The sequence below is a fragment of the Streptomyces sp. NPDC107546 genome, assembly GCF_055639175.1.
Genome location: NZ_JBVKBA010000004.1, coordinates 1 through 403045, shown reverse-complemented (window position 1 = coordinate 403045; position 403045 = coordinate 1). Strand labels below are relative to the sequence as shown.

The window sequence follows — 403045 nt, the reverse complement described above, 5'->3', positions numbered from 1 at the left end:
CCGGCTTTGTCGACTCTATCAGATCCCTCAGTTCCCTTCGGGGTCTGACGCCCAGTCAACCGGGCTTGTCCTCGCGGCCCTTGGGCCGTTCCGACATCTCCGACTCTAGCGGATCTCTCCGGCGATTCCCAAATCGAGTGGATCGAGGTCGCCGTACCCAATGGAATCGAATTCGGGCATGCCGAAATTGACCCGGTCGGGAGATCTTGCTGAGTGGTTTGTTGCCGCTGATGCGGCGGGAGGTGCTGCCGCAGAACCGTTACGGCCCCGTGGCAACCCGAAGAACTTTACGGATCGGGGGGTGGACTGTCAAGCCTCCCCAGCCTGGGATCGCGTCAAACCTGCGGGCTACGTCAGTCCAGGTCGCTGAGACGGCCGCCGGCGTCCGGCTGCGCGTCTTCCACCCGGCGCAGCAGGCGCGTCAGCACGTCACCGAGGACCGTGCGTTCCTCGGGCGAGAGGTCCTGGAGGAGGTCCTCCTCGAACCCGGAGGCCAGGCGCATCGCCTCCAGCCACTTCTCACGGCCTTCGTCGGTCAGCTCCACGATGACGCGGACGCGGTTGGCCTCGTCGCGCTCCCGGGTGACCAGCCCCTCGCCGACCATGCGGTCGATGCGGTGGGTCATCGCGGCCGGTGTCAGACCAAGTCGCTTGGCCAGGTCGCTCGGGCCCATGCGGTAGGGGGCGCCGGAGAGGACGAGGGCCTTGAGGACCTCCCAGTCGGTGTTGCTGATGCCGAGCGCGGCGGTCTGGCGGCCGTAGGCGACGTTCATACGGCGGTTGAGCCGGGACAGTGCCGAGACGATCTTCTCCACCTGCGGGTCCAGGTCCTGGAACTCGCGCTGGTAGGCGGCGATCTGTTCGTCGAGGGTCGGCTCGCTCACGCCGGGGGTGTCACCCATGGGCGCAGTATGACACGCGACCGCTTGGCGTTGAACTCCTTGAAGGTGTACTGTTCAACTTCGAAATTTAGCTTCGAAGTCTTCAGGGCTAACTGCTTCAGGGGTAAGACTCCGGCCGGCGGCCCGCTTCTCAAGGAAGGTGAAAGTGACCAGGGCGATGGGCGCAGCGATGCGCCGGATCCATGTGGGTAACGCACTCAGCGCGTTCGGCCTCGGCTTCACCGTCCCCTATCTGTACGTCTATGTGGCGCAGGTGCGGGATCTCGGTGCTGTGACGGCGGGTCTCGTACTCGCCGTCTTCGCTGTGGCCGCGCTGGTCGTGCTGCCGTTCGCCGGGCGGGCCATCGTCCGGCGCGGCCCGCTTCCGGTGCTGCTCGCCGCCCTCGTGATGGCTGCGGTGGGCTCGCTGAGCCTGGGCCTCGCGGCCGGCGCGGTGAGCGTGCTGCTGTCGGCGGCGCTCCTCGGGGCCGGGCAGGCGGTGATGCAGCCGGCGCTGGCCACGATGATCGTGGACTGCTCGGTCGCGGAGACGCGGTCGCGGGCCTTCGCGGTGCAGTTCTTCCTGCAGAACCTGGGGCTCGGGGTCGGTGGGCTGATCGGCGGGCACCTAGTCGACGTGTCGCGGGCGTCGTCCTTCACGCTGTTGTTCGCGATCGAGGCGGCGATGTTCCTGCTGCTGGTCGTGGTCATGGCGACGGTGCGGATGCCGCGGACGCCGAGGCTCGAGGAGTCGGCGCCGCGGGGCGACGGGGCGAGCCGGCGGCAGCTGCTGGGGAACCGGGCCATGGTGCAGCTCTGTGTGCTGGGCTTCGTGCTGTTCTTCGCGTGCTACGGACAGTTCGAGTCGGGGCTGAGCGCGTACGGCGTGGAGGCGGCCGGGATCTCGACGTCCGCGCTGGGTACGGCACTGGCGGCGAACACGGCGACGATCGTGGTGGCGCAGTTCGCGGTGCTGAAGTTCGTGGAGCGGCGCAGGCGGTCGCGGGTGATCGCGGCCGTGGGGCTGATCTGGGCGGGCGCGTGGGCCGTCGCGGGGTACGCGGGGCTGGGTCACGGCAGCCGGGAGATGGCGACGGCCGCATTCGTCTCGACGTACGCGCTGTTCGGGCTGGGTGAGGCGATGCTGTCGCCGACGGTCGCGCCGCTGGTGGCGGACCTGGCGCCGACGGGGATGGCGGGGCAGTACAACTCGGTGTTCGCCCTGGTGAAGCAGTTGGCGCTGGCGGTGGGCCCGGCGGTGGGTGGTCCCCTCGCAGCAGCCCTGCCGGGGCCCTACGTCGTGACGTTCCTGCTGTGCTCGCTGGGCATCACCGTGCTGGCGGTGCGGCTCGGGCGGCTGCTGACGCCGGCGCAGAACCGGCCGTCGCTGGGCAGGAGCCGGGTGGTGGCGCAGGGGGGTGCGTCGGCGGAGCCGGCGTCGGCGCGCACCTGAGCGCCCCGCCCCGGGAGCTCAGCCGTCGGCCTTCGGCAGTGCGAACTCGCACCACACCGCCTTGCCGCCCCCGGGTGTCCTCCGTGACCCCCAGCTCGACGCGATCGTCGCCACGATCGCGATGCCCCGGCCCGCCTCGTCCGCGGGTTCGGCGCGGCGGCGCCTCGGGAGGTGGTCGTCGCCGTCCGTGACCTCGATGATCAGGCGGCGGTCCGTACGGCGCAGACGCAGCCGCATGGGCGGTGTGCCGTGCTGCAGCGAGTTGGCGACCAGTTCGCTCGCCGCCAGGACCCCGTGATCGTGCAGGTCCGCCGGGAACCGCCAGCTCGTCAGCACACCGGAGGCGAACGCACGCGCGCGTGGCGCCGCCTCCACCCCGCCCAGCAACTCCAGTGCGGCGTTGCGGAACAGCTCGCCGTCCGGTCCCGTCCGCGACGGGTGCTGGAGGACCAGGACCGCCACGTCGTCGTCGTGGCCCGCCGTGACACCCGCCGAACGGAGCAGGCGGTCGCAGATCACCTGGGGTGTGCCCGTGGCGCCGGCGAGCGCACCCGCAAGAGCCGCGATGCCTTCGTCCAGGTCGGCGTCCCGGCGTTCCACCAGGCCGTCGGTGTAGAGGACGGCCGTGGATCCCGGTGCCAGCGGTACCGAGCCGGAGGCGTGCATCCAGCCGCCCGTGCCGAGGGGCGGGCCGGTGGGTTCGTCCGCGCGCAGGACGTTGCCTCTCTCGTCGCGGACCAGGATCGGGAGGTGGCCGGCCGAGGCGTACACCAGCCGGCCCTCGTTCGGGTCGTGGACGGCGTAGACGCAGGTCGCGATCTGGTTGGCGTCGATCTCCGCGGCGAGGCCGTCGAGGAGCTGGAGGACCTCGTGCGGGGGCAGGTCCAGGCGGGCGTACGCGCGCACGGCCGTGCGCAGCTGGCCCATCACCGCCGCCGCGCGGACGCCCCTGCCCATGACGTCGCCGATCACCAGCGCGGTGCGGCCGCCGCCGAGAGTGATCACGTCGTACCAGTCGCCGCCGACCGCGGCCTCGGTGCCGCCGGGATGATAGGTGGCGGCGATGCGCAGGTCGTCGGGTTGTTCGAGTTCCTGGGGCAGCAGGGAGCGCTGGAGGGTCACCGCGGTCCGGCGCTGCTCGCGCTCGCTGGCGCGCAGCCGTTCGGCGGCGTCTGCGTGGTCGGTGACGTCGACCGCGAAGACGAGCACGCCCCGGGACCTGTCGTCGGGTGCGTCCACCGGTGTGCAGGTGAAGGTGTACGAACGGCCGCCGGGCGCCTTGCGGGACTTGACCGTGCGCGGCTTGGAGCTGCGCAGCACCTGGTCGAGGAGCGGGAGGAGGCCCAGTGCGTCCAGTTCGGGCAGTGCCTCGCGCGCGGGTTCGCCCACCGGGCGGGCGCCGAAGGCCGCCGTGTAGGCGTCGTTCACGTAGTCGACGCGGTGGTCCGGGCCGTGCACCAGGGCGACGAGCGCAGGGATGCGGTCGAGCACCTCCCGCGCCGGCAGTTCGTCGAGGGCGGGCACGCTCGGCGTGTCGTCGGTGATCCGCTCGGCGCGGGCCAGGGGCACGGAGCCGTCCCGCCGGTCAGGTGAGACCGCGTGGTCGGTCCGCGCTGCGGCGCGGCGCTGCGTTCCGGGGAGCCGGGCGCTCCAGCGCGTGAAGTTCACCGATTCCTTGCCTCGTCATTGTCGTCTCCGGCCGGCTTCCGGATCCGGGCGGGGTCCGGGGGCCAGTCCCCGGGGGTGCGGCGCTGTGGGGAAAGCCTGGTGGGTGCGTCAGGGCGAGGGTCGGCCCGCCCAGGTCGTGGACCAGTCTGGCCGACCGGACCGACATCCGTCAGACGTCGGTGTTTCCGGCGGAGTTCCTGGGTCCGCTCAGTTCGACCCCTTCGGGTCTGAAGAATGCTTTCCACCGGCGGCCAGTTCGAACTCCGCACGGGGATGTTCGAGTGAACCGAGCGACACGATCTCCCTCTTGAAGAGGCCTGCCAGCGTCCATTCGGCCAGTACGCGCGCCTTGCGGTTGAACGTGGGCACCCTGCTGAGGTGGTACGTGCGGTGCATGAACCACGCGGGCCAGCCCTTCAGCTTGCGCCCGTAGACGTGGGCGACGCCCTTGTGCAGTCCCAGGGAGGCCACCGAACCGACGTACTTGTGCGCGTACGTCTCCAGGGGCTCGTCGCGCAGCGCGTGCACGATGTTGTCGCCGAGCACCCTGGCCTGGCGCAGCGCGTGCTGGGCGTTGGGGGCCGTCTCCCTGCCGGGCTCGGCGGTGACGTCGGGGACGGCGGCCGCGTCTCCCGCGCTCCACGCGTGCGTGACGCCGTCCACGGTCAGCTGCGGGGTGCACTTCAGGCGCCCGCGCTCGTTCAGCGGCAGGTCGGTCGCGGCGAGGATCGGGTGCGGTTTCACACCGGCGGTCCACACGACCGTACGGGTCGGGAAGCGGGAACCGTCGGAGAGGACGGCGACCCGGTCGGCGCAGGACTCCAGGCGGGTCTCGAGGCGTACGTCGATGTTGCGGCGGCGCAGCTCGGTGACGGTGTAGCGGCCCATCTCCTCGCCGACCTCGGGGAGGATGCGGTCGGAGGCCTCCACGAGGATCCACCGCATGTCCTCGGGCTTGACGTTGTGGTAGTAGCGGGCGGCGTAGCGGGCCATGTCCTCCAGCTCGCCGAGCGCCTCCACGCCGGCGAAGCCGCCGCCGACGAAGACGAAGGTGAGGGCCGCGTCGCGGATCGCGGGGTCGCGGGTGGAGGAGGCGATGTCCATCTGCTCGATGACGTGGTTGCGCAGGCCGATGGCCTCCTCGACGGTCTTGAAGCCGATGCCGTGGTCGGCGAGACCGGGGATGGGGAGGGTGCGCGAGATCGAGCCGGGTGCGAGGACGAGTTCGTCGTACGCGATCTGTTCCCTCTGCCCGGTCTCCTCGCTGGAGAGCGTGGAGATGGTGGCGGTCCGCTTGGCGTGGTCGATGGCCGTGGCCTCGCCGATGAGGACGTGGCAGTCCGCAAGGACGCGGCGCAGCGGGACGACCACGTGGCGCGGCGAGATGGCGCCGGCGGCCGCCTCCGGCAGGAACGGCTGATAGGTCATGTAGGGGTCGGGCGAGACCACCACGATCTCCGCCTCGCCCCGGCGGAGTTCCGCCTTCAGCTTCCGTTGCAGGCGCAGCGCCGTGTACAGGCCGACGTAGCCGCCGCCGACGATGAGGATGCGCACACACTTCGGGTGTTCGGGGGGCGTCGCCCGGTGGAATGCAGCCGTCACCTTCCCATGAGGCACCCGGCGCCCGAATTTGTCCACAGGCCCGGCAAATTGTGTGACGGGACGGACGGGTGGGGCAGGGTTGGCCGAATCACCGGAGCACGGGGAAGCGTCGCAGGTCAGCGGGGGTGTGAGCGGTTACTACGGAGGGTGCAAAGGGGGCGAATCCGACCCGTACTCCGATCGGGGGGCGACCCGCCCGGAACGCGCCCCTTCTGAATTGACTCCCGCTCAACTATGTTCGTCTCTTGACGGGGTGTAGGGGGATGCGCTCGCGGGTCCGCGACGGGCGGGCCCGGTCACGTGCGACGCCTGTTCCGTACGCTCCGGTTTCCGATAGCGGGGAGAGTCTCCGGGGGGAGACGTCAGGACCGGGGGAACACTTATGCACATTCAGGACTCTCATTGGTCGTCCGCGTCCGCCGTCGCGGCGGCGGGCACGGTGGGCGCGGCGGTGGACAACGGACGCGGGGAGGCTGCGCGGACGACGCCGCTGCGAGTGGACGCACAGCGCAATCTGGAGCACGTACTGCGCGCGGCACGCGAGGTCTTCGGCGAGTCGGGGTACGGCGCGCCGATGGAGGACGTGGCGCGGCGCGCGCGGGTCGGCGTCGGCACCGTGTACCGGCGCTTCCCGAGCAAGGACGTCCTGGTGCGGCGGATAGCCGAGGAGGAGACCTCCCGGCTGACCGAGCAGGCCAGGGCGGCGCTCGGTCAGGAGGACGAACCGTGGTCGGCGCTCTCGCGCTTCCTGCGCACATCGGTGGCGTCGGGCGCGGGACGGCTGCTCCCGCCGCACGTGCTGCGGGTGGGGGTCGCCGAGGAGGGCATCGAGGGGTCCGAGGCGGCGTCGCCGGACGCGCCCCGGGTGCCGCAGCAGCGGTCCGAGCCGGCCGCCGACCTGCGGCTCGTGGAGCAGCGGCCGACGCCGGAACCGGACGACGCGGGAGCGGCGACGCTGCTGGAGGTCGTCGGGCAGCTCGTGGAGCGGGCACGTGCGGCGGGTGAACTGCGGCCGGACGTCACCGTCTCGGACGTGCTGCTGGTGATCGCCACGGCGGCGCCCTCGCTGCCGGACGCCGCCCAGCAGGCGGCGGCCTCGACGCGGCTGCTGGACATCCTCCTGGAGGGCCTGCGGTCCCGTCCGGTGTGAGCCCGGCCGGCCGCTCACGCGCCACCCGGGGAGGACCACCGCGGAGCGCCGCCGGACCCCCAGGGACCCGGTGGCGCGCGCGGACCGGGCGGAGACGCGGTTCACCTGCCGACAGGGCCCCCTGCCTTCCCCGACTCACCGGGGCTGGTCCGCCCATTCACTGGGCGGGGTGGTCCGCGGAGGCCCCCGCCAGCTCTCCCAGCACGTCGTCCGGGGTGAACTCCGTGCCCCTCGCACGCTCCACGTCCAACCGGGCCCGCCCGAGCGCCTTCAGCGCGGCCGCCTCGGTCCGCTCCGCCTCGACGCGGTCCGGTCCGGGGCGTACGGCGTTCGGCGGGCGCCACCGGTCGGCCGCCGCGAGCAGCCGGACCGCGCGGGCATGCTCGCCCAGGGCGGCCAGGGCGTTCGCCGCGATGTCCACGAGCCCCGCCGTCACCGACTCCGCGCACCTGCTCTCCACCGCATGGCGCAGCGCCTCGGCGAGCTTGGGCAGTCCTTGGCACGGACCGGACTCGGCGATGGTGACGAGCGCGTCGATGCCGTTCAGCGCGGCGATGAACTGCGGCGGCGGCGTGTTCCGGACGGTCTCCACCCGCGCGTTCTCGCACAAGGCGCGCGCCCGGACGGTTTCCCCGTCGTCCAGCGCCATCTGTGCGCGCAGCAGGCTCACATACCCGCGGGCGTCGTGCACCCCGTACCGGTCCGCGGCGTCGCTCGCCTCGTCCAGCGCCGCCTGCGCGTCCGCCCGATTGCCCTCCCGGTAGGCGATCTCGCCGAGCCGGGCGAGCAGGAACGGGGACTCCGCGTACGCCCCCACCTCGTGGGCGAGCCGCAGTGCCTCCTCGTACTCGCCCTTCGCCTCCTCGAAGGAGCCGCGCCCCATCGCCGCCTCCCCGACCGCGCTGGACACCTGGGCGCGCATCCAGCGGTCGCCGACGCGACGGCTGAGCGTGCGCAGTTCGGCCAGGTCGCCGTCCACGTGGTGCAGACCCCCCGGGGAGTCGACGAGCATGTGCGCGCGAAACATGAGGGCCACGCCGATCTCCCAGTCGCCGCCGTGGCGGCGGCAGTTGGCGAGGATGGCGTCCATGGCGTGCCGGACGTCGTACGGCTCGCCCAGGTGGAACACGGTCAGCGCCCAGAGGATGCCGGGGAACCGGGCCGCCTCCGGGCCGCCCCGCTCGAAGGCCGCCCGGACCCGGGCGGTGTACCGCCGGGTCCGTTCATCCCGTATCGACTCCGTCGGCCGCGATTCCGCGACGAGGAACAGGTGCAGCATCCGCAGATTCATCCGCAGGACGTGCAGGGGGTGTCGCTCCTCGGCTGCTGGGCCGGCGAGGAAGGCTTCGACGTGGTCGACCGCGGCGAGCTCCTCGAGGACGTCGGTGGAGGGACGCCTGGTCGCCGAGGCCGACGCCGGCCACGGTGGGGAGCCGGCCGTGGCGCCGGCATCCAGAACCGCTCCCAGGCGCAGCACCCGCTCCGTCCATTCCGTGCCCTCCCGCCGGAAGTTCCGCAGCCACCAGAACCATCCCGTGGCCAGCGCGATCGCGCCGGCCTCCTCCTCGTCACCGGAGGCGATGGCGCGGTACAGCGCGGCCCGGATGTTGTCGAGTTCCGTCTCCAGGCGGCGGATCCACGGCAGTTGCCCCGCGGAGCGCAGCTTCGGTTCGGCCTCCTCGACGAGCGCCCGCACCCACGCCCGGTGCCTGCGCTCGGCGGCGGTGCGCAGCTCGGGGGCCTCGGCGGCGCGCTCGGTGGCGTACTCGTGGATCGTCTCGAGCATGCGGTAGCGCATGCCCGTACCGCCGTCCCCGTCGCCCGGGGCCGCGACGACCAGGGACTTGTCGACGAGCGCCCCGATCAGGTCGGCGACGGGGCCGGTGCACACGGCCTCGGCGGCGGCGAGGTCCCAGCCGCCGGCGAAGACGGAGACCTCGCGCAGCACCGTGCGCTCCCGCTCGTCGAGCAGGTCCCAGGACCAGTCGACGACCGCGCGCAGGGTCTGCTGTCGTGGCAACACCGTGCGACTTCCGGAGGTGAGGAGGCGGAAGCGGTCGTCGAGGCGGTCGGCGATCTGCCGGGGGGTCAGCAGCCGCAGACGGGCGGCGGCCAGCTCGATGGCCAGGGGCAGGCCGTCGAGACGGCGGCAGATCTCGTCGACGGCCTCCGGGTCGTGGACGGCGTGCGGGTCGGGGCGCACGGCCGCCGCGCGCTCGAGGAAGAGGCGGTGCGCGGGATCGGGCGGCAGGGGCTCCACGGGGCGGACCGACTCGCCGGGTACGCCCAGGGGTTCACGGCTGGTGGCGAGGATCGTCAGGCCCGGGCAGTGCGTGAGCAGCGTCTCGGCCAGCTCGGCCGCCGCGTCGATCACATGCTCGCAATTGTCGAGAATCAGAAGTTCGCGGCGCGGAGCGCAGTACTCGATCAGCAGGGCGACCGGATCGTCCTGCGGCATCGCCAGCTCGTTGGTGATCAGCACCGTCTCACGCAGCCCGAGGGCGCTGACCACCGCGGCGGGGACCGCCTCCGGCCGATCCAGCGGGGCCAGCTCGGCCAGCCACGCCTGCGGCAGCCCGGCGGCGGCTTCCTCGGCGAGACGGGTCTTCCCGGAGCCGCCCGGTCCGGTGAGGGTGACCAGGCGGGCCCTGCGGACGTCCGAACGGATGGCCTCGAGCTCGAGTTCGCGGCCGACGAAGGAGTTCAGTCGGGGGCGGAGGTTGCCGGTGCGGGGGGCCGTCGGCGACTTGAGCGGGGTGGGGGGCTGCGGGGAGCTCGGCCCGGAGGTCTGGGGGGTGGGCGGCGCGGAGGAACGAGCGGATGTCTCCTGGGAGGTCTGCGGGGACAGCAGATCGGCGTGCAGGGACTTCAGTTCCGGGCCGGGGTCGGTGCCCAGGCCGTCCGCCAGGGCCCGGCGGGCCCGTTCGTAGGCCGCGAGAGCGTCGGCGCCGCGGCCCGTGGCGCGCAGCGCGCGGATGAGAAGGGCGTGGAGGGGTTCGTCGTACGGGTGCGCCGTCGTCAGTTCCGTCAGCTCCGGTACGACGTCGGGGGCGCGGCCCAGGCGCAGGTCGGCCTCGATGCGGGCGCGGGTCGCCGTCAGGCGCAGGGCCTCGGGGCGGGCGGCGGCGGTGCGGTCGGGGAGGTCGGCCAGGGCGGGGCCGTGCCACAGGGCGAGGGCCGTGCGCAGATCGCGGGCGGCGGTGTGCGGGTCGCCGTCGGCGAGGGCGGCGGTGCCGCGCTGGACGAGATCCTCGAAGACGAAGAGGTCGACGGAGTCACGGCCGGCGTCGAGACGGTAGCCACCGGGGGCGGAGGCCACGGCGGTCCGGCCGAGGGTGCGGCGCAGGCGGGCGACGAGGGCCTGGAGCGCGGCGGGGGCGTCGAGCGGAGGGTCGTCCGGCCAGATCTCGTCGATCAGGGTCTGGGGAGTGGTGGTACGGCCCGGGCGGAGCGCCAGGGCGGTGAGGAGGGCGCGGAGGCGGGGACCGCCCAGGGGGACGGGGGTTCCTTGGTCGTCCTCTGCTTGGGCCGTGCCCAGGATCTTGTACCGCACCGGGTCATTGTCGCGGGGGGTGAGGGGCGGGGCACGGGTTTTAGTGGGGCCGTGGGGTCGGGTGGCGCGGGGTGTCGGGTGCCCTGGGGTTGTCCGCACCCGGCGGTGCGGTTGCCGGGGGTTGTCCGCACCCGGCGGTGCGGTTGCCCGGGGGTTGTCCGCACCCGGCGGTGCGGTTGCCCGGGGGTTGTCCGTACCCAGCGGTCCGGCCCGGGGAGGTCGCGCGGCCCGGCGCTTGCGGAGTGCCTTCCTCAAGCGGCGCGCCGTGCCCTTACGCCCCGGCCCCCAGCGCCCTCCCCCGGGCCGAGATCCCCGCCGGTACCGCGCGGGCCCTTGCCGGGGTTCCCGTCCAGCAGGTGCCTCGGCGGGACAGGAGGCGGCGGAGCCAGAGTTCCAGGGAGACCAGGTCCGCCAGGCCGTCCAGGGGAAGGGGGGTGCCGTCGGCCGCCGCGCGTACCGCCTTGCGGACCACTCTGGCCTCCACCAGGCCGGCTTCCGCCAGCAGGGGGGTGGCGAAGAGGTCGACGAGGGAGTTCGCGGCGAGCCTGAGGCCCGCCCGGGTCGCGGCTGCCGAGGAGCCGTGGGAGGGGGCGCCCCAGCCGGGCGGCAGGCCACCGACGCCCGCGCCCTCGAGGACCGTGCGGAGGATCGCCGCCCGTGCCCCCGGCTGCACCCGCAGGGTCTCGGGAAGCGCGCGGCAGGCGCGGACGACCTGGTTGTCCAGGAAGGGGGCGTGCAGCCGCTGGGAGCGGATCTCGGCGGCCTGTTCCAGGACGCGGAGGTCGGTGGCGTGCCTCGCCAGTGCGGCACGCGCGCGGTGGTCGCCGGGACGCTGCCCCGGACCCACGTCCGGCCGGCCCGCGGCCCCCTGGAGGCGAACCGATACTTCAGCCAGCGCCTCACCGGTCAGCCAGCGTGCCGCCGGCCCGGGTCTCGCCCAGGTGAGCGCGGCGAGCGACGCGCCCACGGCACCCCCGGGCTCCTCGAACCGCCGCCGCATCAGCCGGTCGGCGAGTGCGTCGACGCCTGCCCGGTACGGCGTGCGGGACAGCTTGCGGGCCGCGCTGTACACGCGCGCGGGGACCATCACCGAGCCGTCCGCCTTCGCGAGCGCGGCCATGGGGCGCACCAGGTGGCGGCGCTTGCGGTCCATCAGCAGGTCGGCGAGCCGGGCCGGGTGCGCGTCGAGGACCTGCCGGGCGCCGTAGCCGGTGAAGTGGTCCGCGCTGCCCGACGCGAGACGGGCGCGGTGCCGGGCCGCCGTCACCAGGGAGGGGCCCGGTTCGTCCGTCAGCGGGCCCTCCAGATCGGCGTAGGGGAGCACTTCCTCGCCGCCGGTGACCACCACGTGGTGCAGCCGGGGGTTGGCCGCGAGCGTGCCGGCCCGCTCCAGTTCGGCCTCGCGGCCCCTGACGGCGAGGTCGTTGAAGGTGACGGCGAGCAGGCGTTCGCCGGCGCCGGTGCCGTGCCCGAGGATCGTGCCGGGCATGCCCGGCAGTCCGGCCGCGAGGAGGGCCAGGGTGCCGGAGGCGGGGCCCCCGGACAGGTCGGCGCCGATGCCGGGGACCGGCATTCCGCGCGCGGCACGGCGTTCCGCGGGTCCCATGCCGGGCACCGGCCCCGGGTCGAGGTCGGCGCTCGGGACGTGCCGGGGCGCCGACAGCCGCGCGCGTACGGCGTCGACCAGGGCGTCGCGCACCGCGTCCACCGCGTCGGCCGGGTCCGCCGGGGGCGCCGCGACGGCGAGGGAGGCGACCGGCTCGTATCCGGCGATCTCCCGGGCACCCGCGCGCAGGATCAGCGCATGCCCCGGCGGGATGCGTCGTACGCCGTCGTACGGGGTGGAGTCGTGCAGCGCTGCCGGTACGTCGGGGGCGGCGAGCAGGGCCGCCAGGTGCCCGAAGTCCAGGTTGGCCTCGATGAGGTCGGCGAGCGGCAGCGCGGCGGTCGCGTAGGCCGTGCCACCGGCCCAGGGGGTGTAGAACACCGGCCGGGCGCCCGCGAGGTCGCCGCACACGGTGGTCCTGCGGCCGACCTGGACCACGGCGGTGTAGCTGCCGGACCAGGCGGTCAGATGGCGCAGCGCCCCACCCCGGGCGGCGAACAGTGCGACGCGCAGCTGCTCGTCGGATGCGCCGCAGGTGCCCAGGACCGCGATCCGGGTCCGCGCGTCGGCCTTCACGACGCGCACCTCGTCGGGGCGCCAGTCGCCGACCGCCCACAGCGGATCGGGGTCGCCCCACAGGAGTTGGGAGCCGACCGGGTGCACGGTCTCGCCGTCGTAACCGGTGGCGCCGGCCGAGCCGGGCCCGACGGCTCCCGCGGCGGTGCTGCTCCATCCCACCAACCACCGCATCGACGCCTCCACAGGCTGTGGACAACCAGTGCACCGTACGAACGGCTCCATGCTGCCACGAAGAATGCGCCCCGGAGGGTGCAAGCCACAGCTCGTGCGCCCCGTAACGCGCTCGTGGGGAGCGGCCCTCGAGCCGGTGAACTCCCGTGCGACCCGCGGCCGTCGGAGAGGCGACGAAGGAAACAGCGACGTGAATGCGCCCCCGGAATGCTCCCCGAAAACGCCGTTCGCGCCCTCAAGAGTCGTGGTCGGGGCCTTGATGACTGTCGAAATTCACCATCGGTTTTCGGCCAAATCGGCTGCGGGCGGCCAGGCTCGGGCACGCTCCGTACAGGCCCTGGGCAACGCACGGTCCGGGAGGCGGAGTTCGCCTCCCGGACCGGTCCGCCGCCCGCGGGGATGGAGGCGGCGGTGTCCCCCAGCCCACTGGATCCAGTACAGCGGGCCGACCCACGCACGGCCCATGGAACCGGCCCCGTGGTGGCCGGAGAAGAGCGCACGGACGGGCGCACGGCCACACAGCGGGAGCACGTGGCGACACTCCGTACATAAGTGCGGACCACAATCCCGCCAACCGGATTTACGCCCCTTAACGCATGGGATGCGGCGAACTACGCTGGGTTTACGAATGCCGCGCGGTTATGCCACCGCCGCGGCAGCCGTCTGCGTCGAGGGGTGGCCATGTCCAGGGAGCAACGCGGGCCGAACGAAAAGCTCGGCGCCGTTCTCGCCCTCGCGGGAATCAGCAACGCAGGACTCGCCCGGCGCGTCAACGATCTTGGCGCCCAGCGCGGGTTGACACTTCGCTACGACAAGACCTCGGTGGCGCGCTGGGTGTCGAAGGGCATGGTGCCGCAGGGTGCCGCGCCGCACCTGATCGCCGCGGCCATCGGCCAGAAGCTCGGCCGCCCCGTACCGCTCCACGAGATCGGTCTGGCGGACGCGGATCCCGCACCGGAAGTGGGCCTCGCCTTCCCCCGGGACGTAGGACAGGCGGTGAGGTCGGCGACGGATCTCTACCGCCTCGACCTCGCCGGGCGCCGGGCCGGCAGCGGCGGCATCTGGCAGTCGCTGGCCGGATCGTTCGCAGTGAGCGCTTACGCGACCCCTGCTTCCCGCTGGCTGATAACACCGGCCGACAGCTCGGTGGCACGCGACCCCGCCCCAGGGGACGGGTCCGGAGCACCGATCAAGGTCGGCCACAGCGACGTCCGGAAGCTCCGCGAGGCCGCGGAGGACGCGAGGCGCTGGGACTCCAAGTACGGGGGCGGCGACTGGCGGTCGTCGATGGTGCCGGAGTGCTTAAGGGTGGAGGCGGCGCCGCTGCTGCTCGGGTCGTACTCCGACGAGGTCGGCAGGGCGCTGTTCGGCGCGGCCGCCGAACTCACCCGGCTGGCGGGCTGGATGGCCTTCGACACCGGCCAGCAGGAGGCCGCCCAGCGCTACTACATCCAGGCGCTGCGCCTCGCGCGCGCGGCGGCCGACGTGCCCCTCGGGGGCTACGTCCTGGCCTCCATGTCGCTGCAGGCGACCTACCGCGGTTTCGGCGACGAGGGCGTCGACCTCGCCCAGGCCGCCCTGGAGCGCAACCGCGGCCTGGCCACCGCCCGCACCATGAGCTTCTTCCGCCTGGTCGAGGCGCGCGCGCACGCGCGCGCAGGTGACGCCCAGGCGGCCGGCGCCGCGCTGAAGGCCGCCGAGGGCTGGCTGGAGCGGGCCCGCGACGGCGACAACGATCCCTCCTGGCTCGGCTTCTACTCCTACGACCGCTTCGCGGCCGACGCCGCCGAGTGCTATCGCGACCTGAAGGCCCCGCGCCAGGTCCGCCGCTTCACCGAACAGGCGCTGTCGCGGCCCGGGGAGGAGTACGTGCGCTCGCACGGGCTGCGCCTGGTGGTGTCGGCGGTCGCCGAGCTGGAGTCGGGCAACCTGGACGCGGCGTGCGAACAGGGTGTGCGGGCAGTGGAGATCGCCGGGCGCATATCGTCGGCGCGCACCACCGAGTACGTGCGGGACCTGCTGCACCGGCTGGAGCCGTACGGCGACGAACCCCGCGTGGCGGAGCTGCGGGAGCGGGCGCGGCCGCTGCTGATGGCTCCGGTCTGACGGCGCGGCCCGCAGGGCGCTCCCCCGGGTTTGAGGGCATTGTCAGTGGCGCAGTGCACTATCGAAACCGGGAGGTGGAGCAGGTGCGGGAGATCGCCTACGACTGCGACGTGCTGGTGATCGGTGGCGGAATCGTCGGCCTGTCCACGGCGTATGCGATCACGCGTGCCGCGCCGGGCACGCGGGTGACCGTCCTGGAGAAGGAGGCCGGCCCGGCCCGCCACCAGACGGGGCGCAACAGCGGGGTCATCCACAGCGGGATCTACTACCGACCCGGCTCCCTCAAGGCGCGGTACGCGGTCGAGGGTGCCGCCGAGATGGTCAAGTTCTGCGCCGAGTACGGCATCGCGCACGCCGTCACCGGCAAGCTGATCGTCGCGACCCGGCGGGAGGAGCTGCCGCGCCTGCACGCGCTGGTGCAGCGCGGCCGGGAGAACGGCATTCCGGTACGGGAGCTGGGCGCCGCCCAGATAGCGGAGTACGAGCCGGAGGTGCGGGGTCTCGCGGCCATCCATGTGGGCACCACCGGGATCTGTGACTTCGTGGCGGTCGCCCGGCAGCTCGGGGAGGCCTCGGGCGCGGAGATCAGGTACGGGGCGGAGGTGGTCCGGATCGACCGGCGTGCCTCGCTGGGGGTCGCCGTACGCACGGGTGACGGGGCGGTGGTCCGCGCCCGTGTACTGGTCAACTGCGCCGGGCTGCACTGCGACGAGGTGGCCCGGCTGACCGGGGACGACCCCGGGGTGCGGATCGTGCCGTTCCGGGGCGAGTACTACGCGCTGCGCCGGCCGGAGCTGGTGCGGGGGCTGGTGTATCCGGTGCCGGATCCGGCGTTCCCGTTCCTCGGGGTGCATCTGACCCGCGGGATCGACGGAGAGGTCCACCTCGGACCGAACGCGGTGCCGGCGCTGGCCCGCGAGGGGTACGGCTGGGGGGTCGTACGGCCTCGGGAGCTCGGCGCGACGGTGGCGTGGCCCGGATCGTGGCGGATCGCGCGGCGGCACTGGCGGTACGGGGCGGGGGAGCTGCGGCGGTCGATGTCGAAGAGGGCGTTCACCGAGGCCGTGCGGAGGTTGCTGCCCGCGGTGCTGGAGGGCGACCTCGTGCGGGCCCCTGCCGGGGTGCGGGCGCAGGCGGTGCTGCGGGACGGGACGCTGGTGGACGACTTTCTGATCCGGGAGGGGGCGCGGGCGGTGCACGTACTGAACGCGCCGTCCCCTGCGGCTACCGCTTCGCTGGCGATCGGGCGGGAGGTGGCGCGGCGGGCGTTGGTGGTGCTGGGGCGGTGAGCGGGGCCGGGGGCCTGGGGCCTGGGGCCGTGCAGGGTGGATTCGCCACCGCCGTCCCTACCCTTCCCGTCCCCTCCCTGGGGCTCCGCCCCCAGACCACCGGACGGGCTGGTCATAGCTGCCCTGCCTCTAAAATTGATCCCACTGTGTCTGATTCCCTCAACTTCGCTCCCGAAGATTCCCAGGTCACCCATGGTGGCGGCTCCGGTCATGGTGCCGGCGCGTCCATTCGGCACACCCGGGCCAAGGGGGAGCCCCGGTTTCCCGACGGGCCCAAGGCCGATCCCGCCGGGTCGCACTTCGAGCGGCGGATCCGCAGCTTCCAGCCGCGGCGGAGCCGGGTGACGGCCGGACAGGCGGACGCGCTGCAGCGGCTGTGGCCCAAGTGGGGGCTGGACATCGACGGGCAGCAGGTCATCGACCTCGCCGAGCTGTTCGGGAACAGCCGCCCCGTCGTGCTGGAGATCGGGTTCGGCATGGGCGAGGCCACCGCGGAGATGGCCGCCGCCGACCCGGACACCAACATCCTCGCCATCGACGTGCACACCCCCGGCCAGGGCAACCTGCTGGCCCTCGCCGACCGGGGAGGACTGACCAACATCCGCGTCGGCAACGGCGACGCGATCATCCTGCTCCGCGAGATGCTCACCCCCGACTCCCTCGACGGGCTGCGCGTCTACTTCCCCGACCCCTGGCCCAAGAAGCGCCACCACAAGCGGCGGCTCATCCAGCCCGACTTCCTCACGCTCGCCGCGAGCCGACTCAAGCCGGGCGCGCTGGTGCACTGCGCCACGGACTGGGAGCCGTACGCCGCGCAGATGCTGGAGGTGCTCACCGCGCACCCGGCGTTCGAGAACACCCGGCCCGGCGGCGGGTACGCGCCACGCCCCGGCTTCCGGCCGCTGACCCGTTTCGAGGGGCAGGGGCTGGACAAGGGTCATGTCGTGAACGACCTGCTCTTCCGGCGCGTACCGCACCGCGACCAGCTCACCGCCGAAGACTGAGCGCCCGCGCGTGAAGTCGGACACCGTCGCGGGCGGCGCCCCCGTCTCGTTAGGGTCGATGCCGTGGCCACCTTTCCCTCGTACCCGACTCACCCGGGCGGCAACGCCGCCGGCGGCTCGTTCGGGCACCCGCACTGGTGGCAGAGGCGGTGGGTGCGGTACGGGGCGCTGATCACGCTCCTCGCGCTCTCCGGACTCGTCATCCTGGCCCTCGTACGGCAGCAGACCGGGACCGAGGGCTTTCTGGTCGGGCTGGGCCTCGCGGTCCTGCCCGTGCCGCTGCTCATCGCGGCCTTCCGCTGGCTGGACCGGGTGGCGCCCGGACCCTGGCGGAACCTGATCTTCGCCTTCGCCTGGGGCGCGTGCGCCGCCGCGCTCATCGCGATCGTCGCCAACAGTTTCGCCACCCGGTGGATAGCGACCGCGACCGCCGATCCGCACAGCGCCGACACGCTCGGCGCGATCGTGATAGCACCGATCGTGGAGGAGTCCGCGAAGGCCGCGGCCGTGCTGCTCGTCTTCCTCTTCCGCAGACGGCACTTCACCGGGATCGTCGACGGAGTGGTGATAGCCGGCGTCACCGCCACCGGCTTCGCCTTCACCGAGAACATCCTCTACCTGGGCACGGCCTTCGGCACCGACCAGATGAGCGGGGGAAGCGGGCTGGCGTCCGTCACGGCCGCGACCTTCTTCGTCCGGGTGGTGATGTCGCCCTTCGCGCACCCGCTGTTCACCGTGCTCACCGGCATCGGCTTCGGCATCGCCGCGCTCTCCGCGGAGCGCCAGCACGTCCGGCGGGTGCTGGCGCCGCTCGGCGGGCTGCTGCTCGCGATGGGCATGCACTCCATGTGGAACGGGTCGTCCACGTTCGGCCAGTACGGGTTCTTCGCGGTGTACACGTCGTTCATGGTGCCCGCGTTCGGGCTGCTGACCTGGCTGGTCGTCTGGACGCGGCAGCGGGAGCTGCGGACGGTGCGGGAGGAGCTGCCCGCGTACGTGGTCGCCGGGTGGATGGGGCCGGTGGAGCCGTTCGTCCTCGGTTCGATGCGGGCGCGGCGGCTGGCCCGCGAGTGCGCGAGGCAGCATTTCGGGAAGGACGCGGCGCGGTCGGTCGCGCGGTACGAGGCGTACGCGACGTCCCTGGCGTTCCTGCGCCACCGGGGGCGCCGGGGGCGGGTGGGCGCCGATTTCGTCGTACGGGAACAGGAGTTGCTGACCGAGCTGTGGGCCCGCCGGGAGGTGGCGCGGCCGGCGCTGGCGTATGCGGCACGGGCGACGGCACCGGTGGCTCCGCCGGTGTGGCCGGGCTACGGGCACGTGACCTTCCAGGGGACGCCGCAGTACGGCCCCGCGATACCGCAGTACGACCCGGCGAGGCCGCAGTACGACCCGGCGAGGCCGCAGTACGACCCGGCGAGGCCGCAGTACGGCCCGATGACACCGCAGTACGACCCGGCGACACCGCAGTACGGCCCGGCGACACCGCAGTACGACCCGGCGGCGCCGTATCCCGGGTACAACCCCTATCGCTCCTAGGCGTTGACGCGGGCTCGGCGCCGCCGGATTCCGCCGTCCGCAGGGCTGATCCGAAGGACAGGCCCTACGCCGACGCCTCCGTCAGCTTCGCCACGTCCTCGTCCGTCAGCGTCAGGTCCGCCACGGCCAGCAGCGCCGGCAGCTGCTCCACAGTCCGCGCCGAGGCGATCGGTGCCGCGACCGTCGGCTGGGCCGCCAGCCAGGCGAGCGCCACCGTCGGGATCTCCGCGCCCCGGGCCTCGGCGACCTCCTCCAGGGCCGTCAGGACGCGCTGTCCGCGGTCGGTCGCCAGGTGCTTGGCCGCGCCCTCCGCGCGCGCCGACTCCACGGTCGTACCCGGCCGGTACTTGCCGGTCAGGAAGCCCGACGCGAGCGCGAAGTACGGAACCGCCGCGAGCCCCGCACGGGAGGCGAGGTCCTGCAGCGCACCCTCGTAGGTGTCGCGCGAGACCAGGTTGTAGTGCGGCTGCAGCGCCACGTACCGCGCCAGGTTCTCGCGGTCCGAGAAGTCCAGGGACTCCTGGAGGCGTTCGGCGGAGATGTTGGAGGCGGCGATGGCGCGCACCTTGCCCGCCTTCACCAGCTCGTCGAGCGCGCCGATGATCTCCTCGACCGGCACCTCCGGCTTGTCGAAGTGCGTGTAGTAGAGATCGATGTGGTCGGTGTCCAGACGACGCAGGGACGCGTCGGCCGCGGCCCTGATGTTGGCGGCGGTCAGCCCCTGGTAGTCGGGGTGCTGGCTGACCTTGGTCGCGATGACCACGTCGGAGCGGTTGCCGCGCGCCTTCACCCACTTGCCGATGATGGTCTCGGACTCGCCGCCCTTGTTGCCCGGCACCCAGGCCGAGTACGAGTCGGCCGTGTCGATGAAGTTCCCGCCCGCCTCCGCGTATGCGTCGAGGACGGCGAAGGACTGCGTCTCGTCGGCGGTCCAGCCGAAGACGTTGCCGCCGAGGGACAGCGGGAAGACCTCGAGATCGGAAGAACCCAGCTTGCGAAGGGAAGTCATGCTCTGTGTCAACGCCCGGACCGGACCGGTGTCTTCCGGGAAGCCCGCAAAGATCTCGCAAACACCGCGCTCTTCGCGGGGCGGGGTCAGGGGTTGAGGCCCTTGCCGCGCAGCCAGGCCAGCGGGTCGATCGCGGCGCCGCCGTTCGGGTGGACCTCCAGGTGCAGGTGCGGCCCGGTGACGTTGCCGGTCGCACCCACGCGGCCGATGACGTCTCCCGTGCTGACCTTCTGCCCGACCGTGACGCTGATCGACGACTGGTGGCAGAACCACAGCTCGGTGCCGTCGTCGAGGGTGAGGATCGTGCGGTAGCCGTACGAGCCGGCCCAGCCCGCCTCCGTGATCGTGCCGCTGTGGACGGCCTTGATGAGTGTGCCGGTGGGCGCGGCGAAGTCCAGGCCGGTGTGGAAGCCGGAGGACCACATGGCGCCGGCGTCGCCGAAGTGGGAGGTCAGGGTGTAGGAGGAGGTCGGCAGCGTGAACTGCCGGGCGAGTGCGGCGAGCCGCGCGGCCTCCTGCGCCTGCTTCTGCAGAGCGGCGGCCTTGGCCTGCGCGTCGTCCTGCGCCTTGGCCGCCGCGGCGGCGGCCTTCTTCACCGCGGCGTCCTCGGCCGCCTGCGCCGCCTTCTGCGCGATCCGGTCCTGCTGGGACTCGGCCTGCTGCATGATCCGGGCGCGCAGCGCCTCGCCCGCGCCCTTCGAGTCGGCGGCGTCGGTGGCATCACCGGCGTCGGTCCGGCCGACGCTGCTGAGAGCGGTGGCCGAGCTCTCGGGAGCGGTGGAGTCGTCACCGATGAGCGCCTTGGCGGATTCCGTAACGGAGGAGAGGTCCGGCAGGGATGTGACGGAGGAGAGGTCCGGCAGGGATATGGACACCGGCGGCTTGCCGGGCTGCGCGGTGGCCATGCCGCCCGCGCCGACGGCGGCCATCACACCGACGCCGAGGACGGTGGAGCTGCGGGCGAGCCCGCCCCCGCGCTGCTTGACGACGCGGTGCCGGCCGCGGACGGGGCGGATGGAGTCCTCGGTGGGGTTCCACTCCTCCCAGGGGCCCTCGTCGATGCCGGGTGCGACGTCGAGAGTCTGAGTACCGTTCGGGGCGAACGAGGTGTTCTGGGCAGGCCGGTTGAACGCCACGTGGGCGCACTCCTTTCCTTCCGTCTCGCCTACCGGGTTAGCTGACGGGTTCGGAGCAGGAAGGTCTCCTACGCGCGTATACCGGCCGTGCGGCACGGCGGTATCCGCTCGATTCACCCCAAGGTGGTGGTTCCCCGGCTCCCTCGCGGGATTCGGCAGGCGCGCACGGAGCCGCCTCTGGTGACGGCTGGGACGACCGCGCTGCGTTATCGAACGTTAATAGACGCGGGGCCCGTATTCCAAGCCGTTCAGACAGATCCATTCATGCCGCCGACCAGGACTTTCAGGGCCTGAACGGAGGAAATCGGGCTAGTCGCCCCAGCCCCACCGACCACACGGATATTGACAGTATGTCAGTTGTTACGCGGAGGGGCATGACTCACTCACCCTTCGTGACCGCGCTCAGGGGGCGCCGGGCGGCGCACGGCCAGCAGGGCCATGTCGTCCGTACCGCGGCGACCGGTGTGCCGGGCGACCTCGCGCGTGAGGGTGCTCAGCAGGGCGCCCGGGGTGGGGAAGACCCGTCCGGCGAGGCGGACGGCGGGGTCGTAGAACCGACCGTGCGCGTCCCGTGCCTCCGAGACGCCGTCGGTGTAGAAGAGCAGCGTCGAGCCGGGCGGGAAGTCCCACTCCTCCACCCGGTCGGGCCGGACGCCGAGGTCGCCCATGCCGAGCGGCAGCGCGGGCTCGCGGGCCCCCAGTTCTCGCAGGGAACCGTCCGGGAGCAGGAGCAGCGGGGCGGGGTGGCCGCGGTTGACGATGCGGACGACTCCGGAGCCGTGCGGGATCTCGGCGAGAACCGCGGTGGTGAAACCCTCGTACACGTCGGGCCCCTCGCGTCCGGCGCGATCGCGGGACAGCGCCCGCTCCAGGCGCTGGGCGACGGCCTCGAGCGTCGGCTCCTGTTCGGCGGCCTCCCGGAAGGCGCCGATCAGAACGGCCACGGCGGTCACGGCCCCCATGCCCTTGCCGCGTACGTCGCCGACGACCAGCCGCACCCCGTACGGGGAGTCCTGGGCGGTGTACAGATCGCCGCCGATGAAGGCGTCGGCCTGGGCGGCCTCGTAGCGGGCGGCGACGTCCAGTCCACCGATCCGGGCGGCGGGCTCCGGCAGCACGGCACGCTGCGCGGCCTCGGCGATCTGGCGGGCGGAGGCGAGGCGGGCGACGTTGCGGCGGACCAGCACGTTGATGAGGACGGCGAGGGCGGCGACGGTGACGACCGTGGCCACCTCGGTGACCTCGCTCGCCTTTCCGAGCACGCCCAGCCCGAGGTGGACCCCGAAGACCACGACGACGGCCGCCGTGCCGGTGAGGACGGTGCCGCGCAACGAGAACAGGGGCGCGGCCACGAGCGGGGCGGCGGTGAAGAGGGGGCCGGCCGTGTAGTCGGACGGGGCGAAGAGGTCGAAGCAGACCCCGGCGACGATCAGCAGGCCGGGCAGGGCGCGCAGGAAGGCCCGCGCGTACGAGATCCGCCGCTCCTCGGCCTCCGTGGCGACCTCCGCCTCGGCCCCTCCGTACGCCGGCGCCGGAACGGCCCTCGCGCCGGGGGCGGGGGCGGGGCTACCGGGGTCGGGCACGGGGGCTCCGGGAGATTCGGGGGCTCCGACGAGCCGGCCGGGTCGGCCGGGTCGGCGGTCCTCGCGGTCGGGGAGACACCCGCCGGACCGGTTGCCGCGGTCGCTAAGACGCCCGCCCGACCGGTCGTGACGGCCGGGGAGACGCCCGCGCGACCGCTGGTGGTCCTCGGCCCTCTCCTCGGACGGCGCATCGGGCCCACGCCGCTCGTCCGGATCGTGCTGCTCCCACGACCACCGCTCGCCTGCTTGCTGCACCACCCGTCCAGGCTTCCCGGAAGGGCGGCGGGGGGCGACCGCTGTGGGCCGGGCGGAGTAGCCGCCAGTGGGTGAAGGAGAGCCCGGGAAACACCGAGGGCCGGAGTCCTTTCGGACTCCGGCCCTCGGCCTTCAGTAGCGGGGACAGGATTTGAACCTGCGACCTCTGGGTTATGAGCCCAGCGAGCTACCGAGCTGCTCCACCCCGCGTCGGTGATTCCAGTGTACGCCATGCGCGCGACAGGTAGCGCACGGGTTCCCCTCCCATGCCGCCCTACCAGCGGTTTCCGGCCGTACGCGGAGCCGCTCGACCCCCTTCGAGGCCGTCAGGAACGGGCGGTCGGGGGCAGCAGATGGGCGTTCGGCGCCTTGGCGCGGTCCTCGTACTCCGGCAGCAGCACCACCTCCACGCCGGCGGCCGCCAGCACCGCGTTCCCGTCAGCCGACTCGACGAACGTGTCCGGTTCCCGCCAGGCCGTCACCACCCGTCGTACCCCCGCCTCGATGATCAGCCGGGAGCAGGGCGCGGGCCGGGACGCGCGGCGGGCGCACGGTTCCAGGCTGCTGTACACCGTCGCGGAGGCCAGCCTGGGATCCGCCGGGTCCAGCTTCGCCAGCGCCGCTTCCTCGGCGTGGACGACGGGGTCGCCGCCCTCCCGGGAGTGGCCCCGCGCCAGTTCCGTGCCGTCGGCCGCGACGACCACCGCGCCCACGCTGAAGGCGGTCTCCGACGGCGGGCACTCGGCCGCCAGCGTGCAGGCCACCTCCAGCCACCGCCGGTCCGCGGCCGAGGCGAGCCTCCCGGTGCCGGGCGCGGTGGGCACGTACCGCATCAGCACCACGTCCCCGACCGCGCGCGTCTCCACCAGCCGCATCCGCCCCGGCGGGTACGCGCCGTGCCCGAACATCCGCGGGGCGTCCGGCTCCCCCACGAACAGCGGCGCCACCACGAGCTGCACCTCGTCCGCCAGCCCCTGCTGAAGCAGCCGCGTGTGCACGCTCCCGCCGCCCTCGACCATCAGCCGCCGTACGCCCTTCACATCCCCGAGGTGGTCGAGCACGGCCCGCCACTCCACGTCCGGTCCGAGCGCGACCACCTCCACGTCCGCCGGCAGCAGGCCGCGCAGCCGCCGGGCACCCTTGTCCGTCGTGTAAAGGGTCTTCGCGCCGCCCGTGTGCCAGAAGCGTGCCCCCGGATCGAGGTCCCCGGACCCGCTGACCGTGACCTTCAGCGGATACTCCGGCAGCCCGGCGGCGAGGCGGGCCGCGCGCCGCTCGGCCGAGTAGACCAGCAGCCGGGGGTTGTCGGTGCGCAGCGTGCCCGCGCCGATGAGGATGGCGTCGCTGCCCGCCCGCACCTCGTCGACCCGGTCGAAGTCCTCCGGGCCGGACAGCAGCAGCCGTTCGGGCCCGGTGTCGTCCAGGAAGCCGTCGAGGGAGACGGCGGCGGACAACAGGACGTAGGGACGGGCCATGGCGGCGCTCCTGGGGTCGGGACGAGGCGAACGAGGCAGCTTGGTTCAACTTTTAAACAATAACTACACTGTCAGTATGACGACCCGCTGGCTCACCCCCGAGGAACTGCGTGCCTGGCGCGCGTACCTGGCCGCGTCGTGGCTCCTGGAGGACGCGATCGACCGGCAGCTCCAGCAGGAGGCCGGCATGCCCCACCTTTACTACTCGGTCCTGGCCAACCTCTCCGAGGCGCCCGACCGAAGTATGCGCATGACCGATCTCGCCGAGGCGCTGAAGATCACGCGAAGCCGGCTGACGTACGTGGTCACCCGGCTGGAGAAGGACGGGACGGTCCGCCGGGAGGGCTGCCCGACCGACAAGCGCGGCAGCGTGGCGATCCTGACGGAGGACGGCAGGGTGCTCTTGGAGCGTACGGCGCCCGGTCATGTCGAGACGGTCCGCTCGGCCGTGTTCGACCACCTCACCGAGGAGCAGGTGGCCCAGCTGGAGGCGATCTGCTCCCGGATCAGGGAGGCGCTCCAGAAGGACGAGGAGCGGTCGGCGTGCGGCGAGCTGCCGTGGCGCCGGCGTTCGTCCACGCCGTAACCCAGGCAACACGGGAAAAAGAGTTGCTTGAAATTTAAAGCAGGGATAGAGTCTCGGCCGAGGCTGTGCTTCAAATCTGAAGCACGAGGCGCATCCTCCGCACCCGCCATCGTCGGCCAGGAGAAAGACGACAGCCATGCGCGACGCACACGAGACCGCCCCTTCCCGCGACACCGGTGACCCAGCCGACCCGGACACAACCGCCCCGCACACGGCGGTGCTGCCCGCAGCCGCCCTGGCCGCCCTCCTTCCCGCCAACGACCTGCCCGGTGCCGTTCTTCCCGCCACCGGCCTGCTCGGCACGGGCCTTCCGGCCGCCACGGTCCGCACCCGGGTGACGGTGCCGCTGCGCTTCGGCGACGGCTACACGGTCACCGCGGACCTGGTCACCTTCCACGGCCTGGCCGACGGGCAGGAGCACGTGGCCGTGGTCCTCGGCGAGGTGGCCGCCGGCCGGCCGCCGCTGGTGCGCCTGCACTCCGAGTGCCTGACCGGCGACGTCTTCGGCTCGGCCCGCTGCGACTGCGGCCCCCAGCTGCGGGAGGCGGTGGAGCGCATCGCCGAGCACGGCGGCGTCCTGCTCTACCTGCGCCAGGAGGGCCGCGGCATCGGCCTCTACAACAAGCTCGACGCCTACGCCCTCCAGGACCAGGGTCTGGACACCTACGAGGCGAACGCCGCGCTCGGCCTGCCGGAGGACGCCCGCGACTACACGGCCGCCGCGCAGATGCTCCGCGCGCTCGGCATCGACGCCCTGGACCTGCTCTCCAACAACCCCGACAAGGCCCAGCAGCTGCGCGACCTCGGCCTCACGGTCACCCACCGCGTCCCCACGGGCGTCTTCACCACGGCCCAGAACGTGCGCTACCTGCGCGCGAAGGTGGTCCACACCCAGCACACGCTGGCGCTGACGGAACTGACGGCGGGCTGAAGGGCGGGCCGGTTCCGGGACTGTGCGGGCCAGGACACTCCGGAGTGCGGAAACGACCTGGCCGCGCCTTCCCCGCATTGCCGCTGAGCAGCACAAAGGCAGAAAACCGCCCGGAGCACTACACTGGCCGCCACATTGACACACGCGACTGAAGGAGACACAGGACTGTGACGGCCATCGTCGACGAGCTCAAGTGGCGTGGGCTGATCGCCCAGGCCACTGACGAGGACGCACTGCGCAAGGCTCTCGCGGATGGCCCCGTCACGTTCTATTGCGGCTTCGACCCCACCGCGGCCAGCCTGCACGTGGGCCACCTGGTGCAGGTGCTCACCCTACGCCGACTCCAGCAGGCAGGGCACCGGCCCCTGGCGCTCGTGGGCGGCGCGACCGGCCACATCGGCGACCCGCGGCCGACCGCCGAGCGCACCCTGAACGACCCGGAGACCATCGCCCAGTGGGTCGCCCGGCTGCGCGCGCAGATCGAGCCGTTCCTCTCCTTCGAGGGCGACAATGCGGCGACCATGGTCAACAACCTGGACTGGACCGCGGGCCTGTCCGTGATCGAGTTCCTGCGGAACATCGGCAAGCACTTCCGGGTGAACAAGATGCTCACCAAGGACTCGGTCGCCCAGCGCCTGGCGTCCGAGCAGGGCATCAGCTTCACGGAGTTCAGCTACCAGTTGCTTCAGGCCATGGACTTCCTGGAGCTGTACCGGCGGTACGGGTGCACCCTCCAGACGGGTGGCAGTGACCAGTGGGGAAACCTCACGGCCGGTCTCGACCTGATCCACCGCCTGGAACCGCACGCCGAGGTGCACGCGCTCGCGACGCCGCTGATGACGAAGGCGGACGGCACCAAGTTCGGCAAGACGGAGACCGGCACGCTCTGGCTCGACCCGGAGATGACCACGCCGTACGCGTTCTACCAGTTCTGGCTGAACACGGACGACCGGGACGTCTCGCGGTACATGCGCATCCTGTCCTTCAAGTCCCGCGAGGAGTTGGAGGAGTTGGAGAAGGTGACCGCGGAGCGACCGCAGGCCCGTACCGCGCAGCGTGCGCTCGCCGAGGAGCTGACCACGTTGGTTCACGGCGCCGAGCAGTGCGCTGCCGTCATCGCCGCGTCGAAGGCGCTGTTCGGGCAGGGTGAACTCGCCGAACTCGACGAGGCGACTCTGGCGGCCTCGGTCTCCGAGCTCCCGCACGCCAAGGTGAGCGAACTCGGCCAGGTCACCGATCTCTTCGCGGAGGTCGGCCTGGTGGCGAGCAAGTCGGCCGCCCGGCGCACCGTGAAGGAGGGCGGCGCCTACGTGAACAACGTCAAGGTGACCGCCGAGGACGCGGTGGCCACGGCCGACCAGCTGCTGCACGGTCGCTGGCTGGTGCTGCGCAGGGGCAAGAAGAACCTGGCAGTGGTCGAGGTCAGCGGAGCCTGAAGCAGCCCGGGAGCCGGAAGCTCAGCCGTGGGTGGGAGGCGTACCTCCCACCCACGTGGCATCACGAAGCTGAGCTGGACGGCAACCGCGAGGCGAGCAAGCTGGTGGGCATCGGCCCTCGCGCGACCGGATCACCTCCCTGAGGCTCACCGCAACGCGCGCCGCGCCGTCCTGGTGGACCACAACAGAGCCAGCAGGCTCGCGACATGGACCGGGGTGAGGGCGCGGAGGACGCCGTGCCTCCGGCCGACGAGGGCGAGCAGGGTTCCGGTGGCGGAGCCTGCCAGCGCCAGGCGGACGCAACGCCGGGAGACCGAACGGGCCGCGGTCACCGCGCGCAGGATGCGCCAGGCGTCATGAAGACCGTCCGCGCAGACCAGGTCCGCCGACCAGGACGCCTCGGCGCCCGGCGCGTCGGGCACCGCGACCGCGATGTCCGCGGCGGCCAGCGCCTCCGCGTCCGAACCCGAGATCACCAGGACGCCCTCCCCGTGGTCCCGCAGTTCACACACCCGGTCGGCGAGGCGTTCGCGTCCGTCGACGATCTCGTCGGACGGGCAGAGGAGTTCACGGATGCGCTCGTCCTCGGTGAGCACCACGCGCGCTCCGGTGGCGCGCGCGGCGGCCAGCGCCGTCACTGCGGGCGGAGCCGGCCGCCCGCCCTCCGTCACCAGCACCGCGGAGTCGACGACCACGGCGGAGACCACGTCGAGCAGCCGCAGCGCCGACGGGTCCAGCGGTACGACGCCACGCCGCGCCAGCTCACGCCCGACCGTGGCGGCGAAGGCCTCCCGCCCGTAGCGGGCCGCCCGGGGGACGGCGGCGAGCAGGGCGTCCGCCGCCCGGCCGGTGCTGCGCGTCAGCGCGAACACCGCCGCCGCGGTGAGCGGGGCGGCCGGCGCCAGCCGCGCCTCCCACCACTCGACGGGACCGGGCGGCCGCGCCCTGCCGCGCAGATGACGCACCGGCCGGGTGTGCGGAACACAGGCGGGGCCCGGGCACAGGTCCCTCTCACGCCGCTCCCACACCTGACGCCGGGCGCGGATCTCACGAAGCAGCAACATCCGGTTCGCCGCGTCGACAGCCGGCATCCCGATACCGCCGTACAGCCCGCCCACGACGGCGCCGGCCAGCGACAGCAGCAGATCGGTCTCCAGTGGCCCGATACGGCGCACCAACGGCCGGCGCAGACCCCGCTCCAGCTCCAGCGCCGCCACCGCCACGGGCACCACCCGGGGCAGCGACGGCAGCCGGAAGGCACTCCGGACCACCCCGGCGGCCACCGCCGCGCAGTCGAAGAGCAACTCGGCCGTCACCGCCGCGACCGGCGCGTCGTCGCCCGGGGTGACCGGCTGCGCCCAGGGGAAGTCCGCGTCCCGCACGCCCTGGGCCTTCTCCACCGCCCTGACGGTGTTCAGGAGGCGGTCGACCCCGACACTGCGCTCGTCGAACGACAACAGGACCTGGCCGGTCACCGCGTTGACCTCGGCCCACCGCACCCCGTTCAGCCCGCGCAGTGCCCTGGTCACCCCGCCGGTCAGCCGCTCCCGCGTGCGGCCGCCGCGATCGAGCCCGCGCACCTCGATATGCGCACGTCCCTGCGAGGCCCACACATGACGGGTGTGCCGCCGCGGATGGAGATCGGCCAGAACGCGCCCGGCCCGCACGGCCCGTCCGGGCACCCCCGCGGCCACCGAGGCCCCCTGCCGGACCGCCGACACCGCAACCCGCCCGCTTCCCTCTGCGGCGCGCAGCCCGGCCCTGGCCGCCACCGGCGCGACCCGCCCGGCGGTACGGGCGCTCGCCGCGCCGAGGGCCCACGCCCCGCCGGCCCCGGCACGGGCAGCGGCCCCCAGGGACGACACCACACTTCCGGCCACCACGCCCGGGTACCCACAGGACTCACGCTCTAATGCGCTCGCCGACCGGTGCAGGGCCGTGACCGCCGCGGCGAGGATCGGCAGGTCCCCACCGCAGGCCATGCCCACCGCACAGGTGAACACACGCGTACCCCGGTGACGACAGCCATGCCTGTGAAGAGGGGCACGAGCCGAGAGGACAGGGAGGGGACGCTCCCGCACGGCCCGGAGAACGAAGCGGCGCCCGCCCCGGCCGAAGCCGAACCGGACGCCGCGCGGCAGGCCGGAGGAGGTGCCCCTCGCCTGCGGACCGTAGGCCCTGTGGGACTCGAACCCACAACCAATGGATTAAAAGTCCACTGCTCTGCCAATTGAGCTAAGGGCCCCTCGCGATGTTGCCTCCCCGAGCATAGCCCGACGAGGCCGTATCTCCGATCGGGTATCGGGGAGGCGGGCCTGAAGTGTTCGCTGTGCGTGGCATGTGAGTGGGTGGCGGGGCGGCCGTGCGGGTGGCCGGTGGGGTTACGGGTCGGCCGGTTCGGGGGCGCCGGAGCGGGCGGCCTCGCGGATGCGGGTGCGTTCGTGGTCGGGGTTCAGGAACCAGTGGCGGGCCGAGGCCAGCCACCAGGTGGCCGCGAAGCCGAGGACGACCAGGACGGCGACCGGGGCGTAGTTGAACGTCTCCCAGGTGACGGGGGAGACCTGCGGGAGCATGAAGAGGATCGTGATCACGACGACCCAGGCCACCGAGATCACGCCGATCGGCTGGGACCAGCGGCCCAGGTGCCAGGGGCCGCGTTCGAAGGTCTCGCCTCGGCGGACCCGCAGCAGGGTCGGGATGACGTAGGCGATGTAGAGGCCGATCACCGCGATCGACGTCACGGCCGCGTACGCGGTCACGTTGATCAGGTACGGCAGGCCCAGGGTCAGTGCCCCGATCGCCGCAAGCCACACCGCCGCCACCGGGGTGCGCGTGCGTGGGCTGACCGTGTGCCACACGTGCGAGAACGGCAGCGCCCCGTCACGGGAAAAGGCGTAGATCATGCGGCTGTTGGCCGTCACGGACGCCATCCCGCAGAACAGCTGCGCGCCGATCACCACGAGCAGCAGCAGCTTGCCCGCGCTCGCTCCGAGGGCGTCCAGCAGGATCTGCGCGGGCGGCGCGCCGGTCGGGGACTGGAGTTCCTTGTCGTAGGACTGGATGGCGAAGGTGAAGCCCAGCAGGAGGACGAAGCCGGCGATCCAGGAGGTCCAGATGGAGCGGACGATGCCCTTCGGGCCCGCCGTGGACGCGTCGTGCGTCTCCTCCGTCATATGGGCGGAGGCGTCGTAGCCGGTGAAGGTGTACTGGGCCATCAGCAGACCGAGCAGGACCACGTAAGTGCCGCTGCTCCAGCCCGTGTTGTTCACGAACTTCGTGAAGACGAAGGACGTCGACTGGTGGTGGTCCGGTACGAAGGCCAGTGCGCCGACGATGACCGCGACCCCGAGCACATGCCACCACACACTGACGCCGTTCAGGATGGCGACGATGCGGACGCCGAAGGTGTTCAGCAGGCCGTGCAGGAGCAGGATCGCCGCGAAGAGCAGCACCGTGCGCCCGGGGGTGACCGCGAAGTCGAACTGGAGGTTGAGGTACGCGCCCAGGAAGGACGCGGCGCCGAAGTCGATGCCCGCCGTCACGGCCACCTGGCCCAGCACGTTGAACCAGCCCGTGAACCAGGCCCAGGCCGCGGCCGAGCGCGGCGGCGCCAGGCGGTGGGCCCAGAAGTACAGGCCCGCGGAGGTCGGGTACGCCGAGCAGATCTCGGCCATCGACAGCCCGACGAACAGCGTCATCAGACCGACGGCCACCCAGCCCCAGGTGATCACGGCGGGGCCGCCGGTGTTCATCCCGAAGAGGTAGAGGGTCAGGCAGCCGGAGAGCACGGAGATGATCGTGAAGGAGACCGCGTAGTTGGAGAACGCCGACATCCGGCGCGCGAGAACCTGTGTGTAGCCGAGCTGGGCCAGCCGCTCTTCGTCCGACAGCCCACTCGCTCTGACGTCATCTGTCATGCCCCCAGCGATTCCCTCGCCGGGGTCGTGACATGCGTCACCCGATGACCTGAAACCGACGGCCGGACAAGGGACCGTTGCCGTAGGACGCGGAGGGCCTCCGTACGGGCGAAAGCAGAAGGGCCCGTACGACGGGAAGTCGTACGGGCCCTTCATGCTCACTCGGCGTCAGCCGTTGCGCTTCCAGCGCGGCTTGTCCTCGCGGCGGCCGAACGAGCCGGTGCCGCGGTGGTCGTCACGACGGCCGTAGGGGCGGTCGTGGCCGCCGGAGCGGAAGCCGGGGCGGTCGCCCTGGCGGTCCCGGTTGAACGGGCGGTCGCTGCCGCGGTGCCCGCCGCGGTCGTCGCGCCGGTCGAAGGGACGCCGGTCGTTGTCACGACGGAAGCCACCACGGTCGTCACGCCGGTCGAACGAACGGCGGTCGCTGTCACGACGGTCGCTGTCACGACGGTCGTTGTCACGACGGTCGCGGTCGAACGGGCGGCGGTCACGGTCGTTGTCGCGGCGGAAGCCACCGCGGTCGTCGTCGCGGCGGAAGCCACCGCGGTCGTCACGCCGGTCGAACGAACGGCGGTCGTTGTCACGGCGGTCGTTGTCGCGGCGGTCGTTGTCGCGGCGGTCGTTGTCGCGGCGGTCGAAGCCACGGTCACGGTCCCGGCCGGCGAAGCCACGGTCACGGTCGAACGGGCGCCGGTCGCCGTCACGGCGGAAGCCGCCCCGGTCGTCGCGCCGCTCGAACGAGCGGCCGCCACGGTCGTCGTCCCGGCGGTCGAAGCCACGGTCCCGGTCACGGTCGAAACCGCGGTCCCGGTGGAAACCGCCGCGCTCCTCCCGGCGTTCACGCCGCTCGTACGACGAACCGGCCGTGCGCTCCTCACGCTGACCCTGTTCGGCGCCCTCCGTGTCCTTGGCGGTCCGCTGCTCCGGCACCGAGACCTCGGCCGGCGCCTCGGCGCTCTCCGCCGCGGCTGCCACCGCCGCCTCCGGGTCCTCGCCCCGCTCCCGCGCGGCCCGCGCGACGAGGCGGTCGGCCTCCTCGCGGAGCTCGGTCGCGCGCCGCTGCGCCCGCTCCAACTGCTTGGTGAGCTGCGCGACTTCCCGCTCGGCCTGCTGTGCGGCCATCCCGGCGGACTCGGCCTGGACCTCGGTCATCGACCGGGCGCCGGTGATCTCGGCGACCTCCGGCTCGAACGCGGCCCCGCCCTGGATGATGTGGCGCGAGGCGTCGACGCCCGCGTCCTCCATCAGCCGGAACATCTGGCGCCGCTGGTGCGGCAGCGCGAGGGAGACCACCGTGCCGGTGCGGCCGGCACGCGCCGTGCGGCCGGCGCGGTGCAGGTAGTCCTTGTGGTCCCCAGCGGGGTCCACGTTGAGCACCAGGTCGATCCCGTCGACGTGGATGCCACGGGCGGCGACGTCGGTCGCGACGAGCACGTTGACGTACCCGTCCTTGAAGTCGGCCAGCGTCCGGGTGCGCGCGCCCTGGGTCATGCCGCCGTGCAGCGCGTCCGCCTTCACCCCGGCGTCGCGCAGCTGTTCGGCGATGCGGTCCGCACCCATCTGGGTGCGGACGAAGATGATGGTGCGGCCCTTGCGGGAGGCGATCGCGGCGGTGACCGGGGCCTTGTCCTTGGGCTTCACGATGAGGATGTGGTGCGACATGGTCGTCACCGCACCCTGGGCGGCGTCCACCTCGTGGCTGACCGGGTCGTTCAGGTACCGGTCGACGAGGGTCTTGATCTCGTTCTCCATGGTCGCGGAGAACAGCATCCGCTGGCCGCCCGCCGGGACCTGGTCGAGCAGCTCGGTGACCTCGGGCAGGAAGCCCAGGTCGGACATCTGGTCGGCCTCGTCGAGGACGGCGATCCGCACGTCCTCGAGGGAGCAGGCGCCGCGGTTGATGATGTCGCGCAGCCGGCCGGGAGTGGCGACCAGGATGTCCACGCCGCGCTCGAGGGCGTAGATCTGGTTCGCCATGGAGGTGCCGCCGCAGACGACCTTCATCTTCAGCCCCAGCACGTCGCCGTAGGGCTGCAGCGCGTCCGCGACCTGCATGGCCAGCTCACGGGTCGGGGTGAGGATCACGGCCCGGGGCTTCTTCTTCTCGGTGTGGCCGCCGGCCAGGGTGGCCAGGGTCGGCAGACCGAAGGACAGCGTCTTGCCCGAGCCGGTGCGGCCACGGCCGAGGATGTCCTTGCCGACCAGGGCGTCCGGGATGGTCGCGGCCTGGATCGGGAAGGGGACGGTGACGCCGTTCTGCGCGAGCTTGCGGACGACGCCCTCGGGCAGGCCGAGATCGGCGAAGGTCATCTCGGGGGCGGTGTCCTGGGCCTCAGTCGCCACAGAGGTGCCCTCGGTGTTCTGGGAGTCGTCCACGGACAGGACGATGTGCTCGGTACCAACAACAGACATACGAAATGCGAACCTTCCGGAGTTCTGGCACGCGCCCAAACATCCGTGAAGTCGCATTCGACCGCCTCGATGCGGTCCGGCCACGGCAGGGGAGAGTACGCGCCACACGCGGCGCGTCTTCAAGGCGCCGGGCAAATGGGATCAAACGATCTACCAAGATACGCACCTCGGACCGCCGAAAGCAAACCGATCCCCGCTCCCTCCGGGTGACTCTCGCCACAGGCACCAGGGCCCCGGAGGCGGACACGCCTACGCCGCCGGGATTCCCGCTCGCGGCGCGGGCTCCCGCTGCGTCAGCTGCGTGGCCTGCCCGGGTGCCGAGGACGACGGCTCCGCGGTCGTCGCGGTCGGCGACGGCGGGTCCGGCCGACTCGTCGGCGTGGGGTCGGCCGAGGTCTGCGTGGGGTCCGGCTCGCCCCCCGTGGGCGCGGGCGGCACCGCACCGCCGCCGCCCCCCTTGCCGGGCTGTGACGTCTCCTTGGCGGTCGGCTTGGCGTCCTTCGACCCGCCGCCGCCCTTGGACGCCGACGCGGAGGGCGGCCCGGAGGACGCTCCGGTGCCGGACCCGGCCGGCTTGGGCGATCCCGCCTTGGCCGCCGCTCCGCCCAGGCCCGCGTCCGCGCCCCCGCTCGTCGCAGAACCGCCGTCCGGCGCCGCCCCGCCGTGCCGCCCCGCCGAAGGCGCCTGCGACGGAGCGCCCGCGTCGTCCCCCACGCTCATGCAGCCGGTGGCGGCGGCGAGGGCCATGACCGTGGCGGCCAGACGGACGGGTACGTAACTGGCGCGCACGGGCAGCCACCTCCGGGGGCGTACGAGAAGTCAGCCTGCCCAACTCCCGCCGCCCGCAAGAGGACACGCGCCACGCGAAGGGAACGTCACCCGCCCGAGGTCACCTGTACGCAAGGACGCCGGACGGCCACCGCGGCCGTCGCCTCCCGGACGTCACCCGCACCGGAGCGCACGCCGTCCCGCCTCACCCGTGCCGCAACCGCACGCCGTCCCACCTCACCCGTACCCGAGCGAATGCAACCGGGCATCGTCGATGCCGAAGTGGTGCGCGATCTCGTGCACCACCGTCACCTCGGTTTCCGCGACCACGTCCTCACGGGTGTCGCACATCCTCAGGGTCGGCCCGCGGTAGATCGTGATCCGGTCCGGCAACACGCCCGCGTACCACTCGCCGCGGTCCGTCAGCGGAGTGCCCTCGTACAGCCCGAGCAGCCCGGGATCGTCCGCGGGCGGCTCCTCCTCGACGAAGACCGCGACGTTGTCCATGAGCCGCGTCAGCTCCGGCGGGATCCGGTCGAGCGCCTCGGCGACCAGTTCCTCGAACTCCTCGCGCGTCATCTCCAGCACAGGGCCATTGTCCGGCACGACACCCCGGTCGGCGGGGTTCGACGGCCCCCGTATCCGTTGATCCACTCCGCATATCCGCTCAGCAACCTGGGCATACGGGACCAATGGACCGCGTCCCCGCAGCAGCTCTGAACCGCGTTCGAAGGGCGCCCTCCACGCTCGCCCGGTACTACCGCTCACTGCGCCCGCACCCGGCCGCCGAACTCATCCCGCAGCCCCACCCCTGGCTCCGGGCCCTGGGCATGGTCGCCGTGGTGCTCCTGGGCACCTGGCTCGGCCTGTTGATCGTGGGCGATGTGCGCGTCCCGGTGGGCCCCATGAACACCACGATGACCCTGCGTCCCTCGCTGGCCGGGGGCACGAAGATCAACATCTCCCCGCTCGGCGCCCTGGAGCTGAGCAGCCACCAGGCGCCCGTCCGCCTCGACGTCAACGTCGACCAGCTCGACCCGGGCCGCTCCCAGGAACTGGTGGACCACCCGGAGCGGATCTCCGGCCTCCAGGAGGAGATCACCCACGACGTCGAGCACGGCACGCTCGACCTCGCCGTGCGCTCCTGCGTGGCCGTGGTCGCCGGCGCCACCGCGCTGGGCCTGGCGGTCTACCGCCGCCCCCGCCGGGCCCTCGCGGCCGGCGGGCTGGCGTTCACCCTCCTCGGCGCCTCCGGAGCGACGGCGTACGCCACCTGGAACCCCGAGTCGGTCCTCGAGCCGAAGTTCTCCGGCCTGCTGTCCTCCGCACCCTCAGTGGTCGGCAACGCGCGCAGCATCGTCACCGAGTTCGACGTCTACCAGCAGGAGCTGGCGCGCCTGGTGACGAACGTGACGAAGCTCTACGACGTCACGTCCACCCTCCCCGCCTACCAGCCGGACCCGACGACGATCCGGGTCCTGCACGTCTCCGACATCCATCTCAACCCGGCGAGCTGGAAGATCATCGCCTCGCTGGTCAAGCAGTACGACGTCAACGTGATCGTCGACTCCGGCGACACCATGGACCACGGCACGGCGGCGGAGAACCGCTTCCTGGATCCGATCGCCGACCTGGGCGCCCCTTACGTCTGGGTCCGGGGCAACCACGACTCCCTGGCCACCCAGCGCTACCTGGAGCACATGAAGAACGTGCACGTCCTGGACGACGGAAGGGCGGTCAGCATCGCTGGCCTGCGTTTCGCCGGGATGGGGGACCCGCAGTTCACCCCCGACCGGTCGGTCACCCCGGGCGGCGACCGCGCCGAGGAACTGGCGGGCGCGCGCCTGGCCACGGCCCTGCGCGACCAGAAGGCGGCGGGCAGGCCCGTCGACATCGCGATCGCCCACGAGCCGACGGCCGCGCGGCAGGTCGACGGTGATGCGCCGCTGGTCCTGGCGGGACACCTGCACCACGAGGGGATGGAGATCATGAAGTACGGCACCCGGCTGCGCATCGAGGGATCGACGGGCGGCAGCGGCCTGCGGGCGGTCGAGCGCCAGTATCCGGCCCCGATCGAGGCCTCGATCCTCTACCTGGACCGGGACACCCGCCGTCTGCAGGCCTGGGACGAGATCAGGCTCGGCGGCCTGGGACAGACGACGGCGGAGGTGACCCGTCACCTGGCCAAGGAGAACCAGCCCGGCGGGAGCCCCTCGCCGGGCACCACACCCCCGAGCACACCGCCCGCGAGGCGCTCCGGCGCGACCCCGACGCCGAGCGCCCCCTAAACGGTTTTGGCGAACCCTCCTCCCATCCCATATGCTTCTCACGTCCCCGACGCGCTGAGAAGCGCCCAGGCGGGCCGATAGCCCTCATCGTCTAGCGGCCTAGGACGCCGCCCTTTCAAGGCGGTAGCACGGGTTCGAATCCCGTTGGGGGCACGCACCACCCTGTGCGACACTGTCGTACACAGCGCTTGGTCCTGTGGAGCAGTTTGGAGTGCTCGCCACCCTGTCAAGGTGGAGGCCGCGGGTTCAAATCCCGTCAGGACCGCTGAGGTTTCACGTGAAACCTCGTGGCTGGGTAGCTCAGTTGGTACGAGCGTCCGCCTGAAAAGCGGAAGGTCGCCGGTTCGACCCCGGCCCCAGCCACAACCGCCCTGACCAGGGCATGAGCCCCTCCCCGATACGACCGGGGAGGGGCTCTTTCGTGTCGCCTACGCCAACCGGTACGCCAACCGGTACGCCAACGGGTCTCAGGTCAGCGTGCGAACAGTCGAAGGCTTGTGCTTGGCGGTGTTCGCTCGCCACCGTCGTCCCCTGCGGTTCCCCGCACGATCGGGTATGGATGGATGGGGCACGGCTCCTTCCAGCCGCTTACTCGCCCCCTCCTGCACCACGGGCAGGTGCGGCGTTGGTAGCAGCCACCGCACGGCGCAGGGCCCGCGCAATCTTCACGGCGTCACCGACGGCCCAGACGTGGATGAAGAACATGCGGGGCGTGTCGACCATGCCATGGTTGTGCAACTCGACGACCCTGATTCCGCCGCGCTGGAGCGCGTCCAACACGTTCTGCGCCTCCCCGGCCACCACGGCGATATCCCCGCTGACCGCGGCACGGCCTCCTGCCACCGGCTGGAAGCTGAGGGCCGAGGTCGCCCCGGAACCGGGCGGCAGAATGTAGCTGCCTTCGGTGATCGTCTCGCGGCGCCGGAATGCGGCTTTGTAGACGCCGCCGTAGACGGTGCCTGTGGTGCCCAGGGCGGCGTCGATACCCGCTGTGTCCAGCTTCAGCTTCTTCGGGCGAGTCGTCGAGGACTTGGCGGGCGGCGTGCCTGTGCAGGCAAGCGCGGCGCGCAGGCCACGGGCCAGGGTCGCGGCATCCGGGCCGTGCCCGTGCGTATGGATCCACACGAGACGGGGAGAGTGAGCGAGCAGGTGGTTGTGAATGGCCACCTGCTCGATGCCGTGTGACTGCAGCGCGCCGGTCACACGGTGCAGCTCCGCCTCGGTGACGGCCAGTTCCCCCATGGTCATCATGGTGTTGTCGGCATAGCGGATGAAGGACACGTGCGAGCCGACGGCGAGTTCCGGCGACACGGTGACGCCGTGGGAGACGACACGCAGATCGGTGCGGGGAAAAGCCGTCCGGTAGATCAGCCTGCCCAGCATGTTGCCCTCGCGGCCCAGCTCCGCCGCGACGTGAGCCCAGTCCTTCGTCGTGCTCTCGACTGGACGCACCAACCCGCCGGCATCCCGGCTGACCCTGCCGTCTGGGCCCGCACGCTCACCGCTGCGGTCGTGATACGTGCCGCCGTGCGCTCCACTGCCCGAGGCGCTCCGCTCGGCGTCGACTGCCCGTCCCGGCAGTGCCGCGAATGCCGATCCCAGCGCAACCGTGGTCAGCAGGTAGCGCCTTGATGCCCCCGCACCTCTTCCGGCCTTCCCCGGTGTCGCTTCAGTAGCCATGTATTCGCCATCCCAACCATGTTGTGAAGGGGCCCGCAGGTTCCACTCGAAGAGTCGCTCCCGCGACCAGTGCCAGCGGTCTCGGTCACCTGGACCGTGATCAACAGACAAAGCTTGACGGCCAAACCGCCCATACTTCCTGATTGCACCAAAAGTGGCATGTCATAGCATCACTCTGCCCATTGAGCACAATCCCACCGGAAACGCGGCGCCAAAGCACGCCACCGCACCGAAAGCCTCGTCCCTCCCGGGACGGGGCTTTCGTCGTGAGAGGGCCGTCGACGGGCTTCCCGGTCGGGTCGGCTTGGCATGTCCCCTTCCGGGCGCTACGTTCTGGCCGGTCCAGTCAGCGACGGGGAATCTTTGAGCCGGGGGCGAGTGCCATGCAGGACACCGAACTGGAGAAGACGCGGGCCCGCTACGGTCTGCTCGCGGTGGTCATCAGCAACGTCGCCATCGCCGGCGTGGCGATCTTCGGCGTCTGGCGCCTGGACGGCGACAGGTCGGTGATGGTCGGTGTGCTCACCGCGGCCTTCACGGCGGTCAGCAGCATGACCACCGCGTACCTGGGCATCAAGGCCGTCTCCAACACCGCGAAGTCCATGGCGGCCCGGGACCGGACAGCAACGGCTACGGCTGCGGCTGCGCAGCAGCAGAACCCGTAGCAACCGGACGGCTGCCGCAGGGACGGACGGGCCACGCCGGGAACGGCCCGCGGCAATTCGTTAGCCATGAATTTCGCCGAGGTGAGATCCTGGACCGCGTATGTCTACGCATCCCGCCCCCGCCCTCGGCACCCTCGCCCCTCGCCTGACCGAGCTCTCCCTGCGCGACGCGCACCGGCTCGGCCGCAGGCTCGAAGGCGCGCGCAAGATCCGCAAGCCCGAGGCCCGGGCCGCCGTACTCGCCGAGATCGAGGCGGAGGTCGCCAAGGCCGAGGCGCGGATCGGCGAGCGCACCGCCCGCGTGCCCGCCGTCACCTACCCCGAACAGCTCCCGGTCAGCCAGAAGAAGAACGACATCGCCGACGCCATACGCGACCACCAGGTCGTGATCGTGGCCGGTGAGACCGGCTCCGGCAAGACCACCCAGATCCCCAAGATCTGCCTCGAGCTCGGCCGGGGCGTCCGCGGGATGATCGGCCACACCCAGCCCCGCCGTATCGCCGCCCGTACCGTCGCCGAGCGGGTCGCGGAAGAGCTGGACACCCCCCTCGGGGAGGCCGTCGGCTGGAAGGTCCGTTTCACCGACCAGGTGAACCCGGACGCCACCTTCATCAAGCTGATGACGGACGGCATCCTGCTCGCGGAGATCCAGACGGACCGCGAGCTGCGCGCCTACGACACGATCATCATCGACGAGGCCCACGAACGCTCCCTCAACATCGACTTCCTGCTGGGCTACCTCGCCCAGCTCCTCCCCCGGCGCCCGGATCTCAAGGTCGTCATCACCTCGGCCACGATCGACCCCGAGCGCTTCTCCCGGCACTTCGGCGACGCACCGATCGTCGAGGTCAGCGGACGGACCTATCCCGTCGAGGTGCGCTACCGGCCTCTCCTGGAGGAGGACTCCGACGACGCGGACCGGGACCAGATCACCGCGATCACCGATGCCGTCGAGGAGCTGATGGCCGAGGGGCCCGGCGACATCCTCGTCTTCCTCTCCGGCGAGCGCGAGATCCGCGACACGGCGGACGCGCTCACCAGGAAGCAGTACAGGTTCACGGAGATCCTGCCGTTGTACGCCCGGCTGTCCCACGCCGAGCAGCACCGCGTGTTCCAGCCGCACACGGGCCGCAGGATCGTTCTCGCGACGAACGTCGCCGAGACCTCCCTCACCGTCCCGGGCATCAAGTACGTGATCGACCCCGGCTTCGCCCGGATCTCCCGGTACAGCCACCGGACCAAGGTCCAGCGGCTACCCATCGAGCCGATCTCGCAGGCGAGCGCCAACCAGCGCAAGGGCCGCTGCGGCCGGACCAGCGACGGTATCTGCATCCGGCTGTACGGCGAGGACGACTTCGTCGCCCGCCCGGAGTTCACCGACGCCGAGATCCTGCGGACGAACCTCGCCTCCGTCATCCTCCAGATGACAGCGGCCGGGCTCGGCGACATCGAGAAGTTCCCGTTCATCGACCCGCCGGACCACCGCAACATCCGCGACGGCGTGCAGCTCCTGCAGGAACTGGGCGCCCTGGACCCCACGCAGAAGGACCCGCGCAAGCGCCTCACCGACACCGGCCGCAAGCTCGCCCAGCTGCCGGTCGACCCGCGCCTGGCGCGCATGGTCCTGGAGGCGGACAAGAACGGCTGCGTGCGCGAGGTCATGGTGATCGCCGCCGCCCTGTCCATCCAGGACCCCCGCGAGCGCCCCGCCGACAAGCAGACCCAGGCCGACCAGCAGCACGCCCGCTTCAAGGACGAGACGAGCGACTTCCTCGCCTATCTCAACCTGTGGCGGTACATCCGCGAGCAGCAGAAGGAGCGGGGGTCCTCGTCCTTCCGCCGGATGTGCAAGCAGGAGTACCTCAACTTCCTGCGCATTCGCGAATGGCAGGACATCTACACGCAGCTGCGCACGGTCGCCAAGCAGATGGGCATCCACGTCAACGAGGACGACGCCCCGGCCGACCGCATCCATGTCTCGCTCCTCGCGGGTCTGCTGTCGCACATCGGCATGAAGGACGTCAAGGACGGCGCGAAGAACGAGTACCTGGGCGCCCGGAACGCCAAGTTCGCGATCTTCCCGGGCTCGGCGCTCTTCAAGAAGCCGCCACGGTTCGTGATGTCGGCCGAGCTGGTGGAGACCTCACGCCTGTGGGCCCGCGTCAACGCGAAGATCGAGCCCGAGTGGGTCGAGCCGCTCGCCGGCCACCTGCTGAAGCGGACGTACAGCGAACCGCACTGGGAGAAGGACCAGGCGGCCGTGATGGCGTACGAGAAGGTCACGCTGTACGGCGTCCCGATCGTCGCCCAGCGGAAGGTGAACTACGGCCGGATCGACCCCGAGGCCGGCCGCGAGCTGTTCATCCGCAACGCCTTGGTCGAGGGCGACTGGCGCACCCACCACAAGTTCTTCGCCGACAACCGCAAGCTCCTGAGCGAGGTCGAGGAACTGGAGCACCGCGCCCGGCGCCGGGACATCGTGGTCGACGACGAGACGCTGTTCGATTTCTACGACCAGCGCGTGCCCGAAGACGTCGTCTCCGGAGCGCACTTCGACTCCTGGTGGAAGCGCAAACGCCACGAGCAGCCCGACTTCCTCGACTTCGAGCGCGAGATGCTCATCAACGAGAAGGCGGGCGCGGTCACCAAGGACGCCTACCCCGACGCGTGGCGCCAGGGCCGGCTGAAGTTCCGGGTCACGTACCAGTTCGAACCGGGTGCGGACGCGGACGGCGTGACCGTCCACATCCCGCTGCAGGTCCTCAACCAGGTCACGGACGAGGGCTTCGACTGGCAGATCCCGGGCCTGAGGGAGGAGCTGGTCACCGAGCTGATCCGCTCCCTGCCGAAGCCGATCCGCCGCAACTACGTCCCGGCGCCGAACTACGCGAAGGCGTTCCTGGAGACCGCGGTGCCCTTGCAGGAGCCGCTGACGACCACGATGGCGCGTGAGCTGAAGCGGATGGTCGGGGTGCCGTTCGAACCGGAGGACTTCGACTGGTCCAAGGTGCCGGACCACCTGAAGATCACCTTCCGGATCGTCGACGAGCGGCGCCGCAAGCTGGCGGAGGACAAGGACCTCGAGGCCCTGAAGCTGCAGCTCAAGCCCAAGGCACGCAAGGCGCTGTCGCAGGCCGCGGCGGCCACCGCCGAGCGGCAGGGCGGGGAGTCCCTGGAACGGACGGGCCTCACGGACTGGACGATCGGCACACTCACCCAGGTGTTCGAGACGCGCCGGGCCGGGCAGCCGGTCAAGGCGTTCCCGGCGCTGGTCGACGACGGCGACACGGTGTCCGTACGCCTCTTCGACACGGAGGCGGAACAGGCCGAGGCCATGTGGAAGGGCACGCGCCGGCTCATCCTCCGCAACATCCCGGTGAACCCCGCGAAGTTCGCGTCCGAGAAGCTGACCAACCAGCACAAGCTCGCCCTGTCCGCGAACCCGCACGGCTCGATCCAGGCCCTGTTCGACGACTGCGCGATGGCGGCGGCGGACAAGCTGATCGGGGACTTCGGGGGGCCGGCGTGGGACGAGGAGTCGTACCGGAAGCTGTTCGACAGGGTGCGCGCGGAGATCGTCGACACGACGGTGCGCACGGTCGCACAGGTGCAGCAGGTGCTGGCCGCCTGGCAGGCCTGTGAGCGCCGCCTGAAGGCGGTGCGCAGCCCGGCCCTGCTGCCGAACCTGACGGACGTACGGGCGCAGCTGGACGCCCTCGTGAAGCCCGGGTTCGTGACGGAGTCGGGGATACGGCGGCTGCCGGACCTGATGCGGTACCTGGTGGCCGCGGACCGCCGCCTCCAGCAGATGCCGACGAACGTGCAGCGGGACACCACGCGCATGGAGAAGGTCCGGGAGATGCAGGACGAGTACGCGTGGCTGCTGGAGCAGTTGCCGCAGGGCCGTCCCGTGCCGTCCTCGGTGCGGGACATCCGCTGGATGATCGAGGAGCTCCGGGTCAGCTACTTCGCCCACGCGCTGGGCACGGCGTACCCGATCTCCGACAAGCGGATCGTGAAGGCGATCGGCGCGGCGGTGCCGTGACGACGCGTGCACGATGGGTGAGTTCGACCAGGGGCTCACCCTCCTGTACAGTCTCTTCTCGCAGCGCAACGCAAGAAAGCGCCGCGAGACCTGGTCCTGTGGAGCAGTTTGGAGTGCTCGCCACCCTGTCAAGGTGGAGGCCGCGGGTTCAAATCCCGTCAGGACCGCATCGAGGAGAGGCCCGCATCCGGCAACGGACGCGGGCCTTCGCCGTACCACCACACGACACCATCGGCCAAGACAGAGGCCGCGCCCGCGGCGCAGCCGCAATCGGAGACCACCGGGCCCCCACAGCCGGTGGCACCCCTCGCCGTCCGTCCCGAGCGGCAGCGCGAGCCGCAGCGCCAAGCGGCAGTGCCCTGTGCCTTGACGGCGTCACTTTCCCTCGGTACCCCAGAAGTCAGGGCTCCGTGAGGTGCGGGCGGCCCCGGGAGGTGGCGTATGGCGGCGTCCGTTCGGCACGAGACCCGTGCTCTGCTCCGTGCCCATCTGTCCGCCGCCGCCGGGTACCGCCATCTGACCCGGCACTGCCCCATCTGCCACCAGCTGCTGCGCCTGGCCCTGGAACCCGCCCAGCGGGTCGAGGAGGCGCCGGAGACGGCCCCGGAGGGCGACAGCGCTCCTGAGAGTGCCACGACCGCCTGAGAAACCCGGGGGTTCATCCCGCGTCGGCGTGGGCACTCCTGGACGTGCGGCCGCCCAACACCCGTCGCTCAGCGGGCTGTTCTCTAGCAAAGACTCCGCACCCGCAACAAGGACTCTGGCATGTGACGGGTGTCACCGCACCAGTTTCGGGGGCCGCCGCCCTTACCCCCCTCCTACAAAGGCTCAATTTAATATGTGCAATTGCACCCTGCCCTGAGGTGTCGCACAGCAGTTCCGACACCCTTCCTCAGACTGCGACAAGGCCGCTCACAGCCCGGCCCCGGGCAGCCCGGCCTGCGCACAAAAAAGATCGCGCTGGACCCGGCGGAGTCCAGCGCGATCTACGACGCACCCTTGTCGTGCCTCTGTTGACCTCGGGCGTGAGTCCTGTTGGGGCAGAACCCGCGTCGCTTGGAGCTGTTGTCCCGGACGTCACGGCAGGTGGGGGACCTGCCCGTATGTCCGGCTATGCGATTGTTCAGGCCTCGCTGCGCTGCTGCGGGATGCCCGCGAGCAGCGCGCGGACCTCGGCCTCGCGGTAGCGGCGGTGCCCGCCGAGCGTACGGATGGACGTGAGCTTGCCGGCCTTCGCCCACCGCGTGACCGTCTTCGGGTCGACGCGGAACATGGTGGCGACCTCAGCCGGGGTCAGCAGCGGCTCGGCATCAGGGGTGCGAGCGGTCATGAGCGGCCTCCTCGGGAGAACCGAACCTTCTCGGTTCTTTCCTCTAAATTCTGCACCTTGACCCGCGTTGCCCGAAATGGCGGACGCGAGTCGAGTCGGTTATAGGACGAACGGCTTGTCCTCGGCACTACAACTACACCATCTGTCCAGCCGCGTCGGCCAAACCGATGGAATTGCCCTCCCAGGTGTTCATCAGCGACGGAAGCCGATGGACCATGCCATAGCGGACAGTCACGCCACTGTGACGAACAGTCACAGGACGATCAGGAGTCACGAGACCCCCCAAAGCGTGCAATGCTGAGTTTCCGCCCAGATGTGGGCAGAAGGAGCCTCCCCCGGGCTCCTTGTCCTATTTTGGCATGAGGGGGGCCGTAAGGCGCAAGGTCCTTGTAAGTGCCGTCCGTCACGCTTGGCGGCATAAGCCCGGATCGGCCGCTACGTCCTCCGCACCAACCCCGCACCTACCTGCGGTACGTCAACCATGGGCCAAGGGTTGCGACTTCACCATGTCTCGCGGGTCACAATTCGAGCAACGGTTCACCAGCGCCCCGACTGAGGGACCGCCCTCAGTTCGCCGACCGGCGCTCCCGCACGGCACGCCAGCGCTCGACCAGCCGCCCGTACGCCTCCCCGGCCGCCGCCCCGTCCCCGAGCCGCAGGGCCTCGATGCCCTCGGCGACGTCCGCGGCCGAGTGGTCCGCGTCCAGCTCGGTGGCCGGCAGGACATGGACGAGCCCGCCGTAGTCCAGCTCGACCAGCGACCGAGGGTGGAACTCCTCAAGCCACCGCCCGACGTCCACCAGGCCGTCGATGAGCGGTCCCTCGTCGATCGTGTCCTTCAGCGTCCTGAGCGCCCGCGCGACGCGCCTGCGGGCCTGCACCATGGGCGTGCGGTAGCGCAGCATCGGGGGCACCTCGCCGGACCCCTTCTCGTACCTGCGCTCCTCGTCGGAGACCAGCACGAACCAGTTCAGCGGCACCTGCCAGGTCGCGGTGCGGATCCAGGGGCGCGCGTCCGGGTTCCGCTCCTGCCAGCGCTCGTAGTCCTGGGCGGCCTGGCGGCGCACTACGGGCGGCAGGACCGCGTCCAGGACCGGCGCCGGCAGTTCCTCGGGCAGCTCCCCCAGCGCCTGCCAGCCGCGCAGCCGGGTGCGCCAGGGGCACACGCACAGCACCCCTTCGACCTCGGTCACGAAGGCGTCGTCGCTCTCGTGCACCGGCACCGCGACAGGGGGCGTGGGCAGCAAGTCGGCCAGGGAACGGCGCAGTTCGTCCTGGTACGAGGGGCGGTCGGGGCGGCGGGCGTAGCGGGCCCAGTGGCTGCGCTCCAGCTCCGGGAAGGCGGCCAGCGGTTCGTACACGCGCAAGTAGGACGCGTACGGGACGATCACCGAGGACACCTTGGGCACACCTGCTCCCTCCCCACCGGAACCCGACCCGAACCCGCCCGGGCACCGGCCCGGCCGAGGTGGAAAACCCCTGCAAATCGTCCCACGAACCCGTCCGGGCGTACTCCGAGGGAGGGTGATCCTCGGCACTGCGCACATCGTGGGCGCCCGCACGCTCTACGCTCATGCCCACGGGCCCCGCCACCCGCACGGGACCCTCCCCCAACCGCCGCTACTCAACCGGGAGTCACCACCGTGACCGACGTAACCGACGGCGTCCTGCACACCCTGTTCCGCTCGGATCAAGGGGGTCATGAGCAGGTCGTGCTCTGTCAGGACAGGGCCAGTGGCCTCAAGGCCGTCATCGCGATCCACTCCACCGCTCTGGGCCCCGCCCTCGGCGGCACGCGCTTCTACCCGTACGCGAGCGAGGAGGAGGCCGTCGCCGACGCACTGAACCTCTCGCGCGGGATGTCGTACAAGAACGCCATGGCCGGTCTCGACCACGGCGGCGGCAAGGCCGTCATCATCGGCGACCCCGAGCGGATCAAGACCGAGGAGCTGCTGCTGGCCTACGGCCGTTTCGTGGCCTCGCTCGGTGGTCGGTACGTCACCGCCTGCGACGTCGGTACGTATGTGGCCGACATGGACGTGGTGGCCCGGGCGTGCCCCTGGACCACCGGCCGCTCCCCCGAGAACGGCGGCGCGGGCGACTCCTCCGTGCTCACCGCGTACGGCGTCTTCCAGGGCATGCGGGCCTCCGCGCAGCACCTGTGGGGCGACCCGACGCTGCGCGGGCGCAAGGTCGGCATCGCGGGTGTCGGCAAGGTCGGGCACTACCTGGTGGAGCACCTGCTCGAGGACGGCGCCGACGTGGTCATCACGGACGTGCGGCCGGACGCCGTGCGCCGGGTCACCGACGCGCACCCGCAGGTCGCCGTCGCCGCCGACACCGCTGCCCTCATCCGCACCGAGGGCCTGGACATCTACGCCCCGTGCGCGCTGGGCGGGGCGCTGAACGAGGAGACGGTGCCGGTGCTGACGGCGAAGGTGGTGTGCGGCGCGGCCAACAACCAGCTCGCGCACCCGGGTGTGGAGAAGGACATCGCGGACCGCGGGATCCTGTACGCGCCCGACTACGTCGTCAACGCCGGCGGTGTCATCCAGGTCGCCGACGAGCTGCACGGCTTCGACTTCGACCGGTGCAAGGCGAAGGCCGCGAAGATCTTCGACACCACGCTGACGATCTTCGCTCGTGCGAAGGAAGACGGCATTCCGCCGGCCGCCGCGGCCGACCGGATCGCCGAGCAGCGGATGGCGGAGGCACGCGGACGGTGACCTTCCCGAGGGGGGCCACCCGGGTTTGACCGGTACCCGCCGAGCGAGGGTTTGAGAGGACTCTCACTTTCCTCGGCGGGTCGTCGGCCAATAAGTGGTTAAAATCGGCCGTGACCAGCGAGGACAGGGCTCCTTGACGGTCATGGGCACACGCCCGTCCTGCGGGCGACGTACCGTATGGGCGTGGGCTCAGGTACCGTGGAAGCCCTACGGGCCGGTCTCTCCGCGGAGAGCCCGTTCCGGATCATGAACGCGTGTCAAGACTCTGGGGCCGTCGAGCCCCGTCGTTGAGGGGGTCGAGCCATGGGGCGCGGCCGGGCCAAGGCCAAGCAGACGAAGGTCGCCCGCCAGCTGAAGTACAACAGCGGTGGGACGGACCTCTCACGCCTGGCCGAGGAGCTGGGCGCATCGACGTCGAACGCGTCGCCGAACGGCGACCGGTTCGAGGACGATGAGCACGACGACGATCTGTACGCACGGTACGCCGAGCTGTACGCGGACGACGACGAGGACGAGCAAGACGAGTCGTCCTCTCGGCACCGTCGCGGTGCTTGACGCTGCACTGAGTTTTCACCCGGTCCGTGGCCCTGGCCACGGACCGGGTTCTGTGCTGTCGGCAGGGTCTCAGCCGGCGTAGTCCCCGACCAGGGCGGCACCCGTTTCGTGCTCGCCCCGCTCGGTGATCTCGCCGGCGACCCATGGGTCCACGCCGCGGTCGGCGAGGGCGGCGAGCGCGACGTCCACCGACTGCTCGGGGACGACCGCGATCATGCCGACGCCCATGTTCAGGGTCTTCTCCAGCTCCAGGCGCTCGACGTCGCCGGTCCTCCCGACGAGGTCGAACACCGGAGCGGGGGCCCAGGTCGAGCGGTCGAGGACGGCGTGCAGGTGGTCGGGGATCACGCGGGCCAGGTTGGCCGCGAGTCCGCCGCCGGTGACGTGGCTGAACGCGTGCACCTCGGCGGTGCGCATCAGGGCCAGGCAGTCCAGCGAGTAGATCTTCGTGGGCTCGAGCAGCTCCTCGCCGAGGGTGCGGCCGAGGTCGTCGATGTGCTGGTCCAGGCCGAGCTTCGCCCGGTCGAGCAGGACGTGCCGGACGAGGGAGTACCCGTTGGAGTGAAGTCCGGAGGACGCCATGGCGATCAGCGCGTCACCCTCGCGGACGCGGTCGGCGCCGAGCAGCCGGTCGGCCTCCACGACGCCCGTACCGGCGCCCGCGACGTCGAAGTCGTCGGCACCCAGCAGACCGGGGTGTTCGGCCGTCTCTCCGCCCACCAGGGCGCATCCCGCCAGCACGCAGCCCTCGGCGATGCCCTTCACGATCGCGGCGACCCGCTCGGGGTGGACCTTGCCGACGCAGATGTAGTCGGTCATGAACAGCGGCTCGGCGCCGCACACCACGATGTCGTCCATGACCATGGCGACCAGGTCGTGGCCGATGGTGTCGTAGACGCCCATCCGACGCGCGACGTCGACCTTGGTGCCGACGCCGTCGGTGGCGGAGGCGAGCAGCGGACGCTCGTAGCGCTTGAGCGCGGAGGCGTCGAAGAGGCCGGCGAAGCCGCCGATGCCGCCGAGGACCTCGGGGCGCTGCGTCTTCTTCACCCACTCCTTCATGAGCTCCACGGCGCGGTCGCCCGCTTCGATGTCGACGCCTGCCGCCGCGTAGGAAGCACCGGTTTGGGTCTCAGACATTGCCTGGGATCTTTCGGGTTGGTGGCTGGGTCTTCGGGGGGACGCCCCCGGACCCTCTGGTCTTACGGGCGACGGATCGCGTCGGTCGCGGCCGTGGCGGCGGGACCGGCCGCCAGCTCGGTCTCCAGCAGCTGCTTGCCGAGGAGCTCCGGGTCGGGCAGCTCCATCGGGTACTCGCCGTCGAAGCAGGCGCGGCACAGGTTCGGCTTGGCGATGGCGGTCGCCTCGATCATGCCGTCGATCGAGATGTACGCCAGGGAGTCGGCGCCCAGGGAGCGACCGATCTCCTCGACCGACATGCCGTTGGCGATCAGCTCGGCGCGGGTCGCGAAGTCGATGCCGAAGAAGCAGGGCCACTTCACCGGCGGGGAGGAGATCCGGATGTGGACCTCGGCGGCGCCCGCCTCGCGCAGCATCCGCACCAGGGCGCGCTGGGTGTTGCCGCGCACGATCGAGTCGTCGACGACGACCAGGCGCTTGCCCTTGATGACTTCCTTCAGCGGGTTCAGCTTCAGCCGGATGCCGAGCTGGCGGATCGTCTGCGAGGGCTGGATGAAGGTTCGGCCGACGTAGGCGTTCTTCACCAGGCCGGAGCCGAACGGGATGCCGGAGGCCTCCGCGTAGCCGATCGCGGCGGGGGTGCCGGACTCGGGCGTCGCTATGACCAGATCGGCGTCGGCGGGCGCCTCCTTGGCGAGGCGGCGACCCATCTCGACGCGGGAGAGGTACACGTTCCGGCCGGCGATGTCGGTGTCCGGGCGGGCCAGGTACACGTACTCGAAGACACAGCCCTTCGGCTTCGCTTCCGCGAACCGCGAGGTGCGCAGGCCGTTCTCGTCGATCGCGACGAACTCGCCCGGGTCGATCTCGCGGACGAAGCTCGCGCCGACGATGTCCAGCGCGGCGGTCTCGGAGGCGACGACCCAGCCGCGCTCCAGCCGGCCGAGGACCAGCGGGCGGATGCCCTGCGGGTCACGGGCCGCGTAGAGGGTGTTCTCGTCCATGAAGACGAGCGAGAAGGCGCCCTTGACCTGAGGGAGGAGCTTGGGAGCCGCCTCTTCGACGGTCAGCGGCTTGCCGTCGTCGTCGACCTGGCCCGCGAGGAGGGCGGTGACGAGGTCGGTGTCGTTGGTGGCGGCGACCTGGGTGGCGCGGCCGTTCTCCTTGGGGAGGTCGGCGACCATCTCGGCGAGTTGCGCCGTGTTGACCAGGTTGCCGTTGTGGCCGAGCGCGATCGAACCGTGGGCGGTGGCCCGGAACGTCGGCTGGGCGTTCTCCCAGACGGAGGCACCGGTGGTCGAGTAGCGGGCGTGACCGACCGCGATGTGACCCTGGAGCGAACCGAGGGAGGTCTCGTCGAAGACCTGGGAGACCAGGCCCATGTCCTTGAAGACGAGGATCTGGGAGCCGTTGCTCACCGCGATACCCGCGGATTCCTGACCCCGGTGCTGGAGGGCGTAGAGCCCGAAGTACGTGAGCTTTGCGACCTCTTCGCCCGGAGCCCAGACACCGAAGACGCCGCACGCGTCCTGGGGGCCTTTCTCACCGGGGAGCAGATCGTGATTGAGTCGACCGTCACCACGTGGCACGCCACCGAGTGTAGGCGAGATCGTGCACTGGTCCGAATCCGGTCATCGATGCCGCACGCCGTGCGCAGTGGCCGCACGCCCGTGGTCGGCGCTCGGCGACCGCGCTGACACCCTTGCCGTTTTCGCTGGTCAGCGAGGCGCTCCGGTGGTCGGGGGCGGAGGACGAGCGGGCGGCCCGAGAGCTCGCTCAGCGGCTCGCCGGTGTCCATGAGTGAGCCGTCGCACATCTTCCGGGTGGGTGGCCGGGGATGCGCTGGGTGAAGCGACCGGCGCGTACCGTCGCCTTCGCGGGGCTCACGGCGGTCACGTCGTCACGCCATCAGGGGCAGCAGCCCGCTCAGGTCGGCCCGTTCGCCGCTCGCGCTGACCTTGGCGTCGGCGCGGGCCGTGTCCCAGCTCGTACGGCCGGTCGCGAGCCGGACCCAGGTCAGCGGGTCGGTCTCGACGACGTTGGGCGGGGTGCCGCGGGTGTGCCGGGGGCCTTCGATGCACTGCACGACGGCGTACGGCGGGACGCGCACCTCGGTGGAGGCGCCGGGCGCCTTCACGGCGAGCGCGTCGGCGAGCAGCCGGGTGGCGGCCGCGAGGGCCTGGCGGTCGTAGGAGATGTCGAGGCCGGGGACGGCGGCGTTCAGGTCGTCGGTGTGGACGACGAGTTCGACGGTGCGGGTGACCAGGTAGTCGGCGATCGGCATGGCGCCCACGGAGCTGTCGAGAAGCCGGGTGCCGGGGTGGGCGGCGAGGAGTTCCGAGAACTCCTTCTCGATGCCGGCGAGGTAGGTGTCGAGGTCGGGGTTCTGGGCGGCGAGTGTGCGGGTGGTGTCCGCGATGGCACCGGCGTTGGCGGAGGTCGCGAAGGGCCAGTCGAGGACGGTGGCGTTCTGCGCGGCGGGCTCCGGCCTGTCGAGGAACCGCCCGAAGGCCGAGAGGGCCATCCCGATGTGCGTGGCCAGTTCCCGTACGGTCCAGTCCCCGAGCCGGGTGGGCAGCGCGAGTTGTTCGGCCGTGAGGGTGCGCACGGCCTCCCGTACGTTCCCGAACTGCGCGAGAACGGCGGTGCGGGTCCTGACGGGGTCGTACGTCCGAGTGCGCTTCTTGGCCGGGGGCATGGCGCCGAGCCTAGTGGGCGTGGGAGGCGGGGGCGGAGGGAACGCGGGAGGCGGGGGCGGGGTCGGGGGGCGGGGGGAACGCGAACGGTGAAGGCCCCGCCCGTCGACCGGGTGGGGCCTTCACTGTCAGTCGTACTGCTGTCCGACGAACACCTACGCAAGCAGAGCCGGGATGGTGCCCTCGTGGGCCTCACGCAGTTCGGCCAGGGTCAGCTCGAACTCGCCCTGGACCTCGACGGTTTCCCCGTCCACGACACCGATGCGGGTGGCCGGCAGGCCGCGCGCACCGCACATGTCGTTGAATCGGACCTCCTCCGAGCGCGGCACGGCGACGATCGCGCGTCCCGCCGACTCGGAGAAGAGGAACGTGAACGCGTCCAGCCCGTCCGGCACGATCAGCCGCGCGCCCTTGCCGCCGAGCAGCGCCGACTCGACCACGGCCTGGATCAGACCGCCGTCGGACAGGTCGTGCGCGGAGTCGATCATGCCGTCGCGGGAGGCGGAGATGAGGATCTCGCCGAGGAGGCGCTCGCGCTCCAGGTCGACCTGCGGGGGCAGACCGCCGAGGTGGTCGTGGATCACCTGCGACCAGGCCGAACCGCCGAACTCCTCACGGGTGTCGCCGAGGAGGTACAGCAGCTGGCCCACCTCCTGGAAGGCGACCGGGGTGCGCCGGGCGACGTCGTCGATGACGCCCAGCACGGCGACCACCGGGGTCGGGTGGATGGCCGCCTCGCCCGTCTGGTTGTAGAGGGAGACGTTGCCGCCGGTCACCGGGGTGCCCAGCTGCCGGCAGCCGTCCGCCAGACCGCGGACGGCCTCCGCGAACTGCCACATCACCGCCGGGTCCTCGGGCGAGCCGAAGTTCAGGCAGTCGGAGACCGCCAGCGGCTTGGCGCCCGTGGTCGCCACGTTGCGGTACGCCTCCGCGAGGGCCAGCTGCGCGCCCGCGTACGGGTCGAGCTTGGCGTACCGGCCGTTGCCGTCCGTGGCGATGGCCACACCGAGGCCGGACTCCTCGTCGATGCGGATCATGCCGGAGTCCTCGGGCTGGGCGAGGACCGTGTTGCCCTGCACGAAGTGGTCGTACTGCTGCGTGATCCACTTCTTGGACGCCTGGTTGGGCGAGCCGACCAGCTTCAGGACCTGGTCCTTCAGCTCCTCGGACGTCGCCGGGCGCGGGAGCTTGTTCGCGTCGTCGGCCTGCAGCTCGTCCTGCCAGGACGGGCGGGCGTACGGGCGCTCGTAGACCGGGCCCTCGTGCGCGACCGTGCGCGGGTCGACGTCGACGATCTTCTCGCCGTGCCAGTAGATCTCCAGGCGGTCCCCGTCGGTCACCTCACCGATGACGGTGGCGATGACGTCCCACTTGGCGCAGATCTCCAGGAAGCGGTCGACCTTCTCTGGCTCGACGACCGCACACATCCTTTCCTGCGACTCGCTCATCAGGATCTCCTCGGGGGAGAGCGTCGAGTCACGCAGGGGGACGTCGTCGAGGGTGACGCGCATGCCGCCAGAGCCGTTCGAGGCCAGCTCCGAGGTCGCGCAGGACAGACCCGCCGCGCCCAGGTCCTGGATGCCGACGACCAGCTTCTCCCGGAACGCCTCCAGGGTGCACTCGATGAGGAGCTTCTCCTGGAAGGGGTCGCCCACCTGGACGGCGGGGCGCTTGGAGGGCTTGGCGTCGTCGAAGGTCTCGGAGGCGAGGATCGAGGCGCCGCCGATGCCGTCGCCGCCCGTGCGGGCGCCGTACAGGATGACCTTGTTACCCGCGCCGGACGCCTTCGCGAGGTGGATGTCCTCGTGCCGCATCACACCGATGGCGCCGGCGTTGACCAGCGGGTTGCCCTGGTAGCAGGCGTCGAAGACGACCTCGCCGCCGATGTTGGGCAGGCCCAGGCAGTTGCCGTAGCCGCCGATGCCGGCGACGACGCCCGGCAGGACGCGCTTGGTGTCGGGGTGGTCGGCCGCGCCGAAGCGCAGCGGGTCCACCACGGCGACCGGGCGCGCGCCCATCGCGATGATGTCGCGCACGATGCCGCCGACGCCCGTGGCCGCGCCCTGATAGGGCTCGACGTAGGAGGGGTGGTTGTGCGACTCCACCTTGAAGGTGACGGCGTAGCCCTGGCCGACGTCCACGACACCGGCGTTCTCGCCGATGCCGACGAGCAGGGCGTCGGACTCGGGGGCCTTCTCGCCGAACTGGCGCAGGTGGACCTTGCTGCTCTTGTACGAGCAGTGCTCGGACCACATGACCGAGTACATGGCGAGCTCGGCGCCGGTCGGGCGGCGGCCGAGGATCTCGACGATCCGCTCGTACTCGTCCTTCTTCAGGCCGAGTTCGGCCCAGGGCAGCGCGACGTCGGGGGTCGCGGTCGCGTGCTCGACCGTGTCCAGAGGCGTCCTGCTCATGCGGTGACCAGCTTCTTGAGGATCGAGGTGAAGAACGGGAGGCCGTCGGTACGACCGGTACCGATCAGCGGTTCGACGGCGTGCTCGGGGTGCGGCATGAGGCCCACGACGTTGCCGGCCTCGTTGGTGATGCCGGCGATGTCCCGCAGCGAGCCGTTGGGGTTGAAGCCCAAGTAGCGGAAGGCGACCCGGCCCTCGGCCTCGAGCTTGTCGAGGGTGTACTCGTCGGCGACGTACCGGCCGTCCATGTTCTTCAGCGGGATGTGGATCTCCTGGCCGGCGTCGTAGTCGCTGGTCCAGGAAGTGTCCGCGTTCTCCACCCGCAGCTTCTGGTCGCGGCAGATGAAGTGGAGGTGGTCGTTGCCGAGCATCGCGCCCGGGAGGAGGTGGGCCTCCGTGAGGATCTGGAAGCCGTTGCAGATGCCGAGGACCGGAAGGCCCGCCTTCGCCTGCTCGATGAGGGGCTCCATCACCGGCGAGAAGCGGGCGATGGCTCCGGCCCGCAGATAGTCGCCGTAGGAGAAACCGCCGCACAGGACAACGGCGTCGACCCGCTTGAGGTCCTTGTCCTTGTGCCAGAGGGCGACGGGCTCCGCCCCGGCGATACGGATCGCGCGCTGGGTGTCCCGGTCGTCGAGGCTGCCCGGGAAAGTGACGACGCCGATACGGGTGGTCACTTCGAGGCCTCCGCCACTTCCTCCACCTTGACGGTGAAGTCCTCGATCACGGTGTTGGCGAGGAAGGATTCGGCGAGATCGTGGATGCGGGCGAGCGCGGCGTCGTCGACCGGCCCGTCCACCTCGAGTTCGAATCGCTTTCCCTGACGTACGTCGGAGATGCCGTCGAAACCGAGGCGCGGCAGTGCGCGCTGCACCGCCTGGCCCTGGGGGTCGAGGATCTCCGGCTTGAGCATGACGTCGACTACGACGCGTGCCACTGGCACTCCCGGTGTGTGGTGCTGAGCAGGTTCCTTCAGACTACCCGCACACAATTTCTACTCGCGTAGATTCGTAGCATCCTACGTGACCGCCATCACGATCGCGCATCGACGCGGCGCCCTGCGCGGAAAATCCTCGGAAAAACCGCGAGAGAAGGCTGCCAGGACATTGCACGCGGACACGCGGAAGTATTCAGTCTCTCTTCACAATGCAATGCCGGGCACTGTACAAAGGAAAAGGCAATAGCCGATACTTTGCCCAATTACTGCCGGACAGTCGACACCTCCCCGACATCCGCCGGACGACTGCGCGCGTCATCGTTGCGCATGTCATGGCGTGTCATCGCGGGGGTGCCGCACGAAGGGACCGATATTCGTGGCGCAGCGTGTCGTGGTCACTCTCTTTGACGACATCGACGGCTCAGAAGCGGCGGAAACGATCGTCTTCGGACTGGACGGCAAGTCGTACGAGATCGACCTCAATCAAGCCAATGCCAAGAAACTGCGTAAGGCGCTGGAGCCGTACGTGGAGGCCGGGCGGAAGAAGGCCAAGTCGGGCCGGGCGTACACGCACACGGCCCTGACCCCGGACCCGGCCGCGGTCCGGGCGTGGGCCCGCTCCAACAAGCTGGACGTGCCGCCGCGAGGGCGGATCCCCAAGAAGGTGTACGAGGCGTTCGCCGAGGCGCAGTAACTGCGCGGGCTCGGCAGGGGAGCGGCGCGCGGCTGTGCCGGGCTCGGGGGGGCCGTCGCGGAACTCCACCCCGGGCCCCGGGTGTCATGCGCCGTGGGAGTTCTGCTCGTCACGGCCGTGCCGGTCGGTGCGGGTTTGCTCGCAGAGTTCCCGCGCCCCTCGTGGGGGCGCCTCAACTGCCCATCCGCGCACGCACGCAACCGACTTGCGTTGCACCCCTGGTGATCAGCTAGAGTCTGAGCACGCCGAGGGGCGAGGCCACGAAGGCCGAGGCCTGAGGGGTCACGCGGGTGTAGTTCAGTAGCAGAACACCCCCTTTCCAAGGGGGAGGCGCAGTGTGCAATCCCTGTCACCCGCTCCACGACACCGGTCCGACCACCCTTGTGGATCAGGTAGGCTGGTGCTCGCACCGATCGGTGAGAGCCGGTCGGAGGCAGTGCGGACGTAGCTCAGTTGGTAGAGCGCAACCTTGCCAAGGTTGAGGTCGCGAGTTCGAGCCTCGTCGTCCGCTCCACATGAGAAAGGCCCCGGTCGATCGACCGGGGCCTTTCTCGTGTCCGCGGCACCTCGGGCGGTGTGAAGGTTGCCACAGCGCCGCGTGCCCACGTGCGCACCACCCATGAGCGAGGTTGGGTATAGTTGGCTTCGCGCAGCGCGCAGTGCGGACGTAGCTCAGTTGGTAGAGCGCAACCTTGCCAAGGTTGAGGTCGCGAGTTCGAGCCTCGTCGTCCGCTCCAGAGAAAAGCCCCCGGCCCAGGCCGGGGGCTTTTCGTGTGCCTCGGGGTGCGTCCGGATGCTCGTGGCCGCCGTCGGGGCCCGGCCGAGCGCCGGGCCCTGTGTGCGGTCGTCTGCGGTCGGCCGGGTCGGCTAGGACCAGCGCACGCCGGTCAGGCGCTCGTACGCCTCCACGTACTTCGCGCGGGTCGCCTCCACGATCTCCTGCGGCAGCGGCGGCGGGGGCTGCTCGCTCGTGCGGTCCCAGCCGGAGGCGGGGGAGGTGAGCCAGTCCCGTACGAACTGCTTGTCGAACGACGGCTGGGAGCGGCCCGGCTGCCACTGGTCGGCCGGCCAGAAGCGGGAGGAGTCCGGGGTGAGGACCTCGTCGGCGAGGACGAGGGTGTCTCCGTCGTAGCCGAACTCGAACTTGGTGTCCGCGAGGATGATCCCGCGGTCGCGGGCGATGTCGCGGGCGCGTCCGTAGACGGCGAGAGTCGCCTGCCGCAGCTGGGCCGCGGTCTCGGCGCCGACCTTGCGGGCGACCTCCTCGTAGGAGACGTTCTCGTCGTGCTCGCCGACCGCGGCCTTGGTCGCCGGGGTGAAGATCGGGGCGGGCAGCTCCGAGCCGTCGACCAGGCCCTCGGGCAGGGCGAGGCCGCAGACGGTGCGGGACTCCTTGTACTCGGCGAGGCCCGAGCCGGTGAGGTAGCCGCGGGCCACGCACTCCACCGGGACCATCGTCAGGGACTTGCAGACCAGGGTGCGGCCGGCCCAGTCCGCGGGGGCGCCCGGCGGGAGTTCGGTGCTCAGGACGTGACTCGGAACCAGGTCCCGGAGCAGGTCGAACCACCAGAGCGACAGCTGGGTGAGGATCCGGCCCTTGTCCGGGATCTCGGTCGGCAGCACCCAGTCGAATGCGGACGTACGGTCGCTGGCGACCATCACGAGGTCACCCGCCTCGTTCTGGTACAGGTCGCGCACCTTCCCGGTGTGCAGATGCACCAGCCCCGGCACCTGGACGGGTTCGGGCTTTTCGACGAATCCGGACACGGTCCCTCCCCGTGGTTCTCTCCCAATGGCTCGATTGTCCCCCATGCCGGGAGCGCGTCGGTCCGCGGGGCCGGGGAGGGGTGGGTTCAGTCCCGTTTGCAGATGCGGTCCAGGAGGTTCGCCGTCGCCTGCTGGACACGGGGTTCGACGTGGCCTGGGCGGTCCAGCGCGGGGGACCAAGCGAACGTCCCGGACGCGAAGACCAGGGCGCCGGAAGGGGCGCGGTAGAGGGAGGTCTCCTGGTGGCGCGGGACGCCCTCGCCGTCACGGTACGGGGAGTGGGCGAGCAGGACGCGGCCCTCGTGGTCGGGCAGTGGGGCGCGCGGGAAGTAACGGTCCGCCTCCCCGGCGACCATCCCGTCCAGCTTGTCGCCCTCGTCGGCGCCGGTCCCCTCCCACAGCCAGTGGTCGGCGTTGCGGACCACGAGCGGGTGGGGCTCGGGCACCCGGCCCGCGTACTGGATGCCGATCAGCTCCTGCTCCGCACGGTCGATTTCCCGCCACAGAACCGGCTTTCCGGGGCCGCGTCGCTTGCGGCAGGTGAGCAGGCGGTCGGGGACGCCGGACGCGGACGGGCCGAGTTCCACCTGCCAGTACATGGTGTTGGCGGAGAGGAAGACCAGCGACGTGCCGTGCTCGCGGGCGAGCTCCACGGTGCGGCGCATCTGCGCCGACCAGTACTCGTCGTGCCCTGGGAAGACGAGGCCGCGGTAGCGGGTGGGGTCGACGCGGCCGGCGTGCAGATCGCGGGCGTCGGCGTAGGCGAGGTCGTAGCCGTACCGCTCGGCCCAGCGGATGAAGTCGTACGCGTGACCGACGTGCAGAGGCAGGCCCGCGCCGGCGTACGGGCGGTCGAAGGAGACCGTGGTGGCGGCGTCGGCCTCGCCGAGCAACCGACCGCTGTCGTCCCAGGCGTGGTAGAGGCTGGCTCCGGTGCGGCCGTCCTCCGGGTAGAGGTTGTACGCCTGCCAGGTGATGTCCGGGAGCAGTAGGAGCAGATCGGCCGGGCGGGCGTCGCGGACGGTGAACGGGACGTGGGAGCGGTAGCCGTCGGCGGTGGTCAGCACGGCGACGTAAGCGCCGACACTCCAGTACGACGGGATCTGCAGCCGCCAGGACAGCCACCAGTGATGACAGGAGACCGTGCGGTCCGCGGTGAGCGGCGGCGGCTGGACGATGCCCGAGAGACGGGGGCTCGTGGTGATCTTGGCCGCTCCGTCGCCGCTGTAGTGCCCGATCCGGTACACGTCGACGGCGAACTCCTGGGGCGGGTCGACGGTGATGTGGAAGTCCAGGGCCTCGCCGGGAGCGACGGCGCCGGTCGAGGTGAAGCCCTTGATCTGGCGGTGGACGTCGTCCGCGGAGCGGGGGCCGCCGGTGCGGGGCGCCGGGATCCGAGCCCCCTTCTGGCCCTGGGCGGGGACGTGGGCCGGGGCCGGGTCCACGTACCAGGGGACCACGTGGCCCGTGTCGTCGAAGTACGTCTCACTGCCCCGAAGCCAGGGAACGGGACCCTGGCCGAAAGGATCCGTCACGGCGTGCGCGAGAGCACCCGACTCCCACCGGCGGATGTGTTCCGACCCCATGCGTGTCCCCTCCCTCGTCCCCCGTGAGCCGTACGTAAGCCCTTACCGAGTACGCGATCGGTACCCAGCACATCACATAACGCACCCACTCCGTCACCGTTCGTCGCGAATTGACGTGAACGGAATGGGATTCTGCGGCCAGGGGTCGGGCTTGTGGAACGGGGCGGGCGGGGTTTCCCCAGGTCAGCCCCAAGTCAGCCCCAGGTCAGCCCCAGGTCAGTGCGGTCTCGGCCCAGGCGGAGCGGTCGTCGGATCATGCACATCGGTCCTCGGACCGGGCGGACCCCGCCCTCGGACCGGTCGGAGCGGTCGGAGCGGTCGTACGACCAGGCGGAGCGGCTGTCGGACCAGGCGGAGCAGTCGTCGGCGGTCGTCAGCGGTCGTCAGACCAGGCGGACCGGTTTCTCGGGGCGTACGCCGAGGGTGCGGAGCCAGGTGCGCAGCGGGGTGGGGTCGCCCTCCTCGACGAGGGTGCGGACCCGGGGGGAGAGGTCGGCCGCGCGTTCGCCCCTCACCAGGAGGGACGGGCCGTCCAGCCAGTCGAGGCCCGGTGCCGCTCCCGCCGTGTCCATCGCGGCGCAGCACACCACCGCGGCGACGTGGTCGACAAGCAGTTCGCGGCCGGTGCGGGGCGGCTGGAGCGGGAACAGCGGGAGCATCGCGGCGGCGTCCCACACCGCACGGTCCGGCCCCTGTCCCTGTACCCCGGCGCCGCCGGGCATCGCCCCCGCCGCCTCCTCCCGCGCCATCTCGGTGCTGAGCCCGGCGGCGAGCGCGGCGGTCCGCACACTGGCGACCGCGTCGTCGTCGGGAACGTCGGCGGTCTCGTCGTCGGCGCCGTCCTCGCCCGGGAGACGTACGCCGTCGGACCCACGCTCACCCCTGACGCTCCCGCCCTCACCCGTCGGCGTGCCGCTCGCGTCGGCGGCCGGGCGGACCGTCAGGTACTCCAGGACCCGCTCCAGCGTCGGTCCGCCCGCCTCGGGGACCGTTTCGTGGCGGGCGTGGTGGACGCCGAGGGCGTCCAGGACGCGGTGCAGGCGGGCCGCGTCCGTGCGCCACTTGCGGTCGACGACCTCGTCCGGGTACTCCTGCCAGTCCACCGGCGCCCAATGGGGACCGGGCTCGGCCGGGCCTCCGTGGAAGAGGCGGGCAGCGAGCAGGGACGCCGCCTCGTCCACCAGGCCGGGCTCCTCGAGCAGGTCACAGGCCGGCCGCTCTCCCAGCCGCGAGGTGAAGCCCTCGGCCAGCCGGTCCCGGCGCGACAGCTCCGTGAGCGCCGCGACCACGCCCGCGTCCAGGCGCGAGGGCCAACGGCCCATCCGCCAGGCCGGCAGCGCCACCCGGGTCAGCAGCCGGTCCCAGCCCGCGTACGCCAGCCCCACCTGCTCCTGCGCAACGATCCGCACCCCGTAGTCCACAGCCTGTGCCCGCTCGGCCGCAGCCGCCGCCACCCCCCGCTCCATCTCCTCCGCATGCCCGCGACAGCTGCGCAACAGCAGTCGCGCCACCCAGCCGACGCCCGCCAGCACCGTACGGATCACGGGCCCGTGCGCCGGTGCCGACGTCACCGCCACCGCGGCGTCCAGCCCCCGGACGAAGCGCCGTGCCGCCGCTATGTCCGGGTGCGCCGACGGTCCCGTACCGGCGACCACCGGGGCGAGGACCGCCCGCAGCTCGCCCACCCGCATCCACCACAGGAACGGCGAGCCGATGACGAGTACGGGCGCGGTCGCGGCCCGGTGCTGTCGGGGGGCCGAGAGACCGCGTATGCCGCGGGCGCCGGATATCTCCTCCCCGGGCGGCGGGCCCGGCGGGCCGTGAGCGGGGTGGGTGCGGTCCTCCAGCCAGCTGTCGCAGTCCGGGGTCAGCGCTATGGCGGACGGCGCCGGCACGTCGAGGCGGTCGGCCAGGTCTCTGACCATCCGGTACAGATCGGGTGCCGCGTCCTCCGCTATCGGCACCGTCGGGCTCATGGCCGGGCGGGCGCGGGCGATCACGAGGGCGATACCGGCGGCGCACAGCAGGACCACCACGGCGATGCCGGTCACGATCCAGCGGGCGGTCCCCCAGCGCTCTCCGCCGAGGTGACCCGTGGCACCGCCGACGAGCAGCACGACGGCGACGGCCGCGGGCAGCAGGGCGACGGCCAGCGCCCGGCTGCGGATCCGCAGCACGGCGAGGGCCCGTGAGCGCGCGGCCTGCGCGCCCGCCTCCACACCCATACCGGTCACGACCTGACGTCACCCCCTCCGACCCGCCTCTGCCCGGCACGACGCGTGCCGTGACGCTCTGCGTCACGGAAGTCGCCGCCGGATGCCCGTGCGTTGCTCACTCCCCCACTGTGGCACCCACCACTGACATCGCAATGCCGGTGGGCCAAGTGCCGGAACGCCTGCGCCGCACCCTAGTTGGGGGCTCCGGCCGTCGTCAGCCGGACGGGACACCGCTCACTCGATGGAATGGCTTTGGGGAAAGGTGGCTGACGCAGGGCAACGGCCGGGTCAGGATTCCGCCCGGTCCGCGCCGAGCCTTCGCGCGACACCACCACATGACACCACCGCATGACACGGGCCCCGCATCCTGAGACGGATCCGGGGCCCACGAGGTTCATCGCCCGGCGTGACCACGGCGCGGACGCGCCGAGGCCGGACGCCGGCGTGTCGGATGCCGGCGCCGACGTTTCAGATGCCGGCGCCCGCGGCCTTGGCCGCGATGTCCGTACGGTGCTGGGAGCCCTCGAGTCCGATGCGCCCCACCGCCGCGTACGCCCGGCGGCGCGCCTCGGTGAGGTCCGCACCGGTCGCCGTGACGGACAGCACGCGGCCGCCCGCGCTCACCACCGCGTCGCCCTCGCGCCGGGTGCCGGCGTGCAGGACGTAAGCGTGCGGGGCGTCCTGGACCGCCACCTCGTCGAGCCCGGTGATCGAGTCGCCGGTGCGCGGGGTGCCCGGGTAGTTGTGGGAGGCCACGACCACGGTGACGGCCGCGTCGTCGCTCCAGCGCAGTGGCGGGAGGTCGGCGAGGGTGCCGTTCGCGGCGGCCAGCAGCACACCGGCGAGCGGGGTCTTCAGCCGGGCGAGGACGACCTGGGTCTCGGGGTCGCCGAAACGGGCGTTGAACTCGATGACCCGAACGCCGCGCGAGGTGATCGCGAGTCCCGCGTACAGCAGCCCGGAGAACGGCGTGCCGCGGCGGCGCATCTCGTCGACGGTCGGCTGCAGAACCGTCTGCAGCACCTCCTCGACCAGCTTCGGGTCGGCCCACGGCAGCGGCGAGTACGCGCCCATGCCGCCGGTGTTCGGTCCCTCGTCGCCGTCCAGGGCGCGCTTGAAGTCCTGGGCGGGCTGGAGCGGGACGACCGTCTCGCCGTCGGTGACGGCGAACAGGGACACCTCGGGGCCGTCGAGGAACTCCTCGATGACGACACGCTCACAGGCGGCCGCGTGGTCCCTGGCGACCTCGAGGTCGGCGGTGACGACGACGCCCTTGCCGGCGGCGAGGCCGTCGTCCTTCACGACGTACGGGGCGCCGAAGGCGTCGAGCGCCTCCTCGACCTCCTCGGCGTTCGTGCAGACGTACGACCGTGCGGTGGGGACACCCGCGGCCGCCATCACGTCCTTGGCGAAGGCCTTGGAGCCCTCGAGCTGCGCGGCCTCCTTGGAGGGGCCGAAGACGGGGATCCCTGCCCCGCGCACGGCGTCGGCGACCCCTGCGACGAGCGGCGCCTCCGGGCCGACGACGACCAGCCCGGCGCCGAGCTCGCCGGCCAGCGCGGCCACGGCCTGTCCGTCGAGGGCGTCGACCTGGTGCAACCGGGCCACCTCGGCGATACCCGCGTTGCCGGGGGCACAGTGCAGCTCGGTGACGTCGGGGTCGAGGGAGAGGGAACGGCACAGGGCGTGTTCGCGGGCGCCGCTACCGATGACGAGGACCTTCACGGGGTCAGCCTAACGGGCGCGGGCGAGTGACCTTGTGGGGGCCGCCGAAGAGGGGCGGGGCGGAGGTTTGTGGGTTCCTCCCAGGACTCCCCGCTCATCGCGCTCTCGGGGTTCCTACTCGTTCGAGAACTCCTCGACCACCGTGGCCCCGAGCTCTCTGACGATCAGTTCGTGGCCGGAGAGGGCCGACTCGTCGAGGTCGGGGTCGTCGTCCTCCGGCATGTCGTCCTCGGGGGCGACCACATGACGCTCCGGTGCGGGGGGCGCGGTCGGTGCGGGGGCGGGCGCCGCCGGAGCCGGGGTTGGGGTCGCGGGCGCCGCCGGGCGCGGGGCCGGAGCCGGAGCCGGAGCCGGCTGCTGGGGTGCGGGACGGGGCGTCGACGGGGCGCCCGAGCCGTAGCCACCGCCCCCACCGGACGGATAACCGCCGCCGAAGCCGGGGCCCGAGGCCGGCGGTGCCGAGCCGCCCGAGGGGTCGACGATCGCCTCGATCTTCCACTGCACGTTGAACTGCTCGCCCAGGGCCTGCCGCAGGACGTCCTCGCTGCCGCTGCTGAGGAAGTTGTCCCGGGCCCCGGCGTTGACGAAGCCGATCTGCAGCGTCGTCCCGTCGAACCCCACGACCTGCGCGTTCTGACTGAGCAGGATCCAGGTGAAGCGGCGGCGGTTCTTCACCGCCTCCAGGATGTTCGGCCACATCCCGCGGGGGTCGAGCCCGCCGGACGCCGGTGCGGCGGCCGGTGCGGGAGCGGAGGCTGCCGGCGCCGGCGTGGCTGCGGGCGCCGCCGGTCGCGTGGGCGTGGCCGGGGGCTGCCCTCCGCCCGCGGGCGCCGCCGTGGGCCACCCGCCGGGCCGTCGGCCGCTGCCTGCGGCGGCCGCGGTGGGCCAGGCGCCGTGACCGGCGGGAGCAGGAGATGCCTGAGGCCCTGGCTGAGCGGGCGCAGGGGCGGCCTGGGGCCCTGGCTGAGCGGGCGCGGGGGTGGTCTGGGGCCCTGGCTGCACGGGAGCGGGAGCCGGCGGCGTCGCCGCGAGCGGGCCGGGCGGTGCGGGCGGTGCGGGAGCAGGCGTCGCCGCACCGTCGTACGCACCCGGCCCCTGCGCACTGCCTGCGCCTGGGCCCTGGGCCCGCACCGCCGCCCTGGCCGCGGCCGGACCACCGCCGGGCGGCACCGCGGGAACGGACGACACCCCCGCGCTCGCCCCGCCGTGCGCCTCGGGACCGGGGACATACCCCGTGGCGGGGCCCGCGCCGCCGCCGGAGAAGTTGACGCCGCGCTCCAGGCGGTCCAGGCGGGCCATGACGGACCGTGCGTCCCCGTATGCGGCGGGCAGCAGCACCCGTGCGCAGATCAGCTCGAGCTGCAGGCGGGGCGAGGTGGCCCCGCGCATCTCGGTGAGCCCCTCGTTGACGATGTCGGCGGCGCGGCTCAGCTCGGCCGGGCCGAAGACGCCCGCCTGGGCCTGCATGCGCTCCAGCACGTCGGCCGGGGCGTCGATCAGCCCCTTCTCGGCGGCGTCGGGCACGGCGGCGAGGATGACGAGGTCCCGAAGCCGCTCCAGCAGGTCGGCGACGAACCGACGGGGCTCGTTGCCCCCCTCGATCACGCGGTCGACGACCTCGAAGGCAGCGGCCCCGTCCCCGGTGGCGAAGGCCTCGACGACGGAGTCGAGGAGCGAGCCGTCCGTGTACCCGAGCAGCGAGGTGGCCATGGCATACGTCACACCGTCGGGGCCCGCGCCCGCGAGCAGCTGGTCCATGACGGACATGGAGTCACGCACGGACCCGGCGCCCGCCCGCACGACCAGCGGCAGAACCCCGTCCTCGACGGGGATCTTCTCCTTCTCGCACACCTCGGCGAGATAGTCCCGCAGGGTACCCGGCGGCACGAGCCGGAACGGGTAGTGGTGCGTACGCGACCGGATGGTCCCGATGACCTTCTCGGGCTCGGTGGTCGCGAAGATGAACTTGAGGTGCTCGGGCGGCTCCTCGACGACCTTGAGCAGCGCGTTGAAACCGGCCGACGTGACCATGTGGGCCTCGTCGATGATGTAGATCTTGTACCGGCTGCCCGCAGGCCCGAAGAAGGCCTTCTCCCGCAGGTCGCGGGCGTCGTCCACACCACCGTGACTGGCCGCGTCGATCTCGATGACGTCGATCGACCCCGGTCCGTTCCTCGCCAGGTCGCGGCAGGACTGGCACTCGCCGCACGGCGTCGGCGTGGGACCTTGCTCACAGTTCAGACAGCGGGCCAGGATCCGCGCGCTGGTCGTCTTGCCGCATCCGCGCGGCCCGCTGAACAGGTACGCGTGATTGACCCGGTTGTTCCGCAGCGCCTGCTGCAGCGGGTCGGTGACATGCTCTTGCCCGATGACCTCGGCGAAGGACTCCGGGCGATAGCGGCGGTACAGCGCGAGAGACGACACGCTTACGAGGTTATAGGCGCCCACTGACAAAGCGCCCGGCCCGAGTCGCAGCGCCGCCAGAGCCCCCGGCGCCCGCCCCTGGGCACCGGTCCCCGGACGCGAAAGACCCCCCACGCACCCGCCAGAGCCAACCTACCCTTGCTGCCTTCCGGCCCTGGGGGAGTTCAGTCAGATAGCGCCGCGTGAGGGGCTGAGCCCCAGCCTACCCGATCGCCGGGTCCCGAACGAGTTCGCTAGCACTCCCCGGCGTCATGTAATGTTTCCGGCGGAGGATTCGCCTAGAGGCCTAGGGCGCACGCTTGGAAAGCGTGTTGGGGGCAACCCCTCACGAGTTCGAATCTCGTATCCTCCGCCAGTGCCTCACCGGGCACGATGTCGAAGGGCTCCACTGTTCGCAGTGGGGCCCTTCGACGTTGTCCGTCTCAGTTTCCGTCAAGCCGCTTAGACGTCTCTGGTTGCGTCCAGGAGTGTCCGGTCAGGAGCATCGCGCCCGGTAAGTATCGGTAGCGATAGTATCTCCATCGATACTATCTCTTGCGGGAGACTGTGCATGCGTCGTTTCATCGGGCGGGACCGCGAGCTGAACGTCCTCGGCAACGCCTTGCAGGCGGTTCACGATGCCGTCGGGTCGGCGAAACCCGGTCAGTGCATCCTCATGCGCGGACGGAGGCGGGTCGGCAAGTCCAGCCTCGTCGAGGAATTTCTCCGGCGCACCGAGACGCCGTACCTCTTCTTCACTGCGGCGGGCGGCACGGCGGAGAACGAGCTGACGGAGTTGCTCGACGCCGTCGCCAGGTCCACTCTCCCGGGGCGGGAACTGTTCTCGGAGGAGGCCCCAGAGCAGTGGAATGCGGCATTCAGGCTGCTCGCGGAGATCCTTCCCGGCGACAGCCCGAGCGTGGTCGTCATCGACGAGGTTCCCTATCTCATGGACCGCATCGACGCCTTCGAGGGCATGCTCCAGCGGGCATGGGACCGTCTGCTCAGCCGCAAACCCGTACTCCTCCTCCTGGTCGGATCCGACCTGTCGATGATGGAAGCGCTCAACAGCTACGACCGCCCCTTCCACCAGAGGGGCCGGGAAATGGTCGTGGGGCCGCTGAACCCGGCCGACATCGGCGAGATGCTCGGACTTGAGCCGGCGGCCGCCTTCGACGCCGCCCTGGTCACGGGCGGTCTCCCGCTGATCTGCGCGGAGTGGCGGCCCGGAGCGGATCTCTGGGAGTTCCTTCGCGACTCGCTGGACAACCCGATCTCGGCGCTGTTGGTCTCCGCCGAGCGGTCACTGGCCGCGGAGTTTCCACCGCAGGCGATGAGCAGGGAAGTCCTACGCGCCATCGGCAGCGGAGAGCGAACCTTCACCAACATTGCGCGCGCCGCGGGTGGCATCGCCCACACCACACTCACCCGGGCCACTGATGTCCTGACCGAGAAACGGGTGGTGGCAGCCGAGCTGCCCCTGTCGCTGAGACCGTCGAAGGAGCGCCGCTACCGCGTGGCCGATCCCTACCTCCGGTTCTGGCTCGCGTTTCTGGATCCGCACATGGCGGAGATCGAGCGGATGCGGGGAGATCTCACGCTGAGCCGGATCAAGGAGCAGTGGACGAGCTGGCGGGGGCGGGCGATCGAGCCCCTCGTCCGGGAATCCCTCGCCCGCCTCCTGCCGGACGGACTCGTGCCCCCCACCCCGGTGATCGGCGGGTACTGGACGCGCAGCAACGACGTCGAAATCGACTTGGTGGGTGCCGACCGGCAGCCGGTGGCCAAGCAGTTGCTCTTCCTCGGTTCGGTCAAGTGGCTGGAGAACTCGGCGTTCGACAGCCACGACCTGGCCGCTCTGCAGAAGCATCGGGCGGCGATCACCGACGAGCCGGTACCGCTCGTGGCGGTCTCCCGCAACGGGGTCACTTGTTCCGGCCTTCAGGCGGCATACGGCCCTGAAGAACTGCTCAGCGCCTGGCGCAGGGCGTGAGCAGGTCGATTTCCCGGTGATCTTCGGCGTGGTGAAGGTTTCGGAGAGTTGCAAGGACACGGCGCCGAAGTGATGTGCGGGGTGGACGCGGCTGCCCCGCCCGTTCGTCGGGCGGGGCAGCCGGTGGTGGGGAAGGTCAGGGAACCGACTTGTAGGTGTTGCTGGCCCACAGGGCGCCGCCCGTGCCGGGGCCGCCGCCGCTCCTGTAGACGACGAAGTTGCCGTCGCTCTGCATGAGGGCGTAGGCGCCGGAGTGGCCGTAGGTGTGGGTGGACCACAGGGCGCCGCCGGTGCTGGGGCCGCCGCCGCTCTTGTAGACGACCAGGTTGCCGTCGCTCTGCATGTCCATGTAGGCGCCCGCGTGACCGTAGGTTCCGGTGGACCAGATGGCCTTGCCGTCGCGCGTGCGGTACATCACGACATTGCCGTCCGCCTGCACCACCAGGCGCGTGTACCGGGTCTGGGTCCACCAGCCGCCATTGAGCTTCAGGCCCGACTTGATCGTCGTCGCGCGCACGTTGGTGCCGTCCGCCCAGAGCGACCCGCCGGTGCTGGGGCCGCCGCCGGCGCCGTACACCACGAGGTTGCCGTCGTCCTGCAGCAGGAGGTAGGCGCCGGTGTGACCGTAGGTGTGGGTGGACCACAGGGCGCCGCCGTCGGCGGCGTAGACGACGAGGTTGCCGTCGCTCTGCATGTAGGCGTACGCCCCCGAGTGACCCGAGGTGTGGCTGGACCAGATCGCCGGGCCGTTGCCCGCCGCGCCGGTCTTGAGGTAGGCGACCAGGTTGCCGTCGCCGCCCATGGACAGCGTCACGTTCGCGCTGCTCAGCCGGTGGCCGGAGGTCAGTTTCTGTCCGGGCTGCAGCGCGTTGACGGTGTTCGGTCCGCCGGTGAAGGCGGCGGTGCCGTTGGGCGTGCCGAGGCCCGTCGGGCCGTCGTAACCGGAGCCCGCGGTGCACAGATAGGCGGGAGAACAGGTCCCGTTGGACCCCGTGGTGACGTCGTTCAGCGTCGCCGTGTTGCCGTAGAGGTACGAGGAGGGGTAGCTGTTCGCGGTCGGGGTGCCCGCGAGGGCGTAGGTGGCCGCGACGATGGGCGAGGACGCGCTGGTGCCGCCGTAGACGTCCCAGCCGGAGGCCCCGTAGGTGTCGTAGACGGCGACGCCGGTGGCCGGGTCGGCGACCGCCGAGACGTCCGCGACGCTGCGACCGGAGCAGCCGGTGTCCCACTGCCAGGACGGCTTGGGCTCGACCGCGGAGCATCCGGATCCCGTGCCGTCGGTGCTGTCGGTGGACCACACCGACTCGCTCCAGCCCCGGGAGGTGCTCGCGCGGACGAGCGAGGTGCCGCCGACCGCCGTGACGTACGGGGAGCTGGCGGGGTACTCGGCGCCGTAGCCGCCGTCACCGGCGCTGACCGTGATGGCGACGCCGGGGTGGTTGAAGTACTGGACGTCCGCGGTGGTCTCGCTCGGGTCCTCGGTGCCGCCGAAGGAGTTGGAGACGTACTTCGCGCCGAGGGCGACGGCCTCGTTCTCGGCCGTGCCGAGGTCGGACACGCTGGGGGAGTTCGCCTCGACGAGCAGGATGTGGCACTGCGGGCAGACGGCGCTGACCATGTCGAGGTCGAGGGATATCTCACCGGCCCATCCGGCGTCCGCACTCGGGTAGGTGGTGCCGCCGGTCTGGTTGACCTTGCGGAAGCAGCCGTTCGCGGTGGTGCAGGCGGGAAGGCCGTACTGGGACCGGTAGGTGGCGAGGTCCGACTCGGCGGTGGGGTCGTCCATGGCGTCGACGATCGCCACGGTCCGGCCCGAACCGGCCGTGCCGGACAGCAGGTTGTAGGCGCTCTGCAGGTCCGAGGGGCCGTAGCCGGACGGTGTGGCGTTCGGGCTGAGCGTCATGTGCTGGACGATGTCGGTCCTGGCCTCGGCGAGGCAGGCCATGTGACCCGGCTTGGTGGCGTGGGCGCACAGGTGCTTGACGTGGGCCGCCGAGGTGGCCGAGGCCGCGGACGCGGTCGCCGTGAGCGGTCCGCCGGCCAGGAGTGCGGCGGCGGACAGCAGAGCGGCCGCCGCGGAGCCCGCCCGGCGTCTGCGTCTGCCGCCCGGCTGCTTCGGTGTCGCGTGTTCGGCGCTTGAGCGCAAGGAAGTGCCCTTCTGTGTGGTGCCGATGGAGAGCGACTGGTCAGGGCTGGTCCGGCCGGGACCGCCGTGTCGGCGGATGTGCGGCGCGATGCCGCCGCTGCCGGTCACCGCCGAGTGGCGTGCGCGTGGGGACGGGAGGACTGCGTCAGTACGGTGCGCTCGACCGCGGACCGGGCGTTCCTGATGTTCCGTAAGTGACGCCACGGAAAACGGAAGAAGCCAATACCCCGGAAGAAGTGGAGCGCGTGACGGCTTCACGTGCACTCGGTTTCGACGGTGCTCCTTCGAACGCGTCGCCGCCTTCTTCCATGTCCCCGCCCTCGCCGGTTCCGCACGCGCGCACAGACAAGTTGACGGACCGGAAATGCTCGCAGAAGCCTTGCCCGACCCACGGTGTGCTGAGTGAGGGAGGCCTCTGCCAGGACGTTATCCGGGCGGTTCGTCCAGAAACAATCCGACGATGGTAAATCCTTGATCAGAGTCGGGTAGTCGCCGTTCATAACGTTGCCGATGCGCGCGGAGTCCGCGCGGAGTGGCTGAGTTGGGCGCCCTGAAACGGGCTGACCGGGGTACTCGCGAGCGCACCGGACGGTCGGGGCGCCAGGGCGCCGGCCGATCGCAGGAACCGATACGGATGGGTGGTGATCTCCGTGACGAGCACGCAGCCGCACTACACCGGACGCAACCACAGCGTGAACCGCTCCGGTCAGGAGCCGGTGAGTGAGCTGGTGCAGCGGGCCTCGCAGCAGTTGACGGAGTTGGTGCGCGGCGAACTGAGGCTGGCGCAGGCGGAGATGAAGGAGAAGGGCAAGCGCTACGGCAGGGGCGGCGGGCTGTTCGGCGGCGCCGGAGTCGTGGGTCTGCTCACCCTGCAGGCCCTGGTGGCCACGGTCATCGCGGCCCTGGCGGTACCACTGCCGGTGTGGGCCGCCGCCCTGATCGTCACCGTGGCGCTGGGCATTGTCGCCGCGGTCCTGGCCGTGACCGGGAAGAAGCAGGTCGGCCGGGCCGCGCCGCCCGCGCCCGAGCAGACGATCGAGAACGTGAAGGCCGACCTGGCCGAGATCAAGGAGAGTGCGCACCGATGAGCAAGCCGACTCGCGACGAGCGGACCGCCACGGGCACGGAGGAACTGCGCGTACAGCTCGAGCACCGCCGGGAGGAGCTGGGGCAGACGGTGGAGGCGCTGGTGGCCAAAACCGACGTCAAGGCCCGCGCCCAGGAGAAGGCGGCCGAGGTGAAGGAGCAGGCCGTGGTCAAAGCCGCCGAAGTCAAGGAGCAAGCCGTGGTCAAAGCCGCCGAAGTCAAGGAGCAAGCCGTGGTCAAAGCCGCCGAAGTCAAGGAGCAGGCCGCGGCGAAGGGCACCGAGCTGAAGGCCAAGGCCGCCGGCATCGCGCACCAGGTGCAGGACAGGCTGCCCGACATGGTCAGGGACAAGGCGGCCCGGGCTGTAGGCGAGGCCCGCGCGCAGGCGTCACAGGCCGGGCGGGTGTGGGAGGAGAAGGCGCCCGAGCCGTTGCGGCAGAAGGCGGCCCAGGGGGCCCGGGCGGCACGGGACAAGCGCACCGTGCTGCTGGTGGCCGCCGCCGGCGCCGTGACGCTGTGGCTGGCCCGGCGCCGCGGAAGCCGTCGTGGGGGCACCCGCTCGTGATCGTCCGCAGTCGGCCCACGGGGCGCCGGGCCGCCTAGTGCTGTGGCCGGAAAGGTTTGCCGGAAAGCTCGCGGCGTCCGGTGCTGGGGGCACCTCCCACGCCCTTCAGGCAGTGGGGGAGCATCGCAACGCGGAGCGTCGCCCGCGTACCGGATGTACTCGGGCGATGCGACAACGCGGCGAGGTGCCGTGCCGGGCGTCGTGAGCCGGTGAACCTTTCCGGCCACAGCACCAGGCACTGTCGTCACCGGTGGGGCAGGGGCGCGTCGCGCGCGGGTGGCGGTCGGGGCCGGGTGGCAGGGACACCACCGCGCGCCCCGAAGCCGCGCCCGGCGCGGTTCCCGGCTGCGGCCCCCGGCTTCCCCGGCTGTCCAGGTCACCCGCCCAGGGGCAGCATGGAGATACCGGAAGCCTGATTCAGGCGTGGAGCGATGGCGGTACAGGTCGCCATGCCACGTCGGCAGGCGGAGGGGAGGTCCCGATGTCAGCCGAACCCTTCCAGGTGGACGGCGACGATTCCGGCCCCGGGCACCCCCGGCGGACCGGCCTGCTGGACGTGCTCAGCGTCGCCGCGGTGGTGCTGGACGAGGATGGGCGCATCGTGTTCTGGAGCCCGCAGGCCCAGGAATTGTTCGGCTACACCCCGAAGGAGGCGCTCGGGCAGTTCGCGGCGCGGCTGCTGGTCCACCCGGAGCACTTCCAGACCGTGCTGAGTCTCTTCACCGAGGTCATGCAGACCGGCCGGAGCTGGGCCGGTGCCTTCCCCATCCGGCACAAGAACGGCGACACCAGGCTGATGGAGTTCCGCAACATGCGGTTGTGGAACGACCGCGGGGAGGTCTACGCCCTGGGGATCGGCGCCGACCACACCATCCTCCAGCGTCTGGAGACCGACCTGGCGCTGTGCGAGCGGCTGGTCAACCAGTCCCCGATCGGCCTCGCCCTCATGGACCCCGACCTGTGCTACCTCCTGGTGAACCCCGCCCTGGAGCGCATCGACGGCATCCCCGCCGAGGAGCACATCGGCCGGCATCTGCGGGAGACCGCGCCCTTCGCCGACGTCGACACCGTCGAGTCCGCCCTGCACCAGGTGCTGGCCACCGGCACCCCCCTCCTGGACCAGTACCACGTGGGCCGTACCCCCGCCGACCCCGAGCACGACCATGCCTGGTCCCTGTCCTTCTACCGCCTCGAGGACCCCGGCGGACGCGTTCTCGGCGCCGCCGCCTCGGTCGTCGACGTCACCGAGCGGCACCGCGCGGCCACCGAGGCGGACCGGGCCCGGCGGCGCCTCGCCCTCATCGCCGACGCCTCCGCCCGCGTGGGCAACACCCTGGAGGTGGAGCAGACCGCCCGCGAGCTGGCCGAGGTCGCCGCGCCCGAGCTGGCCGACGTGGTCGCCGTGGACGTCCTCGACTCCGCCCTCGCCTTCCGCCGTACCGGCAAACTGGACAGCGGCCCGGAGCTGTTCCGCGCCCTGGCCCTCAAGGCGGCCCATCCCACCGTGGCCCTGCGCGCCGCCGACTCCCCCGGCGACCTCGCCGCCTACGACGGCGACCGGCTGGTCACCCTGTGCGTGCACACCGGCCGGCCGGTCCTGGTGCGCCATGTGGGCGAGCACGACCTGCAGCGCATCGCCCGCGACCCCGAGGGCACCACGTTGCTGGCGCGTGCCGGGGTCCACTCCTACCTCGCGGTGCCGCTGATCGCGCGCGGCGAGGTGCTCGGCGCCCTCGACCTCAAGCGCACCCGCAACCCGCTGCCGTTCGACGAGGACGACGTCATCCTGGCCACCGAGCTGGCCGGCCGGGCCGCCGTGGCCATGGACAACGCCCGCTGGTACCAGAGCGTCCGCAACACCGCCCTCACTCTGCAGCGCAGCCTGCTGCCCGACCACGCCCCGCACCACACCGGCCTGGACCTCGCCACCCGCTACCAGCCCGCCCAGACCACCAGCGAGGTCGGCGGGGACTGGTACGACGTCATCCCGCTGACCGGCGACAAGACGGCGCTGGTCGTCGGCGACGTCATGGGCAACGGCATCGACGCCGCCGCCACCATGGGCCGGCTGCGCACGGCGACCTGCGCCTACGCGGACCTCGACCTCGACCCCGAGGTGGTGCTCCAGCACCTCGACAAGATCACCTGCGATCTGGAGCACTACATCGTCACCTGCCTGTACGCGGTCTACGACCCCCACCAGGGGCTGTGCCGCATCGCCAACGCGGGACACCTGCCGCCCGCGCTGGCCCGCGTCGGCCGTGCCCCTGCCCTGCTGGACCTGCCCAGCGGGGCCCCGCTGGGCGTCGGCGGCATCCCCTTCGAGACCGCCACCACCGAACTGGACCCCGGTGACCTGCTGGTCCTGTACACGGACGGCCTGGTGGAGACCCGTCACCACTCCATCGACGACCGCCTGAACATGCTGCTCGCCCTCCTCGACCAGCCCCAGCGGCCCCTGGAGGAGACCTGCGACCTCCTGCTGGACGGCCTGCGCCACCCTGACGACCACGACGACGTCGCCCTCCTCGTCGCCCGCGCCCATTAGGGCCACCCGGATCGGCCGAACGGTCGAGGGAGCCCGCGCACCCCTCGGGAAGGCCGAGCTCATGCCGAGGCGGGCGCGCGGGGCCGCGGGGGAGGTGGAGGAGACGTGGCAGGGGCCCCTGCCGAGATCGGCCGGGGCCCCTGCCACGGTCGCGTCACGGCCGCCGGGGCTCCCGCACGACGGCCACCTCGCCCGGCTCGACCGTCACCGAGCCGGGTGCCGGCTTGCCCGTCAGCAGCTCCACCGCGTCCTCGGCGACGGTCACCCGCGCGCCGCGGCGCGTGTGGTCGATGACGAACAGGTAGTCCGCGGACGGACCCCGCCGCCGGACGACCTCCACGCCCTCCGGGGCGGTCCGCACCGGCTCCACGCCCGCCTCGCCGCGGATGCGGGTCAGGAGGGCGTCGAGGGTGTCCGGGTCGGGCCGGGTCGCCAGGTACCAGGCGGTGCCCTCGCCATGGGCGTGGCGCGTCACGGCGGGCACGCCCTTCAGGGGGCCCTCCTCGTACGACGACACGGCCTCGGCGCCCTCCAGGCGCAGCCGCTCCGACCACAGGGTCGCCGTCCCGCCGCCGCTCAGCGGCACCGACTCGCCCGACAGCAGCGGGAACAGCTCGTCCGACCTGACACCCAGCGCCTCCCGGAAGGCTCCGGGGTAACCGCCCAGCCGGACGTGGCAGTTCTCGTCCACCGCCCCGCTGTGGAAGCCCACCGCGAGGGTTCCGCCGCGCTCCGCGAACCCGGTGAGGTTCGCCGCTCCCGCGTCGTCGACCAGGTACAGGCTGGGCGCCAGGACCAGGCGATACGGGGACAGGTCCGCGTCAGGGCGGACGAAGTCCACGGCGACGCCCGTGCGCCACAGCGGCTCGTACCAGGCGCGGACCAGCTCCGCGAAGCGGACGTCGGTGCTGGGCTGGGAGGGGAGTTCCAGGGCCCAGCGGGCGTTGTAGTCCCAGACGATCGCGACCTCGGCGGTGCCGGTGCTGCCGCGCACTTCCGCGAGCGCCTTCAGGTCGGCGCCGAGGCGGACCACGTCCCGCCAGACCTGAGTGTCCGTGCCCGCGTGCGGCAGCATCGCCGAGTGCCACTGCTCGGCGCCCGCCTTCGAGGCCCGCCACTGGAAGTAGGCGATGCCGTCGGCGCCGTGGGCGACGTGCGCGAGGGCGTTGCGGCGCAGCTCGCCCGGGCCCTTGGCGCGGTTGACGGGCTGCCAGTTCACGGCTCCCGTGGAGTGCTCCATCAGGAACCAGGGCCCGCCCGCCATCGAGCGCATCAGGTCACCGCTCAGCGCGATGTCGATGTGCGACTCGGGGTCCGTCGAGCGCAGGTAGTGGTCGTTCGAGACGACGTCCAGCTCCGGGGCCCAGCGCCAGTAGTCCAGCGCCTCGAAGCTGAAGTTCACCATGAAGTTGGTGGTGGCCGGGGTCGAGGGGGCCGCCGCGCGCAGCACGTCCCGCTCCGCCGTGTACAGCTCCAGCAGCTCGTCGGAGCAGAAGCGGCGCCAGTCCAGCCGGTGGGTCGGGTTGGGGACGGCGCCCGTCGCGCGCGGGGGCAGGATCTCGTCCCAGTCGTAGTACCACTGGCTCCAGAAGGCGGTGCCCCAGGCGTGGTTGAGCGCCGCCAGGTCGTCGCCGTACTTGGCGCGCAGCCAGCCCCTGAAGGACGCCGCGCTGGTGTCGCAGTAGCACTCGGCGTTGTGGCAGCCGTACTCGTTGTGGACGTGCCACATCGCGAGGGCCGGGTGGTCGGCGTACCGCTCGGCCAGCCTGCCCGCGATGCGCAGGGCCGCCTCCCGGTAGGCGGGGCTGGACGGGCAGAAGGTCTGCCGGCTGCCGTAGGACAGGGTGCGGCCTTCGCGGTCGACGGGCAGCGCCTCGGGGTGGGCCCGGAAGAACCAGGCCGGCGGGGCCGCGGTGGGCGTGGCGAGGTCGGCGGCGATGCCGTTCTCGTGCAGCAGATCGAGGATCCGGTCCATGCGCGAGAAGTCGTACACGCCTTCGACGGGCTCCAGCAGCGCCCAGGAGAAGATGCCGACGCTGACCATCGTGACCCCGGCCTCGCGCATCAGGCGCATGTCCTCGGCCCAGACCTCCTCGGGCCACTGCTCGGGGTTGTAGTCGCCGCCGTAGGCGATGCCGGGTACGGACAAGGTGCGCTTCATCGGGCGCCTCTCGTGAGGAGACGGCGGGTCGTGGCCACGCCCCACGCGTCCAGGGACAGCAGACGGTCGCTGGAGGCCATCAGGCCCCCGGTGGCCTCGACATGGGCGGCCCAGCGTTCGCGGGTCTCCACGGCCGGGCGCGCCATCAGGCAGTCGGGGTCGTTGATCCAGAGGCGGCCCCGCTGCCACTGGCGTGCCCGGCCGGTGAACTCGGCGGGGTCCTGCCCGGGCTGGCTGAAGTCGTCCGCCTCCGGGCGGCGGTGCGGGGCCGTGTCGGGGCTGACCCGCATCGCGTCGAACAGGCCGATGGACGGCAGGATCGGCGCGCCGCAGCCCAGCAGGTACGCGTCCGGGCCGATGGCTTCGCGGATCAGGGCGATGCCCGCCCGGTACGCCGTCAGCGGATCGGCGCCAAGGTGCCGTACGCCGTCCAGGGCGCCCGCGTAGAGGAAGTCGACCTTGAAGTAGTCGTAGCCCTCGCTGCGCAGGGTGGCGAAGACGTGCGTCAGGTACGCCGCCGCATCCGGGTGGGTGGTGTCCAGGGCGTACAGGTCGTGGCCCCAGTTGTGGCCCGCGTGCACGGGCGCGCCCTCGATGTCCCGGACCAGCCAGTCGGGGTGGGCGGTGGCCAGCTCGCTGTCCGGGGCGACCAGGAACGGCGCCGTCCAGATACCGGCCCGGCGTCCCCGCGCCCGGATCGTGTCGGCGATTCCCGCGCGCGAGCGGAAGCGGCCGGAGAGGGTGAGCCAGTCGCCGAGGGCGCTCTGGTAGCCGTCGTCGATCTGGACCACGTCGACGGGCAGGTCCAGGGTGTCCATCGCCCGCAGGTTCTCGTGGATGTCGTCCTCGGTGACCTCGGTGAAGTACTCGTACCAGGAGCACCACACGGTCGGCGCGGGGCGCGGCGGCGCCACGCCGAGACCGTCGGCCCACTCGGCGAGGACGGACTGGATGTCCGGGCCGGTCAGCTCCCGGACCGGCCCGTCCGCGCTCACCTCGGCCCGGTCGCCGTGCACCTCCAGCCGGATGGAGGGCACGGCTCGGTACGGGTCGGTCGCCGCCCACAGCCGGACCGGCGTGCCGTCGCCCGGGTCGAGCGCCAGCAGCCCCTCGCCCTGGAAGGCGCCGGAGGGGACGGTGCGGCCGGGGCGGTAGCAGACGGTCGCCCAGTTGTCGTCCGCCGGGCGGTGCGGCTTCTCACCGAGGGCGTAGGCGCCGCTCGGGCTCCAGGACTGCCAGCCCTCCTCGTGGACCCGTGCCCGGGCGACGTCCACGGGCACGGAGGCGAGCGGCGTGAAGGGGTGGTGCACAGTGCTTCTCTTCTCGGAAAAAGGGTCGGTCAGCCCTTGTTGGCGCCCAGGGTCAGGCCGCTGACGAACTGGCGTTGGAGCACGAAGTACACGATCAGCGTGGGGATCGCGGTGAGCAGGGCGCCTGCGGCGACCAGGTTGGGGTCGGTGAAGTACTGCCCGGACAGGTTGTTCAGCGCCGAGGTGATCGGCATGTTGTCGCCGGTGGAGATCAGCACGATGGCCCAGAAGAAGTCGTTGTAGATCCAGATGGACAGCAACGTCGCCAGCGCGGCCATCGCGGGCTTGCACAGCGGCAGCACGATCTGCCAGTACATCCGCCACACCGACGCGCCGTCGACCAGCGCGGCCTCGGTCAGCTCGTGCGGCAGCATCCGCATGTAGTTGCTCAGCACGAAGGCGCAGAAGCCGGACTGGAACGCCACGTGGATGAGGACCAGACCCAGCGCGGAGTCGTACAGCTTGCCGCTGACCGTGATGCCGGGCAGGTCGATCAGCAGGTACATGCGGTACAGCGGGGTGATGATGACCTGCTGCGGCAGCAGGTTGCCGGCCGTGAAGACCAGCAGCAGAGCGATGTTGAGCCGGAAGTCGAAGCGGCTGACGTAGAACGCGACCATCGACGACAGCAGCAGCGTCAGCAGCACGGCCGGTACCGCGATGATCAGCGTGTTGCCGAAGTAGTGCATCATGTCGGACTGCTCGAACGCGTTCGTGAAGTTGTCGAAGCTCAAGCGGTCCGGCCAGGAGACGTAGCCCTTGGCGCTGGTCTCCGAGTACGGCCGCAGGGCCGCGAAGACCGCCCACAGCAGCGGTCCGAGCCAGGCGAGCGAGGTGACGACGAGGAACACGTGCAGCAGGACCCGGGCCGGGCGGAGGGGGGTGCGCTGCTTGGCGCCGAGCGCGACGGTGGGGGTGCTCATGCGCGCCGCTCCTTCCGGAAGGTCGCGATCAGGTACGGGATGATGACCGCGAGGGAGATGACCAGCAGGACGACGGCGATCGCGGAGCCGTATCCGATCCGGCTGGACTCACCGATGATGTTGTTGGTGATCAGGATCGACAGCAGCTCGGTGCCCTGAGCGCCCTTGTTGAAGACGAACACCAGGTCGAAGGCGCGCAGGGCCTCGATGATGGTGACGACCAGGACGACGGTGTTGGTGGGCCGCAGCGTGGGGAAGATGACGTTCTTGAACGTCTGCCACTCGTTCGCGCCGTCGAGCGCGGAGGCCTCCCGCAGGGACGGGTCGACGCCCTTCAGACCGGCCAGGTAGAGGATCATCATGTAGCCGGTGTGCCGCCAGGACGCGGCGACCAGGACGGCCCACAGGTTGAGGTGCGGGTTGCCGATCCAGTCGATGTAGTGGCCGGGCTTGTTGGCCCCGATGAGGCTGTTGATCAGGCCGGTGTCGGGGTTGTAGACGAGCTGCCAGACGAACCCGGTGACCGCCAGCGACACCACGACCGGCAGGAAGAACGCGGTCTGGTAGATGCGGGTGAAGCGGATCTTCTTGTCCAACTGCACGGCCAGGAAGAGCCCGAACGGGGTCGGGATCAGGATGAGCACGACGAACCAGACGATGTTGTGCTCGACGGCCGGCCAGAACTGCGGGTTGTCGGTGAACAGTTGCTTGAAGTTCTGCAGCCCGACCCACTTGATCGAGTCGAACCCGATGCCGTCCCAGGTGGTGAAGGCCAGTGCGATGGAGGCTAGGGCGGTGACCCACACCAGCGCGACGTGCAGGATCGTGGGAACGCCCGCCATCAGCCCGAGCGTGATGCGGTCGCGGCGGGTGAGCAGGCGGTTGTGCCCCTGCGGGGCGCGCTTCTTCTGAGCGGGCGCGCCGCCCGGAGGCGGCACCTCGGCCGCCTCCGGGTTCTGGATACCGGTTTCGATGCTCATGAGGACGCGAAGATCGTCTTCTTCTGGCGCTCGATGGACGACAGGATGCTGTCCACGCCCTTGGGGTTACGGACGAAGTTCTGCAGCGCGGGCTGCATCACCGTGGAGGTGAAGTCCGGGCGGCTGTCGCGGTCCATGAACTGCGTCAGGTTCTTGGCGCCCGAGATCATCGTGTACGCCTTCTTCTGCAGCGCCGTGTACGAGGAGGTGTCGGCCTTGCTGGAGGCGGCCACCACGCTCGGGTCGGACTTGAGGTAGATCGCCTCGGCCTCCGGGGTGCCCAGGTACTCGAGCAGCTTCACGGCACCCGCGTGGTTCTTCGGGCTCTTGCTGAGCATGAACCCGTCGGTCGGCGCCTCGACGGTGTCCTGGCCGTACGCGGAGTTGATCTCCGGGAAGGCGAAGAAGTCGAGGTCCTCGACATCGGCCTTGTTGGTGAACTGCTGCGCCACGAAGGAGCCCAGCAGGTACATGCCCGCCTTCTTGGACACCAGCGTCTGCGCGGCGTCCTGCCAGGTGCGGCCCACCGCTCCGTCCTGGTGGTAGGGCAGCAGTTCGGCCCAGTGGTCGAAGACGGCCTTCACCTTCGCGTCGGTCCACGACTCCTTGCCCGCCATCAGGGACTTGTGGAAGTCGTAGCCGTTGAGGCGGAAGTTGATCTGGTCGAAGGTGCCCATCGCCGGCCAGGCGTCCTTGTCGCCGAAGGCGATCGGGACGAGGTTGTCCTTCTTCATCTGCCTGCACAGGGCCACGAGTTCGTCCCACGTGGTGGGGACCTTGTAGCCGTGCTGCTGGAAGACGCTCTTGCGGTAGAAGATCGCCCACGGGTACGTGTACAGCGGCACGAAGTAGTACTTGCCGTCCTCGCCCTTGCTGAGCTGCTTCATCGCGTCGGGGAAGTTGGCGCCGATGGTCTGCCACACGTCGTCGATCGGGGAGGCGAGACCCTTGGCCGCGAAGAACTGCATGCGGTAGCCGGCGAACCAGGTGAACACGTCGTCCGGCGTGCCCTGCAGGTAGGAGTTGATCTGCTCCTGGAACGTGTTGTGGTCCTTGGTGTTCACCGCGACCTTGACGCCTTCCTTCTTCTGGAAGGCCGCGTAGATGTCGGCGAACGCTTTCTTCGGCACCGCGTCCGAGGAGTTGGAGCCCAGGCTGACGGTCTTCGAGTCACCACCCGAGCCACTGCTGCCGGCGCAGGCGCTCAGCAGCGGAACGGCCGCGCTCAGCGCTGCGGCGCCGCCTATCCCGCGCAGCAGGGTGCGGCGGCTCGGGCCGGGAAGGGACAGACCGGAGGGTGAGTGATGCATTGACGGCTCCTGAGGGCAGTGGGTCCCGGCTGGCTCCGATCGAGGGGTCAGAAACGATCAGAATCCAACTTGACCAAACATCGTGGGCGTCATAAGACGCGAATGTCCGCTCATACGTCAAGAGCCGCCGGGGGCCGTTTTTGAAACGTGACCGACACGTCCTTGATCGGTAGCGCTTACACCGGGCCACCTCAAGGACAGCTTCCGGCAAAGAAAGTAAACAGATTCAGACAGCATCTATCGGCGGGCCGGGGCGGAGCCGGTGGTTCCGCTAGCCGATCCGCACCGTCGCCGAGACCGTGACCTGGTCGATGTCGCTCGTACGGACCGTCGCCCGCATCGTCCACCGGCCCGGCAACGGGAGGTTGAGGGTGTCCGTGGCCCAGTAGCCGCCCCGGTCGGTCAGCCTGGCGTCGAGCGGGCCGACGTCGCGGCCCTCGAGCGTGAAGGTGAGCCGCAGTTCGGGGACCGTCGCGATGCCGCCGTCGGGCCCGAAGATCAGCGCCTGGACGCCGTTCTCGCCCACCCGGCCGGGCGTCAGCTCGATCTGCACCTTCCCGTGCCCGCCGGGGGTGCCCACGTCGAAGGGGATCACCGTGGCGGAGCCGAGGGGCTGTCCGGCGGCGGCCGTCGACGCCGCCGCCTCCTCGGCCGCCCGGCCCGGCTGGGTCCCGGTGAGCAGCGTGGTGAGCGCGAGGACGACGAGCCCGAGGGAGATCTCGGCGAGCACGGAGCGGCGCAGGGCCCGGAGATGGGGCGCGGGGGCGCGATCTCCCGGCGCGGGCCCCGCCGGTGCGTCCTGAGGGTCTGTGTCCGTGCCCGTCCGTACGTCCACGGCGTCCCGTACGCCCCGTGCGTGCGAGGCGTCCCGTACGCGCGCGGCATCCCGTACGTGCGCCGCGTCGGCGTCCCCCGTGGCGGCGCCCACCGTCTCCCGGACCCGCTCCGGCGGCGCCTGAGCCTCCGCCGCCGGCAGCGCGAGCCGTGCCGTGAAGCGGCGGGAGCAGGCCGCCGCCGTGAGCAGCAGCGCGACCCCGACCAGCTTGACGACGAGCAGCCTGCCGTACGACGTCGAAGCGAGCGCGTCGAGGGAACCGAGGCCCCGCCAGGACTGGTAGGCACCGGTGGCGGCAAGGACGGCGACCGCGGCGAACGCCAGCCGCGAGAAGCGGGCGACCGCGGGGGCGGGCAGTTCCCCGGGCGTCCGTTTCACCACCGTCACCAGGGCCGCGAGCCCGCCCAGCCACACCGCCATCGCCAGCAGGTGCAGCACGGCCGAGGTCATCGCGAGCGGCACCTGGATCCCGGCGGACGCGTGCTCCGCCACCGCCCAGGTCAGGGCCAGCCCGAGCGACAGAAGGCTCACGATCGCGAACCGGAGCCGACCGGAACCCGCCGGGCCACGCCCGTCGGCCGGTGCGCGCAGCACCCCGGCCCGCGCCGTGACCGGTGCCGCCACCGCCAGCAGCGCCATCCGCACGAGCAGCGCGATGCCCGGGCGGCTCGTCGCCGTCTCCCGCAGCACCGTGAGGTCGAAGGCCGCCGCCGGGCCGCTGCCGCGCTCGTACGGACCCCGGAGCAGCAGCAGGGCGAGCGTGGTCGCGAGCAGCGTCCACCAGCCGCCCACGAGCAGCCCGCGCGGCGCTACCACGCCCGTGACCAGGGCGAACGCGGTGGCGCCGAGCAGCAGCGCGAGGCCGCCGTAGGCGATGTAGCGGGCGGTGTTGTACAGCGCCGTGGAGGCGGCGTCCTGGGCCTCGTCGTCCGGCAGGGCGGCCGTCGTCGCGGAGCGCTGTCCGACGGAGAAGGTGAGCGCGCCGGACACCGGGTGGCTGTCGGCCGACACCACCCGCCAGGCCACGATGTACGTGCCCTGCTTCAGGTCCGGCAGTGTGACGCGCGCCGTGTCCGAGCGGCCGTCCGCATGTTCCTGTTTGCCTGTGTGAAGCCGACGGTTCTCCGGGTCGAACACCCGGATGGAGTTGTCCAGCAGGCCGACCGACTCGGTGAAGGTGAGGGTGACGGCCTTCGGTGCCGTCTTCAGCACACTGCCGTCCACCGGGTCGGTGCCCCTCAGGGCGGCGTGCGCGGAGGCCGAACCGGCACCCGCGAGGAGCAGCAGGGGGGCGACGAGCAGGACCAGGGCGAGGTGCCGCAGCCGCCTCCCGCGCCGGTCCGCGCCCCGACTCCCCCCGTCCACACGTCCTCCGTCCACGTCACGTCTCCCGTATCCGCCGGTCCCGGGTCTCGGTTACGTACGGACGCGGCGCGCCCTGTTCTCATCGGCGGCCGGTGCAATCCCGGCCGCCGAAGGCGGAGTCGTCCATCATCTCCGTCCTCGCCGGCGTGGACTGCCCCGGCTGCGGTCCGCGCGCCGCCGGGCGACCATCGGGTCATGGACGTCACCCTTCACCTCGCCCAGGATCCCGAGGCCGACGCGCTCCTCGGGCGCAGTCCGCTCGCCGCACTGATCGGGATGCTGCTGGACCAGCAGGTCCCGATGGAGTGGGCGTTCAAGGGACCGTGGACCATCGCGCGACGACTCGGTGCCGACGACCTCGACGCGCACGACATCGCGGCCCAGGACCCGGATGCCTTCACGGAACTGCTGTCGCGCAAGCCCGCGGTGCATCGTTACCCGGGGTCGATGGCGCGGCGGGTCCAGCAACTGTGCCAGTACCTCGTCGAGCACTACGACGGGGACCCCGAGGCCCTGTGGGCCGACGCCGGCAGCGGGCGGGAACTGCTCGGGCGGCTCCAGGACCTGCCCGGCTTCGGCAAGCAGAAGGCGCAGATCTTCCTCGCGCTGCTCGGCAAGCAACTCGGCGTACGGCCCGAGGGGTGGCGGGAGGCCGCGGGTCCCTACGGAGAGGCCACGTCGTTCCGGTCCGTGGCCGACATCACCGGGCCCGAGTCCCTGGCGAAGGTCCGGGCGCACAAGCAGGAGATGAAGGCGGCGGCGAAGGCCGCGAAGGGCCGTCGGTAGCAGTCGGCGGGCGTCAGTCGGTCGGACCGTCCGGGGTGGCGGGGCGTCCGCACCCGTTCCCAGCATGGATCATGACCGACGCACCGACCGGACCCCCCGGTGGCCCGGAATACGACGACCGTCACGTCCACGCCGCGCGCGGCACGCACACGACGAGACCGGCGTGGGACCTGCAGGAGCCGCCCTTCGAGGGGCCGTTGCACGTCCTCGCCCGCACCGCCTGGCAGGTCGTGCTGCTCACCGGCATCGCGTCGCTGATCCTCGGCGTCCTGGTCCTCGTCTGGCCGGGCCCGTCCCTGCTCGCGGCCGGGGTGCTCTTCGGCGTGTACCTGCTCATGAGCGGTGTGTTCCAACTGGCCGCCGCCTTCGGCACGCACAAGACCACCTCGCTGCGCGTCCTGGCCTTCATCAGCGGCGCCCTGTCGATCCTGCTGGGCCTGTTCTGCTTCCGCAGCCGTCTGGAGTCGATCCTGCTGCTCGCGCTGTGGATCGGGATCGGCTGGCTGATCCGCGGAATCACCCAGACCATGGCCGCCGCCCACGATCCGGCGGTGCCCGCACGCGGCTGGCAGATCTTCCTCGGCGTCGTGACCTTCATCGCCGGGATCGTGCTGATCGTCTCGCCGTTCCGGTCGATCGCCGTGCTCACCCTGGTCGCCGGGTGGTGGCTGGTGGTGGTCGGCATCGTCGAGATCGTCACGGCGGTCCGGGTCCGGGGCGGGGCGCGGCGGATCCCGCACATCGTGTGAAGACCTCCGGTGATCTCGTGACGATCGCATGGAGAACGTCAATCACACGCCCAGCCGGTACACCGTGCGAGCGGTTCTCGGGGCCGACACGATGAAGGACGTGAGTCCGACGGGGAGATGACCCCATGTGAGCCACGCACCCTACCCCCCACGCACCGCTGGACGGTATGCCTGGCTCAGGGTGCTCGTGGTGCTCGTCAGCCTCCTCCTGGTCGGCGCGTACACCGATGCGGTGGAGGCCGACTCCGTCCCCGCGTCCGCGGTCCAGGCGTGCGACGCGGACAACGACGTCCTCGCGCCCGCCCCGCGGACCGTGACGCTCCAGGGGCCGCGCACCGTCACGCCGCTGCGACCGGGGCCGCAGGCCGTCCCCGCGCCGTCCGGCCCGGACGACCTGCCTCCCGCCCCCGTCCGGACGTCGCGCTCGGCCGCACTGCACGCCCTGCGCACCGTGGTCCTGCGCTGCTGACAGGTCCGGCCCACCCGGAACCGTCACACCATCGGCAACGCGAGGAACCCTTACATGCTCATCGACCCCTACGCGGTCCTGCACGCCCTGGTGCGTGCCGAGGCCCTGCGCACCACGAAACCGAAGCAGGAACCCGAGCCGGAGCCCGACGCGGTGGACCCGTCCACCCCGGCGATCCCGCCGGAGCGGGACCGCGGGCGGCGACCGTGGACCCGTCCCCATCCGTGACCCATGACAGCGGCCGCCCCGGGCGGGGCGGCCGCGCCACTTCCCGCACACATACCGAACCCTCTCCCTTTTTACCCCGTTTACCGCATCTTTTCCGAGGGCGCACTCCGTCGCCATGGCTGCGCCCGGAACGTGTCGACCGGTAGGCTTTCCGTGTGATCTTCAAGCGCATCGGAAACGGCCGGCCGTACCCCGACCACGGCCGGGAGAGCACCCGGCAGTGGGCGGACGTCGCGCCGCGCCCGGTCCGCCTCGATCAGCTGGTGACGACCAAGCAGCAGCTCGACCTGGAGACCCTGCTCGCCGAGGACTCGACGTTCTACGGCGACCTCTTCGCGCACGTCGTGAAGTGGCAGGGCGACCTGTACCTGGAGGACGGCCTGCACCGCGCGGTCCGCGCCGCACTGCAGCAGCGTCAGGTGCTGCACGCGCGGGTGCTCGAACTCGACTGACTCCTCCGCGAGGCAGCCCCTGGGCGCCCGGTCCGCTTCCGCCGTCCGCGGGCCGTACGGGCGCCCTTTGACCCTTTCGGGTTGGAGTCCGAGCATCCGATGATCATCTAGTAGGCATTGCTGCCCGGGCGCACTACGCTGCGCCCATGAGCATGCTGACTCCCCCCGGCATGGGTGGCCAGTACCGGATCACGGGGGACAAGTACCCGCGGATGCGCCCACCCCGGCGCCGCGGCAGGCTCGTGGTCGCCATCGTCGCCTCCGTGGCCGCCATCGGGCTGATCGGTTGGGGGACCCTGCAGCTCATCGACGTCTTCACCGGCGGCAGTGGCAGAACCTCGGCGTCCGGCACCAAGGCGGACTGCGCCGGCAAGGTGAGCGCGTCGCCCGCAGCCGCCAAGGCCCTGCCCGAGCCGGGCCGGATCACGGTCAACGTCCTCAACGCCACGGAGCGCGGCGGCCTCGCCAAGGAGACCGCGGACGAGCTGAAGAAGCGCGGCTTCCACATCGGCACCGTGGGCAACGCGACGCAGCAGTACGACAAGAAGGTCAAGGGCGTCGGGATACTGCTCGGCCCGAAGACCTCCCTGCACACCGCGCTGCCGGTTCTCGCCACCCAGCTCGCGGGCGCCGACCAGCGCACCGACGCCCGCACGGACGCGTCCGTCGACCTGATCCTGGGCGACGACTTCAAGTCCCTGACGGCCAAGCCGGACGCGGACAAGGCGCTGGCGGCCCTGGCGAACCCGACGCCGGCGGCGTCGCCGGGCAGCACCGGCAAGAAGAGCTGCTGAGGTTCCTCCGGCCCCGGCACCGGCCCCCGTTGCTGGTCGCCGGCCGGTCTCCGTGCGGTGCGGCCGTGCCGCCTCGCACGGAGACCGTACGGCCGTCTCGGGCCGTGTCGCCTCTGCGTCCCCTACTCAGCCGCCCCGTACAGCCGGTCCCCGGCGTCCCCGAGGCCCGGAACGATGTAGCCCTGCTCGTTCAGGTGCTCGTCGACCGCGGCCGTCACCACCGTGACCGGCGTGCCCGCCAGTTCACGCTCCATGACCTCGACGCCCTCCGGAGCGGCCAGCAGCACCACGGCCGTCACATCGTCAGCGCCGCGCCTGATCAGCTCCTGGATCGCCGCGACGAGCGTGCCACCGGTCGCGAGCATCGGGTCCAGGACGTACACCTGCCGCCCGGAGAGGTCCTCCGGCATGCGCGTCGCATACGTGGAGGCCTGGAGGGTCTCCTCGTTGCGGATCATGCCCAGGAAGCCCACCTCGGCGGTCGGCAGCAGCCGCACCATGCCGTCCAGCATGCCGAGCCCGGCGCGCAGGATCGGCACCACCAGCGGGCGCGGACGCGACAGCTTGACGCCGGTGGTCGTGGCGACCGGCGTCTCGATGTCGATCGCCTCGGTGCGCACGTCCCGCGTGGCCTCGTAGGCGAGCAGGGTGACGAGTTCGTCGGCCAGCCGACGGAAGGTCGCGGAGTCGGTGCGCCGGTCGCGCAACGTGGTGAGCTTGTGGGCGACCAGGGGGTGGTCGACGACATGGAGACGCATGCCCCCACAGTAACCGGGCCACCGCGTCCGTCCGGACCTGGCATCGAACCCCCCATCAGAGGGAAAGTGGGAGGAACGGAACAGGGGTGGTGTGACGATGCCGGACCAGGAGTCCCCCAAGGAGCCGGAGGCACAGGAGTCGGACGCCGAGCGCAGGCGGCGACGCGCCAGGTTCCTGCGTGAACTGGCGGAGGCACGGGAGCTGCGCGCCCGCGTCCAGCCCCGCCGCGCCAAGGCCGCACGGCTGCGTCACGCCATGCGTATGCGCACCTTCCGCTGGTAGCGACGCGGCCGTCGTGGGGGTGGCCGTGCGGCCACACCGGCAAAGGCCGCGTACGATCCGCAGGTGGCGGCAACGAGTGCGCTGGTGAGTGGACCGCTCCGCTCGAGTGCTCGCGATCAAAACAGCCAGACACAGGGAGCCGAAGACGTCCCCTGAACGCCTTGTTTCTGCCACGATTCCGAGTGGGTGGGGCTCGGAGCCCAGCTCTCTCCGCCCAGAACCTCCGCCGGGGGGACCCCCAACCGGCACGCCTATGACCAGTGGGAGAGTCACGGTGTACTTCGCCGCACTGCTCGCGCGCACCGAAGACGGGTGGGAAGCGAGCGACACAGAGCTCGACGATGTGGAGACGCTGTCCGACCTGGCCGACCTGGCCCGGGAAGCCTCGGCCGAGGACGACACGGTGCTCGTCCTGATCGAGCAGGAGGACGCGTGGTTCGGCGTCGTCCGCGTGGACGGCGAGGAGGACCCTCGTATCTACGTCTCGGACGCCGCTGCCGCAGCCCGCAGTTCGTACGGCGAGATCCTGCTCACCGACGAACTGCTCGGAAGGGAGCCCGGCGACGACGGTCCGGACCTGGACTCCCTCGACCTCGACGGCACGGAGGACGGTGAGCCCGAGGAGGCCGACGACGAGGACACGCCCGGCACAGGCGCCGCCGTGCCGCACGGCCCCGTGGGAGACAGCGAGATCCTCGACGACCTCGGCGTCTCCGAGAAGGAGCTGCGTGCCCTGGACGCCGACGACGCGCTCAACGCGATCGCCGAGGCCCTGGGTGCCTCGGAGGTCCTGGAGACCGTCCGCTAGGTGTTCTCCGTGACCGAGGACCGGGCGCCGGCCCCCGACCCGGTGCGCGACCGGTGGCGGGCCGCGATGCGTCTCGCCCTGGACGAGGCCGCGCGGGCCGTCGAGGGCGGTGACGTGCCCGTCGGTGCCGTCGTGCTGTCCCAGGACGGCTCGGTGCTGGCCACCGGTCACAACGAGCGCGAGGCGACGGGCGATCCGTCGGCCCACGCGGAGATCGTCGCGCTCCGACGGGCGGCGGCGGCGCTCGGCGAGTGGCGGCTGCCCGGCTGCACGCTCGTCGTCACCCTGGAGCCCTGCACCATGTGTGCCGGCGCGGTGCAGCAGTCCCGGGTGGAGCGGCTGGTCTACGGCGCGCGCGACGAGAAGGCGGGTGCGGTCGGGTCGCTGTGGGACCTGGTGCGCGACCGGCGCCTGAACCACCGTCCGGAGGTGATCGCCGGCGTGCTCGAGGACGACTGCGCACGGCTCCTGACGGACTTCTTCCGGGCTCGCTGAGACGTAGGCCTGTCGGAGGCGGCGTCGGCCCCGGGCGATCCCGGAAACGGATTTCAGACCATGGCCCACCTTGGGGTAGGGTCTCCCTCGGTAGCGTGTCCGAGCGGCCGAAGGAGCTCGCCTCGAAAGCGAGTGTGGCGCAAGTCACCGAGGGTTCAAATCCCTCCGCTACCGCTGAAGAAGGGCCTCACCTGTCGGTGGGGCCCTTCGCGTGTGCGCCGGACGTGTGCGGGGTCCACCACGCGCCGGATCTGTTCAGGGGACCGGACGTATCCGAGCGGCACGAAGCCCCGGCGTGCCGCTCAGTGCGCCGGGGCTTCGGCCCGCCCCCTGGAGCGGGGCGGCGGCCTCGGGGGAACAGGACGCCGTCCCTCCCCTGAGGACACGGGCGTCGGGGCCGCCTCGCGGCTCGGGGACCTCGCGGTGCGGGTCCCAGCCGGGTCCGGTCACCCGGTCCGGTCCTCCCTGCCCTCCGGGCCCCTGCCGGTCCGGTGGGCTCCTCTCCATCCTCCGGCTTCGCCACGTCCCGGCAACCCGGCCGAACGGCCCCCGCCCCCGGGCCATTGGTCCCGGAGTCCCCTTACGGAAGGAACGGGTGAGGACCTGGTGCATACGGGATCTTTTGCGAAGCCCCGAACACCTGGCCGGGTTACACTCACCCGCGGCGAACCGGCCCCTCGGGGCGGAAGAGACGGGGGAGGCCACGGTGGCGGTACCGGGAAAGAAGATCGCGTTCTACGTGCTCGTGGTCTTCGTGCTCTATGTGATCATCACCGATCCGGCCAAGGCCGCCGACTACGTGCAGATAGGGTTCGAGGGCATCTCGAGCGCCGCCAAGGCCATCGGCCACTTCATGACCTGGATCGCCGACGGCGCCAAGTAGGGCCCTCCGAGGCCCCGCGCCAATCGCCGGCCGGCGGCCGCCGCCGTTGCCGTACCCCTGGGAGCACCCGTGATCCGCCACCTGGTCCTCTTCAAGCTCAACGAGGGCGTCCGGCGCGACGACCCGCGCGTCGTGGAGGGCGTCCGCGCCTTCGAGGCCCTCGGCGGCCTGATCGACGAGCTCCGCTTCTGGGAGCTGGGCTGGAACATCAGCGACCGCCCCATCGCCCACGACTTCGCGATCAACTCGGCGGTGGACGACGCGGACGCCCTCAAGCGGTACCTGGAACACCCGGCGCACCAGGCGGGCGTCGCCCTGTGGCGCGAGTTCGCCACTTGGGTGATCGCCGACTACGAAATCTGAGCGACACCGCCCACCGATTCCGGGCGACACAACCGACGGAGCCCTCCACCGGAACAGTGGAGGGCTTTCCTGCGTCTTGTGCCCCAATCTCTGTCCCGACCCCTTCGCCAACACGGAGTTATGCGGTGCTTGCACACAGTGTCCATTTCTTGTGATGCTATGACCGCTTTTGACGGTGAGTTGACAGATGTGTTGATGGATGAAGAGGTGGCGTTGACCGTGTCGGCCAGTACTGCGCCGCCCCAGGAGGACGAGGCTCCGGCCCCGTCCTCCGACCGGCATCAGGCATCCGCCACGGACCCCGCCCGCCCCCACGCGACCGAACCGACCCCCGACACCGCCCCCGTGCACCCCCAGGAAGCCGCCAGACGCCGCGGCGCCGACACCCGGGCCCTCACCCAGATGCTCTTCGCCCAGCTCAAGGAGCTTCAGCCGGGCACCCCCGAGCACCACCGCGTGCGCGGCGCGCTCATCGAGGCGAACCTCCCCCTCGTCCGCTACGCCGCCGCCCGCTTCCGCTCCCGCAACGAGCCCATGGAGGACGTCGTCCAGGTCGGCACCATCGGCCTGATCAACGCCATCGACCGCTTCGACCCCGACCGCGGCGTGCAGTTCCCGACCTTCGCGATGCCCACCGTCGTCGGCGAGATCAAGCGCTACTTCCGCGACAACGTCCGCACCGTCCACGTCCCGCGCCGGCTGCACGAGCTGTGGGTGCAGGTCAACAGCGCCACCGAGGACCTGACGACGGCGTACGGACGCTCCCCCACCACCGCCGAGATCGCCGAGCGGCTGCGCATCTCCGAGGACGAGGTGCTGTCCTGCATCGAGGCGGGCCGTTCGTACCACGCGACCTCCCTCGAAGCCGCCCAGGAGGGCGACGGACTCCCCGGCCTGCTCGACCGGCTCGGCTACGAGGACCCGGCCCTCGACGGCGTCGAGCACCGCGACCTCGTACGGCACCTGCTCGTCCAGCTGCCCGAGCGCGAGCAGCGGATCCTGCTGCTGCGCTACTACAGCAACCTCACCCAGTCCCAGATCAGCGCCGAGCTGGGTGTCTCCCAGATGCATGTGTCAAGGCTCCTGGCGCGGAGCTTCGCGCGTCTGAGATCCGCAAACAGGATCGACGCATAACTCACGCGAGCGAATCATCCGCAAGCGCCCTTCCCGACAACTCTGCGCTGAAAAAGCCTCAGAAGCCTTCCAACCAGGGCGCATTGGCGTTTCACATATCGACATGTCACTACAGCGTGTTGCCGACATGTGACATTCTTCCGGGAGCGCGTTTGCCGCGGCCTCGCGACCGGTATTTCAGGGGAGGCTGCGTTCCTTACGACGGGAGCGTCCGCCGCGACCGTCCCGCGACCCAAAGGGGGTGGCATGTCCGCAGACCAGGGCAGCTCGAAGGTGCTCACGCTCATGCAGAGCGACCCCGCGCCCGACGTGCTCCAGGACCTTCAGGCCCCTCAGGACCTCCCGGGTGCCGAGACCCTTCCCGCCCAGGACCTCCCGGGCGCCGAGGCTCTTGCGGCCCCCGAGGCCCCGGACCTTCCGTCCACGGAGGGCATCGACACCCGCACCCTGTCCCGCTCCCTGTTCCTGCGGCTCGCCGCACTCGACGAGAACAGCCCGGAGCGTGCCTACGTCCGGGACACGCTCATCGAGCTCAACCTCCCGCTCGTCCGGTACGCGGCGGCCCGCTTCCGCAGCCGCAACGAACCGATGGAGGACATCGTCCAGGTCGGCACCATCGGGCTGATCAAGGCGATCGACCGCTTCGACTGCGAGCGGGGCGTGGAGTTCCCGACCTTCGCGATGCCGACGGTCGTGGGTGAGATCAAGCGGTTCTTCCGGGACACGTCCTGGTCGGTGCGGGTGCCGCGCCGCCTCCAGGAGCTGCGCCTGGCCCTCACCAAGGCCAGTGACGAGCTGTCCCAGAAGCTGGACCGCTCCCCGACGGTCACCGAACTGGCCTCCGCGCTGGGCGTGTCGGAGGAGGACGTGGTCGACGGCCTCGCGGTCGGCAACGCGTACACGGCGTCCTCGCTGGACTCCCCGACCCCCGAGGACGACGGCGGCGAGGGCTCGCTCGCGGACCGGCTCGGCTACGAGGACACGGCCCTGGAAGGCGTGGAGTACCGCGAGTCCCTCAAGCCGCTGCTGGCCAAGCTGCCGCCGCGCGAGCGGCAGATCATCATGCTCCGCTTCTTCGCGAACATGACGCAGTCGCAGATCGGCGAGGAGGTCGGCATCTCCCAGATGCACGTCTCCCGCCTCCTGACCCGCACGCTGGCACAGCTGCGCGAGGGTCTGATCTCGGACTGAGCCATCCGACGGCCGCGGGCGGGCCGGCCCTCGCCGGCTGTGGTGCGGGGCGGCCGGTACCGGCGCCAGGCGCCGACCCGCTCCCTCGGGAGCGGGTCGGCGTGGATACGGAACATACGCTGCCGTACGCGACTTCCGACATGACGGTGCGTCAGTCACACTGGCGCAATGCTTCCAGCGACGTGGTTGCGGGGCCGTCAGGGGCTGGTGGTCGGGGCATCGGCGGTCGTCGTCTGCCTGGGCGGGGTTCTGGCCGCGAGCACCGGCGGCGCGGACGGTGAGGCATACGTGGCGGTCGGCCCGGCGGGCGGCGGGCCCCCGGCATCCGGTACGGCGGTGGCGCCGACCGGAGACATGACACTGGCCCCTCTCGACGGACCGTCCGGGGCCGCGACCGCCGGGACCAAGGCCTCCGGAACCAGGACTCCGGGTATCCCGGACTCCCGCACGAGCGCCCCGGCGACAGCCGGTGACGGTCCGGCTTTCAGCCCGACAGCCGCGCGCGAAACAGCCGGTACGGCCACCGAGACCGGCACCGGTACCAAGTCGCCTGCGCCCAGCCCCGTTTCACCTTCCCCGACGCCAACCGCCCCTCATCCCACAACGAGCGGACCCGCAGTGATCACCGCGGGCCGACCCGAGCGGCAGCCCACCGACCACCGCTGGTGCGAGAACGTGACCGTCCTCTTCCGCAACACCGGCGGCACCCCGGTGCGTTCGGGCACGGTGACCCTCGGAACCCACATCATCGGGGCGCTCGGGACCGACTGGGCGACGACCGAGTCCACGGAGGCGCTACCCGCGCCGATCGCCGCCGGGACATCGGTGAAGGGGACCTGGACGGTGTGCGTCGAGGCCCTGGCGAGTACCGCCGGGTATGCACATCGAGACGCGGGACGTGTCCGTCCGGTGGACGTAGCGGAGGTGCGGTCGCCCGCCTACCTCAGCGCCAGCCAGGCCACCGCGGCGACGATCGCGACGGCGACGACGACGCCGATGATCAGGCCGATACGGGGACCGGCCGGAGCGGCCGCCTGCTGCCGGCCCTGAGGGGCCGCCTCGTCGACGAACGCGCGGAACATCTGCGTGCTGCCAGCGGGGTCGTAGTTGCCCTGGGGGCCCTGGGTGTTAGCCATGGCCCCGGACCCTAGCGAATACGTGGGGGACTGCCCAAGTGAGGGTTCTGTGAGTGGGCCCCTCCGGGGACCTGCCGCGAGGCCGTTCACAGCCATGCCACAGACAGGCACCCCCCACCACCTGCACATTTACTTTCGCCAATGCTTGCCTTTGCCAAGTTTTTAGTTCCGTAGCCCCCGTTTCATTTGCCTGCAGCAACCAATCTCCCTATGGTTGCTCTAGGCAACGATAAGAAGGAGGTGCCATGGCCGAGCGAGCGCAGTACGAGGAACTGGCGCGTCAGCTCAGCGCCTTCGGCGCCGTGAAGCGAGACCTCGGGCGCTGCCTGCCGCCCGACTGCCCCGGAGGATCCGCCGCCGTACTCACACTGCTCGGCCGCCACGGCGACATGCGCATGAGCAAGCTCGCGGAGCTGCTCGCCGTCGACATGTCGGTCACCAGCCGCCACGTCGCGCACGTCGCGGACCGCGGCTGGATCGAGCGCTGCCCGGACCCCGCGGACAAGCGCTCCCGCATCCTGCGCCTGACGGCACCCGGCCGTATCCAGCTCGACGAGCTGTCCCGGCGCACCGCCGCACTGCTCGCCGACCGGCTGAGCGACTGGTCGGAGGACGACGTCGGCCGGCTCATCCAGCTCATGGCGCGGCTCAGGGAGAGCTTCGGCGACTGCCGTTCCACTCCCCGGCTCGCGCAGGCCGCACCCGCGACGGAATCCGTTGCCCACAGGACCACCCGTACACCCGCAAGCACGTAAGTAAAGGAAGCCCATGGCAACGACCACACCAGCCGGTGTGCGGGCCCACGCCAAGCACGGGGGAGGCTCCCCGGACGGCGCTCCGATGACGCACCGGCAGATCATGGAGGCCCTCTCCGGGCTTCTGCTCGGCATGTTCGTGGCGATCCTGTCGTCCACGATCGTCACCAACGCGCTGCCGCACATCATCGGCGACCTCGGCGGCGGCCAGTCCGCCTACACCTGGGTCGTCACCGCCTCGCTGCTGGCGATGACCGCGACCACCCCGCTGTGGGGCAAGCTCGCCGACCTGTACAGCAAGAAGGCCCTCGTCCAGATAGCCCTGATCGTCTACGTCCTGGGCTCGATGGCGGCCGGCCTGTCGCAGAACCCGGGCATGCTGATCGCCTGCCGTGTCGTGCAGGGCGTCGGCGTCGGCGGTCTGTCCGCGCTGGCGCAGATCGTCATGGCAGCGATGATCTCCCCGCGTGAGCGCGGGCGTTACTCCGGTTACCTGGGCGCCACGTTCGCCATCGCCACCGTCGGCGGCCCGCTGCTCGGCGGTGTCATCACCGACACCTCGTGGCTGGGCTGGCGCTGGTGCTTCTACGTCGGCGTGCCCTTCGCGGTGATCGCGCTGATCGTGCTGCAGAAGACCCTGCACCTGCCCGTGGTCAAGCGGGAGGCCAAGGTCGACTGGGGCGGCGCGTTCTTCATCGCCGCCGCGGTCTCGCTGCTGCTGGTCTGGGTGACCTTCGCCGGTGACAAGTACGACTGGCTGTCCTGGCAGACGTACACCATGGTCGGCGGTTCGATCGTCCTCGGTGCGCTGTTCGTGCTGATCGAGACCAAGGCGAGCGAGCCGATCATCCCGCTGCGGCTGTTCCGCAACCGCACCATCACGCTGGCGTCGCTCGCCTCGCTCTTCGTGGGTGTCGCGATGTTCACCGGCACGGTGTTCTTCAGCCAGTACTTCCAGCTGGCCCGCGACAAGTCCCCGACGATGTCGGGTGTCCTGACGATCCCGATGATCGGTGGCCTGTTCGTCTCCTCCACCGTCTCCGGCCAGTTCATCACCCGCACAGGACGCTGGAAGGCGTGGCTGGTCAGCGGTGGTGTGCTGGTGACGGCCGGCCTGGGCCTGCTCGGCACCATCCGGTACGACACGGCCTACTGGAAGATGTCGATCTTCATGGCCCTGATGGGTCTCGGCATCGGCATGATGATGCAGAACCTGGTGCTGTGCACCCAGAACCAGGTGGCGCCGCGGGACCTGGGTTCGGCCAGCTCCACGGTCACCTTCTTCCGTTCCCTCGGCGGTGCGGTCGGCGTCTCCGCGCTCGGCGCGGTGCTCTCCCACCGGATCACCCACTACATCACCGACGGCATCAGCGCCCTGAGCCCGAAGTACCAGGCCGCCCTGGCCGGCTCGAGCTCCACGGACAGCATCCCGGACATGAACAAGCTGCCGGCCCCGCTGCGCACGCTGCTGGAGAGCGCCTACGGCCACGGCATCGCCGACGTCTTCCTGATCGCCGGCTGCCTGGCGGCCGTCGCCTTCCTGATCACCCTGTTCATCAAGGAGGTCCCGTTGAAGACCAAGGGCGCGCTGGCGCAGGCCGCTGCCGACTCGGCCCCGCAGGAGACCCCCGCGGCGGCCACCCCGGCAAAGGCGCCGGCGCCGGCCGCGGTTGCCGCGCCGGCCGAGGAGAGGGTCCCGAGCTGGGCGGTGGCGAGCACCGAGACCACGGGCGAGGGCACGGGTACGCAGCGCCTGGCGGCCGTCGCCACGATCGCCCGGCCGGAGGCGGCCGGTGACGGCGGTGGCATCCCGGTCCGCGGCTTCGTCCGCGGTGGCGAAGGCGCGCCGGTCCCGCAGGCCGCCGTCACCCTGATATCCCTCGGGGGTCGGCAGCTGGGCCGGTCGGTCGCGCAGGCGGACGGTTCCTACGCGGTGCACGCCCCGGGCACCGGCTCCTACGTCCTGATCGCCTCCGCCGACGGCCACCAGCCGCAGGCCTCCACGATCGTCGTGCACGACGAGCCGGTGTCGTACGACGTCCTGCTCAGCGGCACCAGTGGCCTGAGCGGCGTCGTCCGCGCCGCCGAGACCGGGCTGCCGGTCAAGGACGCGATGGTCATCGTCACCGACGTGCGCGGTGACCTGCTGGCCACCGCCACCACCGGCGAACAGGGCACCTTCTCCTTCGCCGAGCTGGTGCCGGGTGCCGTGACCGTCGCGGTGAACGCCGCCGGGCACCGCCCGCGGGCCCTGCCCGTCGAGGTCGGCGCCACCGGAGTGACGCGGGTCGAGATCGACCTCGACTCCGGCTCCCAGGTCCAGGGCGTCGTACGGGCCCCGCACGGCCCCCTCGCGGACGCCCGGGTGACCCTGGTGGACGCGGCGGGCAACGTGGTCGGCACGGCCACCACCGGCGCGGACGGGGCGTACGCCTTCACCGACCTGAACAGCGGCGAGTACACCGTCATCGCGACGGGCTACCCGCCGGTGGCCACCGCGGTGACCGTCTCCGGCCGCGGCGTCGACGACCACGACATCGAACTCGCCCACCCGGGCGAGTAGTGCGGAGTCCGGCTCGTGGGGGCGCGCTGTGAGCGACAAGCGCCCCCGCGGGCCGGATTTTTTTCGGCCGCCACGGGGATTTATCAAGGATTCAAGGGATTTAGAGGGGAACCACGCGATGGGACTGACCGCACGGATCCGTACGCGAGACGGATGGGCCGTGTCGCACGCGGTCGTCACCGTGACCGACATGACCGGGACACAGGTCCTGCGCGCCGAGGCCGACGCGGAGGGCGCCGTCCGGGACGCGACCGAGCTGGCGCCCGGCGCCTACACCGTGATCGTCACGGCGGTCGGGTACGCCCCCGCCGCCTCCAGCGCGATCGTCACCGCGAGCGGGCGGGCCGAGGTCGGCACCGTGACGCTCGCCCGGCAGGGCGGCACCGAACTGCCCCCGCCCGGGCCGTGGACCATCGACCCGGCGCACTCCTCGGTGGGCGCGGTCGCGCAGCACCTGGGGATCTCCAGCGTGCACGGGCGGTTCACGGACTTCGCCGGGCGCATCGAGATCGCCCCGGACGAGGTGGAGAAGTCCCGCGTCGAGGCCGTCATCCGCGCCGAGTCCGTCGACACGGGCAACGGCATGCGCGACACCCACCTGAGGTCGGCCGACTTCCTGGACGTCGAGAAGTACCCGGAGATCACCTACCGCTCGACCGGCCTGGCGGCCGCGGGCGCGGACCGCTGGACGGTCCACGGCGAGCTGACCCTGCACGGGGTGGTCCGCCCGGTGGATCTGGACCTCGCCTACCTGGGCACCGGCTCCGACCCGTGGGGCGGTACCCGTGCGGCTTTCCGCGCGACCACGGAACTGCGCCGCGAGGACTTCGCGATGAACTACAACCAGATCGTCCAGGCGGGCATCGCCGCCATCGGCACCACGCTGAAGGTGGAGCTGGACATCCAGGCGGTGCAGGGCGAGTCGCTACCGTCCGCGTGACGGCGGACCGCCGTCACCCGAGACCCGGGACACCAGATCGGTGGCGAGGTCGCGGAGCTTGGTGTTCGTGTGCTGGGAGATCCGGCGCAGGTGCTCCAGGGCGATCCGGGCACTGACCCGTTCCTGCGCCATCAGGATGCCGATCGCCTGGTCGATGACGCTGCGGGAGAGCAGCGCGGTGCGCACGTCGGCGGCGTCGGCGCGCTCGCGTTCCACGCGCAGGGCGACGTCGACGGCCTCGGCGGTCCGCGCCGCGAAGGCGCGGGCCTGGTCACGGGCCGGGCCGAGCACGCCGGGCTCGAGGCCGTAGAAGTTCAGTGCGGCGCCGGTGTCGCCCTCGACGGTGAGCGGCACCGCGAGCACGCAGCGCACCCCGACCGACAGCGCGTACTGCGTGTACGTGGGCCAGCGGGTCTCGACGGCCAGGTCGGAGGCGTACTGCTCGGTCTCCGTCTCGGCGGCCGTGACGCAGGGGCCGGTGCCGTTCTCGTACTGGCGCAGATCCAGGCCCCTGGGCAGGGTTCCGCTGCCGGCGAGGGTCAGCAGGCGGTCGCCGCGGCGGACGGTGATGCTGCAGGCGGCGCAGCCGGGCACGGCCTCGACCGCACGGTCGGTCAGGTCCCGCAGCAGCGTGTCGAGACCGCCGCTGCGCACGATCGCCTGGTCGAGCGGGTAGGGCATCTCGGGTCTCATGTCATGCTTTTGTCCCCGTCTCGGCGATCAACGCCTGGCCGTCATGTGGTGTGGTTCGCATCGACGATGCGGCGGGCGAGGTCCCGCAGCTTGACGTTCTCCCGCTGCGAGGCGCGGACCAGGCTGTCGAAAGCCTCCGTGGCGTCCATGTTCAGGCGTTCCATGAGGATGCCGGTGGCCTGGCCGATCAGGTCCCGGGTGTGCATCGCCTCGGTGAGCTGCTCGCGGACTGTCACCGAGTCCAGCGCGAGGCCGACGTGTGCGGTGAACAGCCGGCCGATCCGCGTCGCGGCGTCGTCGAAGGCGTGCGGCTTGCGGGCGTACACGGTGAGCACGGTGAGGCGTCGCTTGTCCGCGCGCAGCCGCAGCGCGAGCGCCGAGCGCAGGCCCAGGCCCGCCGGCACGGAGCCGCCCGCGTCACTCTCGCTGTCCGCCACGCGCACGACAGGCGCGTGCCACAAGTGGTCCCAGTACGGGGCACGGTCGCGGCCCGGCCGGGAGTCGTGGGCGGTGCGGACGACCTCGTCGCTCCAGGCGAGCGTACGGAAGTGGCTGCCGCGCTCCGCCTCGGAGATGGCCGCGTGTTCGGCGCCCGGCACCAGGCGCACGGCGAGGCCGACGGCGGTGCTCATGGTGCTGTGAGGGGTGGCCGTGTCGTGCAGTTGCCGAGCCGCCGCGGTCAACGCTTCGGCCAGCTCGAAACCCCGTGGAAAATCAGGCAAATCAGAAAAGTCGGACGCAGGCACACGAACCTCTTCGGCGTGCACGGCCAAACGGCCATGCGCAGGAGAGCTCCGCAGCACATTCCCGACTGCGAGCGCAGGACGGACAGAACTTTATCTCCTTCCTGCCGGGCGATTGACGCCCGGTTGACTCTCGGCGGTCCCTCTTTCGGAGCGGCGCACGGGAGTGGTGGAATGAGGCGGCAGGTCAGGAAGCGGCCTCCCTGAGCCCGGACGAACCTCTGCCAGGTGAGTGCCATGACCCATGTCCCGAGCCCGTGCCGGGTGCGCGATCTGCCCGGCCGCAGCCTGATCGCCCTGCCCCAGGAGATCGACCTGTCCAACTCCCCCACGCTGTGCGCCGCCATCACGTCCTTCGCCGCGGCGCGCGCCGCCCGGCTCAGCGTACTGATCCTGGACTTCACCCGCACCGGCTTCATGGACTCCCAGGGCGCCCGCCTCGTCCAGGACGTACGGTGCCGGCTGCCCGCGCGGATCGGGGTACGGGTGGTGGCGGCACCGCTCGGCGTCCCGAGCCGCGTCCTGGAGCTGACCGGGGTACGGCGGGACGTGCCCGTGTACGACAGCCTGGCGGAGGCGTTGGAGTCCTGAAGCCGACGTGCGGTCGTAGGCACGACAGGGTCAGCCTCGGCACGGCCCGGGACCTCTAGGCTGCGGGCATGGCACCGAACATCGCGACCAACACCGACGTATCACTGGACGAGTTGCTGGACTTCGTACGCCCTCGTCACCGCGCGATCCTGCTGACCCGCCGCGCCGACGGCAGCCCCCAGGGGTCGCCGCTGACCTGCGGCGTCGACGACTCGGGGCGGATCGTCGTCTCCACGTACCCGGAGCGCGCCAAGACCCGCAACGCCAAGCGGGACGAGCGGGTCAGCGTCATCGTGCTCAGCGACGACTGGAACGGGCCCTGGGTCCAGATCGACGGCACGGCCGAGGTCATCGACACACCGGATTCCGTCGAACCACTCGTCGAGTACTACCGCAACATCGCGGGCGAGCACCCGGACTGGGACGAGTACCGCGAGGCCATGGTCAAGCAGGGCAAGTCGATCATCCGGATCACCCCGGTGCGCTGGGGGCCGGTGGCGACGGGCGGCTTCCCGGCCCGCCTGGTCTCCTCCGAGGACTGAGAGCCCGCGGACTGACCCTCGGGGCCAGGGGACACCTCTATCCCCGGGCGACCATCGCCTCGATCCCCGCGATGAGCGTCTGAAGCGCGAAGGCGAAGTCCCGCTCGCGCATCTCCTGCACCGTGTCGCCGCCGCGGGCCTGCACGAGGTCCGCGGACCGGTGCACGACCTCGCTCAGACCGGGGCTCTCGGTCACCGCGCTCATGGCGTGGCGGAAGTACTCGTCCTGGCTCAGTCCTGCCGCCGCGCAGCGCGCGATGAAGTGGCCCTCGATCGTGCCGAAGCCGTACACGAACTGGAAGACCGCCGAGATCGCGCCCATCCGGCCGTGCGCCGGCAGCCCGGTCAGCCGGATCACCCGCTGCACGGCGAGCGAGAAGGCGACCGCGTGCGGGCCGATGTTGAGGAAGGTCCCGGCGAGCGGCGACAGCCAGGGATGGCGCACCAACAGCGCCCGGTACTCGGCGGCGAGGTCCCGCAGCTGGTCGCGCCAGTCCTCGCCGGTGTCGCCGGCCGGCAGCCGCACCTCCCCGAAGGCCGCGTCCAGCGCCAGCTCCAGCAGGTCGTCCTTGGTGTCCACGTACCAGTAGACGGACATCGCCGTCACGTCGAGCTCGGCGGCGAGCCGCCGCATGGAGAACCTGGCGAGCCCCTCGGCGTCCAGCAGCCGTACGGTCGCCTCGGTGATCCGCTCCCGGTCCAGCCCGGAGGGCTGCCCGCTCCCGCGCCCGCCACGGCGCGCCTTGCCCTCCAGCCAGACGCTGGTCCGCTGGGCTGCCTTCACCATGGCACACCTTTCCCGACATTCCGTTCCCAGGCGACCACCACCTCCCGAGTCTTCCCGCTCCGCCCGCGCGGCAACGCCGCCGCGTCGCACGGTGAGTTGTGTGAGACAGAAGACGCAAAGGCGGTGGGCCGGGCATGGGTGCCCGGCCCACCGCTCGGTGCGGGAACCGTCAGCCGCTGCTCGAGCCGCCGCTCGTCTTCTGCGTGAGGTCGTAGAAGGTGGCCGAACCGACCGTCACCTTCTTGAAGTTCTGCTGAACCCACGAACTGATCTGCGACGAGACGTTGGAGCCGCCGTTGCTGCCTCCGCCGCCGAAGCCGCCGCCCGAGATGAAGTAGTGGATCTTTCCTTGCGCCACGTACTTCTGGAACTGGGCCGGCGTCGGGGACGGGTCGCTGCCGTTGAACCCGCCGATCGCCATCACCGGGTCGCCGGTGGCGAGCTGGTAGCTGGCGGCGTTCTGGGAGCCGATGGACGCGGCCACCCAGGTGTAGTCGCTCGCGTCCTTCTCCAGCAGCGCCTTGGCCGCGGAGCTGACGTTCGCGCCGTTGAGCAGGCCGCCGATGCCGCCGCCACCGCCCATACCGCCGTCACCCATGCGCCCACCGCCGGGGAAGCCCTGCTGACCGTTTTGGCCCTGCGTGGTGCCGTTGCCCTGCTGCTGGTTCCGGCCCGGCACACCGCCGCCCGGGAATCCGCCGGTGCCGTTGCCGCCGCCGGGGAAGCCCCGCTGACCGTTTTGGCCCTGCGTGGTGCCGTTGCCCTGCTGCTGGTTCCGGCCCGGCATACCGCCGCCGAAGCCGCCTCGCACACCGCCGGCGCCCGGGCCGCCGCGACCGCCGAAGCCCATGCTGCTCGCGCCCGCCGGACCGGCCGTGACGATCGACCCGGCGTGGCCCTGGTTCACGGTGGTGAGGGTGTACGCCGTCGGACCCGCGAGCGCGGCCACGAAGCCGAGGCCCACCGCGGCGAGCGCGAGCTGCCGTCCGAGCCGGGCCACGAAGACGAGCCCCAGGGCGCCGACCAGGCCGCCGACGAGGACGAGCCACTTCAGCCAGGGCAGGTAGTCCGGGGTGCGGTTGAGGAGCACGTACCCCCAGGCCGCGGTCGCCGTGGCGGTGGCCGCGAGCGTGAGCGACGCCCACGTCCTCGACCGCTCCTCCCACAGGACTGTGACGCCCATGCCGACCAGGGCGGCGATGTAGGGGGCAAGGGCCACCGTGTAGTACTGGTGGAAGATGCCCGCCATGTAGCTGAAGATCACGGCGGTCATCAGCAGCGAGCCGCCCCAGGCGAGGAACGAGCCGCGGACCAGGTCCGTGCGCCCCGCCTTCCGGGTGAGCACCAGGCCAGCGACGAGCAGGATCAGCGCCGCCGGGAGCAGCCAGGAGATCTGGGAGCCGATCTCGGAGTTGAACATCCGGTCCCAGCCGGTCGCGCCCCACTGGCCGCCGTTGCCGCCACCACCGCCGCCGCCACCACCGCCGACGCTGCCGGTCTCGTCGCCGTTGATGCGGCCGAGGCCGTTGTAGCCGAAGGTCAGCTCCAGGAAGGAGTTGTTCTGCGAGCCGCCGATGTACGGGCGGGACGAGGCGGGCCACAGCTCCACGATCGCGACCCACCAGCCGCCCGAGACGACCAGCGCGACGGTCGCGAGGCCCAGCTGCAGTAGCCGCTTCCTCAACTTCACCGGGGCGCAGACGCCGTACACGAGCGCCAGCGCCGGAAGGATCAGGAAGGCCTGAAGGGTCTTCGTCAGGAAGGCGAAGCCGACCGCGACCCCCGCCCACACCAGCCACTTGGTGCGGCCGTCCTCCAGGCCCCGGACGACGAAGTAGACGGTGAGCGCCATCAGCAGCGCGAGCAGCGCGTCCGGGTTGTTGAACCGGAACATCAGCGCCGCGACCGGGGTGAGCGCGAGCACCGCGGCCGCGATCAGACCGGCCGCCGGGCTGAACCGGCGCCGGACGGCCGCGTACACCACGGCGACCGTGAGGACGCCCATGACGACCTCGGGGACGAGGATCGCCCACGAGTTGAGGCCGAAGATCCTGACCGACAGGGCCATCGGCCACAGGGAGGCCGGGGGCTTGTCGACGGTGATGGCGTTGCCCGCGTCCAGCGAGCCGAAGAAGAACGCCTTCCAGGACTTGCTGCCGGCCTGGACCGCCGCCGAGTAGAAGGAGTTGGCGTACCCGGAGGCGCTCAGGTCGTACAGGTACAGCAGCCCGGTGGCGAGCAGCAGGCCGAGGAACGCGGGGCGCGCCCAGCGAGGGTCCTCGGGCCGCCCGCGCCAGAGTCTGCGCGTGAGCGGCTGCTGGGGCTCACCGGCTCCGGGGGCGGGAGCGGGTGGTGTGGCGGGTGCCTGCGGGGGAGTGGTCGGCGGTCCCCAGGCGTGGGGGGCCGCACCACCCTGATGGGTCGGCTGTCCGTACTGCGTGGTCATCGGTAGTCCCTCGGGTCGGTGTCCTGCGGGCGCACCGGCTGCAGCGGCATGGTGGCGTCCCTGAAGGGGGTGCGGTCCGCGTCGGCACCGGCGCGGAAGGGGATGGCGTCGTACTCGGTGTCGTACGAGGACTGCGGTGCCGCGTGGCGTTGGGGCAGCGGCGGGAGCGGCTGGTACGCGGGCCCCTGGGTGTGACGCTGGTGGGGCGCCTCGGCCTGGGGCGTCGGGGTGTCGTCGCGGCGGTCCGGGAACACCCAGGCCCTGAAGAGCAGGAACCGCAGCACGGTCGCCGCGAGGTTGGCGGCGATCAGCACCGCCAGCTCGGTGGAGTGCGCCGGGCTGCTCGTCGCCGCGTTCAGGGCGGCGAGGGAGCCGCTGGTCAGGGCGAGGCCGATGCCGAACACCACCAGACCCTGCGCCTGATGGCGGACGGCGCCGCCCCTGCCGCGGACGCCGAAGGTGAGCCGGCGGTTGGCCGCCGTGTTGGCGACCGCCGAGACCAGCAGGGCGAGCGCGTTGGCGATCTGCGAGCCCGAGAACTGCCGGAAGACGCTGTAGAGCACCAGATAGAACAGGGTGGACAGGCCGCCGACCACGCAGAAGCCGACGAGCTGGCGGGCCAGGCCGCCCGGCACGTCTCTGAGGTCGCGGTCGCGCGGATCGTCACCGAACGGCCGGGTCAGCCGGTCCAGCGGCAGCGACCCGGTGGCCAGCGCCTTGCCGATGCGCCACACCCCCTTGAGGTCGTCGGTCGCGGTCTTCACGATGTTCACCGTGGAGTCCGGGTCGTCGACCCAGTCGACCGGCACCTCGTGGATGCGCAGCCCGGCGCGCTCGGCGAGCACCAGCATCTCGGTGTCGAAGAACCAACCGGTGTCCTCCACCAGCGGCAGCAGCACCTGGGCCACATCACGGCGGATCGCCTTGAAGCCGCACTGCGCGTCGGAGAACCGGGCCTGCAGCGAACCGCGCAGGATGAGGTTGTAGGCGCGGCTGATGAACTCCCGCTTGGGGCCGCGCACGACCCGGGAGCTGCGGGCGAGCCGGGACCCGATCGCCAGGTCGGAGTGACCGGAGATCAGCGGCGCGACCAGCGGGAGGAGTGCGTTGAGGTCGGTGGACAGGTCCACGTCCATGTAGGCGAGGATCGGGGCGTCGGAGGCGGACCAGACGGCCCGCAGCGCCCGGCCGCGGCCCTTCTGCTCCAGCCGGAAGGACCTCACCTCGGGGATCCGCTCCTCCAGCCGCGCCGCCACCTGCGGGGTGGTGTCCGTGGACGCGTTGTCCGCGATCGTGATGCGGAACGCGTACGGGAACGTGCGCTTGAGGTGCTCGTGCAGTCTGAGCACACATGGCCGGAGGTCCTTCTCCTCGTCGTAGACGGGGATCACTACGTCCAGGACAGGCGTACCGGCTCCTGCGGCCGGGAGGTGCTCCCGCGCCGGCAGGGTGCCGGGAGAAGAGTCGGTTCGCATGGAACCGACTCTTCTCAAGCGCCCTGTCGCACCCGTGTGGTGGCGCTGTGCTGTGCCTGTGAGTGCTGTTGCCAGGCTGTTTCGGGGGCCGGCGAGGACACGCGCGGGGTCAGCGCCGGCAGATGCAGGGTGAACACCGTGCGCCCGGGAACGCTGTCGACGATGACGGCGCCGCCGTGCGCGGTCGCGACGGCCTGCACGATGGCGAGCCCGAGCCCGGTGGAGCCGGTGGCCCGGGAGCGCGCCGAGTCACCGCGCGCGAACCGTTCGAAGACGTGCGGCAGCAGATCGGGCGGGATGCCCTGCCCGTCGTCCTCGACGTCCACGCACAGCCACGGTCCGCGCCGCTGCACGCGTGCGGTGACGGTCGTACCGGGCGGGGTGTGGGTCCGGGCGTTGGCGAGCAGGTTGACGAGCACCTGTTGCAGTCGTGCGGCATCCGCCGACACGAGCGCCGGCTCGTCGGGCAGTTCGAGCCGCCAGTTGTGGTCGGGGCCCGCGGCGCGCGCGTCGCTGATGGTGTCCACGACGAGCGGGACGAGGTCGGTCTGCTCGAACTGCAGCGGGCGGCCGGCATCCAGCCGGGCGAGCAGCAGCAGGTCCTCGACGAGGAGGGTCATGCGCCCGGCCTCGGACTCGATCCGGCCGAGGGCGTGCCGGGTGTCGGGTCCCTGTTCCTCGCGTCCCCTTCTGGTCAGCTCGGCGTACCCGCGGATGGAGGCGAGCGGGGTGCGCAGCTCGTGACTGGCGTCCGCGACGAACTGCCGTACCCGCATCTCGCTCTGCTGCCGAGCGTGCAGGGCGCCGTGGACGTGGTCGAGCATGCGGTTGAGGGCGGCCCCGACCTGCCCGACCTCGGTGTAAGGATCGGTCTCGGACTCCGGGACCCGCTCGTCGAGGGTCACCTCACCGGTGTGCAGCGGGAGTTCGGAGACACGGGTGGCGGTCGCGGCGACCTTGCGCAGGGGCCGCAGGGCGATCCCCACGAGCACGGAACCGGCGATGCCGGCGGCGACCAGGCCGGCGGCGGTGACGCTGACCTCCACGATGACGAGGGTGTCGATGGTGTTGGTGACGGTCGGGGTGGGCAGGGCGACGTAGAAGGTGCCGTGGGCGCCGGTGACGTACTTGGCGCGGTAGTCCCCGAGCCCCGGGAGCGTGACGGTGTGCACCTTGCCGTCACGGGGAACGGAGGCGAGCGCTGTGATCTGGGCCTGGGACAGCTCGACGGCCTTCATGCGCTCGAAGCCGGCGCTGGCGGAGGAGACCTCTTTCTTGATGACCGCCTTCGTGACGGTACCGGTGGAGTCCGTCTGGGCGGCGACGGTGTCGGATGGAGCCGGTCCCTTGGTGATGAAGTCGTCCAACCTGTCCTGCGCCGTTGCAGTGCCGGAGGAGGTCCCCGCGGCGTCGCCGTTCGGGGTGTCCGGGCCGCCCGGATGACCGTTCCCGGGGCCTCGCAGGCTCCCCCCGACCGGACCCGAGACGCCGTGGCCGACATCGGCCACCTGCCCGTCCAGCTCCCCGTACAGGTGCTGCCCCAGCGCGATGGTCGTCACGGTGCCGATCACGGCGCACACCACCGCGATCAGACTGACCGCCGAGACGACGAGCCGCGTCCGCAGCGTGCGCGGCTGTCGTCCTCGCCTCTGCGTACGCGGCCGTCGTCGCCCGCTCATGACGCCGCGGGCTTGATCATGTAACCGGCGCCGCGCCGAGTGTGGATCATCGGCTCGCGGCCCGCGTCGATCTTCCTGCGCAGGTAGGAGATGTACAGCTCCACGACGTTGGCCTGGCCGCCGAAGTCGTACGACCACACGCGGTCGAGGATCTGCGCCTTGCTGAGCACGCGCCGCGGGTTGCGCATCAGGAAACGCAGCAGCTCGAACTCGGTGGCGGTGAGGTGGATGTTCTCCCCGCCCCGGGACACCTCGTGGCTGTCCTCGTCGAGCATGAGGTCCCCGACGACCAGAACGGAGTCGGAGCGGCGGTCGGCGGCGCCGGACCGCCGGATCAGCCCGCGCAGCCGGGCCACGACCTCTTCCAGGCTGAACGGCTTGGTGACGTAGTCGTCGCCCCCGGCCGTCAGTCCCGCGATCCGGTCCTCGACGGCGTCCTTGGCGGTGAGGAACAGAACCGGCACGTCGGGCAGTTCGCGTCGCAGCCGGCCGAGGACGGTCAGGCCGTCCATGTCCGGGAGCATCATGTCGAGCACGACGGCGTCGGGCCGGAAGTCACGCACTGTCTGAATCGCGCCGTGTCCGTCACCCGCGCTGCGGATCTGCCAGCCTTCGTAACGAAGGGCCATGGACAGCAGTTCGGTGATCGACAGCTCGTCGTCCACTACCAGCACTCGGACGGGGCTCCCGTCCGGCCTCAGCAGTTCGGTGCGCCCCTGGGGCGAGGTCGTGGTCATGGTGGACACCTTGTCGGGATCCTCTGAGAGCGCCCTTTCACGAATCTGTGATTTTCCTGAGAAGCGCACAGGCACCTCTCAGGGAACTCCTGGGAAGATCCCTTGACGCGGCATCAGAGGACGACAGTACGACGGCCCCGGGGCGACCCGTCCCGCTCACTCACGCGCCGGATCCCGCTCGGACGTATGGCTGCGCTCGACCTTGGCGACGTGCAGGGTGTACGCCTCGTACCACTGGGCGCGCCCGCGCTTCTGGGCGGCGCGGTGCTGCAGGTTGCTCCGCCACTCCTCGATGGCGGCCAGGTCCCGGAAGTACCCGACCGTGATCGACAGGCCGCCCGGGGTCCGGGCCTGGTCCATCCCGAGGAACCCGGGGACCTCTCGGACGAGTTCTTCCATCCGCTCGGCGGTCTCGCCGTACCCCTCGTCGTCCTCGGTCCGCACGGAGGTGAAGACGACGGCGTAGTAGGGGGGTTCATGGGCGGTGACAGGCGCAACGCGGTGATCGCTCATGTCGCCACGATCGGTCACGGCGGCACGCACGTCCAGCCCCTTTCCGAACGGGACCCGAACGGGACCGAAGTGAAGGGCAGGCTTTCGCCAACAAGGGAACGGCTGTCAGAACAGCCCGTCCTGCACCCCCGTCTCCCCCACCTCCCGCACCGGCACGGTCACCTCGTCCCGCTCGGCGCCCGTCAGCTCCCACCCCGTCATCAGTCGTGTATCCAGCACCAGGACCCCGCGCCCGGTGGCGAGGTGAAGATCAGGCCCGGCGGCCGCCAGCACATCGCCGCTCACCCCTGTGCCCGCCACCAGCTCGCTCACCACGCTGTCCATGGGCGGCAGCCCCTCCAGCCCGAACACCCCGCCGTGGTCGACGGCCAGGAACGGCGCCCGCTCCAGCGACTCCGGCCAGCCGCCCAGCGCAACGGCCCGGGAGTGCAACTCCTCCAGTTCGGCGACTCGCTCCCCGGTCGGCGGCAACACGGCCCGCACCGCCCGCTTGTCGGCGTACGGGATCCGGTCGGGCACCCGGAGGGCGGCCCGCAGCAGCTCCTCCGCGCGCCGCGCCGCCATCAGCGGCCCGCACCCCAGCCAGCTGAAACAGACGGCACCCTGCTCCAGCAACCGCGCGGAGCCCCGCTCGGCCGCGGTGATCCCGACCTTGACCATGCCGGGCCCGAACCAGGCGAGATAGACGCGGTACGGCCGCGGATCGTCGGCGAAGGTATCAGCGGCGACGGAACGGGCCCGGTCGAGGCGGGCGCACTCCTCACACCGCCCGCCCGTACTCCGCCCGGGCACCACGGCCCGCGCCGCACACCCATGCCCCCGTGCCCCCACACACCGGCGCACACCCCCCGCGACCACCGCGAAGGCCACCCGCTTCCCCCGCTCCAGCGCACTGTGCCGCCCCCCTTCCCATGCCAGCACGGGGCCGCCCTCACCCCACCGCAGCCCCGCACATCTCCACACCTGAGTCATCACTGCCGAGAGTAGGCGCCACCACTGACAACGCGGCCAGAAGGATCACGGCGCGTTGTGGGGCCGCGATCGCCGCCCGTGTCGCCGCGCCGCCTCCTACCGTCCCGGACTCCGCGGATCCCCCGGCACCGCTTCCCCCCTCCGGGCAGCCACGAGAACGGCCAAAGTGGTGCGCGCCTCGCGCCTCACCACCTCACGACGCGCGAAGGTCGCGGTCAGGGCGAGAACCGAGGCCGTCACCGCATAGAGGGCGACGCCAACCGCAGACAGAAGCCCGACGATCACCGGGCACGCACCTTTCTCCCCCCGCTCGGGTGACCCGGTCCTCGGGACCGGGGTGCGTTCTGCGTTTCCACCATACGAGGACTGTCAACGGCCCCGACGGCACCGGGACTTGGATGCCCGGCCGGGGACACGCCACCGGGCATCCGGTCGGCCTGAGGGCTGGTTCCGACCCGTCGATGTCATTGACTGACGTCAGAAGCCCTCCGGGATGATCCCGGAGGGCTTCCGATCTGTGCGCACTCGGCAGGATTCGAACCTGCAACCTTCTGATCCGTAGGCGCGTGCACGTTGCGCACAGCTTCCGCGCACCTGCATTTTCACGCTGGTGATCCACCAGCGCGGACCAACGCACATCCGTGATCGTGCATCGGTGTATGTGGTTGTTGATGTCAGGTGTCGATGTCAGGGCGTCGGGTGCTTTCTGCTGGTCAAGTCACCATTGGCAAAAGTTGCCTGTCACTTACGGCTGCGAGGGCTGGTCCCGTCGGCCGGGGTCGTCACCGATGAGGATGACTGAGGTTGTCGTACCAGTGGTGGTCGTGCCAGTGCCAGCCGCCCCCGCCGCCTTTGGCCCTCACGGTGAAGCACTCGCTGCTGCCGTCCGCCGACACGGCGGCGTAGTTCGGGTTGCCCGAGTACTCCGCGCGCCAGCAGTAGGTCCCTGCGACAGTCGGCCGGAACGGCGGGGACGTCGCGGTGGCGGTGGTCGACAACGTGGCGGTCAGCGGTCGTGGGCCGTCCACCGCGGTGCCGCCGCTCGTGCAGCTCGTGGCCGGCGGACCGCAGACGAAGAAGGTCACCGTCGCACCGGACGCCGCAGGGTTGCCTTCCTGGGCGTTCCCGGTCACCGTCGCGTGGTCGACGACCGTGGTGCCGACCCGGAGCCTAGTCCTGGAGGGTGTGGTGACGATGCTCGGCGGGGACGTGTAGCTGATGGTCACCGAGGGAGTACCGGTGGGGTTGGCGACGGTGGAGACGTTGCTGGCGCTTGCGAAGGCGAAACTGGAGCCGCCGCCCCCGCCGGCACCGGCGTTGCTCCCCGTAGCGCCGCCGCCCCCGCCCCAAAAACCGGCACCGCCTCCGCCGCCACCGGCCCCGAACGGGTAGCTGCCACCGCTGCCACCGACACCCGGTGTTCCGCTCCCACCGTTGGATTGGGGGCCGACTGAGCCCCCGCCGCCCGTTCCTCCGGACGTGCACGTTCCACCGGTGCCCGGCCCGGCACCGGCGGCCCCGGTGCCATCAGTGCCGGGATTGCAGTAGGCGAGCCCGACACCACCGGCGCCACCGCTCAGGGAGAGGCCGCCTCCACCACCACCCCCGCCGCCTGCACCCACCAGCCAGCGCGGGTCCGCCGAATCACCGGTCAGCATGCAGCCGGACGAGGTCGCTGAGCACGTGCGGAGGTCGGACTCGCCGCCGCCCGCCCCACCGTGGGTGGTACCACCGGGGCCTCCGCCCACTCCGACCTCGACGTACAGCGTGCTGCCGGGGGTGACCGGGACGTCGGCCGTCACCTGTGCGCCCGCGCCTCCGGCGCCGCTCGAGGTGGCACCGGCTGCACCGTCGGTGACCACATGGATGCTGGTCACTCCGGAGGGCACGGTGAACGTGTCTTCACCGGTGGTGGTGTACGTACAGGTGGGCGGCGGCCCGCTACTGAAGACCCCGTTGGTCCCGCACGGACTCTGCGCGGACGCCTCCTGCCCCGTCATCCCCACGACACCGAGCGCCAGACCCACGGCAAGCGTCGCGGCCGGCGCCCGGCCGAGCAGGCCGAGCGCCCTTGCCCCACCACCGTACTTGTGATGCATCGAACCTCCCGAGGGACACGGCCGCCTGTAGCCGCGTTTCTGACGTACCGTCAGTAAACCCAAGGAGGATTATTGTCCCCACGCGGCGCGCTGACCGGTGCAGCCATGCGGACGAGCCGGTGCCTCGGGGCACACTGGACACGACAATCTTCATGGGGCCCTGCCGTCCGATGATCGGAAAAGTCAGAGGCGCTGTGGATCACTCCAGAGGACCTCATCAGCCGGCGAGTCGGAGCCGGACACCGAGGAGTGATCAGCGTTTCCGTCCGCGTCGACGCCAGAGGCCCCCTGGGATCATCCCAGGGGGCCTCTGACCTGTGCGCACTCGGCAGGATTCGAACCTGCAACCTTCTGATCCGTAGTCAGATGCTCTATCCGTTAAGCTACGAGTGCTTGTTCTGTTTTCGTCTCCGCTCCCGGCCCTTCCGGCCCGCCCGCGGCGACAGGAAGAACATTACATGACTGCCGCCGCCATGTGAAATCCGTTTGCCCTACCCCTTGTGACCTGCAGAAACGCGCTGCCGGGTGGATCCCGGGGCGGCTGCGGGACGGGCGTCGGGAGCGGCTCCCGGCGCCTGTCCCAGAAACAGCGAAGCCCCGGTCGCGGGGACCGGGGCTTCGGTGATCTAGCGCGGAGGCGGAGGGATTTGAACCCTCGATGGGCTTTAAGGCCCAAACCGCATTAGCAGTGCGGCGCCATAGACCGGACTAGGCGACGCCTCCAGCACAACCGCTCACACGCGAGCGCGAGTGGTGCGTGCAGATGATGACACAGCCGAGCGGGGTGTCACCAATCGGCTCCCACGGTACTAGGCGGAAAGCCCGCAGGGCAAAGCACTGGGCCGCATCAGGCCCCATTGGGTCGTATCGCCCGCCACCAGGGCCCATGGGCGTCGCCGATGCGCCTGACGTGACCCTTCGTGGCATCCGCCGGCACGCTCCGCAACCGCTCCACTCCGCTGCCGTTAGGCAGGCCATGGACCACTTCCGCCTTCGCCACCGCCCTCTCCTCCTCGGGGCCCTCGCGCTTCTGCCTCTCACCGCCGCGGTCGATCCCGCGTACGCGCACGGTCAGCGCTCGGCTCCTCAGGGTGACCGGCTCCTCGTCACCGTCCACAACACCGGGGGCGCCGACGGGATCTACGTGTTGCGGTGCCATCCGGCAGGCGGCACCCACCCCGCCGCCGGCCGCGCGTGCGCCGTGCTCGAGCGACGGACCGTCTGGGGGCGGGACCCGTTCGCCCCGGTGCCGCCGGACAGGCACTGCACCCTCCAGTACGGCGGACCCGCCACCGCGCACGTCACCGGGAGGTGGGCCGGGAGGCCGGTCGACGCGTGGTTCGACCGCAGGAACGGGTGCCGGATCGCCCGCTGGGACGCGCTGGTGCCGCTGCTGCCGGACGTTCGTTCGTAGCGAGTGACGGCGCCGGGCCCCCCGTGCACGGCCACCTGCGCGGTCACAGGTTCTGCGTCAGTTCCGCGTGCGACCTCCCTCTCATCCGGCGCCGCGGGCGCCAGGACTGCCCGTAGACTCCCTCGCGTGACACGCTGCGGGCCGGTTGGCAAGATGGCCCTCGCGGTCAGCAAGGTGCGGTAACAGGGAGGAAGCGTCTCGTGAGCAGCAGGCCATCCCGAGGCGCTGCTCGCCTCGCTGCCATACTGGACGCGCTCCCCGACGCATTGGTGCTGGTCAACGCCAACGGCACGGTCGTCAACGCCAACACCATCGCCCTGGAGGCCTTCGAGACACCCGGGACCGCGCTCGTCGGGCGCGGGCTGCTCGATCTGCTCCCCCAGTTCGACTCTCGGCTGATCCCCGGCTCCATGCGGCGCCCCGACTCCCTCGACCCGCGCGGACAGACCAAGCCGACCCGGATGATCGCCCGGCGCACGGACGGCACCGAGTTCCCCGTCGAGGTCACGAGCGCCAACCTGGAGGACGGCCGGCAGGCCTACGACGGCTACGGCTACACCGGCGACGAACTGCTGATGCTCGTCGTCCGCGACCTGTCCGGCACCGTCGACACCGAGGCCGAACTCGCCCGCTCGCAGCGGCAGACCGAGATGATCCTGCGCGCCGCGGCCGAGGGCGTGGTGGGCACGGACACCGACGGACGGATCGTCCTCGTCAACCCGGCCGCCGCCCAGATCCTCGGGTACCGGGCCAGCGACCTCGGCGGCAAGGAGCTGCACACCCTCGTCCTGCACTCCCGCGACGACGGCTCCCCCTTCCCGTACACCGAGTCACCGCTGTACGACACCCTGCGCTCCGGGCGCAAGCACCGGGTGCGCGGGCAGGTGCTGTGGTCGAAGCCCGGGGACAAGGTGCCGGTCGACCTGACGACCTCGCCGGTGCGCGACGGCGACCAGATCGTCGGCGCCGTGATGACGTTCACCGACCGGCGCCCGTTCGACGCGCTCGTCGCGGAGAAGGACGAGGCCGCCAAGCAGCACCGGGAGGAGCTGGAGCGGGTCGCCGAGGAGCACCGGGAGGAGCTGGAGCGGCTGCGCGGGGAGCATGCCGCCGAGCTCGCCGAGTTGCGCGAGCGGCACGCCGAGGAGATCGCGGCCGGGGAGGAGCGCTACGCCGCCCTCGCCGAGCGCGAGAAGGACCGCTACGAGGCGCTGACCGCCCGGCACGACCAACTGCTCGCGGTGCTCGGCCAGTCGCTGCGCGGCCCCCTCGACGAACTGCGCGGTGAACTGTCCAAGCTCGCCGCTGACGACGCCGGCCAGCTGTGGCCGGAGGCCAACCAGGTGCTCCACCACCTCGCGGCCGGTTACTCGCGCATCACCACGCTCATCGACAACGTCCTCGGCTACCAGCGGCTCGACGCCGGCGACGACGACCTCGTCCGGACGGCCGTCATGCTCGACGCGGTGGTCGCCGCCGGTGTCGACGGCGCCGTCGAGCTGATCGGGCCGGGCCGGGTCCAGTTCGCGGTGCACGCTCCGCCCATCGAGGCCGAGGTCGACCCGCAGCGGCTCGCGCAGGCGCTCGCGCATCTGATCGCGGACGTGGCGGGCGTCGACTCGACGGGCAACGCGCCGGTCTCGGCGGGCGGTTACATGGACAACACCGTCGTCGTGGCTGCCGCGCAGCGCGGCGAGGTCGCACGGATCGAGGTGCGCGGCCCGTACGCCGGGGGAGACGCGGTGCACCAGCCGATCGTCGGCGGCATCGTGCGCGCGCACGGCGGTGTGCTGCAGACGCACGAGGTGCCGGGCATGAGCGGCAGCGCGTACGTGCTCGAAGTGCCGCTCGGTGGCGGCGCGGGCGCGGTCGCGGCGGCCCCGGCTGAGCTCGCGGCCGACACCCCGGCGGAGGGGCACGGGACCGAGCTCGCGCTGCCCGAACAGGGTGAGCCGCAGGGCGGCGGCCGACGGCGCGCTCGCCGGTCGTCCGTGGACGCGTTCCTGGAGAGCGAGGTCGGCGACTCCGCCCCCGCTCCGTCCGAGACGACCGCGGCGCCCACCGGGCGGCGTCGGCGACGTGCGGCGCAGGAACCCGCCGCCGAGGCAGCGGTTCCGACGCAGGCGACCGGTGGCGACGGTGCCGAAGCCGCCGGAGGCACGGGACGCCGGCGCGGCCGGCCGAACCTCGCCGAGGACGTGGCCGAGGGCTCGGTGGTGACCGCCGCCGAGCACGCCGCAGGAGCCCCCGCCGCGGCCACCGGACTCGGCGGAACCGTGCCGCCGCAGGGCGTGCCCGCGCCCTCGGGTCGCCGCGCCCGCCGGGACACCGAGCAGCAGGCGCTGCCGCCCGCGCTGCCCGCCGCCTCCGGTACCTCCTCCCCCGGCGAGGCCCCCGCGCCCACCGGACGCCGCCGGCGTGCCCTGGCTGCCGCGAACGAACGTGCCGCCGCCGCGGAAGCCGCTCCCCGTACGGTGTTCGCGCTGCCGCCCGCCGAGGCGGACCGCACGCCGGAGCAGAGCACGGCCGACGAGGGCCGCCATGACGCCGTTCCGCACGATGCCGCCGAGGAGCACACGCCGCCGCAGCCGCACCCGGTGTCCGCGCCCACGGGCCGCCGCCGCGCCCGCCCGGCCGCCGCGCCCGGACAGCCGCAGCCGGCCCCGGACGGCGCCTCCGCCACCGGGACACCGCCTCAGGGCGTGCCCGCGCAGATGACGCCCGGTGCCCCTGCCGGGGGCGTTCCCGGGCAGGAGGGCCCGCAGCCCGTTCCGGCCCAGGGAGTGCCGACCGCTCCGGCCGCGCAGGGCGGGCCGGCGGTGCCCGACGGGCCGCCGCTGCCGGCTCAGGCGGCGCCCGGCCGGCCCGGCCCCGCCGTCCAGTCCGTACCCATGGCGCCGGGCCGATCGGTGGTGGCCCCGGGGCAGCCCATGGCCCCGGCTCAGCCGGTCCCCGCCGCCATGCCCGCCCAGCCCGTCACGGGACAGCCGGGTCGGCCCCCCGTCGCGCCCCAGCCCGCGGCGCAGCCACAGCCCGGCCCGCAGGCAACGCCGGCCGCGGCGCCCACGGCAGCCGCCCCGACCGCCGGCGCCCCGGTGCCTCCGCAGGCTCCCCACCAGGCAGCCCCCGGCATCCCGGTGCCCCCGCAGGCGTCCCGGCCCGCCCCGGGCACCACCGTGCCCCCGCAGGTCTCCCAGCCCGCTCCCGGCACTCCGGTACCCCCGCACCGGGCTCAGCAACAGCCCCAGGCCTGGCCCGGTTCCGGTGACACCGGCGCCGGCACGCCCGTGCCGCAGGCACCGGGGACCACCCCGTCCGCGGGCACGCCGCTGCCGCCGGAGCAGCAGCGCACGCCCCAGCCGCGCGCAGCCCAGCCGCTGCCCGCTGAGTCGGCCGCCCCCGTCCACTCCCACTCGACACAGGGCCGCCCGATCAGCGTGCGCACGCTCGGTCAGGGGGTGCCCTTCGCACGGCAGGCGACGCAGACCGGTGTCCCGCCCCGCCCCACGGCGCCGACGCCTCCCCCACACGCATCCAACGGTTCCGGCCGCCGCCGCAAGCTCGGCACGCCTCCCGAGCCGGCCGGTGAGCGCCCGGAGGCGACCGCCCGCCCGCACCCACAGCCCGTGTCGGCTCCGGTCCCGCCCCAGCCGTCCCTGGCCGGGCAGTCACGCCCGGCCCCGGCCACCGAGGGCGCCGGACGGTCGTACGCCATAGGGGCCCCGGACGAGAACGCCGACGAAGGTCCCGAGCCGCTCGACGGGCCCGGCGGTGCCGTGGAGATCGCCGACCAGCCTCAGCTGCAGCCGATGGACGACGAGCTGCCCCCGGAGCCGCTCGACAACCCGCGCCGGCTGCTCGTGTGGCCCGCGCCGGACGTGACGACCCAGCAGGCGCTCAGCGACCGCGGCTACCGGCCCGTCGTCGTCAACTCCCGTGAGGAGGTCGACGCGCAGATCGCCGCGTTCCCGGCAGCGCTCTTCGTCGACCCGCTCACCGGCCCGATCACGCGCACCGCGCTCCAGTCGCTGCGCCAGGCCGCGGTGGCCGCGGAGGTCCCCGTCATGGTCACGGCCGGCCTCGGGCAGGCGACACGGGAGGCGGCGTACGGCGCCGACCCGGCCGTCCTGCTGAAGGCGCTGGCCCCGCGCGACTCCGAGCAGCACCCGCCGCGCGTGCTGCTCATCGAGGAGCACGCGGAGATCGCCCTCGCCCTGACGGCCACGCTGGAGCGGCGCGGTATGCAGGTCGCGCGGGCCGCGTCGGACGCGGACGCGGTCACCCTGGCCGCGCAGATGCGGCCGAACCTGGTGGTGATGGACCTGATGCAGGTGCACCGCCCCCAGGCCGGGGTCGTCGACTGGCTGCGCGCGAACAACCTGCTCAACCGCACCCCCCTCGTCGTCTACACCGCCGCCGTGGACCCCGCCGATCTGCCGCGGCTGGTCTCGGGTGAGACGGTCCTGTTCCTGGCGGAACGCTCGACCAGCACCGAGGTGCAGGACCGGATCGTGGATCTGCTGGCCCGCATCGGCACCAACTGAGGTCACTCAGCCCATGGTCGGCACAGGGCGCTGTTTCACGTGAAACAGCGCCCCGGCCACCGTACGTCCGACGTCAGATCCGCGTGACGTCCAGCTCGCCCTCCGCGTACCGCCGCCGCAGTACCTTCTTGTCGAACTTGCCGACGCTCGTCTTGGGTACCGTCTCGATGATCGTCCAGCGCTCGGGCAGCTGCCACTTGGCGATCCCGCGCTCATCGGCGAGGAAGGAGCGGAGGACTGTGAAGTCGGCCGTGGCGCCCTCCTTCAGCACCACGGTGGCCAGCGGCCGTTCGCCCCATTTCTCGTCCGGGACCGCGACGACGGCGGCCTCGGCGACGTCCGGGTGGGCCATCAGGGCGTTCTCCAGGTCCACCGACGAGATCCACTCGCCGCCGGACTTGATGACGTCCTTGGCGCGATCGGTGAGGGTGAGGAAGCCCTCGGGGCTGATGGTGCCGACATCACCGGTCTTGAGCCAGCCGTCCTCGCTGAACTTGTCGGCGGGGCGCAGGGGCTGGGCGTCCGGACCGTTGTAATAGGCCCCCGCGATCCATGGGCCGCGCACCTCCAGTTCGCCCGCGGACTCGCCGTCCCAGGGAAGCCGCTCTCCGCCGGGGCCGGTGAGTCGGGCCTCGACCCCGGCGGGGAAGCGGCCCTGGGTGAGCCGGTAGGTGGACTCCTCGTCCGTGCCGACGGCGTGGGCGGGCGGCCGGGCCACCGTGCCCAGCGGGGACGTCTCGGTCATGCCCCAGGCGTGGCAGACCCGCATGCCGAGCTTGTCGAAGGCCTCCATGAGGGAAGGCGGGCAGGCGGAGCCGCCGATGGTGACCTGGGTGAGGGAGGCGACGTCGCGGGGCCGGGAGCTGAGCTCGGCGAGCAGGCCCTGCCAGATGGTGGGGACGGCGGCGGCGTGCGTGGGCCGCTCCTTCTCGATCATCTCGGCGAGGGGGGCGGGTTGCAGGAAGCGGTCCGGCATCAGCATGTTGACGCCGGTCATGAAGGTGGCGTGCGGCAGGCCCCAGGCGTTGACGTGGAACTGCGGGACCACGACGAGCGAGGTGTCCTGGTCGGTCAGGCCCATCGACTGGGCCATGTTGACCTGCATGGAGTGCAGGTAGATCGAGCGGTGGGAGTAGACGACGCCCTTGGGGTCGCCGGTGGTGCCGGAGGTGTAGCACATGGCGGCGGCCTGGCGTTCGTCGATCTCGGGCCAGTCGAACGTCGTGGGCTTGCCCGCGATCAGCTCCTCGTACTCGTGCACCTGGGCGCGCGCGCCCTCGAGGAGGGAACGGTCACCGGGGCCCGAGACGACGACGTGCTCGACCGTCGGCAGCTTCGGGAGCAGCGGCGCGAGCAGCGGGAGCAGCGAGCCGTTGACGATGATCACGCGGTCGGCGGCATGGTTGGCGATCCACACCAGCTGCTCGGCGGGCAGGCGGAGGTTGAGCGTGTGCAGGACCGCGCCCATGGAGGGGATCGCGAAGTAGGCCTCGACATGCTCGGCGTTGTTCCACATGAGGGTCGCGACCCGGTCGTCGCCCCGGACGCCGAGGTCGTCGCGGAGAGCGGCTGCGAGCTGCACAGCACGGATGCCCGCCTCGGCGAAGCTGCGGCGCTGCGGCTCGCCCTCACCGGTCCAGGTGGTGATCCGGGACGTCCCGTGCACCAGCGCTCCATGCGCAAGGATGCGCGTGACGGTCAGCGGTACGTCCTGCATGGTGCTCAGCACGGAGTCCTCCCGGGCGTCATTGCCTACGCGGCAGTAGGGGTCGCGCTGATTCTGCGCACATACCGTGCGGTATGTCACTAGGCCACGGGATGATCGATCAAGGCATCGGTCACCCGCCACCGGCGATCGGCCCCCCAACCGGCGATGGGCCACCGGCCACCGGCCACCGGCGCTCAGCGCACCGGTGCGAGTTCGGGATCCTCGCGGAGCTTGCCCAGGGCGCGGGACACCGCCGACTTCACCGTGCCGATGGATACACCGAGCACCTCGGCCGTCTGCGCCTCGCTCAGATCCTCGTAGTAGCGCAGGACGACCATCGCCCGCTGGCGTGCGGGCAGTTTCATGATCGCGCGCCACAGGGCGTCGTGCAGCGCCTGCTCCTCGGCCGGATCGGCGGCCGGCAGACCCTCCGGCTCGGGCAGCTCGTCGCACACGAACTCGTCGACCTTGCGCTTGCGCCACTGGGAGGTCCGCGTGTTCAGCAGCGCGCGGCGCACGTACCCGTCGAGCGCGCGGTGGTCCTCGATCCGGTCCCAGGCGACGTACGTCTTGGTCAACGCGGTCTGCAGCAGGTCCTCCGCGTCGCTGACGTTGGCGGTGAGCGACCTGGCGGTGCGCAGCAGCACCGGCTGACGGGCCTTCACGTACGACGAGAACGAAGGGAACGGAAGGGTCTGCCTCGCCGGCGTGGCGGCGTCCGAAGCGCTGGTGCAGACGGGTGTGGTCATGGCTCCACGCTAGGATCGCGCCCCTTGCGGCGGATCGGCCGCAGGTCCCGAAGACGCCTCCCCCTCAGGTTGTAGGCGGGGGGCTGCCCCCACCTCCTGAAGGTGGACGAGCCGGCGCCTACGCCTGAGGGTTCGCCCCTGGGGGACGACTACGGGCGGAACAGGCGAGCCGCGCGCGTACGGCAACGGTACCGGGGCGAACGCCGGCGCGGCCCGCGCCGCTCATCGGTCCGCCGTCAGGATCAGACCGGAGGTGGGGACGCCGGTGCCCGCGGTGACCAGGGTTCGGGCGGCGCCGGGTATCTGGTTGACGGCGGTGCCACGCAGTTGCCGTACGGCTTCCGCGATGCCGTTCATGCCGTGCAGGTACGCCTCCCCGAGCTGCCCTCCGTGGGTGTTCAGCGGCAGCGCCCGCGCGGCGACGAAATCCGCCGCCGTACCCCGCTCGCAGAACCCGAACTCCTCCAGCTGCATCAGCACGAACGGCGTGAAGTGGTCGTACAGGATGCCCACGTCGATGTCCGCGGGGCCCATTCCCGACGTCCGCCACAGCTGGCGGGCCACCACGCCCATCTCCGGCAGGCCGGTCAGGTCGTCCCGGTAGAAGCTGGTCATCTGCTCCTGGCCGCGCCCCGCGCCCTGGGCGGCGGCCGTGACCACCGCGGGCGGGTGGGGCAGATCGCGTGCCCGTTCCAGGGAGGTGACCACCAGCGCCTGGCCGCCGTCCGTCTCCTGGCAGCAGTCGAGCAGCCGCAGCGGTTCCACGATCCAGCGTGAGGCCGCATGGTCGGCGAGGGTGATGGGACGGCCGTGGAAGTGGGCCGCCGGGTTCGTCGCCGCGTACGCGCGGTCGACGACGGCCACATGGCCGAACGCCTCCGGTGTCAGACCGTGGGCGTACAGGTACCGCTGGGCCGCCATCGCCACCCAGGACGCCGGGGTGAGCAGCCCGAACGGCAGCGACCAGCCCAGCGCGACCCCCTCCGCCGACGGCTCGCGGTGCTGCACCCCGGAGCCGAAGCGGCGGCCGGAGCGCTCGTTGAACGCCCGGTAGCAGACCACGACCTCGGCCACCCCGGTCGCCACCGCGAGCGCGGCCTGCTGGACGGTCGCGCACGCCGCCCCGCCGCCGTAGTGGATCCGGGAGAAGAAGGACAGTTCCCCGATGCCGGCGGCCTGGGCGACGGTGATCTCGGGGCTCGTGTCCATCGTGAACGTGACCATGCCGTCCACGTCCGCGGGCGTGAGTCCCGCGTCGTCCAGCGCGGCCCGCACCGCCTCCACGGCCAGCCGCAGCTCGCTGCGCCCGGAGTCCTTGGAGAACCCGGTGGCCCCGATCCCGACGACGGCGGCCCGCCCACCGAGGGTGTCCCTCGTCCGTGCGCTCATACGGCATCCCCGTCCGGGACGGTCACCGTGACCGTGCCGGTGACGTGCCGGCCGATGCCGTTGGCCCCGACCACCCCCACCGTGGCCGTGTCCCCGTCGACCTCCTCGACCGTGCCGGTCAGCACCATCGTGTCCCCCGGGTGATTGGGCGCGCCGAGCCGGATGGCGACCCTGCGCAGGACGGCCGCCGGGCCGAAGTGGTCAGTGACGTACCGGCCGACCAGCCCGTTCGTGGTGAGGATGTTCATTAAGATGTCGGGGGAGCCCTTCTGCCGGGCCAGCTCGGCGTCGTGGTGCACGTCCTGGTAGTCCCGGGAGGCGATCGCACCGGCCACGATCAGCGTGCGGGTGATCTCGATCTCCAGCGGCGGCAGCTCCGTCCCCGCGCGCAGCCCCCTCATGGCTCCACCCCACGGCCGTCGTCGGCGCGGAACACCGGAAGCTCCAGTTCTTCGTCGTATCGCTCGAACGCCAGGCGCACGGGCATGCCGATGCGCACCTTGTCAGGGGGCACCCCGGTGACGTTGCCGACGATCCGGACGCCCTCGGCCAGCTCGATCAGACCGACCGCGTAGGGAGGGTCGAAGGCCGGGAAGGGCGGATGGTGCAGGACGACGTACGAGTAGACCGTGCCCGCGCCGCTCGCCTCGAACGTGTCCCACTCCGGTGAGCCGCACGCGTTGCACCCCGGCAGCCAGGGGAAGCGGGGGGTGCCGCAGTCGCCGCACCGCTGGATCAGCAGCCGGTGCCGGGCGACGCCCTCCCAGAACCCGGCGTTGTCCCGGTTGATCACCGGGCGGGGCCGTCTGGCCCCGGGCCTGGTGCGAGGAGGCTCTGTGCGGGCGGGCTTGCCGGCGGGCGCGTACCTGAGGATCCGGAACCGATGCGTCCCGACCGGTTCGCCGTCCACGCGCACGTCCATCCGTGTCGTCACGAAGTACCCCGTGCCGAGCTTCGTGCGCGTTCGGCCCGAGACCGACTCGATGACCGCGTCGTACGTGACCTCGTCACCGGGGCGCAGCGGCCGCAGGTACTCCTGTTCGCAGTCGGTGGCGACGACGGAGGTGCAGCCCGCCTCGTCGAGCAGGGCCAACAGCTCGTCGTACGCCTGTGTGCGCCCCGCGTGGCCGGAGAGGCCGCTCATCGTCCACACCTGGAGCATGGTGGGCGGTGCGACGGCGTCCGGGCCGGTGTACGCGGGATTGGTGTCGCCCATCGCCTCGCACCAGTGCCGGATCATCGGCGCGTTGACCGGGTCCTTGCCGACGCCCGCGACGACGGCCGGCCGGCCCTCGTACGCCTTCAGCCGCGCGGCGAAGTCCTCCTCGAGCCGCATCGTTGCGGGCCTCCCGGATCTCGTGGCACCTGGGTCCAAGACTTTCTGACTGTCCGTCAGATATCGGCGGGCTGTCAAGACCGTCGCCTCATGCGACCGAACCGTTCAGGGCACCGATCGCGTGAAGCGAGCCTTCCGGGGCAGCCGGGACGCGACGGACGGAGCGGAGGGGGTCGGATGTTCGACGGTTTCGAACTGACGCGGCGCGAGGGGGACGGGGCCAGGCTGCTGGTGCGGCACGGCGGCAGCGGTCCGGCCGTGCTGCTCCTGCACGGCCATCCACGTACCCACGCGACCTGGCATCGGGTCGCTCCGCTGCTGGCCTCGACCGGTCACACCGTGGTCTGCCCGGACCTGCGGGGCTACGGCCGGTCCGCCAAGCCCCCGACCGACCCGGAGCACCGTCCGTACTCCAAGCGCGCCATGGCCCGGGACTGCCTGGCGGTGATGCGCGGCCTCGGGCACGAGCGTTTCGCCGTCGTAGGCCACGACCGCGGCGCGTACGTGGCCACCCGCCTCGCCCTGGACCACCCGGAGGCGGTCTCCGCGCTGAGCGTGCTGGACGCGGTCCCCATCGGGGAGGCGCTGGGACGCTGCGACGCGGCGTTCGCCGCCAGTTGGTGGCACTGGTTCTTCCTGGGACAGACCGACAAGCCCGCCGAGCGGGTCATCAACGCGGACCCCGACGCCTGGTACCGGGCCACCCGCGAGCAGATGGGCGCCGAGGCGTACGAGGACTACCACCGCGCCATCCACGATCCGGCCACCGTGCACGCCATGTGCGAGGACTACCGGGCCGGCCTCGGCGTCGACCGGGAGCACGACGACGCCGACCGACGGGCCGGCCGACGCGTCGCCTGCCCTCTGCAGGTGCTCTGGGCCATCCGCGACGACATGGCCGACCTCTATGGCGACGTGCTCGACGTCTGGCGCGACTGGGCGGGCGACGTGCTGGAAGGCGGCCCGATCGACAGCGGGCACCACATGGCCGAGGAGGCACCCGGGGCACTCGCCACCGCGCTGCGCGCCTTCTGGCAGGCGCACCAGAGCTGACCGCCCCGGAGAAACCGTCCGCCGGCTCACCGCCCCTGGAAGCCGCCAGGCCGCCCCCAGGAGAACCACCACGCCCCCTTCCCATTTTCGAACACACGTACGAAAATGGGGTGCATGGCCACCACCGACCGGCAGGCCACCACCCTGGCCCTGGCCCACGCCCTGTCCGCCGCGGAGCGCGGGCTGGCGGTGATCCCGCTGTCCCGTACGAAACTGCCGGCCCTGCGTTCCCCGCACCGCGACGAGCCCGACCCGACGGCACCCGTCTGCCACGGCGCATGCGGCCGTTTCGGACACGGGGTGTACGACGCCACCACCGACCCCCGCCGCATCCGCGAGCTGTTCGCGGCCGCGCCCTGGGCCACCGGCTACGGCATCGCCTGTGGTCTGCACCCCCACCACCTGATCGGCATCGACCTCGACACCAAGTCGGGCACCGACTCCTCAGCGGCCCTGCGCGAACTCGCCCTGCGCCACCTGTTCACGATCCCTGCGACGGTGGTCGTGCTCACCCCGAGCGGCGGCCGCCACCTGTGGCTGAGCGGCCCGCCGGACGTCGTCGTACCGAACTCGGCGAGCCGCCTCGCCCCCGGTATCGACGTCCGGGGCGCCGGCGGTTACCTGGTCGGCCCCGGCTCGCGCACCGACCACGGCGTGTACAGCACGGCACGGGGCACCGCCCGGCTGCCGCCCGCACCCTGCCCGCCCGCCCTGCTGCGCCTGCTCACGCCCCCACCGCGCCCGCGCCACGCGACTCCCCCGTCGGCGGGCCGGCACGGCCAGGGCCTGGTCCAGTTCGTCCTCGCGGCGCACGAGGGCCAGCGCAACACCCGCCTGTTCTGGGCCGCCTGCCGGGCTTACGAGAACGGCTTCGGCCCCGACCTGGCCCCCGCCCTCCTCGACGCGGCGATCCGCACGGGTCTCACCCCGCGCGAGGCCCGTTCGACTCTGGCGTCGGCGGCACGGATGACCGCGCAGCGGCCCTGAGACCGTTCGAGGTGGTGGTCAAAGGTGCACCCCGATCGCCGCACGCCCCGCGACAAGGGGAAGCCCCGGCCTCGCACTGTGCGAGGCCGGGGCTTCCAGCTGGGTCCGGGTCGCTGCTCACTGCGTGACGGTGAAGTACTGCCAGGCGCCCCAGGTGGTGAGGTTGGTGTTGTCCTTGCCGCTGTGGACATACTCCGCAGCCACACGGAACCTGCTGTTCACGGCCTTGCTGAGGGACATCTGCTGGCGCCCGGTGCTGGTGGAACCGAGGGAGGAGCAGGGTGTGGTGCTCTGCGTGTGCCAGGCGCCGCTGTAGTACCGCTGCACGCGGTAGACGACGCACTGACCCGCCTTGCCGGGTGTGACGGTGACGGCGAGTTGCTCCTTGGCGGTTTGGTGGTACACGCGGTAAAGGGTGCTGCCGTTGTACGTGCTCGTGTAGTAACCGGACAGTTTCTCCGAGATCGCCACATAGGCGTACACGCTTCCGGCGACGGTCCTCGGGGAGTACTGGTAGTCGCCGGCGAACACCGCGCTGAACGTGGTGTTGTGGGCGAGTTTGTAGGACGCCGTCACATTGCCGTGGGAGTCCACGGTGCCCGACTTCACCAGGACCGCCTTGCCGCCGTACGGCTGGGCGTAGATCGCCACCGTACGCAGGTTGTAGGTCGTACCCAGGTGGGCGGTGACCTTCGCGTACTGGCCGTAGTTGTACGCCGAGTGGTCGGTGGCGATGGTCAGGGACGTGGCGGCCCGGGACACCAGGACGGTGACGGTGCGGCTGCCCGCCGTGTGTGAGACGTCGCCGCTGTAGGCCACCTTGTAGGCGTTGGCGCCGCCGGTCTGCGGCGTGTCCGCGAACCTGAACGAACCGTCCGCGGCGACCTTGGCGTCGGCGAGTGCGACACCGGACGGGTGGGCGGGGTCGGTCTTCGTCACCTTGAGGACCTGACCGGCGGCGAACGGCGAGCCGGAGAGCTTGCCGGACACGGTCAGCGTGCGCGTGCGGATGGCGGTGGCCGGAGCCGTAAGAGTGACCGAGGTGGTCAGCTTGGAGACCTGGACGAGGCCCGCGGCGCTCGCCGTCTCGTGGGTCTCGTCCCCCGCGTAGCTTGCGGCGTAGGTGTACGTGCCGTCCGCCGGCGGAGTGTCGCTGAACGTGAAGGAGCCGTCCGCCGCCGTCGTCACATCGCGCAGTGCCGCTCCGTTCCGCGTGAGGTGTACGAGCTGCCCCGGGGCAAGGGCCGCGGTCGACGTCAGCGTGCCGCCGACGGTCAGCGGCCGGCCCGGGACACCCGTGCTCGGGGCCGTGAGGTTGAGCGAGGTCGCCGCCTTGAGCTGCGGAGCGGGGGGCGCCGCCTCGCTGACGACCAGACCGCTCACCGTCTGCGTGTCGGCGCCGTCTCCCGTGGCGCCGGAGAAGGCGACGAGTGCGCTGGACGTCAGCGTCGGTGTCGCGTCCAGTACCTGCGTCCCGTCGATCCAGACGTACACATGGTCGGCGTCCACCTGGACGTCCACCTGGTGCGTGCCCTGGCGCAGGGAGGTGCCGAGTTTGGCCACCGACTGGTAGTCGATCGCCGAGGAGCCGACCGAACTGGAGCCCACGGCCGCGAAGTTCTGGGTCTGGAGCGTGTTGTTCCAGCCGGTGCCGAACGCGATCACCGCACCCGGCCGCCCCGCGATACCGAGGCCGCCGCCGGCCGCGCCCAGTGCCGAGGCGGAGTTCCGGGCGGGGTCGAGGAGCGAGAGCGTCATGCCGTTTCCGCCGCTGCCAGGACCGAACTTCGCGGTGAAGGTGGCCCGCAGGCCGTCGGTCCGGAGCGGCTTGGTGTACACCGCCGTGCCCGCCTGGTTGCCGGTGGCCGGGGTCAGCTGGACGCTGCCGTCGTCGGCAGCCACCGCCGAGCCGTTGGCCTGCCACAGACCGTCCTTGGCCGACGTGGTCGTGGCGGTGCCGGTGCCGCTGCCCTTGACCGACACGTACATGGCGCCCTGGGCGCTGCCGTTCGCGTCGACCCCGGTTCCGGTGACCTCGTAGGAGGCGCTCAGGTCCGCGGCCGAACGCGGAGTGAACGTCACGCTCTGCACGGCGGTCTGTTCCGGACCGATGACCAGTCCCTCGGACAGCTGCATGGGGCTGTTGAAGTCACCCGTCGGCGCCTTGGCCTTGGTCACGGTCACCGGGATGTTGCCGGTGTTGGTGAGGGTGAAGGAGAGCGACTTGGAGCTGCCGATCGGGACCGAGCCGAAGTCGAGCGAGCTGGTGGAGAACTCCAGGTGCCCCTGTCCCGTGATGGCCGTTCCGTTGACCGGAACGCTCAGAGTGTGCGCCTCGCCACCGCTGCTGCTGCTGACCACGAGGGCGTCGCTGTCGTCCTGGCCGCCGACCGGTGTGTAGGTGACCGAGAGCACGAACGAACCACCGGCCGGCACGACCGTGCCCGCGTTCGGCAGTCCCGAGGCGGTGAACGAGCCGGTGGGCGAGTCGATCGAGTCGATCGTCTCCGCTTCGGTACCGGTGTTGGTGATCTGCAGGTTCAGCGTCGAGGTGCTGCCGGTGGGCACTTCCCCGAAGTCCACGGCTCCCGGCGCCGCCCCCAGACCGGGCCTGGTGCCGACGCCGTGGAGTGCGAAGACCAGCTTCTGGCCGTCCGACAGGTTCGCGGTCAGCGTGCCGTTGACGCCGCCGGTGGTCGTGGGAGTGAAGCTGATCGGTACATCCAGTGTGGCATCCGACGCCAGCGCCGTGGGCTGCTCGGCCGTGGGCACGGCGGACGGGTCGACCGAGAACGCGCCGGAGGCCCTGAGCCCGGTGATGCTGACGTCCTGCGTGGCCGTCAGCTTCATGGCGGCGGAGCTGCTGGTGCCCAGGCCGACCTGGCCGAAGTCGAGAGAGGCGGCGGTCAGGGCGGTCCTGGCCGGGCTGCCGAAACCGTAGAGCACACCGTCCCGGGTGCCGACGTAGACCTTGCCGTCGCCGGCGGTGGGAGTGCTGAACTTCGTCGCCGTGCCGATCGGTGCGGACCACATCAGCTGCAGCAGGCCGTTGCCGTCGGGGGTGGGGCTGTAGGCACGCAGGGTGCCGTCGGCGCCGGAGGCGTTGCTCGCGGAGACCATCCACACGAGGGCACTGGAATCGTCCGTGCCGTGGGATGTGACGAGGGGAGAGCCGCTGGTGTAGCCGAAGGTGTCCTGGCTCTGGCCGGTGAGGGTGAGCGCGGGCGTGCCGCCGTTGCGTACGCCGTACTTGAGTGCGCGCAGCGGGCCGTAGTTGCCGACGACATAGACATAGCCGCCGTCGCCGCCCCAGAACGCGGGGTGCCCCCACATTCCCTGGTAGGGGCCGGACACGCTCACCGCGGCGTCGCCGCCAGAGCCCCCCTGGCCCATGCCGCCGAGGTTGTCGCGGTCGAGCAGGAACACGCGGCCGTCCTTGCCCTGCTGGACCAGCAGGTGCGGGTGCTCGCTGGTGCCGAAGCCGTCCGGCAGTGCCATCGGTGCGCCCGAGGAGATGTCCTGGTCGTTCAGGTCCAGGGTGGGGGCGTCGCTCGGGCTGAAGAAGTCGGCCGTGCTGAGGCTGTTGTCCGCGTTGACCTGGAGGCGGACGACGGACTCGGCCAGGGTTCCCTGCACGGTCTTGCCCGGACCGGGGGCCGGGCTGATGCCGTTTCCGGTGCTGAAGAAGATCCGGCCGGAACCGTCGGAGACCAGGCCGCCGCCGGACTGCCAGATGCCGGCGCCGCCCGTGCCGGCACCGGTCGCCGTGGCCCACATCGAGGTGATGGTGTGTTCGGTGGTGCTCACGCCGACCACGTAGCCGCGGTACGGCCACGCGTCGCAGTGACCCCCGAAGCCCGCGTAGACGACGCCGTCCATCAGCAGCAGGCCGGGGCGCTGCTGCTCGTAGTAGGCGTCGAAGCCGGCGCTCGGGTCATTGACGGGGCTCCCGCTGATGGTGACCGGCCACCCCGGGAGCTCGGTCCCGGAGGCCGGGTCCACAGCGTGCATCAGCCACTTGGGGTGGCGGTGCGTGGAGGTTCCGTCGTCGACCTTGGTGGTGAAGTAGAGGGCGTTGGTGGCGGGATCGTAGACGGGTGTCGCGGTCGCCCCCACATTGGGCACCAGGTCACCGCAGCCGATCGCGGAGGCCGGCCACGCCGGTCCGTAGTTCTTGCTCCACTTGATCGCACCGGTGGTGCGGTCGAGGCCATAGACGGTGTTGCTCTCGGTGACCGCTATCACCTGGTCGCCCAGCACCAGCGGCTGGGCGTATATCTGCCCGTCCAACTTGGTGGCGAAGAGCCGGCCGAAGGCGGACGACTGGACAACCGCCGGGGAGAGCCCGGCTTCGTTCCGGTCCCAGTTGGTGCGCAGGTTGTCGACGCCCTGGGTGGTCTGGTCGGCCTGGGCCGACTGTACTGCCAGATCGATCGTCGTACCGAGCAGTGCCGCACCGGCCACGGCGGCGATGGCGGACAGCCATCTGCGTCGCCGGTCGCGGTGGCGGCCACGGCGTGCGGGCGCGAAAAACCCGGCCAAACCGGGACCTCCTCTGGTGTTCGCACCCGGAGCGGTCACAGGCGCGGCGCAAAAAGTAAAGACCAAGTGGCTGTTCTTACCATCGAATGATCGATTTCCACACCACTCGCACACACTTCGTTCTAAGATCGTCATCTGCCCTGTGCGAGTGCCGGAGGCTCAGCTGCGCGGCCTCCTGCCTGACCGACACCAGCCGCGCCGGGCACGATCTCGGCATGGCACGGCACTCACGGACAGCGCACAACACGACGGCCCCTGACCGATCTACCTGGTCAGGGGCCGTCAATCTGCGCGGTGGGTGTGGGATTTGAACCCACGGTGGCTTGCGCCACGACGGTTTTCAAGACCGTTCCCTTAGGCCGCTCGGGCAACCCACCTCGGCCCCGGTCCGCCTGGGCCGGGGCGGGACCAGCCTACCGGTCCCGGGCGGTGCTCGTCCGTGCCACCTGGCTCACCGTGCGGCTCAGTTGTCGCCGACTCGGGAGCCCAGGGTCACTTCCGCCGTGTGGGTCCTGCCGCCGCGCTGGTAGGTGATCGTCACCTTGTCGCCCGGCTTGTGGGTCCAGATCTCGCCGATCAGGGTCGGGCCGCTGTCGATCACCCTGTCGTCCAGCTTGGTGATCACATCGCCCGGCTTGAGGCCCGCCTTGTCCGCGGGGCCGCCGGACTCGACCGGGGCGGACCCGCCCGTGCCCTGGTCGGTGATCTTCGCGCCGCCGGAGGAGTCGTCCAGCGAGACCGAGGCGCCGATCTTCGCGTAGACCGGCTTGCCCGTGGCGATCAGCTGCTGGGCGACGTACTTCGCCTGGTCGATCGGGATCGCGAAGCCCAGGCCGATCGAACCGGACTGGCCGCTGCTGCCGAACCCGCTGTTGTTCGTCGACTGGATCGCGGAGTTGATGCCGATGACCGCGCCCTGGGCGTCCAGCAGGGGGCCGCCGGAGTTCCCGGGGTTGATCGAGGCGTCCGTCTGCAGGGCGCTCATGTAGGACGCCTTGCTGCCGGAGCTGCCGTCGCTGGAGGCCACCGGACGGTGCTTGGCGCTGATGATGCCCGAGGTCACCGTGTTCGACAGGCCGAAGGGCGCGCCGATGGCGATCGCCGGATCGCCGACCTCCACCTTGTCCGAATCGCCGAGGGCGAGCGGCTTGAGGTCCGACGGCGCGTTCTTGAGCTTGATGACGGCAACGTCGTAGCCCTGCGCGTGACCGATGATCTCGGCGTCGTACTTCTTGCCGCTCGGGAACGTCGCCGTGAGCTTGCCGCCGTCGACCGCGTCGGCCACCACGTGGTTGTTGGTGATGATGTGGCCCTGCTTGTCGAAGACGAAGCCCGTGCCGGTGCCGCCCTGGCCGCCTGTGGACTCGGCCTCGATGGTGACCGTGCTCGGCAGCGCCCTGGCGGCCACGGCGGCGACCGTGCCGTTGTCGTGCCTCACATCGCCGCCGCTGGTGGCCGCGGAGACCGTCGTGGAGCCGCTGGAGTCGTCGTCCTTGGCCAGCTGGTAACCGATGCCGCCACCGACACCACCCGCGACCAGCGCGGCGACGAGGATCGCGGCGACCAGACCGCCCCGCCTGTTCTTCGGCTTCGGGGCGGGGCTCTCGTAGGGGGCACCCCAGGGGTCGCCCGCACCGCCGCCGCCCGCGTACGCCGGAGTGGTCGGCGGAGGCGGCGGCCAGCCGGACTCGGGGGCGGAGGAGGCAACGGGGTGCCCCGGCGGCACCGGCGGGAGCTGCGCGGTCGGCGCGCCCTCCGGCCGCGGCGGCTGCGGGGCGCCGTGCCCGAAGGGCGCGCCCCCCGCGGGTGGAGTGCCCCCCGCGCCCGGGGTGCCTGCGGACGGCGCCTGCCCTTCGGGGGCCTCGCCCGGCGCGGAAGCGGGAGCGTCCACCGGCACAGGAGGTGCAGACGGGGCCGGGGGTACCGAAGTGCCCTCGTTCTCGGTGCTCACAGCTCTTCTCCTCGTTCCACGGCTGTCTTCTCTGTCGCACTCGGTCGCACTCGGTCGCACTCGCACACCCACGCGCGGCGCCGGGCGCTCTCAGCTGTGCGTGTCCCTTTGTACGCCGTCAAGCTTTTCCCACCGGACGTCAGGGCACCATAAGCGGTGGCTGTGGGTCCGTGACCATCCTTTATATCGGACCGGTGCGAACAAAAATCTGCATTCCCGACACCTCGCCGATTCCCTCACGTCGCCCACCGGTCCCACGTGTACCCCTCGACGGTGGGACGATGACGCGGTGACCCACGCACGACAGCACCAGGTTCAGGTCGTCGCCCACCGGGGGGCCTCCGAGGACGCCCCCGAGCACACCCTTGCCGCGTACCGGAAGGCGATCGAGGACGGTGCCGACGCCCTCGAGTGCGATGTCCGGCTGACCGCGGACGGACACCTCGTCTGCGTCCACGACCGGCGCGTCAACCGTACGTCCAACGGGCGCGGCGCGGTCTCGGCCCTGGAACTCGCCGAGCTGGCCGCGCTGGACTTCGGCTCCTGGAAGAGGAGCGACGAGGAGCCCGACTGGGAGCACCGGCCGCAGGACCCCGAGGACACCTCGGTGCTCACCCTGGAGCGGCTGCTGGAACTCGTCGCCGACGCCGGGCGGCCGATCGACCTGGCCGTCGAGACCAAGCACCCCACGCGCTGGGCGGGGCAGGTCGAGGAGCGGCTGCTGCTCCTGCTGAAGCGGTTCGGGCTGGACGCCCCGGAGTCCCCGGAGAAGTCGCCGGTACGGATCATGAGCTTCTCGGCGCGGTCGCTGCACCGGGTGCGGACGGCCTCGCCCACGTTGCCGACGGTGTATCTGCTGCAGTTCCTCTCACCCCGGCTGCGGGACGGGCGGCTGCCGGCCGGTGTCCGGATCGCGGGGCCCTCGATGCGGATCGTGCGCACTCACCCGGCGTACATCCAGCGGCTGAAGCGGGCCGGACACCAGGTGCACGTGTGGACGGTGAACGAGCCTGAGGACGTCGACCTCTGCCTGGAACTGGGCGTCGACGCCATCATCACCAACCGCCCGCGCGCGGTGTTGGACCGACTCGGTCGCTGAGCGGGGTCGACCTCCGCCACGGAACGTTTCTCCCCCGGGAACTCCATATGGGACAAAACCAGCCACGGCGATGACGGGGAGTGCACCGGCGCGTTCGTTCCGTGTTCGACCGTGTCGAGTGCATCACTCGCCGTGTACGGACGGTTTCCGGCCCGGTCACGCCGGGCATCCACACCGTGGCGTGGGGCAAAGGAGGTCTCGGGGGTGGCGTTGGTGGTGGCACAGGAGGTGCCCACGTCGTCGAGCATGGCCGTACCCCATGGTCCTGCGGGCGTGGGGGAGGCAAGACACCGGATGCGCGATCAGTTGCGTACCGGTGGCGTGTCGGAATCGGTCATCGACGACGCTGTATTGATCCTTTCGGAACTGCTCAGCAATGCGTGTCGGCACGGCAGACCACTCCGCGACAGCCTGACGGGCGACGGGGACGTGCGCGCCACATGGCGTGTCGACACCTCCGGACGGCTCACGGTCGAAGTGACGGACGGCGGCGGCCCGACCCGCCCGGTTCCGGCGACCCCCTCGGTGACCGCGCGCGGCGGCCGGGGGCTGAACATCATCAGGGCGCTGGCCAAGGACTGGGGCGTACGGGACGACGCCCACGGCGAGGTCACGGTCTGGGTCGTCGTCCAGGACGACACCGACTCGGCCCGCCGCAGCGAGGACTTCGCCTCTCGCGTCACGGCACCGACCGTGTCGCAGATACCGGGCCTGGACCTCGGGGACGCGTTCGACGACCTCGACTGAGGTGGTCGGGGACGCCGTACGAGGACCTCGACTGAGGTGGTCGGGGACGCGTACGAGGGCCTCGACTGAGGTGGTCGGGGGCACGTTCGACGACCAGGAGTGGACCAGAACGCTTTCGACGGCCAGGACTCAGGCCGCCGGCGACCGGCCCGCCGAACCCGCACCGCCCCGCGGCCGCGCTCGCTCGGCACCGCACAGGCCGACCCCCGCCAAGCCCGAACCGGCAGACGCGCACAGGTACGGGACCGTCGCGTCGGCGGACCGCCGCATGCCGCACTCCCACCCCCCGATCCGCGTACCGCCAGGTGGACCCTCCGGTGCGTTGTCCACAGGATCCCGTCGGGGCTCGTACGAGCGGCTAGGCTCGCGACCGTACGAAACGAGCCGTAACCGGGAGACACCCACGATGGCCAAGAAGCGACCCCAGACCCAGGCCAAGCGCCCGCAGCCCACGGACGGTGCCCGCGCCGGTGGGGACGTCCCGGTCGTCGGCGGCCGGGAGCCCTGCCCCTGCGGCAGTGGCCGCCGCTACAAGGCCTGCCACGGCCGTGCCGCCGCGCACGCGGTGACCGAGCTGGTGCAGCGCCCGTTCGAAGGACTGCCGAGCGAGTGCGACTGGGTGGCGCTGCGCGAGCTGGTGCCGGCGGCGACCGTCGAGCTGAAGCTCCGGGAGGAACTCCCCGAGGGCGTCCCCTCGGTCACGCTCGCCACGGTGCTGCCGATGGCGTGGCCGGCGCTGCGCCGCGACGACGGCTCGATCCTGCTCGGCCTGCAGAACGACACGGCGTCGGGCGACATCAGCCGCGACCTCGCCGACACCCTCCAGCGCGCCCTCACCGCCGAGCCGGGCACCCCGGTCCAGGGCCGCCGCCCGCCCGCCGACGGCCCGCGTCTGCAGGACCTGCTGGACCCCGCGGGTCCCTTCGAGCCCGTCGTGCACAGCGGCTTCGAGTTCTGGGTCCCGGACGCGGAGAACACGACGCCGGAGGTGGCCGCCTCCCTGGAGCGGGCCAACGCCGCGGCGATCCCCACCGTCCGGCTGACCGGCGTGGACGCCGCGTACTGGTGCCAGACCCCCGAGAAGAACCACCTGCGGTGGGTCATGCCGCATCCCGAGGAGCGGCTTCTGGACGCTCTCGCGCGGCTGCACGCGGCCGGCGGATCGAGCCTCGGCGAGGGCACGCGCCTGGTGGGCTCCTTCCGGGCGCACGGACTCACGGTGCCGGTCTGGGACCTGCCGAGCGACATGGGCGCGGAGGACGTGGAGAAGCCGGCGGCCGAGTTCGCCGAGCGTCTCGCGACCGCGCTGGCCTCCGACGCGCCGCTCACCGCGGACGAGCGCCGGGCCCGCGGCGGGCTCACCAACCGACAGGTGACGCTCAGCTGACGCGCAGTTCCGGCCCGGCCACCGGTCGGGCCGGGGCGGACGCCGACCGGGGCCCGGCCTCAGGTGACTCCTGTCACAAGCCCCCGCCGCGACCGGCCAATCCGTGTCCGAATAGCCGAGATCGAATTTGCGAACCGCCGATCTCTTGTTACCGTTCCAGTAGCCCGGTTGCTGGTGCATCCCCCGTCGCCAGCAACCGGGTCTTTCCATGTACGGGTGCGTGCGGCGCAACAGGCCGCGAGCTCAACTGCCCTACGACAGCGGTGAGTTACTCCGTACGAGGTCGGTCAGTCACTGCCGCACGAGATCGGTGGGTCATCGCCGGGCAGGACCGGCGAGTCACTGTCCGCTCGCGGCCACCTGGTCGCTTCCCGAGCGCAGCAGCAGTGGTCCGCCCCCGTCGCTCCGGGAGAACTCCGCGACCGCCGAGTAGGCGCCCATGTCGCCCGCCACACGCTGCCGTGGTGTGTCACAGACCGCCGGGTCGTCCGCGGCGTCCACCGCGCAGTGCATCTCCACGCTGCGCCCGCCCGGCGCCATGAAGCTCAGGACCCCGGTCAGCTTCTCGCCGGTGGCGTTGCGGTAGTAGGTGCGCCCCCAGGTGTCCCGCCCCTGCGTCAGCACACACGTCTGCGCCTCGATGCCGTCGCCCGAGGAGAGTTGGGGGCCGCAGCGGGCGGCGGTGGCGAGGCCGAGGCCCAGCAGCCGGGGGCGGGAGGGGACCGCCCGCTTCCCGTCCTCGTGCACGGGCGGGCGGAGCGCGGCGTGGTCCGCGTCGCCGATCGGCCCGGCGGACGCCACGGCGATCGGCAGCGCGATGACGGCCGCCACCACGCCGAGGAGCGCGAGCAGCCGCTTCCTGCCGGACTCGGGGCGATCGTCGGCCCGCGCGCCGGTCTGCATCCCCCGTTTCCCGTGTTCCCCAGGACGAATCAACATGAGGCCGAAGATATCGGCCGATCACGGGCGCCCGGCCTGTCGCGCGCCCGACACCCTCAGAACTCGGGCGCGCTCACACCCGTACGAGTGAGGACGTCCACGACCGCGTCCACCACGGCCTCGACGTCGGGCACCCAGGGGGAGGCGGAGCCGGGCAGCGGCGCCCGCTCCCAGCGGATGCCACCGTGGCCGGCCTCGGACGGGGGCAGCGCCAGATAGCCGCCCTCGCCGTGGAAGCGCAGCGAGCCGGGGACGAAGTCCTTGGCGTACAGCAACTCGCCGAGCTGCTCCATGGAGTACGGCGCCACGAGGATCGCCCAGCGGTGCGGCGCCGCCACGACCGGGCCGAGGCGCACGCCCTTCCGGTCGAGCGCCGTCAGGGCGCGCGAGGCGGCGAGGGCGGGCAGGCTCACCGCGCAGGGCGCCTGGCCCCCGGTGGCCAGCACGATCGGCGCGGACGGCCGGTTGGTCCACCACCAGCGCACCATGCGCTCGTCGGTGGTGGCCGCCAGCAGCCCGGGGTCGAACGGGTGCGCGCCGGGCACCGTGCACTCCGGGTCGGGGCACCCGCAGCGGGCACGGCCCTGCGGGTCCGGTGCCACACCCGGGAGTACGGGCCACTGCCATTCGGTCGCGAAGGTCAGGGCCGCGCTGATCAACTCAGGCCTCCCGTCGTTCCGCCTGGACAGGAGCCTGCGTCGCCTTCCGAGGATCTCGCGCATGAGCGCTCGTTCCTTTCCGTTGCACGCCGGCAACACCGAGGGCCATCACGTCATGTGTCGATCATGTGTCGATCACTTCACTGTGCGTACCTGCTGGCGCATCACACCCCTGTCCTGGACAAGGGGAACCCCTATGGGCCGAGCGTTGGCTGCGTCCGCGTCCATACTGCGCCCATCACAAGCATGGGCATGGCGTGGGGTGGCGACGCCTGGCGTTTTACCGTCCCGCTCTTACTCGCCGCCTCCACCACGGGAGGATGGGGCTCGGCCGTCGGTGGTTATGACGCCCGGTTGCGGTGCCAGGTTCCGAGTGGCCCCCAACCACCCCTGGCCTTCACCGAGTACGTACCCATCACGGCCGTTGTGACGCTCCGTTGAACAAAGCCAGTCGACCGCAATGCAGCGGTCCTTGAGGCTATTTTAAGCCAACTTTGCTATGCCGTAAGGGGGGAGAACCTGCATCCCGGACACCAGGAATCCCAGCAGGACAATGCTGGACATCCCCTCCTGAGTGCGTGTACATGTGGAGCCACCGCTAGCGGCGCAGATTGACATGGGGGTTTGCGATGCTATCGAGCGATACGCTCCGGCCCGAAGGCCGGATGACATGAACGCCCCTCACCTTCCGAAAGTGGCCGGAATCGATTCAACGGTTCCCCCACCCACTCACACTGTCGCGCCGACGCCTGCCGCCACGGAAGCCCCCTTGGCCGCCCCCTCCGCCTCCACCGGCCCTTCCGACCCCGGAGCCCTCCTCCAGGACCGGCTCGCCGGCTGGGTCTCCGATCTGACCACGCTCCACGAACTGACCGAACGCCTGGCCCGTACCGGCTCCCTCGCCGAAGCGCTCCAGGAAATGCTGCGTGCCGGAGCCGCCCTGGTGGGTGCCCGGCGCGGTCTCGTCGTACTGGAACCGCGCGACGGGCTCGGCCCGGACACCACGATCGGCCTGGGCCTGGGCCGCGCCGACCTCGGGCACATCGAGACCGTGCCGCGCAGCTCCCTGTCGTACGGCAGGATCCTCGACGGACTGCCGGGCGGGGAGCGCGGGATCGCCGAGGCCGACCTGTTCTCCGAGGACGGGCTCGACCCCCGCCACCGCGATGTGGCCGCCCGCCTCGGCTACGCCGCGAGCTACACACTCCCCCTGTCCACCGAGGCCGCCGGCCGCCTCGGCGCCGCCGTCTGGCTCTACGACGAACCCGCCGAGCCGGTCGAACGCCAGCGCCACCTCGTCGGTCTGTACGCCCGCTACGCCACCGAGCACCTGGCGCGCATGGTGGAGATCGAGCGCACACGCGCGTGCATGGCGACGATCACCGACGAGCTCCTGCCCGCCCGGCTGCCCCGCATTCCCGGCGTCCAGCTCGCCGCCCGACGCCGCACGAGCCCGCGCGGAGGCGGCGACTGGTACGACGCGCTGCCGCTGCCCGACGCCGCGCTCGGCCTCGCCGTCGGGTCCGTCACCGGTTCGGGGCCCGGCGCGGTCGCCGCGACGGGTCGGTTGCGGGCCTCGCTGCGCGCGTACGCGGTGATGGAGGGCGAGGACCCGGTGGCGGTCCTCTCCGATCTGGAGCTGCTGCTGAGGCTCACCGAGCCCGCCCGCTCGGCCACCGCCCTGTTCGCGTACTGCGAGCCCGCGCTGCGCAAGCTGACGCTCGCCGGGGCAGGGCACAGCCCGCCGCTGGTGATCGGCCCCAGACGCACCGAGTTCGTGGAGACCTCGCTGTCGGCGCCCCTGGGCATGCTGGCCTGCTGGGAGGCGCCGAGCATCGAAGTGACCGCGGAGCCCGGCGAGACCGTGCTGCTCTACACCGACGGGCTGCTCCAGCGCACCGGCGACCCCATGGACCGCGCCTTCGCCCGGCTGCACGCGGCGGCCGCGAGCGTGCCGAGGCCGCTGCGCATCGACCCGGGAGCGGTCGCCGACCACATCCTGCGGACGGTGCTCCCGGACGGGCTCGGCGAGGCCGACAGCACGGAGGACGTGGTGCTGCTGGCGGCCCGCTTCGAGTGAGCCGCCGCCCACGCCGGGTGACGGTCTCTTCCTGCCCGGGCCCCCTTCTGTACGACCGTACGATGGGGGTGGCCCAGTGCCGTATCCAAGGAGGATGACCGTGGCGGACGAGCTCACCCCCGAGACCCCGGCGACCCCGGAGGCCGTGGAGGAGACCGAAGAGCCCATCAAGCAGCGCAAGAACGGCCTGTACCCGGGCTTGTCCGACGAGCTGGCCGAGAACATGAAGTCGGGCTGGGCCGACACCGAGCTGCGCGACCTGGAGCCGGTCGCCCAGGCCGCCGAGACCGCCGCCCGCCGCGCTGCGCTGTCCGCGCGCTTCCCGGGCGAGCGTCTGGTGGTCCCCGCGGGCAACTTGAAGACCCGCTCGAACGACACGGAGTACCCCTTCCGCGCCTCGGTCGAGTATGCGTACCTCACCGGCAACCAGACCGAGGACGGCGTCCTGGTCCTGGAGCCCACCTCCGACGGGCACCGCGCGACCCTCTATCTGCTGCCCCGCTCCGACCGGGAGAACGGCGAGTTCTGGCTCTCCGGCCAGGGCGAGCTGTGGGTGGGCCGCCGCCACTCGCTCACCGAGGCGGAGAAGCTGTACGGCATCCCGGCCTCGGACGTGCGGGAACTGCCTCAGAAGCTGAAGGAGGCCACCGGCCCGGTCCGCGTGGTGCGCGGGTACGACGCGGGCATCGAGACGGCGCTGCACGACAAGGTCACCGCCGAACGGGACGAGGAGCTGCGGGTCTTCCTCTCCGAGATGCGGCTGGTCAAGGACGCGTTCGAGATCGGTGAGCTGCAGAAGGCGGTCGACTCCACCGTGCGCGGCTTCGAGGACGTGGTGAAGGTCCTCGACAAGGCGGAGGCCACCTCCGAGCGCTACATCGAGGGCACGTTCTTCCTCCGCGCGCGCGTGGAGGGCAACGACGTCGGCTACGGCACCATCGCCGCGGCCGGGCCGCACGCCTGCACGCTGCACTGGGTGCGCAACGACGGCCCGGTCCGCTCGGGTGACCTGCTCCTGCTGGACGCGGGCGTGGAGACGCACACGTACTACACCGCCGACGTCACCCGCACGCTGCCGATCAACGGCCGCTTCAGCGAGATCCAGAAGAAGATCTACGACGCCGTGTACGAGGCCCAGGAGGCCGGTATCGCGGCGGTGAGGCCGGGCGCGAAGTACCGCGACTTCCACGACGCCGCGCAGCGCGTGCTCGCCGAGCGGCTCGTCGAGTGGGGCCTCGTCGAGGGCCCGGTGGAGCGGGTCCTGGAGCTGGGCCTGCAGCGCCGCTGGACCCTGCACGGCACGGGCCACATGCTCGGCATGGACGTCCACGACTGCGCGGCCGCGCGGACCGAGACCTACGTGGACGGCGTCCTGGAGCCCGGCATGGTGCTCACGGTGGAGCCGGGCCTGTACTTCCAGTCGGACGATCTGACCGTCCCGGAGGAGTACCGCGGCATCGGCGTCCGCATCGAGGACGACATCCTGGTCACCGAGGACGGCAACCGGAACCTCTCGGCGGGCCTGCCGCGCCGCTCCGACGAGGTCGAGCAGTGGATGGCGTCCCTGAAGGTCTGACACGCGAGCTGCCGCACGAGCGTCGTGAGCCAAGGGCCGAGTACCGCTGGGGTGCCCGGCCCTTCGGATGAGGTCCGGGGTGCCTCGGTTCGGCTCCGCGTTCACGGCGGGCGAGAGAGGGAACGGCCACACAGGTGGTGAACTCCGGTTTCCTGGCCTTGAGTTCGTCGAGCACGCGTTCGTACAGCGGCGGCAGGTCCCGGCCGGGAGGAACTCCACGCGGCACGGTCCGGCAGGGCACTACACCGCCATCAGCGGAGAGTCGTCGCGCCACTTGAGGATCTTGTCGAAGCTCACCACCGCGCCGCCCCGGCCCGGCTTGTTGCCGATGTGCACATGGTCGGCGAGTTCCTCGATGAGACCCAGGCCACGACCGTGCTCGGCGTCCGCGCGCACCGGGCGGGTCACCGTACGAGATCTGCCGGCGGGGAAACCCGGGCCCGAGTCGGTGACTTCGATGCGGCACTTCTCGCCGTCGAGGTAGGCCGTGACCCGGTACGCCCCCGGCACACCGCCGTTCGCGGTGTCGCCCCCGTGCTCGACCGCATTGGCGCAGGCCTCGCTCAGGGCGACGGAGAGGTCGTAGGAGATGTCCGGGTCGACGCCCGCGGTCTCCATCGTGCCCAGCAGGAGCCGTCGGGCGAGCGGTACGCTCGCAGCTTCGCGCCGCAGATGGAGTGACCACCAGATGCTCATGCTCCAGCCTCCTGGCCGCGGCTCGACATACCGTTACGTATTGCCACGCCTGCCGGGGGGCAATCGCCCTATTGTCGACTTCCCGCCCGTTCGGCGGATGCGCCGGGGCAGGGATCGGGTGTATGCGAGGACGGCTCGAGGAGGGGACCACCAGAACGTGATCTTCCGGATCACTGTTCTGATTACCACATTTACATCATCTTGCGGACCTGCCGTACTGCCCCGCCGAGGCCGGTGGGATGATGAGGCCGCCATGAGTGCCCCCCATCCGCGCAAGGCGCGCACCGGATGCGATCTCCGGTTTCTGCGGGCCGCGGTGTTCGCCGCGGTCTGCGTCGTGCTGGCCGCGGCCGGGCACGGGCTCGCCTCCTGCGCCACGGTCCCGCTGTGGACGCTGGGCGCCGGCCTGCTCGGCATGTTCGCCGTCGCCGCCCTGCTCGCCGGGCGGGAGCGCTCGCTGCCGGGCATCGCGGCGGTCCTCGCGGTGGGCCAGGTCGTGCTGCACACGCTGTTCGGGCTCGGGCAGCACTCGGGCGCCATGGCGTCCAAGGCGATGTCCACGGCCGACGCCGCACTCGTGGCCCGGGCCGCGCACCTGATGTGCGGCGCCACCGCGGCGACGATCTCCCCCGCACACGCCCAGAAGATCCTCTCCGACGCGCGGCTCGCCACGACGGCGGACACGGCCGCCGCGCACCACCCGGCCGACGCCCTGTCGGCCGCCGGCTCGTGGTGGTCGGTCCTGCCGTCCCTTCCCATGCTGCTCGGGCACGCCCTCGCGGCCGTCGCCGCCGGGTGGGTGCTGCGCCGTGGGGACATGGCGCTGCTGCGGCTCATGCAGCTGTCGGCGCACGGGACCGCAGAGGGGGCGCTCGCACGATCCCTGCGCTCGTCGTTCGCCCTCGCGCGCGCCCTCCTGGCCGGACTCCCCGGCGCGCCCGACGCGGGGCCGCGCGCCCCGCGCACCGTCTTCCTGCTGCCGCCGAAGCCACGGACGACCACGCTGCAGCACACGGTGATCCGACGCGGACCGCCCTCCTCCACTCCGTTCGTCCTCGCTGCCTGACGCGACCGCACCCACTCCACCCGTCCGTACGGAAGAGGCTGCCGTCGCGCGGCACGCGCGCGTGCCCGCACAAAGGAACCGGCCACGGCCGTGATCACCCGGCGCACGCGCATCTCTCGTCGTCAACGGACTCTCACTCGAAGTGGAGTGCTCCCAAGCCATGAAGGCCATCAAGGGTTCCCTGAAGGGCTCCCGCATCGCCGTCGCCGGTGCCGCCGCCGCATCGGCCGTCCTCGTCCTGTCCGCGCCCGCTTTCGCGCACGTGACCGTGCAGCCAGAGGGTCAGGCCGCCAAGGGCGGTTACGCGGTCGTCGACTTCAAGGTCCCGAACGAGCGGGACAACGCCTCGACCACCAAGCTCGAGGTCAGCTTCCCGACCGATCATCCGCTGGCCTCGGTGATGCCGCAGCCGCTCGACGGCTGGAAGGTGCAGGTCACCAAGTCCAAGCTCGCCAAGCCGCTCACCATGCACGGCCGGCAGATCAACGAGGCTGTGTCCAAGGTCACCTGGACCGCCACCGGCAAGGGCATCGAGCCGGGCTACTTCCAGAAGTTCCCCCTCTCGGTCGGCCAGCTGCCCGAGGACACCGACCAACTGGTCTTCAAGGCCCTCCAGACGTACTCCGACAACGAGGTGGTGCGCTGGATCGAGCCTCGGAAGGAGGGGCAGGACGAGCCCGAGAAGCCCGCCCCGGTGCTCGAGCTGGCCTCCGCCTCCTCCGGCCACCACGGCTCCACGGCCGAGGACGCCTCCGACACCACGTCGACCGCCAAGGACACCGCCGCCGGCACCTCCTCCGGCGGCACCGACACGACCGCCCGAGTCCTCGGCGTCGTCGGCATCGTCGTCGGCGCGGCGGGCGTCGCGTACGGCGTCCTGGCCGGCCGCCGCCGCACCACCGACGCCTGAGCGCCACCTGGCCTCCGAGCACGCGCAGGGGTCGTACGACAGTGCCGTGACGCGACACGTACGGCCCCGGCGCACCCTTAAGCACTGACATCTGGGACATTTCTCTATGCGCACCAAGAAGACGTTCGCGGCGGCCGCGCTCCTCGCCACCGCCGCGCTCTCCCTCACCGCCTGCGGGTCCGGCGACAGCGGCGACAAGCCGGTCGCCGTCGTCTCCGCGGAGCCCGGCTCCGACAAGGCCGGAACGGTGCTCGACCAGCCGTTCGAGAAGCCGGACCTCGTCCTCACCGACACCCACGGCAAGAAGTACGACCTCCGCGCGCAGACCAAGGACAAGCCGACGCTGATCTACTTCGGCTACACCCACTGCCCCGACGTCTGCCCGCTGACGATGAACAACCTCGCCGTCGCCAAGAAGGAGGTGGACCGGAGCAAGCAACTGACCCAGGCGCAGAAGGACTCGCTGCGAATCGTCTTCGTCACCACCGACCCGGAACACGACACCCCCTCGGCACTCGGCACGTGGCTCAAGGGCATCGACCCCTCCATCGTGGGCCTGACCGGCGACTTCTCCACCATCCAGGCCGGCGCCCGCACCCTCGGCATCAGCATCGAACCGCCGCGGAAGGACAAGGACGGCAAGATCGTCTCCACCCACGGCACCCAGGTCATCGCGTTCTCGCCGAAGACCGACGGGGGTTACGTGGTCTACGGGCAGGACGCCACCGTCGACGACTACATCCGCGACATACCCAAGATCATCAAGGGGGAGAACCCGTGAGCCGCCGTCTCGGCGGTCCCGCCGCCATGCTGGCTGCGGGGATGGTCCTCGCCGGCTGCGGCGGGCTGGTGCTCGTCGGCTGCGGCGGCTCGGGCGGCCCGTCCGCCGAGCCGGAGCTGAAGGTCACCGGCGCCTACATGCCCCAGCCGGTCACCGCCGACATGGCGGCCGGCTTCTTCACCGTCACCAACTCCGGCGGCGCCGACACCCTCACCTCCGTCACCAGCGGCCTCGCCGGCGACGTCACGCTGCACTCCACCAAGGGCGGCGCCATGGAGGAGGAGAAGTCGTTCGCCGTACCCGCGCACGGGGAGCTGGACTTCACCAGCGGTGGCGACCACCTCATGTTCGAAAAGCTCACCCACAAGCCGAAACAGGGCGACAAGGTGTCCGTACAGCTCCACTTCGCGCAGTCCGGAACGGTCACCGTCGAGATGCCCGTGAAGCCGGCGACGTACAACCCCAAGACCGGCCACTGAGGGAGGCATCACCGTGACGCAGGCCATCGCTCCCGGCGGGCGCGCCGTCCCGAGCACCATCCATGCGGCGCCCCGGCGCACGGTCCGCGTCCGCGCGGCCCGCCTGCTGCTGACGCTGCTGCTCGCCGCCGCGGGCGCACTGTTCGCCGGGGCCGCGCCCGCATCCGCGCACGCCGCACTGCTCGGCAGCGACCCCGCGCAGGGAGTGGTGGTCGACAAGGCGCCCACCCAGGTCACGCTCACCTTCTCCGAGCAGGTCGCGTTCTCCGACAGCTCGCTGCGCGTCCTCGACCCCCGGGGGCAGCGCGTCGACACCGGAAAGCCGACCAACCTCACTGGCACGACCTACGGCGTGCAGGTGCGGCCGGGGCTTCCGGGCGGCACCTACACCGTGACCTACCAGGTGGTGTCCGCCGACAGCCACCCCGTCTCCGGGGCCTTCACCTTCTCCGTCGGCGCCCCCTCCGCGACCACGGTCTCCGCCTCCGGTCCGACCGTGGGCGGCGGGGTCGTCGGCACCCTCTACGGGATCGGGCGGTACGTCTCCTACACCGGGTACATCGTGCTGATCGGTGGAGCGGCCTTCGTACTTGCCTGCTGGCAGCGGGGCGCCGGGGTGCGGGCCGTGCAGCGGCTCGTCGTCTCGGGGTGGGTGGCGCTCACCTCGGCCACCCTCGCACTGCTGCTCCTGCGCGGCTCGTACACCGGCTCGGGCAAGGTCGCCGACATCTTCGACCTGTCCCTGATCGGGCAGGTGCTGCAGACCAAAGCGGGGGCGGCGCTGGTGTCCCGGCTGCTGCTGCTCGCGGCCGGGGCGCTGTTCATCGCGGTCCTGTTCGGGGCCTATATGAGGCGGGACGCGGAGGAGGCGGCCGCCGAGGCCGATGCCGGGGAGGGCGCCCCCGATGCGGATGCCGGGGAGGGCGCCGTCGACCCGTCCGCCGAGAAGCGGGACCTCACCTTCGGGCTCGCCATCGGCGGAACCGTGATCGCGGCGGGGCTCGCGGCGACCTGGGCGATGGCCGAACACGCCTCGACCGGCATCCAGACCGGCATCGCGATGCCCGTCGACGTCGTGCACCTGCTGGCGGTCGCCGTCTGGCTGGGCGGACTCGCCACGCTGCTCGTCGCGCTGTACCGGACGCCGTCCGTCGGGACGCCGGCCGTACGGCGCTTCTCGCGCCTCGCGTTCGGCAGCGTCGTGACACTGGCCGCGACCGGGGTCTACCAGTCCTGGCGCCAGGTCGGCTCCTGGTCGGCGCTGACCGGGACGACGTACGGGCAGCTGCTGCTCGTCAAGGTCGGCCTGGTCGCCGTCCTCATCGGGATCGCGTGGATCTCGCGACGGTGGACGGCGCGGCTGGCGGACGCTCCGTCCGACGTCGCGGAGGACACGGCCCAGGAGAAGCGGGCGACGGTCGCGGCGCCGACGTCGTCGGCGTCGGCGTCGGCGTCGGCGTCGGCCGAGCAGACGTCGGTCAAGGCGAGCGGGTCGGAAGTCTCCCGTGCGGAAGGCGCCTCCGGCACGGCCGGAGCGTCCGGCAGGGCGTCCGCGGGGTCCGGTGACTCCGAGCGTGCCGCCCAGCTCGCCCGGCAGCGGGCCGCCGTGGCCGCCGCACGCGCCAAGCGGGTCCGGGACGCCGACCCCGTCCGTACCGGGCTGCGGCGCTCCGTCCTCGCCGAGGCGGCCGTCGCCGTCGTCCTGCTCGCCGTCACCACCGCGCTGACCACCACGGAACCCGGGCGCACGGAAGAGGCGGCCAAGGCGGTCACCGCCTCCTCCGCATCGCAGCGCTCCGGGTCCCTGTCGCTGAAGATCCCCTTCGACACGGGCGGCCAGGACGGCAAGGGCACCGTGCAGCTCACCCTCGACCCGGCCCGCGTCGGCGGCAACGTGCTGCACGTCTACGTGACGCGCCCGAACGGCAAGGCCTTCGACGTCCCGGAGGTGAAGGTCGCCTTCACACTTCAGGCCAGGAGCATCGGACCGCTGCCCATCGCACCCGACCACGTCGCCACCGGCCACTGGTCGGCGAGCGGTGTCCAGATCCCCATGGCGGGTGACTGGAAGATCGAGGTGACCGTGCGGACCTCCGACATCGACCAAGTGACCGTGAACAAGACCGCGCAGATCGGCTGAACCCCACGATGGCTGACCAGCCCACCGGCACCACCACCCCCAGAGCGGCCATCACCCGGCGACGGCTCCTCGGCACCGCGGGCGCCACCGGCCTCGCCCTCGGGGCCGCGGGCGGGGCCGCCGGATACGTCGCCGCCCCGGCCGAGAAGAGCGCTCCGCTGACCTCGCTGGGCGCGGAACGGGTGATGTTTCACGGGAAACATCAGCCCGGCATCACCGACGCCCTCCAGGCCCGCGGCCATCTCGTCGCCTTCGACCTGGCGGCGGGCGCCGGCCGTAAGGAGGCCGCCGCGCTGCTGCGCCGCTGGTCCACCACCGCCGAGCGGCTGATGACGGGCGAACCGGCCGCGCACGACGACACCGACGTCGCCCGTGACGCCGGCCCCTCCTCCCTGACGATCACCTTCGGCTTCGGACACAGCTTCTTCTCCCGAACGGGACTGGAGAATCAGCGCCCGGACGCCCTGGACCCGCTCCCCGACTTCTCCTCCGACCACCTCGACAAGTCGCGCAGCGAGGGCGACCTGTGGGTGCAGATCGGTGCCAACGACGCGCTCGTCGCCTTCCACGCCCTGCGCGCGATCCAGAAGGACGCGGGCGGCGCGGCCCGGCTGCGCTGGCAGATGAACGGCTTCAACCGCTCTCCGGGCGCGACCGCACACCCCATGACCGCCCGCAACCTCATGGGCCAGGTCGACGGCACCCGCAACCCCAAGCCCAGCGACGCCGACTTCGACCAGCGCGTCTTCGTGCCCGCGTCCGGCGACCCGGCGTGGATGGCGAACGGCTCCTACGCCGTCGTACGCCGCATCCGCATGCTCCTCGACGACTGGGAGAAGCTCTCGCTCAAGGCCCAGGAGGAGGTCATAGGCCGCCGCAAGTCCGATGGGGCCCCGCTCAGCGGTGGCACCGAGACCACCGAGATGGACCTGGAGAAGACCGGCGCCGACGGCAAGCTGATCGTCCCGATCAACGCCCACGCGCGGATCACCCGGCCCGACCAGAACGGGGGCGCGGCGATGCTCCGTCGCCCGTTCTCCTACCACGACGGTTTCGACGCGAACGGAACACCGGACGCGGGCCTGCTCTTCATCTGCTGGCAGGCGGATCCGCTGCGCGGCTTCGTGACCGTGCAGCGCAAGCTGGACCGGGGGGACGCGCTGTCGCAGTACATCCGCCACGAAGCGAGTGGCCTGTTCGCGGTGCCGGGCGGCGCGGCGAAGGGGGAGTACGTGGGGCAGCGGTTGCTGGAGGGGTAGGGTCTGTCCTTTTCGGATCGCGTCGGCTGGGGCGGCCCCTCGATGGGGTGCCCTTTGCCCAGGTGCAAGCCGCGCGTCGGCATGGCGCATTAGGGTGAAGGCATGCCAGCCAGCTATGCGTATCTCGGTCCCGAGGGCACATTCACCGAGGTCGCCCTCCGTACGCTGCCCGAGGCCGCGACCCGTCAGCTCGTCCCGATGGTGTCCGTCCCCGCGGCGCTCGACGCCGTCCGCAGCGGCGAGGCGGAGGCGGCCTTCGTGCCGATCGAGAACTCGGTGGAGGGCGGCATCACCACCACGCTCGACGAACTGGTCGCCGGCGAGCCGCTGATGATCTACCGCGAGGTGCTGCTGTCGATCACCTTCGCGCTGCTCGTCCGCCCCGGCACGAAACTCTCCGAGATCAAGACGGTCACCGCGCACCCCGCCGCGCAGCCCCAGGTGCGCAACTGGCTGAAGGCCAACCTGCCGGACGTCGTCTGGGAGTCGGCGGCGTCGAACGCGGACGGCGCCCGTCTGGTCCAGGAGGGCCGCTACGACGCGGCGTTCGCGGGTGAGTTCGCCGCCGCCCGCTACGGCCTCGAGGCGCTGGAGACCGGCATCCACGACGCGGAGAACGCGCAGACACGGTTCGTGTTGGTCGGTCGGCCCGCCCGGCCGGCGGCACCGACGGGCGCGGACAAGACCTCCGTCGTGCTGTGGCAGCGTGACGACCACCCCGGTGGGCTGCGCGACCTGCTGGGTGAGTTCGCCGTGCGGGGCATCAACCTGATGCTGCTGCAGTCCCGCCCGACGGGAGCCGGCATCGGGAACTACTGCTTCTGCATCGACGCCGAGGGCCATATCTCGGACCGCCGGGTCGCCGAGGCGCTGATGGGGCTGAAGCGGATCTGTCTGCAGGTTCGGTTCCTCGGCTCGTACCCGCGGGCGGACATCGAGCCGGACGCCGTGCGGGCCCCGCTGCCGGGGACGTCGGACGACGAGTTCGTGTCGGCTGCGGACTGGGTGGCGCGCTGCCAGGACGGCCGGTTCTAGCGTCTCGTCCTACCTGCAGATTTTCGTTGTCCACAGAAGTTATCCACAGGCAGTCTTCTCGATCTGGGGACAAGTCGACAGCCCGGCGTCAGCGAGTCGACAAATCACTCTACGAACCCCCCTTCCGTCCACCGTCGCGTATGCCACAGTTGTCCACCTGTTTCTTTCGATCAACCCGTTGGAGCGACCCCTTTCCACCCGAAAGTGCGGATGACGGTGGTTTGAACCCGGAATTCTCCGCCCTCCGCAGCGCTTTCGGAATGATCACCTCCGGTGTCCACAGATCTTCCGCACAGCCTGTGGATAACCGTTCGGCGCCTGTGGACGCCTGTGGACGAGCGAACCCGAAATCCAGGTCAACTCAAGGAAGTCGGGTCAACGACCCCTTCCCGAGCCGCCTCTTTCCGGCGACCAGCGCTCTTTTATTGACACCTGACGCAATTGCCCCATCACGGAACCATGCCCTGCGGATCGGAATACGCGGTCGTGTCCCGGAACTCCACACCGGTAGCCTTGAGGGGTGATTGACCTTCGCCTGCTCCGTGAGGACCCCGACCGTGTTCGCGCCTCCCAGCGCGCCCGTGGTGAGGACGTCGCGCTCGTCGACGCCCTCCTCTCCGCCGACGAACGGCGCAGGTCGTCCGGCGTCCGCTTCGACGAACTCCGCTCCGAGCAGAAGGCGCTCGGCAAGCTGATCCCCAAGGCCACCGGCGACGAGAAGGCCGAGCTGCTGAAGAAGGCGAGCCAGCTGGCCGCCGACGTCAAGGCGGCCGATGCCGAGCAGCACGAGGCCGACGAGGAGACCAAGCGGCTCCTGCTCCAGCTGGGCAACCTGGTCCACCCGGACGTCCCGGTCGGCGGCGAGGAGGACTTCGTCGTCCTGGAGACGCACGGCGCCATCCGCGACTTCGCCGCCGAGGGCTTCGAGCCCAAGGACCACCTGGAGCTCGGCGAGGCGCTCGGCGCGATCGACGTGGAGCGCGGCGCGAAGGTCTCCGGCTCGCGCTTCTACTACCTGACGGGTGTCGGCGCCCTGCTGGAGCTGGCGCTCGTCAACGCGGCCATCGCGCAGGCCGCGGAGGCCGGCTTCACCCCGATGCTGACGCCGGCCCTGGTCCGCCCGCGCGCCATGGAGGGCACGGGCTTCCTCGGCCAGGCCGCCGAGAACGTGTACCACCTGGAGAAGGACGACTTCTACCTGGTCGGCACCTCCGAGGTCCCGCTCGCGGCGTACCACATGGACGAGATCGTCGACGCGGACAAGCTGCCGCTGCGTTACGCGGGCTTCTCGCCGTGCTTCCGTCGCGAGGCCGGCACCTACGGCAAGGACACGCGGGGCATCTTCCGCGTGCACCAGTTCGACAAGGTCGAGATGTTCTCGTTCGTCGACCCCGAGGACGCCGAGAACGAGCACAAGCGGCTCCTGGAGTGGGAGAAGCAGTGGCTGACCTCGCTCGAGCTGCCGTTCCAGGTCATCGACGTGGCCACCGGTGACCTCGGCGCGTCGGCGTCGCGGAAGTACGACTGCGAGGCCTGGATCCCGACCCAGGGCAAGTACCGCGAGCTGACCTCGACCTCCAACTGCGACACCTTCCAGGCGCGCCGGCTGGCGGTCCGCATGCGGGACGGCAAGAAGGTGCAGCCGCTGGCGACGCTGAACGGCACGCTGTGCGCCGTACCGCGCACCATCGTGGCGATCCTGGAGAACCACCAGCTGGCCGACGGCTCGGTGCGGGTGCCCGAGATCCTCCGCCCGTACCTGGGCGGCCGGGAACTGCTGGAGCCCGTGGCCAAGTGAACACGGGCGAACATGCCGGTCTTCCGTCCACGTTTCCCTACCATCTGATCGCGACCGACCTCGACGGGACGCTCCTGCGCTCCGACGAGACGGTCTCGGAGCGCACACGTGAGGCGCTCGCCGCGGCCACCGCTGCGGGCGCCGCGCACATCGTCGTCACCGGGCGCGCGGTCCCGTGGACGCGCCCCGTCCTCGACGATCTCGGCTATCGGGGCCTCGCCGTGTGCGGCCAGGGGGCGCAGGTCTACGACGCGGGCGAGCACCGTCTGCTGACGTCGGTGACGCTGGACCGGCAGACAGCGGGTCTGGCCCTGGCCAAGATCGAGGCGGAGGTGGGCCCGCTGCTGCTGGCGGCGAGCCGGGACGGCCTGGAGGGGGAGGTCCTGGTCGGCCCCGGCTACCGGGTCCATGACGGGCCGCTGCCGTACCAGCCGATCAAGGAAGCGGCGGACCTGTGGTCGGCTCCGCTGAACAAGGTCTACCTCCAGCACCCGACCCTGAGCGACGACGAACTCGCCGAGGCGGCGCAGCAGGCAGCCGGCGGTCTCGTCGGGGTGACCATGGCGGGCGAGGGCATAGTGGAGATCCTCCCTCTCGGCCTGAGCAAGGCGACGGGGCTGTCCCTGGCGGCACGCCGCCTCGGTGTGAAGGCGGCGGAGACGATCGCCTTCGGCGACATGCCCAACGACATACCGATGTTCGCGTGGGCGGCCCGCGGTGTGGCCATGGCCAACGCGCACACGGACCTGAAGGAGGTCGCGGACGAGGTGACGCTGACCAACGACGAGGACGGCATCGCTGTGGTGCTGGAGCGGTTGCTGGGCTAGGTGGGCCTGCGTCCAGGAGTCAGGAAGTCGGACTACGCGACTTTTATTCGGTGGCGCCCGATTCGGCGAACGGGCACAGTAGTCGTGTCCGCGACGCCGGATCAGGCCGGCGCCACGTTCTGGGAGAGGAGCTGGGCGATGTCCATGCACGACAGTACGCCGAGCTCCCGGCAGGGCAGCCCGCGGCGGGCTCCGGAGTAGTTACCCCTCCGTCGAGCCCGCCCCGCACGGGGAGCTGCCCGGGGCGGCCGCTTCGAGCGCGCGAGCACTCTCGCGTGGGCCGCCCACCCGGAGGATTGGCCGAGTGGAAAGGCACCGGCTTGCGCAGTGTTCGATCAAAAGCAAGTCGTGGTCGGGGTCACCCCCGCGCGCGTTCGATCCGCGCATCCTCCGCAGAACCTGACCGCTAACGGCGCCGCCACCTGCGGCGCCGCGCCTTGCTGAAGAACCAGCCGGCGGGCGGCTCGTCCGAGCGCCACGGCTGGGGAGCGGGCGCCTCGTTGCGCCAGCGCGCTGCCAGCATCCGGGCGCGCGCGGACGGTTCCCTGGTCGACGCGGACCGTATGAAGTCCTCGTCGAACTCGACGCCGTCCCAGGTCTCCCCGCCCTCGTCCGCACTCATCCCCGGTCCTTTCCGCTGGTGTGCGTCCCCTTTGCCCAGTGTGCCGAGGCAGGTGTGAAGCCCCGGTCAACAAAGGCTGCGGAAGGAGGAAGAAGTCCGGGGCCCCGCCGAGGCCCCGGCTCCAGGCCCGAAGGGACTGTCACTCCTCGCCCGCCAGCGTCAGCGTCCGCAGCTTCTGCCCCGCGAACCAGGTGGCGGCCACGGTCACCACGATCAGCAGGACCGTGGCGGTGGGCAGCCCCACGTCCGAGGTGACCAGGGAGCTGTCGGACACCTTGTGGGCCACGGCCAGCGACCACTGCTGGACGCTGAGCGTGCGCGCCCCGGAGACGAGTGAGCCGAAGAGCGCCTCCCAGACCAGCGCGTAGACCAGCCCGAACACCACCGCATGTCGGCTCACCGTGCCGAGCAGCAGGAACAGCGCGGCGTAGGCGATGGAGGAGATCAGCGCCGCCACGGTGTAGGCGACCGCTATCTGCTGGCCGTTGCCGTTGAGGATCAGGCCCGCGACGAACGTCGGCAGCGCCGAGAACGCCATGGTCACGGCGATCGCGACGATCAGCTTGGTGAAGATGATCGTGGGCCGCTTCACCGGCTTGGCCAGCAGGTACACCACCGAGCCGTCGTCGATCTCGGGTCCGATGGCGCCGGTGCCCGCGATGACGCCGATGATCGGGACCATGGTGGCCAGGGCGAACCCGCCGAGGACGTCGTGGGCGACCTGGTCGTCGGCGCCTGTCAGCGCCCTGACGACCGCGGAGATCACGATCAGCAGGACGGGCAGCGCGCCGAGGATGAGGGCGCGGCGGCGGCCGAGCAGGCCCCGGTAGGTGAGTCGGGCGACTGTGGGGTCGTACATCTTCGGCCTCCTACGCCGCGACCAGGTACGAAAAAACGGACTCGAGGGACTCGTCGGACGGCGAGACCGTGAGCAGCCGGATGCCGTGCTCGCGCGCGACCTTCGGCAGCAGCGTCGTGAACCGGCCGAAGTCGATCGCCTGGATGCGCAGGGCGCCCTCGGTGAGATCCACCTCGATACCGGACGTCGACGGGTCGGCGATCAGCGCGGCGGCGAGCGCCCGGTCGTCGCTGGAACGCACCAGGTAGCGGTGCGGGCGGTCGGTCATCAGGCGGCGGATCTTACGGAAGTCGCCGCTCGCCGCGTGCCGTCCGGCGACGATCACCTCGATGTGCGAGGCCAACTGCTCGACCTCTTCGAGAATGTGAGAGGAGAACAGCACGGTGCGGCCCTCGGCGCCCATACGCCGCAGCAGCTCCATGAGTTGCATGCGCTGGCGCGGGTCCATGCCGTTGAACGGCTCGTCGAGCAGCAGCAGCGACGGGTCGTGCACGAGCGCGGACGCCATCTTCACGCGCTGCCGCATGCCCTTGGAGTACGTGGAGATCTTCCGGTCCTGTGCGTACTCCATCTCGACCGTGGCAAGGGCCCGCTGGGCGGCCTTGGCGCCGAGGCCGTGCAACTCGGCGTTGGCGACCACGAATTCGCGGCCCGTGAGGAAGTCGTACATCGCCTCCCGCTCGGGGACGATGCCGATGTGCCGGTAGATCTCCTCGTTGCGCCACACCGGCTGCCCGTCGAGCGTGACCGAGCCGGTGGAGGGGGCGAGGAAGCCGCCCATCATGTTGATGAGGGTGGACTTCCCGGCGCCGTTCGGGCCCAGCAGGCCGGTGACTCCGGGGCCGATGGTCATCGTGACGTCGTTGACGGCGACCACGTTGCCGAACCAGCGGGAGACATGGTCGATGGTGAGGGTAGTCACAGTCCCACCTTCTGGTAGCGGCGCGTCAGCAGGCCGTAGCTGCCGGCGATGAGTCCGAGGACGACGACGAGGAAGACGAGTCCCTGCGCGGTCGAGGGTCCGTGTCCGCCGGGGAAGGAGGAGTTCGCGCCGAGGAAGGCGGTCTGCACCCCGTCGATGAGGGTGATGGGCGAGAACAGGCCCATCCACACCAGGGCCGTGGAGCTGCCGGAGTGGACCTCCGCTATCGCCTGGATGGTGGAGACGGCTCCGTAGGAGATGGTCAGGACGGCGATGACGGCGGCGATGCCGAAGCCGCGCCGGGGCGTGGCCGCCGCGATGACGAGGCTGATCCCGGAGAACAGCAGGGAGAGCAGGGCCACGGAGACCAGTCCTTCGGCGAATCCCTTGGTCTGGTGGGCGAAGTCCAGCTTGGCGAGCAGCGCGCCCACGTAGAGGACGAGCAGGGGCGCGGCCGTCAGGATGAACATCGCCGAAGCCAGTGCCGCGTACTTGGCGCGGACGTAGTCGGCGGTCTCGATGGGGCGGGAGAAGTACAGCGGAACGGTCTTGAAGCGCAGGTCGCGCGAGACCGCCTGGGGTGCCTGCGAGGCGACGTAGAGGCCGATGACGGCCTGCATGATGATCGCGTAGCGCGTGTACTGGACGGGGAGGTCCTTGGCGTTGGTGGCGACCGCGACCGCAACCATGATCAGCGCGGGGGCGCACATGACCACGAACAGCAGCATCGGCAGCACCTTCGACTTCACCGAGCGGCCGAGACCGTAGGCGCCGCGCAGGGACTGCGAGTACAGCGAGCGGCGGGCGTAGGCGCGGCCCAGGCGCGGGCCGTCGTACGAGCGGTAGCCGATGTTGTGGATCCGGGTCTGTTCGGCCCCGTGGGCCAGGGGCTGCTCAACCGCCATGACCGACCGCCTCCTTCCGCTCGGCGTCGCTGTCCTTGAAGACCTCCGCGATGTGGTGCCTGCGCTGCTCCATACGGACGAGGCCGAGACCGAGGTCGGCGACGACGTCCCGGACGAGGTCGTACGTCTGCTCGCCCTCCGCGGTCAGCAGCAGGATGTGTCCGGAGCCCGGCAGACCGCTGCCGTCCTGCGTGCTCACCCCGCGCGCGTGGAGCGCGTCGCGCACCGCGCGGGTACCGTCGGGGTACTCGTCGGAGTCGGTCACCTCGATCGCGAGGGTCGTGGTGGTCTGGGTGAAGTCCCGGGTGGAGCTGGACCGCAGCAACTTGCCGCCGTCGATGATGACGACGTGGTCACAGGTGCGCTCGAGCTCACCCAGCAGGTGGGAGGTGACCAGGACCGAGATGCCGAAGTCGGTGTGCACGCGGCGGATCAGGCCGAGCATCTCGTCGCGGCCGACCGGGTCGAGACCGTTGGTCGGCTCGTCCAGGAACACCAGCTGCGGGTCGTGGACCAGGGCCTGGGCGAGCTTCACTCGCTGCTTCATGCCGGTGGAGTAGCCGCCGATGGGTCGGTAGCGCTCTTCGTACAGGCCGACGTGGCGCAGGGTGTCCGCGGTGCGCTCGCGGGCGGCGGCCGGGGGCAGGCCGGACATGCGGGCCATGTGCACGACGAACTCGGTGGCCGACACGTCGGGCGGCAGGCAGTCGTGCTCGGGCATGTATCCGACACGCTCGCGGATGGCGCCGCCCTTGGTGGCGACGTCGAGGCCGAGCACCTCGGCGCGGCCCTCGGTGGCGGGGGACAGACCCAGCAGGATCTTGATCAGAGTGGACTTGCCGGCTCCGTTCGCTCCGACGAGTCCGGTCACGCCGGGTCCCACGTCCACGGAGAGCCGGTCAAGCGCGGTCACCCTCGGGAACCGCTTGCTCAGGCTTTCGGTCGCGATCACAGTCACGACATCGACGGTAGTGACGTCGACCACTGCCGTCGTCAGACCGCAGAGCTGTTTGGCGTCCGACTCCAGTATTACGGGCCCGTAGGGGTCACCCTCAGGTCGAACGGCGAGGAGCGCGAGAGGGGTGGCGCATTGTCCACATCACGGTGGTTTTCCACAGACGGCGGGGCCGCTGTTGACGCCACCTCTAACAACTGCCACATTCGCCGGTGTGACGTGACACACCGGGTGGGAGTGACGGAAGAGGGGGACGAGTGGCTCTGACGGGGGCGCGCGAGCGCCGGGTGGCAACGGGGGGGATCGAGCTGTGCGTGGCCGAGCTGGGCGACCCGGCGCGGCCCACGGTGGTGCTCGTGCACGGCTACCCGGACAGCAAGGAGGTCTGGTCCGAGGTGGCGCCCCGCCTCGCCGACCGCTTCCACGTCGTGCTCTACGACGTCCGTGGGCACGGCCGGTCGACGGCGCCGAAGCCGCTCCGCGGCGGCTTCACCCTGGAGAAGCTGACGGACGACTTCCTGGCGGTCGCCGACGCGGTCAGTCCCGGTCGGCCGGTGCACCTGGTGGGGCACGACTGGGGCTCGGTGCAGGGCTGGGAGTTCGTCACCGCCGGGCGCACCGAGGGCCGGGTCGCGTCGTTCACATCGATGTCGGGGCCGTCCCTCGACCACTTCGGACAGTGGATCAAGCGGCGGGTGCGCCGGCCGACCCCGCGCCGCGTCGGCCAGCTGCTGGGACAGGGCGCCAGGTCCTGGTACGTCTACCTGTTGCACACCCCCGCTCTGCCGGAGCTGGCCTGGCGAGGACCGCTCGGCAGACGCTGGCCCGGCATCCTGCGCCGCGCCGAGCGGCTGCCCGGCGGCGACTACCCGACCCCGTCGCTCCCCACGGACGCGGCCAACGGCGCCTGGCTGTACCGGGACAACGTACGGCCCAGGCTGCGCCACCCGCGCCCCGACGCATACGCGCACGCGCCCGTACAGCTCATCACGCCGTTGGGGGACGCGTTCCTGTCGCAGCACCTCTACGACGAACTGGACCGGTGGGCACCGCGGTTGATCCGCCGCACACTTCCGGACAAGCACTGGATCCCGCGCACCCGGCCCGACCAAGTCGCGGCCTGGATCGCTCAGTTCGTGACGTCCGTGGAGAACGGCCGGGCGGCGCCCATGGGGTGCGGGCGGTACGCGGAGCGGTTCGGTGGGCAGCTCGTGCTGGTGACGGGTGCGGGCAGCGGCATCGGGCGGGCCACGGCGGTCGCGTTCGCCAAGGCCGGAGCGCGGGTGGTGGCGGTCGACCGAAACGGCGAAGGTGCCGCCCGGACAGCCGAGTTGGCCCGGCGCGGCGGTGCTCCGGAAGCCTGGGCGGAGACGGTCGACGTCTCCGACGAACAGGCGATGGAGAAGCTCGCCGCCAAGGTCGCCGCCGCATACGGGGTGGTGGACGTCCTGGTGAACAACGCCGGTATCGGTCTGTCCGGCTCCTTCTTCGACACCACCGCCGAGGACTGGCGCACGGTCCTCGACGTCAACTTGTGGGGTGTCGTTCACGGTTGCCGGTTGTTCGGCAAGCAGATGGTCGAGCGCGGTCAGGGCGGCCACATCGTCAACGTCGCGTCGGCGGCCGCTTACCAGCCGTCGAGGGTGCTGCCGGCCTACAGCACGTCCAAGGCGGCCGTCCTGATGCTCAGCGAGTGCCTGCGCGCGGAGTTGGCCGGGCGCGGCATCGGGGTGTCGGCGCTCTGTCCCGGCTTCGTCCACACGGACATCACGTCGACGGCGCGGTTCGTGGGCGTGGACGCGGAGGAGGAGAGGCGACGGCAGAAGAGGACCAACCTGCTGTACGGACTGCGTGGTTACCGGCCCGAGAGGGTCGCCGACGCGGTTCTGCGGGCGGTGGTCCGCAATCAGGCGGTCGTACCGGTCACCCCGGAAGCACGGAGCGCGCGACTGTTGTCCCGCATCGCGCCAGGGGTGTTGCGAGCGATCGGACGAATCGATCCGCCACTGTGACCGGATGGCAAGGAAGTTGGCGAACCATCGTCCCTCACGGGCTGGTTGGGCAAGTCGGCCGCGTATCCGACTTACTTGCCGAACACCGCTGAGACGCCGTGCAGTTGTCCACAGAGTCGCCAATTTCCTTGTGGAAAACCCGGGTTGCTTGTGGATCAAACATCAGGGACGAAATCAGGTGCGTGATCCCCGTCTCTCCCGCAGGCTGGAAAGATGACGGAAAGGAATGACGACAGACGTACCGTGAAGGTGTCGAAGTACCTCTCGAAGCACCTGCGGCACCAGCCGGAAGCCATCGGGATCGCACTGGAGGACGGCGGCTGGGTGGAGATCGACACGCTGCTCGCCGCGGCGACGGCCCACGGCTTCCCGATCGCCCGCGAGGAACTGGACCGGGTGGTCGCCACCAACGGCAAAAAGCGCTTCGCGATCGAGGGCACCCGCATCCGCGCCGTCCAGGGCCACAGCATCGACGTCGACCTGGGGCTGCCTCCGGCGACACCGCCCGCGTACCTCTACCACGGGACCGTGGCCCGCAACCTGGACGCGATCCGTGCCGAGGGCCTGAGACCCATGGGCCGGCACGATGTGCACCTCTCCCCGGACCGCGAGACCGCCACCCGCGTCGGCGCCCGCCGCGGCCGCCCGGTGGTGCTGGCCGTGGACGCCGGCGCCATGCACCGCGACGGCCAGGTCTTCCACGTGAGCGAGAACGGGGTGTGGCTCACCAAGGCCGTACCGCCGCAATACCTGCGTTTCCCAGAGAAACACTGAATCGTGGCTACGATTCCCGGGCCTTTCTGATCAATCTCGGCACTACCACTCCCCGGCTCCCTTACGCTCGACGCATGAGTCTGCGTCTGAGCACCGTGATCCTGCCCTACGTCCGCTGGCACGAGGGCGGACGTTCCGCCTGGGAGCGTGCGGAGCAGCTCGGCTTCCACACCGCGTTCACCTACGACCATCTGTCGTGGCGGTCCTTTCGCGACGGCCCCTGGTTCGGAGCCGTGCCGACGCTGACGGCCGCGGCCGCCGTCACCGACCGGCTGCGCCTCGGCACCCTGGTGACCTCGCCGAACTTCAGGCACCCGGTCACCCTCGCCAAGGAGCTGATCTCCCTGGACGACATCTCCGGCGGCCGGATCACGCTGGGCATCGGCGCGGGCGGCACCGGCTTCGACTCCACCGTGCTCGGCCAGGAGCCGTGGACCCCGCGCGAGCGGGCCGACCGGTTCGGCGAGTTCGTCCCGCTGCTCGATCGGCTGCTCACCGAGGACTCCGTCACCTACCGGGGGACGCACTACTCCGCGCACGAGGCGCGCAACATCCCGGGCTGTGTGCAACGCCCCCGGCTGCCCTTCGCGGTCGCCGCGACCGGCCCGCGCGGCCTGAAGCTCGCCGCCCGCCACGGTCAGGCATGGGTGACGACCGGCGACCCGAAGCTGTACGAGACCGGCACCCCGGAGGAGTCGCTGCAGGCTCTGCGCGGGCAGACCGAGAAGCTGGCCGACGCCTGCGCCACGGCCGGCCGTGACGTGGCGGACCTCGACAAGATCCTGCTCACCGGATTCACCCCGGACCGCGGCCGTCCGCTTCAGTCCCTGGACGCGTTCGTCGACTTCGCCGGCCGGCACGCGGAGCTGGGCTTCACCGACATCGTGATCCACTGGCCCATCCCCGACTCCGACTTCGCGGCGGACGAGAAGGTCTTCGAGCAGATCGCCCTGGAGGCCCCGGCACAGCTGGGCTGAGCATGACGCGACGTGACGGCGCTGGTGAGCAGTGTCACCACTCAGGTGTGCGGAGTCTCGCACGACCGTGCGGGCATATGCGCCAGAATGGGCCGGTGACCTCAGCGACCCGACAGGCCGAGACCCCGGCCTCCGCCCTCCCGCCCCGGCTGATCGCGACCGACCTCGACGGCACTCTGCTGCGCGACGACAAGTCGGTCTCCGAGCGGACCGTCGCCGCGCTGGCCGCCGCCGAGGAGGCCGGCCTCGAGGTGTTCTTCGTCACGGGCCGGCCCGCCCGCTGGATGGACGTCGTCAGCGACCACGTCCACGGTCACGGACTGGCGATCTGCGGCAACGGGGCGGCCGTGGTCGACCTGCACGGCGGCCCCGGCACCCACCGCTTCGTCAAGGTCCGCGAGCTGGCCCGGGAGAACGCGCTCGACGCCGTACGGCTGCTGCGGGACGCCGCACCCGGCACGGTGTACGCCGTCGAGCAGACGTACGGCTTCTACCAGGAGCCGGCGTACCCGAAGCTGCACATGGAGATCCCGGACCTGCTCGCACCCGCCGAGGAACTGCTGGCCCCGGACGCCCCCGGCGCCCGCGAGCCGGTGCTCAAGATCCTCGCCTACCACCCGCAGCTGGACCCGGACGCCTTCCTCACCCTGGCCCGCCTGGCCGTCGGAGACCGCGCCACCATCACCCGGTCCAGCCCCAGTGCCCTGCTGGAGATCAGCGGCCCGGGCGTCTCCAAGGCGAGCACCCTCGCGCTGTGCTGCGCCGAGCGCGGCATCTCCCACGAGGAGGTCGTCGCCTTCGGTGACATGCCGAACGACGTGGAGATGCTCACCTGGGCGGGACAGTCCTACGCCATGGGCAACGCCCACCCGGACGTGATCGCCGCCGCCTCGGGGCGGACGGTCGCCAACAACGACGACGGCGTGGCCGTGGTGATCGAGCGGATCCTCGCGGAGCGGTCGTAGATCGCCGGCGGTCGCAGATCGCCAGGGCCGTGCCTCGGGCGGCGATTTCCTCGCGCACGACTCTCAGAGTCGTACGCCCCGTGCCGTCAGCCACGGCACCGGATCGATGCCCGACCCCCATTCCGGAGTGACCCGGACCTCGAAGTGCAGGTGCGGACCGGTCGAGTTGCCCGTCGTGCCGGACTGGGCGATCCACTGGCCCGTGGCCACCGCTTCTCCCTGGTCCACGGTGATCGTGGCGAGATGGGCGTACTGGGTGAAGTAGCCGCCCGGGTGCTGGATGACGACCTCGATCCCGAAGGCGCCGCCGCACGCCACCCGCACCACCTTTCCGGCGCCGACGGCCCGCACCGGTGTCCCGATGGGGACCGCGAAGTCCTGGCCGGTGTGCCGGTGCGCCCAGTGGGCGCCTCCGCTGCCGAACGGAGCGGACAGTCTGTACGACTCCACCGGCGCCCCCCAGGCGCGATGGGTTCTCTGCCGCGGCCGGCCCAGATGGACGGCGCCCCGGCACGATCCCGTGGCGGCGGTCGCGTCGGCCTGTCTCTGCAGGACCTGCCGTGCCTCCTCCAGCTTCGCCTGCAGGGCCCGCCTTCTGTCCGCCAGTTCGGCTGTCCGCTTCTGCAGCCGCCGCGCCTGCGCCGACGCCTCGGCCAGATCTGCGGCGAGGCGGTCCTCCACCCGGCGGATACCGACGACCGCGTTCGCGGCGGCGCGATCCCCTCGCGTGAGCGAGCGCTGACTTCGCATCAACTCCAGCGCGGTGTCGGGGACGAGCGTCTGTGGCGCATAGGGGGGAGCGACGCTCTGGTGGTACTGGGCGCGCGCGATCAGGCCCGGATCCTTGCTAAGGGCCGCGCCCAGTCGGCGCTCCCGTATGAGGAGTCTTTCGTCACGCCGCTCTCGGGCACGCTGCTTCTCGGCTTCCCGGAGCCCGCTCTCGTACTGCCGCGCCACCAAGGCGGCTTCGTCGTACAGGCGCGCCACCCGTAGGGCGGCGGAGGAGTCGGCACCGTCGCCGACCGTCGCGCCCCCGGCCACAGCGGGCCCGGCCGGAAGCGTCGTGAACGCGGACAGCACAACCGAAACGAGCAAGATTCGCCCACAGGATGAATGCATGTCAACGATCGTGGCCCGTGTCGCGGGCCCGGTCCTGTTGACGTCCTGCGGCTGGGGGAACGGGCGGCCACGGACGGCCCAGCGACATCCCTCATCCGGCTCCCAGCAGATCCCCCTGGGCCTCCCGCTCCAGCATGTCCCGCAACGGCCCCTCCACCGCCGCCAGCTCCGCATGGCCACCGCGCTGGACCACCCGGCCCTCCGCGAGGACGATCACCTCGTCGACCCCTTCGAGTCCGGCCATCCGGTGGGTGATCAGCAGAGTGGTACGTCCCTCGGTGGCGGCGAGCAGATCCGCCGTGAGCGCATCCGCCGTCGGCAGGTCGAGGTGTTCCGCGGGCTCGTCGAGGATCAGGACGGGGAAGTCGGCGAGCAGGGCGCGGGCCAGGGCCAGCCGCTGCCGCTGACCGCCGGACAACCGGGCGCCGTGCTCGCCGATCAGCGTGTCCAGGCCGGCGGGCAGCCCCTCCGCCCAGTCGAGGAGCCGGGTCCGCGCGAGCGCGTCACGCAGTTCCGCCTCGCTCGCGTCCTTCCGCGCGAGCAGCAGGTTCTCCCGCACCGAGCTGTCGAAGAGGTGGGCGTCCTGCGCGCAGAGCCCGACCATGCGCCGTACGTCGTCGCCGTCGAGCGCGTAGGCGTCCGTACCGCCCAGCGTGTACGACCCGGCGTCCGCGTCCAGGAACCGCAGCAGGACCTGGGCGAGGGTCGTCTTGCCCGCGCCCGACGCGCCGACCACGGCGACCCGGTGGCCCTGTTCGAGGGTGAGGTCGAAGCCGCTGAGCGCGTCCCGCCGCTGCCCGTCGTACCGGGCGGTGAGCCCCTCCAGGACGAGCGGGAAGGGCGACGGGGGAGCCGGCTGCGGTCGCTCGGGTTCACGTACGGGCTCCGGGGCGTCCAGCACCTCGTGGACGCGCTCGGCGCTCCGGCGCACCCGCTGGCGGTGCTGCACGGCGAGCGGCAGCCCCAGGACCGCCTCGAACGCGGCCAAGGGCGTGAGCACCAGGACCGCCATGAGCACCCCGCCGAGCCGCCCCTCGGCGACGGCCTGTGCGCCCACGAGGGCGGAGGCCGCGACGGTCAGCCCGGTGACCAGCGCGGTGAGCCCGTCGCCGAGCGCCGTCGCGGTGGCGGCGCGGGAGGCGATGCGGGTCAGCACGGCGTCGGCCTGCCGCGTCTGAGCGGTCCGCGCCGACAGCGCACCGGCGACCGTCAACTCGGCCGTTCCGGTGAGCAGATCTGCCACCCGGGTCGCCAGTACTCCCCGGGCGGGCGCCAGCCTCCGTTCCGCCCGGCGTGCCACGGCCCCCGTCACCAGGGGCACACCCACGCCGGCGGCGAGCAGCCCGACGGCGAGGGCGGCACCGGCCTCGGGCAGCAGCCAGGCGGTGAAGCAGACGGAACCCGCGGACACGATGAACGCGGCCCCCGCGGGAAGCAGCCAGCGCAGCCAGTAATCCTGCAGCGCGTCCACATCGGCGACCAGCCGGGACAGCAGATCGCCGCGCCGGGTCGTGCGCAGCCCCTTCGGGGCCAGCCGCTCAAGGCGCCGGTACACGGAGACGCGGGTGTCGGCCAGCATGCGCAGGACGGCATCGTGGCTCACCAGCCGTTCCGCATACCGGAACACGGCCCGTCCGATCCCGAACGTCCGCGTGGCCGTCACGGCGACCATCAGATACAGCACGGGCGGCTGCTGGGAGGCCCTCGAGATCAACCAACCGGAGGTGGCCATCAGCCCCACCGCACTGCCGAGCGCGAGACTCCCGAGCACCAGGGCGAGGGCGAGCCGCCCACGACGGGGTCCGGCCATGGCACGGACGCGGGCGAGCACGCCACCGCGCCTCACCGGGGGCGGTACGTGGGCCGACTCGCCTTGGGCAGGTGGCGTGCTCACCGTCTCCCGGCGCGGCGGCTCGGGGCCGACCTGCGCGAGGGGGCCCGACGTGACGTACTGCTCCGCCTCCAGCCGCACCACCCGGTCCGCCAGCCGGAGCAGTGCCGGCCGGTGCACCACCAGAAGGACCGTCCGACCGACGGTGAGTCGGCGCACCGCTTCCACGATCTCCGCCTCGGTCGCCCCGTCCAGGGACGCCGTCGGCTCGTCCAGCAGAAGCACCGGCCGGTCGGCGAGGAACGCCCGCGCCAAGGCGAGCCGTTGCCGCTGCCCGGCGGAGAGGCCTGCTCCGTCCTCGCCGAGCACCGCCTGGATCCCCTCGGGCAGCGCGTCCACGAACGGAAGCGCACCTGCGTCGGCCAGGGCCCTTCGTACCGCCGTGTCGTCCGCGTCCGGTCGCGCCAGCCGTACGTTGTCGGCGATCGTGCCCGCGTACAGATGGGGACGCTGCGGCACCCAGGCGATCCGTGAGCGCCACTCCTCCAGATCGGCCGAGGCGAGATCGACTCCCCCGACCCGTACGCGCCCCTCGGTGGGCGGCACGAATCCGAGCAGGACGCTCAGAAGGGTCGACTTGCCCGCTCCGCTCGGTCCGACGAGGGCCACCGTTTCACCGGACGCGACCGTGAGCGACACGTCGGACACCGCGGCGGACGACCGCCCGGGATAGCGGACGGTCACGTCCTCGAAGACGATCGGCCCGTCCGGGACGCGCCGCTCACCGGAGGCCGGCACCGGAGTCTCCAGCACCGAGAAGATCTCCTCGGCTGCCGAAAGCCCCTCCGCCGCCGCGTGGTACTGCGTCCCCACCTGTCGCAACGGCAGATATGCCTCCGGGGCCAGCACCAGAATGACCAGCCCGATGTACAGCTCCATGTCCCCGCGGACGAGCCGCATACCGATCTCGACGGCGACGAGCGCGACCGAGATCGTGGCCAGGAGCTCCAGCGCGAAGGACGACAGGAAGGCGATGCGCAGCGTCCGCATGGTCGCCTGCCGGTACTCGCCGGTGATCCGCTTGATCGACTCGGCCTGAGCCTTGGCCCGGCCGAACACCTTGAGCGTCGGCAGTCCGGCGACCACGTCGAGGAAGTGCCCGGAGAGCCGCGACAACGACCGCCACTGACGGTCCGTCTGGGACTGTGTCGCCCAGCCGATCAACATCATGAAGAGGGGGATCAGAGGCAGCGTGCCGGCGATGATCGCCGCCGACACCCAGTCCTCCGTGACGATCCGCGCCAGCACCGCCACCGGCACCACCACCGCGAGCCCCAACTGCGGCAGATAGCGCGAGAAGTAGTCGTCGAGGGCATCGACTCCCCGCGTGGCCAGAGCGACCAGCGAACCGGTCCGCTGTCCGCTGAGCCACCCGGGACCGAGGGACCCGGCTCGCTCCAGCAGCCTCGCCCGCAGTTCCGACTTCACCGCCGCGCTCGCACGGTGGGCGGAGAGTTCGGTGAGCCAGAACACCAGGGCACGGCCGACCGCCACGGCCGCCAGAAGCAACAGAGAGGTGCGGAGCTCGTTGATCGTGTGGTGGTGCTGGAAGGCGCCGACCACCACCTCGGCGATCAGCATCGCCTGGGCGATGACCAGGGCCGCGCCGATGGCCCCCAGGCCGATGACCGCCCCGAGGAAGGAACGTGTGGCCCGCGCGTAGCGGAGGAGTCGTGGATCGATCGGTTTCACGTGAAACATGCCCTTCGGCCCGGGCGGGGTGTTTCACGTGAAACACCCCGCCCTACCAGATTCAGTGCACGGCACCGACGGAATTGTCGGCGGCGATGTGCTGGGTGCCGATGCGCTTGCGGAACACCCAGTAGGTCCAGCCCTGATAGAGAAGGACGATCGGCGTGGCGATCCCGGCGCACCAGGTCATGATCTTCAGGGTGTAGGGGCTGGATGAGGCGTTGCTCACGGTCAGACTCCAGTCCCCGTTGAGCGTGGACGGCATGACATTCGGGAAGAGCGTCAGGAACAGCATGGTGACGGCGGCCACGATGGTGACGCCGGACAACGCGAACGCCCATCCCTCGCGCCCTGCCTGGTTGGCCACGAGCGCCGCGACGAGCGCGGCCACCGCCACGACCAGGGCGACCAGGCTCTTACCGTCCCCTTGGTCGATCTGGGCCCAGGTGAGGAAGAGAAGCGCCAGTCCGGCGGTCACCAAGCCGACGCCCAGGGCCAGCTTCCGCGCCCGCCGCCGGATGTCCCCGACGGTCTTCAGTGCCGTGAACACCGCCCCGTGGAAGGTGAACAGGGTCAGCGTGACCAGGCCGCCTAGGAGGGCGAACGGATTGAGCAGATCCCAGACGTTCCCCACGTACTCCAGGTGCTGGTCGATCTTCACACCCCGCACGATGTTGGCGAAGGCCACGCCCCACAGGAACGCCGGGATCAGCGAGGTCCAGAAGATCGCGTTCTCCCAGTTGCGCTGCCAGTTCTCCTCGGGACGCTTCGCCCGGTACTCGAAGGCGACACCGCGCACGATCAGACAGACCAGGATGACCAGCAGCGGCAGGTAGAAGCCGGAGAAGAGCGTGGCGTACCACTCGGGGAAGGCGGCGAACGTGGCGCCGCCAGCGCTGAGCAGCCATACCTCGTTGCCGTCCCAGACGGGACCGATCGTGTTGATCAGCACTCGCCGCTCGGGGCGGTTGCGGGCCAGCAGCTTGGTGAGGACGCCGACCCCGAAGTCGAAGCCCTCCAGGAAGAAGTAGCCGATCCAGAGGACCGCGATGAGGACGAACCAGACGTCTTGAAGTTGCATGGTGTGAGCGCTCCCTCGGCCTAGTACGAGAAGGCCATCGGCTTGTCGGCGTCCCTGGAGTCGCCGCCGAGCCTGGTGGGCGGGTTGAGGTCGGACTCGGTGAGCTCGGGCGGCCCGGCCATGACGTACTTCGTCAGCAGTTTCACCTCGACGACGGCGAGGATCGCGTAGAGCACGGTGAACACGGTCATCGACGTGATGACCTCGCCCTGGGAGACACCCGGGGATACGGCGTCACGGGTGCGCAGCACGCCGTAGACGACCCATGGCTGACGGCCCATCTCGGTGAAGATCCAGCCCCAGGAGTTGGCGATGAGCGGGAAGGCGAGGGTCCAGATCGCGATGCGCCAGTACCAGGTGGTGAGCGTCGGGCCGAGTGCCGTGTTCCTGAACAGGACCAGATGTGGCACCTCGTCCTCACCGACCCGCAGGTGTTGCGGCAGCAGGAACTTCTTGCGGGTCAGCCACAGCCCCGCCAGGCCGATGGCGAAGGACGCCATGCCGAAGCCGATCATCCAGCGGAAGCCCCAGAAGGTGACGGGGATGATGGGACGGTAGTCGCCTGGGCCGTACTTCTGCTGTTCGGCCTTGTTGGTGTCGTTGATGCCGGGGACGTACGAGGTGAAGTCGTCGTCGGCCAGGAAGGACAGCAGGCCGGGAACGGACAGTTCGACGGAGTTGTGGCCCTTGCTGACGTCGCCGTAGGCGAAGATCGAGAACGGCGCCGAGTTCTGACCGTCCCACAGGGCCTCCGCGGCGGCCATCTTCATCGGCTGCTGCTTGAACATGACCTTGCCCAGGACGTCACCGCTGACCGCGGTGAGCAGGCCGGCGATGACCACGGTGACCAGTCCGAGCCGCAGCGAGCTCTTCATCACGGGAATGTGCTTCTTGCGGAGCAGGTGGTAGGCCGCGATACCGACCATGAAGGCACCGCCGGTGAGGAAGGACGCGGACAGGGTGTGGAAGACCTGGGCGAGCGCGGTGTTCTGGGTCAGGACGTGCCAGAAGTCGGTGAGTTCGGCGCGGCCCTTCGCCTTGTTGATCCGGTAGCCGACGGGGTGCTGCATCCAGGAGTTGGCCGCGAGGATGAAGTACGCCGACAGGACCGTGCCGATCGAGACCATCCATATGCAGGCCAGGTGGAGCTTCTTCGGCAGCTTGTCCCAACCGAAGATCCACAGCCCGATGAAGGTGGACTCGAAGAAGAAGGCGATGAGGGCCTCGAACGCGAGCGGGGCACCGAAGACGTCACCCACGAAGCGGGAGTAGGCGGACCAGTTCATGCCGAACTGGAACTCCTGGACGATGCCGGTCACGACACCCATCGCGATGTTGATCAGGAAGAGCTTGCCCCAGAACTTCGTCGCCCTGAGGTACCTCTCCTTCTCCGTCCGTACCCACGCGGTCTGCAGGCCGGCCGTCAGCGCGGCGAGCGAGATCGTGAGCGGGACGAACAGGAAGTGGTAGACGGTGGTGATGCCGAACTGCCATCGCGCCAAGGTCTCCGGCGCCAAAGCTATGTCCACGTCGTCCTTCTCCTTACGTCGCCGTGGTCACGCGGCAGTTTGCCCCGTTTGTCCCACTCATCATGGGAACAATCGGGCCCGCTTGTGAACGCGTTCACATTCACAAGCAATTATGGCGCATGGCGGTCGCAAGCCGGAGGGGTGGGGGGCCCTAAGCGCGGGCTATTCGGCATCTGGCACAATCCCGCGCCGGCCCGGGTCCCGCGCCACTCGCGCGGGACCCGGGAGGACTCGACTGTGGCTGATCCGAAAGACAGGGCCTACAGCCCCTTGTGGAAGCCCTCCGTGACCTTCATGAAGATGTCGTTCGCCTCGGCCTCGCCGATGGTCACACGCACGCCCTCGCCCGGGAAGGGCCGCACGACCACACCGGCCTGCTCACAGGCGGCCGCGAATTCCGTCGTGCGCTCCCCCAGCCGTAGCCACACGAAGTTCGCCTGGGTCTCGGGGACCGTCCAGCCCTGGGCGCGCAGCGCGTCCACCACGCGGGTGCGCTCGCACACCAGCGAGCCCACCCGGCCGAGCAGCTCGTCCTCAGCGCGCAGCGAGGCGATCGCCGCCTCCTGCGCCAGCTGGCTGACGCCGAACGGCACCGCCGTCTTGCGCAACGCCGCGGCCACCGGCTCATGCGCGACCGCGAAGCCGACGCGCAGCCCGGCGAGGCCGTACGCCTTGGAGAAGGTGCGCAGCACGCACACGTTCGGCCGCTTGCGGTACAGCTGGATGCCGTCCGGCACCTGGACGTCGCGGACGAACTCGCGGTACGCCTCGTCGAGCACCACCAGCACATCGCCCGGCACTCGGTCCAGGAAGCGCTCCAGCTCCGCCTGGCGCACGACGGTGCCCGTCGGGTTGTTCGGGTTGCAGACGAAGATCAGCCGGGTCCGGTCGGTGATCGCGTCGGCCATCGCGTCCAGGTCGTGCACGTCGCCCTCGGTCAGCGGCACCCGGACCGATGTCGCCCCACTGATGCGGGTGATGATCGGGTACGCCTCGAAGGACCGCCAGGCGTAGATCACCTCGTCCCCCGGGCCGCTCGTGGCCTGCAGCAGCTGCTGTGCCACACCGACCGAGCCCGTCCCGGTCGCGAGGTGCGACTGGGGCACTCCGAAGCGCTCCGACAGCTCGCTCATCAGGCCCGTGCACGCCATGTCCGGGTAGCGGTTGAACGACGAGGCCGCCGCGGTCACCGTCTCCAGCACGCCCGGCAGCGGAGGGTACGGATTCTCGTTCGAGGACAGCTTGTAGGCCACCGGGCCGCCGGCCGCGGCAGGCTTGCCGGGCTTGTAGGTGGGGATATCCTCCAGCTCGGCACGCAGCCTCGGGCTCGTCTCGCTCACCGCAGTCCTCCTCGCGCACACCACCGGCTCGTGACCGCCACCGGCGTCCAATGCTTCTCACCTTATGAGGATTCGGGGCCGCTGCGAATGGGCTGTGGACAACCGCTCCGCCCCTTGTGGATCACGCCATGGACAGGCGGCGGTCGAGCGAGGAGCCGTACGGATGCGGACGGAGGGCTGTACGGAGGCGGATGGGTAGCCGTAGGGATGCGGACGGATGGCTGCACCAACCCGGACAGATCACCGTAGGAACCCGCGCACACCACCGCAGGAAGGCGCGTGGATGCGGGGGCGCGTCGCCCCCTGCCGCACGCGCCGGTGGCTCACGCCGTGGCGCGCATCCCCCGTGAAGGTGAGTTGAGACCTCTTCGCAATATGACCACCTCGCCAGGCCCATGCGGGCCGTCACGCCATCTATTGACCTTAGATCGTTCAAGTCCCTTGCATTCCCAGGCACTTGGCCGTTTTTGATCATGCAGAAACGTGCCTGTCAACGGGTGCATATGCGTCCGCACTACCCCACCACATGAGCCCTACTATCGGCTCGCCATGACAGCAGCAGGGAAGCACCAGGTGAGCCGGGCGGAGACCTCCCGCCGAGGCAGCCGGCCGGGCCGGGCGGGCATCAGAGACGTGGCCGCCGCCGCCGGGGTCTCCATCACGACCGTCTCCGACGCCCTCAACGGCAAGGGCCGACTGCCGGACGCCACCCGACGCCACGTCCGCGAGGTCGCCGACCGGCTGGGCTACCGCCCCTCGGCCGCGGCCCGAACCCTCCGTACCGGCAAGTCGGGCCTCATCGGCCTGACTGTGACGACGTACGGGGATGAACCTTTCACCTTCACCGAATTCGCATACTTCGCGGAGATGGCCAGGGCCGCCACCTCCGCCGCGCTCGCCCGGGGATACGCCCTGGTCATCCTGCCCGCCACCTCGCGCCACGACGTGTGGTCGAACGTCGCCCTGGACGGCACGGTCGTCATCGACCCCTCCGACCAGGACCCGGTGGTCACCGAGCTGGTCCGGCAGGGGTTACCGGTCGTCTCCGACGGCCGCCCGGCCGGCTCCCTCCCGGTCACCGCCTGGGTCGACAACGACCACGAGGCCGCCGTCCTCGGCATCCTCGACCATCTGGCGGAGGCGGGCGCCCGCCGCATCGGGCTGCTGACCGGCACCACGACGGACACGTACACACACCTGTCCACGACCGCGTACCTCAACTGGTGCGAGCGCGTCGGACAGGACCCGGTCTTCGAGGCCTACCCGGCACACGACCCGTGCGCGGGCGCTGTCGCCGCCGACCGGCTGCTGGCCCGTCCGGACCGCCCTGACGCGGTCTACGGGCTCTTCGACCCGAACGGCACCGACCTGCTCGCCGCAGCCCGCCGCTACGGCCTGCGCGTCCCGGACGACCTGCTGCTCGTGTGCTGCAGCGAGTCCGCCGTGTACGCCAACACCGAGCCTCCCGTCACCACGCTCTCCCTCAAACCGCGACGGATCGGCACAGCGGTGGTCCAGCTCCTCATCGACGCCATCGAGGGTGTCCGGCCGGAGCAGCCGGTCGAGCAGGTGATACCGACCGAACTGATCGTGCGTACGTCGTCCGAGCGACGCCCACCCCGCACCACGGTCAGCCCGCCCCGGTCACCCGAACAGAGGTAGCCCGCACACGGCCCGCGGGTGACGCACCAGTCGCCCGCGGGCGCCCGACGACCGGGAGACCGGCGGGAAACCCCCGCCCATTTAGGGCGAATGCCGCGGTGAACTGGAGGGCTTCCCCGATTCACCACCCCTGGGTCATCACATGGCGCGATCCGCATTCCTATGATGGGCCCACGACACCGCGGGCCGCTGCGACCAGGCAGTCCGATGCGGTGCAGATGCGGCGCGATGGTGGAGGGGTCGATGACTCAGGGGGCCGGTCAGGGACCCGAGGTGGAGCGGACGGCGACGTTGCGCGACTTCCGGGTGCCCGCGTACGTCCATGAGGCCGGTCCCCACGCGCAGAGCACGCCCCAGGACCAGGTCACCGGACCCGTCACCGCCCCGGAGGCCTACCCGCACGGCTACTCCGACGCCTACACGCCCACCGAACGGGACCTCCCGGTCGTCAACCGCGGTGACACGCTCCAGGTCAACGTCGCTCCCACGGCCGCACCCGCCCCGCAGTCCGCGGAGGGTCCCGGTCCGCTGTTCGTCGTCGGGGACGTGCACGGCTATCTCGACCAGCTCGTGGCAGCTCTCCAGGAGAAGGGCCTCGTCGACGCCCAGGGGAGCTGGTGCGCGGGCACGGCGCGGCTGTGGTTCCTCGGCGACTTCACCGACCGCGGGCCCGACGGCATCGGCGTCATCGACCTCGTGATGCGGCTGTCCGCGGAGGCGGCCGCGGCCGGCGGCTACTGCAAGGCGCTCATGGGCAACCACGAGTTGCTGCTGCTCGGTGCCAAGCGGTTCGGCGACACGCCGGTGAACTCCGGCGCGGGCACCGCCACCTTCCAGGCGGCCTGGCTGCTCAACGGCGGCCAGAAGACCGACATGGACCGCCTGCAGGACCACCACCTGCAGTGGATGGCCCGCCTCGACGCGGTCGAGGAGGTCGACGGACACCTGCTGGTCCACTCGGACACCACCGCCTACCTCGACTACGGTGACTCCATCGAGGCGGTCAACGACACCATCCGCGAGACGCTCACCCGTAACGACGCGGACGAGGTGTGGGACCTCTTCCGCAAGTTCACCAAGCGCTTCTCCTTCCGCGACGAGGGCGGCGCCGACGCCGTACGGTCCCTGCTGGACACCTACGGCGGCAGGCGCATCGTCCACGGCCACAGCCCCATTCCCTACCTGCTCGGAGAAGTCGGCTCGGAGGACGGCGAGGACGGCACGGGTCCGGTGGTCGAGGGGCCGCACGTCTACGCGGACGGACTGGCGATCGCGATGGACGGCGGTGTGACCATGGCCGGAAAGCTGCTGGTCCAGCAACTGCCCTTGGATATCTGACCGTTCCCCGGACAGACATCCCCCGACGGAGGACCGCGCACAGGAGCGCAGGCCGGGGCCATTTTCCGGAAACCCCCTGTCACCGCGCGCCGTCACCGCTCTACCATCGGCTTATCCGTAGCAGGCTCCCCTCCGTTTCTGCCCGACGGCTCGTCAGCATGCCGAGCCACAAGCCCTACGGAGCATCGGGGGATGCACATGAACAGCGTTCCGCAGCACCTGCTGAGCGAGGACCGCCAGGACTACGAGCGGATCCTCGATGAGGCGCTGCGCTCCGCACCACACCGCCCGGATCTGGCCGCTGTGGGTCAGCGGCTGAACCCCGAACAGTTGCGCACCATGGCGCTGAACGCCACCGCCCTCATCACCGCGGCGGCGGCCACCGAGTACCAGCACTACGTGATGGTCCGCGAGGAACTGCGCCGGCCGGCGCCGTCCACCCCGATAGTCCAGGACGGCACCCCCGGTTCCCCGGAGGCGGACCTGGACGCCCTGGGGCTCGCGGCCACCGTGGGAGAGGCCGCCGCGAGCGCCGGGACCGGTGCCGTCATCGCGGTCCTCGCCCCCTTCCTCGCGGGTGCCGCCGCGGCGATCTTCCTGCTCGTGGGGTACATCCTCAAGATGGTCAATCCCGACCAGGCGTTCGCCCGGACGCTCCTGACCACCGGGTGGGTCTTCGGCGCGGTGACCGCGGCGTCGATCCTGGTCGCCGCGATCGGCCTGCTGCTCACGGCCCTGCGCAACAACTCCTCGGCACAAGAGGCGGACGCGTCGGGCACATTGACGGCGGAGGTGTCACGGGCCAGGGATGCCTGGCACGAGGCGCTGCTGGAGCGCGGAATCCTGCCGTTCCTCCGTGAGGCGCTCAGCGACCCGGGCACGGCCGCGATGACCCGGAAGGCACCGGAGGCGACCGCCGGGCGCATCCCGCACCTCGGCTACGACCGTCCGGGGTTCAGCAGCCCCGACAGCGGCCCGGCCGCCGGTACGCGCCCCAGCTTCACGAGCCCCGACTTCACCAGCCCGGACTTCGGGGGGCCGGAGCACACGCCGGAGTGACGGGCCCGGCCGGCGACCGGTCGCCACCGAAAAGTGCGCAAGGCGGGGGCGGCCACCTCCGGACCGCCCCCGGAGTGGCCCCGCTCCCGGCCGTCCCACCGACCCACCGACGGACCCGACCCACCGACGTCCGGCCCGCTCACGAAAGGCGCGGGCCCACGTCGTGGTCTTTGCGTCGTCAAGCGGAAGGCAATGCCGGATTCCGCCTTCGATGAGCGGCCCACTACAGGCGACGGAGGATCTGCGTCTCTGTTCGTTCGACGAGCGTACGGCCGTAGGCGTGCACGAGTGAGAGATGGAAGAGTGCGGGTGCCAGCGGCGCCCACCGGTGAATGCGGTCTTCCCGTAGCAGGTACCTGACCACGGTCGCCGGGCGGAAGGGCACATAGTCGATGGTCTGGTGTTCCCACCGGTCGGCGACGCCCCGGCTCATCCGCGCTTGCAGGTCCTCGCTCCCGAGCTCCTTCAGTCTGGCGTAGAAGTGACCGCTCCAGTGCCGCCTGTCCACGTCAAGGACGAAGGCCAGGAGGTCGATCGAGTACTCGTGGGGCTCCAGGGACAGCTCCTCACGCATGCCGCGACGGGACACCGCGTGCAGATCCGGGGCGCTTCTCCCCGAGGAGTCGATGTGCCGTGAAAGCCCCTCGTTCACTGAGGAATTCCACACACCGGGTGCCATGCGGACCCGATCGCTGCGTTGGCTCACCACCAGCATGTCGTCTGCGGTGACGACGGCGATGTTGACGGCGAAGCTGCACTGGAGAAAGGACGGGGCCTTCAACGGCTGATCCGGGTAGAGGTAACGGGACCTGGGTGTCGCACCGTCCGGCAACCGTCGATCGAGCTGCTGAGCAGCGAGGAAGGTGTAGTAGTCGGTCGGTCGTAGCCTCAGGTGAACTTCCGGAGTCTCATCAAGAGCGGTTCGGGAGATGTCGAACGACTCGACCGCGTACCGCGGGCCGTTCCACAGCGGGGTGCGTCCCTCCGCACGCAGGCGCTCACTCTCCTCGGCAACCTCGTCGCGCCAGCCGGCCATGTCGGAAGGAAGTTCCACTTCGCCGTCGAGCACACTGACATGCACGGCCTCAGGAGGTATCGGAGACTCCCCATCGCCTTCGACGATGAGTGCCGACGTCTGCAACGGCCCGAGTGAGAACGCCCGCCAAGCGGGTCCCGACTCCTCCCGGCGCCCCAGGCTCCGGATGGCGCTCGTCGACCGCCTGCGCAGCCGGTACCACGCATCCTGTAAAGGCTGCTGGAACAGCACGGCGAACAGCATGCCGAACACGGCGCCCACGACACCGTTCACCACATCGATCCGATCCATGCCAGTGACAGTAGGGATCTTGACGTGGACAGGTGGCATCGTGCCGTTTCCGTTACCACGATCCGCGCACGGGCGAGAGTGAGTCGGCCCCTCCGGCCTGCGCAGCGACGACGCAGGCCGGAGGGCACCGCATGACGGGACGTCGGCGGGCGCTGCCAGATCAGTCGGCGATCGGCAGGTACACGCGGTTTCCCGCCTCGGCGAACTCCCTCGACTTCTGTGCCATGCCCTCCTCGATCTCCTTCCGGTTGCCGCCGTGTTCGCGGCGGATGTCCTGGGAGATCTTCATCGAGCAGAACTTCGGACCGCACATCGAGCAGAAGTGGGCGGTCTTGGCCGGCTCCGCCGGAAGGGTCTCGTCGTGGAAGTCACGGGCCGTGTCCGGGTCGAGGGCCAGGTTGAACTGGTCCTCCCAACGGAACTCGAAGCGCGCGTCGGACAGCGCGTCGTCCCACGCCTGCGCACCCGGATGGCCTTTGGCGAGGTCGGCCGCATGGGCGGCGATCTTGTAGGTGATCACACCGGTCTTGACGTCGTCGCGGTTGGGCAGGCCCAAGTGCTCCTTGGGTGTGACGTAGCAGAGCATGGCCGTTCCCCACCAGGCGATCATCGCGGCGCCGATGCCCGAGGTGATGTGGTCGTACGCCGGCGCGATGTCCGTCGTCAGCGGCCCGAGCGTATAGAACGGAGCTTCATCGCAGATCTCCTGCTGAAGGTCGATGTTCTCCTTGATCTTGTGCATCGGGACGTGTCCCGGGCCCTCGATCATGGTCTGTACGTCGAAACGCCTGGCGACCCGGCCGAGTTCCCCGAGCGTGCGCAGTTCCGCGAACTGCGCCTCGTCGTTGGCGTCCGCGATGGAGCCGGGCCTGAGGCCGTCGCCCAGCGAGTACGTGACGTCGTAGGCCGCGAGGATTTCGCACAGTTCTTCGAAGTGCTCATACAGGAACGACTCCTTGTGGTGGGCGAGGCACCACGCCGCCATGATCGAGCCGCCACGCGAGACGATGCCGGTCTTGCGGTTCGCGGTCAGCGGTACGTACGCCAGACGCACCCCCGCGTGCACCGTCATGTAGTCCACGCCCTGCTCGGCCTGCTCGATGACCGTGTCCTTGTAGATCTCCCAGGTCAGTTCCTCGGCCTTCCCGTCGACCTTCTCGAGGGCCTGATAGAGCGGCACCGTGCCGATCGGCACGGGTGAGTTGCGCAGCACCCACTCGCGCGTGGTGTGGATGTTGCGGCCGGTGGACAGGTCCATGACCGTGTCGGCGCCCCAGCGGGTCGCCCAGGTCATCTTCTCGACCTCCTCCTCGATGGACGAGGTCACAGCGGAGTTGCCGATGTTGGCATTGACCTTCACCAGGAACCGCTTGCCGATGATCATCGGCTCGCTCTCGGGGTGGTTGACGTTGGCCGGCAGAACCGCACGGCCTGCCGCGATCTCCTCGCGCACCACCTCCGGGGGCACGTCCTCCCGGAGGGCGACGAACTCCATCTCGGGCGTGATCTCCCCACGGCGTGCGTAGGCCAGTTGCGTCACCGCCTTGCCGTCGCGGCCGCGGCGCGGCTGACGCGGCCGTCCCGGGAACACCGCGTCGAGGTTGCGCAGGCCGCCCCGCGGCGAGGTGTGCTTGATGCCGTCGTCCTCGGGGCGGACGGGACGGCCCGCGTACTCCTCGCTGTCGCCGCGGGCGGTGATCCAGTTCTCCCGCAACGGAGCCAGGCCCCTGCGGACGTCGGTCTGGACCAGTGGATCGGTGTACGGGCCGGAGGTGTCGTACAGCGTGACCGACTGCCCGTTGGTGAGGTGCACCCGACGGACCGGCACTCGCAGGTCGGGGCGTGAGCCCTCGATGTACGCCTTGTGCCAGCCGATGGACGGTCCGGCCTCCTGGGACTGTTCGCCCTCAACGGAGGCAGGCGTGCGTACGTCCTTGTTGGTCATGAGACCTACTCCCTACGCCGGCATTACCCGGTAACAGGTTCAGCGGTCGACGCAGCGGTTTCCGTCCGCCGATGTTCCACGTGAAACATCGCGTCTACGGAGGTCAGCGCCCTCTCAGCCCGGTGCTCCGAGCTCCCGCGTGTGCAAAGGTCCCCCCACGCTAGCGTCTCATTGCGCGAGCTGAACAGTGGGCCTCACGGCTTCTTGCGATGATGCCTCGGTGACCACGACACAGCATCCGCCCCCGTACCCACCGCCCGACCCGCCCCACGGCCACGGCCCGGGCGACCCACATGACCATGGACCGAGCGGGCACGGCCACAGCCACAGCCATGGCCCGGCGGCGCCCGTGTCGCGGCACCTGCGCAGGGTCATCGCTGCGATCCTCATCCCCTTCACGGCAGCCGTGGTGGTCGGTCTCGTCGTGCTGTGGCCGGGCGGAGTGCCGTCCCACAAGCGCACCGGCGTGGGATTCGACCGCCAGACCCAGCAGGCCACGGTCACCAGGGTGGTGGAGGTGGACTGCAAGTCCGTGAACGCCTCGGGTGACACCCCGACCGGTGACACCTCCACGGCCGAGGGCTCCTCGGCCCAGCAGCAGTCGACCGGCACCTGCAAGAAGGCGACGGTGCGCGTGGACACGGGCAAGGATCAGGGCCGGACGTTCACGGAGATCGTCCAGCCGGACCAGTCACGGCAGTTGCATCAGGGCGAGAAGGTCGTGGTCGCCTACGAACCGTCCGCCCCCAGGGACCTGCAGTACTCGGTGGCGGATGTGAACCGCGAGGTCCCCATGGCGTTGCTGGCCGGCATCTTCGCCATCGCCGTGGTGGTCGTGGGCCGGATGCGCGGTGTGATGGCGCTCATCGCACTGGCCGTCAGCTTCCTGGTGCTGAGCCTGTTCATCCTCCCGGCGATCCTGCAGGGCTCGAACCCGCTGCTCGTGGCCGTGGTCGGGTCCAGCGCCATCATGCTGATCGCCCTCTACATGTGCCACGGGCTCTCGGCACGCACCTCGGTGGCGGTGCTCGGCACGCTCATCTCCCTGTCCCTGATCGGTGTGCTGGGCTCCCTGTTCATCGGCTGGGCCGCGCTGACCGGCAACACCGACGACAACACCGGCCTGATCCACGGCCTGTACCCGGGTATCGACATGAGCGGCCTGCTGCTGGCCGGCGTCATCATCGGCTCGCTCGGCGTCCTCGACGATGTGACGGTGACGCAGACCTCGGCGGTCTGGGAGCTCCACGAAGCGAATCCGTCGATGGGGTGGCGTGGTCTGTACCGCGCGGGCATCCGCATCGGCCGCGACCACATCGCGTCGGTCGTCAACACGCTCGTCCTGGCGTACGCGGGTGCCGCTCTGCCGCTGTTGCTGCTGTTCTCGATCGCGCAGAGTGGCGTGGTCACCGTTGCCGACAGCGAGCTGGTCGCGGAGGAGATCGTGCGCACGCTCGTCGGTTCGATCGGCCTGGTCGCCTCGGTGCCGGTGACCACGGCACTGGCCGCCCTGGTGGTCTCCGCCGACCGCTCCGGCCGCTCCGCCGCTCCGGCCGCCGTACCGGCCCGCGGTGGGCGCGGGCGGCGACGCAGGCACTGAGGCGCCCCAACCGCGGGGAGGCACCGCAGAAGCGTTACGGCACCCACCGCGCCCCGCACGGCTCCGCGAGGAACCGTTACGGCACCGAAGCGTGGCGTCAGCCCGCGCTCTGCTCCTCGGCCAGGATCCGGTCCAGCGCCTCGTCGAGATGTGCGTCGAAGTCGGCGAGAGAACCCTCCTGGCCGAGCGGCACCAACTTGTCCGTACGGTCCAGGAACGCGACCAGTGGGGCCGCCCCGGACCGGAACAGCGCCCGGTCGGCACCCACCTGGAGCCGGATCAGCACGTCGCCGAAGGTGTCCGGCTCGGCGGGCGCGATGTGCACATCTCCGTCGCCGCACGGCCGGCCCACTCCGTCGACCAGCAGCTCCCGCCCGAACGCCCAGGTCACAGGCGCGTCCCCGGGCAAGTGGAAGGTCAGCCGGACGGCATAGGGATCACAGGTCTCGTAACACAGCTCCACCGGAATGCGGAACGAGAGCTCCTCCGAGACGAGAAAGCTCATCATCACCTCTGCCTGTACCGACTCGCGCATCGTCTACCCCGTCAGTAGCCGTGGACTGGCCAGGAAGCATCCCCTGACACCTGCTGGAAGTTTGCTGAACGTACATGGCAGATCACAAGGAGTGAGTTTTCAGATGCTGATAGAGAGGGCGAGTGTCCCGAGCACACGTCCGATCTCCTCCTGAAGCCGGCGTGCCGTCGGCAGCAGCCGATCGGCTTCATTGGACGGCAGGGAGATCGCCACCGTCGCGGCCGTCGACCCCATGGTCAGGGGAATCGCGGCACAGACGGTCCCGAGCGCGTACTCCTGGCGCTCGATCACGGGTTCTGTGCGCTGCAGGCGCTCCAGTCGCCGGAGGAACACGCGCTCGTCATGGACGGTGTACGGCGTGATCGCCCGAACGGGGTAGCGGTCGAGGTGGTCTCGGCGGGCCTCGTCGTCGAGCTGGGACAGCAGGCACTGGCCGATGGCATGGGCGTGCCCGGTCTCCCGGAAGTCGGCCCACTCCTCCACCGCCGGGTTGCCGGGGGTGTCGGCGACGCCCAGGACGTCGATCTCGCCCTCGCGATAGACGGCGTAGTAGACGGGGACACCGATGGAATCACGCCATTGTGCGAGCGCGTCGTCCACCATGCTGCGACGTTTCTGCTGGGCTGCGCGGGCGCTCAGCCGCTCGGCCGCCTCGCCGAGGAAGAACAGGCCGTTCTCGCGGCGCAGATAACCCTCGTGAGTCAGGGTGCGCAGCAGGTGGTAGGCCGTGGGGAGCGCCAGGCCGACCTCGCGCGCCAGTTGTTTGGCGGTGGCTCCGTAGGGCCGTCCGGCGACGGCCTCGAGCAGACGCATGGCGCGCTGTACGGATCCGATGAGGGTGGTGGAGGCCGGTTGTGCGGGCGGGAGTCGGGGGTGTGCCTCCCCCGGTGAGGTCCGTCGCTGTGCGGGCGGAGCGGTTGAGTCTGCGGATGCGGTACCAACCGTGGTCAAAGATCACTCCCGGAGCGCGAGGACGGCCTCCCGTGCGGGGACACGAGAGGGGGTGCGCCACGCGCGGGGGCTGCCGCGCGCGAGTTGTGGACTTTAACGGTCCGTCACCGCGGTCCGACGGCGCCGCCGGGAAAACTTCCCTCCCCCGAGGGAACGTCCTGTTCCCTGTTACCGCCGAGCCCCGCCCCCCACGGAGCGCCTACCCGTGGAGCGCCCTTCGTCTTGGCGCGCTCCGGACGACTCACCAGTCGCCGCGGGATGTGGAGCTCGACATGAACTTCCGTACCACGTAAATCAGTCCGCCGACCAGCGCGACGAAGAGCAGCACCTTGAAGAGCAGCCCGATCACGAATCCGATGACGGACGCGATCACACCGCCGAAGACGACCAGGGCGATGACCGGCACCGCGATCCACTTCACCCACCACGGCAAACCCGCGAAGATCTCTCGCATCGCCTTTGTCCTTGTCTCTCGGCGTCTGTGTGCGTCTTCGGGCCCACGTCCCGTCCGGCGACGGCGCTTGCGGGTCCTCGATGTCCTGCCCTCGATGCTAGGGCCGCCGAGGGGAGCGGCGGGCGTCTCGCATCCCTTGTCCTCCCCTGATTCCTCCCCTGAGGGAACCCCTAGACACGCCTCAGCTCTCAGGCGGAGAGAACACCACCAGCACCCTCAGGTCCTCGGTGATGTGGTGGAACTTGTGAGGGACCCCGGCGGGCACGTAGACGACGCTGCCGCGCCCGACCTGGGTCGTCTCCATGCCGACGGTGATCGATGCGCGTCCGCTGACGACGAAGTACACCTCGTCCTGCCGGTGCGGCTTCTGCGGGTCCAGGTCACCCGCGTCGAGCGCGTACAGGCCGACCGACATGTTCCGCTCCCGCAGGAACTGCAGGTACGCACCCTCGTTGGCGGCGCGCTCCGCCTCCAGTTCGTCCAGCCGGAATGCCTTCATCGCCCTTGTCCGCCCTTGCTCGGTGCTCACCTGTGATCCGGTCTGCCACGATCAGACACATGAAGAATTTCGTAGTCAAGACGATCGCCAACGCTGGGGCCCTCGCCGTCGCCGTATGGCTCCTCGACAAGATCACGCTCACGGGTTCGAGCACCGGCCGGAAGATAGGCACGCTCATCGTCGTGGCGCTGCTGTTCGGCCTGGTGAACTTCCTGGTCAAGCCGATCGTGAAGGTGCTGACCTTCCCGCTGTTCATCCTGACGCTCGGCCTGATCACCCTGGTCGTCAACGCGCTGATGCTGCTGCTCACCTCGTGGGTGGCGGGCAAGCTGGACCTGAGCTTCCATGTCGAGGGCTTCTGGACCGCCGTCCTGGGCGGCCTGATCATCTCGATCGTCTCCTGGGCCCTGCACGTCGTGCTGCCCGACGACAAGGACTGAGTGAGCCGCATGACCTACCGCGTCTGTTTCGTCTGCACCGGCAACATCTGCCGTTCCCCGATGGCCGAGTGCGTCTTCCGCGCCCGCATCGAGGAGGCCGGTCTGGACGACCGGGTCGAGGTCGACAGCGCCGGCACGGGCGGCTGGCACGAGGGAGACGGCGCCGATCCGCGCACCGTGGCCGTCCTGGAGGACAACGGCTACGACAGCGATCATGTCGCACGGCAGTTCCAGCCCTCCTGGTTCTCCCGCCTGGATCTGGTGATCGCCCTGGACTCCGGGCACCTCAAGGCCCTGCGCCGCCTCGCGCCCACCCCGGAGGACGCGGCGAAGGTGCGGCTCCTGCGCTCCTACGACCCGGCCGCCGACGGCGATCTCGACGTACCGGACCCGTACTACGGGGGGATGGACGGCTTCGAGGAGTGTCTTGAGATGGTGGAGGCGGCGAGCCTCGGTCTGCTCGCCGCTGTACGCGAGAACGTGGAGGGACGGGCAGCATGACTTCAGGGGATGCCGGCACGGCCGGCGCGGGATACGGCGACGGCACGCGCGCGGTCCGCGCGGGACTGCCCGAGCCGGTCAAGCACGAGCCGACCCTGCCGGGTCCCGTCTTCGCCGCGCACTACCACCTGCCCGGCGAGCCGACCGGTCCGTACACCTACGGCCGGGACGAGAACCCCACCTGGAGCCGTCTGGAGCGCGCCATCGGCGAGCTGGAGGCGCCCGGTGAGGACGGCGTGGAGACACTCGCCTTCGCCTCCGGCATGGCCGCGATCTCGGCCGTCCTGTTCTCCCAGCTGCGTGCGGGCGACACGGTGGTGCTGCCCGCGGACGGCTACCAGGTGCTGCCGCTGGTGCGCGAGCAGCTCACGGCGTACGGCATCGAGGTGCGTACCGCGCCGACGGCCGGCGACGCCCAGCTCGGCGTCCTCGACGGCGCGAGGCTGCTGTGGATCGAGACCCCCTCCAACCCGGGACTGGACGTCTGCGACGTGCGACGGCTCGTCGAGGCGGCCCACGCGCAGGGCACCCTCGTCGCCGTGGACAACACCCTCGCGACCCCGCTCGGCCAGCGGCCCCTGGAGCTGGGCGCCGACTTCTCCGTGGCCAGCGGCACCAAGATGCTCACCGGGCACGGCGACCTGCTGCTCGGATACGTGACGTCCCGGAACGCCGGGTTGATGACCTCCGTACGGCGTTGGCGCAAGATCGTCGGAGCGATCCCGGGTCCCATGGAGGCCTGGCTGGCGCACCGGTCGCTCGCCACGCTCCACCTGCGCGCCGACCGGCAGACCGCCAACGCGCTCGCCGTCGCCGAGGCGCTGCGCGGCCGACCCGAGGTGACCGGGCTGCGGTATCCCGGCCTGCCCGACGACCCGTCCCACAAGGTCGCCGCGCAGCAGATGCGGCGCTTCGGGTGTGTGGTGTCGTTCGCGTTGCCCACACGCGCGCGTGCCGAGCGTTTTCTGGACGCGCTGCGGCTCGTCGACGACGCGACGAGCTTCGGAGGGGTGCGGTCCACCGCAGAGCGGCGGGGACGCTGGGGCGGTGACGCGGTACCGGAAGGGTTCATCCGGCTGTCGGTCGGCGCCGAGGATCCCGAGGACCTGGTGACCGATGTGCTCGGTGCGCTGGAGGAGTCGGCGCACTGACCACGTGCCGGTCACCGTGCACCACCGGGGCTACGCACCTCGGGGGAGCCGGTCCACCGGCCGAGGATGCCCATCTACGTACGACGGACGGTCCGAGCCTCCCCCCTCGTGGCTCGGACCGTCCCGGTTCCGCGCGCGAAGAACCGCGCGAACAAGGCTAGTTGACTCTGCGTCAGTGTCCAATCACAGTAGCGACAGCGACCTATCGACTTATTTATAGTTGGGCGCGTCCGAGGGTGCGGGGAGCGGAGGAGCACCATGGATCTGGCCCTGCTGCGCACCTTCCTGACCGTCCACCGGGCAGGCTCGTTCACCCGCGCCGCGGCGCTGCTCGGCCTCTCGCAGCCGGCGGTCACCTCCCAGATCCGCACGCTGGAACGGCAGCTGGGCCGTCCCCTCTTCTTGCGGCAGGCCCGCGGGGTGACGCCCACGGCCATCGGCGACGAACTCGCACACAAGGCCGCGCCCCATCTCGACGCCCTGGTGGAGATCGCCGAGACCGGGCTCGACGAGCAGATGTCGCTGCGCACCCTGCATCTCGCCGGACCGCCGGAGTTCACCGCTGAGCGCGCCCTACCCGCGCTGGCGGAACTGACCGGTGACGACGGCCAGGGGCTCGCCCTGCGCGTCTCCTTCGGGACCGTGGACGAGACGCTGGAAGGGCTCGCCGCGGGGCTCCACGATCTGGCCATCACCACGGCCAGGCCGCGTGGCGCTCTGCTCACGGCGACTCCGCTGTGCGACGAGGAGCATGTCCTGGTCGCCGCGCCGCGCTGGGCGTCCCACATCGGCCCCGGCAGGCTGCGCCGCAAGGGCGCCTACGCGCTGGAGAACCTTCCGGTGGTCGAGGTCCACGAGTCGCTGCCGTTCGTCTCCCGCTACTGGGCCGCTGTCTTCGACTCCCACCCGGCCGCCGCCGGCACGGTCATCGTCCCCGACCTGCGCGCCGTGCTCGCCTGCGCCGCCACCGGTGCCGGGCTCGCCGTGCTGCCGCGCCATCTGTGTGCCTCCGCACTGAAGCGGGGTGACGTGGTGGCCGTGCACGAACCCGCGGTTTCCCCGCTACGGACCTACTTCCTCGTGGTCCGGACCGGGACACTTGCCATGCCGCCCATAGCCCGGGCCCATGAGTGGCTGTTGCGGGCTGCGGCTGACTGGGGTTGAGCGACTACCGCTGGTGACGAAGATGCGGGCGACGGTGATCTGGTCCGGCGACGGCTGCGACGGCCGCCGCGCACATCGCCCGGTGTTCACCCAAGATGGGCTGCGATGTGAGGCGGGCGATGTTTCACGTGGAACATGCTGGGCCACATTTCTCCCATGACCGTTCGCCCCGTGGTCAAGCGCACCGCCCGCGCCATCCTGCTGGATGGTGATGATCTGATCCTGATCAAGCGAACCAAGCCGGGTGTGGATCCCTACTGGGTCACTCCGGGTGGCGGGGTAGAGCCGTCCGACACGACTGTCATCGACGCGCTGCACAGGGAAGTCGACGAGGAACTCGGTGCCAAGATCACCGATGTGGTGCCCTGCTTCGTGGACACGGTGGAGCACATCGGCGAAGGCGGCGGCCCGACCGGTGTGAAGGTTCAGCACTTCTTCGTCTGCCGTCTGGAGTCGATGGACGAACGCCTGCGGCACGGTCCCGAGGTCGAGGAGCCGGCCGGGGAGTACGAAGTCGTGCGGGTGCCGTTCACCCGCGTGGGCATCGCCTCGGTCCATCTCGTTCCGCTGTCGCTGCGGCACTACCTGGACGGGAACATCGAGGGCGTGCGGGCCATGCACGCGCCAGACCTGGGCTGAGGGCCGGGGCTGACGTTTCACGTGAAACGTCTGGCCCTGTGCCGTGCGGTCGGGTGAGACATGGCCAAAAGCATGTGTGTTACACCTCAAACCGGTGGACGCCGGTGGCCCATGTCAGACAGCCTGACCAGCGTGTCGACACCTGCCCTCGCCGCTCTGCCCATCCGCCGCCTGACCCCCCGCGACCTCCATGCCTGCGCCGACTTGTCCGAGGACCGGGGCTGGCCCCGTGAGGAACACAAGTGGGGCCTGCTTCTGGCCGCCGGGAAGGGATACGGCATCGACGATCCCGAGGGTGGTCTGGTCACTGCGTGTGTCGTCACCGAGTACGGGTCCAGCTACCGTCCCGATCTCCGCGCCATCGGCATGGTGCTCGTCGCCGAGCGGCACGCCCGCCAGGGCGTCGGCCGTCGGCTGATGCGGCAGGTGGTCGCGGATTCGGGCACCGTCCCGCTCACGCTGTACGCCACCCCGTACGGCCGTCCCCTGTACGAGGAGCTGGGCTTCAAGGTCATCGGCGGTTCCGAGATGGTGCGTGGGCACTTCGCGGCCGGTGGGCCGTCCCCCGCCGTCTCCACTCGTCCGGCCACCGGAGAGGACCTCGCCACCCTCGTCCGGCTCGACGAGGAGGTGTTCGGCGCAGACCGTACACACATGATCACGCGGTTGCCCGCCTTCGCCGACCAGTTGCGGGTCGCCGAGGAGAAAGGGCGGATCATCGGGTACGCGGCTGCCTGGCCCAACATGGACACCCATGTCGTGGGTCCCCTCATCGCCCGTGACACGGAGACGGCGATGGCACTCGTCGCCTCCCTGGCCGCGCACACCGACCGCCCGCTGCGCACGGATGTCGATGTACGGCACGAGGGCCTGCTGACCTGGTTGAAGGAGCGGGGTCTCGCCTCGGCGGGCGTCAACGCGGTCATGACGTACGGCATCTCGGACCTGCCCGGCGACTGGACCCGGCGTTTCGCCCCTCTGACGGTGGCGGCGGGCTGAGCACAGCCGCACGGCACGACGCGTGCCCCCGGGTGCAGGGGGCACGCGTCGCATTCGCAGAGCCACTCAGTGGCGCACGGCGGTGCGCCGTTCGCTGGGCGCGGTGCCCGCCACGACCGTGCTAGAGGCCGTCTCCCGGCGCTCCAGCGCGGCCGAGAGGAACGCGAGCAGCGTGGCGGACACGGCGAGGACTGCGCCGACCCAGTTGGGGGCGGTGTAACCGAGTCCGGCGGCGATGACCAAGCCGCCGAGCCAGGCCGACAGGGCGTTGCCGAGATTGAAGGCACCGATGTTCGCGGCCGAGGCGAGGGTGGGAGCGCCGTGCGCGTGGTCCAGCACCCGCTTCTGCAGGGGCGGCACGGTGGCGAACCCGAGGGCGCCGATCAGCACGATCGTGACGGCGGCGAGCGTCTTGGTGTGCGCAGTGACGGTGAACAGCGCGAGCACGAGGGCGAGACCGCCCAGTGACACGTACAGCATCGGCATCAGGGCACGGTCCGCGTACTTGCCGCCGGTGAGGTTCCCGCCGACCATGCCGAGGCCGAAGAGAACGAGCAGCCAGGTGACCGAGCTGTCGGCGAAGCCGGTGACATGCGTCATCATCGGCGCGATGTAAGTAATGGCCGCGAACACACCGCCGAAGCCGAGGACGGTCATCGCCATCGCGAGCAGCACCTGTGCGTTCTTGAAGGCGGCCAGCTCGTGGCGCAGATGCACGCCCTCCGGCCTCGGCATCTCGGGCACGAGCTTCGCAACGCCCAGCAGCCCGACCACGCCGAGCGCGGCGACCAGCGTGAAGGTGACCCGCCAGCCTGCGGTCTGTCCGACGAGTGTGCCGAGCGGGACGCCGACGACGTTGGCGATCGTCAGACCGCTGAACATCATGGAGATGGCGCCGGCCTTCTTCTCCGGTGCGACCAGATCGGCGGCGACCACCGACCCGATGCCGAAGAACGCGCCGTGGGCCAGGGAGGCCACCACCCGGCCCACCAGCATCAGTCCGAAGACCGGGGCGACGGCAGAGAGCAGGTTGCCCACGATGAACAGGCCCATCAGAAGCATCAGCATCCGCTTGCGGGGGACCTTGGTGCCGAGCGCCGTCATGATCGGAGCGCCGACCATCACTCCCAGGGCATAGCCGGTCACGAGGAGCCCGGCGGTGGGGATGGAGACGCCGAAATCGCTCGCGACCTCAGGCAGCACACCCATGATCACGAACTCTGTGGTTCCGATCCCGAAGGCCCCGATGGCGAGGGCCAGAAGCGCGAGGGGCATGGGGGGACACCTTCCCAATGTTTGTGTGAGCGCCTTGCGTGCTTCCACAATAATTGCAAACGCGCTATATATGCAAACGCGGTCTATTGCGGGCGTGCTCTACCCTGGTGGTGAGCTGCTCCGGAATGGAGGACAACGCCATGTCAGCGACGGACCCCACGCTCACCGCCCTCGCCCAGGGCTGGTGCGCCCTCTCCCTGCTGCACGGGAGGATCGAGGCCCACCTCGAACGCGCGCTCCAGGCCAAACACGGGCTGAGCGTGCGGGAGTACTCCTTGCTGGATGTACTCAGCCGTCAGCACGACGGCGAGGGGGGACATCTCCAGATGAAGCAGGTCGCCGACGCGGTGGTCCTCAGCCAGAGCGCCACGACCCGACTGGTGACCAGACTGGAGGACCGCGGCCTGCTCTCGCGGTATCTCTGCCCCACCGACCGCCGCGGCATCTACACCAACGTCACCGAGGCCGGCCTCAAGCTCCTGGAAGAGGCCCGGCCCACCAACAACGCGGCCCTCCGAGAAGCCCTCGTCGAGGCGGCGAAGAAGCCGGAACTGGCACCACTGGTCCGCGTCGTCGAGTCCTTGGACGTGCCGGCCTGACAACCATCCGCTCCCGGCCACCCAGCACGGTCGGAGCGGCCCTAGGGTGCGGGCATGGGAGAACTCGACATACGGCCCGCGGTCGCGGACGACGTCCCCGCGATCGTCGCCATGCTCGCCGACGACCCGCTCGGCGCTCAGCGTGAATCACCGGACGACCTGACGCCCTACCTGAACGCTTTGAAGCGGGTGTGCAGCGACCCGAACCAACACCTCGTGGTCGCCGTACGCGACGGCCGGGTGGTGGGCACCCTCCAGCTCACCATCATTCCCGGCCTTTCCCGCATGGGCGCCACCCGCTCAATCATCGAGGCCGTCCGCATCCATGCCGACGAACGCGGCGGTGGTCTGGGAACGCACCTCATTGAATGGGCGATCGACGAATCCCGGTGCCACGACTGCCAGTTGGTCCAGCTGACCTCCGACGCCACCCGCACCGACGCCCACCGTTTCTACGAACGCCTCGGCTTCCAGGCGTCGCACGTGGGCTTCAAACGGCAGCTCTGACACCGCCACCGCTCACTGGTGAAGGGCCTGTTTCACGTGAAACAGGCCCTTCCTGACCTTCCTGACCCTCAGTGGGGGACTACCGGATCCCTCTCCACCCGTCCTGGTCCACACCGCCGGGCACGGGAGCCCCCTCCTCGTACGGCTGGCGCGTGAACACGAACGACCCGAGGTCCAGATGGCTCACCGATCCGTCCGGCCGCCGTACCGCCTTCAGAACCTCCCCCGCGTAGTAGCCGTCCAGTCCCGTCCAGGTGCCGTCCCCGTTGGGCCGCAGACGTGCTCGCCGACCTGCACCGGACAACGGCTCCAGCGAGATACCCCCATCGGCCGTCAGCCGCAGGACGAACCCCTGCGTGCCCCAGTACCACTGCCCCACCAGCTCCAGCACCGACCGGTCCACATCGGGCAGCGGCCGCCACGGCTCGGGGATCCGCGGCTCCGCCTCCGCCACGATCGCCACGAGGTCGGCGGCAACGGAGGAGACAGCCGGCCCCGACGTGCAGTTGGCCAGCACGACGGCCGCCACGTCATCCTCCACGCTCAGCGTGAGATCGGCCAGGAACCCGGGCAGGGAACCGGAATGCCCGATCAGGAGACGGCTGTCCCGGCGCTGAAGCCGCATCCCGAGACCGTACGCGGAACCCGCGACCACATCCGACGCCTCGGGGGGCGCGGCAGGCGTCCGCATCTCCCGTACGGACTCCGCACTCAGCACCCGCTCGTCACCCTGCGCCAGGAAACCAGTGAAACGGGCCAAGTCGCCGGTGGTCGACCACAGTTGACCGGCCGGAGCCATCCGTCCGAGATCCTCGACAGGCTCCGGCAGCATCACATCCGCCCACGGATGCACTGCCCACCCGCCCGCATGCGGTGCCTGCGGCCGGCCGCCGGTCCGGTGCAGTCCCAGCGGCTCCAGCACCTCACGCCGCAGAACGTCCTCCCACGGCGCCCTGCGCACCTCCTCGACCAGTGCACCCAGGAGCGTGTAGCCGGGGTTGGAGTAGTGGAACCTGCGCCCGACCGGGTGCCGCAAGGGATGCTCGCCCAGCACGTCCGCCAGCTCGGGCCGCAGCGTTCCCGGCGTCCGTTCCCACCACGGCCCGGGCGACTCCGCCGCGAGACCACCGGTATGCGCGAGCAGATCCGCGAGGGTCGCCTCCCCCACCCCTGTGCCGGGCAGATGCTTCTCCAGCGGATCGCCCAGATCCAGAATCCCCTCGTCACGCAGCCGCAGGACGAGAACCGCCGTGAACGTCTTGGTGATGGACCCGATCCGGTACTGCACGTTCTCGTCCGGAGCATGGCCGTCCACGCAGGATCGCGCCCCGTGCCACACCGTCCGCCCACCCCGGACTACGGCCGCCACCAGTGACGGCGCCCGCCCCTCGGCCTGCGCGACGGCGATCCGGTGCAGCAGGGCTCGGCGCGTTGTGGGAAGCAGCTCTTCCTGAGATTGCGTCATGGCCCCAGTCCACCCGGCGCGGCATCCCGCGTCGAGCTCATTTCCCTGGTGCCGCCATGCGTCGTCGGTGCTCGGCAACGGAATATCCCTGGCGGCGCAGCCCAACGGCGACGGCCGCGTTCGCATCGGCCCCAGTTTCTATAACACCCGCGAGGACTGGTTCGCGACCAGTGGGATCCCGTTCGACGACCCGGCCGCCGCCCGGGCGCGGCTGATCGACCTGCTCCCCGGCTGGGACTCACGGTTCACCGCGCTGATCGCGGCCTGCGACGACACGGTCGTGCCGCGGTCGATCACCACTCTCCCGGTCGGCCTGACCTGGCCGTCGACGCCGGGCGTCACGCTGCTCGGCGATGCCGCGCACCTGATGCCGGGTGGGAGAGGGCGCCAACATGGCGCTGCTCGACGGCGCCCTGCTCGGTCTGGCGCTGGCCGCGCACCCGGACGACTTTCCCGCCGCCGTCAAAGAATACGAACGCGAGATGTTCGAACGCACCAGCGCTGCCGCCCGGCAGTCCGCGCGCATCCAGGAAATCCTGATGTCGCCGGACGCCAGCCGGAGAATGCTCGCGTTCTTCCAACCGGGCTGAAGGCAATCGCCGATCATCAGCAAGGAGATTCCGAGACCTCCAAGGCGACGGATCAGGTCTGTGCCATGTCCACGAACCGGGAGTAGTGGCCCTGGAAGGCGACCGTGATCGTTGCGGTGGGGCCGTTACGGTGCTTGCCGACGATGATGTCCGCCTCACCCGCGCGCGGCGACTCCTTCTCGTAGGCGTCCTCACGGTGCAGCAGGATCACCATGTCGGCGTCCTGCTCGATCGAACCCGATTCGCGCAGGTCGGACACCATGGGCTTCTTGTCCGTCCGCTGCTCCGGACCACGGTTGAGCTGCGACAGCGCGATCACCGGCAGCTCCAGCTCCTTGGCCAGCAGTTTCAGGTTTCGCGACATCTCGGAGACCTCCTGCTGCCGGCTCTCGGTTCGCTTGGAACCGGACTGCATCAGCTGCAGATAGTCGATGACGACCAGTTTCAGATCATTGCGCTGCTTCAGACGACGGCACTTCGCCCGGATCTCCATCATCGACAGGTTCGGCGAGTCGTCGATGTAGAGGGGCGCGGCCGAGACGTCCGGCATACGACGCGCGAGCCTGGTCCAGTCCTCGTCCGTCATCGTGCCCGACCGCATGTGGTGCAGTGCAACCCGAGCCTCCGCGGACAGCAGACGCATCGCGATCTCGTTGCGGCCCATCTCGAGCGAGAAGATCACGCTGGGCAGGTTGTGCTTGATGGCAGCGGCTCGGGCGAAGTCCAGAGCCAGCGTCGACTTCCCCATCGCGGGACGCGCGGCGATGATGATCATCTGTCCCGGGTGCAGACCGTTGGTGAGCTGGTCCAGATCGGTGAAGCCGGTCGGCACACCGGTCATCTCTCCCGACCGTGAGCCGATCGCCTCGATCTCGTCGAGCGCCCCCTCCATGATCTCGCTCAGCGGCAGATAGTCCTCCGCCGTGCGCTGCTCGGTCACCGCGAAGATCTCGGCCTGAGCACTGTTGACGATCTCGTCGATGTCGCCGTCCGCCGCGTACCCCATCTGCGTGATGCGCGTACCGGCCTCCACCAGGCGCCGCAGTACGGCACGCTCGTGCACGATCTGCGCGTAATACTCGGCGTTCGCCGCGGTCGGCACCGTCTGCACCAACGTGTGCAGATACGAGGCACCGCCGACCTTGGTGATCTCACCGCGCTTGGTCAGCTCCGCCGCGACCGTGATGGGGTCGGCCGGCTCACCCTTCGCGTACAGGTCGAGGATCGCCTGGTAGATCGTTTCGTGCGCCGGCCGGTAGAAGTCATGGCCCTTGAGGATCTCCACGACGTCCGCGATCGCGTCCTTGGACAGGAGCATGCCTCCGAGGACGGACTGCTCGGCGTCCAGGTCCTGCGGCGGCACCCGCTCGAAGGCGGAGCCACCCCCGTCCCACGCGCCGCTGTCCGGTCCCCTGTCGTGCTGCTCGTCACGGCCCCGGCCGCCCTCGCCGCGTCGGCGGGAGGCGGGGACACGATCGCCGGGGCCGCTGTCGGCCCACTGATCGTCCAAGGGCTCGGAAATGCTCACCGGGCCGCCTCCTCCCGTCCGCCGCGCGGACCTCGCCGTGCACCCAGTTCTAGGGCACGACACTGACAAAGCGAGAAGCCCAGCTCCGGTTCAGACGCGTCGGTCGGGCGCGTTGTCCGAGGACGGAGAGGGAGTGGGCGCCGGACCACGTTAGGCCCCCGGGCACCGTCAGCCAATCTGGTTATCCACAGGCCATGTGGACGAGACGCCCAACGCTGTGGACAACTCCGCGAAACCTGTGCACGACACGGTGGACAGCTCTGTGAACAAGCCCTCAGCTGATCTGCAAGAACCCATCTGACCTGGGGATTTCCCATCCACCGCTTGTGCAGAAGAAAAACTTCCCCAGTCGGATCAAGATCGCCACCGTCCGTGGACAGCACGCTGGGACACAGCGTCTGAAGTAAGGGACATAGCCCCGTTGCAGCTCTTACCTGTGGACGATTAGATTGGTGGTCATGACACAGGCTCCCGCGACACCCCGCGCCCTTGGACGTCGGCACGACCGGGAGATCGTCGCACTGGCCGTTCCGGCCTTCGGCGCACTCATCGCGGAGCCCCTCTTCGTGATGGCCGACAGTGCGATCATCGGCCATCTCGGCACCGCGCAGCTGGCCGGCCTCGGCGTCGCCTCGGCGCTTCTCACCACCGCCGTCAGCATCTTCGTCTTTCTCGCCTACGCCACCACGGCCGCGGTCGCGCGCCGCGTCGGCGCGGGCGATCCACGATCCGCCATCCGCCAAGGCATGGACGGCATCTGGCTGGCCCTGCTGCTGGGAGCAGCCGTCATCGCCGTCGTCCTGCCCACGGCGCCCGGCATCGTGACCCTCTTCGGCGCCTCGCCGACCGCGGCCCCGTATGCGACGACCTATCTGCGGATCTCGGCGCTCGGCATCCCTGCGATGCTGGTGGTGCTTGCCGCCTCCGGCATACTGCGCGGACTGCAGGACACGAGGACACCGCTGTACGTGGCGGTCGCGGGCTTCATGGCCAACGCCGCCCTCAACGCGGGGCTCGTCTACGGCGCGGGCCTGGGCATCGCCGGATCCGCGTGGGGCACCGTCGCAGCGCAGTGCGGGATGGCGGCCGCGTACCTGTACGTCGTCGTCCGTGGCGCCCGTCGTCACGGCGCCTCGCTACGGCCGGACGCGGCCGGGATACGTGCTTGCGCGCAGGCGGGAGCACCGCTGTTGATCCGTACGCTCTCGCTGCGGGCCATCCTCATGATCGCAACGGCCGTCGCCGCGCGGCTCGGGGACGCCGACATCGCCGCGCACCAGATCATCCTGTCCCTGTGGAGCCTGCTCGCGTTCGCACTGGATGCGATCGCCATCGCAGGGCAGGCCATCATCGGGCGCTATCTCGGCGCGGACGACGCGTGGGGCGCCCGCGCAGCATGCCGCCGCATGGTGCAGTGGGGCATCGTCGCAGGCCTCGTGCTCGGACTGCTCGTGCTTGTGGCCCGGCCGCTGTTCCTCCCACTGTTCACCAGCGACTCCGCGGTGAAGGACACGGCCCTGCCCGCCCTGCTGATGGTGGCACTGTCCCAGCCCATATGCGGAATCGTCTTCGTTCTGGACGGAGTCCTGATGGGTGCGGGCGACGGGCCGTACCTCGCCTGGGCGATGGTCGTCACCCTGGCCGTCTTCGCGCCGGTGGCCCTGCTCGTCCCCACGCTCGGCGGGGGACTCACCGCCCTCTGGGCGGCGATGACGCTGATGATGACGATCCGCATGCTGACCCTGTGGCTACGCGCACGCTCCGGTCGCTGGATCGTGACGGGCGCGACGCGCTGACCGTTTCACGTGAAACATGCACCCGTGACGACCCCGGCCGCTGGAAAGGGGCCGCACCCGTGACGGGTGCGGCCCCTTTCAGAGCTGCTCAAGCCGAGCACAGCGATCAGGCCGCGACGACCTCGATGTTGACCTTGGCGGCCACCTCGGGGTGCAGACGCACGGACGTCTCGTGGGCGCCCAGCGTCTTGATCGGCGCACCGAGCTCGATGCGGCGCTTGTCGACCTCGGGGCCGCCGGAGGCCTTGATCGCCGAGGCGATGTCGGCCGGGGTGACGGAACCGAAGAGACGGCCGGAGTCGCCGGAACGAACGGCCAGGCGGACCTTCACGCCCTCGAGCTGGGCCTTGACCTGGTTGGCCTGCTCGATGGTCTGGATCTCGTGGATCTTGCGAGCACGACGGATCTGCTCGACGTCCTTCTCGCCACCCTTGGTCCAGCGGATCGCGAACTTCCGCGGGATCAGGTAGTTGCGGGCGTACCCGTCCTTGACGTCGACGACGTCGCCGGCGGCGCCGAGGCCGGAGACCTCGTGGGTGAGGATGATCTTCATTAGTCGGTCACCCTTCCCTTAGCGCGCGGTGGACGTGTAGGGCAGCAGCGCCATCTCACGGCTGTTCTTGACGGCCGTGGCGACGTCACGCTGGTGCTGCGTGCAGTTGCCGGTCACGCGACGGGCACGGATCTTGCCGCGGTCGGAAATGAATTTCCGCAGCATGTTCGTGTCCTTGTAGTCCACGTACGTGACCTTGTCCTTGCAGAATGCGCAGACCTTCTTCTTCGGCTTGCGCACAGGCGGCTTTGCCATGGTGTTTCTCCTGTGTGATCAAGAAGTGTGGGGTACGGCCCGCCTAGAAGGGGGGCTCGTCCGAGTAGCCGCCACCGCCGCCGGAGCCACCGCCCCAGCCACCGCCCTGGCCGCCTCCGCCCTGGCCGCCGGCGGGAGCGCCGGTCGCCCACGGGTCGTCGGCCGGAGCACCGCCCTGACCGCCGCCGGGGCCGCCGCCCCAGCCGCCGCCCTGGCCGCCACCCTGGCCGCCACCTCCGCCGTAACCGCCCTGGCCACCGCGGCCGGCGGTCTTGGTGACCTTGGCCGTGGCGTTGCGCAGGCTCGCGCCGACCTCGTCGACGTCGAGCTCGTAGACCGTGCGCTTGACGCCCTCACGGTCCTCGTAGGACCGCTGCTTCAGCCGGCCCTGCACGATGACGCGCATGCCTCGCTGAAGCGACTCGGCGACGTTCTCCGCCGCCTGGCGCCAGACCGAGCAGGTCAGGAACAGGCTTTCGCCGTCCTTCCACTCGTTGGTCTGACGGTCGAAGGTGCGGGGAGTGGACGCGATGCGGAACTTCGCGACCGCCGCACCGGACGGGGTGAAGCGCAGCTCGGGGTCATCGACAAGGTTGCCGACGACCGTGATGACGGTCTCGCCTGCCATGGGGGAACCTCTCGGCGGGTTTGCTGCTGGCTGCTGGTGCTGCTACTCGAATCCCGGGATCAGCTGAGCGCGGGGCTCAGTGGGTCTCGGGACGGAGGACCTTGGTCCGGAGGACCGACTCGTTCAGGTTCATCTGGCGGTCGAGCTCCTTGACGACCGCAGGCTCGGCCTGCAGGTCGATGACCGAGTAGATGCCCTCGGGCTTCTTCTTGATCTCGTAGGCGAGACGACGACGACCCCAGGTGTCGACCTTCTCGACCTTTCCACCGCCGTCACGGACGACGGAGAGGAAGTTCTCGATCAGCGGGGAGACAGCACGCTCCTCGAGATCGGGGTCGAGGATGACCATCACCTCGTAGTGACGCATGTGGAACCCACCTCCTTCGGACTCAGCGGCCACGGTCGTTCCGTGGCAGGAGGGTTGTGATGCGTACGGCACCGTGCCTGTCAGTAAATCAACCGCCACTGACAATCAGAGGTCGGTCGACGGTTGACCAGGCTGTGCCTGGGCAGACACCGGTGCAGACGGTACAGAGTACCCGCACACGTGCTTCCGGTTGAAATCCGGCCCCGGAGGCCGTCAATCTGTACACATCGGGTGTGTATGGCGCTACGATGCGCCGCCTTCCGCAGGAGGTGCCCCATGGCACAGGTATTGCGACCCAACACCACCGGTTCCCTCTTCGCCACGGACGGCAAGGCCCATCCCGTCCAGGACACCCTGCTCGCGGTGACCCTGGTGCTCGGTGTCACGGCCTTCGTGACGGCGCTGGTGTCCAAGGACCTGCATCTGATCAGCTCCTGGACCGGCCTGGTGGGGATCTTCACCGGCGCCTACGGGCAGTACATCTCCGTGACGACCCGAGAGCGCTTCGGCCTGATCCTGGGGCTCGGTGCCTCAGCCGTCGGCTTCTTCCTGGGCATGGCCCACGGCGGTCTCTTCGGCGGGGTCGTGGGCCACTGACCGCCGAACCGCGGTGCTGCTGGCGGGGCCGTGAGGCGACCCGCCGGACACACAGGTTGCGTAGGCCCAGTCGGGGCGCTCGCGGGGCGCAGTAGGCTTCGGCGCGAGAGCCGGAGCCCCTGTACCCATGGGGACACACCAGCCCGAGGAGCGCCCCGAATGAGCCTGACCCTGAGGACGATCAGTCGCGAGCAGCATCTGGCGTACATCCAGAGCCTGCCGGCGGCGAGCCACATGCAGGTCCCGGCCTGGGCAGACGTCAAGGCGGAGTGGCGGTCGGAGAACCTCGGCTGGTTCGACAAGAGCGGCGAACTGGTGGGCGTCGGTCTGGTGTTGTACCGGCAGCTGCCCAAGATCAAGCGCTACCTGGCGTATCTGCCCGAGGGTCCGGTGATCAACTGGTTCGCGCCGAACCTGGAGGACTGGATCCAGCCGATGCTGGCGCACCTGAAGCAGCAGGGCGCCTTCTCCGTGAAGATGGGTCCGCCGGTGGTCATCCGACGGTGGAACGCGGAGACCATCAAGAAGGGCATCCAGGACCCGGACGTCAAGCGGCTGCGTGACCTGGAGGCCGACTTCATCGAGCCGCGCGCGTTCGAAGTCTCCGACAAGCTGCGTCGGATGGGCTGGCAGCAGGGCGAGGACGGCGGCGCCGGCTTCGGCGACGTGCAGCCGCGGTACGTCTTCCAGGTGCCGCTCGCCAACCGGTCCCTGGAAGAGGTCCACAAGAACTTCAACCAGTTGTGGCGCCGCAACATCAAGAAGGCCGAGAAGGCGGGTGTCGAGGTGGTCCAGGGCGGCTACCACGACCTCGAGGAGTGGCAGCGCCTGTACGAGATCACCGCGGTGCGCGACCACTTCCGGCCCCGCCCGCTGTCGTACTTCCAGCGCATGTGGACGGCCCTCAACAGCGAGGACCCCAACCGTATGCGGCTGTACTTCGCGCGGCACAACGGTGTGAACCTGTCGGCGGCGACGATGCTGATCGTCGGCGGCCACGTCTGGTACTCCTACGGAGCCTCCGACAACATCGGCCGTGAGGTGCGGCCATCGAACGCGATGCAGTGGCGGATGCTGCGCGACGCCTACGCGCTCGGTGCCACCGTCTACGACCTGCGCGGCATCTCGGACTCGCTGGACGAGACCGACCACCTCTTCGGACTGATCCAGTTCAAGGTGGGCACGGGCGGGCAGGCCGCCGAGTACCTCGGCGAGTGGGACTTCCCGCTCAACAAGCTGCTCCACAAGGCGCTCGACATCTACATGTCGCGCCGCTGACGCCGGAGCCCCGCGCCGGGCCGCCCGAGCAGCCCGAGCAGCCCGAGCAGCCCGAGCAGCCCGAGCAGCCCGAGCAGCCCGAGCAGCCCGTCGGTCCGGCGGATCCGTCACAATTCCCTCTCAGACCTCTGACACACGGCAGCCACGAGAAAGGTTCCGGGACCGGCCATGGCGCTCACGCTCTACGTCGACACCGCGCGCTGGCGGGCACACCACAAGCACGTGCAGGAGCAGTTCCCGGGGCTCGTCCCCGTCTGCAAGGGCAATGGCTACGGGTTCGGCCACGAGCGGCTGGCGGAGGAGGCCACCCGCCTGGGCGCGGACATGCTCGCGGTGGGCACGACGTACGAGGCGGCCCGGATCAAGGACTGGTTCGGCGGCGACCTGCTGGTGCTGACGCCGTTCCGGCGGGGCGAGGAGCCCGTGCCGCTGCCGGACCGCGTCATCCGCTCGGTGTCGTCCGTGGACGGCGTGTACGGGCTCGTGGGCGCCCGGGTGGTCATCGAGGTGATGTCCTCGATGAAGCGCCACGGGGTCAGCGAGCAGGACCTGCCGCAGCTGCACGCGGCCATAGAGAACGTGCGCCTGGAAGGCTTCGCCATCCACCTGCCGCTGGACCGTACCGACGGCTCCGACGCCGTCGAGGAGGTCATCGGCTGGATGGACCGGCTGCGTGCGGCCCGGCTGCCGCTGCACACGATGTTCGTCAGCCACCTCAAGGCCGATGAGCTGGCCCGGCTGCAGCAGCAGTTCCCGCAGACCCGCTTCCGCGCCCGCATCGGCACCCGGCTGTGGCTGGGGGACCACGAGGCGACCGAATACCGCGGGGCGGTCCTGGACGTGACACGCGTGGCCAAGGGCGACCGCTTCGGCTACCGGCAGCAGAAGGCGGCCTCCGACGGCTTCCTGGTCGTCGTGGCGGGCGGGACGTCGCACGGGGTGGGCCTGGAGGCCCCCAAGGCGATGCACGGCGTGATGCCGCGAGCCAAGGGAGTGGCCCGGGCCGGCCTCGCGACGGTGAACCGGAACCTGTCGCCGTTCGTCTGGGCGGGCAAGCAGCGCTGGTTCGCTGAGCCCCCGCACATGCAGGTCTCGATCCTGTTCATCCCGGCGGACGCCACGGAGCCGAAGGTGGGCGACGAACTGGTGGCCCATCTGCGGCACACCACCACGCAGTTCGACCGGCTCGTCGACCGCTGACCACGGAGCCGGAGCACGGCGAAGGCCGTACACGCAACCCGTGTACGGCCTTCGCCATGACGGCCTGAGGCCCGGTCCGCTCAGCGGGGGCCGTCGTCAGCCGGTTCCCCGCCGCGGCTGCCCCAGTCCACCTGGTGCCCCTCGAGACGCGCGGCGTGCCGCGGCGGATGTGCGGCGGCTCCGAGCGCGAAGAGGTCCGGCGCACCATCCAGCACACCGCCGGACGGGTCGTCGTCGCCGGCCCGGCGCACCATGTCCCGTTCCGGCAGGAAGATGTCGCGGACGACGACGGCACACAGGTAGAGCGTCCCCAGCAGGTGGATGGCGATGGCGAACTGGTACCCCTCCGTCGGCAGACCCTTGTGGGCGTCTCCACTGGTCGTGTACGCGAGATACATCCAGATCCCCAGGAAGTACGCGACCTCGCAGGCCTGCCAGATCAGGAAGTCCCGCCAGCGCGGCCGGGCGAGCGCGGCGAGGGGGACCAGCCACAGCACGTACTGCGGCGAGTAGACCTTGTTGGTGAGGATGAACGCGGCGACGATCAGGAAGGCGAGCTGGGCGAAGCGCGGGCGGCGCGGAGCGGTCAGCGTCATCGCGGTGATGCCGACACAGGCGAGCACCATCATGATCATCGCGTAGGTGTTGGCGGTGTCCGCGGTGATGTCGATGTTGAACCAGCGCGAGACGAACAGGAAGACGGACCCGAAGTCCACCCCGCGCTCCTGGCTGAAGCGGTAGAACTTGGACCAGCCCTCGGGGGCCAGCCACATCACCGGCAGGTTGACCACGAGCCACGCGCCGACGGCGCCCAGGACGGCCGTCCCGTACTCCCGCCACCTGCCCGCCCGCCAGCACAGCAGGAGGAGCGGTCCGAGCACCAGGAACGGGTAGAACTTCGCGGCCGTGGCGAGCCCCACGAGGACACCGAAGGCAAGGGGCCGGCCACGTGACCACATCAACATCGCGGCGGCCAGCAGCGCCACGGCGAGCAGGTCCCAGTTGATCGTCGCGGTCAGCGCGAGGGCGGGCGCGAGGGCGACGAGAAGGCCGTCCCAGGGGCGCCTGCGGTGGATGCGGGCGGTGCACACGGCGATGACCGCCGCGCACACCATGAGCATTCCGGCGTTGACCATCCAGTAGGTCTGCTCTCGGGCCTGGATGCCGCCGCCGCTCGGAGTCATCCAGGAGGCGACCTCCATGAACACACCGGTGAGCACCGGGTACTCGAGGTAGTCCATGTCGCCCGGGAGCTTGTCGAAGTAGGGCACGAGCCCGTCGGCGAAGCCGCGCCCCTGGTAGAGGTGCGGGATGTCCGAGTAGCAGGCGTGCGTGTACTGCGAGCTGGCGCCGAAGAACCAGCCGCTGTCGTAGCAGGGCAGCTTCTGGACCATGCCGAGGGCGAACATGCCGATCGCCACGAGCGCCACGATCCGCACGGGCGTCCACCAGGACGTCCCGACCAGGGAGCGCCGTCCGACGGGCCCGCCGATCAGCTCGCTGCCGGCCGCGGCGACCTCGTCTTCCCTGGTCGGCCGCACCACATCCGGCTGGGGCACGCTCACGCGCGTCGTCTCTGCACTGGGCATGAGGCTCATCCTGCCGTATGCAGCCAGGAAAACGCTGAGGGCCGCCCCACCCGGTTGGTGTGACGGCCCTCTTGGGGCGATGTTTCACGTGAAACGCAGTGTTTCACGTGAAACACGCTCGGTGACAACTACCCGTTCGGCCCCGCGAAGATCCCTCCGTTGCCGTTGCCCCGGGTGTTTCCGCTGCCGGTCGACTCCGTCGGCGATGTGGTCACTCCGCCCGTGCCGCCCGCGTCGGTGCCGCCCGGGCCCGTTCCGCCGTTCCCGCTGCCGTTGCAGCTGCTGTTGCCCCAGAAGCCGCAGGTGTCGCTCGGTGAGGGCGAGGGCGAGGTCAGCGACGGGCTCGGCGTCGCGCTCGGCGTCGGGCTCTGGGTGACGCTCTGCGTGGGCGTGGGGGTCACGCTCGGGCTCGGGGTGTCGTTGACGACCGTTCCGATGGGCTCCGGTGTCGGGAACGACTTCGCGGGCTGACCCTTGAGCGCCTGTTCCATGTAGTCGTGCCAGATCTCGGCCGGGAACGAGGCACCGTGGATCTCCTTCTGCCCGCCTGTGCCATACATCTCCAGGAACGTGCGGTTCTTGTTGGACTCGTTGTCGTCCATCCGGAACATGCTGATCGCCGTGGACAGCTGCGGGGTGTATCCGACGAACCAGGCGGACTTGTTTCCGTCCGTCGTACCGGTCTTGCCCGCCACGTCGCGTCCCGGCAACTTCGCCGCTGTACCGGTTCCCTTGTCGACCACGGTCTTCAGGACGTCCGTGACGTTGTCGGCGACCTTCGGGGTGAACGCGTCCTTGGCCTGCTTGGCGTGTTGGAAGACCGGCCCGTCCTTGCTCTTGACCTTGTCGACCGAGTAGGGATCGTTCTGCTTGCCGCTGGCCGCGAACGTGGCGTAAGCACCGGCCATTCGGATCGCGCTCGGGGAGGAGGTACCGATGGAGAACGAGGGATAGTTCGAGCTGGCCAGGCTGCCCTCCAGGATCCCCGCGTCCAGGGCCGTCTGCTTCACCTTGTCCAGGCCCACGTCCATGCCCAGCTGCACATAGGCGGAGTTCACCGAGAACTGCATCGCCTCACGCAGGTCGATCTTGTAGTCCGGCGGGTCGCCCACCGATTCGTTGCCGTCGTTCGTCTGCAGCCACTCCTGGCCCTTCTCGTTCTTCCAGACGGCCCCGTTGTACTCCTTGATCTTCAGCTTGTTCTTGCCGCTGTAGAAACTCTTCGGTGAGACGACGGTGCGCTCGTCCTGGGCCTGCTCCGGTCCGAGGTCGGGGTTGCGGACGCCCCACTTCATCGCCCCCGCCAGCACGAACGGCTTGAACGTCGACCCCACCTGTGCACCGGTCGAGTCGGCGTTGTTGGTGAAGTGCTTGGTCGCGTCCTCACCACCGTAGATCGCCTTGATGGCACCGGTGCCCGGATCCACGGAAGCCCCGCCGAACTGGACGAATTTATCCGTATTCGGGCGCAGGTTGGGCTTGATGTTGGCCTTCTGGACCTTATTGACTGCGGCCTCGAGCTCGTCGACCTTCTTCTTCTCGAAGGTCGTGAAAATCTGATACCCGCCCTGCTGCAGCTTCTCCTGGGTGATGTGGGTCGTGCTGCTGTGGGTGACCAGGTAGCTGTTGGCCAGGTCGACGAGATAACCGATCTGGCCGCTCAGCCGGGTGTTCGACCGCGGGTTCTGGACCTGCGGAAGCGTCGTGTACTTGGCGCGCTCCGCGGCGCTCAGGTGCCCGTACTGGACCATCTTGTTGAGGGTGTCCTGCATCTGCAGGGTGGCACGCTTCTGGTTTGCCTGGGGGGTGGCGTTCTTCGGGTCGATGGACGTGGCGCCTGCCGGGTCGTAGTACGTGGCGCCCTTGAGCATCGCCGCCAGGAAGGCGCACTCGCCGGGGTCCAGCTCGACGGCGGACTTGTTGAAGTACGCGTGCGCGGCGGCCTCGATCCCGTAGGCGTTCCGCCCGTAGTACGCGGAGTTCAGGTAGCCGGCCAGGATGTCGTCCTTCTTGACGGTGGCCCCCACCTTGATGGCGATGAAGATCTCCTTGAACTTCCTGGAGATCGTCTGCGACTGGTCGTCCAGCCTCGCGTTCTTCACGTACTGCTGGGTGATGGTGGAGCCACCCTGGGTCTGGCCGCCTGTGGCCATGTTGAAGACGGCCCGGGCGATGCCCTTCGGGTCGACGCCGCTGTCGGTGTAGAAGGTCTTGTTCTCCTGGGAGATGACGGCGTACTGCATCGCCTTGGGGATCTGCGACAGGTTGACAATCTGGCGGTTGGTCTCGCCACCCGTGGCGACCATCTGGGTGCCGTCGGCCCAGTAGTAGACGTTGTTCTGGGACTGCGCGGTCTTGGCGACGTCCGGCACGCTCACCATCGCGTACCCGACGCCTGCCACCGCCACCAGGCCCCCTATGAAACCGATGAACAGCCCCGTGACCAGTTTCCAGGAGGGCAGCCAGCGCGCGACGCCGTACTTGCCCGCGCGCGGGTAGTCGATGAAGCGTTTCCTGGCGGGGGCCGCACCCCTGCCGCGGCCCGCGCCGTCGGCCCCTCTGCGCCGGCCGCCCGCGTTTCTCTGGGCCGCCCTCCGGGCCTCGGCTCGGCCACCGTACGGGCGCTCCTCACCTCCTGCTCCATAGGGGGCGGGCGGAGACCCGGTGGCGCCTCGCGGTGCCGCGCGGCGGCCGGGGGACGCCGACTGACCGCGTCGGGCCGCGGCACGTCCGCCTCCCTGCGGCTGCGGCGGTTTGCGACGGTGCTCGCTCATCGAACGACTACTCCTCGGGCAGGCGCACCCTTGCGCGCCTGGAAACGGCGGCTGGTTTCCGGTCCCCCCGAAGTACGGATGCGGTCGTTTCGACATTCACCCGTACTGCACCGAGGACGAGGACGTCCCCCATAGGTCACTCGGTTCCCGGTGGTGTGCATGGCGCACAGACTACGCACCGCCAAATCCGACCGAGCTTCGAACTTCACCCCAAATCAGGCAACTTGCGTCCCACGAATCGGTGATGTGACCCCGTTCACCGTGCCCCCTCTTGTCGCACCCGGAGAGGCGTTCTATCGTCGTGATGTATCGAGTCGATACATCAGCTCGGCATAAAGACCGTGCGGACGGGACAGTGGAAGGAGGGAGGCGCACATGAGCCGGCGTTCCGGGATCCTCGAGTTCGCCGTCCTCGGCCTGCTCCGCGAGTCCCCGATGCACGGCTATGAGCTGCGCAAACGACTCAATACGTCATTGGGTGTATTCCGCGCGTTCAGCTACGGGACGCTCTACCCGTGCCTCAAGACGCTGGTCGCCAACGGCTGGTTGACCGAGGAGCCGGGGAGTGCCCCCGACGACGCGGGCACCGCTCCGCTCGCCGGGCGGCGCGCCAAGATCGTCTATCGGCTGACACCCGAAGGCAAGGAGCACTTCGAGGAGCTGCTCTCCCAGACGGGTCCCGACGCGTACGAGGACGAGCACTTCGCCGCTCGTTTCGCCTTCTTCGGACAGACGTCCCGTGACGTGCGCATGCGCGTCCTGGAGGGCCGTCGCAGCCGACTGGAGGAGCGCCTGGAGAAGATGCGTGCCTCGCTGGCGCGCACCCGGGAGCGCCTCGACGACTACACCCTCGAGCTCCAGCGCCACGGGATGGAGTCCGTGGAGCGCGAAGTGCGCTGGCTGAACGAGCTCATCGAGAGTGAGCGGGCCGGACGGGACCTCAGGGGTTCCACTGCCGAAGGCTCCGCTCCTGGCAGCACATCTGGAGCGACGGGCGGCCTGCCCCGGCACCGGGACAGCACCCGGCCGGATCCGTCCGACGACACCACCACGTGAGGCCCGGTCGGGGCCTCACACGTACACACAGGGAGCAACCGGAATGGGTTCGGTTCGCGTAGCCATCGTCGGCGTGGGCAACTGCGCCGCATCGCTGGTGCAGGGAGTCGAGTACTACAAGGACGCCGACCCGGCGTCCAAGGTCCCGGGTCTGATGCACGTCCAGTTCGGCGACTACCACGTGCGCGACATCGAGTTCGTCGCCGCGTTCGACGTGGACGCCAAGAAGGTCGGCCTCGACCTCGCGGACGCCATCGGCGCCTCGGAGAACAACACCATCAAGATCTGCGACGTCCCGTCCACCGGCGTGACGGTCCAGCGCGGCCACACCCTCGACGGCCTCGGCAAGTACTACCGCGCCACCATCGAGGAGTCCGCCGAGGAGCCGGTCGACGTCGTCCAGGTCCTCAAGGACAAGCAGGTCGACGTCCTCGTCTGCTACCTGCCCGTCGGCTCCGAGGACGCGGCGAAGTTCTACGCCCAGTGCGCCATCGACGCCAAGGTCGCCTTCGTCAACGCCCTTCCGGTCTTCATCGCGGGCACGAAGGAGTGGGCCGACAAGTTCACCGAGGCCGGCGTCCCGATCGTCGGTGACGACATCAAGTCGCAGGTCGGTGCCACCATCACGCACCGCGTCATGGCGAAGCTGTTCGAGGACCGGGGCGTGGTCCTGGACCGCACGATGCAGCTGAACGTCGGCGGCAACATGGACTTCAAGAACATGCTCGAGCGCGACCGGCTGGAGTCCAAGAAGATCTCCAAGACGCAGGCCGTCACCTCCCAGATCCCCGACCGGGACCTCGGCGAGAAGAACGTCCACATCGGTCCCTCCGACTACGTGGCCTGGCTCGACGACCGCAAGTGGGCCTACGTCCGCCTCGAGGGCCGTGCCTTCGGTGACGTCCCGCTGAACCTGGAGTACAAGCTCGAGGTCTGGGACTCCCCGAACTCCGCGGGTGTCATCATCGACGCGCTGCGCGCCGCGAAGATCGCCAAGGATCGGGGCATCGGCGGCCCGATCCTCTCCGCGTCCTCGTACTTCATGAAGTCCCCGCCGGTCCAGTACTTCGACGACGAGGCCCGCGAGAACGTCGAGAAGTTCATCAGGGGCGAGGTCGAGCGCTGACGCCGCTCCCGTGCCCGTGCCGGGGTCCCCGGGCCGTCTGCCCGGGGACCCCGCACGTATGTGAGGCTGTGCCCCATGTCCGTCGTGCGCGATCTGCGCGTCCTCCTGCGCTTCAGCGGTTTCAGGCGCCTGCTCGCCGTACGGCTGCTGTCCCAGGGGGCCGACGGCGTCTACCAGATCGCGCTCGCCACGTACGTGGTCTTCTCCCCTGAGAAGCAGACCTCGGCCACCGCCATCGCCTCCGCCATGGCCGTGCTGCTCCTGCCCTATTCCCTCGTAGGTCCCTTCGCGGGAGTCCTGCTGGACCGCTGGCGGCGCCGCCAGGTCTTCCTGCACGGCAACCTGCTGCGCGCCCTGCTGGCCTGCGCGACCGCCGTCCTGATGGTGAGCCATGTACCGGACTGGCTCTTCTACGTCTCCGCGCTGTGCGTCACCGGGGTCAACCGTTTCGTCCTGGCCGGCCTCTCCGCGGCGCTGCCCCGGGTGGTCGACGCCGAACGCCTGGTGATGGCCAACTCGCTCTCCCCGACGGCGGGCACGCTCGCCGCGACCGCGGGCGGCGGACTCGCCTTCGCCGTACGACTGGTGATCGCCGACTCCGATGCCGCGGTGGTGCTGCTGGGTGCGCTCCTGTATCTCGGATCGGCCCTCGCCTCGCTGAGCCTGGCTCCGCAATCGCTGGGCCCGGACAGGGATGCGGTGCAGCCGCGCCTTGGCGCCGTGCTGGTCGGCACCACGCGGGATCTGGTGGCCGGTGTACGGCATCTCGCGGCACCCGCGCGCCGGGAGGCCGCCTTGGCGCTCACCGCGATGACCCTGATGCGGTTCTGCTACGGGGCGCTGCTCGTTCTGCTGCTCATGCTGTGTCGCTACGCCCTGTCCGCGAACCCACGCCAGGGGCTGGCCCTGCTGGGACTGGCGCTGGGTATCTCCGGGGCCGGGTTCTTCGCCGCGGCCGTGCTGACGCCGTGGGCGGCGGGGCGTCTCGGCCCCGGTCGCTGGATCGCAGTGTGCGCGGGGTCCGCAGCCGTGCTGGAGCCCTCGCTCGGCCTGCCGTTCGCCGCGGGACCCATGCTGGCGGCCGCGTTCGTCCTGGGGCTGACCACACAAGGCGCGAAGATCTCCACCGACACGATCGTTCAGTCCTCGGTCGACGACGGCTTCCGCGGCCGGATCTTCTCGGTCTACGACGTGCTCTTCAATGTGGCCTTCGTCGGCGCGGCCGCGGTCGCCGCCTTGCTGCTGCCTCCTGACGGCCGATCAGCCACTTTGGTCGTCATGGTCGCCGTGGTCTACGCGGCAGTTGCTCTGTCTATGTCCCGCTTTGAACGCCAGTAAGTGTCACATCAAGGCCACGGAGCCCCAGGCGACTTCAAGGTTGTCAGTGCGGACCTGTAGCTTACGGGCGTCTTATTTCGCGCCATGCGCACCCACGTTCGAGGGGGACCCCGAAAGTGACCACTCCGCCGCCCCAGGGCACGAATCCGTACGCCCAGCAGCCCACCGCGCCCATGGGGCAGCAGCCCGGCCAGCCGGGAGTCGCGCAGCAGCCGTACGCTCCGCAGCAGCCCTATCCGCCGCAGCAGACGTACCCGCAGCACCAGGGATACCCGCAGCAGCAGCCGTATCCCCCCTTCCCTCAACAGCAAGGTGCTCCGGCGCCGCTGCCGCCGCAGGCGGGTCCGGGCAAGCGCGTCGGCAAGAAGGCGATACGGATCGTCGGCGTCATCGTCATCGCCGTCATCATCGGCGTCATCAAGTTCGGTGCGGGCTGGTTCCTGACCCGCGACGACGCCGAGACGACGTCGGTGGGCTCCTGCATGCACAACGGCGGCACGGACTCCAAGCCCGACCTCAAGGACGTCGACTGCTCCGCGAGCAACGCCCAGTACAAGGTCGTCCAGAAGTTTGACGGCAGCAGCGATGAGAACAAGTGCCAGGACGTCAAGGACGCGACGATCTCCTACATCCAGTACGGCGGCGGCCACGACGTCGTGCTCTGCCTGAGCGAGCTCAAGAAGTAGACCGACCCACGGCAGCACGAAGGGGCGATGTTTCACGTGAAACATCGCCCCTTCGTGCTGCCGTGGTGGCGTTCCGCGGTCATGTTTCACGTGAAACATGACCGCATCCCCTCACTCGTCGCTCTGCTCGGCCCACCACTCCTTGAGCGCGGCCACCGCCGCGTCATGCCCCATCGGGCCGTTCTCCAGACGCAGCTCCAGCATGTGCTTGTACGCACGACCGACCACGGGCCCCGGACCGACCCCCAGGATTTCCATGATCTGGTTGCCGTCCAGGTCGGGGCGGATCGCGTCCAGCTCCTCCTGTTCCTTGAGCTGGGCGATGCGCTCCTCCAGGCCGTCGTACGCCCGGGAGAGCGCGGCCGCCCTGCGCTTGTTGCGGGTCGTGCAGTCCGAGCGGGTCAGCTTGTGGAGACGCTCGAGGAGCGGGCCCGCGTCACGGACGTACCGGCGCACCGCCGAGTCCGTCCACTCTCCCGTGCCGTAGCCGTGGAAGCGCAGGTGCAGTTCGACCAGGCGGGAGACGTCCTTCACCAGCTCGTTGGGATACTTCAGCGCCGTCATCCGCTTCTTGGTCATCTTGGCGCCGACCACCTCGTGGTGGTGGAAGGAGACACGGCCGTCCTTCTCGAAACGGCGCGTCTTCGGCTTTCCGATGTCATGCAGCAGCGCAGCGAGCCGCAGCGCCAGATCGGGGCCGTCCTGCTCAAGCGCCATCGCCTGCTCCAGGACGATCAGCGTGTGGTCATAGACGTCCTTGTGCCGGTGGTGCTCGTCTCGCTCCAGCCGCAGGGCGGGCAGCTCCGGCAGAACATGATCGGCGATCCCCGTATCAACCAGCAGCGTCAGCCCCTTGCGCGGGTAGGCGGACAGGACCAACTTGTTCAGCTCGTCCCGTACACGCTCGGCGGAGACGATCTCGATGCGCCCGGCCATCTCCTTCATGGCCGTGACGACCTCGGGAGCCACCTCGAAGTCCAGCTGGGCCGCGAAGCGGGCGGCCCGCATCATCCGCAGCGGATCATCCGAGAACGATTCCTCGGGGGTCCCCGGGGTGCGCAGCACCCGGGCGGCGAGATCGTCGAGCCCCCGGTGCGGGTCGATGAACTCCTTCTCGGGCAGCGCGACGGCCATCGCGTTGACCGTGAAGTCACGCCGGACCAGATCCTCCTCGATGGAGTCGCCGTACGACACCTCGGGCTTTCGCGAGTTCCGGTCGTAGGCCTCCGACCGGTAGGTCGTCACCTCGATCTGGAAACGTTGGACAGCGTCTCCGACGCGGGCGTCCTTCTGTGCCCCCACCGTGCCGAAGGCGATCCCGACCTCCCATGTGGCGTCCGCCCACGGCCGCACGATCTTCAGGACGTCCTCGGGGCGGGCGTCCGTCGTGAAGTCCAGGTCGTTGCCGAGCCGGCCGAGGAGGGCGTCCCGCACCGAGCCACCGACCAGAGCGAGCGAGAAGCCCGCTTCCTTGAAGCGGCGGGCGAGGTCGTCGGCGACAGGGGAGACCCGCAGCAGTTCGCTCACGGCGCGCTGCTGTACCTGACTCAGGGCACGGGGATTGTCTTCGTTGGCGTTCGGCACAACAGAAAAGGGTACGTGTCCCGGGCGATGGCGGGCGCCCGCATTAATCCTGCACAAGCGTTCCGTGAACGACCGTAAACAGCGGGTGGTGACGGGCCTTCCCATCCCCGCGATGACGGGACGGCCCCGCTCCCTTTCCGATCTTGTGGTGCGGACCGCGGCACTTCGCTTCCGCGCGCATCGTTACCATGCGGGGACGCACATTCCGACGACCACTGACGACGAGGGACGGGCGAGCGCGTGGCCGAGGCGGCAGACTTCCAGGGGATGAGTTCCTCACCTGCCCGCCGGTGGCTCCGGCGCACCGGAGCGCTGCTCGCGGGCGCACCCCTGCTGGCCGGCCTGCTGCAGCTGCCCGCCGGCCCGGCCGCACACGCCGCCGCCAGGAGCGCCGCGGTGGAGACCGGCAGCTCCCGAGCGGTCAGCATCTCCCTCGACTCGCTCAGCCCCAGCGTGCCGACCGATGGCGACACCCTCACCGTCTCCGGCACGGTCACCAACAACGGCAAGCAGGCCGTCACCGACGCCCACGTGGGCCTGCGCGTCGGCCAGGAGCTGACCAACCGCGCGTCCATCGACAGCGTCGCCCGGCGCACCGGCTACCTGCCGGGCGTCGACGGCACCGAGGTCGGCGGAAAGTACGTCGAGAAGTTCGCCCAGCTCGCACCCGGTGCCACCCAGGAATTCAGCATCTCCGTGCCCGTCAAGGAGCTGGACCTCGGCTCCGACGGGGTCTACTCGCTCGGCGTCTCGCTCTCCGGCCGGACCGCCGCACAGCCCGACGAGCAGGTGCTCGGCATCCAGCGGACGTTCCTGCCCTGGCAGCCCGACGACGCCGCCACCAAGACGCAGACGACGTTCCTGTGGCCGCTGGTCTCCGATGTCCACATGACCGCGGAGACCCTCCCCAACCAGCAGCAGACACCCGTCTTCCAGAACGACGACCTGGCCAAGGAGATCTCCCCGGGCGGCCGTCTCTCGCAGCTCCTTTCACAGGGCAGGAACCTCGACGTCACCTGGGTGATCGACCCCGACCTGCTCGCCTCCGTGGACGCGATGGCGGGCAGCTACAGCATCAAGGGCGACGGCGACAAGGTCACGGCAGGCAAGAGCCAGGCGGTCGCCAAGCAGTGGCTCGCCGACCTTCAGAAGACGGTCCAGAACAAGGAGGTCGTGGCTCTGCCCTACGGCGATCCCGACCTGGCCTCGCTCGCCCACAACGGCAAGAACGTCACCGGCTCCCTCAGCCACCTCAAGGACGCCACTGACGTCGCAGCGAGCACCGTGGAGACCATCCTCCACGTGAAACCCGACACGGACTTCGCCTGGCCCGTGGACGGCGCGATCGACCCCTCCATCATCAAGGTCGCCACCTCTGCCGGCGCCGACAAGGTGATCGCCCGCAGTGACAGCCTCCAGGAGACCCGCGGCCTGTCCTACACGCCCACCGCCGCCCGCCCCATCGGGAGCGGCACCACGGCGGTGGTCGCGGACGACGGCCTGTCGACCGCCTTCGACGGCGACATGACCTCGGCCCGGAGCTCCACGCTCGCCGTGCAGGATTTCCTGGCGGAGAGCCTGATGATCAACCTCGAAGAGCCGGACAAGCAGCGCAGCATCGTGGTCGCTCCCCCGCGGATGCCGTCCGCGAGCCAGGCCCAGTCGATGGCGGAGGCGCTGACGGCCCTGCAGGGCAGCCACTGGTCTGAGTCGGCCGATCTGTCCGCGGCCGCCAAGGCCAAGCCGGACCCGGATGCCACGACGAAGGTGCCGGCCGCGTCCCGCTACCCCTCCTCGCTGCGCAGACAGGAGCTTCAGCGGTCCGCGTTCGAGCAGATCGAGAACACGCAGGACAAGCTCGACAGCTTCAAGGTGATCCTGACCGACCCCGCACGAGTCGTCACCCCCTTCGGGCGGGCCATAGACCGCGCGATGTCCACCTCATGGCGCGGGCACGCCTCCGACGCCTCGGCCTTCCGCCAGGACGTGGAGTCGTACCTCGACGGGCTCACCGACCAGGTCCGGCTGATCGAGAAGTCCGAGACGAAGCTCTCCGGCCGCAGCGCGACCATCCCCGTGACGGTGCAGAACAATCTCATGCAGGGGGTCGACCACCTGGTCCTGCGGCTCACCTCTCAGCAGCCGACGCGCTTGAAGATCGGCAACGGCCCCTTCTCCGAGCAGCCCATCTCCGTCTCGGGCGGGCACAGCCAGTCCGTGAAGTTCACCACCACGGCCAACGCCAACGGCCGGGCCGCGGTGGTCGCCCAGCTCTTCACCGAGGACGGGCAGCCGTACGGCCCTCCGATCACCTTCGACGTGAACGTCACCGAGATCACTCCCACGGTGATGCTCGTCATTGCCGGTGGTGTGCTGCTGCTGGTGCTCGCCGGGTTCCGCATGTACACCCAGCGCAAGCGCCTGGCCGCACGGCAGGCCGAGGAGGAGCGGCAGGACGACCCGCAGCACGCGGACGACAGGGGACTGAACAAGGCCGCCGACGGCACCGTAGACACTGGGGACACCGCAGGATCCGCGGCGGCACCCGCACAGGAGTCGGACACGGAGACCGGGGCAGACGACCCGGAGCACCCGAGTGACCCGGGGCCGGACACCGCACCGGAAAGCACCGACCCGTCCGGGACGGGTGAGAGAGTGGACCGTTGAGCGATGTCGTGGCCAAGGGCCCGGGGACAACGAGGTGGGGTAACCATGAACGCGCCGTACGACGGTGACCGCGAGGAGGGCGCCGTGGGCAGCTCGGGCTACCCCGAGGGCCCGCCACCGCATCAGCCCGGTCAGGTACCGCCGCAGCCCCCGGCCGACATGTACCTGCAGGACGCCTACCACCAGGACCCCTACCAGGCGCACGACCTCTCCGCTCAGGACCCGGTGACCGAGGCGCTGTACGACCGCGCCGCGCACCCCCCGCCGCCCCCCGGCCCGTATCAGCCGCAACAGCCCCTGTACGCCCAGCCGCCGACGCCGCAGTACACCCCCGACCCTCATGTGTGGGCCCAGCCGCCGGCGCCCGAGCCGGAGGGACCGTCGCAGTACCTGCCGTACGGCGACGACCCCCGCACCACTCAGTTCGTGGGCGTCGACGACCTCGTCACCCAGGCCGGTGAGGAGCGCCACGAGCCGGACGCCTTCGCGCACCTGTTCAGGGACCAGCAGCAGGGCGGCGCGCAGCCGTACGTGCGGCAGCCGTCCGTACCGGGCCCCGCACCGGTTCAGGGCCAGGAACCGGCTGGGCCGTACCCGGCACCCGCCTACGCCCAGGCGTCGTCCCCGCAGGAACGGACGTACGCTGCCCCCTCGCCGGCCGCCGATGCGGCACCGGTGGCCGCGCCCGAGGCGACCGCCGAGCCCGCCGCGCCATCCGCGCCCGAAGGGAAGAAGGGTGGGCGGGCTTCGAACCTGCTGAAGTCCAGCGCCGTGATGGCGGCGGGCACGATGGTCTCCCGGCTCACCGGGTTCATCCGTTCAGCGCTGATCGTCTCGGCGCTCGGCGTCGGCCTCCTCGGCGACACCTTCCAGGTCGCCTACCAGCTGCCGACGATGATCTACATCCTCACCGTGGGCGGTGGCCTCAACTCCGTCTTCGTGCCGCAGCTGGTGCGCGCGATGAAGGAGGACGAGGACGGCGGCGAGGCGTACGCCAACCGGCTGCTGACCCTGGTCATGGTGGCGCTCGGCGGGCTCACCGTGGTCGCGATCCTGGGGGCGCCCTTCCTGATCCGCCTGCTGTCCGACTCGGTCGCCAGCGACCCGGCGGCCAACGAGGTCGGCGTCACCTTCGTCCGTTACTTCCTGCCCTCGATCTTCTTCATGGGCATCCACGTGGTGATGGGGCAGGTCCTCAACGCGCGGGGGAGGTTCGGCGCGATGATGTGGACCCCGGTCCTCAACAACATCGTCATCATCGTGACGCTCGGCGCGTTCATCTGGGTGTACGGCAGTGCGGCCAACTCCGGGATGAAGGTGACGAACATCCCGCCGGAGGGGCAGCGGTTGCTCGGAATCGGCGTGCTGCTCGGCATGGTCGTACAGGCCCTGGCGATGATCCCGTACCTGCGCGAGACCGGTTTCCGGCTGCGGCCGCGCTTCGACTGGAAGGGCCATGGCCTCGGCAAGGCCGCGACGCTCGCCAAGTGGACCGTCCTGTTCGTCCTCGCCAACCAGGCAGGCGCGCTCGTCGTCTCACAGTTGTCCACCTCGGCGGGCAAGCACTCCCCGGTCGACGGCACCGGCTTCGCCGCCTACGCCAACGCCCAGCTGATCTGGGGGCTCCCGCAGGCGATCATCACCGTCTCCCTGATGGCGGCCCTGCTGCCGCGCATCTCGCGCTCGGCCGCCGAGGGCGACGGCGGAGCCGTCCGAGACGACATCTCGCAGGGCCTGCGCACCACGGCCGTAGCGATCGTGCCGATCGCCTTCGGGTTCGTCTCGCTGGGCATCCCGATGTGCACCCTGATCTTCGGCTCGTCGGGCACCAGCGAGGCCACCAACATGGGCTACATGCTGATGGCCTTCGGTCTCGGCCTCATCCCGTACTCCGTGCAGTACGTCGTGCTCCGCGCCTTCTACGCGTACGAGGACACCCGCACCCCCTTCTACAACACGGTCATCGTGGCCGCCGTGAACGCGGGGGCCTCCGCCGTCTGCTACTTCGTCCTGCCGGCCCGCTGGGCCGTGATCGGCATGGCGGGCTCCTACGGCCTCGCGTACGCGATCGGCGTCGGTGTCGCCTGGGCCCGGCTGCGCAAGCGGCTGGGCGGCGACCTGGACGGCGCCCGGGTACTGCGGACATACGCACGGCTCGGCATCGCCTCGGTGCCGGCCGCTCTGCTGAGTGGAGCGGCCTGCTACGAGATCGGCCACACGCTGGGGCAGGGGGTTGCCGGCTCGCTGGCCGCCCTCGTCGGCGGTGGCGCCCTGCTTCTCGGTGTCTTCTACGTCGCCGCACGCAAGATGCGCATCGAGGAACTCAACTCAATGGTCGGCATGGTCCGCGGGCGCCTGGGGCGCTGAGGCGGGGGTACGCGCACAACCATTGTCCGCCGCCGTGTGTCGTGCATAGCGGCGGACTGTGGGCACAATTGGTTTCTGCGTCGGACAGCGCGCAACGGATGGGGAGGCAGGTACGACGGTGGCGGAACGGAGCACGGCTGCCGTCGACGTGGCAGACAACAGCGGTGACGAGCCGCTGACCGCCAAGGCGGACCAGTCCACGTCCGACGGGGTGGCCCAGGACCGGGAGCGGGACACGGACAGCGACGAGCCGCAGGGGCGCGGCGGGACCGAGCGTCCCGGGAAAGCCTCACCACCCGAACTGCACAGCGGTCACAAGCTCGCCAGACGCTACCGTCTCGAGGAGTGCGTCACCCGTCTGGACGGATTCAGCAGCTGGCGTGCGGTGGACGAGAAACTCCGCCGCGCCGTCGGTATTCATGTCCTTCCCTCGGACCACACCAGGGCGCGTTCCGTGCTGGCCGCGGCCCGCTCCTCCGCGCTGCTCGGCGACCCGCGATTCGTGCAGGTCCTGGACGCGGTCGAGGAGAACGACCTCGTCTATGTCGTGCACGAATGGCTGCCGGACGCCGTCGAACTGACCACGCTGCTCGCCACCGGACCGCTGGAAGCCCACGACGCCTACCAGATGGTCACCCAGGTGGCCCAAGCCATGGCCGCCGCCCACCGCGAGGGCCTCTCCCATCTTCGCCTGAACCCCGGCACCATCCTGCGCACCTCCTCCGGCCAGTGGCGCATCCGCGGCCTCGCGGTGAACGCCGCCCTGCGCGGCATCAGCTCCGACACTCCGCAGCGCACCGACACGGAGGCCGTCGGCGCGCTCCTGTACGCCGCCCTCACCCAGCGCTGGCCCTACGAGGACGACGCCTACGGTCTGTCCGGGCTGCCCAAGGGCGTCGGCCTGATCGCGCCGGACCAGGTCCGCGCCGGCGTGCACCGCGGTCTGTCCGAACTCGCCATGCGGGCGCTGGCCAACGACGGTGCCACCGCCTCCCGGCACGAGGCTCCATGCACCACGCCAGAGGAACTGGTCAAGGCGATCGGTGAGATGCCCCGCATCCGCCCGCCGGAGCCCTCGTTCACAGCGCCGCCCGACTACCAGCGCACGACGTACCAGCAGGGCACGTACGGCCGCCCCGCGCCCCACCCGGGCATTACCCAGCCCGTACCGGCCCCGCCGCCCCCGCTGCAGAGCCGCACGGGCAAGGCCCTCAAGTGGGCGGTCTCCGCGCTGCTGATCGCGGCGCTGGGCCTGGGCAGCTGGCAACTCGCGGAAGCCCTGATGGACCAGGGCAAGAAGTCCGACAACACGAACCAGACGCATACGACGGACGGGAACGACAAGAACGGCGGCATCACGCCCAGGCGGCCCACCACCCAGATCACGATTCAGGGGGCGCAGGAGTACGTCGCGAGTGGTGATGCGCAGGCACCCGACGACGTGAAGAAGACGTACGACGGGGACAGCTCCAGCTACTGGCGGACCAAGCGCTACAACGATGGTCCCGAGCTGGCGCCCTACAAGCCCGGTGTGGGCATCGTCTACGACCTCGGCTCCGCCAGGGAGATCGCTGCCGCTTCCATAGGGCTTCGCTACCCAGGCAGCCAGACGACGATCCATCTCTATGCAACGGACTCGCTGTCCCCCTCCACAGGGGTCGCGGGGATGAAGGAGATCGGAACCGCCACCACGAGCGGTACCTCTCTCACTGTGAAGGCGGCCAAGTCGTTGAAGACGCAGTACGTCCTGCTGTGGATCACCGCTGTGCCGATGGCGCCGAGCGACGGCTACAGCGGAGCCGGCTACAAGCAGGCCATCACCGACGTGAAGTTCACCAGCTGAGCAAGCGTCGAGGGGGAGGGGGTCCGATGGCGGATGGCACCGCATACGACGACGCAAGCGATCAGGACCTCCTCGCCCGTCATATAGCCGGCGACCCCGACGCCTTCGGTGAGATCGTGCGCCGGCACCGCGACCGGCTCTGGGCCGTGGCCCTGCGCACGCTCGGGGACCGTGAGGAGGCCGCTGACGCCGTTCAGGACGCTCTGGTTTCTGCCTACCGGGCGGCCCATACGTTTCGGGGCCAGTCCGCCGTCACGACCTGGTTGCACCGGATCACGGTGAACGCGTGCCTGGACCGCGCCCGCAAGGCGGCCTCCAGGAAGACCTCGCCCGTGGACGACACCGAACGCCTGGAGCAACTCCTGGAGCCGCATGAGTCGGCCTCGGCGCCGGCCGAGCGGAATGATCTGCACCGCCAACTGCTGGAGGCTCTGGGCACCCTGCCCCCGGACCAGCGTGCCGCTCTCGTCCTCGTGGACATGCAGGGCTACCCGGTCGCGGAGGCCGCCCGCATCCTCGATGTGCCGACGGGCACGGTGAAGAGCCGCTGTGCCCGGGGCAGAGCCAGACTGCTGCCGCTGCTCACCCATCTGCGCGCGGAGGGCGGCGGCAGGGACGTCAAGAAGTCGGGCGGCGGACGGAACCGGGCTCAGGGGGCATCCGTCCCACCTGCAGCAGGACCACATGACGCAGGGCCAAGCGATTCAGCTGCTGTGAAGGGTGGAGGTGGGCGAGCGTGACATCCACGACCGATATGGCCGGGCACCCGGGCGTCGAGGAGCTCTCCGACCTCAGCGAAGGTCTTCTGCCGCCCTCCCGCGTCGCGGACGTGCGGGGGCATCTGGACGAGTGCCCTCTGTGTGCGGACGTGTACGACTCCCTGGAGGAGATCCGCGGACTCCTCGGCGCGCTTCCGGGTCCGCCGCGCATGCCCGACGATGTGGCGAGCCGTATCGATGCCGCGCTCGCCGCGGAGGCGCTGCCGGACGTCGCGCCACCAGCATCGGCACCCGACGGCCCGGATGCCGATTCACCCGAACTCATCGCCGCACATGTTTCACGTGAAACAGCGACCCGTTCCGCCGCTGACCGGCCTGTGGGCCACGCCCGTGTGGCCACCGGACCGGGCCGCGCCGAGCGCACCCGTCGCCTCCGCCGCAGGACCGTCGCCGTGGCCGCCGTCTTCACAGCAGCGGCCGTGGGTCTGGGCGTCCTGCTGGTGCAGACACTGGGCGGCGACACGGGGAAGAACACAACGGCCACGCCGCAACACACCGACGCCGCGCACACCTACTCCGAGGGCACGCTGCAGAGTCAGGTCACCAACCTGCTCGCCGGGAAGACGGACGAGAGCAGCTCCGCCAGTGACAAGCCCTGGGGCGTTCAGTCCGACCCCGGCACGACCGGTTCTTCAGGCATGCGGCCGAACAAGACGTTCCAGGACACCACGGTCAACGTGCCGGCCTGCGTCCAGCAGGCCATCACCACCAACGAGAGCGTCCTCGCCGCCGACAAGGGCGTGTACCAGGGGACCCTCGTCTATCTCCTCGTCACCCCCGACGCCTCCGACAGCACGAAGGTCACGGCCTACATCGTCGACGCGGCCTGCGTGAAGCAGGCCTCGGGATCCCCCGGCAAGGTGCTGCTGACCCACTCGTACGCCCGCTCCTGAGGTTTCGCCCCCCGGACCGGTTCCTACCCGGGTGTCATTGGGAACTGTGTGCGGTGCCGCGTCTCCGTGTGCCCGGGCACACCGGGAATGCGAGCCCCTTAGGATCCGTTGGGTGGGGTGAGAGCTCCGAGCAAGGCTCCCACCGGCAGTAGGCAGCAGCAGTCTCCAGAGACGAGGAATCAAGCCGTGAGCGACGTCCGTAACGTGATCATCATCGGCTCCGGGCCCGCCGGTTATACGGCGGCGCTCTACACCGCGCGCGCGTCGCTGAAGCCACTGGTGTTCGAGGGCGCCGTCACCGCGGGTGGTGCGCTCATGAACACGACCGAGGTCGAGAACTTCCCCGGCTTCCAGGACGGCATCATGGGCCCCGAGCTCATGGACAACATGCGCGCGCAGGCCGAGCGCTTCGGTGCCGAGCTGGTTCCGGACGACATCGTCTCCGTCGACCTCACCGGTGAGATCAAGACCGTCACGGACACTGCGGGAACGGTGCACAAGGCGAAGGCCGTCATCGTCGCCACCGGCTCCCAGCACCGCAAGCTGGCCCTGCCGAACGAGGACGCCCTCTCCGGCCGCGGAGTCTCCTGGTGCGCCACCTGTGACGGCTTCTTCTTCAAGGAGCAGGACATCGCCGTGATCGGCGGCGGCGACACCGCGATGGAGGAGGCCACCTTCCTCTCGCGCTTCGCCAAGTCCGTCACCATCGTCCACCGTCGTGACACCCTGCGGGCCTCGAAGGCGATGCAGGACCGCGCCTTCGCCGACCCGAAGATCAAGTTCGTGTGGGACAGCGAGGTTGCCGAGATCAAGGGCAACCCCAAGCTCGAGGGCCTGACGCTGCGGAACCTGAAGACCGGTGAGCTCGCCGAGCTGCCGGTGACCGGCCTGTTCATCGCGATCGGGCACGACCCGCGGACCGAGCTGTTCAAGGGCCAGCTCGACCTCGACGAGGAGGGCTACCTGAAGGTGGACGCCCCCTCGACCCGCACCAACCTGACCGGTGTCTTCGGCGCGGGCGACGTCGTCGACCACACCTACCGCCAGGCGATCACCGCCGCCGGCACGGGTTGCTCCGCCGCCCTGGACGCCGAGCGCTACCTCGCCGCCCTCGCAGACAGCGAGCAGCAGGCCGAGCCCGAGAAGACCACCGTCTGACCCCCGTTTCGCCCATCGCATCACCGAGGTAAGGAGCCCGCCGTGGCAGGCACCCTGAAGAACGTGACCGACGCCTCCTTCGAGGAGGACGTCCTCAAGAGCGACAAGCCCGTCCTGGTGGACTTCTGGGCTGCCTGGTGCGGCCCCTGCCGCCAGATCGCCCCGTCGCTCGAGGCAATCGCCGCCGAGTACGGCGAAAGGATCGAGGTCGTCAAGCTCAACATCGACGAGAACCCGGCGACGGCCGCGAAGTACGGCGTCATGTCGATCCCGACCCTGAACGTCTACCAGGGTGGCGAGGTCGCCAAGACCATCGTCGGTGCCAAGCCCAAGGCCGCGATCGTCCGCGACCTCGAGGACTTCATCGCCGAGTAGAGGGCGAGGCCACTGAGCCAGGCCGCCCAGCGAGGCCGCCGAGCGAGGTGGCGATGTTTCACGTGAAACGCCTAGGGGCCGACCTTCAGAGGTCGGCCCCTAGGCATGAGCCCGGCTACAGAGGCCGCAGCGCCGGCTCCTTATGTACGGCTCCCAGCAGACGGTCCAACGCCAGCTCGACGTCTTCCTTCCAGGAAAGCGTCGAGCGCAGTTCCAGCCTGAGCCGGGGGTACGTCGGGTGCGGCCGTACCGTCTTGAATCCCACGGCGAGCAGATGGTCGGCGGGCAGCAGGCACGCTGGTTCCTTCCAGCGTGCGTCGCCAAAGGCCTCGATCGCCTTGAAGCCCCGGCGCAACAGATCCTTGGCGACCGTCTGGACCATCACCCGGCCAAGCCCCTGTCCCTGGTAACCGGGCATGATGAAGGCAGTCATCAGCTGGACCGCGTCGGGTGACACCGGACTCGTGGGGAAGGCCGTGGAGCGCGGGACATAGGCGGGTGGCGCGTACAGCACGAAGCCCACCGGTACGTCGTCCACGTAGACCACCCGGCCACAGGAGCCCCAGTCCAGCAGGACGGCGGAGATCCAGGCCTCCTTCTCCAGCGCAGACGTGTCGCCCTTTACCGCCGCCTCTGCGCTGACGGGGTCCAGTTCCCAGAAGACACACGCACGACAGCGCTTGGGAAGGTCCGGAAGGTTGTCCAGCGTGAGCGGTACGAGCCGACGCCCCATGAAGGCAGTTCCTCGCTTCCTTCGCCCGCAGCACTGCGGGCGGCTGTCAGAGCGCTCCGCTCCTTGAGCAGGCTGCCGACGAATCCGCCGACCGCTCCCACACTCAGGCCCGCAGTCATCAGTCCGGTACGGCTCATGGTTCGCATGGCCCCCGCCTCCCCGATCAAGGTGCCGTCAGGTGGATGCGCCATACCCCCAACGCATCGTATCCACGTTGGTGATTCGATCGATACTGCCTCACAGCAAAGAGCGGGCCGTGTTCCGTACACACCGGACACGGCCCACCCGGAGGGTCGCCGATCACCACCGGCTTCACCCGGAAGGCTCAGTCCTCCGGCTCCTCGGCATCGCCGTCCTGCAGACCCTTGTGCAGGACCGGTCCCTCACCCGGGGCAAGCGTGTTGAGGATCCGCTCCAGATCCTCCATCGAGGCGAACTCGACGGTGATCTTGCCCTTCTTCTGTCCGAGGTCGACCTTCACCCGGGTCTCAAAGCGATCCGAGAGCCGAGTCGCCAGGTCGCTGAGCGCCGGAGAAACCCGGGCACCGGCGCGTGGCCCCTTGGAACGCGGGGCACTGCGCGGCCGGGACCCCATGAGCGTGACGATCTCCTCGACGGCGCGCACGGACAGCCCCTCGGCCACAATCCGGTGCGCCAGCCGGTCCTGCTCCTCCGAGTCCTCCACGGACAGCAACGCCCGGGCGTGCCCCGCGGACAGCACCCCGGCGGCCACCCGACGCTGCACCGCCGGCGACAGCTTCAGCAGCCGCAGGGTGTTGGACACCTGAGGACGTGACCGGCCGATGCGGTCGGCCAACTGGTCATGGGTGCAGTTGAAGTCCTTGAGGAGCTGGTCATAGGCAGCTGCCTCTTCCAGCGGGTTCAGCTGCGCTCGGTGCAGGTTCTCCAGGAGGGCGTCCAGGAGCAGCTTCTCGTCGTCCGTGGCTCGCACGATCGCCGGGATGGCCTCCAGGCCGGCCTCACGGCAGGCCCGCCAGCGCCGCTCGCCCATGATGAGCTCGTAGCGCGCCGGACCCACTTGACGCACCACGATCGGCTGGAGAAGGCCGACCTCCTTGATGGAGGTGACGAGTTCGGCGAGCGCGTCCTCGTCGAACACCTCACGAGGCTGCCGTGGATTCGGGGTGATGGCATCGAGGGGCAACTCGGCGAAGTGAGCACCGATCGGCGACGCCGTCGTCTCCACCGCGCCCTGCGCAGACGTGTCCTCGGTTTCACGTGAAACAGTCGGCAGCGTGGCCACCTTCGCGGCCGCCACTCCCCGGTCCGTCGTCAGGACGGGCACCGCCGCCGGGGAGGCGGGTGCACCGCTGCCCACCGCCCCCTGAGCCGTCGCCTTGTCCCCTGTCGGGGCAGCAGGGATCAGTGCGCCGAGACCACGGCCCAACCCCCTCCGTCGCTCGCTCACTGAATCCCCTCCACCATGCTCTGTTCCGTCCGGGCGCCTGCATGGGCGTGCTGCGCGTCGTAGTGGACGCCGACACCCTTCAGGGCGATTTCACGTGCCGCCTCAAGATACGAGAGCGCACCGCTCGATCCTGGATCGTAGGTCAGCACCGTCTGTCCATAGCTCGGCGCCTCGGAAATACGGACCGAGCGAGGAATGCTAGTCCTCAGCACCTCGTCGCCGAAGTGGTTGCGCACCTCTTCCGCGACCTGGGATGCCAGGCGCGTCCGGCCGTCGTACATGGTGAGCAAGATGGTCGACACATGCAGGGCCGGATTGAGGTGTCCCCGCACCAGGTCGACATTGCGAAGCAACTGGCCCAGACCCTCCAGTGCGTAGTACTCGCACTGGATCGGGATGAGCACCTCCTGCCCTGCGACCAGGGCGTTGACCGTCAACAGGCCAAGAGAGGGCGGGCAGTCGATGAGGATGTAGTCCAACGGCTGCTCATAGGCTTGGATCGCCCGCTGCAGTCGGCTCTCCCGGGCTACCAGGGATACCAGCTCGATCTCCGCACCTGCCAGGTCGATCGTGGCGGGAGCGCAGAAGAGACCTTCCACATCGGGGACGGGCTGGACGACCTCCGCGAGCGGCTTGCTCTCGACCAACACGTCATAGATGGACGGGACTTCGGCGTGGTGGTCGATCCCCAGCGCGGTGGACGCATTGCCCTGCGGGTCCAGGTCGATCACCAGGACACGGGCGCCATGCAGGGCGAGGGAAGCGGCGAGATTGACGGTCGTCGTCGTCTTGCCCACGCCACCCTTCTGGTTGGCGACCACAATGACCCGGGTCTGCTCGGGCCGCGGCAGGCCCTCGCCGGCGCGACCCAGTGCCTCCACCGCAAGTTGGGCAGCACGACCGATGGGAGTGTCGTCCATCGGGGGCGGTGTTTCACGTGAAACATCCTCCCCCATCGACTCGGTACGGGGACCGGGGACCGGATCGGTCATCGGTCCCGCGATGTTGGCGTCGGACCGCAAGGATTCACTCTCCTCGACATCAGGCTCGCAATGAACAGAGCCTCCCATGCCTTCGGGGTTGTGAACCAGTGAGGTCTGGTCTTCTGTGGAGAAATCCACCTCTGTGGACAACTCCGTACCCTCCACGGGGGATCCCACGCCATGAGTGGACGGTCCTCCGAGAGATCCGAGAGGCTTACGTTCGCGGGGTTCGGCCGCGGCCCGGCCGCGACTGATGATGCCGTGCAGCAGTGAGCGACGTTTCACGTGAAACACGATGCACAGCAGCTGCGGTCAGGCCTCCGCGACACTCCGAGATGTGCAGGTTTGGCAGCTTGTGTGGCGTACGACCCTGACTCGGAGCAGATCAGACAACCGCCAGATCAACGACGTCGGCGTGCCCGCCCCGTCCGCGCCGCCTTGGCCCGCTTGGCCGCGAACCGCACCCCACCGGGGCTCTCCCCGACCTCGACCCGCACCACGGTCGAGGGCGGGTCCACAATGCCCTCCCCTACATGGAGGATGGACGTCTCGACCGCACCGAGCTTGGCCAGAGCGGTGGCCGCACTCTTCAGTTCCTCTTCCGCAGTGTCGCCCTTGAGCGCCAGCATCTCCCCGTAGGGACGCAGCAGGGGAATGCCCCAGGTGGCCAGACGGTCCAGCGGAGCCACCGCCCGCGCGGTCACGACATGGACCGGCGGAATCTTGCCCATGACCTCCTCGGCCCGGCCGCGAACGACGGTCACATGATCAAGGCCGAGCAGCTCGACGACCTCGGTGAGGAAATTGGTGCGCCGCAGCAGCGGCTCGAGCAGCGTGATCTTCAGGTCGTCCCTTACGAGCGCCAGGGGAATACCGGGCAGGCCGGCACCCGAGCCGACATCGCACACCGTCACCCCTTCGGGGACGACCTCCGAGAGCACCGCGCAGTTCAGCAGGTGCCTCTCCCACAGGCGGGGCACCTCGCGCGGGCCGATCAGCCCTCGCTGCACACCCGCCTCGGCCAGCAGCTCGGCGTACCGGACCGCATCTGCGAAGCGATCACCGAATACGTCACGTGCCTGCTCGGGCGCAGGGGGGAGCTCCACTGCCTCCGTCACGGGGACCGTCCTTCCGTACCGCATCAGCGCCACCAGCGCCGATCACCAGAACTACCAGGCTGACAAAGTTCGGCCCCGCCTGCGCTACAGACGGGGCCGGAGAGACGTACGGACCGATTCAGGCGGGCAGCACGACGACGAAGCGCTGCGGCTCCTCGCCCTCGGACTCGCTGCGCAGGCCCGCGGACTTGACCGCGTCGTGCACGACCTTGCGCTCGAACGGCGTCATCGGCTTGAGCTTCATGGGCTCCCCGGTGCTCTTTACCTCGGCTGCCGCCTTTGCACCAAGCTCGGAGAGCTCCGCACGCTTCTTGGCGCGGAAGCCCCCGATGTCGAGCATCAACCGACTGCGGTCGCCGGTCTCCCGGTGCACGGCCAGGCGCGTGAGCTCCTGGAGCGCCTCCAGCACCTCGCCGTCACGGCCGACCAGCTTCTGCAGGTCACGGCTGCCCGTGTCGCTGATGATCGAGACGGACGCGCGGTCACCCTCGACGTCCATGTCGATGTCGCCGTCGAGATCGGCGATGTCCAGCAGACCCTCGAGGTAGTCCGCCGCGATCTCACCCTCCTGCTCCAGGCGGGTCAGGGTGTCTGCACCCTCGGCAGCGGCGGAGGTGGTGCCTTCCGTCACGGGATGGACTCCTTCTTACTTCTTGGACGGGGACTTGGGCCGCTGCGGACCCTTGCGCTGGCCGGACTGGGCCCGGCTACGGGTACCACCGCCGGGCTGCGGCGTCGCCTTCTTGGCGGCCTCGGCCGGCTTGGCGTCCTGCGGTGCGTCGGTCTTGTCCAGCGACGGCGAGGAGGACGTCGGCTCGGAGCCCCCAGCCGGCTTGGCCCCACCGGTCTGGCGCTGCGCCTTGCTCTGCCGCTTGGGCTGCTGACGCTTCGGGGTGGCGGCACCGGCGACCGTCGTACCGTCCTCGGCGGTGGCGACGGCCGTGACCTCGCTCTTCACCACGGTGCCGTCGGGCTGGGCCGCGAGGCCCGCCTTGGTCAGACCGTTGATGAACTTGCGCTCGAACTCGTTGCGGTCTCGGCCCTTGGCGACGATCGCCTTGACGATGGCCTTCTCACTCCGCCGGCGGATCTTGCCGTGGTGCGTGACGTGCTTGTACAGGCGCTCCAGGTACGCGGCCTGGGCCTTGGAACCCGGGGTCGGGTTGTTGTGGATGACGTACATCTGCTGGCCCATGGTCCACACGTTGGTGGTCAGCCAGTAGACGAGGACACCGACCGGGAAGTTGATGCCGAAGACGGCGAACATGACCGGGAAGACGTACATCAGCATCTTCTGCTGCTGCATGAACGGCGTCTTCACCGTCGTGTCGACGTTCTTCGTCATCAGCTGGCGCTGCGTGTAGAACTGCGACGCAGACATCAGGACGATCATGACCGCGGTGACGACCCGGACGTCGGTCAGCGAGGCACCGAGCTGGGTGACCTTCCCCGAGCCGTCCGTGAACTTCGCGGCCAACGGGGCGCCGACGATGTGCGCCTTACGGGCGCTGGCAAGCAACGTGTCGTTGATGACACCGATCGTCTTGCCCGTCGCGATGCCGTTGAGCACGTGGTACAGGGCGAAGAAGAACGGGGACTGCGCCAGGATGGGAAGGCACGAGGAGAGCGGGTTGGTTCCCGACTCCTTGTACAGCTTCATCATCTCTTCGGACTGACGCTGCTTGTCGTTCTTGTAGCGCTCCTGGATCTTCTTCATCTCGGGCTGGAGCGTCTGCATGGCCCGGGTCGCCTTGATCTGCTTCACGAAGAGCGGGATCAGGCAGATACGGATCAGGATCACCAGGGACACGATGGACAGGCCCCAGGCCCAGCCGGTGTCGGCGCCGAAGATGGCGCCGTACACCTTGTGGAACTGGACGATGACCCAGGAAACGGGTGTGGTGATGAAGCTGAAGAGGCTGGCAATCGTGTCCACTAATCATGCTCCTTGGGCATGGGACGAGGTCTCTGCGGCCGGGCTCGAAGGGAGATTCCCCACGGTGGCCGGTTCGGCGGCGGAGGGCCCGCCCTTGCGTGCGCGCCAGGCGTCACGCAGCATTTCGTGCCACCGCGGACGCTTGCGCGGCGGGACATGGTCCACACCGCCGAGCGACCACGGATTGCACCGCAGGATGCGCCAGGCGGTCAGTGCCGTCCCCTTGATCGCACCGTGCCGGTCGATGGCCGTGTAGCCGTAGTGGGAACACGACGGGTAGTACTTGCACACAGGCCCGAGCAGCGGACTGATCGTCCACTGGTAGAGCTTGATCAGAGCCAGCAGCGGGTACTTCATCGCGTGCCCCCTCCTCCCAGCAGCCGCTGGAGAGCGGCATCCAGGTCTCGGGCCAGCTGTGCATGGTCGGCGTCACCCGCACCGGGCAGCGCTCGTACGACTACCAGGCTACCGGGGGGCACCAGGGCCACTCGGTCACGCATCAGATGGCGAAGCCTGCGCTTCACCTTGTTCCGAACGACTGCTCCACCCACGGCCTTGCTCACGACGAAACCCGCACGCGTCGGGGGAGCGCTCTCCCCAGGCGCGTGCGGGTCCGTGGCACCGCTACGAAGGTGGACGACGAGAAGCGGGCGTCCCGCCCGGCGTCCTCGGCGTACCGCGGTCGCGAAGTCCTCGCGCCGCCTCAGCCGATGCTCGGTAGGCAGCACGACGTCATGACCTGTACGCGATCAGGCGGACAGGCGGGCGCGACCCTTGCTGCGGCGGGACGCCAGGATGGCGCGGCCGGCACGGGTGCGCATACGCAGCCGGAAGCCGTGGGTCTTCGCGCGACGACGGTTGTTCGGCTGGAAGGTGCGCTTGCTCACTCGGGGGCTCCAGTAATGATTCGGTGGGTGGCGGGGTGTCACCTGGCTGTCACCGTGCGCCCACGAGTAGCTCGCGTTACGCCCGAGTGCACCGCTTCCCGATCACCGAAAAGTGCGCTGGTCGGCACACTGATACGTGATCTGTGCCCATCGGAGGCAGGCGGCAGCAGCCATCGACAACTCGACCTGGTTACGGTACGCGGGGCCGCGCCATCCGGTCAAACCGGTGGCCGGTCGGGGACACTTGTCCACAGGCTGGGGACAACAACTTGAACCGTACGGGCCGCCCTGACTACCGTGACTGGACTCCGATTCGTTCCTTTATCGCTGCCCGAGCAGTTTTGCTCCCGACCTGACCGAACCGATTCACATCCCGACCCGTCCCGCAACCAGACGTTCGTGGGACCTGTGAGAGAGCGTGCCCTGTGGCTGACGTACCCGCCGATCTTGCCGCAGTGTGGCCGCGAGTACTCGAGCAGCTCCTCGGTGAGGGCCACGGGCCGGGCGTCGAGGCGAAGGACGAGCACTGGATCAGGCGCTGCCAGCCGCTGGCGCTGGTGGCCGACACCGCCCTGCTCGCCGTCCCGAACGAATTCGCGAAGGGTGTCCTCGAGGGCCGGCTGGCGCCGATCGTCAGCGAGACCCTGAGCCGTGAGTGCGGCCGCCCGATCCGTATCGCGATCACCGTCGACGACTCCGCGGGCGAGCCGCCCGCTCCGCCCGCCCAGTCGCGCTACGAGGAGCCCGAGCTGCCCTCTCCGCAGGGCCGCGACGCGTACGACGGCGGCGGCTACGAGGGGTACGGCCGCCACCGTGCCGACGACCACCGCGACCACCGCGACCACCGTGATCACCGTGATCACCGCGCAGGCCGCCCCGACCAGCGGCCCGCCGACCAGCTCCCGGCCGCCCGGCCCGCGTACCCGGGCGAGTACCAGCGCCCCGAGCCCGGCGCATGGCCGCGCCCCAGCCAGGACGACTACGGCTGGCAGCAGCAGCGGCTCGGCTTCCCCGAGCGCGACCCGTACGCGACACCGGACTACCGCACGCAGTCGCTGGACCGCTCGTCCTACGAGCAGCAGCGCTCGGATTACGACGGCGGGCGCCCCGACTACGACGGCGGACGCCCGGATTACGACAGCGGTCGCCCCGACTACGAGCAGCAGCGACCTGACTACGAGCAGCAGCGGCCGGACCGCCGCGAGCTGCCGGAGCCGCCCTCCGGCAACGGCCACGTGCACAGAGGGGGCCCGGTCGGCCCGAACCTGCCCACGACCGGCGCCCCCGGCCCGCTGGCCGCGCAGCCCGCGCCGGCGACCGGGCCGGGCGAGCCCACCGCGCGCCTGAACCCCAAATACCTCTTCGACACGTTCGTGATCGGTGCCTCGAACCGCTTCGCGCACGCCGCCGCCGTCGCCGTCGCCGAGGCACCGGCCAAGGCCTACAACCCCCTGTTCATCTATGGGGAGTCGGGGCTCGGAAAGACCCACCTGCTGCACGCGATCGGACACTACGCGCGCAGCCTGTACCCCGGCACACGCGTGCGGTACGTGAGCTCCGAGGAGTTCACCAACGAGTTCATCAACTCCATCCGTGACGGCAAGGCGGATGCCTTCCGCAAGCGCTACCGCGACATGGACATCCTGCTCGTCGACGACATCCAGTTCCTGGCGCAGAAGGAGTCGACGCAGGAGGAGTTCTTCCACACCTTCAACACGCTCCACAACGCCAACAAGCAGATCGTGCTGTCCTCGGACCGGCCGCCCAAGCAGCTGGTCACCCTGGAGGACCGGCTGCGCAACCGCTTCGAGTGGGGGCTGATCACCGACGTCCAGCCGCCGGAGCTGGAGACGCGCATCGCGATCCTGCGCAAGAAGGCGGTACAGGAGCAGCTGAACGCGCCGCCGGAGGTACTGGAGTTCATCGCCTCCCGGATCTCCCGCAACATCCGCGAGCTGGAGGGCGCGCTGATCCGGGTGACGGCGTTCGCGTCGCTCAACCGGCAGCCCGTGGACCTGGGCCTGACGGAGATCGTGCTCAAGGACCTGATCCCGGGCGGCGAGGACACGGCCCCCGAGATCACCGCGACGGCCATCATGGCGGCCACCGCGGACTACTTCGGGCTGACGGTCGAGGACCTGTGCGGCACCTCGCGCGGTCGCGCCCTGGTGACCGCGCGGCAGATCGCGATGTACCTGTGCCGTGAGCTGACCGATCTGTCGCTGCCGAAGATCGGCGCGCAGTTCGGGGGCCGCGACCACACGACGGTCATGCACGCCGACCGCAAGATCCGCGCGCTGATGGCCGAGCGGCGCTCCATCTACAACCAGGTGACGGAACTGACGAACCGCATCAAGAACGGCTGACGCGGTCGCCACGGTCGGCGCGGACGGTCTACGCCTCCGTAGGCGCCCTGGGACAAGGCCCCGGGGCGCCTTTTGCGTTCCGGTCCTGCTCCTCCCGCGTCCCCGGAGCACCGGAGCACCAGACGCCTCACGACACCCGCTGTTCGATTACCTGCCGCGTTACGGCCACTCTCCACAGATTCGGTGACTTTCTTCCGTCCACATCCTGGGGACCGCGGAGTTGTCCAGATCGCGTCCACAGGGAGTGCTGGCGAAGAACGATCAGGCCAGCTCACGGGCTTGTGGATTCGTGGACGGAGAATCTCCACAGCCTGTGGACGAGAAGAAGATCCACAGGCTGTGCACGGAGTTGTCCACCGGCAACCCACAGGCCGAGGCGGGTTGTCCCCAGTGATCCCCAGCTTCTCCACAGTCCTGTCCACTGTTCGGCAACCCGGCGCGCCTCCTCACCGACGGGAGTGAAAGGCGTCACACCAAGGTGCTGGGTTGCCCTGTGGGAAAGACGGGTAAAGCTGGGGACGGCGCTGGGGAGAAGTGCCCCGAGGCTGTGCGCGGGGTGTGCAGAACTTTCCGTTCTCCACAGAGACCCCTGGTTGTCCACGGGCTGCGCCCACAGGCCCCGTGGACAAAATTCCGCCTCCGACCTGGGAAAACGCAGTTATCCACGGTTTCCACAGGCCCTACTACTACTCCCAACTAGAGAGACCGGGAAATTCGCTTGGAAGCGGGGTCTGTGCACAACTCGCCCTCCGGCTCCCGACTGCCCCTCGTCACGACTTGACCCTGAGAGGCACCTACTGTCAGTGGGGTGCGTCAGACTGGTCCCCGGTGTCCTTCCCCTCGCCGGGACCCACGACACCGAGTCAGACGACGAAGGCCAGCAGGGCGAGAGTGCCGGCAACAGCAGGAGGCGGCTTACGGTGAAGATCCGGGTGGAACGCGACGTACTCGCGGAGGCAGTGGCCTGGGCGGCGCGCAGCCTCCCGGCCCGTCCGCCGGCGCCTGTCCTCGCCGGCCTGCTGCTGAGGGCCGAGGACGGCCAGCTGAGCCTGTCCAGCTTCGACTACGAGGTCTCGGCGCGCGTGTCCGTGGAGGCCGAGGTCGAGGAGGAGGGCACGGTCCTCGTCTCCGGCCGCCTCCTAGCCGACATCTCCCGCGCCCTCCCCAACCGTCCCGTGGAGATTTCCACAGACGGTGTACGGGCGACGGTGGTCTGCGGCTCCTCCCGGTTCACCCTGCACACACTGCCTGTGGAGGAGTACCCGGCGCTGCCGCAGATGCCGAACGCGACGGGTACGGTCCCCGGCGAGGTCTTCGCCTCCGCCGTGCAGCAGGTCGCGATCGCCGCCGGCCGTGACGACACGCTGCCCGTGCTGACCGGTGTGCGCATCGAGATCGAGGGCGACACGGTCACGCTGGCCTCGACCGACCGCTACCGCTTCGCGGTCCGCGAGTTCCTGTGGAAGCCGGAGAACCCGGAGGCGTCCGCGGTCGCCCTGGTGCCCGCCAAGACGCTCCTGGACACCGCCAAGGCGCTGACCAGCGGTGACAGCGTGACCCTGGCGCTGTCCGGCTCGGGCGCGGGCGAGGGCCTGATCGGTTTCGAGGGCGCCGGGCGGCGGACGACGACGCGCCTCCTGGAGGGCGACCTGCCGAAGTACCGCACGCTGTTCCCGACGGAGTTCAACTCGGTCGCCACCCTGGAGACCGCCCCCTTCGTGGAGGCCGTCAAGCGCGTGGCGCTGGTCGCCGAGCGCAACACCCCGGTGCGGCTGAGCTTCGAGCAGGGCGTGCTGATCCTGGAGGCCGGTTCCAGCGACGACGCACAGGCTGTGGAAAGGGTCGACGCCCACTTGGAGGGCGACGACATCTCGATCGCCTTCAACCCCACCTTCCTGCTGGACGGCCTGAGCGCGATCGACTCCCCGGTGGCCCAGCTGTCCTTCACGACATCCACCAAGCCCGCGCTGCTGGGCGGCAAGCCGGCCATGGACGCCGAGGCCGACGAGGCGTACAAGTACCTGATCATGCCGGTACGCCTCAGCGGCTGATGGGCGTCCACAGTCCCCTGGGGTCCGGTGGATGACGGGTCCCAGGGGGAAGCCGCAGGTGGGACCACGTATGAGCGCGTATGCCCACAGCTGTGCGTGACCGTCCGGGTTTAGGCTCGGGCGTGGGTACGAACGTGCCCCACACGCCACACAGCGACCTAAGGAACAACTGATGGAGCTCGGTCTCGTCGGCCTCGGCAAGATGGGCGGCAACATGCGCGAGCGGATACGCCGCGCGGGCCACACCGTCATCGGATACGACCGCAACCCGGACCTCGCCGATGTCCACAGCCTGGAAGAGCTTGTGGGCAAGCTGAAGGGTCCGCGTGTGGTCTGGGTGATGGTCCCGGCCGGTGCCCCGACCCAGTCGACGATCGACGAACTGGCCGAGCTGCTCGAGCCCGGTGACGTCGTGGTGGACGGCGGCAACTCCCGCTGGACGGATGACGAGAAGCACGCCGCCGAACTCGGCGTCAAGGGCATCGGCTTCGTCGACTGCGGCGTCTCCGGCGGTGTGTGGGGCCTGCAGAACGGCTATGCCCTGATGTACGGCGGCGACCCCGAGAACATCGCCAAGGTGCAGCCGATCTTCGACGCCCTCAAGCCGGAGGGGCCGTACGGCTCGGTCCACGCGGGCAGGGTCGGTGCCGGCCACTTCTCGAAGATGGTCCACAACGGCATCGAGTACGCCATGATGCAGGCCTACGCCGAGGGCTGGGAACTGCTGGAGAAGATCAAGTCCGTGGACAACGTCCGCGAGGTCTTCCGCTCCTGGCAGGAGGGCACCGTCATCCGCTCCTGGCTGCTCGACCTCGCGGTCAACGCGCTGGACGAGGATGAGCACCTGGACAAGCTGCGCGGCTACGCCGAGGACTCCGGCGAGGGCCGCTGGACCGTCGAGGCCGCCGTCGACAACGCCGTCCCGCTCCCGGCGATCACGGCGTCCCTCTTCGCCCGCTTCGGCTCGCGGCAGGAGGACTCGCCGCAGATGAAGATGATCGCGGCGCTGCGCAACCAGTTCGGCGGCCACGCCGTGGAGAAGAAGTAATCCACAGGACCGCACGGCGGTCCACAACCCTGAGGGAGGTCGGCGAACGACCATGCACGTCACGCATCTGTCGCTGGCCGACTTCCGCTCGTACGCCCGGGTCGAAGTCCCGCTCGACCCGGGCGTCACCGCCTTCGTCGGCCCCAACGGCCAGGGCAAGACGAACCTCGTGGAGGCGGTCGGCTACCTCGCCACCCTCGGCAGCCACCGCGTCTCCTCCGACGCCCCCCTCGTCCGCATGGGCGCCGAGCGCGCGATCATCCGGGCCGCCGTCCGCCAGGGCGAGAGGCAGCAGCTGGTCGAGCTGGAGCTGAACCCCGGCAAGGCCAACCGCGCCCGTATCAACCGGTCCTCGCAGGTAAGGCCCCGGGACATACTCGGCATCGTGCGGACGGTGCTGTTCGCGCCCGAGGACCTCGCGCTGGTCAAGGGCGACCCGGGCGAGCGCCGCCGTTTCCTGGACGAGCTGATCACCGCGCGCTCCCCGCGCATGGCCGGTGTCCGCTCCGACTACGACCGGGTCCTCAAGCAGCGCAACACCCTGCTGAAGTCGGCCGCGCTGGCCCGCCGTCACGGCGGCCGCTCGATGGACCTGTCCACCCTCGACGTCTGGGACCAGCACCTCGCGCGCGCAGGCGCCGAACTGCTCGCCCAGCGCCTCGATCTGATCGCGGCGATCCAGCCGCTCGCGGACAAGGCGTACGAACAACTGGCGCCCGGCGGCGGCCCGGTCGCCCTGGAGTACAAGCCGTCCGCGCCCGGCGAGGCGCACACGCGTGAGGCCCTGTACGAGCAGCTGATGGCGGCGCTCGCCGAGGCCCGCAAACAGGAGATCGAACGCGGCGTCACCCTGGTCGGACCGCACCGGGACGACCTGCTGCTCAAGCTCGGTCAGCTGCCCGCGAAGGGGTACGCGTCCCACGGCGAGTCCTGGTCGTACGCGCTGGCGCTGCGCCTGGCGTCGTACGACCTGCTGCGCGCGGAGGGCAATGAGCCGGTGCTCGTCCTCGACGACGTCTTCGCCGAGCTGGACAGCCGCCGACGTGAGCGGCTGGCGGAGCTGGTGGCGCCCGGGGAGCAGGTCCTGGTGACCGCCGCGGTCGACGACGACGTACCGGACGTACTGACGGGGACGCGGTACTCCGTGTCCGACGGCACCGTGGAGCGCGCATGAGCACCGACGAGCCCACCCCGAAGAAGACGCCGGAGCTGTCCGGCGTGGACCTCGCGCGCGTGGCGCTGCGGGCCGCGAAGGAGCAGGCACGCGCGCGGGGGGAGGCGGCGCAGCAGAAGAGGCAGGCGCGGAGCGGGGGCTTGCGCTCCGGCGCGCGCGGCGACCGGCGCGACCCCATGCCGCTCGGTGCGGCGATCAACCGGCTGATCGCGGAGCGTGGCTGGGAGACCCCGGCCGCGGTGGGCGGTGTGATGGGCCGCTGGCCGCAGATCGTCGGCGAGGACCTCGCCCGGCACTGTGTTCCGCAGACATACGACGAGGACGAGCGGGTCCTGGTCGTGCGGTGCGACTCCACGGCGTGGGCGACGCAGCTGCGGCTGCTGGCGCCGCAGCTGGTGGCGCGGCTCAACGAGGACCTGGGGCACGGCACGGTCCGGCTGATCAAGGTGCAGGGCCCCGGCGGCCCCGCCCACCGCTTCGGCCCGTTGCGCGCCCCGGGGAGCTCAGGGCCCGGAGACACCTACGGGTGACAGACATCACATAAATCCGTCGACGGCAGGAGGCGACGGCTCTTTCGGTGCGCCCGCACGCCGTCGCGAACACCCGTCTTGCTCCCACGTAGCCAAGGGTTGACAGCAGGAAGCGCTGAGTGCCGCTCAGAGCCTCTTGGAGCCCCGCTCCGCATATGGGGAGTCGGGCAAGACCGGTTGAGGGCGGCACATGCGGACTCAGGTACCGGCAAACCCCCATCACTGTCGGCGCTACCGGTAGACTGGAGGGCAATCCCGCCCCGAACGTGGGGACCGTCCGGGAAAAGCTGAGCAACGCTGATCAGGGCTTGACCAACGCAACATGCCGCAGCCGCTCCGGCAACCCGCCGACGAGCCCGGCTCGTGCTGTGCCAGAAAGGGCGCTTCGTGGCCGATTCCGGCAACCCCAACGAGAACATCCCGTCCACCGACGCGGGCGCGAACGGCCCGGCGACCTCCTCGAACGGGGAGGTCACGGCCTCGTACGACGCCAGTGCCATCACCGTCCTCGAGGGTCTTGACGCGGTCCGCAAGCGACCCGGTATGTACATCGGCTCGACCGGGGAGCGCGGCCTGCACCACCTTGTGTACGAGGTGGTCGACAACTCCGTCGACGAGGCGCTGGCCGGGCACGCGGACACCATTGACGTGACGATCCTGGCCGACGGCGGTGTGCGGGTCGTCGACAACGGTCGTGGCATCCCGGTGGGCATCGTGCCCTCCGAGGGGAAGCCGGCCGTCGAGGTCGTGCTGACCGTGCTGCACGCAGGAGGCAAGTTCGGCGGCGGCGGTTACGCGGTCTCCGGCGGTCTGCACGGCGTCGGTGTCTCCGTCGTGAACGCCCTGTCGTCCAAGGTCTCGGTCGAGGTGAAGACCGACGGTCACCGCTGGACGCAGGACTACAAGATGGGCGTCCCGACGGCCCCGCTCGCCAAGCACGAGGCGGTCGAGGAGACCGGCACCTCGGTCACGTTCTGGGCGGACCCGGACATCTTCGAGACCACCGAGTACTCCTTCGAGACGCTGTCGCGGCGCTTTCAGGAGATGGCGTTCCTCAACAAGGGTTTGACCATCAAACTCACTGACGAGCGCGAGTCGGCGAAGGCCACCGCCGGGGCGGACGAGGCGGGAGCCGACGAGAAGGACGAGGTCAAGACCGTCACGTACCACTACGAGGGCGGCATCGTCGACTTCGTGAAGTACCTCAACTCCCGCAAGGGAGACGTGGTGCACCCCACGGTCATCGACCTGGAGGCCGAGGACAAGGACAAGAGCCTGTCCCTCGAGGTCGCGATGCAGTGGAACAGCGGCTACAGCGAGGGCGTGTACTCCTTCGCCAACATCATCCACACCCACGAGGGCGGTACGCACGAGGAGGGCTTCCGTGCCGCGCTGACCTCGCTGGTCAACAAGTACGCGCGCGACAAGAAGCTGCTGCGCGACAAGGACGACAACCTCACCGGTGACGACATCCGCGAGGGTCTGACCGCGATCATCTCGGTCAAGCTGAGTGAACCGCAGTTCGAGGGCCAGACCAAGACCAAGCTGGGCAACACGGAGGCCAAGACCTTCGTGCAGAAGGCTGTCTACGAGCACCTCAACGACTGGCTGGACCGCAACCCGAACGAGGCCGCGGACATCGTCCGCAAGGCCATCCAGGCGGCCACCGCGCGCGTGGCGGCCCGCAAGGCGCGTGACCTGACCCGCCGCAAGGGCCTGCTGGAGACGGCGTCCCTGCCGGGCAAGCTCGCCGACTGCCAGTCCAACGACCCGGCCAAGTGCGAGATCTTCATCGTCGAGGGCGACTCCGCCGGCGGCTCGGCCAAGTCCGGCCGCAACCCGCAGTACCAGGCGATCCTCCCGATCCGCGGCAAGATCCTCAACGTGGAGAAGGCCAGGATCGACAAGATCCTGCAGAACCAGGAGATCCAGGCGCTGATCTCGGCCTTCGGCACGGGCGTGCACGAGGACTTCGACATCGAGAGGCTCCGCTACCACAAGATCATCCTGATGGCGGACGCCGACGTCGACGGCCAGCACATCAGCACGCTGCTGCTGACCTTCCTGTTCCGCTTCATGCGGCCGCTGGTCGAGGCCGGGCACGTGTACCTCTCCCGCCCCCCGCTGTACAAGATCAAGTGGGGCCGGGACGACGTGGAGTACGCCTACTCGGACCGCGAGCGCGACGCGCTGATCGAGATGGGCCGCCAGCGCGGCAAGCGGGTCCGCGAGGACTCCATCCAGCGCTTCAAGGGCCTCGGCGAGATGAACGCCGAGGAGCTGCGCGTGACCACGATGGACCAGGAACACCGCGTCCTCGGCCAGGTCACCCTCGACGACGCCGCCCAGGCCGACGACCTGTTCTCGGTCCTGATGGGCGAGGACGTCGAAGCGCGGCGCGCGTTCATCCAGCGCAACGCCAAGGACGTCCGCTTCCTCGACATCTGAGTCGGTCTCAGCTGACCGCACCAGGAAGGACCTTCACCAGCAATGACCGACGAGAACACTCCCGTCACCCCTGAAGAGGGCGGCGAACTCGCCATGCGCGTCGAGCCCGTCGGGCTCGAGACGGAGATGCAGCGCTCGTACCTGGACTACGCGATGTCCGTCATCGTGTCCCGCGCGCTGCCCGACGTCCGGGACGGCCTCAAGCCCGTCCACCGGCGCGTGCTGTACGCGATGTACGACGGCGGCTACCGCCCCGACCGCGGCTTCTACAAGTGCGCCCGTGTCGTCGGCGACGTCATGGGCAACTACCACCCGCACGGCGACTCCTCGATCTACGACGCGTTGGTCCGGCTCGCGCAGCCGTGGTCGATGCGGATGCCGCTGGTGGACTCCAACGGCAACTTCGGCTCCCCGGGCAACGACCCGGCGGCGGCCATGCGCTACACCGAGTGCAAGATGGCGCCGCTGTCGATGGAGATGGTCCGTGACATCGACGAGGAGACCGTCGACTTCACGGACAACTACGACGGCCGCTCCCAGGAGCCGACCGTCCTGCCGGCCCGCTTCCCGAACCTGCTGATCAACGGCTCGGCCGGCATCGCGGTCGGCATGGCGACCAACATCCCGCCGCACAACCTGCGCGAGGTCGCGGCCGGCGCCCAGTGGTACCTGGAGAACCCGGAGGCCTCGCACGAGGAGCTGCTCGAGGCCCTCATCGAGCGCATCAAGGGCCCGGACTTCCCGACCGGCGCCCTGGTGGTCGGCCGCAAGGGCATCGAGGAGGCGTACCGCACCGGCCGCGGCTCGATCACCATGCGCGCGGTCGTCGAGGTCGAGGAGATCCAGAACCGCCAGTGCCTGGTGGTCACGGAGCTGCCCTACCAGGTCAACCCGGACAACCTGGCGCAGAAGATCGCCGACCTGGTGAAGGACGGCAAGATCGGCGGCATCGCGGACGTCCGCGACGAGACGTCGTCGCGGACCGGCCAGCGCCTGGTCATCGTGCTGAAGCGGGACGCGGTCGCCAAGGTCGTGCTGAACAACCTCTACAAGCACACCGACCTGCAGACGAACTTCGGCGCCAACATGCTGGCGCTCGTCGACGGCGTGCCGCGCACGCTGTCGCTGGACGCGTTCATCCGCCACTGGGTGACGCACCAGATCGAGGTCATCGTCCGCCGCACCCGCTTCCGGCTGCGCAAGGCCGAGGAGCGGGCGCACATCCTGCGCGGCCTGCTGAAGGCCCTGGACGCCATCGACGAGGTCATCGCCCTGATCCGGGGCAGCCAGACCGTCGAGATCGCGCGTGAGGGCCTGATGAGGCTGCTCGAGATCGACGAGATCCAGGCCAACGCCATCCTCGAGATGCAGCTGCGGCGCCTGGCCGCCCTCGAGCGCCAGAAGATCGTCCAGGAGCACGACGAACTCCAGGCGAAGATCAACGAGTACAACCAGATCCTCGCCTCCCCCGTCCGCCAGCGCGGCATCGTCAGCGAGGAGCTGGCCGCGATCGTCGAGAAGTACGGCGACGACCGGAAGACCAAGCTGATCCCGTACGAGGGCGACATGTCCATCGAGGACCTGATCGCCGAGGAGGACATCGTCGTCACGGTCACCCGCGGCGGCTACATCAAGCGCACCAAGACCGACGACTACCGCGCCCAGAAGCGCGGCGGCAAGGGCGTGCGCGGCACGAAGCTCAAGGAAGACGACATCGTCGACCACTTCTTCGTGTCGACGACGCACCACTGGCTGCTGTTCTTCACCAACAAGGGCCGTGTCTACCGCGCCAAGGCCTACGAGCTGCCGGAGGCCGGCCGGGACGCGCGCGGCCAGCACGTGGCCAACCTGCTGGCCTTCCAGCCGGACGAGGCGATCGCCGAGATCCTCGCCATCCGCGACTACGAGGCCGCGCCGTACCTGGTGCTGGCCACCAAGTCCGGCCTGGTCAAGAAGACGCCTCTGAAGGACTACGATTCGCCCCGCTCCGGCGGTGTCATCGCGATCAACCTCCGTGAGACGGCGGACGGTTCCGATGACGAACTGATCGGGGCCGAACTGGTCTCGCCCGACGATGATCTGCTTCTGATCAGCAAGAAGGCACAGTCGATCCGGTTCACGGCGACCGACGAGTCCCTGCGCCCGATGGGCCGCGCCACCTCGGGTGTCAAGGGCATGAGTTTCCGTGAGGGTGACGAACTGCTCTCGATGAATGTTGTTCGACCCGGTACGTTCGTGTTCACTGCCACCGACGGTGGGTACGCGAAGCGGACCGCCGTCGACGAGTACCGCGTCCAGGGCCGCGGCGGCCTCGGTATCAAGGCCGCCAAGATCGTGGAGGACCGCGGTTCGCTCGTCGGCGCGCTGGTGGTCGAGGAGACCGACGAGATCCTCGCCATCACACTGTCCGGCGGTGTGATCCGTACGCGGGTCAATGAGATCAGGGAGACGGGCCGTGACACCATGGGCGTCCAACTGATCAACCTGGGCAAGCGCGATGCCGTGGTCGGCATCGCACGTAACGCCGAGGCGGGACGCGAGGCGGAGGAAGTCGACGGCGACGTGGCCGTGGACGAGACCGCGGAAGGTGCCGCGACCACCGGCACGGACGAGGGTGAGGCGCCCTCGGCCGAGTAGCACGAGGAGTGAGTCAGCGTGAGCGGAGCCACGGGCGCCGGATCGACCGGTATGGACACGGACGGCGGCGGCCGTGGCTCTGCCGCGGACGCGACAGATCCGCACACGACGAATCTGAAGGCGATCAAGCCGCCTGCGACCGACTCGCCCTCGCCCGACCCACAGCAGAAGCCCGGCTCCGGCTCGGCCGCCGCCGCGCAGCCCGCCCCCGGCGCACAGCCGGCCGCGTCCCCGCTGCCCGGAGAGCGCCGGCAGCAGCCCGCGGCCCCCTACCACCCGCCGCAGGCCTACCAGCCGCAGGCCCCGGCCGGTGCCGTACGCCGCCCCCGCACCGGGGCGGGCACGATGCCCCGCACCCGCAAGGCACGCCTGCGCGTGGCCAAGGCCGACCCGTGGTCGGTGATGAAGGTCAGCTTCCTGCTCTCCATCGCGCTCGGCATCTGCACGATCGTGGCCTCCGCGGTGCTGTGGATGGTCATGGACGCGATGGGCGTCTTCTCCACGGTCGGCGGCACCATCTCGGAGGCCACCGGCTCGAACGAGTCGAACGGCTTCGACCTGCAGGCGTTCCTGTCCCTGCCGCACGTCCTGATGTTCACCACGATCATCGCGGTCATCGACGTCGTCCTGGCGACGGCCCTCGCGACGCTCGGTGCCTTCATCTACAACCTGTCGGCCGGTTTCGTGGGCGGCATCGAACTGACGCTGGCGGAGGACGAGTAGACACCGCCCTCGCGCTCTCGCGGAGACTCGGGAGCCGCCCGCCGGGTATCGATTTTGGGACTGCCCACCTGGTGCGCTAATCTTCAGGGGTCAGCGCGCGGGAGACACACCGCGGAGCGCGGCGGGGCTATAGCTCAGTTGGTTAGAGCGCATCCCTGATAAGGATGAGGCCACAGGTTCAAATCCTGTTAGCCCCACCAGCGAGAAGACCCCCGGTCCACTAGGACCGGGGGTCTTTCTGCGTCGACGGTCCGGTGCGCAGGCTTCGTGCGAAGAGCGGTACCGACAGCAGGAGCAGGGCTCCTTCGACGGCCAGGCTGAGCAGCCCGAGCGGTTCGGTCCAGTTACCGATGTCGTCGCCGTAGTCGGGCAGTCCCGGGCCCCTGGAGAGGATGTAGCCCAGCAGGGGGCCGAGGGCGACACCGGCTGCCAGCAGCCATCCCGGTCGGACGAAGCCGACGAGGAGCAGCACGGCGGCGACCACGGCCGCGATCTCCAGGACGTGGTATGCGACGCCGAGGTAGTAGGGGTCCCGCGTCACCGTGATGCCGCCTTGGTCCACGACATGGATGGCGGCCACGGCGAGGGACAGTAGGGCTCCCGCCCACCTGGCCACCCAGGCAGAGCCCGGCACCGGCGCAGTGTGGTGTGACATCCGAGGTGCCTTCCCCTTGCTTCGGCAGCGCGTGCACGCCGGTCCTGCATCAGGTCCAGCTTCGGGGCACGGCTGCTCCCCGTCGCCCCCGACGGGGCAGACGAGTGACAGGGGGAGGTACCGCCGCGGACGGCGCTCCTGCGGCCGGGATCGCTGATGGCCTCGGGCTGCCGGCGCATCAGGGCATGGAAAGGCCCGACCGCCGGCGACGGGGGATGCACCGGCGATCGGGCTATGGCCAAGGGTAACAAGGCCACTTGCGCGGCGGGGAGCGACTGCTCGACGGCGACCCGGGGTTGTGATCCGGATCACTGCCGGTCGCACGGGGGGTCGTACGAGAGGCGGGGCAGGTACTCCTGCCATTTCTCCGGTGTCAGAACGCCCCGTGTGGTCGAGCAGATGCGGCGGACGGCCTGGTCGACGTCCAGGTTCCACAGCCGGACGGTGTCCGCGCCGCTCGACACCCCGAGCAGGTGGCTGGCGGGGCTGAAGGAGAGGAAGTTGCCCGTCTTGGCGTTGGGGCTCATCGACTGGCCGATGGGGGAGGCCTTGTCCGGGTCCGTGACGTTCCACAGCCGTACGGTGTTGTCGTTGCCACCGCTGGCCAGCCGGTGACCGTCCGGGCTGAACGTCAGCGACACGACCGCCTCCGTGTGGCCGATGAGGGCGGTGCCGAGCCGGGTGGCGTGGAGCGGGTCGGTGACGTTCCACAGATGGACCGTGTCGTCGTCGCTGCCACTGGCCAGCGTGTGGCCGTCCGGGCTGTAGGCGAGCGTGTTGATGGGGCCCAGATGCCCGGTGAGCGGTGAGCCGAGCGGTCGCGGACGCCGGGGGTCGGTGACGTTCCACAGCCGTACGGTGCCGTCGGCGCTGCCGCTGGCGAGGGTGTGGCCGTCGGGGCTGTAGGCGAGGGCGTTGACGTAGCCGGTGTGGCCGGTGAGGGGCTTGCCCAGGCGGCGCGGGCGGGCCGGGTCGGTGATGTCCAGCAGTTGGATGGTGCGGTCGTCGTAGTCGACGGCCAGTGTGTGGCCGTCGGGGCTGAGCGCCAGCGCGTCGGCGCCCGCGTACCGGGTCCGCAGCGGGACGGGCGAGCCGTAGGAGACCGGATGGGCGGGATCGGCGACGTTCCACAGCTGGACCGTGTTGCTGGTCCCCGTCAGGACGGCGAGGGTGCGGCCGTCGGGCGAGAACACCAGCGACCGCAGGTCGCGCTCCCCGGTCGTGAAGGGCCTGCCCAGTGCCACGGGCCGCTCGGGGTCCGTCACGTTCCACAGCCGGATCCTGCTGTCGCCCGCGGCCGTCGCGAGGACCGTCCCGTCCGGGCTGAACGCCCCGATCCGGCCGATCATGTCCGACCTCCGTATCGACCACAGCCGGACCTTGCTGTCGCCGCTGCCGGTGGCGAGGGTGTGCCCGTCGGGGCTGAAGCCGAGGGCGTACATCTCGCCGCTGCTGCCCGAGAGCGGTTCGCCGACCTGCGAGGGGTAGCCCGGGTTGCTGACGTTCCACAGGCTCGCCGTGCTGTCCGCGCTGCCCGCGGCGATCAGGGACCCGTCCGGGCTGAAGGCCACGGACCACACCGGGCCGGTGTGGCCGGTCAGGGGCTCGCCGAGGGCGCTCGGACGCCGTGGGTCGATGACGTTCCACAGCCGTACGGTGTTGTCCGCGCTGCCGCTGGCGAGGGTCCTGCCGTCCGGGCTGAAGGCCACGGAGTGCACGGTATGGGTGTGGCCGGTCAGGGGTCGGCCGAGGGAGTGCGGGTTCCGTGGGTCGGTGACGTCCCACAGCCGGACCGTGGTGTCGTCGCCACCGGATGCCAGTGTCTTCCCGTCGGGGCTGAACGCGATGGACCGTACGGCGTTGGTGTGGCCGGTCAGCCTGGTGAGCGGGACCGGATGCCGGGGATCGGTGACCTTCCACAGCCGTACGGTGTGATCCTCGTCGGCGGTGGCCAGCGTGTGCCCGTCCGGGCTGAAGGCGGCCAGGAAGATCGTGCCGTCGTGGCCGGTCAGGGGATCGCCCAGGGAACGCGGGTGCCGCGGGTCGGTGACGTCCCACAGCCGTATCGTGCCGTCGTCCCCGGCGCTGGCCAGGGTGCGGCCGTCCGGGCTGAAGACCGCGCTGCTCACCCAGCTCGTGTGGCCTCTGAGGGGCTTGCCCAGGGGGCGTGGGCGCGCCGGGTCGGTGACGTCCCACAGCCGGACGGTCCGGTCGTAGCTGGCGGTGGCCAGGGTCCGCCTGTCCGGGCTGAACGAGGTCAGGTAGACGGCGCCGGTGTGGCCGAGCAGCGGCGTGGCCAGCGGTGCGTTCACGATGGAGATCAACCGGCTGTTGGTGCCCTCGTCGTCCGGTCGCAAGCGGTGGGCCACGACGTCGATCTGGGCGGACAGCGACGGGTCGGTGTACTGCACCCGGTCCGCTTCGGCGACCACCTGCTCGAACACCGCGTCGTCCCGCTGCTGCCACGCGATCACCGACGAACCGACCGCCAGCAGCGCCAGGACGACCAGCGACGCCACGGCTCCCCGCCGGAGCCGGACGGTGCGCTTGCGCAGCCGGACCGAAGCGGCCAGGAACTCCACCGCGCTGCGGGTGAGAAAGGTGTCTCCCGAGGACTTCGCCCAGGTATGGGCCTGCTCCAGACGAGAACCCCGGTACAGCAGCGCGCTGTCGCGGTGGGATGCCTCCCAGGCCCTGCCGTCCTCCTCCAGTCGCTGACGCAGCAGGTTCCCGTTCCTGTCCTCGTCGATCCAGTCGCGCAGGCGTGGCCAGGCGTGGAGCAGCGCCTCGTGGGTGATCTCCACGGTCTCCGCGTCGAGCGTCACCAGTCGGGCGCGAACCAGCGCTTCGAGCGACTCCTCCGTCTTGCCGGGGTCCGTCGACTCCTCCGCCAGTTGCCGTCGGGTGCCCCGCCTGCGGGTGGCCTGGGTGTCCTCGCCCAGCCGGACCAGCCTGAGCAGGAGCAGGCGCGCGGCCGTGCGGGCCGCCGGGTCGAGACCGGACCAGGCCCGCTCGGCCGTCGCCGCCACCGCTCCCTGGATCCCGCCGGCCGCGCGGTAGCCGGCCAGCGTCAGCCGGCCCGCCTTGCGCCGCTGCCAGGTGGCGAGCAGGGCGTGCGAGAGCAGGGGCAGCACGCCCGCGTCGTGCGCCCCGCGCGGGCCGTCGACGCTCACCTCCCGGACGATCAGCTCCGCCAGCCCCGGTTCGAGTTCGAGTCCCACGGCCTTGGCCGGGCCCGACACTGCTTCGCGCAGCTCCGCGGTGGTCAGTGGCCCGAGCACCATGTGCCGGTGCTGCAGCGCGTCGGCCAGTTCGGGGTGCCCGAGGCACTGCTCGTAGAAGTCGGCGCGTATGCCGAGGACCACGAGCACGGGGGCGAGGTCACCTGGGGCGGCGGGTGAGCACGCCGCGTGCAGGAGCCGGACGAACATGCGCCGATCGGCCTCGTCCGGGCAGAGGGTGAACGCCTCCTCGAACTGGTCCACGATGACGACCGGGCGAGCGGCGCGGGACGTCTCGCGCCGTGCCCAGGCCACGACGGCCTCCCGCACCGCGTGCTCGAAGCGCCCGGTGCCGGGCTCGTACGCCTCCGCCTCCTTCTCGGCGGACAGGACGGGTACGAGCTCGGGGATCCGGCGGGTCAGCTCCGCGAGGGGGTCGCCGCCCGGTACGAGCTGCAGCACGTCGCTGTCCCGGCCGCCGCGCAGGGCGGGCACCAGACCGGCGTTCAGCAGGGAGGACTTCCCCGCTCCCGAGGCGCCCACGAGCATGACCAGGCCGCCGGTCCGCTCGGCCGCCTCGAGTTGGCCGACGAGGGCGGCCGTGCACCGCTCCCGGCCGAAGAACCACCGGGCGTCCTCCTGGCGGTAGGGAGCAAGCCCTCGGTACGGGCACACGCCGCCGGGGACGGCCGGGGCGTCGGCGGGGGAACGCTCCTCGTCTTCCGTCTCCTCCTCGGACGCCGAGGGGCGGTCGCCGACCGGGTCGGCCACCGCGCGCTCCCACAGACGCTGCCACCGGGCCAGGTCGTACAGGCCGGTGGACACCGGCGCGGGCCGTGAGCGCCGTGCTTCGGGGATCAGGACGTGCAGCACCGCCGCGAGGGCGGCGAACTGGGCGGGCACGTTCCTGGCCCGCCGCCAGTCGCTGATCCGCTGCGCGGACACCCGCACGGGGCGCCCTCGTTCGTCGACCCGCTGCAACCGGACGACCGCCTCCGCCACGCGTTTGAGGGGAGGGTTGCCGGCCTCCTTGTACAGCAGGGCGAGACGTTCCGCGAAGGCCGTGCGTGCTCCCGAGTCGGAACTCAAGGTCCCCACCCCTTACTTCCACCGCACCCGACGTCCGGACCGGAAAACTCACCTTATACGGCTGACCTGCGGTTAAGTTGCCCGGACCGTACTGGAACCTCCTCGCTGAAGGCATCAACTGGCAGGATCCACGGCGCGGGAGCGAACCGACCGCGCGGTGCCCGGACAGGCCACCGGATCGGCGCTCGGCGAGACGACGTGCGACATCGCAGGTCCGCGACGCGCCCTGCCTTTCCCAGACCGCGCCGGTATGGCTCGGCTCGACGCCACCACCCGGTTCGGCACCGGTCTCCACGAGGGGAGGGACCGGTGCCGGACGGTGGGGCGCGCAGAAGGCGCCCTCCGGCTCCCACCCGAGTGTCCCGAGCCGCCGTCATCGCCGCCGCACGCCCCTGGTTAACTGACGGTTCGTCATTTACGGTCTGCCCTGCCGTACCGTCTCCGATAAGGGTGGGTGCAGTGCAGACACGTCCGCAGAGCCCCCGGCCGCCGGGCACCCCCCGGTGGGTCGCGATGTACCACCAGCCGTCCACGGCCTCCTGGCGGGTGGCGGCTCAGTCGCCCCACCGCTCCGCCGTGCTGTACGCGGTCGGTGAGATGACCCAGACCGCGCGGGCGCGCGGAGACGACGTGACGGTCGCCCTGTGGGGCCCGAAGGACGGCGCCTGGCATCTGTTCGACGCGCCGGAGGGCAAGACCGCCACGGAACCGCTTCCGCGCCCTGCCCGGAGCAGCGAGGAGCCGGGCAAACTCGCCGAACGCATGGCCGACCGCCGCCACCAGGTCCTGATGGCCGGCCTGAGCAAGGCAGGACTGTACGACCTCACGCAGGTGGACACGGCGGCGCTCCAGGAGCTGGTGGAGCGGCTCGACGAGCCCACGGTGCGTCGCGTCGCCCACTGGCTCGCGGCTGCCGCCGGATAGAGGGCGTCCGTCCGACGTTCCGCCTGGCGGGCGACGCCCGGCGGGACGTCGGAGACAGACACTCCCTGGCCCCAGGCCCCTCGGTCCGTCACCGCCCCACGCGCGGAGCGCTACGGTTGCCTCTGTACGGACGGAGAGAGAGGCGGACCGGATGAGCAGTACCGTCGCGGAGGCCCTGGTCACCCTGGGCCGCCGGTACGTGCGGGACGCTCCGGGCTCGCTCGGCAAGGCGCCCCTGGCCGCCCGGTTCCTGAACCCGCATCTGCGGGACCACCCCCGTCGACGGGTCGTCGACACGCGCTTCGGTGCGCGGTTCGCGGTCGACACCCAGGACCTGATCCAGCGGTACCTGTATCTCTTCGGAGTGTGGGAGCCGCACATGACCCGCTGGATCCAGCGCCGGCTGAAGCCGGGAGACGGATTCATCGACGTCGGAGCCAACATCGGCGTCTTCAGCGTGCTGGCCTCACACCTCGTCGGCGACCGGGGACATGTCGTGGCGATCGAGGCCTCCCCGGCGTTCCACCACCGTCTGGTGCAGCAGGCCCGGCTGAACGGGTGCCGGAACATCCGGGCCGTGAACGCCGCCGTCTCCGACGCCCCCACCACGCTGACCTTCGTGCTCGCCAGCTCGCGCAACATGGGCGCGAACAGCATCGTCCCGTACGACGGGCCGGCCGAGTCCACCTTCGAGATCGACGCCCTGCCGCTGCCGGAGCTGCTCGATCCGCAGGAGATCGCGAACGCTCGCGTGATCAAGATAGATGTCGAGGGGGCGGAGGGCGGCGTCGTCCGTGGACTGGCTCCCGTTCTGGACAAGCTCCGGCCGGACGCGGAGATCACCGTCGAGGTGACCCCCGAGCGCATGGCGCGACTCGGGGACCGCGCCGAGGACTTGATGAGCACCATGGCCGATGCCGGCTTCCACGCCTACCGGCTGGCCAACGACTACGCGGCCGAGAGCTACCCGCGAGCGCTGAGCGGGACGCCCGGGGTGGCGGTCCGCCTGCGGGGCCCGGTCGTCGAGGAGACCGACCTGGTCTTCTCCCGGGTGGACGCCGAAACCCTGCCCTGACGCGACGCGACGCGACGCGTCCCGGCAGCGGGAGCGGGGGCGGGTGGTGCTTCCGGCGTCCGGGGCGTGGGGGCGGTGGTGCTTCCGGCGTCCGGGGCCTGGGCCCAGGCGGTTCTTCCGGGCGTCAGGGGCCGCGGTCAGGTCGTGCTTCCGGGGCTCGGGTACCGCCAGCCGCAGGACGCCAACGCCCTGGCCCTCGCCTCCACGACCGCCATACGCCGCTCCCGCTCCGCGGGATCGACATGCGATGCCTGGCCGGTGGCCTGTCCCTGCCACTTCCGGTACAGCAGCCCCACCTCCCGGGAGAACCAGCCCCGGCTCACGGCGTTCAGCGCGAGCAGCAGGCCCGTGTCCTCGGACGCCGGCAGCGCCATCCAGCCGCCCAGCGCCATCAGGAGATCGCGCCGGACGCAGAGCGTCGCCGGGTGGACCTGTGCACGGAAGCCGTTCGCCCGCCAGAAGTCGTGGACCGCTCCGCGTTCGACCGGCCCGTCCGCCGGATCGCCGGGGAAAGCGGCCGTCGAGCCGTCCGGCAGGAGGTCCAGCGCGCGGGACGTGGTCCAGCCCAGGGTGGGGTCCGCTTCGAGGACGGCCAGGTCGCGGGCCAGGGTGCCCGGCGGGAGCTGGTCGTCGGCGTCCAGCACCTTCACGTACGCGCCGTCGGTGTGCGCCAGGGCCATCGTGCGGGCGACGCCGGGTCCGCCGGGCCGGCCCTGACGGAAGGTCACGCGCTCGTCGTCCGGGACGTACGGGCGGACGTCGTCCGTCTCCCCGTCCTCCTGGATCACCCAGTGCCACTCCCATCCCTGCGGAAGCGACTGTTCGCCCAGGGACTTGTACGCCTCCGGCAGGAACCGGGCCGCCGGGGCGTGGACAGCGGTGACGACGATGACGCGCCGGCTCACGGCAGCGCTCACCACCTTTCCAGGGGAGTGACGAAGACCAGCTCCGTGCGGTCGCCGGGCAGTGTGACGTCGGTGATGTCCACGACGCGGCCGCCGGTGTCGTACGAGGTCTTGCGGAGCAGGATGACCGGCGTCCCGGGCGGAAGCTCCAGTTCCTGCGCCTCTTCGGGCGTCGGCGGACGGGCGGTGAAACGCTCCTCGATGCGGTCGATCTCGATGCCGACCGTGCGGAGCTGGTTCTGTGTGCCGCCGGGCCAGGGCTCGTTGGAGTCGTCCAGCAGGTCCGGGTTCCCCGCGACCACGTCACGGACGAGGTAGGAGGTCACCAGGCTGAACGGGGCGGTCTCGGCCACGCAGCGCGTCCGGTAGGTGCGCTCCAGCAGGACCGTGCCGTCCGGGACGCCGAACGCGTCCGCGAGGTCCTTGGGCGCCTTCGTCTCGCGGTACTTCGCGTCGAACACGAGGTGGTGCGACGCAAGCCCGGTGTCGTGCTCCGTCGCCCCGGTCCGCGCCCGCGTGGCCAGCGGCTGCCGGGCGCGGTCCTTCTCCCACTGGTGCCGCCCGTTGTGGCGCACCACGGGCGTCCGCCAACGCCGTACGCAGGTGCCACGGCCGTGCCGCCGGTCCATCAGCCGGTCGTCCGCGATCAGTTCGTACGCCTTGGGCACTGGTGCTCTCACCGATCTGTCGGGGGCCCTCCAGGCCAGCCTAGGACTCCTCCGGAGGTCCTGACGACTCGGGAACAGGCACGGGCTGCGCAGGTGGAAGGCGCCGGTGCCGGCAGACGGGAGCACGGCAGACGGGAGCACGGCAGACGGCCCGGCACCTGGGAGCAGGTGCCGGGCGGTCTGCCGTCGGCGTGTACGCAAGTCGCCTTGGTGGGTCCCTGAGTGTCTCTGTCCCGGACGTCGTCCGCGAATCCGTCAGCTGCGCAGCAGTACGGTCGGCTCCTCGAAGCGTCGTGGTGCGTCGTGGGGGCGGAGGGCGTGGTGGGTGAGGGGTGTGGTCGCGGTGGTGGCCGTGGACGGAAGGTGGCGGCAGGAGGGGGAGGAGCCATGGGCCTCGGCCCTGATGCGTTGCTTCATCGTGGGGGGCAGGGACCGGACCAGGGCCCGGTGTCCGTGCGCCGGCCACGGCAGCATCATCCGCGGGCCGGAGGTGCGCGGCGACTGCGGCTGTGGTACCGACGCGGCCGCGGCCGTGGTGGCGGTCGTGGTGGCGAATCCGAGCGCGGCGCACAGCGCCAGGAAGGCGGTGACGACGACGGTCCACAGCTTCATGACCTTGTTCCGGGCCATGACCCCTCACTTTCGGGTTGGGCGATTTGCGTACTTTCCTCATCATGTGTATGGGGGCTGTGAAGTGGTGGACCGACGCCCGTGCCGCGTCGATCTTCGGATGAACACCACCCGGATGGGCGCACGGGATCGCACAGGGCCGAAAAAGGCCGGAAATCCATGGTGGAGGGCGGTGAACGTCACACTCCGTGAGGTCCGCTCACCCGCGGATCGTCAGGGGTGAGGTCCGGTCGTACTGCGCTGTGCCGGGCCGGAGTTGAGCGTCGCCTCAGGTCACCGATCGATATCGATCGGTGTGTATAGTCGGGCGCCAGAGGTCCCCTACGTCAAGGAAAGACGAGGTCGCGCGGTGAAGAAGCTTCTCCTGGTCGCACTGGCCGCCATCGGCGGGCTCCTCGTGTACCGCCAGATCCAGGCGGATCGCGCCGAGCAGGATCTGTGGACGGAGGCGACTGACTCCGTGCCCACGGGTTCGTGAGTTCCGACAGACAGCAGTTCAGAGCAGACCCCGGCCGCCGACGCGGTCGGGGTTTTGTGTTGCTTTCTCCAGGGACTCCCGAATGTGTTCCCGCCCGTCGAGGGATCGATTGCTGCCGCAAGCGCCGCTCCTCAGGGTGAGCATTTCGGCCGCTCCTCTCCGATGCGCTGATGCCCCTGTGGCCGGCGGGGCAGGATGGGCGACGGTCCGGTCCGGGGCGGCACAACGGCCAGAGGGGGGCTCGGGATGTGGCGGCGCACGGAAGCGCGGCGCGGAGCGCGGGGGCGTGGGCTCACGCAGGCGCACGCAGTGGTGGCCCTGTGCATGACGGCCGCGCTCGGTGTCACCCTGGCGCTTCCCGCGCGAGCCGCCCCCGCCGCCCCGGCGGCGGACGGTACGCCCGCTCCGTACGCCTTCGCGCCCGGCGCCGCAACGGTCCGGGGCGCCACCGTCACCTCGGATGCCACACGCCTTGATCCCGGACACACCTACCGGAGCACCCTTCCCGAGGCCGGCAAGCTCTACTACCGCCTGGACCTCGACGCCACCGCCAACGCCTACATCTCCGCGACCGCCGTCCCCCGGCCCGACGCCCGGGTCTCCGCCTCCGACGGCCTGCGGGTCTCCGTCCAGGACGCCGACGGCGCCACGTGCTCATCCAACACCACGCACTTCGGCCCCACCCAGAGCCCGCACCCCGTCGCCGCGTGGGCCGCCCGTGAGACCGGGCCCGGCAGCTATGGGTGCAAGGACGCCGGGGTGTACTACGCGGTCGTCGAACGGCGCGACCTGTCCGGCTCCGCGACCGGCGCCTGGGACCTGGAGCTGGACTACGTCTCCGAACCCTCCCTGCGGCAGCCGGACGCCACGACCACCACACCGCCCGGCGCCTGGAACTCCGCGACCCCCGACGCCCTGCTGGGCGACCCGGTCCGGCGCGCGGGCGGGGCCGGTTTCGCCACGGCGAGCGCTCTTGACCAGGGCGTCTGGCAGGACGCGATCCGGCCGGGGCAGACCCTCTTCTACAAGGTGCCCGTCGACTGGGGCCGGCAGCTCGCCGCCACCGCCGAGCTGGGCAGCTCCCCCGGCGACGGCTACGTCGGCACCGCCCTGGCCATGGCGCTGTACAACCCCGTCCGCGGCCACGTCGACGACGCCACCACCGGGTACAGCGGTGCCCAGACCTCGACGGCCCTCACCCCGCTGCCGCCCGTCGCCTACGCCAACCGCCATGCCGCCGGCGACCGCACGAGCGGAATGCGGTTCGCGGGCTGGTACTACCTCGCCGTGCACCTCGGCGCGCCCGTTGCGCAGCGGTACGGGAACGGCCCGTTCGGGCTGACGCTGCGCGTGCGGGTGAGCGGGACGGCGACGTCACCTCCAGCGTACGCGGGGTGGTCCGCGCCGCGCGATGTGTTCCGGGTGACGGCGGCCGACCGGGAGGAAGCCGCGGTGGGCACGCCCGGGGGCGGTGGGGGAGACGGAACGGGCGGGGCCGGCGGGGACCGGGATTCCCGCACGATGACGGCGGTCGCGGTGGGCGGGATCGGCACCGGTACCGCCCTCATCGTGGTGCTCGCGGTGTGGACGGCGGCCGCCCGGCGGCGGGCGCGGAGCCGATGGGCCGGGTGACCGCCGCTCAGATCCGCAGCAACGCCCAGAACCCGACCGCGTAGCACAGCAGCGCGAGGAGCAGGACCGGCACGGCGACCTTCGCGGGCGGGCCGGGGCGCCGGGTGGCCGCTCGCCTGCCGTGCCGGGCGACCCGCTGCGACTGCGTGGGGGCGTGCGGGGACGGGACGGCGTGGGCCTGGAGCGGGTGCCGGCCGACGACCGCCGGGGCCGTCGCGGGGGCCGTGGCGGAGGGCACGCGGGTGGGGTCGTGGTGCGGGGTATGGGGCGGTGCCAGGGCCACCGCGGGCGGTGACGGCGGCAGGGCGGGCGGGCGTGGCACGCCGGGGACCGCCTCGCGCGGCGAGGGCAGCGGCGGCGGCAGATGGAAACTCCCGGTGTCCGACATGGCGGACGGCCGCGGAGGCGGCGTCGGCGCGGCTGTGGGTGTGAAGCCGGATGCCGGTATGGGGCCGGATGCCGGTATGGAGCCGGTCGTCGGTATGGGGCCGGATGCCGGCGTGGAACCGGCCGCCGACGTGGGGTCGACCGGCCACGTGGTGTCGGGCGTCGGCCAGGAGGCGGCCGAAGGAGCAGGACGGGGCGAGGGCGTCGGATCGACCGTGGGTCTGGGCGGTACGACGAAGGGAGCGGCCACCGGCCGTACGGCGGGGGGAGGCGGCCCGGGCGTTGCGGTGCCCGAAGCCCCCGGCCCGGCACCGGCCGCACCCGCACCGGTCGTCGGGGGCACCGTGGTCGGCCGCGGCGGTATCGAACCGGTCGCCGGCCACGATGCCGACACCCGGTCCGCAGAGACCCTGTCCGCAGGGACCGTGGCCACCGACACCTCACCGGCCGCACCACCCGCCCCCGCGCGCACCGGCCCGTCGGGCCCGAACCCCGCCGGAAGCGGCCCGAGTTGGTCGAAGATCTCCACCTGCTCCCCGTCGGGCCCCGGTTCCGGCAGCAACTCCACGGCTGCGGCAAGCGCCTTGCGCGCACCCGTCGCCGTACGGAACCGCGCGGCCGGATCCGGCTGCACCAGGGTCGCGACGACCTCCCAGAGCGGTCCGGGCACGCCCTGCGGCGCCCCCGGCGTCCCGTTGGTCGTGAAGTACTCGACCAGGGCCTTGGCGTCAGGCTTGGCACCTTGCAGCAGATACAGGGCGACCAGGCCCACGGCGAACAGGTCGGCCGGGAAGTCAGGCTCCGCGCCCAGCAGTTGCTCCGGCGCGAGATAACCGGGCGTGCCCACCACGTAGTCGGTCTCCGTCAGCCGCGGCTCGCCCAACCGCATGGCGATGCCGAAGTCCGACAGCCGCAGCCGGGGCCGGGCCGTGCCGGTGGCCTCCAGAAGGATGTTGGCGGGCTTGACGTCCCGGTGCACGACCCCCTCCGCGTGCACGGCCGCGATCCCGGACAGCAGCTGGTCCAGCAGGGTGCAGACGAGCACCGGGGGCAGCGGCCCGTAGTCCCCGACGAGGTGGACGAGCGAGCCACCGGCGACCAGGTCCATGGTGAACAGCACCTTGTCGTCGTCCGCGGCCCAGCTCGCGGGCGCCAGCACATGGGGGTGGTCGATGCGCAGCGCCTGCTCGCGCACGAACCTCAGCAGGGAGTGGGCGTCGCTCTGCTGCAGCACCTTCGCGGCCACATAACGGCGTCGCCGGTGGTCCCAGGCGCGCCACACCGCACCGACTCCCCCGCGCCCGATGGGATCGACCAGTTCGTACCGCCCGGCGAAGACCTCACCCATGGTCGTACGTCGCTCCCCCTCCCGGACGGCGACGAGGACCCTCGCGCACCCCCCGGCGCGAGAGTCCCCGGCGGCAAAGGCGTCGGCTCAGTTCTGGTGGGACTGGTAGTGGGCGACCGCGTCGGAGGTGCGGCCGGCGCCGTACACCCGGAGGAACTCTGCCAGTTCCGGGTGGCTCGGGGCGAGGGTGTCGGCCGCCTCGATGATGTCCCCGGCCGCCGCCACCGAGCGCAGCAGCGACTGGATCTCACGGACCACCCGCTTCACCGTGGGCGCGCCCGAACTGTTCGTCGTCTGCGTGGTGTTGCTCAGCACCGAGCCCCCCTGGGACTTCTTGATCTCCTCCATGCGCTCGGTCGCCTCGGCCGCGCTGACACTGCCGTCCGACACCTGCGCCGCCAGCTCCTGCAGCAGCTGCACCCGCTGGACCACCGCCGGGTTGCCGATCTTGGCCCGCTGACCGCTCATCAGCTGCGACAGCATCGGGGCGGACAGTCCGAGAACCCCCGCGAGACGGGCCTGGTTGAGCCCGAGATCCTCGATGAGCCTACGGAAGAGCGCCCCCAACGGCTCCCCGTACCAGTTCCGCTGCAGCTCCCGCGCTCTTGCGGTGGCTTCCTGCTGTGCGGCGTCCATTGCGTCTCCCCATCGCTTCCCCTAAAACGGCGGTTCGCTGTAGCGAACCACGACGAGCATCTTACGGAGAGTGGTTGTCCACGGGGACCCCCCATCTTTTTGTGAGATACCGGCCAGGACCCGGTACGCTGGTCCGCAGCGCCCGGCAGCCCGTGTTCCACCGGCCGGACGCCTCTGCTCGGGGCCTTAGCTCAGTTGGTAGAGCGCTGTCTTTGCATGGCAGATGTCAGGGGTTCGACTCCCCTAGGCTCCACACTCGAAACCGGTCGGACGCCGCGTCGCGGCGATCGACCGGTTTTTGCTTGCTCCGTGACTCCCGTCACACGCGAGATTTGCAGCCGTTGCGATCCATAGCGCGAACAACCGGCAAAGGCCGGGCTCCTCGAGATCTTCCTCCGAGGATCCGGCGGCTCCTGACCCTCCGCCGAGGGGGAGAGTGGTCCTTGTATCGCCTGGTAGGCCCCGGCGTGCGTAACCGTGAGCGTGCTCACAGTGAGGGAAGTCTGCACGGAACGTGCACACAAGAAGCGTTGCAAACGTCATCACGGAGGGCAGAGGTGAACGCCCGCCCCCGTTCCACGTGAAACAACAGCGCCGTGGGGCAGGGGAATCCTCACCTTCCCCTGCCCCACGGCGTGATGGCAGCCCACAGCCGACCAGGCGGACTCAGCGGCGGTCGTCGCCGTCCGTGGAGTCCTCCTCGGCCTGCTTCGCCTCCACCTCCGGGTCCAGCGCGCTGGGACCGCTGCCGTCCACCGACGACAGCCGCTCGCTCTGCGGGACTTCGGTCGCGGCAGGCGGCTCGACCAGCCAGTCGGGGTTCGCCTGCTTGTCCCACCACTTCCAGGCGGCGAAGGTGCCGCCCGCCGCGAGGCCGAGCAGGGCCAGGCCCCTCGCCACCCGGCCGGCCCTGGCTCGCCGCCGCTGCCGACGGACCAGCTTCTCGATCTGCCGCGGCGAGATCTGACCGCGAAGCGCGGCCAGCGCCGCCGCCCCGCGGGCCGCCGCCTCATCCCGTACCGGGCCGGCCGCGGCGACGGCCTGCTCGATCTTCGGACGGGAGTAGTCGGCCGCCTGGCGGGCCGCCTTGCGGGTGCGGGTCGCGGCCTGGTCCACCGTCGGCGGAACATGCGCGCGGGCCTGTTCCAGGCGCGGGGCCAGATGGGCGTCGTACTGGACGCGGGCCTGCTCGGCGGCCTGCGACACCTTGGGCGCGAGACGGACACGCGCCTCATGTGCATAGTGCGCTGCCTTGTCCTTGGCCGTGTCGGCGTAGGGCGCCACCACTTCCGCGGCATGCAGCACGCTGTCCTTCGCCGAACCGGTCGCGGCGCGCACGCTGTCGATGCGGGTCACGGGGTTCCTCCTCCTCGGTGGCGTACGGTAATTCGACTTTCCAGCCTTTTACGGATCATGCCTGTCGAACAGCACTCGGGCATGCGAGGAACGGCATCCGGGTCATGCGGCCCCAAGCGGACGATTGCGGTCCGTGCCCGGGCGGACGACGAGAGACGATCACGCGCATCGGCCGATCACGTGCAAGAGCGGATGAATACGGAGTAACAGGAGCTTGTCCCCGACAATGCCACGGATCGTCCCGCCGCGCCCTGGAGACAGGACGACTCGACCGCTTTTCCACACGCCCGCAGCCGCCACCGCCCGCACGAACCGCCCCCTGTCCGGGCTGCCGCCCCAGCAGCACCACAGGAACCACCGACCGATCTTCCCCCGGACGTGGTCGCCGGACGACGCGGAGGACGTGGCGTGCGAGGATCGGGGGGTCACAAAGGACAACGGAAGGCAGATCGTGGCTGAGCAGCTCTACGCCACCCTGAAGACCAACCACGGCGACATCCTGGTCCGGCTCTTCCCGGACCACGCCCCCAAGACGGTCAAGAACTTCGTCGAACTCGCCAAGGGCGAGCGTGAGTGGACCCACCCCGCCACCGGCGAGAAGTCCGCCAAGAAGCTCTACGACGGCACGGTCTTCCACCGGGTGATCAGCGGCTTCATGATCCAGGGCGGTGACCCGCTGGGCAACGGCACCGGCGGCCCCGGTTACCAGTTCGAGGACGAGTTCCACCCGGACCTGCGCTTCGACAAGCCCTACCTGCTGGCGATGGCCAACGCCGGTCCGGGCACCAACGGCTCGCAGTTCTTCATCACGGTCTCCCCGACGGCCTGGCTGAACCGCAAGCACACGATCTTCGGCGAGGTCACCGACGCGGGCAGCCAGAAGGTCGTGGACTCCATCGCCACCACCCAGACCAACCCGCGCACCGACCGCCCGGTCAACGACGTCGTCATCGAGTCGGTCGTCGTCGAGACCCGCGAGGGCTGACCCCACAGGGCACCCCGCACGAGGGAACAAAAGCGCCCCGCCCATCCGTAGAAGGAGGGGCGGGGCACCCCGTTGTACGGAGAAGTGAGGGACCTCATGGACCAGGCGCCAGGCAGCCCGCAGGGCCCGCAGAACCAGGGGCCGTCCGAGGCCCGGGAGCTGCCGGTCTGCTACCGGCACCCGGACCGCGAGACCGGCATCCGCTGCACCCGCTGTGAGCGCCCCATCTGCCCGGAGTGCATGGTCGACGCCTCGGTGGGCTTCCAGTGCCCCGAGTGCGTCCGCACCGGATCCGGCACGGGCCACGCCCCGGCCGCCTCCCGGCCGCGCACGCTCGCGGGCGGGACGGTCACCGCCGACCCCCGGCTGCTCACCAAAGCGCTGATCGGCGTCAACCTGGCCGCCTTCCTGGCCCAGATGGCCATCGGCGACCGCTTCACCGACCGCTTCGAACTCATCGGCCAGGCCTACGTCCCGCTGCTCAACTCCGCGCAGGGCGTCGCGGAGGGCCAGTGGTACCGGCTGCTGACTGCGATGTTCCTGCACGGCGGCTATATCCACATCCTGTTCAACATGCTCAGCCTGTGGTGGATCGGCGGCCCGCTGGAAGCGGCCCTCGGCCGCGCCCGCTACCTCGCGCTCTACTTCGTCTCCGGGCTCGCCGGAAGCGCCCTCACCTATCTGCTCGCCGCGCCGAACCAGCCCTCGCTCGGCGCATCCGGCGCCATCTTCGGCCTCTTCGGCGCCACCGCGGTGCTCATGCGCCGGCTCCGCTACGACATGCGCCCCGTCATCGCCCTGCTGGTGATCAACCTGATCTTCACCTTCGGGTGGAGCAACATCGCATGGCAGGCCCACATCGGGGGACTCGTGGGCGGTGTCGTGGTCGGATACGCCATGGTCCACGCCCCGCGCGAACGGCGGGCCCTCGTGCAGTACGGGGTGTGCGCGCTGGTGCTGGCCGCGGTGGTCGTCATGACACTGGTGAGAACGGCCCAGCTCACCTGAGTGGCGGATGTGCACAGGCCGTAGCCCGAGGTTGTACCCAGAGTTGTCCACAGCCCAGCCCGGGATCTTGTGCATGCTGCGGGGAACGCATGTGCCCCCTGTCACCGACCGGAGTTTCCCCAGGTGGGACAGGGGGCGAACAGGTTTGCGGGGGCCGGTGATTCCGTCATACCGGCGTCAACGCCCGACGGGTTATCCACAGATCGTCGTTCTTTTTCCACTGACCGCACGGGTTGTGGACAGGGCTGTGGATAACTCGGTGTGCAGCTGTGGGCAGAGCCGGCTGCGGACGGGGCGTGAGGCCCCTACTTCCACTGAGTGGAGACGCCGAACCCGGCGGCGATGAACCCGAAGCCCACCACGATGTTCCAGTTGCGCAGCGCGTGGATCGGCAGGGACCCGTCGGTCACGTAGAAGACGACGATCCAGGCCAGCCCGATGAGGAACATGGCCAGCATGACCGGCGCGACCCAGCCGCGGTTCTCCAGCTTGATGGCCTGGGCCTGCTTGGACGGCGGTGGCGTGTAGTCGGCCTTCTTGCGGATACGTGACTTCGGCACGAGGGTCTCTCCTGTCGATGCGCTGCGTCGCCGCGCAGGGAACTGGGGCTGGCTCCGGGGCAGCGTACAAGGGGACATGAGCGCTCCGCCGGGCGTCCGTTAGCGTAGTGCTTCCGCGGCGCCGAAGGAGATAAGGGTACGTGAGCGATACGGCCGACTCCCCCGGGACGGGTCCCGGTTCCCCGGATGCGGGGACCCCGTCCGTCCGCACGCGCCGATTCCGGCCCGTGCGGGTGCTCACCGTGGGCGTCTTCGCCCTCGCCGGTCTTCTGTTCATGACGAGCTTCAACACGGCCAAGGGGACCAACCTCCGCACCGACACCTCGCTGCTGAAGCTGTCCGACCTCATCCACGAGCGCAGCCACAAGAACGCCCGGCTCGACGAGTCCAACGCCGCCCTGCGCTCCGCCGTGGAGGCCTTGGCCAAACGCACCGGCGGCACCACGAGCAAGGCCGAGCAGGACCGGCTCGCGACGCTGGAGAAGGACGCCGGCACCCAGAAGCTCACCGGCAGGGCCGTCACGGTCACCCTCAACGACGCCCCGCCGAACGCGACCGCCAAGCTCCCCGGATACCCGGAGCCGCAGCCCGACTACCTGGTGATCCACCAGCAGGACCTCCAGGCCGTGGTGAACGCTCTGTGGCAGGGCGGCGCCCAGGGCATCAAGGTCATGGACCAGCGGCTGATCTCCACCAGCGCGGTGCGCTGCGTCGGCAACACCCTGATCCTCCAGGGCCGCGTCTACTCGCCGCCCTACAAGATCACCGCCGTCGGGAACCCGGACAAGCTGCAGAAGGCGCTCGCGGACTCGCCCGCGATCCAGAACTACATGGTGTACGTCAACGTCTACGGACTCGGCTGGAAAGTCACCGAGGGCGGGACGGTGACTCTTCCCGGCTACTCCGGCACAGTGGACCTGCACTACGCCAAGCCCGTGGGGTAGAGGCCACTGCCGCTGGGGGCATCCGTGCCGGTGCGCGTGATCGTCAGGACCGTCAGCGAACTGTGCGTCACCGTGGGTGCCCTCATCGTGCTGTTCGTGGTCTACGTGGTGTTCTGGACCGGGGTGAGGGCGGACGGCGCGATGAGCGACCAGATCGGTCAGCTGGAGAAGCAGTGGGCGAAGAAGACGGTGCGCACGTCCGCCGCGCCGACGAGCACCGCGAGCCCCGGCAGTCCGAAGCCGTACGCCCAGGGCGGGCCGTTCGCCGTCATGTACGTCCCGAGGTTCGGTTTCACGTGGAACAAGCCCGTGCTCGAGGACACCGGCGTGCAGACCCTGAAGAAGGGGCTGGGCCACTACGCCGGCACCGCCCGGCTCGGCCAGGTCGGCAACTTCGCGGTCGCCGGCCACCGGCGTACGTACGGTGATCCCTTCAGGGACTTCCCCGGGCTGCGGCCCGGCGACGCGGTGGTCCTCACCGACGGCAGCACCTGGTTCACGTATCGGATCGACAAAGGCCCTTACAAAACGGTGCCCTCTGACGTTGAAGTGATCGACCCTGTGCCACGTACGTCCGGGTACACGCGTCCGGGACGCTATCTGACGCTGACCACGTGCGATCCCGAGTGGGGGCACAGTCACCGGCTGATCGTCTGGGCGCACCTGGATTCCACACAGCCTGTGGAGGCAGGGAAACCGGCGGCTCTGCGCCAGTAGTCTGGTGGCGTACGGCGTGAGTCTGGTGCCGTGGTGAGACGGAAGGGACGGCATGTACGGCTGGATCTGGCGGCATCTGCCGGGGAGCGCGTGGCTGAAGGCACTGATTTCCGTCGTGCTGGTCCTGGCCGTGGTGTACGTCCTGTTCCAGTACGTCTTCCCGTGGGCCGAACCGCTGCTGCCCTTCAACGATGTGACGGTGGACAACCAGTGAGTGCGCGCATTCTCGTCGTGGACAACTACGACAGCTTCGTCTTCAACCTGGTGCAGTACCTCTACCAGCTGGGCGCCGAGTGCGAGGTGCTGCGCAACGACGAGGTGTCGACGGCGCACGCCCGGGACGGCTTCGACGGCGTCCTGCTGTCCCCCGGACCGGGCACCCCCGAGGAGGCGGGCGTCTGTGTCGACATGGTCCGCCACTGCGCCGCGACGGGCGTCCCGGTCTTCGGGGTCTGTCTGGGCATGCAGTCGATGCAGGTGGCGTACGGCGGTGTCGTCGACCGGGCGCCGGAGCTGCTGCACGGCAAGACCTCGCTGGTCGAGCACGAGGGCAAGGGCGTCTTCGCGGGCCTGCCGTCCCCCTTCACGGCGACCCGCTACCACTCCCTGGCCGCCGAACCGGCCACCGTCCCGGCCGAGCTGGAGGTCACGGCGCGCACGCACGACGGGATCATCATGGGTCTCAGGCACCGGGAGCTGCGGGTGGAGGGTGTGCAGTTCCACCCCGAGTCGGTGCTGACCGAGCACGGGCACCGCATGCTGGCCAACTGGCTGGTGGAGTGCGGTGACGAGGGGGCCGTGGCGAGGTCGGCGGGGCTCGCCCCGGTGGTGGGCAGGGCCACGGCGTGACCGCGCTGCGCCCCGAGCGCGAGACCGGCGCCACCTACGGGGGCGCCGCGGAGCAAGGGTCCTCGTACGGGCAGCAGCCGTACGAGGACTTCGGCGTGTGGCAGGGGCAGGAGCCGGACCCTCAGTGGCAGGGCGCCGGGCAGTACGGGCAGCAGACGCCACAGCAGTCGTACGAGCCCCAGCAGGGGTACGACGCGACGACGGTGCTCCCGTCGTACGAGGAACCGCGACCGGCACCGGCTCCCGCGTACGACGAGCCCGTGCCGGTGGACAACGAGACCGTCGCGCTGCGCGCCTCGGACATCGAGGGGGCGCGGCGGGCCGCGAACCGCGCCGCCGAACCCGCTCGGGCTCCCGGTGGCCGCGCCGCGCGCCGCAAGGCGGCCCGGAAGCACGGGCGGCGCGGAAACGGGCCGCAGACGCCCGAGAAGGCCGCGGGGACGCCCGCTCAGGCGCCGCGTTCCCGGGTGGAGGCCCGGCGGGCGGCGAGGGCGCAGAAGCCCGGTGCGGCGGTCGTGGCGAGCCGGGTGGTGGGCGAGCTGTTCATCACCACCGGTGTGGTGATGCTGCTGTTCGTGACGTACCAGCTGTGGTGGTCGAACGTGCGGGCGCACCAGGAGGCGGGCAGCGCCGCGCAGCACCTCCAGCAGGACTGGGCGAGCGGCAAGCGTGAGCCGGGTGTGTTCGCGCCGGGGCAGGGCTTCGCCATCCTGCACATCCCGAAGCTGGACGTGGTGGCGCCGATCGCGGAGGGCACCAGCAAGACGAACGTGCTCGACAAGGGCATGGTCGGGCACTACGGCGAGGGCAGCCTGAAGACGGCGATGCCGAGCGACAAAACGGGCAACTTCGGGCTCGCGGGGCACCGGAACACGCACGGCGAGCCGTTCCGGTACATCAACCGTCTCCAGCCGGGTGACGCGATCGTGGTGGAGACGCAGGACGAGTACTACGTCTACAAGATGACGTCGATGCTCCCGGTGACGTCCCCGGCGAACACCACTGTCCTGGACCCGATCCCGAGGGGCTCGGGCTTCACCGCACCGGGCCGCTACATCACATTGACCACGTGCACGCCGGAGTTCACCAGCAAGTACCGGCTGATCGTGTGGGGCAAGATGGTCGAGGAACGGCCGCGCAGCAAGGGCAAGCCGGACGCGCTCATTTCGTAGGCGCAGGGCACGTGGACGCACGGGCACGTGGAACAGACAGGGCAGATGCAGTGGGAGTGACCACCGACCAGGACGAGCGGACCGCCGCTTCCCCGTCGGCTCGGCGCCGCGGGCGCGGCCGGATCGCGCTGGCGGTCAGCGTCTTCGGCGAACTGCTGATCACGGCGGGCCTGGTGCTGGGCCTGTTCGTCGTCTACTCCCTGTGGTGGACGAACGTCATAGCGGACCGCAGGGCCGACCACCAGGGCGACAAGGTGCGCGACCACTGGGCGGCCGAGAAGGACACCGGTTCGGACTCTCCGGGCGCGCTGGACACCAAGGACGGCATCGGCTTCCTGCACGTGCCGGCGATGAAGAACGGCGAGGTGCTCGTCGAGAAGGGCACGTCGACGGACGTCCTCAACGACGGCGTGGCCGGCTACTACACGGACCCGGTCAAGGCGACGCTGCCGATGACGGGCACGACGGGCAACTTCACGCTGGCCGCCCACCGGGACGGGCACGGGGCGAAGTTCCACAACATCGACAAGTTGAAGAAGGGCGACCCGATCGTCTTCGAGACGAAGGACGACTGGTACGTCTACAAGGTCTTCGCGATCCTTCCCGAGACCTCGAAGTACAACGTGAAGGTGCTCTCGGCGATCCCGAAGGAGGCGGGCGTGAAGAAGCCGGGCCACTACGTCACTCTGACGACGTGCACCCCCGTCTTCACCTCGGAGTACCGGTACATCGTGTGGGGCGAACTGGTGCGGGTGCAGAAGGTGGACAGCGAGCGGACGCCGCCGGAGGAACTGGGCTGAGGGACGGAGCTCCTGGGAGGAGCTCCCGAGCAACGAGCCAGGACATATGAAGATGTGGTCGGACTTCGTACAAAGAGCTGGAACTGCAGGCTTGGGTCCATGCGAGAGCCCCGGCACCTGCAGGTGCCGGGGCTCTCGTCGTGCTGGCCGGTGCGGGTCGGTCGTCCTCAGCCGCCGGTCAGGCCGCTGAAGAAGCCGCCGCCGTTGTCGCCTCCGCCGTTGTTCCCTCCGGCCGACACCGTGGTCAGGGTGATCGTCTGGTTGTTCGGGTCGGCCGGGGTGTTCGGCTGCGGGTCCTGGGCGGTGACCCGGGCGTTGCCGTCCGTCGGCCCGTTGACCTGGATCTTGGTGAAGCCGTTCTGCTGCAGGGTCTTCACGGCGTCGCTCAGCTTCTGGCCGAAGACGTTCGGGACCTGCTTCTGCTGGTTGGCCTGCTTGCCTATCTGGATGGTGACCGTCGTGCCCGCCTTTACCTGGGTGAGCACCCCAGGGTTGGTCTGTATGACCTTGCCGACCTGGTTCGGGTCGGTGGTGTCGGTGTCGACGCAGTTGCCCGGCGTCAGGTTGTTGGCCTGCAGCTGCTTCTTGGCGTCGTCACAGGACTGGTTCCGCACATCCGGCACCGTCACCGTCTGCGGGGCCGCGGCCACCGTGAGGGTTATCGTCGAGCCCTTCTCCTGATCCGTGCCGCCCGCGGGGTTCTGGTCGGTGACGACGCCCGGAGTCTGGTCGGACTCCGCCGTCTTCTGCTCGACCACGAAACCCTTGTCCTCGAGCTGGGACTTCGCCTTGTCGAACTGCAGCCCCCTCACGTCCGGCACCGCCACCTTGGGTGCCCCCGTGGACACCACCAGATTGACGACGCTGCCCTTCTTGACCTCGGTGTTCGCCTTCGGGTCCTGGGAGCAGACGTTGCCCTTCTGCTGGTCGTCGCAGGGCTTCCTCGAGATGGAGAGCTTCAGGTCCGAGTTGTCCGCGAGCGTCTGTGCGTCCTTCTGGGACTGGCCGATGAAGTTCGGCGCCGGCACGGTGTCGTTGCCGACCCCGCCGTGGCCGCTGAAGATCCACTTGCCGATGAGGATCGCGCCGACCAGCACCAGCACACCCGCGACGACCAGCAGGACCGTCGAGGTGTTCGACTTCTTCTGGCGGCGGCGGTCCGGGCGGTCGTCGTAGCCGTAGCCCCCGTCGTCCGGGTTCATCGGCGGCATCATCGTCGTCGCGCCGGCGCCCGGGTCGGAGCGCAGGGCCGTCGTCGGCTGGTCGTCGGGGTAGCCGCCGTAGCCGACCGAGCCCATCGCCGCCGTCGCCGCGACCGGCTGGCCGTCGAGGCACGCCTCGATGTCGGCGCGCATCTCGTCGGCGCTCTGGTAGCGGTAGTCGGGGTCCTTGACCAGCGCCCTGAGCACGATCGCGTCCATCTCGGGCGTGATCTCGGGGTCGAAGACGCTCGGCGGCTGCGGCTCCTCGCGGACGTGCTGGTAGGCCACCGCGACCGGGGAGTCGCCGACGAAGGGCGGGCGGACCGTCAGCAGCTCGTAGAGCAGGCAGCCCGTCGAGTAGAGGTCCGAACGTGAGTCGACCTGCTCACCCTTCGCCTGTTCGGGCGAGAGGTACTGGGCGGTGCCGATGACCGCCGCGGTCTGCGTCATCGTCATGCCGGCGTCGCCCATGGCGCGGGCGATGCCGAAGTCCATCACCTTGACCTGGCCGTTGCGCGTCAGCATGACGTTCGCGGGCTTGATGTCACGGTGGACGATGCCGTTGCGGTGGGCGTACTCCAGGCCCTGGAGGATGCCGATGGTCATCTCCATCGCGCGCTCCGGCAGCAGCTTGCGGCCGCTGTGAAGAAGCTCACGGAGTGTTGAGCCGTCGACGTACTCCATGACGATGTACGGGATCGAGACCCCGTCGATGTAGTCCTCGCCCGTGTCGTACACGGCGACGATCGCGGGGTGGTTGAGTGAGGCGGCCGACTGGGCCTCCCGGCGGAACCGGGCCTGGAAGGAAGGGTCGCGCGCCAGGTCGGCGCGCAGCGTCTTCACCGCCACGGTGCGGCCGAGGCGGGTGTCGTGCGCGAGGTAGACCTCGGCCATGCCACCACGGCCGAGCACCTGGCCCAGCTCGTACCGGCCGCCGAGGCGACGCGGCTCTTCCATAGCTTCCTACCAGCCCTCTCCGTCGGTCCCGACCACACCCGCGTGTGGTCCGGCGGTGTGCTGTCCGGGCATACGGTACCCGGCTCGCTGTGTGTGACCTGGCCACATCCGCCACCCGATACAGGACCGGTATCGCAACGTGCACCGATGTGAAGGGGACGTGACGGGGGTCACTTCTTGCTGTTGATGACCGCTTCCATGACGTTCTTGGCGATGGGGGCGGCGAGGCCGCCACCGGAGATGTCGTCACGGTTGGCCTTGTCGTCCTCGACCACCACGGCCACGGCGACAGGCGAGCTGCCGTCCTTGAGCTTGGCGAACGAGAGGAACCAGGCGTACGGCTTCTCGCTGTTGTTCAGACCGTGCTGGGCGGTACCGGTCTTGCCGCCCACGGTGACGCCGGGGATCTGCGCATTGGTGCCGGTGCCCTTCTCGACGACGGTCTGCATCATCGACTGCAGGATCTGCGCGTTCTTCTCCGACAGTGGCCGGCTCAGCTCCTGCGGCTGGGTCTGCGTGATCACGTCCAGGCTGGGCGCCTGCAGCTTGTCCACCATGTACGGCTTCATCAGCTTGCCGTCGTTGGCGACGGCGGAGGCGACCATGGCCATCTGCAGCGGCGTCGCGGCGGTCTCGAACTGGCCGATGGAGCTGAGCGCGGTCTGCGGCCGGTCCATCTTCTCGGGGAAGTTGGAGGCGACCGAGCGCACCGGCGTGTACTGCTCGGAGTCGAAGCCGAACTTCTTCGCCTCCTCGAGCATCTTGTCCTTGCCGAGGTCGGCGCCGATCTTGCCGAAGACGGTGTTGCAGGAGTACTGCAGCGCGGTCCGCATGGTCGCGTTCTCGCAGGGGATGTTCCCCTCGTTCTTCAGCTCCGTCCTGGTGTCCGGGAGGGTGTACGGCAGCGGGGACCTGGTCGGGTCGTCCGCGCTGGTGTACAGGCCGTTCTCCAGCGCCGCCGCCGCGGTGACCACCTTGAAGGTGGAGCCGGGCGGGTAGGTCTCGCGCAGCGCCCGGTTGAGCATCGGGTCGCTCGGGTCGTTCTTCTTCTGCAGCTTCTGCCAGGCCGTGGAGTCCGTGGACAGCGAGTTGCCCGCGAACGTCGAGGGGTCGTACGACGGGTAGGAGGCCAGCGCCAGGATCGCCCCGGTCTGCGGGTCGAGCGCCACGGCCGCGCCCTTGCCGCCGACCTTCTTCAGACCGTCGTACGCGGCCTTCTGCGCCGCCGCGTTGAGGGTGGTGACGACATTGCCGCCCTGCTGCTGCTTGCCCGTCAGCATGTTGAGGGTGTTGCGGAAGAACAGCCGGTCGTCGGTCCCGGTGAGGATGCCGTCCTCGATGGACTCCAGCTGCGTGGCGCCGAAGGCCTGCGAGGCGTAGCCGGTGACCGGCGCCCACATCGCGCCGTCCTTGTAGGTGCGCTTGTACTTGAAGTCGTTGAGGCTGTTGGTGGGCGTCTCCTTGGACCCGGTGATGGGGTTGCCGTCGACGACGATGTCGCCGCGCGGCGTGGAGTACCGGGCAATCAGCACACGGCGGTTGTTCGGGTCGGTGCGCAGGCTGTCGGCCTGCAGGTACTGGAGCCAGTTGTCGCGGACCAGCAGCGCGAGGACGAGGAGCCCGCAGAAGATCGCGATCCGGCGCAGGGGCTTGTTCACGGTCGGACCACCTGGGTCATCTCGGCGTCGGGGTTCGGGGCGGGGGCGGGAGCCGGGCGGCGCGCGGTGTCGCTGATGCGCAGCAGGATGCCGATCAGGGCCCAGTTGGCGATCACGGAGGAACCTCCGTACGCCAGGAAGGGCATCGTCATGCCGGTCAGCGGGATGAGCCCCATCACACCGCCGGCGACCACGAAGACCTGCAGCGCGAACGCGCCGGACAGGCCGACGGCCAGCAGCTTGCCGAACGGGTCGCGGGCGGCGAGGGCGGTGCGGACGCCGCGCTCCACGATCAGGCCGTAGACCAGCAGGAGCGCCATGATGCCGGCCAGGCCCAGCTCCTCGCCGAAGGTGGCGAGGATGAAGTCGGAGTTGGCGGCGAACCGGATCAGGTCGGAGTGGCCCTGGCCGAGGCCGGTGCCGAGGGTGCCGCCGGAGCCGAACGCCCACAGGGCCTGCTGCAGCTGCTCGGAGTGGCCGCCGACGCCCTGCCGACTGAGCGTGTACTCCTTCATCGGGTCGAGCCAGGCCTGGACACGGGACTTCACGTGCGGCTCGATGCCGGCCACGCCGACGGCGCCGGCTGCGGACATCAGCAGACCGAAGACGATCCAGCTGGTCCGCTCGGTGGCGACGTACAGCATGATGACGAACATTCCGAAGAACAGCAGCGACGTACCGAGGTCGGTCTCGAAGACCAGGATGAGGATCGAGATCGCCCAGACGACGAGGATCGGTCCGAGGTCGCGGCCGCGCGGCAGGTACAGGCCCATGAAGCGGCGGCTGGCCAGGGCGAGCGCGTCGCGCTTGACCATCAGGTAGCCGGCGAAGAAGACCGCCAGCACGATCTTCGCGAACTCACCGGGCTGGATGGAGAAGCTGCCGACGTGGATCCAGATCTTCGCGCCGTAGATGTTGGCGCCCAGCCCCGGGACGAGCGGCAGGAGCAGCAGGACCAGCGCGGCCACCATGGAGATGTAGGTGTAGCGCTGCAGGACGCGGTGGTCCTTGAGGAAGACCAGCACGGCGACGAACAGCGCGATCCCCAGCGCCGTGTACATCAGTTGGCGGGGCGCCGCGTTGCCGGCCTGCTTGATGGACTGCAGCAGCTTGGACTGGTCCAGCCGCCAGATGACCACCAGGCCGAGGCCGTTGAGCAGGGTCGCCAGCGGCAACAGCAACGGGTCGGCGTACGGGGCGAACTTCCGTACGACGAGATGGCCGACGCCGGCCAGCAGACCGAGGCCGACGCCGTAGCTGAGCAGGCCGGGCGGCACCTTGTTGTTGATGGCGAGGCCCACGTTGGCGTAGGCGAACACCGGGATGACGACGGCGAACACCAGCAGCGCCAGCTCGGTGTTGCGGCGGCTCGGTGTGCCGATCGCGCCGATCGTGGACGTGTGATGCGTCGACGTGTTCGTACTGCTGCTCATGGTGTGACAGGGCCCCTCACGGCTTGCTTACTGCTTACCGCACAGTGAGACGACCTTCTGCTCTTGCTCCGAGAGGCTGGGGCCGGGTGTGGGAGTGGGTGCGGTCTGGGTCTTGGAGGCCGACGCCGAGGGGTTCGGAGTCGCTGTGGCCTTGGACGTCGGGGGGGTGGTCGCGGTTCCCGTGGTGCTGCCGGGCTTGGTGGTGTTCTTGGACTCCGCGGTGCGGCGTTCGACGTCCTTCCTGCACGCGGACGCCTGCACGGCCAGCTCGGAGATCTTCGACTGGGCCGCCTGGAGACCGCCCTCGGCGATGGTCGCCTTGACCTGCTTCTGCTGGTACGGCGGCAGGTACTTGAGTTCGATCTCCGGGTGGTCCTTCTCCACCTTGGACAGCGACACCCAGGCCAGGTCCTGGCTGATACCGCGGTACAGCGCGACGTGCTCGGCGTTGGCACCGACGTAGTACTGCGTCTGCGTCCACCGGTAGGCGCCGTAGCAGCCGCCGCCGACGACGGCGAGCGCGAGGACCGTGTAGAAGGATCTCTTCAGCCACCGGCGGCTCTTCCTCGGCTTGACGAAGTCCTCGTCGGTGTAGTCGCCGAAGCTGCCCGCCGGGATGTACCCGGTGGTGTCGCCGCTGCCGGGTGGGCCGAACTCGCCCCCGCCGCCCTGCCCGGACCTGTGGCGGCCGAGTCCGGCGGCACGGCCCGCGGGGGTCTGCATGATGCCGTTGTCGTGCAGGTGGTTCTGGTTCTCGGCGACCGCGCCCACCACGACCGGGGTGTCGGACAGATGCCCGGCGAGGGTGTCCCCGGTGTCCAGGTCGAGCACGTCGGCCACGATGACCGTGATGTTGTCGGGGCCGCCACCGCGCAGCGCCAGCTCGATCAGCGCCTGCACGGTCTCCTCGGGGCCGTGGTAGCTGGCGAGGGTCTCCTCCAGCGTCTGGTGGGAGACCACTCCCGACAGCCCGTCGGAGCAGATCAGGTAACGGTCGCCGGCGCGCACCTCGCGGATGGACAGGTCCGGCTCGACGTGGTCGCCGCTGCCCAGCGCGCGCATCAGCAGGGAGCGCTGCGGGTGGGTGGTGGCCTCCTCCTCGGTGATGCGGCCCTCGTCGACGAGCCGCTGCACCCAGGTGTGGTCCTGGGTGATCTGTGTGAGGACGCCGTCGCGCAGCAGGTACGCGCGGGAGTCGCCGACGTGGACGAGACCGAGCCGCTGGCCGGTCCACAGCAGCGCGGTGAGCGTGGTCCCCATGCCCTCGAGCTGGGGGTCCTCCTCGACCATCGCCCGCAGCTGGTCGTTGGCACGCTGCACCGCGGTGCCGAGCGAGGTGAGGACGTCGGAGCCGGGGATGTCGTCGTCGAGCGCGACGATGGTGGAGATCACCTCGGACGAGGCGACCTCGCCGGCGGCCTGGCCGCCCATCCCGTCGGCGATCGCGAGCAGGCGCGGACCGGCGTAACCGGAGTCCTCGTTGCCCTCGCGGATCATGCCTTTGTGCGATCCGGCGGCGAAGCGCAGTGACAGACTCATGCGCACCTCGCCCGTCGGCTCCGGGTACATCCGCACGGTGCCCACCCTCCGGTCGGGAGCGCGCCGGTGCCCTGGGTGGGGGCCGCCGCTGCGTGCTCGCTCCGCTCGCTCATTGTCGTACTACTTCCGCAGCTCGATGACGGTCTTGCCGATGCGGATCGGCGCGCCCAGCGGAATCGGTGTGGGGGACGTCAGCCGGGTCCGGTCGAGGTACGTGCCGTTGGTGGACCCGAGGTCCTCGACGATCCACTGGCCGTCGCGGTCGGGGTAGATCCTGGCGTGCCGACTGGAGGCGTAGTCGTCGTCCAGCACGATGGTGCTGTCATGGGCACGGCCGAGCGTGATGGTCTGGCCCTGCAGCGCGACCGTCGTTCCGGTCAGCGAGCCCTCGGAGACGACCAGCTTGGTGGGGGCCCCGCGGCGCTGCCGGCCGCCGCCCGGCTGCTGGCGCTGCGGCGGGGGCGCCGCCTGGCGGGCGCTCTGCTGCGGCCGTGCGGCCTCGCGACGCGCGCCGCGCTGGGTGACCCGCGTACCGAACAGGTCGCTTCTGATGACCTGCACGGCCACGATCACGAACAGCCACAGTACGGCCAGGAAACCCAGCCGCATGACCGTGAGGGTCAGCTCTGACATTGCCCCCGCTTCACCCTTCGGCTTGCCTATAGATAACGGTGGTGCTGCCCACGACGATCCGCGAGCCGTCGCGGAGCGTAGCGCGGGTGGTGTGCTGCCCGTCCACCACGATGCCGTTGGTGGAGCCGAGATCCTGGATCGTCGAGGGCGTTCCGGTCCGGATCTCACAGTGCCGGCGGGAGACGCCGGGGTCGTCGATCCGCACGTCGGCCTCGGTGCTGCGCCCCAGCACCAGCGTCGGGCGGGAGATCTGATGGCGGGTGCCGTTGATCTCGATCCAGTAGCGGGTGCGCCCGCCGGACGCCGGGGACCCGCCGGGGCGCTGCCCTGCGGGCTGCGGATAGCCGTATCCGCCGGGGCGCGCGCCGGGCGGCGGCGCGGACGGCATGGGCGGAGCGCCCGTCGGCGGGGCGGAGGGCGGGTAGCCGTAGCCGCCGGGGCGTCCGGAGGCGCCGCCCTGCGCGGGCGCCTGCTGGTTGGTGGAGGAGGCGAGCGTACGGCTGCGCACCCGGTACAGGCCGGTGTCGAGGTCGTCGGCCTTCTCCAGATGGACCTTGATGGGGCCCATGAAGGTGTAGCGCTGCTGCTTGGCGTAGTCGCGCACCATGCCGGCGAGCTCGTCGCCGAGCTGGCCGGAGTAGGGGCTGAGGCGCTCGTAGTCCGGTGCGCTCAGCTCCACGATGAAGTCGTTGGGGACGACGGTACGGTCGCGGTTCCAGATGGTCGCGTTGTTGTCGCACTCGCGCTGGAGCGCGCCGGCGATCTCCACGGGCTGGACCTCGGACTTGAAGACCTTGGCGAAGGTGCCGTTGACCAGACCTTCGAGGCGTTGCTCGAACTTCTTCAGGACTCCCATGGGGCACCTCCTCCGTCGTTGCCGTCCTGTGTACTGCTTACCTGGTACTGCTTACTGATCGTATCCACGCGCCGGAAAATCGGCTGGTTCCCCCCATCGGCCCTGTCGACGGGTGTCGACGCCTCCGGGTTTCCCTCCGGACGGCCCCTTCGAACACCTTCCGGGCGTACTCCTTGACGTACTCCTCGGAGCACTCCGCGGTGGTACTCCCGCCATGGATCGTAAAGGCGGCCGTAGACCAGTGTCCCGCACCCGGCTGTGGACCCCGCCCGCCTCCTGGAGAGATCGGCGGGACCGGTACGAGGTTGATACGTGAACAGACACGCCCTGAGACGTTGCGACGGCGGCGGGGGCTCGGGGCGGCGGGAGGTCAGGGGTGGGGCGGGCGGGGGTGCCGGGGCGGAGAGCCGGAGGCCGGGGGCTGAGGGCTGGGCGTCGGGTGGAGGCGTGTCGGTGGGGGCTGGGCCGGGGATGTGAGGCGTCGTGCCCGCCGGGGTGCCGACGCTCGATGTCTGGATTGGGTGTCTGCTGTTCGGTGTCGGGTCCGTGGGTGGTGGTCGGTGCGGACAGGTCGCCGGATGGGCCGGGAACCGGGGGCTCGGCGATGCCGCTGGTCGCGAGGGAGTTTCCAGGACGGGGCCGGGTCCCCCGGGGGAAAGGGATGTGAACCCACCCTCTCCAGCGTGCTAATGTTCTGGGTGTCGGAAGGCGCCGGGCCGAAAGGGCCGGAGCCGGAGGACACACCCAATGCGCGGGTGGCGGAATAGGCAGACGCGCTGGATTCAGGTTCCAGTGCCCGCAAGGGCGTGGGGGTTCAACTCCCCCCTCGCGCACAGAGAGATACCGAGGAAACGGGTCTCTGCCGGTGACGGAAGTCACGGCAGGGGCCCGTTTCTCGTTGCGTTGGCGGTTGTGAGGCATCGCACAACTTGGTCAAGACATACGGCCGGGCCCCGACGTGTGAGTTATCTCACGTGTCGGGGCCTGTCTTTGTTGTGCTTCGGCTGCCATGGCCGGGTCGGCTGGGCTCGGCTATGCGGCCGGTGTCAGGTGGCCCGTCGGTGTCCAGGTCTTCGGTTCTCGCGTCGGGCGGCGATGGTGGGTTCGGGTCGGGCGGCGGTGGTGGGTCCGCCGCCGAGGGCCAGGGTGTCGAGAAAGGCATAGGGCCGAAGCGCACCGCCCACCACCTCACGGAAGACCTTGCGATCCCGCCGAACCGTCGGACGGCCGCCCGCAGTGGCTGTCCGTGCCGGGCCGCCCGAGTCGGAGATCGAACGCCTCCTCGCCGAGCCGCCGAGGGAGCGTCAAGAGGCCGGTCGGCGGCCATACTTAGCCGTGCGGGGGCTCCCGTGACGACCTGAGGCGGGGAGGCGACGTGAGCAGTGACGGAAAGGGGCTGGGGAAGGTCGAGGTCAGGCTCAAGTGGGACCCGAGCCCGCTGGGGGAGCCGCCTCGTCATCTCGACATCATCGCCGCCACCTACTCCGCCGACGCACCCCACGGGCGGCCGGTGTACGTCGTCCACTGGGACAGCCGGTCGCCGGACGGCACCATCAACATGAGCCGGCACAGCAAGACCGGCATGGGCTTCGGCTTCGTGGAGGTGATGGTCCTCGAGTTCGACCGGCTGTCGGACGCCTACGGACGGGTGGTGGTCGGGGTGGCGATCCACCAGAAGGGCGGACCTCGTACCTTCGGCGAGATATCCAACGCCGGAGTGCTGATCGCCCAGAGGTACACGGAGCTGCTGAAGGACGACTTCGGGCAGGTACCCGACTCGACCGCCGCGACGGTGGCGGAGTTCACCCGCGACGGCACCGGAGCATGGCAGTTCCGCGAAATGATCCGCGGATTCGACAGCGACCCCGTGGTGTTCACCGCGGAGATGGGCAGCGCCCGCCCGTGACGTCGGGGCATATGTGTTCCTGTGCCCGGCTGTACGCGCCACAACCTGTGGACAACGGCACGGCTGCACACTCCAGCCCCGGCCCCCAGCTCCCGCGTCGCTGGGCAGGAATGCGCCCGGCCAGGGGCTTGGTCTCGGTCGGCGACCAGGAGGCGTCGGGCGATGTGTCCGGCGGAGCCCACCTGGCCACCCGGACGGCCCCTCTGGACTCCGTGCGCCTGCCAGGGTGCAGTGGAGCGGGCACCCGACGGGTGTCAGTCCCCTTCGGCGCGCGCCTCGATGTCCTCGATGCCGGTGGGACGGCCGGCACGGTTCCACCGGATGTAGAGTCCGCCCGCGATCAGGAGTGTGGCCACCATCGACAGGACCGGCCAGCCGCGCAGCAGGTTCACCACGAGGGTGAATGCGACGGCCGCCGCGGCGAGACCGTTGACCCAGGCCAGCGCGGGCTTGCGTTCCTGCCGGGCGAAGCGGGCCATGGCGACCAGGCCGACCAGGAAGCTGACGAAGACCGCGACCGCGTAGAACAGGACCAGCTCCTGCTCCTGGCCCGCCGCCGCGACGATGATCAGGGCGGCGGCAGCCAGGTAGACCACGACCGACCAGTACGGGGTGTGGTGACGGTTGGTCCGGCCCAGCACCGGCGGCAGCACGCCCGGCCTCTCGGCCGTGCCGGACAGCGCCTTCAGCAGGCCCGGTCCGGCCTGGAAGGAGGAGCTGGCGGCGGCGAGCAGCAGCAGCGAGCTGGTCAGCTGGAAGGCCCCATAGAGCCAGCCGGGTCCGGCGGCGGCGTGCGCGATGTCGGCGATCTGGGTGGAGTCGACGCCGGGGATGCCGATGTGCAGGCGGACGGCGAGCGCGGTCAGGGCCAGGGTGAGGCCGCCGACGATGACCACGAGCAGGGCCAGGGTGCCGCGGCCGAAGCGGCGGCGGTGGGTGTCGTCGAGCTGGCCGAGCTGGGCGATCGCGGTCGACGGCGCCTCGACGCCGGTGGCGAGCGCCATCGCCACGGGGAAGGCCAGCACCACGGCGAGGACCGCCGAGTGGCCCGGGCTGGCCGTGGCGGCGGCGTGGCCGTCGGAGTGCGGGGCGGCGAAGCCGAGTACCAGCACGGCCACGGAGACGGCCACGAACGCGACCGTCATCACGGCGAACAGCAGCCGCCCCCCGTGCCCGAACCAGGTCAGCCCGGCCACCACGAGCAGCAGGACCAGCGCCAGCGGGATACGGACCGGCGCGAGGGCCGGGAACAGAGCGATCACCGCGCTCGCGGCGGCCGCGATGGAGATGCCGATGGTCAGGACGAAGTCCACGACCAGAGCGCCGATCGGCAGGAACGTCCAGCGCGGCCCGAACGCCCGTGCAGCCGCCGCGGCCGCGCCCCCGCCCTGCGGGAAGCGGCGCACGAGTTGCCAGTAGTTGGCGGTGACCACGACGACGAGCCCGATCACCAGGCTCATGGTGGGCAGCAGCAGCGCCAGGTCCCCGCGCAGGGCGCGCAGCGCCGCCTCGATCGCGTAGGCGACGGAGGACACCGGGTCCGCGATCACCGCGAAGGCGAAGGCGAAGAAGAGGACGGACCGGCGCGGAGTACGGCCGCGCAACGCGGACGCAGCTTCCGACGCGACGGCAGCCTGACGGATGGGAGCCACGCGAAGACCTTTCCTGAGAAGAGGAACGGAAGAGACTTCGCCGACCAGACTTCCCGGCACACCGATGACCAGGCTATGTCAGGAGGTCGTCAGTGAGCTGCCAAGGATCCGTCAAATTTGCCACCCGCGCGCCGGCGCCCAGGCGCGAGCAGTGGCGGTTGGCAAGGCAGCGTCACGCGGTCGACTGGCTACGACGAGGCCGACCCAGTGCCCCGGATGGAGCACGCGCTCATCACCCGCAGCGTCCCTGCTCACCACCGCCCGGGGCGGCGCCCAGCCGCTCCTCGACACCCTCAACGCCTACTTCGACTCCGGCCGCGTCGCGGCCGAGGCCGCCCGCCGTCTCTCCCTCAGCGTGCGGGCCATGACGTACCGCCTGGAACGCATCCACCAGCTCACCGGCGCCGACCCCGCCCACCGCCACATGCTGCAGACCGCCGTCATCGGCGCCCGGCTGCCGGACTGGCCCGCCAGGGAACTCTGACGCCGAACCGGTGGCCGCAGTCCGCGCCATCCGGGAAGGATGCACGCCGTGAGTCAACCTGCCGACATCATCATGGTGTTCGACCGGGACGAGGAGCTCTCGGTGTTCCCCTCGCTGCGCGCTGCGGAGGAGTGGCTGGAAGCGATCGACGTCGCAGACGGGGAGTACGAGGCGTACACCGCCGAGGGCCGTGTCGTGGACCTGCGCGCGCCGCAAGGGGCGGAGGGTCCGGTCGTGGCCCTGCGCACCGAGGAGGACGGCCGGGCGGACCTGGAACGCCGCGTCGCCCGTTTCTGGCACCGGTGCGCGGACCGCACGGCGCTCGGGCCCAAGGACACGGCCCGCCTGCTGCTGAACGGCGGACTGCGGCAGCCGCGTCGAGGGCTGCGCCGGCTGACCGGGCTGTTCCAGCGCAGAGGCGGTGTTCCGGGAGCGTAGGACGGCAAACTCGGCGCCGTCGCGCAAGGGCCGCCGGCGTCCGGCTGCGGTGCCCATCCACGGGGACAGGGGCGGGAGCCGACGGCAGGAGCGCATGGTCCGCGTGCCGTCGGCCGTCACGGTGCGCGGGCCGTGGGCCGTCACCCGATGCTGTGACGGTACCGTCAGCTCCCGGTGGCCAGGTGCTCGAGCGCGATGTTGAGCTGGAGGACGTTCACGCGGGGCTGGTCGAGGAAGCCGAGCGTTGGGCCCTGTGTGTGCTCGTCGACGACCTTGTGCACCTGCGCGGCGGTCAGCCCGTTGGCCTTGGCGACCCGCTTGACCTGGATGTCCGCGTAGGCCGGGGAGATGTCCGGGTCGATCGCGGAGGCGGAGCCCGTGACGGCGTCCTTGGGTACCTGGGACTCCGGGACGCCGTTGAACGCGGCGACCTGCCTCTTCGCCGCCTCGACCATCGCGACCAGCTTGGGGTTGCTCGCGCCGAGCTGGCTGGAGCCGGTGGCCAGCGGGTCGTAGTCGCTGTTGGACGGGCGGGGCTGGAACCACTTCGGGTCGGGCTTGTCGGTGCCCTTGATGTTCCAGCTCTGCCCGATCAGGGCCGAGCCGACTTCCTTGCCGTCGACCCTCACGATCGAGCCGTTGGCCTCGTCGTGGAAGAGCGCCTGGCCGATGCCGGTGACGGCGAGCGGATAGATGACGCCGGTCACGACGGTGAGGACGAGCAGCATGCGCAGGGCGGCCCACACCATGCGCCCGGAGTTCACTACGGAGGTGTTCATGTCCTTCAGCCGATCCCGGGGATCACAGAGATGAGCAGGTCGATGAGTTTGATGCCGATGAAGGGGGCGATCAGGCCGCCGATGCCGTAGACGGCGAGGTTGCGGCGGAGCATCCTGTCCGCGCTCGTGGGCCGGTAGCGCACGCCCTTCAGGGCGAGCGGCACCAGCGCGATGATGATCAGTGCGTTGAAGACGACCGCGGACAGGATCGCCGAGTCCGGCGAGGCCAGGTGCATGATGTTGAGCTTGTTCAGGCCCGGGTAGACCGTCGCGAACAGCGCGGGGATGATCGCGAAGTACTTGGCGACGTCGTTGGCGATGGAGAACGTCGTCAGGGCGCCTCGGGTGATGAGGAGCTGTTTGCCGATCTCGACGATCTCGATGAGCTTGGTCGGGTTGGAGTCGAGGTCGACCATGTTGCCGGCCTCCTTGGCGGCCGACGTCCCCGTGTTCATCGCCACGCCGACATCCGCCTGCGCGAGCGCGGGCGCGTCGTTGGTGCCGTCACCGGTCATCGCGACCAGCTTGCCGCCCGCCTGCTCCCGTTTGATCAGGGCCATCTTGTCCTCAGGGGTGGCCTCGGCGAGGAAGTCGTCGACTCCTGCCTCCTCGGCGATCGCCTTCGCGGTCAGCGGGTTGTCGCCGGTGATCATGACGGTCTTGATGCCCATGCGGCGCAACTCCTCGAACCGCTCCCGCATGCCCTCCTTGACGACGTCCTTGAGATGGATGACCCCGAGGACCCGGGCGCCCTCGTCGTCCTGGACCGCGACCAGCAGCGGCGTGCCGCCGGCCTCGGAGATCCGGTCGGTCAGCGCCCGAGCGTCGTCGGCGACCTGGCCGCCCCGCTCGCGCACCCAGTCGATGACGGAGGCCGTGGCCCCCTTGCGGACCTTGCGAGCGGTGCCGTTCTCCGTGAGGTCCACGCCGGACATGCGGGTCTGGGCCGTGAAGGCGATCCACTCGGCACCCACCAGTTCACCCTGGTGGCGTTCGCGCAGCCCGTACTTCTCCTTCGCCAGGACGACGATCGAGCGGCCCTCGGGGGTCTCGTCGGCCAGCGACGACAGCTGGGCGGCGTCGGCGACCTCGGCCTCCGTGGTGCCCCGCACCGGTACGAACTCGGACGCCTGGCGGTTGCCGAGGGTGATGGTGCCGGTCTTGTCGAGCAGCAGCGTGGAGACGTCACCGGCGGCCTCCACCGCACGGCCGGACATGGCCAGCACGTTGTGCTGCACCAGGCGGTCCATGCCGGCGATGCCGATCGCCGACAGCAGCGCGCCGATGGTGGTCGGGATGAGGCAGACGAGAAGCGCCACCAGGACGACCATCGTCAGGTGCGTGCCCGCGTAGTCCGCGAACGGCGGCAGCGTGGCGCACGCGAGCAGGAAGACGATCGTCAGCGACGCCAGCAGGATGTTCAGCGCGATCTCGTTCGGGGTCTTCTGCCGGGCCGCCCCCTCGACCAGGTTGATCATCCGGTCGATGAACGTCTCGCCCGGCTTTGTCGTGATCTTGACGACGATGCGGTCGGAGAGGACCTTCGTTCCGCCGGTGACCGCGGACCGGTCGCCGCCGGATTCGCGGATCACGGGTGCCGACTCACCGGTGATGGCCGACTCGTCGACGGAGGCGACGCCCTCCACCACGTCACCGTCGCCGGGAATGACGTCGCCGGCCTCGCAGACGACCAGGTCACCGACCGTCAGCGCGGTGCCCGGCACCCGCTCCTCCGTGGTGCGGTCGGACAGCAGCCGGCGGGCAACGGTGTCGGTCTTGGCCTTGCGCAGGGTGTCAGCCTGGGCTTTGCCGCGGCCCTCGGCGACGGCCTCCGCGAGGTTGGCGAAGACGACGGTCAGCCACAGCCAGGCGCTGATCGCCCAACCGAACCAGTCGCCCGGGTCCTTGAAGGAGAACACGGTCGTCAGGACGGAGCCGACCAGGACCACGAACATCACGGGAGACTTGACCATCACCCGCGGGTCGAGCTTGCGGAAGGCGTCCGGCAGCGACTTCACCAGCTGCTTCGGATCGAAGAGACCGCCGCCGACGCGCCCTTGGGGTTTGTGTCCCGTCGGCGGGTCCTGGTGGGGAGCAAGTGTCGGAGTGCCAGTGGACATGGAGTCCTGATTCTTCGCGTCTGTCCTCTGCGAGTCGGTGGTCATGCCGCCAGCCCCTCGGCGAGCGGCCCCAGCGCGAGCGCCGGGAAGAACGTCAGCCCCGTGATGATCAGGGTCGCGCCCATCAGCAGGCCCGTGAACAGGGGTTTCTCGGTGCGCAGGGTGCCCGCGGTGACCGGGATGGGCTTCTGCTCGGCGAGCGAGCCGGCCAGCGCGAGGACGAACACCATCGGCAGGAAGCGGCCGAGCAGCATGGCGAGGCCCAGCATCGTGTTGTGGTACTCGGTGTTCGCGGCGAAGCCGGCGAAGGCGGATCCGTTGTTGTTGCTGGCCGAGGTGTAGGCGTAGAGCACCTCGGAGAAGCCGTGCGCGCCCACGTTCGTCATCGAGGACTGCCCCTTGCCCAGCGCCATCGCCAGCGCGGTGCCGATCAGCACCAGAGCCGGGGTGACGAGGATGTAGCAGGCCGCCAGCTTGATCTCGCGCGAGCCGATCTTCTTGCCCAGGTACTCGGGCGTACGGCCGACCATCAGGCCCGCGATGAACACCGCGATGACCGCCATGATCAGCATGCCGTAGAGACCGGAACCGACACCGCCGGGCGCGATCTCGCCCAGCATCATGCCCAGCAGCAGGACACCGCCGGACAGGCCGCTGAAGGAGTCGTGGAAGGAGTTGACCGACCCGGTCGAGGTCATGGTGGTGGAGACCGCGAACAGGGAGGACGGGCCCTCGCCGAACCGCTGCTCCTTGCCCTCCATCGCCCCACCCGCGAGCTGGGACGCGGTGCCCGGATGGGCGTACTCGAGCCAGGTCACGGCGACCACGCCGAGGAACCAGATGATCCCCATGGCGGCGACGATCGCGTAGCCCTGCTTGACGTTGCCGACCATCGTGCCGAAGGTGCGCGGCAGCGAGAACGGGATCACCAGCAGCAGGAAGATCTCCAGCCAGTTGGTGAAGCCGTTGGGGTTCTCGAACGGGTGCGAGGAGTTGGCGTTGAAGAAGCCCCCGCCGTTGGTGCCGAAGTCCTTGATGGCCTCCTGTGAGGCGACTGCGCCCGGGCTGATGGCCTGCTTGTCACCGGTGAGCGTGGTGAGGTAGTGGATGTCGCCGAAGTTCTGGACGGCACCCGCCGCGATCAGTACGACGGCCACGACCACGCAGACCGGAAGCAGGATGCGGATGGTGCAGCGCACCAGGTCGGTCCAGAAGTTTCCGAGGTCGCCGGTGTGGAGGGGGGTCCCCCCGCTGGAGCGAGGCCGAGAGTGGGGGAGGGCGAAGCCTCGCACCAGGGCCACCGCGACGGCGATGCCCACCGCGGCGGAGACGAAGTTCTGCACCGCCAGGCCCATCGTCTGGGTGACGTGGCTCATCGCCGTCTCGCCCGAGTACGACTGCCAGTTGGTGTTGGACACGAACGACGCGGCGGTGTCGAAGGCCTGGTCCGGGCTGATCGCCTTGAAGCCGAGCGACAGCGGCAGCTTGTCCTGCACCCGCTGCAGCAGGTACAGGAACAGCACGCTCACCGCGGAGAACGCCAGGACACCGCGCAGATACGCGGGCCAGCGCATCTCCGCATCCGGGTCGGCGCCCACCGAGCGGTAGATCCACCTCTCGACCCGCAGGTGCTTCTCGGACTGGAAGACGGCGGCCATGTAGTCGCCGAACGGACGGTGCACCAGGGCGAGCGCACCGATCAGCGCGACCACGAGGAGCACGTCAGCAAGTACGGGGCTCATGTCGCGGCTCAGAACCTCTCCGGGAAGATCAGAGCGAGGACGAGATAGCCCAGCAGGGCGACGGCCACGACCAGGCCGACAACGTTCTGGACGGTCACAGCTTCGCCACTCCCTTGGCGGCGAGGGCCACCAGCGCGAAGACCGCGACGGTGGCGATGACGAAGGCGACGTCGGCCATCGTGAGCTCCTGGATGAGGTTCGGGTAAGAGCGGACCCCTAGAGACAACCGCGTTTCTCAGAGGGCTTCGACCGTCGTTAACGGCCCTCTTACGGCCGCTGAAGGACCCTTGACGGCCCTCTGACGCCGGCCGTTCGGGCAAGGGTGGGCAAACGAATCGCCCACCCTCATGTCCACCCTGCCGCCCCCGTGCGCGGGGCCACCATCCGGTTCCTCGCCCGTGTTCCTCCCGGGTGAAGCCGTACGCAGCCCCTGCCGTCCTGTGGCGCTGTTCGGGTGGTCAGTTCTCCCGGTCGGGATCGGGCAGTGCCAGTACCGCTCGGGCGTCGCGCACGGTGGGGTGGCCTTCGCCCAGGTGCAGGGCGGCCTGGCTGACGGCCTGTTCCGCACGTGCCCTTCCGTCCGGCCCGTCCGACAGGCCCAGCAGGGCGTGTGACACACGCAGGCGCAGCCTCAGCGGGTGCTGTGCGCCCAGCCGCTCGGAGGCTTCGTCGGAGTAGGCGCCGCACTCCCGGCGCACCTCTGTGAGGGGTTTCCCTTCGTTGATCCGCACGCCGGCCGGGGCGGTGACCACCGCGCGTTCGCCCGGCGGCACGGCTACAGCCGTCCGGAGTCCGCCCGAAACGCAGAGCCGGCATCCGCGGAGCCTTCCTCACACTCGCCCGCCGCTTTTCGGATCGGCCGGCACGGACACCGTCGGAGTCCGGCGCCGGAAACAGCCGTGCGAGCGACTCCTGGCCGTGGCGGCGACAGTGAACTGACCGAGAACGAACGCGCACATCCGGCGCGGGAGGCGCCAGGCTTGAGCGGAGGTGTCTCACGGCGTGCGGGAGCGGGGACCTCTCATGCCCGTGCCTCCGGACCGGGCCGGTCCGGAGGCACGGGCAGGTTGTCCAGGAAGTCGCTGGTGGGCACATGGAAAAGCGATCCGGTGACCGGTGTGGAGAAGTCCAGGATCCGATCGTGGGACGCCGGCGGTGCGCCCAGGAACATGCGCTCCAACATGGTCTCCAGCACCGTCGGGGTTCGGGCGTACCCGATGAAGTACGTGCCGAACTCGCCCTTGCCGACAGTGCCGAAGGGCATGTTGTCGCGCAGGATCTCGTGCTTCGTACCGTCGCGGTCCACGATCGTGGTCAGGGCGACATGCGAGTCGGCCGGCTTGACCTCGTCGTCGAGTTCGACGTCGGACAGCTTCCGACGCCCGATCACCCTCTCCTGGGCCTCCACCGGAAGGGCGTTCCAGGCCCCCAGATCGTGGAGGTACTTCTGCACCATCACATAGCTTCCACCCGCGAAGCGGGGGTCCTCGCCGCCGACCAGCACCGCCTCGCTCGCCGCCGGGCCGACCGGGTTCTCCGTCCCGTCGACGAAGCCGAGCAGGTCCCGCACGTCGAAGTACTTGAACCCGTGCACCTCGTCGCACACCGTCACCGCACCGCGGAGACGCTCCATGATCTCGCCCGCCAGCGCGAAGCACAGGTCGAGGCGGGCGGCACGGATGTGGAAGAGCAGGTCCCCGGGCGTGGACACGGCGCGGTGCACGGGGCCTGCCAGCTCACGGAAGGGATGCAGCTCCGCGGGACGCGGCCCGCAGAACAGACGGTCCCACACGTCGGATCCCACGCCCGTGACACAGCTGAGCCTTCCGCTGGGCGTGGCACGGAAGCCGACGGCCCGCTGCAGCCCGTTCAGATCGGACAGCAACCTGCGGACGACCGGTTCGCTTCCCGGGTCCACGGTCACCACCAGGAAGATCGCGGCGTCCGTCAACGGGGACAGCACCGACTGGGGAACCGGCTCCGCGGAGGACTGGGTCACGGGCCACACCCCTTTCCCAGGGCACGGGCGGTTTCCCACTCTAGGGCGGCCCCAACAGGTGTGCCACCGCGCAGCGGGCGGACGCCGACGCCGGAGGTTTTCCACAGCCACGGAGTTGTCCACAGGCTCTGACGCACCTCGACCGCCGACCTGTACGGTCGTCCGCAGTTGATGTTCACACGACTGCATGGACAGCGGGGGAGGCGATCGGTGTGACCGAGGTCGAGGTTGGGGTGGGGACGGCGAAGCCGCGGCAGGAGGCCCGGATCTCCGCGGTGCGCGGCTTCGCGCGGTGGCCGGTCGAAGGCTCACCGAAGGAGGAGGGCAAGGCACTGCGCGCACGGGTGCCGCGCCGGGCCCACGCCGAACTGGTGCTGGACATCGACCGCCCGGACGCGGTAACCGCCGTGGAGGAGTCCAACCGGGGCCGCCTCCCCGAGCTGACGCCCATACGCGTCGGCAGGATGGCGGCCACACCGTTCGCGTTCCTGCGCGGCTCGGCGGGCCTCATGGCCTACGACCTCGCACGCACCCCGATGACCGGCATCCGCGCCCAGATCTGCGGCGACGCCCACGCGGCGAACTTCGGCCTGTACGGGGACGCCCGTGGCGGCCTGGTCATCGACCTGAACGACTTCGACGAGACGGTGGACGGCCCCTGGGAGTGGGACCTCAAACGGCTCGCCGCCTCGCTGGTGCTCGCCGGCCGTGAGGCCGGGGCCGACGAGGACCGGTGCCGTCAGGCGGCGCACGACGCGGTCGGCGCCTACCGGCGCACCATGCGCCTGCTGGCCAGGCTCCCGGTCCTGGACGCCTGGAACGCGATCGCGGACGAGGAGCTCGTCTCCCACACCGACGCCCACGATCTGCTCGGCACGCTGGAACGGGTCTCGGAGAAGGCGCGGGCCAACACGAGCGGGCGGTTCGCGGCGAAGGCGACCGAGCCGGTCGAGGGCGGCGGCCGACGCTTCGTGGACGCGCCGCCGGTGCTGCGCCGCATACCGGACGCGGAGGCCGAGTCGGTCGCGGCGGCACTGGAGGAGTATCTGACGACGCTGCCCGAGGACCGGCTCCCGCTCCTCGCCCGGTACGCGGTGCACGACGTGGCGTTCCGCGTCGTCGGCACGGGAAGTGTGGGCACCCGCTCCTATGTGGTGCTGCTTCTCGACCACCGAGGCGAACCGCTGATCCTCCAGGTCAAGGAGGCCCGCCCGTCGGCCCTGCTGCCCCATCTGGCCACGTCCGGGCACCCGGTGCCGGAGGTGGAGCACGAGGGCCGCCGGGTCGTCCAGGGGCAGAAGCGCATGCAGGTCGTCAGCGACATCCTGCTGGGCTGGACGACGGTCGACGGACGCCCCTACCAGGTACGGCAGTTCCGCAACCGCAAGGGCAGCGTCGACCCGTCGGCCCTGCCCGCCGACCAGATAGACGACTACGCCCGCATGACAGGGGCGCTGCTGGCTCGCGCCCACAGCCACAGCGCCGACCCCCGCCTGATCTCGGGCTACTGCGGCAAGAACGAGGAGCTGGACGAGGCGACGGCGGCCTTCGCCGTGGCGTACGCGGACCGCACGGAGGCGGATCACGCGGAGTTGGTGGCGGCGGTGAGGAGTGGGCGGATCGCGGGGGAGGCGGGGGTCTGAGGGGCTGAGGGGATAGGGGGAGGAGGGGGAGGGGGGAGGGGAGGCCCCCCAAGGGTGTCGATCTGCCGGGCATCCCGACCTCACCGGACCACGGCAGGCCCCCGCGACCGTGTCTTACGCTGGTGCGGTGACGACGCCCGATGCCGAGCAGAGCCAGACCGTGTCCGAGGCCGAGGAGCCGGTTGCCGAGGGCACCGGTTCGGGCGGGGCCGGGGGTGCCGGGGCGCGGCCCGAGGAGCGGCTGGAGCGGGCCGTGCGGGCCGCCGAGCAGGCGTTGATCGAGTACGAGATCGCCCTGGAGACCTTCCGCGTGGAGGTGGAGAACTTCTCCCGGTTGCACCACCAGAAGCTCGGCCCCATGTACGCGCGCCTGGAGGAGCTGGACGCGGAGATCGCCGAGGCGCTGGCCGCCCGCACCCAGGACCCGGAGGACATACGCCGGGCCCAAGAGGCACGTGCCCGGGTCATGCCGATGCCGGGCGTGGAGGAGCTGTTCCACGGCTGGATGGACTCCGGCGGGCTGTTCCCGGAGGCGCAGGCCATGCTGACGGACCAGCCCGTGCGGCCTCCGCAGCGCGTGCGGCCCAGCGAGGAGGCCCGCAAGCTGTACCGCGAGCTGGCCCGCAAGGCTCACCCCGACCTCGCCCAGGACGAGGACGAGCGCAAACGGCGGGACGAGTTCATCGCCCGGGTCAACGCCGCCTACGCCCGCGGCGACGAGGCCCAGCTGCGGGAGCTGTCCGAGGAGTGGGCCGCCGGCCCCGTCCCCGAGGAGCGCCGGCCGAGTCACAGCGAGGAGCTCTACGCCCGTCTGGAGTGGCTCTCCCGACGCAAGGAACTGCTCACGCTGGTGGCCCGGGAGCTGGAGGAGGGGGCGATCGGTTCGATGCTGCGGCTGGCCCCGAACGACCCGGACGGTCTTCTCGAGGAGATCGCGGAGCAGCTGCTGGCCCAGGTCGCGCAGAAGGAAGCCGAACTGGAGGAGCTGCGCCGCTGAGCCCACCGCTGCGGTGGACGATGGCGGGCACGTCCGCGTCGGCGTCGGGTAGCGTCGGGGTATGCATTTCGGAGCTGGTGTGCCCACGGTCGAGGTCGCGGACCTCAAGGACGACGACTTCCTTCTGGACGTCCGCGAGGACGACGAGTGGCGGGCGGGTCACGCCGAGGGGGCGCTGCACATCCCCCTCAGTGAGTTCGTCGCACGCTACGGAGAGTTCACCGAGGCGGCGCCGCAGGACAGCCGGGTGCATGTGATCTGCCGTTCCGGGGGCCGTTCGGCTCAGGTGGCGATGTACCTGGTCCAGCAGGGCATCGACGCGGTGAACGTCGACGGCGGCATGCAGGTGTGGGCCGCCGAGGGCCGGCCGGTCGTGGACGCCAAGGGCGAGCCCGGCGTCGTGCTCTAGTCCGGCCCCGGGAGGTCGTGCCGCGCTGCGGGCCTGGGACGTCGGGCTGTAGTCCGGTCGGGGGCTTTTGCGGGGTCGCCCCGCTCAGCCCAGCGGGTGTGCCGCCAGCAGGTCGCCCAGGCTCTCCTCGTGTGCTGCCGCCGGGCCGAGTGACAGTTCCAGGTGCTTGGCCCAGGCGTGATACCGGTGCAGGGAGTAGTCGGTGTCGGCGCCGAAGCCGCCGTGCAGATGCTGCGCCGTCTGCACCACCCGCCGTACGCCCTCCGAAGCCCAGACCTTCGCCACCGCCACGTCCCCGGCCGCCGGCAGCGCTCCCGCCGTGCCGGAGGTGATCCGCCACGCGGCCTGCCAGAGCGTGGCCTCCATGGCGCGCAGGTCCATGTACCGGTCGGCGGCCTGCACCGCGACCGCCTGGAACGTGGCGATGGGGTGGCCGAACTGTTCCCGTTTGCCGGCGTACTCGCTCGTCATCCTCAGCGCGGCCTCGGCGAGGCCGAGCGCCAGCGCGCACGTCCCGGTGGTGAGCAGCAGGCGCAGCCACTCCCAGGCTCCCTCGGTGTCGAGCACATACCGCTCGGCGATCCGTGCCGATTCCAGCCGCAGCTCGGCGAGCCGCTCCCCGGTCGTGGAGAGCTGTTCGGCCAGAACGGCGCCCTCATGCCTGGGCGGCACCAGGGCCAGTACGGTGCGGCCGGAGTCGTCGGTGTGGGCCGGTACGAGGACGGCGTCGGCGTTGTACGCCCACGGCACCGCTGTCTGTGTCCCCTCCAGCACCCAGGTGTCGCCCTCCTGCCGCGCCACCACCGCGAGTTCGGCCCGGTCGTGCCCGGTCCGGCCGTGTGCGGCGACCGTGAGGACGGGCTCTCCCCGGCCGGTTCGTGCGAGCAGTTCCTCCTTCAACTCAGCGCTGCCGTAAGCCTGTATGGCGACCGCCGCCGTTGTGTTCTCCAGCAGCGGCACCCTTGCGAGCACCTTGGCCGACTCCCGCAGCACCAGGCAGAGGGCGATCGCGTCGAGACCCGCGCCGCCGTACTCCCCCTCCAGCAGCAGGCCGAGCAGGTCCGCGTCGGCGAGCCGCGCCCACAGCGCCCGGTCGAAGTCGTCGGCGACGGCGGCGGTGGTCAGTGCGGGGCTGGGCACCCCGTCCGGCGCGACCCCGGTGAACACGGCCCTCGCCGCCTCGAGTGCCGCCTGCTGCTCCTCGCTGAAGGTGAAGTCCACGGCCTGTCCTCCTGGCGGTCCGCTGATCTGACGGACCGTCAAGATAGAACAGGTTCTATTAGAAGGGAACGGTCCGCGGACAGGCCCTCCCACGGAAAGCCTGACGAGCGGCCCCACGAGGAACGCTCACCGGTCGAAGTCCAGCTCCACCGTCTCCGTGACCGGATGCGACTGGCACGCCAGCACATATCCGGCCTCCGTCTCCTCCGGCTCGAGCGCGAAGTTGCGGTCCATCCGTACCTCGCCCGAGACCAGGAAGGCCCGGCAGGTCCCGCACACCCCGCCCTTGCAGGCGTAGGGCGCGTCGGGTCGGTTGCGCAGCACTGTCTCCAGCAGCGACTCGCCGTCGTGGACCGGCCAGGTGCCGCCGCGTCCGTCGAGCCGCGCGGTCACCCTGCTGTGCGCGGGGGCGGGAGCGGACGGCGTGATCACGGCTCCGTCGTCCACATGGAAGATCTCCTCGTGGATCCGGGTCCGTGGCACTCCCAGCCCGCGCAGCGCGCGCTCCGCCGACTGCACCAGGCCGAACGGTCCGCACAGGAACCAGCCGGCGACCTCCTCCACCGGCAGCAGCGCAGGCAGCAGCCCGTCCAGCCGCTCCCGGTCGAGCCGCCCTGAGGGCAGTCCCGCCTGCTGTTCCTCCCGGGAGAGCACCGTGACCAGCTGGAACCGCTCGGGATAGCGGTCCTTGAGGTCGGCTACCTCTTCCAGGAACATCGTCGAGGCCGTCGTGCGGTCGCTGCGTATGAGGCAGAACCGCGCGCCGGGTTCCCGCTCCAGGAGCGTCGTCACGATCGACAGCACGGGGGTGATGCCGCTGCCGCCCACCACCGCCGCGTACAGCCCGGGTGCCGACTCGAGCGTGAACCGTCCCGCCGGTGTCATCACCTCCAGCTCGTCCCCCTCGGCGATCTCCTTGAGCGCGTAGGTGGAGAAGGCTCCGCCCTCCACCAGCCGTACCCCGACCCGCAGCGTGTGCGGACCCTCTTCGTCCGGTGCCGGAGCGGGGGAGCAGATCGAGTACGTACGCCGGATCTCCCTGCCGTCGGCGGTGCGGCGCAGCGCGAGGTGCTGGCCGGGCATGTGCCGGTACTCCTCGCGCAGCGCGGGTGGCACGGCGAGGGTCAGGGTCACGGAGTCGTCGGTGAGCCGCTCCACCGAGACCACCGGGAGCGGGTGGAACCGGGCCATCACAGCTCCTTGAAGTGGTCGAACGGCTCACGGCAGGCGAGGCAGCGGCGCAGCGCCTTGCACGCGGTGGACGAGAAACGGCTGAGCAGCTCGGTCTCGGCGGACCCGCAGAACGGGCAGCGCACGGGGGCGTCCGCCTCGGTGGAGTCGGTGACGGTACGGGTCGGGCCCAGCTCCACGGGCACCGGACCCGACGTGTGCCGTCCGCGGACGCGAGGGGGCGCTATCCCGAACTCCCGCAGCTTGCGGCGACCCTCCTCGGAGATGTCATCCGTCGACCAGGCGGGGCTGAGGACCGTGCGTACGACGACCTTCCGTACGCCGTGCTCGCGCAGAACCCGCTCTATGTCCACGGCCATCGCTTCGAGCGCGGGGCATCCCGTGTAGGTCGGGGTCAGCTCGACCTCCACCGCGTCCGTGCCGCGCACCTGGACGGACCGTAGAACGCCCAGCTCCTCCAGAGTGACCACGGGCAGCTCCGGGTCGGGGACGGAGCCGGCGAGCCGGCGCAGTTCCTCCTCGAGGGCCGTGGCCGTCACCATGACGCCCCCGGGTGACTGCGGTGCAGATGCTGCATCTCGGCGAGCATCCGTCCGAACGGTTCGGTGTGCAGGCCCTGCCGCCCCGCGCCCGCGGTCCACGCCCCGGAGCGCGGCCCCGGCGGGACTTCGAGGGTGGCCCGGCGCAGGATGCCGCCGACCGAGTCCAGCCAGGCCTGCTCGATGCCGGTCCAGTCGGCGTCCACGCCCTCCACCGGCTGGAACATCTCTCCCGTGTACCGCCACAGTGCCTCGCACGCGCGACGCATCCGCTCATGGCTCATGTCGGTCCCGTCGCCGAGCCGCAGCGTCCACTGCTCGGCGTGGTCCTGGTGGTAGGCGACCTCCTTGACCGCCTTGGCCGCGAGCCCGGCGAACTCGCTGTCTCCGGCGGCGAGTTCGCTGTACAGGAGCCGCTGGTAGGTCGAGAAGTACAGCTGACGGGCGATGGTGTGTGCGAAGTCGCCGTTCGGCTGTTCCACCAGTTGCAGATTGCGGAAGGCGCGCTCCTCGCGCAGGTAGGCCAGCTCGTCCTCGTCGCCCACCATGGACAGCAGCACCCGGGCCTGGCCCAGCAGGTCTAGGGCGATGTTGGCGAGGGCGACCTCCTCCTCCAGTACGGGCGCGTGGCCCGCCCACTCCCCCAGGCGGTGCGAGAGCACCAGGGCGTCGTCGCCGAGTGCCAGGGCGGCAGGGGTGTGCACGGTGACGGTCACAGGTGCTTCACTCCTTCCGGGATCTCGTAGAACGTGGGGTGCCGGTACGGCTTGTCGGCGGCCGGTTCGAAGAACGGGTCCTTCTCGTCGGGCGAGGACGCGGTGATCGCGGCGGAGGGCACCACCCAGATCGAGACGCCCTCGCCGCGCCGGGTGTACAGGTCGCGCGCGTTGCGCAGGGCCAGCTCGGCGTCCGGGGCGTGCAGGCTGCCGGCGTGGGTGTGCGAAAGCCCGCGGCGTGAGCGCACGAAAACCTCCCACAAGGGCCAGTCGGTGTTCGTCATGCGTGCTGCGCTCCTGTCCCGCCGTTGTGCTTCGCCGCGTACGCCGCGGCTGCATCCCGTACCCAGGCGCCTTCCTCGTGGGCCTGCCTGCGCTGGGTCAGCCGCTGCTCGTTGCAGGGGCCGTTGCCCTTGAGGACCTCCCAGAACTCCGTCCAGTCGATGGGGCCGAAGTCGTGGTGCCCCCGCTCCTCGTTCCACTTCAGGTCCGGGTCGGGGAGGGTCAGGCCCAGGGACTGCGCCTGGGGGACGCAGATGTCCACGAAGCGCTGGCGCAGCTCGTCGTTCGAGTGCCGCTTGATCTTCCAGGTCATCGACTGCGCGGAGTGGGCGGACTCGTCGTCGGGTGGGCCGAACATCATCAGGGACGGCCACCACCAGCGGTTCACCGCGTCCTGCGCCATCGCGTGCTGCTCCGGTGTGCCTCGGCTCAGGGTCAGCAGCAGTTCGTAGCCCTGGCGCTGGTGGAAGGACTCCTCCTTGCAGATGCGGACCATCGCGCGCGCGTACGGCCCGTAGGAGCAGCGGCACAGGGGCACCTGGTTGGTGATCGCGGCGCCGTCCACCAGCCAGCCGATGGCGCCGACGTCCGCCCAGGTCAGCGTCGGGTAGTTGAAGATCGATGAATACTTCTGGCGGCCCGCGTGCAGTTTGTCGAGCAGCTCGTCGCGGCTGGTGCCGAGTGTCTCCGCCGCGCCGTACAGATACAGTCCGTGGCCCGCCTCGTCCTGGACCTTGGCCATCAGGATCGCCTTGCGGCGCAGCGAGGGAGCGCGCGTGATCCAGTTGGCCTCCGGCTGCATGCCGATGATCTCGGAGTGCGCGTGCTGGGCGATCTGCCGGACGAGGGTGGCGCGGTAGGCGTCGGGCATCCAGTCGCGGGGCTCGATGCGCTCGTCGGCGGCCACGGCGGCGTCGAACACGGCCTCGTACGCCGTCGCGTCCGCCGCTGTGCCGTCCGCTTTGGCCGGCCGGTGCGCTGCTGCTGTCGCCATGCGGTCCCCCTGACCACTCGCCTGCTCCCGACCGATCGTTCGGTCCGGTCGATTCAATGGTGAGGCGGGGCCCCGTAGGGTGTCAACCGCTGTGGACGACCCGCGGTGACCGTCCGGCCGCTGTGCCGATTGGGCTGTGCGGGGCGCGCGGGGCTGAGTACCGTTCCGGGTGCGTATGCCCGGCGTGCTGCGAACGGGTGAGGCGAGGCGGGCGGCCCGCCGCGGAAAAAGCAGGTGGTGGCCGCCGTCGGCGGCACAGAAATCGGCACCACGGCAGGAGAGCTCGGGAGACGGGGCGGGATGGACGCGTACGACGAGGGATCGGACGCCCGGCGGGATCGGCCGGGCGACTGCGCCGACCCGGTGTCTGCCCTGCCCGAGGACGCCGTGACGGACGTCACCGAGGAGCAGGAGGAACAGAGGGACGCTGGGGGTGCTCCTGCCGCCGAACCCGCCGCCTCCTCGAAATTCCCCTCTCCGACATCCCCCTCCCCGGAAGCCGCCTCCCCGGCCCCCGCGCCCCGGACCGGCATAGCCGCCCTCCCGCTCCGCTACCAGGTCGCCGCCGCGCTGGCGCTCGCGGTCGTCGCGGTCGCCGCGTGTGTGCACCTGGGCATGGTGTTCCTGCACGTCGCGCCCCCGAACACACTCACGAAGAAGCACGGCAAGGCGATCGACGACTGGATCTACCCGGAGTTCGAACAGAACTGGAAGCTGTTCGCCCCCAACCCGCTGCAGCAGGACATCGACGTCCAGGTCCGCGCCGAGGTGCGCACCCGGAATGGCGGAGAGCGGACGACCGGCTGGTACGACCTGTCGGCGCTCGACGGAGCGGCCATCCACGGCAATCTGCTGCCGAGCCACACCCAGCAGAACGAACTGCGTCGCGCCTGGGACTTCTACGCCGCCTCGCACGACGGCGAGAACCGCCCGGTGGGCCTGCGCGGCGCCCTGTCCGAGGCCTATCTGCGCCGCGTCGTCGTGGTGCGTCTCGACCGGGAGCACGCGGCAGGCCGCGGTGAGAGCCTCGAGAGCGTCCAGGTCCGCTCCCGCACCACCAACGTGCCGCCGCCCAAGTGGAGCGACGAACAGGTCTCCAGTACGCCCGTGTACCGCCAGCTGCCGTGGTGGTCGCTTCCGGACGGCGAGCGGACGGGGGCGAGCGCCTGATGAACCGTGTCGCCCTGTCCGTCTCGCGCGGCATCGCCCGAGTCGCCGACGCCGCCCTCGGCCCGTACCAGACCGCGGTCGTGCGCATCGGCTTCGCGGCCACCTGGCTGCTGTTCCTGCTGCGGGAGTTCCCCCACCGCCAGGAGATGTACGGACCCGACGGCCCATGGAGCTGGGACCTGGCCCGGCAGCTGATCGCGGACAACCACGCCTTCACGATCCTGATGTGGTCCGGCAGCCAGGTCTGGTTCGAGGCCGTGTACGCCCTCGCCGTGCTGTCGAGCGCCCTCTTCCTCGTGGGATGGCGCACCCGCACGATGTCCGTGCTGTTCATGGTGGGCGTGCTGTCGCTGCAGAACCGCAGCGTGTTCATGGGTGACGGCGGTGACAATGTCATCCATCTGATGGCGATCTACCTGGTCTTCACGCGCTGCGGGCAGGTGTGGTCGCTGGACGAGCGACGCGAACGGCGCGCCCGAGCCGCACGCGCGCGTGGGGAACGGCCCCGGCCCGACCGGGCGGGGCCCGTGCTGTGGTGTGCGCTCGGCCTCGCGCTGGCCCTGGCGACGGGCGCGGGCCGGCTCGGCGCCGGCTGGCTTGCCGTGTACTGGGGGCTGTGGGCCGTACAGGGCCTGTGGTGGTACGTCGTCCGGCGCGCCCCGGACGGCGAGCCCCGCATCCTGCTGGACGTCGTCGCCAACCTCGTGCACAACACCGCCCTGTTCGTGATCATGGCCGAGGCGTGTCTGATCTACTCGACCGCCGGCTGGTACAAGATCCAGGGCTCACGCTGGCAGGACGGCACCGCCGTCTACTACCCGCTGCACCTGGACTCCTTCTCGCCCTGGCCCGCCCTGTCGGACCTGCTGGCCGCGCAGGGCACGATGGTGCTGCTGGTGACGTACGGGACGGTCGCCGCGCAGGTCGCGTTCCCGTTCACCCTCTTCAACCGGCGCGTGAAGAACGTCCTGCTGGCGTGCATGATGACCGAGCACGCGGTGATCGCCGTTGTCCTCGGGCTTCCGTTCTTCTCCCTGGCGATGATCGCCGCCGACGCCGTGTTCCTGCCGACGTCCTTCCTGCGCCGACTGGGCGGCTGGGCCTCACGCGCGCGTGGGCGCCTGTCCGCGGGCCGTGTCGTCCGGGCGCTGCCGCGTCCGCGCCCGCACCGGCCGCCCACTGAGGAACCGACCGAGCCCGCACAGGCCGGCTCGCCGGCGTGAGCCGCACGTAGGCTGCACAGCATGACCGACCCGTCCCGCGGCGCCACCGACCCGCTGACCACCTGGCGCAGGCTCGCCGCCTCCTGCGTGCTGCTCGACGGTTTCCACGCGCTCAAGCACGCCGTCCGCTTCCACGCGCGGGTGCCGGTCGCCGTCACCACCGACCGAGGTGCGGCACTCGCCCTGGCCGGCGAACTCGCCCCCGACGTACGGGACACCCTGGACGCGCTCCTGACGGAGGTCCCCGAGGCCGCGTACCAGACCCTCGTACCGCGCCCGCACCCCACCGGGGTCGCGGCCCTCGCCGAGCGCCCCTCGCGTGAGGCAAACCTGGAGACGCTCCGGCGCACGCCCCGAACCGCCCCCGTCGTCGTCCTCGACAACCCCCGCAACCTGGGCAACGCGGGCGCCGTGATCCGGCTCGCGGCCGGCTTCGGCGCGACCGGGGTCGTCACGACCGGCACGCTCGACCCCTGGCACCCCACGGTGGTCCGCGGCGGGGCGGGGCTGCACTTCGCGACCGCCGTGGAGCGGCTGACCGTGGCCGAGCTGCCGCCCGGCCCGGTCTTCGCGCTGGATGCGGAGGGCGACGACATCCGCGGGCTGAAACTCCCCGACGACGCCGTGCTCGCGTTCGGCTCCGAGCGCACCGGCCTCTCCGCCGACCTGCGCGCCCGCACCGACCACCTGGTGTCCCTGCCGATGCGCCCCCAGGTCTCCAGCTACAACCTCGCGACCAGCGTCGCCATGGCGCTGTACCACTGGAGCGCGACCGGGGGCGCATCCGCCTGAGCGGGTGCTACGCCTCCCGGCGCACCTCCACCACCCGGAAGCGGTTCGCCACGAACGCCCCGTCGCACAGGGTCGCGTTGGCCGCCGGGTTGCCGCCCGAGCCGTGGAAGTCGGAGAAGGCAGCCGTCTGGTTGACGTACACCCCGCCCGTCAGGTTGAGCGAGAGCTGGGCGGACTCCTCCAGACAGACCTCCTCGACGGCCTGCTCGACCTCCTCCGAGGTGGTGTACGCGCCCACGGTCATCGCGCCCTTGTCCCTGATCGTGCGCCGCAGCAGTTCCACCGCGTCCGTCACCGAGTCCACCGCGACGGCGAAGGCGACCGGGCCGAAGCACTCGCTCATGTAGGCGGCCTCGGCGTCCGGCTTGGCGCCGTCGAGCTTGACGATGACCGGGGTGCGGACGACCGCCTTCGGAAACTCCGGGTTGGAGATCTCCCGTGAGGCCAGGGCGACCTCGCCCAGCCCGGCCGCCGCCTCCAGGCGCGCCTTGACGTCCGGGTTCACGATCGCGCCGAGCAGCGCGTTCGCCCGCGCATCGTCGCCCAGCAGGCCGTCGACCGCCTTCGCCAGGTCGGCGACCACCTCGTCGTACGACTTCGGGCCGTCGTCGGTGGTGATGCCGTCCCGGGGGATCACCAGGTTCTGCGGGGTGGTGCACATCTGCCCGCTGTACAGCGACAAGGAGAACGCCAGGTTGGACAGCATCCCCTTGTAGTTGTCGGTCGACTCCACGATCACCGAGTTGACGCCGGCCTTCTCCGTGTAGACCTGGGCCTGGCGGGCGTTGGCCTCGAGCCAGTCGCCGAACGCCGTGGAGCCCGTGTAGTCGATGATCCGGATCTCCGGGCGGACGGCCAGCGTCCTGGCGATGCCTTCCTGGGGGCTCTCGGCGGCCAGCGCAACCAGGTTCGGGTCGAAGCCGGCCTCGGCGAGCACCTGGCGGGCCACCTGCACCGTGAGCGCGAGCGGCAGCACCGCGCGCGGGTGCGGCTTGACCAGCACCGCGTTGCCGGTGGCGAGGGACGCGAACAGGCCCGGGTAGCCGTTCCACGTCGGGAAGGTGTTGCAGCCGATGACCAGCGCGATTCCGCGCGGCACGGCCTTGAAGGTCTTGGTCAGCGCCAGCGGGTCGCGCTTGCCCTGGGGCTTGGCCCACTCCGCGGTGTCCGGTGTGCGGGCCTGCTCCACGTACGCGTACGCCACCGCCTCCAGGGCGCGGTCCTGTGCGTGCGGGCCGCCCGCCTGGAACGCCATCATGAAAGCCTGGCCGCTGGTGTGCATGACCGCGTGCGCGAACTCGTGCGTCCGGTCGCTGATGCGCTTGAGGATCTCCAGGCACACCATCGCGCGCATCTCCGCGCCCGCGTCGCGCCACGCCTTCTGACCCGCGCGCATGGCCGGCAGCAGTACGTCGATGTCAGGGTGCGGATAGGTGATGCCCAGCTCGATGCCGTACGGGGAGACCTCACCGCCCGTGAAGTCGTCCGTGCCGGGCTGGCCGAGGTCGAGGCGGGAGCCGAGGAGCGCCTCGAAGGCGGCCTTGCCCGCCGCCGCGTCCTGGCTGCCGTTCTCCCCGTAGGCCTTGGGGTGCTCGGGGTGCGGGGACCAGTACGCGCGTGTGCGGATCGCTTCCAGCGCCTGGTCGAGGGTGGGCCGGTGCTGGGTGATCAGCTGGTGCGCGGTGAGTTCGGCGGCCATGCGGGACCAACTCCTCGTCTTGAGAGCTCTCCCTTGAGCTCGTGACCTGGGCAGGAACAGCCGGACAGGGTTAGAGTAACCGAACGATCGGTCGGGACAAGAGTGTCCGCCGTATCTGTGGACGAGGGGGTCCGCCGCATCTGTGGACAACCCCGTGCGGGAGGATCGCGCACATGACAGCACTCGACCTCAGCAGTCCCGTGGCCGTCGTGGGCACCGGCACCATGGGCCAGGGCATAGCCCAGGTCGCGCTGGTCGCGGGCCACCCGGTGCGGTTGTACGACGCCGTCCCCGGCCGTGCCCGCGAGGCGGCCGCGGCGATCGGCGCGCGCCTCGACCGGCTCGTCGAGAAGGACCGGCTCACCGGCGCAGAGCGCGACGCGGCACGTGCCCGCCTGGTGGCCGCCGGGAGCCTGGCCGAGCTCGCGGACTGCGCGCTCGTGGTGGAGGCGGTCCTGGAACGCCTCGAGGTGAAACAGCAGCTGTTCCGGGAGCTGGAGGACATCGTCGGCGAGGACTGCCTGCTCGCCACCAACACCTCCTCCCTGTCCGTGACGGCGATCGGCGGTGCCCTGCGGGGCCCGGGCCGCTTCGTCGGACTGCACTTCTTCAACCCGGCGCCGCTGCTGCCGCTGGTCGAGGTCGTCTCCGGGTTCACCACCGACGTGACGTCTGCCACGCGCGCGTACGAGACGGCCCGCGCCTGGGGCAAGACGCCCGTCGCCTGCGCGGACACCCCCGGCTTCATCGTCAACCGCATCGCGCGGCCGTTCTACGCCGAGGCGTTCGCGGTGTACGAGGCGCAGGCCGCCGACCCGGCCACCATCGACGCGGTGCTGCGCGAGTCGGGCGGCTTCCGGATGGGCGCCTTCGAGCTGACCGACCTGATCGGGCAGGACGTCAACGAGTCCGTCACCCGCTCCGTGTGGGAGTCCTTCTTCCAGGACGTGCGCTTCACGCCCTCGCTCGCGCAGCGGCGGCTGGTCGAGTCGGGTCGGCTCGGCCGCAAGAGCGGACACGGCTGGTACGACTACACGGACGGCGCCGAGCGACCCGAGCCGCACACCGCGGAGAAGGCACAGGCCCCGTCGTACGTGGTCGCCGAGGGCGACCTCGGCCCCGCCTGTGAGCTGCTCGCGCTGATCCGCGAGGCGGGTATCGGGGTCCGTGAGGAGGACGAGGACCACGGCACCCGCCTGGTCCTGCCGAGCGGAGGCCGGCTCGTCCTCGCCGACGGGCAGACCTCCGTCGAGTTCCGCGACGTCGTCTACTTCGACCTGGCGCTCGACTACCGCAGGGCGACCCGCATCGCCCTGTCCGCCTCCCAGGACACCTCCGCGCAGACCCTCGCCGAGGCCACCGGGCTCTTCCAGGCGCTCGGCAAGGACGTCAGCGTCATCGGGGACGTGCCGGGCATGATCGTCGCCCGCACGGTGGCCCGCATCATCGACCTCGCGCACGACGCCGTCGCCAAGGGGGTGGCCACCGAGGAGGACATCGACACCGCGATGCGCCTCGGCGTCAACTACCCACTCGGCCCCTTCGAGTGGAGCCGCAGGCTCGGCCGCGGTTGGGCCTACGACGTCCTGGACGACCTGCACCTGCGCGACCCCTCCGGACGGTACGCCCCGTCCCTCGCGCTCTACCGCCACGCGTACGCCTCCGAGAAGCGGGAGGGCACCTCATGACCACCGCCAAGCGCGACACGTACACCCCGGAGAGCCTGCTCTCCGTCGCGGTGCAGGTCTTCAACGAGCGCGGCTACGACGGAACCTCCATGGAGCATCTGTCCAAGGCGGCGGGCATCTCCAAGTCGTCGATCTACCATCACGTCGCCGGCAAGGAAGAGCTGCTGCGCCGCGCCGTCAGCCGCGCTCTGGACGGTTTGTTCGGGATCCTCGACGAGGAGCACGCGTGCGAGGGGCGCCCGGTGGAGCGGCTGGAGTACGTCGTCAGGCGCATGGTCGAGGTGCTCACCGCCGAACTGCCGTATGTGACGCTGCTGCTGCGGGTGCGCGGCAACACGGGCACCGAGCGGTGGGCGCTGGAGCGGCGCCGCGAGTTCGACCACCAGGTCGCCGAGCTGCTGAAGGCGGCCGCCGCCGACGGGGACGTGCGCGGTGACGTGGAAGTGCGGCTCGCCACGCGGCTCGTCTTCGGGATGATCAACTCGATCGTGGAGTGGTACCGGCCCGACGGTCGGGGCATGGGCGAGCGGGAAGTGGCCGACGCGGTCGTGCGGTTGGTCTTCGGCGGGCTGCGCAAGGAGTCCTGAAGGTGCCCTGGGAGCTTGGCAGCCGACCTGATCCCTAAGAAATGCCCCCTAGCCCTCCGGCTCCACGTCCTCCTCCTCGAACACCAGCAGCGTGCGCGTGCTGAGCACTTCGGGGATCGCCTGGAGCCGGGTGAGGACCAGCTCGCGCAGCGCCCGGTTGTCCGGCGTGTGCACCAGCAGCAGGACGTCGAAATCGCCGCCCACCAGGGCGATGTGAGCGGCGCCGGGAAGCCTGCGCAGCTGTTCGTGGACGGTGCGCCAGGAGTTCTGGACGATTTTCAGGGTGATGTAGGCCGATGTGCCCTGACCGGCGCGCTCATGGTTCACGCGGGCCCCGAAGCCGCGGATCACCCCGTCCTCGATGAGCCGGTTGATCCGTGCGTAGGCGTTGGCGCGCGAGACGTGGACGCGCTCGGCGACCGCCCGTATGGAGGCACGGCCGTCCGCCTGGAGCAGTTGCAGGATGTCCCGGTCGATGGCGTCGAGGGGGCGCGGGGACGGCGGAACGGGACTGTGCTCCGCGGGCTCGGCCATTTGTTCAGATGCCATGTACCCCCGCCTCTCTACCATGGACGTACTGCGTCCATCTCAGGGTGTGGAGAACCGTTTGTCCACAGCCTGGAGGGGCCTGTAGCCAAAATGTGCTGTCGACCGAACAATCGGTAGGTGAGGCGCATCACTCCCGTGGCGCGCCCGAAGCCGCTCCCACGAGGAGGTGCCGTCATGACGGTCATGGAGCAGCGGGGTGCCTACCGGCCGACCCCGCCGCCCGCCTGGCAGCCCCGTACCGATCCCGCACCGTTGCTGCCCGACGCGCGGCCGTACCGCGTTCTCGGCACCGAGGTCGCCGCCAAGGCAGACCCGGAGCTGCTGCGCCGGCTGTACGCCGAGCTGGTGCGCGGACGTCGGTACAACGCGCAGGCGACGGCGCTGACCAAGCAGGGCCGCCTGGCCGTCTACCCCTCCAGCACCGGGCAGGAGGCCTGTCAGGTCGCCGCCGCGCTCGTCCTGGAGCAGCGCGACTGGCTCTTCCCCAGCTACCGCGACACGCTCGCCGCCGTCGCCCGCGGCGTCGACCCCGTTCAGGCACTGACCCTGCTGCGCGGCGACTGGCACACCGGCTACGACCCGTACGAGCACCGCGTGGCCCCCCTGTGCACCCCGCTCGCCACCCAGTTGCCGCACGCCGTCGGCCTCGCCCACGCCGCGCGCCTGAAGGGCGACGACGTGGTGGCGCTCGCCCTGGTCGGCGACGGCGGCACCAGCGAGGGCGATTTCCACGAGGCCATGAACTTCGCCGCGGTCTGGCAGGCACCGGTCGTCTTCCTCGTCCAGAACAACGGCTTCGCGATCTCCGTGCCGCTCGCCAAACAGACCGCGGCACCCTCCCTCGCCCACAAGGCCGTCGGCTACGGCATGCCGGGCCGCCTGGTCGACGGCAACGACGCCGCCGCGGTGCACGAGGTGCTCGCCGACGCCGTGGCGCACGCGCGCGCGGGCGGCGGTCCCACGCTCGTCGAGGCGGTGACGTACCGCCTCGACGCGCACACGAACGCCGACGACGCGACCCGCTACCGCGCCGACGCCGAGGTCGAGGCCTGGCGCGACCACGACCCGATCGTGCTGCTGGAGCGGGAGTTGACGGACCGCGGACTGCTCGACGAGGACGGGATGCGGGCCGCGCGCGAGGACGCCGAGGCCATGGCCGCCGACCTGCGCACGCGCATGAACCAGGACCCGGCACTCGACCCGAGGGACCTCTTCGCCCACGTGTACGCCGAGCCCACCGCCCAACTGAACGAGCAGCAGGCTCAGTTGCGGGCGGAGCTGGACGCGGAGGCAGCCGGACCGGAAGGAGCCCGGTGATGACGACCGTGGCCCTCAAGCCGGCCACCATGGCCCAGGCCCTCACGCGCGCGCTCCGCGACGCCATGGCGGCCGATGCTTCCGTGCACGTCATGGGCGAGGACGTCGGCACACTCGGCGGTGTCTTCCGCGTCACCGACGGGCTCGCCAAGGAGTTCGGCGACGACCGCTGCACGGACACCCCGCTCGCCGAGGCGGGCATCCTCGGCACGGCCGTCGGCATGGCGATGTACGGCCTCAGGCCGGTCGTCGAGATGCAGTTCGACGCGTTCGCGTACCCCGCGTTCGAGCAACTGGTCAGCCATGTCGCCCGTATGCGCAACCGCACCCGTGGCGCGATGCCGCTGCCGATTACCGTCCGTGTCCCCTACGGGGGAGGCATCGGCGGTGTGGAGCACCACAGCGACTCCTCCGAGGCGTACTACATGGCGACTCCGGGCCTCCACGTCGTCACTCCCGCGACCGTCGCCGACGCCTACGGCCTGCTGCGGGCCGCGATCGCCTCGGACGATCCGGTCGTCTTCCTGGAACCCAAGCGGCTGTACTGGTCCAAGGACGTCTGGAACCCGGAGGAGCCCGAGGCCGTCGAGCCGATAGGCCGCGCGGTGGTGCGGCGCCCGGGCCGGAGCGCCACGCTGATCACGTACGGTCCGTCGTTGCCGGTGTGCCTGGAGGCGGCCGAGGCGGCGCGCGCCGAGGGCTGGGACCTCGAAGTCGTGGACCTGCGGTCACTGGTGCCGTTCGACGACGAGACGGTGACCGCGTCCGTGCGCCGTACGGGCCGCGCCGTGGTGGTGCACGAGTCGAACGGGTTCGGCGGTCCCGGCGGGGAGATCGCCGCGCGCGTGACGGAGCGCTGCTTCCACTACCTGGAGGCGCCGGTGCTGCGGGTGGCCGGGTTCGACATCCCGTATCCGCCGCCGATGCTGGAGCGGCACCACCTGCCGGGGGTCGACCGGATCCTGGACGCCGTGGGTCGTCTGCAGTGGGAGGCGGAGAGCTGATGGCCCAGGTGCTGGAGTTCAGGCTGCCGGACCTCGGGGAGGGACTGACCGAGGCCGAGATCGTCCGCTGGCTGGTGCAGGTCGGGGACGTCGTCGCGGTCGACCAGCCGGTCGTCGAGGTGGAGACGGCCAAGGCGATGGTCGAGGTGCCCTGCCCCTACGGCGGTGTGGTCACGGCCCGCTATGGCGAGGAGGGCACGGAACTGCCGGTCGGAGCGCCGCTGTTGACGGTCGCCGTAGGCGCCCCGGCGGAGTCCGCGGCGGAGTCGTCCGGGAACGTGCTGGTCGGATACGGCACGTCGGCCGCTCCGGCGCGCCGCCGCAGGGTACGGCCACCGCGGCCCGGCGTACGGCCCACCGACGGCGAACCGTCCGGAGGCCATCGGACGGCCGAGCCCGCCGCCGAGCCCCCGGTGTCCGCCGCCCAGTCCCCCGTGTCCGACTCTTCACCGCACACCCGCCGCCCCACCGTCCCGGAGCGCCCCGACGGCCCCGCCCCGGTCATCTCCCCGCTGGTCCGCAGGCTGGCCCGCCAGTACGGCCTGGACCTGCGGCGGCTCACGGGGTCCGGACCCGACGGGCTGATCCTGCGGGCGGACGTGGAGGGCGCCCTGAGGGCCACGGCGGCCCGCGAGGAGGCACCGAAGACCACGGTGGCCGCTCCGGCGGCCGAGACGGCCGTCCCCGAGCGCCGCGAGGCCGTCGCCGGCACCCGTGTCCCCCTCAAGGGCGTGCGTGGTGCCGTGGCCGACAAGCTCTCCCGCAGCCGCCGCGAGATTCCCGACGCGACCTGCTGGGTGGACGCCGACGCGACCGAGCTGATGCGCGCGCGGGCGGCGATGAACGCGGCCGGCGGCCCGAAGATCTCCCTGCTCGCCCTACTGGCCCGCATCTGCACCGCCGCGCTCGCCCGGTTCCCGGAACTCAACGCCACCGTCGACACGGAGGCCCGGGAGATCGTCCGGCTCGACCAGGTGCACCTCGGGTTCGCCGCGCAGACCGAGCGGGGGCTCGTCGTCCCCGTCGTGCGCGACGCGCACGGGCGGGACGCCGAGTCGCTGACCGCGGAGTTCGCGCGGCTCACAGAGGCCGCGCGCGCCGGGACCCTCACCCCCGCGGACCTCACCGGCGGGACGTTCACGCTGAACAACTACGGGGTGTTCGGCGTCGACGGTTCGACACCGATCATCAACCATCCCGAGGCGGCCATGCTCGGCGTCGGCCGTATCGTCCCCAAGCCCTGGGTGCACGAAGGCGAACTCGCGGTGCGGCAGGTCGTGCAGCTCTCGCTCACCTTCGACCACCGGGTGTGCGACGGAGGGACGGCAGGCGGCTTCCTGCGGTACGTGGCGGACTGCGTGGAACAGCCCACGGTCCTGCTGCGCACCCTCTGAGCCGACGGCCGAACCCGGGCGCCCGCCCCGGGGGAACGGGCCCGGCCGCCTCGCCCCGGAGACGGGTCGGTCGGCGCCCTGTCAGCGATCCTTCGCGCACGGCCGAGGTCCCCGAGGGTGGCATTGATCCACGCGGCGCCCATACTCGGGGGCATGACCGTGTACCAGCCCCCGGGAGACCCCCGCCGCGACGGCTACGACGCCGTGGTGCTCGCGGGCGGTGCCGCCCGGCGGCTCGGCGGCGCCGACAAGCCCGGTGTGCGCGTCGGCGGACGGGCGCTGCTCGACCGGGTGCTGGCGGCGTGCGCCGACGCGGACACCACCGTGGTCGTCGCCGGCGCCCGGCCCACCGCGCGCCCCGTGCTCTGGGCCCGCGAGGAGCCGCCCGGCGCCGGACCGGTCGCCGCGCTCGAAGCGGGCCTCAGGCGGACCACGGCCGCGGATGCCGTCGTACTCTCCGCCGACCTGCCGTTCCTCACCGAGCGGACGGTACGACGGCTGCTGGACGCCCTCCGGGCGAGCGGCGCCGAAGGGGCGGTGCTGACCGACCCCGAGGGGCGTGACCAGCCCCTCGTCGCCGCCTACCGCACAGCGGCACTGCGCCGCGAGCTGGTACGCCTCACCACCGAGCACGCCGGTCTCACCGGCCTTCCGCTGCGGCGCCTGGCCGCCGGGCTGGACCTCACCCGTATCTCCGACCCCGTCGCGTCCTTCGACTGCGACACCTGGGACGACATCGCCACCGCCCGATCACGCATCAGGGAGCATGGGCACGTGTTGGATGAATGGATTTCCGCAGTCAAGGACGAACTGGGCATCGATCTCGACGTCGACACCGGCGTCCTCCTCGACCTGGCCCGCGACGCCGCGCACGGGGTGGCCCGCCCCGCGGCCCCGCTGACAACGTTCCTCGTCGGCTACGCCGCCGCGCAGGCCAAGGACGGCCCCGAGGCGGTCGCCGAAGCCGCCCGCAAGGCCGCCGCGCTGGCGCTGCGCTGGGCCGACGAGGACACCGCCGAGGACAGGCCGGGCGCCGGATGACCGGGCGGGGCATCGAGGGACGCCTGGACGCCGAGGAACGCGGCATGGAGGAGGCGTTGGCCGTGGCCAACGAGAGCGGTGAGCCGAACCGTCCGCAGGCCCGCCCCGCCCGTTCACCGCAGGACCAGTACGACCGGGACCTCGAAGAGGCCCTCGCCCTCGTCCGGGACCCGGACCCGCGTGCCCCCGAGCCCGGGCCGCCTGCTCCCGAGCCGGAGGTCCGTACGCCCGAGTCCGGCTCCCGCACACCGCGGCACCCCGGCGCGCAGGACCGCCCGGCGAGCACCGACGCCTCCGTCCCACCCCCCTCCCGGCACCACGCCACGCCGTGGCCCGTGGCCCGCGCCGTCGCCGAGCGCGCCGCCCGCTCCGCTCCGCGCCGCCCACCCCTCGACGTCCCCCTCGACGCGGCACTCGGCCTGGTGCTCGCCGCGCCCCTCACCGCCCTCACCGACCTCCCCTCCTTCGACACCTCCGCCATGGACGGCTGGGCGGTCGCCGGCCCCGGCCCCTGGGACGTGCGGGAGCACGGGGTCCTTGCCGGGCACGCCGAGCCGACCGCCCTCGGCGACGGCGAGGCCGTGCGAATCGCGACGGGCGCCCGCATCCCGCCGGACACCACCGCCGTCCTGCGCACCGAGCACGGCCGCACCGACGACAAGGGACGGCTGCACGCCACCCGAGAACTCTCGCAGGGCCAGGACATCCGGCCGCGCGGCCAGGAGTGCCGCACCGGCGAGCATCTGCTCCCCCCGGGCACCCACGTGACCCCCGCAGTCCTCGGACTCGCAGCCGCCGCCGGGTACGACACCCTGCCCGCGTTGCCCCGGCCGCGCGCCGAAGTCCTGGTGCTGGGCGACGAGTTGCTCACCGAGGGCCTGCCCAGGGACGGGCTGATCCGGGACGCTCTCGGGCCGATGCTGCCGCCGTGGCTGCGCGCACTCGGCGCCGATGTGACGGCCGTCCGCAGGCTCGGCGACAACGCCGATGCCCTGTACGAGGCCGTGACGTCCTCGGCGGCCGACCTGATCGTCACCACGGGCGGCACCGCCGCGGGCCCCGTCGACCACGTCCACCCCACCCTGCGACGCGTCGGCGCCGAACTTCTCGTCGACGGCGTGCAGGTCCGCCCGGGCCACCCCATGCTCCTCGCGCGGATCCAGGACGGCCGGCACCTCGTCGGTCTGCCCGGAAACCCCCTCGCGGCCGTCTCCGGCCTGCTCACGCTCGCCGAGCCGCTGCTGCGCACCCTCGCTGGCCGTACGGCGCCGGAGCCGTACACGCTGCCGCTGAAGCACTCCGTCCACGGTCACCCGTACGACACCCGGCTCATCCCCGTCGTCGTACGCGCCGACCGGGCCGTACCGCTGCACTATCACGGCCCCGCCATGCTGCGCGGAATCGCCGCCGCGGACGCTCTCGCGGTGGTGCCGCCCGGGGGAGCGGATCCCGGCCAGGAGGTGGAACTGATCGACCTGCCCTGGGCGTTGGCGGGGTGAGGTCTCTCTGGGCGAGCTCGCTCGCACTGTTCCGGAACGGGGAGTGTTTCACGTGAAACATCCGGGTCGGGATGCCGAAGGGCGCCCGCGCGGGGGGTCGGCGGGGCTCTTCCGTCAGGAGTAGCGTCCCCCTCATGTACGCGATCACGATTCCTGAACCCGGTGGGCCCGAGGCGCTGGTGTGGGCCGAGGTCCCCGATCCCGTACCCGCCGAGGGCGAAGTGCTGGTCGACGTGGTGGCCGGCGCCGTCAACCGTGCCGATCTCCTCCAGCGGCAGGGCTTCTACAACCCGCCGCCCGGGGCGTCCCCGTACCCCGGACTCGAGTGCTCCGGGCGGATCGCCGCGCTCGGCCCCGGCGTCTCCGGGTGGGCCGTCGGAGACGAGGTGTGCGCGCTGCTCGCGGGCGGCGGATACGCCGAGAAGGTGGCCGTACCGGCCGGTCAGCTGCTGCCCGTGCCCGAGGGGCTCGATCTGCGGAACGCCGCCGCGCTGCCCGAGGTGACCTGCACGGTCTGGTCGAACGTGTTCATGGTGGCCCATCTGCGCCCGGGCGAGACGCTGCTCGTGCACGGCGGCTCCAGCGGCATCGGGACGATGGCGATCCAGCTGGCCAAGGCGGTGGGCGCGAGAGTCGCGGTCACGGCAGGCACCAAGGCGAAGCTGGACTACTGCGCAGAGCTGGGCGCGGACGTGCTGATCAACTACCGCGAACAGGACTTCGTGGAGGAGATCCGGCAGGCCACGGCCGGGGCGGGTGCTGACGTCATCCTCGACAACATGGGCGCGAAGTACCTGGACCGCAACGTCCAGGCGCTCGCGGTGAACGGGCGTCTCGCGATCATCGGTCTCCAGGGCGGGGTGAAGGGCGAGCTGAACATCAACACGCTGCTGCGCAAGCAGGCGGCGATCACCGCGACCTCTCTGCGGGCGCGGCCGCTCGGGGAGAAGACGGCGATCGTGGCGGCGGTGCGGGAACACGTGTGGCCGCTGATCACCTCCGGGGACGTACGTCCGATCGTCGACCGTGAGGTCCCGATGAGCGACGCGGCCGAAGCCCACCGGGTGCTCGAGGAGAGCGGGCACATCGGGAAGGTGTTGCTGGTGGCGCCGTAGGCATGGTCGTCCGGGGGGTGGTGGTGGCGCGGTGGGCACCGGTCGTGTGGCGTGGCGGTGGCCTCGGGGGTCATTCGCGACGCAGGCGCAGGGCGAGGAGGGCGAGCGCCAGGCCGAGGCCCATGAGGACCAGGCCGCTGCCGAGGGGAAGGATCTGGGACACGGGCTGCGCGGCGGAGGTCTCCCGGGCGGAGCCGGCGGCGCCGTGCGAGGGGCTGGGTGAGGCCTCCACGGGGTCGGCTGCGTCGTGGGACGGCTCGATGCCGGTGGCCGGGTCTGCGGTGTCGCGGTCCGCCGGGTCCGGTGTGCGCTCCGGCGGCGACGGCGGGTCCTGGTCCGAGTAGGTCGGTTCGTCGTCCTCGTCCGGTGGTTCCGGGTCCGGCCGCCCGGGCCGCACCCTTCCCTCGCCGGCCCAGTTGCCGGCCCGGGAGGAGTCGGGCGAGGGATCGGTGGAGGGCGGATCGTCGACGGGGCGGCCGGGGGCGGGCGACCGCGCCGGGTCCTGGCGCTGGTGGGGATGGTGGGGTTTGTCGTGGCGCTGCGGCGAGGCGTGTCTCTCCGGCCTGGCGTGGTCCTGTGGCTTTTCGTGGCCGCCCGGCTGGTCCTGGCCCCGCGGCTGGTCGTGGTCATGGGACCGGTCGTGGCTCTGGGGCTTCTCGGGTCCGGGCGGGGCTGTGCCGGTGGCTGGCGCGGAGGCGGCGGGCGCGGGCGTGGACCCGTGCGTCGGTATCGCGGATGCCGTGTGCCGGGGAGCCGTAGTGTCGTCGGCCGCCGTCCCGGACACCGGGGCCTTCGCGGCGGAGGCGTCGGTCGGCGGGGCGGACGTGACGGTGACGACGGTGGCTGTGCGCCTGGGGGGGCCGGTGCGAGCCGGTGGAGCCGAGAGGGAGTGCCCAGCAGCGGATGCGCGGGGCGGCGGAGCCGAGACGGTGTGCGCGGTCTCCGTGAGCGGGGCTATGGATTCGTGGGCCGGATACGCGATTCGGGTGACGTACGTGCCGTGGAAGGGGCCCTTGGCCCCGGCCTGACGCACGGCCCCCGCGGTGTGTGAGGCGGCCCGTATGCCGTACACGGGCCGGAGCCCCTCCGCGGACGCGAGGGCGCAGGCGGATATGCCGTACAGCCCGCAGACGGCCGTGGTGGTGAGCACCGGTGGCAGGACGGCCAGGCGGAGCGTGCGGAACCTGGACGGCAGACGAGGCCATGGAGTCACGCGAGTGACCCCCTCCCGTACTCGGGTGGCAAGATCAACGGCACCAGAGTCACACGGACTGCGACGCTTGGCATCTCGGCCGTACGCCGTACGCCGTCCATCGCGCGCCCACTGCACTGACGCAGGGCACCGGGCGGAACTGTCGGTTGTGGGGTGGATCACTCCCCGTACCGGGCACTTGGCTGATGAGGTGTATCGGTGCGAGAGAATGGCGGCATGGAGATGCCGAGGAACGAACGGTCGTCGGAGAACGCCCAGAAGATCTTGGTCGTGGGCCAGGACGGGATGGCTCTCGGCGGCACCGGAGACGACGACTCCCGCGAGGTCCCGGTGACCGAACAGGTGGAGCAGCCCGCGAAGGTCATGCGCATCGGCAGCATGATCAAGCAGCTGCTGGAGGAGGTGCGCGCCGCTCCTCTGGACGAGGCGAGCCGGCAGCGCCTGAAGGAGATCCACTCCAGCTCGGTGAAGGAGCTGGAGGACGGTCTCGCCCCCGAACTCGTCGAGGAACTCGAGCGGCTCTCCCTGCCCTTCACGGACGAGGCGATCCCGAGCGACGCGGAACTGCGCATCGCGCAGGCCCAGTTGGTGGGCTGGTTGGAAGGGCTTTTCCACGGGATCCAGACCACCCTGTTCGCTCAGCAGATGGCGGCACGCGCCCAGCTGGAACAGATGCGCCGCGCCCTTCCCCCGGGTGTGGGTTCCCCTGACGGCGAGGAGGACCGCCGCGCGGGCGGCCGGGCGGGCGGCCCGTACCTGTGACGCGGACCGTGCGAGGGGCCCGGCACCGTGAGGATGCCGGGCCCCTGCCGTCGCATCAGGGGCGGCTCACGCCGGGTTGCCCGTCGAAACCGTGAGTTCGATCACGGGCATCTTCTTCGGGTTGGCGTCCGTACCGGCCGTCGGGGACTGGCTCATGACCGTGTCCTGGCCGTAGGTGTTCTCGTCCTCGTGCGTGATCTTGTACTTCCAGCCCGCCGCCTGGAAGCACGCCTTGACCGACGTGAGGTTCTTGAAGGAGAAGTCGGGCACCCGGATCTTCTTCGGGTCGACGTACGACGTCTCCGGCTCCGTGCACCTCGTCGTCTCGATCGTCTTCGTCGTGTCCGGGCCCCTGTGGCCCGCGGCCACGGTCGGGGGCGTGCTCGCGCTGCCGTCGCCCCCGTTGGCCTCGTCCCCGCTGCTGCCGTTGCTGTGCAGCAACAGTGAGGTCAGCAGGCCTACTATCACGACCAGAGCGACCACGACCGAGCCGATGACCACGGCCTGGTTGCCCTTCTGACCGCCCGTGGCGGGCGGCTGCGGGGTGTGGTGGTACGGCGGCGGGGTCGCCGCAGACTGCTTTGGCGCGTACCCGGCGTTCTGCGGGGGCGTCTGGTAGCCGCCCTGCTGCGGGTAGCCGTAGGTGGGCGACGGAACCGGGCCGCCGTACGGGCCGGGCTGGTAGGGCGTCTGCACGGGCCCCACGGGGGCCGGCGCCGACTGGCCGACCGGCGGGAAGACCGCGGAGCTGACGCCGGCCCCGCTCGAGGTCTGCGCGCCCGGCACGATGCTCGGCGCGGCGGCCGTGAGCGACGCGGCCACCCGGAGGCACTCCTCCCGCATCGCCTCGGCGCTCGGGAAGCGTTCGTTCGGGTTCTTCTTCAGCGCGCGGGCGACCAGTGCGTCCACCCCGGGCGGCAGTGAACGGTTGATCGAGGACGGAGCCACCGGCTCCTCCTGCACATGCGCGTACGCGATCGCGAGCGGTGAATCCGCCACGAACGGCAGCCGCCCGGTGACCAGTTGGAACAGCATGATCCCGACCGAGTACAGGTCGGAGCGCGCGTCCACGCCCCGGCCGAGGGCCTGCTCCGGCGACAGGTACTGCGGGGTGCCGACCACCATGCCCGTCTGGGTCATCGAGGTGACGCCGGACTGCATGGCACGGGCGATGCCGAAGTCCATGACCTTGACGACGTTGCGCTTCGTCATCATCACGTTGCCCGGCTTGATGTCCCGGTGGACCAGCCCCATCTCATGGCTGATATCCAGGGCCGCCAGCACATCCGCGGTGATCTTCAGCGCCTTGTCGGCCGGCATCGCGCCGTACTGCCGGATGTCCGCGTCGAGGACCGAGCCGAGCGGCTTGCCCTCGATGTACTCCATGACGATGTACGGGGTCGTCGTCCCCGCCAGCTCGTCCTCGCCGGTGTCGAAGACCGAGACGATGTTCGTGTGCGTGAGTTTCGCCACGGCCTGCGCCTCGCGGCGGAAACGCTCCCGGAAGGCCTGCTCGCGTCCCAGTTCGGTGTGGAGTGTCTTGATCGCGACCTGGCGGTCGAGGACCGAGTCGTACGCCAGGTGCACCGAGGCCATGCCGCCCTCGCCGAGCAAGTCGCGCAGCTGGTAGCGGCCGCCGGCGAACGCGCGCCCCCCGTACCGGCCGTGTGCGCCGTCCTGGCTCATGTTCTGCGTCCCCCATCGGCGCGGCGGCAGCGGCTGCTGGTGCTCCCGCGACCGTGATCGATATCCGTGTTGTCGACGATCGACAGCTACTGTTCCGTGATCGATTGGTCCATTCCCGGCCAAGTGTGCCCCAGGGCAAGGACACGTCAAGCTCGGTGCCCGTTCCGTGACCGTACGCGAAAGAAGCGTCGCGGAAGCGTTACAGGGGTCGTCCGGTCGGCACACGGAATTTGCACGTGGGACAGGGTTCAGGGTTGGATGGCCGGTCCATCTCGAATCCATCTCGGACCGGCGCCTTGCGCGGAGCCTGTAGCGTGGCCCGTCGGAGACCGTAACAACCACCGCGCAGACCGCGGGCAGAAACGACGGCGAGGACCGATGGCACAGACGCAGCGCGCCCAGGGCCCGTCCGACCCCGAGGCGACTGGCGGCGGGATGTCGGACGCGCCGGAGAACTGGGGCAACGGCGGACTTGTCGGGGACGGCCGGTACCGGCTGACCCGCAGGCTCGGCCGGGGCGGCATGGCCGAGGTGTTCGCGGCCGAGGACGTGCGCCTCGGCCGGACGGTCGCGGTCAAGCTGCTCCGTTCCGACCTCGCCGAGGACCCGGTCTCCAAGGCGCGTTTCACCCGCGAGGCCCAGTCGGTGGCCGGGCTCAACCACCACGCGATCGTCGCCGTGTACGACTCCGGCGAGGACGTCGTGGGTGGTCAGTCGGTGCCGTACATCGTGATGGAGCTGGTCGAGGGCCGTACGATCCGCGACCTGCTGCTCAACGCCGAGGCGCCCGGCCCCGAGCAGGCCCTGATCATCGTCTCGGGCGTCCTGGAGGCGCTCGCCTACTCGCACCAGCACGGCATCGTGCACCGCGACATCAAGCCGGCCAACGTCATCATCACCAACAACGGCGCCGTGAAGGTGATGGACTTCGGCATCGCGCGCGCCCTGCACGGGGCGTCCACGACGATGACGCAGACCGGCATGGTGATGGGCACCCCGCAGTACCTGTCCCCGGAGCAGGCGCTCGGCAAGGCCGTGGACCACCGCTCCGACCTGTACGCGACGGGCTGCCTGCTGTACGAACTGCTGTCGCTGCGGCCCCCCTTCGTGGGCGAGACGCCGCTGTCCGTGGTCTACCAGCATGTGCAGGACATCCCGGTGCCGCCCTCCCGGATCTCGGAGGGGGCGTCGCCGCCGGAGCTGGACGGACTCGTGATGCGCTCCCTCGCCAAGGAGCCGGACGACCGGTTCCAGACCGCCGAGGAGATGCGCGGGCTGGTTCAGTACGCGCTGCAGATGCTCTACGACCAGGGCGGCCACACCGGCACCTGGAACACCGGCCCGGTGGACATGCACGACGGCCGGCACACCCCGGCCGCGGGCCTCGCCGGCACGGCGGTGCTGCCGCATCCGGGTGAGTCGGGCACCACGCAGATTCCGCAGCCGATCCTGCCCACGGGATACGGCTCCGGGGACGACGGCGGTTTCGAGGGACACGGCAACAAGGGCAGCGGGCGCGGCAAGCTGTGGGTCCTCGCGGTGCTCGCGGTCATCGCGATCGCGGCGGGCGTCGCGCTGGCGCTGCAGAACAAGGGGGACGGTGGCGGGACCGGACCGACGACGTCGCCGACCGTCACGAAGTCGCACGAGGAGACGCAGTCCAGCCAGACGCCGACGAACGAGGACACCGCGACCTCCCCGGGCGACGACTCGGAGACGAGCGGTGGTTCGGACTGGACGCCCTCGTACCGCCCGTCGCAGAGCTACAGCCAGCAGCCGCCGGCCGAGCCCTCGGCGACGCCGTCCCAGACGAGCGAGCAGCCGACCCCGTCGAACTCGCAGGGGCAGCCCTCCGACACGCCCCCTTCGGGTGGAGCCGGCGGTTCGACGCCTCCCGCGGGCTCGTCGGGCGGGGGCGGTGACACCTCGGGCGTGCCCCAGGTGCCCTGACGTCCCGCGGTGACCCCGCTGAAACGCTCACCACGCGCGCGTGGCCCGGAGACGGGCGCCACGCGCGCGTGGCCTTTTTTCGGCCGTGCCCCCCGTCGTGCCCCCAGTCCGTGTCCCGCACGGTCGCATCCGTGGGGGCGGACCCACCCACGACACCCGTGTCACTCCAGATGACGTCTTCCCGTGCTCCGGGCGGGCGGGATAACGTGCCGTTGTTCCGGCCCCCTGCAAGGCTGTGACCAGCACCTGTTCCCGACTGACTCGATTTACTTGGATTTCCAAGCAAAATCCCAGGTCAGGAGGGGTTTCACAGAAATGTGGCGCGCTGGGTAACGTGCCCTTTGCAGGGTGCTCGCCGGGGCACCTTCCACGTCTGTTCGTCACGAGCCGCACCCACCCCGTGCGTCCGTGCGCTGCAGGCGGAGCCGCTCCCACCGGCCCGAACGGGCCGAGGGGAACCCAGGCACCCGGCGAACCCGGGGGCCGGACCGACGGAGGAGCACACGTGACCGTGGAGAGCACTGCCGCGCGCAAGCCGCGACGCAGCGCCGGAAGCAAGGCCGGCACCACCGGCACCAAGCGCACCACCAGCAACACGCCCAAGAAGGGCAGCGACCCCGACCTCGTCCAGTTGCTGACGCCCGAGGGCACGCGGGTCGCGAACCCCGAGTACGACCGGTACGTCGAGGACCTCACGCCCGAGCAGCTGCGCGGGCTGTACCGGGACATGGTGCTGACCCGCCGCTTCGACGCCGAGGCCACCTCCCTGCAGCGCCAGGGCGAGCTGGGCCTGTGGGCCTCGCTGCTCGGCCAGGAGGCCGCCCAGATCGGCTCCGGTCGGGCCTTGCGCGACGACGACTACGTCTTCCCCACCTACCGCGAGCACGGCGTCGCCTGGTGCCGCGACGTGGACCCCACCAACCTGCTCGGCATGTTCCGCGGTGTGAACAACGGCGGCTGGGATCCGAACAGCAACAACTTCCACCTCTACACGATCGTCATCGGCTCGCAGACGCTGCACGCCACCGGCTACGCCATGGGAGTGGCCAAGGACGGCGCCGACTCGGCCGTGATCGCGTACTTCGGTGACGGTGCCTCCAGCCAGGGCGACGTGGCGGAGTCGTTCACGTTCGCGGCGGTCTACAACGCCCCGGTGGTGTTCTTCTGCCAGAACAACCAGTGGGCGATCTCCGAGCCCACCGAGAAGCAGACCCGGGTGCCGCTGTACCAGCGTGCGCAGGGTTTCGGCTTCCCCGGCGTGCGGGTCGACGGCAACGACGTGCTGGCCTGTCTCGCGGTGACCAAGTGGGCGCTGGAGCGGGCGCGCAACGGCGAGGGCCCGACCCTGGTGGAGGCGTTCACCTACCGCATGGGCGCCCACACCACGTCCGACGACCCGACCCGCTACCGCGTCGACGACGAGCGGGCCGCCTGGGAGGCGAAGGACCCGATCGCCCGCCTGCGCGCCCACCTCGAGGCGTCGAACCACGCGGACGAGGGATTCTTCGCGGAACTCGAGGCGGAGAGCGAGACGTTGGGAAGGCGGGTGCGTGAAGCGGTCCGCGCCATGCCGGACCCGGACCACTTCGCCATCTTCGAGCACGCGTATGCGGACGGGCATGCGCTCGTCGACGAGGAGCGGGCCCAGTTCGCCGCCTACCAGGCGTCGTTCGCGGACGTGGAAGGGGGACGGTGACATGGCCGAGAAGATGGCGATCGCCAAGGCGATCAACGAGTCGCTGCGCAAGGCCCTGGAGTCGGACCCCAAGGTCCTGGTCATGGGCGAGGACGTCGGCAAGCTCGGCGGTGTCTTCCGGGTGACGGACGGCCTGCAGAAGGACTTCGGCGAGGAGCGGGTGATCGACACCCCGCTCGCGGAGTCGGGCATCGTGGGCACCGCGATCGGTCTGGCCCTGCGTGGCTACCGCCCGGTGGTGGAGATCCAGTTCGACGGGTTCGTCTTCCCGGCCTACGACCAGATCGTCACCCAGCTGGCGAAGATGCACGCCCGCTCGCTGGGCAAGGTCAAGCTCCCGGTCGTCATCCGCATCCCCTACGGCGGCGGCATCGGCGCGGTCGAGCACCACAGCGAGTCCCCCGAGGCGCTGTTCGCGCACGTGGCGGGCCTGAAGATCGTCTCTCCGTCCAGCGCCTCGGACGCGTACTGGATGATGCAGCAGGCGATCCAGAGCGACGACCCGGTGATCTTCTTCGAGCCGAAGCGGCGCTACTGGGACAAGTCCGAGGTCAACACGGAGGCGATTCCGGGCCCGCTGCACAAGGCGCGGGTGGTGCGCGAGGGCACGGACCTGACCCTGGCCGCGTACGGCCCGATGGTGAAGGTGTGCCAGGAGGCCGCCGCGGCCGCGCAGGAGGAGGGCAGGTCGCTGGAGGTGCTGGACCTGCGGTCGGTCTCTCCGCTCGACTTCGACTCCGTCCAGGCGTCGGTGGAGAAGACCCGCCGTCTGGTGGTGGTGCACGAGGCGCCGGTGTTCTTCGGTTCGGGCGCGGAGATCGCCGCTCGCATCACGGAGCGGTGCTTCTACCACCTGGAGGCGCCCGTGCTGCGGGTCGGCGGCTACCACGCGCCGTACCCGCCGGCGCGGCTGGAGGAGGAGTACCTGCCGGGCCTGGACCGGGTGCTGGACGCCGTCGACCGCGCCCTGGCGTACTGAGGAGAGGGTCGTGACGACGATGACTGACGCGTCCGTACGCGAGTTCAAGATGCCCGACGTGGGCGAGGGGCTCACCGAGGCCGAGATCCTCAAGTGGTACGTGCAGCCGGGTGACACGGTCACCGACGGCCAGGTCGTGTGCGAGGTGGAGACGGCGAAGGCGGCTGTGGAGCTGCCGATCCCGTACGACGGGGTGGTCCGCGAGCTGCACTTCCCCGAGGGCACCACGGTGGACGTCGGTACCCCGATCATCGCGGTGGACGTGACGGGCGGCGCTCCCGCCGAGGAGGCGCAGGCGCCCGTCGAGAAGGCGGCGGAGGAGAAGTCCGCGGCGAAGGAGACCCGGCAGGAGGGCCGCAAGCCGGTCCTCGTCGGGTACGGCGTCGCCGAGTCCTCCACCCGGCGCCGCCCCCGCAAGGCGCCCGCGGCGGCGGTCGAGGAGACCCTCCCCGTGTTCCAGGGCGACCTGAACGGGCACGGCAAGCAGGCCCGTCCGCTGGCGAAGCCGCCGGTGCGCAAGCTGGCGAAGGACCTCGGCGTCGACCTGGCGACGGTACGGCCGTCGGGCCCGGACGGGATCATCACGCGCGAGGACGTGCAGGCGGCCGTGGCCCCCGCACCGGCCCCCGAGGCCCCCGCGGTCCCGGTGGCGCCCGCTCCCGTCGAGGCGCCGGCGCGGGTGGTGACGTACGACAGCGGGCGGGAGACCCGTATCCCGGTCAAGGGCGTCCGCAAGGCCACCGCGCAGGCGATGGTCGGCTCGGCGTTCACCGCGCCGCACGTCACGGAGTTCGTGACCGTCGACGTCACCCGCACCATGAAGCTGGTCGAGGAGCTCAAGCAGGACAAGGACTTCCAGGGTCTGCGGGTCAACCCCCTGCTGCTGATCGCCAAGGCCCTGCTGGTCGCGGTCAAGCGGAACCCGGACATCAACGCGTCCTGGGACGAGGCCAACCAGGAGATCGTGCGCAAGCACTACGTGAACCTGGGCATCGCCGCGGCCACCCCGCGCGGTCTGATCGTGCCGAACATCAAGGACGCGCACGACAAGACCCTGCCCCAACTGGCCGGGGCGCTGGGCGAGCTGGTGGCCACGGCCCGGGAGGGCAGGACGAGTCCGGCGGCCATGCAGGGCGGCACGATCACGATCACGAACGTGGGTGTCTTCGGCGTCGACACCGGCACGCCGATCCTCAACCCGGGCGAGTCCGCGATCCTCGCGGTCGGCGCGATCAAGCTCCAGCCGTGGGTCCACAAGGGCAAGGTCAAGCCCCGCCAGGTCACGACCCTGGCCCTGAGCTTCGACCACCGCCTGGTCGACGGCGAACTGGGCTCGAAGGTCCTCGCGGACGTCGCGGCGATCCTGGAACAGCCCAAGCGGCTGATCACCTGGGCGTAGCGCGGGACGACATGCCTATGGCGAAGGGGGTCTGCCGCTGACCGGCAGCGGCAGACCCCCTTGGCGTGTGGCGGGCGTCAGCCGAGCCTGGCGAAGCCGTAGTTCAGCAGCTTCGTGGCGTCGGAGGCACGCTGGTTGATCGACGACGAGGCGAGGACCGTGCCGATGACCGTCTTGCCGTTGCGGGTGGCGGCGAAGACGAGGCAGTACTTGGCCTCGGGGCCAGAGCCGGTCTTCACGCCGATCGCGCCGCTGTAGCTGCTGAGCAGCGTGTTGGTGTTGGTCCACGGCGCCATGGTGCGGACGGTGCCGGACTTGGTGATGGTCTTCGCCGTGTACGACTTGGTCTTCACGATCGTGCGGAACGTGGAGTTCTTCATCGCGCTGCTCGCGATCTTCGTCAGATCGCGCGGGGTCGAGTAGTTGTTGCCGTTGCCGATGCCGTCGAACGAGTCGAAGTGCGTGTTCCTCAGGCCGAGGCTCGTGGCGGCGCTGTTCATCTTGCCGATGAACGACTTCACGCGCGCGGCACGCGTCGTGCCGGAACCGAACTTGTCGGCGAGCGCGTAGGCCGCGTCACAGCCGGAGGGGAGCATCAGCCCGTACAGCAGCTGACGGACGGTGACCTTGTCGCCGACGATCAGGTGCGCCTGGGAGGCGTTGTTGGCGACCACGTAGTCGCTGTACGCCTTCTGGATCGTCACCTTGGCGTCGAGGTTGAGGTTCGGCTGTGCGAGCACGACCTTCGCGGTCATGATCTTGGTGGTGGAGCCGGTGGAACGCTTGGTGTCCGCGGCCTTCGTGTACAGCGTCGCGCCGTTCGCGTTGTTCATCGCGTAGCCGCCCGCGGCCACGATCGAGGGCGTGGTGACGGCCTGAGCGGGCGCCGCGGTGAGGGCTCCGGTGGTGAGCACGGCTCCGGTGGTGACCACTGCCGCGACTGCCCTGCGAACTCGCGCGCCCTTAATGCCGGTAATCAAAGTTGAACGCTCCGATTGCGTCTCTGATGCCTATGAATGCATCCAAATGCCCCTGGAGTGCGGCCGGATGACGAGGCCGCCTTCCCGTGAGACTAGTAAGTGGCCCAAATGGATGTGCGGTTGTCCGGGTGAATTCCGGGTCGGATGTGCCGGTCCACATGGTGGACGCTCATCGGTATGCGTACGTGTTGTATCTATGATGTGCGCATGCCTGCAGCCTCGTCCGTCGCCCACGTCCCCGAGAAGACGCCGCTCAAACAGCCCCCCGCCGCCGACCGCGTCTACATGCACGTCAAACAGGGTGTCCTGGAGCGTCGTTACCAGGGCGGGACGTTGCTGACCGAAGGTGAGCTGGCCGAGGAGGTCGGCGTCTCGCGGACGCCGGTGCGCGAGGCGCTGCTGCGGCTGGAGGTCGAAGGGCTGATCAAGCTCTACCCGAAGAAGGGTGCTCTCGTCCTCGCCGTCTCGGCCCAGGAGATCGCGGACGTGATCGAGACGCGCCAGCTCGTCGAGGAACACGCGGCCCGCAAGGCCGTCCCCGCCCCACCGGGGCTGATCGAGCGGCTCGAGGAACTGCTCGCCCGCCAGAAGGAGCAGGCCGCCGCCGGTGACCTGGCCGGTGCGTCGCTCACCGACCGCACCTTCCACGCCGAGATCGTGCGCAACGGCGGCAACGAGATCCTCTCCCGCCTGTACGACCAACTCCGCGACCGTCAGCTGCGGATGGGCGTCGCCGTCATGCACTCGCACCCCGACCGCATCGCCAAGACCCTCACCGAGCACGAGGAGATCCTGCAGGCGCTGCGGTCCGGCGACGCCGAGGCGGCCGTGGACATCGTGCACCGGCACGTCAGCTGGTTCTCCCACCTGGCGCGGGGTGAGGTGCGATGAGGTCGGGGTCGGTGAGCTCCCGCTCCGTGTCCCTGCCAGGTGATCCGCCGGGCGGCCGGCGTGCCGTCGCCGTGTGGGCCATCGGCGTCTCGGTCTACTTCGTCGCCGTCATCTTCCGTACGTCGCTGGGCGTGGCCGGCCTGGACGCGGCGGACCGCTTCCATGTGAACGCGTCCGCCCTGTCCACCTTCTCCATCCTGCAGCTGCTCGTGTATGCGGGCATGCAGATACCCGTCGGCCTGCTCGTGGACCGGCTCGGCACCAAGAAGGTGCTGACCATCGGGGTCGTCCTGTTCACGGCCGGTCAGCTGGGGTTCGCCCTCTCCCCCTCGTACGGGACTGCGCTCGCCTCGCGCGCGCTGCTGGGCTGCGGCGACGCGATGACGTTCATCAGCGTGCTGCGGCTCGGCACGCGCTGGTTCCCGGCACGCCGCAGTCCGCTGGTCGCGCAGCTCGCCGGTCTGGTGGGCATGGCGGGCAACCTGGTCTCCACGCTCGTGCTCGCCCGGCTGCTGCACGGGGTGGGCTGGACGGCGGCGTTCGGTGGCAGCGCGGTCGCCGGGGTGGTCGTCCTCGTCCTGCTGCTGCTCTTCCTGAAGGACCATCCGGAGGGGTACGAGCCGGAGCCGTTCCCGCACCGCGGGTCGGCGTACGTGCGGCGGCAGATCGTGGCGTCGTGGAAGGAGCCCGGAACCCGGCTCGGCATGTGGGTGCACTTCACGACGCAGTTCCCGGCGATGGTGTTCCTGCTGCTGTGGGGCCTGCCGTTCCTGGTGCAGGCGCAGGGCCTGTCCCGGGCCACGGCCGGTGAACTCCTCACACTCGTGGTGCTGTCGAACATGCTGGTCGGACTGGTGTACGGCCAGATCGTCGCCCGGCACCACGCGGCGCGGCTGCCGCTGGCCCTCGGCACGGTCGGGGCGACGGCGGCGGTGTGGGCGGCCACGCTCGCCCACCCGGCCGCGCATGCGCCGATGTGGCTGCTGGTCGTGCTGTGCACGGTGCTCGGGGCGTGCGGTCCGGCCTCGATGATCGGCTTCGACTTCGCGCGGCCGGCGAATCCGCCGGAGCGTCAGGGGACGGCGTCCGGGATCACCAACATGGGCGGTTTCGTCGCCTCCATGACGACGCTGCTGGCGATCGGGGTGCTGCTGGACGCGACGGGCGACGACTACACCGTGGCGTTCTGCGCGGTGTTCGTCCTCCAGGCGGTGGGGCTCAGCCAGATACTGCGGCTCCGGAAGCGGGCGGCGCTCAGGGAGCGGGAGCGGCTCGTCGCCAGCCGGGTGGAGACGGTTCACGTCCCTGCGTGAGGGGGGCGCCGGGACCCTAGAGCGGACGACGCGGCGGCTCCAGGCCCAGGACCCGGTCCTTCAGTGCCGGGAACTGCTCCCTCGTCGCAGCCACCCTCGCCGGGTCGAACTCCACCGTGAGGATCTCCTCCTCCGCGCCCGCCTCGGCGAGGACCTCCCCCCACGGATCGACCACGATCGAGTGACCCGCCTGCGGAACTCCCGCATGCGTTCCAGCCGTTCCACACGCGAGGACATACGCCTGGTTCTCGACGGCCCGCGCCTGGGCCAGCAGCGTCCAGTGGGACCGGCGGCGCTCCGGCCAGCCCGCCGGGATCACGAGCGTCTCGGCCCCAGCGTCCACGAGCGAGCGGAAAAGCTCGGGGAAGCGGAGGTCGTAACAGGTGGCCACGCCGACGGTCGTCCCCGGCAGCCGCACCGTCACCGGCTCCGTCCCCGCACCCATCAGCACGGCCTCGCCCCTGTCGAAGCCGAAGCGGTGGATCTTGCGGTAGAACGCGGCCAGTTCACCGGAAGGGGAGAAGACGAGAGACGTGTTGTAGAGGGCGCCCTCGGGCGCGCGCTCGGGGATCGAGCCGGCGTGCAGCCACACGCCCGCGTCGGCCGCCGCCTTCGCCATCGCCTCGTGGGTCGGCCCGTGAAGCGGCTCGGCCTCGGCGCCGAACCGCTCGTAGGCGAACGCCCCGGTGGTCCACAGCTCGGGCAGCACCACGAGATCGGCTCCGGCTTGATCTCGTACCAGCGAGGCGGCACGCCGCCGACGGGAATCGACCGATTCGTCCTCGTCCACCCGCATCTGGATCAGGGAAGCGCGCACACTACCACCGTCCTGGTAATCGAGCCTTCTCAACGGGCCTACGATCGTCACACCAAAGCACTGCCGGGGTGCCTCGCAGCAGCGTAACTTAACGTCCCAAGACACCCGCCGACAGCCACCTCCCGCAGTACAGCCACCGACAACGCCGTCGACCAACACCCGTGCACCGACCGCCCGAGGGGTCCCGTTCCGTGAGTCTGCATCCCACTCTTCAGCCCTACGCCGATGCCTGGACCCACTCCATCGAAGCGATATCCGAGCTGGTGCAGCCGCTCGTGGAAGGCGAGTGGAACCGGCGGACACCGTGTCCCGCCTGGTCGGTGCGCGACGTCGTCTCGCATGTCATCGGGATGGACTGCGAGATGCTCGGCGATCCGCGCCCCATCCACACGCTCCCGCGCGACCTGTTCCACGTCACCAACGATCACCAGCGCTACATGGAGATGCAGGTCGACGTCCGCCGCCACCACACGGCGCCGGAGATGACGTCCGAACTCGAGTACACGATCATCCGCCGCAACCGCCAGCTGCGGAACGACTCGCGGGATCCGGGCACCAAGGTCCGTGGCCCGCTCGGCACCGAACAGACTCTCGAAGAGGCCATGCGGTACCGCGCGTTCGACGTCTGGGTGCACGAACAGGACCTGCGCGCGGCGCTCGGCCGGCCGGGGAACCTCGACTCGCCGGGCGCGCACATCACCCGGGACGAGCTGCTGGCCGCCCTGCCGGAGGTGGTCGCCAAGGGCGCGGATGCGCCGCCCGGCTCGGCGGTCGTCATCGACGTGCACGGACCCGTGGAGTTCCTGCGCACGGTCCGGGTGGACGCGGAAGGGCGCGGCTCGATCGACGGCACGCCCTCGCTGGGCCCGGCGGTGACACTGACGCTCGACTGGGAGACGTACGTCCGCCTGGCCTGCGGTCGGGTGAGCGCGGACGCCGTGGCCGACCGCGTCAAGGCGGAGGGCGACCCGGAGCTGACGGCGGCGATCCTGCGCTCGTTCGCGGTGACGAAGTAGACGACGCGGACGATCCTCGAGCGTCCTGGCGCACTCGGGGCCCGCTCAGTCCTCCTCCCGCTCCTTGTCCGCCAGATGGATCACGCACACGGCCACCGCGACCACCAGTGCCGGGTCCGCGTCCTCGCGCACGATGTCGACGCCGTACGTCTCACGGATGTGCAGCCAGCGCCGGGAGATCTGTGCGAGCAGTTCGCCGTCGTACTCGATGGCGAACTCGCGGTCGAGGATCTTGCCGCTGACGTCGAGCTCCGTGCCGTCCGCCAGCGAGACGCGGTAGTGGTTGCGCAGCAGGGAGAGCCGCTTGCGCTTGATCGTGGCCAGCCGCTCGCCGTCGCGCTCGATGATCATCGTGTCGCGCAGGGCGAACATCTTCTGGTGGATGTCGATCAGGACGCGCCCCCGCGGGTCCTTCAGCTCGAAGGTGTCCCTCAGCCGCATCGCCTTGCCGTCGACCAGGAAGACCTTGGTGCCGTCCTGGTCCTCGATCCAGTAGTCCTCGCCGATGCCGAGGAGCCGGTCGCGTACAAAAAGTCTCATACGGTCAGAGCTTCCCCCGGGGCGGGCCCGAAACGCCGCCGGTAGGCCGACGGGCTGAGCCCGGTCTCAGCCCGAAGCCGGGCCCGCAGGTTGGGGGCCGTGCCGAGGCCGCTGCGCGCGGCGACCACGTCCAGCCGCTCCTCGCCGCGCTCGATGAGCCGGCAGGCGAGGGCTACTCGCTCCCCCGTCAGCCAAGCCAGTGGTGTGGTGCCGAGCTGGGCGCGGAAGCGGCGGTGCAGGGTGGCGGGGCTGACCGCGGCGCGGGCCGCCAGGTCGCCGACGGTGAGCGGTGCGTCCAGTCGCTCCTGGGCCCAGGCCAGCACCGGGGCGAGCGACTCGTCCGGTACGTCCGGCACGGGCCGCTCCACGAACTGCCGCTGCCCGCCGTCGCGGTGCGCGGCGAAGACCAGTCGGCGGGAGACGGCGTTCGCCACCTCGGCGCCGTGGTCGCGGCGTACGACGTGCAGGCCGAGATCGAGTGCGGAGGCGCTGCCGGAGGCGGTCAGGATGTCGCCGTCGTCCACGAACAGCACGTCCGGTTCGAGCCTGACCTGGGGAAACCGCGCCCGGAAGGAATCCGCCCACATCCAGTGGCAGGCCGCTCGTCGGCCGTCCAGCAGCCCGGCCTCCGCGATGGTGAACGCGCCGGAGCAGAAGCCGACCAGCCGTGCGCCCCGCGCGTGCGCTCGGCGTACCGCGTCCAGGACCTTCGGAGAGCGCGGGGTGTCGGTGTCGGGCCTGTTCGGCACGATCAGCGTGTCCGCGTCGTCGGCCGCCTCGAGCCCGGCGACGTCGGAGAGCGTGAAGAAGCCGTCCCGCATCCGGATCCTGGGACCGACGGCGCACAACCGGAAGTCGTACAGCTCACGGCCGAGTTCCGGCCGCCGCAGGCCGAACACCTCGATGGCGCAGCTCATCTCGAAGGGGTTCGAGTTCTCGTCCACGACCAGCACGACCCGGTGCCGACGCGAGGCCTGAGAGGATCCTTGCGGCATGTGCGATTTCTAGCACTCGTGCGGCGGCAGGTCACCCCGCACGATGACGGCATGGAACCCAAGGAACCCATCTCCCTCGCCGCGGCCCTCGCCTCCTTCGCCGAGCTGTGGAGCCCGCGCATCGTCACCACCGTCAACGACTACGACGTCCGCGTCGCGAAGGTCGAGGGCGAGCACCTGTGGCACACGCACGACCACTCCGACGAGTTCTTCCTCGTGCTCGACGGTGAACTGCACATCGCGCTGCGCGAGCCGGCCGGTGAACGCACGGTCACCCTTGCCAAGGGCTCTGTCTTCACGGTTCCGCGCGGCACGGAGCACAAGCCGTCCGCGCCCGCCGGGGCATCGATCCTCCTGCTCGAACCCACCGGCACGATGACGGTCGGCGACCGGCATGAAGAGGTCCCCGCCCACGTGGACGCGACGACCGGGCACGCACTGGCCTGAGCCCGGCCCTTCCCGGCATCCGCCGGTCCGGACATGCACGAGTCCCCCGCACGCGCGGCGGGGGACTCGCACACGGACCGCGAGGGACCGCGCAGGGGCGGACCGGTCTACCGGTAGCCCTCCCGCCTGTCCTGCTCGTCGAGCTCGTCCTCGTCCCAGGACGAGCGCCGGTCCTCGCGGTCACCGCGCGTGCCGGACCTGCCCAGGTCCTGGTCCGAGAGGTCGGAGCCGCTCATGTCGGGGTCGCGGCGCTTCCGGTCGCGGATCTCCTCGCCGCTCGTCTCTCCGCGCTCGCGGTCGCGGTTCGGGCGGCGCATCTGGTCGTCGATGTCACGAGGCATGGAACTGCTCCCTTGCACTGACCCCCCTGTGTGAGACGAGCATCTCTCCGTCACGCCATGTGCGCATCCCGTAGGAGAGCTTGTACGCACAGTCACCGAGTTGTCCACAGGCCGCCCGGCACGCCGAACACAGATGGCACCCTTGACCCATGAACGACTCCACTTCGCGTCGCGTCCGTGTCCGCGCCCCCGAGCTGATCGGCAAGGGCGGCTGGCTGAACACGGGCGGAGAGCAGTACAGCCTCGCCGACCTGCGAGGACGCATAGTCATCCTCGACTTCTGGACGTTCTGCTGCATCAACTGCCTGCACGTCCTGGACGAGCTGCGCGAGCTGGAGGAGAAGCACCGCGACACCGTGGTGATCATCGGCGTGCACTCTCCGAAGTTCGTCCATGAGGCGGAGCATCAGGCGGTGGTGGACGCGGTGGAGCGGTACGGGGTGGAGCACCCGGTCCTCGACGACCCGGAGCTCGCCACCTGGAAGCAGTACGCCGTCCGGGCCTGGCCCACACTGGTCGTCATCGATCCGGAGGGGTATGTGGTCGCCCAGCACGCGGGTGAGGGCCACGCCCATGCGATCGCCCGGCTCGTCGAGGAGCTGGAGGAGGAGCACGCGGCCAAGGGCACGCTGCGCCGGGGCGACGGCCCGTACGTGGCACCGGAGCCCGAGCCCACGACCCTCCGCTTCCCGGGCAAGGCGCTCCTGCTGCCGTCCGGCTCGTTCCTGGTCAGCGACACCACCCGGCACCAGCTGGTGGAGCTGGCGGCGGACGGCGAGACGGTGGTGCGGCGCATCGGTTCCGGCGTACGGGGCTTCGCGGACGGCCCGGCTCCGGCGGCGAGCTTCAGCGAGCCGCAGGGCCTGGCGCTGCTCGATGAGGCAACGGTGGTCGTCGCGGACACCGTGAACCACGCGCTGCGCCGGCTGGACCTGGCGACCGGCGAGGTCGGCACGCTGGCGGGCACGGGCAAGCAGTGGTGGCAGGGTTCGCCGACGTCGGGGCCGGCCCGCGAGGTGGACCTCTCCTCGCCGTGGGACGTCGCGGTCTTCGGCGGCCGGGTGTGGATCGCCATGGCGGGCGTGCACCAGCTGTGGACGTACGACCCCGCCACGGGCACGGTCGCGGTGGCGGCCGGCACCACGAACGAGGGGCTGGTGGACGGCCCGGGTCCTGAGGCCTGGTTCGCGCAGCCGTCGGGACTCGCGGTGTCGCCCGACGGGGAGCGGCTGTGGCTGGCGGACTCCGAGACGAGCGCCCTGCGCTGGGTGGACCGGGACGGCGCGGTGCACACGGCGGTCGGGACGGGGCTGTTCGACTTCGGGCACCGGGACGGCGCGGCGGAACAGGCGCTTCTCCAGCACCCCCTGGGGGTGACGGCGCTACCGGACGGCTCGGTGGCGGTCAGCGACACCTACAACCACGCACTGCGGCGCTACGACCCGGCCACGGGTGAGGTGAGCACGCTGGCGACGGATCTGCGGGAGCCGTCGGACGCGGTGCTCGTCGGCGAGGACATCGTGGTGGTGGAGTCGGCCCGGCACCGGCTGACCCGGCTGCGGCTGCCGGAGGAGGCGGTACAGGTCGCCGGGGTCGCCCACCGCACGCAGCGCGCGGCGACCGAGGTGACGCCCGGGAAGCTCCGACTCGACGTGATCTTCCAGGCCCCGGCCGGCCAGAAGCTGGACACACGCTACGGACCGTCGACCCGTCTGCTGGTCTCCTCGACCCCGCCGGAGCTGCTGCTGAGGGGCGAGGGCGCCGACACGGACCTCGAGCGCGAGCTGGAGCTGAACCCGGCGATGTCCGAGGGCGTCCTGCACGTCTCGGCGATGGCGGCCTCCTGCGACGACGACCCGGCCAACGAATACCCGGCGTGCCATGTCCACCAGCAGGACTGGGGAGTCCCGGTCCGCCTCACCGAGGGCGGGACGGACCGGCTGCCGCTGGTCCTGGCGGGGATGGACGACAACCGGTAGGCGGGGCGGCCCGAGCATCTTCCGGGCGCGGGATTCCCGGCCGGAGCGTGCCGTGGGCGGCCGCGGCGGCGGCTGTGTCGTCGGTGCAGTTGTCGGCGACCACCAAGATCAGATCGGGGCGGTGGGTCTGGCGCCACAGGTCGTCGATGGCGGCGGCGATACGTTCCTGCTCGTTGTGGGCGGGGATCAGGACCGTCAGATGCGGTCTGCCGCCCGTTGCCGCCGGGTCGTGCACGGCAGGCGCCCCCTGTCGTGAAGCTGTGGCGCGCCCGGCACCTCCACGCTCCGGACGCTCATGAGGCCACAGTTTTCACGTTTTTCACACAAGACGACAAGATGGCTCTGGTAACGGAATACCCAGATTGTCTGTTGTCGTCCCAAGGTCGCCGCATCGTCCCTTGCGTGCCGTACGTGGGCTACACGCCATGCAGGCGCTACTTGGCCTACAGCCCGTAAAGCCGAGCCCGTACAGCCCTTGCACGCCTCGGCCCTTACCGCGGTTGCAGCTCTTACACGCCGTATCCGTCGGTGTAACCGTCGCCGCGGTGGTGCCGGTTCTCCTCGACGACGGTCGTCGGGGGCGGCACGACGACCCGCCTGCGGCGGTAGATGCCGCTGAAGGTGGTCACTCCTATCAGTCCGACGATCATGAGTATGACGCCGACCAAGTGGATGTTGACGCCTTGCATGTGCCAGTCGGTCGCAAACGCGAGGATGGCCCCCACGGCGATCAGGATGATGCATCCACCCAGGCCCATGAGTCCTGCCCTCCCTGTGCGGCCGGTCCTTCCGGCCTCGAACCCGGGTACCCGGGACATCCGTGGGCATGCCGGGCCGACGGCGGGCGGGCATGCCGGACGATCGGCGACGGCCGGGCGCCGGGAGGGCCGACGGGCGGGAGTGTCAGCCCTCCAGAAACGCCGTCAGGGCGTTGGCCAGGAGGTACGGGTCCTTCGCGCCGCATAGCTCGCGGGCGCTGTGCATCGACAGGATCGCCGCGCCGATGTCCACCGTCTTGATGCCGTGGCGGGCCGCGGTGATGGGGCCGATGGTGGTGCCGCAGGGCATCGCGTTGTTCGAGACGAAGGTCTGGAAGGGCACGTCCGCCTTCTCGCAGGCCGCGGCGAACAGCGCCCGCCCCGAACCGTCGGTGGCGTAGCGGTTGTTGACGTTCACCTTGAGGATCGGCCCGCCGTTCGCGCGCGGGTGGTGCGTCGGGTCGTGCCGCTCCGCGTAGTTGGGGTGGACGGCGTGTCCGGTGTCGGAGGACAGGCAGACCGTGCCGGCGAAGGCCCGCGCCCGGTCCTCGTAGGAGCCGCCCCGGGCGAACACCGAGCGCTCCAGGACCGACCCGAGCAGCGAGCCGTCGGCGCCGGTGTCCGACTGCGAGCCGTTCTCCTCGTGGTCGAAGGCCGCGAGCACCGGGATGTACGACAGGGCGGCGTCGGAGCCGGCGACGGCCGCGAGCGCCGCGGTGCCCGCGTGCACGGACAGCAGGTTGTCCATGCGCGGCCCCGCCATCAGTTCCTTGTCGCGGCCCAGGTACGCCGGCGGCTCCACCGAGTGGGTCATCAGGTCCCAGCCGGTCACCTCACCGGCGGCGAGCCCCAGCTCCTGCTCCAGGAACGCGATCAGGTCGCCGTCGCGCACGTCGTCGGCCAGGCCCCAGACGGGCTGGAGGTGGCGCTGCTTGTCCAGCTTCAGGCCCTCGCTGGAGACCGAGCGGTCCAGGTGGATGGCCAGCTGCGGTACGCGCAGCAGCGGTCTGTCGATGTTCACCAGGCGCGTCGAGCCGTCGCGCAGGGAGAGCCGGCCGGCCAGCCCGAGGTCGCGGTCGAGCCAGGAGTTGAGCAGGGGGCCGCCGTAGATCTCCACCGCGATCTGCCGCCAGCCGTGCGCGCCGCTGTCCGGCCGGGGCTTCACCCGCAGGTTGGGCGAGTCGGTGTGTGCGCCCACGATTCGGAACGGCGTGTGCGGATCGGCGCCCTCGGGGACGTACCAGGCGATGATCGCGCCGCCGCGCAGCACGTACCGGCCGCCGGACGTGCCGTCCCAGGCATCCGTCTCCGACACCTGCCGGAAGCCGGCCTTCTCCAGTCGTTCGGCGGCGCCTGCCACGGCGTGGTACGGCGACGGGCTCGCCGCCAGGAAGGACATGAGGTCGTCGGTGTGGCCGCGGTCGAAGCGCGCACTTGTTGTGCTCATGGGTTCACCTTAACGACGGAGGAGGGCCCGCTCCCGGTGATGGGGAACGGGCCCTCGTAAGGGGTATGTGGAGGCGGTCCTAGAACGCGGCCTCGTCCAGCTCCATGAGGTCCAGGTCCACGCCCTCGGCGACCTTGCGGGCCAGGGTCACGCCCGGCAGGACGTTGGCCGCGAAGAACTTCGCCGCCGCGATCTTGCCCTGGTAGAACGCCTTGTCCTTGTTCGACGCGCTCGGCAGCTTCTCGGCGGCGACCGCGGCGCCCTTCAGCAGCAGGTAGCCGACGACGACGTCACCGGAGGCCATCAGCAGGCGGGTCGTGTTGAGCCCGACCTTGTAGATGTTCTTGACGTCCTGCTCGGTGGCCGCGAGGTCGGTCAGCATCAGGCCGACGATGGCCTCGAGCTCCACGGCCGCCTTCGCGAGGTGGTCGCGGGCCCCGGCCAGCTCCTCGCCGCCCTCGCCCACCGCCAGGAACTTCTTGATCTCCTCGGCGAGGGAGTTCAGCGCGGCGCCCTGGTTGCGGACGATCTTCCGGAAGAAGAAGTCCTGGCCCTGGATCGCGGTGGTGCCCTCGTACAGGGTGTCGATCTTGGCGTCGCGGATGTACTGCTCGATCGGGTACTCCTGCAGGAAGCCGGAGCCGCCGAAGGTCTGCAGCGACTGGGCGAGCTGCTCGTAGCCCTTCTCGGAGCCGTAGCCCTTGACGATCGGCAGGAGCAGGTCGTTGAGCGCGTGCTCCGTCGACGCGTCCTCGCCGTTCGCCTCCTTGACCGCGATCGCGTCCTGGACGGAGGCGGTGTACATCACCAGCGCCCGCATGCCTTCCGCGTACGCCTTCTGGGTCATCAGCGAACGGCGCACGTCCGGGTGGTGCGTGATGGTGACCTTGGGCGCGGTCTTGTCCATGAAGTTCGCGAGATCCGGACCCTGGACGCGCTCCTTGGCGTACTCCAGCGCGTTCAGGTAGCCGGTGGAGAGCGTGGAGATCGCCTTCGTGCCGACCATCATGCGGGCGAACTCGATGATGCGGAACATCTGGCGGATGCCGTCGTGCTTGTCGCCGATCAGCCAGCCCTTGGCGGGGTGCTTGTCGCCGAACGTCATCTCGCAGGTGTTGGAGGCCTTCAGGCCCATCTTGTGCTCGACGTTCGTGGCGTACACGCCGTTGCGCTCGCCCAGCTCGCCGGTCTCGAAGTCGAACAGGTACTTCGGGACGAGGAACAGGGACAGGCCCTTGGTGCCGGGGCCGGCGCCCTCGGGACGGGCGAGGACGTAGTGGAGGATGTTCTCCTCCATGTCGTGCTCACCGGAGGTGATGAAGCGCTTCACGCCCTCGATGTGCCAGGAGCCGTCCTCCTGCTGGATGGCCTTGGTGCGCCCGGCGCCCACGTCCGAGCCGGCGTCCGGCTCGGTGAGCACCATCGTGGAGCCCCAGCGCTTCTCGACGGCTATCTTCGCGATCTCCTTCTGGGCCTCGGTGCCCTCCTCGAAGAGGATGCGCGCGAACGCCGGGCCGGACGAGTACATCCAGATCGCCGGGTTCGAGCCGAGGATCAGCTCCGCGTACGCCCAGATCAGGGACGGCGGGGCGGTGGTGCCGCCGATCTCCTCGGGCAGGCCGAGGCGCCAGTACTCGGAGTCCATGAAGGCTTCGTAGCTCTTCTTGAAGGACGCCGGGACGGGGGCGGTGTTGGTCTCCGGGTCGAAGACGGGCGGGTTGCGGTCGGCGTCCGCGAAGGACTCCGCCAGCTCGTTCTCCGAAAGGCGGGTGAGCTCCTCGAGGATGCTCTTGGCGGTCTCGGTGTCCATCTCCGCGAACGGGCCGGTGCCGTACAGCTTGTCGCGCCCGAGCACCTCGAAGAGGTTGAACTCGATGTCGCGGAGATTCGACTTGTAGTGCCCCATGGCGACGGCTCCGTAGAGGGATCGGCGAGGCACTGTCTCCTCGCAACTGGTTCATCTACCAACAAGTAGCTCCGATGATGCTACCCGTCGGTAATAAGAAGCAACCCCTCATGGCCCAGATGTGGCCCACTACTCTTTGGGGCATGTACGGCTACCAGAACGCGGGCGCTCAGCAGAGTTACGCTTCGGAGCAGATGCCCGGGCAGCAGATGCCGGGTGGGCAGATGCCCGGCGGGTACGGCCAGCAGCCGCCGCTGTACCCCGAGCCGTCGCCGCCGTCGCTCGCGGACGCGGTCCGTGCGTTCACCACCGGGTCGATGTCCGCGGAGGACTTCCAGCAGATCTTCGCCACGTCCAAGGTGTACTGCCCGCGTGGCGACAACCCGGGGTTCCTGGCGCTGCACAACACCCAGCAGCCGGTGATCCCGATGTTCACCTCGCTCAAGGAACTGCGACGGTACGCGGGCAAGGAGTCGAAGTACTTCGTGATCACCGGGGCGGAGGTGATCGACCTGCTGCCGACCGGCTACGGCTTCGTCCTGGACATGGAGGGCGAGCACCGGATGGTGTTCGATGCGAAGGCCGTCGAGCAGATGGTCGAGTTCGCCATGCGCCGGATGTATGGCTAGACGCGCCCGCTGCGCGGACGGCCAGGTGTCGTCCTGACCACTCTCGCGCCCCTGGCGGGGCGCACCCCGAGCCCGGAGGGAATGCCCTCCGGGCTTTCTGTGTTCCGGGGTGGCAGAAAGTTCAACGGTCAACTAAACTCGGACCACAAGGAGGTACCGACATGCCCGCAGTGACCGTCGAGAACCCGCTGACCCTTCCCCGTGTGGTCGCGCCCGCCGACGCAGTGCCCCGTCCCGTGCTCGGTGTCACGACCGCGCCCAGCGGCTTCGAGGGCGAGGGCTTCCCGGTCCGTCGCGCCTTCGCCGGGATCCACTACCGCCACCTCGACCCGTTCATCATGATGGACCAGATGGGCGAGGTGGAGTACGCGCCGGGTGAGCCCAAGGGCACCCCCTGGCACCCCCACCGCGGCTTCGAGACCGTGACCTACATCATCGACGGCGTCTTCGACCACCAGGACTCGCACGGCGGTGGCGGCACCATCACCAACGGCGACACCCAGTGGATGACCGCAGGCTCCGGCCTGCTGCACATCGAGGCCCCGCCGGAGTCCCTCGTCGTCTCCGGCGGCCTGTTCCACGGCATCCAGCTGTGGGTCAACCTGCCCGCCAAGGACAAGATGATGGCCCCGCGCTACCAGGACATCCGCGGCGGCCAGGTCCAGCTGCTGACCACCCCCGACGGCGGCGCGCTGATCCGTGTCATCGCCGGTGAGCTCGACGGCCACCAGGGCCCCGGCATCACGCACACGCCGATCACCCTGATCCACGCGACCGTGGCGCCCGGCGCGGAGGTCACCCTCCCGTGGCGCGAGGACTTCAACGGCCTCGCCTACGTGCTGGCCGGCCGCGGCAGCGTGGGCGCGGAGCGGCGGCCGATCCGCCTCGGTCAGACCGCCGTGTTCGGCGCGGGCTCCTCGATCACCGTCCGCGCGGACGAGAAGCAGGACTCCCACACTCCGGACCTGGAGGTCGTCCTGCTCGGCGGGCAGCCGATCCGTGAGCCGATGGCGCACTACGGGCCGTTCGTGATGAACACCCGCGAGGAGCTCCAGCAGGCGTTCGAGGACTTCCAGAAGGGGCGCCTCGGAACCATCCCGGCGGTGCACGGGATGACGGAGAGCGGACCGCAGGGTTCCTGAAGGATCGTCGCCTGACGCCGCGTCACCCGGGCGGGCTGTCCGTACAGGACAGCCCGCCCTTCGCGTGATCACCTGGAAGGGTGCAGCTGCTCCCCGAACCCGTCCGCCGGCTCGCCGCCTGGTGTGCGGTGTTCCTCCTGGTCGCCGGGGTCGTCTGGATCGTGGTCCGGTTGTGCGGCCAGTTCCGTACGGCCGTCGTGCCGGTGCTCCTCGCGCTGCTCGGGAGCGCGCTGCTCGGGCCGCTGTACCGATGGATGGTGCGGGTGGGCGTGCACCGGTCGCTCGCGGCCGGGATCACGTGTGTCGCCGTCCTGGCCGTGGTCGGCGGGGCGGTGTACGTCGTCGCCTCCGTGCTCGTCGACACCGGCGATCAGATCATCGCCGCCCTCGAACGCGCCGGGAAGTCACTCGCCCGGCACTTCGGCGCGGCCGGCACCTCGCTCGAGGATCTCGCCTCCCACTCCAGGCAGCTGCTGGCCAAGTTCGGCGGGACCGCCGCCCGCAACGTGATCAGCGGGGTCAGCGTCGTCAGCGAGACCATCGCCATGGGCGCCCTGGCCCTGCTGCTCGTCTTCTTCTTCCTGCGCGACTCCCACCGGGCCGCCGACACGCTGCGCTCGATGGCCACGCCCGGCACCGCCGACACCGTCGAAGCCGTGGCGCGCCGCGCCTACGAGGCCGTCGAGGGGTTCATGCGGGGGACGACGATCATCGCGCTCATCGACGCGCTCTGCATCACCGTGGGGCTGCTGGTGCTGCGCGTTCCCGGGGCGCTCGGGCTCGGGGCGCTCGTCTTCGTCGGGGCGTACATCCCCTACCTCGGCGCCTTCCTCTCCGGCGCGGTCGCCGTCCTGGTCGCCCTCGCCGATCGCGGGTTCGTGACCGCGCTGTGGACGCTCGGCGTGGTCCTGGCGGTGCAGCTGCTGGAGGGGCATGTGCTGCAGCCGCTGATCCAGAGCCGGACCGTGCAGATGCATCCGGCGGCCGTGCTGCTGGCGATCACGGCGGGGGCGTCCGTGGCCGGAATTCTCGGAATGTTGCTGGCCGTACCGCTGACGGCGGCGGCGACCGGCGTGGCGCACGAGCTGCGGCTGCGGTACGGCCGGCAGCAAGCCGAGGCCTCACAGGACAGCTAGGGCCCTTTCGTCGGGATCATGCCGGGCTCGCGGGGCCTGGCACGCACATCTGCGGCGTTGTCGTCGGTCGCCGACACTCCGCGTCGGCTCCCTCCTCCGCCTTGCAGCTGCACGCACCAGGCCCCGCTCCCTGATCCGGCCTGATCCCGACGAAAGACCCCAGCGGCTTACGCCTCCCCGTCCTCCTTCACCGGCTCCTCCTCCAGCTCGAACCAGATGCTCTTGCCCTCGCCCCGCGGATCGACGCCCCAGGCGTCCGCGAGGAGCTCCATGAGGACCAGGCCACGGCCCGAGGAGGCCAGCTCGCCGGGGTGGCGCCTGTGCGGGAGATCGTCACTGGCGTCCGTGACCTCCACCCGGACCCGGCGCCCGGCCCGGCCGCCCAGGGCGCCGACGTCGCCGGAGACCTCGGCGACCAGCAGCGCGTCCGCGTCGGTGTGCACCAGGACGTTGGTGAGCATCTCGGAGGCCAGGAGCACCGCCGAGTCGACCTGCTCGGCGGAGGACCAGTCGTGCAGCAGTTCGCGCAGCTGCTGCCGGGTGCCCGCGATCCGCTCGGGCTCGGCCTGCGCGATCGTCAGCGCGGTGCGCCGGATCACCGGCAGGACCGGAGTGACCGTGCCGCCAGAGGCGCCCGCCCCGCCCGCACGGCACAGCAGCACCACGGCGATGTCGTCCTCGCGCCGGTCGGTCAGCGGCCCGGTGGCGTAGTACGAGGAGGGCCCGTGCACGGCCTGGACCAGCGCGTCGGCCAGTTCCTCCATGTCACCTTCGTGCTCCTCGAGGATGCGCCGGATCCGCCGCCATCCGGTCTCCAGGTCGTGCCCGCCGGTCTCGATCAGGCCGTCCGTGCAGAGCAGCATCGTCTCGCCGGGTTCCAGGACGAGCCGGGTGGTCGGGTAGTCCGCGTCCGGGTCGATGCCGAGCGGCAGGCCGCCCGAGGTGGGACGCATCAGCACGGTGCGGTCCGCCATGCGGATCGCGGGGTCCGGGTGGCCGGCGCGGGCGATCTCCAGCGTCCCGGTCGCCGGGTCCACCTCCACATAGAGACAGGTCGCAAAGCGCAGGTCGGCGCCGTCCTCGCCGTAGGTCATCCCGTGCAGGAAGCGGGAGGCGCGGGAGAGGACCGCGTCCGGGCGGTGGCCCTCGGCGGCGTACGCGCGCAGCGCTATCCGCAGCTGGCCCATGAGGCCCGCGGCGCGCACGTCGTGGCCCTGGACGTCGCCGATGGTCAGCGCGAAGCGGCCTCCCCCGGAGGGGGCACCCCCGGGCAGCTGGATCATGTCGTACCAGTCGCCGCCCACCTGGAGTCCGCCACCGGTCGGCACGTAGCGCGCGGCCACCGTCATGCCGGGTATCTGCGGGCCCAGCGTCGGCATCATCGAGCGCTGCAGCCCGTCCGTCAGCTCCCGTTCCGTCTCGGCGGCGCCCGCCCGGGTGAGGGCCTGGGCGAGCATGCGGGCGACCGTGGTGAGCACCGAACGCTCGTCGGGCGTGAAGGCGACCGGGTGCTTGAACGCCGCCATCCAGGCGCCCATCGTGCGTCCCGCGACGGTGAGCGGCAGGAACGCCCAGGACTGGCGGCTGAACTGCGCGGCGAGCGGCCAGGAGGCCGGGTAGCGGGCCTTGTACTCCTCGGGCGAGGACATGTACACGGCGCGGCCGGTGCGGACGACCTCGGCGGCCGGGTAGTCCGTGTCCAGCGACATCTGGGTGAAGGGCGCTTCGTCGCCCGGCTTGTGCCCGTGGTGGCCGATGACGGTCAGCCGGTCGGCCTCGACCCCGAAGACGGCCAGCCCGTCCGGTGAGAACCCGGGCATCGACAGCCCGGCCGCGACCCGCAGCACCTCCTCCGTGGACCGCGCCTCGGCCAGCGCGCGCCCCGCGTCCAGCAGGAACGCCTCGCGGGAGCGGCGCCAGTCGCCGATGACGGGGGCCCGGGCGGTGGCGCCGGGTACGGGCTCGGTGACCTCCTGGAGGGTGCCGACCAGCTTGTACTCACCGGTGCGCGCGTCGAGCGACGGCTTGGATCGGCTGCGGACGATACGCACGACACGGTTGTTCTCGTCCATGATCCGCATCCGGACCTCGGCGATGGTGCCCTCGGCGAGGGCGAGCTGGACCACCCCGTCGACCTCGTTCCAGTCGACCGGGTGGAACCGGGAGCGGATCTGGGCCTCGGTGAGCGTGATCGGCTCCGCGGGCAGCCCGAGGAGCCGCGCGGCCTCGGCATCCAGGGTGACGAGCCCCGCGGCGGCGTCGTAGCGCCACATGCCGGTCGCCACGGCAGCCAGGACGTCCCCCACGGCGGGCAGGGGCTCACCAGTGCGCATTGCCCCACTGTAAGAAGAGGGGATCGGGAGGTGCCACTGAAAGTGAGCAACAGCCGATCTTGAGCGGGTTCGCGGTGATTCCGGCGCACCGGAAGAATCGGGGCGAGGCGATGTTGGGGCGGCCGGTACGCTTGATGGGTCCGGGCCGTGCCCGCCCGGAGGCGCCGGGGCGAGCGGCCCCGGCGAGACCCCGATCCTGCGAAGACTGGATGAACGACGATGCACCGGTACAGGTCCCACACCTGCGGCGAGCTCCGCGCCTCTGACGTCGGCAAGGACGTCCGGCTGAGCGGCTGGCTGCACAATCGGCGCGACCTGGGCGGCATCCTGTTCATCGATCTGCGCGACCACTACGGCATCACGCAGCTCGTCGCCCGTCCGGGCACGGCGTCGTACGAGGCCCTGGACAAGCTCTCCAAGGAGACGGTCGTCCGCGTCGACGGCAAGGTCGTCTCCCGCGGTGCGGAGAACGTGAACCCGGACCTGCCGACCGGTGAGATCGAGATCGAGGTCGGCGAGGTGGAGGTGCTGGGCGCGGCCGCCCCGCTGCCGTTCACGATCAACACCGAGGACGGGGTCAACGAGGAGCGGCGCCTGGAGTACCGCTTCCTGGACCTGCGCCGCGAGCGCATGCACCGCAACATCATGCTGCGCACGGCCGTGATCTCGGCGATCCGCCACAAGATGGCGGCGATGGGCTTCAACGAGATGGCGACTCCGATCCTGACGGCGACGTCCCCCGAGGGCGCCCGCGACTTCGTGGTCCCCTCCCGCCTGAACCCGGGCAAGTTCTACGCGCTGCCGCAGGCGCCGCAGCAGTTCAAGCAGCTGCTGATGATCTCCGGCTTCGACCGCTACTTCCAGATCGCGCCCTGCTTCCGGGACGAGGACGCGCGCGCGGACCGTTCGCCGGGCGAGTTCTACCAGCTCGACGTGGAGATGTCCTTCGTCGAGCAGGAGGACGTCTTCCAGCCGATCGAGAAGCTGATGACGGAGATCTTCGAGGAGTTCGGAGGCGGCCGGCACGTCACCTCGCCGTTCCCGCGGATCCCGTTCCGTGAGGCGATGCTGAAGTACGGCTCCGACAAGCCGGACCTGCGCGCCCAGCTGGAGCTGGTCGACATCACCGACATCTTCGCGGGCTCGGACTTCAAGGCGTTCGCGGGCAAGCACGTGCGCGCGCTGCCGGTGCCGGACACCGCCTCCCAGCCCCGCAAGTTCTTCGACCAGCTCGGCGAGTACGCGGTGGAGCAGGGCGCCAAGGGCCTGGCGTGGGTGCGGGTCGGCGCGGACGGCTCGCTGTCCGGCCCGATCGCGAAGTTCCTGACCGAGGAGAACGTCGCGGAGCTGACCAAGCGCCTGTCCCTGGCCCCCGGCCACGCGGTGTTCTTCGGCGCCGGCGAGTTCGACGAGGTCTCGAAGATCATGGGCGCGGTCCGGGTGGAGGCGGCCAAGCGGGCCGGCCACTTCGAGGAGGGCGTCTTCCGCTTCTGCTGGATCGTCGACTTCCCGATGTTCGAGAAGGACGAGGACACCGGAAAGATCGACTTCTCGCACAACCCGTTCTCGATGCCGCAGGGCGGCATGGAGGCGCTCGAGAACCAGGACCCGCTGGACATCCTGGCCTGGCAGTACGACATCGTCTGCAACGGCGTGGAGCTGTCCTCGGGCGCGATCCGGAACCACGAGCCGGACATCATGCTCAAGGCCTTCGGTATCGCGGGCTACGACGAGGAGACGGTCGAGCGCGAGTTCGCCGGCATGCTCCGCGCGTTCCGCTTCGGCGCCCCGCCGCACGGCGGTATCGCCCCGGGCATCGACCGCATCGTGATGCTGCTCGCCGACGAGCCGAACATCCGCGAGACGATCGCGTTCCCGCTCAACGGCAACGCGCAGGACCTGATGATGGGCGCGCCGACGGAGCTGGACGAGGCGCGGCTGAGGGAACTGCACATCTCGGTGCGCAAGCCGCAGGCGAAGTAGCGAGGCGAGAGGGTGGCCCGGAACCGACGGCCGGTTCCGGGCCACTTTCGCGTGGACCCCGGGAATCGCATCGGTAGGAGTGCGCAAAGAGCAGGGCCCGGGAGCCTTTCGGCTTCCGGGCCCCTTTCAGCGTGCGAAGGCCATTACTCCGACTCGCCGCCGAAGCGCTCCTTGTACGCGGCCAGGTCCTCGTCCGTCAGCTTCGCGAACAGGACCGGCGGGACCGTGAAGGGGGTGCCCGGGGTGACGGCGGTGAGGGACCTGGCCTCCTCCTGCGTGACCCAGGCCGCCGTGTCGTCCTTCAGGTCGAAGGCCGCGCGCATGGCGGCCGAGGACGTCGGGATGAACGGCTCCGAGACCACCGCGTACAGGTGGATCAGGTTCATCGCCGTGCGCAGGGTGAGGGCCGCGCCCTCCTTGTTGGTCTTGATCTCCAACCAGGGGGCCTTCTCCTCGAGGTACGAGTTGCCGGCCGACCACAGGGCGCGCAGCGCCGCCGCCGCCTTGCGGAACTGGATGGCCTCCATGTGCTCCTCGTACTCCGCGAGCAGGCGGGCGATCTCCTCGCCGAGCCGTGCCTCGGCCTCACCCGGCTCGCCGCCCTCGGGGACGGAGTCTCCGAAGCGCTTGCGGGAGAAGGAGAGCACGCGGTTGACGAAGTTGCCCAGCGTGTCGGCGAGGTCCTTGTTCACCGTGGCCGTGAAGTGCTCCCAGGTGAAGGAGGAGTCGTCCGACTCGGGCGCGTTCGCCATCATGAAGTAGCGCCAGTAGTCGGCGGGCAGGATCTCCAGCGCGTCGTGCGTGAAGACGCCGCGCTTCTGGGAGGTGGAGAACTTGCCGCCGTAGTAGTTGAGCCAGTTGAAGGCCTTGATCACGTCGACCTTCTTCCACGGCGCGCGGGTGCCCAGCAGGGTCGCCGGGAACATCACGCTGTGGAAGGGCACGTTGTCCTTGCCCATGAACTGGGTGTAGTGGACGTCCGCGTCCGACTGCCACCACCAGGAGCGCCAGTCGCGGTTCTCCGGGTCCTGGTCCGCCCATTCCTTGGTGGCGCCGATGTACTCGATCGGGGCGTCGAACCAGACGTAGAAGACCTTGCCCTCGGCGGCCAGGTCCGGCCAGGTGTCCTCCGGTACCGGGACGCCCCAGTCGAGGTCACGGGTGATCGCACGGTCGTGCAGGCCCTCGGTGAGCCACTTGCGGGCGATGGAGGAGGCGAGGACCGGCCAGTTGTCGGCGCGCTCGTCCACCCAGGCCTCGACCTCGCCGGCCAGGGCCGACTGCAGGAGGAAGAGGTGCTTGGTCTCGCGGACCTCCAGGTCGCTGCTGCCGCTGATCGCCGAGCGGGGGTCGATCAGGTCGGTCGGGTCCAGCACGCGGGTGCAGTTCTCGCACTGGTCGCCGCGGGCCTTGTCGTAGCCGCAGTGCGGACAGGTACCGATGATGTACCGGTCCGGCAGGAAGCGGCCGTCGGCGTTCGAGTACACCTGGCGGATGGCCCGCTCCTCGATGAAGCCGTTCGCCTTCAGCTCGCGGGCGATCTCCTGGGTGATCTCGCGGTTCTGCGGGGAGGAGCTGCGGCCGAAGTAGTCGAACGCCAGGTTGAAGCCGTCGTAGACCGCCTTCTGGGCGTCGTGCGCCTGGGCGCAGAACTCGTCGACCGGGAGGCCCTGCTCCTTGGCGGCCAGCTCGGCCGGGGTGCCGTGCTCGTCCGTCGCGCAGATGTAGAGGACCTCGTGGCCGCGCTGGCGCAGGTAACGGGAGTACACGTCCGCCGGGAGCATGGACCCCACCATGTTGCCCAGGTGCTTGATCCCGTTGATGTACGGAAGGGCGCTGGTGATGAGGTGTCGAGCCATCGCGGGCTGCTCCCAGGTCGATACGTGGGGTGACGGCGGCCGGTTTCTCGGGCCGGCTGCGCATCGTCTACGAACCTTGAAATCGTAGCCGACATGGGTACGCCGCCCGCTTTCCGTTTTGGGGGCTGAGAAGCGGGCGGCGTCCGGGGAGGTTTACGGGCGCCAGTTCGCCAGTACGCCCTCGTAGACCTCGGCGTCCGTGAGCTCGCGCGGGGTTTCGCCGGCCAGGAAGTGGGACGTGTTGTCCGTCTTGAGCTTGCGGAGGTAGTCGAAGGCCTTGTTCTCCGGGTCGCCGAAGGCGATGAAGGAGAAGAACAGGTGGGGATGGCTCTTCGCGGCCTCGGTGAGGGACTGGGTGGCGGGGGTCTTCGCGTCCGGGGCGCCGTCCGTCTGGAAGATCACCAGAGCGGGGAGGTCCGGGTTCTCGGACTTGTCGTGGTGGGCGGTCACCGCTTCCACGGCCGCGTGGTAGCTGGTGCGGCCCATACGGCCGAGGGACGCGTGGAGGGTGTCGACCTTGTTCTCGTGTTCGGCGAGGGTGAGCTCGCCGGTGCCGTCCAGTTCGGTGGAGAAGAAGACGACGGGGACCGTGGCCTCCGGGTCGAGGTGGGCGGCGAGGGCGAGGGCCTGCTCGCCGAGGGCCTGGGCGGAGCCGTCCTTGTAGTACGGGCGCATGGAGGCGGAGCGGTCGAGCACGAGGTAGACCTTGGCTCGGGTGCCGGTGAGGTGGTGGTCGTCGAGGACGGCGGCGGCGGCCTTGTAGGCGGTGAGGAGGCCGGGGGCGCGGGTCTTCAGACGGGTGGGGGGGATGGCGGGGGCGGGGGCGGCCTCGGCCTGCGCTTCCGCCTCGGCTTCGCCTTCGGCGAGGGTGTCCCCACCGGCACCACCCGTGCGGGTGGTGGTGTCAGGTGCCGGTGACTCCTGTGGGGCCTCCTCGCCGTCGGCGGCCGCCGGGGCGTCGGTGGCGGCGGTCCCGGGCTGCTCGGCAGTGGCCGGTTCCGGTGCCTCGGCCGCCGGCTCCGGCTCTGCCGTCACCTCCGCGGGGGGCTCCTCCTGGGCCACGGGCTCGGGCGTCGCCTCCGGCTCAGGCTGAGGCTCGGGCTGAGGCTCGGGCTCCGTCTCGGCCTCGGGCTGGGATTCTGCCGTCACCTCGGCGGGGGGCTCCTCCTGGGCCACGGGCTGGGGCGTCGCCTCCGGCTCCGGCTGAGGCTCGGGGTCGGTCCTCGCCTCCGGCTGGGACTCCGGCTCCGGCTCCGCTTCAGCCTCCGGGTCCGCCTTCGCTTCGGCCTGAGGCTCGGGCTCCGCATCGGCTTCTGCCGTCGCCTCAGCGATGGGCTCCGTCTCGGGCTCGGGCTCGGGCTTGGTCTGCAGCTCCGGCTCCGGCTCGGCCTGAGGCTCGGCCTCGGGCTCGGCCGCTGCATCGGGCTCCGGCCCAGTCGCCACCTCGGGCTCGGCCGCCGCCTCGGCCTCCGGCCCAGCCGCTGCCTCGGGGTCGGTCGCCGCCTCGGCCTCGGGCTCGGCCGCTGCCTCGGGGTCGGTCGCCGCCTCGGCCTCGGGCTCGGCCGCTGCCTCGGGGTCGGTCGCCGCCTCGGGCTCCGGCCCAGTCGCCGCCTCGGGGTCGGTCGCCGCCTCGGCCTCCGGCCCAGCCGCTGCCTCGGGCTCGGCCGCCGCCTCCGTTGTAGCCGTCCGCTTCGGCGTTTCCGTGGCCGGTGGTTCGTCCCTGTGGGTCGGCTGCCTCGGTACCGTCACGTTGTCGAACGCCGCCGCCACCAGATCGTGCTCCTCGTCCGTACGGCCCGACGACTGCGCCGGTACCGCGGGCTCCGCGGTCGTCGCCGTCAGCTTCGGTTCCGTCGGCTGGGCCGGGACCTGTGGCTCCCGCGTGGGCTCCTCCTCGGCGGAGCGACCCTTGCGTGAGCGGCCGAACGCGTTCCGCAGGAGAGTGAGAATGCCCATGTGCGCAACCCTTCGCGTGAGTTGATGCCCGTCAATCCCTGGCCAGGACGGACACGTAAGGTTAGCGGCCGAAGGCGGCGATCCTGGGTACCGTCCGAACATCGGAACCGGCGCCTGTCAATACCGCGATTCCGCCGTTACCCATCCTCGGGGGCGAGACGGCTCGGCTCGTGCGGCACGCCACGCCGAGTGCCGCCCAACCCCCGTACGGTTCCATCCGGTTCACCGATCGTTCATCCCGCTGCATTGCTCCCGCACACCCGATCCCCCTAGCGTCACGCCCACACCAAGGGTTCGTATGGGGAGAGTAAAGTGCGCAAACTGTTGCCGCTGATCGGCACGCCGTCCGGTTCGCATCCCGGCGGTCGGTCCGCCCTGACCTGCCGCTTCCGGTGCGGTGACGCCTGTTTCCACGAGGTGCCCAACACCAGCTCCAACGCGTACGTCGGCGATGTCATCACCGGCGCCCTCAGACGACGTTCCGCCCTCCGCGCCGCCGCCGTCGTCACCGTGGCCGCCGCCACCGGCACGGCCGCGCTCGCGGCCACCGCCCCGCAGGCCGAGGCCGCCGCCCCGGCCCGCACCGACGCCGCCCGCGGCCTTCGTTTCACCCCCGTCGCGCCCAACACCGCCGACGCCGTCACCGTCCCCGACGGCTACCGACAGAACGTCGTCATCCGCTGGGGCGACCCCATCCTCCGCGGCGCCCCGGCCTTCGACCCCGAGCACCAGACCGCCGCCGCCCAGGCCGGCCAGTTCGGGTACAACAACGACTTTCTCGCCCTCCTCCCGCTCCCGGGCGAGCGCGACCGCCAACTCCTCGTCGCCAACCACGAGTACACCGATGAAGTGATGATGTTCCGGGGGTACGCCCCGGAGAACCCCACCCGGCAGCAGGTCGAGGTCGCCTGGGCCGCCCACGGGCTCTCCGCCGTCGTCGTCGAGGAGGACGCGCGCACAGGGCGCCTGACCGTCGTGTCCCGTCACCCCCTCAACCGCCGCGTCACCGCCACCACCGAGTTCCGGCTCACCGGGCCGGCGGCGGGATCGGAGCTCCTGAAGACCTCCGCCGACCCCTCCGGCCGCAAGGTCCTCGGCACGCTCAACAACTGCTCCGGCGGCACCACCCCGTGGGGCACCACCCTCCACGGCGAGGAGAACTTCAATCAGTACTTCGCAGGCGGCAGCCGGGCCACGGACAAGCGGTACGGCATCGGGACCGGGACGACCGAGCGCAAGTGGGAACGGTTCGACAAGCGGTTCGACATCGCGCAGGAGCCCAACGAGGTCCACCGTTTCGGGTACGTCGTCGAGTTCGACCCGTACGACCCCACCTCCACGCCCCGCAAGCACACCGCCCTCGGCCGCTTCAAGCACGAGGCCGCCACCGTGCGGCTCACCGAGGACGGACGGCCCGTCGTCTACTCGGGGGACGACGAGCGGTTCGACTACTTCTACAAGTTCGTCGGCAGCAAGCGGATGCGGCACGGGAACTCCCGGGCCGTGCGGGAGCACAACCTGTCGCTGCTCGACGAGGGCACGCTGTACGTCGCCAGGCTCACCGGTGACTCGCCGGCCGCCGAGATCGACGGGAGCGGGAAGCCGCCCGCCGACGGGGAGTTCGACGGGTCCGGTACCTGGATCCCGCTCGCCACCGCCACGGCCCACGGGGCCGTCTCGCACGTCGAGGGCATGACCGCCGAAGAGGTGTTCGTGTTCACCCGGCTGGCGGGCGACAAGGTCGGCGCCACCAAGATGGACCGCCCCGAGGACATCCAGCCCTCCCCGCACACCGGCAAGGTGTACGTCGTCCTCACCAACAACTCCAACCGGGGCAAGGCCGGATACGCGGCCGCCGACGAGGCCAACCCGCGCAATGCCAACAAGCACGGGCACATCCTGGAGCTCACCGAGCGCCGGGGCCGGCCCGACAGCACCACCTTCGCCTGGTCCGTCTTCCTGGTCGCCGGTGACCCCGCCGACCCCTCCACCTACTTCGCCGGGTTCCCCAAGGACAGGGTCAGCCCCATCTCCTGCCCGGACAACGTGGCCTTCGACCCCCACGGCAACCTGTGGATCTCCACCGACGGCAACCAGCTCGGCTCCCACGACGGCCTGTTCGGCGTGGCGACGAGCGGTGACCGGCGCGGTGAGCTGAAGCAGTTCCTGACCGTGCCCACGGGTGCCGAGACGTGCGGGCCGATCGTGCAGGACCGGCGCGTGGTCGTGGCCGTGCAGCACCCGGGGGAAATCGACGGCGCGTCCGTGGAGAAGCCGGCCAGCACCTGGCCCGACGGTCCCGGGCGGATCGTCCGTCCCGCCGTCGTCGCGGTCTGGCGCGCGGACGGCAGGAACATCGGCGTCTGACGCCTCACGGGCGGACGGCGGTACGGCAAGTACGGCGGAAGGGCGGTCGTGTTCTCGTCTCAGTGCGGGGACGCGATCGCCCGTGCCGCCGCCACCTCCTGCCGCAGTGGCTCCAGGATGCTCTCCGCCGGGCCGGTGAGATCGGTGCGGACCGGAACCAGCACCTCCGTCTCCCGCAGGCCCTCCGACAACTCCCGCAGTTGCAGGGTTATCTGGGCGATCTCGGCGGGCGTCGGCGGCGGTGACCCCTGCTTCACCCGTACCCGGGCCGCCGTCGTCGTGTCCACGATCCGTTCCACGGCGACGACCAGCGGCCACCAGGCGGCGGCCCGGCGGCCGGTCGGCGGCGGTTCGGTCAGGGCCCGCTGGAACTCCGTACGGATGGTGGACAGATCCCGGTACAGGCGCCGCCGCATCCGGGCGCGGGAGGCGGGGTCCGCGGTCTGTCCGAACGCCTTCTCCACGTACACCGCCGTGTCCGCGACCGCGGTGGCGAGCCGGTCGCCGACCCGTGTCTGCCAGCTCTCCGGCCACAGCAGGGAGCCGGCCACGAGGGCGATCGCGCAGCCGATGAGGGAGTCGACCAGGCGGGGCACCAGGAGGGCGGTGCCCAGGCGGTCGACGATCGTGCGGGGGTCGAGGTTGTGGGCCGTGACGACCTCGGCGGCGTGGCGCAGCGCGTGGTCGAGGGCGCGGTCCGTCTCCCCGGCGGGGGCCGGCAGGCCGAGGTCGGGGGGGGGGGGGGGGGTCGCGGCGGTCGGCGGCGATGGCGTCCGCGAGGAGCCGTACGGCGGCGGGGACCTGCTCGGGCAGCGGTCTGCCGTAGTGGTGGGCGGCCGGGGCGGCCTCCACGACCGGGGTGATCGCGTTCAACTCGGCGATCAGCCGGACCAGTTCGGGGCTGCGGCCGTGGTGGCGGGCGCGCCGGGCGAGGATGAGGTCGTAGGACTGGTTGAGGGACTGGGTGACGGCGTACCGGGCGGTGTCGTACGCCTCCGTGCCGCAGGCGGCGAGCAGGTCGGCGAGCGCGGTAGGTGCCCGCGACGGCGGCCCGTTCGGGTACGCCCGAGCGCAGCGGCCAGGAGAGCAGGGCGAGGGCGAGAACGAGCAGGGCGCCGCCGGAGAGCAGCAGTGGGGGCAGCCACCAGGGCTGGGGCAGCGGAAGTCCGGCGCCGATGACGCAGTTGAGGAGCAGCAGCAGTCCGGATACGGAGGCGACCGCGCCGATCGAGGAGATCAGTCCGGACAGCAGCGCGACCGAGGTCATGGCGGCGACGGCGAGCCAGCCCTGCCCGAACACCAGGGAGCCGACGGTGACGCCGACGGCTCCGAAGAGTTGGGGGATCGCGATGTTGAGGATGCGCATGCGGTAGGCGTCCGCGGTGTCGCCGATGACACCGGACAGGGCGCCCATGGAGGCGATGGCGCCGTAGGCGGGTTTCCCGAAGGCCAGCCCGATCGCGAGGGGCAGGGACATCGCGATGGCGGCGCGGACGGCGGCGGGCCGGTTGACGGGGGCCTGCTGGGGTTGGAGGTTCCTGACCAGCCAGTCGGGAGGGGTGAGGCCGATGGGGAACTCGCGGGGCATGCCCTCATTATCGCTAATGCGTGCGGGTGGCCCTTTGGGCTGTTTGGCGCTCTGTGTGCCGACCGGACTCGTGGAGCGTGATGTCGACGACCAGGGCGCGGTGATCGGTGTCGGCGATGTGCAGGAAGCGGGCCGAGCCCACGGAGAAGTCCTCGGAGACCAGCACATGGTCGATCTGGGCGCCGAACGGCGGGGCGGTGCGGGCGGGCCAGGAGGGCGTACGGGCGTGGTCGGCGAGGCGGGCGCTGTCGCGCAGGCCGGTGCTCAGGATGCGGCGGAAGGCGGCGTGGTCCTCGGTGGCGTTGAAGTCGCCGGCGAGGACGGTCGGGCCGCCGTGACCGGCCGCCGCGTAGGAGCGGAGCTCCCCGAGTTCACGGCGCCAGAGCGCGAGCCGGCCGGGGAGCGGGGGCATGGGGTGGGCGAGCTGGAGGCGTACCGGGTGGCCGTCGACGTCCGCGACGGCGCCGGGCATGCCCATGGTGCCGGGCACGCCGGGTGCGGGCCCGAGCGGGAACCGGCTGAGGATGACCGAGCCCTCCGAGCCGCTGCCGTCGACGGCCCTGCGGTAGGGGTAGGTGCCGTACCGGCCGCCGAAGGCGCGCTCCAGGAGGGCGGAGCAGCGGTACTCGCACTCCTCGACGAACACGATGTCGGGGCGGGCGCGGCGGATCGCGGGAACTAGGGAGGGGGCGCCGCGACCGAACTCGACGTTCGACGTCAGCACGCGGACGTCGGCGAGCGGGGTGCCGGTGGGTTCCGCCTCGCTGCCGTAGGGCTTGGAGAACCACGCGAGCGCGATGAGCGCGAGGGCGCCCCACACCATTCCGGTGCGCCAGCGGGCGAGCAGGGTGAGGAGGAGGGCGAGGGCGGCGGGGACGAGAAGCCAGGGCAGGAAGGCGAGCAGCTGGGGCACGGGGGTCACGCCGTCGGTGCCGGCGGCCCGGCACACGACGAGGACGCTCACTCCTGCCAGCAGAACCCCACCGGACCAGGCCCCGGCGACCCGCCCTCGGGACCGCCGCCGCACCTCGGCCTGCCGGCCCCCCTCCACGATCGTCGTCTGCACGCGCCGCCGCCTTCCCCCCGGTGGACTGGATGCCCGAATCCTCCCTCAAGACGGGGAGTTGCGGGGGATGGTTGCCGACGCGGAGAGGGAGGAGAGGGTGCGGAAGCAGTGCTACCGGGGAGCTGCGGTGCCTTCGGAGAGCTGCGGGGCTGCCGGCGGAGAGCTACGGGGTGCGTTCCGTGCGCGGTACCGTCACCAGGGACCAGATCACGAAGCCGCCGATCGCGATGGCGATGATCGACCAGAGCGGAGCGTACGGCAGGAACATGAAGTACAGGATCATGTAGAGGGCCGCCAGGCCCACACCCACCCAGCGGGCCCACTCCATGCCCTGCAGGACGCCCCACCCGGTGATCGCCACCAGAGCGCCGACGATCAGGTGGATCCAGCCCCACGTGGCGAGACTGAACTGGTACACGTAGTTGCCGACGCGGACGTAGACGTTGTTCGTGGCGATGCCGGCGATGCCGTTCAGCACGCCCACGACGCCGCCGACCATCATCAGGACCCCGGCGAACGCCATGCCGCCGGTGGCCCACGCCGTCTGTCTGGCGTGCGTGGTGGATGCGGTGTGCTGGACCATGGGGTTGCCTCCTAGGGACGGGGCCTTCCCCCGCAGGTTCACCCCGAGGAGGGTGCGCCGCAGGGTGAACCGGTCCGAACGGGTGAGTGCCGAACCTCCCCGGCCGCTCGGCGCGAAGGATGCCGTCGCGGACCGCGTCACGCCTGGACCTGCGACGGTCGCTCCGCCGGAACCGCTGCGGGCTCCTGGGACGCGCGCCGACGTCGCACGTACCGGCCCGTGAGCCAGGCGGCCAGGGCCACCAGGAGCCCGAGTCCGAACAGCAGCCACGAGACCAGGCGCAGGGTCTCGGTGAGCGCGTCGTAGACCGCGCCGGCCGCCGGGTGCGAGACGTCCGGCGGCAGGTCCGCCAGCGTCATGCGGCGCCCCACCGCGATCGCGACCCCGAGCAGGGCCGCGCCCAGCGCGGTGCCGAGGCCGGTCGCCAGTACGGCCCGGCGGCGGCAGACGGCCACCAGGATGCCGGTCACGGCGAAGGTCATGGCGGCGACGGGAAGCCAGAAGCCCGCGACTTCGAGCACGTGGAACCCCTTCCTGAGCTTCGTCAGGTCCTGCGACTGCAGCAGCGTGATCTCGGTGTGCGCGACGGGGATGCGGCCCGCGAACGGCAGATGCTCGTCGACGAGCTGCTGCTTCATGCGCTCGGTGACGGGGGCGAGGTCGAGGGTGACCGGACCGTCGCCGCGGTCGTCGTCGTGCAGCGCGCGCATCACGGCCTCGTGCGCGCTGAGGTTCGCGGTGTCCCAGGCGGCGCGGAAGGCCTCCGTGTCCGTGAACGAGCGCACCGCGTCGTGGACGAAGGCGTGCATGGAGCCCCGCAGGGGCGGGCTGACGTGCACATCGCGCATGATGCCGTCGGTGACGGCACCGGCGATGGCGTCGCGGACCTCGGTGTCGGAGGCGAGCGGGGCGGTGCTGGCCGCGTAGCGGTCGGCGTCCTCGATGCCGTACTTCGCCCACCCGGCGAGCACGCCGAGCGGCGTGAGCAGACACGCGAGGCCGACCAGTACGGCGGACAGGACGCTGCGAACACGTCGGGACACGCCACCAGGGAAACGCCGGTACGGACGGCGCGCGAGCGGGCCGCCTGCAAACGGGTGGACAGGGCGGGAGGAGCGGCGCCGGCGGACGGGCGCGGTCCCGGCCGGATCGGTGGGAGCCCGGCGCCGGGGCCGCGCGGTGATGTCCGTGGACGGGTCAGGCGGTCCGGCGGCCCTCACCGTCCTCGTGCGCGGCGTAGTGGAAGAACGTCGAGTAGCGGTAGAAGTCGAACAGGAACGTGGCCAGCGCGACCACGAGCGCCAGGCCCGCCGCGTGCAGCACGCTCACGTTGGTCTGGATGTAGAGGAAGCCGAGCGTGATGCCCGTGAACGCCCCCCACATCGCCGCGTGCGCCCCGCGCCGCAGGCGCGGCGCCACGACGAGCAGGGCGGAGCACAGCACCGTGAAGACGATCGTGCAGGCGAAGCCGAACACCAGGTTCCAGCCGGTGATGGGGCCGCCCTGGCGCCGGTTGGCCGCGGCCCAGTAGCCGTAGAGGAGCCCGATGGCGAGCGGCACGGCCAGCCGTCCGAGGCGGTGCACGCGCCGATCGAAGAGGTCCGGCGGCCGACGGGCCGGGACGAAAGCGCGGGATGTGGTGGCGGGTGGGTGCGGGGTCCTCGATGCGGGTGCCGCGTGAGCCATGGGAGCACTCCTCTCTCCTCGCCCCTGCACACCAGGGCACACCCTGGCGGGGGCGGCGGGCAAGTCGGGATGCGAGGCGTTTCGGAGCGTGTTTCGCTGGGGCTCATGAGGATCGTCCTGTTCGGCGCGACCGGGATGGTGGGCAGCCGGATCGCCGCGGAGGCGACGCGGCGCGGACACCGGGTGACGGCCGTCAGCCGCTCCGGCCGGTCGCCGGTGCCGGGGGTGACCGCGACGGCGGCGGACGCGGCGGATCCGGCGAAGGTCGCGGAGCTGGCGAGGGGGGCGGACGCGGTGGCGAGCGCGTGCGCACCGCCCCGGGACGGTACGGACCCGGAGGAGCCCTTCCTCGCGATCAACCGGGCGATCGTGCAGGGCGCCCGGGACGCCGGGGTGCGGCGGCTGGTGGTGGTCGGCGGCGCGGGCAGCCTGGAGGTCGCGCCCGGGGAGGCGTTGTACGACCAGCCCGGTTTTCCCCAGGCGGTCCGGGCGGAGGCGCTGACGCACGGCACGGCACTGGACTTCTACCGCACGGTGGACGACCTGGACTGGACGTACGTCTCCCCCGCCGCCGAGATCGCGCCCGGGGAGCGCACGGGCCGCTTCCGGGTGGGCGGCGACCAGTTGCTGACCGACGCGGAGGGCCGCAGTCGGATCAGCGCGGAGGACTACGCGGCGGCGTTCCTCGACGAACTGGAACAGGGCGCCCATGTACGCGCCCGCATGTCGGTGGCGTACTGACGAACCGCGCACCGCGCACCGACGGACTGGCGAACTGACGAGACCGGCGAACTGGCGGACGGCAGGCAGGTCCGGTGCCCACGAGACGACACGACGATCTTTGCGGTGCGACCCCGCCCGCCCGTCGGCCACTGAGCGTTCGCCGGAGTCCGTCGCCCCTTTGCAGGCGCAGAGGTTACGGTGCTGACGTACCTGATCGATGGGGGAGGGAACGATGCCCGGAACCGTGCTGCTGCTCGCGGCCTCGCCGGCGGGCAAGGGATGTCTGGTGGACGCGGCCTCCGTGCTTCCGGTGCTCGCGGCCGTCGCCCCGCCGGTGTTGTCCGGGACGGACACGGCGAACGTGGTGGAACTCGCCGACCCGCTGGAGCCGCAGGCCGTCCTCACCCGACTGCGGGCCGCCGCGGCCGCCCCCGTCCCGCTGACGGTGTTCCTCACCGGGCAGCTCCAGCTCGACCGCCGCCAGCATCTGCCGCACCTGGCGCTGGCCCGCACCACCCCGGCCACCGTCCGCTACACCGGCTTCCCCTGGCACTGGTTCCGCGAGGAGCTGAGGCTGCGCCCGCCCGGTGCGACGACCGTGTTCGCCGACCTGCACGCGGATGCGGAGACCTGGCAGCACCTGCGCGGCATCGCGCCGGAGTTCGGCCCCGCCGTCACCCTCTACGGCCGCGTCGCCCCACCGCCCCCGCGCCGCGCGCTCGCGACCCCCACCTACATGAAGGCCGTCGCGACCCTGCTCCGCAGCGGCCACCGCCCGGACCCGGCCACCCTCCACCACCAGGCGGTGGCCCGGGCCTATGCGGAGGACGGAACGAGGGGGGACATACTGCTCGCCCCGTACCGGCCGCCGGCGCAGCTTCCCGCCGGGACAAGCCGGCAGCCCGTCCCCGCGCCACCTCCGCTCCCGACCGCGCCCCCCGACCCGCACGCCGCCCTCACCGCCGCCGTCCAGGACGGCCGGCACACCGAGGCCGCCGCGCTCGCCGCACAGTGGGAACAGGCCGCGCTGCGGCAGCACGGGCCCGCCTCGCAGGAGGCGCTGCACTGGATGGAGGTCCGTGCCGACCTCGCGATGCTCGCGGGCGACGCCGGCCGCAGCTGCGAGACCTGGCTGACGGTCGCCACCGCCCGCCTCGCGGCAGGCCAGTCCCCCGAGGACCCGGCGGTGGAGGCGGCCGTCGACCGCGCCCACCACCAGTGGGGCCGCATGACCGACGCCACCCGCGCCCGCGAACTGGGCCCGGCCCTGGCGGAGTTGCGCGAACGGGTACCGGGGCGTCGCGAGGGAGCGCTCCGCCATGTCCGTCAGCACCTCGAGGAACTCAGGCAGTCGCAGCGCGTGCCGGGGTAGCGACCGACGGCTCTCGAAAGGCCGGCCGCGTTCACCGCGTACCCGACCCGGCGGGAGTCGTCGGGTCGTCAGCCGGCTTCGGGTGCTGCCACCGGCAGATGGGCCAGCGCAGCCGACACCAGCGTCCGCACCCCGGGGAGGAGTGTGGACAGGTCGGGTGCGAAGTGGGGGCTGTGGTTGCTGGGGACCGCCGCGAACTTCTCCATGAGGTCCGTGCCGGGGGCCGCCTCCCAGACGTCGGCGGGGGTGGTGGTGACGAACCAGTACGCGTAGGGCACCCCGTCCGGCGCCAGGTGCGGGAAGTCCTCGCTGCCCATCGCCGCCCCGGGGTCGAAGACCCTCTCCGGGCCGAACACCTCCCTGTGCACGTCGGTGACGCGGTGGTCCGTGGTGGGGTCGTTGACCGTCACGGGGAAGTCCGCGCCCACGGTCACCTCCGGCTCGCGCGGGCAGCCCGCGGCCAGGCACTCGCCCGCCGCGATGCGCCGGATCGCGGCGATCATCCGGTCCCGGACGCCGGCGGACTGGGTGCGCAGGTTCAGCGCGATGTGCGCCTGGGAGGGAATGACGTTGGGCCGGGTGCCCGCCTCGATCCGGCCCACCGTCAGTACGGCGGACTCGCGCGGGGCGATCTCGCGGCTGACGACGGTCTGCAGCCGGGTCACCAGGTAGGCGGCCGTGACCACGGGGTCGACGGTCGCCTCGGGGCGCGAGCCGTGGCCGCCCCGGCCGTGCACCACGATGTCCACGTCCGTGGAGGCGGACAGGATCAGGCCCGGCGAGTGCGCGTACAGCCCGGCCGGACCGGGGGCCGCGTGCTGGGCGAGCAGTACGTCGGGGCGCGGGAAGCGCTCGTACAGTCCGTCCGCGACCATCGCCCGCGCCCCCTCGCCGGTCTCCTCGGCGGGCTGTCCCACCACGACCAGCGTCCCGGACCAGGTCTCCCGCCCCGCGGCCAGCGCGCGGGCCGCCCCCGCGAGCCAGGTGACGTGCAGATCGTGTCCGCAGGCGTGCATCACCCCGGGGACCTCGGAGGCGTACGGCAGTCCCGTCTCCTCGGCGACCGGCAGCGCATCCATGTCGGCGCGCAGCAGGACGGCCGGACCGTCGCCGTTGCGCAGGACGCCGACGACCCCGGTGCCGCCGATGCCCTCGGTGGTCGCGTACCCGGCCGCGCCCAGCCGCTCGGCGAGCTTTCCGGCGGTCCGGTGCTCGCGCTGGGACAGCTCGGGGTGGCGGTGCAGGTCCCGGTAGCAGTCCGCCAGGTCGGCGAGCGGGACGTCGGCGGTGAGGTCCAGCGCGGTGCGTGCGGCGGGGGAGGTCACGAGGTCAGCGTAGGCGGCCCGGGAAGCCTCAGGGGGGAGTGTGCCCACGGGGGGCCGCCTGGGCTGGGAGCGTCGGTCGGGGCTCCGCGGCCCGGGCCGGGCCCGCGTTGGCGGCGGTGACCAGGGCGGCCACGGCGACGACGGCCGCGCCGAACCCTCTGACGTGACGCGCGGATAGGCGTCCGTGGTGCACGGAAGGGCGTGGGGGCACGGCAACCGACCTCGCAATGACAGCCGCGGATCAAGCACGCTTAATGCGTCTTCCAAGCTAGGGGCTGGGACTGGCGCCGGGGAAGGGGCTCAAGGCAGTTGGCATGTGCCGAGAGAAGATTGACGAATAGTCAGGCAAAGCTCCTTGGTAAGTGGGCTTACTGGCATGATGAATCGCATGGCGAAGCGGGACGACCCGGAGACCATCGGGCGCAGGGTGCAGCGGCTGCGGCGGGAACGCGGACTGACCCAGCGGCAGTTGGCCGAGCCGGCCTACACGCCCGCGTACGTCTCCACCCTGGAGGCCGGCCGGGTCCGCCCCTCCGACGAGGCGCTCAGACATCTCGCCGAGCGGCTCGGGGTGGCGTTCGACGAGCTGGCCACCGGGCGTCCGGCCCACCTCGCCACCGGGTTGCGGCTCAGACTCACCGACGCCCAGCGCACTCTCGCCACCGGTGAGGCCGAGGTGGCCGCCGAGCAGTACGCCGCGCTGCTGGCCGAGGCCGAGGAGCACGGGCTCACCGCCGAGCGGGCCGCCGCGCTGCTGGGCCTCGGCGAGTGCGCGCTGGAGCTGGGCGACCTGGTGGCGGGGCGGCAGTACTTCGAGCGGGCCGAGAAGTGCCTGCAGGACGCACCGCTGCCGACCCGTGTCCCGGCACTGCGCGGCCGTGCCGTCTCGCACTACCTCGCCGGTGAACTCCGCTACGCCTGCTACCTGCTGGAGACCGCCCTCGACGAGCTGAACCGCTCGGGGCTGCACGATCCGGACGCCCTGCTGCTGCTCTACGCGAGCGCCATCGGCCCGTACATGGACATGGGAGCGCACGCGAGGGCCGCTCAGGCGGCCGAGTTCGCCCTCGCGCTCGCGCCCCAGGTCCAGGACCCGGCTCTGGTCGCCCGTATGCACCGTTCCGTCGCGCGCACCCTGCTCGCCGAGGGGCGCCTGGCCGAGGCGGACTCCAACCTCGCCAAGGCCGCCGAGCTGTACCGGCAGCTGCAGATCCGCACCGAGCTGGCCAACTGCCACTGGATGCGCGGTTATCTGTACGTGCAGAACGGCGAACTGGAGCGTGCGGAGCGCGAGTTGCGCGAAGCGCTCGCCATGCTGTCGCAGAAGCGGGCCGCCCTCTACAGCAGCCAGGTCGCGGTGGAACTGGCGGACGTCCTGCACCGACGCGGCAGGTCCGCCGAGGCCGCTCGGCTGCTGCACGACGTCCTCGGTGACATCGGGCCCGAGCGCGGCGCGGTGCACTCCGCCGCCGCGCACCGTCTCCTCGGCATCATCGCCGAGGACGGGCGCGACACCGAGGCCGCCGAGGAGCACTATGTGCGTGCCCTCAGCCTGCTGGAACGGGCGGGCGCCGCGGGCGACCTCGCGGACCTGTGCCGGCTGCTCGGCGATCTGCTGCGCCGCACCGGCCGGGTGGAGGCCGCCCTGGACGCCTACCGCACCGGCCTCGGGCGCCGCACCGCCCCCGGCACCACGACCCTGGGCCCGGCCCCCGCCCAGCCGCCGCTGTGACAGCCCTGGGCCCTGTCTACGGGGTGACGATCGGGAACCCCCGGTCCGGCCGGGTGACGTAGGAGAACAGGCGCTTGAGCAGGCCCCGGTCCCCTTCGGTCTCGATGCCGGCGAGGCCGTGGCCCGCGAGCAGGCCGAGCAGTTCGGGACGGGTCAGGGTGAGCGTCAGGCCCGCGTGCGGTCTCGGGGTGCGGTGCAGCGGCATACTGCGGTGGGTGAGCGCGCCGTGCTCCAGGTTGATCCGGTGGCGGCGTCCCTCGTCGATCACCACCAGGTCGATGATCAGGCGTGGCTCCTGGGCCGCCCGCGGACCGTCGATGCGCACGGCGAGGGCGTCGAGGAGCATGCTCACGGTCAGTTCCGAGGTCAACTCGGGCGTGTCCGAGGTGACGGCGGGGGCGCTCGCCCCCTCGCGCAGTTCCAGGGCGCCGGTCAGGTAGATGTTCCGCCAGGGCCCGTTCTCGGCGCCGTACCCGAGGCGTTCGTACACGCCTGCAAGCGTCTGCTTCGCCTCCTCGTCGCCCGGGTCGGCGAAGACCAGGTGGTTGAGCAGGGTCGCGGCGAAGCGCAGGTCACCGGCCTCCGCGTACCGTCGGGCCGCCGCGAGCGTCGCCTCGGGACCGCCCGCCACCTCCACGTAGCGGCGCGCGAGGGCGAGTGGGGGATGCTCCCACAGGTGGGCGGGGTTGCCGTCGTACCAGCCCAGGTAGCGCTGGTAGACGGCTTTGACGTTGTGGCTGAGGGACCCGTAGTAGCCGCGTGCGTGCCAGGCGGCCTCCAGCGCGGGCGGCAGCCGCAGCTCCTCCGCGATCTCCGGGCCGGTCAGGCCGCTGTTGAGCAGCCGCAGGGTCTGGTCGTGCAGATACGCGTACAGGTCGCGCTGCTCCGCCAGCAGGCGTACGACGCTCTCGCGTCCCCAGGTCGGCCAGTGGTGGGAGGCGAAGGCCACGTCGTAGCCGTCGCCGAAGAAGTCGACTGCCTCGTCGAGGTAGCGGGACCAGAGGCGGGCGTCCCGGACGACGGCGCCGCGCAGGGTCAGGATGTTGTGCAGGGTGTGCGTGACGTTCTCCGCCAGGCACAGGGCGCGCTGCTCGGTGAAGAGGAAGTTCATCTCGGCCGGGGCCTCGGTTCCCGGCGTCAGCTGGAACAGGATGCGCACGCCGTCGACGGTCTCCGTCTGCCCGGTGCGGGTGATGTCGACGGTCGGCGGGACGAGGGTGACCGTGCCGGTGGACATGGTGAGGCCGAGGCCCGTGCCGATCTGCCCGTCGGGCGCCTTCGCCAGCCGTTCGCCGTACATGAAGGCGGCCCGGCGGGACATCGCGGGCCCCGCGTACACGTTCTCGCTGACCGCGTGCTGCAGGAACCCGGCCGGCGCGAGCACCGGTACGCCCGCCTCCGCCTCGCGCGGCAGCACCCCGCGGGCGCCCCCGAAGTGGTCGACGTGGGAGTGGGTGTAGATCAGCGCGGTCACGGGCCGCTCACCGCGGTGCCGCCGGTACAGGGCGAGGGCGGCCGCCGCGCACTCGGCGGAGATGAGCGGGTCCACGACGATCACGCCGTCGCGGCCCTCGACGAGTGTCATGTTCGCCAGGTCCAGGCCGCGCACCTGGTAGACGCCCTCGCACACCTCGTACAGCCCCTGCCGGGCGCACAGCTGCGACTGCCGCCACAGGCTCGGATGCGCGGTGCCCGGGCACTCCCCGTCCAGGAACCGGTACGCGTCCCCGTCCCACACCGCCCGCCCGTCCCGGTCGGTCACCACGCCCGGCTCCAGAGCGGCGACGAAACCGCGGTCGGCGTTGTCGAGGTCGGTCCGGTCCTCGAAGGGCGGCAGGCCGTCACGGGGCGGGGCGTCCATGCGGCCAGCTTGGCGCCGGGGCGGACGGCGGGCCAGCGGTGGGGGACCGTTCGAGAGCGGATGGGTCAGGTGCCGCGCGTCCTCGGAGGCTTTACTGCGACTTTCTTGCAAGTAGAAGTCATCTGCATGAAAGTGGGTGGCGTAGTCCCCAGAGAAGGCAGTCCCCAGAGAAGAAGGGCCCCGGTCCATGCCTCCGTCCTCCTCCCGGATGCGCCTGTCCATCACGCGGCAGGAGTGGGGCCGGCTAGCGGGCATGGCCGCGTTCGTCCTGGCTCTGCACGTCATCGGGTGGTTCACGCTCGTCGGGATCGTCGCGCCCGAGCACTACACCGTCGGCGAGAAGTCGTTCGGCATCGGCATCGGCGTGACCGCGTACACGCTCGGCATGCGGCACGCGTTCGACGCGGACCACATCGCCGCGATCGACAACACCACCCGCAAGCTGATGAGCGAGGGGCAGCGGCCGCTGTCGGTCGGGTTCTGGTTCTCGCTCGGCCACTCCAGCGTCGTCTTCGGGCTGGCGCTGCTGCTCTCGCTCGGCGTCAGGACGCTGGCCGGACCGGTCCGCGACGACAACTCCGAGCTGCACGACGTGACCGGACTCATCGGCACGACGGTCTCCGGCACGTTCCTCTACGTCATCGCCGCGATCAACCTCGTCATCCTGGCCGGGATCTGGAAGGTGTTCCGGCAGATGCGGTCGGGCGAGTTCGACGAGGCGGCGCTGGAGGAGCAGCTGAACAACCGCGGCTTCATGAACCGACTCCTCGGCCGCGTGATGAAGTCGATCACCAAGCCGTGGCAGATGTACCCGCTGGGCCTGCTCTTCGGCCTCGGCTTCGACACCGCGACGGAGATCGCCCTCCTCGTCCTGGCCGGCTCGGGCGCGGCCTCCGGGCTGCCCTGGTACGCGATTCTGTGCCTGCCCGTCCTGTTCGCGGCCGGCATGTCGCTGCTCGACACGATCGACGGGTCGTTCATGAACTTCGCGTACGGATGGGCCTTCTCCAAGCCGGTCCGCAAGGTCTACTACAACCTCACCGTCACGGGCCTGTCCGTGGCCGTGGCGCTGATCATCGGCACGACGGAACTGCTCGGCCTGCTCGCCGAGAAGCTCGGCCTGCACGGGGCCTTCTGGGACTGGATCGCCGGCGTCGACCTCAACACCCTGGGATTCGTGATCGTCGGCCTCTTCTTCGCCACATGGGTGCTCGCACTGGTGGTGTGGAAGGTCGGCCGCATCGAGGAGAAGTGGACGGCGGGGCTGGCCCGGCCGGAGTTGCGGCCGGTGGAACAGGCGGTGGAGTAGCACCCGGACGGGCGTCGCGAGACGGGTGCTTCTCACGGACGTCCACGCCTAGTGCTGTGGCCGGAAAGGTTCACCGGTTCGCGACGCCCGGCACGGCACCTCGCCGCGTTGTCGCATCGCCCGAGTACATCCGGTACGCGGGCGACGCTCCGCCTCGCGATGCACCGCACCGGACGCCGCGAGCTCTCCGGCAAACCTTTCCGGCCACAGCACTAGCGGATCGTGTCATTCCTGATGTGGCCGAAACGTGATCGGATTCTGAACTGGTCGCGCTTTCAACGAGGTTGACAGTGGCGTCACCGTGATCGACTATGTGCTCGCGCTGTGGCTCATGTGACCAATGAGCCATCCGTTTCTCTCGACCACTTCTTCCCGGCCACGGTCCCGGCGGCTTTGTGCTGCCCGTTGCCGTCGGCCGGGTCCGGCCCGTCAAGATGGGGGACCGAATGTCCGACACGAGACGTGTCACCGTGCGCCGTCTGCTCGGGGCGGGCGCCGCGGCGCTCACCCTCACCGCCGTCACCGGGGGCGTCGCGTGGGCCTCGGGTACGCCCGGTGGTGGCGGCTGGGACCACGGGAGCCGCGCGTACACGTCCGGGAACGGGCCGGGCACCGCCACCGAGGCCGACCACTGTCAGTTCTCGCTGGACGGAAACACGTTCACCGACTCCGTCCGGGTCGACGACCAGAACCTGAAGCCCACCCAGGACGGCAAGGTCCACATCAAGGTGCGTGCCGCCGGCGACGCCGCGACCTGCACCGCCTCCCTCGCCTCGTACCGCACGCACGGCGCCGCCTTCAACACCTCCGGGCTGCAGGTCTTCCACGACTTCGACTCGGTGACGGTGAAGCAGGGCGAGACCGACTCCCTCGACATCTCCGTGCCGGACGCCGGCTGTTTCGCGCAGATCGACCTCTACCGGGGCAAGGTGAAGTTCGACGGCAACCTCGGCGCCCAGGACGGCTTCGAGCACGGTGACCTGCCCAAGGGCCCGGACCGCCCGGTCATCAAGGACAAGCTGATCGCGTCCTGGAACGGCGGTACGAAGGACTGCACGGCCCAGCCGCCGAGCACCCCGGTCACCACGCCGCCCGTGTCGGCCCCGGTCACCACGCCGCCCGCCTCGGCCCCGGCCACCCCGGTGACCCCGGTGACGCCTGCCTCTCCGTCCACCTCCGTCTCGACCCCGCCCACGACCGGCGAGTCGAGCACGCCCCCGGCGCCCACCCCGAACGGCGGCACGTCCACCCCGCCCGGTGGTCTCGCCGAGACCGGTGGCGGCAGCACAGCGCTGCCGATCGCCGCCGGTGCTGCGGCCCTCGTCGCGGCCGGTGCGGGCATCGCGGTCGCTGCCCGGCGCCGTACGTCCCGCGGCCGCGCCTGACGCCTCCGGGCGTCCGCTGAACCATCCCCGACGGGCCCGGCGCTCTTATCCCCCGGAGAGCGCCGGGCCCATTTTTTCGCGGCTCGGGACCTGTATCAGACCGTCACCCCGTGGTCGGTGCCGATCCGGGGGCCGCTGCCGCACCCGGGGTCGTCGACGGCGGCGGGGTGAAGCCCGGCGGCGGGGAGAGGACCACCGTCGGCTCGCCGGGCTGCGGGGCCGGCGGGGTCAGGCTGGACTTCGGGAGCTTCGGCGGGGTCGTCTCCTGGAACACCAGCGAGTCGAAGTCCACCAGGCCCGTCTGCTCCATGACCGTGATGTGGTCCAGGACGGTGTCGTTGGCCACGTCGGCCAGCTGGCGGACCAGCGTGTTCTTCGTGGTGGCGCGGATGTTCGCGATGGCCGGGAAGATCTGGCCGTGCGTCAGTCGCAGGATGTTCGCGAGGTCGTTGTCGAACTGCTTGCCCGTGTCGTTCGTCAGCGTCGCCACGAATCCCTGCTGCTGGGGGCTCGGCTGGTTCGGCAGCGTGATGCCCAGCTCCGCGGCCACCTTCCGGTCGACGGCGTCGAGGTTGACGTGTCCGTTGACCAGATGCGCCCCGGCGGTGCGTACGGCCGGGGTCGTGCCCTTCTTCATGGCGAGCTCACCGGAGGGGAACTCCCACAGGCCGGCCGCCCGTACCTTGACGACGAAGTCGCGGTCCGCCTCGGTCAGCGGTCCCGACGAGGTGTTCGCGATCACACGTGAGGGGGCGCTGGAGACCGTCTGCACTCCCAGCATCGACGGATAGACGAGCGCCGTGAGCGTCAGGGCGAGGGCGCCCGTCACGAAGAGGGTTCCCGCCGCGGTCCGCGAAATGCGCATGGCACCTCCTGGTTGTTCCAACGCCCAGGGGTACGGGTGCCACCGGAGCCGGAAACCTTTTCCACAGGCAAAATCCACGGCCCGTGCTGTGGGGGCCGTCACACGGCCGATCGGCACGTTCGGCATGTCGCCGGCGGTCGCACCGCGGGCCGCGCGAGTCCGCCTCAGCACACTGAGGGCGTGGCGGTGCCCGAACGGGAGGCCGGGTGCCCGTTATGTTCGATCCGAACATCCGACAGTCGGAGCCGGCATGCAGAAGACAGAAGAACTGGCCGAGGAGGCTGAGGCGGCCCTCGCGGTCACCGCGGCGCCCGAGCGCGCCCCTGCCCGCGGCTGGCCCGCGTTCTGGCCGCTGCTGCTGGCGGCGGCCGTCCTCGCCGGTCCGGCGCTGCTCCTGCTCGGCCGGTGGATGGACGAGCCCGCGATGCGGGCGTGGCGCACCGTCTGTCTGGCCATCACCGTGCAGGCGCTGCCGTTCCTGCTGCTCGGCACGGCCTTGTCCGGCGCCATCAACGCGTTCGTGCCGGCGACGGTGTTCAGCCGGGCGCTGCCCCGCAACCCCGCGCTCGCCGTTCCGGTCGCCGGGGTCGCCGGGGTGGTGCTGCCCGGCTGCGAGTGCGCGTCGGTGCCGGTCGCGAACAGCCTGATCCGGCGGGGTGTCACCCCGGCCGCCGCGTTCGCGTTCCTGCTGTCGGCACCCGCCGTCAACCCGGTGGTGCTGACCGCCACCGCCGTCGCCTTCCCCGGCAGCCCCCTGATGGTCCTGGCCCGGCTGCTCGCCTCGCTCGCCACCGCGGCCGTGATGGGCTGGCTGTGGCTCTGGCTCGGCAGGGAGGAGTGGCTGCGGCCGACCGTGCGCCACACCGGCCATCGACCGGGGCACAGCCGGTGGCGGGAGTTCCGGCTCGGCTTCCAGCACGACTTCCTGCACGCGGGCGGTTTCCTGGTCGTCGGGGCCATGGCGGCGGCCACCTTCAACGTGGCGGTCCCGCGCTCCGTGCTCGAGGTGTTCTCCGGCTCGACCTGGCTGTCGGTGCTGTTCCTGGCGGGGCTCGCCGTCGTGCTCGCGGTGTGCTCCGAGGCCGACGCGTTCGTGGCCGCCTCGCTCACCGGCTTCTCGCCCGTGGCACGGCTGGCGTTCATGGTGGTGGGGCCGATGGTCGACCTGAAGCTGATCGCCCTCCAGGCGGGCACGTTCGGCCGGGCCTTCGCGGTCCGCTTCTCCACCGCCACGACCGTCGTGGCGGTGGTGTGCAGTGCGCTGATCGGAGGGGCCCTGCTGTGAAACGGCCCTTCCAGGCGGTCCTGCTCGTCCTCAGCGGCCTCGGTCTGCTGCACGCCTCGCTCTTCACCGACCTGTGCCTGAGGTACGTGAGGCCGGGACTGCGTCCGTATCTGATCGCCTCGGGGGCGCTGCTGCTCGTGCTCGGGCTGGCGAGCGCGGCCCTCGACCGCGGGCGGGGCAGCCACGACGCGCACGGCGGTCACGGCGACACCGGCCACGGCCACGGCCACTGGCGCGCACCCCGTGTCGCCTGGCTGCTGTTCCTGCCCGCGCTGAGCCTGCTCTTCTACGCCCCGCCCGCCCTCGGCTCGTACACCGCCTCCCGTGAGCCCGCCAGGGCCGTCGCGCAGCAGCGGCACTTCGATCCGCTGCCCGCGACCTCGCCGCTGCCGATGACGCTCACGGAGTTCACCAGCCGTGTGCAGCAGGACCGTGCGCAGGCCATCAAGGGGCGCAGCGTCACGTTGACCGGTTTCGTCACACCGGACAAGCAGGGCGGGGGCTGGTACGTGACCCGGATCATCTTCTCGTGCTGCGCCGCGGACGCGCAGTCCGTGAAGGTACGGATCCACGGGTCCCCGGCGCTGCCCGCCGACACCTGGGTGGCCGTCACGGGCACCTGGCACGCCGGCGGGACGCTGGGCACACGGTCGGCGCCGGCCGCGCTGGACGCCCGTACCGTCGAGCGGGTGGACAAGCCCGTGAACGCGTACACGGACGACCTGCCGCTGACGCCGTCCCGCTGACGACCCGCCGCCGACGACGTCCGCCCGGGTGGGAGTCGACCGCGCCCGTTGTACACCTGGGTGAACCAACGCCCAAGCCCCGCCCATGACTTCACAACCCGGGGCCTTCGCTCCGACAAACCTTCAACCAAGCTTCTCCCGGTCCCGCAAAGGGGTCTACCCGCATAGAACCCTCCGGTGCTGTCATGCTCACGACCGCCCGGAACCATGCCGGGCATCCCCACCGGGAGACTCCCCATGTCCCGAATACCGCGCCCCCTGGTGACCACCCTGTCCACCCTCGCCCTCGCCGCCGCGGGCCTGACCGTCACCGCCGGCAGCGCGCACGCGCAGTCGTGCAGCCAGGACTACCTCCCCCTGCCCGACCCCAGCTGCCAGCCCGGCGCCGTCAACCCGGACGTCACACAGGACACGATCGACTCCACCATCTGTGTCTCCGGCTGGACCGCGACCGTGCGGCCGTCCAGCTCGTACACCACCGCGCTGAAGAAGAAGCAGATCGTCGAGTACGGCTACGGCGACACCAGCACCGCGGACTACGAGGAGGACCACCTCATCCCGCTGGAGCTCGGCGGCAACCCCACGAGCCCTGAGAACCTGTGGCCCGAACCGCGCTACGACACGGGCTCGGGCGAAGTCGCCGCCGACAAGGACACCGTCGAGAACACGCTCAAGAAGGACGTGTGCAACGGTGAGGTCGGCCTCGACGACGCACGCAACGCCATCGCCACCGACTGGACGACCGCGCTCTCCAGCCTCGGCCTGAGCTGAACCGCGCCCGCTAGGCCATCCAGAAGAAGACGGCCGTCATGCGCTTCTCCTCCAGCTCACTGCCCCAGTAACCGGTGGCACTGTGCATGAGGTTGGCCTTGTACAGCAGCAGCCGGTTGTAGCGCTGCGGCACGCGGACGTCCTCGGTGAACGCGTTCGGCGAGACGTACCGCGTGCCCAGCGCCTCGACCAGGTTGGTGTGGGGCGCCTGCACCATGTTGCCGCCGAGGACGCCGCCCGGCAGGCTCTGCCGGTAGAAGCTCGTGCCGCAGTCCTTGGGGATGTTCGGGCTGAGGTAGAGCACGGCGGCGTACCGGCACAGGGCGCGCGAGTCGGTGTGCGGGCGCGGTTCGCCCTCGTCCTTGCCGACGACCTGGACACAGTTGTGGTTGAGGGTGCCACCGCCGGGGGCGGTCTCCTGCCAGAGCCGCGCCGCGCCGGTCTCCTTGCGCACCAGCCGCTCGATCCGGGCGAGTTCGGCCGGTTCGAGGCCGGGCATGGTGCGCATCCCCGGCCAGCTCTCCTGCGTGTACGGGTATCCCTTGACCCAGTCGTCCTTGGCGAGACAGCGGGCCCGGACCTCGTCCACGTTCGGCAGCACGTCGTCGAGAATCCAGTAGTCGCGGCCACGGGTGGGCTTGCGGTACGGCAGGACGGGCAGGCGTGGGGGCTGTGGGGGCATGCGGGTGAACCTACAGTTCGCCCCCACCGTCGTTTCTTTTCGTTCGGTCAAGCCTTCGTCAACTCAACTTGCCTGGTCAGCGCCCGAGTTGAGGTGGAGCATCACGGCGTCGGCGCGGCCGGGCTCGACCGGCCCGTCTCCTGCGGTGTCTCCGCCGAGCTGCTGTCCGGGCTGAACACCGACATGCCCACGTACATCGCCGTCAGGAACAGCAGCGCCGCGGCGATCAGCCCCACCGCGCGCGGCCGCCCGGTGAGGAACGTGCGCAGCGACGGCCGTGCGCGCCGGTTCCCCGACGACGACCGCGGGCGGGCCGCGCGGTGGCCGGGGAGCGCGGACGGGAGTTTGTACGTCGTCGCCGGGCCCTCCACCCGGTGCGGAATCGGCGCCTTGGGGGCCGGGGCCGGGGCCGGGACCGCAGCCTGCGTCACGACCGGGACCGGTGCCGCGGCCGGAAGCGGTTCCGGGCGGCCACGCCAGGCGCCCGTGGCGAACCAGTCGGCGGTCTGCCGTGCCGTGGGCCGGTCCTCGGGCCGCTTGGCGAGCAGGCCGAGCAGATAGTTCTCGAAGGCGGGCGGCAGGACGGCACCCAGCTCGCGCGGCGGTACGGGCGCGGCGTCCAGGTGCTGGTGCAGGATCGCGATCGGGCTGTCGGCGCGGAACGGCGGCCGTCCGGTGAGGAGTTGGTAGAGGACACAGCCGAGCGAGTACACGTCGCTGGCCGGTCCCGCGGGCTTGCCCAGGGCACGCTCGGGCGCGATGTACAGGCTCGTGCCGACGATCTGCCCGGTCGCCGTGAGCGCGCCCGACGGGTCGTCCATGAAGCGGGCGATGCCGAAGTCGCCGATCTTCAGGGTGCCGCCCGCGTCGAGGAGCAGGTTGCCGGGCTTGATGTCGCGGTGCACGATGCCCTGTTCGTGCGCCACGGCGAGTCCGGCCGCCGCCTGGGCGGCGATGGCCGCGACCTGTTCGGCGGGCAGCGGCCCGTCGTCGGCGAGCACCCGGGCGAGGCTCGCACCCTCCACCAGCTCCATGACCAGGAACAGCCGCCCCTCGTGCTCCCCGAAGTCGAGCACCCCGACCACGTGCGGGTGGTGGAGCCGGCCCGCGGTCTGTGCCTCGAGGCGGAAGCGGGAGTCGGCGGTGGGGTCTGCGTTCCGGTCGAGCAGTACCTTGACGGCGACGGGACGGCCGAGCATCTGGTCGTACGCCCGCCAGACCTCTCCCATCGCGCCACGTCCGATGGTGGTGTTCAGCTGGTACCGGCCCGCGATCAGCACCTGTTGTTTCATCCTCATGCCGGGAGACGAATGCCGTGCGACGACTCGACCGCCGCCGGACAGGATTCCGCCAGGGCGGGTGGGAGTGGGATGCCGCAGCGGATCACAGCCTACTGGCACGAACACACGATTCGATCACGGTCTCCCCCATCCGATGACCGCCGGGTGACGATCCGCCGCACAGTCGTCGCGGGTCCGACACTCCCGACCGGCCGATCCCCGGGCACGAGCGCGGCCGAACGCCGGGGCGCCGGGCCCGGGGAAGGCTCGTGTCTGGCGCCCGCGTCGGCGTGACTGCCGGGTGTTGCCGGTCATTTCCCCGTGTGCGAGCGCATCGCGTGGGCACGCCGAGAACCGCCCACCCGCGTGATCGCGGGGGGCGGTCAGTGGCCGTGGTGGCGTTCGCCTGCGATCAGCCGAGGCAGACGACGAGCAGGCAGATCTGCGACGGCGAGGTCGCCGCCGGGGACGGGGTGGTCTGCGAGGTGCCCGGATCCGTGCCCGTGCCGCCGCCGGTGCCGGTGCCGGTGGTCGGGGAGGACGTGTGCTGGGACGTCCCCGTGGACGACGAGGAGTCCGTCCCCGACTGGGAGGGAGAGTTCGCCGTCGTGTGACTCGTGCCCGACGTACCCGTGCCCGCCGCACCTGTCGTGCCCGTCGTGTGCGTCGTACGGGAAGAGGTGGCCGCGTCCGGCCGGGCGGCCGACGGCGTGGCATGTGCCGAGCCCGGCGAGGACAGAGGGGGCAGGCCGGCTGCGGGGGACTGCGCTGCAGGGGTGTGCGGGGCCCGGGGTGCGCCGGAGTGCGGGGTGCCGGAGCGGGGCGGCGCCGGACTGCTGTACAGCGACGTCGGTTCCTCCGCGCCGCCGAGGGCCGACGCCTCCGGAGCCGGGGCCGCCTGGGCGCGGTCGGCGGTGTGCCGGTCCATCGAGGCCACGGTCAGACCGCCTCCGACGAGGGCGACGGCGGTCGCCACCAGGGCCTTGCGCTGGGTCTTCTTCCAGCGCGCCAGCCGACGTCGCCGAGCGGCACGTCCTTCCGTGCGGCGCGCCGGGCCCGTGAGGTCGGCGTGCGGCCCGGCGTGCGGGGCCTCGTCGATGTCCGGGGCTTCGTGGATGTCGGGGGCTTCATGGGTGTCCGGGGCCGCGAACTCCCATGCCGCCGTGGCCGCCGTCGCCTCCATGACCGGCGTCGCCGTGGTGGCCGGGCCCGGGAGGGTGTGGCCGTCGGCGGTGACCGGGGCGATGTCGGGGGCGTAAGCACCGCATCCGGGGCACACCAGGGCGCCGTTGAGATGCCGACGACACGAGGAGCAGTAGTCCATTGCGGTCTTCCTGTATTGGCTCGCCGCCGCCCCGACGGGCCGCGTTCGCACCTGGAATCGAACGGGTTTCCACGCTAACGGGGCTATCGAAAGACCGTGTGCAGGCTGTGTGGGGTTCGTGAGCGGATTCTCCGGGGGCCTTGCAGGGGGGTGCCTCCGGTGCCTTGCGGCTCAGGGGGCGGTGGTGGTGAGACCGGCGGTTGCGTCGGCACACGGCTGATCATCGGCTGACCTGCGCAGTCGGCCTGACGACACGTGTCACGGCGTCGGGCGGCGCACTGCACGCGGGGCGTCGTGCGAGCACGGGGAGAGCAGGCCGGGGTGGCCGTGACTACCTCTGCCGTATCGAGGGGCTGACCGACGGCGCGGTGTCGGCGCCGGTCCGGCCCGCTGACGGCTCGGGACGTGCCGGGGTCGGTGTCACCGACGGTTCCCGGGTGGCGGTCGGCGGGCGGTTCGCGGTCGCGGTGCGGGAACCGCCGGTCCGAGGAGTCGTGGTGGGGCGCGGGGTGGCGCTTTCGGGCGATGCGGACAGGGAGGGCGACGCCGACGGGCCGGCGGGCGCGGGACGACCGCTCGGGGGCGGCGGTGCGAGGGGGACCGACGGGGGCGCGGGTGTCTCGGGCGCCGCCAGGTGGAGCGGCAGGGCGACGAGAACGGCGACGGCGGCGGTGAGGCCGGCCCCGGCCGCCGCGCGGAGCAGTCGGCGGCGGGCCGCGGTGCGGCGGATCGCGCGGAAGCGCCCGGGGGGCGGGCCGAGGTGGTCCGAGGGGGGCCGCAGGAATCACCGCGAGGGGGTCGTCGGGTTCCAGCTCCGGGCCGTCGTCAGAGCGTGTGGTCAAGGCTTCTCCTCAGGTGGACGCGGAGCAGTTCCCGGGCCGCGTGCAGGTCGGCCTTGACGGTTCCTTCCTTGCGTCCGGTCAGCACGGACACCTCCCGGATCGGCATGTCAGCGTAGTAGTGCAACAGGATCGGGACGCGCAGTCGTTCCGGCAGCGACTGCACGAGCAGGCGCACCGAGGGGTCGGCCTGTTCGGTGTGGGGGCGTACGGCGGCCTCCGTGGTGGCGCGGTGCACGGCTCTGCGCTCGCGCTCGAGTTTGCGCCAGTGGTCCCGGACGATGTTGGCCGCGGTGACGTAGAGGAAGCCGCGGGGCTCGTCCACGGACGTCCAGCGGGCCCAGAGCCGGGTGAACGCCTCCGAGGCGATCTCGTGGGCCGTCTCGTCGTCGTCGACGAGACGGCGGCACCAGCCGGCGAGGCGTGGATAGACGGCGGCGAACAGCTCGGACGTCGCCCTCTCACGGGACCGTTTCAACGCTCTCCATGGTCGTGGGGCAGTCGTGGGGTAGGACCCCGGGCCACCGGCGTACGTTCCGAAGGCCCGGGATCCGTACCGGCGGATCGAGGCCCGGCGGCCTATCAGTGGATCAGGAGGGGCTGTATGCCGGCGGGATCAGGGGGTGGAGGTGGTCAGCGCGGCGAAGACGATCACGTTGTCGAGGTAGCCGTCGCCGGTACGGGGGCCCCCGCAGGTGATCAGCCGCAACTCCGGGCGTTTCACGTTCCCGTAGACCTCCCCCGTCGGGAAGTCGGCCTTGGCGACCGTCCGTACGGCGCCGACCGAGAACACGGCCGCCGTCCCGTTCTCCAGGCGCGCCACGATCCGGTCGCCCCGGTGCAGCTCCGCGAGGTGACGGAAGACCCCGTCCCCGTAGCTGCCGACCGTGACATGGCCGAGGATGACCGACGGCCCGACCTGACCCGGTGTCGGCGAGTGCCAGTACCAGCCCGCCCGGTCGTGTGCGGTGACCGGCGGCACCTGCACACTGCCGTCCTGCGCCAGTCCCAGCCGCATGACCGGCGTGTCGACCCCGATGGCAGGGATCTGCAGCCTGACGGGGGCCGAACGCTCCACCTCCGGTGCCGCCTTGGCGGAGGTCGACTCGGGCGGTGGCGTACTGCCGGGACGGACGGTTCCGGGACGGGGGGCCGGGGCCCGGCCGGCCTCGTGGCCGCCGCAGCCCGCGAGCAGCGCGGTCATCGCCACGGCGGCGAAGGCGCGCCTGGAGAGCCGGGTCATGCCCCGGTCGCCCGCCGGCGGCGTACTACGTGGACGGCAGCGCCGCCTGCGACCAGCACCAGGCCGGCGCCCCCACCGATCAGCCCGGGGGACACGGACCGGGAGGTCCCCGCCGTCACACCGGTGTTCGGCGCGCCGCTGGGGACGACGGAGACCTGGCCGCGCGCCGTCGTCGGCGCGGCACTGGGAACCGCGCTCGTGGCGGTCGGCGCCGCGGTCCGTTCCGGGGCGGCGGACGGTGAGGCGGTGGCCGCGGGAGCGGTCGGGGAGGGGGACACCCCGTCGGCGAACGCGGGCACGGTGCCCGCCAGCACGGCGGTGCACGCAAGTGCCATGGCGCTGAGGACAGTTCGGCGCATCGAATCGCTCTCTTTCGTCGGTCCGCCCGGTACTGCGGCGGGCTGAATCACGGATCGAGCGGAGAGACGAGATGGCGCCGGAGCGGGTTGTAAAGAGATGGCAAAGTCGACCGAGGGTGGCCCGGGACAGGCACACAAGGAGGTGAGTCGACGACGCCTGCCGGGTGCGGTGGCGCACCTACCGCGGTCCGCTACCAGGGCGTCATCCACGCCTTCGTCATGCTGAACGCCCTGCTTGAGACGCACGCCGCCGAGGCCGCGATCCGGCAGGCCGTCGCCGCCGTGCGCACGGCGCTTGCCGCCTGATCGGGCCGCTAGTGCCGCCGCGCACGGCGCTTGCCGCCTGATCGGGCTGCTAGCGCCGCCGCGGGGGTTGTCCGCCGGGCTTCGCGGCGCCGGTCTCCTGGCCGTCCTCGGCGGCGATGCGGTCCAGCCACTCGCCGAGCAGGGCGCGCTCCCCGAAGGTCAGGGACCGTACCCCCTCGCGCATCAAGGACTTCAGGGCGACGGCGTGCACGGCAGCGTGGTGGGCGTCGGCGCTCGGCCGGGCGGCAGCGTCGTCGGCCGGGGCGAGTACGGAGTCCAGCACGGCCTCCCGGACGTTCTCGGACAGACCTTCGTAGTCCGAGAGCCTGCCGTCGGCCTGCGCGGCGATCAGCGTGAGCGTCACCCCCATGCCCGAGGAGTGGATCATCGTCGCGGCGGCCTCGACGCCCGTCCGCAGCCGGCCGGCCCTGGCCACCCGTTCGACGATGCGCAGCAGCACCTGGTGGGCGTCACCGGTGACCGCGAACTGCTGGCCGGGCCGCGGTTCGGTGTACAGCAGCCGGTAGAGCGCGGGATTGGCCAGTCCGAAGGCCACGTGCATGTCCCAGCCGCTCCGCAGCTGCGCCACGGGGTCGCCTCCGTCCTCGTCCTGGGCCTGCTTGGCGGCCAGATAGGACGCGTATCCGCGCCGGGCCACCTCGTCGAGCAGTCCCTGCATGTCGCCGAAGTGCCGGTAGATCGTCTGCGCCTGCACGCCGGCGGCCGCGCTGACCGCACGGGTGGACACCGCCTCCCGTCCGCCTTCGGCGAGCAGGGCTGTCGCGGCCCGCAGTATCCGCTCGCGGGGCTGCGCTGTCGTCGTCTCGACCGTTGCCATGAGATCGACGATAACACTTGCGGTGCATCGATGATGTGTTAGCGTTGATGTGTCAGTCCGGTGATCGGCGATATGGCGATCAGGTGATCCACTGCCCGGCGCCTTCTTCGCTCCCGAACCGACGCTCCCGAAGCCCGACGCCCGCGAACCGGGGTGTTCACCCCGCGACCAAGGAGAACCGCCATGACCGTCGCGACCCGCAAGCTCGGTGCGGACGGACCCGAGGTGTCCGCCATCGGCCTGGGCGCCATGGGTATGTCCGACCTGTACGGGCCGGCCGACGACGCCGAGAGCATCGCCACCCTGCACGCCGCGATCGACGCGGGCCTGAACCTCCTCGACACCGCGGACTTCTACGGATCGGGCGCCAACGAGATGCTCATCGCCCGGGCTCTGAAGGAGCGCAGGCGCGACGAGGTCGTGCTGAGCGTCAAGTTCGGCTCGCGCCGCACCCCCGACGGCGGCTTCCAGCCCGTCCCGTACGACGTCTCCCCGGCCGCGGTCAAGGACCGCCTCGCCTACTCCCTGCGGCGACTGGACACCGACTACATCGACATCTACCGTCCCGCCCGCCTCAACCCGGACATCCCCGTCGAGGAGACCGTCGGCGCGCTCGCGGAGATGCGGCAGGCCGGCTACATCCGGCACATCGGTCTGTCGGAGGTCGGTGCGGACACCATCCGCCGCGCCGCGGCCGTCGCAACCATCAGCGACGTACAGATCGAGTACTCGCTGCTCTCCCGCGGCCCGGAGGCGTCCGTCATCCCGACACTGCGGGAGCTCGGCATCGGTCTGACCGCCTACGGCGTGCTCTCCCGCGGCCTGCTCAGCGGCCACTGGAGCGCCGCGCGGAACCTGGGCGCCGACGACTTCCGCGCCCACAGCCCGCGCTTCCAGGGCGAGAACCTCGAGGCCAACCTCCGCCTGGTCGAGGCACTGGGACGCGTGGCCGAGCGCCTGGGCGCCACCACCGGCCAGGTCGCCATCGCCTGGGTGGCCGCACAAGGCCAGGACCTCGTCCCCCTGGTCGGTGCCCGCCGAAGGGAGCGTCTGGCCGAATCCCTCGGCGCCGCCGGCCTCGACCTGGACACCGACGCCCTCGCCGAGATCGAGGCTGCGGTCCCCGCCGGGTCCGCCGCCGGGGAGCGCTACGCGGCCCCCCTCATGGCCGCGCTCGACAGCGAACGCTGACCCACCCATCCGCTGACACATCCACCCATGACCCGCACCCACGAAGGACGGAACACCATGACTGACAGCACCACCACCGCCACGCCCCGCGTCGCCCTGGTCACCGGCGGCTCCGGCGGCATCGGCCGCGCCGTCGTCGAGCGCCTCGCCAGGGACGGCATCGCCGTCGGCGTGCACTACGCCGGCAACAAGGCCCGCGCCGACGAGACGGTCGCCGCGGTCACCGCGGCGGGCGGCCGGGCGCTCGCGGTCGGCGGCGACATCGCCGACGAGCACGCCATGACGGAGGCGTTCGACGCCGTGGAGCGGGAGTTCGGCGGCATCGACGTCGTCGTCAACACGGCGGGCATCATGCTGCTCTCCCCGATCGCCACGCTCGACCTGGACGACCTGGACCGGATGCACCGCACCAACATCCGCGGCACCTTCGTGGTCTCCCAGCAGGCGGCCCGGCGGGTGCGCGCCGGTGGCGCGATCATCAACTTCTCGACCTCGGTCACCCGCCTGCAGTTCCCGAACTACGGCGCCTACGCGGCGAGCAAGGGCGCGGTCGAGGCCATGACCCTGGTCCTGGCCCGCGAACTGCGCGGCAAGGACATCACTGTCAACGCCGTGGCCCCCGGCCCCACCGCCACGCCCCTGTTCCTTCAGGGCAAGGACCAGGCCACGATCGACAACCTTTCCAAGTCGGCTCCGCTGGAGCGCCTGGGCACGCCGGAGGACATCGCCGAGGCGGTCGCGTTCCTCGCCGGCCCGGCGCGCTGGATCAACGGCCAGGTCCTGTACGCCAACGGCGGCGTGGCCTGACCCCTTTCCCTCTCTCCCTTCCCCTGCCTTCCGACACCCCTCCCGCCCGTCCTCCCGTCCCGCCCGGGAACCGGTTCCCCAGAAGAGAACTCCCATGAAGAACATCGTTGTGATCACCGGGGCCTCCAGCGGCTTCGGCGCCCTGACCGCCCGCGCCCTCGCCGACTCCGGCGACACCGTCTACGCCGGCATGCGCCAGACCGGCACCCGCAACGCGCCGCAGGTCGAAGCCGCCGCCGACCACAGCGCCCGGCACGGCGTCGACCTGCGCGCCATCGAACTCGACGTCAACTCCCAGGCGTCCGTGGACGCCGCCGTCGAGCAGGTCATCACCGAGCACGGGCGCATCGACGTCCTGATCCACAACGCCGGGCACATGGTCACCGGACCGGCCGAGGCGTTCACCCCCGAGCAGCTCGCCGAGCTGTACGACGTCAACGTGCTCTCCACGCAGCGCGTCAACCGGGCGGTCCTGCCCCACCTGCGGAAGGCGGGCCGCGGTCTGGTGATCTGGGTGTCCAGCTCGAGCGTCAAGGGCGGCACCCCGCCCTACCTGGCTCCGTACTTCGCCGCCAAGGCCGCCATGGACTCCCTGGCCGTGAGCTACGCCGCCGAGCTCGCGCGCTGGGGGGTCGAGACCTCCATCGTGGTGCCCGGCTCGTTCACCAGCGGCACCAACCACTTCGCCCACTCCGGTCACCCCGCCGACGGCGCCACCGAGGCGGAGTACGAGACGAAGTACCCCGGCCTGATGGAACAGGTCGCCCAGAAGCTGGCCGCGTTGGCCCCCGAGGACGCGGACGCCTCGATGGTCTCCGACGAGATCGCCCGCATCGTGGCGCTCCCCGCCGGACAGCGGCCGTACCGGGTCCACATCGACCCCGCCGACGACGGCTCCGAAGAGGTCTCGAACGTCGCCGACCGCGTCCGCCGCGAGTTCCTCACCCGCGTCGACCTGGCCGACCTGCTCACCGCACACCCGGCGCCCGCGCCCGAGACGCCCGGCGCGGTCGTGGCGTAGACCCCGGCCTGCGCCCGCATCACCGCCCGGTCCCCGGTCGCGTGCTCAGGCGTTGTCGGGGAGGGCGAGCCACTCCTTCCAGGTGAGGTCGCGGCCTATGTAGCGCGGCTCGCGGAAGGGCCAGGCGTCGGCGATCCACTGCGGGACGAACGCGTCCAGGGTGCGTTCGAGGTCGGTGCCGACCTTGTCGTCCACCACCCACCAGGAGATCTCGGCGTCGGCGCCGGTCTTCTCCGGAGGGTCGATGTACACGCAGCCGAACAGGGCGGTGCCGGCCTCGTTCAACAGCGCGTAGTTGAAGGACTTGTGCTCGGCGATCTCCCGCTCGTGGTACAGCAGGTCCTCGCGGTCCTGGTCGTACGTCATGGTGGCGGGAGGCCAGCGCCATGCCTCGCCGTAGATGGACCACAGCCGTTCCCGCGATCCCATGACCGCCGGGTAGTCGAGGTCCGTGTCGGCGGCGGAGATGGGGCGTAGGTGGTGGCCACCGGAGAGTGGCACGCGGACGGGGTGGACGAAGTCGTCGGGAAGCCAGTTCATGGACGGAGGCTAACTGCCTCTGAGCCGGCTCGGCGCTCACCGGGCGGCATCGGCCGAGCAGCGCAGGGAGCGCCCCCGCAATGCGGAGGCCGTCGCGCATCGCGAAGGCTAGGATCCGGGCCATGGCCCTGACCATGAGCGACGTGGACCGGTTCGAGGCCTCCAGGTCCCGCCTGGAGGCCATCGCCTACCGCCTCCTCGGCTCCGCGAGCGAGGCGGAGGACGCCGTGCAGGAGACGTTCCTGCGCTGGCAGTCCGCCGACGTCGACCACATCGAGGTCCCCGAGGCCTGGCTGACGAAGGTTCTCACCAATCTGTGCCTCAACCAGCTCACCTCGGCCCGCGCGCGGCGCGAGACCTATGTGGGCCAGTGGCTCCCCGAGCCGCTGCTCGCCGGGGACCCGATGCTCGGCCCGGCCGACACGGCCGAACAGCGCGAATCGGTCTCGTACGCGGTCCTCGCCCTGTTGGAGCGCCTCTCCCCGAACGAGCGGGCGGTGTACGTGCTGCGGGAGGCCTTCGACTACCCGCACCGGGAGATCGCCGAGATCCTCGACATCACCGAGGCCGCCAGCCAGCAGATCTTCCACCGCGCCAAGAAGCACGTCGCGGACGGCAGGGCCCGCAGCGAGATCGACGAGGCCGCCGCCCGGCGGATCGTCCACGAGTTCCTCGCGGCCGCCACCAGCGGCCGGACCGAGCCGCTCGTGCGGCTGCTCACCCAGGACGCCGTCTCGATCGGTGACGGCGGCGGGAAGGTCCCGGCCCGCGCCAAGGCGTTCGAAGGCGCGCTCGCGGTCGCGAAGTTCCTGCGGGGCCTGTTCAAACCGAGCAAGGCCAAGCAGGCCCTGGTCGGTGGCTCACCCGAGGTGTACGCCACGACCGCCAACGGCGACCCCGCCGTCGTGGCGGTCGTCGACGGCCGGGTCGTCGGCGTCATGTGCCTGGAGATCACCGCCGAGGGCATCGCCGCCTTCCGCAACCAGGTCAACCCCGACAAGCTCGAACGCGCGACCAGGCGATGGGCGGCCGCCGACCACGGCGAACCCCTGCTCAGCGCCTTCTGACCCTTCCGACTCCGATGTGAGGTGCTTCACATCGCGTTCCTGTCAGGAAACGGCGGGCCGCCCGGTTCAAGGGGCGAACCCGCCCACGACAGCAGCGCTCAAGACAGGAGCAAGGAGATGCAGCACCGCATCGTCGTCCTCGGAGCCGGATACGCCGGAGCCATCGCCGCCGGGCGCCTCGCCAGGCGGCTGCGCCGCGAAGACGTCGCCATCACCCTCGTCAACGCCGAGCCCGACTTCGTAGAGCGCGTCCGGATGCACCAGCTCGCGGTCGGCCAGGACCTCCAACCCCGGCCGCTCCACGAGATCTTCGCGGGCACCGGGGTCGAACTGAAGCTCGCCGAGGTCACCGGCGTCGACGTCGACCGCAGGACCGTGACCGTCACCGACGCGAACGGCACCGCGGGGCGGGAGGAGGAGCTGTCGTACGACACCCTCGTGTACGCCCTCGGCAGCGGCTGGAACGACCAGGGCGTCCCCGGCACCGCCGAGCACGCCCACGAGATCGCCGGTCGCCCCGGAGCGCTCCGGCTGCGTGAGCGCCTGGCCCGCCTGGACGCCGGACAGCCCGTGGTCGTGGTCGGCGGCGGGCTCACCGGCCTGGAGGCGGCGACCGAGATCGCCGAGGCCCGCCCGGACCTCGATGTCGCCCTCGTCGCCCGTGGCGGCCTCGGCGACTGGCTCTCGCCCAGGGGCCGCCGGCACCTGTGGAAGGTCTTCGGCAAGCTCGGCATCACCGTGCACGAACACGCCGACGTCACCGCCGTCGAGGCCGACCGCGTCACCACCGCCGACGGTACGTCCGTCCCGGCCGCGGTCACCGTGTGGACCACCGGCTTCGCCGTCCACCCGATCGCGAGGGCCACCACCCTGGAGGTCACCGACACGGGCCGGATCGTGGTCGACGCAACCATGCGCTCGGTCTCGCACCCCGACGTGTACGCCATCGGCGACGCGGCGATGGCGATGAGCCCCGGCGACAAGCCGCTGCGGATGTCGTGCGCCTCCGGCACCCCCATGGCGTGGCAGGCCGCCGGCGCCATCGCGGCGCGCCTGACGGGCGGGAAGCTCCCGAACGCACCGCTGCGCTACTTCAACCAGTGCATCTCGCTGGGCCGCAGGGAAGGCCTGATCCAGTACGTCACCGCCGACGACCGCGCCGTCCGGGCGGCCCTGACAGGACGGCTCGCCGCCGTCTACAAGGAGCTGGTCTGCAAGGGCGCGGCCTGGAGCATCGCCAACCCGACGCTCGGGATGCCGACCCGGACCCGCCGCGTCGTGCGGGAGCCGGCCCAGGCGCGCCCGGCGGTCAAGACGTCGGCCTGACGCGCCCGGCGGAGCGGGCGTCCTCGAGGCGAGGGCGCCCGCTCCGCCGTCGGTCCGTGCGGCGCATCCGGGTACGTCCACTCTCCTTCTAGCTCAGCTCGAGCAGCCCGAGCGAGCCTGCTGGAACCTTCGGCGCGGTTCCGCCGGAGAGCGCGAGCCCCGACACGCGAAAGGAACGAACTGCGATGTTCTGCATGGAGGGAAGCCGGGGTTGGCTGCGGCACCGGTCCACGGGGCACCGCCCCGGCTCCACTGCCGTCCGGAGTGCCCGATGACCAGGCGTGTAGCGATCACCGGCATCGGCGTCCGCGCCCCGGGCGGGTCCGGAACGAAGGAGTTCTGGGATCTGCTGTCCTCAGGGCGCACCGCGACGCGTGCGATCTCGGCCTTCGACGCCGGCGCCTTCCGTTCCCGCATCGCGGGCGAGGTGGACTTCGACGCGGTCGCCGAGGGGCTGAGCCCCCGGGAGATCCGCCGGATGGACCGCGCCAGCCAGTTCGCCGTCGTCTGCACGCGTGACGCCGTGGCCGACAGCGGGCTGGACTTCGACGTCGTCGACCCGGCCCGGATCGGCGTCAGCCTCGGCAGCGCCGTCGCCTCCGCCACCAGTCTGGAGAACGAGTACCTGGTCATGTCGGACGCGGGTCGCAAGTGGCTTGTCGACCAGGACTACATGTCTCCGCACATGTTCGACTATCTCAGCCCGGGCGTGATGCCCGCCGAGGTCGCCTGGGCGGTGGGCGCCGAGGGGCCGACGACCATGGTGTCGGACGGCTGTACCTCGGGACTCGACGCGGTCGGCTACGGCGTACAGCTCATCCGGGAGAACTCCGCCGACATCGTCCTGGCCGGTGCCGCCGACACACCGATCTCGCCCATCGTCGTCGCCTGCTTCGACGCGATCAAGGCGACGACTCCGCGCAATGACGATCCGGCCCGGGCGTCCAGGCCCTTCGACGGCTCCCGCAACGGCTTCGTCCTGGCCGAGGGCGCCGCGATGTTCGTGCTCGAGGAGTACGAGCGGGCGCTGCGCCGCGGTGCCCACATCTACGCGGAGGTCGGCGGCTACGCGACCCGATGCAACGCCTACCACATGACGGGCCTGAAGACGGACGGCCGTGAGATGGCCGAGGCGATCCGGGTCGCCCTCGACGTGTCCCGTACCGACCCCACCGGGATCGACTACGTCAACGCCCACGGATCGGGGACCAAGCAGAACGACCGGCACGAAACCGCCGCGTTCAAGCGCAGCCTCGGCCCGCACGCGTACGACGTACCGGTGAGCTCCATCAAGTCGATGGTGGGGCACTCGCTCGGCGCCATCGGCTCGATCGAGATCGCCGCGTGCGCACTGGCCATCGAGCACAACGTGGTGCCCCCGACGGCCAACCTGCACACCCCCGATCCCGAGTGCGACCTGGACTACGTGCCGCTGACCGCGCGCGAACAGAGGGTGGACACCGTCCTGACCGTCGGCAGTGGCTTCGGTGGCTTCCAGAGCGCCATGGTCCTCCACCGCCCCAAGGGAGCAACGGCATGAGCGTCACGGTGATCACCGGAATGGCGGTCGTCGCTCCGACCGGACTCGGCAGCGACCAGCACTGGAAGGCCGTACTGGCCGGCGAGAGCGGGATCGGCGAGATCACCCGCTTCGACCCTTCGGGCTACACCTCCCGGCTGGCCGGCCAGATCACGGACTTCGACGCCAAGGAACATCTGCCGAGCCGGCTGCTGCCGCAGACCGACGTCTCGACCCGGTACGCGCTCGCCGCCGCCGACTGGGCGCTGGCCGACGCCGCCGTGGGGCCGGACACGTTCGCCGACTACAGCATGGGCGTGGTCACGTCGAACGCCCAGGGCGGTTTCGACTTCACCCACCGCGAGTTCCGCAAACTGTGGAGCAAGGGACCGGAGTTCGTCAGCGTCTACGAGTCCTTCGCCTGGTTCTACGCGGTCAACACCGGTCAGATCTCCATCCGCAACGGCATGCGCGGACCGAGCGCCGCCCTCGTCGGCGAGCAGGCCGGGGGGCTCGACGCGCTCGGGCACGCCCGCCGGACGGTGCGCGGCGGCACCGACCTGGTGCTCGCCGGCGGGGTCGACTCCGCTCTGGACCCGTGGGGCTGGGCCGCGCAGCTGGCCGGCGGCCGGGTCAGCACCGTGGAGGACGCCGCGGCGGCGTACCTGCCGTTCGACCGCAGGGCGAGCGGGTACGTGCCCGGCGAGGGCGGCGGGATCCTCATCGTCGAGGACGCCGACGCGGCCGCCCGGCGCGGCGCCCCGCAGATCTACGGCGAGATCGCAGGCTACGCGTCCACGTTCGATCCGCGGCCGGGCTCGGGCCGCCCCCCGGCGCTGCGCCGGGCCGCCGAACTCGCGCTCGCAGACGCCGGCCTGCGGCCCGCCGACATCGACGTGGTGTTCGCCGACGCCGCCGGGCTGCCGGAGGCGGACCGCGCCGAGGCCCAGGCCATCACCGAGGTCTTCGGGCCGAACGGGGTCCCGGTGACCGCTCCCAAGACCCTCACCGGCCGGATGTACGCGGGCGGCGGCCCGGTCGACGTCATCACCGCGCTGCTGAGCATCCGGGACCAGGTCGTACCGATGACCGCGCACACCACCGACGTACCCGAGGAGTACGGGCTCGACGTGGTCCGCGACGAGGCGCGCGGCATGCCCGTCAAGGCGGCCCTGATCCTCGCCCGCGGCCGCTGGGGGTTCAACTCGGCCCTCGTCGTGACCGCTCCGACCCGCTGAACAGGCGACAACGCAGGAGGAATCCCCACCCATGGCAACGATGGACATAGAAGACCTGCGCCGCATTCTCGTGGCGTGCGCGGGCGAGGACGACGCGGCCGACCTCGACGGCGACATCCTCGACGTGACGTTCCAGGACCTCGGTTACGACTCGCTGGCGATGATGGAGACAGCGGCCCGAATCACCCAGGAGTACGGAGTGGACCTCTCGGACGACGAGATCACCGAGGTCGCCACCCCGCGTGCCCTGCTCGATCTGGTCAACCGGTCCGTCGCCGCGACCGCCTGATCCTCTTCCCATCCCCTCCGACGGTGCCCGTACCCGCAGCCCGCGGGGCGGGCACCGTCGTCGTCCCGCGCCCGCCCGGCAGACCGAAGGAGCTCCTCGCGCATGACGAACCGGCATCGCACCGAACACACCCTGACCGTGGCCGCGTCTCCCCGCACGCTCTACGACCTGGTGGCGGACGTGACCCTGTGGCCCGCGGCGTTCGGGCCGACCGTGTACGTACGTCACTTCGAACACACCCCGCGCAAGGAGCGCTTCCGGCTGTGGGCCGTGGTCAACGGCCAGGTCACCAGCTGGGTCTCCCGGCGCACCCTGCACCCGGAAGAGTTGCGGATCACCTTCCACCAGGAGCACAGCCGCCCGCCGTTCGACTCCATGAGCGGCGAGTGGATTTTCCGGGAGCTGCCCGGCGGACGCTGCGAAGTGGTCCTGGTGCACGACTTCGTGCCGGTGGACGACAGCCCCGGGACCCTCGCCTCGATCATGGCGGCGCTGGACCGCAACAGTCCCGAGGAACTGGCCGCGCTCGCCCGGTTGTCGGGTCTCGGCCACCCGCTGCCGGAGGTGATCTTCTCCTTCACCGACGTCCTGCCGCTGCGCGCGGGCGTGGCCGATGCCTACGCCTTCGTCCACCGCGCCGACCTGTGGGCCGAGCGGCTGCCGCACGTCGCCGGCGTGCGGCTCACGGAGCCGTCCCCGGGCGTCCAGGAGCTGGAGATGGAGACCGTCACGGCGGACGGCTCCTCCCACACGACCCGCTCGTTCCGGGTGTGCCAGGAGGGGGAGTGGATCGCCTACAAGCAGCTGAGGATGCCGAAGCTGCTCCTCGGCCACAGCGGCCTGTGGACCTTCTCCGACGGCGACGAGGGCCCGGTGGCGACCGCGCGGCACACGGTCGCCCTCGACCCGGCCGCGGTCACGGAGGTGCTCGGAGCGGGCAGCACCCTCGCCGACGCCCGCGCCTACATCCGCGAGGCGCTCGGCAACAACAGCAGGACGACCCTGTCCTACGCCGCCGCGGCGGTGGAGGGCAGTCGCTGACCCTGACAGCGCGGAAGGGGCGGTCCGCCGTGGCGGACCGCCCCTTCGTGTGCCGGAGGCCGGATCAGCGCTCGCCGCCGGCGGAGGGCGCCGGGACGCTGGAGACCACGTACCGGCTCATGTCCAGTCCGGCGCCCTGGCCGAACAGCCGGTTCCCGGGCGCGCTGGCGTTGTCGTAGAACGTCTGCGGGACCGGAGCGCCGACCCGCGGGCGGTAGTAGTGGTCCGGGGCGGTGGTCAGCCGGATCAGGGCCGAGTCGTCGGCGGTCCCGGGCCGACCGCCGTCCATGATGGTGAACAGGCCCATGCCGCAGCTGAGCTGGCGCGGCGCGGCCACCATGTCCGTGCCGCCGTTGTCGAGCATCATGTACTTCCGCGACGGCAGCCGGTATCCGATGCGGTCCACGGTGTAGACCACGCGTCCGTCGAGTACCCAGCGCACCACACCGGCGGACCGGTCGTAGGAGATCTTGAAGTGGTGCTGCCGGCCGGGCGCGGTGGACGCCACGGGGACCGCGTACGTGAAGGCGGCGTAGTCGCCCAGCTTCGCCCGGTTGTCGGGGACCCGTTCGTAGAAGGCGTAGACGCGCTTGTTCGTCACGAAGAAGTCGAAGATCATCGACGTCTCCGGGTCGAGGACCGGCATGCCCACCGAGGCCAGCCGCAGGTCGTCGTCCGGATCGGCCACCCGGCTCCCGAACGGATGGGCCCGGGTGCCGTAGGTCCTGCCCGACATCCAGGTCTCGCAGGAGAGCACCCGGCCGGGCGCAGCGTCGAAGCCCTGGTAGCCCGCCGACGAGGTGTGGTTGGTGAACGCCAGCCACTTGACGTGGTCCAGATTGCCCGGCAGGCCCGAGCCGTCGCCGTTCTCCTGGCCGACGGTGTGGGTGAAGGCGGGCTCGCCCGTGGCCGGGTTGACGCCACCGGAGACGAGGTGGAGGCCGCTGCGGGAGGTCGACGTCTTCCCGTCGTCGGTCACGAAGGGGCCGATCGTGGGGAAGGCCCAGCGGGCCTCGGGCCCGGTGGAGGAGAAGCCGTTGCCGAAGTCGTCCCACACGATGCGGTACGAGGTCGGGTCCGAGCCCGTACCGGTCGCGGTCGCGGCCGCGGCCGCGGGAGCGGTACCGGTCACAGCCGCGCAGCACAGCGCCGCGGCTGTCAGCAGCCGTCCCAGACTCCTCTTGCGTGCCATGGAATGAGCTCACCTTCTGTTGCGGGGACGAACCCCGGCAGTGGTCGTGTCGGAGCGGGCCGGCGGCGGCCCGTCAGGCGCGCAGGCCCTGGCGCAGGGCGTGCACCTGGTCGGCGATCATCCGGCGGGATATCTCCGCGTCGATCGCCACGGAACCGTGGAAGGTTCCCGGGTAGTGGCTCAACTCGGTGCGCACCCCGGCCTGGATCAGCCGGTGGGCGTACACGATCCCCTCGTCCCGCAGCGGGTCGAACTCGCACACCATGACGAAGGCCGGGGGAAGGCCGCGCAGATCGTCGGCGCGGGCCGGGGCGGCCAGCGCCGGCACAGCGTCGCTGCCCGGTTGGGCGGTACCCGTCAGGTAGTACTGCCAACTCGACCGCGCTCCGGCGCGGTTCCACTTCGGGGTGTCCGTGAAGGAGCGGGCCGAAAGGGTGTCGAGACGATCGTCGAGCTCCGGCTGGAAGAGGCACTGGAAGATCGTTCGTGGTCCGCCGCGGTCACGGGCCAGCAGGGTCAGCGCCGCCGCGAGACCGCCGCCGGCGCTCTCGCCGCCCACCCCGATGCGGTCGGGGTCGACGCCGAGTTCCCCGGCGTTGCGCGCGGTCCACTCGAGCGCGGCGTAGCAGTCGAACAGGGCTGCCGGATACGGGTCTTCCGGGGCGTTGCGGTAGCCGACCGACACCACGACGGCGCCGACCCGGTCGGCGAGCCGCAGTGCCGTGGAGTGGATGGAGTCCAGGTCGCCGAAGACGAAGCCGCCCCAGCGCAGATAGAGCAGCGCGGGCAGCAACCCCGTTCGCCCGGCAGGTCGGTAGACGCGCACCGCGACTCCGGGGGCGCCGGGCGGCCCGGGGACGGTCCGATCCGTCACCTCGACCGGGTGCTCGGGTCGGTAGGCGGGGGCGTTGGCCGTCGCCGCACGCAGCAGCGTGCGCGCCGCGGCGAGATCGCGGTAGTCGACGGCCGGGAACTTGGCCGCCCAGGGGGCCAGCTCCGGGTCGTAGTCGTATTCCACGGCAGACCTTCCAGGGGGGCGGACCGAGGTGCCCGGCCGCCGCCGCGGCCGGGCACCGTGCTTCAGGAGAACGTCGCCGGGCGCGGGCGTCGGCCCTGTCGCCGGTTGCGGTGTCAGACGGTGACGACGACCTTGCCGACGGGGTGCTTGCCCGCGGCGAAGTCGCCGTAGGCCTGCGCGGCGTCCGCGAGCGGGTACGTGGCGCTGACGTGGACGGCCAGCTCGCCCGTCGCGACCTTGGCGACCAGTTCCTCGAGCCGGCCGATGCCGTTCTCCACTCCCACGTGCACGGGCGTCACGTCACGCTCGAGGGAGTCGGGAACGCCGATCGAGGAGACCAGCCGGCCGCCCGGGCGGACCGCGGCGGCCGTCTTCTCCACCGCGGGGCCGCCGTTGACGAGGTCGATGACCACGTCGACGCCGTCCGGGTACAGGCGCAGGGCCTCGGCGACGGGGTCGACGGAGGTGTAGTCGACGGCGTGCGCGGCACCGAGCCCCCGCACGTGGTCCAGGGCGGACGGCTGCGCGGTGGCGATCACCTCGGCGCCGGCGGCGGCGGCCAGCTGCACCAGGTACGAGCCGATACCGCCGGTGGCGCCGACGATCAGCACGCTCCGGCCTGCCGTGAGGCCGGACGCCTCCAGCAGGGCGGCCGCGGTCATCCCGGACACCGGCAGCGCCGCGCCACTGACCGCGTCCACGGTCTCGGGCCGGTGCACGAGCCCCGGGCCGTCGGCGACGACGGTCAGTTCGGCCAGGGTGCCCGTCGTGTCGTGGGTGAACGCCACGACCTTGTCACCGGGGGCGAAACGCGTCACACCTTCACCGACGGCCTCCACGACACCGGCCGCGTCCATGCCCGGTGTGAAGGGGTGCTCCACGGGCATCACCTGGCGGAGCCGACCGGTGATCAGAATGACGTCGATCGGGTTGAGCCCCGCCGCCTCCACCCGCACCAGCACCTGGCCGGGCCCGGGCGTGGGGGGTGCCGTGTCGGTGACCACGAGCTGGTCGACGGGGGCGTACGACTGGGCGATGACTGCCTTCAAGGACTGTTCTCCTTATGAGCGAGGTTGTGCGGAGGACCTGCCTGCCGGATGCTGTGCGGACGCGGGGGCGGGCACGCGCTGCCAGGTGAGCCTGCGGCGCTGCGGGCGTCCGCCGATCGTCGCGACGCCGTGCAACACCAGTCGATCGCCGTCGAGTTCGGCCTCCCGGGTCAGCTCCGTACCGACCTGGAAGGGGTGGGCGCTCACGCTGACGTCGTGCTTGACGACACCGTCGGCCAGCCGCCACGTGCCGGCATAGCCCATGAAGAGCGTGGCCGATTCGGGAGCGGTCGCATGGTCGCCCCGCATCATCGACACCGACATGTGCCCGTGGTCGCCGTAGATCAGCAGTCCCCGGGGGTCGGGGCCCAGCGGCCCCTCACGGCTCCCCCCCGCCTCGTCGAGGTCAACGTAGGCGAGCAGACGCCATACGCCGATCAGGTCCTCCACAACCCACCGCACCCTGTCCCCCTGCGTCCGGCTACTCCGGTTGTCCGCGCCCGAGCGCGGCCACCGCACCGACAACGGTATGTACGCAACACGGCCCAGGTGTAGGGAAATTCGGTCGAGTATGACTCGAGCGAGGCTCGCGCGACCGGCGGGCCGGACGGGTTCCAGCGGTGTTCAAGCCACCTTCCACCGCATCTCGCCAGGGTCGGCGCCACCAGCACCCGGGCCGCACCCGCTCCCTCGGGCCGGGAAGGCCCGGCCGCGGGTGCCCTGCGAGACCAAGGAGTGTGCAGGGATGCTTGAGCGAACCCTTCCGAACACCGGTCTGCTGTCCGCCGCGAAGGACGTCGCGACGGCGGCCGAGCGGAGCGCGGCCGCCGCGGAGGCCAACCGCCGGCTCGACGCCGAGGTGGTCAAGGAGGTGGTCGCGGCCGGTTTCGCCCGGCACTTCGTCCCGCGCGACGCGGGAGGGAACGCGGGCACCTTCACGGAGCTGAGCGAGGCCGTCGTCACCGTCGGCGCCTCCTGCCCCGCCACCGCCTGGTGCGCCTCCCTCTTCGCCAACCTGGCCCGCATGGCCGCCTTCCTGCCCGTCGAGGGCTACCGCGAGATCTGGGCCGAGGGCCCCGACGCGGTGGTGGTCGGCTCGCTCACCCCGGCCGGGAAGGCGGCCGCGGTGCCCGGCGGCTGGCGGCTGTCCGGCGCGTGGTCCTACATCAGCGCGGTCGACTTCTCCGACTGGGCGCTGGTCGCCGGGATGGTCGTGACCGAGGCCGAGCCGCAGGCGCTGATGTTCGCCGTCCCGCGCTCCGCGTACTCCGTGGTGGACTCGTGGTCCAGCGTCGGCATGCGGGCGACGGGCAGCAACACCCTGGTGCTGGACGAGGTGTTCGTGCCCACGCCGCGGGCCTTCCGCCGGGAGGACCTGTTCGCGGGACGGGCCGTGGACTCCACCGCCGCCTGCCACAGTGTGCCGTTGCAGGCGGCCAACGGCCTGTCGTTCGCCACGCCGACACTCGGCGCGGCTCAGGGCGCGCTGCGCACCTGGTCGCAGTACATCGGCGAGAAGTTGCGCACGGCCTCTGTGCCGGGCCGGCCGCCGGTCAACCGCGCGGCGCACGAGCGCACGCTGAGCCGGTCGTCCGGCGAGATCGACGCCGCCCGGCTGCTGCTGGAGCGGGCGTCCGCCGTGGCCGATCTGGGCTCGTCCGTCAGCCCGCTGCAGACGGCCCGCAACCTGCGGGACTGCTCGCTGGCGGTGGAGCAACTGGTGACCGCCGTGGACCGGCTCTTCCGGGCGGGCGGCACCAGCGGGCAGTCCGAGCACAGTCCGATGCAGCGCTTCTGGCGCGACGTCAACGCGGCGTCCACACATGTGGCGTTGCAGTTCGACGCCGCCGCCGGTGTGTACGGGGGAGAGGTGTTCCCTTCCTGAAAACCCAACCAGGGGTGGCCGGTTCCGCTCGGCGGCCCGGCTGTCGGGGGTCCCCAGGGGAGCACGGAGCACGAAGAGAGACGCACCATGAACAGCAGACGAGAGATGCTCAAGTTGATGGCGGCCACGGGGGGCGCGCTGGCGGTGACCGGCGGCCTGGCCATGCGGAGCATGCGCCCGGACGTCGAGCCGGCCGCCAGCGCCACGGCCGCCCTGGCCGGGGCGATCACACCCTTCCAGGTGGCCATGCCGGTGCCGAAGGTGCTGCAGCCCACCAGCCGTTCCAGCACCACCGACTACTACACGCTGGATGTGCAGCAGGCGGTCACCGAGATCATGCCCGGCAAGAGCACGACGGTCCTCACCTACGGCGGCTCGCTGCCCGGCCCCACCATCCGGGCCAAGTCCGGTCGCACCGTGGTGGTCCGGCAGACCAACAGGATCGACGCCGGTACCTCGATGCACCTGCACGGTGCCGTGGTCGACCCGGAGAACGACGGCGGTCCGATGGACCTGGTCGCGCCCGGCGCCACCCGGACCTACACCTACCCGAACAAGCAGGTCGCGACGACGCTCTGGTACCACGACCACGCGCACATGAGGGACGCCGAGCACGTCTACCGCGGCATGTCCGGCTTCTACGTCCTCGGTGACGCCTCCGAACAGGCGCTGGGCCTGCCGAGCGGCACCTACGACGTGCCCATCATGATCCGCGACGTCGGCCTCAACGACGACGGATCGCTCTACTTCGACCACTTGTTCACCTCGCGCCCGCAGATCCTGGTGAACGGCAAGCCGCAGCCGTACTTCCGGGTCCGGGCCCGCAAGTACCGGTTGCGGCTGTGCAACGGCTCCAACCTGCGCCCGTTCGAGTTCAGGCTCGACAACGGCGACGCGTTCCAGCAGATCGGCACCGACCGCGGGCTGCTGCCGGCGCCCGTCACGACGACCAGCCTTCCGCTCTCTCCGGGCGAACGGGCGGACATCGTCGTGGACTTCTCCCGGTACGCGGAGGGCACCCGGATCGTGCTGCAGAACACGCTGTTCCCCACGGACACCACCGACCGGATCATGCGGTTCGACGTCGGCGACACCGCGTCGGACACCAGCCGGGTCCCCGGCAAGCTGGCCACGCTCCCCGCGCTCGGCACGCCCACCGTCACCCGCACCTTCTCGCTCACCCTCGACCCGGCGACCGGCGCGGGCCTCATCAACGGGCGCGAGTTCGACATGAACCGGGTGGACTTCACCGTCAAACAGGGGGCCACCGAGATCTGGGAGATCAGCAACGTCGACCAGATACCCCACAACTTCCACATCCACCTGGTCGACTTCCGGGTCCTCGACATCAACGGCACGCCGCCCGCGCCGGGCCAGTCGGGGCTCAAGGACATCGTGAGCGTCATGCCGGGCCAGAAGGCCCGCATCCAGGTGTCGTTCGCCTACCCCTACCTGGGCCGCTACTACTACCACTGCCATCTCATCGACCACGGAGCCATGGGCATGATGGGCCAGTTCGACATCGTCCGCTCCTGACGAGGCCCCCACACACCAGTCGACGGCACGTACGGCGCGCCCCCGACGGGGGCGCGCCCCTGACTTGGAAAGGAGCGGCCATGGCCGCCAACTCCGAGGTCCGGCCGATCACCGCCGCGGACGACGTCATCCGGGCCCACCTCCAAAGCGCGGAGATACCCGCGCTGTTGATGGCGGTGGCCCATCTGACCGGGGACGTCTCCTTCCTCGGTGACTACACCGGTCCCAGCGGATGGCTCACCCTCCCGCAGGGCGGTCTCACCCCGGAACAGCTCGCCTCGGCCCGGGAACTGGCCCTGCGCGCTCTGGTACGCCACCGGGACGCCGGGAGTGTCGCGCCGCCCCCGCCCGGGCCGGAGCTGCTGCACGCCATCACCTCCTGGGCGATGGGTGAGGACACCGAGGAGCTCCTGCCGCTGATCGCCGAGGAGGTGACGGCTCCGGGCACCGATCCCAAGGCACCCCTCTGGAACCTGCGGGACGTGGCGCCGGGCAGCGGTGTCCGGGTGGGCATCATCGGCGCCGGCATGAGCGGTCTGCTGGCCGCCCACCGGCTCGCCCAGGCCGGCGTGCCGTTCGAGATCTACGAGAAGAACAGCGACGTCGGCGGAACCTGGTTCGACAACCGGTATCCCGGGTGCCGGGTCGACGTGCCCAGCCACCTCTACAGCTACTCGTTCGCCACCAGGACCGACTGGCCGGAGTACTTCTGCACCCAGGACGTCCTGCTGGACTACTTCCGCGACGTGGCCAAACGGTTCGGCCTGTACGACCACATCCGCTTCGGGACCGAGGTGCGCGAGGCGGCCTGGGACGAGGAGCGCGGCCGGTGGTCGCTGCTGCTGGACACCCCGGGCGGCGCGGAGCGGGTCGAGTGCACCGTGCTGGTGAGCGCCGTGGGGCAGCTGTCCCGGCCGAGCCTGCCGGCGATCCCCGGGCGGGACACCTTCCGCGGCCCCGCCTTCCACTCCGCCCGCTGGAACCACTCGGTGGAGCTGGCGGGGCGGCGGGTGGGCGTGATCGGCACCGGCGCCAGTGCCTTCCAGTTCATCCCGGAGATCGCCGAACAGACCGCCGAGCTGCGGGTCTTCCAGCGCACTCCGCCCTGGCTGCGGCCCACCCCGCACTACCACGACCAGGTGCCGCAGGGCGCCCGGTGGCTGCTCGAGCACGTCCCGTACTACGCGGACTGGTACCGGTTCTGGCTCTTCGCGCCGGGACTGCGCGGAGTGCTCGAGGCATGGATCGTGGACCGGTCCTACCCGCCGACGGAACGTGCCGTGTCCGCTCTGAACGAGAAGTTGCGCGTGGCCCTCACCCGGGCCCTGGAGAGCCAGCTCACCGATACACCCGGGCTGCTGCCCCGGGTACTGCCCCGCTACCCGGTCGGGGCCAAGCGAGTGCTGCGGGACAACGGAGGCTGGATCCGTACCCTCAAGCGCGACGACGTCACGCTGGTCACCGACGCCATCGAGGAGATCACGCCGACCGGGGTGCGGACGGCGGACGGGCGCCATCACGAGCTGGACGTCCTGGTGTACGGCACCGGCTTCGAGGCCTCGCGCTTCCTGATGCCGATGAAGGTGACCGGCCGGGGCGGAGTGGACCTGCACGAGACGTGGGGCGGAAGCGCCCGCGCCTATCTGGGTCTGACCGTGCCGGGATTCCCCAACTTGTTCTGCCTGTACGGTCCGAATACGAACCTCTCCGGCCAGGGCGGCAGCATCTTCTACTTCTCCGAGTGCGGGGTCACCTATCTGCTGGACGCCCTGCGGCTGCTGCTGGACGGCGGGCACCGCTCGCTGGAGGTGCGCCAGGACGTCTATGAGGAATACAACGCCAGGGTCGACGAGGCCAACGCGGAACGCGCCTGGGGGTTCTCCTCGGTGAGCAACTGGACCGTCGACCGCGTGGCCGGCCGTTCGGCGCAGAACTGGCCGTTCACCGCCCAGGAGTACTGGAGGCGCACCCACCGGGTCCGGCCGCAGGAGTACCACCTGCGGTGAGCCGGGCGGTCACACGTCAGGGGCCTGCCACCGGCGTACCGGTGGCAGGCCCCTGACGTGCGGAGGTTCAGTCCGTGACGTACACGCCGAAGTCCTTCAGCGTCAGCCGTACGCCCTGTCCCCACAGGGACGGCCGCGCCGCGCTGCCCCCCTGCGGCTCCAGCGGTGGCCCGCCGTCCGGACCGGCCGCGTTGAGCAGGGTGAAGCAGGCGTACCCGGTCAGCAGCTGACGTGGCCGGATGGCCTCCTCCACGCCGCCCGCACCGATCAGCAGGCGGCCGCGGTCGTCAGGACCGTGGCCGCCGATGCGGTCGACGGTGAGCACCTCGGCGCCGTCCACCCACCAGCGGGCGGTGCCCGTCGTACGGTCGTAGCTCAGGGCGAGCCGGTGCGCCTGGCCGGGAATCCGGTCGGCGACCGGAACGGCACGGCAGAAGGCCGTCGGGTCATCGGGTCCCTGCGCGAACCGTTCGTACAGGGCGTAGACGCGACGGTTGGTGAGCGACAGATTGAGGACGAGCCGGGTCTCCACGTCCGCGGCGATCAGGGCGCCGGCCGCCAGGCGCAGATCCGTGTCCGGGTCGGTGACGCCGTCACCGAAGGGGTGCCCCGCCACCCCGAAGGCCTCGGCCGCCATCTCGCTGCGCACGGTGAGCGTGCCGGTGACGTCGAAGCCCGGGATGCCGGAGGACGCGGTGTGCCGGGGGATGGCCCGCCACCGCATGTGGTCCTCGCCGGTGCCCGGCATGTCGCCGAAGGCCCAGCTCGGTTCGCCCGTCCCGGGATGCCGGGCGGTGGGGTCGACGACCAGGCCGCCGGGGGTCCGGCGTACCGTCCCGTCGCCCGCCGGCAACGCCCCGGCGGCACGCAGGTCCCACCGGGCGCCGTCGCCGTGCGCGTCCAGGCCGCCGGAGAAGTCGTCGAGGAAGGCCGGGCGGCCGGCCACGTGAGCCGGGCCGCCCGCCACCGTGTCGTCGAGGGAGGTCACGCGCTCAGCCCTTCGCCAGAGCCGCGACGATGTCGACCACCTCCGCCGGGCTCGGCAGCTCGGCGATCTCCTGGGCGATGTCCCGTGACCGCTTCAGATACGACGGCTCGTCCAGCAGCTCCCGGCACGCCGCTGCGATGACCTCGCCACTGTCCTCGCCGTTGAGCACCATCTTCGCGGCGCCGTACTCGACGAGGTTCTCCGTCATGCCCACCTGCTTGGGCATGGCGGGGATGACGAGCTGCGGGATGCCCGCGGTCATCGCGGACAGCATCGTGTTGCCGCCGCCACGGTGGACGAGCAGATCGCTGGAGCGCATCAGCACGTCGATGGGCAGCCACCCGGCCCGCACCCCCTCGGGCAGCGGACCGAGCAGGTCGGCCACCTCGTCGGGTACGGCGATGACCATCTCCATGCCGAGCGGTCCCACCTTCTGGACCAGGTCGCGCAGCGGGGCGAGTTCGTAGTCCGGGGTGACGCGGCTGCCCGCCGAGACGACGACCCGCGGCTTCTCGGGCTTGGTGTACATCCACGGGTCGAGCTTCTTGTGCGTGTTGTACGGCACATACCGCATCGACTGCGACGGGATGGCGTCCTCGGGACGCACGCTCGGCGGGCAGATGTCGATGAACATGTCCTCGCCGGGGATCTCCGACAGCCCGAACTTCTCCAGCTCGGGCGCGAGTTCGGCGGCCGCGCCGAGGTCGATGTTGGCCGGCTCGCCCATGTTCAGCGCGTGCCGCACGAAGGGGATGCGGAAGTGCGCGGCGATGATGGGGGCGGCGTAGGACAGGGAGCCACCCACGATGACGTCCGGCCGCCACCGCTCGATCAACGGAACCAGACCCTCCAGGCTGGCCGCCGCCAGCCGGCCCATGCCGCGGCCGTTGAACAGGTTCCACTCGTCCGGGTCGTCCGGCTCGATGGCCGGCTTGCCCTCGCGGTCCTGGTACATGAACTGCGGCATGGTGCCCGCGGTGAGGGAGACGCCGGGCAGACCGGCACCCGCCACCGCGGGCAGCGTGTTCTCGGTGACGCCGACGAAGACTTCATGACCTGCGTTGCGGGCTGCGGTGGCCAGCGGGACCAGCGGGAAGACCGCGCCCCGGCTTCCGCCCGAGATGAAGAGGATTCGCATGCGGGCGACGCTAGGCGCGGGGAGTCGAACCCCCCTTGAGCCGGAGTGGACCGGGACTCAGAACAGACCGAGGCTCAGGCAGGCGACCAGGGTGCGGGCCTGCACGTTGAGGTAGTTGCTGTGGCGCAGCAGCTCCTGGGCCTGGTGCAGCGTCACCCAGCAGTGTCCCTCCGGCTCGGCGAGCGGGAAGTCGTCGTCGGCCTCGACGACCAGGTTGCGGGTCACCGCGTGGTGGAACCGGCCGCCCTCCTCGGACTGCACCGCGTCGTAGCGGATCCGGTCGCGCGGTGCCGACAGCAGCCGGCCGAGCAGCCCGTCGCCTCCGCCTGCGCCATGGTGGGAGGGGGAGCACTGAACGCTCGGCGCGTACTCGCACACGTTCAGCGTGCCCGCCTCCACGCGGGCCTCCAGCAGCAGGTGGAGCACACCGCCGATCTGCTTCACGAACAGTCCCGACAGCCCCGCGACGGGAGCCACCAGCGGCTGCGACCAACGACCCACTTCACGCCGCTCGGCCCGTACGTCGACCCCGATCACCTCGAAGTGCCGTCCGTCGGGCCGCGCGATCCCGCGCTCCGTCCGCTGCCACGACCCCTCGTCGAGGACCTCGTGCAGCGGTGTGCGGCGCTGCACCAGCTCGTGGCGGGACCGGGCGTCGGTCAGCCTGCGCAGCACCTCGTGCAGGCTGTGCACGGACCCGTACCGCGGCGCCAGGGACCTCAGGGCCGCCCGCCGGTACGGGTCCGTGGCCGCGTCGACCAGTTCGGGCGCGGGCTGGCCGTAGGGCAGGGTCGACAGGACCGTACGGGAATCCATGTTGACCAGGTTGTCGGTCCTCAGCAGTTCGCCGAGCTGGGGCAGCGTCACCCAGCGGAAGCCGTCGAGCAGCGGCACCTCGTCCCGCGTCTCCACCACCATGTTGCGGTTCCGTTTGTGCAGGAACCACCAGCCCTGCTCCGACTGGAGGGAGTCGGCGAGCACGGTGCCCCGGTGCGGGCCCATGAAGTACTCCAGGTACGGCACGCGCCGGCCGCGGTGCACGCCGGTGTAGTTGCTGCGCGTGGCCTGCACGGTGGGCGACAGCTGCACGGTGTTGATGTTCCCGGGCTCCATCTTCGCCTGCATCAGCAGGTGCGGTACGCCGTCGAACCGCTTGAGGAGAATGCCCAGCACGCCGATCTCGGACTGCACGATCACCGGCTGCGTCCATTCACGAGGGCGGCGGAAACCGGTGCGCACCCGCAGGCCGGAGATGACGAAGAACCCCCCGGACTCGTGCACCAGGTCGCCGCTGCCGTCCTCGAAGTGCCACCCGGACAGCTCGGACAGGGGGACCCGGTCGACCCTGTAGTGGTGGATCCGGGCCTGCTCCGCGAACCACTGCCGGAATGCGGGGAGACCATCGGCCGGGCCGGTGACAGGCCGGGCGACATGCCAGAAGCTGTCCGCCGGGCCACTGCCGCGGGCCTCACCGACCGCTTGGGACGGCGTTGCCATACCATTCGCCAATGTCATATCGGGCACCGTCGCCGCGCCTGCTCGAGCCGTGGTCGAGCACCGGCCGAGGACTTCTCCTTCGGATCCGTCTCCCTCTCGCGCAGGGCGGCGGCCCGAGCCAGTGTCGACCGGGGCTTGAGCGGAGGTACGCAGGCTTCGCGGCATGAAGGCGCTTGTATTGTCCGGAGGAACAGGCTCGCGATTGCGGCCTTTCACTTATTCGACGGCCAAGCAACTGCTCCCGGTGGCCAACAAGCCCGTGCTCCGGCACTGCCTGGAGAAGATCCATGAGGCCGGCGTGACCGAGGTCGGGATCATCGTCGGTGATCACGGCGACCAGATCAGGGCGGCCATCGGCGACGGGGCCCACCTGGGACTGCGGATCACGTACATCAGGCAGCACGCCCCGCTCGGCCTGGCGCACTGCATCGCCGTCGCCGCGGAGTTCCTCGGTGACGAGGACTTCGTCATGTACCTGGGAGACAACATCCTCGCGGACGGCATCGTGCCGGCGGCGGAGAACTTCCGGGCCTCCGGGTGCGACGCGACCGTGCTGGTCGCCCCCGTGCCCGACCCACGGGCGTACGGCGTCGCCGAACTGGACGCCGACGGCCGCATCCGTCGCCTGGTGGAGAAGCCCGAGGAGCCGAAGAGCGATCTCGCGGTCATCGGCGTGTACTTCTTCACGGGCGCGATCCACCGGTCCGTCGCCGCCATCCGCCCGAGCGGACGGGGTGAGCTGGAGATCACGGACGCGATCCAGCATCTGCTGGACGGCGGCGGCACCGTGCTCGCCGAGAGGTACCAGGGGTACTGGAAGGACACCGGCCGGCCCGAGGACCTCCTGGAGTGCAACCGGGAACTGCTGGCCCGGCTGCGGCCGCGGATCGAGGGCGAGATCGACGCCGAGACCGTCGTCGATGGGCCCGTCGTCATCGAGGCGGATGCCAAGGTCATCCGGTCCCGGCTGGTCGGCCCGCTGGTCATCGGGGCCGGCAGCGTCATCTCGGACAGCGTCATCGGTCCCGGGGTCGCGGTCGGCCGGGAGTGCGTGGTCAGCAGCGCGGGGTTGTCCGATTCGATCCTGCTCGAGGGCGCCGCGGTGGACAGTGTGCCGGCGCTGCGTCACTCGATCATCGGCCGGTGGGCCAAACTCAGCGCCGCGGACGGTTCGCGCCCGTCGCGGCTCATCGTCGGTGATCACGCCCAAGCGGAGGTGGCGACATGAAGGTGCTGGTGACCGGTGGTGCCGGTTTCATCGGGTCCCACTACGTGCGGTCCATGCTGGCCGGCGCGTACCCGGGCTACGAGGACGCCGAGATCACCGTCCTCGACAAGGTGACCTACGCCGGCAGCCTGGACAACCTGCCCACCGACGACCCCCGGCTCTTCTTCGTCCGTGGGGACGTCTGCGACCAGGACCTGCTGCGGCTGTTGCTGCCGGGCCACGACATGGTGGTCCACTTCGCGGCGGAGAGCCACGTCGACCGCTCGCTGCAGGCCGCAGCGGCGTTCGTCCGCACCAACGTCGGTGGAACCCAGTGTCTTCTGGAGACCTGCGTGGAGGTCGGCGTGCGCACCGTCGTCCACGTGTCGACGGACGAGGTCTACGGCTCGATCCCCACCGGCTCATGGGACGAGGACGAGCCGCTGCTGCCCAACTCCCCGTACGCGGCCTCGAAGGCGGGCAGCGACCTGATCGCCCGCGCCTTCTGGCGCACCCACGGTCTGGACGTGCGCATCACCCGCTGCTCCAACAACTACGGACCACGCCAGCACCCCGAGAAGTTCCTGCCGCGTTTCATCACCAACCTGCTCAGCGGACTGCCCGTCCCGCTCTACGGCGACGGGCGCAACTCCCGCGAGTGGCTGCACGTCGACGACCACTGCCAGGCCATCCAGCTGGTCCTCACCAAGGGCGCGGCCGGCGAGATCTACAACGTGGGCGGCGGCACGGAGCTCACCAACCGCGAGGTCACCGCCCGGCTGCTGGAACTGTGTGGGGCGGACTGGGGCCTGGTCCGCCACGTCGAGGACCGCAAGGGCCACGACCTGCGGTACTCCATCGACGACAGCAAGATCCGCGAGCAGCTGGGATACGCGCCGCGCTGGTCCTTCGAGGAGGGGCTCGCCGACCTCGTCGCCTGGTACAGGGACCACCCCGGCTTCTGGGAGCCGCTGCGCGCGCTGGAGGGCTCGGCATGACACCCGCCTCCGGGCCGGTCGTCCGCCTGGGTCTGGTGGGCTGTGCGGACATCGCCCTGCGCCGGGTGCTGCCCGCCGTGGCCCGGCTTCCCCGGCTCTCGCTCACGGCGGTCGCCGGCCGCGACCGCGAGCGTGCCGAGCGGGTGGCGGCCCGGTTCGGAGGGCGCGCGGTGGCGGACTACGAGCAACTGCTGGACCGGGAGGACGTCGACGCCGTCTACGTTCCGCTGCCCGCCGGGCTGCACGCCGAATGGGTCGGCCGCGCCCTGGCGGCGGGCAAGCACGTCCTCGCGGAGAAGCCGCTCACCACGGACCCGGCGGCCACCGAAGCGCTCGTGACGCAGGCGCGGGCGGCCGGCCTGGTGCTGCACGAGAACTTGATGTTCCTCAACCACCGGCGTCAGCACCGGGTCCGCGCGCTTGTCGACAGCGGCGCGATCGGGGAACTCCGCTCCTTCTCCGCCGCCTTCGCCATCCCGCCCCGCGACCGCTCCGACATCCGGTACCAGGCGGCGCTGGGCGGCGGCGCCCGGCTCGACGTGGGCGCCTATCCCGTCCGGGCCGCGCTGTACTTCCTCGGCCCCACGACACAGGTCGTGGGTTCGGCCCTGAGGTACGACGAGGAATCGGGCGTGGACGTCGCCGGTGGCGCGCTGGTCAACCGGCCCGACGGAGTCGTCGGCCAGCTCGTCTTCGGCCTGGACCACGCCTACACCTCCCGCTACGAGCTGCTGGGCACGCAGGGTCGCATCACCGTGGACCGCGCGTTCACCCCGCCCGCCGACCACGCGCCGGTGGTCCGCGTCGAACGAGGCGGCGAGGTCGAGGAGTTGGTCCTCGAACCGGACGACCAGTGCGCCAACACGCTTGCCGCGTTCGCGGATGCCGTCCTGCGCGGTCAGACCTGCGCCGACCCTTCGCTCGTCCGCCAGGCCCAACTGCTCGACGACGTGCGCCGGCTGGCCGTCGTCACGGCCGCACACGGCGCGGGGGCCTCCCGTTGAGAGGCCCCCGCGCTCGCCGACGGCTGTGTCCGGCTCAGTAGTTGCCGAGGCCGCCGCAGACGTTGAGCGCCTGCGCCGTCACCGCGGCGGCGTCGTCGCTGACCAGATACTCGACCATCGCGGCGACCTCGCGCGTCTCCACGTAACGGCCCAGCGGCACACGCGTGGTGATCCGGTCGTGGGCCTCCTGCTCGGTGACCCCCCAGATGGCGCCGTAGTGTTCACGCACCCGCTCCGCCATCGGCGTCTCGACGAAGCCCGGGCACACCGCGTTCACGGTGATGCCGGTGCGGGCCAGTTCCAGCCCGAGCGCCTTGGAGAAGCCCACCACGCCGTGCTTGGAGGCGGAGTACGGGGCGGCGTGCACGACGCCCTGCTTCCCGCCCGTCGAGGCGATGTTGATGATTCGGCCGCGGTCCTTGTCGAGCATGCCGCCCGTGGTGAGGACCTCCTTGGTGACCAGGAAGACGCTGTTGAGATTGGTGTTGATCACGTCCAGCCACAGCTCGTCCGGGATCTCCGCGGTGGCCCCGCCACCGCTGCGGCCGGCGTTGTTCACCAGGATGTCGATCGGCCCGAAGCGTTCCACCGCGGCCCTGACCAGGGCCCGGATCTGCGCGGGCTGCGCCACGTCGCATGTGGTGCCGTCGACGTCCAGTCCCTGGTCCTGCAGCTCCTTGACCGTGGCGGCCAGCTGCTGCTCCTGCCGGGCGCAGAGGTAGACGCGTGCGCCGAGCCCGGCCAGCCGCTTGGTGATCTCCAGCCCGATACCGCTGGTGGCCCCGGTGACCAGCGCGACCGGTTTGACTGCCTCCGCCATGTTTCCTCCCTGACCCGCATTCACTCCGACGGGGCGAGCCTGCGCCCAGGTCCTTGAGCGGTGGTCGAAGAGTTCTCGACGGCACCGCGGCCCGAGCCGGGGCCCGAGCGGTGTCGGCGGCGCTCGAGCGACCTTCGAGGCGGCCGGTACACGGTGGGAACCTCGCTGATCCGGCACCGGAGGAAGCCATGACCAAGACGCCCGTGCCGCCCCATGAGTACGCGCGGATCCAGCAGTTCTACGCCCGCCAGATGCAAGCGCTGGACGAGGGCAGGTTCGAGGAGTACGCCGCCACGTTCACGGAGGACGGCACCTTCCAGCACACTCCCGGCACCGAACCCGCCCGCACGCGCCGGGGCATCGTCGCCGAACTCGTGCGCTTCCACGAGCGGTTCCGGGACGAACCGGTCCAGCGGCGGCACTGGTTCAACCAGATCGTGCTCGACCCCCAGCCCGACGGCACCCTTCGCTCCACGGTGTACTGCCTGGTGGTGCGGACCCGCCCCGGCGGCAAGCCGGAGCCGGAGATCTGGCCCAGCTGCATCGTGCGCGACGTGCTGGAGATGTCCGACGACCGGGTTCTGATGCGCTCCCGCGTCGTCGACTACGACCACATGGGCTGAACGTCCGCACTGGTGGCCGCCGCCGGGACCGGCGGCCACCAGGACCTGGACGAGCCGGGAGGGAGCCGGCGGGGCCGTCAGGACCCCTCAGGCCGCGACGAAGGGCAGGGCCGCGTCGGCGGTGTACTGCGGGGCGTCCAGCGCCGGTTCCCCGACCAGGATCGCCTGGTGCAGCTGCTGCAGCCGCGGGGAGGGCACGATGCCCAGCTCGTCGTCCAGCGTCCTGCGCAGCTGCTGGAAGACCTCCAGCGCCCGCCAGACCGCACCGGACCGGTAGAAAGCCAGCATCAGGTTGCCGGCGAAGGACTCGTGCAGCGGGTGCTGGGTGGCCAGCACCCGCAACTCGGCGAGAAGCTCGGCGTGCCGGCCCAACTGCAGATCGGCCTTGATCCGCTGCTCCAGGACCCGCATGCGCGCCTCCTGGATGCCGAGCGTCTCCATCTCCAGCACCCGGCCCATCGGCACGTCCATGAGCGCGTTCCCCCGCCACAGGGACAACGCCTGCCCGAGAAGCAACGAGGCGCTTCGGGCGTCACCGGCGTCCAGGGCCGTCATGCCCTGAGCGGCGAGCTGCTCGAACTCCCGGAGGTCACAGACGTCCGGTCGTACGCCGATGCTGTAGCCGCCGAACCGGGTGCTCAGGATGTCCTTGGCACTCGCGCCCTGTTCCGCCGGCAGGGTGGAGACGATCTTCCGCCTCAGCTGCAGGATGTACGTCTGCAGCGTGGTGACCGCACTGCGCGGCAGGTCGTCGCCCCACACCTCCTCCATCAGGGTCGTGACGGGCACGATCTGGCCCGCCCTGATGGCGAGGAGCGCCAGGACCTGCCGCGGCTTTCCCGCGCTCGGAACGATCGACACCCCGTTCATGCGAATCTCAACCGGGCCGAGTATCTCGATTTCCATGGTGGGAGCCTCTCTTCGGGCGAAGCCCTGGTCATGGGCGGCGCCCTGGTCGACGAGTGCTTCTCGAGCCTTCCACGAGGTGTCCGCCAGGCAGTAGTGCCCCTCTCACAGAGATCTCGTGACGAACTCACGCAACCGGAAGGCGTGTATGAGCTTTTAACGGCCGCCGGGACGACAGGACTGTTTTCTTGCGGCCGTCTGACGGCACAATGAGCGACCCGTTAACGGGGCGCCGAAGCGTTCCGAGATGATCAGTGCGTGACAGACAAGTGAAGGAATCTCATCCGTGGACGGAAGACGCCGCCCGCTCGTCTCCGCAGGACCGCGGGGCGGCCCACCGGGGGCCACCGGCTTCACGGCGCCGCCCGGGTACGAGCCCCGGTCCCTGTGGTCGCTGCGCGACGATGCCGTGCTGGAGGACGAGGAGGGCGGTCGCGTGCTCGTCGTGCGCAGTGCCGTCGGCCGGGTCCGGCTGCCGTCGCCCCACCCGATGGTGCGCAGGACGCTCGACCGGATGGTGCTGGGGCCGGTCTCCCTGGAGAACGCGGTGGACGCGCCGCGGGGCTCCTTCGAGGGCCCGCCCGGCACGGATCTGTTCTCGGCGCTTCCCGCCGTGCTGGCCGACGCGCTGTGGCGTCTGCAGCACATGGTGGTGCGCTCGATCGGGCTGGACGACCGTCTGGGGCCGGTGCTCTCGGTGGTACCGGTGTGCCGGCAGGCCCGGTTCCGTCCGGTCCTGCCGTCGCCGCACCAGTGGGTGAGGCTGTCCTGCTGCTGCACGCTGACCGTTCGGGGCGTCACCGGGGAGCTGTTCTCCCCTCAGGCGTGTCACCGGGTGCTGCTGCACCGGCCGGAGGCACTGTTCGCGACGCGGATGCTGCAGGGGTACGTCACGCCGGCGCAGGCCGCGGCCGAGGCGATGGCACCGCTGCTGGTGCAGGCGATCATCGCCCATGTGGCCGGGGCGGGAATGGTCACCGCCCTCCCCGGGGAGGAGTGCGGTATTTCATCGTTGTACGACCCGGCAATGTTCGATCAATTCTTGCCGCAGTGGCCGGATTGATTTACTCAACCGACCCGGGAAACGGACGTGTAGCGTCCGTTTCACTCGGGACCTGCCATTTCGGTCGTGATCCGGAATGTCCCGACGGGGGATACGTCACAGTTCCCTCGTCGGGGTGCCCAGCCTCCGTATGCTTCTCGTCGAACGCAATGTCCGCGTGATCTGTCGAGGAGAGTCATGGGCGGTATTGCACGGGGGAACGCGCTTTCTGAAGCGGCTTTTGAAATAAACGGGGTGAGAAATCGCTATCTGTCGCCGTGGTTTCCGGTGATCGTCGTCGCCCTCGCCCAGTGCGGGTTCGGAGTGACCGGCACGCTCCGACTCCTGGCGACCCACCCCTCGCCTGTGAGTGTCGTGGTCTGCCTGGCCTCCTTCGCCGCGGTCCTTCTTCTGCAACTGGTGCACTGCGCGGAGCCGGCCCGGCGGTTGCGCGCCCGGTACGGCAGGTGGACGCTCCTGCTCCAGGCGTTCTTCACCTTCGCCCCGGTCGTTCTCTTCGGCGCGGCCTGGGGTGGCATGGGCGGGTTCGTGGCCGGGAGCACCCTGCTCATCGTCGACGCTCCCCTCTCGTGGATTCTCTTCGCCCTCTATCCGGTGGTCGCGGGCGCCCTGGCCATGGCGAAGGGATTTCCGATGCTCGACATCTCCTGCCTGACCGTGGGCACCGCCATGACCGGGCTGATGATCTACGGCCTGCTCTGTCTGGCGGAACTGCTGAGCGAGGCCCATCGCAACCAGGGCGAGAGCGCGCACCTCGCCGTCACCAGGGAGCGCCTGCGCTTCTCCCGCGACCTGCACGATCTGCTCGGATACAGCCTCGCCTCCATCACGCTCAAGAGCGAGCTGGTCCATCGGATGGTCGAGGACAACGAACAGGCCCGCAAGGAACTCGGCGAAGTGCTCGACATCTCACGCCAAGCGCTGTCGGACGTGCGGACGGTGGCCTACTCCTACCGAGAGCTCTCCCTCTGCGACGAGGTCGCCGCCGTACGAAGAGTGCTGGCCGCCGCCGGTGTCGAGGCCGACATCGAGGCGGAGGAGGGCCGTTGGGGCTGCCAGACGGAGACCGCGCTCGCCACGGTGCTCCGCGAGGGGGTCACCAACCTGCTGCGGCACGCCGAACCGAGCCGGTGCCGCATAAGGCTCCGGGAGGAGGGCGACCATGTGCGGTTGACGCTGTCCAACGACGGCGTAGGGGACAGCGGTCCGCGGATGGTCGTCGGGGGCCGGGGTCTGGACAACCTCGCCGAGCGGATGGCCCGGTTGGGGGGCGTGCTCACCTCCGAGGTCGACGAGCACGGCTGGTTCCACGTCGTCGCCGGCTGCCCGCTCGCCGCTCCTCAGCGGACGGTCACAACCAGCCCGCCTCCGAGGCAATCCGTACTGCGTCAAGCCGATTTCGCGCGTTGAGCTTGGTCACGGCCGACGTGAGGTAGTTGCGCACGGTACCCACCGACAGATGGACCTGGGCGGCGATCTCGGTGGTTTCCGCACCGGACGCCGCCCAGCGCAGTACCTCCGTCTCCCGGCTGGTGAGCGGGTTGTCCTCCTGGCTCCACGCGGCGTGCATCAGCTGCCGGTCCACCGCCAGTTCGTGCGCCGCGACCTTGCGCACCGCCTCCGCCAGTTCCTGGGACGGGGCGTCCTTGCGCAAATACCCCAGGGCCCCCGCGGCCAGTGCCCGTCGCAGGGTGCCGGGGCGGTCCAGACTGGTGAGGATCAGCACGCCGCACTCCGGTACCCGGCCCCTCAGCTGGGTGGCCGCGGTGAGCCCGTCGAGACCGGGCAGATCGAGGTCGACGATGACCACGTCGGGCCGTTTCGCCAGGGCGACCGGCAGGATGGCGTCCCCGGACTCGACTTCCGCGATCACTTCGAAATCCGGCTCCAGTTTCAGGAGCGCCACCAAGGCCCCACGCACCATGTGCATGTCCTCGGCCAGCATGACCCGTATCACAACTTCCCCCGGTTGATCGACAACGTCGATACTAGCCCGCCACGACTTGTGAAAATGACTGCTATTCCTGGGATTTGCGGAATTCGGCCACATGCCGCGGCCGCTCGGCGGACGGACTCGACCAGCCCTCCAGGGACACCCGCGACAGTCCGGGCAGGCAAGCCCTCGGACGTCCACGGGAGACACTCATGAGCGCTCGACAGTACGACCCATCGGCAGCCACCCTGGAGGAGGTGGCCGACGGCGTGTTCGCCTATGTCCAGCCGGACGGCGGATGGTGTCTCAACAACGCCGGCCTGGTCGTCGCCGACGGCGAGGCCGCGCTGATCGACACCGCCGCGACCGAGGAACGCGCCCGGCGACTGCGGACGGCCGTGTCGGGCGTCGCCCCCGCCCCGCCTCGGCTCGTCGTCAACACCCACTTCCACGGTGACCACGCCTTCGGGAACTTCGTCTTCCCCGAGGCCGTGGTCGTGGCCCAGCACCGGACACGCACCGAGATGGCCGCGGCCGGGCTGCACCTGACTTCGCTGTGGCCGAATGTCGACTGGGGGGACCTGCGTCTCGTGCTGCCGACGGTGACCTACGAGGACGGGATGACCCTCCATGTGGGCGCCCTGCGAGCCGAGTTGGTGCACGTCGGTCCGGCGCACACCACCAATGACACGGTGGTCTGGCTGCCGGAACGGGGTGTGCTGTTCACCGGCGACCTGGTCATGGCCGGGGTGACCCCGTTCTGCCCGATGGGTTCGGTGTCCGGCTCCCTGGCCGCCGTCGACCGGTTGCGCGCCTTCGGCGCACGTGTCCTCGTCACCGGGCACGGCCCCGTCGCCGGGCCGGAGGTGCTGGACGTGACCGAGGGATACCTGCGCTGGATCCAGCAACTGGCCAAGGAAGGCGTGGCGGCCGGCCTCGACCCTCTCGACGTGGCGCGTGAGGCCGATCTCGGCGAGTACGCCGGGCTGCTGGACGCCGAGCGGCTGGTTCCGAACCTGTACCGGGCCTACGCGGAGGAGCGGGGTGCGGCCCCCGGTGACCCGTTGGACATCGGGGAACTCTTCGGCAAGATGATCGAACATCACGGAGGCCTGCCCGTCTGCCACGCCTGAGACGCCAGGGGTCGCGCCCGCGCGGCCCCTGCCGGATCACCCTCTGGATGCGGCGAGTTCGCCGGACCAGACGCCGAAAACTCCGCGCTGGTGCAGCACCGGCGGCCGGGGGAAGACCGCGGCCCCTTCGACCCTGCCGATGACGATCCAGTGGTCGCCCGCCTGGAGGGACCGTGTCACCGTGCACTCGGCGTAGCCGACCACCAGGTCCGACAGGACGGGGGCGCCCCCGGCGACCGCGGAGGGCTGCCAGCGCACGCCGGTGAACTTCCGTTCCGACCTGCTCGCGAAGGCCCGCGCCGTGTCCTGGGCGCCGTCCGCGAGCACGTTGACCACGAAGGTTCCCGCCGACAGCAGCGGAGCGAGTGAGCGCGCGGACCGGTCCAGGCAGACCAGCAGCAGAGGGGGCTCCATCGAGACCGATGTGACGGCGCTGCAGGTGAACCCTCGAGGGGCACCGTCCGTGTCGACCGTCGTCACGATCGACACCGCCGTGGGGAACGATCCGAAGAAGGCCCGGAATTCGTCTCTAGCCACCGACATGGCACACCGCCGCCGTCCTGGGTCCGATTCATCGCGTCCGCAGGTCACTCTCCGCGACCGCTCTGGAGCACCACTGGATCCGGGATGGAGGCGGAAACCGGCCGCGCGGCGGTCCAGCCGGCTTCGAGCGGGGCTGTAGGGACGCGACGGACGCTCGCCGCCACGGCAGCGTCACCGCATCGGGCTCGCCCGAGCGGCGCGTATCTCATCGGAAGGGCAGGCATGACCATCGTTGATGACGGGCAGCCCTCGGACTCGATGCGGTTCCGCGTCACCGAACTCGCCGAGATCCAGGACGAAGCGCGCGGCGGCCCCGGGCCGCGGGCGACCGCGGCACAGAAGGCCAAGGGCAAACTGACCGTCCGGGAGCGCATCGAGCTGCTCTTCGACGAGGGGTCGTTCACGGAGATCGAGAGCTTGCGTCGACACCGGGCCTCCGGATTCGGCATGGAGGCGAAGAGGCCCTACACGGACGGGGTGGTCACCGGCTGGGGCACCGTGGACGGCCGCACCGTTTTCGTCTACGCGCATGACTTCCGTATCTACGGTGGCGCACTCGGCGAGGCGCACGCTGCCAAGATCCACAAGGTGATGGATCTGGCCGAGGCGGCCGGCGCCCCCATCGTGGGCCTGTGCGACGGGGCGGGCGCCCGCATCCAGGAGGGCGTCACGGCGCTCGCCGGATACGGGGGGATCTTCCAGCGCAACGTCCGCAACTCCGGTGTCATTCCGCAGATCAGCGTGATCCTCGGCCCCTGCGCGGGGGGCGCCGCCTACTCCCCGGCCCTGACCGACTTCGTGCTCATGGTGCGCGGCACCGCCCAGATGTTCATCACCGGGCCCGACGTGGTGCAGGCGGTGACGGGCGAGGTGATCAGCCACGACGAGCTGGGCGGCGCCGACGCGCACGCCGGGGTGTCCGGGGTGGCGAGCCTCGCCTACGACGACGAGGAGGAGTGCCTCGCGGACCTGCGCTGCCTGCTGTCCCTGCTGCCGTCCAACAACCGCGAACTCCCACCGCACACTCCCTCGGCCGACCCGCCCGACCGGCGCACCGAGAAACTGGCCGACCTGGTGCCCGTGGACCCCAACCGCTCCTACGACATGCGCGCCGTCATCGAGGAAATCGTCGACGACGGCGACCACTTCGAGATCCAGCCGCTGTGGGCGACCAACGTCATCTGCGCCCTGGCCCGTATGGACGGGCACGTGGTGGGGATCGTCGCCAACCAGCCGGCGTCGCTCGCCGGCGTACTGGACATCCACGCCAGCGAGAAGGCCGCCCGCTTCGTCACCCTGTGCGACGCGTTCAACATCCCGCTGATCACGCTGGTGGACGTGCCGGGATTCCTGCCCGGCGTCGACCAGGAGCACGGCGGGATCATCCGGCACGGCGCCAAACTGCTGTACGCGTACTGCAACGCCACCGTGCCGCGGGTGCAGGTGATCCTGCGCAAGGCCTACGGCGGCGCGTACATCGTGATGGACTCCCGCTCCATCGGCGCCGACGTGTCCTTCGCCTGGCCCACCAACGAGATCGCGGTGATGGGCGCGGAGGGAGCGGCCAATGTCATCTTCCGCCGCGAGATCGCGGCAGCGGAGGATCCCGAGGCGGTGCGCACACAGAAGGTGAAGGAGTACCGGAGCGAGCTCATGCACCCCTACTACGCCGCCGAGCGCGGCCTCGTCGACGATGTCATCGACCCGGCCGAGACACGGCACCGGCTCATCGGAGCGCTCGCCATGCTGCGGGCCAAGCACGCCCCGCTGCCCAGCCGCAAGCACGGGAACCAGCCGCAGTGACCGGCGAAGAACCGCTGTTCCGGGTGGTCCGGGGCACACCGCGGGAACCTGAACTGGCCGCGCTGGCATCGGTGCTCTACGGTCTGGCCCACCGGGAGGGGGCCGGACCCGGCGCCGGAAGGCCGTACCAGGCCCCGTGGAGCCGACCACGGACGCCGGCCGGCGCATGGGCCGGCGCACGATCCCCGTCATGGCGCCCGATGCTGCCGTGACCCGAAGCCCCTCGTGCGGCCGAAGCCCGCAACCGCCCAGCCTGTCCGACCGTCTCGAGCGCCCTACGTCCCTGTGGACCTCGTCGGGCCGAGGGTTAGGCTCGTGCTGATCATTGTTGCTGAAGAGGGGGGTTCCGAGGTATGAGCGGAAGAGTGACGGCGGTCAGCAGTAACGGCGAGTACTCGTTCACCAAGCCGAACCGGGACAGCATCAGACTGCTCGCCGGGCTCGGTGTGGAGGGGGACGTGCACGCCGGTGTCACGGTCAAGCACCGCTCGCGCGTAGCGCAGGATCCCACCCAGCCGAATTTGCGCCAGGTCCACCTCATGCACGAGGAGCTCTTCGCCGAGGTCGGCGAAGAAGGGTTCGAGCTGGGGCCCGGGGAACTCGGCGAGAACATCACCACGCGCGGCATCGATCTGCTCGGTCTTCCGGTCGGCACATTGCTGCGCATCGGCGACTCCGCGGTGCTGGAAGTCACCGGCCTCCGCAATCCCTGTCTGCAGATCGACAACTTCCAGGACGGGCTGCTGAAGCAGGTCGTCGGCCGCGACGAGGCGGGGAACATCGTGCGCAAAGCCGGAATCATGAGCATCGTGAGGGAGGGTGGCGTGGTGCGCCCCGGTGACCCGATCGAAGCGGAACTTCCCCACGGCCCGCACCGGCCCCTGGAACGGGTCTGACCGCCTGCCGACGACGGGGCCTTCCGGAGGCACTTCTCCGCGATGACGTGCCGGACCGTCGAGCGCAGGAACGCCCCTCCTCGCAACTACCCGCGGGCCGCCCGCACCGCTCCGATAAGATGTTCGAACTTCGGCGAATGCCCACCGCCTCCGTCGTCGGAAAACCATGTTGTCCGACACGATGAATAATCCGATTCCACCAACATCTAACAAACGGCTAACTGATTGAGACCTATAGCATCGCGGCCGCTTTCGCGAATAGACGGCAGAAGTGCGTTCTCCGCGTGGCGTCAACCACGGGCGATACTGTGGGCCACAGCGGGTGTGGTGGCCCTCGGACTGCTCATCACGCTCGAGATCGTCGCCCGTCGCTACGGCCTGCCGGGGCCGATCACCAGCCAGGCGCGAGAGCTGATATTCCCGCCCAAATCAGGCTTCCTGTTGTACGCCAGTATGGCGTTGATGATGGTGGTGCTCACCCGGCGGCAACGGTTCATCGCGGCCGGTGCCGCGATCGGCATCGACGTCGCCTTCTTGCTGGTGCGGTGGGCGGTCGGCGCCAGGATGACCGGCGGACACCCCTTCGGCAACGGTGCTTTGTGGGTGATATTGGGCTGTGCGCTCGTCGCCGTCACGCGCCGCACCGGCCCGGAACGTGTCCTGCTGCTGAAGGGCGTCGGGCTGGGCCTGCTGCTGGTGGCAGGCCGCAAGACCGGTGATACCTGGCTGCTCGTCACGTCGAAGTCCCGCCCGGCGGTGTTCGACCAGTACGTGGCCACCGCCGATCACGCGTTGGGTAACCCGTCGTGGCTGGTGGGCCGGATCGTCACGGCCACCGGCTCGATCGGCGCCCACGCTCTCAACTACGTCTACGCGCAGCTCGCGGTTGCCGCGGTCGTTGTCGCGCTGTACCAGCTGCGTCATGTGGCGGTCGAGCGCCGCTTCCCCGGCCATCATCTGGTCCGCACTTTTCTGGTGATCGGCCTCCTCGGACCGGCCATCTACATGATCTTCCCGGTGGTCGGACCGCTCTACGCCTACGGCGCCGGCAACGAGCACTGGGCGTGGGCCGACCTGTGGCCGGCGACGCCGCCCACCGTGCACTGGGCGGTGGCCGATGTGTGGCCGGACACGCCGCCGCCGATCAGCACCCCGCACCAGATGCCGTTCGACCAGATCACCCCACGCAACTGCATGCCCAGCCTGCACACAGCGTGGGCCACCGCCATCTTCGTCCACTCCCGGAAGGGCCCACGGATCCTGCGATTCGCAGGCACGTTCTGGCTGATTGCCACACTCGCCGCGACGCTGGGGTTCGGCTTCCACTACGGTGCGGATCTCGTCGCCGGCGTGGTGTTCGCGCTCACGATCGAGGCAGCTCTGCGCTCGGTCGACCACGGCTGGGATCGATCAGGGATCCAGTTGGTCGCTCACGGTGCCACGGTCTTCGCCGCACTCTTGGTGTCATACCGCTATCTGCCGATGCAGATGGCCCAACACCCGTGGGTATTCGGACCACTTCTCATTCTGGCGATGACCTCAGTGGTCCATGGCTACGTACGGACCACCACACTGTGGGAACCGAAGGCCGCACCACAACGGCAACCGGAACCGCAACCCGAAGCAGTCTGAATCACGGTGCTTCAGCTCGTGGGCCGAGCGCCTCCCGAGCGAGGCCGGACGCCGGCGTCGAGCGGACACACCGCATTCGACGCCGTCCAAGTTCGCCTGCCTGCACGACGATCCGAACTACAGCAAGACCGGCGGCGTCACCTCGTGGGCCCCCGACCCCGCGGGAACCGAGTGGGGGACCTCGCACCGTACCGTCAGCTCGGTGAGCCTCGTCGCCACCGACGGCCGTGCCGACCTCGTCACCACCACCAGGGGCGGCTATGTCGGCGAAGCCTGCCGAGGCGTCGGCTGCCAGCTGGTGTACCCGGGCCGCGGCAACGGCACGCTGGACTCCCGCGTGGAGACGGCACACGACTGGTTCGGCCTGAACGGCTTCTTCTGCCCGAGGGAAAGGGCCTCCGCTTCCGGGCGGAGGCCCTTTCGCCTGTATGCGCCTGTATGGCGCCGCACAGCGCCGGTGCCGACCTCGGGCACCCACCAGCCGGGAACTGCCTGACGACCTGCCGCTCCGACGCGAGCGTCCCGGTGCCCGAGTCCCAGCCGCAGAAGGGGCCTGGGCACCCGTCGCCTCCAGGCGGAGGGCGCCGTTGCGCGTACGGGTGGTACGCAGGCTTCGTCGCTCGGCGGCCACCATGAACACCGTGGTGTCGGCAGCGGCCGACGGGTGACGGCCGCCGACGCACCCGTGTGTCAGGCGCCGGAGCCGGCCAGGGGGACCCGGGTCCAGCTGAGGACCTGGGGGTTGTGCGGCTGGACGGTGACCTTCAAGTAGTCCTTGGCGTTGTTGGAGCCGTCGACGGTGATGCGGTGCAGGTTCGGCACGACGGTGGTCAGGTGGTAGAACGACAGCCACGAGGAACCGGCGGCCAGGGGCTGGTCGCTGTTGTAGAGGTGGCTGTCGCCGTTGAAGAGGTAGACCGGGCCGTCGAAGGCGGCCGACTCGCGGGCGATGGCGGCGACGATCGGCTGGAAGGCGTAGTAGTCGGCGTAGGACGGGTTGCTGACGGTGGGGTCGAACATGTCGGCCTGCATCATCAGGGAGACGGCCCGGTCGTGATGGCGGCGGGCCGAGGCGAAGGTGTCGCGGACGGACTCGACGACCGACGCCGTACGGGCCAGTACCTCGGCGGCCTGCTCGGGGGTGGGCTGGGTCTTGCCGGTCCACGGCGCCATGCTGTTGTTGCTGCCCACCACGTCGACCGCGGCGAACGCGACACCGGCGCGGGTGTAGCGGACGTCCTCCGGGACGCCCTCGTCGGCCTGCGAGGTCACCCGCACGCTGTTCTGGCCCAGGGTTCGGCCGGGACGGGCGAAGAACACCTGTCGGATCTTGGCGAGGCGTTCCAGCGGGTTGTACGAGCCGTTGTTCGGCCGGTGGCAGTCGGTCCACTCGTTGTCGCCCACCGTGTACACCAGCGGGTCCTTGAACTGGTCGAAGTCCGACTTGATCATCTGGAAGTACGCGTCGCTGCACACCGTCGAGCCGTTCTTGATGTCCCCGAGGTGCGTGACGAAACTGACGTCGGGATCGGCGTTGATCTGGCTGACGACGTGCGGGAAGTCGGCGATCTCGGCGTCGCCGTAGGGCATGTCGCCGAACACCGCGAAGGTGAACGGCGTGTCGTCGGTGGTGATGCCGGCGTCGGCGGCGCGCGGGCCGGCCGAGGCGCTCCCCGCGGACACGGCGAGCGTGAGCAGGCTCAGGGCGGCGGTGGCGGCAAGGGCGTTGCGCCACGATCTCATCGGATTCTCCCTCACGGTCGTGCGGCCCGGGCGGGCCGGGGACACAGATGGTCAGCGGCCGGTGGGGGGTGGCGGTGCGGCTCACGGCGGGCGTGGGCGGCAGCCGATGATCGGCTCGGCGGGGAGTCTGCCGGTCCCGGTTGGCCTCGGGGGCGGTCGATGAGCGGACGGGCGGTGAATTCTTGACGGCGCTCCGGTGGCCGAGCGCGCTCGGAGAGCCCGGAGGCGCAGCACGCCCTGGACGCCCTGCGCGCGGACCTGGCGCGGCATGCCTGCCGAGCCGCCCCACGACGACGGGGTGATGCTCCCGCCGCGATGACGCGTTCAGCGCCGATGCCGACGAGCGTTTGCCAGTCCCTCGCGGCGCCGGCCGGAGGGTGGTGCAGCGGCGGGGTGAAGCCGGGCCGGTTCCTCCCCCGCCCGCGTGTTCAGCCGATGCCGGAACTGCCCGCCGATTCGGTGGCGGCACGGCGGTACTCGGCGTTGATGCGCTGCGCTTCCTCGAGCTGGTCCTCGAGGATGACGATGCGGCACGCGGCCTCGATCGGGGTCCCCTTGTCGACGAGCTCGCGGGCGCGCGCGGCGATCCGCAGTTGGTAGCGGGAGTACCGGCGATGTCCTCCCTCCGAGCGCAGCGGAGTGATCAGACGAGCCTCGCCGATGGCTCGGAGGAAGGCCGGGGTGGTGCCGAGCATCTCGGCTGCCCGGCCCATTGTGTACGCAGGGTAGTCGTCGTCGTCCAGACGATCATTCAGGGGGTTGTCCGATGTCATGTCACCTCGCTGTGCAACGCGTCGAGGGGCCCTGGTGCCGTACGGCACCAGGGCCCCGAAGGAAATTGAACACCATCTGTCGGCCCTACTGCTGTGCCGACCTTCTGTTTCCGCTACCCGGCCCGGCAGGGCGGAGCGGGGGATCGCAGCTGCTTGACCGGGGACCACCATCCATTCCGGGGTCTTGCGGTACCCGGACCGAGTGCTTCTCGGGCCGGGCGATCCTGATGGCGTCTACTCCTCCGTTCCTCTCTGATCCGAACCAACCACTGAATCTGTTGGCAGCTCCTCGACGTGCGAGCCGCCCAGTGCGGCTCTCAGTCCCGTCACCGTTCTGGGAACACTGAGGCTTCGAGGCTCGAGAGCCGCACTGACCTGCGTACTTCGTGTTCAGTCACCCGCCAGTTCGTGTCTGGCGGGTCTCGTTCGACCGTGTCTACGGGAAGAAGCGTACCCACGTCAGGAACGAAAATCTACTCCAGCAAGAGAAGATTTCACTCTTCCAGTGGAGGAAGAACGCTGCCGGGGATCGGCCCTCACCGGTTGGCGGAAGCCGTCTGCTGTCGCGCGCGCAGCCAGTTCAGTCCCGCGGGGGGTTCGGGTACGGGTGGGCCGCATAAGCTCTGCTTCATGTCGAACCCTGATGAGCTGCTCGTCGCCATCTCCGCCGCGGTGGAGTCCGAGCGAAGCAATCAGATGTCGCTGACCGTGGTCGTCGGCGGCGCCGTCATCACCGGCAGGCTGGCTCCCGAGGCCGTGTGGAGGGAGCGGGTGGCGGAGGTCCTGAAGGACTCGGACCGTCTCGGCCCGTTCTCGGACGTCTTCACGCGCGGCCCGCGAGGGAACCGGCCCGGTCACGGCGAGGCGCCCACGCATCTGCACTTTCATCTCGCCCGGATCCTCCAGGGAAGCCTCGGCATTCCGGAGACGGGCGGCATGTACCGAGTCGCGATCAAGGACGTCAGCGCATGGACCGTAGGCGATCTCAGCTACGTCGACCGGTGAGACGCTGTATCTCCGCCCCGTAGGCCGGCCCGGCAGTTTCCGAGCGGACGGCGACACGGCGGTGGGGGCCCTGCCGACGCGCGTCGGCAGGAGACCCCCCAACATGCATTGGGGGGTTTTCCTCCCTCACCCCCACCCCCCCCAGGAAAATGGCTCCCAAAAACAAG

At 70.8% G+C, this 403045-nt stretch carries 336 protein-coding genes, 18 tRNA genes, 1 other RNA gene, 4 pseudogenes and 1 riboswitch; of the genes and pseudogenes, 187 read left to right on the top strand and 172 right to left on the bottom strand.

The genetic code is table 11. The features are described from left to right. Positions 1–353: 353 nt before the first annotated feature. Positions 354–902, bottom strand: a complete 549-nt coding sequence (locus tag ACZ7L1_RS08740) for a MarR family winged helix-turn-helix transcriptional regulator (protein ID WP_103840405.1) — start codon at positions 900–902, stop codon at positions 354–356. 157 nt (positions 903–1059) lie between these two features. On the opposite strand from ACZ7L1_RS08740, the gene ACZ7L1_RS08735 reads away from it, so the two are divergent. Further along, entirely contained in the window at positions 1060–2334 is a 1275-nt protein-coding gene (locus tag ACZ7L1_RS08735; protein ID WP_471435424.1) for an MFS transporter, read from the top strand. Positions 2335–2352: 18 nt separating this feature from the next. On the opposite strand, the gene ACZ7L1_RS08730 is transcribed toward ACZ7L1_RS08735, so the two are convergent. Further along, a complete protein-coding gene (locus ACZ7L1_RS08730) occupies positions 2353–4002 on the bottom strand; it encodes an ATP-binding SpoIIE family protein phosphatase (RefSeq protein WP_471435387.1) in 1650 nt (549 codons plus the stop codon). A gap of 207 nt (positions 4003–4209) precedes the next feature. Beyond that, positions 4210–5604, bottom strand: coding sequence for an NAD(P)/FAD-dependent oxidoreductase (locus tag ACZ7L1_RS08725; RefSeq protein ID WP_471435386.1), 1395 nt, complete (start codon positions 5602–5604; stop codon positions 4210–4212). Positions 5605–5986: 382 nt separating this feature from the next. Here ACZ7L1_RS08725 and ACZ7L1_RS08720 point away from each other — a divergent pair, with 382 nt between their 5' ends. Further along, positions 5987–6754, top strand: a complete 768-nt coding sequence (locus tag ACZ7L1_RS08720; protein WP_471435384.1) for a TetR/AcrR family transcriptional regulator — start codon at positions 5987–5989, stop codon at positions 6752–6754. A 157-nt stretch (positions 6755–6911) separates the two neighbouring features. On the opposite strand, the gene ACZ7L1_RS08715 is transcribed toward ACZ7L1_RS08720, so the two are convergent. After that, on the bottom strand, positions 6912–10307 hold the full coding sequence (locus tag ACZ7L1_RS08715; RefSeq protein WP_471435382.1) for an AfsR/SARP family transcriptional regulator: 3396 nt from the start codon (positions 10305–10307) through the stop codon (positions 6912–6914). A gap of 271 nt (positions 10308–10578) precedes the next feature. Then, complete coding sequence (locus tag ACZ7L1_RS08710; RefSeq protein WP_471435380.1) at positions 10579–12663, bottom strand: asparagine synthase-related protein; 2085 nt, start codon at positions 12661–12663, stop codon at positions 10579–10581. 681 nt (positions 12664–13344) lie between these two features. On the opposite strand from ACZ7L1_RS08710, the gene ACZ7L1_RS08705 reads away from it, so the two are divergent. From ACZ7L1_RS08705 to ACZ7L1_RS08690, 4 genes are all read left to right on the top strand, one after another. After that, positions 13345–14769, top strand: coding sequence for an MFS transporter (locus ACZ7L1_RS08705; protein WP_471435379.1), 1425 nt, complete (start codon positions 13345–13347; stop codon positions 14767–14769). Positions 14770–14822: 53 nt separating this feature from the next. After that, positions 14823–16058 carry an L-2-hydroxyglutarate oxidase gene (gene lhgO / locus ACZ7L1_RS08700; RefSeq protein WP_471435377.1) on the top strand — a complete coding sequence of 412 codons (1236 nt, stop codon included), beginning with the start codon at positions 14823–14825 and terminating at the stop codon, positions 16056–16058. A 146-nt stretch (positions 16059–16204) separates the two neighbouring features. Then, positions 16205–17062, top strand: a complete 858-nt coding sequence (gene trmB / locus ACZ7L1_RS08695; protein ID WP_471435375.1) for a tRNA (guanosine(46)-N7)-methyltransferase TrmB — start codon at positions 16205–16207, stop codon at positions 17060–17062. A gap of 63 nt (positions 17063–17125) precedes the next feature. Continuing rightward, entirely contained in the window at positions 17126–18598 is a 1473-nt protein-coding gene (locus ACZ7L1_RS08690) for a PrsW family intramembrane metalloprotease (RefSeq protein WP_471435373.1), read from the top strand. Between the two features lie 64 nt (positions 18599–18662). Here ACZ7L1_RS08690 and ACZ7L1_RS08685 read toward each other — a convergent pair whose 3' ends face one another. From ACZ7L1_RS08685 to ACZ7L1_RS08665, 5 genes are all read right to left on the bottom strand, one after another. After that, positions 18663–19607, bottom strand: a complete 945-nt coding sequence (locus ACZ7L1_RS08685) for an aldo/keto reductase (protein ID WP_471435371.1) — start codon at positions 19605–19607, stop codon at positions 18663–18665. A gap of 86 nt (positions 19608–19693) precedes the next feature. Beyond that, entirely contained in the window at positions 19694–20743 is a 1050-nt protein-coding gene (locus ACZ7L1_RS08680) for a M23 family metallopeptidase (protein ID WP_471435369.1), read from the bottom strand. 11 nt (positions 20744–20754) lie between these two features. Beyond that, positions 20755–20911: riboswitch (cyclic di-AMP (ydaO/yuaA leader) on the bottom strand. 215 nt (positions 20912–21126) lie between these two features. Beyond that, positions 21127–22326, bottom strand: coding sequence for a PP2C family protein-serine/threonine phosphatase (locus tag ACZ7L1_RS08675; RefSeq protein ID WP_471435368.1), 1200 nt, complete (start codon positions 22324–22326; stop codon positions 21127–21129). Positions 22327–22717: 391 nt separating this feature from the next. Next, positions 22718–22791: transfer RNA gene (locus ACZ7L1_RS08670), tRNA-Met, on the bottom strand. Between the two features lie 116 nt (positions 22792–22907). Beyond that, the gene (locus ACZ7L1_RS08665) at positions 22908–24056 is read right to left on the bottom strand and encodes a dihydrofolate reductase family protein (protein WP_471435367.1); all 1149 of its coding nucleotides are present in this window, start codon (positions 24054–24056) and stop codon (positions 22908–22910) included. A gap of 76 nt (positions 24057–24132) precedes the next feature. Here ACZ7L1_RS08665 and ACZ7L1_RS08660 point away from each other — a divergent pair, with 76 nt between their 5' ends. The 3 genes from ACZ7L1_RS08660 to tyrS all read left to right on the top strand — a co-directional run bounded on the left by ACZ7L1_RS08660 (position 24133) and on the right by tyrS (position 27009). After that, complete coding sequence (locus tag ACZ7L1_RS08660) at positions 24133–24642, top strand: MarR family winged helix-turn-helix transcriptional regulator (protein WP_471435366.1); 510 nt, start codon at positions 24133–24135, stop codon at positions 24640–24642. Between the two features lie 136 nt (positions 24643–24778). Continuing rightward, positions 24779–25573, top strand: coding sequence for a GTP cyclohydrolase II (locus ACZ7L1_RS08655; protein WP_471435365.1), 795 nt, complete (start codon positions 24779–24781; stop codon positions 25571–25573). A 167-nt stretch (positions 25574–25740) separates the two neighbouring features. Beyond that, on the top strand, positions 25741–27009 hold the full coding sequence (gene tyrS, locus ACZ7L1_RS08650; RefSeq protein ID WP_471435364.1) for a tyrosine--tRNA ligase: 1269 nt from the start codon (positions 25741–25743) through the stop codon (positions 27007–27009). A gap of 146 nt (positions 27010–27155) precedes the next feature. Here tyrS and ACZ7L1_RS08645 read toward each other — a convergent pair whose 3' ends face one another. From ACZ7L1_RS08645 to ACZ7L1_RS08620, 6 genes are all read right to left on the bottom strand, one after another. Continuing rightward, positions 27156–29012: a heavy-metal-associated domain-containing protein gene (locus tag ACZ7L1_RS08645; RefSeq protein ID WP_471435362.1), complete on the bottom strand. Its 1857-nt coding sequence runs from the start codon at positions 29010–29012 to the stop codon at positions 27156–27158. A 169-nt stretch (positions 29013–29181) separates the two neighbouring features. Then, a tRNA-Lys gene (locus ACZ7L1_RS08640) sits at positions 29182–29254 on the bottom strand. Between the two features lie 136 nt (positions 29255–29390). Further along, positions 29391–30926 carry an amino acid permease gene (locus tag ACZ7L1_RS08635; protein ID WP_471435360.1) on the bottom strand — a complete coding sequence of 512 codons (1536 nt, stop codon included), beginning with the start codon at positions 30924–30926 and terminating at the stop codon, positions 29391–29393. Positions 30927–31094: 168 nt separating this feature from the next. Next, the gene (locus ACZ7L1_RS08630; RefSeq protein WP_471435358.1) at positions 31095–33338 is read right to left on the bottom strand and encodes a DEAD/DEAH box helicase; all 2244 of its coding nucleotides are present in this window, start codon (positions 33336–33338) and stop codon (positions 31095–31097) included. Between the two features lie 249 nt (positions 33339–33587). Beyond that, the gene (locus ACZ7L1_RS08625; protein ID WP_471435356.1) at positions 33588–34127 is read right to left on the bottom strand and encodes a hypothetical protein; all 540 of its coding nucleotides are present in this window, start codon (positions 34125–34127) and stop codon (positions 33588–33590) included. Between the two features lie 216 nt (positions 34128–34343). Further along, a complete protein-coding gene (locus ACZ7L1_RS08620) occupies positions 34344–34694 on the bottom strand; it encodes a metallopeptidase family protein (RefSeq protein ID WP_366028985.1) in 351 nt (116 codons plus the stop codon). A 104-nt stretch (positions 34695–34798) separates the two neighbouring features. On the opposite strand from ACZ7L1_RS08620, the gene ACZ7L1_RS08615 reads away from it, so the two are divergent. The 4 genes from ACZ7L1_RS08615 (at position 34799) to ACZ7L1_RS08600 (ending at position 36757) form a co-directional block, all read left to right on the top strand. Beyond that, entirely contained in the window at positions 34799–36394 is a 1596-nt protein-coding gene (locus tag ACZ7L1_RS08615; protein ID WP_471435354.1) for a metallophosphoesterase family protein, read from the top strand. A gap of 80 nt (positions 36395–36474) precedes the next feature. Next, positions 36475–36547, top strand: a tRNA-Glu gene (locus tag ACZ7L1_RS08610). Positions 36548–36584: 37 nt separating this feature from the next. After that, positions 36585–36659, top strand: a tRNA-Asp gene (locus ACZ7L1_RS08605). A 24-nt stretch (positions 36660–36683) separates the two neighbouring features. Continuing rightward, positions 36684–36757 (top strand) — tRNA-Phe (locus ACZ7L1_RS08600). Positions 36758–36982: 225 nt separating this feature from the next. Here the strand turns inward: ACZ7L1_RS08600 and ACZ7L1_RS08595 are convergent. Beyond that, positions 36983–38074, bottom strand: a complete 1092-nt coding sequence (locus tag ACZ7L1_RS08595; RefSeq protein WP_471435352.1) for a DUF1259 domain-containing protein — start codon at positions 38072–38074, stop codon at positions 36983–36985. 383 nt (positions 38075–38457) lie between these two features. On the opposite strand from ACZ7L1_RS08595, the gene ACZ7L1_RS08590 reads away from it, so the two are divergent. The 4 genes from ACZ7L1_RS08590 to ACZ7L1_RS08575 all read left to right on the top strand — a co-directional run bounded on the left by ACZ7L1_RS08590 (position 38458) and on the right by ACZ7L1_RS08575 (position 43429). Beyond that, positions 38458–38739: a hypothetical protein gene (locus ACZ7L1_RS08590; RefSeq protein WP_471435350.1), complete on the top strand. Its 282-nt coding sequence runs from the start codon at positions 38458–38460 to the stop codon at positions 38737–38739. A gap of 100 nt (positions 38740–38839) precedes the next feature. Continuing rightward, positions 38840–42784, top strand: coding sequence for an ATP-dependent RNA helicase HrpA (hrpA, locus tag ACZ7L1_RS08585; RefSeq protein ID WP_471435348.1), 3945 nt, complete (start codon positions 38840–38842; stop codon positions 42782–42784). 92 nt (positions 42785–42876) lie between these two features. Beyond that, a tRNA-Asp gene (locus ACZ7L1_RS08580) sits at positions 42877–42951 on the top strand. Between the two features lie 274 nt (positions 42952–43225). Continuing rightward, on the top strand, positions 43226–43429 hold the full coding sequence (locus tag ACZ7L1_RS08575; RefSeq protein ID WP_471435346.1) for a DUF6274 family protein: 204 nt from the start codon (positions 43226–43228) through the stop codon (positions 43427–43429). A 478-nt stretch (positions 43430–43907) separates the two neighbouring features. On the opposite strand, the gene bldC is transcribed toward ACZ7L1_RS08575, so the two are convergent. After that, positions 43908–44114 carry a developmental transcriptional regulator BldC gene (bldC, locus tag ACZ7L1_RS08570; protein ID WP_003949541.1) on the bottom strand — a complete coding sequence of 69 codons (207 nt, stop codon included), beginning with the start codon at positions 44112–44114 and terminating at the stop codon, positions 43908–43910. A gap of 566 nt (positions 44115–44680) precedes the next feature. Continuing rightward, the gene (locus ACZ7L1_RS08565; protein WP_471435344.1) at positions 44681–45523 is read right to left on the bottom strand and encodes a DUF8083 family protein; all 843 of its coding nucleotides are present in this window, start codon (positions 45521–45523) and stop codon (positions 44681–44683) included. 234 nt (positions 45524–45757) lie between these two features. Between ACZ7L1_RS08565 and ACZ7L1_RS08560 the strand changes: the two genes are divergently transcribed. Both ACZ7L1_RS08560 and ACZ7L1_RS08555 read left to right on the top strand, forming a co-directional pair. Beyond that, positions 45758–46840: a Leu/Phe/Val dehydrogenase gene (locus tag ACZ7L1_RS08560; protein ID WP_471435342.1), complete on the top strand. Its 1083-nt coding sequence runs from the start codon at positions 45758–45760 to the stop codon at positions 46838–46840. A gap of 303 nt (positions 46841–47143) precedes the next feature. Then, positions 47144–47395: a DUF3073 domain-containing protein gene (locus ACZ7L1_RS08555; RefSeq protein ID WP_200421788.1), complete on the top strand. Its 252-nt coding sequence runs from the start codon at positions 47144–47146 to the stop codon at positions 47393–47395. 69 nt (positions 47396–47464) lie between these two features. Here the strand turns inward: ACZ7L1_RS08555 and purM are convergent, their stop codons facing one another. From purM to purS, 6 genes are all read right to left on the bottom strand, one after another. Further along, entirely contained in the window at positions 47465–48535 is a 1071-nt protein-coding gene (purM, locus tag ACZ7L1_RS08550; protein ID WP_471435340.1) for a phosphoribosylformylglycinamidine cyclo-ligase, read from the bottom strand. 62 nt (positions 48536–48597) lie between these two features. Beyond that, positions 48598–50124 (bottom strand): amidophosphoribosyltransferase, encoded by a 1527-nt coding sequence (gene purF / locus ACZ7L1_RS08545; RefSeq protein ID WP_471435338.1) that lies wholly within the window; start codon positions 50122–50124, stop codon positions 48598–48600. Between the two features lie 311 nt (positions 50125–50435). Further along, positions 50436–51233: a maleylpyruvate isomerase family mycothiol-dependent enzyme gene (locus tag ACZ7L1_RS08540; protein WP_471435337.1), complete on the bottom strand. Its 798-nt coding sequence runs from the start codon at positions 51231–51233 to the stop codon at positions 50436–50438. A 153-nt stretch (positions 51234–51386) separates the two neighbouring features. After that, positions 51387–53645 (bottom strand): phosphoribosylformylglycinamidine synthase subunit PurL, encoded by a 2259-nt coding sequence (purL, locus tag ACZ7L1_RS08535; protein WP_471435335.1) that lies wholly within the window; start codon positions 53643–53645, stop codon positions 51387–51389. Continuing rightward, positions 53642–54322, bottom strand: a complete 681-nt coding sequence (gene purQ, locus ACZ7L1_RS08530) for a phosphoribosylformylglycinamidine synthase subunit PurQ (protein ID WP_471435333.1) — start codon at positions 54320–54322, stop codon at positions 53642–53644. Before purQ ends, purL begins: the two co-directional genes overlap by 4 nt. Next, positions 54319–54582, bottom strand: a complete 264-nt coding sequence (gene purS, locus ACZ7L1_RS08525) for a phosphoribosylformylglycinamidine synthase subunit PurS (protein WP_200421782.1) — start codon at positions 54580–54582, stop codon at positions 54319–54321. Before purS ends, purQ begins: the two co-directional genes overlap by 4 nt. Positions 54583–54958: 376 nt before the next feature. On the opposite strand from purS, the gene ACZ7L1_RS08520 reads away from it, so the two are divergent. From ACZ7L1_RS08520 to ACZ7L1_RS08505, 4 genes are all read left to right on the top strand, one after another. Continuing rightward, on the top strand, positions 54959–55276 hold the full coding sequence (locus ACZ7L1_RS08520; RefSeq protein ID WP_103840337.1) for a histone-like nucleoid-structuring protein Lsr2: 318 nt from the start codon (positions 54959–54961) through the stop codon (positions 55274–55276). Between the two features lie 286 nt (positions 55277–55562). Next, positions 55563–55637: transfer RNA gene (locus ACZ7L1_RS08515), tRNA-Gly, on the top strand. 77 nt (positions 55638–55714) lie between these two features. Continuing rightward, positions 55715–55790 (top strand) — tRNA-Gly (locus ACZ7L1_RS08510). Positions 55791–55937: 147 nt separating this feature from the next. Beyond that, positions 55938–56013 (top strand) — tRNA-Gly (locus tag ACZ7L1_RS08505). Between the two features lie 130 nt (positions 56014–56143). On the opposite strand, the gene ACZ7L1_RS08500 is transcribed toward ACZ7L1_RS08505, so the two are convergent. The 6 genes from ACZ7L1_RS08500 to ffs all read right to left on the bottom strand — a co-directional run bounded on the left by ACZ7L1_RS08500 (position 56144) and on the right by ffs (position 65189). After that, entirely contained in the window at positions 56144–57043 is a 900-nt protein-coding gene (locus tag ACZ7L1_RS08500; RefSeq protein ID WP_471435331.1) for a phosphoribosylaminoimidazolesuccinocarboxamide synthase, read from the bottom strand. 86 nt (positions 57044–57129) lie between these two features. Next, positions 57130–58629, bottom strand: a complete 1500-nt coding sequence (locus ACZ7L1_RS08495; RefSeq protein ID WP_471435329.1) for a N,N-dimethylformamidase beta subunit family domain-containing protein — start codon at positions 58627–58629, stop codon at positions 57130–57132. Positions 58630–59012: 383 nt separating this feature from the next. Then, positions 59013–60854, bottom strand: coding sequence for a hypothetical protein (locus ACZ7L1_RS08490; RefSeq protein WP_471435422.1), 1842 nt, complete (start codon positions 60852–60854; stop codon positions 59013–59015). A 459-nt stretch (positions 60855–61313) separates the two neighbouring features. Then, complete coding sequence (purD, locus tag ACZ7L1_RS08485; RefSeq protein ID WP_471435327.1) at positions 61314–62570, bottom strand: phosphoribosylamine--glycine ligase; 1257 nt, start codon at positions 62568–62570, stop codon at positions 61314–61316. 114 nt (positions 62571–62684) lie between these two features. Further along, a complete protein-coding gene (locus ACZ7L1_RS08480) occupies positions 62685–64994 on the bottom strand; it encodes a DNA polymerase III subunit gamma and tau (protein ID WP_471435325.1) in 2310 nt (769 codons plus the stop codon). Positions 64995–65092: 98 nt separating this feature from the next. Beyond that, positions 65093–65189, bottom strand: an RNA gene (gene ffs, locus ACZ7L1_RS08475) — signal recognition particle sRNA small type. 72 nt (positions 65190–65261) lie between these two features. Here ffs and ACZ7L1_RS08470 point away from each other — a divergent pair. After that, positions 65262–65349 (top strand) — tRNA-Ser (locus tag ACZ7L1_RS08470). A gap of 195 nt (positions 65350–65544) precedes the next feature. Continuing rightward, a complete protein-coding gene (locus tag ACZ7L1_RS08465; protein WP_471435323.1) occupies positions 65545–66966 on the top strand; it encodes an ATP-binding protein in 1422 nt (473 codons plus the stop codon). Positions 66967–67102: 136 nt separating this feature from the next. Here ACZ7L1_RS08465 and ACZ7L1_RS08460 read toward each other — a convergent pair whose 3' ends face one another. Then, complete coding sequence (locus tag ACZ7L1_RS08460; protein ID WP_471435421.1) at positions 67103–69031, bottom strand: hypothetical protein; 1929 nt, start codon at positions 69029–69031, stop codon at positions 67103–67105. A 797-nt stretch (positions 69032–69828) separates the two neighbouring features. Between ACZ7L1_RS08460 and ACZ7L1_RS08455 the strand changes: the two genes are divergently transcribed. The 3 genes from ACZ7L1_RS08455 to ACZ7L1_RS08445 all read left to right on the top strand — a co-directional run bounded on the left by ACZ7L1_RS08455 (position 69829) and on the right by ACZ7L1_RS08445 (position 73311). Next, positions 69829–70200 carry a phage holin family protein gene (locus tag ACZ7L1_RS08455; RefSeq protein ID WP_471435419.1) on the top strand — a complete coding sequence of 124 codons (372 nt, stop codon included), beginning with the start codon at positions 69829–69831 and terminating at the stop codon, positions 70198–70200. Continuing rightward, the gene (locus ACZ7L1_RS08450) at positions 70197–70763 is read left to right on the top strand and encodes a DUF3618 domain-containing protein (protein WP_471435321.1); all 567 of its coding nucleotides are present in this window, start codon (positions 70197–70199) and stop codon (positions 70761–70763) included. The genes ACZ7L1_RS08455 and ACZ7L1_RS08450 overlap by 4 nt, the downstream gene beginning before the upstream one ends. A gap of 481 nt (positions 70764–71244) precedes the next feature. Then, positions 71245–73311 carry a SpoIIE family protein phosphatase gene (locus tag ACZ7L1_RS08445; protein WP_471435319.1) on the top strand — a complete coding sequence of 689 codons (2067 nt, stop codon included), beginning with the start codon at positions 71245–71247 and terminating at the stop codon, positions 73309–73311. A 154-nt stretch (positions 73312–73465) separates the two neighbouring features. On the opposite strand, the gene ACZ7L1_RS08440 is transcribed toward ACZ7L1_RS08445, so the two are convergent. The 6 genes from ACZ7L1_RS08440 to ACZ7L1_RS08415 form a co-directional block, all read right to left on the bottom strand. Further along, positions 73466–75472, bottom strand: a complete 2007-nt coding sequence (locus ACZ7L1_RS08440; protein WP_471435317.1) for a beta-galactosidase — start codon at positions 75470–75472, stop codon at positions 73466–73468. Continuing rightward, on the bottom strand, positions 75469–76782 hold the full coding sequence (locus tag ACZ7L1_RS08435; protein WP_471435315.1) for a glycoside hydrolase family 36 protein: 1314 nt from the start codon (positions 76780–76782) through the stop codon (positions 75469–75471). Before ACZ7L1_RS08435 ends, ACZ7L1_RS08440 begins: the two co-directional genes overlap by 4 nt. A 29-nt stretch (positions 76783–76811) precedes the next feature. Continuing rightward, positions 76812–77705: a carbohydrate ABC transporter permease gene (locus ACZ7L1_RS08430; RefSeq protein ID WP_471435313.1), complete on the bottom strand. Its 894-nt coding sequence runs from the start codon at positions 77703–77705 to the stop codon at positions 76812–76814. Further along, entirely contained in the window at positions 77702–78685 is a 984-nt protein-coding gene (locus tag ACZ7L1_RS08425) for a carbohydrate ABC transporter permease (RefSeq protein ID WP_471435311.1), read from the bottom strand. The genes ACZ7L1_RS08430 and ACZ7L1_RS08425 overlap by 4 nt, the downstream gene beginning before the upstream one ends. Then, positions 78682–79995 carry an ABC transporter substrate-binding protein gene (locus ACZ7L1_RS08420; protein WP_471435309.1) on the bottom strand — a complete coding sequence of 438 codons (1314 nt, stop codon included), beginning with the start codon at positions 79993–79995 and terminating at the stop codon, positions 78682–78684. Before ACZ7L1_RS08420 ends, ACZ7L1_RS08425 begins: the two co-directional genes overlap by 4 nt. A 271-nt stretch (positions 79996–80266) precedes the next feature. Then, a complete protein-coding gene (locus ACZ7L1_RS08415) occupies positions 80267–82195 on the bottom strand; it encodes a copper resistance CopC/CopD family protein (protein ID WP_471435308.1) in 1929 nt (642 codons plus the stop codon). Positions 82196–82390: 195 nt separating this feature from the next. Between ACZ7L1_RS08415 and ACZ7L1_RS08410 the strand changes: the two genes are divergently transcribed. The 6 genes from ACZ7L1_RS08410 (at position 82391) to ACZ7L1_RS08385 (ending at position 85673) form a co-directional block, all read left to right on the top strand. Next, positions 82391–82981, top strand: coding sequence for an HhH-GPD-type base excision DNA repair protein (locus ACZ7L1_RS08410; protein WP_471435307.1), 591 nt, complete (start codon positions 82391–82393; stop codon positions 82979–82981). 71 nt (positions 82982–83052) lie between these two features. Then, positions 83053–83730, top strand: coding sequence for an HdeD family acid-resistance protein (locus ACZ7L1_RS08405; RefSeq protein ID WP_471435305.1), 678 nt, complete (start codon positions 83053–83055; stop codon positions 83728–83730). Between the two features lie 190 nt (positions 83731–83920). Beyond that, complete coding sequence (locus ACZ7L1_RS08400) at positions 83921–84199, top strand: hypothetical protein (RefSeq protein ID WP_471435303.1); 279 nt, start codon at positions 83921–83923, stop codon at positions 84197–84199. A gap of 54 nt (positions 84200–84253) precedes the next feature. Continuing rightward, positions 84254–84427 carry a hypothetical protein gene (locus ACZ7L1_RS08395; RefSeq protein ID WP_471435301.1) on the top strand — a complete coding sequence of 58 codons (174 nt, stop codon included), beginning with the start codon at positions 84254–84256 and terminating at the stop codon, positions 84425–84427. Positions 84428–84582: 155 nt separating this feature from the next. Beyond that, on the top strand, positions 84583–84879 hold the full coding sequence (locus ACZ7L1_RS08390) for a type II toxin-antitoxin system VapB family antitoxin (RefSeq protein ID WP_004943146.1): 297 nt from the start codon (positions 84583–84585) through the stop codon (positions 84877–84879). 146 nt (positions 84880–85025) lie between these two features. Continuing rightward, positions 85026–85673, top strand: coding sequence for a LytR C-terminal domain-containing protein (locus tag ACZ7L1_RS08385; protein ID WP_471435299.1), 648 nt, complete (start codon positions 85026–85028; stop codon positions 85671–85673). A gap of 122 nt (positions 85674–85795) precedes the next feature. Here the strand turns inward: ACZ7L1_RS08385 and upp are convergent, their stop codons facing one another. Next, positions 85796–86431, bottom strand: coding sequence for a uracil phosphoribosyltransferase (upp, locus tag ACZ7L1_RS08380; protein WP_471435297.1), 636 nt, complete (start codon positions 86429–86431; stop codon positions 85796–85798). A 97-nt stretch (positions 86432–86528) separates the two neighbouring features. Here upp and ACZ7L1_RS08375 point away from each other — a divergent pair, with 97 nt between their 5' ends. The 8 genes from ACZ7L1_RS08375 (at position 86529) to ACZ7L1_RS08340 (ending at position 91588) form a co-directional block, all read left to right on the top strand. Continuing rightward, a complete protein-coding gene (locus ACZ7L1_RS08375) occupies positions 86529–86714 on the top strand; it encodes a hypothetical protein (RefSeq protein ID WP_103844242.1) in 186 nt (61 codons plus the stop codon). A 274-nt stretch (positions 86715–86988) separates the two neighbouring features. After that, positions 86989–87522 carry a tRNA adenosine deaminase-associated protein gene (locus tag ACZ7L1_RS08370; RefSeq protein WP_471435418.1) on the top strand — a complete coding sequence of 178 codons (534 nt, stop codon included), beginning with the start codon at positions 86989–86991 and terminating at the stop codon, positions 87520–87522. 66 nt (positions 87523–87588) lie between these two features. Then, positions 87589–88017, top strand: a complete 429-nt coding sequence (gene tadA, locus ACZ7L1_RS08365) for a tRNA adenosine(34) deaminase TadA (protein WP_471435416.1) — start codon at positions 87589–87591, stop codon at positions 88015–88017. Between the two features lie 89 nt (positions 88018–88106). Next, positions 88107–88191: transfer RNA gene (locus ACZ7L1_RS08360), tRNA-Ser, on the top strand. A gap of 532 nt (positions 88192–88723) precedes the next feature. Then, positions 88724–88900, top strand: coding sequence for a hypothetical protein (locus ACZ7L1_RS08355; protein WP_181139268.1), 177 nt, complete (start codon positions 88724–88726; stop codon positions 88898–88900). A 69-nt stretch (positions 88901–88969) separates the two neighbouring features. Then, positions 88970–89263: a Dabb family protein gene (locus ACZ7L1_RS08350; protein ID WP_471435295.1), complete on the top strand. Its 294-nt coding sequence runs from the start codon at positions 88970–88972 to the stop codon at positions 89261–89263. Between the two features lie 195 nt (positions 89264–89458). Next, on the top strand, positions 89459–90397 hold the full coding sequence (locus ACZ7L1_RS08345) for an RNA polymerase sigma factor SigF (protein WP_471435294.1): 939 nt from the start codon (positions 89459–89461) through the stop codon (positions 90395–90397). A 246-nt stretch (positions 90398–90643) separates the two neighbouring features. Next, a complete protein-coding gene (locus tag ACZ7L1_RS08340) occupies positions 90644–91588 on the top strand; it encodes an RNA polymerase sigma factor SigF (RefSeq protein WP_471435293.1) in 945 nt (314 codons plus the stop codon). Positions 91589–92526: 938 nt separating this feature from the next. Here the strand turns inward: ACZ7L1_RS08340 and ACZ7L1_RS08335 are convergent. Continuing rightward, positions 92527–92724, bottom strand: coding sequence for a hypothetical protein (locus tag ACZ7L1_RS08335; protein ID WP_471435291.1), 198 nt, complete (start codon positions 92722–92724; stop codon positions 92527–92529). Positions 92725–92969: 245 nt separating this feature from the next. On the opposite strand from ACZ7L1_RS08335, the gene ACZ7L1_RS08330 reads away from it, so the two are divergent. The 3 genes from ACZ7L1_RS08330 (at position 92970) to ACZ7L1_RS08320 (ending at position 96982) form a co-directional block, all read left to right on the top strand. After that, positions 92970–93479: a MarR family winged helix-turn-helix transcriptional regulator gene (locus tag ACZ7L1_RS08330; RefSeq protein WP_471435290.1), complete on the top strand. Its 510-nt coding sequence runs from the start codon at positions 92970–92972 to the stop codon at positions 93477–93479. Positions 93480–93564: 85 nt separating this feature from the next. Then, positions 93565–96042, top strand: a complete 2478-nt coding sequence (locus ACZ7L1_RS08325) for an MFS transporter (protein WP_471435414.1) — start codon at positions 93565–93567, stop codon at positions 96040–96042. Positions 96043–96160: 118 nt separating this feature from the next. Next, the gene (locus ACZ7L1_RS08320; RefSeq protein ID WP_471435288.1) at positions 96161–96982 is read left to right on the top strand and encodes a YceI family protein; all 822 of its coding nucleotides are present in this window, start codon (positions 96161–96163) and stop codon (positions 96980–96982) included. On the opposite strand, the gene ACZ7L1_RS08315 is transcribed toward ACZ7L1_RS08320, so the two are convergent. Both ACZ7L1_RS08315 and ACZ7L1_RS08310 read right to left on the bottom strand, forming a co-directional pair. Beyond that, positions 96968–97675, bottom strand: coding sequence for a GAF and ANTAR domain-containing protein (locus tag ACZ7L1_RS08315; protein WP_471435286.1), 708 nt, complete (start codon positions 97673–97675; stop codon positions 96968–96970). The two genes, ACZ7L1_RS08320 and ACZ7L1_RS08315, sit on opposite strands and share 15 nt — an antisense overlap. Positions 97676–97716: 41 nt before the next feature. Continuing rightward, positions 97717–98307, bottom strand: a complete 591-nt coding sequence (locus tag ACZ7L1_RS08310; protein WP_471435285.1) for a GAF and ANTAR domain-containing protein — start codon at positions 98305–98307, stop codon at positions 97717–97719. 348 nt (positions 98308–98655) lie between these two features. On the opposite strand from ACZ7L1_RS08310, the gene ACZ7L1_RS08305 reads away from it, so the two are divergent. Then, entirely contained in the window at positions 98656–99009 is a 354-nt protein-coding gene (locus ACZ7L1_RS08305) for an STAS domain-containing protein (RefSeq protein WP_471435283.1), read from the top strand. Positions 99010–99077: 68 nt separating this feature from the next. Continuing rightward, on the top strand, positions 99078–99551 hold the full coding sequence (locus ACZ7L1_RS08300; protein WP_103845549.1) for a PPOX class F420-dependent oxidoreductase: 474 nt from the start codon (positions 99078–99080) through the stop codon (positions 99549–99551). Between the two features lie 37 nt (positions 99552–99588). Here ACZ7L1_RS08300 and ACZ7L1_RS08295 read toward each other — a convergent pair whose 3' ends face one another. From ACZ7L1_RS08295 to ACZ7L1_RS08250, 10 genes are all read right to left on the bottom strand, one after another. Next, positions 99589–100338, bottom strand: coding sequence for a TetR/AcrR family transcriptional regulator (locus tag ACZ7L1_RS08295; RefSeq protein ID WP_471435281.1), 750 nt, complete (start codon positions 100336–100338; stop codon positions 99589–99591). A 169-nt stretch (positions 100339–100507) separates the two neighbouring features. Further along, the gene (locus tag ACZ7L1_RS08290; protein WP_471435279.1) at positions 100508–102784 is read right to left on the bottom strand and encodes a glycosyltransferase family 39 protein; all 2277 of its coding nucleotides are present in this window, start codon (positions 102782–102784) and stop codon (positions 100508–100510) included. Further along, the gene (locus tag ACZ7L1_RS08285; RefSeq protein WP_471435277.1) at positions 102781–104259 is read right to left on the bottom strand and encodes a bifunctional glycosyltransferase family 2/GtrA family protein; all 1479 of its coding nucleotides are present in this window, start codon (positions 104257–104259) and stop codon (positions 102781–102783) included. Before ACZ7L1_RS08285 ends, ACZ7L1_RS08290 begins: the two co-directional genes overlap by 4 nt. A 14-nt stretch (positions 104260–104273) precedes the next feature. Further along, positions 104274–105938, bottom strand: coding sequence for an ATP-binding protein (locus ACZ7L1_RS08280; RefSeq protein WP_471435275.1), 1665 nt, complete (start codon positions 105936–105938; stop codon positions 104274–104276). Then, positions 105935–106675 carry a response regulator transcription factor gene (locus ACZ7L1_RS08275; RefSeq protein ID WP_471435274.1) on the bottom strand — a complete coding sequence of 247 codons (741 nt, stop codon included), beginning with the start codon at positions 106673–106675 and terminating at the stop codon, positions 105935–105937. Before ACZ7L1_RS08275 ends, ACZ7L1_RS08280 begins: the two co-directional genes overlap by 4 nt. 156 nt (positions 106676–106831) lie before the next feature. Further along, positions 106832–107188 (bottom strand): antibiotic biosynthesis monooxygenase family protein, encoded by a 357-nt coding sequence (locus tag ACZ7L1_RS08270; RefSeq protein WP_471435272.1) that lies wholly within the window; start codon positions 107186–107188, stop codon positions 106832–106834. A gap of 105 nt (positions 107189–107293) precedes the next feature. Continuing rightward, positions 107294–108160, bottom strand: a complete 867-nt coding sequence (locus ACZ7L1_RS08265) for a DUF2797 domain-containing protein (protein WP_471435270.1) — start codon at positions 108158–108160, stop codon at positions 107294–107296. A gap of 782 nt (positions 108161–108942) precedes the next feature. After that, positions 108943–110259, bottom strand: coding sequence for a hypothetical protein (locus ACZ7L1_RS08260; RefSeq protein ID WP_471435268.1), 1317 nt, complete (start codon positions 110257–110259; stop codon positions 108943–108945). 320 nt (positions 110260–110579) lie between these two features. Then, positions 110580–110652, bottom strand: a tRNA-Arg gene (locus ACZ7L1_RS08255). Positions 110653–110891: 239 nt separating this feature from the next. After that, positions 110892–110982: transfer RNA gene (locus ACZ7L1_RS08250), tRNA-Ser, on the bottom strand. Positions 110983–111235: 253 nt separating this feature from the next. Here ACZ7L1_RS08250 and ACZ7L1_RS08245 point away from each other — a divergent pair. Together ACZ7L1_RS08245 and ACZ7L1_RS08240 are read left to right on the top strand one after the other, a co-directional pair. Then, complete coding sequence (locus ACZ7L1_RS08245; RefSeq protein WP_471435266.1) at positions 111236–111673, top strand: SSI family serine proteinase inhibitor; 438 nt, start codon at positions 111236–111238, stop codon at positions 111671–111673. Between the two features lie 200 nt (positions 111674–111873). Further along, positions 111874–116217 carry a PAS domain-containing protein gene (locus ACZ7L1_RS08240; protein ID WP_471435264.1) on the top strand — a complete coding sequence of 1448 codons (4344 nt, stop codon included), beginning with the start codon at positions 111874–111876 and terminating at the stop codon, positions 116215–116217. Positions 116218–116290: 73 nt separating this feature from the next. Here the strand turns inward: ACZ7L1_RS08240 and ACZ7L1_RS08235 are convergent, their stop codons facing one another. The 5 genes from ACZ7L1_RS08235 to ACZ7L1_RS08215 all read right to left on the bottom strand — a co-directional run bounded on the left by ACZ7L1_RS08235 (position 116291) and on the right by ACZ7L1_RS08215 (position 121399). Continuing rightward, positions 116291–117946, bottom strand: coding sequence for a long-chain fatty acid--CoA ligase (locus ACZ7L1_RS08235; RefSeq protein WP_471435262.1), 1656 nt, complete (start codon positions 117944–117946; stop codon positions 116291–116293). 173 nt (positions 117947–118119) lie between these two features. Next, positions 118120–118674, bottom strand: coding sequence for a SigE family RNA polymerase sigma factor (locus ACZ7L1_RS08230; RefSeq protein ID WP_471435260.1), 555 nt, complete (start codon positions 118672–118674; stop codon positions 118120–118122). Positions 118675–118896: 222 nt separating this feature from the next. Beyond that, complete coding sequence (locus tag ACZ7L1_RS08225) at positions 118897–120063, bottom strand: lipid-transfer protein (RefSeq protein ID WP_471435258.1); 1167 nt, start codon at positions 120061–120063, stop codon at positions 118897–118899. After that, the gene (locus tag ACZ7L1_RS08220; RefSeq protein ID WP_471435412.1) at positions 120060–120455 is read right to left on the bottom strand and encodes a MaoC/PaaZ C-terminal domain-containing protein; all 396 of its coding nucleotides are present in this window, start codon (positions 120453–120455) and stop codon (positions 120060–120062) included. Before ACZ7L1_RS08220 ends, ACZ7L1_RS08225 begins: the two co-directional genes overlap by 4 nt. Before the next feature lie 5 nt (positions 120456–120460). Beyond that, positions 120461–121399, bottom strand: coding sequence for a bifunctional MaoC family dehydratase N-terminal/OB-fold nucleic acid binding domain-containing protein (locus ACZ7L1_RS08215; RefSeq protein WP_471435256.1), 939 nt, complete (start codon positions 121397–121399; stop codon positions 120461–120463). Positions 121400–121576: 177 nt separating this feature from the next. Between ACZ7L1_RS08215 and ACZ7L1_RS08210 the strand changes: the two genes are divergently transcribed. Further along, entirely contained in the window at positions 121577–122452 is an 876-nt protein-coding gene (locus tag ACZ7L1_RS08210) for an alpha/beta fold hydrolase (protein WP_471435254.1), read from the top strand. 114 nt (positions 122453–122566) lie between these two features. Next, a complete protein-coding gene (locus ACZ7L1_RS08205) occupies positions 122567–123439 on the top strand; it encodes a bifunctional DNA primase/polymerase (RefSeq protein ID WP_471435252.1) in 873 nt (290 codons plus the stop codon). 117 nt (positions 123440–123556) lie between these two features. Here ACZ7L1_RS08205 and ACZ7L1_RS08200 read toward each other — a convergent pair whose 3' ends face one another. From ACZ7L1_RS08200 to ACZ7L1_RS08190, 3 genes are all read right to left on the bottom strand, one after another. Beyond that, a complete protein-coding gene (locus tag ACZ7L1_RS08200) occupies positions 123557–127981 on the bottom strand; it encodes an Ig-like domain-containing protein (protein ID WP_471435251.1) in 4425 nt (1474 codons plus the stop codon). Positions 127982–128273: 292 nt separating this feature from the next. Continuing rightward, positions 128274–128358: transfer RNA gene (locus ACZ7L1_RS08195), tRNA-Ser, on the bottom strand. Between the two features lie 86 nt (positions 128359–128444). Next, positions 128445–129932 carry a S1C family serine protease gene (locus ACZ7L1_RS08190; RefSeq protein ID WP_471435249.1) on the bottom strand — a complete coding sequence of 496 codons (1488 nt, stop codon included), beginning with the start codon at positions 129930–129932 and terminating at the stop codon, positions 128445–128447. Between the two features lie 289 nt (positions 129933–130221). Here ACZ7L1_RS08190 and ACZ7L1_RS08185 point away from each other — a divergent pair, with 289 nt between their 5' ends. The 3 genes from ACZ7L1_RS08185 to ACZ7L1_RS08175 all read left to right on the top strand — a co-directional run bounded on the left by ACZ7L1_RS08185 (position 130222) and on the right by ACZ7L1_RS08175 (position 133165). Beyond that, positions 130222–131031, top strand: coding sequence for a glycerophosphodiester phosphodiesterase (locus ACZ7L1_RS08185; protein ID WP_471435247.1), 810 nt, complete (start codon positions 130222–130224; stop codon positions 131029–131031). 204 nt (positions 131032–131235) lie between these two features. Next, a complete protein-coding gene (locus ACZ7L1_RS08180) occupies positions 131236–131778 on the top strand; it encodes an ATP-binding protein (protein WP_471435245.1) in 543 nt (180 codons plus the stop codon). Between the two features lie 406 nt (positions 131779–132184). Then, entirely contained in the window at positions 132185–133165 is a 981-nt protein-coding gene (locus ACZ7L1_RS08175) for a DUF5926 family protein (protein WP_471435243.1), read from the top strand. A 339-nt stretch (positions 133166–133504) separates the two neighbouring features. On the opposite strand, the gene ACZ7L1_RS08170 is transcribed toward ACZ7L1_RS08175, so the two are convergent. Together ACZ7L1_RS08170 and ACZ7L1_RS08165 are read right to left on the bottom strand one after the other, a co-directional pair. Continuing rightward, the gene (locus ACZ7L1_RS08170) at positions 133505–134068 is read right to left on the bottom strand and encodes a hypothetical protein (RefSeq protein WP_471435410.1); all 564 of its coding nucleotides are present in this window, start codon (positions 134066–134068) and stop codon (positions 133505–133507) included. A 92-nt stretch (positions 134069–134160) separates the two neighbouring features. Then, positions 134161–134826: a bifunctional DNA primase/polymerase gene (locus ACZ7L1_RS08165; RefSeq protein WP_471435241.1), complete on the bottom strand. Its 666-nt coding sequence runs from the start codon at positions 134824–134826 to the stop codon at positions 134161–134163. A 553-nt stretch (positions 134827–135379) separates the two neighbouring features. Between ACZ7L1_RS08165 and ACZ7L1_RS08160 the strand changes: the two genes are divergently transcribed. Then, positions 135380–136843: a PP2C family protein-serine/threonine phosphatase gene (locus ACZ7L1_RS08160; protein ID WP_471435239.1), complete on the top strand. Its 1464-nt coding sequence runs from the start codon at positions 135380–135382 to the stop codon at positions 136841–136843. A gap of 100 nt (positions 136844–136943) precedes the next feature. After that, positions 136944–138419 carry an aminopeptidase P family protein gene (locus tag ACZ7L1_RS08155; protein ID WP_471435237.1) on the top strand — a complete coding sequence of 492 codons (1476 nt, stop codon included), beginning with the start codon at positions 136944–136946 and terminating at the stop codon, positions 138417–138419. A 240-nt stretch (positions 138420–138659) separates the two neighbouring features. Here the strand turns inward: ACZ7L1_RS08155 and ACZ7L1_RS08150 are convergent, their stop codons facing one another. Continuing rightward, positions 138660–139115, bottom strand: coding sequence for an ATP-binding protein (locus ACZ7L1_RS08150; protein WP_471435235.1), 456 nt, complete (start codon positions 139113–139115; stop codon positions 138660–138662). A 253-nt stretch (positions 139116–139368) separates the two neighbouring features. Here ACZ7L1_RS08150 and ACZ7L1_RS08145 point away from each other — a divergent pair, with 253 nt between their 5' ends. The 10 genes from ACZ7L1_RS08145 (at position 139369) to ACZ7L1_RS08100 (ending at position 149803) form a co-directional block, all read left to right on the top strand. Continuing rightward, positions 139369–140181, top strand: a complete 813-nt coding sequence (locus ACZ7L1_RS08145) for a hypothetical protein (RefSeq protein WP_471435233.1) — start codon at positions 139369–139371, stop codon at positions 140179–140181. 181 nt (positions 140182–140362) lie between these two features. Further along, on the top strand, positions 140363–141091 hold the full coding sequence (locus ACZ7L1_RS08140) for a YcnI family copper-binding membrane protein (RefSeq protein ID WP_471435409.1): 729 nt from the start codon (positions 140363–140365) through the stop codon (positions 141089–141091). 106 nt (positions 141092–141197) lie between these two features. Continuing rightward, entirely contained in the window at positions 141198–141872 is a 675-nt protein-coding gene (locus ACZ7L1_RS08135) for an SCO family protein (RefSeq protein WP_471435231.1), read from the top strand. A gap of 26 nt (positions 141873–141898) precedes the next feature. Then, the gene (locus tag ACZ7L1_RS08130) at positions 141899–142351 is read left to right on the top strand and encodes a copper chaperone PCu(A)C (protein ID WP_471435407.1); all 453 of its coding nucleotides are present in this window, start codon (positions 141899–141901) and stop codon (positions 142349–142351) included. 58 nt (positions 142352–142409) lie between these two features. Further along, positions 142410–144491, top strand: coding sequence for a copper resistance CopC/CopD family protein (locus tag ACZ7L1_RS08125; RefSeq protein WP_471435405.1), 2082 nt, complete (start codon positions 142410–142412; stop codon positions 144489–144491). Between the two features lie 8 nt (positions 144492–144499). Beyond that, positions 144500–145750: an iron uptake transporter deferrochelatase/peroxidase subunit gene (gene efeB, locus ACZ7L1_RS08120; protein ID WP_471435229.1), complete on the top strand. Its 1251-nt coding sequence runs from the start codon at positions 144500–144502 to the stop codon at positions 145748–145750. 102 nt (positions 145751–145852) lie between these two features. Next, a complete protein-coding gene (gene pheA, locus ACZ7L1_RS08115; RefSeq protein WP_471435227.1) occupies positions 145853–146785 on the top strand; it encodes a prephenate dehydratase in 933 nt (310 codons plus the stop codon). Positions 146786–147305: 520 nt separating this feature from the next. After that, positions 147306–148583, top strand: coding sequence for a serine--tRNA ligase (gene serS / locus ACZ7L1_RS08110; protein ID WP_471435225.1), 1278 nt, complete (start codon positions 147306–147308; stop codon positions 148581–148583). Further along, on the top strand, positions 148580–149410 hold the full coding sequence (locus ACZ7L1_RS08105) for an HAD family hydrolase (RefSeq protein WP_471435223.1): 831 nt from the start codon (positions 148580–148582) through the stop codon (positions 149408–149410). The genes serS and ACZ7L1_RS08105 overlap by 4 nt, the downstream gene beginning before the upstream one ends. Positions 149411–149700: 290 nt before the next feature. Then, a tRNA-OTHER gene (locus ACZ7L1_RS08100) sits at positions 149701–149803 on the top strand. A 13-nt stretch (positions 149804–149816) separates the two neighbouring features. Here the strand turns inward: ACZ7L1_RS08100 and ACZ7L1_RS08095 are convergent. The 5 genes from ACZ7L1_RS08095 to ACZ7L1_RS08075 form a co-directional block, all read right to left on the bottom strand. Next, positions 149817–150032: an SGM_3592 family protein gene (locus ACZ7L1_RS08095; protein ID WP_471435221.1), complete on the bottom strand. Its 216-nt coding sequence runs from the start codon at positions 150030–150032 to the stop codon at positions 149817–149819. Between the two features lie 139 nt (positions 150033–150171). Next, entirely contained in the window at positions 150172–150891 is a 720-nt protein-coding gene (locus ACZ7L1_RS08090; protein WP_471435219.1) for an ABC transporter permease, read from the bottom strand. A 10-nt stretch (positions 150892–150901) separates the two neighbouring features. Further along, positions 150902–151813, bottom strand: coding sequence for an ABC transporter ATP-binding protein (locus tag ACZ7L1_RS08085; RefSeq protein ID WP_471435218.1), 912 nt, complete (start codon positions 151811–151813; stop codon positions 150902–150904). Further along, positions 151810–152718: an ABC transporter permease gene (locus tag ACZ7L1_RS08080; protein ID WP_471435216.1), complete on the bottom strand. Its 909-nt coding sequence runs from the start codon at positions 152716–152718 to the stop codon at positions 151810–151812. Before ACZ7L1_RS08080 ends, ACZ7L1_RS08085 begins: the two co-directional genes overlap by 4 nt. After that, positions 152708–153670, bottom strand: coding sequence for an ABC transporter ATP-binding protein (locus tag ACZ7L1_RS08075; RefSeq protein WP_471435403.1), 963 nt, complete (start codon positions 153668–153670; stop codon positions 152708–152710). Before ACZ7L1_RS08075 ends, ACZ7L1_RS08080 begins: the two co-directional genes overlap by 11 nt. A 260-nt stretch (positions 153671–153930) precedes the next feature. On the opposite strand from ACZ7L1_RS08075, the gene ACZ7L1_RS08070 reads away from it, so the two are divergent. From ACZ7L1_RS08070 to ACZ7L1_RS08055, 4 genes are all read left to right on the top strand, one after another. Next, positions 153931–155685 (top strand): SDR family oxidoreductase, encoded by a 1755-nt coding sequence (locus ACZ7L1_RS08070; RefSeq protein WP_471435214.1) that lies wholly within the window; start codon positions 153931–153933, stop codon positions 155683–155685. A 213-nt stretch (positions 155686–155898) separates the two neighbouring features. Next, positions 155899–156459, top strand: a complete 561-nt coding sequence (locus ACZ7L1_RS08065) for an RNA 2'-phosphotransferase (RefSeq protein WP_471435212.1) — start codon at positions 155899–155901, stop codon at positions 156457–156459. A gap of 74 nt (positions 156460–156533) precedes the next feature. Beyond that, positions 156534–157436: an LLM class flavin-dependent oxidoreductase gene (locus ACZ7L1_RS08060; RefSeq protein ID WP_471435210.1), complete on the top strand. Its 903-nt coding sequence runs from the start codon at positions 156534–156536 to the stop codon at positions 157434–157436. A 77-nt stretch (positions 157437–157513) separates the two neighbouring features. Then, a complete protein-coding gene (locus tag ACZ7L1_RS08055; RefSeq protein WP_471435208.1) occupies positions 157514–158401 on the top strand; it encodes an HAD hydrolase family protein in 888 nt (295 codons plus the stop codon). A 63-nt stretch (positions 158402–158464) separates the two neighbouring features. On the opposite strand, the gene ACZ7L1_RS08050 is transcribed toward ACZ7L1_RS08055, so the two are convergent. From ACZ7L1_RS08050 to hisC, 5 genes are all read right to left on the bottom strand, one after another. Next, positions 158465–159496: a M23 family metallopeptidase gene (locus tag ACZ7L1_RS08050; RefSeq protein WP_471435206.1), complete on the bottom strand. Its 1032-nt coding sequence runs from the start codon at positions 159494–159496 to the stop codon at positions 158465–158467. 115 nt (positions 159497–159611) lie between these two features. Next, positions 159612–163112 carry a thiol reductant ABC exporter subunit CydD gene (cydD, locus tag ACZ7L1_RS08045; protein ID WP_471435205.1) on the bottom strand — a complete coding sequence of 1167 codons (3501 nt, stop codon included), beginning with the start codon at positions 163110–163112 and terminating at the stop codon, positions 159612–159614. A 52-nt stretch (positions 163113–163164) separates the two neighbouring features. Further along, on the bottom strand, positions 163165–164184 hold the full coding sequence (cydB, locus tag ACZ7L1_RS08040) for a cytochrome d ubiquinol oxidase subunit II (protein WP_471435203.1): 1020 nt from the start codon (positions 164182–164184) through the stop codon (positions 163165–163167). A 20-nt stretch (positions 164185–164204) separates the two neighbouring features. After that, positions 164205–165713 carry a cytochrome ubiquinol oxidase subunit I gene (locus ACZ7L1_RS08035; RefSeq protein WP_471435201.1) on the bottom strand — a complete coding sequence of 503 codons (1509 nt, stop codon included), beginning with the start codon at positions 165711–165713 and terminating at the stop codon, positions 164205–164207. A gap of 260 nt (positions 165714–165973) precedes the next feature. Continuing rightward, on the bottom strand, positions 165974–167053 hold the full coding sequence (gene hisC / locus ACZ7L1_RS08030; protein WP_471435199.1) for a histidinol-phosphate transaminase: 1080 nt from the start codon (positions 167051–167053) through the stop codon (positions 165974–165976). 549 nt (positions 167054–167602) lie between these two features. Between hisC and ACZ7L1_RS08025 the strand changes: the two genes are divergently transcribed. The 3 genes from ACZ7L1_RS08025 (at position 167603) to ACZ7L1_RS08015 (ending at position 171112) form a co-directional block, all read left to right on the top strand. Beyond that, positions 167603–168715, top strand: a complete 1113-nt coding sequence (locus tag ACZ7L1_RS08025; RefSeq protein WP_471435197.1) for a LacI family DNA-binding transcriptional regulator — start codon at positions 167603–167605, stop codon at positions 168713–168715. A 228-nt stretch (positions 168716–168943) separates the two neighbouring features. Further along, positions 168944–170053 (top strand): metallophosphoesterase, encoded by a 1110-nt coding sequence (locus ACZ7L1_RS08020; RefSeq protein WP_471435195.1) that lies wholly within the window; start codon positions 168944–168946, stop codon positions 170051–170053. Between the two features lie 192 nt (positions 170054–170245). Continuing rightward, entirely contained in the window at positions 170246–171112 is an 867-nt protein-coding gene (locus ACZ7L1_RS08015) for a hypothetical protein (RefSeq protein ID WP_471435193.1), read from the top strand. 223 nt (positions 171113–171335) lie between these two features. On the opposite strand, the gene ACZ7L1_RS08010 is transcribed toward ACZ7L1_RS08015, so the two are convergent. Then, entirely contained in the window at positions 171336–172439 is a 1104-nt protein-coding gene (locus ACZ7L1_RS08010) for a hypothetical protein (RefSeq protein ID WP_471435191.1), read from the bottom strand. Positions 172440–172599: 160 nt separating this feature from the next. Then, the gene (gene thiC / locus ACZ7L1_RS08005; RefSeq protein WP_471435190.1) at positions 172600–174384 is read right to left on the bottom strand and encodes a phosphomethylpyrimidine synthase ThiC; all 1785 of its coding nucleotides are present in this window, start codon (positions 174382–174384) and stop codon (positions 172600–172602) included. A gap of 220 nt (positions 174385–174604) precedes the next feature. On the opposite strand from thiC, the gene ACZ7L1_RS08000 reads away from it, so the two are divergent. Then, positions 174605–175984 carry a YibE/F family protein gene (locus ACZ7L1_RS08000; RefSeq protein ID WP_471435188.1) on the top strand — a complete coding sequence of 460 codons (1380 nt, stop codon included), beginning with the start codon at positions 174605–174607 and terminating at the stop codon, positions 175982–175984. Positions 175985–176081: 97 nt separating this feature from the next. On the opposite strand, the gene ACZ7L1_RS07995 is transcribed toward ACZ7L1_RS08000, so the two are convergent. The 4 genes from ACZ7L1_RS07995 to ACZ7L1_RS07980 all read right to left on the bottom strand — a co-directional run bounded on the left by ACZ7L1_RS07995 (position 176082) and on the right by ACZ7L1_RS07980 (position 178423). Next, entirely contained in the window at positions 176082–176519 is a 438-nt protein-coding gene (locus ACZ7L1_RS07995) for an SsgA family sporulation/cell division regulator (protein WP_471435186.1), read from the bottom strand. 99 nt (positions 176520–176618) lie between these two features. Continuing rightward, positions 176619–177470, bottom strand: a complete 852-nt coding sequence (locus ACZ7L1_RS07990; protein ID WP_471435184.1) for an IclR family transcriptional regulator — start codon at positions 177468–177470, stop codon at positions 176619–176621. Positions 177471–177711: 241 nt separating this feature from the next. Then, positions 177712–177924, bottom strand: a complete 213-nt coding sequence (locus tag ACZ7L1_RS07985; protein ID WP_103837259.1) for a DUF5326 family protein — start codon at positions 177922–177924, stop codon at positions 177712–177714. Between the two features lie 181 nt (positions 177925–178105). Then, positions 178106–178423 carry a cupin domain-containing protein gene (locus ACZ7L1_RS07980; protein ID WP_103837260.1) on the bottom strand — a complete coding sequence of 106 codons (318 nt, stop codon included), beginning with the start codon at positions 178421–178423 and terminating at the stop codon, positions 178106–178108. A 59-nt stretch (positions 178424–178482) separates the two neighbouring features. On the opposite strand from ACZ7L1_RS07980, the gene ACZ7L1_RS07975 reads away from it, so the two are divergent. The 6 genes from ACZ7L1_RS07975 (at position 178483) to ACZ7L1_RS07950 (ending at position 183317) form a co-directional block, all read left to right on the top strand. Beyond that, positions 178483–178863 (top strand): phage holin family protein, encoded by a 381-nt coding sequence (locus tag ACZ7L1_RS07975; RefSeq protein ID WP_471435182.1) that lies wholly within the window; start codon positions 178483–178485, stop codon positions 178861–178863. Between the two features lie 9 nt (positions 178864–178872). Then, positions 178873–179364, top strand: coding sequence for a low molecular weight protein-tyrosine-phosphatase (locus tag ACZ7L1_RS07970; RefSeq protein ID WP_471435181.1), 492 nt, complete (start codon positions 178873–178875; stop codon positions 179362–179364). Continuing rightward, positions 179361–180515, top strand: a complete 1155-nt coding sequence (locus ACZ7L1_RS07965; RefSeq protein WP_471435179.1) for a cystathionine gamma-lyase — start codon at positions 179361–179363, stop codon at positions 180513–180515. The genes ACZ7L1_RS07970 and ACZ7L1_RS07965 overlap by 4 nt, the downstream gene beginning before the upstream one ends. 258 nt (positions 180516–180773) lie before the next feature. Then, on the top strand, positions 180774–181679 hold the full coding sequence (locus ACZ7L1_RS07960; protein WP_471435177.1) for a LysR family transcriptional regulator: 906 nt from the start codon (positions 180774–180776) through the stop codon (positions 181677–181679). 156 nt (positions 181680–181835) lie between these two features. Next, positions 181836–182318, top strand: coding sequence for an NUDIX domain-containing protein (locus ACZ7L1_RS07955; protein ID WP_200421664.1), 483 nt, complete (start codon positions 181836–181838; stop codon positions 182316–182318). 132 nt (positions 182319–182450) lie between these two features. After that, positions 182451–183317: a GNAT family N-acetyltransferase gene (locus tag ACZ7L1_RS07950; RefSeq protein ID WP_471435175.1), complete on the top strand. Its 867-nt coding sequence runs from the start codon at positions 182451–182453 to the stop codon at positions 183315–183317. 66 nt (positions 183318–183383) lie between these two features. Here ACZ7L1_RS07950 and ACZ7L1_RS07945 read toward each other — a convergent pair whose 3' ends face one another. Continuing rightward, positions 183384–184592, bottom strand: coding sequence for an MFS transporter (locus ACZ7L1_RS07945; protein ID WP_471435173.1), 1209 nt, complete (start codon positions 184590–184592; stop codon positions 183384–183386). 140 nt (positions 184593–184732) lie between these two features. Here ACZ7L1_RS07945 and ACZ7L1_RS07940 point away from each other — a divergent pair, with 140 nt between their 5' ends. Both ACZ7L1_RS07940 and ACZ7L1_RS07935 read left to right on the top strand, forming a co-directional pair. Continuing rightward, positions 184733–185191: a MarR family winged helix-turn-helix transcriptional regulator gene (locus ACZ7L1_RS07940; RefSeq protein WP_471435172.1), complete on the top strand. Its 459-nt coding sequence runs from the start codon at positions 184733–184735 to the stop codon at positions 185189–185191. A gap of 54 nt (positions 185192–185245) precedes the next feature. Further along, a complete protein-coding gene (locus ACZ7L1_RS07935) occupies positions 185246–185698 on the top strand; it encodes a GNAT family N-acetyltransferase (protein ID WP_471435170.1) in 453 nt (150 codons plus the stop codon). Positions 185699–185777: 79 nt separating this feature from the next. On the opposite strand, the gene ACZ7L1_RS07930 is transcribed toward ACZ7L1_RS07935, so the two are convergent. Beyond that, complete coding sequence (locus ACZ7L1_RS07930) at positions 185778–187163, bottom strand: serine hydrolase domain-containing protein (RefSeq protein ID WP_471435168.1); 1386 nt, start codon at positions 187161–187163, stop codon at positions 185778–185780. A 67-nt stretch (positions 187164–187230) separates the two neighbouring features. Here ACZ7L1_RS07930 and ACZ7L1_RS07925 point away from each other — a divergent pair. After that, positions 187231–187753: pseudogene (locus ACZ7L1_RS07925) on the top strand (FAD-dependent oxidoreductase); the annotation flags it as partial. 52 nt (positions 187754–187805) lie between these two features. Here ACZ7L1_RS07925 and dnaB read toward each other — a convergent pair. Beyond that, complete coding sequence (gene dnaB / locus ACZ7L1_RS07920) at positions 187806–189281, bottom strand: replicative DNA helicase (RefSeq protein WP_471435166.1); 1476 nt, start codon at positions 189279–189281, stop codon at positions 187806–187808. A 458-nt stretch (positions 189282–189739) separates the two neighbouring features. Between dnaB and ACZ7L1_RS07915 the strand changes: the two genes are divergently transcribed. Beyond that, complete coding sequence (locus ACZ7L1_RS07915) at positions 189740–191077, top strand: MATE family efflux transporter (RefSeq protein WP_471435164.1); 1338 nt, start codon at positions 189740–189742, stop codon at positions 191075–191077. Positions 191078–191183: 106 nt separating this feature from the next. Here ACZ7L1_RS07915 and rplI read toward each other — a convergent pair whose 3' ends face one another. The 4 genes from rplI to rpsF all read right to left on the bottom strand — a co-directional run bounded on the left by rplI (position 191184) and on the right by rpsF (position 192880). Then, a complete protein-coding gene (gene rplI, locus ACZ7L1_RS07910; protein ID WP_030786327.1) occupies positions 191184–191630 on the bottom strand; it encodes a 50S ribosomal protein L9 in 447 nt (148 codons plus the stop codon). Between the two features lie 18 nt (positions 191631–191648). After that, positions 191649–191885: a 30S ribosomal protein S18 gene (gene rpsR, locus ACZ7L1_RS07905; protein ID WP_003949403.1), complete on the bottom strand. Its 237-nt coding sequence runs from the start codon at positions 191883–191885 to the stop codon at positions 191649–191651. Positions 191886–191928: 43 nt separating this feature from the next. Further along, positions 191929–192513 carry a single-stranded DNA-binding protein gene (locus ACZ7L1_RS07900; RefSeq protein ID WP_471435162.1) on the bottom strand — a complete coding sequence of 195 codons (585 nt, stop codon included), beginning with the start codon at positions 192511–192513 and terminating at the stop codon, positions 191929–191931. 76 nt (positions 192514–192589) lie between these two features. Then, positions 192590–192880 (bottom strand): 30S ribosomal protein S6, encoded by a 291-nt coding sequence (gene rpsF / locus ACZ7L1_RS07895; RefSeq protein WP_014673750.1) that lies wholly within the window; start codon positions 192878–192880, stop codon positions 192590–192592. A gap of 276 nt (positions 192881–193156) precedes the next feature. Between rpsF and ACZ7L1_RS07890 the strand changes: the two genes are divergently transcribed. The 3 genes from ACZ7L1_RS07890 (at position 193157) to ACZ7L1_RS07880 (ending at position 195955) form a co-directional block, all read left to right on the top strand. Beyond that, positions 193157–193477, top strand: a complete 321-nt coding sequence (locus ACZ7L1_RS07890; protein WP_388989108.1) for a hypothetical protein — start codon at positions 193157–193159, stop codon at positions 193475–193477. Positions 193478–193636: 159 nt separating this feature from the next. Further along, positions 193637–194755: a peptidoglycan bridge formation glycyltransferase FemX gene (gene femX, locus ACZ7L1_RS07885; protein ID WP_403617203.1), complete on the top strand. Its 1119-nt coding sequence runs from the start codon at positions 193637–193639 to the stop codon at positions 194753–194755. A 168-nt stretch (positions 194756–194923) separates the two neighbouring features. After that, positions 194924–195955 (top strand): alanine racemase, encoded by a 1032-nt coding sequence (locus tag ACZ7L1_RS07880; protein WP_263230888.1) that lies wholly within the window; start codon positions 194924–194926, stop codon positions 195953–195955. Between the two features lie 80 nt (positions 195956–196035). On the opposite strand, the gene ACZ7L1_RS07875 is transcribed toward ACZ7L1_RS07880, so the two are convergent. Both ACZ7L1_RS07875 and ACZ7L1_RS07870 read right to left on the bottom strand, forming a co-directional pair. Beyond that, positions 196036–197544 carry a glycosyltransferase family 87 protein gene (locus ACZ7L1_RS07875; protein ID WP_471435160.1) on the bottom strand — a complete coding sequence of 503 codons (1509 nt, stop codon included), beginning with the start codon at positions 197542–197544 and terminating at the stop codon, positions 196036–196038. A 128-nt stretch (positions 197545–197672) separates the two neighbouring features. Then, on the bottom strand, positions 197673–200318 hold the full coding sequence (locus ACZ7L1_RS07870) for a transglycosylase domain-containing protein (protein WP_471435158.1): 2646 nt from the start codon (positions 200316–200318) through the stop codon (positions 197673–197675). 375 nt (positions 200319–200693) lie between these two features. Between ACZ7L1_RS07870 and ACZ7L1_RS07865 the strand changes: the two genes are divergently transcribed. From ACZ7L1_RS07865 to ACZ7L1_RS07850, 4 genes are all read left to right on the top strand, one after another. Continuing rightward, a complete protein-coding gene (locus ACZ7L1_RS07865) occupies positions 200694–201374 on the top strand; it encodes a PadR family transcriptional regulator (protein WP_471435156.1) in 681 nt (226 codons plus the stop codon). A gap of 43 nt (positions 201375–201417) precedes the next feature. Further along, on the top strand, positions 201418–202500 hold the full coding sequence (locus tag ACZ7L1_RS07860; protein WP_471435155.1) for an inositol-3-phosphate synthase: 1083 nt from the start codon (positions 201418–201420) through the stop codon (positions 202498–202500). Between the two features lie 75 nt (positions 202501–202575). Continuing rightward, positions 202576–203838: an MFS transporter gene (locus ACZ7L1_RS07855; RefSeq protein WP_471435153.1), complete on the top strand. Its 1263-nt coding sequence runs from the start codon at positions 202576–202578 to the stop codon at positions 203836–203838. A 116-nt stretch (positions 203839–203954) separates the two neighbouring features. Beyond that, complete coding sequence (locus tag ACZ7L1_RS07850; RefSeq protein ID WP_471435151.1) at positions 203955–204524, top strand: LppU/SCO3897 family protein; 570 nt, start codon at positions 203955–203957, stop codon at positions 204522–204524. 111 nt (positions 204525–204635) lie between these two features. Here ACZ7L1_RS07850 and ACZ7L1_RS07845 read toward each other — a convergent pair whose 3' ends face one another. Next, positions 204636–206108, bottom strand: a complete 1473-nt coding sequence (locus tag ACZ7L1_RS07845) for a CCA tRNA nucleotidyltransferase (protein WP_471435149.1) — start codon at positions 206106–206108, stop codon at positions 204636–204638. Positions 206109–206348: 240 nt separating this feature from the next. On the opposite strand from ACZ7L1_RS07845, the gene ACZ7L1_RS07840 reads away from it, so the two are divergent. The 7 genes from ACZ7L1_RS07840 (at position 206349) to trxA (ending at position 216190) form a co-directional block, all read left to right on the top strand. Then, the gene (locus ACZ7L1_RS07840) at positions 206349–208775 is read left to right on the top strand and encodes a DUF6049 family protein (RefSeq protein WP_471435147.1); all 2427 of its coding nucleotides are present in this window, start codon (positions 206349–206351) and stop codon (positions 208773–208775) included. Positions 208776–208820: 45 nt separating this feature from the next. Further along, positions 208821–211142, top strand: a complete 2322-nt coding sequence (murJ, locus tag ACZ7L1_RS07835; RefSeq protein ID WP_471435146.1) for a murein biosynthesis integral membrane protein MurJ — start codon at positions 208821–208823, stop codon at positions 211140–211142. A 118-nt stretch (positions 211143–211260) separates the two neighbouring features. Next, the gene (locus ACZ7L1_RS07830; RefSeq protein WP_471435145.1) at positions 211261–212985 is read left to right on the top strand and encodes a protein kinase family protein; all 1725 of its coding nucleotides are present in this window, start codon (positions 211261–211263) and stop codon (positions 212983–212985) included. 26 nt (positions 212986–213011) lie between these two features. After that, positions 213012–213725, top strand: a complete 714-nt coding sequence (gene sigM, locus ACZ7L1_RS07825; protein WP_471435143.1) for an RNA polymerase sigma factor SigM — start codon at positions 213012–213014, stop codon at positions 213723–213725. Next, positions 213722–214657 (top strand): anti-sigma factor family protein, encoded by a 936-nt coding sequence (locus tag ACZ7L1_RS07820; protein ID WP_471435141.1) that lies wholly within the window; start codon positions 213722–213724, stop codon positions 214655–214657. The genes sigM and ACZ7L1_RS07820 overlap by 4 nt, the downstream gene beginning before the upstream one ends. A 186-nt stretch (positions 214658–214843) precedes the next feature. Next, positions 214844–215815 (top strand): thioredoxin-disulfide reductase, encoded by a 972-nt coding sequence (gene trxB / locus ACZ7L1_RS07815; RefSeq protein ID WP_471435139.1) that lies wholly within the window; start codon positions 214844–214846, stop codon positions 215813–215815. A 42-nt stretch (positions 215816–215857) separates the two neighbouring features. Beyond that, positions 215858–216190, top strand: coding sequence for a thioredoxin (trxA, locus tag ACZ7L1_RS07810; protein ID WP_471435137.1), 333 nt, complete (start codon positions 215858–215860; stop codon positions 216188–216190). Between the two features lie 115 nt (positions 216191–216305). Here the strand turns inward: trxA and ACZ7L1_RS07805 are convergent, their stop codons facing one another. From ACZ7L1_RS07805 to rpmH, 9 genes are all read right to left on the bottom strand, one after another. Further along, the gene (locus ACZ7L1_RS07805; protein ID WP_471435135.1) at positions 216306–216923 is read right to left on the bottom strand and encodes a GNAT family N-acetyltransferase; all 618 of its coding nucleotides are present in this window, start codon (positions 216921–216923) and stop codon (positions 216306–216308) included. A 325-nt stretch (positions 216924–217248) separates the two neighbouring features. Further along, positions 217249–218352, bottom strand: a complete 1104-nt coding sequence (locus ACZ7L1_RS07800; RefSeq protein WP_471435133.1) for a ParB/RepB/Spo0J family partition protein — start codon at positions 218350–218352, stop codon at positions 217249–217251. Beyond that, a complete protein-coding gene (locus tag ACZ7L1_RS07795; RefSeq protein WP_471435401.1) occupies positions 218349–219422 on the bottom strand; it encodes a ParA family protein in 1074 nt (357 codons plus the stop codon). Before ACZ7L1_RS07795 ends, ACZ7L1_RS07800 begins: the two co-directional genes overlap by 4 nt. Before the next feature lie 314 nt (positions 219423–219736). Continuing rightward, positions 219737–220453 (bottom strand): 16S rRNA (guanine(527)-N(7))-methyltransferase RsmG, encoded by a 717-nt coding sequence (gene rsmG / locus ACZ7L1_RS07790; RefSeq protein WP_471435132.1) that lies wholly within the window; start codon positions 220451–220453, stop codon positions 219737–219739. 118 nt (positions 220454–220571) lie between these two features. After that, complete coding sequence (locus tag ACZ7L1_RS07785) at positions 220572–221084, bottom strand: Jag family protein (protein ID WP_471435130.1); 513 nt, start codon at positions 221082–221084, stop codon at positions 220572–220574. 15 nt (positions 221085–221099) lie between these two features. Next, on the bottom strand, positions 221100–222389 hold the full coding sequence (gene yidC, locus ACZ7L1_RS07780) for a membrane protein insertase YidC (RefSeq protein WP_471435128.1): 1290 nt from the start codon (positions 222387–222389) through the stop codon (positions 221100–221102). Between the two features lie 3 nt (positions 222390–222392). Next, positions 222393–222746, bottom strand: a complete 354-nt coding sequence (gene yidD / locus ACZ7L1_RS07775; RefSeq protein ID WP_471435126.1) for a membrane protein insertion efficiency factor YidD — start codon at positions 222744–222746, stop codon at positions 222393–222395. After that, a complete protein-coding gene (gene rnpA / locus ACZ7L1_RS07770) occupies positions 222743–223117 on the bottom strand; it encodes a ribonuclease P protein component (RefSeq protein WP_388989049.1) in 375 nt (124 codons plus the stop codon). Before rnpA ends, yidD begins: the two co-directional genes overlap by 4 nt. Before the next feature lie 21 nt (positions 223118–223138). Next, positions 223139–223276 carry a 50S ribosomal protein L34 gene (gene rpmH / locus ACZ7L1_RS07765; RefSeq protein WP_003956500.1) on the bottom strand — a complete coding sequence of 46 codons (138 nt, stop codon included), beginning with the start codon at positions 223274–223276 and terminating at the stop codon, positions 223139–223141. 425 nt (positions 223277–223701) lie between these two features. On the opposite strand from rpmH, the gene dnaA reads away from it, so the two are divergent. The 9 genes from dnaA (at position 223702) to ACZ7L1_RS07720 (ending at position 236453) form a co-directional block, all read left to right on the top strand. Beyond that, positions 223702–225642, top strand: a complete 1941-nt coding sequence (gene dnaA / locus ACZ7L1_RS07760) for a chromosomal replication initiator protein DnaA (RefSeq protein WP_471435124.1) — start codon at positions 223702–223704, stop codon at positions 225640–225642. Between the two features lie 920 nt (positions 225643–226562). Continuing rightward, positions 226563–227693, top strand: coding sequence for a DNA polymerase III subunit beta (gene dnaN, locus ACZ7L1_RS07755; protein ID WP_471435123.1), 1131 nt, complete (start codon positions 226563–226565; stop codon positions 227691–227693). A gap of 172 nt (positions 227694–227865) precedes the next feature. Continuing rightward, positions 227866–228741 (top strand): phosphogluconate dehydrogenase (NAD(+)-dependent, decarboxylating), encoded by an 876-nt coding sequence (gene gnd / locus ACZ7L1_RS07750; protein ID WP_471435121.1) that lies wholly within the window; start codon positions 227866–227868, stop codon positions 228739–228741. A 52-nt stretch (positions 228742–228793) separates the two neighbouring features. Next, positions 228794–229915 carry a DNA replication/repair protein RecF gene (gene recF, locus ACZ7L1_RS07745; protein WP_471435120.1) on the top strand — a complete coding sequence of 374 codons (1122 nt, stop codon included), beginning with the start codon at positions 228794–228796 and terminating at the stop codon, positions 229913–229915. Next, positions 229912–230445, top strand: a complete 534-nt coding sequence (locus ACZ7L1_RS07740; RefSeq protein WP_471435119.1) for a DciA family protein — start codon at positions 229912–229914, stop codon at positions 230443–230445. The genes recF and ACZ7L1_RS07740 overlap by 4 nt, the downstream gene beginning before the upstream one ends. A gap of 363 nt (positions 230446–230808) precedes the next feature. Then, positions 230809–232893 (top strand): DNA topoisomerase (ATP-hydrolyzing) subunit B, encoded by a 2085-nt coding sequence (gyrB, locus tag ACZ7L1_RS07735; RefSeq protein WP_471435117.1) that lies wholly within the window; start codon positions 230809–230811, stop codon positions 232891–232893. Between the two features lie 42 nt (positions 232894–232935). Further along, positions 232936–235530, top strand: coding sequence for a DNA gyrase subunit A (gyrA, locus tag ACZ7L1_RS07730; RefSeq protein ID WP_471435115.1), 2595 nt, complete (start codon positions 232936–232938; stop codon positions 235528–235530). Positions 235531–235548: 18 nt separating this feature from the next. Continuing rightward, the gene (locus ACZ7L1_RS07725) at positions 235549–236253 is read left to right on the top strand and encodes a DUF3566 domain-containing protein (protein ID WP_471435113.1); all 705 of its coding nucleotides are present in this window, start codon (positions 235549–235551) and stop codon (positions 236251–236253) included. A 123-nt stretch (positions 236254–236376) separates the two neighbouring features. Continuing rightward, positions 236377–236453 (top strand) — tRNA-Ile (locus ACZ7L1_RS07720). Between the two features lie 20 nt (positions 236454–236473). On the opposite strand, the gene ACZ7L1_RS07715 is transcribed toward ACZ7L1_RS07720, so the two are convergent. Both ACZ7L1_RS07715 and ACZ7L1_RS07710 read right to left on the bottom strand, forming a co-directional pair. After that, positions 236474–236833: a hypothetical protein gene (locus ACZ7L1_RS07715; RefSeq protein ID WP_471435111.1), complete on the bottom strand. Its 360-nt coding sequence runs from the start codon at positions 236831–236833 to the stop codon at positions 236474–236476. 383 nt (positions 236834–237216) lie between these two features. Beyond that, on the bottom strand, positions 237217–241227 hold the full coding sequence (locus ACZ7L1_RS07710; RefSeq protein ID WP_471435109.1) for an nSTAND1 domain-containing NTPase: 4011 nt from the start codon (positions 241225–241227) through the stop codon (positions 237217–237219). A gap of 450 nt (positions 241228–241677) precedes the next feature. Here ACZ7L1_RS07710 and ACZ7L1_RS07705 point away from each other — a divergent pair, with 450 nt between their 5' ends. Continuing rightward, a complete protein-coding gene (locus tag ACZ7L1_RS07705) occupies positions 241678–242142 on the top strand; it encodes a hypothetical protein (RefSeq protein ID WP_471435107.1) in 465 nt (154 codons plus the stop codon). 151 nt (positions 242143–242293) lie between these two features. Next, positions 242294–243217: an FkbM family methyltransferase gene (locus tag ACZ7L1_RS07700; protein ID WP_471435106.1), complete on the top strand. Its 924-nt coding sequence runs from the start codon at positions 242294–242296 to the stop codon at positions 243215–243217. 137 nt (positions 243218–243354) lie between these two features. Here the strand turns inward: ACZ7L1_RS07700 and ACZ7L1_RS07695 are convergent, their stop codons facing one another. The 3 genes from ACZ7L1_RS07695 to ACZ7L1_RS07685 form a co-directional block, all read right to left on the bottom strand. Continuing rightward, on the bottom strand, positions 243355–244122 hold the full coding sequence (locus tag ACZ7L1_RS07695; protein WP_471435105.1) for a glycosyltransferase family 2 protein: 768 nt from the start codon (positions 244120–244122) through the stop codon (positions 243355–243357). 8 nt (positions 244123–244130) lie between these two features. After that, positions 244131–244751, bottom strand: coding sequence for a GntR family transcriptional regulator (locus tag ACZ7L1_RS07690; RefSeq protein WP_471435399.1), 621 nt, complete (start codon positions 244749–244751; stop codon positions 244131–244133). 294 nt (positions 244752–245045) lie between these two features. Further along, entirely contained in the window at positions 245046–245420 is a 375-nt protein-coding gene (locus tag ACZ7L1_RS07685) for a DUF6344 domain-containing protein (protein WP_471435104.1), read from the bottom strand. A gap of 349 nt (positions 245421–245769) precedes the next feature. On the opposite strand from ACZ7L1_RS07685, the gene ACZ7L1_RS07680 reads away from it, so the two are divergent. Both ACZ7L1_RS07680 and ACZ7L1_RS07675 read left to right on the top strand, forming a co-directional pair. Further along, the gene (locus tag ACZ7L1_RS07680; RefSeq protein ID WP_003999697.1) at positions 245770–245898 is read left to right on the top strand and encodes a DLW-39 family protein; all 129 of its coding nucleotides are present in this window, start codon (positions 245770–245772) and stop codon (positions 245896–245898) included. 324 nt (positions 245899–246222) lie between these two features. Continuing rightward, positions 246223–247530 (top strand): hypothetical protein, encoded by a 1308-nt coding sequence (locus ACZ7L1_RS07675; RefSeq protein WP_471435102.1) that lies wholly within the window; start codon positions 246223–246225, stop codon positions 247528–247530. A 7-nt stretch (positions 247531–247537) separates the two neighbouring features. Here ACZ7L1_RS07675 and ACZ7L1_RS07670 read toward each other — a convergent pair whose 3' ends face one another. After that, positions 247538–249265 (bottom strand): serine/threonine-protein kinase, encoded by a 1728-nt coding sequence (locus ACZ7L1_RS07670; RefSeq protein ID WP_471435101.1) that lies wholly within the window; start codon positions 249263–249265, stop codon positions 247538–247540. An 87-nt stretch (positions 249266–249352) separates the two neighbouring features. After that, complete coding sequence (locus tag ACZ7L1_RS07665) at positions 249353–249901, bottom strand: helix-turn-helix domain-containing protein (RefSeq protein ID WP_103837308.1); 549 nt, start codon at positions 249899–249901, stop codon at positions 249353–249355. 180 nt (positions 249902–250081) lie between these two features. On the opposite strand from ACZ7L1_RS07665, the gene ACZ7L1_RS07660 reads away from it, so the two are divergent. Beyond that, a tRNA-Ala gene (locus ACZ7L1_RS07660) sits at positions 250082–250154 on the top strand. A 413-nt stretch (positions 250155–250567) separates the two neighbouring features. Here the strand turns inward: ACZ7L1_RS07660 and ACZ7L1_RS07655 are convergent. Then, complete coding sequence (locus tag ACZ7L1_RS07655; RefSeq protein WP_471435099.1) at positions 250568–251257, bottom strand: DUF5324 family protein; 690 nt, start codon at positions 251255–251257, stop codon at positions 250568–250570. A gap of 451 nt (positions 251258–251708) precedes the next feature. On the opposite strand from ACZ7L1_RS07655, the gene ACZ7L1_RS07650 reads away from it, so the two are divergent. Both ACZ7L1_RS07650 and ACZ7L1_RS07645 read left to right on the top strand, forming a co-directional pair. Continuing rightward, on the top strand, positions 251709–252242 hold the full coding sequence (locus tag ACZ7L1_RS07650) for a peptidylprolyl isomerase (RefSeq protein ID WP_471435097.1): 534 nt from the start codon (positions 251709–251711) through the stop codon (positions 252240–252242). Between the two features lie 96 nt (positions 252243–252338). Next, positions 252339–253250, top strand: a complete 912-nt coding sequence (locus ACZ7L1_RS07645; protein WP_471435096.1) for a rhomboid family intramembrane serine protease — start codon at positions 252339–252341, stop codon at positions 253248–253250. Between the two features lie 305 nt (positions 253251–253555). Here the strand turns inward: ACZ7L1_RS07645 and crgA are convergent, their stop codons facing one another. Next, positions 253556–253810, bottom strand: a complete 255-nt coding sequence (gene crgA, locus ACZ7L1_RS07640; RefSeq protein WP_103837311.1) for a cell division protein CrgA — start codon at positions 253808–253810, stop codon at positions 253556–253558. Positions 253811–253950: 140 nt separating this feature from the next. On the opposite strand from crgA, the gene ACZ7L1_RS07635 reads away from it, so the two are divergent. Genes ACZ7L1_RS07635 through ACZ7L1_RS07610 form a run of 6 tightly spaced genes read left to right on the top strand, consistent with a single transcriptional unit; the run spans position 253951 to position 258292 of the window. Beyond that, complete coding sequence (locus ACZ7L1_RS07635; RefSeq protein WP_471435095.1) at positions 253951–254754, top strand: DUF881 domain-containing protein; 804 nt, start codon at positions 253951–253953, stop codon at positions 254752–254754. A 30-nt stretch (positions 254755–254784) separates the two neighbouring features. Continuing rightward, complete coding sequence (locus ACZ7L1_RS07630; protein ID WP_471435398.1) at positions 254785–255471, top strand: class E sortase; 687 nt, start codon at positions 254785–254787, stop codon at positions 255469–255471. A gap of 52 nt (positions 255472–255523) precedes the next feature. Continuing rightward, complete coding sequence (locus ACZ7L1_RS07625; RefSeq protein WP_471435094.1) at positions 255524–255685, top strand: hypothetical protein; 162 nt, start codon at positions 255524–255526, stop codon at positions 255683–255685. Next, positions 255682–256320, top strand: coding sequence for an aminodeoxychorismate/anthranilate synthase component II (locus ACZ7L1_RS07620; protein WP_471435092.1), 639 nt, complete (start codon positions 255682–255684; stop codon positions 256318–256320). Before ACZ7L1_RS07625 ends, ACZ7L1_RS07620 begins: the two co-directional genes overlap by 4 nt. Next, a complete protein-coding gene (locus ACZ7L1_RS07615) occupies positions 256317–257492 on the top strand; it encodes a class E sortase (RefSeq protein ID WP_471435090.1) in 1176 nt (391 codons plus the stop codon). The genes ACZ7L1_RS07620 and ACZ7L1_RS07615 overlap by 4 nt, the downstream gene beginning before the upstream one ends. Positions 257493–257542: 50 nt before the next feature. Next, complete coding sequence (locus ACZ7L1_RS07610; protein ID WP_471435088.1) at positions 257543–258292, top strand: class E sortase; 750 nt, start codon at positions 257543–257545, stop codon at positions 258290–258292. Between the two features lie 167 nt (positions 258293–258459). Here ACZ7L1_RS07610 and pknB read toward each other — a convergent pair whose 3' ends face one another. From pknB to ACZ7L1_RS07580, 6 genes are all read right to left on the bottom strand, one after another. Then, positions 258460–260451 carry a Stk1 family PASTA domain-containing Ser/Thr kinase gene (gene pknB / locus ACZ7L1_RS07605; RefSeq protein ID WP_471435087.1) on the bottom strand — a complete coding sequence of 664 codons (1992 nt, stop codon included), beginning with the start codon at positions 260449–260451 and terminating at the stop codon, positions 258460–258462. A 170-nt stretch (positions 260452–260621) separates the two neighbouring features. Next, the gene (locus ACZ7L1_RS07600; protein WP_471435085.1) at positions 260622–262109 is read right to left on the bottom strand and encodes a peptidoglycan D,D-transpeptidase FtsI family protein; all 1488 of its coding nucleotides are present in this window, start codon (positions 262107–262109) and stop codon (positions 260622–260624) included. Continuing rightward, a complete protein-coding gene (locus ACZ7L1_RS07595; RefSeq protein WP_471435083.1) occupies positions 262106–263542 on the bottom strand; it encodes an FtsW/RodA/SpoVE family cell cycle protein in 1437 nt (478 codons plus the stop codon). The genes ACZ7L1_RS07600 and ACZ7L1_RS07595 overlap by 4 nt, the downstream gene beginning before the upstream one ends. A 27-nt stretch (positions 263543–263569) precedes the next feature. Continuing rightward, on the bottom strand, positions 263570–265081 hold the full coding sequence (locus ACZ7L1_RS07590; protein ID WP_471435082.1) for a Stp1/IreP family PP2C-type Ser/Thr phosphatase: 1512 nt from the start codon (positions 265079–265081) through the stop codon (positions 263570–263572). A 120-nt stretch (positions 265082–265201) separates the two neighbouring features. Next, a complete protein-coding gene (locus tag ACZ7L1_RS07585; protein ID WP_471435081.1) occupies positions 265202–265714 on the bottom strand; it encodes an FHA domain-containing protein FhaB/FipA in 513 nt (170 codons plus the stop codon). A 10-nt stretch (positions 265715–265724) separates the two neighbouring features. After that, complete coding sequence (locus ACZ7L1_RS07580; RefSeq protein ID WP_471435080.1) at positions 265725–266570, bottom strand: FhaA domain-containing protein; 846 nt, start codon at positions 266568–266570, stop codon at positions 265725–265727. 749 nt (positions 266571–267319) lie between these two features. Here ACZ7L1_RS07580 and ACZ7L1_RS07575 point away from each other — a divergent pair. Together ACZ7L1_RS07575 and ACZ7L1_RS07570 are read left to right on the top strand one after the other, a co-directional pair. Continuing rightward, positions 267320–267403 (top strand) — tRNA-Leu (locus ACZ7L1_RS07575). A gap of 542 nt (positions 267404–267945) precedes the next feature. Beyond that, positions 267946–268476, top strand: a complete 531-nt coding sequence (locus ACZ7L1_RS07570; protein WP_471435078.1) for a TerD family protein — start codon at positions 267946–267948, stop codon at positions 268474–268476. A 254-nt stretch (positions 268477–268730) separates the two neighbouring features. Here ACZ7L1_RS07570 and ACZ7L1_RS07565 read toward each other — a convergent pair whose 3' ends face one another. Beyond that, positions 268731–270128, bottom strand: a complete 1398-nt coding sequence (locus ACZ7L1_RS07565) for an APC family permease (protein WP_471435076.1) — start codon at positions 270126–270128, stop codon at positions 268731–268733. Between the two features lie 250 nt (positions 270129–270378). On the opposite strand from ACZ7L1_RS07565, the pseudogene ACZ7L1_RS07560 reads away from it, so the two are divergent. Beyond that, positions 270379–270612: pseudogene (locus tag ACZ7L1_RS07560) on the top strand (helix-turn-helix domain-containing protein); the annotation flags it as partial. 48 nt (positions 270613–270660) lie between these two features. Further along, positions 270661–271050, top strand: coding sequence for a hypothetical protein (locus ACZ7L1_RS07555; RefSeq protein WP_471435075.1), 390 nt, complete (start codon positions 270661–270663; stop codon positions 271048–271050). A gap of 164 nt (positions 271051–271214) precedes the next feature. Here ACZ7L1_RS07555 and kdpC read toward each other — a convergent pair whose 3' ends face one another. From kdpC to ACZ7L1_RS07520, 7 genes are all read right to left on the bottom strand, one after another. Beyond that, positions 271215–271829, bottom strand: coding sequence for a potassium-transporting ATPase subunit KdpC (gene kdpC, locus ACZ7L1_RS07550; protein ID WP_471435073.1), 615 nt, complete (start codon positions 271827–271829; stop codon positions 271215–271217). A 5-nt stretch (positions 271830–271834) separates the two neighbouring features. Beyond that, complete coding sequence (gene kdpB, locus ACZ7L1_RS07545; RefSeq protein WP_471435072.1) at positions 271835–273949, bottom strand: potassium-transporting ATPase subunit KdpB; 2115 nt, start codon at positions 273947–273949, stop codon at positions 271835–271837. A 41-nt stretch (positions 273950–273990) separates the two neighbouring features. Next, on the bottom strand, positions 273991–275691 hold the full coding sequence (kdpA, locus tag ACZ7L1_RS07540) for a potassium-transporting ATPase subunit KdpA (RefSeq protein ID WP_471435070.1): 1701 nt from the start codon (positions 275689–275691) through the stop codon (positions 273991–273993). An 8-nt stretch (positions 275692–275699) separates the two neighbouring features. After that, the gene (gene kdpF, locus ACZ7L1_RS07535) at positions 275700–275789 is read right to left on the bottom strand and encodes a K(+)-transporting ATPase subunit F (protein WP_471435068.1); all 90 of its coding nucleotides are present in this window, start codon (positions 275787–275789) and stop codon (positions 275700–275702) included. Next, on the bottom strand, positions 275786–275917 hold the full coding sequence (locus ACZ7L1_RS07530) for a hypothetical protein (protein WP_471435066.1): 132 nt from the start codon (positions 275915–275917) through the stop codon (positions 275786–275788). The genes kdpF and ACZ7L1_RS07530 overlap by 4 nt, the downstream gene beginning before the upstream one ends. A 232-nt stretch (positions 275918–276149) precedes the next feature. Further along, positions 276150–276464 carry a hypothetical protein gene (locus ACZ7L1_RS07525; protein ID WP_471435065.1) on the bottom strand — a complete coding sequence of 105 codons (315 nt, stop codon included), beginning with the start codon at positions 276462–276464 and terminating at the stop codon, positions 276150–276152. Between the two features lie 248 nt (positions 276465–276712). Continuing rightward, positions 276713–277690: a Dyp-type peroxidase gene (locus tag ACZ7L1_RS07520; protein WP_471435064.1), complete on the bottom strand. Its 978-nt coding sequence runs from the start codon at positions 277688–277690 to the stop codon at positions 276713–276715. Between the two features lie 212 nt (positions 277691–277902). Here ACZ7L1_RS07520 and ACZ7L1_RS07515 point away from each other — a divergent pair, with 212 nt between their 5' ends. The 3 genes from ACZ7L1_RS07515 to ACZ7L1_RS07505 all read left to right on the top strand — a co-directional run bounded on the left by ACZ7L1_RS07515 (position 277903) and on the right by ACZ7L1_RS07505 (position 280739). Beyond that, complete coding sequence (locus ACZ7L1_RS07515) at positions 277903–279333, top strand: DUF2252 domain-containing protein (protein WP_471435062.1); 1431 nt, start codon at positions 277903–277905, stop codon at positions 279331–279333. Positions 279334–279460: 127 nt separating this feature from the next. Continuing rightward, complete coding sequence (locus tag ACZ7L1_RS07510; RefSeq protein ID WP_471435061.1) at positions 279461–280330, top strand: J domain-containing protein; 870 nt, start codon at positions 279461–279463, stop codon at positions 280328–280330. A 79-nt stretch (positions 280331–280409) separates the two neighbouring features. Further along, the gene (locus ACZ7L1_RS07505; RefSeq protein WP_471435396.1) at positions 280410–280739 is read left to right on the top strand and encodes a rhodanese-like domain-containing protein; all 330 of its coding nucleotides are present in this window, start codon (positions 280410–280412) and stop codon (positions 280737–280739) included. Positions 280740–280823: 84 nt separating this feature from the next. Here the strand turns inward: ACZ7L1_RS07505 and ACZ7L1_RS07500 are convergent, their stop codons facing one another. The 6 genes from ACZ7L1_RS07500 to paaA form a co-directional block, all read right to left on the bottom strand. Beyond that, complete coding sequence (locus tag ACZ7L1_RS07500) at positions 280824–281960, bottom strand: acyl-CoA dehydrogenase family protein (protein WP_471435060.1); 1137 nt, start codon at positions 281958–281960, stop codon at positions 280824–280826. 126 nt (positions 281961–282086) lie between these two features. Beyond that, positions 282087–283151, bottom strand: coding sequence for a 2Fe-2S iron-sulfur cluster-binding protein (locus ACZ7L1_RS07495; protein ID WP_471435058.1), 1065 nt, complete (start codon positions 283149–283151; stop codon positions 282087–282089). Continuing rightward, on the bottom strand, positions 283151–283693 hold the full coding sequence (gene paaD / locus ACZ7L1_RS07490) for a 1,2-phenylacetyl-CoA epoxidase subunit PaaD (protein ID WP_471435056.1): 543 nt from the start codon (positions 283691–283693) through the stop codon (positions 283151–283153). The genes ACZ7L1_RS07495 and paaD overlap by 1 nt, the downstream gene beginning before the upstream one ends. Next, the gene (gene paaC / locus ACZ7L1_RS07485; protein WP_471435054.1) at positions 283687–284406 is read right to left on the bottom strand and encodes a 1,2-phenylacetyl-CoA epoxidase subunit PaaC; all 720 of its coding nucleotides are present in this window, start codon (positions 284404–284406) and stop codon (positions 283687–283689) included. The genes paaD and paaC overlap by 7 nt, the downstream gene beginning before the upstream one ends. Beyond that, on the bottom strand, positions 284403–284690 hold the full coding sequence (paaB, locus tag ACZ7L1_RS07480; protein WP_037614825.1) for a 1,2-phenylacetyl-CoA epoxidase subunit PaaB: 288 nt from the start codon (positions 284688–284690) through the stop codon (positions 284403–284405). The genes paaC and paaB overlap by 4 nt, the downstream gene beginning before the upstream one ends. After that, complete coding sequence (gene paaA / locus ACZ7L1_RS07475) at positions 284687–285682, bottom strand: 1,2-phenylacetyl-CoA epoxidase subunit PaaA (protein ID WP_471435052.1); 996 nt, start codon at positions 285680–285682, stop codon at positions 284687–284689. The genes paaB and paaA overlap by 4 nt, the downstream gene beginning before the upstream one ends. Before the next feature lie 300 nt (positions 285683–285982). Here paaA and ACZ7L1_RS07470 point away from each other — a divergent pair, with 300 nt between their 5' ends. The 3 genes from ACZ7L1_RS07470 to ACZ7L1_RS07460 are packed head-to-tail and all read left to right on the top strand — an operon-like array spanning position 285983 to position 288867. After that, positions 285983–286852, top strand: a complete 870-nt coding sequence (locus ACZ7L1_RS07470) for a DUF5819 family protein (RefSeq protein ID WP_471435050.1) — start codon at positions 285983–285985, stop codon at positions 286850–286852. Beyond that, complete coding sequence (locus ACZ7L1_RS07465; protein ID WP_471435048.1) at positions 286852–288075, top strand: HTTM domain-containing protein; 1224 nt, start codon at positions 286852–286854, stop codon at positions 288073–288075. Before ACZ7L1_RS07470 ends, ACZ7L1_RS07465 begins: the two co-directional genes overlap by 1 nt. Before the next feature lie 21 nt (positions 288076–288096). After that, a complete protein-coding gene (locus ACZ7L1_RS07460; RefSeq protein WP_471435046.1) occupies positions 288097–288867 on the top strand; it encodes a TrmH family RNA methyltransferase in 771 nt (256 codons plus the stop codon). A 7-nt stretch (positions 288868–288874) separates the two neighbouring features. Here the strand turns inward: ACZ7L1_RS07460 and paaN are convergent, their stop codons facing one another. Then, on the bottom strand, positions 288875–290566 hold the full coding sequence (gene paaN, locus ACZ7L1_RS07455; protein ID WP_471435044.1) for a phenylacetic acid degradation protein PaaN: 1692 nt from the start codon (positions 290564–290566) through the stop codon (positions 288875–288877). Between the two features lie 173 nt (positions 290567–290739). Between paaN and ACZ7L1_RS07450 the strand changes: the two genes are divergently transcribed. Continuing rightward, positions 290740–292254 carry a 3-hydroxyacyl-CoA dehydrogenase gene (locus ACZ7L1_RS07450; protein ID WP_471435043.1) on the top strand — a complete coding sequence of 505 codons (1515 nt, stop codon included), beginning with the start codon at positions 290740–290742 and terminating at the stop codon, positions 292252–292254. After that, complete coding sequence (locus tag ACZ7L1_RS07445; RefSeq protein ID WP_471435041.1) at positions 292251–292841, top strand: TetR/AcrR family transcriptional regulator; 591 nt, start codon at positions 292251–292253, stop codon at positions 292839–292841. The genes ACZ7L1_RS07450 and ACZ7L1_RS07445 overlap by 4 nt, the downstream gene beginning before the upstream one ends. Before the next feature lie 48 nt (positions 292842–292889). On the opposite strand, the gene ACZ7L1_RS07440 is transcribed toward ACZ7L1_RS07445, so the two are convergent. Then, positions 292890–293375 (bottom strand): Lrp/AsnC family transcriptional regulator, encoded by a 486-nt coding sequence (locus ACZ7L1_RS07440; RefSeq protein ID WP_103837358.1) that lies wholly within the window; start codon positions 293373–293375, stop codon positions 292890–292892. 189 nt (positions 293376–293564) lie between these two features. On the opposite strand from ACZ7L1_RS07440, the gene pdhA (ACZ7L1_RS07435) reads away from it, so the two are divergent. The 6 genes from pdhA (ACZ7L1_RS07435) (at position 293565) to ACZ7L1_RS07410 (ending at position 300760) form a co-directional block, all read left to right on the top strand. After that, positions 293565–294707: a pyruvate dehydrogenase (acetyl-transferring) E1 component subunit alpha gene (gene pdhA, locus ACZ7L1_RS07435; protein WP_471435040.1), complete on the top strand. Its 1143-nt coding sequence runs from the start codon at positions 293565–293567 to the stop codon at positions 294705–294707. Then, positions 294707–295711 carry an alpha-ketoacid dehydrogenase subunit beta gene (locus ACZ7L1_RS07430; RefSeq protein ID WP_471435038.1) on the top strand — a complete coding sequence of 335 codons (1005 nt, stop codon included), beginning with the start codon at positions 294707–294709 and terminating at the stop codon, positions 295709–295711. The genes pdhA (ACZ7L1_RS07435) and ACZ7L1_RS07430 overlap by 1 nt, the downstream gene beginning before the upstream one ends. Next, positions 295711–297105, top strand: coding sequence for a dihydrolipoamide acetyltransferase family protein (locus ACZ7L1_RS07425; RefSeq protein WP_471435036.1), 1395 nt, complete (start codon positions 295711–295713; stop codon positions 297103–297105). The genes ACZ7L1_RS07430 and ACZ7L1_RS07425 overlap by 1 nt, the downstream gene beginning before the upstream one ends. A 153-nt stretch (positions 297106–297258) precedes the next feature. Next, on the top strand, positions 297259–298146 hold the full coding sequence (locus tag ACZ7L1_RS07420) for an NTP transferase domain-containing protein (protein ID WP_471435034.1): 888 nt from the start codon (positions 297259–297261) through the stop codon (positions 298144–298146). Beyond that, a complete protein-coding gene (locus tag ACZ7L1_RS07415; protein WP_471435032.1) occupies positions 298143–299645 on the top strand; it encodes a molybdopterin molybdotransferase MoeA in 1503 nt (500 codons plus the stop codon). The genes ACZ7L1_RS07420 and ACZ7L1_RS07415 overlap by 4 nt, the downstream gene beginning before the upstream one ends. Positions 299646–299779: 134 nt before the next feature. After that, positions 299780–300760, top strand: coding sequence for an NAD(P)H-quinone oxidoreductase (locus ACZ7L1_RS07410; RefSeq protein ID WP_471435030.1), 981 nt, complete (start codon positions 299780–299782; stop codon positions 300758–300760). Between the two features lie 70 nt (positions 300761–300830). On the opposite strand, the gene ACZ7L1_RS07405 is transcribed toward ACZ7L1_RS07410, so the two are convergent. Continuing rightward, positions 300831–301973, bottom strand: a complete 1143-nt coding sequence (locus ACZ7L1_RS07405) for a hypothetical protein (protein ID WP_471435028.1) — start codon at positions 301971–301973, stop codon at positions 300831–300833. Positions 301974–302189: 216 nt separating this feature from the next. Between ACZ7L1_RS07405 and ACZ7L1_RS07400 the strand changes: the two genes are divergently transcribed. Continuing rightward, positions 302190–302735 (top strand): bacterial proteasome activator family protein, encoded by a 546-nt coding sequence (locus ACZ7L1_RS07400; RefSeq protein ID WP_471435026.1) that lies wholly within the window; start codon positions 302190–302192, stop codon positions 302733–302735. Positions 302736–302801: 66 nt separating this feature from the next. On the opposite strand, the gene ACZ7L1_RS07395 is transcribed toward ACZ7L1_RS07400, so the two are convergent. Then, the gene (locus tag ACZ7L1_RS07395; protein ID WP_471435024.1) at positions 302802–304421 is read right to left on the bottom strand and encodes a protein kinase domain-containing protein; all 1620 of its coding nucleotides are present in this window, start codon (positions 304419–304421) and stop codon (positions 302802–302804) included. 378 nt (positions 304422–304799) lie between these two features. Between ACZ7L1_RS07395 and ACZ7L1_RS07390 the strand changes: the two genes are divergently transcribed. The 4 genes from ACZ7L1_RS07390 to ACZ7L1_RS07375 all read left to right on the top strand — a co-directional run bounded on the left by ACZ7L1_RS07390 (position 304800) and on the right by ACZ7L1_RS07375 (position 310445). After that, positions 304800–306371, top strand: a complete 1572-nt coding sequence (locus tag ACZ7L1_RS07390) for a protein kinase domain-containing protein (protein ID WP_471435022.1) — start codon at positions 304800–304802, stop codon at positions 306369–306371. Positions 306372–306876: 505 nt separating this feature from the next. After that, positions 306877–308067 carry a pyruvate dehydrogenase (acetyl-transferring) E1 component subunit alpha gene (gene pdhA / locus ACZ7L1_RS07385; RefSeq protein ID WP_471435021.1) on the top strand — a complete coding sequence of 397 codons (1191 nt, stop codon included), beginning with the start codon at positions 306877–306879 and terminating at the stop codon, positions 308065–308067. Between the two features lies 1 nt (position 308068). Beyond that, positions 308069–309046: an alpha-ketoacid dehydrogenase subunit beta gene (locus ACZ7L1_RS07380; protein WP_366025350.1), complete on the top strand. Its 978-nt coding sequence runs from the start codon at positions 308069–308071 to the stop codon at positions 309044–309046. Between the two features lie 10 nt (positions 309047–309056). Next, positions 309057–310445, top strand: a complete 1389-nt coding sequence (locus tag ACZ7L1_RS07375; RefSeq protein ID WP_471435018.1) for a dihydrolipoamide acetyltransferase family protein — start codon at positions 309057–309059, stop codon at positions 310443–310445. A 77-nt stretch (positions 310446–310522) separates the two neighbouring features. Here ACZ7L1_RS07375 and ACZ7L1_RS07370 read toward each other — a convergent pair whose 3' ends face one another. Then, positions 310523–311425, bottom strand: coding sequence for a D-alanyl-D-alanine carboxypeptidase family protein (locus tag ACZ7L1_RS07370; RefSeq protein ID WP_471435017.1), 903 nt, complete (start codon positions 311423–311425; stop codon positions 310523–310525). A gap of 207 nt (positions 311426–311632) precedes the next feature. Here ACZ7L1_RS07370 and ACZ7L1_RS07365 point away from each other — a divergent pair, with 207 nt between their 5' ends. Together ACZ7L1_RS07365 and ACZ7L1_RS07360 are read left to right on the top strand one after the other, a co-directional pair. After that, a complete protein-coding gene (locus tag ACZ7L1_RS07365; protein WP_471435015.1) occupies positions 311633–312316 on the top strand; it encodes a GntR family transcriptional regulator in 684 nt (227 codons plus the stop codon). Further along, positions 312313–313629, top strand: coding sequence for an MFS transporter (locus tag ACZ7L1_RS07360; protein ID WP_471435014.1), 1317 nt, complete (start codon positions 312313–312315; stop codon positions 313627–313629). The genes ACZ7L1_RS07365 and ACZ7L1_RS07360 overlap by 4 nt, the downstream gene beginning before the upstream one ends. Positions 313630–313645: 16 nt before the next feature. Here ACZ7L1_RS07360 and ACZ7L1_RS07355 read toward each other — a convergent pair whose 3' ends face one another. Continuing rightward, positions 313646–314446 carry a carbon-nitrogen family hydrolase gene (locus ACZ7L1_RS07355; RefSeq protein ID WP_471435012.1) on the bottom strand — a complete coding sequence of 267 codons (801 nt, stop codon included), beginning with the start codon at positions 314444–314446 and terminating at the stop codon, positions 313646–313648. A gap of 191 nt (positions 314447–314637) precedes the next feature. Here ACZ7L1_RS07355 and ACZ7L1_RS07350 point away from each other — a divergent pair, with 191 nt between their 5' ends. Further along, positions 314638–315462 (top strand): maleylpyruvate isomerase family mycothiol-dependent enzyme, encoded by an 825-nt coding sequence (locus ACZ7L1_RS07350; RefSeq protein WP_471435010.1) that lies wholly within the window; start codon positions 314638–314640, stop codon positions 315460–315462. 45 nt (positions 315463–315507) lie between these two features. Here ACZ7L1_RS07350 and ACZ7L1_RS07345 read toward each other — a convergent pair whose 3' ends face one another. Together ACZ7L1_RS07345 and ACZ7L1_RS07340 are read right to left on the bottom strand one after the other, a co-directional pair. After that, positions 315508–316002 (bottom strand): LURP-one-related/scramblase family protein, encoded by a 495-nt coding sequence (locus ACZ7L1_RS07345; RefSeq protein WP_471435009.1) that lies wholly within the window; start codon positions 316000–316002, stop codon positions 315508–315510. Beyond that, positions 315999–316997: a GlxA family transcriptional regulator gene (locus ACZ7L1_RS07340; protein ID WP_471435007.1), complete on the bottom strand. Its 999-nt coding sequence runs from the start codon at positions 316995–316997 to the stop codon at positions 315999–316001. Before ACZ7L1_RS07340 ends, ACZ7L1_RS07345 begins: the two co-directional genes overlap by 4 nt. Before the next feature lie 51 nt (positions 316998–317048). On the opposite strand from ACZ7L1_RS07340, the gene ACZ7L1_RS07335 reads away from it, so the two are divergent. Next, a complete protein-coding gene (locus ACZ7L1_RS07335; protein WP_471435005.1) occupies positions 317049–317444 on the top strand; it encodes a cupin domain-containing protein in 396 nt (131 codons plus the stop codon). A gap of 107 nt (positions 317445–317551) precedes the next feature. On the opposite strand, the gene ACZ7L1_RS07330 is transcribed toward ACZ7L1_RS07335, so the two are convergent. After that, positions 317552–317785, bottom strand: coding sequence for a hypothetical protein (locus tag ACZ7L1_RS07330; RefSeq protein ID WP_388988824.1), 234 nt, complete (start codon positions 317783–317785; stop codon positions 317552–317554). Positions 317786–317934: 149 nt separating this feature from the next. On the opposite strand from ACZ7L1_RS07330, the gene ACZ7L1_RS07325 reads away from it, so the two are divergent. Next, on the top strand, positions 317935–319764 hold the full coding sequence (locus tag ACZ7L1_RS07325; RefSeq protein WP_471435003.1) for a thioredoxin-like domain-containing protein: 1830 nt from the start codon (positions 317935–317937) through the stop codon (positions 319762–319764). Here ACZ7L1_RS07325 and ACZ7L1_RS07320 read toward each other — a convergent pair. From ACZ7L1_RS07320 to ACZ7L1_RS07305, 4 genes are all read right to left on the bottom strand, one after another. After that, positions 319703–319999, bottom strand: coding sequence for a glycosyltransferase (locus tag ACZ7L1_RS07320; protein WP_471435001.1), 297 nt, complete (start codon positions 319997–319999; stop codon positions 319703–319705). The two genes, ACZ7L1_RS07325 and ACZ7L1_RS07320, sit on opposite strands and share 62 nt — an antisense overlap. Positions 320000–320273: 274 nt before the next feature. Continuing rightward, entirely contained in the window at positions 320274–320522 is a 249-nt protein-coding gene (locus tag ACZ7L1_RS07315; RefSeq protein WP_103839426.1) for a DUF6458 family protein, read from the bottom strand. A gap of 145 nt (positions 320523–320667) precedes the next feature. Further along, on the bottom strand, positions 320668–321969 hold the full coding sequence (locus ACZ7L1_RS07310; protein WP_471434999.1) for a M18 family aminopeptidase: 1302 nt from the start codon (positions 321967–321969) through the stop codon (positions 320668–320670). A 79-nt stretch (positions 321970–322048) separates the two neighbouring features. Next, on the bottom strand, positions 322049–323875 hold the full coding sequence (locus ACZ7L1_RS07305; protein ID WP_471435393.1) for an acyl-CoA dehydrogenase: 1827 nt from the start codon (positions 323873–323875) through the stop codon (positions 322049–322051). Between the two features lie 143 nt (positions 323876–324018). On the opposite strand from ACZ7L1_RS07305, the gene ACZ7L1_RS07300 reads away from it, so the two are divergent. The 3 genes from ACZ7L1_RS07300 (at position 324019) to ACZ7L1_RS07290 (ending at position 326782) form a co-directional block, all read left to right on the top strand. Further along, a complete protein-coding gene (locus tag ACZ7L1_RS07300) occupies positions 324019–324504 on the top strand; it encodes an SseB family protein (RefSeq protein WP_103839423.1) in 486 nt (161 codons plus the stop codon). Positions 324505–324665: 161 nt separating this feature from the next. Next, positions 324666–325646, top strand: a complete 981-nt coding sequence (locus ACZ7L1_RS07295) for a pirin family protein (protein ID WP_471434997.1) — start codon at positions 324666–324668, stop codon at positions 325644–325646. An 80-nt stretch (positions 325647–325726) separates the two neighbouring features. Then, positions 325727–326782 carry an AI-2E family transporter gene (locus tag ACZ7L1_RS07290; RefSeq protein ID WP_471434995.1) on the top strand — a complete coding sequence of 352 codons (1056 nt, stop codon included), beginning with the start codon at positions 325727–325729 and terminating at the stop codon, positions 326780–326782. Between the two features lie 167 nt (positions 326783–326949). On the opposite strand, the gene ACZ7L1_RS07285 is transcribed toward ACZ7L1_RS07290, so the two are convergent. Continuing rightward, positions 326950–329115, bottom strand: a complete 2166-nt coding sequence (locus tag ACZ7L1_RS07285) for a SpoIIE family protein phosphatase (protein WP_471434993.1) — start codon at positions 329113–329115, stop codon at positions 326950–326952. Positions 329116–329334: 219 nt separating this feature from the next. Between ACZ7L1_RS07285 and aspS the strand changes: the two genes are divergently transcribed. Then, a complete protein-coding gene (aspS, locus tag ACZ7L1_RS07280; protein WP_471434991.1) occupies positions 329335–331098 on the top strand; it encodes an aspartate--tRNA ligase in 1764 nt (587 codons plus the stop codon). Between the two features lie 143 nt (positions 331099–331241). Here the strand turns inward: aspS and metG are convergent, their stop codons facing one another. Together metG and ACZ7L1_RS07270 are read right to left on the bottom strand one after the other, a co-directional pair. Beyond that, positions 331242–332957, bottom strand: coding sequence for a methionine--tRNA ligase (gene metG, locus ACZ7L1_RS07275; protein WP_471434989.1), 1716 nt, complete (start codon positions 332955–332957; stop codon positions 331242–331244). A gap of 153 nt (positions 332958–333110) precedes the next feature. Beyond that, the gene (locus ACZ7L1_RS07270; RefSeq protein WP_471434987.1) at positions 333111–334913 is read right to left on the bottom strand and encodes a VWA domain-containing protein; all 1803 of its coding nucleotides are present in this window, start codon (positions 334911–334913) and stop codon (positions 333111–333113) included. A gap of 312 nt (positions 334914–335225) precedes the next feature. Here ACZ7L1_RS07270 and ACZ7L1_RS07265 point away from each other — a divergent pair, with 312 nt between their 5' ends. Then, complete coding sequence (locus ACZ7L1_RS07265; protein ID WP_471434986.1) at positions 335226–337280, top strand: PhoX family protein; 2055 nt, start codon at positions 335226–335228, stop codon at positions 337278–337280. Between the two features lie 158 nt (positions 337281–337438). Here the strand turns inward: ACZ7L1_RS07265 and ACZ7L1_RS07260 are convergent. The 5 genes and pseudogenes from ACZ7L1_RS07260 to ACZ7L1_RS07240 form a co-directional block, all read right to left on the bottom strand. Continuing rightward, positions 337439–338868, bottom strand: a pseudogene (locus ACZ7L1_RS07260) (FUSC family protein); the annotation flags it as partial. 13 nt (positions 338869–338881) lie between these two features. Then, positions 338882–339934 (bottom strand): endonuclease/exonuclease/phosphatase family protein, encoded by a 1053-nt coding sequence (locus tag ACZ7L1_RS07255; RefSeq protein WP_471434984.1) that lies wholly within the window; start codon positions 339932–339934, stop codon positions 338882–338884. A gap of 163 nt (positions 339935–340097) precedes the next feature. After that, on the bottom strand, positions 340098–340517 hold the full coding sequence (locus ACZ7L1_RS07250) for a DUF7144 family membrane protein (RefSeq protein WP_471434982.1): 420 nt from the start codon (positions 340515–340517) through the stop codon (positions 340098–340100). A gap of 137 nt (positions 340518–340654) precedes the next feature. Next, complete coding sequence (locus tag ACZ7L1_RS07245) at positions 340655–341560, bottom strand: hypothetical protein (RefSeq protein WP_471434980.1); 906 nt, start codon at positions 341558–341560, stop codon at positions 340655–340657. Positions 341561–341714: 154 nt separating this feature from the next. After that, positions 341715–342101 (bottom strand): hypothetical protein, encoded by a 387-nt coding sequence (locus ACZ7L1_RS07240; protein ID WP_471434978.1) that lies wholly within the window; start codon positions 342099–342101, stop codon positions 341715–341717. Positions 342102–342308: 207 nt separating this feature from the next. Between ACZ7L1_RS07240 and ACZ7L1_RS07235 the strand changes: the two genes are divergently transcribed. Both ACZ7L1_RS07235 and ACZ7L1_RS07230 read left to right on the top strand, forming a co-directional pair. Next, complete coding sequence (locus ACZ7L1_RS07235; RefSeq protein WP_471434976.1) at positions 342309–342944, top strand: NAD(P)-dependent oxidoreductase; 636 nt, start codon at positions 342309–342311, stop codon at positions 342942–342944. A gap of 214 nt (positions 342945–343158) precedes the next feature. Further along, positions 343159–344298 carry a hypothetical protein gene (locus ACZ7L1_RS07230; protein WP_471434974.1) on the top strand — a complete coding sequence of 380 codons (1140 nt, stop codon included), beginning with the start codon at positions 343159–343161 and terminating at the stop codon, positions 344296–344298. Between the two features lie 68 nt (positions 344299–344366). On the opposite strand, the gene ACZ7L1_RS07225 is transcribed toward ACZ7L1_RS07230, so the two are convergent. Beyond that, positions 344367–345623, bottom strand: a complete 1257-nt coding sequence (locus ACZ7L1_RS07225) for an amidohydrolase (protein WP_471434972.1) — start codon at positions 345621–345623, stop codon at positions 344367–344369. A gap of 388 nt (positions 345624–346011) precedes the next feature. Here ACZ7L1_RS07225 and ACZ7L1_RS07220 point away from each other — a divergent pair, with 388 nt between their 5' ends. Then, entirely contained in the window at positions 346012–347355 is a 1344-nt protein-coding gene (locus ACZ7L1_RS07220; RefSeq protein WP_471434971.1) for a helix-turn-helix domain-containing protein, read from the top strand. A gap of 16 nt (positions 347356–347371) precedes the next feature. Here ACZ7L1_RS07220 and ACZ7L1_RS07215 read toward each other — a convergent pair whose 3' ends face one another. Further along, positions 347372–349216: an alkyl/aryl-sulfatase gene (locus ACZ7L1_RS07215; protein WP_471434969.1), complete on the bottom strand. Its 1845-nt coding sequence runs from the start codon at positions 349214–349216 to the stop codon at positions 347372–347374. A gap of 187 nt (positions 349217–349403) precedes the next feature. On the opposite strand from ACZ7L1_RS07215, the gene nicT reads away from it, so the two are divergent. Continuing rightward, a complete protein-coding gene (nicT, locus tag ACZ7L1_RS07210; protein WP_471434967.1) occupies positions 349404–350525 on the top strand; it encodes a Nickel transporter NicT in 1122 nt (373 codons plus the stop codon). Between the two features lie 446 nt (positions 350526–350971). Next, positions 350972–351910: a hypothetical protein gene (locus ACZ7L1_RS07205; RefSeq protein ID WP_471434965.1), complete on the top strand. Its 939-nt coding sequence runs from the start codon at positions 350972–350974 to the stop codon at positions 351908–351910. Between the two features lie 103 nt (positions 351911–352013). Here the strand turns inward: ACZ7L1_RS07205 and ACZ7L1_RS07200 are convergent, their stop codons facing one another. Next, on the bottom strand, positions 352014–352775 hold the full coding sequence (locus tag ACZ7L1_RS07200) for a DUF4142 domain-containing protein (protein WP_471434963.1): 762 nt from the start codon (positions 352773–352775) through the stop codon (positions 352014–352016). A 250-nt stretch (positions 352776–353025) separates the two neighbouring features. Between ACZ7L1_RS07200 and ACZ7L1_RS07195 the strand changes: the two genes are divergently transcribed. From ACZ7L1_RS07195 to ACZ7L1_RS07185, 3 genes are all read left to right on the top strand, one after another. Further along, the gene (locus tag ACZ7L1_RS07195) at positions 353026–354060 is read left to right on the top strand and encodes a permease (RefSeq protein ID WP_471434961.1); all 1035 of its coding nucleotides are present in this window, start codon (positions 353026–353028) and stop codon (positions 354058–354060) included. Next, positions 354057–354806 (top strand): TIGR03943 family putative permease subunit, encoded by a 750-nt coding sequence (locus ACZ7L1_RS07190; protein ID WP_471434960.1) that lies wholly within the window; start codon positions 354057–354059, stop codon positions 354804–354806. The genes ACZ7L1_RS07195 and ACZ7L1_RS07190 overlap by 4 nt, the downstream gene beginning before the upstream one ends. Before the next feature lie 237 nt (positions 354807–355043). Then, a complete protein-coding gene (locus ACZ7L1_RS07185; protein WP_471434958.1) occupies positions 355044–355577 on the top strand; it encodes a hypothetical protein in 534 nt (177 codons plus the stop codon). Between the two features lie 10 nt (positions 355578–355587). Here the strand turns inward: ACZ7L1_RS07185 and ACZ7L1_RS07180 are convergent, their stop codons facing one another. From ACZ7L1_RS07180 to ACZ7L1_RS07155, 6 genes are all read right to left on the bottom strand, one after another. Next, positions 355588–356259, bottom strand: a complete 672-nt coding sequence (locus ACZ7L1_RS07180; protein ID WP_471434956.1) for a DUF6445 family protein — start codon at positions 356257–356259, stop codon at positions 355588–355590. Positions 356260–356360: 101 nt separating this feature from the next. Further along, positions 356361–357539: a serine/threonine-protein kinase gene (locus ACZ7L1_RS07175; protein ID WP_471435391.1), complete on the bottom strand. Its 1179-nt coding sequence runs from the start codon at positions 357537–357539 to the stop codon at positions 356361–356363. A 412-nt stretch (positions 357540–357951) separates the two neighbouring features. Then, positions 357952–358863: an SCO2400 family protein gene (locus ACZ7L1_RS07170; RefSeq protein ID WP_471434954.1), complete on the bottom strand. Its 912-nt coding sequence runs from the start codon at positions 358861–358863 to the stop codon at positions 357952–357954. An 825-nt stretch (positions 358864–359688) separates the two neighbouring features. Next, positions 359689–360180 carry an RNA polymerase sigma factor gene (locus ACZ7L1_RS07165; protein ID WP_471434952.1) on the bottom strand — a complete coding sequence of 164 codons (492 nt, stop codon included), beginning with the start codon at positions 360178–360180 and terminating at the stop codon, positions 359689–359691. A 138-nt stretch (positions 360181–360318) separates the two neighbouring features. Next, the gene (locus tag ACZ7L1_RS07160) at positions 360319–360945 is read right to left on the bottom strand and encodes a class F sortase (RefSeq protein ID WP_471434950.1); all 627 of its coding nucleotides are present in this window, start codon (positions 360943–360945) and stop codon (positions 360319–360321) included. Further along, positions 360942–361304 (bottom strand): sortase-dependent protein, encoded by a 363-nt coding sequence (locus tag ACZ7L1_RS07155; protein WP_471434948.1) that lies wholly within the window; start codon positions 361302–361304, stop codon positions 360942–360944. The genes ACZ7L1_RS07160 and ACZ7L1_RS07155 overlap by 4 nt, the downstream gene beginning before the upstream one ends. 171 nt (positions 361305–361475) lie before the next feature. Between ACZ7L1_RS07155 and ACZ7L1_RS07150 the strand changes: the two are divergent. Continuing rightward, positions 361476–361610: pseudogene (locus tag ACZ7L1_RS07150) on the top strand (esterase); the annotation flags it as partial. 49 nt (positions 361611–361659) lie between these two features. Here ACZ7L1_RS07150 and ACZ7L1_RS07145 read toward each other — a convergent pair. After that, complete coding sequence (locus ACZ7L1_RS07145) at positions 361660–362448, bottom strand: TetR/AcrR family transcriptional regulator (protein WP_471434946.1); 789 nt, start codon at positions 362446–362448, stop codon at positions 361660–361662. A 183-nt stretch (positions 362449–362631) separates the two neighbouring features. Between ACZ7L1_RS07145 and ACZ7L1_RS07140 the strand changes: the two genes are divergently transcribed. From ACZ7L1_RS07140 to ACZ7L1_RS07130, 3 genes are all read left to right on the top strand, one after another. Continuing rightward, positions 362632–363639 (top strand): aldo/keto reductase, encoded by a 1008-nt coding sequence (locus ACZ7L1_RS07140; RefSeq protein WP_471434945.1) that lies wholly within the window; start codon positions 362632–362634, stop codon positions 363637–363639. 57 nt (positions 363640–363696) lie between these two features. Continuing rightward, positions 363697–364446 carry an SDR family oxidoreductase gene (locus ACZ7L1_RS07135; protein WP_471434943.1) on the top strand — a complete coding sequence of 250 codons (750 nt, stop codon included), beginning with the start codon at positions 363697–363699 and terminating at the stop codon, positions 364444–364446. Positions 364447–364540: 94 nt separating this feature from the next. Then, complete coding sequence (locus tag ACZ7L1_RS07130; RefSeq protein WP_471434941.1) at positions 364541–365467, top strand: SDR family oxidoreductase; 927 nt, start codon at positions 364541–364543, stop codon at positions 365465–365467. A 45-nt stretch (positions 365468–365512) separates the two neighbouring features. Here the strand turns inward: ACZ7L1_RS07130 and ACZ7L1_RS07125 are convergent, their stop codons facing one another. After that, positions 365513–366007: an N-acetyltransferase gene (locus tag ACZ7L1_RS07125; RefSeq protein WP_471434939.1), complete on the bottom strand. Its 495-nt coding sequence runs from the start codon at positions 366005–366007 to the stop codon at positions 365513–365515. 122 nt (positions 366008–366129) lie between these two features. On the opposite strand from ACZ7L1_RS07125, the gene ACZ7L1_RS07120 reads away from it, so the two are divergent. From ACZ7L1_RS07120 to ACZ7L1_RS07095, 6 genes are all read left to right on the top strand, one after another. After that, a complete protein-coding gene (locus tag ACZ7L1_RS07120; protein WP_471434937.1) occupies positions 366130–367074 on the top strand; it encodes an RNA polymerase sigma-70 factor in 945 nt (314 codons plus the stop codon). A gap of 117 nt (positions 367075–367191) precedes the next feature. Further along, positions 367192–368400, top strand: coding sequence for an NAD(P)/FAD-dependent oxidoreductase (locus ACZ7L1_RS07115; RefSeq protein ID WP_471434936.1), 1209 nt, complete (start codon positions 367192–367194; stop codon positions 368398–368400). A gap of 271 nt (positions 368401–368671) precedes the next feature. Next, positions 368672–369940, top strand: coding sequence for a beta-ketoacyl-[acyl-carrier-protein] synthase family protein (locus ACZ7L1_RS07110; RefSeq protein WP_471434934.1), 1269 nt, complete (start codon positions 368672–368674; stop codon positions 369938–369940). Further along, positions 369937–371157 (top strand): ketosynthase chain-length factor, encoded by a 1221-nt coding sequence (locus tag ACZ7L1_RS07105; RefSeq protein WP_471434932.1) that lies wholly within the window; start codon positions 369937–369939, stop codon positions 371155–371157. Before ACZ7L1_RS07110 ends, ACZ7L1_RS07105 begins: the two co-directional genes overlap by 4 nt. Before the next feature lie 31 nt (positions 371158–371188). Beyond that, positions 371189–371446 carry an acyl carrier protein gene (locus ACZ7L1_RS07100; RefSeq protein WP_388988698.1) on the top strand — a complete coding sequence of 86 codons (258 nt, stop codon included), beginning with the start codon at positions 371189–371191 and terminating at the stop codon, positions 371444–371446. A 102-nt stretch (positions 371447–371548) separates the two neighbouring features. After that, positions 371549–372487 (top strand): aromatase/cyclase, encoded by a 939-nt coding sequence (locus ACZ7L1_RS07095; RefSeq protein ID WP_471434930.1) that lies wholly within the window; start codon positions 371549–371551, stop codon positions 372485–372487. Positions 372488–372551: 64 nt separating this feature from the next. Here ACZ7L1_RS07095 and ACZ7L1_RS07090 read toward each other — a convergent pair whose 3' ends face one another. From ACZ7L1_RS07090 to ACZ7L1_RS07075, 4 genes are all read right to left on the bottom strand, one after another. Then, positions 372552–373679 carry a DUF6081 family protein gene (locus tag ACZ7L1_RS07090; RefSeq protein ID WP_471434928.1) on the bottom strand — a complete coding sequence of 376 codons (1128 nt, stop codon included), beginning with the start codon at positions 373677–373679 and terminating at the stop codon, positions 372552–372554. A 73-nt stretch (positions 373680–373752) separates the two neighbouring features. Continuing rightward, positions 373753–374697, bottom strand: a complete 945-nt coding sequence (locus ACZ7L1_RS07085) for an alpha/beta hydrolase (protein ID WP_471434926.1) — start codon at positions 374695–374697, stop codon at positions 373753–373755. Positions 374698–374810: 113 nt separating this feature from the next. After that, positions 374811–375746 carry an NADP-dependent oxidoreductase gene (locus ACZ7L1_RS07080; RefSeq protein ID WP_471434924.1) on the bottom strand — a complete coding sequence of 312 codons (936 nt, stop codon included), beginning with the start codon at positions 375744–375746 and terminating at the stop codon, positions 374811–374813. 12 nt (positions 375747–375758) lie between these two features. Then, positions 375759–376208 carry a lipocalin-like domain-containing protein gene (locus ACZ7L1_RS07075; protein ID WP_471434922.1) on the bottom strand — a complete coding sequence of 150 codons (450 nt, stop codon included), beginning with the start codon at positions 376206–376208 and terminating at the stop codon, positions 375759–375761. 283 nt (positions 376209–376491) lie between these two features. Between ACZ7L1_RS07075 and ACZ7L1_RS07070 the strand changes: the two genes are divergently transcribed. The 3 genes from ACZ7L1_RS07070 (at position 376492) to ACZ7L1_RS07060 (ending at position 381173) form a co-directional block, all read left to right on the top strand. Beyond that, positions 376492–377631 carry an acyl-CoA dehydrogenase family protein gene (locus tag ACZ7L1_RS07070; RefSeq protein WP_471434920.1) on the top strand — a complete coding sequence of 380 codons (1140 nt, stop codon included), beginning with the start codon at positions 376492–376494 and terminating at the stop codon, positions 377629–377631. 87 nt (positions 377632–377718) lie between these two features. After that, the gene (locus tag ACZ7L1_RS07065) at positions 377719–379167 is read left to right on the top strand and encodes a multicopper oxidase family protein (protein WP_471434919.1); all 1449 of its coding nucleotides are present in this window, start codon (positions 377719–377721) and stop codon (positions 379165–379167) included. Positions 379168–379247: 80 nt separating this feature from the next. After that, positions 379248–381173 carry a flavin-containing monooxygenase gene (locus tag ACZ7L1_RS07060; RefSeq protein WP_471434917.1) on the top strand — a complete coding sequence of 642 codons (1926 nt, stop codon included), beginning with the start codon at positions 379248–379250 and terminating at the stop codon, positions 381171–381173. Between the two features lie 67 nt (positions 381174–381240). On the opposite strand, the gene ACZ7L1_RS07055 is transcribed toward ACZ7L1_RS07060, so the two are convergent. Genes ACZ7L1_RS07055 through ACZ7L1_RS07045 form a run of 3 tightly spaced genes read right to left on the bottom strand, consistent with a single transcriptional unit; the run spans position 381241 to position 384796 of the window. Beyond that, a complete protein-coding gene (locus ACZ7L1_RS07055) occupies positions 381241–382161 on the bottom strand; it encodes a DUF6081 family protein (RefSeq protein ID WP_471434915.1) in 921 nt (306 codons plus the stop codon). A 4-nt stretch (positions 382162–382165) separates the two neighbouring features. Then, entirely contained in the window at positions 382166–383299 is a 1134-nt protein-coding gene (locus tag ACZ7L1_RS07050; RefSeq protein ID WP_471434913.1) for a nucleotide disphospho-sugar-binding domain-containing protein, read from the bottom strand. 57 nt (positions 383300–383356) lie between these two features. Beyond that, entirely contained in the window at positions 383357–384796 is a 1440-nt protein-coding gene (locus ACZ7L1_RS07045) for an NDP-hexose 2,3-dehydratase family protein (protein ID WP_471434911.1), read from the bottom strand. A gap of 163 nt (positions 384797–384959) precedes the next feature. Between ACZ7L1_RS07045 and ACZ7L1_RS07040 the strand changes: the two genes are divergently transcribed. Genes ACZ7L1_RS07040 through ACZ7L1_RS07030 form a run of 3 tightly spaced genes read left to right on the top strand, consistent with a single transcriptional unit; the run spans position 384960 to position 388005 of the window. After that, positions 384960–386024: a glucose-1-phosphate thymidylyltransferase gene (locus ACZ7L1_RS07040; protein ID WP_471434909.1), complete on the top strand. Its 1065-nt coding sequence runs from the start codon at positions 384960–384962 to the stop codon at positions 386022–386024. Then, a complete protein-coding gene (gene rfbB / locus ACZ7L1_RS07035; protein ID WP_471434907.1) occupies positions 386021–387001 on the top strand; it encodes a dTDP-glucose 4,6-dehydratase in 981 nt (326 codons plus the stop codon). The genes ACZ7L1_RS07040 and rfbB overlap by 4 nt, the downstream gene beginning before the upstream one ends. Beyond that, positions 386998–388005, top strand: coding sequence for a Gfo/Idh/MocA family protein (locus tag ACZ7L1_RS07030; RefSeq protein WP_471434906.1), 1008 nt, complete (start codon positions 386998–387000; stop codon positions 388003–388005). Before rfbB ends, ACZ7L1_RS07030 begins: the two co-directional genes overlap by 4 nt. Positions 388006–388039: 34 nt before the next feature. Here the strand turns inward: ACZ7L1_RS07030 and ACZ7L1_RS07025 are convergent, their stop codons facing one another. After that, positions 388040–388825: a 3-oxoacyl-ACP reductase gene (locus tag ACZ7L1_RS07025; RefSeq protein WP_471434904.1), complete on the bottom strand. Its 786-nt coding sequence runs from the start codon at positions 388823–388825 to the stop codon at positions 388040–388042. A 188-nt stretch (positions 388826–389013) separates the two neighbouring features. Here ACZ7L1_RS07025 and ACZ7L1_RS07020 point away from each other — a divergent pair, with 188 nt between their 5' ends. Next, positions 389014–389448, top strand: a complete 435-nt coding sequence (locus tag ACZ7L1_RS07020; RefSeq protein WP_471434903.1) for a nuclear transport factor 2 family protein — start codon at positions 389014–389016, stop codon at positions 389446–389448. Positions 389449–389535: 87 nt separating this feature from the next. On the opposite strand, the gene ACZ7L1_RS07015 is transcribed toward ACZ7L1_RS07020, so the two are convergent. Beyond that, entirely contained in the window at positions 389536–390354 is an 819-nt protein-coding gene (locus ACZ7L1_RS07015) for an AfsR/SARP family transcriptional regulator (protein ID WP_471434901.1), read from the bottom strand. 286 nt (positions 390355–390640) lie between these two features. Here ACZ7L1_RS07015 and ACZ7L1_RS07010 point away from each other — a divergent pair, with 286 nt between their 5' ends. Both ACZ7L1_RS07010 and ACZ7L1_RS07005 read left to right on the top strand, forming a co-directional pair. Further along, positions 390641–391417: a hypothetical protein gene (locus ACZ7L1_RS07010; RefSeq protein ID WP_471434900.1), complete on the top strand. Its 777-nt coding sequence runs from the start codon at positions 390641–390643 to the stop codon at positions 391415–391417. A 234-nt stretch (positions 391418–391651) separates the two neighbouring features. Next, positions 391652–392827 carry a sensor histidine kinase gene (locus tag ACZ7L1_RS07005; RefSeq protein WP_471434898.1) on the top strand — a complete coding sequence of 392 codons (1176 nt, stop codon included), beginning with the start codon at positions 391652–391654 and terminating at the stop codon, positions 392825–392827. Here ACZ7L1_RS07005 and ACZ7L1_RS07000 read toward each other — a convergent pair. Beyond that, complete coding sequence (locus tag ACZ7L1_RS07000; RefSeq protein WP_471434896.1) at positions 392769–393362, bottom strand: response regulator transcription factor; 594 nt, start codon at positions 393360–393362, stop codon at positions 392769–392771. The two genes, ACZ7L1_RS07005 and ACZ7L1_RS07000, sit on opposite strands and share 59 nt — an antisense overlap. Before the next feature lie 200 nt (positions 393363–393562). Between ACZ7L1_RS07000 and ACZ7L1_RS06995 the strand changes: the two genes are divergently transcribed. Continuing rightward, positions 393563–394483: an MBL fold metallo-hydrolase gene (locus ACZ7L1_RS06995; RefSeq protein WP_471434894.1), complete on the top strand. Its 921-nt coding sequence runs from the start codon at positions 393563–393565 to the stop codon at positions 394481–394483. A gap of 36 nt (positions 394484–394519) precedes the next feature. Here the strand turns inward: ACZ7L1_RS06995 and ACZ7L1_RS06990 are convergent, their stop codons facing one another. After that, a complete protein-coding gene (locus tag ACZ7L1_RS06990) occupies positions 394520–395026 on the bottom strand; it encodes a flavin reductase family protein (RefSeq protein ID WP_471434893.1) in 507 nt (168 codons plus the stop codon). A gap of 222 nt (positions 395027–395248) precedes the next feature. On the opposite strand from ACZ7L1_RS06990, the gene ACZ7L1_RS06985 reads away from it, so the two are divergent. The 5 genes from ACZ7L1_RS06985 to ACZ7L1_RS06965 all read left to right on the top strand — a co-directional run bounded on the left by ACZ7L1_RS06985 (position 395249) and on the right by ACZ7L1_RS06965 (position 399853). Further along, positions 395249–396829 carry an acyl-CoA carboxylase subunit beta gene (locus tag ACZ7L1_RS06985; RefSeq protein ID WP_471434891.1) on the top strand — a complete coding sequence of 527 codons (1581 nt, stop codon included), beginning with the start codon at positions 395249–395251 and terminating at the stop codon, positions 396827–396829. Continuing rightward, the gene (locus ACZ7L1_RS06980) at positions 396826–397041 is read left to right on the top strand and encodes an acyl-CoA carboxylase epsilon subunit (RefSeq protein WP_471434889.1); all 216 of its coding nucleotides are present in this window, start codon (positions 396826–396828) and stop codon (positions 397039–397041) included. Before ACZ7L1_RS06985 ends, ACZ7L1_RS06980 begins: the two co-directional genes overlap by 4 nt. A gap of 141 nt (positions 397042–397182) precedes the next feature. Then, on the top strand, positions 397183–397725 hold the full coding sequence (locus ACZ7L1_RS06975; protein WP_471434887.1) for an MOSC domain-containing protein: 543 nt from the start codon (positions 397183–397185) through the stop codon (positions 397723–397725). A gap of 303 nt (positions 397726–398028) precedes the next feature. Then, positions 398029–399357 (top strand): DUF5933 domain-containing protein, encoded by a 1329-nt coding sequence (locus ACZ7L1_RS06970; protein WP_471435389.1) that lies wholly within the window; start codon positions 398029–398031, stop codon positions 399355–399357. A gap of 202 nt (positions 399358–399559) precedes the next feature. After that, complete coding sequence (locus tag ACZ7L1_RS06965; protein ID WP_471434886.1) at positions 399560–399853, top strand: hypothetical protein; 294 nt, start codon at positions 399560–399562, stop codon at positions 399851–399853. Positions 399854–400047: 194 nt separating this feature from the next. Here the strand turns inward: ACZ7L1_RS06965 and ACZ7L1_RS06960 are convergent, their stop codons facing one another. Both ACZ7L1_RS06960 and ACZ7L1_RS06955 read right to left on the bottom strand, forming a co-directional pair. Then, positions 400048–401100: a metallophosphoesterase gene (locus ACZ7L1_RS06960; RefSeq protein WP_471434885.1), complete on the bottom strand. Its 1053-nt coding sequence runs from the start codon at positions 401098–401100 to the stop codon at positions 400048–400050. A 428-nt stretch (positions 401101–401528) separates the two neighbouring features. Beyond that, positions 401529–401873 carry a helix-turn-helix domain-containing protein gene (locus tag ACZ7L1_RS06955; RefSeq protein ID WP_471434883.1) on the bottom strand — a complete coding sequence of 115 codons (345 nt, stop codon included), beginning with the start codon at positions 401871–401873 and terminating at the stop codon, positions 401529–401531. A gap of 630 nt (positions 401874–402503) precedes the next feature. On the opposite strand from ACZ7L1_RS06955, the gene ACZ7L1_RS06950 reads away from it, so the two are divergent. Continuing rightward, a complete protein-coding gene (locus ACZ7L1_RS06950; RefSeq protein ID WP_471434881.1) occupies positions 402504–402878 on the top strand; it encodes a hypothetical protein in 375 nt (124 codons plus the stop codon). Positions 402879–403045 lie beyond the last annotated feature (167 nt).

Bases quoted from the DNA above. Each gene is read 5' to 3' on its own strand.
- ACZ7L1_RS08740 (WP_103840405.1), bottom strand. From the start codon at position 902: ATGGGTGACACCCCCGGCGTGAGCGAGCCGACCCTCGACGAACAGATC.
- ACZ7L1_RS08735 (WP_471435424.1), top strand. From the start codon at position 1,060: ATGGGCGCAGCGATGCGCCGGATCCATGTGGGTAACGCACTCAGCGCG.
- ACZ7L1_RS08720 (WP_471435384.1), top strand. From the start codon at position 5,987: ATGCACATTCAGGACTCTCATTGGTCGTCCGCGTCCGCCGTCGCGGCG.
- ACZ7L1_RS08710 (WP_471435380.1), bottom strand. From the start codon at position 12,663: ATGCGGTGGTTGGTGGGATGGAGCAGCACCGCCGCGGGAGCCGTCGGG.
- ACZ7L1_RS08705 (WP_471435379.1), top strand. From the start codon at position 13,345: ATGTCCAGGGAGCAACGCGGGCCGAACGAAAAGCTCGGCGCCGTTCTC.
- ACZ7L1_RS08685 (WP_471435371.1), bottom strand. From the start codon at position 19,607: ATGACTTCCCTTCGCAAGCTGGGTTCTTCCGATCTCGAGGTCTTCCCG.
- ACZ7L1_RS08665 (WP_471435367.1), bottom strand. From the start codon at position 24,056: ATGGCCCGTCCCTACGTCCTGTTGTCCGCCGCCGTCTCCCTCGACGGC.
- ACZ7L1_RS08660 (WP_471435366.1), top strand. From the start codon at position 24,133: ATGACGACCCGCTGGCTCACCCCCGAGGAACTGCGTGCCTGGCGCGCG.
- ACZ7L1_RS08655 (WP_471435365.1), top strand. From the start codon at position 24,779: ATGCGCGACGCACACGAGACCGCCCCTTCCCGCGACACCGGTGACCCA.
- ACZ7L1_RS08635 (WP_471435360.1), bottom strand. From the start codon at position 30,926: ATGACAGATGACGTCAGAGCGAGTGGGCTGTCGGACGAAGAGCGGCTG.
- ACZ7L1_RS08630 (WP_471435358.1), bottom strand. From the start codon at position 33,338: ATGTCTGTTGTTGGTACCGAGCACATCGTCCTGTCCGTGGACGACTCC.
- ACZ7L1_RS08615 (WP_471435354.1), top strand. From the start codon at position 34,799: ATGGACCGCGTCCCCGCAGCAGCTCTGAACCGCGTTCGAAGGGCGCCC.
- ACZ7L1_RS08595 (WP_471435352.1), bottom strand. From the start codon at position 38,074: ATGGCTACTGAAGCGACACCGGGGAAGGCCGGAAGAGGTGCGGGGGCA.
- ACZ7L1_RS08590 (WP_471435350.1), top strand. From the start codon at position 38,458: ATGCAGGACACCGAACTGGAGAAGACGCGGGCCCGCTACGGTCTGCTC.
- hrpA (WP_471435348.1), top strand. From the start codon at position 38,840: ATGTCTACGCATCCCGCCCCCGCCCTCGGCACCCTCGCCCCTCGCCTG.
- ACZ7L1_RS08575 (WP_471435346.1), top strand. From the start codon at position 43,226: ATGGCGGCGTCCGTTCGGCACGAGACCCGTGCTCTGCTCCGTGCCCAT.
- bldC (WP_003949541.1), bottom strand. From the start codon at position 44,114: ATGACCGCTCGCACCCCTGATGCCGAGCCGCTGCTGACCCCGGCTGAG.
- ACZ7L1_RS08555 (WP_200421788.1), top strand. From the start codon at position 47,144: ATGGGGCGCGGCCGGGCCAAGGCCAAGCAGACGAAGGTCGCCCGCCAG.
- purM (WP_471435340.1), bottom strand. From the start codon at position 48,535: ATGTCTGAGACCCAAACCGGTGCTTCCTACGCGGCGGCAGGCGTCGAC.
- ACZ7L1_RS08540 (WP_471435337.1), bottom strand. From the start codon at position 51,233: ATGCCCCCGGCCAAGAAGCGCACTCGGACGTACGACCCCGTCAGGACC.
- purL (WP_471435335.1), bottom strand. From the start codon at position 53,645: ATGAGCAGGACGCCTCTGGACACGGTCGAGCACGCGACCGCGACCCCC.
- ACZ7L1_RS08495 (WP_471435329.1), bottom strand. From the start codon at position 58,629: ATGGGGTCGGAACACATCCGCCGGTGGGAGTCGGGTGCTCTCGCGCAC.
- ACZ7L1_RS08490 (WP_471435422.1), bottom strand. From the start codon at position 60,854: ATGGGTGTGGAGGCGGGCGCGCAGGCCGCGCGCTCACGGGCCCTCGCC.
- ACZ7L1_RS08465 (WP_471435323.1), top strand. From the start codon at position 65,545: ATGCGTCGTTTCATCGGGCGGGACCGCGAGCTGAACGTCCTCGGCAAC.
- ACZ7L1_RS08450 (WP_471435321.1), top strand. From the start codon at position 70,197: ATGAGCAAGCCGACTCGCGACGAGCGGACCGCCACGGGCACGGAGGAA.
- ACZ7L1_RS08445 (WP_471435319.1), top strand. From the start codon at position 71,245: ATGTCAGCCGAACCCTTCCAGGTGGACGGCGACGATTCCGGCCCCGGG.
- ACZ7L1_RS08440 (WP_471435317.1), bottom strand. From the start codon at position 75,472: ATGAAGCGCACCTTGTCCGTACCCGGCATCGCCTACGGCGGCGACTAC.
- ACZ7L1_RS08430 (WP_471435313.1), bottom strand. From the start codon at position 77,705: ATGAGCACCCCCACCGTCGCGCTCGGCGCCAAGCAGCGCACCCCCCTC.
- ACZ7L1_RS08425 (WP_471435311.1), bottom strand. From the start codon at position 78,685: ATGAGCATCGAAACCGGTATCCAGAACCCGGAGGCGGCCGAGGTGCCG.
- ACZ7L1_RS08420 (WP_471435309.1), bottom strand. From the start codon at position 79,995: ATGCATCACTCACCCTCCGGTCTGTCCCTTCCCGGCCCGAGCCGCCGC.
- ACZ7L1_RS08410 (WP_471435307.1), top strand. From the start codon at position 82,391: ATGGACGTCACCCTTCACCTCGCCCAGGATCCCGAGGCCGACGCGCTC.
- ACZ7L1_RS08405 (WP_471435305.1), top strand. From the start codon at position 83,053: ATGACCGACGCACCGACCGGACCCCCCGGTGGCCCGGAATACGACGAC.
- ACZ7L1_RS08395 (WP_471435301.1), top strand. From the start codon at position 84,254: ATGCTCATCGACCCCTACGCGGTCCTGCACGCCCTGGTGCGTGCCGAG.
- ACZ7L1_RS08385 (WP_471435299.1), top strand. From the start codon at position 85,026: ATGAGCATGCTGACTCCCCCCGGCATGGGTGGCCAGTACCGGATCACG.
- upp (WP_471435297.1), bottom strand. From the start codon at position 86,431: ATGCGTCTCCATGTCGTCGACCACCCCCTGGTCGCCCACAAGCTCACC.
- ACZ7L1_RS08375 (WP_103844242.1), top strand. From the start codon at position 86,529: ATGCCGGACCAGGAGTCCCCCAAGGAGCCGGAGGCACAGGAGTCGGAC.
- tadA (WP_471435416.1), top strand. From the start codon at position 87,589: ATGCGTCTCGCCCTGGACGAGGCCGCGCGGGCCGTCGAGGGCGGTGAC.
- ACZ7L1_RS08345 (WP_471435294.1), top strand. From the start codon at position 89,459: ATGGATGAAGAGGTGGCGTTGACCGTGTCGGCCAGTACTGCGCCGCCC.
- ACZ7L1_RS08340 (WP_471435293.1), top strand. From the start codon at position 90,644: ATGTCCGCAGACCAGGGCAGCTCGAAGGTGCTCACGCTCATGCAGAGC.
- ACZ7L1_RS08335 (WP_471435291.1), bottom strand. From the start codon at position 92,724: ATGGCTAACACCCAGGGCCCCCAGGGCAACTACGACCCCGCTGGCAGC.
- ACZ7L1_RS08330 (WP_471435290.1), top strand. From the start codon at position 92,970: ATGGCCGAGCGAGCGCAGTACGAGGAACTGGCGCGTCAGCTCAGCGCC.
- ACZ7L1_RS08325 (WP_471435414.1), top strand. From the start codon at position 93,565: ATGACGCACCGGCAGATCATGGAGGCCCTCTCCGGGCTTCTGCTCGGC.
- ACZ7L1_RS08320 (WP_471435288.1), top strand. From the start codon at position 96,161: ATGGGACTGACCGCACGGATCCGTACGCGAGACGGATGGGCCGTGTCG.
- ACZ7L1_RS08315 (WP_471435286.1), bottom strand. From the start codon at position 97,675: ATGAGACCCGAGATGCCCTACCCGCTCGACCAGGCGATCGTGCGCAGC.
- ACZ7L1_RS08310 (WP_471435285.1), bottom strand. From the start codon at position 98,307: ATGAGCACCGCCGTCGGCCTCGCCGTGCGCCTGGTGCCGGGCGCCGAA.
- ACZ7L1_RS08305 (WP_471435283.1), top strand. From the start codon at position 98,656: ATGACCCATGTCCCGAGCCCGTGCCGGGTGCGCGATCTGCCCGGCCGC.
- ACZ7L1_RS08300 (WP_103845549.1), top strand. From the start codon at position 99,078: ATGGCACCGAACATCGCGACCAACACCGACGTATCACTGGACGAGTTG.
- ACZ7L1_RS08295 (WP_471435281.1), bottom strand. From the start codon at position 100,338: ATGGTGAAGGCAGCCCAGCGGACCAGCGTCTGGCTGGAGGGCAAGGCG.
- ACZ7L1_RS08290 (WP_471435279.1), bottom strand. From the start codon at position 102,784: ATGACCACGCAGTACGGACAGCCGACCCATCAGGGTGGTGCGGCCCCC.
- ACZ7L1_RS08285 (WP_471435277.1), bottom strand. From the start codon at position 104,259: ATGCGAACCGACTCTTCTCCCGGCACCCTGCCGGCGCGGGAGCACCTC.
- ACZ7L1_RS08280 (WP_471435275.1), bottom strand. From the start codon at position 105,938: ATGAGCGGGCGACGACGGCCGCGTACGCAGAGGCGAGGACGACAGCCG.
- ACZ7L1_RS08275 (WP_471435274.1), bottom strand. From the start codon at position 106,675: ATGACCACGACCTCGCCCCAGGGGCGCACCGAACTGCTGAGGCCGGAC.
- ACZ7L1_RS08270 (WP_471435272.1), bottom strand. From the start codon at position 107,188: ATGAGCGATCACCGCGTTGCGCCTGTCACCGCCCATGAACCCCCCTAC.
- ACZ7L1_RS08265 (WP_471435270.1), bottom strand. From the start codon at position 108,160: ATGACTCAGGTGTGGAGATGTGCGGGGCTGCGGTGGGGTGAGGGCGGC.
- ACZ7L1_RS08260 (WP_471435268.1), bottom strand. From the start codon at position 110,259: ATGCATCACAAGTACGGTGGTGGGGCAAGGGCGCTCGGCCTGCTCGGC.
- ACZ7L1_RS08245 (WP_471435266.1), top strand. From the start codon at position 111,236: ATGGACCACTTCCGCCTTCGCCACCGCCCTCTCCTCCTCGGGGCCCTC.
- ACZ7L1_RS08230 (WP_471435260.1), bottom strand. From the start codon at position 118,674: ATGACCACACCCGTCTGCACCAGCGCTTCGGACGCCGCCACGCCGGCG.
- ACZ7L1_RS08225 (WP_471435258.1), bottom strand. From the start codon at position 120,063: ATGAGCGCACGGACGAGGGACACCCTCGGTGGGCGGGCCGCCGTCGTC.
- ACZ7L1_RS08215 (WP_471435256.1), bottom strand. From the start codon at position 121,399: ATGCGGCTCGAGGAGGACTTCGCCGCGCGGCTGAAGGCGTACGAGGGC.
- ACZ7L1_RS08210 (WP_471435254.1), top strand. From the start codon at position 121,577: ATGTTCGACGGTTTCGAACTGACGCGGCGCGAGGGGGACGGGGCCAGG.
- ACZ7L1_RS08205 (WP_471435252.1), top strand. From the start codon at position 122,567: ATGGCCACCACCGACCGGCAGGCCACCACCCTGGCCCTGGCCCACGCC.
- ACZ7L1_RS08175 (WP_471435243.1), top strand. From the start codon at position 132,185: ATGGCCAAGAAGCGACCCCAGACCCAGGCCAAGCGCCCGCAGCCCACG.
- ACZ7L1_RS08170 (WP_471435410.1), bottom strand. From the start codon at position 134,068: ATGCAGACCGGCGCGCGGGCCGACGATCGCCCCGAGTCCGGCAGGAAG.
- ACZ7L1_RS08165 (WP_471435241.1), bottom strand. From the start codon at position 134,826: ATGCGCGAGATCCTCGGAAGGCGACGCAGGCTCCTGTCCAGGCGGAAC.
- ACZ7L1_RS08160 (WP_471435239.1), top strand. From the start codon at position 135,380: ATGGGGGTTTGCGATGCTATCGAGCGATACGCTCCGGCCCGAAGGCCG.
- ACZ7L1_RS08150 (WP_471435235.1), bottom strand. From the start codon at position 139,115: ATGAGCATCTGGTGGTCACTCCATCTGCGGCGCGAAGCTGCGAGCGTA.
- ACZ7L1_RS08145 (WP_471435233.1), top strand. From the start codon at position 139,369: ATGAGTGCCCCCCATCCGCGCAAGGCGCGCACCGGATGCGATCTCCGG.
- ACZ7L1_RS08135 (WP_471435231.1), top strand. From the start codon at position 141,198: ATGCGCACCAAGAAGACGTTCGCGGCGGCCGCGCTCCTCGCCACCGCC.
- ACZ7L1_RS08130 (WP_471435407.1), top strand. From the start codon at position 141,899: ATGCTGGCTGCGGGGATGGTCCTCGCCGGCTGCGGCGGGCTGGTGCTC.
- efeB (WP_471435229.1), top strand. From the start codon at position 144,500: ATGGCTGACCAGCCCACCGGCACCACCACCCCCAGAGCGGCCATCACC.
- pheA (WP_471435227.1), top strand. From the start codon at position 145,853: ATGCCAGCCAGCTATGCGTATCTCGGTCCCGAGGGCACATTCACCGAG.
- ACZ7L1_RS08095 (WP_471435221.1), bottom strand. From the start codon at position 150,032: ATGAGTGCGGACGAGGGCGGGGAGACCTGGGACGGCGTCGAGTTCGAC.
- ACZ7L1_RS08090 (WP_471435219.1), bottom strand. From the start codon at position 150,891: ATGTACGACCCCACAGTCGCCCGACTCACCTACCGGGGCCTGCTCGGC.
- ACZ7L1_RS08080 (WP_471435216.1), bottom strand. From the start codon at position 152,718: ATGGCGGTTGAGCAGCCCCTGGCCCACGGGGCCGAACAGACCCGGATC.
- ACZ7L1_RS08065 (WP_471435212.1), top strand. From the start codon at position 155,899: ATGACGGAAAGGAATGACGACAGACGTACCGTGAAGGTGTCGAAGTAC.
- ACZ7L1_RS08060 (WP_471435210.1), top strand. From the start codon at position 156,534: ATGAGTCTGCGTCTGAGCACCGTGATCCTGCCCTACGTCCGCTGGCAC.
- ACZ7L1_RS08055 (WP_471435208.1), top strand. From the start codon at position 157,514: ATGCGCCAGAATGGGCCGGTGACCTCAGCGACCCGACAGGCCGAGACC.
- cydD (WP_471435205.1), bottom strand. From the start codon at position 163,112: ATGTTTCACGTGAAACCGATCGATCCACGACTCCTCCGCTACGCGCGG.
- cydB (WP_471435203.1), bottom strand. From the start codon at position 164,184: ATGCAACTTCAAGACGTCTGGTTCGTCCTCATCGCGGTCCTCTGGATC.
- ACZ7L1_RS08025 (WP_471435197.1), top strand. From the start codon at position 167,603: ATGACAGCAGCAGGGAAGCACCAGGTGAGCCGGGCGGAGACCTCCCGC.
- ACZ7L1_RS08020 (WP_471435195.1), top strand. From the start codon at position 168,944: ATGGTGGAGGGGTCGATGACTCAGGGGGCCGGTCAGGGACCCGAGGTG.
- ACZ7L1_RS08015 (WP_471435193.1), top strand. From the start codon at position 170,246: ATGCACATGAACAGCGTTCCGCAGCACCTGCTGAGCGAGGACCGCCAG.
- ACZ7L1_RS08010 (WP_471435191.1), bottom strand. From the start codon at position 172,439: ATGGATCGGATCGATGTGGTGAACGGTGTCGTGGGCGCCGTGTTCGGC.
- thiC (WP_471435190.1), bottom strand. From the start codon at position 174,384: ATGACCAACAAGGACGTACGCACGCCTGCCTCCGTTGAGGGCGAACAG.
- ACZ7L1_RS07995 (WP_471435186.1), bottom strand. From the start codon at position 176,519: ATGCGCGAGTCGGTACAGGCAGAGGTGATGATGAGCTTTCTCGTCTCG.
- ACZ7L1_RS07985 (WP_103837259.1), bottom strand. From the start codon at position 177,924: ATGCGAGAGATCTTCGCGGGTTTGCCGTGGTGGGTGAAGTGGATCGCG.
- ACZ7L1_RS07980 (WP_103837260.1), bottom strand. From the start codon at position 178,423: ATGAAGGCATTCCGGCTGGACGAACTGGAGGCGGAGCGCGCCGCCAAC.
- ACZ7L1_RS07975 (WP_471435182.1), top strand. From the start codon at position 178,483: ATGAAGAATTTCGTAGTCAAGACGATCGCCAACGCTGGGGCCCTCGCC.
- ACZ7L1_RS07970 (WP_471435181.1), top strand. From the start codon at position 178,873: ATGACCTACCGCGTCTGTTTCGTCTGCACCGGCAACATCTGCCGTTCC.
- ACZ7L1_RS07965 (WP_471435179.1), top strand. From the start codon at position 179,361: ATGACTTCAGGGGATGCCGGCACGGCCGGCGCGGGATACGGCGACGGC.
- ACZ7L1_RS07960 (WP_471435177.1), top strand. From the start codon at position 180,774: ATGGATCTGGCCCTGCTGCGCACCTTCCTGACCGTCCACCGGGCAGGC.
- ACZ7L1_RS07955 (WP_200421664.1), top strand. From the start codon at position 181,836: ATGACCGTTCGCCCCGTGGTCAAGCGCACCGCCCGCGCCATCCTGCTG.
- ACZ7L1_RS07945 (WP_471435173.1), bottom strand. From the start codon at position 184,592: ATGCCCCTCGCGCTTCTGGCCCTCGCCATCGGGGCCTTCGGGATCGGA.
- ACZ7L1_RS07940 (WP_471435172.1), top strand. From the start codon at position 184,733: ATGTCAGCGACGGACCCCACGCTCACCGCCCTCGCCCAGGGCTGGTGC.
- ACZ7L1_RS07935 (WP_471435170.1), top strand. From the start codon at position 185,246: ATGGGAGAACTCGACATACGGCCCGCGGTCGCGGACGACGTCCCCGCG.
- ACZ7L1_RS07930 (WP_471435168.1), bottom strand. From the start codon at position 187,163: ATGACGCAATCTCAGGAAGAGCTGCTTCCCACAACGCGCCGAGCCCTG.
- ACZ7L1_RS07915 (WP_471435164.1), top strand. From the start codon at position 189,740: ATGACACAGGCTCCCGCGACACCCCGCGCCCTTGGACGTCGGCACGAC.
- rplI (WP_030786327.1), bottom strand. From the start codon at position 191,630: ATGAAGATCATCCTCACCCACGAGGTCTCCGGCCTCGGCGCCGCCGGC.
- rpsR (WP_003949403.1), bottom strand. From the start codon at position 191,885: ATGGCAAAGCCGCCTGTGCGCAAGCCGAAGAAGAAGGTCTGCGCATTC.
- ACZ7L1_RS07900 (WP_471435162.1), bottom strand. From the start codon at position 192,513: ATGGCAGGCGAGACCGTCATCACGGTCGTCGGCAACCTTGTCGATGAC.
- rpsF (WP_014673750.1), bottom strand. From the start codon at position 192,880: ATGCGTCACTACGAGGTGATGGTCATCCTCGACCCCGATCTCGAGGAG.
- ACZ7L1_RS07890 (WP_388989108.1), top strand. From the start codon at position 193,157: ATGGCACAGGTATTGCGACCCAACACCACCGGTTCCCTCTTCGCCACG.
- femX (WP_403617203.1), top strand. From the start codon at position 193,637: ATGAGCCTGACCCTGAGGACGATCAGTCGCGAGCAGCATCTGGCGTAC.
- ACZ7L1_RS07880 (WP_263230888.1), top strand. From the start codon at position 194,924: ATGGCGCTCACGCTCTACGTCGACACCGCGCGCTGGCGGGCACACCAC.
- ACZ7L1_RS07875 (WP_471435160.1), bottom strand. From the start codon at position 197,544: ATGCCCAGTGCAGAGACGACGCGCGTGAGCGTGCCCCAGCCGGATGTG.
- ACZ7L1_RS07870 (WP_471435158.1), bottom strand. From the start codon at position 200,318: ATGAGCGAGCACCGTCGCAAACCGCCGCAGCCGCAGGGAGGCGGACGT.
- ACZ7L1_RS07865 (WP_471435156.1), top strand. From the start codon at position 200,694: ATGAGCCGGCGTTCCGGGATCCTCGAGTTCGCCGTCCTCGGCCTGCTC.
- ACZ7L1_RS07860 (WP_471435155.1), top strand. From the start codon at position 201,418: ATGGGTTCGGTTCGCGTAGCCATCGTCGGCGTGGGCAACTGCGCCGCA.
- ACZ7L1_RS07855 (WP_471435153.1), top strand. From the start codon at position 202,576: ATGTCCGTCGTGCGCGATCTGCGCGTCCTCCTGCGCTTCAGCGGTTTC.
- murJ (WP_471435146.1), top strand. From the start codon at position 208,821: ATGAACGCGCCGTACGACGGTGACCGCGAGGAGGGCGCCGTGGGCAGC.
- sigM (WP_471435143.1), top strand. From the start codon at position 213,012: ATGGCGGATGGCACCGCATACGACGACGCAAGCGATCAGGACCTCCTC.
- ACZ7L1_RS07805 (WP_471435135.1), bottom strand. From the start codon at position 216,923: ATGGGGCGTCGGCTCGTACCGCTCACGCTGGACAACCTTCCGGACCTT.
- ACZ7L1_RS07795 (WP_471435401.1), bottom strand. From the start codon at position 219,422: ATGGGAGGCTCTGTTCATTGCGAGCCTGATGTCGAGGAGAGTGAATCC.
- yidD (WP_471435126.1), bottom strand. From the start codon at position 222,746: ATGAAGTACCCGCTGCTGGCTCTGATCAAGCTCTACCAGTGGACGATC.
- gnd (WP_471435121.1), top strand. From the start codon at position 227,866: ATGGAGCTCGGTCTCGTCGGCCTCGGCAAGATGGGCGGCAACATGCGC.
- recF (WP_471435120.1), top strand. From the start codon at position 228,794: ATGCACGTCACGCATCTGTCGCTGGCCGACTTCCGCTCGTACGCCCGG.
- ACZ7L1_RS07740 (WP_471435119.1), top strand. From the start codon at position 229,912: ATGAGCACCGACGAGCCCACCCCGAAGAAGACGCCGGAGCTGTCCGGC.
- gyrA (WP_471435115.1), top strand. From the start codon at position 232,936: ATGACCGACGAGAACACTCCCGTCACCCCTGAAGAGGGCGGCGAACTC.
- ACZ7L1_RS07700 (WP_471435106.1), top strand. From the start codon at position 242,294: ATGAGCAGTACCGTCGCGGAGGCCCTGGTCACCCTGGGCCGCCGGTAC.
- ACZ7L1_RS07690 (WP_471435399.1), bottom strand. From the start codon at position 244,751: ATGGACCGGCGGCACGGCCGTGGCACCTGCGTACGGCGTTGGCGGACG.
- ACZ7L1_RS07685 (WP_471435104.1), bottom strand. From the start codon at position 245,420: ATGGCCCGGAACAAGGTCATGAAGCTGTGGACCGTCGTCGTCACCGCC.
- ACZ7L1_RS07675 (WP_471435102.1), top strand. From the start codon at position 246,223: ATGACGGCCGCGCTCGGTGTCACCCTGGCGCTTCCCGCGCGAGCCGCC.
- ACZ7L1_RS07670 (WP_471435101.1), bottom strand. From the start codon at position 249,265: ATGGGTGAGGTCTTCGCCGGGCGGTACGAACTGGTCGATCCCATCGGG.
- ACZ7L1_RS07665 (WP_103837308.1), bottom strand. From the start codon at position 249,901: ATGGACGCCGCACAGCAGGAAGCCACCGCAAGAGCGCGGGAGCTGCAG.
- ACZ7L1_RS07645 (WP_471435096.1), top strand. From the start codon at position 252,339: ATGGACCAGGCGCCAGGCAGCCCGCAGGGCCCGCAGAACCAGGGGCCG.
- ACZ7L1_RS07625 (WP_471435094.1), top strand. From the start codon at position 255,524: ATGTACGGCTGGATCTGGCGGCATCTGCCGGGGAGCGCGTGGCTGAAG.
- pknB (WP_471435087.1), bottom strand. From the start codon at position 260,451: ATGGAAGAGCCGCGTCGCCTCGGCGGCCGGTACGAGCTGGGCCAGGTG.
- ACZ7L1_RS07595 (WP_471435083.1), bottom strand. From the start codon at position 263,542: ATGAGCAGCAGTACGAACACGTCGACGCATCACACGTCCACGATCGGC.
- ACZ7L1_RS07590 (WP_471435082.1), bottom strand. From the start codon at position 265,081: ATGAGTCTGTCACTGCGCTTCGCCGCCGGATCGCACAAAGGCATGATC.
- ACZ7L1_RS07585 (WP_471435081.1), bottom strand. From the start codon at position 265,714: ATGTCAGAGCTGACCCTCACGGTCATGCGGCTGGGTTTCCTGGCCGTA.
- ACZ7L1_RS07580 (WP_471435080.1), bottom strand. From the start codon at position 266,570: ATGGGAGTCCTGAAGAAGTTCGAGCAACGCCTCGAAGGTCTGGTCAAC.
- kdpC (WP_471435073.1), bottom strand. From the start codon at position 271,829: ATGAACACCTCCGTAGTGAACTCCGGGCGCATGGTGTGGGCCGCCCTG.
- kdpB (WP_471435072.1), bottom strand. From the start codon at position 273,949: ATGTCCACTGGCACTCCGACACTTGCTCCCCACCAGGACCCGCCGACG.
- kdpA (WP_471435070.1), bottom strand. From the start codon at position 275,691: ATGAGCCCCGTACTTGCTGACGTGCTCCTCGTGGTCGCGCTGATCGGT.
- ACZ7L1_RS07495 (WP_471435058.1), bottom strand. From the start codon at position 283,151: ATGGCCCGGTTCCACCCGCTCCCGGTGGTCTCGGTGGAGCGGCTCACC.
- paaD (WP_471435056.1), bottom strand. From the start codon at position 283,693: ATGGTGACGGCCACGGCCCTCGAGGAGGAACTGCGCCGGCTCGCCGGC.
- paaB (WP_037614825.1), bottom strand. From the start codon at position 284,690: ATGACGAACACCGACTGGCCCTTGTGGGAGGTTTTCGTGCGCTCACGC.
- paaA (WP_471435052.1), bottom strand. From the start codon at position 285,682: ATGGCGACAGCAGCAGCGCACCGGCCGGCCAAAGCGGACGGCACAGCG.
- ACZ7L1_RS07470 (WP_471435050.1), top strand. From the start codon at position 285,983: ATGGACGCGTACGACGAGGGATCGGACGCCCGGCGGGATCGGCCGGGC.
- ACZ7L1_RS07465 (WP_471435048.1), top strand. From the start codon at position 286,852: ATGAACCGTGTCGCCCTGTCCGTCTCGCGCGGCATCGCCCGAGTCGCC.
- ACZ7L1_RS07460 (WP_471435046.1), top strand. From the start codon at position 288,097: ATGACCGACCCGTCCCGCGGCGCCACCGACCCGCTGACCACCTGGCGC.
- paaN (WP_471435044.1), bottom strand. From the start codon at position 290,566: ATGGCCGCCGAACTCACCGCGCACCAGCTGATCACCCAGCACCGGCCC.
- ACZ7L1_RS07450 (WP_471435043.1), top strand. From the start codon at position 290,740: ATGACAGCACTCGACCTCAGCAGTCCCGTGGCCGTCGTGGGCACCGGC.
- ACZ7L1_RS07445 (WP_471435041.1), top strand. From the start codon at position 292,251: ATGACCACCGCCAAGCGCGACACGTACACCCCGGAGAGCCTGCTCTCC.
- ACZ7L1_RS07440 (WP_103837358.1), bottom strand. From the start codon at position 293,375: ATGGCCGAGCCCGCGGAGCACAGTCCCGTTCCGCCGTCCCCGCGCCCC.
- pdhA (WP_471435040.1), top strand. From the start codon at position 293,565: ATGACGGTCATGGAGCAGCGGGGTGCCTACCGGCCGACCCCGCCGCCC.
- ACZ7L1_RS07430 (WP_471435038.1), top strand. From the start codon at position 294,707: ATGACGACCGTGGCCCTCAAGCCGGCCACCATGGCCCAGGCCCTCACG.
- ACZ7L1_RS07425 (WP_471435036.1), top strand. From the start codon at position 295,711: ATGGCCCAGGTGCTGGAGTTCAGGCTGCCGGACCTCGGGGAGGGACTG.
- ACZ7L1_RS07420 (WP_471435034.1), top strand. From the start codon at position 297,259: ATGACCGTGTACCAGCCCCCGGGAGACCCCCGCCGCGACGGCTACGAC.
- ACZ7L1_RS07415 (WP_471435032.1), top strand. From the start codon at position 298,143: ATGACCGGGCGGGGCATCGAGGGACGCCTGGACGCCGAGGAACGCGGC.
- ACZ7L1_RS07410 (WP_471435030.1), top strand. From the start codon at position 299,780: ATGTACGCGATCACGATTCCTGAACCCGGTGGGCCCGAGGCGCTGGTG.
- ACZ7L1_RS07400 (WP_471435026.1), top strand. From the start codon at position 302,190: ATGGAGATGCCGAGGAACGAACGGTCGTCGGAGAACGCCCAGAAGATC.
- ACZ7L1_RS07395 (WP_471435024.1), bottom strand. From the start codon at position 304,421: ATGAGCCAGGACGGCGCACACGGCCGGTACGGGGGGCGCGCGTTCGCC.
- ACZ7L1_RS07390 (WP_471435022.1), top strand. From the start codon at position 304,800: ATGGCACAGACGCAGCGCGCCCAGGGCCCGTCCGACCCCGAGGCGACT.
- ACZ7L1_RS07380 (WP_366025350.1), top strand. From the start codon at position 308,069: ATGGCCGAGAAGATGGCGATCGCCAAGGCGATCAACGAGTCGCTGCGC.
- ACZ7L1_RS07365 (WP_471435015.1), top strand. From the start codon at position 311,633: ATGCCTGCAGCCTCGTCCGTCGCCCACGTCCCCGAGAAGACGCCGCTC.
- ACZ7L1_RS07360 (WP_471435014.1), top strand. From the start codon at position 312,313: ATGAGGTCGGGGTCGGTGAGCTCCCGCTCCGTGTCCCTGCCAGGTGAT.
- ACZ7L1_RS07345 (WP_471435009.1), bottom strand. From the start codon at position 316,002: ATGAGACTTTTTGTACGCGACCGGCTCCTCGGCATCGGCGAGGACTAC.
- ACZ7L1_RS07340 (WP_471435007.1), bottom strand. From the start codon at position 316,997: ATGCCGCAAGGATCCTCTCAGGCCTCGCGTCGGCACCGGGTCGTGCTG.
- ACZ7L1_RS07335 (WP_471435005.1), top strand. From the start codon at position 317,049: ATGGAACCCAAGGAACCCATCTCCCTCGCCGCGGCCCTCGCCTCCTTC.
- ACZ7L1_RS07330 (WP_388988824.1), bottom strand. From the start codon at position 317,785: ATGCCTCGTGACATCGACGACCAGATGCGCCGCCCGAACCGCGACCGC.
- ACZ7L1_RS07325 (WP_471435003.1), top strand. From the start codon at position 317,935: ATGAACGACTCCACTTCGCGTCGCGTCCGTGTCCGCGCCCCCGAGCTG.
- ACZ7L1_RS07315 (WP_103839426.1), bottom strand. From the start codon at position 320,522: ATGGGCCTGGGTGGATGCATCATCCTGATCGCCGTGGGGGCCATCCTC.
- ACZ7L1_RS07310 (WP_471434999.1), bottom strand. From the start codon at position 321,969: ATGAGCACAACAAGTGCGCGCTTCGACCGCGGCCACACCGACGACCTC.
- ACZ7L1_RS07305 (WP_471435393.1), bottom strand. From the start codon at position 323,875: ATGGGGCACTACAAGTCGAATCTCCGCGACATCGAGTTCAACCTCTTC.
- ACZ7L1_RS07300 (WP_103839423.1), top strand. From the start codon at position 324,019: ATGTACGGCTACCAGAACGCGGGCGCTCAGCAGAGTTACGCTTCGGAG.
- ACZ7L1_RS07295 (WP_471434997.1), top strand. From the start codon at position 324,666: ATGCCCGCAGTGACCGTCGAGAACCCGCTGACCCTTCCCCGTGTGGTC.
- ACZ7L1_RS07285 (WP_471434993.1), bottom strand. From the start codon at position 329,115: ATGCGCACTGGTGAGCCCCTGCCCGCCGTGGGGGACGTCCTGGCTGCC.
- aspS (WP_471434991.1), top strand. From the start codon at position 329,335: ATGCACCGGTACAGGTCCCACACCTGCGGCGAGCTCCGCGCCTCTGAC.
- metG (WP_471434989.1), bottom strand. From the start codon at position 332,957: ATGGCTCGACACCTCATCACCAGCGCCCTTCCGTACATCAACGGGATC.
- ACZ7L1_RS07270 (WP_471434987.1), bottom strand. From the start codon at position 334,913: ATGGGCATTCTCACTCTCCTGCGGAACGCGTTCGGCCGCTCACGCAAG.
- ACZ7L1_RS07250 (WP_471434982.1), bottom strand. From the start codon at position 340,517: ATGGTCCAGCACACCGCATCCACCACGCACGCCAGACAGACGGCGTGG.
- ACZ7L1_RS07235 (WP_471434976.1), top strand. From the start codon at position 342,309: ATGAGGATCGTCCTGTTCGGCGCGACCGGGATGGTGGGCAGCCGGATC.
- ACZ7L1_RS07230 (WP_471434974.1), top strand. From the start codon at position 343,159: ATGCCCGGAACCGTGCTGCTGCTCGCGGCCTCGCCGGCGGGCAAGGGA.
- ACZ7L1_RS07220 (WP_471434971.1), top strand. From the start codon at position 346,012: ATGGCGAAGCGGGACGACCCGGAGACCATCGGGCGCAGGGTGCAGCGG.
- ACZ7L1_RS07215 (WP_471434969.1), bottom strand. From the start codon at position 349,216: ATGGACGCCCCGCCCCGTGACGGCCTGCCGCCCTTCGAGGACCGGACC.
- nicT (WP_471434967.1), top strand. From the start codon at position 349,404: ATGCCTCCGTCCTCCTCCCGGATGCGCCTGTCCATCACGCGGCAGGAG.
- ACZ7L1_RS07205 (WP_471434965.1), top strand. From the start codon at position 350,972: ATGTCCGACACGAGACGTGTCACCGTGCGCCGTCTGCTCGGGGCGGGC.
- ACZ7L1_RS07200 (WP_471434963.1), bottom strand. From the start codon at position 352,775: ATGCGCATTTCGCGGACCGCGGCGGGAACCCTCTTCGTGACGGGCGCC.
- ACZ7L1_RS07195 (WP_471434961.1), top strand. From the start codon at position 353,026: ATGCAGAAGACAGAAGAACTGGCCGAGGAGGCTGAGGCGGCCCTCGCG.
- ACZ7L1_RS07185 (WP_471434958.1), top strand. From the start codon at position 355,044: ATGTCCCGAATACCGCGCCCCCTGGTGACCACCCTGTCCACCCTCGCC.
- ACZ7L1_RS07180 (WP_471434956.1), bottom strand. From the start codon at position 356,259: ATGCCCCCACAGCCCCCACGCCTGCCCGTCCTGCCGTACCGCAAGCCC.
- ACZ7L1_RS07170 (WP_471434954.1), bottom strand. From the start codon at position 358,863: ATGGACTACTGCTCCTCGTGTCGTCGGCATCTCAACGGCGCCCTGGTG.
- ACZ7L1_RS07160 (WP_471434950.1), bottom strand. From the start codon at position 360,945: ATGACCCGGCTCTCCAGGCGCGCCTTCGCCGCCGTGGCGATGACCGCG.
- ACZ7L1_RS07155 (WP_471434948.1), bottom strand. From the start codon at position 361,304: ATGCGCCGAACTGTCCTCAGCGCCATGGCACTTGCGTGCACCGCCGTG.
- ACZ7L1_RS07145 (WP_471434946.1), bottom strand. From the start codon at position 362,448: ATGGCAACGGTCGAGACGACGACAGCGCAGCCCCGCGAGCGGATACTG.
- ACZ7L1_RS07140 (WP_471434945.1), top strand. From the start codon at position 362,632: ATGACCGTCGCGACCCGCAAGCTCGGTGCGGACGGACCCGAGGTGTCC.
- ACZ7L1_RS07135 (WP_471434943.1), top strand. From the start codon at position 363,697: ATGACTGACAGCACCACCACCGCCACGCCCCGCGTCGCCCTGGTCACC.
- ACZ7L1_RS07130 (WP_471434941.1), top strand. From the start codon at position 364,541: ATGAAGAACATCGTTGTGATCACCGGGGCCTCCAGCGGCTTCGGCGCC.
- ACZ7L1_RS07125 (WP_471434939.1), bottom strand. From the start codon at position 366,007: ATGAACTGGCTTCCCGACGACTTCGTCCACCCCGTCCGCGTGCCACTC.
- ACZ7L1_RS07120 (WP_471434937.1), top strand. From the start codon at position 366,130: ATGGCCCTGACCATGAGCGACGTGGACCGGTTCGAGGCCTCCAGGTCC.
- ACZ7L1_RS07115 (WP_471434936.1), top strand. From the start codon at position 367,192: ATGCAGCACCGCATCGTCGTCCTCGGAGCCGGATACGCCGGAGCCATC.
- ACZ7L1_RS07110 (WP_471434934.1), top strand. From the start codon at position 368,672: ATGACCAGGCGTGTAGCGATCACCGGCATCGGCGTCCGCGCCCCGGGC.
- ACZ7L1_RS07105 (WP_471434932.1), top strand. From the start codon at position 369,937: ATGAGCGTCACGGTGATCACCGGAATGGCGGTCGTCGCTCCGACCGGA.
- ACZ7L1_RS07100 (WP_388988698.1), top strand. From the start codon at position 371,189: ATGGCAACGATGGACATAGAAGACCTGCGCCGCATTCTCGTGGCGTGC.
- ACZ7L1_RS07095 (WP_471434930.1), top strand. From the start codon at position 371,549: ATGACGAACCGGCATCGCACCGAACACACCCTGACCGTGGCCGCGTCT.
- ACZ7L1_RS07090 (WP_471434928.1), bottom strand. From the start codon at position 373,679: ATGGCACGCAAGAGGAGTCTGGGACGGCTGCTGACAGCCGCGGCGCTG.
- ACZ7L1_RS07070 (WP_471434920.1), top strand. From the start codon at position 376,492: ATGCTTGAGCGAACCCTTCCGAACACCGGTCTGCTGTCCGCCGCGAAG.
- ACZ7L1_RS07065 (WP_471434919.1), top strand. From the start codon at position 377,719: ATGAACAGCAGACGAGAGATGCTCAAGTTGATGGCGGCCACGGGGGGC.
- ACZ7L1_RS07060 (WP_471434917.1), top strand. From the start codon at position 379,248: ATGGCCGCCAACTCCGAGGTCCGGCCGATCACCGCCGCGGACGACGTC.
- ACZ7L1_RS07050 (WP_471434913.1), bottom strand. From the start codon at position 383,299: ATGCGAATCCTCTTCATCTCGGGCGGAAGCCGGGGCGCGGTCTTCCCG.
- ACZ7L1_RS07045 (WP_471434911.1), bottom strand. From the start codon at position 384,796: ATGGCAACGCCGTCCCAAGCGGTCGGTGAGGCCCGCGGCAGTGGCCCG.
- ACZ7L1_RS07040 (WP_471434909.1), top strand. From the start codon at position 384,960: ATGAAGGCGCTTGTATTGTCCGGAGGAACAGGCTCGCGATTGCGGCCT.
- rfbB (WP_471434907.1), top strand. From the start codon at position 386,021: ATGAAGGTGCTGGTGACCGGTGGTGCCGGTTTCATCGGGTCCCACTAC.
- ACZ7L1_RS07030 (WP_471434906.1), top strand. From the start codon at position 386,998: ATGACACCCGCCTCCGGGCCGGTCGTCCGCCTGGGTCTGGTGGGCTGT.
- ACZ7L1_RS07025 (WP_471434904.1), bottom strand. From the start codon at position 388,825: ATGGCGGAGGCAGTCAAACCGGTCGCGCTGGTCACCGGGGCCACCAGC.
- ACZ7L1_RS07020 (WP_471434903.1), top strand. From the start codon at position 389,014: ATGACCAAGACGCCCGTGCCGCCCCATGAGTACGCGCGGATCCAGCAG.
- ACZ7L1_RS07015 (WP_471434901.1), bottom strand. From the start codon at position 390,354: ATGGAAATCGAGATACTCGGCCCGGTTGAGATTCGCATGAACGGGGTG.
- ACZ7L1_RS07000 (WP_471434896.1), bottom strand. From the start codon at position 393,362: ATGCTGGCCGAGGACATGCACATGGTGCGTGGGGCCTTGGTGGCGCTC.
- ACZ7L1_RS06995 (WP_471434894.1), top strand. From the start codon at position 393,563: ATGAGCGCTCGACAGTACGACCCATCGGCAGCCACCCTGGAGGAGGTG.
- ACZ7L1_RS06990 (WP_471434893.1), bottom strand. From the start codon at position 395,026: ATGTCGGTGGCTAGAGACGAATTCCGGGCCTTCTTCGGATCGTTCCCC.
- ACZ7L1_RS06985 (WP_471434891.1), top strand. From the start codon at position 395,249: ATGACCATCGTTGATGACGGGCAGCCCTCGGACTCGATGCGGTTCCGC.
- ACZ7L1_RS06975 (WP_471434887.1), top strand. From the start codon at position 397,183: ATGAGCGGAAGAGTGACGGCGGTCAGCAGTAACGGCGAGTACTCGTTC.
- ACZ7L1_RS06960 (WP_471434885.1), bottom strand. From the start codon at position 401,100: ATGAGATCGTGGCGCAACGCCCTTGCCGCCACCGCCGCCCTGAGCCTG.
- ACZ7L1_RS06955 (WP_471434883.1), bottom strand. From the start codon at position 401,873: ATGACATCGGACAACCCCCTGAATGATCGTCTGGACGACGACGACTAC.
- ACZ7L1_RS06950 (WP_471434881.1), top strand. From the start codon at position 402,504: ATGTCGAACCCTGATGAGCTGCTCGTCGCCATCTCCGCCGCGGTGGAG.